Consider the following 448,915-nt stretch of genomic DNA (forward strand, 5'->3'; position numbering starts at 1 on the left):
GCTGGTCCTTCAGATGGTCGATGAGGGCGGAGAAGGCGGCGGTCGGGAAGGAGAGGGTGGCGCGGGCCGGGGCCTTGGAGTCGCGGACGGCTATGCGGGTGGGGAGGGTGGCTATCTCGACGCAGGTGTTTCCGTCGCCGCCGCCGGAGTAGGAGGACTTGCGCCAGTTCATCAGAGTTCCTTCGCCAACCGGTGAATGAAATCCCGCGACGCCACAGGGTCAAGCGACGCCTTCTTCACCTTACGGAGAAGTGTTCGAAGCTGCTTCAACTGAGGTTCGGCATTGATGAAGGCCGTCCCGGTGGGGGAGTCCCTGAGCGCAGTGTCCAGTCGGGGGACGGGCCCATCGATGTACATCATCGAGGCTTCAGCCCCGGCAAAGCCGTCCTGATCGGTGGGGATCACGCGTACGGTGACGTGTCCCTGCTCGATCTGGTCCAGGATCGCCCGGAGTTGGGCGAGCGATGTTTGGCGGCCCGCTACCCGGACACGTAGAGCGAACTCGTGGATGATCGTCTCGTACGGGGTGGGGGTGTCTCCCTCGACAACCCCACGTCGCCTCAACCGGTGCTCCACCCGAGGGTTCAACTCACTCTCCGGCAGGTCCGGCATCATGTACGTGTACACCGCGCGGGCGTATTCGGCGGTCTGCAGTAGGCCAGGTACGTGGGTAATCACGACCTCGCGCAGGAACTTCGCATGGTGCTCCGCCTCGGCGGTGTCCAGGAAGACCGGCGGTAGCACTCCCCGGTATTCCTCCCACCAGCCACGCGTCCGGTCAGTAGCCATTGCCACCAATGCGTCGATCAACGCTTCGTCCGTGCAGGCGTAGTGAGCCGCCAGGCGCCGCACCCGCTCCTCGCTGGCACCGGAGAGACCCAGCTCCACCTGGCTGATCTGAGCCGAGGTCGAATTCAGCAGCTCGGCCACCTCACGGGCCTTCAGTCCGGCCGCCTCCCGCAGGCGACGCAGCTCGGCGCCCAGCCGCACTTGCCGCGCAGTGGCGTGATTCCTCGGCGCCATGCGTCCTCCTCAACCGCCCATCAGCAGTGCCCTGTTCGGGCGTCAGACTACGCCAACAGGTTGCGTGAGGAGTAATTACTCCTCTACCGTCGGTGACGCATTGAACACTCTGCGGAAGTGCACCGCTCCGCCCTGCCATGACGGCCGCGGCACCGCCACCGCACAACTCCCCTTCAATTCAACGGAGTTACCCCATGCCCGAAAGCTGGGAGTACAGCCTCTCCATCCCCCACGACCCCCGCGCCGTCACCGTCTGTCGCCGCACCCTCCGCCTGATCCTGACCCTGCACGGCTTGATCACCCTGGCCGACACGGCGGAGCTGCTCGCGGCCGAGCTGGTGTCCAACGCCGTACTGCACACGAAGGGGCCCTCCGCACTGCGGGTGCGCTGGTCACCACCGGGCACGCTGCGGCTCGGCGCGTGGGACGCGGACCCCGAGCCGCCAGAACCACCCCGCCCGCTGGACCGCCTCGCCGACGCCGAGAACGGCCGCGGCCTCGCCCTGGTCCGTGCCTGCGCCGACGTATGGGGCTGGCAGCCGCAGTCGAGGAACGGCAACCGGGGCAAATACGTGTGGTGCGAACTGGCGGCGGCATGAGCCACCTCCCGCCCATGCACACGATCGGCGAGCTCCGTGCCGCCTGGGCTACGGGTTCTCCGGCGTCGCCCGCCTCGTCGAGGAGTTCCGCGGCAGGGTCGCCGCACGCCAGGACATCCGCACAACCAGGCTGCGCAGACCGTGACACTCTCCAGGAAAGTGTCACACTTCGCAGCCCCAGGCCCCGGGACTCTCCTCCTGAGTGCAGATTTATGGATGACGCCCACGAGGAGAGCCGGACCACTTCAACTGCCGGACTTGCAGGAACCGGCGACGACGTGAAGGGTCAGCCGCCAACGTCCACCGCTGTGACCAACTCGCGCACGCCGCTCATGGGGTGCCGCGCGGCGAGGTCTCTGACGATCTGCCGGATCGCAGGGCGGTCGCGCACTTCTCCCGGGAAGACGCGCAGGGCGGACAGCAGCTCGTTCACGGTCTGCTCCGGCTTGCCCCACTGCCACCACAGTGGAAGAACACCCCCGGGCTGTTCTTCGCCCATGACGAGGCCTGCGCCTTCCTCACCTCGACCTCCACCACATACAACGCGATCTATTCGGTATGGGGGGGGCCGTGTGGTTCACCAACCCTGAGGACCTGCTCCCAAGTGTCCTCAAGAGGCTGACGCCCGGCGGAGTCTTCGCGTTCTCGCAGGCCGAGCCTGTCGCTGGTTCGTACGGACCTCAGCAGATGCAGGGCAAGTGGCTCGAAGGCCGCGAGCGCGAACTGACCGTGCTTCGCTGGCAGTACGCCCCCGAGACCTGGGCGGACATCCTCAAACGGAACAGCTTCACCGACATCGACGCCCGCGTCCTCAAGGCCCCGGAACCAGGGAACCCGAGTCTGGCGACGCGCCCTCTTCGGCACCGTGACCTCGGCCGCAGGACTACGACCGTGTCTAGGAGTCGCAGTAGCTCAACAGGTCACCGGGCTGGCAGCCCAGTTCCCGGCAGATCGCTCCGAGGGTGGAGAAGCGGATGGCCTTGGCCCGGTCGTTCTTCAGAACCGAGAGGTTGACCACCGTCACACCGACCCGCGCCGCCAGCTCGGACAGGGTCATGCCGCGCTCCGCGAGCAGTCGGTCGAGGTGGACCTCGATGCGGTGGTCGTCCTCGGGGGGCATCAGACGAGCCCTTCGGTGTCCTCGCGCAGCCGCGTGCCCTGCCGGAAGACCTCGGCCAGCGCCGCCACCAGCAGGCCCAGGAACAGGGGCGCGGCGGAGACAGTGTAGGCGAAGGGCACCGCAGGGCTGACGGCCGTGCCGCTGATCAGGAGGTGGGTGGTGATCGCGTCCACCGCAGGGCCGAATACGCCCATGGTCACGATCGCCGCCGCGATCACCTGCAGCCGCCGGGCGTTCTCCGGTACGAAGACATCGGCTTCGCGCAGGGTACGGGCCATGCGGAGCAGGAAGGCGAGGACCACGATCAGCAGCGCACCGTAGAAGATGTCGGGCAGAGCCAGCAGTATCCGCTGTTGGACGTCCGGATGAGCCAGGGCGATCTCCGCCCGGTGAGTGCCGTGTAGCCTCACGGGCCCGCCCGTCACGGCGGCCGGCACGCGGGTGACGGCGTCGATCCGCACGTCACGTGCGTCCATGGGGTCGATGCGCCCTGTCACTCCGAGGAGCGGAAGGAGCACCCCGAAAAGCCCTGCCAGGGCCAGCGCCACCCCGATGACCACTTCAAGCAGACGCCCGCCGCGCCTGACGTGCAGTGAACTCATGCTCACGGTTCCCCCGTCCGAGACGACCTATCGTTTTTCGATAGTATCGATAAACGATAGGTCGAGCAATCCGGTCAGGGTTCAGCCGGGGTGAGGTACTGCATGGGTCAGGCCGTGGACTCGGGACGACTGGACGATGTGTTGGCAGGCTTCTATACAGAAGGGCCTGGGAGGACGGGCGTGAGCGGTGACGACGGCGCCCCGGCCGGGCCTTGGTTCGATGAGGCGATCTTCGTTGAGTTGCTGGTAGGCGCGCAGCACGGTGTGCATGTTGACGCCGAGGGTGGCGGCAGGAGTGCGTGCGCCGGGAAGTCGTTCACTCTTGCGGATGGTGCCATCGGCCGGCCCTCGGCGTACGCAGGCGGCGATCTGCTCCGCCAGAGGGGTGCGTGAGGCGTGGTCGACGGTGACGATCATGTCAGCGGCCCTCACCGGCTCCGGGGAGATGCTGGTTTACCAACTCCGCTGCGGTCTGGGCATCGTCGACGGTGATGACGAAGTGTGTTCCCCGAACCAGCTCCAGCCACAGGGCGTCGCCTTCGCGGAGGGACACCGCGCTCAGGCCCGGTTTCCACCGGTAGCCCCAGCCACCGACCTCCAGCGGCCGGGTCCAGCGTGCCGACGCGTGGACGATCCGTTCGATGGGGATCCTGCGCCGCAGGAAAGGGACGAGCGCCGAGGCGACCGTGACGCCATGTGAGGACACCGTCACCTTGATGCCGCCCGTGACGAGGAATGCGGCCGCCGCGAGCAGCAGTACGAGGCTGACCGTGCGGTAGGGGGCGTCGATGGCCGCGATCACGACGAGGGCGATCGCCAGGACGACTCCGACGGCGATCATCCAACTGCTGAACTGCGATCGGTACCAGACTGTCCGTTTGCCGGCGTCGTGGGGATGGCTCACCGGTGCCTCCGGGGGAAGGACGCGACCCGCAAGCGCGACGGCGGCGCCGAGGGCGAGGGCGATTTTGGTGGACCGGCACGGAGACGTTGCGGCCGTCCGCGGAGTCGGTGGCCGCTTTCAGCCCGACATGCGTCGTGATCCGGTTCGGCAGCGTGCGGCGTAACAGCACGGTGTTCCGTTCCACGGGAGATGAAGTGTGCGCATCAAGCTAGAACAAGTCACCCACCCCGGAAAGAGAATGATCCAGCCGTCCCGCCCAACCGTCACGCCGCTGCAGATCCCCGCAGGTCAACGCCCGTACCGTCCCGCAATGCCAGCAGATCTCGACTCGCCGTGGACGCGGGCCGGACCGGGGCCCAAAGATCACCTGCAGCGCTACCTTCGCCTGCTTCCGACTGCTCCCGCATTGCTCACCGCAACCGGACGCCAAGGATTGGAATATGTCATGAGCATGTTTGACCCCGGCCACCGCTTGTCCCGACGCAGACTGCTGACCCTCGCCGGCGGCGCCGCGGTGGCCACCGCGACCGGCATCGGATTCGCCCAGTCGGCGTCCGCGGCGTCCGCGACGTCCGGCTACGGGATCGACTACTCCGACGCGTCACTCACCGCCTCTTCGGTCGCCGCCGCCGGCTACGGCTTCGTGTGCCGTTACCTCAGTTGGCTGCCGAACTCGAAGGTCCTCACCCTGTCCGAGGCCGAGGCCCTGACCGCCGCGAATCTGGGCATCGTCTCCAACTGGGAGTCGGACGGGCTGCAGTCCTGGCAGAGCGGCGTCCCCTCCGACCCTCACTCCCAGGGGGCCGGGCATGCCACTGAGGCGAACCGGCAAGCGCTGGCGAACGGGATGCCGTCGTCGCGGCCGATCTACTTCAGCGTGGACTTCGACCTTCAGCCCTCGATGTACTCCGCGCTCAACTCCTACTTCGACGGCGTCGCCTCGGTGATCGGCCGGTCTCGCACCGGTGCGTACGGCGGCTACCACGTCATCAAGGAGCTTTTCGACAACGGGAAGATCACCTGGGGCTGGCAGACGTACGCGTGGTCCGGCGGGAACTGGGACAGCCGCGCGCAGTTGCGGCAGGTCCAGAACGGCATCACGGTCGCCGGGAAGGACGCGGACCTCGACCAGGCGATGGCCGCCGATTTCGGCCAGTGGGGCGGCAAGGGCGGCGGCACCGGCGTCATCCTTCCGTCGTGGCCGAACATCACCGACGGGATGACGGGGCCCAGCGTGCAGGCGGCGCAGTACCTGTTGCGCTACCACGGTGCCTCGATCACCGCCGACGGCCAGTTCGGACCGGCCACCCTCGCCGCGGCCAAGAGCTTCCAGTCCGCACACGGCCTCGGCGTCGACGGCCAGATAGGCCCCCAGACCTGGTCCGCGCTGATCGTCCAGGTCCAACAGGGCTCCAGCGGCGACGCCGTCCGGGCCGCCCAGGTGGAACTGAACCGGTTCGGCTACGGCCTCACCGTCGACGGCAGCTTCGGCTCCGGCACCAACAGTGCCGCCCGAGCCTTCCAGTCCGCACACGGCCTGAGCGCGGACGGCCAGGTGGGACCGCAGACCTGGCAGATGCTCGTGGGTACCGGGAACGGTGCCTCGGGCGGCGGTACCGTCGCGCCGCCGTGGCCGAATGTCATTGAGGGCGACACCGGGAACAATGTGCTGGCCGCGCAGTATCTTCTCCGCGACCACGGTGCCTCGATCACCGCCGACAGCCAGTTCGGACCGGCCACCCTCGCCGCGACCAAGAGCTTCCAGTCCGCACACGGCCTCGGCGTCGACGGCCAGATAGGCCCCCAGACCTGGTCCGCGCTGATCGTCCAGGTCCAACAGGGCTCCAGCGGCGACGCCGTCCGAGCCGCCCAGGTGGAACTGAACAAGTTCGGCTACGGCCTCACCGTCGACGGCAGCTTCGGCTCCGGCACCAACAGTGCCGCCCGAGCCTTCCAGTCCGCACACGGCCTGAGCGTGGACGGCCAGGTGGGACCGAAGACCTGGCAGATGCTCGTCGGCAGCTGACCGCCGAGCCACTCCGGCGGCGAGTGTGCGGGGCGACCGCGACGGTTCATTCGTCCCGCACCCGCTCGCCGCCACGGAGACAGGCCCAAGGGCCCGCTCGCCCTCGTGTCTGACGCACCTAACCCGGCGTCACCAACCGTGCCTCATAGGCGAACACCGCCGCCTGGGTCCGGTCCCGTAGCCCCAGCTTCACCAGGATCCTGCTGACGTGGGTCTTGATCGTGGACTCGGCGACCACCAGTTGCTCGGCGATCTCCGCGTTCGACAGGCCCTGGGCGATCAGGACCAGGACCTCCGTCTCGCGTTCGGTGAGGTCGCCGTAGGCCGCCATCGCCGAGTGCATCGGGCGTGGGGCTTCCGACAGTTTCGAGAACTCCGTGATCAGGCGCTTCGTCACCGAGGGGGCCAGCAGGGCCTCGCCGGAGGCCACCACCCTTACGCCGTCCGCGAGTTGGCGGGCGGAGGCGTCCTTCAGGAGGAAGCCTGAGGCGCCTGCGCGCAGGGCCTGGTAGACGTACTCGTCGAGGTCGAAGGTCGTCAGGACCAGGACCTTTGCCGTGCTGTTCGCGGCGACGATCTCGCGGGTCGCCTCGATGCCGTTCAGCTCCGGCATGCGGATGTCCATCAGGACCACGTCGGGCGCGAGTTCGCGGACGCGGTCGACCGCCTCGCGGCCGTTCACCGCCTCGCCCACGACCTCGATGTCCGGCATCGCGTTGAGCAGGACCGAGAAGCCCTCGCGCACCATCATCTGGTCGTCCGCGATCAGGACGCGGATCGTCATGCTTCTCCTTCGCCTGCGGTGGCGACCGGCAGGAAGACCGTCACCTCGTAGCCTCCCTCGTCCGTCCGGGCCGCCGTCATCTCGCCGTTCAGCATGGTGACGCGTTCCCGCATGCCGGTGATGCCGTGGCCGGCGCCGGGGGACTGCTTGACCAGTGACGGCTCGGGCGGCGGGCCGTTCACTATGCGCAGGCCGAGGCCCCCGAGGACGTACGAGACCTCCACCTTGGCGGCCGCTCCCGGTGCGTGGCGCAGGGTGTTGCTCAGCGCCTCCTGCACTATGCGGTACGCCGACAGCTCGACGCCCTGCGGGAGTTCCCGTACCGCTCCGGTCTGCGTCTTGTCGACGCTCAGGCCCGTCGTCTCCCGCACATTGGCGAGCAGTGCGTCCAGGTCGGCGAGGGTGGGCTGCGGGGCGTCCGGGGCCTCGTAGTCCTCGGCGCGGACCACGCCCAGCACGCGGCGCAGTTCGGTGAGCGCCGCCACCGCGTTCTCCCGGATCGTGGCGAAGGCCTTCTCCAGCTCCGGAGGCGGGTTCTCGACCCGGTAGGGGGCCGCCTCCGCCTGGATGGCGACCACCGACATGTGGTGGGCGACCACGTCGTGCAGCTCACGCGCGATCGTCGTGCGCTCCTCCAGCAGGGTGCGCCGGGAACGCTCGTGCGCGGTCACCGTCTGCTGGGCGGTCACCTCCTGGCGGGCCTCGCGGCGGATGTGCCTGAGAGAGACGGCGAGGAGGAACATGGCGGAGACGAACAGCATCTGCATGGCGTTCGAGCCGAACGCGCCCTGGTTGCCGGCGGGGAAGAGCTCCACCGCGGCGCTGTACACCGCTGTCAGGACCCACATCCAAGCCGCCGTGCGCGGCCTGGTGCGCAGGGCCACGATGGTGAGCACGAACAGATGGCAGACAAAGCTGCCGGGCAGCCACGGCCACTCGTCGCCCCAGTCGGAGCCGAACACCGCGGCCACCGGCGTCGCCGCCATCGACAGCCAGAACGCGCCGATGGGCCGCACCATGGTCAGCAGGACCGGGGCCAGAGCGAGCAGACTGAGGAACAGGTTGACGTCCGCGCCGCGGTAGTCGCTGTGCGAGGCGATGAGCATCGCGAAGAGGCCGGCCGCGGTGATCAGGACGTGCGGCGCCCAGGTCGCGTACTCGCGCCACCGGCCGGAGAAGCGGCGGACGAACGGTGCGTCCGCGCTCAGGCGCGGCAGCGGACGGTATGCGAACGCGTCGTGGAACAGGTCCTGACGCATTCCGCGCAGCGCGTCCAAGGCCGCCCTGAACTCCGGGCTGCGCGGCTTGTACGGCTCGAATGCGCTGTCCGGCGGCTCCAGGTGCCTGGTGGGCTCCGGCGGTATCGGCTGCGTGTGGGGCGTCTCGGTCACGATGAAAAGGTAGGCCGCGGCGCAAGGCGTGGTCGTCACCAGTGAGGAGGGTCCTCCGGCCTCCCTCTCAGGTACTACGCGTACGGGCCGCGGGCCCGACGGGTCAGTAGCCGGACGGGCGCACCAGGCCCGACTCGTACGCGAACACCGCCGCCTGCGTGCGGTCCCTGAGGCCCAGCTTCACCAGGATGCGGCCCACATGGGTCTTCACGGTCTGCTCGGCGACGACCAGGCGCTGGGCGATCTCCGCATTCGACAGTCCCTGCGCGATCAGTGCGAGGACCTCCGTCTCGCGCTCGGTCAGGTCGCCGACGCGTTCCTTCAGCGGGGCCCGGGGCTTGCCGTCCAGGCGGGAGAACTGGGCGATCAGCCGCCGGGTGATGCCGGGCGCGAGCAGCGCGTCGCCGGCCGCCACCACCCGTACCGCCTCGGCCAGCTGGTCCACCGACGCGTCCTTGAGGAGGAACCCGGACGCGCCCGCGCGCAGCGCCTCGTACACGTACTCGTCGAGGTCGAAGGTGGTGAGCACCAGCACCCTGATGTGCGGTGTCTCGGCGGTGATGCGGCGGGTGGCCTCGATGCCGCCGAGCTCGGGCATGCGGATGTCCATGAGGACGACGTCCGGGGCCAGTTCGGCGACCTTGGCGACGGCGTCCAGGCCGTCGACCGCCTGGCCGACCACCTCGATGTCCGGCTTGGTGTTGAGCAGCACGGTGAAGCCCTGCCGGACCATCTGCTGGTCGTCGGCGATCACTACCCGGATGGGGCTGTTGCTGCTGCTCGTCATGCGGAGTCGTCCTTCGGGTCGGGGGCGGGGTCGGGGGCATCGGGCAGGTCCGGGCCGGCGGCGCGCGGGTCGACCGGCAGGAAGGCGGAGACCTGGTAGCCGCCGTCAGGCCGGGGCTGTGCGGACAGGTCGCCGCCGAGCATCGCCGCCCGCTCCCGCATACCCAGCAGACCGTGCCCCGCGCCCGGTGACACCGGAGCCTCGTGCAGCGGACGGGAGTTGACGACCTCCACGCGCAGCCCGAGGGGGACGTAGGCGACTTCGACGCTCGCGCTGGCGCCGGGTGCGTGGCGCAGCACGTTGCTGAGCGCCTCCTGCACGATCCGGTACGCCGACAGCTCCACACCCGACGGCAGCGGGCGCCGCTCCCCCGTGGTCCGTGTGGTCACGGCCAGACCGGCGGCGCGGGTGTTCTCGACGAGCGCGTCGAGCCGGTCCAGGGTGGGCTGCGGGCTGTGCGGGTCGTTGCCGCCGTCGGCCGGTGCGTCCGCGCCGGGGTCCTCCGAGCGCAGCACGCCCAGCACCCGGCGCAGTTCGGTCAGCGCCTCCAGCGCGTTGTTCCGTATGCCCTCGAGGTTCTCCCTGAGCTCGTCGGGCGGGTTCTCGACGAGGTGCGGGGCGACCTGGGCCTGAATGGAGATCACGGACATGTGGTGGGCGACCACGTCGTGCAGTTCGCGCGCGATGCGGTTGCGCTCCTCCAGAAGGGTGCGCCGGGCGCGCTCCTCGGCGGTGAGGGTGGTCAGCCGGCCGACTTCCGCGCGGGCCTCGCGTCGGCTGCGCAGGGCGATGCCGAGCAGGACGGCGACGGCGGACAGGGCGATCGCGAGCGGGCCCGTCGACTGCTGCGGGTCGCCGGACTGCGGGTGCGGCGACTCCCACACGCCCTGAAGGACAAGGGTGACGAGCACCGTCAGGGACAGTGCCTCCACGGACACGCGGGTACGCACGCGCAGGGCGAGCAGCAGCAGCACCAGCAACTGGGCGATGATCCCGGCCGCGGTCCAGGGCCAGGTGAAGTCGTGCGCCGCGCCGCCGGTCAGGCTGAAGTGCACCGCGACCGCTCCCAGGACGGAGCCCGTGGTCGCCAGCCACCAGGCCGCGACCGGCCGCCACAGCGCCAGCGCCACCGCCCCGCCCTGCGCGAGTGCGATCGGGAAGCCGGAGCCGAAGCCCAGACGTCCGTTGTCCGTGAGCTGCGCCGTGCCACCGAACGTGATCCAGAACGCGGCGAAGCACAGCACACCGTGCGGGACCCGCCGCAGCCGCCCGAAGGAGGGCAACGGATCCGCGCGGGCCGTCCACAGGTCGTCCCGGAGCACGCGCAGCCAGCGCAGATCGCGCCCCCCGAACACCCGCCGGCCCCCCGTCTCCGTCACGCGGCCAACCCTAGACACGATGGGCGTTCCTCGCTGCCGTCCCGTCCGGGCCGCCGTGGCGGCGGATCACCCGGGAGGGGCCGGTGCTTCTGCCGCGCGGGCCCCCGCGTTCGCAGGAGTGGAAGGCCGTCCAGCAGGCCGTGAGCGCGAGGGCGAACACCGGGAGCCAGGCCAGCCGGAACGCCACCCAGCCGAGGCCGTCCGGAGAGGTGTGCAGGCCGGGCAGGTGACCGGCCGGGAGGGCGGTGGCCGTCGTCGCCATCATGGCCGTCTGGTGCCAGAGGAAGATCGTCATCGCGGAGAGGTTCACGAAGGCCACCGCCGCCCAGGCCAGGGGCCGGCGCATGGTGCGGCGCAGCCGGTCGCGCAGCAGCAGGGCCAGGCCGCACTGGGCCAGGCCGAAGGTGACCGCGGCCAGGGTGGGCGGGTTCAGGTTCGAGATCGTCTGCCCCGGGACGCCGACCATCGAGGCCGGGTAGCCCGCGAAGGCGACCAGCAGGGCCGTCGCCGCCGCGCCTCCGGTCAGCAGGATCCAGCCCGCGCGGGCGCGTTCCAGTTCGCCGCGGGTCCAGGCCGCGCCCAGGGTGTACGGCACCAGCCAGCCCGCCGCGAGGTTCACCCAGCCGAGGCTCTGCGGGGCGCCGAGGCCGAAACGGAGAAGGTCCACATGGAGGACGACGGCCAGCGGCCACAGCGGGTTGAGCCGGGTGAGGAGCGGGGTCGCCGCGGTCAGTGCCGCGAAGACCAGCAGGAACCAGAGGGGGGAGAGGGCCAGTTTGACCAGCGTGTGGATCGTGTCGAGGTCCGCGCCCGAGAGGAACAGGGCGGTCGCGGCGACCGTCCACAGGACGAGTACGGCGGCCACCGGTGTGAACAGTCGCGACAGACGGGCGGTCAGCCACTGCCGGTACGGCGTGCCCTTGGCTCGGGCAGCCGTGTAGCTGCGGGTGGCCACATGGCCGCCCACCAGGAAGAACACCGCCAGGGTCTGGAAGGCCCAGGAGATCGGGGCCAGCCACGGCATGTGCTGGAGGGGGCTGGAGGCGTGCAGGGAGCCGCCGTCCGCCACCAGGGCCGTGACCAGCCAGTGACCGAGGACGACGCCGAGGATCGCGAAGGCGCGCAGGGCGTCCACGGCGCGGTCGCGGTCGGCGGGGGTGGCGGCGTCGATCCGCTCGGCGGACTTTCGCAGGGCGCTCTGTCGTACGGTGCCCTGTCGCTCTCGTACGGCGTTCTCTCGTACGGCGTTCTCTCGTACGGCGTCCCGTCCTACCGCGCCGTGTCGTATGCCGTCCCACGCGTGGCGCACGCTCGACTCACGCACGGGTCACCTCCTTGGTGTCGCCGAGCACGATGCGGGTGAGGTTGGCCAGGGAGACCGAGCCCGGCCTGAAGTAGTCGCTGTGGCCGCCGGGGCCCGCCGCGAAGACGCGGGCGCCGAAGGCCGGGGACACGGGGTCCGTGCCGAAGCCGACCGTCCAGCCGAACAGGTCCGCCCTCACGTGCGGGACCTCCGCGACCCAGTCGTCGGAGCCGCGGGCCGCCCAGACGCGGGCCCTTGTGTGCAGGGCCGTCGCCGTGTCCGCGCCGGTGCCGGGACTGCCGACGAGGGCGATGTCCTGCACGTCCAGGCCGGGGGCGGCGCGGGCGCAGACGACCGTGCCGTAGGAGTGGCAGAGGAGGGAGATGCCGGCCTTCCGGCCTGCTATGTGGCGTACCTCAGTGATGAACTCGCGCAGGCGGGGGGCTGCTTGGTCGGCGCGGTCCGTGGTGAGGACCGTGGTGCTGACCGTGCCGGGGGTGGTGTAGCCGAGCCAGGCGACGACGGCGGTGCGGGTGCCTTGCGGGGCCTCCCGGGCCAGGCGGTCCTGCAGGGCGATTGCCGTCGCGCGGAAGCGGTCGTAGGTGTCGAGGGAGGTGTCCGAGCCCGGGACCAGGACGGCGATGCGGGTGGCGGTGGCGAGGTCGCCGAAGACCTCCGTGGCCTGGCCCTCGCCCCGGCCGTCGTAGGCGAGGAGGTGGCGGGAGGGGGTGGCCATGGCTCGGTCTGCCGCGGCGCGTTGGTGGTCGCCGTGGGCTGCGGCCATGCGGGACGCTTGGGCGGCGTTGGTGCGGTTGGCCTTGTAGGCCGCGTCGAGGGTGGTGGCTGTGAGGGGGGCGAGGGTTGCTGGGGGTGGGGCGGGGATCTGCGGTCGGGCTGCGGCCGAGAGGGGGGCGACGACGGCGGCGGTGATGAGCGCTGCGAGGGTGGCTCGGCGCCATCTGTGGGTGCGGCGGCGCTGGGGCTGGGGTGGCGGGGTGTCGCTTGCCGGCACTGGCCGGGTGCCGCCTGTCTTTGGGTCGGGAGCCGCCCTTGGCGGCACGATTGCCCGCAGGCTACGGCGGGTTGAGCCGCCAGACGATGTCGCCTCAGGCGGCACGATTGCCCGCAGGCTCGAGAGTTCCGCCCCCGTCTTCAGCCCCATGGTCGGGCCCCCCTTCCAGTTCGCCCGGCCATCGGGCTTGCCTGGAAGGGAAGTTACGGAGGGTTACCTGTCGCCCGCGTCACGCCAGGGAGCTGTCCTGGGTCGTAGCTCTCAGGTACTACGGGTATGAAGGGGCAGGGTCACCAGGCCAGTTGGGCGATCTCCTCCGCGACCACCGCGCAGGCGTCCGCCGCCGGGTCGATGAGGGGGAAGTGGCCCACGTCCTCCAGGAGCGTGAGGCCCACGACCTCGCCGGCCTTCGCTGCCGCGTCGGCGTAGGACTCGGCGACCGCCTGCGGCACGGTGACGTCCGTGCGGCCCTGGACCAGGGTGGTCGCAATGCCCGTCGGGAGCAGGAGCGACGGGTCGGCGTACGGGCGCCGCTCGGCGAACTTCTCCTCACCGCCCAGCAGTTGACGCGAAGCGCCCCCGCACACGTCCAGTTTCTCGGCGACCTCGAAGTCGGCGATCGGGGCCAGGGCGACGACCCCGCGCAGTGGCGCGGGGCGGTCGACGCGCCAGGGGGCGTCGACGGGGAGCAGATGGCGGGCCGCCACCCACAGGGCGAGGTGCCCGCCGGCCGAGTGCCCGGTGATCACCATGCGGCGCGGGTCGGCCCCCGGAAGGGACTCCCGCACGAGGGCGGGCAGCGCGTCCAGCGCCGCCGCGACGTCGTCGAAGGTCTCCGGCCAGCGGCCCGCGACAGGGCTGCCGCCCTGGGCCGGGATCGCACTCCCCCGCCGGTACTCGACACTGGCCACCGCGAAACCCCGCCGGGCCAGGAAGTCCGCGAACGGCGAGATGTGCCGGCGGTCGTACGGCGCCCGCCACGCGCCGCCGTGCAGCACGACGACCAGCGGGGCTAGGGCGCCGGGCACCACGTCGGTGCGCGGGGCGTAGAAGTCGACCAGCTGGTCGGGGTGGTCACCGTACGCGGCGGTGGAGTCGGGGTCGACCGCCGGGTGCGAGAACGCCGACTCCTCCTCGGCGGCGGCCCGGGCAGCTGCGGCGTCGTCCGGCATGCTCCAACCTCTCAGCGACGTAACGTTATTGACCTGTGGCGGACCAGGGAGGGAAACCGGCCGTTGGCGGGGACGGTATCAGGCCGGTGACGTGGGCCGACACGGGGATGTCACGCTCGGTGAGGAGAAACGGTTCTGTAGCCCGCGGGCCGGGCGGTTCCGCGGCCACCGAAGCCACCGCGGACCGCCCGGCACAAGCCCCCTGGGGGCTATCCCGCGAGATCGCCGAGCGTGTCCGCCAGCACCCGCGCCGCCCGCTCCACGTCCCCGAACCCGACGTACAGCGGCGTGAAACCGAACCGCAGGACGTCCGGGTGCCGGAAGTCCCCGACCACCCCCTGCTCGATCAGCCGCTTCATCACGTCCCCGGCGTCGTCGCAGCGCAGCGCCACCTGGCTGCCGCGCTCCCGGTGGGCGAGGGGGGTCAGCGACTCCACCCGCCCCTGGGGGACGTACGCCGTCACACAGTCCAGGAAGAAGTCCGTGAGCGCCAGGGACTTGGCCCGCACCGCCTCGATCGAGACACCGTCCCAGACCTCCAGCGCCGCCTCCAGGGCGAGCATGGACAGGATGTCCGGCGTGCCGACCCGGCCGCGCAGGGCACCGGCGGCCGGTTCGTACGCGGACCGCATCCCGAAGGGCTCCGCGTGGGAGTTCCAGCCGGGGAGCGGGGAGTCGAAGCGGTCCTGGAGGTCCTGGCGGACGTACAGGTACGCCGGTGAACCGGGTCCGCCGTTCAGGTACTTGTAGGTGCAGCCGACCGCCAGGTCGACGCCGTGCTCGTCCAGCCCGACCGGCAGCGCGCCCGCGCTGTGGCACAGGTCCCAGACGGCCACCGCGCCCGCCGCGTGCACGGCTGCGGTCAGCGAGGGCAGGTCGTGCAGGCGGCCCGTGCGGTAGTCGACATGGTTCAGCAGGACGGCGGCCGTACGGGCGGACAGCGCGCCCGGCACCTCCGACGGGGCCACCGGACGCAGCGTGCACCCCGTCATGCGGGCCGCCGACTCGGCGATGTAGCCGTCGGTGGGGAACGTCGTCGCGTCCACGAGGATCTCGTCCCGGACGTCGTCCCGGTGCTCCCCCGACACCAGCCGTACCGCGCCCACAAGCGCCTTGAAAACGTTGACACTTGTGGAGTCGCCGACGACGATCTGCCCGGCCGCCGCCCCGACCAGCGGAGCGATCCGGTCGCCGATCCGCTCGGGCGCCGTCCACCAGCCGCTCTCGTCCCAGGAGCGGATGCGGAGCGCACCCCACTGCCTGCGGACGACGTCGTCGACCCGCCCCGGGACCGCCGCCGGCAGGGCGCCGAGCGAGTTCCCGTCCAGGTACACCACCTCGTCCAGCACGAACTGCTTGCGCGCTCCGGCCAGTTCGTCGGCGGCGTCCAGCTCCCCCGCCCGTACCTTCAGGCCGGACACCTCGGATGTCTCAGACATGAGACCTCGCCGTCCACAGCTCGGGGAACACGTTCTTCTGCGCGCGCTTCTCCAGCCAGGCGACGCCCGCCGAGCCGCCCGTGCCGGGCTTCGAGCCCATCGCGCGGCGGGTGGCGACCAGGTGGTCGTTGCGCCATCGCCACACCAGCTCGGCGACGTCGGTCAGCGCCTCGCCGAGGCGGGCGAGCTCGGCGTTCTCGTCGCCCGCGTAGATCGCGGTCCAGGCGGCCTCGACGTCCTCCGACGGCTCGTACCGCCGTGAGACGTCGCGGCGCAGCACGGAAGCGGGGATCGCGCAGCCGCGCCGCGCCATCAGCCGCAGCACCTCGTCGTAGAGGCTCGGCTCGGCGAGGGCCTTCTCCAGCTCGGCGTGGACGCGGGGCGCGCCGCGGTGCGGGACCAGCATGGACGCGGACTTCTCACCGAGCAGGAACTCCATCCGGCGGTACATCGCCGACTGGAAGCCCGAGCCCTCGCCGAGCGCACTCCGGTAGGAGTTGAACTGGGCGGGGGTCAGCTGGCCGAGGGGCTTCCAGGAGGCGTTCAGCGCCTCCAGCTCCCGTACGGAACGCTTCAGCGCGGCGACGGCGGTCGGCACGTCGTCGGAGCGCAGGGCGTGCGCCGCTGTCTCCCACTCGTGGACGATCACCGTGAACCACAGCTCCATCACCTGGGTGGTGACCAGGAAGACCATCTCTCCGGGGTCGTCGGAGAGGGTGTGCTGGAGGTGGGTGAGCACGTCCGCCTTGACGTAGTCCTCGTACGGCGTCGTACCTGCGAAGTCGAGATGCGGAGTCTCGGGCTCCGAAGCCTCGTGGGGCTGAGCCTGGTGGGACATCGCTGTCTCCTGTTGTTGCTCCGGGTAGCGGTCCGCCCCTGCCGTTACCGACACGGGGGCCCCGGTCCCCGCCGGGCATCTTCTTCGATGGTCCGCCCGGAACGCAAGGCCCGCCTGGTCACACGGGCGGGCCGGTACGGGAGGCAGCGCGCTGCCGTGCTCAGGCGGCCCCGGCCACCGCCCGGAGCAGGTCCGCCCGGTCGGTGCGCTCCCACGTGAAGTCGGGCAGCTCCCGTCCGAAGTGGCCGTACGCGGCGGTCTGGGCGTAGATCGGGCGGAGCAGGTCGAGGTCGCGGATGATCGCGGCCGGGCGGAGGTCGAAGACGCCGGTCACCGCGGACTGGATGCGCGCGACGGGCACGGTTTCGGTGCCGAACGTCTCGACGAACAGGCCGACCGGCTCGGCCTTCCCGATCGCGTACGCCACCTGCACCTCGGCGCGGCGGGCCAGACCGGCCGCCACGATGGTCTTCGCCACCCAGCGCATCGCGTACGCGGCGCTGCGGTCGACCTTGGACGGGTCCTTGCCGGAGAAGGCACCGCCCCCGTGCCGGGCCATTCCGCCGTACGTGTCGATGATGATCTTCCGGCCGGTCAGTCCGGCGTCGCCCATCGGGCCCCCGGTCTCGAAGCGTCCGGTCGGGTTGACCAGCAGCCGGTAGCCCTCGGTGTCGATGCCGAGCGAGGCCAGCTCGGGCTCCACCACGCATTCATGGATGTCCGGCACCAGGGTCGAGTCGGTGTCGGTGTCGGCTGCGTGCTGCGCCGACACGACGACGGTGTCCAGGCGGACCGGCCGGTCGCCGTCGTACTCGACGGTGACCTGGGTCTTGCCGTCGGGCCGCAGGTAGGGAAGCGTCCCGTCCTTGCGCACCTCGGTGAGCCGGCGGGCCAGCCGGTGGGCCAGCATGATCGGCAGTGGCATGAGTTCGGGCGTCTCGTCGCAGGCGTAGCCGAACATCAGCCCCTGATCGCCGGCGCCCTGCCGGTCCAGCTCGTCCGTCTCGCCGTCGCTCGCGGCCGTGCGTGACTCGTAGGCGCTGTCCACACCCCGGGCGATGTCCGGAGACTGCGCGCCGATGGACACGGACACACCGCAGGTGGTGCCGTCGAATCCCTTGAGCGAGCTGTCGTAGCCGATCTGCAGGATCTTGCCGCGCACCAGTGCGGCGATCGGGGCGTACGCGGTGGTCGTGACCTCGCCCGCGACGTGCACGAGCCCCGTGGTGACGAGGGTCTCCACGGCGACCCGGGACGACGGGTCCTCCTTGAGCAGGGCGTCGAGAACGGTGTCGCTGATCTGGTCGGCGATCTTGTCGGGGTGGCCTTCGGTCACGGACTCCGAAGTGAACAGGCGGCGGGACATGGATCTCCTCGGTGCGGGTGGGGCGACGGGGTGGACGGTCTCTGCCGGGAGCGCCGCTATGCGTCTGCCGTCCAGACGTCCCCGCGGACCAGCAGCTCGCCCGGTGTCGCCCGGCGCACGGCCAGATAGACCTCGGCGGCCGGTACGGCCAGCAGGGTGCTCAGCTCGTCGCGCAGGAGCAGCAGCAGGCGCCCCACCGTCTCCCGGGAATAGCTCGCCTTGCAGGTGACGAACCCGATGGGGGCGTACGGGCCCGACGGGCGCCGCCACTCCTGGCGGTGCACCGCGTCGGCGTCGAGCCGCTGCCAGATCACCCAGCAGTGTTCCGGCTGGATGCCGAGGAGTCCGGTGACCGCCTTGGCGAGCTGGGCCAGAGCGGGGCTGCCGGGGCTGGGGTCGGGCGACATGAGGGTGATGACGGGCATGGGGCGGTGCCTTCCTGGAGGACGGTTTCCGGCCGGCGCGAGCGAGCGGTCAGTCCGGGAGCAGCGTCAGCAGCCCGGCGCGGTCGACCTTGCCGTTGTCGGTGACCGGGAGTCGGTCCACGCGATGGACGACGTCGGGCACGGCGTGGGCGGGCAGCAGTCGGCCGAGGGAGCGGCGCAGCGCGGAGGGAGGCTCGGCGGCGAGGTCGGAGGAGGTGTAGAACAGCGCGAGCCGGTCGTAGGTGCCCAGCCGGCCGGGGACGGGCACGGCCGCGCAGTGGGTGACGCCGGGCAGCCGGGCCGCGTGCGCCTCGATCTCCTCGGGCTCGATGCGGTAGCCGCGGATCTTGACCTGACGGTCGGTGCGTCCGGTGAAGTGGAGGACGCCGTCGGAATCGCGGAACCCGCGGTCGCCGGTCCGGTACAGGCGCACGGGGACGCCCTCGGGACGGCCCTCGGGGAAGCGGGCGGCGGTCAGGGCCGGATCACCGAGGTACCCGCGGGCCAGCCCGGCGCCGCTGACGCACAGGTCGCCGACCGCGCCGGGCGGGCATGCCCTGCCGTCGTCGTCCAGGACGTGCACGGTGGTGCCGGGGACCTCGCGGCCGACGGGGACGCCGTACGGCCCGTCGCAGTCCCCCGCCCCGATGGCGTGGACGGTGACGAACACACAGCTCTCCACGGGGCCGTACCCGTTGAACAGCCGGATCCCGGGGTGCTGGGCGAGGAAGTCGCGGACATGAGCGGTCGAGAGCCGCTCACCGCCGATGTAGAGGCGGTCCAGGCCCTTGAAGCAGTCCGGGTCGATCTCGGTGAAGAGGTTGAAGAGGGAGGCGGTCAGCCAGGCGGTGTTCACCGAGCAGGTGTCGATCGCCTGGCGCAGGGTGTCCGGAAGGAGGTAGTCCTCCCGGGCCGTGACACAGGTGCCACCGGTCGTCAGCATCCCCCACAGTTCGAGGGAGAAGGCGTCCCAGGCCGCGGGAGCAGCCTGCAGCATGACGGTGCCCGCGCCGAAGGCGAGCGGCCCGTGCGAGGCGAACAGACGGGTGGTGGCCGCGTGCGGTGACACGACGCCCTTGGGGGTGCCGCTGGTGCCGGAGGTGAAGAAGACCGCCGCGGGTGCGTCGGCCGGTCCGTCATAGGGGGTGAACTCCCCGCTGTCCGGACCGGATCGGGGCAGGGACAGGTCCGTCGGGGGCCGCCACACCGGATGCGACACGGCGTCCTCCTCCCGGTCCGTGACCAGCACGGGCGCGTCCAACTGCCGCAGCACGCCGTCGATCCGCTCCCGCGGCCAGCGGGGGTCCAGGGCCGCGTAGCCGGCGCCGCACTTGAGCACCGCGAGCAGGGCGACGTACAGACGGGCGGAGCGCGGCAGCAGGACGGGGATCAGGGTGCCCGGGCCGACGCCCGTCGCCGCCAGGTGCCGGGCCCACGCGTCCGCCGCCGCGTCCAGTGACGCGTAGTCGAGGCGCAGGCCGCCGTCCACCACGGCGAGGGCCCGGGGTGCCGACCGCGCCTGGTGCGCCACGGCCTGGTGTATGAGCTCGACTCCCATGAAAAGCCCTCCGGTTGGGCCGGCGGAATGCGGACCGAACGGGCCACCGGATCGCGGTGGCCCTCAGCGGATACCCCAGCAGATATACGTCCCCTTCTTATGGGGTGTCACGTACCCGATTCCGGGGACAGTGGCCGCCGTTGACGTCATGGCCGACGGGTCGTGAATCTTGGGGAGGCCGGGCCGTAATTTCTCGAAGGGGTTTGTCGATGAGGGCCTTCCCACCGGAAGCACGCGTTCTTACCGGACCACTTCTGGCCGGCAGCGCTGTCGAACTGCTGGACTACGACGCCGTCCCGGGGCTCCCCGAGGCCGGCGGAGCACCCGGCAGCATGCTCCTGCTGCACGGATTCGGCGGCGACAAGGGACAGCTGCGGCCCATCGGCGACGCGCTGTGCCCGCCCGGCGAGTGCGCCGTCTACCCCTCGCTGCGCGCCCACGGCACCAGCCATCGGCCCGACTGGGGCTACTCGGTGCTGGACTTCGCCGCCGACCTGCACCGGTTCGGCGACATCCTGCCGGACGAGCTGCACCTGGTCGGCTACTCGTACGGCGGCCTGGTGGCGGCCGTCTCCGCGGTCACCTGGGCCGCCTCCCGGGTGCGCAGTGTGGTGGTCGTCGACCAGTCCTTCGACGCCCACCCGGATCTGCACGTCGCGGACGAGTGGGCCGAGGGAAGCCTGCTGCGCTGGACCTACGACTTCGGGCACCTCCCGGACCTGCTCCAGCGGCTGGGAATTCCCCTTCTGGTTCTGGCCGCCGCCGACAGCACGAACATTCTGCCGGACGAAAGAGAACGCCTTTCACAGCGGGACAGCGCCCTGTTCCGGCTGGAATTCATCGAGGGCTCGCACGCCGACTGCCATCGCAATACGGACGAGATCACCTCGGCCCTGCGCGCTTTCTACGAGGACCACTTCCCCGCCGCCCACAAGGAGACCGAAGCCTCATGAAAGTCTCTTTCATCGAGGAGGGGCCCGCGCGCACCCTGGTGCTGGGGCAGTTCACCAACTCCCTCGGAAACGGCGTCTTCCTGACGTGCTCGGCGCTCTACTTCGTGCGGATCGCGGGCTTCTCACCGGCCCAGCTGGGCCTCGGTCTCAGTATCGCCGGAATCGCGGGCCTGGTCGCCGGGGTTCCCTTCGGCCACCTCGCGGACCGCAGGGGCCCGAGGGGCACCTCGGCGGCGCTGCTGGCGCTGGCCGGCCTCGCCACTGCCGCCTATCTCACGACCGACTCGTACCCCCTGTTCGTCGTCATCGCCTTCCTGTACGCGCTGTTCGAGCGCGGTGCGCACGCGGCACGGCAGGCGCTGATCGCCGCGGTGCTGAGCGGCGAGAACCTCGTGCGGGTCCGCGCCAAGGTCCGCGTGGTCACCAATGTCGGCGTGTCGGCGGGAGCGGCGCTGGGCGGTCTGGCCCTGCTGTGGGACACCAAGGCGGCCTACCAGATCGTGTTCGCCGGGAACGCGTTGAGCTTCGTCGTGTGCGGTCTGCTGTTCCTGCGGCTGCCCGCCGTGCCGCCGTCGCCCGAACGCCCGCCGGGTGAGCCGCGGCTCGCGGTGCTGCGCGACACCCCGTACGCGGTCCTCGCCCTGATCAACATGGTGATGCTGCTGCACATCCCGATCCTGGAGGTGATCCTCCCGCTCTGGATCGCGCTGCACACCCACGCACCGCACTCGCTCACCGCCGCCCTGCTGCTGTGCAACACCCTCGCCGTCGTCGCCCTCCAGGTCCCCGTCACCAAGAAGATCGACGCCCTGGAGCCGGCCGTGCGCGCCTTCCGGGTGGCGGGAGTGGTCCTGCTCGCCTGCTGTGCGGCCTTCGCCCTGTCGGCCGGGCGTGGTGCGGTGGCCGCGACGGCGGCGCTGCTGGTCGCCGCGGCGCTGCATGTCTACGGCGAGATGGTGCAGTCGGCGGGCTCCTGGCTGATCGGCTACGAACTCGCCCCCGCCGACAAACAGGGCCAGTACCAGGGCCTGTTCAACACCGGGATCGCCGCCGTCCAGATGTTCGGCCCGCTCTCGCTGACCCTGCTCGTCATCGACTGGGGAACACCCGGCTGGCTGCTGCTCGGCGCGGTGTTCCTGGTGGGCGGGCTGTCGATGGCACCGGCCGTGCGCTGGGCACAGCGCCGCCAGGGCAGCGCGGGAGCGGCCGATCCCGCTCCGGTCACCGCCGGCTGAGAGCGGTCCGCAAGGCCCGTACAACACCACCTGATGGGGGAAAGATGGCCAACCGGGAATCCACCCTGCCGTCGAGCGGCGTCGGCCGTGACGGTGTGGAACTCCAACTGTGCGACGTGTGGCGCAGGTTGCTGGGCCGCGACGACGTCGGCATCCACGACGACTTCTTCTCACTGGGCGGCCACTCGCTGCTCGCCATCAAGCTCACCGTGGAGGTGCGCAGGCTCTTCCAGGTCGACCTCACCGCAGCCGACCTGCTGTCCGCGGCCACCGTCGCGGAGCTCGCCGAGATCGTCCGCCGCGGAACGGCCGACCGGCCGGGCCAGCTGGTGCGGATCCAGGCCGGTTCGGGCGGCAGCCCCGTCTACGCGCTGCCGCCGGTGTCCGGGACCGTGCTGCTGTACCCGCCCATCGCCCGCGCGATGGGCCTCGACCAGCCGTTCTGGGCCGTGCAGTCGATCGGACTGCTGCCGGGCGAGGAGCCCCTCACCTCGCTGGAGGAGATCTCCGAGGCCTTCATCGAGCAGTTGCGCACGGTCCACCCCGAGGGTGCCGAGTGGAATCTGATCGGCTACTCCATGGGCGGCCTGCTGGCCTACGAGACCGCCCGCCGGCTCAGGGAACGCGGCGAGCGCGTCGGCCTCGTCGGGCTGCTCGACACCCGGATCACCGTCGACCCCAATGGGGACCCGGACTTCGCTCTGCGGGCCCTGCTCTGGCGCGGACTCAAACTGGAGCTGGACATCGACTGGCTGCGCGGTCTCGACCCCGAGACCCGGGCGGCGGAACTCGTGAAGCGCGCCGTGGACGCGGGCACGATGCCCGCCGACTTCGACGCCGACCGGCTGCGCCGCATGATCGACATGTACCAGTTCAACCTCGACGCCCTCGCGGCGTACCGGGTGGGCTCCTACGACGGCACGGTCACCGTCTTCCGGGTGACGGACCGGTCCATGGAGGAGGGCACCCTGCCCGACGACCTGGGCTGGGGCGAGTACGCCGCCCGGGCCGTGGTCTGCGACGTGCCGGGCGACCACTTCACGATGGTCGAACCGGGCCAGGTCGAGGTCCTGGGCCGGCGGCTGCGGGAGCAGCTCGCACTCGTCCCCGGCGCGGCCGCATGAGCGCGGGCGACGCGACCGCGCCCACGTACGGCTTCCGGCCGATCGGTGTCGTCCGCTCGCCCCGCACCGTCCCCCGGCACGACCACTGGGGCGGCGTCACCTCGGTCATCGAGCTGGACCCCGCCGTCCTCGAGCCCGGGGCCGTGACCGGTCTGGAGCAGTTCTCGCACCTCGAGGTGGTCTTCCACTTCCATCTGGTCCCCGAGTCCGACGTGGTCACCGCGGAGGTCCACCCCAGGGGCCGCACGGACCTCCCGCGCCTCGGCATCCTCGCCCAGCGGCTCAAGGAGCGCCCCAACCGGCTGGGCGTCTCCCGCTGCGAACTGATCGGCGTCGACGGCCTCACCCTTCATGTGCGGGCCCTCGACGCACTGGAGGGCACCCCGGTCCTCGACGTCAAGCCGTACCAGCGGCTCTTCCAGCCGGACCCGGAGACCGTGCGCGAACCCGCGTGGCTCCACGAGGCGATGTCCGCCTACTACCTCTGACGCTTCTGAACCCCGCCCCGCCGTCCGGCCACAAGCCGGCCCGGGCACCGTCCACAGCCAAGGAGACCCACCATGTCCGTCCTCACCAACGGCAACGGCACCCCGGTCGACCTCGAGCTCAACCTCGGCCGCCTCCTCGACCGCAACCCCCAGCTGCAGATCCCCCGCGACGAGTACAACATCAACGTCACCTCGAACGAGGGCGACCGGCTCGGCAGCGACGAACTCGCCGCCGAGTACGCCGCGTTCCCGGGCGTGGGCCACCCGGCGCACCTGTACTTCCACCTCCCGCTGTGCAACTACATCTGTCATTTCTGCAACTACGTGAAACGGCTGGTGCCGCGCGGGAAGGAGGACGGCGCGCTGCGCCTGTGGTCCGACCTGCTGATCGAGGAGTCCCGCCGCTACCTGGACCGGTTCGACTGGATACCCCGGGCCCGCATCGAGTCCTTCTACATAGGCGGCGGCACCGCGGCCCTGCTGCTCAACAGCCCCGACTTCATCGAGCCGCTGGTGCGGCACGTGCGGGAGAACTACGCGCTGTCGGAGAACATCGAGTTCAACATCGAGGGCAACCCCGAGAACTTCCAGCGCCACCACCTGGAAACGGCACGGGAGCTGGGCTTCAACCGGTTCAGCCTCGGTGTGCAGTCACTGCAGGACGAGGTCAACGACTTCACCAAGCGCCGCCACTCCTCGGCCCAGTCCCTCGATGCGGTCGAGAACCTGCTGGCGACGGGCTGCCCGTTCAACGTCGACATGATGTTCGGCCTGCCGTACCAGACCCCCGAGTCGGTCCGCCGCGACATGCAGATCCTCACCGACCTCGGGGTCCCGACCATCACCATCTACCGGCTGCGCAACGCGGACCGCGAGGAGATGGGCATCGGCAACCGGGCGGTCTGGAACAACCCCGCCGTCCGTGAACGCCTCGTCGCCGAGGGCCGCTTCCCGGACCTGGACTCGACGTACGCGATGCGGCAGGAGGCCGTCGAGGTCCTGCTGGAGCAGGGGTACCACCCGAGCCCCTGCGGCTGGTGGAGCCGCCCGGACACGTACCAGGGCGGGAACATCCCGCAGACGTCGAAGAACAAGTGGGAGCACTACAACACGATGATCGCGTACGGTCCCGGCGCCTACGGCTGGCTGACCGGCGACCAGGAGGAATTCCTCCAGACGCACAACATCACCGACATCAGCAAGTACGTCTCCTTCATGCAGAACGACGAGGGCCTGCCGCTCAACTTCGGCCGGCGCCTGTCCGGACACAAGGCCATCGGCACCGCGCTCGGCTTCAACTTCAAGGCGAACCAGCCGATCGTCCTCGACCGCTACAAGCAGCGGTTCGGCGCCGACCTGCTCACGATGGAGCCCTTCGCCTCGGCGTTCGCGGAGCTGCTGGAGCGCGGACTGGTCGAGATGGTGAACGACGGCAGCGCGATCAAGCCGACCCTGGACGGCGAGGCGCTGCACGAGGAGATCATCTTCCACTACTTCCACCAGCGCATCGGCCTCTCCGACGCGCCCGTGTGCCGGCGGTGACCGTGCGAGAGACCCGACAGACACTGCCGACCGCCCCCGCGTCCCCTGACCGTGGTCCGGCCCGCCGGGTCGAGAACGCCTTCGCCGCCCTGCACGGCGCCGACGGCGCGCTGCTGGTGCCGGGCGTGGTGGCCGCCACGAGGGCCACGCTGCTCGCACTGACCAATCCGGGCGGCCACATCATCGCCTCCGACCAGACCTGCGACCCGCTGCGCGGCGTCCTCACCCAGGAGCTCTCCGGCCTCGGCCGCACGGTGACCTTCGTCGACTGCACGGACGCGGACGCGGTCGTCGCCGCCGTGGAGCCCGCCACCCAGGTCGTCTACACCCCGTCCGTCAGCGACCCGCTGATGAAGCCGGCCCCGCTCAACGAGATCGCCATCCACGCCCAGATGAACGACCTGCTGCTGGTGGTGGACAACACGGCGCTCTCGCCCGCCGAACTGCGGCCCCTGGAGACCGGCGCCGTCGTCGTCATCGAGGACACGGCGCCCTATCTCGACGGCTGGTCGGACGTGGGTGCCGCCCTGGTCACCGGCCTGGACCGGTGTCTGCCGAGGATCGCCGAGCAGTGCGCGCGGCTCGGCGGCGACGTCGACGCGTGGGCCGCCCATCTGCTGGAACGTTCCCTGTCCACGCTGCAACTGCGGCTGACCGCCCAGCGGGACGGTGCCGAGCGGGTCGCCGGGGCGCTGCGCACGCATCCCGCCGTACGGCAGGTGCACCGGCCGTCGTTCGACGAGTCGCCGTGGGCCCTGGAGACCCATCGGGGCTTCGGCGGACTGCTGTCCTTCGAGGTCGCGGAGGGGATCCGCGACCTGTCCGGTGTCCTGGCCGCGTGCGGCCCCGAGGGCGACGGCACACCGCTCGCCACCGCGGCCCGGCTCCCGGCCCACACCACCCACGCCCATCTGAGCGAGCGGGTCCGGCGGGAGGCGGGCGTCTCCCGCCGGCTGGTCCGGCTGGCGGTGGGCCTCGACGACACCGACGCGCTGATACGACGACTGCGGCGGGCCCTCGATGCGGCCCTGCGGCAGATCGAGGGGGGCGAGTGATGCTGAACGGCGTCGATCTGCGCGCCAGACGGACCCTGGCCGAGCAGATCCGCGAGGACTCGTGGGAGGCACAGCTGAGCATCGGCGTGGCGGCGCAGCCCGCGGCGCCCGGCCGCTGCCGGGTGCGCACCGAGCCGATGCGGCTCGGGTCCACCCGGGTCGCCCGTGCCTTCGGCATCGACCAGCGCTGCGGATCCGGCGCGGGCGACTGCCTCGACCCGGTCGGCTCGCTGCTGGTGGCACTGGGCGCGTCCGTCGCGGACAGCGTGGTCACCGCGCTGACCGGCGAGGGATGCAGCCCGGCACTGCTGGAGGTTCGGCCCCGCGTCGAGTTCGCGGCGGGCGGTGCGGCACGGCTGTCGTACGAGATACGGCTCGACGGCGATGTGTCGCCCGCGCAGGCGCGGCGCGCGCTCGCCGCGGCCCGCGAGCGGGGCAGTGCCCACCGCACGCTCGAGGAGCCGAACGACATCAGGGCCGTGGTGCAGACCGCCCAGGACGTCCACCTCACCAGCCGTCCCGTACCGCCCGGCACCGAGCCCTTCGTTCCCGGACGGCGGCGCGCGGCACGGGTGATGTGGGAGGTGGGCACCCATGTCCTCGCCGAGGTCGACGGTGTGCGGGCCGAGTCCGACCAGCCCAAGCAGCTGTTCGGGGGCGACCTCGCGCCGAGTGCCCAGGAGTACTTCCTGGCCGCGCTGGCCGCGGAGGCGCTCGGCTTCGCCGCCCCGGAGGGAGCCTCGACCGTCCCGGACGCGCCTGCCGCCTCGGTCCACGCGTCCGGCCGTATCGACCTGCGCGGGCCGTACTCCGCGCAGGACGCCCCCGCCGGTCTGTGCAACATCCTCGTTCAGCTGCTGCCCGCCGACCCGTCCGCGGGCGGCGACACCGACCCTGTCGGAGCCGTGCGCCGCTGGCTCGCCGAGGGTGACGCACTGCGGCTGGTCAGGGACGCCCACCCCATCGACGTCACCCTGGTGCTCGACGGCACCCCCCTCGACACCACGGCATGCACCCCATGACCCGCACGACCCGCACCATCCGCCCGACCGACTCGGGCGGGAACGACACGAAGGAGCCCCGCTGTGCCCCGTGAATGGGACGCCAAGACCTACGACTCGCTGCCCCTGCCGCACCAGCAGTGGGGCAAGCGCACCCTCGGCCGGCTCGCTCTCAAGGGCGGTGAGACCGTCCTCGACGCCGGCTGCGGCACGGGGCGCGACACGGCCGCGCTGCTCGCCCTGGTGCCGGACGGCCGGGTGATCGGGATCGACGGGTCCAGCCGGATGCTGGAGCAGCTGCGGGTGAAGCTGGCCGACCGCCTCGACCGGGTGGAGGTCGTGAACGCCGACCTCACCAAGCCGCTGCCGATCACCGGCCAGGTCGACGCGATCACCAGCGTGGCCACGTTCCACTGGATCACCGACCATGCCGCCCTCTTCGACAACCTGGCCCGGTACCTGCGGCCGGGCGGCCAGTTCGTCGCCGAGTGCGGCGGCCAGGGCAATGTCGCGCTGATCAACGCCGCCGTGGAGGAGGTGCTGGGCGCCACCGACGAGAAGAAGAAGGTCTGGTACTTCGCCGGTGTCGAGGAGACCACCGAGCGGCTGCGGAACGCCGGCTTCACCGACATCGAGGTCAGCCTGCTGCCCGATCCGGCGCGGCTGGAGCCCGGTGAGCAGTTGTGGAGCTACCTCGCCACCGTGGTCCTCGGCTCCCACCTGGACCGCCTCCCCGAGGCGGACCACGAGGACTTCGTCCGCTCGGTCGCGGCCCGCCTGCCCGAGCCGGTCGTCGACTACGTCCGGCTGAACATCACGGCCCGCAGGGCCTGACGGCCATGACCGCCCTCCCCGTCCTCCTGGTCGTCCACGACCAGGGCTCCGCCGGGCCTCTGCGCATCCTGTCCTCGGCCAGGGGGCTGTGCCGGGTCGTCTTCCTCTGCGAGGCCCGAGAGCCGTCGGTGGCGGCCGAGTTGGGGCAGATCGCCGGGCATGCCGAGGTCGTGGACATCGGCGGGCTCGGCGAAGAGGAGGTGTGCCGGATCGCCGCGGGGCTGGGCGCCGCGGGTGTGGTGACGTTCAGCGAGCACCGGCTGCGCCTCACCGCCGCCGTGGCCGCCCGCTGCGGGCTGCGGTTCCACACGCCCGAGCTGGTGGACGTCCTCACCGACAAGTTCCGTCAGCGGCAGGCGCTTTCCGGCGTCCAGGACACGGGGTGCGTGCTGGTGCGGCACCCCGACGACTGCGCCGAGGCGTTCGCCCGAGTGGGCACGCCCGCGGTGCTCAAGCCCCGGCACGGCGCGGGCAGCGTGGACACCTGTCTGGTCGGCTCGGTCGCCGAATGCCGGGACAGGCTGGCGGAGTTCGGCGACCGGGCGCGCCGGGACTTCGTGCTGGAGGAGTACCTGCGGGGCGACCCGGCGCTCGCGGACTCGGGATGGGGCGACTACGTCTCCGTAGAGTCCCTGGTGGTCGACGGGGAGCCCCGCACCGTCGCCGTCACCGGGAAGCCACCGCTGGTCCCGCCGTTCCGGGAGACGGGACACGTCCTGCCCGCGCCCCTGGCGGCGGACCTGGCGGCGGACGTCGTGGAACTCGAACAACGGGCCCTGCGGGCCCTGGGCATCCGGCACGGCGTCACCCACACCGAGGTCAAACTCACCGCCGACGGGCCGCGGATCATCGAGGTCAACGGACGGCTCGGCGGATTCATCGCCGAGATCGTGCAACGCCGCACGGGCCACGACCTGGTGGCCTCCGCGCTGCGCCTGGCCCTCGGCCTGCCCGTGACACCCCCGCGGCCGCTGCTGCCGGGCGGGGAGGCGGGCGGGGAGGCGGGCCGGGTGGCCTTCCAGTACCTGCTGTTCCCGCCCGCCGGCCCGGTCTCCCCGGGACCGCCCTCGCTCCTCGACTCCCTGGCGGACCTGCCCGGCGTCGACCTGGTCGACGTCTCCGTACCGGACGACCTCCACGACGACTGGCGCGCGGGTACGCTCGGCGCGCTCGGCGTGATCTACGGAACCACCGGGGACCACATCCAACTCGCCGGGTTGCTACGGAAGTTGCAGACACGCATGGAAATCCATTGGTACGGCTCCCCGGCCGCGCCCGCAGTACGCTCGGGCGCCGCGTGACACAGCAAACCCTGATGAAAGGCACGGAAGATGGCTGAGAAGAGCGCCTCGGGAGAGGTGGTCTCCGTTCCGGTGGGCCGGGTGGTCGGCGGCCGCGAGGAGGTCAAGGACGACGACTGGGGCACGGTCGAGGCCGTCATCCGCCTGGACGGCGACCAGTTCGACGCGGACGCGCTGGCGGGTCTGGACGCCTTCTCCCACCTGGAGATCGTCTACCACTTCGACCGTGTGCCCGTGGCGAAGATCGAGACCGGTGCCCGGCATCCGCGCGGCAACACCGACTGGCCGATGGTCGGCATCTTCGCCCAGCGCGGCAAGAACCGCCCCAACCGCCTCGGCGTCTCCCGCTGCCGCCTGGTGCGCACCGACGGGCTCGACCTCCACGTCCAGGGCCTCGACGCCGTCGACGGCACCCCCGTCCTCGACATCAAGCCCTACATGAGCGAGTTCGGCCCCCAGGGCACCACCACCCAGCCCGACTGGGCGACCGACATCATGCGCCACTACTACTGACACGCCCGACGCCCAAGGAGCCCCGTGTCCCGCCGCCCGCTCACCTCGGAGTCCGTGCCGGAGAACCCACGCCGGGTCCTCCTGCTGTGTCCGGACGCCCGCGTACGCGAGGCGGCGGCCGGCGCGGGGTTCGAAACCTGGTCGGTGGAGAGCCCCGGGGGCGGCCGGCGGGCCGGCGGGCGCACGGTGTCCGTGGATCTGGACGACGCGGACGCGCTGCACTCCGCCCTGGTGCGGACCGCTCGCGCGCACGGGATCGGACACATCCTGTACCTGGGCGAGGCGGAGGTGCTCCACCGGGCCGCCGAGCGGGCCCTGCACGCGGTGGCGCCGGAGCGGGCAGAGCCGCTGCGCAGGCTGGGTGATCCCGCGCTCATGCGGCGGATGCTCAACCAGAGCAGGGTCTCCGTGGTCAGGGCCGAGCCGGCCACGACCGCTCAGGCGGTCCGCGCGCTGGTCGAGGACTTCCCGCTGCCCGTGGCCGTCAAGACGGGCCCCGCCTCGCGGACCGCGTTCATCCGCAGCAGGGACGACCTCGACCGCTGGCTGGCCGAGGCCCCTGCCGGACCCCATCTCGTCGAGGAGCTGCTGACCGGGCCGCGGGTCAGTGTGGACACCCTCACCTGCGAGGGCATGCACGAGGTGACCGGCATGACGGCCCGGCGGCATGCCGACGCGCTCCTGCTGCATCCGGCGGCCCTGTCCGAGGCGGACCGGGCCGGGATCCGCGCCGCGGTGCGGGCCCTGCTCGATCTGGCGGGGCTCCAGTGCGGGCCCGCCCACACCGAGGTGGTCGTCACCGAGAACGGGCCGCGGATCGCCGCCGCGAAGGCGCGGCTCGGCGCACAGCCCCTACGGCGCCTGCTGCGGGCGTCGACCGGCCGCGCCCCGGAGGAGGACGTCCTGTCGGCGCTCGCCGGGTCACCGCGGCGCCGGCCGGCCCCCGGGCGCCCCGCGGCCCTCGCCCGGCTGCCGCTGTGCCGCCCCGAAGGGGACCTGGCGGCGGCCCTGACCGGCATCGGCGGGATGCGGCACGTCGACGACGTCCGGGTGGTGGCGGCCGACGCGGACAGCCCCGAGCACGTCCAGGTCATCGTCCACGGCGCGACGCACCAGGAGCTGGACGAGCGGCTCGCCGCGGTGCGACGGCGGTGGGCGGAACGGTTCGGCGCCGGCGCGGGCGCCGGAGGGGGGCCGCGGTAACGAGACGGGACCGGCACGGGAAGGGCCACGCCGAGCATGGCGACCAGACGACAGACAGCACCGGTCACGAAGGAGAACCATGCGCAGCATGCTGGCCACCCTCATCGGCGTCCTCTCGGCGACGGCCCTGGTCCTCGGCGTGGGGGCGGCGGTCGGCTCGTCCGCCGACGCCGCGCACAGCGCCCACAGCGCTCACCACCTCGTCGCGGACAACCAGGGGCCGACGGTCCTCACGCGCTGAGGCGGTCGTCGGCCAGCGGTAGGGGGCAGCCCATGGCGTCGAGCAGTTCCCTCGCCGCCGCCCGGTGCTCCAGGGCCAGGGCGGGGTCGCCGAGCGCCTCGACCGCGTCGGCCATCCCGTTCAGGGCCCGCGCCTGCTCCGCGCGGTATCCGATGGCGGTGGCGAGCTCATGGGCGTGGGCGTGCAGGGACAGTGCCTTGTCGTGCTCGCCGCGGTGCCGGCAGAACTCACCGATGAGGTTCTCGACCTTCGCCTGCCGCGTCGGACTGCCGCTCACCCGCGCGAGTTCCAGCGCCCGCCGGGCGAAGCCGGCCGCCGGCACCGGCCTGCCCATACACTCGGCCACCCACGCGGACAGGGCCAGCGCCAACGCGACGTCTCCCGGCGGACTGGAGGAGTCGCACAGGGCGCGCGCCTGCTCCAGGCGCTGGTGGGCGTCCTCGTACTGGCCGAGTCCGATGTGGGCGAAGGCCAGATCGGTCAGCGCCATCACATGGTTGTCGCGGTAGTCGAAGCCCCGGTGGAGCTCCAGGGCCTGCCGCGCCGCCGCGGCGGCCTCCTCGCACTTGCCCCACTGGGCGTACAGGGTGCTGAGGTTGGTGAGGGTCTCGGCCTCGGCGCGCGGGATGTCCAGCTCCCGTTCCAGGGTGATCGCGCGCTCCAGGTGCACCAGCGCCTCCGGGTGCCGCCCGAGCACCGTCAGCAGCAGGCCGATGGTGGACTCGCCGTGTGCCTCGGTGTGCCGGTCGCGCAGGCGGACGGCGACGTCCCGCGCCTCCGTGGCCACCGCGAGGCCCTCGGCGAAGTGCCCCAGCTTCCAGCATGCGACACCGAGGTTGGACAGGCTGACGCCCAGCAGGGCCACGTCCCCCAGCCGCCGCGCGGCCTCCACGGCGATCCGGCCGACGTCCCTGAACTCCTTGAACTGGCCCCGGGCGTTGAGCCGGAAGACGATGTTGCGGGTCAGACACACCGTGTGGCGGTCGAGGCCGCGGCGGTGGGCGAGGGAGATGGCGGCGACCAGGTTCGCGTGCTCACGGTCGAACCAGTCGGCGGCATCCGCCGCGTCCCTGAACAGGGGCTGATCGCCGCGGTAGGCGGGGATCCCCGTGGAGCGGCGTCGACGGCCGCTGAAGAGCAGCTCGCACGCCGTCTCGGTGGTCGTGAGGTAGTAGTCCAGGAGGCGCTGCACGGCCTCGACGTCGTCCTGCGCGCTGTCCGGACCGCACTGGCTCTGCGCGAAGTTGTGCACCAGGTCGTGGAACCGGTACAGGCCGATGGCGGGCTGCTGCAGCAGGTGCACGTCCAGCAGCCGTTCCAGGACCAGCTCCGCCTCGCGCCGGTCCGTGCCGAGGAGGGCGGCAGCGGCGTACACGTCGATGTCGCCCCCCGGGCGCAGGCCCAGGATGCGGAAGGCGACGCGGTGTTCCTCGTCCATGATCTGGTACGACAGCCGCAGGGACGCCGCGACGCTGCGTTCCCCCGCGCTCAGCTCCTCCAGCCGGCGGGTCTCGTCCCGCAGCCGGTCGACCAGGTACTCCACCGTCCACCGGGGACGGTTGCGCAGCCGCGCGGCGACGATGCGCAGGGCCAGCGGGAGGCGGCCGCACAGGCGGACCAGTTCGGCCGTCGCCTCCGGCTCCGCCGTCACGCGCCCGGCGCCGAGGACCTCCTCGATCAGCAGCATGCTGTCCTCGTGGGACATCGGGCCGATGGAGAACCACTCGGCTCCGTCCAGGTCGACGAGCCGCGCCCGGCTCGTGACGAGGACCAGACAGCCGTGCGAGGCGGGCAGCAGGGGCAGGACCTGGCCGACGTCCAGGGCGTTGTCGACGAGCAGCAGCACCTGCCGCTGGGCAAGGGTGGAACGCCACAGCGCGGTACGGCCCTGGAGGTCGTCCGGTATGCGGTCGCCCGGTGTGCCGACCGCCCTGAGCAGGGCGTCCAGTGCGGTGGCCGGGGGGACCGGGGACTCGCCCGGGGTGAAGCCCCGCAGATCCAGGTGGAGTTGGCCGTCGGGGAAGTCCGCGGCCACCTGGTGGGCCGCGCGGACGGCGAGCGTGGTCTTGCCGCTGCCGCCCATTCCGTCGATCGCGACGATACGGCTGGTGCGCCGGGCCGGTTCCCCGCCGACCTTGATGCAGTCGACCAGGGCCTCCAGCTCCTGCCTGCGGCCGGTGAAGTCGGACAGGTCGTACGGCAGGGAGCAGGGCGGCTCGGCCCGGCCGGGTGCGGGCGCCGCAGCAGCGGACGGCGGCGGCAACCGGAGTCCGGGGGCGGCCAGTTCGGGGTCCTCGCGCAGGATCGCGGCGTGCAGCTCGGCGAGCCGCGGCCCGGGGTCGATGCCGAGCTCCTCCAGGAGCAGCTCCCGTACCTTCCGGTACTCCTCCAGGGCCTCCGCCTGCCGGCCCGTGCGGTACAGAGCCAGCATCAGGTGGCCGCGCAGGGTCTCGCGCAGGGGTTTCTGGGCGATGAGATCGCGCAGGTCCCCGATGAGCCCGGCGGCCTCGCCGAGCCCGAGGCGCAGTTCGAAGAGCTGCTCGGCGGCGGCCAGCCGGCGCTCGTCGAGCGTGGTGCCGGCGGCCTGGATCACGGCGCTTCCCGTGTCCGCCATGACGGGCCCGCGCCACAGCGCGAGCGCCCGGCTCAGTTCCTCCACCGCCTCGCGGGGGCTGCCCTCGAAGGCCGCCCGGCCGGCGTCCCGGAGGTGACCCCCGAACTCGCTCAGGTCCAGTTCCCCGTCGGCCACCACGGCCCGGTAACCCGGCCCGTCGGTGACGATCACCCGTCCGCCGTGCGGAACACGCCGACGGAGATCGGCGACGGCCTTGCGTATCTGATGCGGGGCGGTGGCCGGTGGATCGTCGTCCCATGCGGCCTGTACCAGGCGCGCCACCGGCACCACTCTGCCCGGTTCGAGCAGCAGGGTTGTCAGAACCCGTTCCTGGATCGCTCCGCCCAGGCGCAGCCTGGTGGTCCCGGACCATGCTTCAAGCGGTCCGAGGATGTTGAACCGCAGTGCTGCAGCTTCCCGTTCGGAATCTCCCGGTTCGGACATGGATGCTCTGCCCCCCGTCATCCAGAAGCCCCAGGTAGGGGCCTTTCAGCAGGCCCGGATAGGGCCTCGCCCCGGGATCATAAGAGGTTTGCGTGACGGAGGGTACGGCCAAATTCACAGTTCCCGGCCGCAAGTAAACGTTCGTTCAAAGGGGTGCCAAACCGAGGGCGATTCGAGTGAGTTCGGCCTTGTTTCCCACGCTGAACTTCGATCGCACCCGCTTCACGTAGGTGTCGACGGTGTGGTGACTGATCCCGATGCGCCGCGCCACCTGACCGTGGGTCATCCCCAGCGCGATGAAACGCAGCACTTCCTGTTCCCGCGGAGACAACGTGGCGGACCCCGCGCGTTCCCCCGCGGCCTCGGACACCGCCCGCAGCACCTCCTCCGCGGTCGCGTCCGCCCGGACGACCACCACCTCGGACTCCGGTGTCCCCGGCATCCCGTCCGCCAGGCTCTCCCCGACGACCAGTACGTCGAAGGTGCTCCGGTCCCCGGCAGCGGGCACCCCCTCGGTCGAGGTGAACACCACCTCACAGGACGTCTGGGTGCTCAGGAGCTGCACCAACCCCATGAGCACCAACGGCCGCCGCTCACATATCGCTGTTCGCATGGGGCAACGGTCGCCCCGCGCCTTCCCGAATCGATACCGGTGCGCTCCCGTTCCGTCATGTCCCCGGAAACGGTGTCCCCGGATCCTGCGGCATGCCCCGGCGGACGGCCGCAACAACCATGGACGCCATGGTCGTTGATGTTTGCGAGGTCTCCCGGCGGTACCTTCGCCGCACCGGTCTGGAACACGACTGGGTCGGTTCTCCCTTCGCGGCGTCCGGCGTCCCGGAAGACCTGGTGCGGAAAATCGCGCTGCGTTTCCATGAGCAACCCAGCCGCCCCGACGATCCCGACGCCCGCGGTCAGTACCTGCAGATGGCAGGCGAAGCCCGGACCCAGCTCGCCTGTATGACCGGCATGGGGCTGAAGGTGCGCTTCTTCCGGGGTTCCGGACAGCCCTACACCTCGTCCCGGGAGCTGTGCCGCGCCCTGGACGCCGGCGAGGACCTGCAGGTGTTCCCCACGGCGCACGGACACGGCCCGGAGGGCTACGAGGACCCGGACAACCCGCTCCTCGCGCCGTCCGGCACCGAGATCGACGGAACGCCGGCCCTCCACAACGACGTCCTGCGCGCCACGCACGACTACTTCGGGCACTACCTGATGCGCGCCCCGTTCGATCTGCGCGGTGAACTCTCCGTGGCCTACGCGCATCTGAGGATGTTCTCGCCCGGCATCCACCGTGCGGTGCTGAACGAGTTCGTCGGGCAGATCGCCTGGTTCTACCACGGCCCGCACATCACCAGACCCGACGGCTCGGTTCCACGCCGCGGCGACGACGACTGGATCGCTCCCGAACAACGCCCTTTCGCCGAGCAGAAGATCAATCTGATGCCGGCCGAATGGGTCGCGGAATTCCTCGCCTGGGGCAGCGCCGGAAGAACAGAGAAATGCAGGGAGACGGTATGAGCCCGCTCCCCAGGATCCTCGACGGCGGCACGGCCACCGGCCTGCAGGCGGCCGGGATCCCCATGCTCGAACCGTGGCTCACCAGCGCGCCCCTGCGGACCGCGGCCGGGATGGACGCGCTGGTCGAGGTGCACGCCCGTTTCCTGCGCAGCGGCAGCGACGTCGTCACCGCCAACACCTTCCGCACGAACACCCGCGCCCTGTCCCGCATGGGCGTGGCCGAGGCGGAACAGCGCGAGTACGTGCACCGGGCCGTGGCCTGTGCGGTACGGGCCCGGGAGGCCGCCGGCACCCCGCACGCCCTGGTGGCCGCCTCGGTCGCCCCCGTCGAGGACTGCTACACCCCGGCGCTGACCCCGGACGACGACTCCCTGCGCCGCGAGCACCGATGGCTGGCCGGGGTGCTCGCCGGGACGCGAGCCGACCTCGTCCTCGTGGAGACGCAGTGCACCCGCCGCGAGGCCGTGATCGCGGTCGAGGCCGCAGTGCGGCGCGGGCTGACGGCCTGGGTGAGCTTCGTGGTCACGGACGAGATCACGCTCCCCGACGGTGACGCGCTCGACGAGGCGGCGCGGGCCTGCGTCGACGCCGGAGCGGCTGCCGTGGCCGCCAACTGCCTGCCCCCCGCCGCCGTCCCCCGCGCCCTGGAGCGGCTGTCCGGCCTCGGCGTACCGGTCGGCGTCTACCCCAACCTGGAGGACCGCGCCGCGCTCGGCCCGTGGGAGCACAGCGCCCACACGCTGCCGCCCGCCCTGTCGCCCACGGTCTTCGCCGACCTGGCACACGGCTGGGCCGCCGGGTTCGCGCCGGCCTTCGTCGGCGGCTGCTGCGGAACGACCCCCGCGCACATCGGCGCCCTGTCGGACAAGTGGAAGGAAAGGTCAGCGGCGTGACGGCGCTTCAGGTACGAGCCACGTTCGGATCCGGCCTCCTGCACATCGGCAGCCGGGACACCGGCCCTGTCCTGCGGGCGCGCCGCCAACAGGTCCGGGCGGCGGCCGAGCGCGCCGGATCCGAGGTCGCCGGGGCGGCGCGCGCCTTCGGTGTGCTGGCGATCCTCGCGCCGGTGATCACCGACGCGGACAACGACGTCGCCTATCCCGGCGACCCCATGGCCCTGTATTCGGCGCTGAGTTACCCCATGGTCCGGGCGACGGCCTCGTTCACCGACCCCTTCGGGTCCACCGACGTCTACAACGATCTGTGTCCGCTCTGGCCCGCCCTGCCCGGCAAGAAGGAGCGCCCCGACGTCTCCCGCCGGCTGGAGACCGAGGTGCGGACCACCGACGACACCGTCTTCGACCCCCGGACGTGGACCCCGCGGACGCGCGCCGACCTCCTCGGCCTGCTGCGCCGGCGCACCCCCTCCGTCGTCCTGATCAGCGCCGTCTCCCCGGCGCACCGCTACGCCCTGGAGATCGCCGCCCTGGTGAAGGAGGAATGCCCCACCGCCCTGGTGGTGCTGGGCGGCCGCCACGCGGACGAGACGGTGCGCCGCGAGCAGCCGGCGCAGGTGCACCTCGCGCCCAGCGCCACCGGCACCGCCGGCCCGGTCGACGTCCTCGTCAGCGGCGACGGCGGCCCCCTGCTCGACCTCACCCTGCGGGCCGTCGCCCGCGCCATGGACCCGGCCACCCGCGTGGCCGGCACCGGCCCGGTCGCCGCCGAGCTGGAGCGGATGGCGGGCGAGGGCGGGCAGGAGTACGGACGTGGCAGCATCCTCGTCCGCGGCACCGCCGGCTGGATCGCGTTCGCGGTGGACGGCCCGCCCGTACCTGCGGAGCGGAACCCGTCGCCGTACGCCCCGTTCCTGATCCGTTCCCGCTTCCCGATCTTCACCAGGGACGACGGCACGGTCGCCCGGTGCGCCCATGTCCTGGTCTCCGGCACCTGCCCTATGCGGTGCACCTTCTGCTCGGAGTCCGCCCTGCTGGGCCAGGTGCGGCGCCCGGTTGCCGGCGACACCGGGATGGCGGTGGAGCGGCTGCGGGAGTACGTCGAGTACGGCGCCGAGGCCGCCTTCTTCGACGACTCGATCTTCTGGTCCGGCTCCTGGCCCCGCATCGGGCGGTTCTGCGCCGAGCTGGCCGAGGCGCGGCAGATCGACCGCGGTCTCGCCGACCTGCAGTGGGGTGCCCAGCTCACCGTCGACGTGCTCACCGGCCCGAAGCCCGAGATCGTACGCGCGGGTCTGACCGCGATGCGCCGGGCCGGCTGCAGCTATGTCTACGTGGGCATCGAGAGCATGTCCGAGCAGGTCATGCGGCACGTCCACAAGAACGTCCGGCGCACCACGCCGTGGAAGGAGCGGGTGCGCCGGGCACTGGGGCTGCTGCGCGACCACGGGATCCGGGTGGGCAGTTCGGTCCTCTTCGGGCTCGACGGTGAGACCGAGGACAGCATCGGCGAGACCATCGAGGAGGTGGGCCGGCTCATCGACGACGGCTATCTGATGCTCGCCAGCCCCAACATCCTGACGTACCACCCGGGCACGGAGATCACCCGCCGGCACGGCATGGAGGATCAACTCGACTACGGTTCAGAGGGAGTTGAGGTGCCCCCGCCGTACTCCTTCTTCGAGGAGGCGTATCCGGGTGTCGTCTCACGGCTGCTGACGGAGGACCACATCTGGCGCATCCACCGGGAGTCGAGGGCGCGCTGGGGGCAGGTGCGCAACGGAGTGGAAGCGGTGACGATGTGACGGTCACGGAACATGCGACGGCGGACGGTCTGCCCGACGCGTACTGGAGTGCCGACCCGGCGGACCCCAGGTCCTCACGGGCCTGGCTCACCGCCAACCGCTGGCCCGAGGACGGGGTGCGGTTTCTGGAGATACCCGGCGCGGGCGCCGCCTGCGCGGTGCGCACCCAGGACGACCACTCCGGCTTCCCCCGGATGAACTGCACCGACGTGGCCGCAGGCAGGGGCCGCGACGTGGAGCAGCCCGAAGCGGACATCGCACGGGCCAGGACCGAAGGGCTGCGCCAGCTCAACGTCTGCGCCCTCGGGTACGGGCAGTCCGTGTTTCCCGCGCGCGGTGCGAAGTTCGACGCGGACGCGCTGCTGACCGCCCTCGAGGAGTACGCGCACCGGCAGGGGCGGCTGCTCACCTTCCTGCACCTCGACGCGGACGACCCCGTCCTTCCGTCCCTGCGGCGGCGCGGCTGGAGCGTGGGAGTCACCGACCACTACTACCGCATCGCGGACGTCGGGCCGGACGAGACCGCCTATCTGGCGGGCTTCTCTGCGCACCGCCGGAGCCGGCTACGGCGGGAACTGGCGTCCCTGGCACAGGCCGGCGCGAGCGCCGAGATCCACCGGGGCGCCGAGGTGACCGACCGGATCCAGCAGGAGGTCGCGCACCTTGAGGCGTGCTCGGACGAGAAGCACGGCATCCCGGGTGACCCGGCCCGGCTGCTGCGCGTCAACGAGGGCCTGCGGCACGCCTTCGGCTCCCGCTACTGCGTGGCACTCGTACGGGACCGGCACGGGAACGCCGTCGCCAGTTCGACGGCGCTCATCGGCGCCCGCGACGTGCTGCCGCGCATGGTCGGACTCGGCCCCGGAAGCAAGGAGATCGGCGCGTACTTCCACGTCGCCTACCACCTGATGGCGCGCCTGGCCCGGGACAGCGGGGCCCGCGGTGTGCTGCTCAGCACGGGCACCGCGACGGCCAAGCTGCACCGGGGCGCCACGGCGAGTCCGCTGCTGAGCGCCGTACCGCCCGCCGCCCGGGCCCACACCGCCCTGCTGCGCCGCACGGACGCGGCGTTCACCGCCCGAGAAACCCGCTGAACCACCCGTGCCCGCCGAACCACCCGTGCCCGCTGAACCACCCGTGAAGGAGCAGAGTGCCTTGAACGCACGCCCCACCGTCCTGATCATCGGCATCGGCCCCCTGCGTGAACGCTTCTTCGCGGCGGCGGAGCGCAGAGGGGTCGACACGATCCTCGTGGACGAGACCGCCTACTCCCGCTACGACCGGCTGGCCACCGAGAACCACGCCTGGCGCCTGACGGACCATCAGGATCCGGGTCCGGACCTGGACCGCCTGAAGTCGTTCGCGGGCCGGGCCGACGGCGTCCTCGCCTTCAACGACTGGGGCACCCGCATCGCGGCCCGCCTCGCGCGGGAGTGGGGACTGCCCGGTGCCGGAGCGGCCGTGGCCGACGAGCTCGCCCACAAGGCCGACGTACGGCGCCGGCTCGCCGGTACCGGTGCCGGACTGCCCTTCGTGCTCACCGCCGACCCCGCCGAGGCCGAGGCGCTGCTGCGTTCCGCTCCGTCCGGCGAGGTCATCGTCAAGCCCGTCGACGGTGCGGCCAGCCTCGGCATCCGACGCGTGGCCGACCCCGCCGAACTGCCCGCCGCCCTCGCGGCCGTGATGTCCACGACCGGTCAGCCCCACGCGCTGGTCGAGCACTTCGTGCCGGGTCCGGAGCTCTCCCTGGAGGCCGTGGTGTCGGCCGGGCGCACCCTGTTCGTCGGGGTCACCGAGAAGACCTGCACCGCGCCGCCGTCCTTCGTCGAGACACGGCATGTGATCGACCCCGCCGTACAGCGCGAACTGGTCCCCTCCGCCACCCGCTTCGTCGACGACGTGGCCAAGGCGCTGGACATCGACAGCGCCGTGCTCCACCTGGAGGCCAAGCGCGACGGCGACCGCTGGCACCTCATCGAGATCGCCTTCCGCCCCGCCGGCGGCCTGATCAGCGACGTACTGCTGCGCGCCACCGGAGTCGACCTGTACGACGCCGCCCTGTCGCTCGCGCTCGGCGAGGAGAACCCCGTGCGCGTTCGGCCCGGTGCCGCCCCCCAGGTGGCGGCGGTGGAGTTCGTGGCGGGTACCGGAACCGTCGCGGACGCCCCCACGATGGCCGGGGTCCGCGAGGGCCTGCCGCTCGTCACCCACGCGGAGCGACTGCTGCCGCCCGGGTCGGTCCTGGCGAGCGTGGACGCCAACTGGTGGCGGGCCGGCTATGTCCTGGGCAGCGGCCCCGACCGCGGCGAGACCCTGGCACAGCTGGCCGAGGCGAACTCCCGGCTGCTCGGCCTCCTCGGGCTGACCAAGGTGCCCGACGCGTGAGTCGCACGCCGACCCGGTCGGGGGACCGGGAGGACGGACCTCTGCCCCGGCTGTTCATGTCGGCGATGATCGTCGACGCGGTCGGGTCGGGGATGTTCATGCCCTTCGCGCTGCTGTACTTCGTGCGCGTGCAGGACCTCGGCGTCACCTCCGTCGGCAGCACGCTCACCGTGGTGAACCTGGCGCTCATCGTGTCGGGCACGGCCCTGGGACGGCTTGTGCAGTCGGTGGGTCACCTGCGCTCGCTCATCCTGGTCAACGCCGTGCGCGCCCCGCTGTTCGTCCTGTACACGGTGACCCTGCCCGCGCCCGCGGCCGTGGGCGCGCTGGCCCTGTCGGCCGTACTCGACAAGGCGGCGTGGGTCTCGCTCGGCGCCACGATCGCCCGGCTCTCCCGAGGGCCCGCGTCGCGCCGTGCTTTCGGCACGGTGGGCTGGGCCCGCAACGTCGGCCTGTGCCTGGGGTCCCTCGCCGGCGGCCTGCTGGCCTCGGCGCACAGCTCGGCCGGACTGCGGGTGATCGCGCTGGTCGACGCGGCGAGCTTCGCCGTCACCGCCGTCGTACTGCTGCGGCTGCGGGGACAGACGGCCGCACAGGCCGCCGCCGGTCCCTCCGCCCCGGGGCCCGCCGCCCCCAGGACCGGCACCCTTCAGGTGCTGCGCCTGCCGGGCTTCGCGCTGCTGACCGGCGCCAAGACCTGCTTCACGGTGTGCGCCACGCTGGTCTCGACATTCACCGGTCTCTATCTGGTCGACGGCGCCCGACTGGGCGGCTGGGTGGCCGGCACGGTACTGGCTCTGAACGGCGCCCTCGTCGTGCTGTTCCAGCAGTCGCTGGTGAAACGGACGGCGGACCGCGGTGCACCGCGCATGATGGCCGTGGGCGGTGCCCTGTACGCGGCCGCCGGGCTGGGGTTCGCGCTGGTCCCCCCGCTGCGGGACACGGCCGCGCCGGCGGCCGCCGTCGCCCTGGCGCTCGCCTCGATGGCGGTGTACACCTTCGGCGAGATCGTGATCGCCCCGACCAGCGACGGACAAGCGGCCGAGCTCGCACCGCCCGGGATGGAAGCCCCCTGCATGGCGGTGTACCAGGCCTCCTGGTCCATCGCCTCCGTGGCCGTACCGGCCGCGGGAGCCCTGCTGCTGCTCGCCTCCGCCTCCGCCCTGTGGACCGTGTTCGCGGCAGTGGCTCTCCTGGGCACCCTGCTCAGCGCGGCGCTCGGCCGGGCGGCGCAAGGCCCGCCCGGTCACACCGGGCGGGCCCGAGAGGCAACAGCGGCGGACCGCTAGCCCAGGGTCTGGGCCGCCGTCGGCGAGGAGTCCTTCAGGAACTGGGTGCAGCGCTCGTACTCCTCCTGCTCGGTGAGAGCTTCGCGGGCGTCGGCGTCGGGACCGGTCCGCGTGGCGTCGGCCCGGTTCGTTCGGTTCAGCAGGACGGCGGCGTGGGCCGGGTGGGCGCGCAGGGACTGTACGTCGCCCATCTCGCCCCCGATGGTGTCCTGTCGAGGTACAGGGGGGCGTGGGCAGCTAGCCGGGGAAACCTTGGCCAAGGCTTGGCAGATCCCGTATTGATCTTGACTCTGACTGATCTGAAGATTCGGTGAAATTTGCCGAACAAGGGGCAAGTCATGATGATCACGATCAGGTCGGCCATACGCCGTGTACGCAAGCAGGGGGGACGAAGCCGAAGATCCGTCAGGACTCGGAGACGTCTGGCGGTGGTGCTGTCCGCTGTACTGCTTGCACTGGGGTTGGGAGGACTCAGTCCAGCGGTGGCTGTCGCATCTGGTTCGGGCGGCGAGTTCGTGCCGATCTCACCGTCAGCCAAGATCGTCGACACTTCGTCGGGGCTCGGCATCTCCTCCTCTCTCGGAGCGACGACGACGAAGTCGTTCCAGGTGCTGGGGCAAGGGGGCATCCCGGCAAGTGGGGTATCCGCCCTGTCCCTCAACGTGGTGGCCGTGAACCCGACTTCGACGTCGAGCTACATGGAGTTGTGGCCGGACGGCTCCTCACGGCCCAGTCCGGGATCAGTGATCAACTTTCACACCGGACAGAAAATCAGCAACACCGTGCTCGTGGCGCTCGGGTCCGATGGGAAAGTCGACGTCTACAACTCGTCCGGGACCGTCGACGTGGTCGTGGATGTCAGCGGCTACTTCACCTCGTCCTCCGGGGCAGCACCGGGCGGCTATGTCCCCGTGACGCAGACCCGTCTGGTCGATACCCGGGACGGAACGGGTGCCGCCGAGGCGCAACTTGCTCCAGGCGGCAGCATCAATGTGCAGATGGACGGCGTGGACGGAATCGCCGACGCTTCAGCGGTCTTCGTGAACCTCACAGTGCCCTCGCCGGCAGCCGCCGGCTCTCTGTACGCGTACGCCGCCGGAGGATCTACCGGTCAGCCCGCCCTGGACTACGTAGACGCCACCACCGCGAGCGCGGCGACCGTCGCCGTGGGTTCGGGAGGGCAGATCACCGTCAAGAACGGGTCGAGTACCCAGTCCATCGATGTCGTTATCGACATCTATGGGTACTTCAGTCCCGGTGTGACGCAGGGCGGTGGCTTCACCCCGGTCCAGGCGCGGCTGCTCGACACCCGGACCACCACCTCCATCCCGGCGCACGGCACCGTGGCCGTGGCGGTGGGCGGCACCAACGGCCTGCCCGTCTACGGCGTCGGTGGTGTCGTCCTGAATCTGACAACCACTGACCAGCAGGCCGCGGGCTATCTGCGTGTCTGGCCCACCGGGCAGCCGACTCCGGACACGTCGGTGGGCAACTTCCAGCCGGGCTCGTCGCGAGCCGATCTCGCCATCGTCCAGCCTGGCACCTCGGGCAAGATCAGCGTGTACAACAGCAGTTCGGGCACGGTCGATCTGATCGTCGATCTGGAGGGCTGGTTCTCGGCGATCGAACCGTCCATCCCGACGGACCTGGCGACGACCGGAACGGATACCACGACCCCGATTGTGTCGGGAGTGGTCTACGGTCCGACCGGCGACTCGGTGACCGGCGAGATCTTCGTCCAGGACTCGTCCGGCAACCCGGTCGGCGAAACGCCGACCGCGATCGGGACCGTGCCGTCCGGTGAGCGGGTCACCTACATGATTCCCGAGGGGACATTGACAGCCGGCCGGACCTACAGCTGGTACATGCTCGCCTGCTACGCCTCTCTCTGCTCCGCGCCCAGTTCCACCCAGAACTTCACCTTCACCGGGCCTTCCTCCGGCTCTGGTTCAGGCTCCGTGCCGGCCACCGCTGTCACCACCACGCTCCCCGTCTCGGGCATCACCAGCGAGGACGCCATCACTGACGCGACCGGCTGCGCCGGGGCCGCCTGCGCTGTAAACACCGCTACGACCACCTTGAAGGTCGGCGGCGACGGAACCAACCATTGGGCGTCGGCGATCAAGGCGGATCTGTCCGCCATTCCGGCGGGTTCCACCGTCTACAGCGCCACCCTGTCCCTCACGCAACAGGGCTGCCTCGGCGGATGCACCGGCGACACCCTTGATGTCGAGCAGGCGGACGGCGACGTGACCGCGCAGACGACGGGGGCCGGAATGCTGGCCCGGGAGGACACATCCGGTCCCATCGCCTCGGGAACGGAAGCCAGTGCCTCCTATGACGTCACACCCTTGGTGGCGAGCTGGCTGAGTGGTGGCTTGCCCAACGACGGACTCGTCCTTCAGGCCGACGACCAGTCCACAGCCACCACCGGCACCGTCTATTACTCCTCAGCCAGCTCGGTCCCCAGTGCCGAGCGGCCGACGATCAGCGTCGTGTACACGGCGCCGACCGCTCCCAGCGCCCCGGCGAACGCCACCGCGACGCCTGGCGACGGCGGAGCTGTCCTCACCTGGTCACCGCCGGCCGACAGCGGCTATCTCGATGCCACTGGCGACGGCCTCACCTATACGATCAAGGCCCTCGCCCCATCCGGCCAAGTCGCCCAACAGGTCACCACGGACGGACTGCACGCCGTCATCACTGGCCTCACCGACGGTACGGCCTACACATTCGCCGTGTCCGCCACCAACCAGGTCGGCACAGGCTCCAGCGACACCACGGCCGCGGCGACACCGCAAGCGGTGCCCGGAGGAACCTCTCAGTACACCCAGACCATCAGCCAGTTCCTCAACGCCAAGGACCAGCTCCAGGAGAGCGCCACAGCAAGTAGTTCCGTCGTCGCCTCCCGGTACAGCTTCTCCCCGTCCTTCTCCACCGAGCTGAGCTACGGAGCGGACACGGACACCGCCATTGCCGCCCTGGAACAGGCCAACGACGAACAGGACACCCAGGACACCACCACTCTGTCCAACACCCTCGTCGTACACCCCTCAGGCAGCAGCACCACCGAGGTCTTCACCACGGCCGACGAGACCTTCACCACCGTGGACACCAGCAGCGGCGCCTCGCAGTCCACCCCCGGGGAGAGCACCGACGACGACGAATTCTTCTTCAACGCCTCCGGCACGCCCTTCATCACCGGCTTCGTCGACGCCGAAGCAGTCCTGGACCCCGTCACGGAATCCACCAACCAGACAGCAACAGCGCCCAGCGCCCAGAACTCCGCCTCCGACGGCACCCCGGAGTGGATGCTCGACAGCAACGGCCACGCCGTCCTCGCCCCGGGGGTCACCGATCCCGGGGGCGGGAGCGGCGGCGATGCAGCCATTTCCTCCTGGGCGTTGAACCACGTCAACATCGATTACAACGGGTTCGGTGACGACTGCACCGACTTCGCCTCCCGAGCGCTGTTCTACGGGGGCGGGTTCCCGATGAAGTACGACGCCGCCGGCTTCCGGGGCACGCATCCCAGCACATCCAACGACAAGTACTGGTTCTTCGAGACCCGCTTGGGGCGCAGCTGGAGCCACTCCTGGACCGTCGCCCACGATCTCTACCAGTTCGAGAAGATACAGGGCGCCTACTTCGAGTCCCCGCACTACGCGAGCCCCGGAGACATCGTCTGGGTCAACTGGACCGGCACCAGTTCGGCAGGCATCAGCCACGCGGCGGTCATCACCAAGGTCACCGGCAGCAACGTCTACGTGACCCAGCACTCCAGAACGCGCAAAAACGAACCGATATGGAAGGTCAAAGACGTCATGAGCTGGCAGCAAGCAAACCCTCACCTTCATGCGTGGGCCACCCAGCCCACCGAGAGCTGATGAGGCCGACGCCATGAGACGTCTCCTCACCATGGGACCGGTCGCCTTGCTGGTCTCCGCGTTTCTGGTCGGCTGTTCGGCGAAGGGCCCTCACCTCCCCGACTACGTCGTGCTGTCCAAGCACGTCACCCATGGTGTGCGCTGGCAGTTGGATGCGTACCTGAGCGATGAGGGGCTGTGTCTGACGGTGGACGGCCCCAGGGGGCCGGAAGTCAGCGGAGACTGGTCGTCCGGAGGTTGCGGCTTCGACAGCAGCCCATCGGGCGGCTACTGGTCAGGCGGACAGGAGCCCGGCGCGGAAAACGCCACGGTCGTGTACGGACCGCTCCCGGAGAATGCCACCGCGATCAAAGTGGCAAGTCACACCGTGGTCAAATCCGTCCCGTTCCCCCACGGTAGCGGCCTGCCTGCTGGCCGCTACTGGTTCTTCATCGAACCAGCGGGGTGGCCGAGCAAGGCCGCCGGAACGCTGCTGAGCACGCCCCAACCGATGGACAAGCAGGGGAATAAGGTCGCCTTCAAGAAGTTCTGACCCGACAGCCGCGCCCGGGCGGCCTGTAACAGCAGACAGCCCCGGCGAGCCCACGTGCTCGCCGGGCAAGGCTTCGATCGCCGATGTCCGGTTCACGCGATCTATCAGCTCGCGAGTCCTGCGAGGATGCGAGGTTGCGTCGCCTGCGACCGGTGTTACGGGGCGCGCTGTGAGCGCCCTTGCCGCAACACCGGAAGCCGTGGTGGGTCTTCGCCGAGCGCAGCGAACCTGGAGGCCAGCGACTCGTTGGCCGAGGCAGAGGAGTACGACAGATGTCGGCCTGCGCTGCGTCGAGGCCATGCGCGAAGCCGAGCACGAGGTGGTCGGCGTGTTCGTCCTCCTGGACCGCTGCCAAGGCGCCGCCGAAGCGCTCGCGCGCCTTGGTGTGATACTCGCCTCGATCTTCCGTCTGGAAGTTCTCGTACCGAGTTGAATCTGAAAGGCGCTGGCGCATGAGCACGATCCTGGAAGCCCTTCGAGACAACCCCTATCCTGGTCGGCTCATCTTGCTGGCACGGACCTTGAACGGAGAACTCACCGCCGGGTACGCGCTCACCGGACGGAGTGAGGCATCCCGGGCTCGTCGGATGGAACTCACCCCGTCCGGTGACCTGAACGTGGTGCCTGTCGGCGCCACGAGCCACGACACCCTTCGGCACTACGCCGCCGCGACCGCGGACGAGCGATGGACCGTCTATGGCAACGGGGAACAGGTGTCTGAGGTTGCCGCTCGGCTGGCGAAGGGCCTCCCGCCCGGCAGTGCGCTGGAGGACCTCAGTTACGAGCCGGACCTGCCGATCTGCACGCCGCGGATCACCGCAGTCGTGGACCGCGTCGGCCAACGATCCTGGTTCGGCGCGGCACGCCGCCCGGAGGGCGAGCGGGAGAGCGCGGACACCACCGTTGTCGCGCTGGGCAACCTGGCTCTCGGGCAGGCCGTGATGCTGAGCACCTACCAATCGGACGGAGACACCATTTCGACAGCCCGCCGCCACTTTGACTTGAACACTGACGCCCAAGACGCGGACGCGCTGCTGGAGGACGTGTGGGCGGCGCTGGACCCGCGCTTCGTGGTCGCCGCGACCGCGTTCGCACCGATCACCGGCGTTCAGGGACCCACTCGCCACGCCTGACTCGATTGGATAACACCGTAATGATGGGCATCGATCCGGCTCACAGGCTGGGCATCGCGAACAGGATGCTGCTGCGGTGGCGGGCCACGTGGGGAAGAGCCTGCGGGTGGGTCTGGGTCTCCCCCGCGAACTGGCATTTGTCGAAGTGGACCAGGGAGGCGGGGTCCTACAGGTCGGTGAACACGCATCGGTGTCGAATGCGTGCAGAACTGCTGCCCCGCTCGACGCTCGGAGCTGGGTTTCGCCCTGTGGCGTCAGTCAACAATTGGCGCGGATCATTACGGTGAGGATCGGTGACGCAGATGACGGCTGGCTTTCCGTCACCGGCGGCCGGGTTGACCATGAGCGTGACGTAGGGCTCGTCACGGGTGGCGAGGAGGGCATCGTGGATGCGGCGTGCGGTGCCGGTCTTCCGCCAGGCCGGCCGGACGCCGATCTCCTTCAAGGCCATCTCCGGGCGCTCAGTGTACTTCTCCGCCGGCGTCGGGCTGGTGCGCTGCCAGTAGCGGTCGCCGTGCTCGATGGTGTTGCCGTAGGCGTAGCCGACTGGATGTCCGCCTGCGCACGCGAGGACGGCTGTGAACCCCGGCTCGGCGCTATGCCGGTCAAGGCGCTCGCCGAACGCGGTGACGGCGTAGTTCGGCAGGTGGAGGAGCAGGGCGCGTACTTCGGCCACTGCTGGACACGCTCCCCCGTGACCGCCGCGAGGCATTCGTCCTCACCCAGATGCTGGGTCTCCCCTACGCGGAAGCGGCGCACGTCAGCGACTGCCCGATCGGCACGGTGCGCTCACGGGTCGCCCGCACTCGCACCTCGCTGATCGAGTGGCTGGACGAGGCCGAGCACTGCACGCCGGTGGCTGCCGCGGCCCGACATTCCGTACGGCGACGGCCCGGATCGCGGTGATCCGGGCCACCGTCGGCGGCCAGGATCAGTGCGAACTGATCCCCGCCCAGCAGGGCACGGCCGAGAACGGATGAGCTACTGCCAGCCGTCGAGGGACAACTGCGGGCCACCCGTGAGATAGCGATGGAGGGCGCTGGCAGTGGTGTCCACGAACTCGTCGGGGATGGCATCGGCATCCACCCAGCAGACCTGGACGTGCTTTCGAGGCTCGCGGTTCTCTGGTTCGCCGGTCCATTCATGGGCGGCGAAGACCACGGTGAGGAAGCCGTGGAGCCTCCACGCCCCGGGCAACGAACGAAGCCGGGCCCCAACCGCAACGGGGCCCGGCTTCTCCACGTCACCTGAGCACTGGCTCGATGTCCGCAGGGTCGAAGATCGGCCCGTTCGATGCGGGCTTGACGACGACGGCACGGAAGACCTTGAGGACAGCCGCGCGCTGCTGCTCGATCGTCAGCTTCTCCCACCGCTCCCGTATGTCGATGGGCCCGACTTCGAAGGTCGCGACCTCGGCGCGGTGCAGCGAACGTTCCCGGTGCAGTTCCGCGATCTGCTTCTCCAGGTCCTCGGTGAGCGCGATATAGCGAGCGGCTGACATGCGCTTCTCCTGCCAAGCCTGCTTGAACTCGGCCATGTCCCGTTCCAGGGAGGCGAGTTGCTCCTCCTTCGTCCACTCAGGCGCACGCTGGCGCACGTGCGCCAGCGCCTTGTCCGAGCTGAGGAACACGGCGTTCCTGATGAGGCGGTCAACCGGTTCGCCGGCCCTGGCCACTCCCCCGCATCCCCCGTCGTTCTTGCCCGGGCACGCGTACCGGAACTGGGATGACGTCTTCGACTTCCGGTAGGACGGGAAGGCCCGCATCTTGGCGCCGCATCGACCGCACCGAGCGATACCGGAGAGCAGGTACTTGGTGGCGTAGTCCCGTGCGCTGCGCCCCTCCGACTCCTTCCGTACCTTCTCCATGAGCAGGTACCACTCGTCGGGGGTGACGATCGGCTCCCAGTCGCCGACGACCGGGGCACCGTGCTCGTCCAGGAACAACTCCCCCTGGTGCATCCGGTAACCGCAGATCCGCGGGTTCACGAGCATCCGCTTGATCTTGGAGTCGTCGAAGACGCCACCGCTGTGCGACCTGACCCCCTTGTCACGCCACTCGCGCGCGATGGACGCCCATCGGACGCCGCCCAGGAAGTCCCTCACGGCCTTGCGGAGGTTCTCCGCCTCGTCCGGTACCAGCGTCCTGCGATCCTCGCGGTTCCAGCCGTACGGCGCCCGGCCACCCGGGAGGTTGCCCTTAGCCGCCAGTTCCAGGTGCTTGCGCTTGGTCCGCTTCGACGTGTCCGCCGAGGACTTGTTGGCGATGGTGACCTTGATCCGCGCGATGAACCGGCCATTCTCCGTGGACAGGTCGATGTCAGACGCCGACACGGAGTCGAAGACGAGGTGGCGCTTGCGGCGCTCGGCATCCTCGTACTCGTCGATCCACGCCTCCAGTTCGCGTGGCTGGCGTGTGAAGCGGTCGATGTCCCAGGCGACGACTCCGTCGATCCGCCCCGCCTTGAGGTCCTCCAGCATCTGGCGGAACTCCGGGCGCACGGTCTTGCGCTTGTACGCCGAGAGGTCGTTGTCCTCATAGACCCTGGCCACCTCCCAGCCCCTGGCGGCACAGTGCAGTCGGCAGTCCTCCTCCTGCCGCGCGACGCCCAGCCCTTCGGTCTCGTCGTCCTTGCTGATCCGGGTGTAGATGCCCACCTGTATGGCCCCGGAGGACCCCCGTCGTGCCGCCATGCGCCAGATCGTCGCACATCGCGATCAGGCACATCAACCGCCGTTCTCATTTACTCTCGGACCACGGCCGATTCCTTGGACGGACGTCCCGAACGCCTGGCCACAAGTGGCAGACTGGCGGCATGACGACGCACAAGAACCTGCTCGGCGGTCCGGATCCGACGTACCTCCCGGAGAACGAAGAGGCGTACCGCCTGCTGGGCGAGGAGTCCCGGTCACCGGCCGAGGTGGCGGCGAAGTACCCCACGTTCTCTCTCGCCTGGGCCATGCTCGCCGACGACGCCTTCGAGGCGGGCCGAGTGGTCGAGTCGTACGCGTACGCGCGCACCGGCTATCACCGTGGCCTGGACGCGCTGCGCCGGGCCGGGTGGAAGGGACATGGGCCCATCCCCTGGGACCACCGGGCCAATCGCGGGTTCCTGCGCTGTCTTGCCGCCCTCGCCCGCGCCGCCGGCGAGATCGACGAGAAGGACGAGACGGAGCGTTGCTGGCAGTTCCTCAAGGACAGCAGCACCGAGGCATACACCGAACTGAAGCGGTAGTCACCGCAGTTCAAACGTCTGTGCCGCCGTCACTCAGGCAGCGGCGGCGGCACGGAACAGAAACAATACGATCACATATAGCCCCCTTTTCCCAGGGCACCGGGCCATGGCCCTTCCAGCCGCTGAGGCGCAGGGCGTCCAGGCCACGGTGGTAGCCCGTGCGGGCGTAGGCGTACGACTCCACGACGCTGCCCCGCTCGAACGCCTCGTCGGCCAGCTGGGCCCAGGCCAGCCACCAGTGTCGCCCTTGCCGGGGGCTGCCGCCCCCAGGCCCCCGCTTCGGCCCTTGAGGGGCCTTGTCCTCAAACGCCGGACCGGCTGAAAGACCTACCCGATCCGTTTCCTCGCCCGCTCCCCCTCCAGCGGCGGCGCCGTGACCGAGCCGTGGGTGCGGCACTCCGGGCGGCGGCAGCCGGGGGGCAGCGGGCGTACCGTCGCGAAGGCGACGACCGCGCCGAGCACCAGGACGCCCGCGCACAGCAGCATCGCGCGGTGGAAGGCGTCGTCGAAGGCGGTCGCCGAGCGGTAGGCCTCGGGGCCCATGCCCGCGAGCAGCGGCAGTGCGGCCACCGCGATCAGGCCGGCCGCGCGGGCCGCCGCGTTGTTGATGCCGCTGGCCAGGCCCGCCCGCGCGGTGTCCACGGAGGCGAGGACGGTGGCCGTCAGCGGTGCCACCAGGGTGACCATGCCCGAGCCGAGGACCAGGACCGCGGGCAGGACGTCGAGCACGTACGAGGCGCCCGGCCCGACCCTCAGCATCAGCAGCATCCCGGCCGCGCACAGCAGCGGGCCGACGGTGAGCGGGATGCGCGGCCCGATGCGGTCGGCGAGGGCGCCCGAGCGGGCCGAGAACAGCAGCATCAGGACGGTCGTCGGCAGCAGGGCCGTACCGGCGGCGAGGGGCGACCAGCCCACGGCGACCTGCAGCTGGAGGGCGGTGAGGAAGAAGAAGCCGCTGAAGGCCGCGTAGACGCAGAGCGTGACCAGGTTGACGGCCGTGAACTGGCGGGACTTGAAGATGTCCAGCGGCATCATCGGGTCCGGGCGGCGCTTCTCGACGTACACGAAGGCCACGCCCGCCGCCAGCCCGGCGACCGCGGTGACGGCGACCACGAGGGAGCCCTGCCGGGCCTCGATCAGCGCGTACGTCACCAGCGCGAGCGCCAGTGCGCCGAGGACCGCGCCGAGCACGTCGAAGCGGCCATGGGTACGGCCGTCGGCGGACTCGGGGACATGGCGTACGGCGATGGGGGCGCACAGCAGCGCCAGCGGGACGTTGAGCAGGAAGACCCAGCGCCAGCCGGGGCCGTCCACCAGCCAGCCGCCCAGGAACGGGCCGACCGCCGCGCCGATCCCGCCGAAGCCGGACCACAGGCCCACCGCCCGGCCCCGGTCGTCGGGGTGGAAGGACGCCTGGATCAGCGCGAGGGAGCCGGGCGTCAGGAGCGCCCCGCCGACCCCCTGCAGCGCGCGGGCCGCGACGAGCACGCCCGCGTTCGGCGCGAGGCCGCACAGCAGGGACGCCGACGCGAACCACACCACCCCGATCACGAAGACCTTGCGGCGGCCGTAGTGGTCGCCGAGGGAGCCGCCGAGCAGGATCAGCCCGGCCAGCGTCAGCATGTACGCGTTGACCGTCCACTGGAGGGCGGCGAGGTTCGCGTCCAGATCGCGGCCGATGCGCGGCAGGGCGACGTTGACGACGGTCGAGTCCAGCATCGCCATGCTGGAGCCGAGCACGGTGGTCAGCAGGATCCACTTGCCCTGCGGGGTGGCGATCCGGACGTCGGGCATGCCCCCAGGTATACAGCGAGCCCGGTGCCGTAGCACCGGGCTCGCCAAAGACCTTCGTGTAAGACGGCCTTACTTGATCTTCGTACCGGCCGAGCGCAGGTTCTGCGTGGCCTCGACGACACGGGCGGCCATGCTCGCCTCGGCCAGCTTGCCCCAGGTGCGCGGGTCGTAGGTCTTCTTGGAGCCGACCTCTCCGTCGACCTTCAGGACGCCGTCGTAGTTGCGGAACATGTGGTCGGCGACGGGGCGCGTGAAGGCGTACTGCGTGTCCGTGTCGATGTTCATCTTGACCACGCCGTTCTCCAGCGCGGTGCGGATCTCCTCCTCCGTGGAGCCGGAGCCGCCGTGGAAGACGAAGTCGAACGGGGAGGCCTTGCCGAACTTGGCGGCCACGCCGTCGTTCAGCTCCTTCAGCAGGTCGGGGCGCAGGACGACGTTGCCCGGCTTGTACACGCCGTGCACGTTGCCGAAGGACGCGGCCAGCAGGTAGCGGCCCTTCTCGCCCAGGCCGAGCGCCTCCGCCGTGCGGATGGCGTCGTCGACCGTCGTGTACAGGGAGTCGTTGATCTCGTGCGAGACGCCGTCCTCCTCGCCGCCGGTCGGGGTGATCTCGACCTCGAGGATGATCTTCGCGGCGCGGGCGCGCTCCAGGAGCTCCTGGGCGATGGACAGGTTGTCGGCGAGGGTCTCCGCGGAGCCGTCCCACATGTGCGACTGGAAGAGCGGGTTGCCGCCGGCCTTCACGCGCTCCTCGGAGACCGCGAGCAGCGGACGTACGTACCCGTCGAGCTTGTCCTTGGGGCAGTGGTCCGTGTGCAGGGCGACCGTGACCGGGTACTTCTCGGCCACGATGTGCGCGAACTCGGCGAGGGCGACCGCGCCGGTCACCATCTCCTTGCTGTACTGACCGCCCAGGAACTCGGCGCCACCCGTCGAGATCTGGATGATGCCGTCGCTCTCCGCCTCCGCGAAACCGCGCAGGGCCGCGTGCAGGGTCTGGGTCGAGGTCACGTTGATCGCCGGGTAGGCGAACTTGCCTGCCTTCGCCCGGTCCAGCATCTCGTTGTAGACCTCGGGAGTTGCGATGGGCATCTGTCCGCTCCTTGGTATGTGCGGGTTGGCGTGCTGCGTACTACGGCCCTGACCTAGACCTTGGGGGCTGACGTCGTCGTCGGGCCCATCTTTCCAGACTTGGCCTGATGCTTTGCCCGCCGTGTCCGGCTTGTGGACAACGCGGCCGACGTACCCGGGAGTAGCCCGGCCGGGGCTGTCAGTCGAGGCCCAGGTCGTCCTTGGAGTAGGCGTAGAGGTACGGCACTCCCGCGCCCTCCTGGATCTTCTCGGCGGCGCCGGTCGCACGGTCGACGATCGTGGCGACGGCGACGACCTCGGCGCCCGCCTCGCGCACCGCCTCGACGGCGGTCAGCGGGGAGCCCCCGGTGGTGGAGGTGTCCTCGACGACCAGCACGCGGCGGCCCTTGATGTCCGGCCCCTCGACGCGCCGCTGCAGCCCGTGCGCCTTGGCCGCCTTCCGCACGACGAAGGCGTCGACGCGCTTCCCGCGGGCGGCGGCCGCGTGCAGGATGGCCGCCGCGACCGGGTCGGCGCCCATGGTCAGACCGCCCACCGCGTCGAAGTCGAGGTCGGCGGTCAGGTCCAGGAGCACCTGACCGACCAGCGGGGCGGCCTCACCGTCAAGGGTGATGCGGCGCAGGTCGACGTAGTAGTCGGCCTCCAGACCCGAGGAGAGGGTCACCTTGCCGTGCACCACGGCCTTGTCCTTGATCTGCTGCAGCAGCTCGCCACGTACGTCCGTCGTCATGCCGCCCAGCTTAAAGGCGGTGCCAGGTCCAGGTGGTCGAGGCCTCGAGCGGCTCCAGCGGGGTGACCAGGCGAGGGAGGGTGTTCAGGCCGTTGGGCGGGCCGGTCTGGGGCTCCACGCAGACGGCCTCCTCCTGCTCGTCGTAGACGACGACCCACTCCTCGCGGCTGGTGACCTTCAGCTCCAGCTGACCGGGCCAGGTGAGGGTGACGTCGACCCCGCCGGGCATGCCGAAGCAGTCGTCCCAGGGGCCGGGGCGCGGGTCGACGCGGTTGCCGGTGGGCAGGTGGTCCTCGCCGCGCTCCTCCTGCCACGCGGGAGTGAAGTCCAGTTGTACGTCCTTGCCTCCGAGGTTGCGGTTGAACCAGGGGTGCCAGCCGATCTGGGCCGGAAACGAGGAGTCGATCGTCTCCACGGACATCGTCAGGGTCAGCGCGTCGGGCGTGAGCGCGTACTGCTGGGTGACGCGGCCCGCGTAGGGCCAGGGCTCGACCAGGTCGTACGTGAGGACGGCCTCGTCGGCGTTGACGCGCGCGGTGTGCCAGGCGCCGTCGCGGACGGTGCCGTGGATGGCGTGCGGCGGGGAGTTGAGCGGCATCTGCTGGACGGTGGCGCCGTCCCGGAAACGGCCGTCGCGGATCCGCCCGCACCAGGGGACCATCGGGAAGCAGCCGAACCGTTCGCCCTGGCGGAGCAGTTCCGTGCCGCCGACGCGCAGTCCTCCGACCCGGCCGCCGTTGCCCGGCTGCACGGTCACCTCCGCGTCGCCCGCGGTCAGCGTGATGTCTTCGTTACTCACGGGACGACCCTACTGGGGCCGATCAAGACCGCCGTCAGTGACGCCTGCGCAGCAGCCGGCCCACGACGATCGCCGACGCGACCACGAGGGCCGCCGCCGGGGCCGCCCAGCGCAGCGGGGAGCCGGCCGAAACCGTCTGGGGGGCGGGGACGGGGGCGTAGCGGCCGCGGGGCGGGGCGTGGTCGACCTCCTCGGCGCTGCGGCCGATCATCGTGCGGCGGGCATGGGCCGCTTCGGCGGGTGGGGCGCCGGACTCGACCACGTCGTCCGTGTCGTCCTCGCCCGTGTCGTCCTCGCCCGTGTCCTCGGCGAGCGGGTCGAGGGACGGTGGGGGGACCTCGGTGTCGTACACCGAGGTGTGCTCCGTGGGCTCGGCGGCGGGGGCAGGCGCGTCGTCGGCGTCCGGGGTCGTCTCGAAGTCGCTGGTCGCCTTGGGTTCGAACTCCTGGGTGACGAGGGGTTCCGTCTCCTCGTGCTCCGTCCCCGCGGCCAAGTTCTCCGCGAAACGGTTCAGCAGACGGGTCGCGGCCGACGCGACCTGTTCGGCCGGCAGTTCGGTGAGGCGGCCGTCGGCGGAGGCCGTGCCCTCGAAGGTCAGCCGGGAGCCGCCGTCGGCCTCCTCCACCCGGAGGGTGAGGGCGAGCTTGACCGAGCCGGTGCCGCGGGTCTCGGTGGCGTCGCCCTCGGCGGCGTACGAACCGTCGTCCTGCGGGGTGACGCGGACGGTGCCGCGGTAGGTGACGGAGTGGCTGCCGACGCGCATTTTCAGCCGTCCGGTGACGGGCTCGGCGCCCGCGTCCTGCTGGAGTCCGGGAACCGCCCGGGCCACCTGCGCGGGGTCGGCGAGGGTTTCTTTCAGCCGTGCGGCCGGAACCGGAACGAACACCTCATGCTCCATGTCGGCCGAGCCTACCGTTCCTCTCGAGATCAACCAGGGATGTTGGTTGACTCTCGATTGCCCGGACTTATCGTCCGGTGGCCTCGCGAACGGTCTTCGAGGCCAGGGCGGTGTCGATATGCGGCTCCGCCGCCTGGGCGCAAGCTGGTCACCTCGGCACAGTCGGGTCTTGCCGCCCTGAGTGGGCGTGCCCGCTGTCCTGGGTGGGCTCGCGGTCCCACACGCCCGCGGGAGGGATACGGCCTGGCCGGTAGCTCTCCGCTGATATGGGGATGCCACCGTCAAGCCCCGTCTCTGCTTGCTCAGTAGCGGGGGTGCACCAGTGTCGACGGCGGCAGGTCCGCGATCCGGGTGCGGGTCACCGCCCGGACGTCCGCCGCAAGGGACGCCGAGGACAAGGTCTGCGGTAGCGGGGCGTGCAGGTCGAGGCCGAGGGGCGGGGCCGTACGAGCGGACGCCAGCACGAACCCCCAGTCGCGCGGGGCGCCGGAGGCGTCGGCCGTGCGGTCGGGGCCCGCCGCGAAGCCGGAGTCGCGGCCGCCCACCCGGTAGGGGGCGGTGTGCAGACCGGCGGCGCGCAGGGTCGCGACGACCGTCCAGAACACCCGCGGGCGGGTGGTGAACGGCCCGGCGTGCACCACCAGGCGGCCACCGGGCGCGAGGGCGCGCCGGGCGAGGCCGTAGAACTCCTGGGAGTACAGCTTGGTGCTGGCCGTGATGCCCGGGTCGGGGAGGTCGGAGATCACCACGTCGTACGTCGAGGTGGGCGCCGTGCGCAGCCAGGGGAAGGCGTCGGCGATCGTCACGTGCACGCGCGGGTCGTCGTAGGCGTGACGGTTCAGCTTCGACAGGGCCGGGTCGCGGCGGGCCAACCGGACGACTCCCGCGTCGAGTTCGACGACGTCCACGCGCCGCACGCCCCTGTGGCGCAGCACTTCACGGGCGGCCAGGCCGTCCCCGCCGCCGAGGATCAGCACGCGCGCGTGCGGGCCGTTCATCGCGGGGTGCACCAGGGCTTCGTGGTACCGGAGTTCGTCGCTGCCGACCCTCAGGCGGCCGTCCAGGAAGAGGGCGAGGGGGTGGCCGTCGGTGCCGCCGGTGAGGACGACCTCCTGGGTGCCGGTCTGCAGGGCCACGCGCACGTCGTGGCCGTACACCGCGTGCCGGGCCGCCTGTTCGAAGTCGTCGACCAGGACGGCGGCGGCCGCGAGGAGGCCGAGCACGGCGAGGTTGGCGACCAGCAGCAGCCAGCGGGTACGGCGGGTGAGGTCGCGGCGGAACAGCCCGAGGACGAGGGTGCCGCCCGCGACCGCGTTGACCGCGCCGGTGATCAGGGCACCGGTCAGCTGGCCCAGCAGCGGCAGCAGCAGGAACGGGAAGGCGAGACCGCCGACGAGTGCGCCGACGTAGTCCGCGGCGAACAGGTCGGCCACCGCACCGCCCGCGTCCTGCCGCCGGATGCGCTGGATCAGCTCCATGAGGAGCGGAATCTCGGCGCCGATCAGCAGACCGATGGTGAGCGAGAAGGCGACCAGCAGCCAGCGCGGGCCGCTCGCCCACAGGCCGCCCCAGTTGCCGGTCCACGCGAACACCGCGTACAGGGCCATCGCGCTGCAGCCGCCGACCAGCGCGAGCGTCGCCTCGATCGCGCCGAAGGCGGCCGCGGCACGCCAGCGCAGACGCTTCGCGGCGAGCGAGCCGATGCCCATGGCGAACACCATGACCGACAGGACGACCGAGGCCTGGGTGACCGAGTCGCCGATCAAGTACGAGGCCAGGGCGACGAGTTCGAGCTCGTACACGAGTCCGCAGGCCGCGCAGACGAAGACGCATGCGAGCACGAGGAACCGTCCGGTGCTCGGCTGGACGGGCAGCCGCGCCGGGCCCGCCCAGGGGGGCGGGGAACCGGGTGGTGCCGGCGCGTGCGGTTCGATCACGACTGCGACGTTACGTCACTGCAACCACACGCTTCGTCACCCACACGTGTGGAACTGCCTGACAGTTCCGCACCGCGTGTTTGAGGCCGCGTGTCCGGGTCAGGCGGCGGACGGACCGACCTGCGGCGCGGGAACGCGGGCTCCCACCCGCGTCCGCGTCGCCACCAACTGCCCGTCCTGCGGGTACGCGTGCCAGGTCCGCCAGTGGACCTGGCCGCCGCGCCACTGGGCCAGCAGCGCGGTGAAGGCGTGCGGGCTGCCGGGGAAGACCCCGGCCAGGCCGTGCGGATGGTCGGAGACCAGCGCGAGCAACTCCTGCGCGCGCCCCGCGAACGACCCCGGCGACAGGACCTCCACCCGGGCCGCGAACTCGTACTCCCAGTCGTCCATCCGTTTGGCGACGCCCAGCGGCAGCGGTGTGCTGCTGCCCGGCATGCACGCCACCGTCTCCGAACAAGTGCCCCGCTGTTCCTCCAGGAGCACCTGGTGGGACGCGCCGAGAAGTCTCAACTGGAGCTTGTTGCCCGCCAGTTCGAGGTCGAGCGTAGCCAGGGCGGGAAGCGGCTCACGCCCGAGGGCCCAGGCGAGGTCGGCAGCGCGCGTGTCGGTGTATGAGGTGTTCAGGGTCGTGAGCATGGGTCGGCTCTCCGCTGGCACACAAAGAAAGGTGAGGAGGAAGGTGTGGGGGTCCGGCACACCGGGCGACGCGGGGCGATCGGCCCGGTCGCCCGGTCGGCCCGGTCGGGAAGTCAGGGAGGTCAGGAAGGTCTCAGCAGGACATCCGAGGACCGCACCGGTGTTTCAGAGGGAATCATGAACAGTGGCGCCGTCACAGCGTTTTTACCCAACTTCGTGCGGTTTCCATCCCTCAGAGGGCTCCACTGCGCAACTGTTCAACCACGGCGTGCGCCACGGCGGCCGTGGCGCACGCCGGAGCACAGGAGCACCCGCCGGGGCGTGCGCTCCTGCGGGTGCTCGACGGGTGTGCCGGGGGAGTATGCGGTCCCCCGCGGAGCTCGGCTGCCCCGTGTCAGCTGCCTCCGCCGCATCCACCGCCGCCACCGCAGGACGACCCACCGCCGCAGGACGACCCACCCCCGCAGGAGGAGTGACCGCCCCCGCACGAGTGGTGCCCCCCGGAGTGATGACCTCCGGAGTGGTGCCCGCCCGAGGAGCCGCCGTCTCCCCCGCCGGCCCACCAGCTGCCGCTCCCACTGCTGCTGTCCCCGCTCCGGCTCCCCCCGCGGAACGACTTCGCCCCGCCCTTGCCCGCTGCCTTCGCGACGATCGCCACGAACGCGATCACGACCGCCACCACGATGAAGCCGATGACCATGGCGCCACCGTCCTTTCGAATCCCCCGAAGCAGCCCCCCGTGGGTGCCTCGCTTCTTGCGTGAACGGGGGATGCCCGGGCCGCTCGGCGGTCAAAGCAGAGTTGAGGAACTTCAGAGCATGCGTGTACCGAGCACCTCCGGGGGCACCAGCACAACAGAGCCCAGTCCCCGCTCGCGCAAAGTGGTGAGCTAGTCATGGCTTTCTTTGCGGTTTCCAGATCGCAGCCCCTGAAATTCCTGTCCGCCACCGATCTGGCCGTGGAGAACGAGCGCCTCGAAGCGGAGTGCGCCCAGCTGGAACAGGCGGTCAGCTCGCATGCCGTCGTCGATCAGGCGATCGGCGCCCTCGTCGTCCTGGGACGAATAGCGCCGGAGGAAGCCTGGCGCGCACTGCGCGACGTCTCGCAGCGCACCAACACAAAGCTGCGCGTCGTCGCCGAACACGTCATGGCGTTCACGCAGGGTGGCGAGCTGCCGGCGGCCGAGCGGATCGGACTGCAGCAGGCGATCGGCCGGTACCAGTCGTGGAAGCGGTGAGTTGAGGAACCCCGCGGCCGGGGCGCAGGATGACCGGCATGACCTCCAGCACCCGCCCCCTGCTCAACCGCCGCCTCGCCGAGTTCGGGACGACGATCTTCGCCGAGATGTCCGCCCTGGCCGTGCGGACCGGCTCCATCAACCTGGGCCAGGGCTTCCCTGACACGGACGGCCCCGAGGAGGTCCGCGAGGCCGCCGTGCGGGCCCTGCGCGACGGGCGCGGCAACCAGTACCCGCCGGGCCCCGGCGTCCCCGAGCTGCGCACGGCGATCGCCGCGCACCAGGAGCGCCGCTACGGCCTGGCGTTCGACCCCGACACCGAGGTCCTGGTCACCGCCGGCGCCACCGAGGCCATCGCCGCCACCCTCCTCGCCCTGCTGGAGCCCGGCGACGAGGTGATCGCCCTCGAGCCGTACTACGACTCGTACGCGGCCTGCATCGCCATGGCGGGCGGGACCAGGGTGCCGGTCACCCTGCGTCCGCACGAGGAGAGCTTCCGCCTGGACCTCGACGAACTGCGCGACGCCGTCACCGACCGCACCCGCCTGCTGCTCGTCAACACCCCGCACAACCCCACCGGCACGGTTCTCAGCCGTGAGGAGCTCACCGCGATCGCCGAGCTGGCCGTCGAGCGCGATCTGCTCGTCGTCACCGACGAGGTCTACGAGCACCTGGTCTTCGACGAGGCCGAACATCTGCCGCTCGCGACCTTCCCGGGCATGCGCGACCGGACGGTCACCATCGGCTCGGCGGGCAAGACCTTCTCCTTCACCGGCTGGAAGGTGGGCTGGGTGACGGCGGCCCCGGGACTGGTCTCCGCGGTCCGCTCCGCGAAGCAGTTCCTGACCTATGTTTCCTCCGGACCCTTCCAGTACGCGGTCGCCGAGGCGCTGGCGCTTCCCGACACCTACTTCGCCGCCTTCCGTGAGGACATGCTCGCCAAGCGGGACCTGCTGGCGGCGGGCCTCGCGGACGCGGGCTTCAAGGTCTTCCGGCCGGCCGGCACCTACTTCATCACCACCGACATCCGCCCCCTCGGAGCTGCGCTGTCCGCAGAGGGCGACGGCTTCGCCTTCTGCCGCGCCCTCCCGGAGCGCGCCGGGGTCGTCGCCATCCCGAACGCCGTGTTCTACGACCACCGGGAGGCGGGCGCCCCGTTCGTGCGGTTCGCGTTCTGCAAGCAGACGGAGGTCCTGGAGGAGGCGGCGAAGCGGCTCAAGGCACTGGCGGGCTGATCGGGGGCCTGTCACGCCGCCACGCCGGGCACCGCGAGACCGTACCCGGGCGGACGCCCAGCGCTCGCGCATGCCCGGTTCACCCTGCACTGTGCCGGTGTGACCCACGCCAGCACCCTCACTCGTTCCGCCGTCGCGGAGCCTGCCGCCCAGGGGCGTGTCCATGCGACCCGGGTGGCAGCCATGGCCACCGCGCTCGGTCTGTTCCTCACCGTCCGGCTGCTCGGTGTCGCCACGCTCGCCCTGGCGGCCCGGGCGACGACCGGCCGGGACGCCCTCGGACTGCTCGGGCGGTCCTGGGACTCCGTGTGGTACCTGGGGATCGCCGCCCACGGGTACGGCCGCATCCAGCACCCCCGCACGGGGGTCATGTTCAGCGACATGGCGTTCTTCCCGCTCTACCCGGCGCTGGTGCGGGCCCTGCGCGCCGTGAGCCCGCTGGGCGGGGGCGCGTCCGGGCTGGTGGTGTCCTGGACCGCGGCCGCCGTCGCCGCCTGCGGGATCTACGCCATCGGCGCCCGGCTGCACGGCCGTGCCGTCGCGTTCGCGCTGGTGCTGCTGTGGGCGCTGCTGCCGCACTCCGTCGTGCTGTCCATGGCGTACACCGAGCCCCTGCTGACCGCGTTCGCCGCCTGGTCGCTGTACGCGGTGCTCGCCGGTCGCTGGCTGTGGGCGGGTTCGCTGGCGGCGCTCGCGGGGCTGGCCCGGCCCAACGGGTTCGCGGTCGCCGCGGCCGTGCTCGCGGCGGCGGTCTGCGAGGTGTGGCGGTGCCTTCGTGAGCGCCGCAAGGTTTCCCACAGGCTGTGGACGGGCGCCGCGCTCGCCCCGACCGGGTGGACGGCGTACATCCTGTGGGTCGGGCACCACGAGGGCAATCTCCTCGGCGGCTACTTCGCGGTGCAGCGGCAGTGGGGCTCCCGGTTCGACTTCGGGCGCGGCTCGCTCGAGTTCGTGAAGCACCTGCTGCTGCACGGGGACCGGTTCGTCTTCCCGATGACGATGGTGATCGTGGCGGGGGGCGTCGTGCTGTACGCCCTCCTGCTCGCCGACCGCGCCCCGCTCCCACTGCTCGTCCACAGCGGCGTACTGCTGCTGATCGCCCTCGGTGGCTCCGGCTTCTTCGAGTCGAAGCCCCGCTTCCTGCTCCCCGCGTTCCCGCTTCTGCTGCCCCTCGCCCAGGCCCTCGTCCGTACGGCGAGAGCCCGGCCGTGGCACGCGACCGTCGTGGTCGCCGCCCTGGCCGGGCTCTCGTTCGTGTACGGGGCGTATCTGGTCGTGATCGCCCAGATGCCCCTGTAGGGCTGGGGCGCTGTGGAAGCGGGCGGGAGGACTACTCCTCGTCGTCCCCGGGCTTCTCGTCCGCCTCGTTGATCTCCTCTTCGAGGCCGAGCTGCTCGACGAGCCACTTGTCGAACTCGATGGCGGCCCGTACCCAGCTGACCGTGGAGGAGACGAAGTGCTCCAGGCTGACGCCGGTGCCGATCAGCATCTGCGCCTCACCGATCAGACGGACGGTGCCGTCGTCGTGGGTGTGGCTGTAGACCTTGGGCCACAGGGTCCGCCGGTTCCAGTCGTCGATGGACTCCAGCAGCTGCGGCTTCTCGTCGATCTGGTGGGGGCGGTCGTAGAACGTCCGCACCGAGAAGACCTGCTGGTCGCCCTCACCGCGGAACATGAAGTACGTACGGAACTGCTCCCACGGCGCCGCGAGGTCACCCTCGTCGTCGACGACGTACTTGAGCTCCATCTGGTCGAGGAGCTGCTTCACGAGGTCCTGATCCGGGACGACGGGGCCCGCCGGTCCTTGGGGCTGCGGCTCGGGCTGGCCCCCGAAGTTCGGAATCGAGGACGGGTCGATGGACATACTTGGACACTCCTGCGGTCGTCTGGCTCGTCCGGCCATCGCTGAGACCAGACGTACATGCCCACCCTCTCTCTCTTGGACGGTGAGCGGCAAGCCGCCCTACCCGGGGCTGCCACCAACGTGGCCGATCAGCGAGGTGAATACCAGAATCCCGGCCCCAGCCCCCTGCCCCGTCGAAGCTCCAGGAAGTAGCGCCGGGCTCTCTCCTCCCGGCAGTCGATTCCGTCGGTGGCCTGCTGTTGCTGTGCCGCGGGGGACCACATGTGCAGGGTCCCCGACTTGTGCGTTCCCTCGCAGAAGCAGCGAACACCAGCCTTACGGAGGAGGGCCGCCCTGGCCTCCCAGTCCCCAGCTGCGGACCACTGTTGGCGGTAAGCGACACCGGTCGGCTCCTCGATCCACCGGGCGGGGATCGCCGGCTCTGCCTCCAGCCGCTCGATTGTCCGGGCATGCTCGTCCATCTGCCGGGCCAGGGCCTCGACCGCCAACGGGCTGGCTGCCTGTCCGACAGCGGCGGTGAGGTTCACGAGGGCTGTCCGAAGCTCGGCGATCGCCGCGGCATGGTCCCGTCCCGGCACGTAGGTGCGCCTCGTCTCGGCCAGATCACCGGCCTCGTCCAGGAAGCGTCGCTCAACGGCCTCGTGGAGGCTCTCGGCCCGCCAGATCGAGGGAGCCCCACAGCGGTTCATCTCGGAGACAGAACGGCACTGGTAGTAGGGGAGCACCCGCGTCGTACCGTCGGCCAGACGGTTCTTCTGGTGCCGTACGTACATGGGCCTGCCGCAGATGCAGAAGAGCACGCCGAGCAGGGGAGTGCGCCAGCCCTTCTCCAGCCTGGGCTCTTCCCTGCTTCTCTCGGTGATGACCGCGTCCTGGAGCACCGCGAACTCGTCACGGCTGAGGATGGGGTCCGCCCAGACCACCGGCTCTCCGTCCTCGTCCAGGACAGGCTCGGAACGATGCATCATCACGCCCATCAGAGCGGGCGACCTCAGCATGTTGCGCAGCGGGGTAACCGCCCAGAGAGTCCCCTTCTCCGGCCTGCGCTCGTGTTCTGGAAGATCCTTGTTCTGTTCCCTGCGTTGATGGTCCCGGGCACTGGGTACACCCCGCGCGTTCCAGTCCTGAACTACTGCGTAGACAGTGTCGCCGCTTTGGACAATGCGCTCGTACGCCTCACGCACGAGCCGTGAGGTGCAGGGGTCGACCGCCAGGCGCCTGCGGCGTTCCCCCCGGTGGGAGAAGACCTCGGCACGGTAGCCGAAGGGCCAGATACCGCCGTTCCAGAGCCTGTTCTCACGGAAGAACCGGGTGCGGTCGAGTTGCTTGGCCTGAACTGCCCTACGGTACTTGGCAGCTTGAGCCGCTTTGGCGCCCGCCAGTATCCGTCCGTCCTCGGAGTGGACGTCGAACGTCGGATCGTCGAGGACTTCGACCTGCTTCCCGTTCTTGAGGATCCAGTCGACGAAGCGCCACCAGTGCAGGTCATCGCGTGTGATGCGGTCCTGCTCGGTGACCATGAGGACATCCCACTCATGCACAAGGGGATCGTCGAGCCATTTGCTCAGGCTGGGGCGTTGGTCGAGGTGGACAGCGCCCGACACAGTGGCGTCGACGACACGCCCCACCTCGGTGTAGCCCCGCCGTCGCAGCGCGATGGTGAGTGCCTCGTCCTGCCGTGTGAGCGCCGACGAAGCCTCCGTGTCACGACTGATGCGCTGAACCGCCAGAACTCGCTTCATATGACATCCCTCCCGGCTGGAGGAACGAGCCGACCATCCGGGAGGTTATGTCAAATATCATCTATCGACTCGATACTCACCGTGAAACAGGGAGAGACTGAGGGTCACAGCGTCTTACCGGTGGTCGGGCCGACGATCAGCCCCTCCCCGAACGCGTCCACCCGGACCGTGTCGCCGTCCTTGACCTCGCCGGAGAGGATCTCCTTGGCGAGGCGGTCGCCGATGGCGGTCTGGACCAGGCGGCGCAGGGGGCGGGCGCCGTAGGCCGGGTCCATGCCCTCGTCGGCGAGCCAGGCCAGGGCCTCGTCGGTGACCTCCAGGGTGAGGCGGCGCTCCGCGAGGCGCCTGGCGAGCCGGTCGATCTGGAGGCGGGCGATGCGGCTCAGTTCGTCCTTCGACAGGGCCGAGAAGACGACGAGGTCGTCGAGGCGGTTGAGGAACTCCGGCTTGAAGGAGGTGCGGACGACCTCCAGGACCTGTTCCTTCTTCTCCTCCTCGCCGGTCAGCGGGTCCACCAGGAACTGGCTGCCCAGGTTGGAGGTGAGGACCAGGATGGTGTTGCGGAAGTCGACCGTACGGCCCTGGCCGTCCGTCAGGCGGCCGTCGTCCAGCACCTGGAGGAGGACGTCGAAGACCTCCGGGTGGGCCTTCTCGACCTCGTCCAGCAGGACCACGGAGTAGGGGCGCCTGCGCACCGCCTCGGTCAGCTGGCCGCCCTCCTCGTAGCCGACGTAGCCGGGCGGGGCGCCGACCAGGCGGGCCACGCTGTGCTTCTCGCCGTACTCCGACATGTCGATGCGGACCATGGCCCGCTCGTCGTCGAAGAGGAAGTCCGCGAGGGCCTTGGCGAGTTCGGTCTTGCCCACGCCCGTCGGGCCCAGGAAGAGGAAGGAGCCGGTCGGCCGGTCCGGGTCGGCGATGCCGGCGCGGGTGCGGCGGACGGCGTCGGAGACGGCCTGTACGGCCTCCTGCTGGCCGATCAGGCGCTTGCCCAGCTCCTCCTCCATGCGCAGGAGCTTCTGCGTCTCGCCCTCCAGGAGGCGGCCGGCGGGGATGCCGGTCCAGGCGGCGACGACGTCCGCGATGTCGTCGGAGCCGACCTCCTCCTTGACCATGGTGTCCTTGGCGGCCTCTTCCTCGGCCTCCGAGGCGGCCTCCAAGTCCCTTTCCAGGGTGGGGATCTCGCCGTAGAGAAGCTTGGAGGCGGTGTCGAAGTCGCCGTCGCGCTGGGCCCGTTCGGCCTGTCCGCGCAGCTCGTCGAGCTTCTCCTTCAGTTCACCGACGCGGTTGAGGGACTGCTTCTCCTTCTCCCAGCGGGCGGTCAGGCCGCGCAGCTCCTCCTCCTTGTCGGCGAGGTCGCGGCGCAGCCGCTCCAGGCGCTCGCGGGAGGCCGGGTCGGTCTCCTTCTCCAGCGCCAGCTCCTCCATCTTCAACCGGTCCACGGCGCGCTGGAGTTCGTCGATCTCGACGGGGGACGAGTCGATCTCCATGCGCAGGCGGGAGGCCGCCTCGTCGACGAGGTCGATGGCCTTGTCGGGCAGGAAGCGGGAGGTGATGTAGCGGTCGGAGAGGGTCGCGGAGGCGACCAGTGCGCTGTCGGCGATCTGGACCTTGTGGTGGGCCTCGTAGCGGCCCTTGAGTCCGCGCAGGATCGCGATGGTGTCCTCGACGGTCGGCTCGGCGACCAGGACCTGCTGGAAGCGGCGTTCCAGCGCCGGGTCCTTCTCGATGCGCTCGCGGTACTCGTCGAGGGTCGTCGCGCCCACCATGCGCAGCTCGCCGCGGGCCAGCATCGGCTTCAGCATGTTGCCGGCGTCCATGGCGGAGTCGCCGCCGGCGCCCGCGCCCACGACGGTGTGCAGCTCGTCGATGAAGGTGATGATCTGGCCGTCGGAGTCCTTGATCTCCGCGAGGACGGTCTTCAGGCGCTCCTCGAACTCACCGCGGTACTTCGCGCCCGCGACCATCGCGCCGAGGTCGAGCGCGACCAGCCGCTTGTCCTTGAGGGACTCCGGTACGTCGCCCTTGACGATCCGCTGGGCGAGGCCCTCGACGACGGCGGTCTTGCCGACGCCGGGCTCGCCGATGAGGACCGGGTTGTTCTTCGTACGGCGCGACAGGACCTGCACGACGCGGCGGATCTCCTGGTCGCGGCCGATGACCGGGTCGAGCCGGCCCTCGCGCGCCGCGGCCGTGAAGTCCGTGCCGAACTTCTCCAGGGCCTTGTACTGGCCCTCCGGGTCGGCTGTGGTCACCCGGCGTCCTCCCCTCGCCTGCTGGAAGGCCTCCTGCAGCTTCTTCGCGGCGGCCCCCTGCCCGGACAGTACGTCACCGGCGGCACCGCCCTTCGCGGCGATGCCGATGAGCAGGTGCTCGGTGGAGAGGTACTCGTCTCCGAGGTCCTTGGCGCGCTCGGCGGCGTCCGCGATCACGGCGAGCAGTTCGCGGTTCGCCTGCGGGGGCGCGACGGTCGAGCCGGTCACGCTGGGCAGCCCGGCGAGGATCTTCTCCGCACCGGCCCGTACGGCCGCCTGGTCGGCGTCGACGGCGGCCAGCAGGTCGGTGATGTTCTCGTTGTCCTGGCCCTGGAGCAGGGCAAGGAGCAGGTGCGCCGGGGTGAGGTCGGCGTGCCCGTCGGTCAGGGCCCGCTGCTCGGCCGCCCTGAGGGCGTCCCGGCTCCGGTTGGTCAGCTCGGCGTCCACTGTCGCGTTCTCCTCCTGATGTCAGCCGTCGGTCGCGTCTCCCAGTACTGACTCAGTCAGCGTACACAAAGTTGAGTCTATTCCGCTCAAGGCAGCGGGCGGGAGAGTCCAGGGGCTAGGTTCCGGAGCCATGGCGACCTATTCGCAGGACCCGGGTGCCCCCGACGCCGCGTACCTCGACTTCTGGCGGGAACGGCACCTGTGCACGCTGACCACCCCGCGCCCGGACGGCAGCCCGCACGTGGTGCCCGTCGGGGTCACATACGATCCCGGCGCCGGTCTCGCTCGGGTGATCACGAACAGGACGAGCGCCAAGGTGCTGAACGTGCTGGCGGCCGGCGACGACGGCGCCCGGGTCGCGGTGTGCCAGGTGGACGGCCGGCGCTGGGCGACGCTGGAGGGCCTGGCCGTCGTGCGGACCGAGCCGGAGCGGGTCGCGGAGGCGGTGCGGCGGTACGCCGAGCGCTACCGGCGCACGCCCGGGCCGAACCCGTCACGCGTGGTGATCGAGATCGAGCTGACGCGGGCGATGGGCCTCGCATGACGGCTGGGACGGCCGTGACGGCAGGGGCTGTTTTCAGCCAGTACCCGGCAGTGGCCGAATACGCCGATACCCGGAAATGTCCCGCAAAACTGCAGCGGCGTCACCGTGTTCAGGTCACGGTGACGCCGCTGCGGGGGGAAGCACCTGAGCGAACTGTTACGACGGGGGATTCGCGTCAGGCACTGCGGGGGGTGGCTGAGATGGTCCGAACTTGGGGGGTTTCCGGTTCCACCAGCCGGTGGTCTCGTTGGTCGAGATTCACAAAGATCATTCCGTACCGGATGGCACATCGCACTGGCTGCGGCGCCCCCCGAGGCCGCCGCAGACACCGGTACGCCCGTACGTCCTCGTCCTCGTCGCGCGTGACGACGACCGGCTCACCGAAGACGGTCACCATCAGCGAGTCACCGGAGTGGGGGATCGCGGTGACAAGGTCGATGAAGTGCCAGCCGGAGCGGTAGGCCGTGGCCATCTCTCTACGGAAGGACCGGTCGTCCGGTGGGATGGTCACGTCGTCAGCTCCCAGCGCTGTCTTCGGTGCCGGACTCGACGACCGCCGGCCAATGGGAGTCCGCAAGCGTGACGGACTGGGCGGCCGCCGGCCAATGGGAGTCCGCTCGAGTGCTGTCCCCCGCATGGGAGGTACCGCCCAGCACTCCGAGTCCCACGACGGCGGAGAGGGCGGCAACAAGCATCGAGCGAAGCATTCTGTTCCGCATAGTCGGCTTCGTCCTCACTTGAAAGTCTCCTCTTCCCCCGTCGGATAAGACGATGGCTCATTCGAACACGTCATGGCCACAGGATCGATGCATCATGTTCCTGCATGTTCAGGACCCTGGGGGGTGGAGATTTCGTGGCAAATCGGACTAAAGCGGCGCATCCCCATGCGGTGACCGAAATCTGCGAGGAAGGTGGCCGACTTTATGCGAACGCCCTGCGCATGGGCCGGATCGCCCGAGCAGAGGTGGAGTCCGCCCCCTGTCTGATGGAGTTCGCCCTTCTCCACCCCGACCCGGACGATGCGGACTGGCTGCGGCCCGTGCCGCCGTTCACGGCCCTGGCCGAGCGGCTGCACCCCATCGAGCGCGAGATCACAGAGCGCCGCCGGCTGTCCATCGAGCTCGCGGACGCATTCGAGCCGTTCATGGCGCTCAGCGCCCAGGCCGCGGCGACCGACGACTCGATCACCGTGCTGGAGGGGGGAAAGCGGATCAACGCGGCGCTCAACCTGGCCACCGCCCAGTGCCAGAGCGAGATGCTCACCATCCAGCCGAGCGACGACCGCTTCTCCGAGCGCAGCCTCATCCAGGGACTGGAACGAGACAAGCCGCTGATCGAACGCGGCGTGCGAATCCGGACGCTGTACCAGCACACGGCCCGCTACAGCCCGGAGAAGCTGGCCTATGTGGCCCAGCTCTCCAACGGCAAGGTGGAGTACCGCACCATCGACGAGGTGGTGGAACGCCTCATCATCTGCGACGAGACCGTCGCCTTCATCCCCGCCCGCGACGACCAGCAGGTCGCCCTGGAGCTCCGCCATCCCGGCCTGATCCGCTATCTGGTCAGACTTTTCGAGTTCATGTGGGGCCGGTCCGTCCCGCTGAGCGCCGGCGCCCCCTACGAGCCCGCGGCCGGCGGCATCACCGACATCCAGCACTCCATCGCCAAGCTGCTCGTGGAAGGCCACGTCGACGAGGCGATCGCCCGCCGCCTGGGCATGAACGTCCGCACCTGCCGCGCCCACATAGCCAAGCTGGCCACGGCCCTGGGCAGCGGCAGTCGGGCCCAACTCGGCTTCCTGATAGCGCAGTCGGGGATCCTCAACCCCGAGAAGTGATCCGAGCGAAAGGGGGTGCGGTGCGCCCTACACGAAGGCCATGTCACCAGCACGGACGCCGAAGCCGCCCCCTGTCTGGTCGATTCCGGCCTTCTGCACCCTGCTGTGGCCGACCTGAACAGGCTGGAGCCGGTCGCACCCGCCGTGGCGCTTCACCGGCTGCTGCGGACCACGGGGGAACGTATCGCCCTGGAGCGGCGCCGCGAACAGCGGCTGGCCGACACCTTCGAGCCGCTCATGCGGCTTGTCGTCGCACCACGGGAGCGGCCGAAGCCCCTACCGTCACCGTCCTCAGTGGGTACGGCCGCATCGGGCGGGCCATCGCCACCCTCCTCGTCGAAGGCCACACCGACGCCGCCATCGCCGACCGCCTCGGCATGAACATCCGCACCGCCCGAGTCCACATCGCCGAACTGGCGGCCACCCTGGGCAGCGAGAGCCGGGCGCAGCTCGGCTGTCTCATCGGACAGTCGGGGATTCTTGACCGGGAAGAGTGACCGACGAGCCGACGTCTGCCGGATCGCGGGGCCCGTCGAGGCCCACCTGGGCGATACGGACGCCGAGTTGGGTGCGGCTGGCCGCGCCCAGCGTCTCCGACAACCGTGCGATGTGCGCCCGGCACGTCCGCACGCTTATCCCGAGCCGCTCCGCGATCACCGCGTCCTGGTGGCCCTCGGCGAGCAGCGCCGCGATGGACTGCTCGCGGTGGGAGATGCCCTCGATGCCCGTGTCGGGCAGCGGCGCGGTCAGCGGGATCGCCAGGCGCCACAGCCGTTCGAAGACCGTGACCAGGTACTCGACCAGCGCCGGGTGGCGCAGCTCCAGCGCCAGGGTGCGGTCCGCGTTCGCCGGGATGAACGCCACCGTGCGGTCGAAGAGGATCAGCCGGTCGATCACCTCGTCGAGGGTGCGAGCCTCGACCGAACCACCCATCAGCTCCAGGTAGTTGAGCAGTCCCTGCCCGTGCCGGGCCACATGGGTGTACAGGTCGCGCATCCGCACGCCCCGCCCGCGCAGCGCCAGCGCCCGGTGCAGGCCCTCGGTCAGCTCGTGCTCGGGGCGGATGCCGCCGGGCTGGACGGTGAGGACCTCCGTGGTGCACGCCTCCGTCGCCTGGTCCATGGCGGCCTGGATACGGGAGAGCCCGTCGAGGACGCGGATCGCGGCGCCCTCGCCGACGCCCGGGCCCGCCTGCGTGGCGGGGCCGAGGCCCGCGTACCGCTCGACGGCGGCGACCGCCGCGCCCACGCGTCGCTGGCTCGCGCTGACCTCGTCGTACACCCCGCGCAGCAGTCTGGTCATGACCTCCTGCGGGGACGTCGGGACCAGCCAGTCCATGTCGTCGGGGTCCGGGTGCAGCAGGGCCAGCTCCAGCAGGCACGGCACCGGTTCGGCGTCCCGGCGCGCCACCCGGCCCCGCCGTACGGCCCGGGAGTACACGCGGTCCCCGGCGTCGCACAGCCGGTCGGCACCGTGCGGATGCTCATCCGTCCCGTGCCCGGCCATCGCCCATCCCACCCCCGGTTCCACCGTCTGTCGCAGCGCAACTATGCGCGGCCCGGACCAGCTCCGCAACACGGCTCGGCCCGAAGCGAGCGGCCAAAACCCCCCATACGTCCGGCTATTTCCGGCCCTCCGCCGGGCGGCTTGCAACAACCTGACGGTGCTGCGCACTGAGGGGGCACGGGCACACCCGCGGAGCGACTGCCCGCGCAAGCTCGCGGAAATACGCCAGTGATCACCCCGTTACGCCCCGCCTCTAACGTCCCCTCATGGCGGACATATTTGACGCATACGCGTTGGCCGACGCGTGGGACGAGATGTTTGAGCGGCCGGGTGAGGTCAGGACCGCCTATGAGCCGGTGCTGGCTGCACTTCAGCCGATCGAACCGAGTGAACTGAGGTTCCGGGCCGACCAGATGGCCAGAGCCTTCACGGACCGGGGCGTGACCTACGCCTTCGCGGGCGAGGAGCGGCCCTGGCCGCTGGACCTGGTGCCGCGCATCCTAGACGCCCTCGAATGGGATCTCATACAACGCGGGGTGAGCCAGAGAGTCAGGGCCCTGGAGGCCTATCTCGCCGACGCCTACGGGCACTGCCGCGCCTTCGAGGACGGCGTGGTGCCCTGGCGGCTGCTGCTCAACTCCCCGCACTTCCACCGGGCGGCACAGGGCGTCGAACCACCGGGCGGCGTCCGTATCCATGTCGCGGGCATCGACCTCGTGCGGGACGAGGCCGGGGACTTCCGGGTGCTGGAGGACAACGTGCGGGTCCCCAGCGGGGTCTCGTACGTCATCGAGAACCGCCGGGCCATGACCCGGATCTTCCCGTCCCTGTTCGCGGAACAGCACGTGGTGCCGGTCGACGGGTACGCGCAGAAGCTGCTCGCCGCCCTGCGGGCCGCCGCCCCCGACGGTGTGCAGGACCCGCGGGTCGTGGTCCTCACCCCGGGCCCGAGCAACGCCGCCTACTTCGAACACGCCCTGCTCGCCCGGCTGATGGGCGTGCAGCTGGTCGAGGGGCACGACCTGGTCAGCCGGAACAACCGCGTGTGGATGCGCACCACGCGCGGCGAGGTGCCCGTCCATGTCGTATACCGGCGCCTGGACGACGACTTCCTCGACCCGCTCCACTTCCGGCCGGACTCGGTGATCGGCTGCCCCGGCATCATGGGCGCCGCCATGGCGGGCAACGTCACACTCGCGAATGCCGTGGGCAATGGGATCGCCGACGACAAGCTGCTCTACACCTACGTTCCGGACCTGATCCGCTACTACCTCTCCGAAGAACCGATCCTCCCCAATGTCGAGTCCTACCGGCCTGATGAGCCAGGACAGTTGGAGGCGGTACTCGACCAGATCGACCGGCTGGTCATCAAGCCCGTGGACGGCGCCGGAGGGCAGGGCATCGTGATCGGCCCGAAGGCCGACAAGGACACCCTCGAACGCACTCGCAAAGCCGTCATCGCGGACCCGCGCGGCTTCATCGCCCAGCGGCCCGTCGCCCTGTCCACCTCCCCCACCCTCGCGGGCGAGCGCTTGGCACCCCGCCACATCGACCTCAGGCCCTTCGCGGTGAACGACGGCAACGATGTCTGGGTGCTGCCCGGCGGGCTGACCCGCGTCGCCCTCCAGGAGGGCAACCTGATCGTCAACTCCAGCCAGGGCGGCGGCTCCAAGGACACCTGGGTGATCGCGGAGGGCCCCGCCGAGCAGCCGGCGCCCGAACCGGCCGGCGCGCTGCCCTCCGTCGCCCCGCGCCGGCTCGGACCCGACGGCACCCGTGCCGTCGTACAGGAAGGGGCCCAGCAGCAGTGAACGACGTGATCCTGTCCCGGATAGCCGAGGCCCTGACCTGGACCGGCCGCTATGTCGAGCGCGCCGACGCCACGGGCCGCATCCTCGACGCGTATCTGCACCGGCTGCTGGAGGACCCCTGGCGCGACGAGGACGCGGCCTGCCGGTCGCTGTACGCGATCCTCGGCATGGACGCGGGAGCCGGGCCCTGCGACATGCAGCAGGTCCTGGACCAGCTGGCCTTCGACGCCCGCTCGACGGGCTCCATCGAGGGGGCGCTGGGCGCCGCCCGGCTGAACGCGCGCAGCGCCCGTGAGGCCATCTCCTCCGAGATGTGGGAGTGCCTCAACTCCACCTGGCACGCGCTGGCCGACCAGCGGATGGCGGCCCGCCGTACCGGCCCGTACGCCTATCTGGAGCTGGTGCGCCGCCGGGCCGCGCTCTTCTTCGGGCTCGCCGACTCGACCATGAGCCGGGACGACAGCTGGCGGTTCGTGGTGCTGGGGCGCAGCCTGGAGCGGGTGGACATGACGGTACGGCTGCTGTCGGTGCGCGTGCTGGACGCCGTGCACGCGCCCGACTGGCCGACGCTGTTGAGCGCATCGGGCGCCGATGAGGCGTATGCCCGTGTGTACGGCGGTTTCGGCGACACCCCGCGGGTGGCCGAATTCCTGCTCCTGGACCGGGACTTCCCGCGCTCGGCGCTGCATGCGCTCACGACGGCGGAGGAGTGCCTGACGGCGCTCGGCCGGCCCCGCCAGGACCCCGCGCGCCGCCCCATCGGGCGGCTGCGCACCCGCCTCGAATATCTGGACACGCACGCTCTGGAGAACCAGCTGCCCGCGCTCCTCGGTGACCTGCAGCAGGCCTGCATGGCGTCCGCGGACGCGGTGGCCGAGCGGTTCTTCCCGTACCAGGGGCCCATCGAGTGGGCCCAGGAAGGAGCGTGAGATGACCGCCGAACGCGCACGCCGCCTCCGTATCGAGCACACCACCCGGGTCTCCTACGCCCAGCCCGCGGCCTCCTCGCACAACGAGGTCCGCATGACCCCGCTGACGCTGCCGGGCCAGACCACCCTGGACGCGCGGGTCACCGTCAACCCCACGACCTCCACCTGGTCGTACTGGGACTACTGGGGCACCCAGGTCACCGGCTTCGACCTGATGGACCCGCACGGCGATCTCACCATCACGGCCTCCAGCCTGGTCGAGACCTCCCCGCCGGAGGCGCTGCCGCCCGCGCCCAGCTGGGCGGAGGTCGCCGAACGCATCGCGACCACCCGCCTGTTGGAGTTCGCGAGCCCGACCGGCCGTACGACGGTCCCGGCGAAGCTCGTGAAGAAGGCGCGGAAGGCGGCGGCCGGCCTCGACCCGCACGAGACGGCGGTCGCGGTCTCCGCCCTGGTCGCCGACCGGGTGTCGTACCTGCCCGGCGCCACCAGCGTGAACACCTCGCCCGCGGAGGCCTGGGAGCAGGGCGCGGGTGTCTGCCAGGACATCACCCATCTCACCGTGGCCCTGCTGCGGGGCGTGGGGCTGCCGGCCCGGTACGTCTCCGGCTACCTCCACCCGGAGCGCGAGGCCGAACTCCACCGGCCCGTCGCCGGGCAGAGCCACGCCTGGATCGAGTACTGGGCGGGCGACTGGTGCGGCTACGACCCCACCAACCGCACCCGCGCCGACGAGTCCCATGTCGTGGTGGCCCGCGGCCGCGACTACGACGACGTCACCCCGCACAAGGGCATCTACCGGGGTGTGGCGGGCGGTCCGCCGGACGTGTCGGTGGTGTTCACGCGGGTGGGGTGACCACCACCGACGGCAAAGGGCCGGGGCGCGGCCGCCCCGGCCCTCTCGCGTACCGCCTCCGGCTACTTGAGGCCGATGGCCGAGCACTCCGAGGCGAACTTCGACGTGCAGATCTGGGAGACCGTGTAGATGCCGTCCGCGACGACCGTCGACTTGATGTTCTTCCTCGTCAGCGCGGTCACGGTGACGAGCTGCGCGGGGATGCCCTTGTCGGTGGGGCTGTCGACGGTGTCCTGGGTGAGGGCCTCGAACTCGATCTCCTTGCCCTGCACCTTGGCCACCGCCATCTGCGCGGCCGCCGCGGCCTCCTGCGGGTACGACTTGTACACGCTCATGTACTGCTCGCCCGAGACGATCCGCTGCACGGCCGCGAGTTCCGCGTCCTGGCCGGTGAGCGGCGGCAGCTTGGTGACGCCGGCGTTCTCCAGGGCCTTGACGATGCCGCCGGCCATGCCGTCGTTGGCGGAGTAGACGCCGGCGATGTTGTTCTTGCCGATCGCCGCGATGGCCGCCTTCATGTTGGCCTGGGCGTTCTTCGGGTCCCAGTCCTTGGTGTCGTACGACTCGGCGATCGTCACCTTGCCGTTGAGCTCGGACAGGGCGCCCGCCTTGAACTGCTTGGCGTTCGGGTCGGTGGGCGAGCCGTTCATCATGACGATCTTGTCGGAGGTGTCGGCGTTGCTGCCGAGCGCCTCCAGCAGGGTGCGGCCCTGGACCTCGCCGACGAGTTCGTTGTCGAAGGAGATGTACGCGTCGATCGGGCCCTCGGCCAGCCGGTCGTAGGCGATGACCGGGATGCCGGCGTCCTTCGCCTTCTTCACCTCACCGGCGATGGCGTGCGAGTCCACGGCGTCCAGCAGGATGATGTCGACCTTGTCGTCGATCATCTTCTGCATCTGGGCCGCCTGCTTGGCCGCGTTCTGGCCGGCGTTCTTGTAGTCGACCTTGCCCTGCTGCCTGGTGAGCGCGGCGACCTGCTTCTTGATGATGGGGTAGTCGAAGTTCTCGTACCGGGTGTTGGCCGTCTCCGGCAGCAGCAGTCCCACGGTGACGTCGTTGCCCTTCGTGGGGCTCGCCGAGCTGCTGTCCCCCGACACGTTCAGCACGCCGCAGGAGGAGAGCGACAGAGTCATCGTGGACGCTGCCACGGCGATGGCGGTACGACGCGTGGGACGCATGGTGCTCACTTCTGATGCCTTCCGGACGCGGGCGCAACGTGCGACCCGGGTGACTGAAAAGCCAACGCGGACCGGCCCCCGGGCGTCAAGCGCAACTACTTAACGAGTGCGCAACGCAACACTCCGCCGACCATGTAAAGGCATGACGGAAACGCCTCCAAAGGTTCTTTACGGACTCTCCATGCAACGACAGGCAATCGGAAGGCAAAGATCCGTACAACCAACGCGATTCCTCACGAGTCATGATCACGGCAGCTTCCACCAGCCGTTCCCCTCCCGACCAGAGGACCGAATGATCCCAGCCAGACGCACGACCGCCGCGGCCACGACCGCCGTCGTGCTCTCCACCGCGGCCGGTCTGCTCTCCGCGACGACCGGTCCTGCCGCCGCAGCGACCACCTGCGCCTCGCCCGTCTTCAAGCGCCAGTTCTTCGCGAACACGTCGTTCTCCGGCACCCCGAAGAAGACGGACTGCGACTCCTCGATCGACCAGAACTGGGGGACCTCCGCCCCCGCCGCCGGCCTCCCGAGGGACAACTTCGGCGTCCGCTGGACGGTGACGAGGGGCTTCGGCTCGGGTGGCCCCTTCGCCCTGCCGGTAGCCACCCAGGACGGCATCCGCGTCTACCTGGACGGCGTGCGCAAGGTCGACCTCTGGAAGAACGTGTCCACGACGGTGAAGAAGACCGTCGACATCACGATCCCCTCCGGCAAGCACACCTTCCGCGTCGACTACGTCAACTGGACGGGCACAGCGAACGTCTCCTTCGCCTACAAGCCCCGCACCTCCGCCGACGTCGACAAGGTCAAACCCCTTGCCCCGACGGGGACTTCGGTCGCGTACGACCCGGCGACCGGGAAGGCGAAGCTGACCTGGCCGAAGAACAAGGAGATGGACCTCGCGGGCTACCGCGTCTACCGGCGGCTCAAGGGCACGTCGTTCGGCGCTACGCCGCTTGCGACGACGACCTCGACGTCGTACACCGACACGAGCCTGCCGGCGACGGGCGACACGTACTTCTACGAGGTGCGTGCCTACGACAAGGCGGGCAACGCCTCCGCGGGTTCGGCCGACCAGGGCGTGACGACCGCCGACCGTACGGCGCCCGGACAGGTCACCGGCCTCACGGCGAAGGGCACCACGGCGGGCAACACGGTCGCGTGGGAAGCCTCTTCGGCGGCGGACGTCCACCACTACGAGGTGTGGGGCGCGCCGGAGGGACAACAGGACCTGGACGGTCCCGAGACGGTGTTCGGGACGTCCTTCTCGGACGTCACCGCCGGGACGGGCACGGCGTACACCTACAAGGTGCAGGCGGTGGACGGCGCCGGGAACATCTCCCCGGTCTCCGGCCCGGTGACGGCCACGCGCCCCGAGCCCGGCGCCACGCCCGCCCCGACCGGGCTCACCAGCGCCCTCCACGACGACCGGACCGAGATCCACTGGGATCTCCCCGAGGACGCCCCCCAGTACCGTGTCTACCGCCGCACCGACGGCGGCTGGACCGCCCTCGGGGACCTGCACGGCGGCTGGTGGGAGGACCGCCTCGCTCCCGCGGGCAAGGCGTCCTACTACGTCGTCGCCGTGGACGCCGGCACGGGCGCCGAGTCCGCGCCCTCCGCGGAGATCACCGTCGACCGGCTCGCCAAGGCCACCCCGACCGGCCCGAACGCACCGCGGCTGACGCTGGTCAGGGCGGGGATTCCCGCCCGGCAGGCCGTCCAGGTGACCGCCGCGCCCGGCGCGGGCGACGAGGGACGGGTCCTGAAGGGCTACTCCTGGGAGATCAGCGGCGCCTGCGGCGACAGCGGCACCCGGCTGTCCACCACCGGCTCCCTCTCCTGGACGCCGCCCTACAACGGGCCGTGCACGGCCACCGTGTACGCCGTGGACCCCTACGGGCGGCAGAGCGAGCAGAGCTCGTCGCTGGAGTTCTTCGTCGGCCGCTGACACCGGCCACCGACAACGGCCCGGCATACGGAAGGGGCCCGGAGGTTCGGCCTCCGGGCCCCTGTCACACATGCACGTCAGTCCTGCTGCCGCTTGGGCCGCCACACCACCAGCGCACTGGTCTGCTGGACCTCCTGATACGGCACCAGGTCGCGGCGGTACGACGCGTGCACCGCCGCCTCGCGCTGCTGCATCGCGGCTGCCGCGCCCTCGACCGCCGCCTGGAGTTCGGCGACGCGCTGCTGGAGCGCGGCGACCTGGTTCTCCAGTTCGATGATCCGCTTGATGCCCGCCAGGTTAATGCCCTCGTCCTGCGACAACTGCTGGACCGTGCGCAGCAGTTCGATGTCGCGGGCCGAGTAGCGGCGGCCGCGGCCGGGGGTGCGGTCGGGCGAGACCAGGCCGAGGCGGTCGTACTGGCGCAGGGTCTGCGGGTGCAGTCCGGAGAGCTGGGCCGCCACCGAGATGACGTAGACCGGGGTTTCCTCAGTCAGCTCGTACGGGTTGCGTCGACGGCCGTCCATCGTGGTCATGCTCCCTTCGCGGCCTTGAACAGCTCCGCCCGCGGGTCCTCGCCCGCGGTCGCCTCGCGATACGCCTCGAGTGCGTCACGAGCCTTCCCCGTCAACTCCGCCGGGACACTCACCTCTACGGTGACCAGGAGGTCGCCGCGGGTGCCGTCCTTGCGGACCGCGCCCTTGCCGCGGGCGCGCATGGTGCGGCCGTTGGGCGTGCCCGGGGGCAGCTTCAGGGTGACGGGCGGGCCGCCCAGGGTGGGGACCCTGACCTCGCCGCCGAGCGCCGCCTCCGCGAACGTCACCGGGACGGTGACGGTGAGGTTGTCGCCCTTGCGGCCGAACACGGGGTGCGCGTCGACATGCACCGTGACGTACAGGTCGCCCGCCGGGCCGCCCCGCTCGCCCGGTGCGCCCTTGCCGCGCAGCCGGATGCGCTGGCCGTCCGACACCCCGGCCGGGATGCGGACCTGCATGGTGCGCGAGGACTTGGCGCGGCCCGAGCCCTTGCAGACCTCGCAGGGGTTCTCCGCGATCAGGCCGCGGCCCTTGCAGTCCGGACAGGGGTCGGTGAGCGAGAAGCCGCCGCCGGAGCCCCGCGCGACCTGGCCGGTGCCGACGCACGTCGGGCACACCCGCGGGTTGCCGTTCGCGTCGCCGGTGCCCGAGCAGGCCTTGCAGGGCGCCTGCGAGGACATGCGCAGCGGGACCGTCGCCCCCTCGATCGCCTCGGTGAAGCTGAGGCTGACCTCGGTGTCGATGTCCTGGCCGCGCCTGGGCTGCACCCGGGTGGTGCCGGAGCTGCCGCGGTTGAACAGGCCCCCGAAGACGTCACCGATTCCGCCGCCGAAGCCTCCGGAACCCCCGCCCTGGGCGCCGCCTCCGAAGAGGTCGCCCAGGTCGAAGTTGAAGGAGCCGCCGCCCGCGCCCGGCCCGGGGCGGAAGCCGCCGTTGCCGAAGAGGGCGCGGGCCTCGTCGTACTCCTTGCGCTTCTTGGGGTCGCCGAGTATGTCGTTCGCCTCGGAGATCTCCTTGAAGCGCTCCTCGGCCTTGGCGTTGCCCTTGTTGGCGTCCGGGTGGTTCTCGCGGGCGAGCTTCCGGTAGGCCTTCTTGATCTCGGCCTCGGTGGCGTCCTTGGGGACGCCGAGGACCTTGTAGTAGTCCTTCTCGATGAAGTCCTTGGTGCTCATCCCCGACGCCCCTCCTCTCTCATCGATACAGCGGTCGGTGCTGCGACCGGTTCAAGCTCAGCCCTCGTCCGGGCCACCGCTCTCCTTGTCGTCGGCCGCCTCGGTCGCTTCTTCGGCCTTGACGGTCTGGGCGCCGGGCTGCGGTTCGGCGACGGCCACCCGCGCGGGGCGGATGGTGCGCTCGCCGAAGCGGTACCCGGGCTGCAGAATCGCCACGCAGGTCGTCTCCGTGACGTCCGGCGCGTACGAGTGCATCAGGGCCTCGTGGATCGTCGGGTCGAAGGGCTCGCCCTCCTTGCCGAACTGCTGCAGTCCCATCTTCGCCGCGACGGTCTCCAGCGACTCCGCGACGGACTTGAATCCGCCGACGAGTTCGCCGTGGTCCCGGGCGCGGCCGATGTCGTCGAGCACGGGCAGGAGCTCGGTCAGGAGGTTCGCGATGGCGATCTCCTTGACCGTGATCCGGTCCCGCTCCACCCGGCGGCGGTAGTTCTGGTACTCGGCCTGGAGCCGCTGGAGGTCCGCCGTGCGCTCACCGAGCGCCGTGCGCACCTGGTCCAGCTGGGCCGTCAGACCGGCGATCTGTGCTGCGTCCCCGGCCGGGGCCGCCCCCTCCCCCGAGGAGGGGGAGGCGGCCTGCGGCTCGGCGTCGTCGGGGGTGGCGCCGGAGGGGACGTCGGGCTTCTCGTCGAAGCCCGGGGTCTCCTCCGTCACGCGGCACCGTCCTTGCGCTCGTCGTCCACGATCTCGGCGTCCACCACGTCGTCGTCGGCCTTCGGGGCCTCGGCGCCCGCGGCACCGCCGGCGGCGGCCTGCGAGGCCTGGGCGTCGGCGTACATGGCCTGGCCCAGCTTCTGCGAGACGGCCGCGACCTTCTCGGTGGCGGTGCGGATCTCGGCGGTGTCCTCGCCCTTGAGCGCGGTCTTCAGCTCCTCGACGGACGCCTCGACCTCGGTCTTGATCTCGCCGGGGACCTTGTCCTCGTTGTCCTTGAGGAACTTCTCCGTCTGGTAGACGAGCTGCTCGCCCTGGTTGCGGGTCTCGGCGGCCTCGCGGCGGGCGTGGTCCTCCTCCGCGTACTTCTCGGCCTCCTGGCGCATCCGGTCGACCTCGTCCTTCGGCAGCGAGGAGCCGCCGGTGACGGTCATCTTCTGCTCCTTGCCCGTGCCCAGGTCCTTCGCGGTCACGTGCATGATGCCGTTGGCGTCGATGTCGAAGGCGACCTCGATCTGCGGGACACCGCGCGGGGCCGGCGGCAGACCGGTCAGCTCGAACATCCCGAGCTTCTTGTTGTACGCCGCGATCTCGCGCTCGCCCTGGTAGACCTGGATCTGCACGGAGGGCTGGTTGTCCTCGGCGGTGGTGAAGATCTCGGACCGCTTGGTCGGGATCGTCGTGTTCCGCTCGATGAGCTTGGTCATGATGCCGCCCTTGGTCTCGATGCCGAGGGACAGCGGGGTCACGTCGAGGAGCAGGACGTCCTTGACCTCACCCTTGAGGACACCGGCCTGCAGGGCGGCGCCGATGGCGACGACCTCGTCCGGGTTGACGCCCTTGTTGGCGTCCTTGCCGCCGGTCAGCTCGCGGACGAGCTCGGCGACGGCGGGCATACGGGTGGAACCGCCGACGAGGACGACGTGGTCGATCTCGTTGATGGAGATGCCGGCGTCCTTGATGACGTTGTGGAACGGCGTCTTGCAGCGCTCCAGCAGGTCGGCCGTCAGCTGCTGGAACTGAGCCCGGGTGAGCTTCTCGTCCAGGTGCAGCGGGCCCTCGGCGGACGCGGTGATGTACGGCAGGTTGATCGAGGTCTCGGTGGACGAGGACAGCTCGATCTTGGCCTTCTCGGCGGCCTCACGCAGACGCTGCAGGGCCATCTTGTCCTTGCCGAGGTCCACGCCGTGGCCGCCGGCGAACTGCTTGACCAGGTAGTCGACGATGCGCTGGTCCCAGTCGTCACCACCGAGGTGGTTGTCGCCGTTGGTGGCCTTCACCTCGACGACGCCGTCACCGATCTCCAGGAGGGACACGTCGAAGGTGCCGCCACCGAGGTCGAAGACGAGGATCGTCTGGTCGTCCTTGTCGAGGCCGTACGCGAGCGCCGCCGCGGTCGGCTCGTTCACGATGCGCAGGACGTTCAGACCGGCGATCTCGCCGGCCTCCTTGGTCGCCTGGCGCTCGGAGTCGTTGAAGTAGGCCGGGACGGTGATGACCGCGTCGGTCACCTTCTCGCCCAGGTAGGCCTCGGCGTCCCGCTTCAGCTTCTGCAGGATGAACGCGGAGATCTGCTGCGGGTTGAAGGGCTTCCCGTCGAGCTCGATCTTCCAGTCCGTGCCCATGTGGCGCTTCACGGAACGGATGGTCCGGTCCACGTTCGTGACCGCCTGGCGCTTGGCGACCTCGCCGACGAGCACCTCACCGTTCTTCGCGAAGGCGACGACGGACGGCGTGGTCCTGGCACCCTCGGCGTTGGTGATGACGGTGGGCTCGCCGCCCTCCAGAACGCTGACGACGGAGTTAGTCGTGCCCAGGTCGATGCCGACCGCACGTGCCATGGTGAATTCCTCCAGCTGACTTGAGTGGAACGGACTCAAGTGTGCACGACGCCCCGTCGATGGGTCAACAGACCTGAGTCGGACCGACTCAACTCTTATCCGTTCCTTACACGCAATGGCCCGCTGACCTGCGTCGACTGCGTGGGCACGGACCGCCGGAGACCGTACACGGGCACCCGAAGGAGCATGAGTACGACGACGAGTACCACCGCCCCCACCCAGTACACGGCGGACAGGGCGGTCCACCCGATATGCATGAGCACTCCGACGAACACCCCGGCGAAGGCCCCGATTCCGGGCAGCACGGTCGCCCCCTGCGGAGTGAGCCCGAGCCGCCGCAGCCGGTGGGCGACATGGTCGGGCCCGCCGCGCAGCAACGGCCGCCCGGCCAGCCTCCGGGACAGGACCACGAGGAGCACGTCCGCGCTCGCCAGGGCGGTGAGCGAGAACAGCACTGCCGCACTGGGCGCGAGCGCGTAGCCCGCCCGGGTGAACACGGCCGACGCGGCGAGCAGGAACCCCGTGAACAGCGAGCCGCAGGCGCCGAGCCCCACGCGCGCGGGCGGCCAGTTGTGCATGAGGAACCCGGTCAGCGCGGCGGCCAGCACACTCAGCAGTACCGCGAGCCCGTCCATCAGCTCGGCCGCCGCACAGGCCCCCACCCCGAAGGCGGTGAGCACCCCGACGGTCCCCGCGAGCGCGTCCGCATGGTCGAGCGCCTTGAACCCGATGGCGACGAAGACGATCCAGCCGACGGCGAGCAGCCCGGCCGGCACCCCGGTCTCCTGGTACGGCACCACACTGGCCGCCGCCACGGCCGTACCGGCGACGAGGACCCGCGCCTTGACCCGCCCGATGTCCGCGACGAGCCCGAGCGCGGCGACGGCGCCGCCCGCGACCAGCAGCCGCCCCACCCCCGCCCCGAGGGGCGCGACGCCGGTCCGGTCCATGGCCACCGCCACCGCACAGGTGGCGAGCACCACGGCGAGACCGCCGAGCAGCGGCACGGGCCGTTGCCGCTGCCGTCTCCGCTCGACGATGCCGAGGCGCAGTGCGGGCACCCGCAGCAGTGCGGTGAGCACGGCGGCGAGCAGCAGGGCGGTGGTGGCGGCGGCGATCCCGTATAGCACGGGTCTAAGTTAGGCGCAAATGTACCAATTTGGCATGAATAACACGATCGCATCGTCGCAAGCCCGACAGCAGACCTGGCCGCAGCCCCTTAAGGCAACCCTCAGCGACGCAGATCACCGCACGCCCGGCTACAGTGCGACGGAGGATGGGGGTAGTCTCAATCGGACTACATAAGTTACCGCTTAGTAATGACCCTCGCAGTCCCGAGGAGCCCCCAAATGCAACTCGCCGCGATCATCGTGTCGCTGGTCCTGACCGTGGTCGGCGTTGCGCTGCTCGCACGCGCCATCGGTCAGTTCGTCCGGTACTTCAAACTGGGCCAGCCGGTGCCCGCCGGCACCCGGACCGACAACCCGTACGCGCGCAGCGTGACTCTTGTCAGGGAGTTCCTCGGCCACACGCGGATGAACCGCTGGGGCATCGTGGGCTTCGCCCACTGGTTCGTGGCGGTCGGCTTCCTGACCCTGCCGCCGACCCTGGCGCAGGCCTTCGGCCAGCTCTTCCAGGCCGACTGGACGCTGCCGGTCGTCGGCGACTGGTTGCCGCTGGAGATGTACACCGAGTTCATCGGTGTGATGACGGTCCTCGGCATCGTCGTACTGATGACGATCCGCCTGCTGAACCTGCCCTCCCGCCCCGGCCGCAAGTCCCGCTTCGCGGGCTCCAAGTCGGGTCAGGCGTACTTCGTCGAGTACGTCATCCTCACCATCGGCCTCGCGATCTACGTGCTGCGCGGCCTGGAGGGCGCGATCCATCACGTGGACGGCTACGACGCCTCGTACTTCGCGTCGTACCCGCTGGTGGCGGCCTTCAAGGGGCTCTCGGTCTCCGCGCTGCAGAACCTGATCTACCTGGTCGCGATGATCAAGATCAGCACCTCGTTCATCTGGATGATCGTGGTCTCGCTGAACACCAACATGGGTGTGGCCTGGCACCGCTTCCTGGCCTTCCCGAACATCTGGTTCAAGCGCAACGCCGACGGCTCGACGGCCCTGGGCGCCCTGCAGCCGATGACCTCGGGCGGCAAGCCGATCGACTTCACCGACCCGGGCGAGGACGACGTCTTCGGCGTCTCCCAGGTCGAGCAGTTCTCCTGGAAGGGCCTGCTCGACTTCTCCACCTGCACCGAGTGCGGCCGCTGCCAGTCGCAGTGCCCCGCCTGGAACACGGGCAAGCCGCTCTCCCCCAAGCTCCTGATCATGTCGCTGCGCGACCACGCGCATGCCAAGGCCCCGTACCTGCTGGCCGGCGGCGGCAAGTCCATGGAGGGCGAGGAGAAGGCGTCCGAGGAGCAGCTGAAGGACGTCCCGGCCGCGGCTCTCGCGGAGGCCGAGCGCCCGCTGATCGGCACCGCCGAGGAGAACGGCGTCATCGACCCGGACGTCCTGTGGTCCTGCACCACCTGCGGCGCCTGTGTCGAGCAGTGCCCGGTGGACATCGAGCACATCGACCACATCGTCGACATGCGCCGCTACCAGGTGATGATCGAGTCCGCGTTCCCGTCCGAGGCGGGCACGATGCTCAAGAACCTGGAGAAGAAGGGCAACCCCTGGGGCCTGGCCAAGAAGCAGCGCCTGGAGTGGCTCAAGGAGGTCGAGTTCGAGGTCCCGGTCGTCGGCCAGGACATCGAGGACCTCACCGAGGTCGAGTACCTCTACTGGGTCGGCTGCGCCGGCTCCCTGGAGGACCGCGCCAAGAAGACCACGAAGGCGTTCGCCGAACTCCTCCACATCGCGGGCGTCAAGTTCGCGATCATGGGCGGCGACGAGAAGTGCACCGGTGACTCCGCCCGCCGTCTGGGCAACGAGCCCCTGTTCCAGGAGCTCGGCATGGAGAACGTCATGGCGCTGAACATGGCGTTCGGCGAGGAGCTCGACGACGACGGCAAGGTGGTCCCGGAGTCCGCCAAGCCCAAGTCGGCGAAGAAGATCGTCGCCACCTGCCCGCACTGCCTCAACACCATCGGCAACGAGTACCCGCAGCTCGGCGGCGACTACGAGGTCATCCACCACACCCAGCTGCTGCAGCACCTCGTCGACGAGGGCAAGCTGGTCCCGGTCACCCCGGTCGAGGGCATCATCACGTACCACGACCCCTGCTACCTGGGCCGCCACAACAAGATCTACACGCCCCCGCGCGAGATCATCGCCAACGTCCCGGGCCTGCGCAACGAGGAGATGCACCGCCACAAGGAGCGCGGCTTCTGCTGCGGCGCCGGTGGCGCCCGGATGTGGATGGAGGAGCGGATCGGCAAGCGCATCAACAACGAGCGCGTCGACGAGGCTCTCTCCCTCAACCCGGACATCGTCTCGACGGCCTGCCCGTTCTGCCTCGTCATGCTCACGGACTCCGTGAACGGCAAGAAGAACGACGGCAAGGCCAAGGAGTCCATCCAGGTGGTGGACGTGGCCCAGCTGCTCCTGGAGTCGGTCAAGACCCCGGTGGACCCGGCAGGCGAGGAGGCGTCGGAGAGCGCACCGGAGCCGGAGCCGGTGAAGTAGTCCTTACGACAGCCACGGCGCCCCGTCTCTTTCGAGGCGGGGCGCCGTTGTGCGCGGTTGGCAGGGTTTCGGCGACGGCCAGTAGCTGCGGGGCCACGTACGGCATCGCGGGGCCCGGCCTCGGCATCGTTCGTGTCTCAGCGCCCGCGGCCCACCGAAGAGACCACACGAGACCACACCATCGGCCTGAGCGGGACCCCTCCCCAAGAAAAACTGTGACACTTTCCGGGAAACCGACACACTTTTCCCGGGCACCATCCCCACCCCCGGCACCACACTCGCGGGAATGAGCACAGTCACCGTTCACCGCGCGGTTCTGGACGCGCTGGCCGAGCACGGGCCGCGGCGCGTCGGCGTGACGCACATCGCCCGCCTGGCCGACACCAACCGCCCGTTCATCTACCGGAACTGGCGCAGCCCCCGGGCGTTGCTCGAAGAAGCCACACTGCACGAGCTCCGACGCGTCCTGCACAGGGCCCGGGAGGTGCCCGGGGGGGCCGCTGTCCGCGAACTGCCTCGCGGTGCGCACCGTGGTCCGGGCCGCGGGCCTGCTGCGGGGCCACCCGGTCGTGCGAGCCATGGCAAGGACCGATCCGGCACTGACGTACGCCGCCGTGCTCCACCCGACCACGACTTGGCACCAACTGGCCTGGCACTGGTTGAGCGACCACGTCACCGGTCATCTGCCCCGGGGCGCCGAGCAGGACACCGTCACACTCGCCGTACTCACCACGGCACTGCCGTACGCACTCGTCCCCTCACGGAACCCGCAGGAGTCAGCCGGCTGAGAACACGGCCGTGGACCGACGACTCGGCCAGGCCCTGCACGCCTGCCTGGGCGTCCCGCTCAACTGCCCTGCGTGCGAACCCTCGTAGCCGAACAAGCCGGGGCCGACACCCCCTGACGTCGGCCCCGGCGCAGCGCGCGGACACTACGCGCCCTTCGGCCCCGCCTGCTGCACCACCTCGAACGACCACAGCGTCGAGCCACTGGCCGCCGGCTTCGGACGCTCGCCGCCCTCGCCACCACCCTGGTGGGCGGACTTCATCGGCCCCTCCATCCACCCCTGGAAGGACGCCTCGTCCCGCCACCGCGTGTACACCAGATACTGGTCGGTCCCCTCGACCGGCCGAAGAAGTTCGAACCACTCGAACCCGTCGGAGCTCTCCACGGCGTGGGCCCGCGAGGCGAACCGCTTTTCCAGCACCTCCCGCTGCTCAGCGGGCACGGTCAGCACATTGATCTTCACTACGCTCATGGGCTCATCCTGCCGTAGGGCTGATCAGGAGGGCGTGAGCGGCCTGTGCTTGCCCGTGGCTCAGTTCATGGTGAGGGCGGCGGAGTCGTTGCGGCTGTCCGGATCGAAGTCGGGCCGGTGGGAGTCGGCCGGATCCGGGCCCCAGACCAACTGAACGCTGCCTGCGGCATGGGTGACCACGTCGTCGACCCGCAGGGTCAGGGCGAAGGCGGTGACCTGTCCCTTGGGCACGACGTATCCCGGCAGTGTGCAGACGTAGGGTCCCTTGGCCTTGGCGGTCGGGTTGTTCTCCTGCCACGGAGCGCAGTTGGCCGAATGGCCGACGGCGGTGGTGCCTGGCGGGAGCGTCACCCAGGCGGTGGGGAGTCCATCACCGCCGCTGCGGTCGTACAGGGTCGCCGGACCGTTGGCGGTCAGGTGGAAGCCGAGGGTCGCGGTCTTGCCGGCACCCGCTTGAGCACTTGCGCCGGAGACTGCGAAGTCGGCCGTGTTGTGGGCCTTGAGGGAAGCGATCCAATAATCGGTGACGCTGCCGGTCTGCGGCAGGGACACGGACCCCGCCGGGGCCGAAGAGTGCCGGCCTGCCTTGATCACCTTCAGTTTGAGCGCAGGCGCAGACTTCTTGCCCCACGTCCACTTGAGGCCCTGGCCGTCCGGCCAGCCGGGCTGGCCGAGAGGCGCGGTGAGGACGTCGAGGGTGGTGAACAGTGCGGTGGAGTTGACGTGCAGGCGCACCGGGGCGGACAAGGCGGCCGTCTCCGCGAGGTTGATGGCGCCCTTGGGGTAGCACTTGGCGAAGTGGATGGCGCCGTTGAACCCGTACTGGCAGTTGGAGTAGTGGTCGGCGAAGTCCAGGCCCGATGAGGCTGCCAGGACGGTCTGCACACCGCGGGCGGGACGGTCGCCGACATTGGTGAACTGGACCGGTTCCGCGAGGGTGCTGCCGACCTTCAGGTTGGTGTGATCGGCGAGGCGCTTCAGGCCGAAGGACGGCCCTCCCACGGTGACCGATCCCGTGCCACCCACGATCTGCGCGTGCGCCGACCGGCCGGTGATCTTGTACGTTCCCGTGGCGCCCAGCCGGCTGCCTCGGAGTGCGGTCAGGGTCAGCTGGGTCATGGACCCGAGTCCGATCTTCGGATCGGAGCCGGACTCGAACGACTCCGAGCACGTGGCGACCAGGCCATGGGCGGTGCAGTTGCTCGAGAACGCCACCTTGGCGATCTTCGACAGACCTCGGGCATCCACGGTCAGAGTGGCATCGTCGGCCGTGAGGTTCTTGGTCTTGGTGTGGAAGTCGAAGGACACGCCCGCCGTGGCAGGAGCGGCCGGCAGGGCCGAAGGAGTCGGCGCGTCCAGAGTGATCACCGGCTGGCTGGAAGCAGCACCGGCCGGGCCCGCGACAAGCAACGATGCGGCCAGCCCCACAGCGGAGGCGAACACGGCGGTCAAGCCGGTGAGGGAGTTGCGTCTCATCAACGTCCTTATGCCTGAAGAGGTTTGCATGGATTCACTCAACGGACCCGGTGAGACACACCTGTCATGTCCCCGGCGGTGACGAACGGCACGACCTTAGATCACCGGTACGACACACGCCGCAGGATTAAGAGCGGGATCGGTCCGCGGGGTCGCCGTCGACGTCCATGTCCTCCTCGTCGATCGGGGTGTCCGCGAGCGCGCAGATCCCTGGCGTGGCTCAGTCCTTGGGACGGTGATGTGTGACCTGTTCCCGGGCGGTACGCCAGCGCATACGCGCCTGCTCGAGAATGCTGTCCCACTGGCGGCGGATCTCGTGATCCGACGGTCGGCTCCCCGCGCGGATCCGGGTGAGTTCGTCGTGCATCTCCCGTCCCAGTGCTGCGGAGGCCACGACCACCAGCATGGCCGCGAACAGCGCTGAGATCATCGCGAAGGCGGCGCCGACTGCTCCGTACCGGGCGGCGTAGGAGTTGAACAGTCGCGGCAGGTATACGTTCGCGCCCACCGAGTAGGCCGCCGTCAGTACCGCCGCGATGATCCCGAAGGGGAGCAGCCTCGGCGGGGCGATCCGTTTGCCGGACAGGATGCGGCCGCTCCAGGTGAGGAAGACAGCGGTCACCGGCGCCTGGGACAACGCCGCCGCCAGGCCGAGGCGGCCCCCGCCGAGCGTCGTCTGAATCCAGCCGAGGACCGCCGTGTAGGCGCCGAGCCCGACGATCCACAGCAGGTCGTTGCGTGTGTTGCGCACGCTGAGGGGCTTGAGTTCCCAGGTCTGCTCGAACAGGCGCTGAACTGCTCGGGCGAAGCTCAGCGTCGAGATCGTCAGGAAGACCACGCCGAGCAGGCCCACGCTCGCGCCGGCGCCCTCCGGCGGGTCAAGGAGCATATGCACGGCCTCGGCGCCGTCACCGGTGAGGTGGTAACGGTTGATGATGCGCTCTGCCGCGTCGTAGTGCACGATGCCGCTCAGTACGGCGCCGGTGAGGATGGCGAGAGGAACGAGTGCGGTCAGAGCGCTCGAGGCGAGCGCGATGGAACGGTCGAAGCCCACGATCTTCTGGAAGCGGTTGACGACCCGCAGGGCGAAAGCCGGACGGAGCCAGAACGTCAGTGTTCTGACAAGGCGCTCGCGCGTGATGGCGTGTCCGGCGACGCACGGCATGCCGTGCCTAGTAACGCAGGGCCCTGGCGACTTCGGCGCGGACGGGGCCGGACAGCTTGCGGTTGCTGCGAGCGGTGGCCTTGCCGTCCTTCCCCGCCCCGACATCGCTGAGCGTCACCACCGTGGTGTCCAGGAGATTGTCTCCCTGGTCACGGAAGTCGACCTGGACCAGGAACGACTTCGCCGAGCCCGCGCCGTTGTGCGCATTCACGGCCACGGTGCTCCGCCCGTCGGCATCCGGGGCCGGGGCGCCCAGGCGTACGTCGTCCTTGGCGTCGACCCCGTTCTTCGCCTCATTCAGGCGCCGTTTGGCCTCAGCCGAGGCCGAAGCCAGCGCGGAAGCACCCTGCGAGGCCAGGGACGGCACGGCAGACGAGACCGCCGAGGCCGCCGAGGAGGCGGCTGAGGCCGCCTTGCTGTGACCGGTCGACGGCGTCCCGGAATTGCCGGAACAGCTGGTCATGCCGGCCCCGGCGCAGGCCGTCAGCAGCACAACCGCACCACACCGGGTGGTCCTCTTCGTCAGACGGCCTGCCATGTCTTCTCCCCTGTGGGACCGACGGATACCGACTCCCAGTCAAGGACGCCCGGCCGGTGACCGCACCCCACACAGGGCTGCACCGGCACACTTCACCCGTATGGCGCGGCACCGGCCGCCAGGTCGGCTCTCTGCGGACCCGGTCCTTCGCCCCCGAGGCCGGCACGTATCACCCCGGGTCAGTACCACCGGTTTGCCGCAGCTCGCGCCGCTGAAGCCGTCCTGACGCAACCGCAACCGCAACCGCAACCGCACTCGTGCGCAGGGACATCCCGTACGGCCGGCCCATCCCGGGACTGTCACGCCACCTCGAACACGTGCATCATTACCCAGGCGTTGTCGACGGTGCTGACGAGGTGGAGGGTGCGCGTGCGAAGAGGCGGAATGTGTACGGCGGCGGCCCTCTGCGGCGGCCTTCTGCTCACCGCCTGCGGACCCGGCGGGGATGCCGCAGCCGCCCGCCCCACCCCCGTCCGGATCGCGGACGCCCCGACCCGGCTGCCGATCCCTCGCGGCAAGGGCAGCAGGATCCCCGACGACTTCAACGGCGACGGCCACCGCGACCTCGTCCTCGACACGCTCGTGAAGGCCCAGAGCCACGCCGACGACGCGGGCATCGGCGTCGTCTACGGCAGCACGCGCGGACTCACCCCAGGGGCACGGCAGTTGCTCAGCCCCGCCAGGTACGCGGTCCGCACCAAGGGCCAACTCCCCAACGTCTTCGACGCGGAGGCGAGCTGCGACCTCGACAAGGACGGCTTCACCGACTTGGTCGTCTCGACCGACCCGCCCTACGACGGCCAAGGCCGCCCCCCGGTCCCCCTCCAGGTCCTCTTCGGCTCCCCCGGCGGCCTGACCCGCGCCGTGAAACTCACCGTCCCCGCCGTCGCCCGCTCCGGCAACGACTGGCCCGACCAGCCGGTGTGCGGCGACTTCGACGGCGACGGCGCCCAGGACCTGGTCCTGCACGCGTCCGGGGAGCAACTGAGCTATCTGCGCGGCCCGTTCAGCCGCAAGGGCACACCCCGCGCGGCCGGTGCCCCCATCCCGTCACCGGGCGAGGTCCCCACGGGCCCCGCGGCCGACGTCAACCGCGACGGCTACGACGACCTGGTGGTCCGCGCGGCGGAGGGCCAGAGCAAGGCCTCCGTCGTCCTCGGCGGCCCCGCCGGCCCCACCCGCACCGGCACCGTCCTGCCCGTGGGCCTCGACGTCGCCCTCGGCCGCTTCGGCAGGGGCGCCGCCCTCGACGCGGCGGTCGGCACCCAGGACGAGACGTTGCTGCGCTACGACCTCCCGGCCGCCACCCGCGCCACCCTCCGCTCCCCCGGCTCGCTGCTCGACGCCGCCGACCTCGACGGCGACGGCCTGAGCGAACTCGTCGCCGGCGGGTCGGGGGTACGGGTGTTCCGAGGCCGTACGTCGGGCTTGTCCACGGCAGGCATGGTGACCGTCGAGCCACCGGCCCAGGGGACGACAGGCGTCCTGGCGGTGGGCGACTTCGACGGGGACGGACGGGCGGACCTCGCGCTGCGGACGTACCTGGGCGAGACGAAGGACACCGTCGCCGTCCATCCCGGCGTGAAGAAGGGGCTCGTGACGGCGAAGCCGACGGTCACCTTCTCGACGTCGGAGTTCCTGGCGGACAACTGACGTCACGGCGGCCCCAGAGGTCCACCGAGTTCCCCTACAACTCGCTTCCAGCGCCCGGCCGACGAGAGCGACTCCTGGTTCGGCGCCTCGGTGCTCCTGCGCGACCACACCCTCGATCAGGCCGACGACCACACAACCACAGCAGTCTCAGAAATTTACCGTACTCACATACAACCCTTACGCCCCATCGCGGGTCTCCTGATCGCCGACCGACCCATGAACCCGAGGACAACTCCCTGCGGACACGGGTCGGCTCGCACCCCACCGACTGCGGATGCCCGCCAGGCATCCCCCGCATGCCGCAGGAGAAAACCCGCATGCACAAGCCTCTGCGACTCGCCCTCGCGTCGGCCACCGCCGTCGCTCTGACGGGCGGTCTGCTCACCTTCACGGCCGCGACCGCGACGGCCGCGGACTCCACGCACGTCCCGAAGGCCGACTTCAACGGCGACGGCATCGGCGACGTCGCCTTCTCTGCCTCCGGTGCCTATGTGAACGGCCTGAAGAACGCCGGCCAGCTGGTCGTCCTCTACGGCACCTCCACCGGCCTCTCGTCCGCCAAGCGCACCACCCTCAGCCAGAACAGCGCAGGGGTCCCCGGCGCCGCCGAGGCCGGTGACGCCTTCGCCTCGGACACCGCGTACGCCGACTTCAACGGCGACGGCTACGACGACCTGGCGGTCAGCTCCCCGCACGAGAAGGTCGGCACCGACACCGACGGCGGCACACTCGCGATCCTCTGGGGCTCCGCGTCGGGCCTCACCGGCAAGGGCGTCACGGTCTCCGACCCGGCCCCCTCCACCCACGACCTCTGGGGCAAGAACCTCGCGGCCGGCGACTTCGACGGCGACGGCAAGGCCGACCTGGCCGTCGGCAGCTCCGCCTCCACGATCTACGTCTTCAAGGGCGGCTTCAGCTCCGCGGGCACGCCCGGCGGCCGCTACACGATCAAGCCCGCCATCCAGAGCGGCGGCGGTGCGAACGGCCCCCTCAACCTGACCGCCGGCGACATCAACGGCGACAAGCGCACCGACCTGGTCGTCGACGGCTTCGAGACGCAGACCGCCTACGGCTGGAACCGCAACTACTACATTCCCGGCACCGCGAGCGGCCTGCAGGTCGCCTCCGCCAAGGCCCTGAAGCCCGGCGTGATCACCGCGATCGGCGACATCAACGGCGACGGCTACGGCGACATCGTCAGCGGCGCCAACTGGGACGCCACCACGTCCGACGGGACGACCATCCCCGACTCCGCCAAGGGCGGCAAGGTCTGGGTCACCTACGGCACCGCCTCCGGCCCCGGCTCCTCCACCGGCATCACCCAGGACACCGGCAACGTCCCCGGCGGCTCCGAGTCCCGGGACATGTTCGGCTACGAACTCGACCTGGGCGACATCAACGGCGACGGCTTCCTCGACCTGGCGATCGGCGTCGCCGGCGAGGACCTCGGCAGCAACGCCGACACCGGTGCGGTCACCGTCCTCTACGGCACCTCGAGCGGCCTGGACACGACGTCCGGGGCCCAGTCCTTCGCCCAGTCCACCCCGGGCGTGCCGGGCGACGACGAGGACGGCGACATGTTCGGTCTCGACCTCAAGCTCGACGACGTCACCGGCGACGGCAAGGCCGACCTGACCGTCGGCTCCGCCGAGAACGGCGGCGACGGCGCGGTGACCTACCTGCCCTCCGACGGCACCAGGATCACCACCACCGGCTCCCGCGCGATCACCCCGAACACCTCGGGCGTCTCGACGACCGGCACACCGTACTTCGGCGCCAACTTCGCGGACTGACCCGCCCCGTACGGGAGCCGGGCCCTCACCCTCGGGCCCGGCTCCTCCCTAGGGGTTCCTTTACCGTCCCCTTAAGGGATGTCACAGCTCGGCAGCAAAGCCGGGCCCGAAGCACCGGGCCCGCCACGTCACTCTCCGGGACCAGGTACGTTCGAAGACGTGGCTGGATTCAGGATCGGACGCGGCGCCCGGAACAACGGCGCTCCGCAAACGCGACCGCAACAACCCCCGTACGGACGTCAGGCGCCGCAGGGCCGCCCGTCGTACGGCGGGCCACCGGCGCCGCAGCCCCACCCCGGGCAGCAGCAGTACGGAAACGGCGGCGGCCAGTGGCCGCAGGGCAACGGCGGCGGATACGGCGAGCCGGAGTACTTTGGCGACGGCGGCGCCTACGCGCCGCAGGGCAACCCGGACCCGTACGCGGCGAACAACCCGGGCCACACCCAGGCGTTCACGGTCGGCGAGGACCCGTACAACCAGGGCGGCACCTACCGCGCGGGCTCTGCCCCGGCGGCCCCCGTGGGCCCCCGCCTGCACTGGAAGGACCTGCTGAGGGGCATCGTCTTCTCGCCCGCCCAGACCTTCCTCCAGATGCGGGACTACACGATGTGGGGCCCGGCCCTCATCGTGACCTTCCTCTACGGTCTGCTCGCGGTCTTCGGCTTCGACGGCGCCCGCTCGGACGCGATCAACGCCACACTGTCGAACGCGGTGCCCATCGTCCTGACGACGGCTGTCGCAATGGTCCTGTCGTCCTTCATCCTGGGCGTGGTCACCCACACCCTGGCCCGCCAGCTCGGCGGCGACGGCGCCTGGCAGCCCACCGTCGGCCTCTCCATGCTGATCATGTCCCTGACGGACGCGCCCCGGCTGGTCTTCGCCATGTTCTTCGGCGGCAACGCGACCTTCGTGCAGGCCCTGGGCTGGGCGACCTGGGTCGCGGCGGGCGCGCTGCTGACGATGATGGTCAGCCGCTCCCACGACCTGCCCTGGCCGAAGGCCCTGGGCGCCTCGGCGATCCAGCTGATCGCCCTGCTGTCGATCGTGAAGCTGGGCACGTTCTGACCCATCTCCCGCGTACGGAAAGGGCTCCCGGCAGTGCGCCGGGAGCCCTTTCCGTAGGTGGCTGTCAGTCGCTATCGGACGTCCACGAAGTCACCGGCCGCGTTGACCGCCGGGGTGGTCGCCGTGCCCGCGAAGCTGTAGCGGAAGTAGCCGTCGGTGGTGGCGGTGAGGGTGGTCCTGAGGTCGCCCGTCGAGTTGGTCCTGACCGTCTTCACCGTGGTGTAGGTGCTGCTGCCCTTCTTGCGGAACTGCAGCTTCACCGGCTGGTTCGCATAGCCGTGGTAGAGGTTGTCCTCCCAGTTGGCCCGGGAGAGCTTGCCGGTGACGGTGATGGCCTTGCCCTTCCGCACCGGCTCCGGGGAGGCGTTGACCGTCAGCTTCGAGGCGCGCTGCACCTTGAAGGTGGTGGCCGCGTCCCGGTGGATGTAGTCGAGGTCATTGGCGGAGACCAGCGTCCCGAGGTTCCAGGTGGCCGCGGCGTTGTTGTCGACGAAGCCGGTCGCCGCCTGCGGGTCGAAGGTCAGCGTGCCCGAGCAGGTCGACGTGGTGTCGCTCAGCTTGACGCAGGTGATGTCGCCGTCGTCGTACCAGATCTGCGCGAAGTTCGGGGTCGGGCCCTTGGCGTAAAGGTACGTGGTCTCCTTGATGCCCGAGTCGTCCGACGCGGTCACGGACACCTTGGCCGTCACCACCTTGGTGGTGCCGACCACGACCGGCTTGCCGCCGTTGACGACGACCTTGTCGATCGTGATGTTGCCCGAGCCGCCGTCATCCGCCTGTGCGGCGGTGGCACCGGCCACCCCGGCGACCAGCGCGAGGCTGGTTCCGAGCAGGGCAAAGCGCGCGGTTGTGCGCATGGATGGTTCCCCCACTGAATGTTTGATCGGTCAGGGGGAGCCTACGGCGTTGGCCAAAGCTTTACCACGCGGTTGTTTCCACAACTCCCCGACGGCGGACCTTCGGACACCGTTCTAGCCTTGAATCGGTAGGTCCGGATGCGTGAACACAAAGGTCATGTACGTGACTGCCGCCGCCGTTCCCACCGCCCCGAGCACCAAGCCTGTCAATGGCTGGGCACGGCTGACGCCCTGACGGGAGGCAGCTCGACACTCGATGATTCCCCGGACAACGCCTGTCAGACCGATGGGCAGAGCAAGCGGCCACACAACCATCCAGAACGGGCAGCAGAACCAGCACACGACGGAAGCAGCGCCGAAAACGACGGCCAGCCTCGCTCCACCGCCTGTCACGTCATCAGTCCGGGTCACGCGCTGATCAAAGCCGCTCAGAGAGCTTCCTTTGACGGAGTGATCGGCTCGCCCGACTTACGCACCACAGGCAGCACACTCCACGGGAAGTTGATCCAGTCGTCGGTCCGCTTCCACACGTACTCGCACTTCACCAGCGACTGAGACTTCTCGTAGACGACGGCGGAGCGGACCTCGGCGACGGTGTCGAGACAGAAGTCGCGTACGAGCTTCAGCGTCTTGCCCGTGTCGGCGACGTCGTCGGTGATGAGCACCTTCTTGTCGGAGAAGTCGATGGCGTTGGGAACGGGGGCGAGCATGACGGGCATCTCAAGGGTGGTGCCCACGCCGGTGTAGAACTCGACGTTCACCAGGTGGATGTTCTTGCAGTCGAGGGCGTAGGCGAGCCCGCCTGCGACGAACACACCGCCGCGCGCGATGCTGAGCACGATGTCCGGCTCGTACCCGTCGTCGGCGATGGCCTGCGCGAGTTCGCGCACGGCGTGCCCGAAGGCCTCGTAGGTCAGGTTCTCCCGCACACCGCTCACCGCGCTCTCCCCGCTCACACCTGGGTCCGGTGGAAGTTGAGGTAGGACCGGGAGGCGGTGGGACCGCGCTGGCCCTGGTACCGGGAGCCGTACCGCTCGCTGCCGTACGGGAACTCGGCCGGCGAGCTCAGCCGGAACATGCACAGCTGGCCGATCTTCATCCCCGGCCACAGCTTGATGGGCAGAGTCGCGAGGTTGGAGAGCTCCAGCGTCACATGCCCGGAGAAGCCGGGGTCGATGAACCCGGCGGTGGAGTGCGTGACGAGGCCCAGCCGCCCGAGCGAGCTCTTCCCCTCGAGCCGCGAGGCAAGATCGTCGGGAAGCGTGATGACCTCGTACGTACTGGCGAGGACGAACTCCCCGGGATGCAGGATGAACGGCTCGTCACCCTCGGGCTCCACGAGCCGCGTCAGATCGACCTGCTCGACGGAGGGGTCGATGTGCGGGTAGCGGTGGTTCTCGAACACCCGGAAGAACCGGTCCAGCCGCACGTCGACACTCGACGGCTGCACCATGGATTTGTCGTAGGGATCGATCACCACCCGCCCGGCGTCGATCTCGGCCCGGATGTCCTTGTCTGAGAGAAGCACGCCCTGAGGATACGCAAGGCGCGCGGACCGGCCACAACCCAGCCACCCGCGCGCCCGCTACCGCTCTGACCCGCCCCTAGTACTTCTGCCTCTCCAGGCTGACCGGCACCACACTGCGGAGCCGGGCACACCGTGGGCACCGGACGAGCCGGCCAGGGCCCAGCCGCTCGGCCTGCTGCATCGGGAACGAAGCGGTGCTGAACACGTGCCCATCGGCACAACGGACGACGGTGCGCTCCATCAAGTCCAAGAGTCCCTTCCCCAAGAGCCGCGTCTGGCTACTGCTCACCTGACGACAAATGCCACATTACGGGATCAAAGGAACGACTCTCCAGGGGGCTCTCCGACCTCCCCGGCCCCTCACCCACCCCTCCACCGTACGCCCCAACTCCGGCCCCCCGCAGCCTCATCGCCCCCCGAAACGCACGCGGGCCCCACGGCTTCAGCACCGGGGGCCGGGGATGAGGTAAGGTGACGATGCGTTCGGACACCGACTCCGGTCGGCGTCTTACGCGGGTGTAGTTTAATGGTAGAACATCAGCTTCCCAAGCTGAGAGCGCGAGTTCGATTCTCGTCACCCGCTCCAGAGAGAAACCCCAGGTCGGCGGCCTGGGGTTTGTTTGTTGTCTAGTCCAATTCGGGGGCCGCGTGCCCTCCACGTGCCCTAAGTCGAGGTCGAGCGGCCATTACAGGGGTGCTCGGGCGCCACTTTGAGCGACTCCAGGCCCAGACGTCTCAAATGGCGAGACGCATTTTGTGTGACCTGCGCCACTGCTGCAGGTAGTACCCGCGAAGTCGCTTACGCAAAGCAGCAGTTCACGAACCCTGCCAGACACACAGCGCCTGTCACGGGCGCGGCTTCACTCCGAGGTCGGCGAGCAGGCCCCGGACGTGACCCTCGATCTCGTCGCGGATGGGGCGTACGGCATCGACGCCCTGCCCAGCCGGGTCGTCCAACTTCCAGTCCAGGTAGGTCTTGCCGGGGAAAACAGGGCACGTGTCCCCGCGCCCCATGGTGATCACGACGTCCGACGCCCGGACGGCCTCGACGGTCAGGACCTTCGGGGTCTCTGCAGAGACGTCGATGCCCGATTCGCTCATCGCCTCGATGACAGCGGGGTTGACCGTTTCGGCCGGGGCCGAGCCGGCCGAGCGGCCCTCCACCGCGCCCTCACACCTTCTCGGCCAGCACGCGGGAATGCCCGGCAGCGAGCAGGCCGATGTCCTCGACGTCGGAGGTCAGAATGGTCACGCGTCCGGGATGCTGGAGCGCGGTCGCGCACAGAATGGCGTCGATGGCGTACTTGTGACCGTGCAGACCCGCTGCTCGGAGCAGCGCCGCGGCGGCCTGCGCCACACCCTGCGTGACCGGCTCGACTCGGAGCCGGGAGAGAGTCCACTTCAATGCGGCGTCGTTGATCTTTGGGTGGATGACCTCGACGAGCACGGCAGCGGAGGTGATGACCGGCAGATCGGCGTCACGGGCGGCCGTCAGCCACTCGTGAACCTCCCGGTCCCGCTGCACCGCCTTCGCCAGGCCCTCGCTGTCCAGGACCAGGGCACCGCTCACGCGGCGGCCCCGGCGCCCGAGGTACCGCCGGTGAGCCTGGCGCGCTTGGCCGCCACGGCCTCCGGGTCGGCCGGGCCGTGCACCTTGTCGAAGTCGGCGATCAGCTCGTCCAGGTTGTCCCGCTCGATCTGCTGCTGCGCCGCCTTCTCCAGGAAGGCCGAGACGCCCCGCTTGCCGACCCGTTCACGGATCGCCTGCAGCGTGCCGGCGGTCAGGGTGACGGAGATGCCGCTGGTGGGACCGTCACCGGGGAGGAAGTCCACTTCGTCATCAGCCATGACTCCGAGTATGCCATTGGAAATGCTATTGCGCGTGATGCGGTCGGTCTCCGATCTGCCATGCAGGGAGTGCAGGACGGCCGGGCGTGGGGCTCAGGCATGGCATTGTCTGGAGCCCCACGCTCCCGTGTTGGCGGGGCGACTACGCCTCGTGGGCCTGCTGCCGCCCCGCGCCAGTCTCGCGCAGCTGTTGCCGCACCTCGGCGTCGATGCCCTGGGCCAGCCTTCGCTGATGCTTCGCCGTCGAGTGCTGATAGATCAGCTGGGCCCGCTCCGACGACTGGCCGGCCCGGACCATCAGGTCCTTCAGCTTTGCTCCGGTGTCAGCGGCGAGAGTGTTGCCGGTGTGCCTGAGGTCGTAGAAGCGGAAGTTGTCCGGCATCCCGACCTTGGTCCTCGCCTTGCGCCACTTGCGGCCGAAGGTCGAGCGGCGGAAGGGAGCGCCCTTCTCGCCGACGAAGAGGAGGCCGTCCGGCCCCTTCTCGGCGAACCACTGGAGGTGGCGGCGCAGCTCCGGGAGCAGGAAGTCGGGCAGGTAGACGGTGCGTTTGCCCGCGCGGGTCTTGGGGTCGCCGGTGACACGTCTGCCGTTCGTCAGCTCGGGGGACGCGTGCGTGACGCGCAGCGAGCATTCGTCGATATCGACACTGTGACGGCGCAGCTCGGCCAGTTCCTCCGGGCGGAGGGAGGCGAAGGCGCCGAGCAGGACCATCAGGCGCCAGCGTGGGCCCATGGCGTCGGCGAGGTCGAAGACCTGCTCGACGGTGGCAGTGGGGCGTTCGTCGGCCTCCTCCTTGCCCGCGCCCTTGATACGGCAGGGGTTGGTGCTGAGGAGGTCGTCGTCGACCGCCGTCTGCAGTATGCCCTTCAGCAGGCGGTACGACTTGGCGACCGTGGTGGCGCCGGTCGCCTTCAGGCGCTCGGCGCGCCACGTGCGGACGGAGGGCGGAGTGATCTCGTCCAGGTCCTTGCCGCCGAAGGTCGGCAGAAGGTGCAGGCGCAGCAGGCCGTAGTAGCGGTCGACAGTGGTGAGGGCCAGGCCGCGCTCTTCCATCCAACGGAGTGCGTACTTCTCGAAGTTGACGGCGCCGGCTTCCGGGTCGCGCCATACGTTGCGCTCGATGTCGGCGCGGACGAGGTTGAGCCAGTCCTGGGCGTCGGACCTGGTCTCGAACGTCTCCGGGGCGGTGTACCGCTGGCCGTCGGGGCCGATGTAGCGGGCCTGCCACCGGCCGGAGGCGAGCTTGCGTACCGTGCCGAACTCGCGCCGCCGCTGCGGCTTGCGTCCCGCCATCAGGCCGCCTTCCCGTAGCGGGCACGGATGCGGCGGAGCGGCTCGACGGTGCGTGCGTCGATGTATTCGGCGACCGCGCTCTCGGGGATGCGGACCGGGCGGCCGAGCTTGACGTAGCGGATGCGGCGCTCGGTGATGAGGCGGCGGACGAAGCGCTCGCCGGTGCCGAGCATCTCGCCGGCCTCGGCCACCGTGAGGAGGCGGTCAGCCATTCAGGATCACCTCCTTCGGAGCGCAGTGCTGAGTACGGGCAGGGGCAGGAGGTATTGCGGGTCGGTGCAAGAGCGGTGGGTCCTCACTCTGGAGCGGCAGGGGGGAGACGAGCCTCGGTATGGCGAGGGGGCTCGCGTGGCGGTTCAGACGGTCGGCCGGCCGTGCAGGAGCACGGGGGCTGAGACATGAAGCGCCTCGGCGATTGCGATGAGGTCGTCGATGTCGCAGCGGCGCTGGGCGCGTTCGATGCGGGACAACATTGTGTTGGACATCGGGCGACCGAGCGCGGTCACGCGGCCGGCGAGCTGGCGTTGCGACAAGCCGCGTTCGGTGCGGAGGATTTCGATCGTATGGGCCGCCCGCATACCTGCGGTCCCTATTTCCAATGAGCGTGCTGCCATGGCTCCATTTGTAGCTTCCATTCCCCGGTTTGGTTAACCGGGGATCGTCGTCTATGTTGCGCTCCGCAGGTCGGTGCGAAGCAGTTTCCAGGGCACCGGGAAGGGGCTGGCGTCGGCATGCCAATCGACGCTCTGCTGGCGCTCTGACGTGGGGTGTTGTGTTGTAGCTTCCCCGTCGGCGGTACGTCAACGGCTTCCCGATGTGATCCTTCTGGCTTCATCTGACGGGGCATTATTTCGGCAACCGGCGATCGTGCCCTACAGTTTTGGGACCGCCCTCCACCGCCTTCTTTTCGGCAGCCTTTCTGCCGTCAGAGATGGCGCGGGATTGGGCTGGACTTGCGCGGCCCGGGTGTGGCTATGTTGACGACACCCCCGGAAGGCGCGAGCGGCCATCAGCGCGCCCGCCCGGCGCCGCCGACCGGCCAACTCCCCTCCCCTGACGCCCGTACCGCCCATCGACGGTGAGCCGTGGGCTCCTGCCCGCCTGCAACCGAGTGAGGAACCGCCCCTCTTGGCACGAATCCGCACCATCAAGCCCGAAGCCTTCGTCTCCGAGTCTCTCGCCGGCGTCTCCCTGACCGCCGAGCGCACCTTCCTCGGCCTGCTCACCCAGGCCGACGACCAGGGCCGCCACCGCGACCACGCCGCGATCATCGCCGGACAGCTGTGGGTGCTACGCCCCGAGCACAGGCCCTCGGACGTCGAGACTGACCTCGCCCAGCTCGCCGACGCCGGACTGATCTGCCGCTACACGGGGCTCGACGACAAGCGGTACCTGCACGTCGTCACCTGGAGCCGGCACCAGAAGATCAACCGGCCCAGCAAGAGCCGCCTCCCTGCCTGCCCGCACCACGACGGCCATGCCGACACCGTGCCGGGCGTCGCCGCTCTGGCTGCGGGGGCTGGCATCACGGAGCCCTCACCGCAGTCTCACGGAACTCTCCGTGAAACCTCCGGAGAAGTGCGCGAGCCCGCAGTGAATTCCACTGCCGATGGTGAAGTCGCAGGTCAGAGCGATTTCACGGAGCCCTCCGTGAGGGAGCAGGGAGGATTCCGTGAGGCGGCGGTGACGCCTCACGGTCCGGATCTAGGACCTAGGACCATGGATCTAGGAGATATCCCTTCGGGGGGCGCGAGCGCCCCCGCGCCCGACACCGTCTCGGCTCAGCAGCTCATTGCCGAATACGTCGCCGGGTGCGACCACCGCCCGCCGAGCGACTTCCTGGGCCACCTCAGCCGGGTGGTGAAGAAGCTGCTCGACGAGGGCATCGCCCCCGCCCACATCCGCGCCGGGCTCGAATGCCACCGCGCCAAGGGCCTGCACCCCAGCACCCTGCCGAGCCTCGTGCACGAGGCCATGAACGCGGCCCCCGCCAAGCCAAACGCGCCGGTTGTGCACAGGGCGTGGACAAACCCGACCGACGTCGAAGCCGCCTTCGGAGGTGACCTCTGACCGCCACCCTCACCCGAGAGCCCAGCCGGGTCGGTGCGATTGCCGACCGGCTCGACGGCATCCTGGCCGGTCGCGGCATCGACCCCGCCACCGTCGCCGCCGAGGACCCTGTGCCGGAGCCCGTCACTGCGCTGGAGCTCGCCGACGCCCGGATCCCCGCCCGCTACCGCCGAGCCCTGGCCGACCACCCGCAGGTCACCGCCTGGGCAGACGAGATCGCCCGCGCCGGACGCCCCGGCCCCGGCGGACCCGGTATCGCCGAAGGCCCGTCGCTGCTGATCGCCGGCCCCACCGGCACCGGCAAGACGTATCAGGCGTACGGCGCCGTCCGAACCCTCCTCAGCCGTGGCGTCCGCCTACGCTGGGAGGCCACCACCTCCGCCGACCTGCACGCGCGGCTCCGCCCCCGCGCCGGTCACGACGGCGAACGGGAACTGCAGACACTCGTCCGCTGCCCGCTGCTGCTCCTGGACGACCTCGGCGCGGCCAAGACCAGCGAGTGGACCGAGGAGCTCACCTACCGGCTCATCAACCACCGGTACGAGCACATGCTCCCCACCCTCATCACCACCAACCTCCCCACCGCCGAGCTCCGCACAGCGCTCGGCGACCGCGTCGCCTCCCGCCTCGCCGAGATGACCGAACGCGTCATCCTCACCGGGCCCGACCGACGCCGTACCGCGCCCGCCGCCTGACGGCAGCACCGCGTCTCCCTCCCCGCCCTCACCTCACCCCGCCCGCGCACAGGTATGCCCTCGCACGCGCGAGCCCTTGGAGAGCCCCTGCATGACATCCCGCAACACCGTGCCCACAAGCGCCGCAGAAAGTCCGGCAGCGTCCCTGGCGCACTGGATCCCCTCGCCCACGGCAGCCGTACTGCTGCTCGCCACCCTCGCCCTGACCGCTGGATGGCTGTTGCGGCGCGCCCGCAAGCGCGGTAACGGACAGCGGCATGGCACCGTCGCCATCCCGGTTGCCGCCATCTCCGCCATCGGCTGCACCGCCTACAGCGCGGACACCAGCTGGCGGTTCGCCGCCGACTACCTCGGCATGGGCGGCACGATCGAGCGCGCCGCGATGTTCGCCGTCGCCGAGCTCGCCCTGTTCGCCACCGCGCTGATGGCCCGGGCCAACCTCAACGGCCCGAAGCAGGCGCCCGGCGTGCCCGGCACCCTCACCTGGGTGATCACCGGCGTGCAGATCGTGCCCGCCTACGCCGAGTCCGGGCTGGTCGGCGGAAGCGGACGGGCCTTCGTCGGCCCGGTCCTGGCAGCGACGCTGTGGCACCTGGCCATGGGCATCGAACTGCGCCACCGCAGCCCGCACGCCGGCTCCCGCAGCCTGACCGGCGTCCTCACCCGACAGGCACGCGAACGGCTGCTGGCCCGTCTCGGGATTGCCGACCGGGACGCGGACGCCGCCCGGATCATCCGCGAACGCGCCCTCGACCGAGCCGTCACCCTGATCCTCCGGGCAGAGGCCATGACGCCCGACAAGCGCGCCAAGCCGCGAGGCCGACGCCTCACCCGCCGCCTGCACCAGGCCCTGGAACAGGCCGACGTCGACCGCGACGCGCAGCAGGACGAGCTGCTGCTGCGCAAGCTCGCCACCCGCCAACAGGCTCTCGCCCTCGCCACCGTCCCGCTGTCCGCCCGCTGGCCCCACCCCGCCCTGGGGTCTACCGAGGGATCCACGACCGCCGCCCTGCGGGCCGACACGGCACATCGGGCAGAGGTTCCGGGCAGCCCGCATTCAAAGGTCGTGGGCGGTGACGCCACCGCCCGGGCAGCCCGCGCTCAGCCCGAAAACCGCCCGCAACAGCCCACCTACACCGCCACCGGCCCGGAACCGAGTCCGGGCGAGGAACCACCGGACGTCGATCCGGGCAAGGCCGCGCGGGCGAAGTCGAATCGCTCAGGCCACAAACCGCGGGCGACACGGGATTTCCTCACCGAGTACGCCCATCGCCTCCACCGCGAGACCGGACGTCTCTCCCGTGACGGGCTGGAGAACGCCGTGCGGGAGGACGGCTACAGCGTCGCCAGCGACACCGCCGGAGAAGTCGTCCGCAGCGTCAAGGCCGACCTGCGCACCGGGCCCGCCGACCACCCGCAATGAGACCGCCCCCACATCCAAGCCCCAAGGAAGACCGCTCGATGCACGACTCGCACCATGAACTCCACGACGCCCAAAGGGAGATCAACACCCCCACCTCAGCGCCAGCAAGTTGTACCGGGAGCAATGCTCCCGGGATTCCCGCCCCAGGGGTGGCGGGAACAGCCCGGCGCCAGGGGGCACCGGAGCCTCAGGCTGCGACCGAGGGCGGACCGCAGCAGGGAGGGGAACGGCCGACCGAGTCCGTCTCGAAGAGACGTCAGCGCGCTCGTCAGCCGACGTCACGCAAGCGCCTGCACCAGCCCAGCTGCCGCATGAACGACGCCGAGTTCCAGCGTTTCACCGAAGCCGCCGCCCACTGCCACATGTCCAACGCCGCCTTCCTCGCCTACGCCGTCGACAAGGCCGCCCGCGACCTGAACCGCACCGCCGCCGAGATCGCCACCGAACGGCAGGTCATCGACGAGCTGTTCGCCGCCCGCCGGCACCTGGGCCGCATCCACGGCCTCTTCAACCAGATCACCAGGGCCCTCAACTCCGGCGCCGACACACCCCACCCGGACACGGCAGCCGGAGCCGTGCGCAGCGCTGCCCAACGGATGGAGGACGCCGCCGATGCCCTGCTCGCCCACCGCGATGGCGGTGCCGCTGAGTGATCCCCAGCATCCACGACCGCGGCAGCGAGACGATCGGGCTCATCAACTACCTCTACGGCCCCGGTACCGCAGAGGAGCACATCGACCCGCACCTCGTCGCTGCCTTCGACCCGCTCACCCCCGACCCCGGCCGCGACCCGCAGGCCACCCACGAACAGCTCCAGCGCCTGCTCGACCAGCCCGTCAACGCCCTGCCCACCGGCAAGCGCCCCGAGAAACACGTATGGCACTTGTCCGTACGGGCCGCGCCGGAGGACCCGATCCTGTCCGACGAGGACTGGGCGGCCATCGCCCGCCGCATGGTCGCCGCCACCGGCATCGCCCCCGACGGCGACGAGCAAGCCTGCCGGTGGGCAGCCGTCCGCCACGCCGACGACCACATCCACATCATCGCCACCCTGGTCCGCGACGACGGCCGCCGCCCTCGCCTGCACAACGAGGCCCGCCGCGCCCAGGCCGAATGCCGCCGCATCGAAGTCGACTACGGCCTGCGCCGCGTCGCCCCCGGGGACGGCACCGCCGCCAAGCCACCCACCAGCGCCGAACGCCACAAAGCCAAGCGCGAGGGCCGAGAGCAGGCGGCACGCGAAGAGCTACGGGAGACCGTACGGCGGGCAGTGGCCGGAGCCATGAGCGAGGAGGAGTTCTTCGACCGGATCGCCGCCGCCGGCCTGCTGATCCACAAGCGCGTCGCACCCTCCGGCGACCTGCTCGGCTACAAGGTCGCCCTTCCGGACAACCGCAACGGCAAGCAGGAGCCGGTGTTCTACGCAGGCTCCACCCTCGCCCCCGACCTGTCCCTGCCCCGCATCCGCCAACGCTTCTCCGACGGCCCCCCGAGCCAGGTCACGGACACCCTCTCCGTCGAAGCCCCGAGCGGCCCCGCAGCAGCGCGGCGCCGGACGGCCACGGCCGTGTGGCAGACGGTGCTGGTCATCGACCACGGGGAGGACGCCCGGGTGGCCGCGCACATCGCGGCGGCCGGGGAGGTCCTGGACGCGCTCGCCAAGACCTCCGCCGCCCACACCCGCGCCGAACTGCGCAAGGCGGCCTTCGCGTTCGAACGGGCCACCCGCTCCCACATCAAGGCCGAGCGCGGACACGACCGGGCTCTGCGCCAGGCCGCCCGCGACCTCGTCCACAGCGGACCCGCGCTCGGACGCGGAGAAGACGGCGCCACCACCGCGATGGCGATCGACATGCTGTTCTTCCTCGTGACCGCCGCCGCCCACTGGCATGCGAAGAAAAACCATGCACAGCAGGCAGCCGCCGCCCGCCAGGCAGCCGAACACCTGCGCGCCGCCTACCGGGCCGCCGCCGACGTCCCGTTGGGCGTGCTGTACCAGCGGGGCCGCCTCCTGTCCCAGCCCCTGCGCCAGCAGCAGGCCGCCTGTCTTCGGGCAGCCGTGCCGGAGCTGGCCGAACAGATCCTGGCCGAGCCGGGCTGGCACGCCCTGGCGGCCACCCTCGCCGACACCACGAGCGCCGGCCACGACCCCGCCGCGCTGCTGGCGGAGGCCGTCGAACGGCGGGAGCTGGGCACCGCCGACTCCATCAGTGACGTGCTGGTATGGCGGCTGCGCCGCATGGCCGACCTGCCCGCAGACGCCACCCCGATGCCCGACCACACCCCCGCTGCGGCCAAGTACCGCAGGCATTCCGTCTCGCCCGCCCCGAGCCGGGACGACCGGCCCCGCAAGACGCGGTGATGCAGTGCAAACGCCGGTGCCCCTCTACCAGGGTCGGCAAAGGGCACCGGCGTGCAGGGAAGGTCAGCGGGCAGCCTGGACCTTGACGAGCGCCTTCCTCAGGTTGGCATCCACGAGTCCCGTGACGCCCGTGACGGGCTGGGTCAGACCTGGCGGCCCGCTGCGGCCGACATGAGCGGTTCCGCGGCCTTCTCGGTCGTGTCCGGCGGCACGACCAGCAGGTCCCAGCGCCCCTGGCCGGGGGCGAGCAGGACGACGGTGCGCGGGGCGGATGCCACCAGTGTCCTGTGCAGGCGTACGACCTGATTGGAGACGAGCATCCGGCCGGGCACGGCGGGCCACGTCGCCCCGTTGACCGTGACGCTGGTGATGTGGCCCCATGCGCCGGGCAACCCGGCGAGCAACCTGGGGAGTTCGACGAGCAGGTCGTACGAACGCGGCCACCATGCGCCGTCGATGGCCCGAGGCAGATTCCCGTGGGGGGCCAGGCGCAGACGCAGGACGGGGTGGGAGGGAAGCGGGGGCTGCAGTGCGGTGGTCATGATGGCTCCTGCCAACTGCCTTGCACGAATGAGTGGTTGACGTCAGGCGCGCCGGGCCGCGACCCGGTCCGACGTCGGCCGGCGCACATCGTGCACCCGGCCGAGGCGTTGGAGGAGGCTGATGACGGCGGCCGACGGGTCGATATGACCGCGGTCGACGCCGTACCGGGCGCTGGTGGTGTCGGCGTGGTGGACGTTGTGGGGCCGGGTGGCATGGGAAAGGGGCTCCTTGACCTCGGTGAAGGCCGCTGGGACGAGGTGCGGCCGGGGTCACGGGTTGCCCCTGATGGATGGGTGGCGTGCTGAAGGCGGCCAGTCAGGCGGGCACGACGCACCCTCGTTCTCCTCACCGTACTCCCGCCCGGACGGAAGCGTCGGGGGTCCCTGATCGGAAGCGTCGGGGGTCCCTGACGAGAGCCTCGGACAGGGTGCGCTCAGGTCGGCACCGCGTTGACACCCAACCATGCCGGACGTTGACTGGCAGCACGGCGCCGTTCCTCGAATCCGGTCGGCCCTGCTTCTTCACGGCCTGCGTCCTGCCCCGAGATGGGGGTCGCCGCCCGAGGGCACCCTTGGCCTTCGCGACGGCCTGTCGCAGGGCCGGCGAGGCCCGGGGGCCGGTCGGCGGGTTGCTGGGCGCGTGTCTGGTCGTACATCGTCGTCTGCACCGTTCCCATGGGGGCGTCACGCGCCGGGCCCGGAACCACTGCTCCCGCCCGACGAACGGGACAAGATCGTCCGGCACCTCGGACACGCCGTCAACACCTTCGCGGACACCCCGGGCCAGGCCCTGGAAGAGGCCGAGAGCGCCTTCGACGAAGCCACCGAAGCGCTGGTGAACGCCCTCACGGAACGGCGACGCGTCCTGCGCGCGAGCTGGCAGGACCAGAACCCGGAGACCCGCTCCGCCGAACTCCGGTTGGCGCTGCGGGAGTACCGGGAGATCACCGCGCGGCTGCTGCGCGCATAGGCGGCAGCAGGCGTGCCGGCGCACACGCCTTCCGACGGCCGTCGTCGGGCATCCGATCCCCGACGACGGCCGCCCGAGGCTCCCCGCGCGGCCGATTCCCCCCGGTCTCGGCGCGCGTTCGGGAGCCGTGTGCCCCACATCGGACCGTGCCACGGTGAGCGGAAGGTCACCGCGCCGGTCACGCGACGAGGGGAAGCAGGGCGAGGCGAGCACAGGAGCCGACCGGGCGGGCAACGAGAGCCGACTGCTCTGCAGGGGCTGCGAATCGGTCCTTGCCCGGGTTCTCGGGGCGCGGGCAGTTGACAGGCTGCCGAACGGCGTGCGTTCCGTACGAAATCCTGTGTACGGCGGAATCCTGCAAGCCTATGCGGACTCTCACCGGGTGAGAACCCATAACGACCCATGAGAATCCGTCGGTCGGCCCGCCTGTCGACGCACCGGGGCGGAGTAGCGTGGAGCGAACCGGGAGTTTCCCGTGCGCCGGCCCCCGTCGGCGTCGTTCTCGGCGCACCACGACACCGGCCCGTCGCCCGGCGGCCCGGAGACAGGGACCGCGACATGAACGCGCCCACCGGTCGACGCGCCTCGCCCGACCGCAAGCGCTCCTCCCGGAAGCGCCCCTCCTCACTTCGTCCCACCCGGCTCACCCTGCACCCGCCGACCTTTCCGCCCGGCCCCGTGAGCGGCGCCTGGTGGCCCCGTTCCGACGACCTTCCCGCCGAACTGCCCGCTCTCATCGAGGCGTTCGACACATCGTGGGGGCGTGTGACGCGCATGGCCGCGCACCGCAGTGCCTGGCCGCAGGCGCCGTGCGAGCTGCCCGTCGCCGGTCACACGGTGCGGGCCACGTGGTACACGTCCGGGTTCGACCCGCACGCCATCCGGCTCTTCTCCTACGGCGTCGGACGCCGGGACCTGCTGATCGTCCCGCCCGGGACCGGGGCGGCAACGGCCGGGCGGCTGATGACGGCCGCGGCCGATCCCGCGCTTCGCCTCACGGCGAGCGCGCTCCTGGAGGATGCGGGAGGAAGCCCTCCGACAGAAGACACGTGACCACCGCGCTTGCACCGCCGCACCGCCCCGAGACGATGAGTGACTCGCCCGCTTCCGGTTGGCGATCACCCCCGCGGGGCATCAGGAGGGGACAGGCCCGGCCGGGCAGGACATGCCGCGGCCCGGCGAGTGGCCACGGCCATGGCGGTCGGTGGCCCAGGAGGGGAAGTGATCCGCCATGCGTGCGCATCGGCGTACCCATCGGCGTTCCGTACGAGTCGAGTACCTCCTGCCCGACGAGGCCGAATCAGCGGGCAGGGCACGGAAGTTGACCTCGCAGTTCCTCGCCCGGCCCGACCGCCGGGCGGCAGGGCTCGACGCCGAGCAGGTCGGCGACGCGACACTCATCGTCTCCGAGCTCAACGCCACGCGACACGGAGGCACCTGCCGCCTGCGTCTGCATGTGTCCGACACACGGGTGACCGTCGAGGTCTACGACGACAGCCCCGGCCGGCCCCGCGTGCGACCGCTGACGACCTGGGGCGAGAGCGGGCGTGGACTCGCCATGGTGCGATGCCTGGCACAGCGCCTCGACATCGATCCGGTCAGCGGGGGCGGCAAGAGAGTGCGCGCGGTCCTGGCCCTGTGACGGCGCGGGCGTCGCTCCTCGACACGCCGCTCCCAGGCCAGGCGTAGCACACGTACCGCATGCCGCTGCCCCGCCTGGCCCTCACCCCGGGCCTCACTCACGGCCCGCTGGACGGAGCCTGGTGGCCGCGCTGCGACGTGCTGGAACTGGAACTGCCCTCGTTCGTGGCCTCGTTGGAGCCGGGCCGGGGCACAACCGTACGAGTGACCGTGGATGCCGCCCAATGGCCCGACGCCCCGCACGCAGTCATGGCACCCGGCCGCGTGATCGCCGTGAAGCCGACGGGTTCCGCAGGCGAGGCGCAGCTCATCACCCTGGACCGCGACACCGTGGGACGCCGGGTGCTCCTGGTCGTCCCGCCCGGGGAGCCCGCCGACACGGCCGCCCGGCTGCCGGCCGCCGCCGACCCAGCCCTCCGCCTCACCGCGAGCGCGCTCCTCGCGACCACAGGGCCGACACCCGAGGAGAGCCATGTCACGAGCTGAGCACACGGCGGCCGGCCCGCCGACGTGGCCTTCGTCTCGGCGTCCCGTCCAGTGCGGCAGGACCGAGCCCCGGGCGGCACGATATCTGCGGGCTCGGAGGGAGAAATTCGCGCGGTCACCCGGGCCGAACTCGTCGTGCACCGCGACAGCTCCGCCTACACGGACCGCGTCCGCCTGCGGGACCTGCTCGGCGCTCCGCGCCCGGTCGCCGGTTCCTCCTCTCTCCCTTTGTGAGGCGTCATGCACTGTGTCATCGTCCGCTACCCGTTCGAACTGACCAGGGGCGGAGTGCTGGCCTCGATGGCGGGTGTCAGACCCGAGCTGGTCACCGGTGACTCCGTGACCATCGGCCGCCGCCGCTATCCCGTGATGCAGGTCGGTGAGGTCATCACGCGGCAGGACCGCCGCGACTTCACCGGCGGCGAGGTGATCCGGGCCATGGCCCGCCTGGGCTTCACCTGCCACGGCCGCCCCGAGGCCACACCGACCCCAGAGGCCGACGCCCCCCTCCAGGCCGCCTCGGAACTGCTGGCAAGCCCCGACCCGCAGGACGCGTGACAGCACCCTCGACGACGTACTGTCGTGGGTTCGAGTCCAACAGGGCCTACGGCTGGCAGGCGGGGGATATGGGCTCTGACCTGCTACGCAGCGCCTGCGTCGGCTTCGGCCGGGTCGGGCGCTGCTTCGTCTTCGGGGCTCTGCGTGAGCGGAAACGCGCCTACCCGTGGCGGCTTTGTGTGAGACCGCCCTCAGGGGATACCCGGGCGGCGTGAGGTACGGCAGTGTGCCTCACGAGTGGGCCGTCTGCCCCGGATGTCTTCATGAGTGCTCGGCAGGCGGTGCGCTCGTTCCGTGGACCCGTCCGCTGCTGCGGGTCGAGGTGGCCGGCGGAGTACGGTGGAGATACCGAGGGCATCACGCACTCCGGCCGTCCTGCCGGGTCGTCCTCGGCGAGAGACCAACCCCGGGTCGTCCGAGCGGCGGTGCGGAGACAGGTCGGCGTCATGGCCGCCGCGATCACAGCAACCCCGCACACGTCCCTGGTCGTTGCGCTTCCCTGCCGAAGGGCGGGTGATGGACGTGCAGCGTCTGGACATCCTCCGGCGTGACCGGGGGGAGCGGGCCCTCGTCACGCTTGTCGGCGACATCTGGCCGGGCACGGCGCCCCTGCTGCGGGCCGCGCTGGAGCAGTGCCTGCGCGACGGCATGATCGCCATCGACGTGGATCTGACCACGGTCGGCTCGTGTGACGCCAAGGGGCTGGACGTCTTCCTGACGGCGTCACGGCATGCCGGCCGCGTACACGCCGATCTGCACCTGCACCATCCGTGCGCGCAGATCACCAGGCTCCTCGCCGCCACCGGTTCCGCGCCCCTGCTCCTACCGTCCCCGGCACATCCTGCGCCGCCGGCCCCGCTCCGCGGTCTGCCGGACACGATCGCGGCGGTTCCGCCGGCGCCCGGGAGACTGCCCACTGGTGACTGCGCCCGTGCGTCGGTCGTCGCGGACGCGATCCGACTGCGCAGACTTACCCGTCGGCAGGCGGAGGACATACGAGAGGACATCGCCGACCTGGCCGTGGCGTCTGTGGCGGGCTCCTCCGAAAAGGCGTACCGGGCACGGAGCGACTTCCTGCGGCGGCTTGCCGTAAGCGCCCGACGGCCTGGCTTCGCGATGCTCCTCGCCGAGACGACGGTGCTGGTGGGATGCGTCTTCGGATTCCCGGTGGGCCCCGTGGGCCCGTCCGAGCGGGGGTTGCAGGAAAGCATCCAGCGGCTCACCGGCTGTGCCCGGTTCCTGCTCCTCACCCAGGTCGTGGCGCACCGGCACCCACAGCACCGCGACATCGGCCGCCTTCTGCAACAGCGTCTGCTGGCCGATGAGCGCACCGAGCTCGGAGTGGCCCTGCTGAGTCCGGCCGACCGGGCCGGGCAAGCCGCCTACGACTCGTGGGGCTGGCGGAACCACGGGGAGATGGTCGGGCTGCCCGGTCGGGGTGCTCCTTGCGTGTTGACCCTGTTCCGGGGAAGCGGACCGCCGCTTCCGGCGCCTCGGGCCGCCCGTCCGGGCCGGGCGTAGCCTTGGTGGCACCGAGAGCATGTCGGGCGCACGATCACGGCAGCGCCGTTCCCGGCGAGTGACGGAACGAGGGTGGCTGCGGGCCGCCCGGACGGGATCGCACGATGGACTCCCTCACACCGCCGGCCGGAGGCGTGCCTCCGCATGAGGCCCACACGTACACGATGCCGCTGGCGCGGCTGAGGCTCACGCCGGAGGCCAGCCACGGCCCGCTGGACGGAGCGTGGTGGCCGCGTTGCGACGCCCTGGAACTGGAGCTGCCCGCGCTGGTGGGCTCGCTCGACCCCGGCCGTGGCACGGTCACCCGCGTCACGGTGGGCGCTGCGGCCTGGCCCGACGCACCAATGACCGTGTCGGCGCCCGACCATGTGATCGAGGTCGTCCTGAGCGACGCCACCGGCGAGGAGCATGCCATCACCCTGGACTGCGGCACCGTGGGGCGCTGGGAGCTGCTGGTCGTCCCGCCCGACGAGCCGGCCGGAACCGCCGAGCGCCTGCTGACCGCCGCCGCCGATCCGCGGAACCCGCTGTCGGCTCAGCGCACCCTGGCACGTGTCGAGGACGGCTTCGGCCAGGAGGGCGCCGGGGAACTGCACGCCCCATGATGAAGCGATGAGACGTGCAGCTCTTTCACCGGCCCGACCCCGCCGCCCGCGTCCATGTGGATCACGGCGGGTGAGCGGATGACGGCTGCACCGGGCACGGACCGTTCCGAGAGCTTCGGGGAAGCCCTTCTGGGGGCGGTTCTCGACGGGGCGCACGAGCTCCCGCCCCACCTCATCGGCCCGCTGGTCGCCGACGTGGTGGAGCGGCTGGGGGGCCGCCGTCCGCAGGTGCTGCTCCAGGACTACGGTCAGTTGCTGCTCGTACCTCTGCGCGGTGAGGGCCTCCTGGGCGGGGATGCACAGGACATCGATGCCTCCGCCGCGGGCCGGTGCTTTCTCGATGCCCGGCCCGTCGAGGTGCCCGAGGACGACGGTGTACGGATCCACCTGCCGCTGCTGGACGGCGGAGACCAGGTGGGCGTCATGTCCGTGACGCTGGACCGGGTCGATGACGACGACCGAAGGCTGCTGGCCAGGCTCTCCGGCCTGGTCGCCGACCTGCTGGTGACCAAGCACGGCTACTCCGACCTGTTCTTCTCCACCCGCCGTGGAGAACCGATGAGCGTCGCCGCCGAGATCCAGTGGTCCCTGCTGCCGCCTCTGGCCATGATCATGCCGCGGGTCGCCGTGGCCGGAATCCTGGAGCCCGCTTACGACGTGGCGGGAGACAGCTTCGACTACGCCCTCAACGGCGACGTCCTCCACGTGGCCATGATCGACGCGATGGGGCACGGCCTGGGTGCGGCCACCATGGCCACCGTGGCCATCGGCGCCTACCGTCACGCCCGCCGCCTCGGCACCGGCCTGTCGGAAATCTACGCCGCCATGGACGCAGCCGTGGCACACCAGTTCGGCCCGGACCACTTCGTCACCGCCCAGATGCTGCGGCTGGACACGACGACGGGGCGGGTGCACTTGGTCAATGCGGGCCACCCGCCACCGATACTCGTGCGCGATCACCGCGTCGTGCGTCGGCTGCTCGCCCCCACGACCCTTCCGGTCGGCCTGGGCGGGCCTGCGCCGGAGGTGACCGAGCTGGGATTGGAGCGCGGAGACCGCGTCCTCTGCTTCACCGACGGGCTGATCGAGGAGCACACGGCTGGTGAGGAACAGTTCGGGGAGGACCAGCTGATCGACTGGGTGAACCGGCTGGAGAGAACGGGCCGCGGGGTGCGGGCGGTGGCGCGCTCCCTGTCGCACACCCTCAAGCGGGCGCGGGGCGGACAGACGACGGACGACGCGACGCTGCTCCTGGTGGAGTGGCGCGGCTGACCGCACCAGCGGCCACGAGGAAGGTCAGCCGGACGGCCTCTCACCGCTTCCCGTGTCGATGAGGATCTGCCCCGCCTCGCTGACGTTGCCGGCCAGGGCAGCCTGTGCCATCGCCGCGCGGGCGGCCTCGGGAGGCGTGTCCGGTGGGACCACCAGCAGCGAGAAGAGGTCACCCTCGCCCCGGGTGATCAGGACCGTGTCGTCACTCACCGGGAAGGAGTCCACGTGTACCACGTGGTCGCCGACGACGATCCGTGTCGGGAGCCCCTCCCAGGCCGTGGCATCCAGCCCGACGCGGGTCAGAGGTCCCAGGTGCTCGGTGAGGGCGCTCAGCAGCGCGGGCAGCTCGGCACCGATGTCACGCGACCGTGGCCACCACGCCCCGTCGAGGATGCCTTCGCGCGATGCCGACGTCTCCAGCCGGAGCAGTGCACTCCCTGGCCGCACGGCATGGTGCACACCACTCGGCAGCTCCCCGGAACCAGGGGATGCGTCGGAGTCGGCCATCGTGGACCACCCGTTCGGGATCCGATGCGAGCAGAATTCACCTCGCCCTGACCACGCTACTCCAGGTACGGCGGGCGACCCGCGGCGTGTGCGCTCAGGCGGCCGACCGGCCGATTGCCGGACGGCCCCGGGGGACCGGCTTTGCCGAAGCCCCCAACGGGTCGCCGCAAGCGCCCTGTCTCCGCGGGGGCTCTCAGGTGTCACTCGACGGTTGGACGTAGCGGGAGTACGCCGAAGAACGGCGCTCGGAACCATTGCCTGGACTTGGCTGGGCCGGGCAGTCGGCTGTCGGCGACGTAGGCCATCGACTTCGCCGATATGAATGCGGCGAAGGCTTTGATGCGGAGGCGGTAATACGCTGGGCTGCGTACCGTGAGTTGCCCGGGCCGTGGATCCGGTCGTGAGGGGCGGCTCGGACGGTGGACAGGAAACGAGGCGAGATTCGGAGCGTTCCGTCAGCGGGCATGACACGGCTGCCATCAGCCGAACCCTTCAAACGGTGGCCTCTTCGGGTGTGTCTGTACCTCAGCATCTGCTCGCCGTGCGTCCCGGGAGGCGACGGAACGGATCTTTGTGATGTCTGCCGTGCCCCACGATGTTCTGCTGGCCCGGGCCGTGCTCGATCTGGGCTCGCGCACGGACGGTTTCGATGTCCTGGAAATGCTGCACGATCTGACGGCGTATGCGGTGAGGTTCGCGGGCGTGTACGCGGCCGGTGTCACCGTCCTCGACGGGACCGGCCGGGTCGACTACCTGACCGCTTCCGACGAGGCGTGCGGGCGTCTGGAGGAGGCTCAGCTCGACCTGGGTGAGGGCCCCTGCGTGGACAGCGCGCGCACCGGAAGCATGCTCGAACCGGTCTCGCTGCGCCCGGGCGGCCCCGGATCGCAGCGCTGGCCCGGCTTCACCCCTTGGGCGGCGGCCGCGGGTTTCACCAGTGTCGCCGCCGTACCGCTGCGCGTCGCCCAGCACACACCGGGTGCCTTGAACCTGCTGCATGGCGGGCCCCACCCGATCACACCTGACGGTCTGCAGCGGGCGCAGGTGCTGGCCGATGCCGCCGGGGCCTGTCTGCACCACCGCCACAGCCTGATCTCCAGGGACGAGATCATCGCCCAGCTGGAGACCGCCCTGCAGTCGCGCATCGTGATCGAGCAGGCGAAGGGCGTACTGGCTGCCCGGCTCGGGATCGACGTGCACGACGCCTTCGGGCGGCTGCGCGGGCACGCCCGCTGCCGACGCCAGAAACTCACCGACCTGGCCCGCCAGGTCGTGCAGGGGGACATCCCGGCCGAACTCACTATCATCCGGTGACGTGCCTCGCGACACGGAGGACACCGGATCCCGGAGTGTCCCGCGACCCGACGACGCCCTGACCGATCTACTGGCCCGTGCCCACGCCGCGGTCCGCGCCGGAGAGGGACCGTCGCGAGCGCTGCCGTCCGGGAGCGCTCGCCTGTTCGGGCTGCACGCCTTCACCCTGAACGCCGTCACCCGGGACGGCCGGCCCGAACTGCTGTGGGCAGACCCGCCGCAGGGCCTGGGCATCGATCTCGACACCCTGCAGTACACCCTCGGCGACGGCCCCACCCTCCAGGCCGCCCGGGAGGGCCGGACGGTGACCGAACCGGATCTGCACGCTGCACACCCGGCCCGCTGGCCGCTGTTCCTGCCGGCCGCCGCCCGCACCCCGGCCCGCACGATCGTGGCGCTGCCCCTGCAGATCGGGGCCACCACCGCAGGGGTCCTCACCGGCTACCGCACCACCCCCGGCCCACTCACCCCGGCCTGCCTCGACGCCCTGCACGGTCTGGCACAGATCCTGCTGCTTGCACTGGTCACCCAATTCGGCGATCCGACCGGCGACACCCCACCGGGCACTGACCTGCGGCTCTACCGTGCCGAAGTCCACCAGGCCACGGGCTACCTCGCCGCCGCACTCGACATCCCGATCGACCAGGCCCTGCTGCGGCTGCGCGCACACGCCGCCGCCCACGGCCAGTTGCTGCCCGACCTGGCCCGCTCCTTCCTCACCCGCCGTCTGTCCCCCGACGCTCTGCACCGGTGAGGAGCTGCCGACGTCGTGTCCATCCTCCTCGGCCGGGTCCCCCTTCCCGACGGCAGCCCGGCTCGGTGACCAAAACCGGCGACCGCGAGCCGCACTCCCCGGAACCAACGAGGCGGAGCTCCACACTCTGGACCGCACCCAGGTAGAGGACGACGGCCGTGGTGGCGACGCCCAGGTCGGGGCTGCCCAGGCCGATCGCCGCCGAGCAGAGCCGCCACTCGTGGCCCATCCGGTGGTAGTCCCGGATCAGCACCGCGTCGTGAAACTGCTCGTCGGTGATCTGGCGCTGCTCGTGCTCCGGCACCGGTACTCCCTGGCTCATCCCTGCTGGTCTTTCCGAATGCCCTCGATGCTGTGCGGCTGGGGGTTCAGCACGTACTGGAGGGCGACCCCGTTTCCTTCCCGCCATGCTGCTCAGTCCAGGTCAGCGAGCAACCGCCTGCCGATCAAGCGGAGTCCTCGGTCTTTCAGGCGATGGCCCAACTCGCCATGCCGCAGCGGCATCGGCCGGAGCCTCACCCCTGATAGCGAGCCACCGAGTAGGCGCCTGGACCCAGTACAGGCAGTTCGCCGGTTTCGTTGACCATCTCAAAGACCTCGAAACCGGCGAGGAGCGCGTGCAGCTCCAGTTCTCGAGGGCCGAGAACACGCCGCCGGATGGCATCGTGGCACTCCTCCCCCGAGTCGAACACCCAGTGCCGGCGCATGGTGTTGATCTGTGTCCGCAGGTCCCACTGGTAGCTGATGGTCACCGTGGCGGCTCCGAGGGGGGTCTCTACGCGGGCCTGTTGAGGGCTTGGAGACTCGATCGGGGCTACCGGGGAGCACAGGACGAGCAGGGTGTCCGGGTACGCGTGTGCGGCGAAGGTCTGGAACGCTGCCCGGATATCAGCGTTGTCGTGCACGTAGGCGAGCGAGTTGCCCAGGCACACCAGGACGTCGGTGGTGTGCCCGAGTCGGACGGTGCGCATGTCCCCGACCCGGAAGTCGAGTTCGGGGCGGGTGCGGCGTGCGTAGTCGACCAGGCCGGGCTGAAGATCAACGCCGATGCAGTCGAAGTGCTGGGCCAGCAGTTCCAGGTCCCTGCCGGTGCCGCAGCCGAAGTCCAGCAGTGTGCGGGCTTCGGGGTAGTGCCGGTCGATGAGTTCCCGGCAGAGGCTCGCGCTGTCGCTGTCAGCCTGCGCGTGATCGTACAGCGTGGGGTCCCGGTAGAAGAGGTTCGACGCTTCGAGGCGTTCTGCCTCCACGCTGTCCAGGCTGCTCATGCAAGGCTCCGGAGTCCGACTTCCAGGGCGAGTGTGTCGCACAGCAGGTCGGGCACCACGGGGGCTCGCTCGGCGTGCTCCCGGGCTCGGGCCAGGGCGACGGGATCAACGTAGCCGAGGTCGACCAGCAGTGACTCGCGGAGCATGTCGTCCAGGAGGGGAAGGCCGTAGCTTCGCAGGCCCGACTCCATGACCGCGAGGAAGTTCTCCGGTTCGTTCGGGGCCGCGACGGATTCGGGCAGTCCGGCACGCCGCAGGCGGTCGCGGAACATCGCCTTGCCCTCTTTGTGCTCGTGTGGCAGTTGCTCCATGAAGCGGACGATTCGGGGGTGGACGAGCGGAGCCACCGGCCAGATCCCGAGTCTCAGGTAGGCCGGGTTGTGCAGGCCGAAGGCCATGAGCGTGGGCACCGGGAGCACGGGGATGGGGGCGAGGTTCTCGTCCACCTGGGCCAGGGCCTCGATGGCCTTGTCCCCGAGCCAAGGGATGGGCTCTGCAGCGGGGAGTGCAGCGCCCGTACGGGAGTGGCAGGCATTGACCTCATCCCCGCCACTGCCCGTGAAGACCACCTCGCAACCGTGGGCGGCCACGTGCCCGCGCAAGACGTCGAACGCCTCCTGGTAGAAGGCTCCTGCCGGGTCGTGCGGCAATCCGCGCTCCCGTACCCCACCGGGCACGAACGGCGGGTGCTGCATGGCCGGGACGGCGGTGTCCCGCAGTCCCAGGTGATCCACCAGCATGCGACGTCGGTCTTGCTGAAGGCGACCGATCCGTCCGGCCATGAGCAGGCCGAATGTGTGGACGGAGCCGAAGCCGGCTGCGGCAGTGGAGAGAGTCACGTTGCCCGAGTCGGCCCCGCCGGACACCTCCACGCCGACGCAGCTCGCCGTAGAACGCCACCCGGCCACGGCCTCGGTCAGCAGCGCATCGAACGCCCCCACCGGGTCAACACCCGCGCGCAGCCTTCGGGGCTCCAGCACATGCTGAGCGGGCTCGGGGTAGAGGATCGTGAGTCCCGCGGTCGTGAAGAGGGCCGTGGCGCGTTCCGTGAGCCGGTACACCCCGTCGAAGAGAGTGTCGGCGCTGTAGCGGTGCCGGCGGGTCAAGGTGCGCGCCATGGCCCGGGGATTAAGTCGATCAGGTCGTAGGTGGAGCCGTAGGTCAGCCAAGTCCCAGGAGCCGTACAGGTCTTCTCCGGCCGCGACGAGGTACAGCGGCGCGGTGCCGAACACGCCCGCTGAAACCTGAACCTCGCCCGGGCGTAGGAACAGGGACGTGAAGTCCACCTCCCCGCCCTTGTCCTCCCTCACCAGCGCGTGGACGCCGGATCCATCGCCCGGCACAAGCTCGGCTTCCAGGGCGGCTACGTGAGCGGGTCTGATCCAGCTCTGCCCGCTGACCCACCGGTCTGTGTCCCAGCGCCACGCTGTGCTCCGGGTGTCGGCCAGACGCACACGAAACGAAAGCACCTGCTTCCCCCTCGGTCATGGGGCGGTGGAGCAGGGCGTTCGGCCCTGCTCCACCGCGTTCACGGGCTGATCAGCTGCAGTGGTCGCCGTTGTTGTCACCACCCCCGGGCATCTTGTCGAGCAGCGCCGCGTCCATGCTGGGGACGCCGGTGATCAGGTCACCTGTGAACAGGTCGTCGATGTTCATGGTCGTTCCTCTCCTAAGGAGTGAGTGGACGAGCCCCGCGAAGTGCGGAGCCCTGGCCCCGTCCCGGCCGCGGGCAGGCCGGCGACCGGGACGGGAGCTCATCGAGGGGACTGCCAAGGCGGCAGGGTGCCGCCGGTGATGCTGCCTGATGGGATCCCGCTCTGGCCGCTGGGGAGTTGTGGAGCCCGCCCCGGCGGGGAACCGGGTCTTCCTGAGGGCTCGCGCGGCCAGAGCGGGAGTCAGTGAGTGCCCGTCGAGGGCTAGGAGCGGTCGAGGTACCAGAAGGCCCAGGCGACCGGTGCGGTGGAGGCGATGATCAGAGCTGACAGCAGCCACTGGGCGGAGGCCGGGTGGACTGATGAAGAGGCGTCGTGCCCACTCCTGTTCAGGCAGGGTCGCTCCGGGCTGGCGCATGGGCAGATCGGTGGGGGCTTCGTCAGGCATCGGCTTGGTCCTGTTCCTGCGTCTCGCGGTAGACGTCGGCGAACCGCCTGGTCAGCAGGCCGACTTCACGCATGTACTGGTAGGCGCCGAAGTGGGTGGACTCCGCGGTTGGCCGGGGCGTCAGGTCGAGGATCCGGTAGCCCTCCCGGAACAGCGCCTGCACGGCGGGTTCCTCGTCGAAGCCGAGGTCCTCGGCCATCAGCGCTCTCAGGTGGCTGACCAGGTTCCGGGTCGTCGCGTCGATGACCGGGCGCTCGGGCATCGCCAGCCCGACGGCGAGCGCCGTGGCCACGCTCTCGTCGACCGCCTCCAGGACGATCGGGAGCTGCGCCGCCTCGGACGACATGACGCTCTGCGTTTCCATGCCCGCACCCCTTCTCCGGTGTCCACCGTTGTCGTGGCTGACAACGTCCAGAAAACCGGAGCGGGTTGGCGCGGACCACGGCATCCATGAGGCAGTCCTGGGACACTCATGGGACAGATCAGCGCCGCCAGGGTAGACACGGACGGGAACGTGGAAAGGGGGCGGCATGGGGCTTGCGGAGCGGCGCAGGGCGCTGGGCTACAGTCAGGAAGAGCTCGCGCACGCCCTCGGCGTCGACCGGCGCACGATCGGCCGCTGGGAGACTAGGACCACCACGCCCCAGCCGCCCTTACGGCCGCGGCTGGCCGAGCTGCTGCACCTCGACCTTGACCAACTCGACGCCCTGATGGGACAGCCACAAGCAGCCCGTCCGGCGCCGGCAGGGTCGCCGCCTCGCGACCACCACGGCTCAGGGGACCCCGACGACATGATCCGACGCCAGTTTCTGCGCGCCATAGCCGTCACCAGCGCCCTCGTGGCCCTGCCCGCCGACGACAGCGCCGCCCTCACCGACGGAGCCCACCGTGGGATGTCGGAGGACTTCCTGCGCATGAACGGCCACCTGTGGCAGGTGTATCAACTCGCCCGCGCCAAGGGCTCCGTGTACCCGATCGTCCGCGACCAGCTCACCACGCTCAATGACACCCTCGACGGCCAGCCGGCAGCTGAATCCCGGGCTCTGTGCGGCGCGGCCGGCGACCTCTTCCAGCTCGCCGGTGAACTGGCCTTCGACGGCAACCGCTACACCGACGCAGCAGCCTCCTACACGCTCGCCGCCTCCGCCAGCAAGGAAGCCAAGTCCTACGACCTCTGGGCATGCGCCCTGGTCCGGCACGCCTACGTCGACCTGTACGAACGGCGTTACGCCGAGGCCGCCACCGCACTCTCGGCGGCTGAGCGGGTGGCGCGGCGAGGAGACAGCTCCCTGTCCACCCGCCACTGGGTCGCCTCCGTCCAGGCCGAGGCGTATGCCGGACTCGGGAACCTGTCCGCCTGCGAGCGCGCCTTGGACGAGGCGGAAAGGGTTACGGACCTCAACGGCCCGTTCCACAACGGCGGCTGGCTGCGCTTCGACGGCTCCCGCCTCGCCGAGGAACGCGGCGCCCGCTACCTCCAGCTCGGCCGCCTCGACCTCGCCGAGAAGGCCCTCACCACCGCTCTGAGCCAGGACGTACTCGCCTCCGGGCAGTCCTTCCGGCGCCGCGGCGCCGTCCTCACCGACCTCGCGTCCATCGGCGCCAAACGGCACGACCCGGACCAGGTCCTCGCCTATGGCCGCGAGGCCCTGCAGCTCGCCCGAGCGACGTCCTCCGGATACGTCGCCCTTAAACTCCAGGGGCTACGAACCGACCTCGGCCCCCTCGCCCGCGACGCCCGTGTGGTCGAGTTGGGCGCCGAGATCGACGCACTGTGCACGACGTGACGAGAGGGGAAGGCATGTCGCAGATCGAGGGCGCACGCGTGTTCCGCGAGGCTTGGATCACCGGCGTTCGAAAGCACTTCCCCGGCGAACCCAAGCCCGGCTACATCACCCCCTGGGAAGAAACCCCGGAATGGGAGCGACAGGCCGCCGGGGCCGTGTACGACCAGGTGCGACAGTTCCTCCACCTCAGCGACCGCCACGCCGCCCGCCTCACCCGCGAACAGAAGAGCCGCTTCGTCGCCACCTGCTGGACCGCCCAGATGTACAAGCACTTCGAGGACCCCAAGCCCGGATACGTCGCCGACTGGCCCGACCTGCCCGACTGGCAGAAGGAGACGGACGCCGACATCTTCGAGGCAATCGAAGACGCCTCGAAGTAGCCGCGCACCCGCTGGAGGGTCGCGGCCGCGGTCAGCACCACCGCGCGCATGACGGTGACAGGACCCGAGCGGCGTATCCAGTCAATGCATCCGACGCTTCCTGGCCTTCGCCGGAATCGCCGCGGCGCTCATGTGCTAGCGGCGCCTCTCGCAGCAGGCGTGAGGCAGCGGCACCCCCGCTACGGGACGTTCCAGGCGGCGATGAACGGCTGCCCGTCCTCGGTGGCCAGGAAACTGAGCGTGCCCGGATGCGGATGGCCGAGCAGCCGGCTGGCGGAGGCGTCGAGGCCGAGCCAGCGCACCGTGAGCACACGGGCCAGATGACCATGCGCGACGACGGCGACATCGCCGTCCTCCAGCAGCGGCCGGATCCGGTCCAGCACCGCATCCGTGCGCGCTGCCACCTGCTGGAGCAGCTCGCCAGGATGGTCGTCGTCGCCGGGAATGACGCCGTCCCGCCACAGGTCCCAACCCGGCTTCATCTCCTGGATCTGTGCCGCGGTCAGGCCCTCGTAGCCGCCGTAGTCCCACTCCAGCAGATCGGGATCGGGCCGGACGCCGGTCAGGCCCGCCAGCTCGGCCGTCCGCATAGCGCGGCTCAGCGGGCTGCTGAAAACCGCCACCAGAGGGCGTCGTGCCAGCCTCGAAGCGAGCTCCTTCGCCGCGGCCTCGCCCGCGTCAGTCAGCGGAACGTCGGTACGGCCCGCGTGCCGGCCCGACAGGCTCCATTCAGTCTGGCCATGCCTGATCACTATCAGTTCACCCATGGCCGCGCACGATATCTGCTCATGCGACACGGCCGACCACTCCCGCCTTCGCCGCCACCGCCCGCACTCTCATCTGCGACGGCTGACTCGCCAACGGAGATGACCTCTTTGGCACGTGCGGTCAGCTCAGCCGTGCATCGGCGTACACGGTCATCGCATCGCGCTGGTAGACGGCGAGACCTTCGGCGACCTTGTCGAAGTTGGCCCGCATCTGCGGGTCGTCGACATAGGTCTGGCCCACTCCCTTGTACGCGGCCGCAGTCGGGGTCCAGAACCGGCAGATCTGCTGGTAGTTGGCGTCCACCTCGGCCTGTACCGCAGGGTCGGAGACCGGCGTGCCGGCCACCATGAACTCCGCCATACGGATCATCTGCGCCGTCACCTCACGCTGCCAGCGCTCCGTGTCCTCGGAAGTCATCGCCTCGACTGCCTGCCGGGACTGCTCCCACGCCTGCGGCCACCGCTCCCGTACCTCGGCCTCGGCCTCGGAGGGGCCCTGGAACCCCTCGAACAGGTTCTCCGGCTTGTTGATCTTCGTCATCTTCCCGTTGTCCCTACCTTCTTCCAGTTCGACGATGGTGCGCCCGACCGTACGGGCCAGCGTCTCCAGCCGGTCCCGTTCCGCGAGTAGCCGTTGGTGGTGCTCGCGGAGCACGGCCACCTGGTCGAGCCGGCTGTCCAGGACCGCCTGGATCTCGCGCAGCCCCAGGTCCAACTCCCGCATCAGCAGGATCTGCTGCAACCGCAGCAGATCGGCCTCCTCGTAGTAGCGGTGCCCGTTGCTCCCGATCCATGCGGGCGGCAGCAGGCCGATCTCGTCGTAGTGCCGCAGCGTCCGCGATGTCACCTTGGACATCCGCGCCACCTCCGCGATCGACCAGGCCATCCGGTGCCTCCCTCGCCGGGCCGGTCTCTCCGGCCACACACATGACCGTAGAAGTTGCCGCAACGGAAAGCGCAAGGCCGAAACCCCGTTGGACCGACACCAGGGCCCGACCCGTCGGACAGGCCCTACTAGGACGCGTATCGACTTGTGATCAAGGGGATCCCCGAAGCCATCGGCCCGGTCGGCTTCATCCTGCCCCCCACGGCAGGATCACAGCTCTGGGCGGACACCATCCGCGCCACCGACCACCACACCTTGGGAAAGCAGGCCCGCCATCGCGCGCTCAACAGGTCCTGCACGACCGCGGGTGACCGCCATCAGCGTCATCACGAGGGCCCGGTTCGACCAGGGCGACGGGCCGTCCCGGACCTACTACTGCAACGTCCGTCTCGGCAACGGCACCACGCTCACCGTCGAGAACGAAGGGCAGACGGGCAGGAGCGTGCAAGTCACTTACGACCCCCGGGGGAAGACGGACCCGCAGTTCGGCAATCGGCCCCGGCACCGGACCCACGCCCGCTGGAGGCATCCCGGGGCCTGCTGGTCCTCGGCTTCGTCCTGATTGCGGGCGTCGTCATCGGCCCGCTCGAGGACACCCCGGCCGACACGGTGCCGCCCCGGGACGCGGTACCCGCCTCCTGAGGCCGCGCGTCTCTGCCCGCGAAGGCGCTCAGGGCACCCGGAGCTGCGGTGTCGCCGTTGGCGAGGTAGGCGATGTGGGACACGCCGTTGCCGCAAGGTCGGGCCTCAGTGCTCGTGCGGTCCGGGCCGGTGGACGGGGCCGGGCACGGCCACAGAAAGCTGGCCCAGGGCATGGTCGCGGTCCAGCAGTCGGAGATGCAGCTGATGACCGACCTGCTGCGACAGCGCGCCTCGGCGCCCAGGCGACGCACGACCGGCCCTGGTGCCGACGCATCGGATCGCTCTCTTCGTGGAACAACGCTTGCCGGGCTCACTCCACAACAGTTCACAGCAGCTGGTGAAGAACTCCCGACTGGCCGGTGCGATTCTTCCGTTTTAGCGTGAAATGAAACACTTTGATAACGGGGGTGATGTCAGTGCCGTAGGGAAGAATCCTTTGTGGGAGGGGGAACTCATGACTGACGAGCGCAATGCCGCTGACCAGCACACACCTGCGCCGGGTGGCTGCCGTTGGTGTGGGCTCGAGGCGCGGGAGCATGCCCAGCGGTGGAAGCCGCCCGTGGGCTGGCACAAGTGGGAACCACCAACGTCAGAACAGCGCAAGGAGCGCATGCTCGCACGGCGGAGGCGCCGCCGCGGCACTGGCGAGACCGGGTCTGCGCTGCGCGCCGTTACCCTGCGGCCAGCTTTCTGAGCTCACCGAAGATCTCGCGCAATTGGGCGGGGACCTGCTCAGGGCTGGTGAGCGTGCTCACCAGCCCGAACATCATGTCGGGTTTGCCGCTGGGGCCGTTCGGACTGTCGTTTCGGAGCATGTTCAGCACTTCCTTGCTGAACTTCTTGCCCGGACGCTGAGCGGCGAAGTCGGCCGCCGTCCACGGCTCGCCCTTCGGCCAGAGGTCGTTGGCGGCCACAGCCCACAGGTCGTCGGGGAACAGCTCTTCCAACTCGTTGAAGGAGTCCGGTTCACCCACGAAGCGGACTACGTCGTCGACGGCGCTACCGAAGAACTGCTGGAGGCGTGCCTCCTTGAAGAGCCCCTTGGGCAGAGTGCGACTGTCGGCGTCCACCATGAGCATCACGGTCCGGCCGTGCTCGACCAGATAGTGGGCGAGGTGCAGCGCCCCCTCGTTGTTGAAGCACGCCCAAAGGGCGATGCCGGCCGACTGCAGGGACTGCCGCTCGGACAGCCTGAACAGCGTGGGGATTACCCGCTGTTCGGTATCGCCCTCGACGGCAAGGAAGCAACGTTCGTGCAGCAGCACGGAGTTGCGCAGGCCGACCGCCCCGGCGATGCGCCCCAGGTGACCGTCGATCCCCTCGTGAGTGTCGGCCCCCAACCGCTCCACCAGTGTCCGGCCGTCCTCCAGCCGCAGATGCACGACGTCGGCGATGTCGACACCGTCGATCAGGTTCATGGAGTGGGTGGCGACGATGACGTTCACGTGGGGCAGCGCACTCTGGTCACGGATGAGCTGCATGATCTTGCGTTGGTGGCCGTAGTCGAGATGCGTGTCCGGCTCGTCGTAGATCACGATCGTCTGCACCGGCGGCGGGGCGTCATCGACAGCCTCGGGCTCGGCGGAGGGATCGACGTCGTCGAACTCCTCGCGCGTGAGCAGCCGACTGTTCCACTCCCAGATGGCAAGGGAGATACGGCGCGCGCTGCCCAGTCCCGAACGTGCCAGGCCGACGGCCTCACCCTTCGTACGGGCGATGCGCAGCGGCGTACCTCGAAGGCCGTGCGAGAAGGAAACCTCCGGCTCGACGTACACCTCGGTGAGGTCGTCGCAGCGGTTCTGGATGTGCTCGCACAGAGATTGTGCGTCGTCCTGGAGCCGCTCCCTGATCCCGTCTTCGATCGACTGCAGGCGCCCCTGAAGGGTGGGGTCTGCCATATGAGCCTGATAGCGCCCCATCAGTGCCGTCCTGACAGCACCATCCGGGTCGGCCGACTTCCCGTCGAACGGCATCAGCCGGGGCAGGCGTCGCTCCATCTCTTTCGGCGCCGGCACCCAGTCCGACGTCGTCGAGGCGTGCGCCATGCCGTACTTGCGCAGCTCCGGCTCGATGTCGAGGCGCTTGATGGACGCCAGTTCCGGAAGCAGTTCCTTGGCCAGTGCCCGCACCTCAGCGAGAGACAACTGGGCCGGATCACGCAGTCGTTCATCATCGGCAAGCGGCGTCCAGCACTCCAGCACGGACGTCTCGCCGGCTGCAGCGTGCCGCCGTACACGCAGTTCCTCCGCAGGGAACCCGAACGTCTCCTGCTCCCACGGATCGAGCGTGAACAGTCCCTCCACCCAGGTGGTCGCACACCGCGAGAGAGGCACCGCCTCATCCTCCTCGCCGGACGAGCCGAGCTCGTACGTACGGTCGTCCTCGCTCAACTGCTCATCGCCCACGAGGAAAGCTAGCGCGGCAAGCACCGCGCTCTTACCGCCGTCGTTCTGCCCGGCAAGGATGGTCGGCGTACTGACCGGGATCTCGCGGACGTACTTGAGGGACCGGAATCCACACACCGTGAAGTTGTGCAGGTGCACCGTTCTCCGCCGCTCCGTTCCCTGGCGTCCGGGGGCACCCGCACCCCGACGCGGCGCCTCACCACAGACATTGACCTGGGTACCAGACAACCCAGGCGCATCATCTTATGTCTTGAGGGGATGGCCCGTTGGAGCCGTGAACAGATCTGACCGAATCAAACCGATCCAGCCGATTACTGTTTGATCTGCTTCGGAGCAACCGCTTCAAGGGCAGGAGGAGCGTGCAGCTCAACATCGTCGTGCTCTTGAGCTCAGGAATGTGCACACGCAAGGTCGCCGTCCGCCGGCTGCGCGAGCGGACACCCACCACGGCCGCAACGTCTCGATGACTACCGATGTACGCACCGTCTAGCAGTTCGTGCCCTCCGCGTGCCCATAAGAGCGGGCAACCACGGTCAACAACGGTTCCTGCCCGCCTCACGAGCGCCCGCACCCAGGTACATAAAGCCAGGTCAGAGGCCATACACCCTCCGGAGCGCCGTCGCTTCCCAAGCTGGGAGCGCGAGTTCGATTCTCGTCACCCGCTCCAAAGAGAAACCCCAGGTCAGCGGCGTGGGGTTTGTTTGTTGTCTAGTCCAATTTGAGGGTGGCGTGCCTCCGCGTGCCCCAAGTCGCGGTCGAGCAGCAATTCCAGGGGTACCCGAGTGCCCAGCCGGGTCGTCCAACTTCCAGTCCAGGTAGGTCTTGCCGGGGGGAAGACAGGGCATGTGTCCACAGCCCATGGTGATCACGACGTCCGAGGCCTGGACGGCTACGACGGTCAGGGCCTTCGGGGTCTCTACAGAGACGTCGATGCCCGATTCGCTCATCGCCTCGATGACAGCGGGGTTGACCGTTTCGGCCGGGGCCGAGCCGGCCGAGCGGCCCTCCACCGCGCCCTCACACCTTCTCGGCCAGCACGCGGGAATGCCCGGCAGCGAGCAGGCCGATGGGAGGAGTCCTCAACGTCGGAGGTCAGCATGGTCACGCGTCCGGGATGCTGGAGCGCGGTCGCGCACAGTATGGCGTCGATGGCGTACTTGTGACCGTGCAGACCCGCTGCTCGGAGCAGCGCCGCGGCAGCCTGCGCCACACCCTGCGTGACCGGCAGATCGGCGTCACGGGTGGCCGTCAGCCACTCGTGAACCTCCCGGTCCCGCTGCACCGCCTTCGCCAGGCCCTCGCTGTCCAGGACCAGGGCACCGCTCACTCGGCGGCCCCGGCGCCCGAGGCACCGCCGGTGAGCCTGGCGCGCTTGGCCGCCACGGCCTCCGGGTCCGCCGGGTCCGCCGGGCCGTGAAGAGGCGCAGCGAGGACGGGACCGCCACCGCCGCCGCTAGCGTGCTCAGCGGGAACCAGCCGATGGCCAGGCCACCGCCGAGGTCGATGCTCGCGGTGCCGAGCGAGCCGATGGGCAGGGGCTGCGCGTCGCTGCTGAACAACTGGACCAGGGCGTTCGGGATCATGACCGAGATGCCGAAGGTGACCAGCATCGGGGCGAGTTCGCCGAGGCCCATCGCCCGGTCCAGCATGGAGCGTTGGACGAGGTGGCCGAGCCCGCAGCGCGGCGAGCGCCTTGCGACATTCGGCATCCAGGACACGCAGCGCCGAAGTTGCTTCTTATTGCCGTGGTGTCGAACAGCAGCGGGTTCTCACCGCCGCGTTGGGAGTCGCTGTCGCGGATGCCCCACAAGGTTGCCGTGATCGGGGAGGAAAACTCCCGTCAAGAAGTTCCCGGCTCGCGGCAACCCTTTGCGGGGCCCGTGACCACAAGGAGTCGGATCCGGTGGTTCGGGTGACTGGATCCGCCTTCCCTCTGGTGAACGGTATGCAAGGAGAACGCCTCCCCATGAACAACTCCACGAACGGCGGGCGCCGCGGGCGCCACCGCCGTCGCTGGACCGCCACCGCCGTGCTGGTCGGCGCGCCCGCCATCGTCGTGCCGTATCTCCTGTTGGTGCAGGAGGACTCGCAGGCCGCGACGGTCGACGCCGGCGCCTACTACCGGCTGGTCTCCGTGCGCAGCGGCAAGGTGCTCGACGTCAACGGCTTCTCCACGGCCGACGGCACCCGTATCCAGCAGTGGACCGACCAGAACACCGCCAACCAGCAGTGGAAGCTGAAGTCCACCGGGGACGGCTACTACGAGCTGGTGAACCGCAACAGCGGCAAAGTGCTGGGCATAGCGGGCAATTCCACCGATCAGACGGCCGCCGCCGAGCAGCAGACCGACAGCTCCGCCACCTCCCAGGAGTGGCGGATCAGCGATGTGAGCGGTTCCGACGCCGTCACCTTCACCTCCCGTAGGAGCGGCCAGGTTCTGGACGTCTCCGGCGGCTCCACGGCCGACGGCGCGGCAGTCATCCAGTATCCGGGCACGGGCGGCACCAACCAGCAGTGGAAGCTGGTGAAAATAGCCGAGACCCAGGCGTCCGGGACCGGCAGCGCGCAGACCACGGCCGCGGCCGGACCGTATGTGTGGAAGAACGCCCCGGTGGCGGGCGGCGGTTACGTCACCGGCCTGGTCTTCAACCAGAAGGAGAAGGGCCTGCTGTACGCGCGCACCGACATGGGTGGCGCGTACCGTTGGGACACCGGGGCCGAGCAGTGGATCCCGCTGACCGACCAGTTCGGCGAGAAGGACTGGAACCTGCTGGGCATCGAGTCGCTGGCCACCGACCCGGTCGACCCGGAACGGCTCTACCTCGCGGCCGGCACCTACACCAACGAGTGGGCCGGCAACGGGGCGCTCCTGCGCTCCACCGACCGCGGCCGCACCTTCCAGCGCACCGACCTGCCGTTCAAGCTGGGCGGCAACGAGGACGCCCGCGGGGCGGGCGAGCGCCTGGTGATCGACCCCGCGAACCACGACCACCTGCTGCTGGGCACCCGCAAGAACGGCCTGTGGCGCAGCACCGACGCCGGTAAGACCTGGAGCCAGGTCTCCTCGTTCCCGGTCAAGGACGGCGCGAGCTTCGGCACCGGCATCTCCTTCGTGACGTACGGCCCGGCCGGCAGCAACACGATCTACGTCGGCGTCGCCGACAGGTCCACCAACCTGTACCGGTCCACCGACGGCGGCAGCTCCTGGCAGGCGGTCTCCGGGCAGCCCACCGGCCAGGTGCCGCAGCACGGCGTGCTCTCCGGTGACGGCTCGCTGTACCTGTCGTACTCCAACAACACCGGCCCGAACAACGTGTCGGGCGGTTCGGTGTGGAAGTACGCCGGCGGGGCGTGGAAGAACATCTCGCCGTCCCAGGGCAACTACGGCTTCGGCGGTCTGGCCGTCGACCCGCAGAAGCCGTCCACGGTGATGGTCAACACGCTGGACCGCTGGTGGCCGCAGGACGAGGTCTACCGCAGCACCGACGGCGGTGCGACCTGGAAGACCCAGTCCGACAAGTCCGTGCGAAACGCCTCCATCGCCCCGTACCTCGGCACCGGCATCGGGCACTGGATGACCGCGCTGAGCATCGACCCGTTCGACTCCGGGCACGTGCTGTACGGGACCGGCAACGGCATCTGGGCCAGCAACGACGCCAACGCGACCGACAACGGCGGCACCAGCCACTGGTTCATCGGAGCCCGCGGGCTGGAGGAGACGGCGTACTACGACGCGGTCTCCCCGCCCGGCGCCGCCGCCCTCATCACCTCGCTGGGCGACCAAGGCGGCTTCGTGTACGACGACCTGACGAAGGAGCCCACCGGGCGGCTGACCAACCCGGAGATGTACAACAGCACCTCCGTCGACTTCGCCCAGTCCGACCCCTCGCTGGTGGTCCGGGTCGGCCGGGGCGGCAAGCAGGACGGCGCCCTCTCCACCGACGGCGGCCACACCTGGAACGGCTTCAAGGGCGAGCCGGTGCCCAGCGCGGACAGCGGCCACATCGCGATCGCGGCGGACGGCTCCACGTTCGTCTGGGCCGAGGCCGGCCAGGCCCCGTACCGCTCCACCGACCGGGGCGCGAGCTGGTCGAGGGTCAACGGTCTCGGCAACGATGCCGTGGTCGTCGCCGACCGGTCCTCGGCCAACACCTTCTACTCGCTGAACAACGGCACGCTCTACGCCAGCACCGACGGCGGCGCGACCTTCGGTGCCCGCGCATCCAACCTGCCGAGCGGCAAGCTCAGCGCCGTCCCCGGTGTCGCGGGTGACCTGTGGCTCTCCGGCGGCGGCAAGGGGCTGCTGCATTCCACCGACGGCGGCCGCAGCTTCACCACGCTCTCCTCGGTGCAGTCCGCCTCCGCCCTCGGCTTCGGCAAGGCCGCGTCGGGCGCCTCCTACCAGGCCCTGTACCTGATCGGCACCGTCAAGGACGTCACCGGAGTGTTCCGCTCCACCGACAAGGGCGCCACCTGGCTCCGCGTCAACGACGACGCCCACCAGTGGGGCGGCATCAGCGGCATCGGCATCATCACCGGCGACCCCGACACCTTCGGCCGCGTCTACATCGGCACCAACGGACGCGGTCTCCAGTACGGCGACCCCTCCTGAGATCCCGACCTCCTAAGGGGGCCGCAGGCTCAACGGCCTGCGGCCCCACCGTGGTTGGCGGACCGCCCGTCGCCTTCACCACTCCGCCGGCGGTGCAGGTCAAGCTGTGATGGGTGAACGAGGCTTGGCAAGCCCTACCGGGCAGGGGACGTCGAGAAGACCGTACGGCGGGCGCATGTGCGGCATGCGCATGCGGCCGATCGAGGATGGCGAGCCGTTCGAGCGGGCGGTGTACGCGAGCGAGGCAAGCGGCGGCATCCGCGGCTACGCTCGCCCCCTTCTCAGGACAGCGGTCGGGATGCCCATGCCGTACGCCTCGCACAGGATGCCCAGGGCGAGCGTGTCGCAGATGCCGGCGGCCCACTTGTTGACCGTGTTGAAGGTGGGGTGCTCCCCGCGCCTCCGAGCCGATGGCGTGCCCATAGCGTGCCCATAAGACCGGTAAACCACGGTCAACAGCGGTGCGATCCCGCGTCCTCGGACGTCACGTCACAGCACATGCGCCCAGGTCAGAAGCTATTCGCCGCCGCAAGCGCCGTCGCTTCCCAAGCTGAGAGCGCGAGTTCGATTCTCGTCACCCGCTCTGTGATGAAACCCCAGGTCAATGGCCTGGGGTTATCTGTTGTCTAGACCAATTTGATGGCGTGCCCTCCGCGCACGCCACGTCGCGGTCGAGCGGCAATTCCAGGGCCACCCGGGCGCCACTTTGAGCAACTCCAGGCCCCGGACGCCTCAAATAGCGAGACGCATTTTGTGTGACCTGCGCCACTGCTGCAGGTAGTACCCGCGAAGTCGCTTACGCAAAGCAGCAGTTCACGAACCCTGCCAGACACACAGCGCCTGTCACGGGCGCGGCTTCACTCCGAGGTCGGCGAGCAGGCCCCGGACGTGACCCTCGATCCCATCGCGGATGGGACGTACGGCATCGACGCCCTGCCCAGCCGGGTCGTCCAACTTCCAGTCCAGGTAGGTCTTGCCGGGGAAAACAGGGCACGTGTCCCCGCACCCCATGGTGATCACGACGTCCGACGCCCGGACGGCCTCGACGGTCAGGACCTTCGGGGTCTCTGCAGAGACGTCGATGCCCGATTCGCTCATCGCCTCGACGACCGCGGGGTTGACCGTGTCGGCCGGGGCCGAGCCGGCCGAGCGGACCTCCACCGCGTCGCCGGCGAGGTGGGTAAGGAAAGCGGCGGCCATCTGGGAGCGGCCTGCGTTGTGGACGCAGACAAAGAGCACCGAGGGGCGGTCGGCGGCGGGAGTGCTGCTCATGGTGGCGTCTTCCTGGGCGGTGGGTCAGGGAAGGGTGGGGGCGGCGAGGTCGGGCTCGCTGTGGACGGGGGAGGTATCGGGCTGTGCGGGAGCCGGACGCCCGAAGACCACCGCCACGAGCGCCAGTCCGAGTCCGGCACCGGCCGCCTGCGCCGCCATGAACGGAGCGACCGAAGCGGGTGCGATGCCGGCGAATGTGTCCGTGAACGCACGGCCGATCGTCACCGCCGGATTCGCGAACGCCGTCGAGGACGTGAACCAGTACGCCGCCCCGATGTACGACGCCACCGCGACCGGAGCCATGTGGGTACGACCGACTCGGGCCAGCCCGAAGATCAGGAGAACGAGGCCGGCCGTGGCCACGATCTCGCCCAGCAACAGGTGGCCGGCCGAGCGGTCGTGCGTCGACCACCGCACCGGCGGCTTGCCGAACATCGCGTCAGCCAGGACCGCACCCGCTATCGCTCCCGCGATCTGAGCGGGGACGTACGCGGCCAGATCCCGCGTGGTGAATCCGTCGCCCGCACGGCGGCCGGTGAACCAGGCCGCGAGTGTGACGACCGGGTTGAAGTGAGCCGCGGAGACAGGCCCGAGCAGCACGATGAGCACACCCAGGCCGAACACGGTGGCCAGCGAGTTGGCAAGCAATTGGACGCCGACGTCCCGGGACAGTTCGGTGGCCTGGATGCCGGAGCCGACGACGACCGCCACCAGCGCTGCCGACCCGGCGGCCTCGGCCAGGGCGCGGCGTCCCAGCGAGGCCCTCACGCGAGCGCCTCGGTCGCGGTCGGGGCCTTCAGGAACACGGCGAGCCGGTCCAGGGCGCCGGGCAGCACCCAGTAATACACCCACGTGCCGCGCCGCTCGCAGTCGATGAGACCGGCCTGGCGCAGGAGCTTGAGGTGGTGGGAGATCGTCGGCTGGGACAGGTCGAAGGCCGGCGTGAGCTCGCAGACGCAGGTCTCGCCGCGCTCGCCGCGTGAGGCGATCATCGACAGGAGGCGCAGCCGGACCGGGTCGCCCAGGGCCTTGAAGACCTTGGCCAGCTCCGCCGCCCGCTCGTCGTTCAGCGGTGCGGCGGACACCCCCGGGCAGCAGTCGGCGTCCTGGCCGATCACCGCAAGCTCTTGTTTCGACATGCCTCTATGTTGACGTTTTTCGATTCAAGACGCAAGGTTGAATCAATGAACGTCAATACAGGACGTTCGGGGCACCTCCATGCCCCGTGTCTCCCGGGAGTGACGCCATGAGCGAGCAGTCAGCCGACCTGCGCGAAACCGTCCGTCGGCGCTACGCCGCCGCAGCCGTCAAGGTCAGTGAGGGCAACGCCGCCTGCTGCGGGCCCGAGCCGGTGGAGGTCGACGAGAACTTCGGCTCCACGCTGTACGCCGCCGCCGAGCGCGACGCCCTGCCCGCCGAGGCGGTCGCCGCCTCCCTCGGCTGCGGCAACCCGACCGCCGTGGCAGAACTGCGGGAGGGCGAACGCGTCCTCGACCTCGGCTCCGGCGGCGGCATCGACGTCCTGCTCTCCGCCCGCCGCGTCGGCCCGACCGGCAAGGCGTACGGGCTCGACATGACCGACGAGATGCTCGCCCTGGCCCTGGCCAACGCCGAGAAGGCGGGAGCCACCAACGTCGAGTTCCTCAAGGGCACCATCGAGGCCATCCCCCTTCCCGCGGACACGATCGACGTCGTCATCTCCAACTGCGTGATCAACCTGTCCGTCGACAAGCCCGCCGTCTTCGCCGAGACGTTCCGTGTGCTGAAGCCCGGGGGCCGCATCGGCGTCTCGGACGTCGTCGCCGACGACACCCTCACCGCCGGGCAACGTGGCGAGCGCGGCGACTACGTCGGCTGCATCGCCGGAGCACTGTCCTTCACCGAGTACCGGGAAGGGCTCGAAGCCGCCGGGTTCGCCGGCGTCGAGATCACTCCGACCCACTCCGTCGCCGACGGCTTGCACTCGGCCATCGTCCGCGCGGTCAAGCCGGCACCCGTCCGCGAGACGAGCAGCTCCTGATGCGCTCGGTACACCGCCAACCTCACCAGCGTCACCCCCTACTTCCTCGACTGGGAAGGATTCGGCGGGGCACCAGCCGGTTACGACGCCGCTATGTTGCTGGCACACTCCCTCCTTGTCCCCGCATTGCGCGCCCTGGCGGAAGGACTCGGGTGACCAAGCAGCACTCAGTCCACCGCCATTGGGTCTCATCCACCTCGTCCGCGCGGCGGTAGGGGTGTGGGCCCTGTGGTGCCGGCGACTCGGTGAGGGCGCCGCAACTCGAACCGGCCGCGAGGACGCCACCAGGGCCCGCGGGCGGCTTCCCTTGCGGAGGCGGGCTCCGGCCAGCCGCCGTTATCTCAGCCGACGGGGCAGGCCGCCACGAGGTCGAGCGCGCCGTCCATGATCATGCCCTCCCGGCCTCCGATCATCTTGCGCCGACCGACTTCCACGAGGATCGTCCGGGTATCGAGGCCGTGGCGGGGGGCGGCCGCCTCGGCGTGCCGAAGGAAGCTGCAGTACACGCCCGCGTAGCCGAGGGTGAGGGTCTCGCGGTCAACGCGGACCTCGCGGTCCTGCAGGGCGCGTACGAGGTCGTCGGCGGCGTCCATCAGGGGAACAGGTCGCAGCCGTGCTGCCAGTCCATCAGGTCGGCGACCGCGACGAACGCCTCCAGCGGGCAGTTGTCCGCGCCGGCGCCCTGTCCGGCCAGCGAGGCGTCGACGCGGGTGACGCCGTTCTCGACGGCGACGACGGAACGCGTCGCCCTCGGCGGCGACGGCCATCGGGCCCAGCGCGCCGGTCAGGAGGACGTCGCCGGCCCGCAGCGGGTCGCCCAGGCCGGCGAGGGTGGTGGCGAGCCAGAGGGCGGCGGTGAGCGGGCTGCCGAGACAGTCGGCGCCGGTGCCCCGCGAGACGGTCTCGCCGTTCTTCGTCAGGGTCGTCGTCACGGCGCGTAGGTCGACCCGGTCCAGGGGGACGAGGGCGCCGCAGGACGATGCGGCCCTTCTCCGCCGCCCACTCGTTCTCGGCCAGCGGGAGCAGCCAGCGCATCAGGATCCGCAGTCGCGTAGGCGCGTCCGCGCCCTGTTCCAGGGTGGCGAGTTCGGTGTCATAGCTGTCGACCATCTCGCGCCCGACAGATCGCATCAGCTCCGGCCGCGTCGGAAAGTGGTGCGTGACGAGAGTGATGGAGCCGCCCAGCTCCTTCGGCCCGCAGCCCGAACAGGACCAGGCGATTGATCACTGGCACGATTCATGTCGCCAATCAATTCTCGGCTGCCTGACAATTGCGTCGAGTGATTTCGAGGGCTCGGTTCTCCGGCCAAAGGCCGGCGGGTCGCGTGATGGCTCTGTGGCCGGTTACAAGGCGATAACGTCCATTGTGTCGAGTTTGCGAGATATGCCACGCAAGACTGCCACCGCCCTTGTCGGTGCAGGTCAAGGTGGTGGTGGGCGCCATATTCGGCTGATGGCGGGACCATGCTCGTTCACACGGCAGAAACCCGCCTCGTAAATCCTGAGCCGTCCAAGTCCTTCGATACGGCCGACCATGGGCTGACCATGGGCCGACCGTGAGGGATCGGTAAGAATGCCGGGAATTTTCGATCATGGTACGGGGAGACGGGGAAAGCGTGACCAAGGTGATCGCAGAGTGTGGGAGTCTGCCCGCCGCCATCACGAGTTTTGTGGGCCGACGGCAGGAGACCGCTGAGATCCGCCGCCTTCTGTGCCTACGGCGGTTGGTGACGCTCACGGGCATGGGCGGTGTGGGCAAGACGCGGCTGGCGCTGGAGGTGGCCGCCTCGTCCCGGGAGGCGTTCGCGGACGGAGTGTGGCTGGTTGACCTCGCCCCGGTGACCGACCCGGCAGCGGTGGCGGCCACGGCGGCGGGCGCGCTGCGGGTGCCCGACCTCGGGGCGCTGCCCTTCCTGGACCAGCTCGCGGGCTATCTGGCCGGGCGGCGCGCGCTGCTGGTGCTGGACAACTGCGAGCACCTGGTAGACGCGTGCGCCGAACTGGCCGGAACCCTCCTGTCGGCCGCTCCCGAGCTGCGCATCCTCGCCACGAGCCGCCACACCTTGGGTGTCACGGGTGAGCATGTCTTCGCCCTCGCGCCGCTCGCGCCGGACGATGCGGTGGAACTGCTGCGGGACCGGGCCGTCGCGGTGTGGGAGCGGTCCCATGAAGACGAGGCAGGCGACGCCGCCCTCGCGCGCCTGTGCGCCGATCTGGACGGGCTCCCGCTGGCGATCGAGCTGGCCGCCTCCCGGCTGCGCACGCTCACCGTAGGACAGCTGACGGACCGGCTGGAGAACCGCTTCGCACTGCTCACCGGCGGCAGCCGGACGGCACCGGCTCATCAGCGCACCCTGCGCGGGATGATCGACTGGAGCTACGAGCTGTGCGCCCCGGCCGAACGGCTGCTGTGGAACCGCCTGACCGTCTTCGCCGGCGGGTTCAGCCTGGAGGCCGCCGAGGCCGTCTGCTCCGGGGAGGGCATCGCCGAGGCCGAGGTGCTGGACCTCCTGGACCGGCTGGTCGCCCAGTCGGTCGTGCTGACCTGCGAGGCGAGTGGCCGGCGGCGTTACCGGCTGCTGGCGAGCATCCGGGAGTACGGCCGGGAGCGGCTCGCGGACTCCGGCGAGCAGGACGCACTGCGCCGACGCCACCGCGACTTCTACCTGGCCCTCGCCCACCGCATCGACCGGAACTGGTACGGCCCCGGCCAGGAGGAGAACCTGGCCCGGCTGCGTGTGGAGCACCCCAATCTGCTGGCCGCCCTCGACTACGAGGGTGACCCGCGGTCCCGGCTGGCGCTGGTCGCCGCCCTGCGCTGGCACTGGTGCGTCGGCGGTTTCCTCAGTGAGGGGCGCCGCCAGTTCGAGCGGGTGCTCGCCGCGGCGCCCGAGCCCGGCCCGGAGCGCGCCCGCGCGCTGCTGGTCGCCGTCTGGGCGGCGCAGACGCAGGGCGATCTGGCGACAGCCGACCGCTGGCTGGAGGAGGCCGACGCGCTCGGCGAGTGGCTGGGGGACCCGTGGGTGCGGATCCAGGCGTCGGGCCTGCGCGGGGTGTCCGCGCAGAACCAGGGGCGGCCCAGAGACAGCATCTGCCGGTACGAGGAGGCCCTGGCCGCCATGACAGCGCTGGGTGACGAGTGCGAGGCGGCATCCTGGCGGCTCGCGCTGGCCTTCAGCCAGGCGCATTTCGGTGACCCTCGGGCCGCACAGACCGGTGCGCGGTTCACCGCCGCCGCCCGGGCGAGCGGGGATCGCTGGGGCCGGGCCCTGGTGCTGATGGCCCTGGGCCACGACGCCTGGGCCCGTGGTGACCGCGAGACGACCGAGACCCTGGTGAGGTCCGCGCTGGAAGGCATGCGTGGCTTCAACGACTACGCGATGGTCGGGAGGATGCTGGAACTGCTCGCCTGGGCCACCGCCGCCGGTGGCGCTCACGAGCGGGCCGCCCGGCTGCTCGGCCTGGCGGATGCCCTGTGGCACGACGCCGGAAGCTCGATCTGCGCGTTCGGGCCGCAGATGGCCGAGTGGCACGCCCGCTGCGAGCAAGCCGCGATCGCTGCGCTGGGCGAGGCGTCGTACCGGCAGGCATTCGCCGAAGGCGGCAAACACCGCACCCGCGCACAGGCCGTCGACTTCGCCCTCGCCCTCGACACGGATTCCGGTGCCGGGCCCGAATGTGGCAGGGACACCGCGTACGACACCGGCACCGAAAGCGGCAGTGGCAGTGGCACCGACGCCGACGCCGAGAGCGGTGCCGAAAGCGATATCGGCACCGAGGGCGATCCCGGTACCGGCGCTGCCATCGACGCCGACGGTGACATCGACGTCAAGGAGACGGCGCCGAGCGCTGTGCGCCGCCGACACGCGCCCGCCGCCGCGGACACCGAGCCTGCGTCACCCGCCGAGGGACCCCGCGTATGCGACGTACTGCTGGTCGACGGCGACCCGGCGGTCAGGGAGAACGCCCGGCGCATCCTGGAGGCGAGCGGCCACCGAGTACGCAGCGCCGCCGACGGCCTGATGGGGCTCACCCTGTTCCGTCAGCAGACACCGGACGTCGCCGTGCTCGCCGAGCGGCTGCCCGGTCTGGACGGGATGGGCCTGACCGGGCGGATCCACGAGGAGTCCGCGGTGCCCGTTCTGCTCCTCGCGGACCGCGACGACCCGGCGGACGTGGTCAGGGGCCTGGAGGCGGGCGCCGACGACTGCCTGGCCAAACCCTTCGACGGAACGGTCCTGCTCGCCCGCGTGCGCGCCCTGCTGCGACGCACGGCCCCCGCGGGCCGACGGCGCGACACTCGTACGAGCCGGTTCGGGGACCTGGTGTACTGCCCGGTGTCTCTGGAGGTGCACAAGGACGGCGTACCCATCCACCTGACCACCACCGAGCTGAAGCTGCTGCGGGAGTTCGCCGCTTCGCCCGGCACCGTCCTCACCCGGGAGATCCTCCTGGAGCGGGTCTGGGGCTGCGCCTGGTCCGGCGACACGCACGTCGTGGACGTCCAGGTGATGCGGCTGCGCGCCAAGATCGGCCGCGACCGTATCGAGACGGTCCGCGGTTTCGGCTACAAGCTACGCGCCTGAGCCGAGGGGGCGGCCGTCAGCAGCCTGCCGCCGCCATGCGCCGCTCCAGGTGGGACAGCCGGTCAGGCGTGTCGTCCAGGACGAGCAGCAGGCGTGGTTCGCCGCCGCCGTCATCGGCGAAGTTGCCGAGGATGGACACGAGGGTGGCCAGGGCGTTGTCCGGCTCGGCGGCGAGGAGGTCGCCGGCTTCCCGGACGATGACTGTCAGCGGCGCGGCCGGCCGTCCGATCGTGGCGGCTGGGCCGGTGTCCGCTCGCGACACGGTGTCCCGGAGGCAGTCGTAGAAGGCGTCCCAGTTGTGCCCGAAGTAGTCCGGGAAGCCGAGCACGGCGGCCCATTCCATGAACAGACCCTGTCTGGTACGGCAACGGGAGCCGCGCACCTCCTCCCGAGCCGGAACGTCGACGGCCACCTCGGCCAGTGGGCGGATCCACGTCTTTGCACCGAACAATGCGGTTCCTCTCCTTCTCGGTTGTCAGGGTGGTGCGGCAGAAGATTCCCCGTCCGCCGCACCACCCGGTTGTCCCCGGCCCTAGTACCTAGTACCTGCCCAGGTAGTTCCACGAGTTGTAGTGGTCGAACGTGGCGTAGGTGTTCCCGTTGTTGACGTTACGCACGATCCGCCACGCGTCGCGCGGGTCGTTCGGCGCGTTGTGGCCGTTGATGTCGTACTCTATGTAGGAAGACGGACCGTTTGGCCCGTGCTGGTAGGACGTGGACGAATTGCCGCCGTGGGCCCCGATATCGAACTGGGTGAGGAACCCGTTCCGGTCCTCGTACTCGCCGCCGTAGTACACGTAGCCGTAGCCGCGCCCGTCCCTGTACGCGTACCACCGCTGGCCATCCCCCCTTCCGGGCCACCCGTGGCCGTTCCACGGCTGGAGGATGCGGTATTGCCCCCAGCCGTAATTGACCCTGCTGTTCCAGTCGATGTAGTGGTTCGCCCAGAAGTCAGCCGCCATGACCGCTTCGTTCCAGTCCTGCTGGTTTACGCCCGCAGGAGGGTTGTTGCACCACTGGGTGCAGGCGCCAGGCGGTGACTGGGCGAACGCGGCGCCGGACTCGGCGACCGTGCCGCCCAGGAGGGCGAGCGCGATGCTCGCGACGGCCAGGATCCGGCGGCGGCCCCGGAGCCGGGGGCGCTTCGTACGGCGTTCCGCGTCGGACGCGGACACCGTGTCAAGAGAGGAGGACAAGACGTCTCCTTCGCTAGTTCCGGTGTTTCACCCGGGGGCCGTTCGCCCCGGTGCCATCAAGAAACCGGTCGTGCGTAGCAGTGGCCTCTCAGCCGGCTCACAGCTGTCCGACAGACGGAATTGACACCCGGCTGTGAGAAAGGCCGCCCGGGCGGCCACCGGTGAACGCACGGTCCGGACCGCTCGCGGTCGGTGAACACGGCGTACAAGGTCAGCTCGCGCAGTCGGCAGTATTCGGTGAGGCAGCCGACGAGTGGCGCATGGCGGGCCAGACCATCCCGGTGGCGGGCGCCGGCCGAACGAGGACACCGGATCCAACGCGCCCCGCAGGCCGCGGAAAACGAACATGGTCACCGCCGTCTACGCCCACTACGCGGGCCTCAACGCGGTGCAGGCACTCTTCTACGGCATCGCCCCGCAGTCATGGCGATCATCACCATCGCCGCCTGCAAACTGGTCCGTCTCACCGACGGCAGGGACTGGCGGGCCTGAGCCATCAGCGTGGTGGTCTTCTCCGCCACCGCCCTCACCGGAAGGGAACCGATTACCGCAACGTCGGCGTCGGCCTGCTGATGTCGCCCCCGACACCCGTCGGCGCCTGCACCTGCCACACCGTCGTACTCCCGACCTCGCCAAGGAAACGTCCACGCAAGGCTTCGCTGCCTGGCCACTGGCCTCTGTTGCACTGACTGGCCGCACGAGCCCCGTAATGGAGCCGGATCACCTGCAGCCATGCCCTGTCGAGCAAGGGCTCCATGCGTGCCCTTTCCACGCCCCTGCCCCTGGTGTGCTTGCACGATCCCTCCCTTCAACGGGAGTCGATCTTCGCTGGCTATCAGGGACTCAACACTGATGGGCGCAAGTGACGCTGACTCAGCATTCCTGTCGTAGCGTGGCTCTCTCACGAGCCGGTGTGTGCACTCGCGACGCGGAATCTGATCCTGGCAGGAGAACTAGCCGAGCTTGGCGCTTCAGCCATCGCGCGCACCCAACACACCGCCGATCCACGACGCCGTACCCATAGCGTGCCCTTAAGGGCGGACAACAACGGTCAGCAGCGGGGCGAATCGACCCTCACAACCTCGCCGAGGAGAGACTATCTGCGCAGGTCAGAGACCTAGAGTCCGCCCAAGCGCCGTCGCTTCCCAAGCTGAGAGCGCGAGTTCGGTTCACGTCACCCTCTTCTTGAAGCCCCAGGTCAGCGGCCTGGGGCTTGTTTCATTTGGGAGCCGTTACTGCCTGCGGTTTACCGGTGCTCCTGTGCCCCGAGACTGGGCACGCAGAGGGCACGCGCGCCTTGAGGAGGTGCCTCAATCACGTCACAGTGTGGCGCTGACCTGCACTTTCACGTAGATGAGCCGGAGGCGAGCCCTCAGCCCGCTGTTCCTGGCGAGGGTGACAACCGTCCTGCACGTGCTGCGTCGTGGGCGGTGCACAAGCCCTGCGAGCGGGCACTTGACCGCCAGGGGTCGTGCGTCAGACCGGGAGGTCGTCGGGGATAACCCGAACGCCGTGCGGCGGCCCAACAGGCCGGATGCCAGCTGTTCCAAGGGAGGTCGTACACCCGCACGCGTCGTCTGCGCCTGTCGGACTTCGCCACCGGATCGGCCGTCCCGGCACCGGACCGACCGCCCTCAGGGCTCCGGCGCCATCTGACCGGTGCCGGTGTCGATGAGGATCTGTGCGGCCTGGGTGATGTTGTCGGCGCGTACCGCTTCGGCCATCGCGGCGCATGCCGCCTCAGGCGCCGCATGCGGCGGGACCACGAGGAGAGAGAAGTGGTCCGCCTCGCCCCTGGTGACGAGGACGGTGTCGTCGCCGACCGGGAAGGAGTCGATGTGGACGACGCGGTCGTCGACGATCAGTCGCGTCGGCAGTTCCTCCCAGGCGGTGGCGTCCAGGCCGATGCGGGTGACCGGCCCGAGATACTCGGTCAGTGCGGTGATCAGGGCGGGCAGCTCGGCTGCGACGTCACGGGACCGCGGCCACCATGCCCCGTCCAGAACGCCCTGCCGTTCATGTGTCGTCTCCAGCCGCACCACGGCCGTCCCGGGCTTCGCCACCTGGTGGAGCGTGTCCGGCAGGAGCCTGGTCGCACGCGGGGAGTCGGAGTCGGGCATCACACTCACCTGTCTGTCCGTCGGCGGAAGCGCGGAGTGGATTCCTCGTTCCACGGTACTCCGCGGCTCACTGCGGCCGGGAGAGCCGCTGGTCACGCGCGTGAGCCGCGAGGCGCGCCGGAGTAGAGTCGAACATCCGGTCCGTTCATCCGTGCCCAGACACCCCGAGGTCGCCATGCAGCAGACCAGGCAAACCCCCTCGGAAGGGCACGCCGACGTACGCATCGTCGCGGCCTCACCCGAGGTCGCCCGTCGTGTCGCGGAAGTGCTCCGACGTTGCTTCGCGGCGACCGAGCAGCGCAGCTATCCCGCGGGCGCCGGGGGAGGAACGCGCCTCGAGCTCGTCGTGGACACGACGCGGGCGGCGGAGCCGGCGCGGTCCTGGCTGGAGACCAGCCGCTCCCCGGGAGCGGACAGCCGGCGCGAGTGAGGCGACGGCCAGGGCAGTCCGTTCGGCCTGTTCGAGGAGTAGCGTGAGGTCATCGGGAGCATTTCGCACACCGACCCCGATGCCGGTGTCGTTCCTGGTGAGCAACGACGCCGGACAACTGCCCACGCGCAGGGAGTCCGGAGACGGGTCCGCACGATGTCCGCGACCACCGGCCGTCCTCCGCTGAGCGCCATGCCCTTCAGGGCTCCGACCGCACGCCTCGCCCTCAGACCCGTGAGCCCTTCCCCGGAACACGTCGAGCTGGACGGCGCCTGGTGGCCCCGCTCACGTGACCTGACACAGGAACTCACCCCGCTGGCCGACGTACTGGACCCGCCGTGGGGCCGGATCACCCGGATCGCCTTCAATCCCCGCTACTGGCCCATCATTCCGCACAGAATCTTCGTCAACGGCCATGTGGTGAAGGTCGGTTGGTTCACCTCGGAGCTGGATCCGCACAAGATCCTGCTGCTGTCCGGCACGTCGGGCCCCTGGAACCTGCTGGTGGTTCCGCCCGAGACCGCCGACGCGGCTGCCGCCCGGCTGATGGCTGCCGCGAGCGCCGGCACGGGCCCGCACTGGACCGCGTCCGCCCTCATGACGGCGGAACAGCCCGACGGCGCAGCATCGTCGTATGACACCGGGGCCGGCCCGGCGGACCGGCCGGCGGCGGGCATGTGACGGCCGGCTCACCGCCCTGGCCTTCAGTGCCCCGGCGACCAGGTGAGCGGCCCGGCAGCCGGTCACCGGCCGGGTCAGCCCTGACCGTCCGCGGCAGCCGACATGAGCGGTTCCGCGGCCTCCTCGGTCGTGTCCGGCGGCACCACGAGCAGGTCCCAGCGCCCCCGGCCGGGGGCGAGCAGGACGACGGTGCGCGGGGCGGATGCCGCCGGTGTCCTGCGCAGCCGTACGACCTGGTTGGAGACGAGCATCCGGCCGGGCACCGCGGACCAGGTCGCCCCGCTGACCGTGACGCTGGTGATGTGGCCCCACGCGTGCGGCAACCCGGCGAGCAGCAACGGAAGTTCGGCGAGGAGGTCGTACGAACGAGGCCACCACGCGCCGTCGATGGCCCGGGGCAGATCCCTGTGCGGGGCCAGACGCAGGCGCAGGGCGGGCTGGGAGGGAAGCGGGGGCTGCAGTGCGGTGGTCATGACGGCTCCTGCCAACTGCCTTGAGCGATGGGATGGTTGACGTCGGGCACGACGGGCCGCGACCCGGTCCGGCGGCGGCCGGCGCGCGTCGTGCAGTCGGCAGAGGCGTTCGAGGAGGCGGATGACGGCGGCCGAAGGGCCGGCCGTCCGCGGTCGACACCGTGCCGGGCGGTGGTGGGGTCGGCGTGGTGGAAGGGGGGCGGGCTCTCTTTCACCGAAGGAGCGCGACGCCGGCGGCCGCAGGCTGGTGGCCCGGTCGTGGTGCCTGCTGCGAAAGGGGCGCCCACCGAATCATGCGGCTGCCCGTGATCGTGTAGAGAACCACGGCGAACAAGATGTCGACGGACCACGATCACTGCCGTCACGGCCGCGTAGAGCCGCTCCCCGCCGCAGCGGGCGGGCAACGGGCCGTCCGGCGGGAAGGGGGAGGAGCCGTCGTGGTCCTGGGGCGGCGACGGGGTCACCGCGGTGGACCTGGGTGACATGGAGGGGCTCCTTGACCTCGGCGGAGGCCACTGGGACGCAGGCGCGGTCACGGGCTGACCGTGGTCGATGGGTGGTGTACTGGAGACGACCTGTCAGATAGGCACGACGCACCCTCGTTCTCCCCACCGTACTCCCCGGGCCGGGAAGCACTCGGAGACCGCTGGTCATGCCCCCGGGCGGGGTGCGCTCGGGCCGGTGCCGCGTTGACACGGATCGTCGCGGGACATTGACTGACGGGACGGCGCAGGGCCGTGATGGCAGTGGCCGATCGGGCTTCAGGCAGCCTGAAACAAGCCGTCGAGAAGGCCAAAGGCGTCTTCGGGCGGCGACCCCCATCACCACGGGAACGGTGGATACGACGATGTACGACCAGACACGCGCCCAGCAACCCGCCGACCGGCCCCCGGGCCTCGGCGGGCGCCGCGCCCCGGGCGTGGAACCGCTGCTCCCGACCGACGAACGGGACAGGATCGTCCGGCGCCTCGGACACGCCGTGAACACCTTCGCGGACGCGCCGGGCCAGGCCCTGGAGGAGGCCGAGAACGCCTTCGACGAAGCCACCGAGGCGCTGGTGAACGCCCTTACGGAACGTCGGCGAGTCCTGCGTGCGGGCTGGCAGGACCGGGACCCCGAGACGCAGTCCGCCGAACTCCGGCTCGCGCTGCGGGAGTACCGGGAGATCACCGGGCGGCTGCTGCGCGCCTGAACCGGGAGGATGCTGCGCGCGCACGAACGGCCACAGGTCCGTCGGTGCAGGCGCCTTTCGACGGCCGCCGCCGGTCGTTCGACCCCTGGCGGCGGCCGTCTGGGGACTCCCCGGGCGGCCCACCGCCGCCCGGTCCACAGAGTGCGCGCGGTGCCGGCCCCGCGACCGCGGCCTGACCGACCCGGGCGTCGCTCCTCGAACCGCTCCTCCCCGTCCCGGCGTAGCCTGAACGTACCGAGGGCTTTTCGCGCAGCGCGACCGGCGGTGCCGTTCCCGGCGAATGACGAAACGGGCAGCCGCCCTCGGCTCCCGCGACGGGACCGCACGATGGAACCCAGAAGCACGCCTGCCGAAGCCCCACCCGCGGACGGCGGGCACACCTACCGCATGCCCCTGCCCCGCCTGGCCCTCACCCCGGAAGTCAGCCACGGCCCGCTGGACGGAGCCTGGTGGCCGCGCTGCGACGCGCTGGAACTGGAACTGCCCTCGCTGGTCGCCGCGTTGGAGCCCGACCGGTTCACCACGGTGGCCGTCACCGTGGACGCCGCTCAATGGCCCGACGCACCGCACACGGTGATGTCATCCGGCAGAACGATCACCGTGGAACAGACTCGATCTGCGGACGAAGAGCATGTCATCACCCTGGACTGCGACACCGTCGGACGCTGGGTGCTCCTCGTCGTCCCGCCCCAGGAGCCTCCCGACGAAGCCTCCCGGCTGATGACCGCGGCGGCCGACCCCGCGCTCCACCTCGGCGCGAGCGCGCTCCTGACCCGCTGATCGGTAAATATCTGTCGCCTCGAGGAGAGAATTAGACACGGGGGAGGAGGAATATTCCTCTGGCCACCCGGCTGAGCGGAATTATTCGCGACCGGTGGCCAATGCGCGTGCTACTGTCGAGGCAGGTTGCAGTTGTGGTTGCCAAAAGGTTCATTTTCCGACGGGCTGATCATCGCGGCGACACGGAGGACGCACAGGGCGAACTCCGAGCACCGTTTCCGAAGGAGAAATGACATGGCTACGGGCACTGTGAAGTGGTTCAACGCCGAAAAGGGCTTCGGCTTCATCGAGCAGGACGGCGGCGGCGCCGACGTCTTCGCCCACTACTCGAACATCGCCACCCAGGGCTTCCGCGAGCTGCAGGAAGGCCAGAAGGTGTCGTTCGACATCGGGCAGGGCCAGAAGGGCCCGACCGCCGAGAACATCGTTCCGGCCTGACCACAGCACCGACGCACACTTCGCAGCTGGGGCCCGCACCTTGGGGTGCGGGCCCCAGCTCGCTGCATTTTCAGGGGAAATCGCCCCTGTCGTCTTCGGCTCGTTCTCGCGATTCTCTGCGCCGTTCATCATGCTGCGGGAATTCCTTGATACGCGCCCGCATCGAGGAAGAATCCACATGAACAGAGCACGCGTTTCACGCGCTCAACGCCCGCAGCGAACCACGCGCGCCACCCGCCCTTACGACCGTTTCGAGGGCTCCCCCGCAAACCGCTCCGGCGCCCGGCGCCGCCCCAAGGTCCACGACGGCCGACAGGCCGCGCCCGGCGGCGAGTTCGCGCTGCCCAAGACGATCGAGCCCGCACTGCCCGCCGTCGAGTCGTTCGCCGAACTCGCCATGCCGGCACCGCTGTTGGCCGCGCTCGGCCACCAAGGCGTGAGCGTGCCGTTCCCGATCCAGGCGGCCACCCTGCCGAACTCTTTGGCCGGCCGTGACGTACTCGGCCGCGGCCGTACAGGCTCCGGCAAGACCCTTGCCTTCGGCCTCCCCGTGCTGGCCCGTACGGCGGGCCGCCGAGCCGAACCACGGCAGCCGCTGGCCCTGATCCTGGTACCCACCCGCGAACTCGCCCAGCAGGTCACCGACGCGCTCACCCCGTACGCCCGCGCCGTGCGGCTGCGGCTGGCCACCGTGGTCGGCGGGATGTCGATCGGCAGGCAGGCGCATGCGCTGCGGGACGGGGCCGAGGTCGTCGTCGCGACGCCGGGGCGGCTGAAGGACCTCATCGACCGGGGCGACTGCCGACTGGGCGAGGTCGCCGTCACCGTCCTGGACGAGGCGGACCAGATGACCGACATGGGGTTCATGCCCCAGGTCACCGCGCTGCTCGACCAGGTGCGTCCCGGAGGCCAGCGGATGCTCTTCTCTGCCACCCTGGACCGCAACGTCGACAAGCTGGTGCGCCGCTATCTGACCGACCCGGTGGTCCACTCCGTCGACCCGTCGGCGGGTGCCGTCACCACGATGGAGCACCACGTCCTCCATGTGCACGAGGCGGACAAGCACCGCACGACGACCGAGATCGCGGCCCGGGACGGCCGGGTCATCATGTTCCTGGACACCAAGCACGCGGTGGACCGGCTGACCAAGCACCTCCTCGGCAGCGGTGTCCGCGCCGCCGCCCTGCACGGCGGCAGATCCCAGCCGCAGCGCACCCGGACTCTCGCGCAGTTCAAGAGCGGGCAGGTGACGGCGCTGGTGGCGACCAATGTCGCGGCCCGCGGCATCCATGTCGACGACCTCGACCTGGTCGTCAACGTGGATCCGCCGGGCGACCACAAGGACTATCTGCACCGCGGCGGCCGTACGGCCCGGGCCGGCGAGTCGGGCAGCGTCGTCACCCTGGTGACCCCGGCCCAGCGCCGTGACATGAGCCGGCTGATGACCTCGGCCGGCATCAGCCCGACGATCACCGCGGTGCGCTCGGGAGAGGCGGAACTGAGCCGCATCACCGGCGCCAAGACCCCGTCCGGTGTCCCGGTCGTCATCACCGCGCCGACCGCGGAGCCGCCCCGGCGGGCCGCGTCCGGTGGGTCGGCCTCGGCCCGGAGCCGACGGGGGCGCACCGCCCGGGGCCGGTCCGCGGCGAAGCGCCGCGCGGCATGACAGGTCGCCGGTCCGTCGCCGGCCGGCGACGGACCGGCTGCGCAAAGCCATCGCGCTCAGAGAATCCGCCCGTACCGCAGGAGGCAGCCGTGACACCGCTTCAGATGCATCGCAACCCGACCACTGCCGACGTCATGGCCCGAGCTGACCACCTGGACGCGACCGAGCTACGGGTGTTCAACGACATGACCGTCGAGGTGGCCCTGTCCATCATGGCCGGCGCCGGTGTGGACCACCTGCTCCTGTGCGACGCGGACGACGAGCGCACCGGCTCGGTCACCCGGGCCGAACTCGCCGTGCACCGCGACAGTTCCGCCTACACCGACCACATCCGGCTGCGGGACGTCCTCGGCGCACCGTGCCCGGCCGTCAGCCCTTCCACCTTCTTCCTGTGAGGCACCATGCACTGCGTCATCGCCCGCTACCCGTTCGAACTGACCAAGCACGGAGTGCTGGACTCGATGGCGGGCGTCAAGCCCGAGATCGTCACCGGTGATTCCGTGACCATCGGCCGCCGCCGCTATCCCGTGATGCAGGTCGGCGAGGTCATCACCCGGCAGGACCGCCGCGACTTCAGCGGCGGCGAGGTCACCCGGGCCATGGCCCGCCTCGGCTTCGCCTGCCACGCCCGTCCCGAGGCCGCACCGATCCCGGATGCGGGTGCCCGCAGCCCCCTCCAGGCCGCCTCGGAAGCGCTCGGGAGCCCCGGCTTCCATGACGCGTGATGCCGTTCGGCGGACGGCATTCGTCCGCTGCCCCGTCCAAGAACTCTGAGGTCCCCACCGGACAGAGGAGATGGGGCGCATGTGCGCTCATCCCGACCCGCCCGAGCCTTTCCGTATGCCCGAACTGTTCGACGAATGCCGGATGGTGCGCGCCCGTGGCGAGCTGGACCTGACCACCATGACACCTCTGGTGCACGCTCTGGAGGGTGCCCGCACCGGATGCAGGCGCGTCTTCCTCATCGTCGATCTCCGCGAGGTGACCTTCGCGGACGGAAGCATCCTGCAACCGCTGTGCGAGGCGTGGGACGACTGCCGGGCCCGGCAGGGCTGGGTCCGCGTCGTCCACAGCAGCCGTGGCATAGAACTCGTCATGCTGGACGGCGGGGTGCTCGGCCGCTTCCCCGCCTATGCGAGCGCCCAGGACGCCTGGAGCGGAACGCCTACGGCAGCGCGTGGCGCAGCACCCGCCCCCCACATCGACGCGTACTGCCGACCCTGAGCCCCGGTGACGTACGGCAGCCCGTACCGGGCGCAGATCTCCCGTACCCGGGGCGCGAACTCGGCGTAGCGGTTGCTGGACAGGTCGGGGAGGACGTGGTGATCGATCTGGTCCTCCGTGAAGGTTTGTGTGTCTCCCGGGAAGTGGCCGCAGAAGACGACGGTGTGGGCCCAGACGTTGCGCAGGGCATTCGCCGTGAGGTTGCCGAGGAGGCAGGGCACGGCGGACGTACGGGATGGTCAGCCGAGCGACCGGTCGACGGAACCGTACGACAGGCCGGGCGTGGGCGAGGGCTGCTGAGGTGCGGTTCGGCAGGTGAAGCCGAGACGGACCAGTGCGCGGACCATCTCCGCGGCGGTGAAGTCGCGCGGGTCCTGGCGGGTGATCACGACTCCCACCTGCTTGACGGGGTACACCCGGCCCCCGATGACGACACATTCCCCCGTCACGGGCTCGGGCAGGACGTTCTCCATCGACATCTCCACGGCCGCCTTGGACAGGTCGAAGGGATAATGGGCGATCACACAGCGCATGGTGCCTCACCAGGGTCGGGACGGATCCGGGACGGGTGGAACGCGAGAAGGGGCAGTGCGGTCGACGCGAGTGCCGGCCGAGAGCAGGGAGGGGCTCACGCCCGCCGGTCGCTGGTCGCTGGTCGCCACCCGCCGGTCAGCGGAGCACCAGAAGTCGGCCGGGAGCGAGATGCGACGCCTCGCGGGCGTCGGCCGACAGGCAGCGCCAGCCCCAGGACAGCAGTGCTTCGAGCGTGTCCGCGTTGTCCCGGTCGACCAGCGTGACACCGAGCGCGGCTGAGTGATCGCCCAGCAGACGCTTCTGCAGGCGCCGGGCGAGGTTCCACTCGCGGCTCTGGTCCTGCGTGCGTACCCGCCGCTCCACGAGTATGTCGGCGATCGCGAAGAGCCTGCCGACGGCGGCGACGCGGAGCAGGCTCTCCGGGAGGTACCACCCGTCGAGGCCGTCCCACCAGGGCCCGTCGCCACGCACGGGGAAGCCGTAGGCGCATGCCGTGAGGCCGATGGCGCCCGAGGGGCCGGCGGTCTCCGCCACGAGCAGTTCGAACCCCGGTCGCCGCATGTGGCCCGCGAGCCGTCGCCGGAACACGGCCGACCGGTCCTGGCCCGACGCGTCCGAGGCCCGCACCTGGTGGGAAGAGGTGTTGGTGTACAGCTCGCCGAGCTCTTCCATACGGTCGTCGATCTGGCACCGGGTCAGCGGGCGGACGAACTCGCCCTTCTCGGGTGAGGGCCCCTGCCGGCGCCGCTGCGGCGGCGCCTCGGTAAGCGCCGGTTGTCGGCCGGGTGTCCCCAGGTGGGCGGTCTGCGGGCGGTCCGGCGTGTTCACGGTCATGGGCGAACCCTGCTCCGGGTCCGGACGGGTCCGGCCCGGCGTCGTCGTTCGCCGAGAACGGCACCGGCGCGTGAGCCGGCACACGAGGTGCCCTCGGTGCCTTCGAGCCTACGCCGCCGACGTGGCCGGAGAGTGCACATCCACCTGGCAGGACTCGAAAGCCGGCGAGTGAGCGGCCTCGGCGGAGGAGTGTGCACGAGCGAAGCACCCCCGGGTCGGCCGAGTGATCGAGCCGAGTCGGGCCGAGAGCCCGTCGAAGCGGCACTCCGACACTCGCTCCTCAGTCCTGTGCCCAGAGCGTGCCCATAAAAGCGGTCACCACGGTCGACAGCGGTGCGACCCAGCACTCCCGACCACTACGCCAGAGTGCATACGGCCAGGTCAGAGGCGCTCCGACCGCGAAAGCGCCGTCGCTTCCCAAGCTGAGAGCGCGAGTTCGATTCTCGTCACCCGCTCTGCTTAAAGCCCCAGGTCAGCGACCTGGGGCTTTTTTGCTGGCCAGACCATTTGTCGGCCCTCGCACCCCCGACACGCCCCGAGATTGGGCACGCGGAGGGCACGGGCCCCCTCGGTGCATTTGGTCACCACCTACCCTCCCTCCTCAACTGCGCGGCCTGGTACGCCCCTTGGTGCACGGAGCCCTGGCAAGACGCGCGACCGAGGCCATCAGCTTGCCGTTCCCTTGACGGAGAGGGCCGGATGCGGAGTAAGCGCAGACTCGACAACCTCCCGAACCATCATCTCTTTTCACTTGTTGCGTTTACTTCGATTGTTTCGAATGATGGGTATAGGCAGACTCGATGCCTGCTTCCCGCACCGACAGGGGCGCACCATGACCAAGACAGACATCCGACCCGTGAAGCTGCCACCTGAGAAGGCCGCGGCCGCAGCGCACGCGCTCACACAGGTCGGCAGTTACCTGGCGGCACACCAGGACCTCGCAGAGATCACCGTGACGGTCGAGGACGGAGCGCGAGAGTCCCTTGCCCTACCCCGCGAGGCCGTGGAACTGCTCGCCACCATGCTGGCCCACCTGGGGGCCGGCCGCGCTGTCTCGGTCGTCCCGTCCGACGCCGAGCTCACCACACAGCAGGCAGCAGACATGCTCAACGTGTCGCGGCCATTCCTGATCGGGCTGCTCGATGCCGGAGAAATCGAATACCGAACCGTCGGCACACATCGGCGGATCACCGCGTCGTCGCTCCTGCAGTACAAGCGCAAGGACGACCAGCGTCGCCGCGCAGCCGCCGACGAGCTCACCCAGCTCGGCCAGGAAATGGGAATGATCTAGCACATGGCCTTCGTCGCCATCTGCGACGCCAACGTCCTCTACCCCAGCACCCTGCGCGACGTCCTCATCCGAATTCGCGCAGGGTGGCCTCGTCCAAGCCAAGTGGACCGATCAGATCCTCGACGAGACATTCCGTAACATCCTCAAGAACCACCCGGACATCCCACCCGAGAAGCTCGACCGTGTCCGCGCCTTGATGAACGCTACAATCCGGGACTGCCTGGTCAGAGGACACGAACCGCTGATCGATGCCGTGAAGCTGCCAGACCCGGACGACCGGCATGTCCTGACCGCGACGATCCGAGCCAAGGCACAGGTCGTCGTCACCTTCAACCTGAAGGACTTCCCCACCGAAGCCCTGGCCCCCTGGGACGTCGAAGCTGTGCATCCGGACGCCTTCGGGAACCTGTCCGCCTGCGAACGCGCCTTGCACGAAGCGGAGAACGTCACGGACCTCAACGGCCCGTTCCACAACGGCGGCTGGCTGCGCTTCGACGGCTCCCGCCTCGCCGAAGAACGCGGCGCCCGCTACCTCCGACTCGGCCGCCTCGACCTCGCCGACTTTTCAGAAGACAAGCCCTTCCGTGACGGCGACGCCCTTGAACGCCACGGAAGCTGGCCTCCAGCCTGCAGCCGAGGGGCGCGAAGAGGTCCACGCATGTCCGGCGAGGCATGGCAGCTGGCTAAGGGGAGCGCCCGCCAGGGCCGCTGACGCAGCAACAGGACGTCAACGGCAGCGGTCTCTGCAGCCATTCCGCTCCATGATGAAACCCCAGGTCAGCGGCCTGGGGTTTGTTTATTGTCTAGTCCAATTTTAGGTGGTCTCGCCTTGCGCCGTTTGCGGCCGAAGGTCGAGCGGCGGAAGGGGGCGCCTTTTTTCCCGAAGAAGAGGAGACCGTCCGGTCCCTTCTCGGCGAACCACTGGAGGTGGCGGCGGAGTTCCGGGAGCCGGAAGTCGGGCAGGTACACGGTGCGTTTGCCCGCGCGAGTCCTGGGGCCGCCAGTGCCCCGCGGCCCTGAGCCGAGGCCAAGTGCCCATTCAAGGGGCCCCCGGGCCGTCAGAACACGCCTTTGTACGTCTGCCACCCCGAGGCGATCTTCGTGCGGGGCCCGAACGTCCCCGAGCCGTTCCCGCTGTTGCGCCACAGGTTGCCGGAGGTGTCGCGGGAGACGATGTCCGCCTTGCCGTCGCCGGTGATGTCACCGACGCCCACGACGACGTTGTACGACGAGCCCCAGCCGGAGGCCACCGTCACACGGGACGTGAAGCCACCGGAGCCGTTGCCGTCGTAGCGCCAGAGCGTGTTGGAGCGGTCCTGAGCCAGGAGGTCGCCGCGGCCGTCGCCGTTGAAGTCGCCGACACCCACGATCTTCTTGTAGCCCGACCAGTTCCCCGCGATCTTGACTCGCGCCGACAGCTTCCCCGTGCTCGTGCCCTTGTACAGGAACAGTTCTCCCGTCGACGCCTTGCGCGTGATCAGGTCGGGACGGCCGTCGCCCGTGATGTCCCCGGGCGAGGTCAGCACGTCGTACTGGTTCCATCCGGTGCCGAGCGAGGTGTGCGGGGTGCTCGTGGTGAATGCCTGCCCGCGCATGGTCCGGTACACCCGCAGTTCGCCGCTGCCGAATCGGACGAGGATGTCGTTGCGGCGGTCGCCGTCGAGGTCACCGAACGGGACCAGTGTCACGGAGGAGGGCCAGCCGGAGGCCGACATGCCGCCGCCGAAGCCGCCCGTCCCGTTGCCCGGCCGGTAGCTGATAACACCGGACGAGGTGAGGGTCAGGGCATCGCCGGTTCCGTCGGGTGCCCAGGTGGCGTTGTTGGTGAAGTCGTGGCGTACGGCGGCTCCGGTGGACACCGTGACGGTCTTCGACACCGTCAGGGCCGGTCCTGAACCGTCGGCGGGCGGGGCCGTCAGCTTGAAGGTGTAGGTGCCGTTGGGGACAAGCGCGCCCTGGGTGTCGCGGGTATCCCACCGCGCGGTCAGGTTGCCCTCCACCTCCCCGCCGGAAAGGGTACGGACCACGGCGCCGGTGGCCTTGCTGGTGAGGGTGGCCGTCCAGGAGGCGGCGGGCTTGGAGAGCAGTCCGCGCCACTGCCACCACGGGCTGCCGACCGCGCTGCTTTCCCAGGCGTTGTCGGTCGCCTCCGACTCGACGACGGCGAGAGGCTGTGCGGCGACCTCGCTGGGCACCAGGTGGATCCGCTTGTCGGCGTCCACGTAGGCCGCGGGGCCGCCGAACTTGTCCACGGTCCAGGTCACTCCACGCAGACTGGAGCTGCCCGCCGCCAGGTCGCCGATCTTGCGGGTGGTCGCGGTGCCGTCGGCGAAGGCGGTGAGGAGGAGAGCCCCGGCCGAGGTGTCGTGCCGGACGAGGTAACCGTCGCCGAGCAGGCCCTGGCCGGACGGGACGGGGATGTTCTTCTTGGCCGTACGGTCCCAGACGCCGGCCGTCGCGGTCGGACCGCAGGACCAGTAGATCCAACGGCCCACCGCCTGCAGTTCCTTGGGGACGCACGGGGCGCCGGTGTTGAGGGTGTCGGTGGTCCTGCCGGTCTTCAGGTCCTTCGCGGTGACTACGCCGTTGCCGGAACCTGGCGTCCACAGCTTGGTTCCCCAGACGGAGGCGGCGGTGACGGAGCGGGTGACGATGGGCTCCAGCGTGGTGTAGACGCCGAGGTCGCCGACGTACTGCTTGGCCGGGGAGGAGCCGTTGACGATCGCGTAGCGGCCGGTGACGTCGAGGACGCTGCCGGAGGCCGAGGGCAGATAGAAGAAGCCAGCCTGGTCATTCTTGTCGAGCGACTGGACGAACGACCCGACGGGGTCGGAGTCCGCGGTGAACGTCACCGCGCGGCCGTCCCCGGCGGCGTACGGGCCCACCCCGAGGCCGTCCCACTTCCGCCAGGTCGACGCGCTCGGCGTTCCGTCGGCGGCGATCCGCCGGGTGTAGTAGGCGCCCAGGAAGCTGCTGTCGGCCTCGTCGGTGGCCAGCATGCCGTTCTGCAGCGACAACCGGTTGATCGTCGCGGCCACAGGCGGTACAGCGGTCAGCTCGGTGAGCGTCGGGGTGTCCGCGCCCGTGTCGGTGACCTTGCGTACCGCCCAGTGCCCGGCGTCGGTACCGCCGACGGCCAGCAGGCTGCCGTCCGGTGCCGCGACGAGGGAAGTGTTCGCGTGCCGGAGCAGGGTGACCGGGTCACCACCCGTGAGCGGGACGGCCATGAGCCGCTCGCCGGAATCGTCGACCAGGTCGCCCGGGTCCGTCGGCACTGCACGGGCGACCACCAGCCAGTGCCCGGCCATGCCCACATGCGGGGTGCCCTCCGTGCCGGGCAGCGGCACCGTCGTCTCGGCGGCGGAGAGGTCGGCGCGGTCCAGGACGTGTGCCACCTTGAGGTCGGACCACCAGACCAGCCGGTCGGCGCTGAGCGCGACGCCCGTCGGAGCCACGGGCACGACCACATCGCCGGTGACCTTCGCGGCGGCCAGATCCACCAGCGCGAGATGCCGCTCGCCGTTCGCGAGCGCGTAACTGATGACGGCGGTGCCGCTGTCGCCGCCCAGGACCGAGAAGTTGGTGGTGATTCCGGTCGGCCACCCGTCGACGAGGGTGCCGCCCGCGGGTGCGCCGTCGCCGTACAGATACAGCACACGGCCGCCGTCCGTGGTCCGGGCCTGGGTCAGGACATGAGTGCCGAAGGTCGCCGTGTACCCGCCGTGCGTGAGGGCGACGTCCGTGCTCGTACCGGTGTCCATGTCCCTGAGGACGACCTTCGCGGTGGACGAGACGACGTCGGTCACGATGTCGGACGACGAGCCGAGGTAGGCGGGCAACTCCACCCGGGCCAGGTCACCCAGCCCGGTCGTCGTACCGCTGTCGTACGACGTCCACAGATAGCCGGAACGCCCCTCCTGCGCATGCAGATAACCGTGGGGACCGGCACTGTAGATCCGGTCCCTACGCGGTATGTAGCGGTCCGACTGAAAGACCTTCTCCGCCCCGAAGGCGGTGCCCCCGGCACCGTTGTCCGCGTCGGCCGTGACGGCGAGCGGGCCGGGACCGGCGGTCAGGGCGAGAACTGCCAGCGCGGCGACGACGCCGCGGGCGGTGGTACGACGGGCCATCGTCGCCTCCTGGGCCTCTCAACAGAAAAGGCGTGACGGGACGGCGGCGGCCGATCAGGCGCGCGTCGACGGCGCTGCGAAAATATCCAGTCCCCCCGGCTGCCCCCCGTGCACAGCGGCACGAGAGTAACAGCAAGCCCAGGCGCATCAAGAGCGCCTGGGGAAAGAGATCGCGGTCCAGGCGTTACGTCTCCCCAGCCGGTTGCAGCACTCCATCCGCGCACGCGCCGGCCGACAGCCGGAACCGCTCATCGCGTATCCACCGTGGGCCCTGCGAGCGTGCGACGTCTCAACTCGACCATCCGACAATGGCGTTGGCGAGGGCATCGCCGCCGTGCTGAACCAGGGTTCCCGCCAATGGGGCAGGTAGCGCCTGGAGGGATCCCTCGATCCACGCCGGCCTGCGCGTCGGGCGCGGACAGCGACGTGTCTACGGTGTCCGTCATGGCGCGCAGGACCGCCGCGTCGAAGTTGAGCGTGCGGTGGCGCTGAGAGATCGGCCCACGGTCACTCCGCGACGCTTTCCATGTGCTCCTGCAATCGTGCCCTTCCAGCCAGCTCTCGCTTCCAGAAGTCGCCTGCTCTTCGACCGCCCAGAGGACCTCCCAGCGCCTCCGAGCCTGCGGCGTGCCCATAGCGTGCCCTTAGGACCGGTCAACCACGGCCAACAGTGGTGCAATACCACCCCCCTCGGGCGCAACCTCAGAGCGCATAAGCCCAGGTCAGAAGCCATCCGACTCTCCAAGCGCCGTCGCTTCCCAAGCTGACAGCGCGAGTTCGATTCTCGTCACCCGCTCCACGACTAAGGCCCAGGTCAGAGACCCGGGCCTTTTGTTGTCCGCTGTGATCAGTCGCCGCGTGCCAGATTCGTGCCAGAACGCTGATCGTCCGGCTTGTCCGGCGGATCATCTGGCACGGCTGCAGCTTCCTGGCGTGCCTTGTGTACGGTCGCGTCGAGACCGGCTGCAACTTCCTGCTGTCGGTCGTCGTCGGAGTGCTGATAGATCAGCGCCGCTTTCTCGGAGGACTGGCCGGCGCGGACCATCGTGTCCTTGAGGGTGGCGCCCGAGCGCGTCGAGAGTATGTGCCCAGGTCTGGGGGCTCACTTGCCCAGGATCCCCGGAAGAGGTCAGCCGGGCCCGCCGCTGGACCCGCGACATCCTGCGCGGCTCGCCCTTAGCGGAGGACGCCGAACTGACGTGAGCGAGCCGAGCGCGAACGCGATCCTCCACACCGCCAGCGGCCGGGACTCCGGCAGCTTCCATCTGGCCCTCGCGGTGCCCTCGCAGATCATCGCCCTGTCCGTCACCGACGACGGAGGCACCGGCACGGCCCCGAAGATCGAGCACCAAGACCAGGAGGCCGAGCACGGCCGGGGCCTGGGCATGGTCAGCGCGATCGCCCACCGGGTCGTGGTCCACGACAGCGACGGCGGCCACACCATCACCGCGGAACTCTTCACCGACACCCGCAGGGGAGGCCACCCGTGCCGATAGACACCGCCGACGCTTCGGGCCTCCTTCGACGCGTACACCGCAGCCCAGGCCGACAGATTGTCGCGACCACACTCCGCACCATCACACCCGCCCTGGACCCGGACGCCTCCGACGAGGCATGGCACTGGCTGTACTTCGGCCGCATCAGGACCAGGCGAGCACTCCTACGCTTCGAACCCTGCACGGTGTCGGTGACCCAGGCCGACACACGCCTCACCTGGACGATCCGACCCGTCCTCTTCCCCCCGCTAGCTCGCCGTCAGGACGGCGGACGGGATGGAAGCTGGGGTGAGTGGTGGGTTGAGGTGAGGGGGAACGCGCCGTGCGATCGCTGGGTAGCTGGCGCTACGGTGCCGCTGGAGGGGCGAGATGGCAGACAAGAACAATCGGTGGAATCACCCGCACTGGCACCTGGTGTTCGTGATACCGCTTCTCATCTTCCTGATCACAGAAGACGACGTGATCACACGATGCTTCCTGGCCTTGGGGCTCGCACTCGCCGCGATCCGTTATGGGCATCAGTTGGCAACGCGGACCCGTGTCAAGGCCGCCTCCGCTCCTGACATCAGCGGCTGACACCAACGGCCGCGAACGACAGCGGTCGAGGCCGAACCTGAGCGAACGGCCAGCCGAAGTTGATCAAGCCCGGTCGGCGTCCACAACGCTTGCGACTTGCCATACATGTTCACAGAAGCCCGCATATGTCCGTTTAAGTTGATAGAATCCTCAGAACCGAGGATATGATCTCTTTGGAAACGGAGCAGCGCATGGCATTCACGGTCCGCGACCCCGCCTATACGGCTCCAGGTCGCATGCAGGAGCCACACCTGGTGCATCACCGAGCTAGACCGTCACTCCTTCACTCACGCACCTTGCCGCAACCACGATCCGTGCCGACAATCGCCTTGCTGCTCATTCTGGCGATCACACTCATCGATCTTCAGGTGCCTGGCTCGGTTCACCTCGGCGACTTGCTGATCATGGCGCCTGTACTCACTTCCTGGTACGCGAGCTCGCGGGTGACCTCGCTTGTCGCCATCATGACCATGTCGGCTTTGGCGGCCATCTTCCTGGTCCGCCAATCCGTGAACCTGCCACAGGAGGCTGCCCTCGTTGCGACCTCGGCGACCGTCACGATCGCCCGGTACCTGACGGAACACGGACAGCGAAAGCTGGTCCAACTGCGCGCTGTCGCCGAGGCCGCGCAACGCGCCATACTGCCTCCCCTCCCCCACCGACTCGGCCCCCTTCGCCTGGCCTCGACGTACCTGGCGGCAGAGGATGAAGCACGCATCGGCGGAGATCTCTACGCCGCCGTGCGCACGCCCACGGGGACACGGTTGATCATCGGCGATGTTCGAGGCAAGGGCCTGGCGGCGGTCGGCATCGCTGCCCACACCATCAGCACGTTCCGCGACGCCGCCCGCCGGCTGACCACGCTGCCGGAACTCGCCGCCTACCTGGATTCAAGTGTCCGCAGCAACGCATCCGAAGCAGTGAGCCACGAAGAGACCGAAGAGGCGTTCGTCACCGCCACTCTCCTCGAAATCCCCGACGCCGAGCCCCTCGTGCGAAGCGTCACCTGCGGACACCCCCCACCGCTACTCCTACAAGCGAATGACGTCGTGCCCCTGGAAGCCGGCCAACCCGCGCCCCCGCTGGGCCTGGGCGCATTGACGCAAACCACCTACCACCTCGACACCTTCGCCCTAGGGGCCGAAGACACCCTCCTCCTCTACACCGACGGTGCCATCGAAGCCCGCAACGCCGACGGCGCGTTCTACCCGCTCGCCGACCGACTCACCCCCCAGAACCACCGCCATCCCACGGCACTCCTCAACCACCTCCGCAGCGACCTTCTCCACCACGTCGGCGGCCGGCTCGACGACGACGCCGCCTTGATCGCCATCCAACGTCAGCCCGCAGACGGCACAGCGCCGAATTGACCTGTGATCAGTGTTAAGCAGAAGGCCGGCTGTGCCCTGCGTGCCCGTTGCGTGCCCGTTCCGGCGGGACACAGCGGGGATTCGCGGGGAACAGCGGCACCGATCGGACGTCGACCCAGGTCAGCGCGTTGCCAGGTCAGCCGCTATCCACATACGGCGTCTTCCGACCTAGGACTGTGGGCGGCATATCCGGATGCGCAGGCAGCGGGACTTCGCCAGGATGCGGCCGTGACTGAACCCTTCATCAACGTAAACCGCGGCCCACAGGGCGGCCCCTATCGGTGTCCGTGCTGTGGCTACCTGACGCTTGCCGAGCGCGGCCTCTATGAGATCTGCCCCGTGTGCTTCTGGGAGGACGACGGCCAGGACGACCACGACGCCGACAGAGTGCGCGGCGGACCAAACGGCCGGCTGAGTCTGACTGAGGCCCGTCGGAACTTCGACGCCATCGGTGCCTGCGACGAGCGGCGCGTCCAGTTCGTTCGGGAGCCACTGCCACACGAGCATCCGCTGTCCTGACATCACCGGTTGACGGGCCGTCCCGGGGCCGTCAGAGGGTGCTCAACGACGACCAACGCTGACAACCACCGACAACCAAGTCACAGGTCGAAGCGTTGATCAATAACACGGCCGCAACTCAGAGACCCGGCCCTTCACTTCTTCGGCTAATGAGCGCACCCATCGATGCTTGGCTCGCTCATGAAGACTCCAGTCCAAAGCCGCTCCGTTGATCACGAGGGAGCGCTTGCCGAACAACCGCCTTAAGGTAAGGCCTATGTCTGATAGATCGATGTCTACGGGCCGCCTATGGGCAGTCCTGCTCGGGGTCGACGCTGTGGTTACTGCGTCGACGATCGTGGTGTGGAGGCAGAGCGGAACACCGTGGACCGAGACCCTGGTCAGTTCGGGTGTGGTTGCTCTTGCGGTCCTGATAGCCGGCCCATGGGCGATAAGGCGGACCAGGGCAAGGGTCGAGGAAGCAACGCGGCAACAGCGTTGATCCAGTGTTCAGGGTCTCGCCTCGGTTGCTTCGGGACGAAGAGGTCGTGCCAGACGCGTGCCAGATCGTGCGGGGAACCACGGGAAACACCGGGGAACCAGCCAGCCTCGCTCCAGACACCGATTCCGCTCAGCAGCAGGTCAGCCGCGGATTAGGCCCCAGATCACCTCAGCTTCCCAAGCTGAGAGCGCGAGTTCGATTCTCGTCACCCGCTCCATGATGAAACCCCAGGTCAGTGCCCCTGGGGATTTGTTTGTTGTCTAGACCAATTTCAGGGTGGCGTGCTCTCCGCGTGCCCTAAGTCGACGTCAGGCGGCTGTTCCAGGGGTGCCAGGGCGCCACTTTAGGCAACCCACCCTCGGGCGTCTCGAATGGCGAGACGCATTTAGTGTGACCTGAGCCGCTATCACGTGGGGTGCCTACGAAGTCGCTTACGCAAAGCAGCAGTTCACGACGCCGGTCGCCACGCAGCGACTGTCACGCGCGGAGCGGCACATCGAGTTCGGCCAGCAGGCCGCGGATGCGGTCCTCGATCTCGTCGCGGATGGGGCGTACGGCGTCGACGCCCTGCCCTGCGGGGTCGTCCAACTTCCAGTCCAGGTAGGTCTTGCCGGGGAAGACGGGACAGGTGTCGCCACAGCCCATGGTGATCACGACGTCCGACGCCTGGACCGCCTCGACGGTCAGGATCTTCGGAGTCTCGGCGGAGATGTCGATGCCTGATTCGCGCATCGCCTCGACGACCGCGGGGTTGACCGTGTCGGCAGGGGCCGAGCCGGCCGAGCGGACCTCCACTGCGTCCCCGGCTAGGTGGGTGAGGAATGCGGCGGCCATCTGGGAGCGGCCGGCGTTGTGGACGCAGACGAAGAGGACGGAGGGCCGGTCGGCGGTGGGGCTGCTGCTCATGGTGGCGTCTTCCTGGGCGGTGGGTCAGGGAAGGGTGGGGGCGGCGAGTTCGGGCTCGGCGTGCATGGCGGAGGCACCGGCCTGTGCGGGGGCCGGGCGCCCGAAGACCACGGCTACGAGCACCAGTCCGAGTACGGCACCGACCATCTGGGCCGCTATGAAGGGGCCGACCGATCCGGGTGCGATGCCGGCGAAGGTGTCCGTGAAGGCACGGCCGATCGTCACTGCCGGGTTCGCGAACGACGTTGAGGACGTGAACCAGTACGCGGCCCCGATGTACGACGCCACCGCGACCGGGGCGAAATGAGCACGGCCGACGCGGGCCAGCCCGAAGATCAGGAGGACGAGGCCGGCCGTGGCCACGATCTCGCCCAGCAGGAGGTGGCCGGCCGAGCGGTCGTGCGTCGACCACCGCACCAGCGGTCTGCCGAACATGGCGTCGGCCAGGACCGCACCCACTGTCGCTCCCGCGATCTGAGCCGGGACGTACGCGGCCACATCCCGGGCCGCGGGCCCCTTCCCGTCGCGGCGGCCGGTGAACCAGGCCGCAAGGGTGACGACCGGGTTGAAGTGAGCCCCGGAGACAGACCCGAGCAGCACGATGAGCACGCCCAGGCCGAACACGGTGGCCAGCGAGTTGGCGAGCAATTGGACGCCGACGTCCCGGGACAGCTCGGTGGCCTGGATACCGGAGCCGACCACCACCGCGACCAGCGCCGCCGAGCCGACGGCCTCGGCCAGGGCACGGCGCCCCAGGGAGGCGTTCACGCGAGTGCCTCGACCGCGGTCGGCGTCTTCAGGAACACGGCGAGCCGGTCGAGAGCCGTCGGCAGCACCCAGTAGTACACCCACGTGCCACGGCGCTCGCAGTCGATGAGACCGGCCTGGCGCAGGAGCTTGAGGTGGTGGGAGATCGTCGGCTGGGACAGGTCGAAGGCCGGGGTCAGCTCGCACACGCAGACCTCACCGCCCTCCCCGCGTGAGGCGATCATCGACAGCAGGCGCAGCCGGACCGGGTCACCCAGCGCCTTGAACGCCTTCGCCAGGTCGGCCGCCTGGTCCTCGTCCAGCGGCGCGGACGCCAGCCCAGGGCAGCAGGCGGCGTCCTGGCCGACCACCTCAAGCTCTTGTTTCGACATGCCTCTATGTTGACGTTCTTCGATCCAAGGCGCAAGGTTGCATCAACGAACTTCAATACAGGCCGTTCCGGGCACCGCCATGCCCAGTCACCCAGGGGTGAAGTGATGAACGAGCAGTCCAGCCACCTGCGCGAAACCGTCCGCCGACGCTACGCCGCCGCAGCCGTGCAGGTCACCGAGGGCAGCACCGCCTGTTGCGGGCCGGAGCCGGTCGAGGTCGACGAGAACTTCGGTTCCACGTTGTACGCCGCCGACGACCGCGACGTCCTGCCCGCCGAGGCGGTCGCCGCCTCCCTCGGCTGCGGCAACCCGACCGCCGTAGCGGAACTGCGCGAGGGCGAACGCGTCCTCGACCTCGGCTCCGGTGGGGGCATCGACGTCCTGCTCTCCGCCCGCCGCGTCGGCCCCACCGGCAAGGCGTACGGGCTCGACATGACCGACGAGATGCTCGCCCTGGCCCTGGCCAACGCCGAGAAGGCGGGAGCCACCAACGTCGAGTTCCTCAAGGGCACCATCGAGGCCATCCCCCTCCCTGCCGACACGATCGACGTCGTCATCTCCAACTGCGTGATCAACCTGTCCGTCGACAAGCCCGCCGTCTTCGCCGAGACGTTCCGCGTGCTCAGGCCCGGCGGCCGTATCGGCGTCACCGATGTCGTCGCCGACGACACCCTCACCACCGAACAGCGCGCCGAACGGGGTGACTACGTCGGCTGCATCGCCGGCGCGCTGTCCTTCACCGAATACCGGGAAGGGCTCGAAGCCGCCGGGTTCACCGGCATCGAGATCACGCCCACCCACGCCGTCGCCGAAGGGATGCACTCGGCTGTCGTTCGCGCGGTCAAGCCCTCCACCACTGATGAGCCGGGCTCCTCGGACGCCGCGACGGGCGCGTGCTGCGGTGTCGCCGCCTGCTGCACCTCGGACGAGCAGGCCACCGATCCCGCCACCACGGTGCCGGAAGCCAAGGCCGCATCGGGGTGCGGTTGCCAGGGCTGACCAGCCCCTGTCGGGCGTGACAACGGGCCGCGACAATCGCGGTCGGCTGTGCGCTCAGCCGACGCGCGGGGTCGGGGCCAGCTCGACTCGACCCCACGCGTCGACGCTGGAAGCTGTCCGGGCGATCATCGCGGCCGGCACGTCAGAAAGAGCCCACACGCTATGTCAAGTGGGATCACAACCGCGACTTCGACGACGCCGTCCACGACGGCCGACCCGGCGTGCAGGCGCGGACGACGGGCGGTCTACCCGGCTCCTGGACGAATGGCGCGGCCGCCACCCAGGGTTGGAGATCGAGTCCTGCCTGCGGCGGCGCCGTCTTCGCCTACCTACAGTTGGCCACCTCCGTCGCCGAGAACGGCGCGCCCGTACGCCTCCCGGAGCTGGAGCCCGAGACCCGCTACACCCTGCGCGTGCCCCCGAGCTCCTCTTCCCCCCCAAGACACCTGGCCCCGGGCTGGGCCAGGCGGCCGGCCGCGCAGGCCTCGTGGTCCCCCGCGCGCCGCAGGGCTCCCCGCTTCGCTGAGGAAGCGGGGAGCCCTGCGGTCGGCCCGGGTGGAGGCGGCCCGCCGGATCTACGCCGGGGCTGCTTCCTTCGCGGACCAGGTCAGTCCACGTTGACCACCTTCCACAGCTGGCTGTCGGCGTTGGTGTCCGTCGCCTGGACGAGCTGGGTGCCTGCCGAGGTCGACCCCCCGGACACGTCGAGCAGCTTGCCGCTGTTCACGTTCTTGATCTTGTAGTAGCCGTTTCCGGTGTCGATCAGCGTCCAGTGCTGGTCCGTGGCGTTGGTGTCGGTCGCCTGGATGATGTTCGCACCGTCCGCGGTGGAAGCACCGCTGACGTCCAGGACATTGGGGCTGTTCCGGCTGACGACCTTGTAACTGCCGTCACCCACCGGGACGAAGCTCCAGTTCTGGTTCGCCTGACCGTTGTCGGTCCACTGGTCGATGATGCGCCCGGAGGCCGTCGACGCACCCGAGACGTCGGCCACAAGCGCGCTCTTCTTGTCGATCAGCTTGTAGTTGGCGTTCGTGGCCGGGAACGAGATGGAGGCGAAAGCGTCCACCGCGCAGACGGTGCCGTTGGAGGCGGTGTTCTTCGTCCCGGTGCACACCACCTTGATCGTGTGCGGGCCCGCGGCCAGGTCCGTCTTCTCGAACAGCGGTACCTGCTTCGTCACCGTCGAGGCATAGGCGTCGATGCCTGCCTGGGCGAGGGTGCCGTCGAGGTAGACGTCCACCTTGCCCATGTTCGGCTGCGTCATGCCGAGGTACCGCACGCCCGAGCCGTTGAACGAGAACTCGGCGTAGTTGCCCGCGGTGCCCGTGTACTTCTCGGACCCGTTCAGGTCCTTCGTGTCGTTCCAGTTCGACCAGGTCCCGGAGTAGGTGAGACCGGAGTCCTTGTCGTCGACGTGGTTCCAGCGCTGCCGCACGAGGGCCCCTTCGACGCCATCTGAGCGCGCTTGTCGTTGACGTAGAGCGCGCGGAGCTTGACGTCGCGGTTCAGCGAGGCCTTCCAGATGTTCCCGCTGTGCTGCGTCCAGCCGGTCACCTGAACGCCTCCGTTCAGGACCGGCTTCTCGTTCTGGTAGGCGGAGTACACGACATGGTGGCCGTTCGTCCCGGAGTCGGCCGAGGTGAAGGCGATCGTGCTGCTCACCGGGTAGTTTCCGCCGCGGAGAAAGACGTTGATGTCTCCGGTCATGTCGCTGTTGACGGTGCGCACCACGTCCCGCGCGTGCTGCAGGGTCTTGAACGGCGCCGTGATCGTCCCGGCGTTGGCGTCGTCGCCGTTGGGCGCGACGTAGTACGTCGCCTGGGTTGCGGCCGAGGCCGGGAGCGGTGCGGCGAGGGAGGTCAGCAGCGTGGCAGAGACGGCCGCCGCAAGCGCCACTGGCGCCTTGCGGACGACGGAGGGGAGGGGCTTCATCCTGATCCATCCTGGTGGCTCGGACGGTCGAGCAGACGCTCATCGCGGCTCGGCGATTTCTGTGGGTGAAATTAGCCGCCCTATGACCAGGCTCCATCAAGGGCTTACGCAGGCTTCATTTCGAGAGAACAGTGCCTCGATAGCCTTCAGGGCGAGATTATGTCCGTTAACTCCCTATAAACCCCTTCTCTCTTTGGGGGCACTGACACGCATTCTCGCTACCGAATGAGTACTACTCATTTCTGGAGGCGGAGGAGTCGGCCCCGCCGCCCATCGGGGCAGCGGGCCGGTGCGGGAGCGTCAATCCACCGCCTGGACCTGTCCGGCCGCAGTTCGGCGGCGATGTAGCCCTTGTCGGCCAGAATCAGCAGGCCAAGCCGGGCGACGGCCAGGTGCGGTTCTTCGTCGACCAAAGCGGCCAGGACCTGCCGTTCATCGACTTTCGGATCGACCAGACAGCCTCTGAACGCCCGCCAGGGACCGGATGACCCGCTTGATCAGGCCCAGCGCGGCCAGCGGGCCTCTCGGTCGCCACAACCCGATGTTGGACACCCTCCCTGCGTCCGTGAACCCCGAAATCGGAACTACTCGTCCAGGGCTTCACGCCTCACCGTGCCCCGCGCAGTGGCCTGCGTCCCCTCCACGGAGGAGTTCATCAGCCGCCTCAAGGAGGCCGGACTTTTCGTACGGACTTCTCGCACGCACCAAGGTGCTGCCCTCCGGCGACCTGAACTGGAGAATGCCGGTCAGATCGACCGCAGCACCCAGGGCATGCCATGCCGTCCATCCAAGCCGCGGTCAGCGACGTGGCAGGCGGCAACTGGCGGGACAGTGCGCGGGGTCTGCTCGTCCTCGTCCAGGCCTTCGCCGAGGGCGCCCGCTACGACTTCATCTCCTCCCGGATCCAGCAGGCGATGCGCACCAACGACATCTGGACCTCGGGGGCCTGGGACACCGTCAGCGGCAACGGGGGCGCGGGACAGGACTTCCAGGTGACAGGCAGGGAGCTGGAGAACCGGTGGGAGGCCATTTCAAACTGCCTCCAGGAAGCCACGAACCACGGCGTTCCGGTGAACTTCCAGATCGGCAACGGGCGGTTCGCCACCCTCCAGGCGCTCGACGCCCAGGTGGCCATGACGCTGACCTGGCAGTAGGGCAGGAGGGCTCTGCCCCGGTCGCGGTTCTCCCGGCGTTCCCTGCCCCGCCGGAACTGTCCGGGGGCAAGTGGTTCGGTGGAGGGTGGTTCTGTTGATCAGACCAGGGCTACAGGCCAGGCCAAGGGCCTCCGGGAGATGACGTCTGTCCAGGTCAGACACATAGCGCCGATCACCCTGGGGGGTGGCCGGACCACCAGCATCAGGCCTATCTGGATCACTGTCTCCGGATTCTCGAGGCTGAGGGGGCGAGCAGAACACAGATCTACGGAATCGGAGGCGCACGCGATGCGCGTTGTGATCATGGGTGGGACGTCCGGGATCGGCCTCGCAGCAGCCGAGAGACTGACTGCTGCCGGCGCCGAGGTGATCGTGACCGGACGGGACCCCGAGAAGCTGGCGGCAGCCAAGGACCGGGTGGCCGGTGCCGAACAGATCGACGGCACCTCGGAAACGGACGTGACGGAGTTCTTCGAGCGGATCGGCGCCATCGACCATCTCGTGCTGGCATTCAGCCCGGGCGCGCTCGGGCTCGGATCGCTCACGGACGTGAGCCTGACCAGCATCAGGGGCGCCTTCGACGGCAAGCTCTTCCCGTACCTGCACGCGATCCAGAAGGCCGACGTCACCGGCTCGGTCACGATGATCTCCGCAGCCACCGCGAGGGCTGCCCTGCCCGGCAGCGTGGCGCTCGCCGCGGTCAACGGGGCGATCGAGCGGATCGTGTCCCCGCTCGCAGCCGAACTGGCTCCGGTGCGGGTCAACGCCGTGGCCCCCGGGGCCGTCGACACTCCCTGGTGGTCGTTCCTGCCGGAGGAACAGCGTGCGGCTCAGTTCACCGCCGTGGCGGCGGACCTTCCGGCCAAGCGGATCGGACGGCCCGGCGACGTCGCGAACGCGATCGCCTACCTCATCGGCGCCGACTACGTGACGGGCACGGTCCTCCCGGTCGACGGCGGGTTCACGGTCGCTTGACGTTCACTCACCCGGAATCCTTATGCGCTTCAGGAATTGGCTCTCCACTTCTGAGCCCGGTGGTAGCAGGTACGACACCAGCGTCTTGTCGTCGTTCGCCACGTGCAGCTTCACGTAATCGAGGGTGACCTCGCCGAGCAGCGGATGGTCGATGGTACGGGCCTTGGGCACGAACGGCGCCAGTTCCTTGCGTCGCCACAAGCGGGCGAAGTCGGGGCTGGCGTCAGCAAGTTCCGCGATGAGTCCGGTGATCTCGGGCGCCAGGATGCCTTCGTTCGCCTGCGTGCGGAACAGCGCGACGGTGAGCGCGGCCTCCGTCTCCCAGTCTCGGGTCATCTCCCGCACCTCGGGTGCGGTAAACGTGAGCCACAGGACGTTGCGCCGCGATGTGGGCAGGGCGGCCAGGTCACCGTAGAGGAGTTCGCAGCCGCGGTTCCAGGCCAGGATGTCGAACCGCGGGTTCACGATGAAGGCCGGGTTCGGGTCGAGGTGGGTGAGCAACAGCTTGTACTGGGGTGGCAGTTCGGCGCGCGAAGGCGCCCCGTCCGGAGGCGGTTCATCGGCCAGCCGGAAGAGATGGGCACGCTCGACCTCATCAAGTCCAAGTGCAGTGGCCAGGCTCCCGAGAATCTGACGCGAGACGCGGATTTTGCGGGCCTGCTCCAGCCACGTGTACCAGGTGATGCTCACCCCGGCGAGCGTCGCGACTTCCTCACGCCGCAGCCCGGGAGTGCGCCGCCGCCCGAAGGTCGGCAGCCCCGCCTCCTCTGGCGTACGCCGCGCCCGCCGACTGCGGAGGAACTCTGCAAGCTCACGCCTGCGGTCCGGCGTTGTCATCCGTCCACCGCGGTGACCGGTTCGACGCGTTCCCGGAAGTCCTCGACGGGCCCGCCGAACAGCCCGCCCTCCGTGCCGGCAGAAGAAATCACCGTGAAAGCCTGTTCTTCAGTGCATGCGAGCGTTCTTGCGCATGCCTTCATCTGCAGGGACATCGCACCTCCGGCCGCTCGGTCACCACGAACTCCAGGCCAACCGATCTTCCCAGCCGGCCAACAGTTGTCTACGCCCGCAAGTGTCCCGCCTCATTTGAGTTGGCGTCGGGTGGGGCTTTGAACCGGGGCTCACGCGGTGAAAGGGCCCAGAGCTCCGGAACTGTCCCGTCTCATCGAGGGCTGCGCGGTCCCACCGGAGTCTGGGGGTGGGCTCCGCCGCTCCCTGAATCGGGTGGCGGCCGCGGCGAGGTCCACGATCGGGGCGGGGTAGTCCAGGCCCTGCCGGGTGGCTGTGTCGAGGTGGACGACGCGGTGGACCGCGGTGGCGTCGAGGTGGCTGAGCTCGGGGAGCCAGCGGCGTACGTACTCACCGCGGGGGTCGTACCGGCGTGCCTGGACGAGTGGGTTGAGGAGCCGGTTCGGGCGCGTGTCCGTGCCGGTCCCGGCGACCCATTGCCAGTTGAGCTGGTTGTTCGCCACATCGCCGTCGACAAGGAGGTCCAGGAAGTGGCGGGCGCCCGCCCGCCAGTCCACGTACAGCGTCTTGGTGAGAAAGCTCGCCGCGAGCAGGCGGGCACGGCCCGGCATCCAGCCCTCGTGGCGAAGCTGTCGCAGGGCGGCGTCGACGACGGGGTAGCCCGTGCGGCCGTCCTGCCAGGCTTCGAACTCCTTCGTGGCGCGGCGCCAACGGTCGTGCCGGGGCCGGTAGTCGTGGTCGGCGGCGTCGGGGCGGGCCGCCAGGACCTGGTGGTGGAAGTCCCGCCAGGCGAGCTGGCGGACGAAGACACGCGCACCGGGATCGTCCTGGGCGCGGGCCCGGTGCAGCAGTTCGGTGGGTGAGAGGCAGCCGAAGTGCAGGTAGGGAGAGAGCCGGGACGTCGCGTCGGCGGCCAGGTCGTCATGCCGGTCGCCGTAGGCGGACAGCGGGCCCGCCAGCCATGACCGCAGCCTGCGGCGGGCCTCGGACTCCCCGCCGGCGGGCAGGCCCGGCGAGGTGGAACCCGACGTGAGGGACTCTGCGCGAGGAAGGCCGGCCGAGCCCACGTCCGGTAGCCGTACGGCGTCCGGTGCCGGCAGGACGCCGCGCACGGAGAAGCTCTCCCATCGGCGGAAGTACGGGGTGAAGACCGCGAAGTGGTCCTTGCCCGCGGGCGTCAGCGCCCCCGGTGGCACAGCCGTCAACGAGGCATCGTGGACGCGTAGTTCGCGCCGGTCGCCGGCGAGCTCCGCGCGCAGCCGGTCCTCGCGCCGTGCCGCGTAGCGGCTCACCCCGCCCGCGATGTGCACCACGGCGGCCCCCGTCTCCGCCGCCACCCGGCAGGTCTCCTCGACCACGTCACCGACGCGCACCACCAGCCGGCCGCCCCGGGCCCGCAGGGCCGTGTCGAGATCGGCCAGGCTGCCGGCGAGGAACGCCGCGCGGTTGGGTCCGGCGAAGCCGGTGCGGCGGATGCCGCTGTCGACGACGAAGAGCGGGACCACACGTTCCGCGTCCTTCACAGCGGCCTGAAGGACCGGGTTGTCGTGCACCCGCAGGTCGGCGGTGAACAGGGCGACCGAGACGCGCACGGTTCCTCGAACCTCCTCAGTGCGTACGGGCCGCTTCAGAGGCAGCCGACTCGGCCGCGGCGGCGATGTTGCGGACCATGCCGCCGAAGACCGCGGCGTGGAAGGGGGCCACCCCCCACCAGTAGGCGTGCCCGGCCAGGCCGTGCGGATGGAACAGGGCCCGCTGCCGGTACACCGTGCGCCCCTGTGGATCCCGGTCGACGGCCATCTCCAGCCAGGCCAGGCCCGGCAGTCGCATCTCCGCGCGCAACCGGAGCAGCCGGCCCGGCTCGATCTCCTCCACTCGCCAGAAGTCCAGGCTGTCGCCGACCCGCAGCCTGGTCGCGTCCCGGCGGCCCCGGCGCAGACCGACACCGCCCACCAGAGCGTCCAGCCAGCCCCGCAGGGACCAGGCCAGCGGCGAGGAGTACCAGCCGTTCTCGCCGCCGATCGCCTCCACCACCCGCCACAGCGCCTGCGGCGGCGCCGCGACCGTGCGCTCGCGGTGATCCGTGTAGAGACTCCCGCCCGCCCAGTCGGGGTCGGTGGGCAGCGGGTCGCTGGGGGCGCGGGGAGTCGAGGCCGAGGACCACCTGGTGGCGACGTCCGCGTCCTGCACACGCCGCAGAGCCAGCCGGATCGCCCGGTCCAGACCCACCGGTCCCTCCGGCGGGTCCGGCACGTAACGGACGATGTCCCGCTCGGCGCAGACCACCTCGTGCCTGAGCGACTCGACCAGCGGGCGCGCGAGAGCGCCCGGCACCGGGGTGACCAGACCGACCCAGAGACTGGACAGCCGGGGGGTGAGCGGCGGAACCGGGACGATGACCCGTTTCGGCAGCCCGGCGACGACGGCGTACCGCCGCATCATCTCCTCGTACGTGACGATGTCCGGTCCGCCGATGTCGAAGGCGCGGTTCACGTCGTACGGCAGCCTCGCGCATCCCACGAGGAAGCGCAGCACGTCGCGGACGGCGATGGGCTGGATGCGGGTGCGCACCCAGCTCGGGGTCACCATCACGGGCAGCCGCTCGGTCAGATATCGCAGCATCTCGAACGAGGCCGAACCCGACCCGATGATCACGGCTGCCCGCAGTACGGCGGTCGGCACGCCCGAGGCCAGGAGGATGCGGCCCACTTCGGTGCGGGACCGCAGATGGGGTGACAGTGCGTGCTCGGGTACTCCGGAAGGGCTGAGTCCGCCGAGGTAGACGATCCGGCGGATTCCGGCGGCCCGCGCCTGCTCACCGAAGATCCGGGCCGCACGCCGGTCGGTCTCCTCGAAGTCCCGACCGGTGCCCAGCGCGTGCACCAGGTAGTACGCGACGTCCATGCCCTCCATGGCCGCGCGCACGGCGCCCTCGTCCGTCACGTCCCCGCGCACCGCCTCCGCCTGCCCGGCCCACGGATGATCCCGCAGCTTGCCGGGCGAGCGGGCCAGGCAGCGCACGGAATGCCCGGCGGCCAGCAACTCCGGCACCAGCCTTCCGCCCAGGTAACCGGTGGCGCCGGTGACCAGACAGCGCAGCGGCCGGTCGTCGTCGGTCATGCCGGTCGCACGCATGCCTGCCGAGTGCGCCTTGTCCGGCGACGGCCTGCGGGCCGGGGCGCAGGAAACGTCATGGCTCTCATGTCCTCCTGGGAGGTGCCTTCCGAGGGGCCCTGCCGCTGTTCCCTGACCCCATGCTTGGGGCCGCGGACGAACACCGCAACCTCGCCGTCCCCGGCCGGAGGGCGGTGACAACGGCTTCGCCGCATGCCCGGGTGCCGACCGTTCCGGGGCGCCCCGGTGTCGGCACCGCCGTCATGCACCGAGGTGGGTGAGGACGGCGAAGACGGGGGTACGGCAGGGACGTGCCCTATCCGTGCCCGTAAGTACGGACAATCCCTTTGGCGTCCCCGCGGGACGGCGGCGTTCAGATCGGATGGGGTTGGGAAGGCGTGGTTGGCAAGGTCACTCGCCGCAGTCCCCTCAGGAAAGTCCGCACCATGGCAGACAACGCACAAGCGACAGCCGTCCCCGGCTGGGTCCTGAAGTTCATGGACGCCATCGACACCCTGGAGTTCGGCAAGGGCTTCGCGCCACTGACCGACAACACCGACATGTACTTCGGCACCGCGCACATCCACGGCGTCGAGGCCATCAAGGAGTTCTTCGTCAAGATCGACGCGCCGCTGGTCATCAGCCATGAGGTACTGGAGTTCTGGACCGCGGGCGACGGCGTCCGTCTGCTGCGCGGTGAGGCGGTCATGGCCAAGAAGAGCGAACCGGAGCGGGTGGTGCGCGCCCCCTTCATGCACATCTTCTACCTCGACCAGGAAGAGCCGGTGCGCATCCGGACGATCCGGGTCACCGCGGGCCCACTGCAGACCGACGCCGTGATGTGACCCGGCTCAGGGCAAGGCACGCGAGGTCACGGCTTGCCGGTCACCGCGCAGAATTCGTCGATGTCGCGGGTGCGGCCCGCGTCCGCGGGGTCGGGACGCCGACGCGTGAGGGGAACGATGCCGGGTTCGAGCAGTTTCCGGACCGTCGGCCAGTGGCCTGCTGTTGAGCAGGTCCAGCGGCGCGTCCATGCCGCTCTCCCTCTGGATCGAATCATTCGACGGGTTGACCCACACCCGTGCCGGCGGGGCGAGGAACCAACCAGACTACGCATTTCAAAGGGGTCAGATATGAACTCGGTGCACCACCGGACCGCCACTGTCGACGGCTATGAGATCTTCTACCGCGAAGCCGGCCACTCCGACGCCCCCGTGATCGTCCTGCTGCACGGCTACCCGACCAGCTCGTTCATGTTCCGCGAACTCATCCCGCTGCTGGCCGACGACTACCACGTCATCGCGCCGGACCACCTCGGCTTCGGCCACTCCGACGCCCCCCTCGTAGGGGAGTTCACCTACACCTTCGACGCCCTCACCGACCTCACCTCCGGACTGCTCGACCAACTGGGCCTGGACCGCTACGCCCTCTACGTCCAGGACTACGGCGCCCCCATCGGATGGCGCCTGGCGCTCCAGCACCCCGAACGGATCTCCGCCCTCGTCACCCAGAACGGCAACGGCTACGAGGACGGTTTCGTCGAGTCGTTCTGGACCGACGTCTGGGCCTACGGAGCGAACCCCGGCCCCGACACCGAACCCGCCGTCCGCGCCGCGCTGGGCGTCGACGCCATCCGCTGGCAGTACCTGCACGGCGTGCCCGACCCGAGCCTGGTCAGCCCGGACACCTGGGAGCACGACTTCGCCCTCGTGTCTCGCGAGGGCAACGACGAGGTCCAGCTGGCGCTGTTCCGCGACTACCAGAACAACCGTCCGCTCTACCCGCTGCTGCACGAATTCCTACGCACCAGCGAGGTACCGGTGCTCGCCGTGTGGGGCCGCAACGACGAAATCTTCGGTCCGGCGGGTGCGCGGGCCTTCGCCCGCGACGCCAAGGAGGCAGAGGTGCACCTGATCAACGGCGGTCACTTCCTGCTGGAGAGCCACCTGGACGTCGTCGCGGGTTACCTGCGCGGCTTCCTCGGGCGGGTACTGGGACAAGAACTCGCGCAGACAGGCAGATAAGGCGTCTGCTCATGGGCGCAGGTGAGGGCGTGCCTTCCGGCGGTGAGTCCTCCATGCTTGGCGGATGAGACTACGTACGGTGATGACGGCGTCGGCGAGGTCGAAGAAGGCGTCCATCACGGTGAGTCGACACTCGTAGCATCGGGCGAGGCGGTGGAAGGCGTTGTGCCGGGCGTGGGTGCGCTCCATGTGCCACCGTCGACTTGCCTGAATCGGCCCTTTCTCTCCTTTGCGTGCAATCCGGCCGAGCTCAAGTTGGGGGCCAACCGCCACGACTCACCATTGCTCGTCCCGACCCTGGACCTCGACGAACTTGGGCCGCTACCAGACGACATCGCCATCCATCTGGACGTCGGCTACGACTCCGCCACAACCCGCACCCTGCTCGACGGCGCAGCCCGTCGTCGGGCCGCGGGGACGGTCAGGCTGCCGGTGCGAATGCGGTGATGGCGTCGGCGAGGTCGGCCGGGGCTTCCAGCGGGATCAGGTGACCGGTGTGGGGGACCACCACGAAGTCGGGGTGGGAGAGGTAGGGCACCAGGTTGTCGCGGAGCACGCCGACGGGCTCCACCTGGTCGTGTTCTCCGGCGACGACGAGAGCGGGCACGCTGACCATGCGCGTGTGTTCGGTGATGTCCTGCGCGATGCCGTGCAGCGGCCACTCGATGCGGGCGGCGTCGGTGACGGTCCGCGAGTCGGTCACGATCTGCGCCTTGACCGACGCGGGCAGCTCGGTCGCGGTGAGGACGTGATCCCGTGCCCCGGCCACGGACTCGGCGGAGTCGTACGCGAGCGACAGGGCTTCCTGGTACTCGGGAGTCACCTGTGCGGCGGGCTTCGCCGGGCCGGAGCCGACGAGAACCATGCCGCGCAGGCCGGCGGGCCGGGTGGCCGCGACCAGCTGTGCGACCTTGCCGCCCATCGAATGCCCCACCAGGACGTAGTCGGTGACCCCCGCATCCGCGAGCACGGCGAGTGTGTCGTCGGCGAGCTGACCGAGCGTGTAGGGGCCGGGCAGAGCGCTCGACCGGCCCCACCCGCGGAAGTCGACCGTGAGCACGTCACGGCCCGCCAGGCGGTCGACGACGAGGTCCCAGGTGCGGGCGGAACCGCCCCAATAGTGCAGGAACACCAGAGTCGGTCCGGTCCCCGGCCGATGGTCGTAAGTGGGCAGTAGCGTCTGCTGCGTCGTGTCCATGACGGCTCTTCCAGTCGATGCTCTGGGCGATTTCCCTGTGCATTCATTGAAACTTCCGCACCCGGACGGGGCATCGGCGTGACTGGTCGCCCGATGGTGAAAACTGGACACGTGAGCGTGATCCGGCAAATGACCTACCAGCCCGCGGGACGCCGCGCCGCCTCGGTCGAGACGATGACGTTCGGCCGCCTTCGCGAGCTGAACGACGGCGGCACGCAGCGCGCCGACTTCCACGTCCTTGCCGTCATCGACACCGGACCCGGCTCAGTCACCGTCGATTTCCGCCGCCACCCGCTCCAAGATCACTCCGCGGTGTGGATTCCACCCGGCGCCGTGCACCGGTGGGACGACATCGCCGACGTGGCAGGACACCTCGTGCTGTTCGTGCCGACCGCGCCGGTCACCCACGCCACCCGAGAACTGGTCGCCTCCCCGGACCCGGCCGCGCACTGGAGCATCCCCGACGCCGACTGGCCCTTCGTCGACACGGCACGCAGCCATCTCCTCCTCGAGGCATCCGCCCCACCCAGTGACTCCCGGACGGAGCTGCCCGAAATCCTGCTCTCCGCGCTCATCACCCGACTGCACCCACCGCACGCCGAAGCACGGCTCACCCCTCCGGTGTTCCGGTTGTTCCGCTCCAGCGTCGAAGCGCACTTCCGGCAACACCACGACGCCGGCTACTACGCCCGTGCGCTGGGATACGCGCCCCGCACCCTCTCACGAGCGGTGCAGCAGGCCACCGGCCGCACCGCGAAGGCGTACATCGTCGAACGGATCACCCTGGAAGCCAAACGGCTCCTCGCACACGACCGCCTCACCGCCGCCCGCTGCGCCGACATACTCGGCTTCCCCGACGCCTCCAACTTCTCGGTGTTCTTCCACAAGGCCACAGGCAAGCGTCCGGGCGCGTGGCAGGCGCACTCCGCCGTCGTCCGCGCGGTCAGGCCTGCGAGCGCCCATGAGCCGGGGACCTCCGCTGCGACGGCCGACGCCTGCTGCGGAGTCACCGCATGCTGCAGCCCGCAGGAACATGCGGCCAAGCCGTCGACCACCGTGGCGGAGGCCAAGGCCGCTTCGGGATACGGCTGCCAGAGCTGATCCGCATGGCTCCCGGGGCGCCGTCGGATCAGGCTGGGGTGGTGCCGGTGGCCCATGGGCGGCCCCCGGCAGTGTCCGCGCCTGGGGAAAGAGATCGTGGTCCGGACACATGACCGCCCAGGACGTGTGGCGCAGGGTCGAGGCCCGTGGTGGGCGCTCTGGCAGAGTCATGCTCCCGGCAGCACCGCCTCGTTTTCGATGGGTGCGAGTACCCGGTCCAGCCAGGCCAGCAGGTCGCCCTCGACTTCGGTGCGGTTGGTCTCGTTGAACAGCTCGTGCCGTGCTTCGGGGTAGACGCGGTAGGTGATGTCGGTGAGGCCGGCCTGCCGGTAGCGGTCGACGAGCAGATCGCTCAGCGTGAGCCCGGCGTTGAGCGGGTCCCGGTCGCCGACCAGGACGTGGACAGGCAGATGTGCCGGGATGCCCCGGGGCTGCGCGAGCGCTGCCGAGGCGGCGGCGACCTGCCGCATTCCCTCGGCGTCGAGGCTGGCGCCGCACAGCGGGTCCGCGAGGTAGGCGTCGACGGCTTCGGGGTCACGGCTGAGCCAGTCGAACGGCGTCCGAGCCGGTTCGAAGCCTTTGTTGAGGGCGAGGAGCGGGTCCCCGGTGTCGGCCGCCTGGTGGGCGAGCATCGCGTCGACCGCGGTGGTGCCGGCCAGAGCCAGGGCGTCGATGAGGTGGGAGTGGTGCAGTGCGTACTGCTGCGCGGCGAAGGAGCCGAGGCTGTGACCGAGCAGCACCAGGGGCAGACCGGGGTGCCGCTCCCGGATCGTCCCGGAGAGTGTCGCCAGATCGCCTACGAGGCCGTTCCAGCCGTCCTCGCCGAGATGGCCGGGTGCGGCATGTCTGCTGAGCCCGTGTCCCCGGTGGTCGTTGGCGTACACGGCGAAGCCCCGGGCCGTCAGCGCCCGGGCGAGCGCGGCGTAGCGGCCGGCGTGTTCGCCCATGCCGTGCGCGATCTGCACCACGCCGCGCGGCGGTCCGTCGGGCTGCCATTCGTGCACGTGAATGCGTATGCCGTCCTTGCCGCTGTCGAAAGTGAACATGGTTCTCCTGGGAAAAGGTGAGGGGAGAGGCGTGGTACGAGCCGGAGAGGGGTCAGGAACTTTCGCCCAGGTAGCCGGCCACGATCCGGGACCGGTCCGCTCTCAGTTCCCGGGCCGTGGCCTGCACGGTGAGTTCGCCGTGGGACAGGACGCAGCCTCGGTCGGCGACTTCCAGGGCGAGGCCGACGTGCTGCTCGACGAGCAGCACCCCGCAGCCGGAATCGTCCGCGAAGCGCCGGACGACGGGCAGCAGTTCCTCGACGATGACCGGGGCGAGTCCGAGACTGAGTTCGTCGAGCAGCAGCAGCCTGGGACGGCGGGCCAGCGCCCGCCCCAGAGCGAGCATCTGCTGTTCTCCGCCGGACAGGAGTCCGGCCTTGCGGTCCCGCAGGCGGGTCAGGACCGGGAAGTAGGCGTACGCCGCCTCCTCGTCCAGCCGTTCTCCCCGGTGTCCCAGCCGCAGGTGTTCCGCCACGGTCAGTGAGGAGAAGATGCCCCTGCCTTCCGGGACATGGGCGATTCCCCGTCGCGCGCGGGCCGCCGCCGGCACCTGGTCGAGAGGTGTTCCGGTGAAGGCGATGGTCCCGGCGGAGGAACGCAGCAGCCCGGAGACGGCCTTGAGCGTGGTGGTCTTGCCGGCGCCGTTGGCACCCAGCAGGGCGACGACCTCGCCCGCGCCGACGGTGATGTCGAGGTTGCGGACGACGGCGGCGCCGTCGTAGCCGGCCGTGAGTCCGGACACTTCCAGGACGGGTGTGCTCATGATGTCTCCGGTGCGCTGCTGAAAACCCCGGGTCGGCCGGTGGCGAGAGAAGGAGTGGCGCCGTCCGGTAGGGGTACGTCGGCGGGCTGGACGGCGGACGCGCCGAGATAGGCGGTGATGACGGCAGGGTCGTCGCGGACCCGGCTCGGGGGCCCCGCCGCGATCACCTTGCCGAACTCCAGGACGACCAGGTGGTCGCAGATGCCCATCACCAGGCCCATGTCGTGGTCGATGAGGAGCAGTGCCGTACCGGCGTCGGCGACGGCGCGCAGGCGGCGGCCGAGTTCGGCGCTCTCCACGGTGTCCAGGCCGGCGGCGGGCTCGTCGAGGCAGATGATGCGGGGGCGGGCGGCCAGGGCCCGGGCCACGCCGACGAGTTTGCGCTGTCCCTGGGACAGTTCGGCCGGGGAGGCGTCGGCGAGATCCCGCAGGCCCAGAGTCGTGAGCGCGTCGGCGACGGCGGAGGGCGGCGGTGTGCGGCGGCCGAAGGTCTCGCCGAACACCCTGACCCAGCTGGGGTGTTCCGCCGTCACGCGCAGGTTCTCCGTCACCGTGAGGTCCTCGAAGAGTTCGCTGCTCTGGAAGGTGCGGGCGAGACCTCGGCGGGCCCGGGCGTGCGGGGGCATGCCGGACAGGTCCTCGCCGTCCAGTTCCACCCGGCCCCGGGAGCTCACCAGTCCGCTGACCGCGTCCACGAAGGTGGTCTTGCCCGCGCCGTTCGGGCCGATCAGTCCCACCAGTTGGCCCTCGGCGACATCCAGGGTGACATCGCTGAGTGCGTGGACGCCGCCGTAACTGACGCCCAGCGAACGGACCTTGAACATGCTCATCGAGCGACCTCCTCGGGGGCGGGGGCGGGCGCCGTGTTGGCCCCGGCGGTGTCCGCCGTGGCGTCCACGGCGAGGGCCTGGGCGGCTTTCGCCGCGCGGGCGGCTTGTTTGGCCTTCTTTCGGCGGTAGTTGGCGCCCGCGATGCCGTCCGGGTTGGCGATCAGGGTCAGGATGAGGGAGACGCCGCCGAAGAGCAGGGCCCAGGTCCCCTTGATGCCGAACCATCTGTCCAGGGCGTGCGGGATGAGTGCCTCGGTGGACATCAGACCGGCGATGACGGCTCCGGAGACCATCGTGATGCCGCCGATATAGGCGAAGCCGATGAGGCCGAGTGCGGCCAGCGCGGTGAACCGGACCGCGCTGACGGAGCCGAAGTTGTAGCCGTACAGGGTCCCCGCGGCGCTGGCGATGAAGGAGCTGATGGCGAACGCCGCGATCTTCACCCCTCGTACGTTGACGCCTGCCGCCGCGGCCGCGCGCTCGTTGGAGCGGACGGCGAGCATGCGCCGGCCCAGCCCGGTGCGTCGGAGGTTGGCCACGTACAGCCCCAGGGCGACGGCGACGGACAGGACGAGGAAGCCGAAGAGGGGGCTGGGTTCGTTGCCGTCCAGGCCGCGGAAGTCCGCGCCCGGACCGAGGTCCACCCCGAACAGGCGGGGAGGGGGCACCGTCACTCCGGCGGTGCCGCCGAAGGAGGTGTTGGTGAACAGGGCCTGTTCCATCGCGAGCGCGGCGGCCAGCGTGACGACGGCCAGGCTCACCCCGCGGACCCGCAGGGCGGAGATGCCGGCCGCCACACCGAGCAGGGTGGCCAGCAGGGTCGCGCCGAGGGCGTTGAAGGGGAAGGGGATGTGCAGTCCGGTCGCCAGGTGGGACAGGGCGAAACCGGCGGTGCCGGAGAGCGCGAGCTGCATCACGGAGATCTGTCCCACGTAGCCGGTGATGACGACGTAGGAGAGGACGATGATCGCGCCGATCAGCGAATTGGTCAGCGCCTGGCGGAAGTCGAACGGCAGCACGACCAGGGCGAGGGCGGCGGCGGCCGTGGCCAGGACGGCCGGTCGCAGCAGTCGGTCCGGCAACGGTACGGCGGGCAGCCGCTGCTCGACGAGTTCACCGCGGCGCGGCAGGCCCGCCCCCTTCACATAGAGCGCGACGATCATCAGGAGGAAGATCAGCAGCTGCTGGAGTCCGGGCATGGCGTTGCCGTTGTCGGTCGGGAACCAGCTCTGGGTGGACAGGTAGTAGACGACCGACTGCAGGACGCCGATGAGGATGCCGGCGGAGCAGGCGATCCACAGTGAGGTGAATCCGGCGAAGAGAGCCGCCGCCAGGGCCGGGACCACCTGCAGCGGGAGCGTGACGGAGTCGACCTGGACGATGGGTGCGGCCAGGACACCGAGCAGCCCCGCGATCAGCGCGGACAGCAGGGTGTTGGCGAGGGAGACGCTGTTGGGCGACAGACCGGCCAGCAGGGCCGCCTGTTCGTTCTCCGAGGCGGCGCGGGTGGCGAGCCCGAACCGGGTCCACCGGTACAGGGCCCCGAGGGCGAGCGCGACAGCGATCACCAGCCCGGTCAGGATGAAACGGTCGACGGGCGTGGTGACGCCCAGGACGGTGACGGCGTTCGAGGGCAGGATGCTGGGGGCCTGCTGGGGCTGGGTTCCGAACACCAGCAGCACGGCGGCCTGAAGGGTGAGCAGAATGCCGAGGGACGCCGCGAGCTTGGCCAGTGGCGAGACCGCGCGCAGGGGCTTGAACACCGCGACCTCGGTGAGCACGCCGACCGCGAGCGCCGCCATGAGCGCCCCCGCCAGGGCGGCGGCGGTCGGCAGGGAGAAGCCGAAGAAGCCGGTGCTCAGAGCCCAGAAGACATAACCGGCGACCATCGCGACGGCGCCGGTCGACAGGTTGATGATGCCCGAACCCCGGTAGGTCGCCACGACGCCGAGTGCGATGCCGGCGATCAGTGCCCCCTGGCCCAGGCCGAGCACGGCGAAGAGCAGGATCTGTTCCATTTCTTACTCCTGGAGCGCCGTGTTCCTGAGGCCGAAGGAAGCCGTCGGGCCCCGGGAACACGGCACGGGAAGGTCTGTCGCGGGCCGGACGCGACCCGGGCGGACGGTGGGACGGTGGTCACCGGGGCGGGCGGAGCCAGTCGGTCAGCGGCTGGAAGGCACCCTTGCCCTTGTACTGGTAGAACCGCGCCTGGTCGTTGCAGACCGCGGGGGCGTCCGGGTACTTGGCGCACTTGACCTCGGCGGCGCCCATGACGACCGGCCCGGTGAACTTCTTCAGCTGCGCGGAGACAGCAGCCGGGGTGATCTTGTCGGCTCCCACGGCGTCGAGCGCCTTGGCGTACGTCAGGATCGTGCTCCAGGCCACGGGTGCGAAGACCTGGGACGCGGTGGCCTTGTCCAGCCCCACCTGGCCGGATGCCGCAAGGAACGCCTTGGAGTCGGCGGCCGAGGTGTCGGTCGGCAGCGTCTGGGCGACGCCGTACGTCCAGGTGGGCAGATCACCGCCCAGGCCCTTGGCCACGTCCGGTGACATGCACAGGGGCGTGGACACCACGGGCTTGTTGATGCCGAGCTGTTTGATCGCCTTGGCGACTCCGACGCACCCGGAGCCGATCGTGATGGGCACGATGACATCGGCGGAGTTGGCGCCTGCCGCGGTGACCGGGCCGATCAGGTCCGTGGCCTGCGCGTCGAAGCCGACCGACTTGACGGTGAGGCCGGCGGCCTCGAGTCCCTTGACCGCGGCGCTTGAAGCGATCTTGTCGCCGGGGGTGTTCGTGTGGATGACGGCCGCCGTCTTCGCCTTGAGGACGTCACGCGCGTACGTGCCCCAGGTGCCGAAGATGTGCGGCAGGTCGCCGAAGGTGCTGTAGGTGTTCTTCGCCGTGGGCAGGGTGGGTCCCGTCGCCACGCCGACCAGAACCGGCTTCCTGCCCGCCACCACGGAGTTGAAGGAGGCGTCGCCCAGGTACAGGTTGCCGAGGGCGATGGCGGAGACCGCCTTGTCGCCGAGCAGTTGCTGGCCGCACTTCTGCCCCTCCTCCTCGGCGGAGACCACCGTGCAGACGTTCAGTGCCAGCGGGTGGCCACCGATTCCGCCCAGCTTCTCGTTGACGTACCGAACCGCTGCCTTGGCGCCCAGGGTCGCCTCGGGGCTGCCGCCGGGGCCGCCCTCGACGTTCACCCAGCCGAGCGTGACCGGGGAGAGGCCGGAGTCGGCCTTGCCCGCCTTTCCTCCCACGTAACTCTGGTAGTCGGTCACCACGGCGGCCGACGGGCGGGTGTCCGCGGTGGCTGACGAGTCGGCCGCGGCAGCGCCGGTCGAGGCAGAGCCCGGGCTCTGCGCGCCGCTGCAGGCGGTGAGGCCCACGACGGGCGCCAGGAGGGAGGCGATGAGGCTCAGTCTTCGGACACGCGAGGGGGTGGGCATACGAGACCTCCGTGGAGCGGAGCGAAGGGGAAGACATGCCGGAGGGCATGCGCAACGGGGAGTGGTGACGAGTCGGCCGGAAACCTTCAGCACACGCGGTGACCAGCACGGAAAGCAGCTCGGGACACCCGGAAAAGGCCTGTTCAAGCGGCCTTCCGAGGTTTCGTAACTTTCTTACGAACCGGGAATCTAGGTGTACGCTTACCCCCTGTCAACGCCTCGGTTCACTTTGATTTAACGATCAAGCAGCTCGATTTAACGATCAGGCAGAGGAGGGGGAGAGCGTGACGACGCAGGCCGGAAGGCGCAGACTGCCTCGGCGATCGCTCGACGAGACTCGGGCTCTCATGCTGGAAGCGGCGACCAAACTCGTCTGTGCGGGAACCGCCGACACCAGCGAGGCCGCGGTCTCCGCCGCACTGGCCCATGTGCGGGTCAAGCAGGTGACGGAAGAGGCCACCCGCATCATCCGGGACCGGCTGGGCGACGAGGCGGCACCGGCGGTCACCACGGGATCGATCTACCAGATCTGGCCGGCTCAGGCCGACTTCCAGGCCGAGCTGTTGTTCCACCTCACCTCCCGGCAGGCGGAACTGGTACCGAATCTGCCCGACAGCATCCGGCGCTTCGCAGAAGCCGTCGAGAAGGGCGTCACCTGGCAGGAAGCCCTCAACGACGTACTGACCGACAACCACAAGAACCACCGGGTGGACCCGATCTACCGGGTGATGCTCGGTTTCTACGCCAGCGCCGCGAACCCCCGCGTACGTGAGGCCCTCGGGCACTACGGCGAATCGTTCACGAAGGTGGCCTGCGAGGCGTACCAGGCGCTGCTCGACACCTACGGACTGCGCATGCGTGCGCCCTACCAGGTCGATCAACTCGCCACCAGCATCGCGTCCCTGCTGGACGGCTTCCACATGCGGTGGATCGCCGGCTACGGGGACCTGGCGGACCCGCACGGCGACGAGAACTGGTCCCTTGTCACCAGGGTGGCCGTCATGCTGTTCGACCAGTTCACCGAACCCGTACCCGCGGACGGCACCCCGGCCGGGTGACCGGAGGGTCACTGGGCGCGGCTGCCGACCATCACACGGATCACGCACATAACGTAATCGATCGACTACCCACGATCACGATGCGTCGCTGCGCCCTCGTGTCGCCAGGCTCAGGTGCGGCGGGCCTCGGGCTCCGTCTTCGCCCGGACCGTGTCGATGACCGCCTGGACGGCCGTCACGAAGTTCTGGGGGTCGTCCAGGCCCACGAACCGTGGTGCGACCCGCGCGATGTTGGGGTATTTGTCGGACGGCAGGGTGCGGTAGTCCGTCTCCCAGGCGTGCAGGTCGGCGTCCCGGAGCTCCGGGGACAGCGCGGCCAGGCTCGCGTCCATGGCGCTGTAGGCCAGCACCAGGTCGGCGAAGACCCGGTAGTAGCGGGCGGCTTCGGTGTCGTCGAGACCGGCCCGGCGCATGCAGTCCAGTTTGCGCTCCACGGACCGGAACTCGTTCTCCCGCCGGGCGGTGCGCGCGGCGGCCAGGGCCCCCACCCGGGGATGGCGGAGAAACGCCTCGTGGGTGTGGATCGCGATCTGCATGAGGTCGTGGGCCCAGTCGTCCGTCGGCGGTGGGGTGTTGGCCAGGGCCTCCTCGTGCAGGGCGTCGATGAGTGCCAGCAGAAGTTCGTCCTTGTTGCGGAAGTGCCGGTAGATCGCCGTCGGATGGGCGGACAGCTCACGGCCGAGAGCCTGGAACGTCAGCTTCTCCATACCGGAGGAGTCCGCGACCCGGAACGCCGCCTGGACGATCAGCTCCTGGCTCAGGGTGCCTCGCGGCAGCCGGCTCCGGCCCGCCCTCTTGGTCGTCCTGGCACTGCTCTCGGTCATGCTTCCTTCCCCACGTCGATCGCTCCCATGATCGCGTATCCGGCCATGGCGTCAGCCGGCCACCGCCGAACCGTCCGCGCGCGGATCGGTGGCCGCCGCCAGGTGCGGCCGGCCGTCCCCGGGGACCCGCCGTACCAACTGGCCGTGGCCCACCCCGTCGTCGTTCGCACCGAGCGGCCGGACGGTGAAGCCCGCCCTCTCGATCGTGTGGACGCCTGCGGGAGGGACGTCCCGCTCGGTGCTGACGACGCCCGCGCCGGTCGTCACCCCCGCCTCCATGGCTCCGAGGACCCAGCGTGCCACCGACACGGCGTGTTCGGGAGAGGAGCCGGCGGCCAGGTGCAGGGCCATGTGGGTGTGCACCTGGGGCTGCGCGCGTCCGCCCATGGCGCCGTGCGCGCCGACGAGTTCGCCCCCTTCGCGGACCAGGACCGGCATGAGCGTGTGCAGCGGCCGCTTCCCGCCGGCCAGCTGGTTGGGCGAGGCGGGGTCGAGGGAGAACGAGGCGCCCCGGTTGTGCAGGACGATCCCGGTGCCGGGGTCGAGCAGCGCGGCGCCGAAGCTGTGGAAGACGCTCTGGATGAGGGAGACCCAGGTGCCGTCCGCGTCGGCCACCACCACCGCCACGGTGTCACCGGTCGCCCTGCGCTGGGCGAGCAGGTCGACCGCCGTGCCGGCCATGGCGTGCTCGGCGATGTGCCGCGCGTACGCGTCGGACAGCAGATGGTCGACGGGGGCGCTGCCCCACTCCGGGTCGGCGCAGTGGCGGTCACGGTCACCGGCGGTCCAGGCGAGCACGGAGGCGACCACGCCGGCGTCGCGGCCGAGCGGGTCGAGCGGCCCGCGGACGGTGCGCACCACGTCGAGCGCCTTGAGGCCCTGGAGGAAGTAGAGGCCCTGCGAGTTCGCACCGGCCGACAGGTACTCGACACCGTCGTACTCCGCGGCGAGCGCCGGCGACAGCTCCACGGTGTGCGCGGCGAAGTCCTCCTCCGTCATCGCGGATCCCCCGGCCGCGAGCAGCTTCACCAGGCTCGCGCCCACCTCTCCGCCGTACATCGCCGCGGGGCCTTCCGAGGCGATCAGGGCCAGGGAGCGGGCGAGGTGGGGCTGGCGCAGCGTCTGTCCGGCCGCGAGGACCTCGCCGTCGGCGAAGAACACACCGCGCATGCCGGGATCGCGCGCCAGGTTGCCGCTCTCACGGGCGAGGTCGTGGGCCAGTCCGGACGCCACGGGCACCCCCTCACGGGCGGCGGCCTCGGCCGGCGCGAGCGCCGAGGCGAGCGGGCGGGTGCCCCAGGTCTCGGCGAGTACGCCCCACCCGGCGACCGCGCCGGGCACCGTCACCGGCAGCGCGCCGAGCACCGGCATCAGGTCGTACGCCGCCGTCAGCGACGCCACGTCGACCGCGCGGGGGGACCGGCCGCTCGCGTTGACGAAGCGGATGTCGCCGTCCCGGGTGCCCACCAGTGCCAGCAGATCGCCGCCGACAGAGCACTGGTTGGGGTACACCACCGTCAGCATGGCGGCGGCGGCGAGCGCCGCGTCGACCGCGTTGCCGCCACTGCGCAGTACCTCGGCGGCCGCCTCGCTCGCCGTGGCGTGGGGCGTCGCGACGGCCCATTCCCCGCCCCTCGCGGCGAGCTGACGTTCGGTGAGTGCGGACATCGTTCCCTTTCCGAGTGCGCCGACGGGAGAACGCTGACGGCCACCTGCCGTGCGCCCTGTTTAACTCCCGCGTTACCTGGGGCTTATTGACAGTCCGAGAGCGACGGGCCTAGCTTCCCTGTCATAGTCAACGTCGTCGACTATGACACTGACTAAATCGCCGCGCAACAGCGAGAACTCGCAAAGGGGTTCGCAAATGGCCTGGTCGCTCTCCTTCTCCCGTAGATCGCTGTCCGTGCTGGCCGGCGCCACCGCAGCGGCCGCCCTGGCCCTCGCCGGCTGCTCCGGCAGCTCCGGCGGCACCGACGCCGGCGCCACGAAGGCGGCATCGGTCAAGGTGCCCGCGGGTGCGCTCGTGAAGGGCGGTCAGATCACCTACTGCTCGGACATCAGCGCGCCGCCGCTGACGTACTACGACACCGCGCAGAAGCCGGTGGGGGCGGAGATCGAGCTCGGGGACGCGCTGGCCGCCGAGCTGGGAGTCCGGGCGAACTGGGCCAACACCAGCTTCAACGGGATCATCCCGGCGCTGCAGGCCAAGCAGTGCGACGCGATCATCAGCCAGCTCTACATCAAGCCGGAACGGGAGAAGGTCGTCGACTTCGTCCCGTACATGTACGCCTCCAACACCCTCGTCGTGGCCGAGAAGAACGCCAAGGCCATCAAGGGCGCGGACGACCTGTGCGGCAAGAAGGCGGCCGGGCAGACGGGCACGACCATCGTCCAGTACCTCACCGACCAGTCCGGGAAGTGCGCGGCGGCCGGGAAGCCGAAGATCGACATCCGGCAGTTCACCAAGGACAGCGACGCCCTCCAGCAACTGCGCCTCGGACTGGTCGACGCCTACGGCACGACGCTGGAGACCGCCGCGTATGTGCTGAAGCAGCAGCCGGGCACCTTCGGCCTCGTCGGCGAACCGTTCAACCGCATCAAGGTGGGAGCCGCGACCCGCAAGGACGACACGGCCCTGCACGACGCTCTCACCCAGGCGCTGGCAGCCGTACGCAAGAGCGGCACGTACGACGCGGTCCTCAAGAAGTGGAACCTGACCGGCGACGACATCGCCGGCTGACCCCGCGGCACGCGCAGAGAGAAGACCACGTGACCCACGCAACCGTGCTCGCCGACGCGGGGCAGCCGGCCGGCTTCGACTGGCCGTTCTTCTGGCACTACCTGTTCTCGCCCTCCGGGGTGTTCCTCGACGGACTCTGGCGCACCGTCTACATCTCGGTGATCGCCCAACTGCTCGGTGTGCTCCTCGGGTTCGCCGTCGCCCTGGCCCAGCGCAGCCGCTTCTCCCCGCTGCGCTGGGGCGGCCGGACCTATGTCTGGCTGATCCGCGGTACGCCCCTGCTCGTCCAGCTCGTCCTGGTCTACAACGGCCTCGCCGCGGCGGGCATCTACCGCTTCGGTGACGTCCAGGTCGGCGGGCTCGTGTTCCTCGGCGTCGTGCAGGCGGCCATTCTGACGCTCGCCGTGAACGAGGCGGCGTACATGGCCGAGATCTTCCGCGCGGCCCTCGACGCCATCGATCCCGGGCAGGCGGAGGCGGCGCAGGCGCTGGGCATGACCCCGGCGATGACCATGCGGGTCGTCCTGCTGCCGCAGGCGATCCGGATCATCGTTCCGCCGCTGGGCAACGAGTTCAACCTGATGATGAAGTCGACCTCCCTGCTGTCGGTCATCGGCCTGCAGGAGATGTTCCTGACCGCGCAGTCGATCAACTCGGCGACCTTCAAGACCTTCGAGATCTTCCTCGTCGCCGCCTGCTACTACCTCGCGCTGACGACGGTGTGGTCGTTCGTCCAGCGGTTCATCGAGCGCAGACTCGCCGATCCCGGACAGGTGATCGCCACCTCCTCGCTGCGGGAGCGGCTCACCGGTGGCGGCCTGGGACACGCCCCCGGCCGCGAGGACGCCGCGCTCGTAGGCAAGGAGGCCCACTGACATGGAACCGATGACGAGGAAAGCCGGGGAACAAGAGGGTCACGGGGCCGGGGTGTCCGCCGGGCCGGCTGACGCGTCGGCGGTGATGTCGGCACGCGGGGTGGTCAAGCGCTTCGGCGACGTCCGGGTGCTGAACGGTGTCTCCATGGACGTCCGGGCCCGCGAGGTCGTGGTCATGGTGGGACCGTCCGGGTCCGGGAAGACCACGTTCCTGCGCTGCCTCAACCACCTGGAACGCATCGACGAGGGTGAGATCCTCGTGCACGGCCGCCCGGTCGGCTACCGGCCGCGCGGGTCCGGCTCCGGTCGGCCGCAGGAGGAGCGGCCGAAGGCGGTGGCCGAACGCCGCCGCAACATCGGTTTCGTCTTCCAGCGCTTCAACCTCTTCCCCCATCTGACCGCGCTCGACAACGTGGCCGTCGCGCCGACGAAGGTCCTCGGCACGCCGAAGGCCGAGGCCAGGGAGCAGGCGCAGGCGCTCCTGGCCAGGGTGGGCCTCGAACACAAGGCTTCGACGCGGCCGTCGGCACTGTCCGGCGGCCAGCAGCAGCGCGTCGCCATCGCCCGCGCCCTCGCCATGAAGCCGGAGTTGATGCTCTTCGACGAACCGACGAGCGCCCTCGACCCCGAGATGGTCGGCGAGGTCATCGCCGTGATGAAGGAGCTCGTCGACGACGGCATGACGATGATCGTCGTCACGCACGAGATGGGTTTCGCCCGCTCGGCCGCGGACCGGCTGATCATGTTCGACCAGGGGGCCGTCCTGGAGGAAGGCCCGCCCGAGAAGCTCATGACCGACCCCGCCCACGAACGCACCCGCGCCTTCCTGCGCCGTATCAACGAGGGCGGCTGAGCAGGCGCGGCGCGGACACGGACGGACGTATCGGCGATGGCAATGATCATCGAGCCGGATCAGTAGCTCCGGCATAGGCTGATCCAGGGGGTGCATTCGGGTGAACGCACACCGGAAGGGGCACCCCGATGGACCACTACCCGCTGATCGAGGACCACGGGCTGATCGGTGACCTGCAGACCGCGGCGCTGGTGACCACGGAGGGAGTGGTCGACTGGTTCTGCTCCCCGCGGTTCGACTCGCCGAGCGTGTTCGGGGCACTTCTGGACAAGGAGAACGGCGGGCACTGCACGGTCCGGCCGGCGCACCCGACCCATGCGACCAGGCAGTTGTACCTGCCCGACACGGCGATCCTGGTGACCCGGTTCATGACCGAGGCGGGCGCCGGTGAAGTACTCGACTTCATGCCCGTGACCGGTACTGCGGTCACGGGCCGCCACCGCCTGGTCCGCCTGGTCCGCTGTGTGCGCGGCACCATGACCTTCGTGGTGGAGATCGCCCCGCGGTTCGACTACGGCCGCGGGAAACACGATGTGCACATCACCCCGCACGGAGCGGTCTTCGCCGCGGAGGACGGCACGGAACTCACCGTGCACCCCATCCGGGAGCCGGAGGACGAGCGGCTCGCGGACGTTCTCACGGGCCGGGGCGCCGATCTGCAGGTCTCGCTGACCCTGAACGCCGGAGAGCAGCGCGGGCTGATTCTGGAGATGGGCGCCGAGGGACCGCCCAGGGAGATCCGGCGCGCCGAACAGGAACGGCTCTTCGACGAGACGGCGGCGTTCTGGCGCTCCTGGCTCGCGCAGTCGCGCTACACGGGCCGCTGGCGGGAGGTGGTGGAGCGTTCCGCGATCACGCTGAAGCTCATGACCTTCGCCCCCAGCGGCGCCGTGGTGGCCGCCCCGACGGCGGCTCTCCCGGAACAACTGGGCGGTGAGCGCAACTGGGACTACCGCTTCACCTGGATCCGGGACGCCTCCTTCTCCGTGTACGCCCTGCTGGGACTGGGCTTCACGGAGGAGGCCGGGGCGTTCATCAAGTGGCTGGGCGACCGGGTCAAGGAGCGGGCCGGCAGCGACGGGAACACGGGCCCGCTCAACATCATGTACAAGGTCGACGGCTCCTCCGACCTGAACGAGCAGATCCTCGACCACTGGGAGGGCTATGAGCGGTCCGCCCCGGTCCGGATCGGCAACGGCGCCGCCACCCAGCTCCAACTGGACATCTACGGCGAGGCGTTGGACAGCATCTACTTCGCGCACCGGCACGGCTTCCAGATCCCGTACGGGGGATGGAGCTCGCTGCGGATGGACCTGGAGTGGCTGGCCGACCACTGGGACCAGGCGGACGAGGGTATCTGGGAGACCCGCGGCGGTCGCCAGGACTTCACGTACGGCCGGGTGATGTCGTGGGTGGCGTTCGACCGCGCTCTGCGGCTCGCTGAGGCGAACGGGTGGCCGTCCGCGTCCGGACGCTGGCAGTCCGAGCGGGACGCCGTCTACGAGCAGGTCATGGCCAAGGGGTGGAACAAGAAGCGGCAGGCCTTCGTCCAGCACTACGCCAGTGAGGTCCTGGACTCCTCTCTGCTGCGCATGGCGACGGTCGGGTTCCTCACCCCCGGGGATCCGATGTGGGCGTCGACCCTGGACGCCATGGATCAGGAACTGGTCAGCGACAGCCTCGTCTACCGGTACAACCCCGAGACCTCGCCGGACGGCCTGCGCGGCTCGGAGGGCACCTTCTCCCTGTGCACGTTCATGTACGTCGACGCCCTGGCGCGCGCGGGACGGACGGACAGGGCGCGGCTCGTGTTCGAGAAGATGATGGGGTACGCCAACCATCTGGGTCTGCTCTCCGAGGAGATCGACCCGACGGGCCGTCAGCTCGGCAATTTCCCCCAGGCGTTCACCCATCTCGCGCTCATCGACTCGGCGATCACCCTGAACGAGGCTCTCGACAAGAAGTAGTCAGGATCCGTCGATCTTCGGGTCGGCCCCGGGCCGGGGTGACGGGCGGGGCGGCCGGGGTGCACGCCCGGTGCAGCTTCAGGCCCCGGTGGGCGCGGGTGGGGTGGTCAGCCGCCGGTGGCGAATCCCGGGAAGAGCGTCATCCCGCCGTCGACGTACAACGTGGCGCCCACGACGTAGTCCATGAGGTCGGAGGCGAGGCCGACGGCCGCATAGCCGATGTCCTCGGGGTCGCCGACGCGGCCGTAGGGGATCAGCCGCAGCAGATCCTCCCGGGCCTGGGGCGTCTCCCAGGCGCTGCGGTTGATGGGGGTCTTGATGGCCCCGGGGGCGATCGCGTTCACACGGATCTTCTTCGGGGCGAGCTCCTGGGCCAGCGTCTCCATCATCATCTGCACCCCGCCCTTGGAGGAGGCGTAGTTGACGTGCCCGGCCCACGGGATGATCTGGTGCACCGAGCTCATGCAGATGATCTTCCCGGCCGCGCGCGACACCTCCGGGACCACTCCGCGCCGCAGGAACTCCTTCGTCGCCTCACGGGCGCACAGGAACTGCCCGGTGAGGTTGACGTCCAGGACCTTCTGCCACTGGGCCAGCGTCATCTCGGTGAACGGCGCGTCGCGCTGGAGTCCCGCGTTGGCGACCAGGATGTCGATCGTGCCGAACTCCTGGACCATCCGGTCCATCATGGCGACGACCTGCTGCTCGTCGGAGACGTCTGCCTCGTAGGCGGCCGCCCGGACCCCGAGACCGGTGATCTCCTCGACCACCTTCTCGGCCTCTTCGGCGCCGGCCACGTAGTTGACGACGACATCGGCCCCCGCCCGGCCCAGGGCGACGGCCGTCGCCCTGCCGATCCCGGAGTTCGCGCCGGTCACGAGAGCCTTCTGCCCGCGCAGCAGGTGGGCGGGGATCACGCCCTGGGATGCCCCCTCGGTGGAACTCACGATGTCCTGCCCTCCACTGCGTGCCCGTTTCCGCCGGGCCCGTCACCCGGCGGTCCGGGCATCAGACAAGCACCGGGGAGGGACGGCGACCTGCTGAGGCGGACGTCGTTGCGCTGCCCGGCGGAGGATGTTCGCCCGGTCGGGCTCCGGGCGCCGCCGACTGCTCAGCCCCAGCCGCTCCGAGGGAGAGGGGCATCGCGGAAACCTCCTCAGTGCCTGACGGCCGCCTGAGTTCTCGGGGTGCGGGCGATGCGCGCCCGGCATAGGCTGTTCGGGAGGAATGTCAGGATCTCTCTTTCTGCGGAGACCCGCCAAGCGCGGTGCAACGCCTCGCAGTTCGCGGGGGCGGGCAACGGCCGAACCTCTTTTCCCATGTCTTCGCGCTTCGCGCGCCGGAGGGGCGCCGGCTTCCGGGTCCGCAGCTCGCATTCCCTGTGGAGGTCGGGATGAGAGTTGTCGTTGATCTTTCCCGATGTGAAGGGTATGCGCAGTGCGCGTTCCTCGCTCCGGACGCGTTCCGGATGCACGGCGAGGAAGCGCTGATGTACGACCCGAGCCCCGACGACGCCCAGCGCGACCGGGTGCTGCGCGCCGCGGCGGCCTGCCCGGTCCAGGCGATTCTGGTCGACCGGCTGGAGGGGCGGGACGTACCGGTGGAGGCGTCGAGGTCATGACCAGCGCCGACAACCTGAGAGCGTTCAAGCGCGACGGCCGCATCGTGATCGTCGGGGCCTCACTGGCGGGACTGCGGGCCGCGGAGACCCTGCGCGACGAGGGTTTCACCGGATCGCTGACGATGATCGGCGACGAGTCGGGCGAGCCCTACGACCGTCCCCCCTTGTCCAAGCAGGTCCTGACCGGGTGGGTGCCCGCCGGGAGCACCAAGCTGCCGCGACGTCGTGACATCGACGCGGAGTGGCTGCTGGGCGTGCCCGCGAGCGGGCTGGACCTGGCCACCAACCACGTGCGTCTCGCCGACGGACGCGAGGTCCCCTTCGACCGGGTGCTGATCTCCACCGGGGTACGGGCCCGGCCCTGGTTCGTGGAGAGCGAGGCGGCGCTGGACGGCGTGTTCGTCGTACGTACACGCGAGCACGCCGAAGGTCTGCAGCGAGCCCTCGCGGCCGGGCCCTCCCGCGTGCTGGTCATCGGCGCGGGATTCACCGGCTCCGAGATCGCCTCCGTCTGCCGCGAGCGGGACATCCCGGTGACCGTCGCCGAACTGGCGCCGGCCCCGCTGGTCGGGGCGCTCGGCGCCATGATCGGCGAGGTGGCGTCGGACCTGCAGCGCGCCCACGGTGTCGACCTGCGATGTGGTGTCAAGGTCACCCGGCTGGAGGGCGACGCGCAGGGGCGGCTGCGCCGTGCCCACTTCGACGACGGCAGCACGATCGACACCGACGTGGCGGTGGTGGCGCTCGGGGGCATCCGCAACACCGAGTGGCTGCAGGGCTCCGGGCTGGCGGCGGGTGTCTGGGGCATCGCCTGCGACACGGGCTGCCGCGCCCTCACCCTCGACGGCCTGATCACCGACGACGTCTTCGTCGCCGGGGACGTGGCGCGCTGTCCGAACCCGGTCTACGAGTACCGGCTCATCTCGCTGGAGCACTGGGCCAACGCCGTCGAGCAGGCCGAGGTCGCCGCCCACAACATGGTCAACGGCCAGGCGGACCGCTGGCCCCACCTGTCCATCCCGCTGTTCTGGTCGATCCAGTTCGGCGTCAACATCAAGTCCGTCGGCGTACCGACCTACGCCGACGAGGTGGTCGTCACCCAGGGATCGGTGTCCGACCACCGCTTCGTCGCCGCGTACGGCTACCAGGGCCGCGTCACCGCGGCGGTCAGCTTCAACAACGCGAAGTGGCTGGACCACTACCGGCGGCTCATCGAGACGGCCGCGCCCTTCCCGCCGCCCTGCCCGACGCCCGACCAGCCCGTCGACACGAAGCCGGTGCCCGTCGACTTCCCCGGCCCCGTCCTGCTCGCCCAGGGCGCCACCGTGGTCGTCACCGGGCATGACCCGGGTGAGCGACGCGTCACGGCCGCGCACCAGCACCACCGGTAGGAGGGAGCGCCAGATGACCACGACCGAGACGCCCGACACACTGCACCGGATCCTCGACTACTCCTCCCGGTCCGACCCGTACCCGCTCTACGCCGAGCTGCGCAGGACACCGGTGGCCCGGCAGGAGGACGGCAGCTACGTCATCAGCACGTATCGCGAGCTCGCGGACATCCTGCACAATCCGCACCTGAGTTCCGACGTGCGCAATCTGTCGCATCCGATGCCCTCCCGCGAGGGAGACACCACGCCGTCGTTCATCAACATGGACCCGCCCGAGCACGACCGCCTGCGGCGGATGGCGATGCGCCACTTCGGCCCGCCGCACACCCCGGGGCTGGTGGCCGGCCTGGACTCCTCCCTGACCAGCACCGTCAGCGGTCTGATCGACGACTTCGCGGGCAAGGAGCAGATCGACGTCGTCGACGACTTCGCCTACCCGTTCCCCGTCAGTGTCATCTGCCGCCTGCTCGGCGTGCCCCGCGAGGACGAACCGAGGTTCCGCGTCTGGGTGAACGACCTCATCAACGCGATCGACTACGACCCCAGGACCGACCCGAAGGAAATACTCGAGAACGGCCTGCGGGCCCGCAGCGAGCTGCGCCAGTACCTCGGCGGGCTGCTGGAACAACGCCACGGCCGCCCGGCCGACGACCTGTTGTCACGGCTGGCCAACGACGACGGGCCGGACGGGCAGATGACCGACGAGGAGATCGTCAGCACCGCCAACCTGCTGCTGATCGCCGGTCACGAGACCACCGTCAACCTCATCACCAACGGCATGCTGACGCTGCTGCGCCACCCGCAGGTGCTGCAACGACTGCGCGACGAACCGGATCTGGTCGTGCCGCTGGTCGAGGAACTGCTGCGCTACGAGCCGCCCGTGCACATCATTCCGTGGCGGGCGGCGTACAGCGACATCACCGTCGGCGACACCGTCATCCCCCAAGGCTCGCAGATCATGCTGATGCTGGCCTCGGGCAGCCGCGATCCCAACCGCTTCCACGAGCCCGACCGCTTCGACCCCGACCGGCGTGACAACCAGCACCTCGGCTTCGGCAGCGGCATCCACCTGTGCTTCGGCGGCCCGCTGGCCCGACGGGAGGCCCAGATCGCGCTGAGTGAGCTGGTACGCCGCGTCGACCGGCCCACACTGGTCGCCGACCCGCCGCCGTACCGACGCAGCCCCGTGCTGCGCGGGCCGATCCATCTGCACATCGAGCACAACGGCGGTTAGCGCGACAGCCGGGGACCGTCTCAGGCGGTGAGGATGCCGACGCCGTCGCCGAGGAGTTTGAGGCCGAGCACGAAGAACAGGACGGCCATGACGGCGACGTTGTGCTGCGCGGCCCAGTCCCGCCAGTTGGCAAGGATGCTCTTGGCGCGTTCGCCCATGACCAGGTAGACGGCGAGTGGTGCGAGCACTCCGAGGGACGCGATGACCACGAAGATCGCGAGTGTTCCGATCTGCTGTGGGACGGGGATCCCGGCGGAGCTGATCGAGGCGGCCGCGGCGATGGTCAGGGGCGCGTTCTTGAGATTGCCCGCCGAAAGCAGCAGCCCCAGGCCGAGGATCTTGACGGGGGTGAAGCGGTCGATCGCTGCCATCCACTTCGGGAGCTGTGCCTGGGAGATGTCCTTGGGGCGGTGCCGCCATTGACGGGCGCCGAAGAGAGCGAGGAGTGTGCCCAGAGCGAGTTTGAGGGCTCCGACCCAGGTGGCGGGCTGCTTGTGGGCCGAGGCTCCGCCGGCTCCGCCCACGGCCAGCATGATCGCGCCGAGCGCCGCGAGCCCCAGAACCCAACCGAGGGCGAACAGCAGTCCGCCCCGGCGCCCCTGTGGGGTGGCCAGGATGAGGATGATCGCCACGATCGGCAGCGGGCTGACCGCGACACCCGCGGCCAGGCCCAGCACATCGCCGACAGCGTGTCCCAATGCGGCCTCCGGGGAGAGACGGATGATCCGGAGCCGGCTGTCCGACGCGGCCGGCTCGAAAACGGCGTGCCTGCCCCGGGTACGGGCGCAGCCCTCTCCGCCATCGTGGGCGCCTTCCTGGCCGCCGGCCATCGACCGCTGGCGAACGGGTGACCACCGGGAAGGAGTCGGCTGAGCTGCGCACAAGACGCCCGCCACACCGTCACCGCGGATGTGACCTTTGTTGCAGTGCGGGAATCTCGGGCGCGTTCGCCGTTGTGCCATCCGCTGACGACGGTGGCAGCGGCACATGTCCCGTCGAGGGAGGTCAGAGGGACGGTGAGCGAAGGCCACGGCAGGAAAGCCGCGCCTGCGGAGAGCAATATCTGTACCCGCGAAATGAGAAATAGGTGCGGGGTACGGCGAGTATTCCTCGACCGCCCGGCGGAGCGGAATTATCCACCGCGCACGGTCGATCGCACCGTGCTACTGTCGAACTCAGTTGCAGGTGTGGTTGCCAGAAGGTTTTTCCGACGGCTGATCATCACGGCGACACGGAATGCGCACAGGGCGTATTCCTGTACACCGTCTCCGAAGGAGAAACAACATGGCTACTGGCACCGTGAAGTGGTTCAACGCGGAAAAGGGCTTCGGCTTCATCGAGCAGGACGGCGGCGGCGCCGACGTCTTCGCCCACTACTCGAACATCGCCGCCCAGGGCTTCCGCGAGCTGCTGGAAGGCCAGAAGGTGTCGTTCGACATCGCGCAGGGCCAGAAGGGCCCGACGGCCGAGAACATCGTTCCCGCCTGACGCACCGGCACGGACGCATACTTCGCAGCTGGGGCGCGCACCTTGGGGTGCGGGCCCCAGCTCGCTTCATTCTCGGGGTGATTCTCCCCCCGGCATTTTCGGCCCGTTCTCGCGATTCTCTGCGCCGCTCATTCTGCTGCGGAAATTCCTTGATACGCGCCCGCATCGAGGAAGGTTCCGGATGAACCGCACACGAACCACTCGCCCACGCGCCAATCGCACATACGACCGCTTCGGAGGAAGCGCCGCAGGCCGCTCCGGCGTTCCGCGCCCCTCCCACGGAAACCGACAGCCGGCGCGGGGCGAGTTCGCCCTGCCGAAGACGGTCACGCTCCCGTTGCCCGCTGTCGAGTCCTTCGCCGAGCTCGCCATGCCGGCTCCGTTGCTGGCCACGCTCGGCCGTGAAGGCGTGACCGCACCGTTCCCGATCCAGGCGGCGACCCTGCCCAACTCCCTGGCCGGCCGTGACGTACTCGGTCGCGGCCGCACCGGGTCGGGCAAGACCCTCGCCTTCGGCCTCGCGGTACTGGCCCGTACGGCGGGCCGGCGCGCCGAGCCGCGTCGGCCGCTGGCCCTGATTCTCGTCCCCACCCGTGAGCTGGCCCAGCAGGTCACCGACGCGCTCGTTCCCTATGCCCGCTCCGTGAGGCTGAGGCTCGCCACCGTCGTCGGCGGAATGTCCATCGGCAGGCAGGCCGGTGCGCTGCGGGCCGGCGCGGAGGTGGTCGTCGCGACGCCCGGTCGGCTCAAGGACCTCATCGACCGGGGCGACTGCGGACTCGCCGACGTCCACGTCACGGTGCTCGACGAGGCCGACCAGATGACCGACATGGGCTTCATGCCCCAGGTCACCGCCCTGCTCGACCAGGTGCGCCCCGGGGGTCAGCGGATGTTGTTCTCGGCCACCCTGGACCGCAACGTCGACAAGCTGGTCCGCCGCTACCTGACCGACCCGGTGGTGCACTCCGTCGACCCGTCGGCCGGCGCCGTCACCACGATGGAGCACCACGTACTCCACGTGCACGACGCGGACAAGCACCGCACCACCACCGAGATCGCGGCCCGGGACGGCAGGGTCATCATGTTCCTGGACACCAAGCATGCCGTGGACCGGCTGACGAAGCACCTGCTGAACAGCGGTGTCCGCGCCGCGGCCCTTCACGGTGGCCGGTCCCAGCCGCAGCGCACCCGGACCCTGGCACAGTTCAAGGAGGGTCACGTCACCGTCCTGGTGGCCACCAATGTCGCGGCCCGCGGCATCCACATCGACAGCCTCGACCTGGTCGTCAACGTGGATCCGCCCAGCGACCACAAGGACTATCTGCACCGTGGCGGCCGTACGGCCCGCGCCGGGGAGTCCGGCAGCGTCGTCACCCTGGTGACCCCCGGCCAGCGCCGCGCCATGACCCGGCTGATGGCCTCGGCCGGCATCAGCCCGCGCGTCACCCCGGTCCGCTCGGGCGAGGCGGAGCTGAGCCGCATCACAGGCGCCCAGGCGCCTTCCGGGGTCCCTGTGGTCATCACCGCGCCTGTCGTGGAACGCACCCGCCGCGCGTCTTCGCCGTCCCGGGACCGCCGGCGCCGCACCGGCCAGGGCCGACCCGTCGGCGCGGGGGCACGCCGCAGGGCACAGCGGCGGCCCGGGAACGACTCGGCTGCCTAGAGCGGCGCAGCCCCCAAAGCCCCTCTGGTCCCTCGGGAGACGCAGTGGCCAGCGGTGCCGCAAGGGCCACCAAGCCGACCATCCCTCACCGAAGGAGACACCTTTGACGCCGGCGCGAACGCAGTACGGCATGCCACACCCCGCCCCCATGACAGCGGTCGAGGACATCCAAGGGCACGGGCCTCGGGCATGCGACGACATGACCGTCGAGGTGGCTCTGGCCGTCATGGCGAGTGCCCGGGTCGAGTACCTGACCGTGTGCGACGGGGACGACCAGGGCACAGCTCTGATCTCCCTGGTCCGGCTCGCCGTTCTCCGCGACAGTTCCACGTACACGGACCGGATCCGTCTGCGGGACGTCCTCGACGAATCGCTGCTTTCGCCCGGCGGCCGCTCGGGCGCCCTCTCGTGCTGATCCGTCTGCCCCGGGCGGCCCGTTCTCCCTCTCCCCCGCGACTTCTCCCCTGTGAGGCATCATGCGCTGTGTCATCGCCCGGTACCCGTTCGACCTGACCAAGGCCGGGGTGGAGGCCTCGATGAAGGGCGTCAGGCCCGCACTCGTCACGGGTGAGTCCGTGACCATCGGCCGCCGCCGCTACCCCGTCAAGCAGGTGGGCCAGGTCATCACGCGACAGGACCCCCGTGACTTCACCGTCGGCGAAGTCGTGCGGGCCATGACGCGTCTCGGCTTCACCTGCCACGACCGCCCCGAGGCGGCGCCCGTGGGCGAGGACGGACCCGCTCTCCTCCACACCGCGTCCGCACTGCTCGGCGGCGCCGGCCCCGTGGCCGTGTGAGGACGGGCGGGAGACCGCCCTCAGGAACCCGGTGGGGGCCCTGCCGACGCGCGTCGGCAGGGCCCCCATCGCTGTGTCGCCGTCCGCTCGGAAAGCGCCGGCCGGGCGACTCGGCGCGGGCAGCGTCTCACCGGTCGAAGTGGATGAGATCTCCTACGGTCCATGCGCTGACGTCCTTGATCGCGACTCGGTACATGCCGCCGGTCTCCGGGATCCCGAGACTGCCCTGGAGGATCCGGGCGAGATGAAAGTGCAGATGCGTGGGGGCCTCGTCGCGACCGGGCCGGTTCCCTCGCGAACCGCGCGCAAAGACGTCCGAGAACGGGCCGAGACGGTCCGAGTCCTTGAGGACCTCCGCCACCCGCTCCCTCCACACGGCCTCCGGAGCCAGCCGGCCGGTGATGACGGCGCCGCCGACGACCACGGTCAGCGACATCTGATTGCTTCGCTCGGACTCCACCGCGGCGGAGATGGCGACGAGCAGCTCATCAGGGTTCGACATGACAGCAGAGCTTATGCGGTTCACCCGTAGGGCCGGTCACGGCAGGATTCTTCCTCCGTCAGAAGAGTGAAACCTTCTCTTGCTGGAGTAGATTTTTGTTCCTGACGTGGGTACGCTTCTTCTCGTAGACAAGGTCGACGAGATCCGCCAGACACGAACTGGCGGGTGACTGAAGACGAAGTACGCAGGTCAGTGCGGCTCTCGAGGCTCGAAGCCAGAGTGTTCCCAGAACGGTGACGGGACTGGGAGCCGCACTGGGCGGCTCGCAGGTCGAGGAGCTGCCCACAGCAGTACCGGTTCAATGAGTGGTTGGTTCAGAGAGGAACGGAGGAGCAGACGCCATCAGGATCGCCCGGCCCGAGAAGCACTCGGCCCGGGTACCGCAAGACCCCGGAATGGATGGTGGTCCCCGGTCAAGCAGCTGCGATCCCCCCGCACCCCCCTCTGCCGGGCCGGGTAGCGGAAACAGAAGGTCGGCACAGCAGTAGGGCCGACAGATGGTGTTCAATTTCCTTCGGGGCCCTGGTGCCGTACGGCACCAGGGCCCCTCGACGCGTTGCACAGCGAGGTGACATGACATCGGACAACCCCCTGAATGATCGTCTGGACGACGACGACTACCCCGCGTACTCGATGGGCCGGGCAGCCGAGATGCTCGGCGCCACCCCGGCCTTCCTCCGAGCCATCGGTGAGGCTCGTCTGATCACTCCGCTCCGCTCGGAGGGAGGACATCGCCGGTACTCCCGCTACCAACTGCGGATCGCCGCGCGCGCCCGGGAACTCGTCGACAAGGGGACTCCGATCGAGGCCGCGTGCCGCATCGTCATCCTTGAGGACCAGCTCGAGGAAGCGCAGCGCATCAACGCCGAGTACCGTCGTGCCGCCGGCGAACCGGCGGACCGTGCAGGCTCCGGCTCCGCCTGAACACGTGCTCCCCGGGCTGGTCGGCGGAGACGAGCTGAGGAAGATTCAGCGGGACAACCAGGTCAGCACCGTGGTCAGCAGGAACACGACGACCGCCGCAAGCCAGACCGTCAGCCGCGTCGGCCCCGAAGACCTGACCGACGCCGCCTCCTCCTTCTCCCGTGACAGCAGCGCATCCGCGAACTCCTGTGCGCTCTGCGGTCGTTCGTCAGGTTCTATGGACAGCGCGGCATGAAGCAGTGTTTCGATGCCGTCCGGAACCTCCAGGTCTCTGGGAAGGGTCGGCAACGACGACGCCGACGCCTGCCGCGTCACGAGGACCGTGCGACCGCCCGACCCGAACGGCTTGCGTCCGGTCAACAACTCGAACGCGACGACGCCGAGGGCGTACACATCGGCTCGGCCGTCGAACCCGCCGGTCTGGAAGGCCTGTTCGGGCGCCATGTACGCGGGGGTGCCGGTGGTCACCGTCAGCCCCGACGCGTCGGCCAGTTGCTTCGCGCTGCCGAGGTCCGCGACGAGTACGGCGGCAGGCGTGCGGCCGGCGTCGAGCAGAAGGTTCGACGGCTTGATGTCGCGGTGGACGACGCCCGCGTCATGGAGCACCTGAACCGCGTACCCGGCCTCGGCCGCGAGCCGGAGCGCCTCCGCGGGCCGGCAGTGCCCTGTCTGCTCGGCCAGCGTGCCGCCGCGGACGTAGTCCATGACGAAGTACGGCCGGTCGTCCTGGACGCCGACGTCGTGCACGCGCACGACACGGGGGCTGGAGATCCGGCGGAGCAGCCTCGCCTCCGCCAGGAAGCGCTGTCGCACATCGGCGTTCGACGCCCAGTTGTCGGCCAGCACCTTGACCGCGACATCGGTGTCGAGCTCGGGGTCGTATGCCTTCCAGACGGTGGCGAACGAACCGGCTCCCAGCCTGTCCTCGAGGAGATAACGACCTAGCTTCTGCATGTGGCAACATTTTTCCGGGGCGATGTGGCGGAGGCGGAGACGGCCGACTGTGGTCGGCTGTGGTCGGGAACTTCCGTGCGACCCAGTGGGTCCAGGTCGGACGATAGCGGGGGGACAGCAGCGTGCTCGAGGAGGATGAGCTGACGCACCTCGTGGCGTCCGCCCAGGCAGGTGACCGGGCGTCCCTGGACCGCCTGCTGGTCAGGCTGCGGCCCACCGTCATGCGCCGCTGCTCCCGGTTCCTTCCGCACCACGCCGACGCCGAAGAGGCCGCGCAGGACGCCCTGTTCTCCATCAGCACGCATCTGCACGAGTACAGCGGGCGGGGCTCGTTCCTCGGCTGGGTGACAGTGATCGCGTCGAACGCCGCCAGGGCCACGTATCGCTCGATGCGCCGGCGCGCGGAGGACAGCCATGCGGTCGTTCCCGACGGTGTCGACCCTCGGACGACGAGCGTCATCGCGGGGACCCGCCTGGATCTGATGGAGTCGCTGGCCGCACTGGAGGAGCGGCACCCGGCCCTGGTGGAGTCCTTCGTGCTCCGCGATCTCGGAGACCTGACCTATCTTCAGGTCGCCGAGATCACCGACGCTCCTCTGGGCACGGTCAAGGACCGCATCCATCAGGCGCGTCGCTTCATGCGGGACCGGCTCGGCGGTGGCTTCTGAGACGCCCCGGCTCCCCGCTCCCACCCGGCATCAGCTCGACCGCGGGCCGGGGGGTGCGGCCTCGGACGATCGTCGTCATCCTGACGGCAGCCGTCGGACTCGGCCTGCTGACCGGGCTGTTCGTCCTGCCTGCGCCCTCCGCTCCAGGTGCGCCGAAGTCGACGCCGGGCGCTGCGGCGTCCTCACCGGGCAGCGGCTCTCCGAGGCCGACGCCCGCGAGCGGGCCCATGACGACCGGGCACTTGCTGACGGCGGCCGAGTTCAGGAAGGTGGGTCTCTCCCAGCGCGTCTACGTGCGCGACCGCGTCGGAGACGGCAACTACGCCAACGCGGCCTGCACCGGGGAGAAGACCCTCGGGGAGACCCTGGGGGCGTACGGCGCGCACTTCCGCGGGTTGATGACGATCAAGAACACGGGGAACGGCGCCGACCCCACCGAGGCGGCGAACATCGGCGATCAGGTCGCACGCGAAGTCGCCGACGACGCCGGAAGCCGGGCACTGGCCCAGAACTACGCCGAACGCCTGCTGTTGGAGGAGGTGCCGTGTCAGAGCGAACCGGCCACGCACTGGGTGTACGGGCCGACGCACACGATTGACGTCGCTGCGGACATCACCGCGAGTTGGATGGGTGTCTACAGCGGCGATCTGAACACCACAGGGACCGCTCCCCGAGGCAAGGAGCCGTGTGGAGGCGTCGCCGTACTCCGCAACGGCTCGCACTACGGGGTCCTGGAAGTCGATGCCTGCCTGGGCTCTGCCGCGATGACGCGGATCGTCCGCGCGGCCGTGACACGGCTCTGAGACGGCCCCCGCCCACCCCACCGGCAGGGGTGACGTGGATCACATCAATCGCGGCAGATCGCCGTCCAACATCTCCCGTACCTCCGGCATCTCCCAGACGTACGACGACGCCAACCGCGTCGCGACCAGACAGGAGATGAGATGTTCGACAACCAGGCAGCCCGCAGCAAGTCCGCGCGTCGCGGCCGTACCGCGGGAGTGGCCGCCTCCGTGGGTGCCGCCCTGATAGCGGTCGGCATCGGCGCGTTTCCCGCCGCCGGCGCGGACACGAGTGCTGCGAGCCGGTCGGCAACCGCGCCCGCCGCCGCTCCCGCCGCACCCGGCCTCGGCTCCGCCGGGCTGATGCAGAGTGACGACTTCTTCCAGCAGGGCCTGGCCCCGGTCCGCGCGACGGTGGACCTCACCGGGAAGCAGGCTCTCTCGGCATGCTCCGGCGAGGAGACGATGCGAGGGCTGACCAGGGGGAAGGCCACTGCCTATGCCGACGTGACCTGGACCTTCGACACCAAGGGCACCTCGCTGACCGAATCCGCCGCGGACGGTGCCACCGACGCATCGGCGGCCTCGTACGAGAAGCAGCTCGACAAGCTGGTGCGCGGCTGCCAGGACGAGCCTCGAGGTCACTGGTACTACGGCAAGGGGCACGCGATCACCGTCAAGGCCGGCGAAGGCCGTTGGTATCCGGCCTTCAACGGCGACGGCAAGGTGGCCGGCGGAGTCGCGGTGATCCGCAGCGGCCACAGGTTCGGCATCGTCGAACTCACCGGTCAGCCCAGCGACGACCCCCGCTTCATCGAAGGCATCACCGCCGCCGCCATCAACCGGCTGGCCGACTGATCCGGTGGCCGGCGGCTCCCGAATGCGAGCCGCCGGTGCGCACCTCCATATGTGCGTTCAGTAAGAGAACAATACCCAGTCCTCACCTTTCATTTTGAGCGGGATTTCCCGCCGCCCTCGTATTCACGGGTGCCACAACAGTCCAAGTCGGCGGCGAACAGCGCCAGTTGACAAGACAGACAAGGCATCGGAAAGGAGGGCCTCACCATGTCCTTCGCGAAGATCACGCTGGCCAAGAAGGCCAAGAAGAAGGAAGCCTGCGGCGCCAAGGCCAAGCACCACCACAAGAAGAAGCATCACCGCAAGCACAAGAAACACGCCGCCAAGTAGCAGGGCGTCGAAACAACGACCGGACAAGAACGCCGTGCCGGGGTCCGTGCGCACCAGCGGGTGTGTGACGGGTCCCGGCGCGGCGTCGGTTCGAGCAACGTGCTGGGAGTGTTTCGCACATGAGCCGCGCCGCCCCGATCGCCCTGTCCGTGGCCGCACCCGGAGCATCCGCCCCCACCCGCCATGCCCGTCTCTCCCCCCTGGCCGCGTTCCGGATCTTCTGGCCGCTGGTGAGCGTCAACCGCGTGGTCGTCGTGGTCTCCGTGGTGCTGCTGGTGGTGTCGGCCGGCTGCGACGCGGCCGCGATCGGCATCGTCGGCGTCCTCACCGACAAGGTGCTCGCCCCGGGCGACCTGGCCGCTTTCTGGCAGCCCGCCGCCCTCTGGCTGGGGCTCGCCGCGGCCGGTGCGGTGGCCTCGGCCGCAGGCGGTTACCTCACCGGCTGGTCCAGCGAACACTTCCTGCTCGGCCTGCGCGACCGTCTCTTCCAGCACCTCCAGCAGGTGCCGCCCGACGCACTCGACCGCTTCGGCACCGGTGATCTGGTCACCCGGCTCACCGGTGACGTCGAGGCCGTCGAGTCACTCGTGGCCTCCGCCCCGGTCGACCTCGTCACCACCGCCGTGGGAGCCGTGGTCTTCGGCGCGGCGGCCTTCTGGACCAGCTGGCAACTGGCCCTGGTCACCTTCGCCGTGGCGCCCGTCATCTGGTTCGGTGCCCGGGTGTTCGGCACCCTGATGCGCTCCGCCACCCGCGACGAACGCGACAGCAACGGACGCCTCGCCTCCCTGCTGGAGGAGAGCATGGCCAACATGCCGCTCGTGCAGGCGTACGGCCGTCAGCAGGCGGAGCGGGGGAAGGTGCACCGGGAGGGACGGGTGTGGATGCGGGCCGGGCTGCGGCAGATCCGGCTGTCCTCGGTGTACGGGCCGGCGGGCGAGTTCATCGAGACCCTGAGCGTGCTGGCCGTGATCGGTGCCGGGGCCTGGCAGATCTCCGAGCACCACCTCAGCGTCGGCGGTCTGCTCTCCTTCGCCGCCTATCTCGGCTATCTCCAACCCAAGCTGCAGGAACTCGGCGAACTCGCGGTCGCCGCCTCCTCCGCGACGGCCGCGTGCGAGCGCCTCGTCGAGGTGCTGCGCACCGGCCCCGTCGCCGAGAGCAGCCCACGGCCGGACATCCCGCCGCTCGCCGAACCGGTGCGCGGCGCCCTCGCCTTCGAGGACGTCGGCTTCGCCTACCCCGGCGCCGGCCACCCCGTACTGCACCGCGTCCGCCTGGACATCGCCCCCGGCACGCTGGTCGCGGTCACGGGCCCGAGCGGCGCCGGCAAATCCACCCTCGGCAAACTGCTCCTGCGCGTGTACGAACCCTCGCAGGGGCGCATCCTGCTGGACGGCCGGGACATCGCCCAGCTCCCCGTCGACGAGGTGCGCCGGCACATCACCCTGCTGCTCCAGGACAGCATGCTCTTCGACGGCACCATCCAGGAGAACATCGTCTACGGCCGCCCCGACGCCACCGGCGAGGAGGTGATCGCCGCCGCCACGGCCGCCGACGCGCACGGCTTCATCGACGCCCTGCCCGCCGGCTACGACACTCCCGTCGGCAAACGAGGCAGCCACCTCTCCGGCGGCCAGCGCCGCAGGATCGCCCTGGCCCGGGCCATGCTGCGCACCGCCCCCGTGCTGATCCTCGACGAGCCGACGGCCGGCCTCGACGACGCCTCGGCGGCCCGCATCATGGCGCCGCTGCGACGCCTGACGGCGGGCCGTACGACCCTTCTCATCACCCACGACCTGCGCCTGACCGCCCAGGCCGACCTCGTGGTCCACCTGGCCGACGCCACGGCCACCGTTGTCGCCGGCCCGCTCGCGGCCACGGTCACCGAGGCCGGGCACGACGCGGCCTGAGGCATCCACCGACCGCCACGCGCTCTCAGGCGGGACGGGTGGGTGCCCGTAGTTCGATCTCGTAGCCGCCGTGGGGGGTGGGTTCGGCGACGAGGGTGCCGCCCAGCAGTTCGGCGCGCTCTTTCAGGCCGATCAGGCCGTGCCGGGCGCTGGGCAGGGCGACGGAGGGCCGGGTGGGGGCGGTGTTGGTGACGGTGACGCCGAAGTGCTGCGCGTCGTGCCACAGGCGCACCTCGGCGCGGGCGCCGGGGGCGTGCTTGCGCACGTTGGTGAGGGCTTCCTGGACCGTGCGGTAGACGGTGCGCTGGGCGGTCGTGCTGATGCCGGGCGGGAGGCCGCCGGTCAGGGTGGTCTCGATGCCGCTGCCCGCGATCAGCTGCTGGAGGTCGGCGAGGGTGGGCTGGGGGGTGAGTTCGGTTTCCTTGCCGCCGGAGGCGCGCAGCAGGGTGACCATGTGGCGGAGTTCGTCGAGGGTGTTCACGCTCAGGGTGCGGATGGTGCGGGCGGCGTCGCGGGCGTCGGGATCCTTGGCGGCGACCTGGAGGGCTCCGGCCTGTACGGCGATGAGGCTGACCTGGTGGGAGACGACGTCGTGCATCTCGCGGGCCAGTTGGGCGCGTTCGCGGGCGAGGACGGTCTGGGCGTACAGGGCGCGTTCGTGTTCACGGGCCTCTTCCACCTCGGCGAGCTGGCGGGCCACATCGTGTCCGGCCTGCACCAGCTGGCCGAACAGGATCGGGGCGAAGGCCGTGGCCAGCGTGTACACGAACTGCACGAGCGTCCAGGTCTGGTCGCCGGAGAACGAGTCGGACAGGGGCCAGGAGAGAGTGCTCGCCGCCGCGTTCAGCAGGGCGCAGCCGGCCAGCAGCGGGCGGTTGCGGGTGCGCGTGGCCAGTGTGTACAGGGCGGCAAGCGGCGCGACGGCCACGTCCATGAACAGGGTCATGGGCAGGGTCAGCAGGAAGACGACCAGGGGAAAGCGCCTGCGCAGGAACAGTCCGGCGCAGCCGACGGCGGCGCAGGCCCACATGAACGGTGTCGCCTCGCCGTAGAGATTGACCCAGGTGTCGAGCACGGCGAGCGCGACGAGGCCCGCGTCGACGGCCCAGGGCGGCACCCGCCGCCACAGCGCCTGACCCGTGCTCACCACCCGTTGTCCCGTGCCGCGTCGGCGCGGTCCTCGCTGAGCAGTCCGGCCCGCTCCGCGAGGAGCGCCGCCTGGACACGGCCGGCGACCCGGAGCTTGGTCAGGATCGAGCTGACGTGGTCCTTGACGGTGCCCGCGCTCAGATGGATGCGGGTGCCGATGTCGGCGTTGGACAGTCCTTCCGCGATCAGGACGAGCACGTCGCGTTCGCGGTCGCTGAGCAGGTTCACGCGCGCCACGTCGGCGTCCTGGGACGCGCCCGCCCCGGGATGCCTGCGCAGCAGAGCCCGCGAGGCCTTCGGGGACATCACCACCCCGCCGGCGGCCAGGGTGCGTACGAGCTGGGCGAGTTGTTCGGGCTCGGTGTCCTTGAGCAGGAAGCCCGCGGCTCCCGAGCGCAGCGCGGTCAGGATGTACTCGTCGGTGTCGAAGGTGGTCAGCATGGCCACCGTCGGCGGCTCGGGCAGCGTCTGGATCTCCCTCAGGACAGTCAGGCCGTCCACGTCCGGCATGCGGATGTCGAGGAGCACGACGTCCGGGTGCTCGCGCCGGATGGCGTCGGCCGCCTGCGCCCCCTCCGCGGTCGCCACGACCTGGATGCCGTCGGAGGCGTTCAGGATCAGCTCGAACCCGGACCGCACCAGCGCCTCGTCGTCCACCACCACTACCCGGATCACCGGCGTTCCGCCTCACGCTTGTCTGCTCTGTCCAGCTTCTCGGCTGACCCGTACACCCCGCATCGGGCCATCCATGTTCTCGTACGGTGATCGCCTGCCGTCGACAGTACGTCCGGCGGGGCGCGCGACGGTGCGGCCGCCGTGGACACCCGCCGCCCGGCAGGCCGGTTCCAGCCGGTCGGGGGGAGCGCTCCGGCCCGTCGGCGGGCGGGTGGGCGAGGCTCGGCGGATGGTGTCGGCGGGCGCCGGCCTCGTCGTAGGGGCCTACGGCTTGTCCCTGCTGCTGGCGGGCAGGACTGGAACATCTGCTCAACACCGCCACCACCCCGCCTCTTGAACGGTCTACCCGGCACCGAGCCCACCGGTGCGTACGGACGTACCCGTACAGCAGCCGTGGGGGCGACGTCATCGCGGAGTTCAGGGCGTACGACGGCCAGGCAGGCTCAGTGGACCAGTGAGGCCGCCCGCGTGGCGACAACGTGCACCCCTGCTTCGTAGAACTCAGGACGGAGGACGAACAGGACACCGGCGGCCGCCACCAGCGTCAGGCCGAGAAGTTCCAGCAACCCGCCTCTGCGGGGCGTGACGTCACGGTCCCGCACGTCGAGGTCGGCCGACTCCCCGGGGACGGTCCCGGGCTCCCTGTTGCGAACATGCTGTGTCATGCCTCCAGCCTGTCCGCCCGGCCGCTCTCCGCCCATCCGACGACTGTCGGGTCCGCCCCCGCCGAGTGGCTGGAGGACACCGGCCTTGAGTGGTACCCGCCGCGGCCGGCAGGCACATCAACCGCGCGTGTCGACGACCTGTGCGTCCGGCTGGTCGGCCGACGGCGGCGGGGCGGTGGCCACCGAGCCACCGCCGTGGAGCAGCACACTGCCGAGCACCGTCAGGGTCATGGCGTACAGGGCGGTGTCGGCGTACCGCCCGTCCGGCAGAGCGTTGCACGCGAGCAGTCCGAACACGATGGAGGTGGTGCCGCGTGGTCACGACGGTGGGCCAGTGGACGCCTTCCTCCATGGCGAGCACCACGGCGTTGCCGAAGAAGAACCACATGCACATCGTCGCCATCGAGTTGGTGTCCTCGATGAGCTGGAAGTCCGAGGCGTGGGGAGCCGAGGCGCCCCGTCGGCGGACCGGCGCCTGCCTGACGTAGCGAAAGGCGGTCCCGCACACGAACGAGCCCACGAAGCCGGCCACGAGGGCCTTCAGCGCGAACGGCACCGCCGTGCCGAGGGCCTGCATGGGCGTGCGGGTGACGGAATCGGTGCCGACGAGGATCAGTGCGAACAGGAAGAGGGGCGAGACGATGCCGTCGTTGTAGCCGCTCTCCACGTTGAGCACGCTGCGCACCCTCATAAGCCGCCGGCGAGTGAGGTGAGAATTGCCCGCAAGAATCATTGTGAATTTCTTCTTCCTCGCCCATCCCGCAGTCGGCTGCAGGCCCGCCGCCGTGATCGCTATTGCACAGTTGTGACGGCGAGCGCACAGCTTCGTCATGGGCCGTGGGAAGACTCCTTCTGATCGCGAAGGGCGGCAGGCCGAGCGGACCGCTCAGGTCCCGGGGACGGCGCGCGGCTCCCGCGAGACTCACGTCGCAGCGTCATTCACATTCCTGGGGGAACCTCGATGTCCGCTCGTAACCGTCGGAGCACCGCAGCCGTCATCACGGCAGGTGTGGCCGCGCTGCTCGCCCTGAGTGGCGCGGCCGCCACCGCGATGGCCGCTCCGTCCTCCGGCCGCGACGCCAGGGGCAGCGCCGCGCTGGTCGCCGCGTCCGCGTCCGCCCACACGCTCACCGTGCCCAGAGGTCTCACCATCAGCGACGGCACCCGCCATGTCTGGGTCAACGGCAAGTCGATCGACTTCGGCACCGTCGTCCGTGACCTGGCCTGGAACCCGCGCGGCACCAAGGCCGCCTTCATCGACGGCCACGGCAACCTGGAGGTCTCCGACCCCGACGGCAGCCACCGGGTGACCGTCGCCGCCAACCCGGGCGGACAGACCTGGTCCCACCCCACGTGGCAGGTCACCGCGGCCGACCGGACGAACGGCATCCCCGCGAAGAACAACATCATCTTCTCGGCCAAGGTCCACGGCAGCACCGTCCTGGAGCGCGTCAAGGCCACCGCCACCCACGGCACTCCGGCCAGGATCAGCCTGAACAACGACGACCCGGAGGCAGGCGCGCTGCCGCAGACCGACAACACCTGGCCCAACGTCGGCGGGACCTACGGCACTTCCGTCTACGAGAACACCCGCACCGGCGAGGTCTACATCCGTGACGACTACCTGCGTCAGCAGGGCGGTGCGCTGACCAGGGGTTCCGAGCCCGCGCTCGCCCCCGACGCGGAGGAGGTCGTCTTCGTGCGCTCCGTCGGCGGGCACGACCACCTCTTCGTCGACGACCTGAACGCCGGCAGCAACGCCGTCAAGGACATCACCCCGCACGCCACCACCGACTTCACCGAGCCCACCTGGTCGCCCGACGGCAGGACCATCGCCTTCCGCGCCCCCACCGGCACGTACACCGTGACCAGGACCGCCCACGGCTTCGGCAAGCCCGTGAAGGTCACCCAGCACACCGGCCTGCCGGCCTACCGCGGCTGACCGCCTCCCAACCGGCCGCCGGAGCAGGCGAGTTCGGCCCGTAGCTCCTCCAGATGCTGGTCGGCCCTGTCATGCGGCAGGTACTCGACCACATCGAGAAAGCGGAACAGGACCTGGGCCGAGGTGACGGCGAACTCGTAGTCGCCGAAGCCCACCACGGCACCCAGCTCACCACGAACGGCACCCCGGACGACATGCGCGGTCATGTCGTCCGGGTTTTCCGCTGTCAGCCCGCGCCGCGCGTTGGGGCGCGCCAGATACGGGCAGACCATCGAGGCGTAGAGCATGCAGGCGCGGTGCCCCGGAGCCTCCAGCGTCGCCGCCAGGTTGCGGTACGGCCGCCCGGCAGCGAGCGCCTCGCGGATCGCCGAGCTCTCCGCGGCGCCGACCACCCGCCACACCGGCCCCTTGGGCATCAGGGTGTTGCACACGGAACACAGCCGCCGTCGCGCGCACTCGGCGCTGCGCCCGTAGTCGGTGAGCGCGAACTGGGGTTGGTCGCCCTCCCACGGGGTGATGGCGGGCACCGGATAGCCACGGCTGTCCCGAGGTCGGGCCTCGACGCTCGCCGGCATGGGAACGGAATCGAATCGCACACCTCATGTTCAACCACATGACCGCCGCACCGCGACGGGCAATCAGACATGCCCGCACCGGGGAAGTCCCGGTACGGCGTTGCCCAGGCGGGCTTCCGGGCGTTGCTGTGTCATAGCCCTCTATCCAAGGAAGTCCGGACATGCCCCGTTCTGCTCATATCGCCATGGTCGGTACGCCTCTGGTCGGGCATGTGCTGCCCAGTCTGGAGATCATCCGTGAGCTTGTGGCGCGCGGTCATCGTGTGACGTATGCCAACGCCGGCCCCCTCGCCGAGCTGGTCGCCTCCACCGGCGCCGAGCCGATCGGCGTCACGTCCACTCTCCCGGTCGCCGGCCAGGACTGGCCGCGGGATCCCATCGCGTCCGCCTCCCGTTTCCTCGACGAGGCGATGGCCGTACTGCCGCAACTGCACGCCGTGTACGACGACGATCCCGCCGGTCTCTATCTCTACGACGTCGGCGCGTACGCGGGCCGTGCGCTGGCCGAGGCGCAGGGCCGCGGCCACGTCCAGCTGGCCGCGGGGCATGTGGCCTGGGAGGGCGCCCAGGAGGAGATCAGCGCGGCGTACGCCCAGCTGCCCGGAGGCCCCGCCTACCGGGCGCGGTTCGCGGACTGGCTGGGCCGGTGCGGTGCGGTGACGACGAACGTGGAGGAGTTCACCGGCCGTCCGAAGCGAGTGCTCGCCATGATTCCGCGCGCCCTGCAGCCGCTTGCGGAACGTGTCGACGCCGAGGCGGTGACGTTCGTCGGCCCGTGCTTGGGCGCCGAGCGGGAGCGGGACGGCTGGGCGCGGCCGGCCGGGGCGAAGAAGGTGCTGCTGGTGTCGCTGGCCGGCTCGGCGTACCACGCGGCGCAGGAGATCTACCACCAGTGTGCGGCCGCGTTCACGGATCTTCCCGGATGGCATGTGGTGCTGCAGACGCGCGGTGCCGACGATCTGGGCGAGCGGGTTCCCCGTAACTTCGAAGTGCGGCCGTGGGCCTCGCCGTTGACCGTTCTCGAGCAGGCGGACGTGTGGGTGACGCACACCGGGACGGACAGCAGCAGCCTGGGCCTGTGCACCGGGGTGCCGATGATCGCCGTGCCGAACGGCCCCGGCCAGGGCCTGCACGCCGACCGGCTCGTCGAACTGGGCGTCGCCCGCCGGGTCGACGCCGCGGACGTCACGGCGGCGACGCTGCGTACCGCCCTGATGGAACTCATCGGCGATCCACAGGTCGCCGCGCGCTCGGCATGGCTGTGGTCCGAGGTCCGCGCCGAGGGCGGCACCCGCCGGGCCGCGGATCTGATCGAAGAGCAGATGGTGGCGCCCCGCACATGTGCGCCGTCTCACGCACACCAATAACCATCCGAGTTGTCCAGATCACAGCGTAAATGCCCATTTGGCGTCCATCCTCGAAGCGGCTCAAGGAGCCCGAAGTGGAGCGCGGCGCCATTTACTTGGACACAACCTGCCTAAGTGGCCCATGACACAGCGTTCGTGGCGTTCTGCCTCGTCCCATCCCCCGTAGAGAGGTGCCACTCATGGCCGCTTACCTGTGCCCGCCTGCCGTGATACACGGTGAGCACACCGTGCAGACCAACGAAATCGTGGCGGAAGTGCGCGGTCGCCACCCGGACGCCGCGTGGGCGCCGAGGATCGACGGCATCGCGGCCAGTACGGGCATCGAATCCCGCGGATGGATGCTGCCGTTGGAGGCCGCCGTCGCGCCCGGCGGCGGGGGCGGTCTGCCGGCTGCCGGCGTCGGGCCGGCCCGGGAGGCGCTGGCCGGCGACGGGTTCACCGAGCAGGACGTGGACCGCGTGATAGCCGCCCTGGAGGCGATACCCGCACCGCAGACCGTCCAGGAGCGCACCGCGCCGGCCTGGGCGGCCGTGCAGTCCTGCGGGGAGCGTGCGGCGCGCGGAGCCCTGCAGATCGCGGGCCTGGACGCCTCGGACGTCGACTGTCTGATCACCAGTCACTCCACCACCCCGGCGCTGCCGGGGCTGGACGTCTCCCTGGCGAACAGGCTCCCGCTCCGGAACGACGTGCTGCTGCTGCCGGCCACGCAGTGGGCCTGCATAGCCGGGACCCGTTCCCTGGCGCTGGCGGCGGATCTCGTGGCCGCGGACCCCGACCGGGTGGTCCTGGTCGTGATCGCGGAGGCGCTGAGCACGACGTACCAGCCCGCGGACGACACCCTGGAGTCCTTGATCGTCCGGCTGCTGTTCGCGGACACCGCGGTCGCCGCGGTGGTCACGGGCCGCCCCAGGCCCGAGTCGGCGCTGCGGCTGGACGCCTCCTGGAACCACACCCTGCCCGGCACCCAGGACCTGCACCGCCTGGAGACACGTCAGGACGGCACCCACTTCGTGATGGACCGGCGCGGACCGCGCGCCGTGCAGGAGACGGTCACCGCGATGTGGGAGTGGCTGCGCCTGCGCTACCAGGACGACCCCGGCTCCTGGCACCCCGACGTGCTGCTCGCGCACCCCGGCGGGACGCGCGTGCTGGAGTACATGGAGCAGACGATGCCCGAGGGGTGGCCGTCGGGGCTGCTGGAGTACAGCCGGGACAGCTACACCAGCGGCAACCGCGGAGGCGCCGCCGTGTTCGACATCATGCGCAGGGCCTACGACGCCGGCCAGGAACCGGGCAGCCGTGCCGTCCTGTACGCGGCGGCTCCTGGCCTGACGGCCACCGCCCTGGAAGGCGAGTGGCTGTAGCCGCGTCACTTCTCCACCGACGCCCAGACCACCTTGCCGGTGTCCGTCCAGCGCACCCCCCACCGGGTGGTGAGGCCGTGCACGACGTGCAGGCCGCGACCGCCGTCGTCGAGGAGCCCGCCCCGGCCCAGCCGCGGCCGGCCGTTGCCGGTGTCGCCCACCTCGCACAGCAGCCCGTGACCGGTCCTGATCAGCCGTACCGTGAGGGGTCCGCCGGCGAAGCGGACCGCGTTGGCGACCAGTTCGTCGACCACCAGCAGCACCCTGTCCTGGGTCTCGGCCCTGACGCGCCACTGCCCCAGCAGCGCGGAGACCAGCGCGCGGGCCCGGGCAGCCGCGTCGACCCGCGCGGGCAGCCGCCAGGTCGCGGTGTCCCCCTTGCGGTAGCCGATCATGCGCGCGAGCAGCAGGGTCACGTCGTCGCGCCGGTGCGCGGGCGCGAGCGCCGAGACCACGCGCCGGGCGGCCTGCTGCAGGGCGTCCCAGGGGTGCACCGTGGCCACGGCGTCCGCCAGCCTGGTGATGCCCTCGTCGATCGACAGGGCGGGATCCTCCACCAGGCCGTCGGTGTAGAGGGCGAGCAGTGAGCCCGGGGGTGCGGCGAACGCGTGCACCTCGTACGGCTCCCGCAGCGCGAACTCGGCACCCAGCCCGGGATGGGGGCGCACGGCGACCGGGCCGGCGGGCCCGCCCGGGGGCATCAGGACCGGGGGGAGGTGGCCGGCGCTGGCCAGCGCCACATGGTGGCTGACCGGGTCGTACACGGCGATGCAGCAGGTCGAGCCGAGGGCGCTGTAGCCGGCCGCCAGCCCGGACTCGGCGTCGTCCAGCAGTGACACGGTCTCGTCCAGGTGCTCCAGCACCTCGTCGGGCGCCAGCCCCGCGGACAGCAGCGCTCGGGCCTCCATGCTCAGCTGTCCCATGGTCGCCGCGGCTCCCAGGCCGTGCCCGACGACGTCACCGACCACCAGCGCGGTACGGCCGTCCGGCAGCGGAAAGCTGTTCACCCAGTCCCCGCCGACGCCCGCGCTGTCGGGGGTCGCGGGCTGGTAGACGCTGGCGGTCTCTATGGTGTCGCCGCCGGACCGGGGCAGCAGCCGGCGCTGCAGCGCCAGCACCTGCGTGTGCTCGCGCTGGTGCTGACGGGCCAGGTCCACGTGGTGGGAGGTCCTGGCCACCAGCTCCTGAAGGTCGAACAGCTCGCTGTCCTCGAAGGGGCGGTCCGCCCGGCGCCAGACCTCCGCGACCCCCAGGACGACGGGCGGCGCGCCGTCCAGGACCAGCGGAATGCACGCCAGGGCCGCCGCCTGGTCTCCGGGCACCAGGGCACGGACCAGCCGCGGACTGCCGAGCACCCGCTCGATCGCTTCCCGGTCGGGTATGACGAGGGCCTGCGCGGCGTCGTCGCGCCGTATCGCCTGGGACAGCAGGCGGCTCGCATCGCCGGGAAGGTCGTCGCCCGGGGTCAGATAGCCGTCGGGCCAGGCCCGGTCCGGCACCAGGGCCGCCCGCCGCAGCCGGAGGCGCTGCTGCGGCTGCCCCGTGACCACCTCGCCCGTCCACACGGCGAAGTCGAGGTCGATGGCGGTCACGTCTCCCCAGGCCAGCAGGGACTGAGCCAGGGACTGCGCGGTCTCGCCGATGTCCAGCGAGGTGCCGATCGCGGTCTCGGCGGCGTACAGGTGCAGCCTCCTGGCCATGGCGATCAGGGAGACGGTCAGGCCCTCCTGGGGCGCCGCGGCGGACAGGATGCTCATCGAGACCACCAGTTCCGAGCCGTCGCCGCGGCGCAGGCGCTGGACCCGGGCGACATGCGGCTCACCGGTCTCGAGGACCTGCCGCAGCCGCCGCGTGACCGTCGGTACGTCCCAGGGCGGCAGCAGATCGACGAAGGGTTTCCCGGTCACGGCCTCCACCCCCGCGAAGACGGGGGCGTCCAGATTGCAGCGGGTGATGCGCAGGTCCCGGTCCAGGCTGACCGCGCCGAGGATCTGCTCCGGACGGCCGGGGGCCGGACCGGCGGCCGCGCGAGGGCGGGCGCCGCTCTCGTCCCGCCGATCGGCGGAACCGGCCGCCGCCGCTCCCTCACCTGGCATGTACCGCCCCAAAGCGCCGCTGACCATGTCGAACGGCGACGAAGGGGAGGGGGTGGAGTCCATGCGGCTCTCTCAGCTCGCTCACCGGCCACGGCACAGCGCCGGGGTCGTATCGGAACCCGGGCGACAGGGCCCCGAGATTCCTGACCGCACAGCTCATTCAATAACACCCGCGCCCGCTTCGCCCACACCAGCGGATCACCCGCCGGGGTCGGTACCGAGGGACTCGTTGGACGAGGGGCACCACGCGGGGCCGGTTACGGGCGGCATCGGCCCGCTCCTCGGCGGGATCCTCCGGCGGCTGGGTCACCGACCCGACCGCAGCCCGAAACGCACTCGGCTGACGGACCTGAGCCGGTGTGCCGTGGTGGTCACGCCGCCGCGTTCAACAGGCCGGCCAGTACGTCGGGCCGTTCCAGGGCGATGAAGTGCCCGGCCTTCGGCACCTGCGTGAACCCGGCGGCCGGCAGCAGCTGCCGGTTGGCTTCCCGGTCCGAGGGCCGGGACCAGTCCTTCTCCCCGTAGACGAGGTGGACGGGCGCCTTGACCTCGGGATAGCGCGAGCGGGCCGCGATGAGGCTGGGCAGGGCCTGGTACACGGCCCGCGCGACGGTCGGGTAGCCGGGGCGGCCGCCCACCCGCACCAGCTCGTCCACGTAGTCCGCCCGCAGCGCGCTCCTGTCGCCGAGGCCGCCCCGGAGGATCGCGCGGAGGGCGGGCCTGGGCTCCACCCCGGCGATCACCGGACCCACTCCGGGGGCGAGCACCCCGCTGACCACCACGCGGGCGAGGAGGCCGGAGCGGGCGATCCCGCCGCGGAAGTCGTACGTGTTCACCGCGACGACGCGCCGGACCCGCTCCGGGAGCTCCGCCGCGGTGGTCAGGGCGAGCACCGCCCCCATGGACTCCCCGGCCAACGTCACGTCCCGCAGGTCGAGTCCGGTGAGGAGCCGCTCGACGCCCGCGCGCATGGCCGGTTCGTCGTAGGACGCACCCGGCACGATCTCGGAGTAGCCCATCCCCGGCAGGTCGAGGGCGTACACGGTGTACCGGTCCGCGATCAGCGGGACGAGGAGGCGGAAGTGTTCGGCCTGCGTGCGCACGGTGTGCAGCAGGACCAGCGGGGCGCCGGTGCCCGCCTTGAGGTAGCGCAGGGTTCCCTCGCGGCCGTCGAGGCCCGCGCGCGGGGCCAGGGTGTGGCTGGTGGTCCCCGGGATGTGGATCGTGGGACGTGACTCCTGGGCGGGCATCTCACCGACTCCTCGGGTGGAAAGGGGCTTACTTCGCCAGCTGGGCGTACAGCCCCGCCAGGTCCCCGGCCAGACCCGCCTTGACCTGCCGCGAGATGTCGTCGGCGAGCACCTCGTACGCCCCGGTCTCGATGCCGTCGAGGGCGAGGGCGGCGACGTCACGGGGGTCGGACTTGGGTGCGTCGACATCCGCCGCGAGGTCCGTGTCCACGTAACCCACGTGCAGTCCGGTGACACCGATGCCGCGCGGCTGCAGTTCCAGGCGCAGGGAGTTGGTCTGCGACCACAGGGCGGCCTTGGAGGCGCTGTAGGAGCCGCCGAGGGCCAGCCAGGAGAGCACGGAGTGCACGTTCAGGATGTGGCCGCCGCCGTTGCGCTCGATGACCGGCACGAAGGCCCGGGCGACCAGGAGCGGGCCGTAGAAGTTGGTCTCGAACTCCCGGCGTACGTCGTCGACCGGGGAGCCGAGGAAGGACGCGCCGACCGCGGCACCGGCGTTGTTGATCAGCACGGTGACGTCCTGGGCCTGCGCGGCGGCCGCCGCCACGGAGGCCGGGTCGGTGACCTCCAGCGCCACCGGGACGGCGTCGGGATGCGTCACGCCACGCGGATCACGGGCCGTGGCGTAGACCTTGCCGGCACCACGCGCGTACAGCTCTTCCACCAGCGCCTTGCCTATGCCACGGCTGCCGCCGGTGACGAAGACGTGGGCGCCCTTCAATGCGGTCATGACTGCCTCCGAAGAATGTGAAACCGATCGGTTTCCACTCAAGGTAAACCGATCGGTTTCCGGACGCAAGCCCGGCAGGGGCTTGCACGGGAAAACCGATCGGTTTACGGTGATGAAACTGATCGGTTTCCCGCCGTGCGGGCGAGTCTCGCACCCGCATCACGAGGAGCACGGATGACTGCCGCGCGCGACGCCGAGGGGCAACCGGCGACCCCGGCTCCCAGGCTTCCGGCGAAGCTCGCCGCCCACCCGTCGGTTCAGGCCGTGCTCGCCCGCCGCAAGGCCGGTGACGGGGCGCGCCCGCCGGCGGTGATCGACGCCGCCTGGCTGCGCGAGCTGTGCCTGGCGGCCGGTGCGGACGACGCCGCCGCGGTCAGCCTGGACCACCCCGACCTGACCGGCGAGCGCGCGTACGCGCAGGCCGCGCTGCCCGGCACCCGCACCCTGATCGCGATGGCGGTCCGGATGAACCGCGACAACTGCCGCTCACCGGCCCGCAGCGTGGCCAACCAGGAGTTCCACCAGACCGACGAGCAGGCCAACCACGCGGCCCGCAGCGTCACCCGGGCACTCCAGGACGCCGGTTACCGCGCGCTCAATCCGTCCGTCGGCTTCCCGCAGGAGATGGACCGCTTCCCCCGCGAGCGGATCTGGGTGGTGGCGCACAAGACGGTCGCGGTGGCCGCCGGGCTCGGTGTGATGGGCCTGCACCGCAACGTCATCCACCCGAGGTTCGGCAGCTTCGTCCTGCTCGCGACCGTCCTGGTGGACGCGGAAGTGGGCGAGTACGGGCAGGCGCTGGACCACAACCCGTGCATCGACTGCAAGTTGTGCGTCGCCGCCTGCCCGGTGGGCGCCATCGCCAAGGACGGCTCCTTCGACGGCCTGGCCTGCACCACGCACAACTACCGGGAGTTCATGAGCGGTTTCACCGACTGGGCGCAGACCGTGGCCGACAGCGAGGACGCCGCCGACTACCGCTCCCGGGTCACCGACTCCGAGAGCGCCTCCCTGTGGCAGAGCCTGTCCTCGCCCCCCGGCTACAAGTCGGGCTACTGCCTCGCCGTCTGCCCCGCCGGCGAGGACGTCCTCGGCCCCTACCTGGACGACCGCAAGAGCTTCATGGACACCGTGCTGCGCCCGCTCCAGGACAAGAAGGAAACCCTCTACGTCCTGCCGGGCTCCCACGCACAGGAGTACGCCCGGCGCCGCTTCCCCCACAAGCCCGTCAAGGAGGTCACCGGCGGCTGGCAGCCCCCGGCCAAGCGCCCCAGGGCATCCTGAGGCCCACCGCGGAAACCGCATGGAAACCGATCAGTTTTCTTTCTCTCGGAACCGAGTTAACCTCGCAGCATGACCACCGAGGCGAAGCCAAGCCCCCGAGAGCGGCTGCTGGACGCGGCGGCCACGCTCACCTACCGCGAAGGTGTCGGTATCGGTGTGGACGCCCTGTGCAAGGCGGCGGGGGTGTCGAAGCGCTCCATGTACCAGCTGTTCGAGAGCAAGGACGAACTGCTGGCGGCGAGCCTTGAGCAGCGCGCGGCCGCCTACGTGGCGACGCTCCTGCCCCCGGCGGACGACGACCGTCCGCCCCGGGAGCGGATCCTGCACATCTTCGAGCAGGTGGAGTCGGCGTCGGACACCCCCGAGTTCCGGGGCTGCCGCTACCTGGCCGTCCAGATCGAGCTCAAGGACCCGAGCCACCCGGCGAGCCAGGTCGCCCACCGGGTCAAGGAGAACCTGACCGGCTTCTTCCGCGCCGAGGCCGAGCAGGGCGGGGCGAGCGATCCCGGCCTGCTGGCCCGGCAGCTCAGCCTGGTCTTCGACGGCGCCAGCGCCCGTGCCGGGATCGGGGCGGACACACTGCCGGGGCTCGTCGCGCCCACGGTGACCACCCTGCTCGACGCGGCGGGCATGCGCTGACGCATCGCCCGTCCGGAGAACTCTCCTACCGCCCGGCGCCGGGACGCGTCGAGATCAGCTCATTCGACGACTGGGGCTGAAGGCAGGGGGTGAGCGTGCACCAGGGGCGCCGCCCGCCCCCGGAAAAATCTCTCCGGTTTCGCGTAATCGCTCCCGCCCCGCCGAAGTCTCCCTGGGTGAACCCCCGACCGGGTCCCGAGCCCACAGGAGGCACACGTCCATGCACACAGAGTTCCTCAGGACCGGGAGGCGCACCTCGTGAGCACCCACCGCCTCGACGTCCCCCAGCTCCACCGGCGTCTCGATGAACGGCGTCGGGAACTCGGCCTCACCTGGCGCGGTGTGGCACAGCAGACGCGGCTCGCTCCGGCCACGTTCAGCCGGATCACCGACGGCCGTTCGCTCGAAGCCGACGCGCTCATCACCCTCCTGGTCTGGCTCGGCCTCGACACCGGCATCGCGTCCTTGATCGAACCCGGCGCCACACCGCTTCCCTGCCCGGACTGCGGACGGGTCCTCCAGCCGAAGCGCGACGGCGGCATGCGCGCCCATCCCTGCCGGAAGGCCGCCGGCTGACGGCGGTTCGCCTGCTCTCACCGCAGGCGGCACCATCGCGCTCGCCCGTCCCCGTCCCGCCCTGAACTTCACCGGAGCAAGGCCTTGATCCCGTTCCTGCTCATCCTCAGCGTGCTGTGCCTGTCCGGCTGCTTCATCGTCTACAGCATGAGCCCTCCCGACCACGCCACCGTGAGCGGCACCCGCGCTCAGGACGAGGCCGCGTTTCTCGCCATGGAACGCGGCCGCTTCGACGAGCTCGTCGCAGATCTCGACCTGCGGACCCCGGAATGCGACCGGGCCAGGCACGACGTGAGTGACCGCCACAGCGTCAACACGATCACCAGCGACGCCCTCGACGACCTGTATGCCGAACGTGACCTGCTGCGTGAGCACCTCGCCACCGCCGGCCGGCCGAACCTCGACGCCCTCCTCGACGCCTACACCCACCGGGGCACGGCGATCCGGCAGGCCCTCCGCCTGGTGGACACCGTCATCGGCGCCCCGTCCGCCGACGCCGCCGGGCAGCGGGCCGTGCGGGACTTCGCCCACCAGGTCCGAAACGCCCTGAAGTGATCAACGCCCGGGTGCGGCCGTCTTCCACACGGTGTGGAAAGCCAGCCGCAGACAGGCCGCGAGGGCCGGGTGTTCGATGAAGAGGGTGGTCGTGGAGCCGGCGCCGGCCACCGGGTCGGGCATGTCGCACAGGACGAAGGAGGCGTCGGCTATGACGAGTTTCAGGGGCAGTTCGGGGGCGAAGCGCGCCTCCTCCCCGGCGGCGGCGAAGCGCCGTACGTGCTCCACCGTCTCGGGGTCGTCCAGGGCGTCGTCGAGGTAGATCGCCCGGACGGTGCCGCCGGAGCGGTGGAGCCGGCGGACCACCGTGATGCCCTCGGTGTTGTCCGCGGGCGCGACGAACGGCGGTTTGCAGAAGGTGAGAAGTTCGTGCTGCGCCTGCCGCTGGATGTCGGCGAAGCGCTCGGCGATCGCCTTCGGGTCGCGCAGGATCTCGATGTAGTCCAGCGGATCGGTGTGCTCCCGCCCCTGGGACCAGAGCGGCTGCAGCACACCGGCCAGCCCCTGCGAGACCCGCTCCAGGCGGTCGACGGACTCACGTTGCCGCGCCATCAGCCGGGCGAGGGCCAGCTCGGGTGTGACGGCGGAGTACGTGGCCACGCGGCCGGGGTGAGAGGTGGCCAACTGCCGCCGTACCAGCGCATCCAGCACGTCGTAGACGCGCTGGCGCGGCACGTCGGCCTCCCGGGCGACCTCGGCGGCCGTGTAGGAACCACGCCTGACGAGTGCCAGGTAGACCCGTGCCTCGTACCGGGCCAGGCCCAGTGACATCAGGTCGTTGATGGTTCCGTCTTCAAGCTCCATGGCTGCACAAGGTACCTGTCGTCGCAGGGGAGTTGGGGACCAAGGTTTTACCAACCCGCACTGTTCTCTTCGGCAAAGTGTCAATAACCTCATGGGCAGCCACCACTGACCGGGGTGGCAACCAACACAATGCCCGGAACACGGCTCTCCTCGGCCACCCCCAACGGAAACCGCTTGTCATGCACGTGACATCAGTCACGGCGGTGAGCGCTTCCGGCCGCCGACACGGAGCCACCCATCCCCCCACGGAGGGCAGTTCATTGAGTTCTCACCGCAGAAGGAACCTGATACGCCGCGGCGCGCCGGCACTGCTGTCGGCAGCGGCTCTGATCACCGGCGGTCTGGCCGTCGCCTCGCAGTCGTCGGCCTTCGCGAGCACCACCACCGCGGCGCCCGCGGCCACCACGGTGCACACGCATCGGCTCTGTTCCCAGCCGAGCAAGCCCGGCTACATGGCGTGCCAGGCGGAGGTCCGCACGGACCTCAAGGCGCAGAAGTCCCTGGGCCGCCAGGACACCCCCAAGGGCTTCGGACCGGCCGATCTGCAGGCCGCCTACAACCTGCCCAAGGACGGCGGCAAGGACGCCACGGTCGCGATCGTCGACGCGAACGACGACCCGAACGCCGAGAAGGACCTGGCGGCCTACCGCTCCCAGTACGGCCTGCCGGAGTGCAGCACGAGCAACGGCTGCTTCAAGAAGATCGACCAGGACGGCGGCACGAACTACCCGGCGCCGGACGCCGGTTGGGCCGGCGAGATCTCCCTCGACGTCGACATGGTCAGCGCGGCCTGCCCGCAGTGCCACATCCTGCTCGTCGAGGCCAAGTCCGCCAACATGGACGACCTCGGCGCGGCCGTGAACCAGGCCGTCAAGCAGGGCGCCAAGTACGTCTCCAACAGCTACGGCGGCAGCGAGGAGGCCGCCGACACCTCCTCGGACGACCAGTACTTCAAGCACCCCGGCGTCGCCATCACCGTCAGCTCCGGTGACAGCGGCTACGGCGTCGAGTACCCGGCCGCCTCGCAGTACGTCACCGCCGTCGGCGGCACCTCGCTCAAGAAGGACAGCAGCACCCGCGGCTGGTCCGAGTCCGTCTGGGGCACCTCCGCAGGCGGCAACGGGGCGGGCTCGGGCTGCTCGCAGTTCGACGCCAAGCCGTCCTGGCAGAAGGACAGCGGCTGCGCCAAGCGCGCCGTCGCCGACGTGGCCGCCGTCGCGGACCCGGCCACCGGACTCGCCGTCTACGACACCTACCAGGCCAGCGGCTGGAACGTGTACGGCGGCACCAGCGCCTCCTCGCCGTTCATCGCCGGCGTGTACGCCCTCGCGGGCACTCCCGGCAATGACGTTCCGGCCGCGTACCCCTACGCCCACCCGGACCAGCTGAACGACGTCACCGACGGGGCCAACGGCTCCTGCAGCGACTACCTGTGCAAGGCGGGCAAGGGGTACGACGGCCCGACGGGCCTCGGTACCCCGAACGGTGTCGCGGCCTTCACCAAGTAATACGCGCGACTAGGGCCCGGGTCACTGACCCGGGCCCTTGTTGCGGTTATGGCGTCACCAGTTGACGGCGTCGTCCATCGACTGCTGCCAGTACGTGACCTTCAGCGAGTCGTCGACGTAGACGCCCTTCGCGGGCAGCGAGGGGTGCGCGCCCTTGCCGACGCTCCCGGTCATGGAACGACCCTGGAAGTACACCGTCAGGGACTTCGAGGTGTAGCCGTGCGAGCCGCTGCCGTCGGTCGCGGACAGGTTCACCGAGGCGTACCCGGACTGACCCGGCTCCAGCGTGACCACGGCCTGCGGCTGCGAGTCCTTGATGACCGGCGGCACGGACTGCGACTGCCCGAACTGCACGGCCGGGTAGCCGTAGAGGAAGCAGGTCCTGCTGCCCGTGTTGGTCACCGTGAGCAGCATGTGGTTCACCGGGCGGGTCAACGGAGCCGCGACCGTCCTGGTGTTGGAACCCTCACAGGTCACCGGCTTGTTGGAGGACCCCTGCGCCTTCGACGCCGAGGCAGCGGTGGTGGACTTCGAACCGGTGGTGGAACCGCTGGTGGACTTGCCACCGGAGGAGCCCGTCGAGCCCGTGGAACCCGTCGAGCCCGAGGAACCCGAAGACGATCCCGCGGAGCCGGTCGAACCCGTGGAGGTGGAGTCCGCGCCCGACGAGGCCCCACCGGACGAAGAGCCCGTGGAGGCGGACGCCGCCGAGCCCTCGTCGTGGGTGCCCGTGCCGTTGTTGCACGCGGTCAGGGAGAGTGCGGCGAGAACGGCGGTCGCGGCGGCGGCGGCGAGACGGGTGCGGGAGGTGCGGAGACCGGACATGTTGCTGTGCCCCTTCGGTGTTCGGGTGGCGGTGGTGATTGGATGACCGAAGCTTGTGAGGTGATCCGTCCCAACTGCCACGGATGGCGGGGAGTTGGGGACGCTGGAACACCGAAACGCGTTCTGACCAGGGGGAACGCAGTAGGTCTGGAACGCGGGACTGGGACACGAGGGGATGGGGAAACGGGTGCCAGGGGCAACAGGGGCCGAGGGAACGGAGGCGTTCGCGCAGCTGCTGCGGGACCTCAAGGACCGGTCGGGACTCAGCTACGGGACGCTCGCCAAGCGGCTGCACATGAGCACGTCGACGCTGCACCGCTACTGCAACGGCACCGCGGTGCCGGTCGAGTACGCACCGGTGGAGCGCCTCGCGAGGGTCTGCCGGGCAACCCCGCAGGAGCTGGTGGAGCTGCACCGGCGCTGGATCCTCGCGGACGCGGCACGAGGGAACCGGGCGGGACAGACCGCGGTGGATCCGGAGCGGCCGGCAACTGACACACAGGACACACAGGGCGTACAGAATATACGGGACATACAGGACAAGGCCGACGCCGAGCACGGTGAGCCGGTTGTGGTCGACGTGCCGCGCGAGCCCGCGTCGCCGCGTCCTCGCCGTCGCCGCCGTACCGCCCTGATCGCCGCCGTCGCGGTGGCCGCCGTGCTGGGAGCCGTCGCGCTCGCCCTGCCGTTCGGCGGCAAGCACGACACGGCGAGCGATCGGCCCGCCGGTGACAGCAGCCCGATCACGGGTACGGCGGACACCGCGAGCCCGTCCGGCTCCCCGTCCCCGAGCGCGACGGGACACAAGCCGTCCGCCTCGGCCTCCGCGAGCGCCACCGAGTCGCAGGGCACTGCGCAGGGCGGCGGGCAGGGCGGGGGCCGGCAGGCCGACGGCGGTGCCTCCACCGCCGTCCCAATCACCGTCGGCACCCGTCCCTACGTCTACGACTCCCCGTGCAGCCAGCACTTCCTCGTCGACAGCGAACCCGCGCAGGTCGGCCCGCCGGCGAGCGAGGACACCGCCACGCGCTGGGCCGCCGCGTACGGGGCGGTCTCCTCGGACGAACAGGAGGTCGCCCTCACCGTGCAGGGCACCGGCGCGGAGACCGTCGTCCTGGAGGCACTGCATGTGCGCGTCCTCAGCAAGGGCGCGCCGCTCGCCTGGAACGACTACTCGATGGGCGTCGGCTGCGGCGGTGGCGTCGAGACCAAGTCGTTCGACGTCGACCTCGACAACGGCAGCCCCACGGTCACCGTCAAGGGCGGGCAGCGCGACTTCCCGTACAAGGTCAGCGAGTCGGACCCGGAGGTCTTCTACGTCGTCGCCCACACCAAGGCCCACGACGCCCGCTGGGACCTCACCCTGGACTGGTCCAGCGGCGGCCGCCGCGGCACCGTCCACATCGACAACTCCGGCACCGCGTTCCGCACCAGCGCCGACGCGGGCCGCCCGGGCTACGACTACCCGCTGGGCGGCAGCGAGTGGATCAAACGGGAGAGCTGACCGTCAATCGGCAGAGTTGAAGCTCAATCAGGAAAGTTGCCGGTCAATCGGGAGGTAAAGGGTTCGGCATTGTCGATTCAACGGTCTTGAACAGTGCATGACTCATTCGATGAGATGCGCGAAGACCACTTCGGGCTCACCCCGTGAGACCGAGACCACTTCGCGAACCCATCGCGATCGCGAAGCCACTTCGTGATACTCCGAATCCAGGGGGATTCATGCACATAGCCCGTATCGGGCTGGGCGTCGCGGCTGCCACGTCCGTCGCCGCCCTCGCGGTCACCGCTCTGGGGACCGCCGCACCCGCCGCCGTACCGCACACCCTGGCGGTACCGGCCGTCGCCGGGCACACCCTGGTCCACAGCGTGAGCAGCCCGCTGACCAGCGAGCAGTGCCAGGCCAAGTGGCACATCAACTGCTACAACCCGCTGCAGTACCGCAAGGCGTACGACCTGAACGCCCTCTACCGCCAGGGCGTCACCGGCAAGGGCCGCACCATCGTCATCGTCGACTCGTACGGTTCGCCGACCGTCCAGCACGACCTCGACGTCTACAGCCACCAGTTCGGTCTGCCCAGCACCAAGGTGAAGGTGGTCAAGTGGGGGCACGTCCCCGCCTTCGACCCCAAGAACTCCGACATGACCGGCTGGGCCGGCGAGACCACCCTGGACGTTGAGCTGGCGCACGCGGTCGCACCCGCCGCCAAGATCGTCCTGGTGGAGACGGCGGTCTCCGAGACCGAGGGCACCACCGGTCTGCCGGAGATGATGGACGCCGAGAAGCACCTGATCGACCACGGTGTCGGCGACGTCATCAGCCAGAGCTTCGGCGCCACGGAGAACACCTTCCCCGGCTTCGACCACGGCAACTTCTCCAGCATCAAGAACCTGCGGTACGCCTTCCAGGACGCGAACCGCAAGAAGGTGACCGTGCTGGCGGCCTCCGGTGACGGCGGCGCGACCGACCTCAAGGCGGACGGGAAGACGTACTACAAGAAGCGCGTCAACTCCTGGCCCTCCTCGGACCCGCTGGTCACCTCGATCGGCGGCACCGAGCTGCACCTGAACGACGCGGGCGACCGCGTCACGCCGGACAGCGTCTACAACGCCTCCCAGCACGACTTCGGCGCCGGCGGTGGCGGCCAGTCCCACGTCTTCACCCGTCCGTCCTTCCAGGACGGCGTGAAGAGCGTCGTCGGCACCCGCCGCGGCACCCCGGACATCTCGATGGCCGCCGCGGTCAACGGCGGTGCCTGGATCTACTCCAGCTACGACCCGACCGCCGTCGGCTGGGACGTCACCGGCGGCACCAGCGAGGCCACCCCGATCTTCTCGGGCATCGTCGCGCTCGCCGACCAGGCCGCCGGCCACCGGGTGGGCAACATCCAGAAGGCGCTGTACAGCCTCTACGCCCACCACGCCAAGGCCAACGGCATCGTCGACGTCAACGACGGCACCGACAACAGCTACCAGGGCGTGACCGGCTACAAGGCCGTCAACGGCTACGACCTGGCGACCGGCGTCGGCACGGTGGACGCCCTCAAGTTCGTCCCGGCTCTCGCCAGGGCGAGCAGCCGCGGCTGACACCTCTGCATCTCTGACACGACACGGACGGCCCGGGTTCAGCACCCGGGCCGTCCGCGTGCCCGCCGCACTTCTGGCATCGCGCGGGCCGCTCGACTCCCGCAATTCCCATGCGTCGTCCTGCGCCACGCCGTACGATCCCTTCGCCGCTGCTACACCTACTCCTTCAACAACGGTGACCCCGACGTCACGGTCCCGGCGGGCGCCCACCACACCCAGCGCATCCACTGGACCCCGCCCTCGGACGGCTTCTACGACCTCACGGTCCACGCGACGACCCGCTCCGGCGCCCAACTGGCGCCCTACGACTACTACTTCACCGTGGACTGAAACCCACGCCCTCGCCTGCCGCGGCTCACGCCACCCCGAGAAAGTGCAGCACCGCGAGGACCCGGCGGTGGTCCGCGTCGGCCTTCGGCAGGTCGAGCTTGGCGAAGATGCTGTTGATATGCTTGGCCACCGCGCTCTCGCTGACCACGAGTTGTTCGGCGATGCCGGCGTTGGAGCGGCCGCCCGCCATCAGTTCCAGGACCTCGCGCTCCCGGGGCGTGAGGCGGTCCAGCGGGTCGCTGTGGCGGCGTACCAGCAGCTGGGAGACCACCTGCGGATCGAGGGCGGTGCCGCCCGCGGCCACCCGGCGCAGGGTGGCCGCGAACTCCTCGACGTCGGCGACGCGTTGCTTGAGCAGATAGCCGATGCCTGAGGTGTTGGCGGAGAGCAGATCGGTGGCGTACCGCTCCTCGACGTACTGGGACAGGAGCAGTACGGCGGTCTTCGGCCACTGGCGCTTGACGACCAGCGCGGCCCGTACGCCCTCGTCCGTGAAGCCGGGGGGCATGCGGACGTCCACCACCGCGATGTCCGGCCGGTGCTCCTCCACCGCAGCCAACAGCGCCTGGGCATCCCCCACTTCGGCGACCACCTCGAAACCCGCCATCTCCAGGACCCTGACCACGCCGATCCGGAGCAGTACGGAATCCTCGGCGATCACGGCACGCACGGCAGCTCCACGGTGATGACGGTCGGCCCCCCGGCGGGGCTGTCGACCGACAGCGTGCCATCGACCGAGGCGACCCGCTTGGCCAGCCCCGAAAGACCGGTCCCACCGCCGATTCGGGCCCCGCCCACACCGTCGTCCCGGATGACCACGAGCAGGCTCGCGCCGGCGCGCACCACCGTGACCTCCGCTTCGGACGCCTCCGCGTGCTTCACCACATTGGTGAGCGCTTCCGAGACGACGAAGTAGGCCACGGACTCGACCGTCGGGGACAGCCGCGCCGTCAGCTCCACCGTCACCCGGACCGGGACCGGCACCCTGGCTGCGAGGCCGGAGAGCGCGGCGTCGAGGCCGCGGTCCTCCAGGACGGCCGGATGCAGCCCCCGTACCAGACTGCTCAGTTCCTCGATCGCCTCCTTCGCCTCCCGGTGCGCCTCGTCGATCACGCGGCGGACGTCTTCCTCGGGCAGGTCGCCGAGGGTGGCCCTGGCGATCCCGAGGTTGACGGCAAGGGAGACCAGCCGCTGCTGGGCGCCGTCGTGCAGGTCTCGTTCGATGCGCCGCCGTTCGGCGTCGACGACGTCCACGAGACCCGCCCGGCTCTCGGTCAGCACCTCGACCCGGCGCGCCAGTTGCTCGGCCCGGCTGGGTCCGAGCAGCACGGTCGCGAGACGGGTGTCCAGCCGGGTGAGGGCGCCGGACAGCCAGGCCGCCAGGTGGAGCAGACCGATGCCGGCAGCCGTGAGGTAGGCCGCCCAGGTCGAGTACCCGAGGTGCTGCATGCGCCAGTCCGGCGGTACGACCCAGATCCACACGTAGACCGAGGTGGCGGCGAGCGCGACGGCCCAGGTCAGCAGGGTGAAGGCCGCCGCAAGGGCGAGGAGCGGGCCGGCCAGCAGGTGGTACCGGAACTGTCGCCGTCCGACCGGGGACCGCAGCCACTGGTGCGGCCGGGGCCGCCGCCCCCCGTGGGGAGAAGGGATGTCCACGCCGAGCCGGACCCGGAAGCGGGCGTGCTGCGCCTCGGTCAGCAGCGGCCCGGCGAGCAGCACGGCGGCGAGCGGCAGGAGCACCGCGAGGAGCAGTTGGCTCGCCGGGTCGAGGACCGGGAGGAGGAGCAGCCACGGCAGGGCCGTGACGAGCAGAACGCCGAACTGGATCAGCAGGCCCGTGGCGAGGAAGGCCACCGGGCGGCCGGCCCCTCGCAACGGCCGCAGGACGAGGCCCCGCAGACGGGTGACGATGCGCATTCACGGAACGCTACTGGCCAGGTCAGGGGCAGTCCATGGCGCAGGTGCCCGGCTGGGGGTGCAACTGGTGCCACCCCCGGAACGGACCGCTGCGTTACTGACTGTGACCGCCGTGTGGCGAAGGCTGGAGGTCATGGAGGAGAGCCGGAAACGCGAGGAGACCGAACCGATGAGCATGCTGATGGTCCGTCAGGAGCGCGGTGTCACCCTCCGTCCGGCCGTACCCGGCGCCCGCCGCTGGTACCACCGCTGCCGCACGGAACATGTCCTCGTCGGCTGCGGTGTTGCCCTGCTGCCCTGGCTGGTCGTGCTGGCGAAGGGCCTGCCCGCCACGACCACCGCCGCGCACTGGAACACCGCCTGGGTGGGCCTGGACTCCCTGGAGGCGACGGGCCTGATCGCCACGGGGCTGCTGGCCGCCCGCGGCCACCCGCTGCACGCGCTCACGGCCTCCGCCACCGCGACCCTGCTGGTGGCCGACGCCTGGTTCGACACGATGACGGCGGCTCCGGGCGGGGACCAGCTCTCGGCGCTGGCGATGGCGTTCGGCGCGGAGCTGCCGCTGGCGGCGTTGTGCGGGGCGCTGGCGGTGCGGGGGCTCGCCCGCCGCACCGCCTGACCGGTTCTACGGCCGTACCGACGCGCCGGCCGGACTCAGACCGTGGCCTCGCCGACGTCCCTACGCGAGACCGCCAGGTAGCCGACGAAGCCGAGGATGGCGACCGTCCAGGACAGGGTGACCGGACCAAGACCCAGGGCCAGTCCGCCCCGGTCGTGCCCCATGGCCATCCAGTCGGCGACGGAGGCCCCGAGCGGCCGGGTGATGACGTACGCCGACCAGAAGGCGGCCACCGCGTTCAGTCCGCTCCAGCGGTGCGCGACGGCCGGTACGGCGATGGCGGCGGCGTAGACGACGGCCGAACCGAGGTAGCCGAGGCCGATCGTGGCCGTGAGGTCGCCGGCGGCGGTGCCGAGGGCGAAGGTGGCGAGGACCGCCGCCCAGTAGAAGGCCTCGCGGCGCCGGGTGTGGATGCTGTGGATGGAGAGGGTGCCCTCGCTGCGGTACCAGAGGACGAAGACGGCGGCCAGCGCCACCATGAAGAACGGCGTCGAGATCAGATACGGCACCCCGAGGCCGACGTGCAGCACATCGGCGGCCATCGTGCCGAACACGCTGACCACCACGATCGCCGTCCAGTAGATCCAGGCGACGTACCGGCGAACGGCGAACTGCACCACCAGGGCGGCCACGAACGCGATGCCGCCGATGCCCACCGCGGGGATCGGGCCGAGCGCGTGCGCCAGCCAGTCGGAGGCCGTCTCGCCCATGCCGGTGGTCAGCACCTTGATGATCCAGAAGTAGACGGTCACCTCCGGCACCTTGCTCGCCGCATGCCGTACGCGACCCGTGTGCTGCCCGTGCCGCGAGGGCTGCACGGGCCGGTCGGAGGTGAGGTGATCTGTGGTCATGGCAGGCACGATGACATGACGAACGGCCGTCGCCACAGGCCCCTTTGCCAGAGTTTTGGCGCTTGTAGTCCACGAGTTGCCCGAGCCCCGTCCGAGCCTGAACGCAACCTGAACGGGAGGGCAGATGTGCTGGTCACGGACGTACGTCGGGTGGTACGTCCGCCAGTCCCGTCGCGCGGCCCTCCTCGTCCCACCGGACCACCAGGACACGCTCCACCGCCTCGCGGTCGAGGGGCCCGAACACATGCGGGAACAGGGTGCCCTCCGCCACTCCCGGCGGCGGCGCGGGATCCGCCGCCTCCCATACGCACCGCGCGCTCAGCCGGGCCTCGTCGAGCAGCAGCACGAGCAGCGGCCGGGGAGCGGTGCCGTAGAACGCGTTGACGACCTTGAGCGTGGTCGCCTCGTCCGGGGAGCAGTGGACGAAACCGTCCTCGGCCAGGGAGGCAGGGGCGTAGGGCCGGTCGGGACTCGCGTTCCACTCGGCGCTCGACACGACGTGATAGATCATGGCCGAGTTATACCCCAGCATCGAGCCCCCACCTGTGCTACGGTGCCAAATGGCAGTTTTGGTTACCAGAGACTTTTGAGTGCTCTTCGACCTTCCGTCGACGAGCACTCTTTTTTGTTGAGGGAGATTCCGTATGGCATCCGGCACCGTGAAGTGGTTCAACTCGGAAAAGGGATTCGGCTTCATCGAGCAGGACGGCGGCGGCGCCGACGTCTTCGCCCACTACTCGAACATCGCCACCCAGGGCTTCCGTGAGCTTCACGAGGGCCAGAAGGTGACCTTCGACGTCACGCAGGGCCAGAAGGGCCCGCAGGCCGAGAACATCCTTCCCGCCTGACGCTGACGCGTACGTACCACGTGGCTGGGGCCCGCACTCTTTGGGTGCGGGCCCCGGCTCGTTGCGTTTTCCCCGTACTCCGCTCCATTCTCCACCCCACCCTTCACTTCGAATTCTTCGTCCGTTCCTTCGGTTTCTTCGGCTACTTCTTGCGAATCCTCATACGGTCCGTCCGCTCGGAGGCATTCCTCGATACATGCCGCATCGAGGAGGCTTCCGCATGAACCGCACCGCTCGCACGAACACGCGCACGAACAAGAGACCTACCCGTTCCCGTACGGGCCGGGGCCGCCCCGCCGCGTCCGGCGGGGAGTTCGCACTGCCCGTCACCGTCACCCCGGCGCTGCCGCCCGTCGAGGACTTCGCCGAACTCGGCATGCCCGGACGCCTGTTGACGACGCTCGGCGCCGAGGGCGTGACCGCCCCGTTCCCGATCCAGGCCGCGACGCTGCCGAACTCCCTGGCGGGCCGGGACGTCCTGGGCCGCGGGCGCACCGGCTCGGGCAAGACGCTCGCCTTCGGTCTCGCCCTGCTGGCCAGGACCGCAGGGCAGCGGGCGGAGCCCCGGCAGCCGCTGGCCCTCGTCCTCGTCCCCACCAGGGAACTGGCGCAGCAGGTCACCGACGCGCTCACGCCGTACGCCCGGGCGCTGCGGCTGCGGCTCGCCACCGTGGTCGGCGGGCTGTCGATCGGCCGCCAGGCGGGCGCCCTGCGCTCCGGGGCCGAGGTCGTCGTGGCGACACCCGGCCGGCTCAAGGACCTCATAGACCGGGGCGACTGCCGTCTGGACCGGGTCGCCGTCACCGTTCTGGACGAGGCCGACCAGATGGCCGACATGGGCTTCATGCCGCAGGTGACCGCCCTCCTCGACCAGGTGCGCCCGGACGGTCAGCGGCTGCTGTTCTCGGCGACGCTGGACCGGAACGTGGACCGCCTCGTCCGGACGTACCTCCACGACCCGGTCGTGCACTCCGTGGACCCGTCCGCGGGCGCCGTCACCACGATGGACCATCACGTGCTGCACGTGGAGGACGAGGACAAGCACGCCACCACGACCGAGATCGCCGCCCGTGACGGGCGGGTGATCATGTTCCTCGACACCAAGCACGCCGCGGACCGGCTGGCCAAGAAGCTGCTGTCCGTCGGGGTGCGGGCTGCGGCACTGCACGGCGGCAAGTCGCAGAACCAGCGCACCCGTACCCTCGCCCAGTTCAAGGACGGCCAGGTCAGCGTGCTGGTGGCCACGAACGTGGCGGCCCGCGGCATCCACGTCGACCATCTCGACCTCGTCGTCAACGTCGACCCGCCCGGCGACCACAAGGACTATCTGCACCGGGGCGGCCGTACGGCACGCGCCGGCGAGTCCGGCACCGTCGTCACGCTGGTGCTGCCCCACCAGCGCCGCGAGGTGTCCCGTCTGATGGCCGACGCCGGCATCACCCCGCGGACCACCCGGGTCCGCTCCGGCGAGGCGGAACTGAGCCGTATCACCGGCGCCCAGGCCCCCTCGGGCGTGCCGGTCGTCCTCACTCCGCCGGCCGCTCCCGAGAGCCGCCCGGCGGGTACGGGTTCCGCCCCGCGGGCCCGGCGCGGCCGCCCGGCCCAGCAGGGCCGCCGCCGGTCCCCGGCCAGGGGCGGCAACGGGGCCAAGGGCGGCAACGGGAACGGCCGCTGAGACACGCGCCCGGGACGCTCATGCGTCCCGGGCGGTGCGGAGGGCTACTTCAGGCCGATGGCCGCACAGTCCGCCGCGTACTTCGCGGTGCAGATGTCCTTGACGGTGTAGACGCCGTCCTTGATCACCGTGGACTTGATGTTGTTCTTCGTGAGGGCGACCACGGGGACCAGCATCGCCGGGATCGCCTTCTGGGTGGGGCTGTCGACCGAGTCCTGGGTCAGCGCGTCGAACTCGAGGCTCTTGCCCTGCACCTTGTCCACCGCCATCTCCGCGGCGCCGGTCGCCTCCAGCAGGAACGACTTGTACACGGTCATCGTCTGCTCGCCCGCGACGATCCGCTGCACCGCGTCCAGGTTGGCGTCCTGCCCGGTGACCAGCGGCATCTTGGTGGCGCCCGCCGACTTCAGCGCGTCGATGACGCCGCCCGCCAGGCCGTCGCTGGCCGAGTAGACGGCGGCTATGTTGCCGAGCCCCACGGACTGGAGGGCCTTCTTCGTGTTCGCCTTGGCGACCGAGGGCAGCCACTTGTCCGTGTCGTACGACTTGACGATGTCCACCCGGCCCTTCAGCTCGCTGAGCGCGCCCTCCTTGACGAGGGCCGTGTTCGGGTCGCCGGGGTCGCCGTTCATCATGACGACCTTGCTGGTGGCGGCCTTCTCACCGAGCGCGTCGGTGATGGCGCGGCCCTGCACCTGGCCGACGAGCTCGTTGTCGTGCGAGACATACGCGTCGATCGGCCCCTGGGCGAGCCGGTCGTAGGCGATCACGGGTATCCCGGCGTCCTTGGCCTTCTGCACAGCCGGCGCGATGGCCTTGGCATCCACGGCGTCCACCAGGATGACGTCGACCTTGGCGTCGATCATCTCCCCGAACTGCGTACTCTGCTTGCCCACGCTCGCACCGGCGTTGGCGTAACGGACCTTGCCCTTGCCGTGCGTGAGGGAGGCGACCCGCTCCTTGATCAGGGGGTAGTCGAACTTCTCGAACCGCGCGGTGTCCGTGTCGGGCAGCAACAGCCCCACCGTGATGTCGTCGCCCTTCTTGGGACTCGCGGAACTGCTGCTCCCGCTGACGCTGTCGATGACACTGCACGAGGAGAGGAGGAGCGCCGAGGCGGCGGCGAGCACGGGGACGACGGCGAAACGACGCACGCCGGTTCTGTGGGGGGTGTGAACCATCACTTGCAGGTGCCTTCCGGGCAGTGGAGGAGCGGACCACCGGGTGAGCAAGAAGCCAACGGGTCCGTGGAGACCACGTCAAGACATCCGGTTGTCATCCCTTCAACTTCCTACGGAATCTCCTCATCCAGGTTCGGATCCGGCCGACTTCGCGTCACGGTACGGGCCCTTGCATCAGACACGGCCCATGGCGTCCGGGTCGTTCGTGCAGTGGAGCGTTCCACCCGGACGCCATGGCTGAGGGGGCCGTTCGACCTAGATCGTCGGGTACTCGAGGACGTTGCCGTTCGGGCAGGTGTTGGAGTGGATGGGAACGAAGTCGGTCAGGATCGGCAGCACCGACACCTCTGCCCCTTCCAGCCCGCAGACGGAACCCGGCGCGAAGGTCCAGTGGGGGGCCGGCTTGTTGTCCGCGTGAGCGGGAACTGCCATGGCGACAGCGGCCACGGCCAGCGTGGCGGTCATGATGATCTTTCGCATGTCCGCTCCAACGACCATGACAATCACCGGACACGGCTCACCATGGGCATGTCCCCCACGTGCCCCAACCAGCGAGCACCAACGGGGAACAGCGCCTTCAGCCGGCCAGAGTGCCTTGGTGGAAATACATGCGCCACCCCGTCTCCGTCTGGCGCCACAAGGAGCTCCGCCACGCCCGGCGGCCCTGGTTGTCGGCGAAGTACGTCAAGTGCACGATCCCCGGAGCCAGGACGGTCCCTGACATCTTGCTGACCTTGACCGGCGCATCGGGGGACACCGTCCCCGCACTTGTCACGGTGAGGATCGACTTCGCGTCCCACCAGCGGCCAGACGCTCCGATCTCTGTGAACTCCGGATCCAGAAGCTCCGAGACGAGCGCCGCGGAAGCACGCACCTCAGGGTCGAGAAGCCGCAACTCCCCGGCAATGGCCGCTTGGACTGCGCGCTCGTTCTCGTCCGCCATGCACGCATCCTACGAAGGGCCCTGCGGCCCTTGCGGCCCCCGCGGCCCCTCGGGTCAGGTAACCGTAAAGAACCTTGACAGACAATTGGTCTAGTCCAAATATGGTCGTCTGTTCGCCCCCACACGTCTTCCCTCCTCCTCTTCCTCTCCGTCATCCCCTGGGAGCGTCAATGAGACGACCGCGTCCTGCTCTTCGTGCGTTGCTGTCCTGCATCACCGTGACCGGCCTGTCGGCCGGTCTCGTCGCGCTCGGGGGAGGTGGGGCGTTCGCGGCGGATGCCGCCCCCTCGCGGCCCGTCTCGCCCATGCCCGCCCACGTCACCGCGCCGTACTTCGAGGCGTGGACCGGGGAGAGCCCGGCCCAACTCGCCGCCGCCTCCGGCAACAAGTACCTGACCATGGCCTTCCTGCAGACGGACGCCGCCGGTTCGTGCACCGCCTACTGGAACGGCGACACCACCCAGCCCGTCTCGAAGGGGACCTTCGGCGCCGACATCGCAGCCATCCAGGCCCGCGGCGGCAACGTCGTCCCGTCCTTCGGCGGCTACGGCGCCGACACCACCGGCACCGAACTGGCCGACAGCTGCACCAGCGTCGACGCCATCGCCAAGGTCTACGAGAGCCTGGTGACCACGTACGGGGTCGAGCGGATCGATCTCGACGTCGAGGCCGACTCCATCAACAACGCCGCCGGGATCGACCGCCGCAACAAGGCCATCGCCCAGGTGCAGCGGTGGGCCGAACGCAACGGGCGGCGCGTGCAGTTCTCGTACACCCTGCCCACGACCACCACCGGCCTCGCGCCGAACGGCGTGGCCCTGCTCAAGAACGCCGTCGACAACCACGCGCGCGTGGACGTCGTCAACATCATGACGTTCGACTACTGGGACGGCTCCACCCATGACATGGCAGCCGACACCGAGACCGCCGGTGCCGGGCTCGTCGGACAACTCGCCGCGCTCTACCCCAAGAAGAGCCAGGCCAAGCTCTGGCACATGGTCGGTGTGACCGAGATGCCCGGCATCGACGACTTCGGGCCGCAGGAGACCTTCACCACCCAGGACGCGGCGAAGGTCGAGCAGTGGGCCGAGGCCAAGGGCATCAACACCCTTTCCTTCTGGGCGCTGCAGCGCGACAACGGCGGCTGCGTGGGCACGGCCGGCTCCAACTCCTGCTCCGGGATCGCGCAGGACACCTGGCACTTCAGCCACACCTTCGAGCCGTTCACGCGCCGATAGGCCCACCAGGCCACCATCACCTGCAAAAGCCGCAAGAACGACGGAAGCATCCTCGGCCTCCCGGTGACTGTGATCAGTGCCACGGACTCGCACCTCACCGGGAAGTTCCGGCGCTGACCTGGTCGTTCGACCGCGGTGTGCGAGACGTGCAGAGAATCCGCGCAGGAGAAGCACACAGACCTCACACAGTCTTTCGAAACCCTCGTTACCGTTGCAGCCCGTTCGAACCCCCATGCATCTTTGGTGCATCTCCCCGTGCGAAGGGTCAGGAAGACAGCGGATGGACTACTGCTCCTCATGCCGCCGGCACCTCAACGGCGCCCTGGTGTGCCCCGGTTGCGGTGCCTACGCCCCCGACATCGCACCGGTGACCTCCCACGGCCGCGCCGTCCCGGCACCCGCCGCGACGGCGATGTGGCCGGAGGCGGAAGAGCCCCCGGGGACCGACGCATACGGTGACGCGGAGACTGGCACCGAGGCCGCGATCCCCCTGTCGGAGGGGCGGGCCGCCCGGCGCAGGCAGCGCGCCCGCTGGAAGAAGAACCAGCGCAAGGCCGTGGTCGCCACCGCCGTGGCACTCGTCGGCGGCGGCCTGACCGTGGCCTCGATGGACCACGGTTCCGGCCACCGCTCCGAGGCGGCGACGGCGACGGACCTCTCCAGCATGGGCTCCGAGAACGGGACCGCGGACCAGAACGCCCAGCTCCCGCCGGCCGGCACGGGCAAGCACCGCAAGCCCGACGCCACACCCGACCGCTCCGCCACGAGCGGCAAGGCTCAGCAGCGTCCCGGGCTCACCGCGTCCCACACCGATTCGGCGCGGACGCAGCCGTACACCACGGCCGCGCACTCGACGCCGGCGACGAAGCCCGCGCAGCAGGGTTCCGTGCCCACCGTGAAGACCCCCTCCGTCGACACGACGCCCGTCACCGGCGGCACGACGACGACCCAGACCCCCTCCGCGAAGCCCACGGGCAGCACGGGTTCGGGCACCTCGAGCACATCGGGGTCCTCCGGGACGTCGGGGTCCTCCAGCACTTCGGGAACGTCCCAGTCGGACAACACGTCCTCGGCGACGTCCCCGTCGGGGATCTGCGTGCTCGGTCTGCTGTGCGTCAGCTGACCTGAGCTTCACTCGCACCGTGACCCTGGCCGTGACCGGCCAGGGTCGACTGGTTTCCGACGGCCTTCGTTCTACGGCCGGTTCAGATGCCGCTCCTGTACGGCGGTGACGGCGCGGACGACGAAGATGCCGGCCACGGCCGCGCCGACGACCGCCGCGTCGGACGCCAGGAGCTGCCACACATGCGTGTAGGCGCGGGCGATGATCTCGTCGGTGTCGTCGCCGGCGATGAGGCCGACTCCGCTGAGCATGCCGATCAGCCACAGGCCCCACCACACGTTCAGGGAGCGCGGCAGCCGCTCGCCGGGGGCGCTGGCGCGGTAGGCGTCCGCGATGATGCCGCGGGGGAACCACAGGTTGACGACGGGCACCACCCAGCCGAGGTACACCCACAGCCCGGAGTAGCGCGGCCTGGCCCCGGAGAGGTCGCGCGCGTTGTCCCGGATGCGGCCCATCCACACGATGAACGCGATCGCGCAGACCGCCGCCGCGAAGCCCGACACCGTGGTGACGAGGTGGTACGAGTTCTCCAGCGAGGTCAGCGGACGGTGCACCCCGTCGCCCTGGTCCGGCGGCCCGGAAGCCGGCTCCCCCGCCATCGCGAGCCGGATGTGCCATACGCCCCGCGCCGCCCACCCGAGCCCGGCGAGGGCGAGGGCGGTCATCGTGGCGATGCCTGCTGCCCGGACCGGTTGCAGGGCGGGGACGGGAGCAGCGGTGGGGGATGCTATGTGGTCGTTCACCGGGGCATCCTCGCCGAGAACGAGCGACGACCGCTACGCCGACATGCCTGGGGACGGGCTTTCACTCGTCCTTCACTTGAACCCCGTTGCTGCCTGCGACGTATGAGTCGCTGTGGGTGGTGCCGCGCCCATGGACCGCGACCCGGCCGAAAGGAAGGGCCGAACGATTTTATTGGAATCGATCCATCCCGACAGCAGGAGTACTGGTGCGGACGGTACGGGGGACGTGAACGCAGGCAGCCATGTGCCGGGGCTCGACGGGCTCCGTGGTCTGGCCGCGCTGTATGTGGTGCTTTTTCACTGCTGGTTACTGGCGTTCCCCGGGTTTCCCAGGAACTCGGGTCCGTCCTGGCTGGGCTGGCTGATGTACGGGCGGCTCGCCGTCGTCTTCTTTCTTGTGCTGTCCGGGTTCTCGCTGGCGCTTTCGCCCGCGCGCAACGGCTGGCGTCAAGGTGGGGTGGTCCGGTTTCTGCGGCGGCGGGCCTGGCGGATCCTTCCGCCGTACTGGGCGGCGCTCGTACTGAGCGTGGCGGTTGCCCACTTTGTGGTGCGGGCCTCCCATCACGGGCCGCCGAATTACCGGACGGTCGCCGTGTACGGCCTGGTGCTCCAGGACATGTTCACGGCTCGTACGCCGAACGGTGCGTTCTGGTCGATCGCCGTGGAGGCGGAGCTCTATCTCCTCTTCCCGGTGCTGCTCTTTCTCCGGCGGAGGCTGGGGGCGTCGGTCCTGGTCAGCGGGGTGACACTGCTGGTGGTCGCGCGTGGCCTGCTCGCGGGAAACGCGTCTCCTGTCGAAGGCGACAACTGGCTGGCCCCGAATCTCGTGCCGGTGTTCGTCGCCGGTCTGGTCGGTGCGGGAGTCATCGTTGCGCGCGACAAGGTCCGGCGGATGCCCTGGCATTGGCTCGCCGCTCTGGCGATGGTTCCGGTGCTGTCACTCATCGCCGTCAAGGGATCGGCCTGGACGGTGCATCACTACTTCTGGATGGATCTCGCGGTCGCTCCCGCCATGGTGATGTTCCTTGCGGGGATCGCCACCGGGCGGCCTGCCTTTCTGCTGCGGCTTCTTGCCACTCGGCCCATGCGCGGTCTCGGCAACTTCTCGTACAGCCTCTATCTCATCCATCTGCCGATCGTGATGATCGTGGTGCGGAAAATCGCCCCGGACCATGTGTCGGCGGGGCTGCCCACGTTCTGTTTCACGGTGGTGGTGGGGCTGCCTGCCTCGGTTCTGTCGGCATGGCTGTTCTCAGAGATCTTTGAGATGCCCTTCAAGCGGAAACGGAACAGGCGGGCCGAGCGATCTGTGTGCCTCACTCGTCCTCCGGCGGCTCCCCTTCCAGGAGGCGTTCCGCGATGTCGTCGGCCCATACCTGGGCCCACCGGCGGATTTCCGCGATCGCACCCGCGTCGAGTCCATAGGCGGCGAACTCCCTGTCGTCCATCAAGTCGGCACCGGACAGACGCGCCTGAAGGTCGGTGAGGTCGAAGGTGTCCCGGGCGTGGCGGCGGCCGAGTTCCTCGAGTTCGGGGTGGGTCCAGCGGTCGGCGGCGGCCCGGACGTCGATGAGGTCGCGGGGGAGGCCACGGTCGGCCAGGGCCCAGACCCTGGTGCCGACGACGTCCTCCAGGGAGAGGGCCGGGCCGTACTCGGTCTGTACCGGCGGCCGCCACATGACTTCCTTGAGGACGTCCACCTCGCACGCGTCGCCGCTGTCCGGGTCGGTGACGATCAGCTGTGCGAAGAGAGGGTCCGTCTCCAGCACCCTCACCTGCCAGCCCCGTTCCTCAAGCCCCGTCCGCACGGCGGCACCGATCTGCGCCATGTCCTCGGGGTTCTCGGTGGCGACGTCGAGGTCCCGGCTGAGGTGCTCGACCAGGCCGTGCGCCTGCGCGGCGCAGTCGCCCGTGAGGACGAGCGGGTAGACACTGCCCACGGCAAGCACGTCGGTCAGGATGCGACGCTGCAGGTCGGTCAGTGCGGCCATGCCCGGATTATGGCTCGCGGGAGCCGAGCCGAGGCGCGATCAACAGCAGGACCGGGCAGCGTGTTGTGGGGCGAACGCCGAGAGCGCCGGGTGATGGCGTTCGCCACCGACCCGGCGCTCCCCACGCATCCGTCGGCTAGTTGCTGAAGTACAGGTACTTCCAGTCGCTGTACGTGTTCGAGTTGACGTTGTCGCCCGACGAGTTGTTGATGTAGGCCGCGCGGACGCGGGCCTTGATGCCGGACTCGCCCGGGGCACCGAGGCTCACCGCGGACTTGCCGTTCGAACCGAGGGCGAAGTACTGGGGGCTGTCCTCGGTCGCGTACCACTTGCCGTTGTAGTAGACCTCGAGCTCGAGGCGCTGCTTGCGGCCCGGGTAGTACGTCATGGTCGTCGTGACGACCGGCGAGGTGCTCTTGTGGAACCAGTAGTACGTCTGCGAGCCGATCGCGGCCTTCTTGTAGTTCTTGGTGACGGCCGTGGAGACCTTCACCCGGGCGAAGCCCGTGGACTTGACCGTCCTGGGCGCGTACCGGGCGTCGCCCTTGAAGACCGCCGTGACGTCGGTGTCGCGGGTCATGTCGACGATCGCGGAGATGTTGCCGCCGGCGTCGACCGTGCCGGTCTTCAGCAGCTTGTTGGGCTTGTCGCCGCCGTAGGGGTTGGCCCAGATCTCCACCGTGCGGTTCTTGTACGTCGTCCCGAGGTGCGCGGTGAACTTCACGTCGGTGCCGTACGAGTACACCTTGCCGTTGTTGTTCAGGCTCAGCGAGGTCGCGTTGCGGGAGACGGCGACCTTGTCGCTCGCGGTGACCGCCGAGTGGTCGGCGTCGCCCGCGTACGTCGCCTTGTAGGTGACGGTGCCACCGGCCGGCGGGGTGTCGTTGAAGGAGTACGTGCCGTCCGCCTTGACCGTGACGGCGGGCAGCGCCTTGCCGTTCGGGGAGTCCAGGTCGGTACGGGTGACCTTCAGCTGCGCACCGGCCGGCAACGCGACCGACGCCGAGAGCTTGCCGGTGACGGTGAGCTGCCTGGCGCGGGTCGCCGTCGAGGGCGCGTTGAGCGTGAGGGTCGGGTTGTTCAGCGTCGGGTCGCCGAGGACCCTGAGGTCGTAGCCGCCGCTGTCGGTGTCCGTGCCCACGAGCGCGAAGACCTTGGTGAGGTCCGGGGCCCAGGTGAGGGCGGCCGCGTGGGACGTGCCGAGGTCGTACGAGTGCAGCGGCAGCGTGGCGTTCGGCTTGTACGTGAGGACCTTGCTGCCGCTTGCCTGGGCGAGCACGCCGTTCGGGGCGACGTCGGCGAGCCGGCCGTCCGGGTAGGAGCCGGCCGCCTTGAACTTGCCGTCCGCGTAGGCGTCCCGGTCCTTGCCGTTGACGAGCACCTGCGTGCCGCCGGGGACCAGGTCGATGTCCCCGATGCCGTTGTTCAGCGTGTAGTCGCCGTTGTGGTACGCGACCAGTGCGGGCTTGCCGCTCGACACGTCGAGCACGGCCATCGAGTCCGTGGACAGGCCGGTCTCGCCGACGGCGAGGATGCCCGGCTGGCTCGGGTCGGTGTCCAGCAGGCCCTGGCCCCAGATGCCGGAACCGGTGCCCTCGGTCGGGAACTGCGTCAGCGTCACCGGGTCGGAGCCGCTCGCCGGGTCCACCGTCGGGTCGACCGAGCCGAGGTCGCCGTCCCACTGGTCGCCGTACGTGAACCACACCTTGCCGCCGCTGAAGGCGACGTGGCGCGGACCGTAGTTGGTGGAGACCGTGTAGCGCGTCTTGACGTCGAGGGAGGCCGCGTCGATGGCCCAGATCTCGTGGATCTGCGGAGCGGCCGCGTAGACGGTGGCCCCGTCGTCCGACACCGCGAGGTCGCTGACGCCGGTCACTCCGCCCACCGAACCGAGGACGGCACCGGAGTAGTCGGTGACCGCGACGGTCCCGGCGGAGCTGTCACCGACGAACACCCGCTTGAGCGCGCCGTCCGCGACGATGCCGCCGAGCGAGGTGACATGGGCCGTTGCCGCCGAGGCGGTGCCCGCCGCGACGACGCTCAGCGCCGCCGAGCTGAAGAGGACCGCAAGCGCTGTCGCGGTCGAGATGCTGCGCGTACGCACAGTGTTGTAACCCCCACAAGAAACCCGGTGTGTCACCGGGGAGACGAGTGCGCCGCGCAGCACCCGGACATGACCGCTCTACGGCGGTGACGCGCGGGGCGCGGCTGCCGGGAGCAGCGTATGGCATGTCTGTGACAGTTGTGGAGGGGGTTTCCGGTGTGCGGACGTCCGGTGCAGGGCCCTGTTCTCGGCCTTATCCGACCTCGTCGACCCCGCCGAGCTCGTCCGTATCGTCGGCGTCGTCGCGCGCCAGCACCGTGACACGGTGGAAGTTGCACACGGCCGGCGCCGGGTGCCCCGGGTGCGCGGAATGGGCCTTGAGGGCGACGCTGACCAGGCTGAGCAGCAGGTCGACGTCGGCCTCGCAGTCGAGATGGACGGTGACCCAGCGGGAGCCCGGCACCAGACGGATGGCGGTCGACTCCGCGAAGTCGTAGTGGAGCCGCTGGATCGCGGGGGTGGTGAGATGCAGGTCGACGTCCCGCTCGGAGTGGAAGTGCACGATCTCGTCACGTACGGAACGCAGCGCCCGGCCCGTGCCGCAGCCGGCCTCGCACGGGCTGAGGTCGGGCCACGCGGCCAGCTGGTCCATGGCTCTCTGCGCCGGTGTCATGCGCCCATGGTGCGGCGCTCACCGCACGGACACCAGGGCTTGAGCGATCCGTAACCCGCAGGAGACGTAGTTCACTGCGGCCCCTTCTCCCACACAGGCTCCGGCGGCAGACCGCGCTCCGCGCGGGCCCGGTCGGTCAGCTCCTGGAGGAGGACCGTCTTCGCACGCGAGTAGTCCCGGGCCGGGGTGCCGGCAGCCACGAGGGCCCGTTTGAGTTCGGCGTAGCGGGCCGCCTCCTCGGGGTGGGCGCGCAGATGGTCCCGCAGGATGCGCTGGTTGCGGGTGGGCCAGCTGTCCTGCGTCACCACGTGCAGGATGTGGCTGCGGACGCCGGCCTCGGCGCGGACGTACAGGAGCCGGTCGGTCATTCCGTTGTCGTGGGGGAGGAAGCCGAGCGCGGCGAGCGCCGGCTCATGGGGGCCGACGTCGGTGAGGGCCGGTACGGCCCCCATGAGGTCGATGACGGGCTTGGCCGCGAGGCCCGGGACGGCGGTGGAGCCGATGTGCTCCAGCGCGACGAACAGGCCGGGGGCCGCCGCGCGCAGGGCGTCCGCGGCGTCGGATGCCCTGCGGGGCCAGCCGGGGTCGTAGTCGACCACGCGCACGACGTGCACCTACACACACCCTCGAAAGGGGCCGCGACCTGCGAAAATACCGAAAAGTCCCCAATCGCTCCCGTTCGGCGATAATGAGGGCATGAGTACTGCGACGTTTGTTGTTGCGGCCACGTCGAGTGAGGTACTCAACGTGATCGCCGCCTTTGTCGGTGGCCTGATCATCGCTGGCGCACTGATCTGGGCCGTGCAGTTCGGCATGAAGGTCCGGGACCGCGAACTTCCGCGGCCCAACCCGGACGAGCAGCCCCACCTCCCCGACGGCGGCCCCGTCTGGGAGACGCGCGAGATGCGGGAACCCGACGAGGTGCCGCACGCCGAGGGCAAGGAACGGCTCATGCCCTACGAGCTCCACCCATCCGGAACGAGGACAGGGAAGGACCAACACCGCCGGCGCTGGCTGCCCGGCTCCAGCGGCTCCTTCGGCAGCGGCGGCGTGGGGCGCGTCTGAGGCCCCGTACTACGCCATCCAGAAGAACACCGCCGTCATGCGCTTCTCCTCCAGGGTGCTGCCGGAGTAGCCCGTCGCGCTGTGCACCAGGTTGGCGTTGTAGAGCAGCAGACGGTTGTACTTGTGCGGGACCCGTACGTCCTCCTCGAAGTGGTCCCCCGGGACGAACCGCGTACCGAGGGCCTCGACGAGGTTGTTGTGCGGGGCCTGCACGACGTTGCCGCCGAGCCGGCCGCCGGGCAGGGACTGCCGGTAGAAGGCGGTCCCGCAGTCCTTGGGGACGCCGGGGTTGAGGTACAGCACCGCCGCATAGCGGCACAGCGCACGGGAGTCGGTGTGCGGGCGCGGCTCGCTCTCGCCCTCGCCGACGACCTGGATGCAGTTGTGGTTGAGGGTGCCGCCGCCGGGAGCCTCCTGCACCCAGAGTTCCTTGGCGCCGGTCGACTTCTTCACCAGGCGCTCGACGCGGGCGAGTTCGGCGGGCTCCAGGCCCGGCATGGTGCGCAGGCCCGGCCAGGTCTCCGAGGTGTACGGGTATCCCTTGACCCAGTCGTCCTTCGCGAGGCAGCGCTCCCGTACGGCGTCCACGTCGGGCAGGACGTCATCGATGACCCAGTAGTCGCGGCCCTTCGTGGGCTTGCGGTACGGGAGGACGGGAAGGGCTGTCGGGGCTTTCCGGGGCTGTGGGGGCATGGGGCGAATTTAGGTCCGGTGTTTGCCTGGTCTCTCCCGTGAATTGGTCAACATTCCGTCAACCGGCCGGGCCCCACCGGCCGTTACCTGACTCACACCCGCCGTTTTTTACCAAACCAAAAGGTTCCGCACCGGAACCTCATCCGTACTCCCCTCCGTCGACCCCCCCGCCGTCCGCCGGCGGGACCCCCCGACCGGGCAGGAGGCACGGTGCGCTTTTCGCGGAATGCGACGGGAACTCTCTTCGTGGGCGGGGCTCTGAGCTTGACCCTGGCCGCGCTCGCCTATCCCGCGATGCTCGGAGTCAACACCGTGTCGAGCGACGGATCGAGAGTCATCGCTCAGACACAGTGGGGGCCGCTGACGGAGGCCGACCGGGACTTCGTGGTCAAGGTGCGCGCGGCCGGTCTGTGGGAGTACCCCGTGGGCCAGATGGGCCTGAAGAAGGGGCAGAGCAAGGCGGTCATCACCGCGAGCAAGCACCTCATCGACGGACACGCCGCGCTGGACGCCAGCTGCCGCAAGATCAGCACGATGCTGAACATCACGATCCCCAACGTGGCCAGCCCCCAGCAGGTCGGCTTCATCAACACGCTCGCCGCGGACCAGGGCAAGCAGTTCGACACGGACTTCGCCAACATCCTGCGCGTGACGCACGGTTCGATCTTCAACACGATCGCGAAGATCCGCTCGACGACCAAGAACACGGTGGTACGCGTGCTGGCCGACCAGGCCAACGCGACGGTCCTGGACCACATCACGGTCATGGAGCAGACCGGTCTGGTCAACTTCGACCAGGTCCTCTTCCAGGAGACGACCCCGCCGAAGCTGCCGGCCAGCGATCTGACCCCGCCGCCCCCGGTCGCGGGCCAGCCGGAGGTCGTCCTCACCCCGCCGGTGGACAGCACCACCCAGCCGCCGATTCTGCCCGGCGAGTCCTCGACCGGCCAGAACGCCGCCCCGAGCCCGACCGTGAGGTGAGTACCGGGCGGCTCCGGGGTACTGGAGCCGCCCCTTCCGTCTGTGGCGAAATTGTAATGGACGATTGAACTACCCGTCGGTTACCGCAGGTTGACAGCGTTCCGCCAACAGATCCACGATGTGATCGCACTGGGGCGCATGTGACCAATGGGCCCGGTGTTCCTCAGACCATTCACCCCCGGAGCGGCCGGGCGCGGCGTGCTGCCCTGCGCCGCCGCGCCGGGAACTGCACACGCCAAGATGGGGATCCGCATGTCCACAGCCAGTCGCTGGGGGTCCGGGGGTTATCCCCCGGTAAAACGCAGTACCGCGCGCCGCCTCCTGGGAGCGGGCGCCGCCTCGCTCGCCCTGTGCGCCGCCACCGTCGCCGCGGCCTCGGGAGCCTGGGCCACCGGCACGCCCGGCGGTGACGGCTGGAAGCACGCCGACGGCTACCGGCCCGGCACCGGTGCGGGCACCAAGACGGAGACGGACCGCTGCCAGTTCTCGCTGGACGGCACCAGCTTCTACGACTCGGTCAAGGTCGACGACCAGACCCTGAAGCCCACCGACGACGGCAAGGTCCACATCAAGGTACGTACCGCGGGCGACGCCACGACCTGCACGGCCTCCCTGGCCTCCTACCTCGCCCACGGCCCGTCCTTCGCCACCTCGGGCGAGCAGGTCTTCGTCGACTTCGACTCGGTGACGGCTCTGCAGGGCCAGACCGACTCCCTCGACATCGCCGTGCCGGACGCCGGCTGCTTCGCGCAGATCGACCTCTACCGGGGCGCCGTGAAGTTCGACGGCAAGCCGGACGCGAAGGACGGCTTCGTCCACGGCGACCTGCCCAAGGGCCCCGACCACCCGGTCATCAAGGACAAGCTGATCGCGTCCTGGAACGGCGGCACGAAGGACTGCACGAGCACCGAGTCGCAGCCGCCGTCCAGCCCGCCCGCCTCCGCCCCGGCGTCCGGACAGCCCTCGGCTCCGGCCGGGGAGAGCCCCTCCCCGACCCCGAGCGCCTCCGCGTCGACGCCGAGCGGGACCGACACCCCGGTCGCCTCCGCGTCGACCACCGTCCCCGCGGCCACCGCGAGCGCCGGCGGTGGCCTCGCGCAGACCGGCGGCGGCAGCGACTCCGGCCTCATCGCCGGCGGCGCCGCGGCGCTCCTGGCCGCCGGCGGTGCGATCGTCGTCGTGACCAGGCGCCGCCGGACGGCCCGCTCCTGATCCGCCCCCGCCGGACAGCCCGGCGGACACCCCGATAGCCACTCCCGATACGAACGCCCCGGAGACCCCCGCTCCGGGGCGTTCGTCCTGCCGGATCCGAGGCCCGGTCAGCTCCCGTCCGCCACGCAGTGCCCCAGCAGCAGCCGTACGTCGTCGTCGACGACCCGGTAGCGCACCACGCGCCCCTCCTTCTCGCCCGCCACCACACCGGCCGCCCTGAGCAGGCGCAAGGCCTGTGAGACGGCGGGGTCGTTCATGCCGGTCGCGATCGCCAGATCGGACACGGCCAGCGGGCCCGTGCGGTGCAGGGCGATCAGCAGGGCGAGCCGCTTGGGGTCGGCGAGCAGGGAGAAGCGGTCGGCCCAGGTGCGGACGTGCTCGGCGTCGCCGATGGCCTCGATGGCCTCGCACACCCGGTGGCCGTCGATCGTGCGGCGGTCTGCGCGGTCGGCCGGGACGAGATGCATACGGCCATCCTCGCAGGCACCCGTATGTGATCTTCAATACCTGCGCAGGTATGCAGCTATGCAGGGGACCACCGGCGGCCCTACGGTGGGCGGGCCGTGGTGTTCGGGAAGTCGGTGCCAAGCCGACGCGGCCCTCGCCACTGTGATCGGGGAGTTCGTCGCCCACGTCCCGCGAGGGACAGCCACTGGCCGCCAAGGCGGCTGGGAAGGCGGGCGGCGGACGCACGACCCGTAAGCCAGGAGACCGGCCACGGCATCTCACGAAGTGATCCACGAGGTGCTGGAGCGTGACCGTATGACCCTGCCCGGGACGTCCCTGCCCGAATCCGAGGCGCCCGCCTCCTTCCGCTGGCGGCGCGAGGACACCGTCAAGACGGCCGGGCTGATGGCGGTGATCACCGCCCTGCACGTCGTCGCCTTCGGCATCCTCTTCCTCCTGGTCGTCCCCGGGCACTACGAGGTCGGCAACAAGGCCTTCGGGCTCGGCCTCGGCATCACCGCCTACACCCTCGGCATGCGGCACGCCTTCGACGCCGACCACATCGCCGCCATCGACAACACCACCCGCAAGCTGATGGCCGACGGCAAACGGCCGGTGTCGGTGGGGTTCTGGTTCGCGCTCGGGCACTCCAGTGTGGTCGTGGTGCTGGCGGCGATGATCGCGGGCGGCACCCAGCTCGCCGACAAGGTCATGAACGAGCACTCCCGCACCCACCAGGTGCTCGGCTTCATGGGGACGACGATCTCGGCGACGTTCCTCTATCTCGTCGCCGCGCTGAACCTGGTCGCCCTCGTCGGCATCCTGCGCGTCTTCCGGGCGATGCGGGCGGGGACGTACGACGAGAAGGAGCTGGAACAGCACCTGAACTCACGGGGGTTCATGAACCGGATCCTCGGCCGTCTGACCAGGTCCATCTCCCGCCCCGGCCAGATGTTCCCGCTCGGTTTCCTCTTCGGCCTGGGCTTCGACACGGCGACCGAGGTCACGCTGATGGTGATGGCGGGCTCCGGCGCGGCGGCCGGGCTGCCCTGGTACGCGATCCTGTGCCTTCCGCTGCTCTTCGCGGCCGGCATGAGCCTGTTCGACACGCTCGACGGCACGTTCATGAACTTCGCCTACCAGTGGGCCTTCTCCAACCCCGTGCGCAAGGTGTTCTACAACCTCACCATCACCGGGCTGTCCATCGCCGTCGCCTTCTTCATCGCCACGATGGAACTCTTCGGCCTCGACCTGGCCAACGTCGGCTACATCATCGTCGGCCTGTTCGTGGTGGTGTGGGTGGCGGCGGTGGGGTACTGGAAGGCGGCCCGGGTGGAGCAGCGGTGGGCGGAGCCGGCCGCGCCCCCGGCGGAGCGCTAACGCTCCACCGTCTCCAGGTACAGCTTCACGAACCGCTCGACGTCGACCTCCAACGCCACGTCCACCAAGGGCTGTTCGCGGACACCCTCGTGGATCTCCGACTCTCCGGGGCGGGGGCGGCGGTCGACGATCGTCTGGCCGCGGGTCGGGCCGGGGGCGAGGGCGACCTCGACCGGGAGGAGACGGCTGGTGATGCCCGCGGGGTCGACAACCGTGCAGACCGCGCCCGCGTCGCCGAGACCGCCCGCCTCCTCCGCCTCGGGGGCCTCGCCCTGGTGGGCCGGCCGGTGCGCGAGGAGTTCGCCGGCCAGCCGGGTGCCGGGCTCGGTGCTCGCGCGCAGCCGGTGCACATCGGCGCCGGGGACGACGACCTGCGTGAAGACGTCCAGGCCGTACATCGTGATCGGTACTCCGGCGGTGAGCAGGACGGCCGCCGCCTCCGGGTCGTGCCAGACGTTGAACTCGGCGACCGCCGTGGCGTTCCCGGTGGCCACCGCGCCGCCCATGAACACGATCCGCTCGATGTTGCGGGTGACTTCGGGGTGGGTGCGCAGCAGCAGGGCGATGTTGGTCAGGGGCGCGGTGGGGACGAGGGTGACCGGGCGCGGCGAGGCGAGGATCTCCCGGCGCAGCAGGGTGATCGCGTCCACGTCGGCGGGGGTGCGGGCGGGCGCGGGCAGGCCGAGGTCACCCATGCCGTCGGAGCCGTGCACATGCCGTGCCGAGCGGGCGGGCTCGATCAGCGGGCGCTCGGCGCCCCGGCCGACGGGGATGTCCGGGGCGCCGGCCTGCTCCAGCACGGTGAGGGTGTTGCGGACGACGCCGTCCACGTCCGTGTTCCCGGCGACGCAGGTGACCGCGCGCAGGTCGATCCCCGGGTGGCGTACGGCGAACAGCAGGGCCAGGGCGTCGTCGACACCCGTGTCGCAGTCGATGATCACCGGGATGGGCTGACCGGTCACGGCCTGGCTCCTCTCACTACGACGACACAGATCCTCACGACACGGGCTACGCGTCCTGGGCTACGACAGTGACCTTACGCAGCCGCCCACAGTTCGGCGCCGCGGGTGCCGACGCACGCCGCGATCCGTTCCAGCAGTCGTTCCACCGGGACTGCCCCGGGACGCCGTCCGTCCCGCAGCCGTAGGGCCGCCAGGTCGCCTTCGGCCTCCCGTTCGCCGATCACCGCCTGGTACGGCACCAGGCGCGCCGCCCGGATGCGGGCGCCGAGGCTGCCCTGCCCGGGTCCGGCGAACTCGGCGCGCAGCCCGCGTGCCAGGGCCCGTTGTACGAGGTCGTGCGCCTGTTCCTCCTGGGCCCGGGACACCGGCAGCACGACGAGCTGGACGGGTGCGACCCAGGCCGGGAAGGCTCCGCCGTGCTCCTCGATCATCTGCGCCACCGCCCGCTCCACGCTGCCGATGATGCTGCGGTGGACCATGACCGGCCGGTGTTTCGCGCCGTCGGCGCCGATGTAGTGCAGATCGAAGCGTTCCGGCTGATGGAAGTCGATCTGGACGGTGGAGAGGGTGGCCTCGCGGCCGGCCGAGTCGACGACCTGGACGTCGATCTTGGGCCCGTAGAAGGCGGCCTCGCCCTCCGCCGCCTCGTACGCGACACCAGCGCCCGCCAGCACCTCCTCCAGCAGCCCGGTGGCCCGCTCCCACAGCTTTGGGTCGGCGACGTACTTGCCGCCCTCGCCCGGCAGGGACAGCCGGTAGCGGGACGCGCGGATGCCGAGGTCGGCGTAGGCGCGGCCGATCAGCTCCAGCGCGTCGCGGGCCTCGGCCACCGCCTGCTCCAGGGTGCAGAAGATATGGGCGTCGTTGAGCTGGATGGACCGTACGCGGGTGAGGCCGCCGAGCACCCCGGACAGCTCGGACCGGTACATGCCGCCCAACTCGGCGATACGGAGCGGTAGTTCGCGGTAGCTGTGCGACCGGGACCGGTAGATGAGGGCGTGGTGGGGACAGAGGCTGGGCCGCAGGACGACCTCTTCGCCGCCCAGGTCCATGGGCGGGAACATGTCGTCGCTGTAGTGCGACCAGTGCCCCGAGATCTCGTACAGCTCGCGCTTGCCGAGGAGGGGCGAGTACACGTGGCGGTAGCCGGCCGCGCGTTCCCGGTCGCGGATGTACTCCTCCAGGGCGTGCCGCACGACTGCACCGTCGGGCAGCCAGTACGGCAGCCCCGCGCCCATCAGCGGGTCGGTGTCGAACAGTTCCAGCTCACGGCCGAGCCGACGGTGGTCGTACATGGTCTCTCTCCTCGCGACGGGGGAGGGCGAGCGACCCACGACGAAGCCCCGGGGCACTCGCCCCGGGGCTTCGGACATCCAGTCCATGGATCAGCGCGCCGGGACACTCTCCGGCGTCGTCGTGAGGAACGACCGGTCGCGCTGCATGGGAGGACGGTAACGCGGGGGCGGGAACGGGCGCGACGGGTTTTTGCACGGTGCGTAACCCGGACGGCCCGGCGCGCTGGTGGGGTGTCGTACGCGGTGGTCCCTTGGAGACGTAACCGATCTTGAGGTGGCCAGGAGGCGTCCGATGACTCGCAGCCCGTCCCGTGTCCTCGTCGTCGCCGCGATGTCCGCGGGGGCGCTGGTGAGCGTGAGTGCGTGCGGTCTCATCGTGGGCGTGGACCCGGAACCGGGGGCGAAGAAGCAGTCGCCCACGGCTTCGCACAGTGCCGGGCCCCGTGCGAAGCCGTCCGCCACGGCCCCCGCCGCACCCCCGCCCCTCACCGAGGCGCAGGCTCAGGCCGCGCTGGTGACCCAGGCGGATCTGGGTGCGCCGTGGGCGCCCACGGAGGGGGCCGCGACCTGGCGGGACGGGGTGCTCAAGAGTCACGCCGACGTGCCCGAGTGCCGCAAGCTCCTCGAGGCGCTGTACACGGACGACCTGTTCGGTGCGGACGCCACCGGGACGCGGGCCGTGGTCGGGCTCGACGACGCGATGGACCAGACGCAGCTGCGGTACCAGGTCCTGTCGCTGAAGTCCGCCGCCGTGGCCCGGACGCTGGCCTGGATGCGGACCTTGCCGAAGACCTGCGCCAAGTTCACGGCGGTGACCGGGCGCGGCGCCCTCCAGAACGTCCGGGTCGACGAGGCCGTACTGCCGGTGGTCGGCGACGACCGGCAGGGGCTGCGGGTCACGTTCACGGGTGCGACGGCGACCGGCGAGCAGACCCTGCTCACCCTCGACGTCGCCGTGGTCCGCGTCGGCGACGACACGATCGCCCTGTCCCATGGCGGTACGGGTGACGTGTCCGCCGACACCACGAAGGCCTTCGTCCAGGTGGGCGCGCAGCGGCTGGCCGATGTCAGGAAGCAGCCGCGGCTGCGTGTGTGACCGGTGCCCGGCCGATGGCCGAGGTCTAACCGAGCTTGTCCACGGCGTCCTTGGCCTCCTTCAGGCCCGCCCCTGTCGCCTCCCGGTACACCTTGATCGCCTGGATCTTCTTGCCGTCCCGAACCAGCGCGTTCACCTCGTCCGACCACGGTTCCGGCTCGGTCAGTCCCAAGTGGGCGAGGATGAGGTCGAGTTTGTGCTCGATGCGGGCAACTCGTTTTTCCAGACGGGGGATCCGGCTGTCGAAAAGGTCCATTCCGTGATCATAGTTCCCGGGGTCCCCGGGGTACCGGGGTCCCGCGGTCGCTCAGTCGCCGTCCAGTCGCTCCCGGCGCGAGATCACGTCGTGCGCCACCTCGAGGGTGGTGCGGCCCTGCGCGAAGGCGCGGGCGCGCAGCCGGGCCGAGGCCTCCTCGGCATCGGTGCCGAGCTGCGCCATGACCATGCCGATGGCCTGGTAGACCTCGTCGTGCTCGGTGGCCAGACCGCCCAGCCAGGCCTCCTCGTCGCCGCTGCCGCGCTCCTCCCGCGGCAGAGCAGTGAGGGCGAGCGTCATGACGGCGGCCACGAGCTGGGCACGGCGCAGCTCGTCCTCGGTCAGGTCGCCCGGCGTGTCGCGGTAGAGGTCGAGCGTGCCCACGGTCAGGCCGGCGTCGCTGCCCAGGGGCATGGAGTACACGGCCCGGACGCCGACGGCCACCGCCTGCCGGGCGAACACCGGCCAGCGCTGCTGGTCCCGGCCGGTGGTCAGGTTGCAGGCGAGCACGGGGGCGCCGGTCCGGTAGACGTACAGCCACGGGCCGTCACCGAGAGTGGTCTGGGCGTCCGCGAGATACGAGGCGAGGGAGTTGCTCGCGGCGAGCCGGATGGGTATGCCGCTGCCGCGCAGCGACACGCTCGCGCCGACGACCGGCAGCAGCTTCACCGCCACCGCGCACAACCGGGCGGGTGTCTCCCCGGGACGGGCGTCGCGCACCACCTCGGCGATCACGTCGACGGCCCTGACCGCGTCCACGCCCATCGCCTCCTCCGATCGCAGCGGGGCCTGCATCTGAGGACGCTGCCCGACTACCCATGCACCGGGGGGCGAAACGCTGTCGGCCTGCCGACCAGGCAAATAACCCCTGGTCGAGGTCACAGAGGAGGCTGTGCGGGTGCCGGGCCGAGGGTGGTGGTGCCGGGGGCCGTACGGTGGCCGAGGCCCGTGCGGTACGCGTCCAGGGCCGCCTCCACCCGGCCGGTGCGGCGCAGCAGATCGCCGAGCAGCCGGCACAGGTCGGCCAGGTCGCCGGCCGCGCCCGCCCGCTCCAGCATGCTCAGGGCACGGACGTAGTGCTCCTCGGCGGCCTCCGTGTCGCCGGCGTCCTCGGCGATGATGCCCAGCAGCCGGTGGGCCGCGGCGGAGTGCAGGGCGCCGCGCTCGGGGCCGAGAGCGTCGCTGAGCACGTCCCGCAGGAGGGCTGCGGCCTCGTCGGACTTGCCGCGCCGGTGCAGTACGTCGGCGAGCTCGACGGCGACCTGACTGCTGTAGAGCGCGGCGCGCCCCGCGGAGAGCATGTCGAGCGCCTTCCTCAACTCTCCCTCCGCGCGGTCGAGTTCGCCGTTCTGGGCGCACACGTAGCCCCGCATCCAGTGGCAGTTGGCCAGTTCGGTGCGGATCTGGAGGGTGCGGTACAGCTCGGCGGCCTTGGCGAGGGAGGCGTCGGCCTCGGCGATACGGCCCTCGGCGAGCAGGGTGCGGGCCACCGAGCGGTGCATACGGGCGACGAGCGCGGGGTCCCCGGACTGCGGGGCGAGGGCGAGCGCGAACTCGGCGGCCTGGGCGGCGCGGGCCTGGGCGCCCATGTCCATGTAGGGGCCGATGACGCTGGCGTAGAGGAGGAGCAGCGCGTCCGGGTCGTGCAGTCCGCCGCGGTTCAGCTCGTCCAGGGCGGACTCCAGCAGGTAGACGGCGTAACGGAGTTCACCGGCCAGGTAGTGGGAGACGGCCCGACCGCGCAGGGCGGGCACCCGGGCGGGCAGCGGCGCGTCGGCGAGTGCGCGCTCGGAGCGCTCGAAGTACTGCCGGGCGACCTCCAGCTCTCCGGTGTCCAGGGCGCATTCGCCGAGCCCGAGCAGGGCGACCGCCTGGACGTCGACGAGGTCGTGGCGCTCGGCCTCGGCGAGCAGCGCCGCGTACTGCTCCGCCGCCTGCTCGGCCTCGCCGCCGGCGAGCGTGCGCTGCGCCTCGGTCAGCCCGAGGCGCAGATCGGTGGCGAGGCGGGCCGGACGTCCGGTGACCAGCTCGTCGTAGGCGATGCCGAGGCGCTCGGCGATGTGCCTGAGCGCCTCGCCGGAGGGGCGGACCCGGCCGGCCTCCAGGGTGGAGATGTAGGCGGGGGTGTAGGCGGGCTCCGCCAACTGCCGTTGCGTGAGCCCGCGTTCGGACCGCAACTGCTGGACTCTGCGACCTATGGTCACCGGATCGTCACGGTCCGACACGACAACTCCCCCTGAACCTCTTGCCGTTGGCCCCCGTCGACCTCTACGTTAAACGGCGTCTTAAGCACGTTTAATACAACACTGTTGAGACGCTGTTGAGAGGTTGCCGTGCTCCGACACATCTCCGAGCGTTACGCCCGAGGGTTCGGCGCGGCCATCGTCGCAGTGGCCGCCCTGGTCCTGGCAGCCAACGCGGGCCCGGCCAAGGCGGCCGACACGAGGCCGGCCGGGCAGGTGCAGCAGGTCCACCACGGGGGCTGACCAGGCGGCACGACCAGCCGCCCTCGCCCCGCCGGGGGCTTCCCGCCGCCCACGCGCGTCGATCAGTCGGGTGAAAAGCCACCCCGAATTTGACGGAAAGCCCTTTCCTCCGGCCTTGCAGCTTGCCAGTCTTCGTCCCGCACCCGGATGTCATGTCCGGAACGAACGGACCGTCGACTGGAGCCCCCATGCCCCCAGCAGTCAGCAGCGCCAGGTCCCGCCGCCTCGCCAGGGCCGCCGCCGTCACCGGCAGCGCCGCCGCACTCGCCCTCGCCGTGGCGGGCAGCGCCTCTGCAGGTGTGCTGCAGAACCTGCCCGAGAACGCGACCTCGTTCGAGAAGAACTTCGAGCCGGTCTACGACTACGACACGGACAGCTGCCAGCCGGCCGCCGCGATCGACCCGAGCGGCAATCTCAACGGCGGTCTCAAGCCGACCGGCCCGATCACCGGCGAGTGCCGCTCCGGCCACCTCGGGCACGCCAACACCTACTCGCGGTCCAAGTGCAACAACGGCTGGTGCGGGATCATCTACGCCAGCTACTTCGAGAAGGACGAGGCCTCCCCGGGCATCGGCCACCGCCACGACTGGGAGTGCATGGTCGTCTGGGTCCAGGACGGCGCGTCCACCCCGGCGTATCTGTCGGCCTCCCGGCACGGCGGCTTCAGCACCCACCCGATGGCCGACGTCCCGATGAGCGGGCAGCGCGTCGAGGCCGTCTACCACAAGGACGGCGCGTCCACCCACGCCTTCCGCTTCGCCAAGTGGGGCGAGACGCCGGAGAACGAGACCGGTGCCTGGCACCAGGAGAACCTGCTCAGCTGGTCCGAACTGGCGTCCACGCTGCGCGACAAGCTGAACGCCTCCGACTGGGGCAGCGCGAACTTCCCGCTCCAGGACGCGAAGTTCGCCGACCACCTGAACAAGGCCAAGCCGAGCGGCATCACCTTCGACCCGTACGCCTGACCGGCATCCGACCGGCACCCGACCCGCAGATCACGGGCAGACGACGGGCTCGCGGAAGTTGATTACCCCCATGAACCGGGGTGCCGATCAACTCTCCGCCTGCCAGGCTCTTGCACCGGGGCCCACCCCCCTGGCCCCGCGGCCGCCGACGCACACTCCCCCCTTCGCGTCGGCGGCCGCATCCTCGTTCCCGGGCCGTCGCAATATGAGGCACCCCGCCCTCCCCGAGCCCGGCGCCGCCTACGCTGCCCCCATGCCGTCACCCGCCGCCCGCACCGCGCTGGACCTCACCGCCGATCTCCCGGTGTCCGACCTGGAGGACTTCTACCGGGACCTGCACCGCCACCCCGAGCTGTCGCTCCAGGAGCACCGCACGGCCGCCAAGCTGGCCGAGCGGCTCACCAAGGCGGGTTACGAGACCGCCGAGGGCGTCGGCGGCACCGGAGTCGCGGGCGTCCTGCGCAACGGCGAGGGCCCGACGGTCCTGCTGCGCGCCGACATGGACGCGCTGCCGGTGCACGAGGAGACGGGCCTGCCGTACGCCTCCTCCGCGCCCGGCGTGATGCACGCCTGCGGGCACGACCTGCATGTGACCTGGCTGGCGGGCGCGGCCGCGGCGCTGGCCGCCGGGCGCGACACCTGGTCCGGCACCCTGCTGGTGGTGGGCCAGCCCGCCGAGGAGACCGGCCAGGGCGCCCAGGGGATGATCGCGGACGGCCTGTACGAGCGCTTCCCGCGCCCGGACGTCCTGCTCGGCCAGCACGCGGCGCCCGGGCCCGTCGGCTTCTACGCCCACTCGCCCGGCCTGATCATGTCGGCGTCGACGGACATCGACATCGTCCTGCACGGCCGCGGCGGCCACGGCTCCCGTCCCGAGACGACCGTCGACCCCGTCGTCACCGCCGCCTACCTCGTCACCCGTCTCCAGACGGTCGTCTCCCGGGAGATCGCCGCCCGCGAGTCCGCCGTGCTCACCGTCGGCCGGATCGAGGCGGGCACCCGGCACAACATCATCCCGTCCGAGGCGCGCATCGCCCTCAATCTGCGCACCCAGTCCGACGACGTGCGCGAGCGGATGATCGCGGCGATCCGGCGCATCGCGGCGGGCGAGGCCCTGACCGCAGGCTGCCCGCGGGAGCCGGAGATCACGGTCGGCGCGACCTTCCCCGTGACCACGAACGACGCCGACACCGACCGGCGGATCGCCGCCGTGCACGAGGAGGTGCTCGGGGCCGGGACGGTCCTCGACTTCGGCCCGGTGATGGGCAGCGAGGACTTCCCGCACCTGGCGCACGGCGGGATCCCGTACTCCTACTGGTTCGTCACGACCACCCCGGCCGCCGTGTGGGACGCGGCGCCCGGCAGCGACCTGATGGAGAAGTTCCTGGCGGTCCCGAGCAACCACAGCCCGCACTTCGCACCGGATCTGTCGACGGTCACGCCGGGCGTACGGACGCTGGTGTCGGGCGCACTCGCGTACCTCACGTAGCCCGCGCATCTCACGTAGCCCGCGTATCTCACGTGGCTCACTTGTCTCACGGAGTGATCGCGCTCCTACACTCACCGCGTGAACAACTACAAGTGCACCTATTGCGGCACCATCGGCCTGATGGACGGTTTCATCGAGGACGAGGGCCAGGGTGCGCGCGGTTACGCGCGCTGGATCGAGGGTGCGTTGGAGCGGGGACCCCTCGGAGGCGCCAAGCGGATGGGTCGGCCCAAGCGGCAGATCGAGGCGTACCGCTGCCCCCAGTGCGGGCATCTGGAGCTGTTCGCCACCGCCGAGATGTAGGGGCCCGGTCAGCAGCCCTGGGTCTGCAACTGCCGCAGCTGTCGCCGCACATGGTCCAGCGCCCCCTGCCTGCGCCCCGGCACCCGCGAGCGCAACTCGGCGAGCGACGCCCCGAGTTCCCGCGCCGCGGCCGCGTCCCGGACCTGCCCCCACTGGTGGTGCGCCCGGTCCACGGCCGCCTCCACGGCGGGCGCGTCCGCCGCCTGCCCCGCCGCCAGCCGCGCGGCGGCCACCCCGAGCCAGGTCCGGCAGCTGCGCACCGGATCCCCGGCGAACATCGCCAGATCCGCCCGCACTTCGGCCCAGTGCAGGGCCTCTTCGGACCCCGGCCCGTGCGCACGTACGGCGACTTGCTCGTGGTACGCGGCGAGAGCATCGGCGTCGGGGTGACGGCCTGCTTGGACGGCGGCGGAGACGGCGGAGTGGGGATCGGAGTGGGCGGTGTGGGCGGTGTGGGCGGTGTGGGCATCCGGCCCGCCAGCGCCACTTGGCCGCCGGCCGGCATCTTTCAGCCCGTCCGGCGTTTGAGGACGAGGCCGTTCAGGCCGATACGGGGGTCTGGGGGCGAAGCCCCCAGGTACGGGAGCGCCCACGCCGGGCGTGCCCAGCACCAGGTCCGCATGCCCCTCCGCCCCCACACGGCCCAGCGCCAGCTGATGCAGCTCCGCAGGTGCCGGCCGCCGGCCGCTGCGCAGAATCGTCGCCACGGCCTTCATATACGCGGGCACCGCCACCGCCCGCCGCGCCGGCGGAGGTGCCACGCGGCCGTAGACGGCGTTGTTGGCCCCGCAGTCGAGCGGAGCGCTCCGTAGCCACTCCCAGGCCTCGGCATCCGCGTGCACATCCAGGAAAAGCGTGGTGGAACCAACCGCCCGCAGCCGCAGTTCCTCCCGGATCCAGTGCCATGGCAGCCCGGTGTAGCGCACCGTCGCGGGCGTCGTACGGGCCAGCGCCAGATGCGGCAGCCGCTGACGGCGGTCGAGCTGGAGCTGCCCGGTGACGAAGACGGTGAGCGGCCCCGGGGACCCCGCGGCGGCCCGCAAGCGGGTGAGCACGGCCTGCGGTTCCAGCGGGTCGGCGAGTTCGACGACGTTCGCCGTGTCCGTGCCGGACAGCACGGCGGGCGGGACGGCCGCGAGGACGGGAAGCACGGACGCCGCGTCCACCAGGCACCCCTTGCCCGCCGGGGACGCGGCGAGCAGCAGCACGGTTCCGGGCATCGTTCCCTCCCCATCCCCCGTCGATCACTTACGGCAGCACCGTAACCGCTGCGGGTGCAAAGGCGGGTGTCAGGACCGAAATCGTCCGGTGCGCCTCAGGACGCCAGGTACCGCCGCACCTCGCCCACTTCGTCCCGCCTGCCGATCGCGAGCGCGACCCAGGAGCCGTCCGGGAAGGCGAGGTCCACCCGGTTGCGGTGGCGAGCGGGGTGCGGCTCGCTGCGCAGGCGGACCACATGCCGCGGATACTCCGCGAAGAGCTCGGGGGTCTCGTGCTCCCGCGACGACGAGGAGCTGAGCAGCAGTACTCGGCGGTCGGTGAACGTCAGCAGGAAACGGTCGTTCTCGTAGCTCCCGCGCCGGTCACCCGAACGCACCGCGATCACGAACCGCCCCGCGTCGCTCTCCCAGCCGCCCTGCCACACCCGGCCGCGCACCAGCCGCCACATGCCGAAGCCGCGCCAGAACCAGTCCTCCACCTTCTCCACCGGGGCCATCAGCACAGCACCCGCCGCAGCAATCCAGTACAAGGGAAGCAACAGCACCCCCAGGCCCCGGAAACTCCGGTCCTCCGTCCCGTGCCCGGGCGGACGCGGCGGCCGGTGGCGGCGCGGAACCCGCTCCGGCGCCAACGGGTCAAGACCGGCCGAGAAGGCACGGTGAAGCTGCTCACCGCGCGGGAGGGACCGGGCGACGTACTCGTCAGGTCGCACGTCCCGTTCCGTAGTCATCAGCCGAAGTCCTCTTCGATAGTGCGCTTGTTCACCCGGTAGGGCTGGTCGTCGGCGAGCCGCTGGTCCCGCTCCCAGGCCTCCTTCACGGTGTCGCTCTGCAGCGCCTCCTTGAGGGGCTCCTTCGGGTCTCCGGTGAGCCCGGGGGCCTCGCCGAAGAGGGGCTTGAAGACATGCTCCTTGAGCTGCTTCATCCCTTCGTGGTGGGCGGCCCACACGAGGCCCTTGTGCGTACCCTCACCACCCATGCCGCGGATGCCGGCCATCTTGCGGACACCCTTGGCGGCCTTGCGCACGTCCTTGAAGGTCTTCTCCCCCTTCTTCATGTCCTTCACGGCGTCCATCAGTTCCCGAAGCGCCTTGCCGAGCTTGGAGGAGACCTGTTCCACCCGCTCCACGTAGACGGCGACCTCGGCGTCCACCGCGAGCGCGTCCACGGCCGTGGCGAGGCCCGCCGTCAGCAGGTCGGTGATGAGTCCCGCGGCCACCGTCATGGCGATCATCTCGATCGCCTCGCGGATGATGGCGACGACGGTGTCCTCGGCGAGCTTGCACTCCTTCGCGGCGCTGCCCAGGATCTCCGCCGTCCGGCCCATGTCCTCGGCGGTCTGATCGATGGCGTCGACGAACTCGCCCATGCCGCGGCCGAAGGACGCCGAAGCCTCCCCCTCCCAGTGCTCGGGGAGCTTCGCGGCACCCATGCGCAGGGCGTCGGCCAGCGACTGGAGCGCCTTGGCCTGGTCGTGCCAGCTCTGCGCCGCTTCATGCAGCCGCGCCGGCATGCCGGTGACCTTCTCCAGCTCGTCGAGCATGCCGGTCGCCTCCAGGACGCCCCGGACGAGGTCGTCGATGCCGGCGTCCAGGCCGTGTTCCTCGCTGGGCCCCACGTCCTCCAGCGGCGGGAGCGGCGCGGGTTCCTTCCTCGTCCAGGCGTAGGCGGCTGCCGTGTCGCTCATGCGCCGATGCCGTCCATCCCCTGGCCGAGGTCGTACTCGTTGCTCAGATACTGGCCGCCGACGTCCCGGAGCCCCTTGGCCACGTCCGCCAGGACGGAGACGAGGTCCTGCACGTTGTGCTCGGCGGCGGCCGCGTGCTCCAGATAGGCGGAGTGCAGTTCGTCGGAGTCCGGCAGCTTGCCGAACGCGCCGCCCGGCACGGTGATGTGGGCGAGCGCCGAGGCCACCCGCGGCAGGTCGTCGAGGTGTTGCTCGGCCTGTGCCGCGAACTTGAGCAGTATGTCCGGGTCGACGTGGAAGCCGTCCCCCATGAGTCCCCCATTGTTTGCAAGCGCGTGCGTTGCTCCCCGGAGTCTAGGAACGCGCGGTAGCGGCCTCGCCAAACCAGGGAAAAGGGAGATCCAATCCCGGTCAAGATCGCGCAAAAATGTCCCTCGCCCCTGCCCGGGCGAACCACACCCGGGAACTGCCCCCGCCCACCGACTTGCCAGGCCCTGCCTCCAGGTGTGCTCTGGTAGGCAGGGGCGAGGAGAGAGAGGAGTGCTCTCATGGCTCAAGCGGCACCCACGTCCGGCGGAATGATGGGCAAGGTCAGGCGGAACCGCGCGGCCCGGCCCACGCGCACCCCCGACCTGTTCGACGAGCGTGTCCACACCCTGGGGCGGTACGGCATCCCCGTCGCCCTCGGGCTCGTCTACGGCTTCTGGGCCGCGGCCAACCGGCGCGGCGGCGGCCCCGTCACCGGCTGGAACATCCTGTTCGGCTTCGTCACGGCGGCCGTGTTCATCGTGCTGTGCATCGCCGTCGCGACGTTCGCACCGCTGCTCAAGCGTGAACTGCACTCACTGGTGAAGTCCTGCTTCGCGGGCGCCGCGGTCGCCTTCCTCTACAGCCAGACCGGCGAGTCGGTCTACCGCTCGGTGGCCCTGGGCGTGGTCGTCACGGCGGGCGTCTTCCTGGTGTTCTTCTACCGCTACTACACGCGCGAGGACGCCGTCGGCAACCGCATCCGCTGACCGGCAGCACGAAGACCTGCCCGGCGGATCAAACCGGCTGCAGGACTGCGCCTTCCGGCGTCCCCGAGCGGCGACATGGAGGCCCGCTCGCTCGAGCGAGGCCGAGAGTGAGGGAGAGCGCCGACGACGCCGCTGGAGGTCCCCACCCGCCCCTGAGGCACCGGGGGAGCGCGGCCAGGGCGCGCGAGCCAATCTGATCCGCCGGACAAGCCCCGGGGTGCGGCGCGCCCGGACGGAACCCATATGGGGGCGCCCCGCTCGCGCGCCCCGCTCCCGGGCCGTTGCCTGGAGACGTGGCCCCCAAGCGACCTGAGCGCCTGCGGCACGCCCTGTCGGCGGCACTGATCGCCCTCGCGTGTCTGCTGGCGCCGTGCGGCACCCTCGCGGCCTGGGCGGCGTACGACCTGACCGACACGAGCCGCTACGTCACGACGATGGCGCCGCTCGCCGGGGACCCCGCCGTGCGGGACGCGGTCGCGGACACCGTCGGCGCCGGGATCATGGAGAAGGTCGACGGCCGGGGGGACGTACGGCCGCTGCGGGGCACCGTGCGCCCCTTCGTGCACGACGCGGTGCACTCCTTCACCGGCACCGAGGCCTTCCGGCTGGCCTGGGACTCCGGGAACCGGGCGGTCCACGACGCGGTGCTGCGCGCCCTGCGCGACGAGAGCGACCGCGACGTCACCGTCGACCTCGCCCCTGTCACCGCCCAGGTCAAGCATCAACTCGCCGTGGAACACGTTCCGTTGGCGAACCGCATCCCGGTCGAGCACACCGAGGTCGCGGTGCTCCCGGCCCAGGAACTGGACCGCTTCCGGAAGGGATTCCACGTGCTGGAAGTCGCCGGTTTCTGGCTGCCCGTGGCGGCCGTCGTCTTCGCCGTGACCGGGATCGCCGTCGCCGCCTGCCGCCGCCGCGCGGTCACCGCGACCGCCCTCGGCACGGCACTCGGCGGCGCGCTGCTCGCCCTCGCCGTCACCATCGGCCGCCACCTCACCCTCGCCGACCTCCCCGACGAAACCCAGCAGCCGGCCGCGGCCGCCGTCTACGACGCCCTGACGGCCACCCTCCGCCACACGTGCTGGCTCCTGATCGCCCTGGGCCTGACGGTCGCCCTGGCGGCTTGGCTAGCGGGACGCTTCGCGCCCCATAGGGGCGCGGGACATCATCGATCTGCGGCTCCGCCGCGATGGGGGTCCCCCCGCTCGAGCGAAGCCGAGAGTGGGGGAGCGACCAGCCACGAAGCACCCGCAGACGAATCCCAAGACCTACAACGGAGCCCTTAGCGCCAACCCGGCGAGCACCCCCAGCGCCCGCTCCAGATCAGGCAAAGCAGCCGAAGCGAGACCAAGCCGGACGGCATCCGGGGTCCGCTTGGGATCAACCACAAAAGCAGTGCCCGGCGTGACGGCGACCCCATGCACGGCCGCCGCCGCGGCAAAGGTGTCAGCTCGCCATCCCGCAGGCAGCTCCCACCAGGCAAAATAGCCCAGCGGAGCGCCCCGCACCCGAAACCCCTCCAGCTGCTCGGCAACCAGCCGCTGCCGGCGCGCCGCATCCTCCCGCTTGGCCGCCACCAGCCGCTCCACCGTCCCGTCCCCGATCCACCGCACCCCCGCCTCCAGCGCGAACCGCCCGGCACTCCACCCCCCGGACCGCACCGCGGCCGCCACCGCATCCACCCGATGCGCCGGTACGACGAGAAAGCCGGCCGTGAGCCCGGGCGCGACCCGCTTGGAGAGGCCGTCGACGACATGGGTGAGGTGAGGCGCGTACGCGGCGAGCGGGTCGGTGGCCTCGGCCGGGTCGGCGAGGAAGGACCAGATGCGGTCCTCCACGACGGGGATGTCCAAGTCGCTGACGACCTCGGCGAGTTGACGCCGCCGCGCCTCACCCGTCGTCATGGACGTGGGGTTGTGCAGGGTCGGCTGGACGTACAGCGCCGACAAGGGAGCGGCCCGGTGGGCGGCCGCGACCGACTCCGGACGCAGCCCACCCTCGTCCGTGTCCAGCGGGACCAGCCGGACGCCCAGCCGGCCCGCGATCTCCTTGACCAGCGGATACGTCAGCTCCTCGACCCCCACCCGGCCGCCCGGCCGGACCAGGGAGGCGAGGGCGGCGGCGATGGCCTGGCGGGCGTTGCCCGTGAAGAGCAGTCGCTCGGGGGCCGGGCGCCAGCCGGGTGTGGCGAGCAGGGCCGCCACCGCCTCGCGGGCCTGCGCGGTCCCGGCGGCGGGGGCCGGGCGCAGGGCCTCGGTGAGGACGTCGGGGCGCAGCATCGGCGCGAGGGCGGGGGCGAGCAGCTCCGACTGGCCGGGCGCGGAAGGGTAGTTGAGCTCCATGTTCACCGGGGCCGCGGTCGCCGGTTCGGTGAACGCCCGCCCGGCGGGTCCGGTCCGGGCGGCCCGTACGAAGGTGCCGCGGCCGACCTCGCCGACGACCAGCCCCCGCCGGACCAGCTCGCCGTAGGCCCGCTCCGCCGTGGAGGCCGCGATCCCGTGCCGCCGGGCGAACTTCCGCTGCGGGGGCAGCCGTTCGCCCGGCCGGAGCCGTCCGGCGGCGATGTCGTCGGCTATGCGGTCGGCTATCCGCCGGTACGCGTCCACCAGGCCCCCCTGTTGTTGCCGTTGTCCGGCATTGCACCGAGGGCAAAGATCTTATTGCACTGAGGAATTGGGCCGTCCTAGGGTCGATGTCATGTCAACCCCGCTGGTCCTCGTCCACGGCCACCCCTTCGACCACACGATGTGGAACCCGCAGCTGGAGACCTTCTCCGGCTCCCGCCGGGTGATCGCCCCCGACCTGCGCGGGTACGGCTCCTCCCCCTCCTCCGAGGAGGTCACACGCTTCGAGCAGTTCGCGCAGGACCTCGCGGCGCTGCTGGACGAGCTGGGGGTGGACTCGTGCGTGCTCGCCGGGCTCTCCATGGGCGGCCAGATCGTCATGGACTTCTACCGGCAGTTCCCCGGCCGCGTGCGGGGCCTGGTCCTCGCCGACACCTTCCCTGCGCCGGAGACACCCGACGGCGTCGAAGTGCGTCACGCCATGGCCGACCGCCTGCTGCGGGAGGGCATGCGCGGATACGCCGACGAAGTCCTGGAGAAGATGGTCGCGCCGTACGCCTCCGCCGAGGTCAAGGCGCATGTCCACCGCATGATGACGGCCACCCGTCCTCAGTCCGCCGCGGCGGCCCTGCGCGCCCGCGCCGCCCGGCCCGACTACCGCGAGCTGCTCACCGCCGTCACGGTCCCGGCCCTGGTGGTCGTGGGCGCCGACGACACGTACACCCCGGTCGCCGACGCCGAGGCGATGCACGCGGCGCTCCCCGACTCGACGCTCCACGTCATCGAGGGCACGGCCCACATGCCGAACCTGGAGCGGCCGAAGGAGTTCAACGAGGCGCTGGAGAGTCTCCTGGCGCGCGTCGACTCCGCCGGGGGATGATTCGGGCATCCCACTCGTGAGCGGAGGGCCCGGACGTGGACACTGCGGCTGCCGAGTGGACCACTGCGCGCGAGAGCGAGCCGGTACGGCGGGCCGGGCGGCGCTTCACGGCCTGGTGCGCGGGGCTGCTGCTGGCCGCGGTGAGCGTGGTCGTCGGCTGCCGGGCCGCCGACAGCGACGGCTTCACCCCGGTCCCCCAGGTCCTCGCCTTCCTGCCCTGGCTGCTCGCGCCCGCCGGGCTGGCCCTGCTCCTCGCGCTGCTGGGCCGCTGGCGCCTCGGCATGGTCTGGGCGCTCGTCGTCCTCGGGCTGCTGGCGTGGTTCATCGAGCCGTACGGGAGGACGGACGAGCCCGGCGGCGCCCCCGTCGCCGAGTTCAAGGTGCTGACCTCGAACGTCGAGTTCGGGCGCGGGACGGGCTCCCTGGTCCCCGAGATCCGGCGGCACAGGCCGGACCTCGTGTTCGTGGAGGAGTGCGAGTACACCTGCCAGGCCCGGCTGAAGCGGGACTTCGGCGCCGACTACCCGTACCGGCAGGCCGTGGTGGCCGGCGGCAGCCACGGCTCGATCATCCTCAGCCGCTTCCCGCTCAAGGCCACGGCGGGCGTGACCGGGACCATGGGCATGCCCGGCGCCGTCGCCGATGTGCGCGGACATGCCGTACGGCTCCAGCTGGCGCACCCCATGCCGCCGCTGCCCGGCCAGGTCGGCCTCTGGCGCAGGGAACTCGGACGGCTGCGGGACGCTGCCGCCGCCGCCCGCACGCCCATGATCCTGGCCGGCGACTTCAACGCCTCCCAGGACCACGCCGCCTTCCGCCGCGTCCTCGACACCGGCCTGCACGACGCCGCCCGCCTCGCGGGCCACCCCCGCACCCCCAGCTGGCCCGCCCGCACGGCCCCGACCTTCGGCACCCAGATCGACCACGTCCTCGTCTCCCGGGACTTCTCGGCGAACACCGCCCACTTCCTGGACCTGACCGACACCGACCACCGCGCACTGCTCGTGGACGTCACGCTTCACCAGCACGGATGAGCCGACGCGGGGTGCGAGAGCCGGCTCGGCAGGCGCCGGCTCATCGGGAGTGGCTGGAATGCGGGGGTATGCCCACCCGGGCTGCACCGCCCCTCCCATGGGTCATGTGGTCATGTTTCGGAGCCGTACGCGTACCCGATCGGCACGCTTGATCAGCTCTGTTCAGACACCGCGTCGACCTGCCACGATCAAGCCATGGCTGACCTGTCGAAGATCGCAGATCGTTTGGACACCGCGATGGACCTGACGGGCCCGGTGATCGGCGTCATCCTGCTGGTGGTGGGCATGGATACGTACCGCGACGGTGGATCCGTGGGTTGGCCCATCGCGGGCGCGGTGCTGCTTGTGATCAATCTCTGGGTGGCCGGGCGCCGGCTCGTCGGCCGCAGGAACACGAACACCTCGTCGTAGCGACGGGGTGAGGTACAGGCACCGACTCTCCCCGCAGCTCTGCTCAGTGTGCGGGCGTGAAGCCGACGGACGGGTCGAGGTGGAACGCGGAGCCTGGTGCTGTCGGTGTCCAACCCTTGCGCAGGGCAAGCCGAACGGCCTCGGCCGCCCCGGACGTCAGTACAGGTTCGGCCTCGCGACCGATCCAATTGCTCGGATGCGGCTGGTTGGTGGTGAACACAGGCGTCGCCCCCAGGGTGTCCGTGTCCGCATGCTCGACCGCGAACGTGCACGGCGACCAGGCCATGGCACCCCCTCCAACGGAAGACGGTAGCCGCCACCCGGCAGCAGCCCATGGGGTCCAGCCGCTTCCACGCACAACTCACAACCCGCAGAGATCCCACGAAGCGCGCAAGGACAGGAAGCAGTGAGACATACCCACCCTCCCCAAGATCGCCATCTGGGGCCGCTAACCTTACGTGTCCGTCCTGGCCAGGGATTGACGGGATCAACTCACGCGAAGGGTTGCGCACATGGGCATTCTCACTCTCCTGCGGAACGCGTTCGGCAGGTCACGCAAGGGGCGTGACGCCGAAGCAGAGGGTGCGGACCTCACCCCTTCGCACACTCCGGAACCAACGGTCCCGGCACCCTCCCCCGAGCCGCAGCCGACCCCGTCCGCCCAGGTCCCGGAGCCGCGCTCGTCGTCCCAGGAGGACCAGGACGAGCACGAACTGGTCTCGGCGGCCTTTGACAACGTCACGGTTCCGAGGCCGTCGGAGCCGGTGGACCAGGTGACCGCGGAGCCGACGGTCGACGAGCCGTCCGAGCCGGCGGCGGAGACGCAGCCCGAGCACGAGAAGCAGCCGGAACCGGCCACCGAGGCCGCCCCGGAGCCGACCCGGGCCGCCGAGGTCGAGGCCGAGGAGCCGGAGCAGACGGCTGAGCCGGTGGCGGAGGCCGAGCCGGAGGCGGAGGTCGTTCCCGAGCCTGTCGCAGAGCCCGAGCCGGTCGCGGAGATCGCCCCCGAGCCCGAGCCCACGCAGGTCGTGGAGGCCGAGGAGCCGGAGCAGACCGCGGCACCGGAGCAGACCCCGGAGGCCGCCCCCGAGCCGAAGCCCGAGCCGGTCGCCGCAGCTGAGGAGCCCGTCGCGGAGGCCGAGGAGCCGGAGCAGGCCCCCGAGCCCGTAGCCCCCGCGGCCGAGGCGGACGAGCCCGCGGCCGCCGACGGCGAGGAAGCCCCGCAGGGGCCACCCGCAGCCGACGACGAAAGCAGCACGGGCGGTGCGGGTGGGAACGACCCCGCCGAAGGCGAAGCCGAGGCGGAAGCCAAACCCGCGCCCGAGGCGCAGCCAGAAGCCGAGGCGGAAGCCGAACCCGCGCCCGAGGCGCAGCCGGAAGCCGAGGCGGAGCCCGAGCCGACGGCGGCAGCCGAGGAGCCGGAGCCGGCCCCCGAGCCCGCAGCCGCAGCCGCCGCCGCGCCGAAGGCCGACGCCCCCGCAGCCGCCCTCGCGAAGGCCGGCCTCACCACCGCCCGCGCCAAGGTCTACCTGGTCCTCGACCGCTCCGCGAGCATGCGCTCGTACTACAAGGACGGCTCCGCCCAGGCCCTGGCCGACCAGACCCTCGCCCTCGCCGAGCACCTCGACCCCGCCGGCAGCGAGAAGGCCTCCGTCCACGTCGTCTTCTTCTCCACCGAGGTCGACGGCACCACCGACCTCACCCCGGCCTCCCCCGAGACCGCCATCGACGACGCCCACGCCGGCCTCGGCCGCATGGGCCGTACCAGCTACCACGCCGCCGTGGAAGCGGTCCTCGCCCACTACGACGCCAACATCCCCGACGCGAAGACCCCCGCCCTGGTGATCTTCCAGACGGACGGCGCCCCGGACGCGAAGACCCCCGCCACCCAGGCCCTCACCGACGCAGCGAAGACCCACCCCTCGGTGTTCTTCTCCTTCGTCGCGTTCGGCGACCACGACAACAAGGCCTTCGACTACCTCCGCAAACTGAAGACCGACAACACGGCCTTCTTCCACGCGGGCCCCACCCCCCTGGAGCTCACGGACGCCGAGCTCTACGACGGCGTACTGATCGACTGGCGCCCGTAACGCCTCGCCCCGGTGCCGCCCGCTTCTCACCCCGTAAAACGGGAGGCGGGCGGCACACCCATGTCGGCTACGATTTCAAGGTTCGCAAAGAACCAAGAACCCCTGAATCCGACCTGGGAGCAGCCCCCGATGGCTCGACACCTCATCACCAGCGCCCTTCCGTACATCAACGGAATCAAGCACCTGGGCAACATGGTGGGGTCCATGCTCCCGGCGGACGTGTACTCCCGGTACCTCCGCCAGCGCGGCCACGACGTCCTGTACATCTGCGCGACGGACGAGCACGGCACCCCCGCCGAGCTCGCGGCCAAGGAGCAGGGCATCCCCGTGGACGAGTTCTGCGCCCAGGCGCACGACGCCCAGAAGGCGGTCTACGACGGCTTCGCCCTCGCCTTCGACTACTTCGGCCGCAGCTCCTCCCCGCAGAACGTCGAGATCACCCAGCACTTCGCCCGCCGCCTCAACGAGAACGGCTTCATCGAGGAGCGGGCGATCCGCCAGGTCTACAGCCCCGCCGACGGCCGCTTCCTGCCGGACCGCTACGTCGAGGGCACCTGCCCCCACTGCGGCTACGACAAGGCCCGCGGCGACCAGTGCGAGAACTGCACCCGTGTACTGGACCCGACCGACCTGATCAACCCGCGCTCGGCGATCTCCGGCTCCACGGAGCTGGAGGTCCGTGAGACCAAGCACCTCTTCCTCCTCCAGTCCAAGCTGGAGAACGAGGTGCGCGAGTGGGTGGCCCGCCACGACAAGGACTGGCCGCAGCTGGCCTCCTCCATCGCCCACAAGTGGCTGACCGAGGGCCTGCACGACCGCGCGATCACCCGCGACCTGGACTGGGGCGTCCCGGTCCCGGCCGACACCTGGCCGGAGCTGGCCGCGGAGGGCAAGGTCTTCTACGTCTGGTTCGACGCCCCGATCGAGTACATCGGCGCGACGAAGGAGTGGTCGGACCAGGACCCGTCGACCCGCGACTGGAAGTCGTGGTGGTACGACGTCGACACCGACGTCCGCTACACGGAGTTCATGGCGAAGGACAACGTCCCCTTCCACACGGTGATGTTCCCAGCGACCGAGCTCGGCGTCCGTGAGCCGTGGAAGAAGGTCGACTACGTCAAGGCCTTCAACTGGCTGACGTACTACGGCGGGAAGTTCTCCACGTCCCAGAAGCGGGGCGTCTTCACCGACCAGGCCCTGGACATCCTCCCGGCGGACTACTGGCGCTACTTCCTGATCGCCAACGCCCCCGAGTCGGACGACTCGTCCTTCACCTGGGAGCACTTCACGGCGACGGTCAACAAGGACCTGGCGGACACCCTCGGCAACTTCGTCAACCGTGTGCTGTCGTTCTCCAAGAAGCGCTTCGGCGAGGAGGTCCCGGCGGGCGGCGAGCCGGGGGAGGCGGAGCGGAAGCTGGGCGCGCAGATCGCGGAGCTCCTCGCGGAGTACGAGTCCCAGCTGGAGTCCCTCCAGTTCCGCAAGGCGGCCGCGGCCCTGCGCGCCCTGTGGTCGGCGGGCAACTCCTACCTGGAGGAGAAGGCCCCCTGGCTGGAGATCAAGACCGACAAGGACGGCGCGGCCCTGACCCTGCGCACGGCGATGAATCTGATCCACCTCTACGCGGTGGTCTCGGAACCGTTCATCCCGACGACGTCGGCCACCATGCGCCAGGCCTTCGCCCTCCCCGCCGACACAGCAACCTGGGTCTCCCCGACCGAGGCGAAGTCCCTGACCGCCGTCCCCGCGGGCACGCCCTTCACGGTCCCGCCGGTCCTGTTCGCCAAGCTGACGGACGAGGACCTGGAGACGTACAAGGAGCGCTTCGGCGGCGAGCCGGCCTGACACCCTCACGCCCCTGGGCCCGGAACCGAACGGTTCCGGGCCCTCTCTCTTTGGTCCCCAAGGGGGCGAAGCAGAAAGGTAGTTACGATCCACGTGAACCGCGACGCGGACTACGCCTTCGCACGCCATCGGGCCACTGAGTCTGAGTAGGAACCGTGAGAGACAGGGGCTCGAGAGGCAGAACAGCTTTCCGAGCACCGTATTGTTCGGCCATGGCAGTGCCCGAAGTCGTCCCGATCGCCTACGTGCCCCGGCACCGGACCGAGTCCATCGGCCGGTACGCGCAGGGGCAGTTCCTGGCATCGATCACCTATGCCTTCCCCCAGGGGTTCCGCCCCGACGACGGCTGGGAAGAGCACAAACGTCTCTACACGGTGCTCCACACCTTCGACGCCGAGGGCGAGTACCGCGACTCGGAGATCTGGTGTGCCGGCACCTGGGCCGAGCAGCAGCGCAATCCGAACGGCGAGGACTCGGTGCTCACCCGCGCCCGTGTCCACCTGGCGAAACTGCTGCGCAGCCTGCCCCGGCGCTCCTACACGGACATCGCGATACGTCCGTTCCAACTCACCGTGGACGGCGTGCTGTTCGGCCTGGTGACCGGTCAGGACGAGGAGGGCAGCTGGGCCGAGCTCTACCCGGACCGTCTGTTCTTCGCCTCGCCCTGGGACGGCTCGTACGACACCTAGTCCGGACCTGGCCGCCAGGAGAGAACTCCGGCCGTCCCGGCGGCCGCGGTGCACGGCGCCGTACCGGGCGACTTCAACGGGGACGGCTACCGCGACGCCGTCCTGCCCGCACCGGGCGCGAACGTGTCCGGCAAAACGGCGGCCGGTGCGGTCGTCGTCCTCTACGGGTCGGCCTCCGGCCTGTCGGCCACCCATCGTAAGACGATCACCCAGAACACCCCCGGAGTGCCGGGCACCAGCGAGGCCTACGCCCGCTTCGGCGCCGCCACAGCCACGGCCGCCCTGAACCGGGACGGCTACGGCTGAGCGACCTGAGCGGCGGTCAGGTCTACGCGAACCCGTCCTACGGCAACGAACTACAGCAGGGCAACGGTCTGATCGCCGCCTCCGGCGACGTCAATGGCGACGGGTACGGCGACCTGGTGGTCGGCGACCCGGACGAGCCCGAAAGAGCAGGCGTCGACGGGGCGTGGGCGGCCGCATCCTGGTCTGGTACGGCTCGAAGCAGGGCATCGCGAGCGACGCGAAGCCCGTCCAGATCACGCAGAACACCGCCGGTGTCCCCGATACGAGCGAGAAGGGCGACGCCTTCGGCGGCGCCCTCGCCGTGGCTCTCAACCGGGACGGGCTCGCCCGGTCTGCAGGTGACGAAAGGGCTCGAAACCGGCGCCGGTTTCGAGCCCTTCCTGTCCGCTTGCTACTTCGGCTGCGGCTTGCGCACCGTCAGGTGCAGCTCCTTCAGCCGCGCCTCCTCCAGCTCCGTCGGCGCGCCCATCATCAGGTCCTGGGCGTTGCCGTTGAGCGGGAAGGCGATGGTCTCGCGGATGTTCGGCTCGTCGGCGAGCAGCATGACGATGCGGTCGACGCCGGGGGCGATGCCGCCGTGCGGCGGGGCGCCGAAGCGGAAGGCGCGCAGCATGCCGGCGAACTTCTCCTCGACGGTGTCGCGGTCGTAGCCCGCGATCTCGAAGGCCTTCAGCATGATCTCGGGCTCGTGGTTCCGGATCGCGCCCGAGGACAGCTCGACGCCGTTGCAGACGATGTCGTACTGCCAGCCGAGGATGTCCAGCGGATCCTGGGTCTGAAGGGCCTCCAGGCCGCCCTGCGGCATGGAGAAGGGGTTGTGCGAGAAGTCGATGGCGCCGGTGTCCTCGTCCTTCTCGTACATCGGGAAGTCGACGATCCAGCAGAACCGGAAGACGCCCTCCTCGAAGTGCCCGGCGCGCTTGGCGGCCTCGACGCGGACCGCGCCCATGATCTTGGAGACCTCGTCGAACTCACCCGCGCCGAAGAACACCGCGTGACCGGCGGCGAGCGAGAGCCGCTTGGTCAGCTCGGCCACGTTCTCCTCGGTGAGGAACTTCGCGATCGGGCCGGACAGCGAACCGTCCTCGGCCACCCGCACCCAGGCCAGGCCCTTGGCGCCCTGCGAGACCGCGAAGTCGCCGAGCTGGTCGAAGAACTTCCGGGGCTGCGCGGAGACGTCCGGCACCGGCAGCGCCCGCACATGCTTGCCGGCGAAGGCCTTGAACTCCGAGCCCTCGAAGATGTCGGTGATGTCGACGAGTTCCAGCTGGGCCCGCAGGTCCGGCTTGTCGGAGCCGTACTTCAGCATCGCCTCGCGGAACGGGATCCGCGGGAAGGGCGAGGTGACGTGGCGGCCGCCGCCGAACTCCTCGAACAGCTCGGTCATCAGCTGCTCGATCGGGCGGAAGACGTCCTCCTGCTCGACGAAGCTCATCTCGACGTCGAGCTGGTAGAACTCGCCCGGCGAGCGGTCGGCCCGCGCGTCCTCGTCACGGAAGCAGGGCGCGATCTGGAAGTAGCGGTCGAAGCCGGAGATCATCAGCAGCTGCTTGAACTGCTGCGGGGCCTGCGGCAGGGCGTAGAACTTGCCCGGGTTCAGGCGGGAGGGGACCACGAAGTCGCGGGCACCCTCGGGGGAGGTGGCGGACAGGATCGGGGTCGCCATCTCGTTGAAGCCCAGCGCCGTCATCTTGTGCCGGATGGCCGAGATGACCGCCGTGCGCAGCATGATGTTCTTGTGCATGCGCTCGCGGCGCAGGTCCAGGAAGCGGTACTCCAGGCGCCGCTCCTCGTTGACCCCGTCCTCGGTGTTGATCGTGAAGGGGAGCGGGGCGGCCGCGCCGAGCAGCTCGACCTCGCCGACCTCGACCTCGACCTCACCGGTCGGCAGGTCCGGGTTCACGTTCTCGGTGCCCCGGGAGACGACCTTGCCGTCGACGCGGACCGTCGACTCCTTGGTCAGCTTGTCGAGGGCCTCGTAGGCCGGGGTGCCCGGCCGGGCGACGAGCTGCGTGATGCCGTAGTGATCGCGCAGATCGATGAAGAGGATGCCGCCCAGGTCGCGCCGATTGTGCAGCCAGCCACTCAGCCGGACGTCGGTACCGACGTCAGAGGAGCGGAGCTCGCCGCAGGTGTGGGACCTGTACCGATGCATCGTCGTTCATCCAGTCTTCGCGGATCGGGGGCTGTGTTTCATGGTGTTTCACGTGAAACAACCCCCAGGGTACCGGGCACCCCAAGATCGGCTCCCCACCATTAAGAGTGTGCAATCGGTGGCACTCCTCGATCACCTCTCCATAAAGTGGGGCAATGCGCACTGGTGAGCCTCTGCCCGCCGTGGGGGAGGTTCTCGCCGCCCTCGCGACCGGCCTGTGGCACTGGGACACCGCCACCGAACTCGTCACGGTCGACGCCGAGGCGGCTCGGCTGCTGGGTCTGCCCGCCGAGCAGACCACCCTCACGGAGGCCAAGGCCCGGGCCCGGCTCCATCCGGTCGACTGGAACGAGATCATCGCCGTTGTCGGACTCGCCGTCGCCGAGGGCACGCTGGCCGAGGTGCGGATCCGGATCATGGACGAGTTCGGCCGCGTGATCCGTGTCGTGCGCTCCCGCTCCAAGCCGTCCTTCGACCCCGAGAAGAAGTCCTTCCAGCTGATCGGCACCCTTCAGGAGGTCACCGAGCCGACTCCGGGCACGCCGGCCGGGCGCAGCGCCGTCACCGGTGACTGGAGGCGCTCCAGGGAGGCGTTCCTGCTGGACGCGGGCCGGGCGCTGGCCGAGGCGCGGTCCACGGAGGAGGTACTGCGGGTCGCGGCGGGCCTGTCGATGCCGGGGTTCTCGCCGGACGGGCTCGCCGTGTTCAGCGTGCAGGGCGACCGGCTGCGGATGATCGGCCACCACGGCCACCAGCCCGGCGACGACGGCCCCTTCTCGCACATGTCGCTGGACACCGACTACCCGGCCGCCGAGGTGGTGCGCACGGGCCGCGCCGTCTATCTCTCCACGCCCCAGCAGTACAAGTCCCGCTACCCGGTCACCTGGCCGCTCGCCTCGACCTTCGGCCGCCATTCCTGGGCGTTCCTGCCGCTGACCGTGGCGGGCCGCACGATGGGCGCCTGGATGGCGGCCTTCGCCTACCCGGTGACCTTCAATCCGGACGAGCGGTCGGTGCTGACGACGGTGGCCCGCATGCTCGCCCAGGCGCTGTCCCGGGCCGGCACCGCCGAGACCGAGCGCGCGCTGACCGACGGTCTGCAGCGCTCGATGCTGCCGACCCTCGGCCCGCAGATACCGGGCATGAGCGTCGCCGCCCGCTATGTGCCCACCGGCGGCGGCCTCCAGGTCGGCGGCGACTGGTACGACATGATCCCGCTGCCCAACGGCCGGATCGCCCTGGTCATCGGCGACGTCCAGGGCCATGACGTGCGGGCGGCCGGCCTGATGGGCCAGCTCCGTATCGCCCTGCGCGCCTACGCCTCCGAGGGCCACCGCCCCGACGCGGTGCTCTCCCGCGCCTCGCGCTTCCTGCACGGCCTGTCGGACGGCGCCACCCGGCCCGGCGCCGCCGAGGAGGACGCCCTCGCGGATCTGCGCTTCGCGACCTGTCTGTACGTCGAGGCCGACCCGGCGACCGGGACCCTCGACATCGCCCGTGCCGGGCACCCCGACCCGGCGATCCGGATGGCGGACGGCACGGTGCTGGCCCGTCCGACGGCGGGCGGTCTGCCGCTCGGCATCGACCCGGACGCCGACTACCCGACCACCCGGATCCCCCTCGAACCCGGCGAGACCATGCTGATCTGCACCGACGGTCTGATCGAGACCGGCGGCCACGACCTGGAGAGCGGCTGGCAGCGGATCCGCGCGATCCTCGAGGACCACAAGGGTGATCTGGAGGAACTGGCCGACGCCCTGGTCCAGGGGGTCCACGGCCCCTCCTCCCACCACACCACCGGCCCCCTCGCGGACCGGCGCGAGGACGACATAGCCATACTGCTGCTGTCCCGGCCGGAGGAGGGCTTCGGCGAGACGCTGCTCGTGCCGCCGAAGGTCCGCCGCACCATGCTGTCCGTCGCGCAGGCGGAACCGGAGCGGGTGGCGGTGGCCCGTCAGCACCTGCGGGAGCTGCTGCACGACTGGCCCTCGCCGGACCAGGTCGACTCGGCGGTGCTGCTGGTCTCCGAGATGCTCACCAACGTCCTCGTGCACACCGACGCCGACGCGCTGCTGCTGGCGGAGGTGCGGGGCGAGCGGGGCAGCCGCCGGATGCGCATCACCGTCACGGACACCAGCGACGCCCTCCCGCACAAGCGCCGCCCTGGCGAACTGGCCTCCTCGGGGCGCGGGTTGATGCTCATCGAGCTGCTCGCGGACGCGTGGGGCGTGGACCCGCGGGGCGAGGGCAAGAGCATCTGGTTCGAGCTCTACGAGTCCGACGGCTCGGGTACCTGATACCGCGCCCGCAGTTCGCGTACGACGCCGAAGACTGCGGCGGTGAGCGGCACCGCGAGCAGCATCCCGAGCACCCCGGCGACGGAGGCTCCGGCGGTGATGGCCACCATCACCACCGCCGGGTGCATCTGCGCGGTCCGGCTCTGGATCAGGGGCGTGAGCACATGCCCCTCCAGCACCTGCACGGCGAGGACCACCCCGAGCACCCACAGCGCGATCACGAACCCACGGTCGGCGAGCGCGACCAGCACGGCTACGGCACCGGAGATGAAGGCGCCGAGGTAGGGGATGAAGGCCCCGACGAAGACGAGCGCACCGAGCCCGACGGCACCGGGCACATCCAGCACCACCAGCCCGAGGGTGATGCAGACGGCGTCGATGAGCGCGATGAGGCTGGTGCCGCGCATGAAGCCCTCGACGGCCTCGTAGGCCCGGCGGGCCATGGCCTCGAGCGTGTCGCCGCTCTGCCCGGGAGCGATGCCCCTGATTGCGTCGGCGGCCTTGTGCGAGTCCCGCAGGAAGAAGAAGACGAGGAAGAGCGCGAGGACCGCCATGGCGATGGTCTCGCCGACGACGCTGACCCCGCTGATGACATTGGAGGCGGCCGTGCCCCCGAACTTGGTGAGGAGGTCCTTGGCGTGCGTGGCGAGGTCGTCCAGGGAGGTTCCCGCGGCCCCGAAATGATCGGCGACGCCCTGAGCCGCGTGCTTGAGGGAGGCGACGATCTGGTCACCGGTGTCGATGAGCGCGGCGACGACGATGTACACGGCACCGCCGACCACGGCCACGACCGCGACACAGGTGAGCCCGGCAGCGAGGGACCTGTTGACCCCGGCCCTGACGAGCCGCCGGTGCAGGGGCCCCAGCAGGGCGGTCCCGAGCAGCGCGAGCAGCACCGGCGTCACGGCCGTACGGAACTGCGAGCACAGCAGGACCCCGGCGTACACGACCCCGGCGACCAGCAGGATCACGGCGCACCAGGCGGCGAGCCGCCGTACGGGATCGGGGAGAAGCTGCACCCGTCCAGCGGATCACGCGCGCCCACGCCGTGTCCTGCGCGGACGGACCAGCCGGGTGAGCCCCCGCGGTCCGCCCGCATACGGTCCTACAGGCCGCCCTCGGTCATCCCGTGCACGGCGGGGATGGTGCCCAGCCGGCCCTTCTGGAAGTCCTCGAACGCCTGCTGGAGCTCTTCCCTGGTGTTCATGACGAACGGGCCGTAGTGGGCCATGGGCTCCCGTATGGGCTGCCCGCCCAGGAGCACGACCTCCAGGTCCGGGGTGTGCGAGTCCTGCTTCTCGTCCGCGCGGACGGTCAGCGCGGAGCCCGCACCGAACACGGCGGTCTGGCCCAGCTCGATCGGCCGGCGCTCGGCACCGACCGCGCCCCGGCCGGCGAGGACGTACGCGAGGCCGTTGAAGTCCTCGCGCCACGGCAGGGTGAGCTCCGCGCCCGGCGCCAGCGTCGCGTGGATCATCGTGATCGGCGTGTGCGTGATGCCGGGGCCCTGGTGGCCGTCGAGCTCACCGGCGATGACCCGCAGCAGGGCGCCGCCGTCGGGGGTCGTCAGCAGCTGAACGTTTCCGCCGCGGATGTCCTGGTAGCGGGGGGCCATCATCTTGTCCCTGGCCGGGAGGTTCACCCACAGCTGCAGCCCGTGGAAGAGGCCGCCGGACATGACGAGGGACTCCGGCGGCGCCTCGATGTGCAGCAGGCCCGAGCCCGCGGTCATCCACTGGGTGTCGCCGTTGGTGATGGTGCCGCCACCGCCCTGCGAGTCCTGGTGGTCGAAGATCCCGTCGATGATGTACGTGACGGTCTCGAAGCCGCGGTGCGGGTGCCAGGGGGTGCCCTTGGGCTCGCCCGGCGCGTACTCCACCTCGCCCATCTGGTCCATCATGATGAACGGGTCGAGGTACTTGTAGTTGATCCCGGCGAACGCCCGGCGCACCGGGAAGCCCTCGCCCTCGAAACCGCTCGGCGCGGTCGTGACAGCGAGCACGGGACGGGCCACGGCGTCGGCCGGAGCGGCCACGCGGGGCAGGGTCAGCGGGTTCTCGACGGTCACTGCAGGCATGTCGGTACCTCCTTGTGCGGCCAGTTTAGTTGAGCGTTGAACTTTCTGCCACCCGTAACGGAGAAAGCCCGGAGGGCATTCCCTCCGGGCTCTCACAGGCAGTCGTCAGCCGTACATCCGGCGCATCGCGAACTCGACCATCTGCTCCACGGCCTTCGCGTCGAAGACCATGCGGTGCTCGCCCTCCATGTCGAGGACGAAGCCGTAGCCGGTGGGGAGCAGATCGATGACCTCGGCCCCCGTGATCACGAAGTACTTGGACTCCTTGCCCGCGTACCGGCGCAGCTCCTTGAGCGAGGTGAACATCGGGATCACCGGCTGCTGGGTGTTGTGCAGGGCGAGGAAACCGGGGTTGTCGCCGCGTGGGCAGTAGACCTTCGAGGTGGCGAAGACCTGCTGGAAGTCCTCCGCGGACAGCTGTCCGGTGGTGAAGGCCCGTACCGCGTCCGCGAGGGACGGCGGGGACGGCTCGGGATACAGCGGTGCCTGCTGCCCGTAACCGCCGGGGCCCTGCTGCGGCTGGGCGTACTGCTGCTGAGCACCCGCACCCACGTTCTGGTCGTAGCCGTACATGAGCGCAAGAGTACTGAGTCACAGATGACCCATTCGGGGTTGCTTCTTATTACCGACGGGTAGCATCATCGTAGCTACTTGTTGGTACGTGAACTAGTGCGAGGAGCTACACCCGGTGCCTCGCCGATTTCTCTAACGGAGCCGTCGCCATGGGGCACTACAAGTCGAATCTGCGCGACATCGAGTTCAACCTCTTCGAAGTCCTCGGCCGGGACAAGCTGTACGGCACCGGCCCGTTCGAGGAGATGGACGTCGACACCGCCAGGAGCATCCTCGAGGAGCTGACCCGCCTCTCGGAGAACGAGCTGGCGGAGTCCTTCGCGGACGCCGACCGCAACCCGCCCGTCTTCGACCCGGAGACGAACACCGCCCCGGTCCCGGCGTCCTTCAAGAAGAGCTACAAGGCCTTCATGGACTCCGAGTACTGGCGCCTCGGCCTGCCCGAGGAGATCGGCGGCACCACCTCGCCCCGCTCCCTGATCTGGGCCTTCGCCGAGCTGATCCTGGGCGCCAACCCGGCCGTCTGGATGTACTCCTCGGGCCCCGCGTTCGCCGGCATCCTCTTCGAGGAGGGCAACGAGGTCCAGAAGCACATCGCCAAGGTCGCCGTGGAGAAGCAGTGGGGCTCCACGATGGTCCTCACCGAGCCCGACGCGGGCTCCGACGTGGGCGCCGGCCGCACCAAGGCGATCCAGCAGGAGGACGGCTCCTGGCACATCGAGGGCGTGAAGCGCTTCATCACCTCCGGTGAGCACGACATGGAGGAGAACATCCTCCACTACGTCCTCGCCCGCCCCGAGGGCGCCGGCCCCGGCACCAAGGGCCTGTCCCTCTTCCTCGTCCCGAAGTACCTCTTCGACTTCGAGACCGGCGAGCTGGGCGAGCGCAACGGCGTGTACGCGACGAACGTCGAGCACAAGATGGGCCTCAAGGCCTCCAACACCTGCGAGATGACCTTCGGCGACCAGCACCCCGCCAAGGGCTGGCTGATCGGCGACAAGCACGACGGCATCCGCCAGATGTTCCGCATCATCGAGTTCGCCCGCATGATGGTGGGCACGAAGGCGATCTCCACGCTGTCGACGGGCTACCTGAACGCGCTGGAGTACGCCAAGGAGCGCGTCCAGGGCCCGGACCTGGCGAACTTCATGGACAAGACCGCGCCCAAGGTCACCATCACGCACCACCCGGACGTCCGCCGCTCGCTGATGACGCAGAAGGCGTACGCGGAGGGCATGCGCGCCCTGGTGCTCTACACGGCCTCCCTCCAGGACGAGATCCAGGTCAAGGAGGCGGCGGGCGAGGACACCAAGGCGCTCGAGGCCCTGAACGACCTGCTCCTGCCGATCGTCAAGGGCTACGGCTCCGAGAAGGGCTACGAGCAGCTCGCACAGTCGCTGCAGACCTTCGGCGGCTCCGGCTTCCTGCAGGAGTACCCGATCGAGCAGTACATCCGCGACGCCAAGATCGACACCCTGTACGAGGGCACCACCGCGATCCAGGGCCAGGACTTCTTCTTCCGGAAGATCGTCCGCAACCAGGGCGCGGCGCTGAACTCCCTCGCGGAGGAGATCAAGAAGTTCCTGGCGCTCGGCGAGGGCGGCGAGGAGCTGGCCGGCGCCCGCGAGCACCTCGCGAAGGCCGCCGTCGAGCTGGAGGCCATCGTCGGCCTGATGCTGACCGACCTCGCGGCCACCGAGCAGGACGTCAAGAACATCTACAAGGTGGGCCTGAACACCACCCGCCTGCTGATGGCCTCCGGTGACGTGGTCGTCGGATACCTGCTGCTCAAGGGTGCCGCGGTCGCCGCCGAGAAGCTGCAGACGGCCTCCGCCAAGGACAAGGCGTTCTACACGGGCAAGATCGCGGCGGCGAAGTTCTTCGCGGCCAACGTCCTGCCGGGCGTCACCGGCGCCCGCAAGCTCGCCGAGAACGTCGAGCTGGACCTGATGGAGCTGGACGAGGCGGCGTTCTAACCTCTCCGGTTCTGGGTAACCAGAACTCCACATCGCCCTCACGAGGGCCCGCTCCTCATCACGAAGAGCGGGCCCTCGTACGTCGTTAAGGTGAACCCCATGAGCGAACCCCACCGCTTCGACCGCGGCCACACCGACGACCTCATGTCCTTCCTGACGGCGAGCCCGTCGCCGTACCACGCGGTGGCGAGCGCCGCCGAGCGGCTGGAGAAGGCAGGGTTCAGGCAGGTCTCGGAGACGGACGCCTGGGACGGGACGAGCGGCGGCAAGTACGTGCTGCGCGGCGGCGCGATCGTGGCCTGGTACGTCCCCGAGGGCGCGGCGCTCCACACGCCGTTCCGTATCGTCGGCGCGCACACCGACTCCCCGAACCTGCGGGTCAAGCCGCTGCCCGACACCGGGGCGCACGGCTGGCGCCAGGTGGCGGTGGAGATCTACGGCGGGCCGCTGCTCAACTCCTGGCTCGACCGCGACCTGGGCCTGGCAGGACGGCTGACCCTGCGGGACGGGTCGACGCGGCTGGTGAACGTCGACCGCCCGCTGCTGAGGGTGCCCCAGCTCGCCATCCATCTGGACCGTTCGGTGGCGGCGGAGGGCCTCAAGCTCGACAAGCAGCGCCATCTGACGCCCATCTGGGGTCTGGGCGGCGATGTGCGCGACGGTGACCTGATCGCCTTCCTCGAGGAGAGCGCGGGGCTGCCGGCGGGCGAGGTCACCGGCTGGGACCTGATGACGCACTCCGTGGAGCCGCCCGCCTACCTGGGCCGCGACAAGGAGCTGCTCGCGGGACCCCGCATGGACAACCTGCTGTCCGTGCACGCGGCGGTGGCCGCGCTGACGGCGGTGTCCTCCGGCGGCGCGGACCTGCCGTACATCCCGGTGCTGGCCGCCTTCGACCACGAGGAGAACGGCTCGCAGTCGGACACGGGAGCGGACGGGCCGCTGCTCGGCAGCGTGCTGGAGCGTTCGGTGTTCGCGCGCGGCGGCTCGTTCGAGGACCGGGCGAGAGCCTTCGCGGGCACGGTGTGCCTGTCCTCGGACACCGGTCACGCGGTGCACCCCAACTACGCGGAGCGGCACGACCCCACGCACCACCCGCGGGTCAACGGCGGCCCCATCCTCAAGGTCAACGTCAACAACCGCTATGCCACGGACGGTTCGGGCCGCGCGGTCTTCGCCGCCGCCTGCGAGAAGGCGAACGTCCCCTTCCAGTCCTTCGTCTCCAACAACTCCATGCCGTGCGGCACGACGATCGGCCCGATCACCGCGGCCCGGCACGGCATCAAGACCGTCGACATCGGCGTGGCGATCCTGTCGATGCACAGCGCCCGCGAGCTGTGCGGCGCGGACGACCCGTATCTGCTGGCCAACGCCCTGGTGGCGTTCCTGGAGGGGTAGTTCCCCGGCCGCCGGTCCCCGAGTGCCGGCCGGGAGGACGACCTCGACGCGACGTGACGCAGGTCGCTGCGATGTGAGCGGCGGACTCCGCATGGGCAACGGGCCCGCGGGTACCCGGAGTCGGCCGGAAGACCGGCAGCTCCGGACCGCACAGGGAGGCGACAACTCATGGGCCTCGGCGGATGCATCATCCTCATCGCCGTGGGAGCCATCCTCACGTTCGCGACCGACTGGCACATGCAGGGGGTCAACCTCGACCTGGTCGGCATCATCCTCATGATCGTCGGACTGATCGGCGTCAGCACCTTCAGCAGCATCGCCCGCCGCCGCCGTGTGGTGGTGCCACCCACGCCCGTCATCGACGAGGAGGGGACCCACCACCACCGGCGGGACGGCTACACCGACGGTTACGGCGTCTGAATCGTCCCTGCCCGCAAGGACCGGCGGAAGGCGGTCCGTCCCCTCGGCGACGAGGCGGACGGTCCCGCCCCCGCCGGCCCCGTCGATTCCTCAGGCCCGTCGGCTCAGAGCGTGGCCGGTCGTGGCGTCCACGTGCGAGGGGACCTCGTCGTGCCGGTCGCCCACCGAGAGGGTGCCGGTGGGTTCGAAGACCAGGATCTCGCTGGACACCCGCGCGTGCGGCTTGTGTTCGGTGCCGCGCGGGACGGTGAAGACCGAGCCCTTGGGGAGCGTCACCGTGCGCTCCCCGGCCGACTCCCGCAGGGAGATGTGGAGTTCGCCCTCCAGCACCAGGAAGAACTCGTCGGTGTGGTCGTGGACGTGCCACACGTGCTCGCCCTCGACCTTCGCGACACGTACGTCGTAGTCGTTGACTGCCGCGACGATGCGCGGGCTCCACCGCTCGGTGAAGGAGGCGAGGGCCTGGTCCAGGGAGATGGGTTCGCTGCTCATGCACGTCATCGTCGGCGGTGGCCCGGCGGTCGCACGAGTGCTAGAAATCGCATATGCCGCAAGGATCCTCGCAGCGCCGTCCCCACCCCCGTCCGCACAGGGTCGCCGTGATCGTCGACGAGGGCACCAACCCCTTCGAAGTCGGCGTCGCCACCGAACTCTTCGGGCTGCCGCGGCCCGAACTGGGGCTTCCCGGCCCGCTCTACGAGGTGACGCTGTGCACGCCCACCCCCGAGGTGCGCATGAACCACGGCTTCTTCACCCTGACCGGGGTGCCCGGCCTGGACGCCGTGGACGACGCGGACACCCTCGTCGTGCCCGGCCGCCCCGACAACGTCGTACCGCGCGGCGCCGCCGTACTGGACGCGATCCGCCGCACACACACGCGTGGCGCCCGCGTCCTGAGCCTGTGCACCGGCAGCTTCGCCCTCGCCGAGGCCGGGCTGCTGGACGGCCGCCGGGCCACCACACACTGGATGTGGGCCGAGGTCTTCCGCGAACTGCACCCGCAGGTCCGCCTGGAGCCGGACGTGCTCTTCGTCGACGAGGGCGAGATCCTCACCGCGGCCGGCAGCGCGGCCGCGCTCGACCTCGGCCTGCACCTCGTACGCCGGGACCACGGCGCCGAGATCGCCCATGCCGTCTCGCGGCGGCTGGTCTTCGCGGCCCACCGGGACGGCGGGCAGCGGCAGTTCGTGGAGCGGCCGGTGCCCAAGGTGCCCGACGCGTCGCTCGGCCCGCTGCTGGCGTGGGCGCAGGAGCGGCTGGGGGAGCCGCTGACGGTGGCCGGTCTCGCGGCCCGCGCGGCCGTCTCCCCCGCCACGCTCCATCGCCGCTTCCGGGCGGAACTCGGTACGACTCCGCTGGCCTGGCTGACGGGGGAGCGGGTGGCGCTCGCCTGCCGGCTGATCGAGCGCGGGGAGGAGCGGCTGGACGTGGTGGCCGCCAGGAGCGGCCTGGGAACCGCCGCCAACCTGCGGACGCTCCTGCGGCGCGAGACGGGACTCAGCCCGTCGGCCTACCGGCGGCGTTTCGGACCGGCCGCCGGGGAAGCGGTGACGGTATGAGATTCCTCGTACGCGACCGGCTCCTCGGCATCGGTGACGACTACTGGATCGAGGACGAGCACGGCACCAAGGTGTTCCTCGTCGACGGCAAGGCCATGCGCCTGAGGGACACCTTCGAGCTGAAGGACACCCAGGGGCGCGTCCTGATCGACATCCACCAGAAGATGTTCGCCCTGCGCGACACCATGGTGATCGAACGGGACGGCTCCGTCCTCGCACGCATCAAGCGCAAACGCCTGTCCCTGCTGCGCCACCACTACCGGGTCTCCATGGTCGACGGCACGGAACTCGACGTCAGCGGCAAGATCCTGGACCGCGAGTTCGCCATCGAGTACGACGGCGAGCTCCTCGCCGTCGTCTCCCGCCGCTGGCTGCACATCCGGGAGACCTACGGCGTCGACGTCGTACGGGAGGACGCGGACCCGGCACTGCTGATCGCGGTGACGGTGTGCGTGATCCACCTGGCGGAGATGGAACGGGAGGACGACTGACCCCTCGTGGCCGCCCGGGGCTAGAGGACCCGGTCCTTCAGGGCCGGGAACTGCTCGCGCGTCGTCGCGACCTTCGCCGGATCGAACTCCACCGTGAGGATCTCCTCGTCCGCCCCGGCCTCCGCGAGGACCTCGCCCCACGGATCCACCACGATCGAGTGACCCGCCTGCGGAACTCCCGCATGGGTACCGGCCGTTCCACAGGCGAGCACGAACGCCTGGTTCTCGACCGCCCGCGCCTGGGCCAGCAGCGTCCAGTGCGCCCGGCGGCGCTCCGGCCAGCCCGCCGGGATCACCAGGGTCTCGGCACCGGCGTCGACGAGACCGCGGAAGAGTTCGGGGAAACGGAGGTCGTAGCAGGTGGCGACGCCCACGGTCGTCTCGGGCAGCCGGAGCGTCACCAGCTCCCGCCCCGCGCCCATCAGCACGGCCTCGCCCTTGTCGAAGCCGAAGCGGTGGATCTTGCGGTAGGCGGCGGCCAGATCACCGGAGGGGGAGAAGACGAGAGACGTGTTGTAGAGCGGTCCTTCTGGGTCCCGCTCGGGGATCGAGCCCGCGTGCAGCCACACGCCCGCGTCGCTGGCGGCCTTCGCCATCGCCTCGTACGTCGGCCCTTCGAGCGGCTCGGCCTCGGTGCCGAACGCCTCGTAGGCGAAGGCGCCGGTCGTCCACAGCTCCGGCAGCACGACCAGATCGGCCCCGGCCTGCTCCCGTACCAGCGAGGCCACCCGTCGCCGACGCGATTCGACCGATTCGCCCTCGTCTACGGCGATCTGGATCAGAGAAGCGCGCACACTACCACCGTCCTGGCATTCGAGCCGTCCACACGGGCCTACGATCGTCACACGAAAGCACTGCCGGGGTGCCTCACAGCAGCGTAACTTAGCGTTTCAAGACACCCGCCGAGTGCAGCCACCTCCCGCTGGCAACGCTGCCACCAACCGCCCGTGTACCGACCGAGGGGTCCCGTTCCGTGAGTCTGCATCCCACCCTCCAGCCCTACGCCGACGCCTGGACCCACTCCATCGAAGCGATATCCGAGCTGGTGGGTCCGCTTGTGGAGGGAGAGTGGAACCGGCGGACGCCGTGCCCAGGATGGTCGGTCCGTGACGTCGTCTCCCATGTCATCGGCCTGGACTGCGAGATGCTCGGCGACCCGCGCCCCATCCACACGCTGCCGCGCGACCTCTTCCACGTCACCAACGACCACCAGCGCTACATGGAGATGCAGGTCGACGTCCGCCGACACCACACGGCACCGGAGATGACGTCCGAGCTGGAGTACGTGATCATCCGCCGCAACCGCCAGCTGCGCAACGACTCGCGCGACCCGGGCACCAAGGTGCGCGGCCCCCTCGGCACCGAGCTCACCCTCGAAGAGTCCATGCGCGCCCACGCGTTCAACGTCTGGGTGCACGAGCAGGACCTGCGGTCGGCCCTGGGCCGTCCCGGCAACCTCGACTCCCCCGGCGCGCACATCGCCCGTGACGTGCTCCTCGCCGAGCTGCCCGCGATCGTGGCCGAGAAGTCGGACGCGCCGCGCAGTTCGGCGATCGTCTTCGACGTGCACGGCCCGGTCGAGTTCCTGCGCACCATCCGCGTCGACATCCAGGGCCGCGGCACCCTCGAGACCGCCCCCGCCCTCGGCCCCGCCGCCACCCTCACCCTCGACTGGGAGACGTACGTGCGCCTGGCCTGCGGCCGGGTGACCCCGGAGGGGGTCGCGGACCGGGTGAAGGCGGAGGGAGACCCGGAGCTCACGGCGGCGATCCTGCGGAACTTCACGGTGACGCCGTAGCGCCTCCGGGGCTCCGGCGATCAGCGGTCCTCGGTAACGGTCGTCGCGACACCACCGCTGATCACGACCTTCGCGGAGACGCCCTTCTTGGCGGCGGCCTCCAGCTGGTCAAGGGTGCAGCGGGCGGTCCCCGACGACCCCGGGGTGCCGCAGATGGTGCCCGCGCCGTACACCTTGGTGCTGTCGGCGACGAAGAACGCCTGCTCGACGCCCTTCATGTCGGACACGGTGAACTTGCCCGGCGCCAGGTAGCTGACGTTGCCGAGCCAGGTGCCGCTGACGCCCTTGGTGCCGGTGCCGCCGCCGGCGCTGTGGCGTTCCTGTACGACGGTGGCGACGCCCTTGCTGATCGTCACATCGGCGGGGACGGCTGCCTTCCTGGTGGCCGTCTCCAGCTGGTCCAGGGTGCAGTGCGAGCCGGCGCAGATCGTGCCGGCGCCGTGGACCTGAGTGTCGCCCGCGACGAAGAACGCCCGGTCGGTCTTCCCGGGCACGGACACGATGTACTTGCCCGGGGCGAGATAGCTGACCGTGCCGCCGGTGATGGTCGCGTTCACGCCCTGCTGGGACTTCGACGTGTTCCCGGCGGAGGTGCCCGAGGAGCCGGAGTGCGGGGAGGCCCCCGAGGTCTTCGACGTCCCCTGCGTCGTGGCCGTCGTGGACGCCGAGGCGTCCGGGGAGCCGCCCTTGCTGCTGGAACCGTTCTGACAAGCCGTCATCAGCAGGCCGGCCGTGATGGCGGCGGTGACGAGGGCGGTCTTGCGCAGGCGGCGGTTCATCAGGAGGTTCCCTTCGGGAGCGAGGACGGTGTTCGAGGCGTTCGATGCACTCGCCGACTATGAGGGGCCGCCGGCCCCCCTGGTCACGTCCGTCCTCGCTTCACGACACCGCTGTCACACGCCCATGACACAGCAACACCTGGGCTGTGAACGTCCGTCGCGGTGAACCTCCCGCCTCACGCCGGTACGTGCACCGTCTCCACCCGGCTCGCCACCAGCCGCTCCCGCTCCCGCTGCGCGACCCGCCCCCGCAGCCGCAGGATCTGACCGACCCCGAGGGCCTGCAGCACGAACACCGCGGAGAACGCGACGGTGTAGTCGTCGCCGGTGGCGTCCAGCAGCACCCCGATCGCGAACAACGTCGTCATCGAGGCGACGAAGCCGCCCATGTTGGTGATCCCGGAAGCCGTGCCCTGCCGCTCCGCCGGGTTGGCCGGCCGCGCGAAGTCGAAGCCGATCATCGACGCCGGCCCGCAGGAGCCGAGGACCGTGCACAGCACGATCAGCAGCCACATCGGCGCCCGGTCGGCCGGGTAGGCCAGCGTCGCCGCCCAGACCACCGCCGTCGCCGCCACGGTGCCGAGCGCCAGCGGCAGCCGCGCCGCGTGGTGCCGGGCGATGATCTGGCCGTAGACGAGACCCACGACCATGTTCGACAGGACGACCAGGGTGAGGAGTTCACCGGCCGTGGCCCGCGACAGGCCCTGCGCCTGCACCAGGAAGGGCAGCCCCCACAGCAGCAGGAACACCATCGCCGGGAACTGGGTCGTGAAGTGCACCCACAGCCCGAGCCGCGTCCCCGGCTCCCGCCAGGAGGCCGCGATCTGCCGCCGTACGTACGCGGCGCCCTGGTGCGGGAACGGCTCCGGCTCGTATCCCTCGGGGTGGTCCTTCAGGAACAGCAGGAGCAGGACGAGGACGAGGACTCCGGCCAGCGCGCTGCCCGCGAAGGCGGCCGTCCAGCCGACGCCGTGCAGCAGCCGGGCCAGCACCAGCGTGGAGACCAGGTTGCCCGCCATGCCGGCCAGCCCCGCGAGCTGCGCGACCAGCGGCCCGCGCCGCGCCGGGAACCAGCGGGTGCCCAGCCGCAGCACGCTGATGAACGTCATCGCGTCACCGCAGCCGAGCAGCGCGCGGGAGGCGAGGGCCATGCCGTACGAGGGGGAGAACGCGAAGCCGAGCTGACCTGCCGTGAAGAGCACGACCCCGATGGTCAGCACCTTCTTGGTGCCGAGCCGGTCCACCAGCAGGCCGACGGGTATCTGCATGCCGGCGTAGACGAGGAGCTGCAGGATCGAGAAGGTCGACAGCGCCGAGGCGTTCACATGGAAGCGGTCGGCGGCGTCGAGGCCGGCGACCCCGAGGGACGTACGGAAGATGACGGCGACGAAGTAGACGGAGACGCCGATGCCCCAGACGGCCATCGCGCGCCGGCCGCCCGGCGGGTCACCCGGCAGGGTGGTCGTGGCGGACGACGAGCTCATCGGACCTCACCCCGCGCCAGGTGCGAGAACCAGCTGACGTGCCGGTGCACGACCCCGACCGCCTCCTCCGCGTCCCCCGAGCGCAGCGCCTGAAGGATCTCCTCGTGCTCGGCGAGGGTCTTGGCGATCCGGTCGGGATGGGAGTGCATGATGGCGACGCCCATGCGCAACTGCCGGTCCCTGAGCTGGTCGTAGAGCCGGGAGAGGATCTCGTTCCCCCCGCTGCGGACGATCTCGGCGTGGAAGCAGCGGTCGGTGACGGCTGCCCCGGCGAGGTCACCGGCGGCGGCCTGCGCCTTCTGCTTCGCCAGCAGTTCCTCCAGCCGCTCGACGAGGCCGGCGGGAGCGGGCACAGCCTTGCGCGCCGCGTGCTCCTCGACCAGCAGCCGGGTCTCCACCACGTCCGCGATCTCCTGCGCGGACACGGGCAGGACCAGGGCTCCCTTCTTCGGGTAGAGCTTGATCAGCCCTTCCACCTCAAGGCGCAGCAGCGCCTCGCGCACCGGGGTGCGGGACACCCCCACGGCCTCGGCGAGTTCACCCTCGGTGAGGAGGGTCCCGCCCTCGTAGCGGCGCTCCAGGACGCCCTGCTTGACGTGGGCGTAGACGCGTTCGGCGGCGGGTGGTTGCTTGGCGGTCAGGGTCCCCGGGCTGCTCATGCGAACAGGATAGATACAACACGTACGCATGAAGGATCCGGTCCAGCATCCGGACGGGTGCACAGGGATACGAGTGCACGACATGCGGACGAATCACCCGTCACGGCAACCCCACACAGCAACAGTGCAACCAACTGTGCTATTTACGTGTCTCACACATGCGGCCCCCTTCGCTTCGCATCCAACTCGGCCGCATATCAGGGGCTTTCAACGCAATCGGGGTATTTCAGTTGATTACCGCCATCACCGGCACCAAGGGCAGCCGCCTCCGCCGAGCCGCCGCGGTCAGTGTCACCGCCGGCGCCGTTCTCGCGGGCGGGGCCTTCGCCGCGGCACCCGCACAGGCCGTCACCACGCCCTCGATCGTGGCCAAGGGCGGCTACGTCATGAACAACGCGAACGGGTCGACGCTGTACACCAAGGCGGCGGACACCCAGCGTTCGACGGGCTCCACCACGAAGATCATGACCGCGAAGGTCGTGCTCGCGCAGCCGAACCTGAACCTGGACAAGAAGGTCACGATCCAGAAGGCGTACAGCGACTACGTCGTCGCCAACAACGCCTCCCAGGCCCACCTGATCGTCGGCGACAAGGTCACCGTCCGTCAGCTGCTGTACGGGCTGATGCTGCCGTCCGGCTGCGACGCCGCGTACGCGCTCGCCGACACCTACGGCTCGGGCACGACGCGTGCCGCGCGTGTGAAGTCGTTCATCGGCAAGATGAACAAGGCCGCGTCGGACCTGCACCTGACGAACACGCACTTCGACTCGTTCGACGGCATCGGCAACGGCAACAACTACTCGACGCCGCGCGACCTGACGAAGATCGCCAGCAGTGCGATGAAGAACTCCACGTTCCGCACGGTCGTCAAGACGAAGTCGTACACCGCGAAGACCGTCACCAAGACGGGCAGCATCCGCACGATGAACCCGTGGACCAACACCAACGGGCTCCTCAGCAGCTACAGCGGCACCATCGGCGTGAAGACCGGCTCCGGCCCCGAGGCGGGTTACTGCCTCGTCTTCGCCGCCACCCGGGGCGGCAAGACGGTCATCGGCACCGTCCTCTCCTCCACGTCCATCCCGCAGCGCGAGGCGGACGCGAAGAAGCTCATGACCTACGGGTTCGCGCGGCTCGGCTGACCCCGGATCAGGGCAGGAACAGGAAGGGCCCCTCGCCGTCGGCGAGGGGCCCTTCGCCCCGTCTAGAGTCGCGGGGTGACCGAGCCCTCCTACCTCACCGCGGTCCGGGAGTCCTACGACACCGTCGCCGCCGACTATCTGAAGCAGGTCAAGCGACCGTCCGAACTGGATCCGCTGTCACGCTCGTTGCTGACCGCGTTCGCGGAAGCCGTGCGGGAGGGCGGCGGCGGGCCCGTCGCGGACCTGGGCTGCGGCCCGGGCCTGGTGACGGCGCACCTCGCCGGGCTGGGGCTGTCGGCGTTCGGCGTCGACCTGTCCCCCCGGATGATCGAACTCGCCCGCCAGACCCATCCCGGCCTGACCTTCACGGTGGGCTCCATGACGGCACTGGACATCGAGGACGGCTCCCTCGCCGGCATCCTCGCCTACTACTCCACCCACCACACCCCGCCGGAACTGCTCCCGCTCGTCTACGGCGAGTTCCACCGGACCCTCAGGCCCGGCGGCCTGCTCATGCTGGCCGGTTATACGGGAGACGGCGAGCGCGTCCGGCCGAAGCCGGCCTACGGCGGCCATCCGGTCTCGTACGAGTCCCATCGGCTCCCGCAGGAACAGCTCGTGGAACTCCTGGAGCGGGCCGGACTGGCCGTCACGGCGCGGACGGTCCAGGAGCCCGAGGAGGGCAGGACGGCGAGGATCAGCACGCTGCTGTGCCGCCGCCCGCGGTGACCGAAGGAGCCGCGCACCCGGGACGGGTGCGCGGCTCCTGACGGAGATGCCCGCCGAGCGGGGCCGACCAAGGCCACTGCGGCTCGCCCGCGCCCTGGTGGGGGCGCGGGGCTGTGCCGACCATGCGGCTCCGCCACGCGGGCGGGATCAGCCACGACGATGCCGGAGGCGACAGACGGCACAGCGCCGCCCGGCGGCACGGCCGGCGGAGCGCCTAGGCCCAGGTGATCAGCTTCTTCGGCTGCTCCAGGATCGCCGCCACGTCCGCCAGCACCTTCGAGCCCAACTCGCCGTCCACCAGGCGATGGTCGAAGCTCAGGGCCAGCGTCGTGACCTGGCGGGGCTTCACCTTGCCCTTGTGGACCCAGGGCTGGAGCTTGATCGCGCCGATGGCGAGGATCGCGGATTCGCCGGGGTTGAGGATGGGCGTGCCGGTGTCGACGCCGAAGACGCCGACGTTGGTGATCGTCACCGTGCCGCCCTGCATGGCCGCCGGGGAGGTCTTGCCCTCCCGCGCCGTCGACACCAGCTCGCCGAGGGCCTCGGCCAGCTGCGGGAGCGTCTTGTCGTGGGCGTCCTTGATGTTCGGGACGATCAGGCCGCGCGGGGTGGCCGCGGCGATGCCCAAGTTGACGTAGTGCTTGAGCACGATCTCCTGGTTCGCCTCGTCCCAGGACGCGTTGATCTCCGGGTGGCGCTTGATGGCGACCAGGAGGGCCTTGGCGATCAGGAGCAGCGGATTGACGCGCAGGCCCTGCAGGCCGAATTCCTCGGGGGCCCGCTTGAGCTCCTCGACCAGCTTCATCGTGCGGGTCACATCGACCGTCACGAACTCCGTGACATGCGGCGCCGTGAACGCCGAGCCCACCATCGCCGCCGCCGTCGCCTTGCGCACGCCCTTGACCGGTACCCGGGTCTCACGGGCCGTGTCGTACGCCGGGACCGGCGCCGGGGGCGCGGAAACAGCGGGAGCCGTCACCGGCTCGGCGGCCGGCGGTGCCACCGCCGCGTGGACGTCCTCACGCGTGATGATGCCGTCCGGCCCGGACGGGACCACGGTCGCGAGGTCGACACCCAGGTCCTTCGCCAGCTTGCGCACCGGCGGCTTGGCCAGGGGGCGCGCCCTCTCGGCCGTACCCGCCGCAGCGGTCGCGGCGACCGGCCCGTGGCCGTTGAGTTCCTTCTGGACCGCCGTCGAGGCCTCCGGGACCACGAGCTCGGGGCCCTTGCGCGGGCGGCGCTTGGTGGAGGACGCGGCGACGCCGTAACCCACCAGCACCGGCTGGCGGCCGGAGCCCTCCGGCTTCTTCTCCTCGACGGGAGCAGCAGGAGCAGCAGCCTGCGCCGGGGCGGGCACCGTGGCCCCGCCCGACACGTCCACCGCGATGATCGGCGTGCCCACGTCCACCGTGGAGCCCTCGGGGAAGTGCAGGTCGCGGACCACCCCGTCGTACGGGATGGGCAGCTCCACGGCCGCCTTCGCGGTCTCGACCTCGCACACCACCTGCCCGTCGGTGACCTGGTCACCGGGCTGGACGTACCACTTGAGGATCTCGGCCTCGGTGAGGCCCTCGCCGACGTCCGGCATCTTGAACTCGCGTACGGACGCTTCCGTCATCGTCGTCACGACCCTCTCCTCAGTACGCCAGGGCGCGGTCGACGGCGTCGAGCACCCGGTCCAGGCCCGGCAGGTACTCCTCCTCCAGGCGGGCCGGCGGGTACGGGGCGTGGTAGCCGCCGACCCTGAGGACCGGTGCCTCCAGGTGGTAGAAGCAGCGCTCCGTGATGCGGGCGGCGATCTCCGCGCCCGAGCCGAGGAACACCGGCGCCTCGTGGACGACGACCAGGCGGCGCGTCTTCTCCACGGACGTCTGGATCGAGTCGAAGTCCAGCGGGGACACCGAGCGCAGGTCCAGGACCTCGAGGGACTTGCCCTCCTCGGCGGCCGCGGCGGCGACCTCCAGGCAGAGCTTCACCATCGGGCCGTACGCGACGAGGGTCAGGTCGGTGCCCTCACGGACGACCTGGGCCTTGTGCAGCGGGCCGGGGATGGCCTCGGTGTTGACCTCGGCCTTGTCCCAGTAGCGCCGCTTGGGCTCGAAGAAGATCACCGGGTCGTCGCTCTGGATGGCCTGCTGCATCATCCAGAACGCGTCCGAGGCGTTCGAAGGAGAGACCACCTTCAGGCCGGCCACGTGCGCGAACAGCGCCTCGGGGGACTCGGAGTGGTGCTCCACCGCGCCGATGCCGCCGCCGTAGGGGATGCGGACGACGACCGGGAGCTTGACCTTGCCGAGCGAGCGCGCGTGCATCTTCGCGAGCTGCGTGACGATCTGGTCGTAGGCGGGGAAGACGAAGCCGTCGAACTGGATCTCCACGACCGGCCGGTAGCCGCGCAGGGCCAGACCGATGGCCGTACCGACGATGCCGGACTCGGCGAGCGGGGTGTCGATGACCCGGCTCTCGCCGAAGTCCTTCTGCAGGCCGTCCGTCACACGGAAGACACCGCCGAGCTTGCCGACGTCCTCGCCCATGATCAGGACCTTGGGGTCGGACTCCAGGGCGCGGCGCAGCGACTCGTTGATCGCCTTGGCGAGAGCCATGTTTTTAAATGTCACAGTCTCGGCCATCTCAGTTGCCCCCCTCATCCGCGAACGACGCCTGGTAGGCGGCGAACTGGGCTCGCTCCTCGTCGACGAGCGCGTGCCCGTCCGCGTACACGTTCTCGAAGATGGCGAAGTGGTCCGGGTCGGGCATGGCGCGGACCGCCTCACGCACTCGTTTGCCCAACGCCTCGCTCTCGGCCTCGAGTTCCGCGAAGAATCCCTCGTCCGCGTGGTTTGAAGCCTCCAGGTACCGGCGAAGGCGCAGGATCGGGTCCTTCGCCTCCCAGGCCTCGCGCTCCTCGTCGGCCCGGTACTTCGTCGGGTCGTCGGAGGTGGTGTGGGCACCCATGCGGTACGTGTAGGCCTCGACGAGGGTGGGGCCCTCACCGCGGCGGGCCCGCTCCAGGGCCCACTTCGTCACCGCGAGGCAGGCCAGCACGTCGTTGCCGTCGACCCGGACGCCGGGGAAGCCGTAGCCCTGTGCGCGCTGGTAGAGCGGGACGCGGGTCTGCTTCTCGGTCGGCTCGGAGATCGCCCACTGGTTGTTCTGGCAGAAGAACACCACGGGGGCGTTGTAGACCGCGGAGAAGGTGAAGGACTCGGCCACGTCGCCCTGGCTGGAGGCGCCGTCGCCGAAGTAGGCGATGACCGCGCTGTCCGCGCCGTCCTTGGCGACGCCCATGGCGTAGCCGGTGGCGTGCAGCGTCTGGGAGCCGATGACGATGGTGTAGAGGTGGAAGTTGTTGCTGTTGGGGTCCCAGCCGCCGTTGTTCACACCGCGGAACATGCCGAGCAGGTTGGTGGGGTCGACCCCGCGGCACCAGGCGACGCCGTGCTCGCGGTAGGTCGGGAAGACGTAGTCGTCCTCGCGGGTGGCCCGGCCCGAGCCGATCTGGGCGGCCTCCTGGCCGAGCAGCGAGGCCCACAGGCCCAGCTCCCCCTGGCGCTGCAGGGAGGTGGCCTCGGCGTCGAAGCGGCGGGTGAGCACCATGTCGCGGTACAGGCCGCGGAGCTCATCGGGGGTGATGCCGGCGACGTACTCGTCGTACTCGGCGTTCTTGACGCGCTCGCCCTCGGGCGTCAGCAGCTGTACCAGCTGGGGGTCCGTGCTCGGCGATTTCCTTGCGGTGGTCGTCTTGCCGGCCGTGCTCTTGGTACCGGCGCTGCGTCGCGGCTTGCGCGCGGCAGTGCTCTCCACGGTCACGTGTGCTCCTCCGTCGGTCCGGCATACCGGGTTCGCCGGGATGCCAGTGCGGCTCGCCCGAAGCCCTACGGACGCACAGGGTGGGTGCGGCCCGGTCGGGGACAGGCGTGACAGGTGCCCCGGCGAGCGCCCTGCAAAAGGCACGTTACCCAGTGCTCCACATTTCTGTGAAACCCCTCCTGACCTGCGATTTTGCTTGGATTTCCAAGTAAATCGCGAAAGCCGGGAACATCGCCTGGTCACAGCCTTGCAGGGGGCCGGAACAACGGCACGTTATCCCGGTGACCCACGTCACGGGAAGAGTTCCCCCCGGGCGAGCCCGGGCGGCGGTCAGCCGCCGAGGCCCGAGGTGTCCCCCGTCGGGCCGCCGGCGCCGCCCGTGCCCGGGTCCGTCGGCTGGTCCGTCGGCGGACCCGACGGGGTCGGGTCGTCCGTCGGGTCCGCGGTGGTCGGCTGGTCCGTCGGCCGGCTGCTCGGCCGGCTGCTGGGCGTGTGGGACGGGGTGTACGACGGCGTGTACGACGGCGTGTAGTTCCCGGTGCCGGAGCTCGTGCCGGTGCCGTTGTCCGTGGACGTGTCCGTCGGCTGGTCGGTCGGCTGGTCGGTCGGGGACTCGGTGGCCGTGTCGTCCTTGGTGCTCTGCGAGGTGGTCGGCGAGTGCGTGGCACCGCCGCCGCCGTTGCCGTTGCCGGTGGTCTTCAGCGCCAGCGCCACACCCGCCGCGATGGCGATGATCGCGAGGACGGCGAGGATCCACAGCTTTCCGCGGCCGCTGCCCTTGTTGCCGTGCCCCTCGAAGCCGCCGTCGTCCCCGCCGCCGTAGCCGGTGGGCAGGATCGGCTGCGGGATCTGCGTCGTACCGGAGGAGTCGCCGGGGTGCGGCAGCACCGTCGTGCTCGCGAAGCCCGCGGCCGGGGTGTGCCGGCCCTCGTGCAGGGCGACCGGGCCGGTGTTCCAGGTGCCGGTGTGGCCGCCCTGGTCGTACAGCATCTGCAGCGCGTACTGGACGAGGCCGCGCATCTCCTCGGCGGTCTGGAAGCGGTCGTCCGGCTCCTTGGCCAGCGAGCGCATGACGAGGCCGTCGAGCTCCGGCGGCACGGTGTCGGAGACCTCGGACGGCGGCGTGGGGATGTCCTGGACATGCTGGTAGACCACCGACAGCGGGGTCTCACCCGTGAACGGGGGCCGCAGCGCGAGGAGTTCGTAGAGGAGGCAGCCCGTCGCATACAGGTCGGAGCGGTGGTCGACGGCCTTGCCGAGCGCCTGCTCCGGGGAGAGGTACTGCGGCGTGCCCATGACCATGCCGGTCTGCGTCATCGTCGACTGCGCTCCGTGCAGGGCACGGGCGATGCCGAAGTCCATCACCTTCACCGCACCGGTGTGCGTGATGATCACGTTCGCCGGCTTGATGTCGCGGTGCACGATGCCGTGCTGATGCGAGTAGGCGAGCGCCTCCAGCACACCGGAGACGATGATCAGGGCCTGCTCCGGACCGGGCGCCTCGGCGTTGATCAGCAGGTCGCGGATGGTGCGGCCCTCGACGATCTCCATCACGATGTACGGGACGCTCTGGGCGCCCCCCGTGCCGTAGCCGCCCGGCACCGTGTCCTCGCCGGAGTCGTACACGGCGACGATCGCGTGGTGGTTGAGACCGGCCACCGACTGGGCCTCGCGCGTGAAGCGGGCCTTGGAGACCGGGTCCTCGGCGAGGTCGGCACGGAGCAGTTTGACCGCGACGGTACGCCCGAGGCGCACGTCCTCCGCGGCGAAAACCTCCGCCATGCCGCCCCGGCCGAGTCTGCGGGTCAGCCGGTACCGGCCGTCCCCGACCAATCCGCCGTTCCCCCACATTTCCGGCGCATCTGACATACCGCCGCCAGTCGCCTCGGGGTCGGACGGGCCCTGGGCGCGCTGCTGCTGTGCCATCAGTCCTCGCCGTCGTTTCTGCCCGCGGTGCGCGCGGTGTTGTTACGGTCTCCGTCGGCCACGCTACAGCCTCAACGCAAGCCGCCGTTCCGAGAAGGGGGCCGGAACCGGCACAGGACGGACCGGCCATCAAACCGTCACCCCGTCCGTGCGTGCAAGTTCTGTGTACCGCCCGTACAGCCTCTGTAACGCTCCCGCGACGCTTCTATCGCGTACGGTCACGGATCGGGCACCGAGCTTGACGTGTCAGTGCCCTGGGGCAGACTTGGCCGGGATTAGCACTTTCGATCATCGGCAGTCAACGGCGCCGCAAGGCCCACGGGGGAAGCGGAACATGAGCCAGGACGGCGCACAGGGCCGGTATGCGGGGCGGGCGCTCGCCGGCGGCCGCTATCAACTGCGCGACCTGCTCGGCGAGGGCGGCATGGCCTCCGTGCACCTGGCCTACGACTCCGTGCTCGACCGCCAGGTCGCGATCAAGACGCTGCACACCGAGCTCGGCCGCGAGCAGGCCTTCCGCGAGCGCTTCCGCCGCGAGGCCCAGGCCGTGGCGAAGCTCACGCACACCAATATCGTCTCGGTCTTCGACACCGGCGAGGACACTCTGCCCATCAGCGGCTCCGCCGCGGGGGACGGCATGCCCACGCCGTACATCGTGATGGAGTACGTCGAGGGCCGCCCGCTGGGCTCGGTGCTCGACGAGGACGTACGGCAGTTCGGCGCGATGCCCGCCGACAAGGCGCTGAAGATCACCGCGGACGTTCTCGCGGCGCTGGAGATCAGCCACGAGATGGGCCTGGTCCACCGGGACATCAAGCCGGGCAACGTGATGGTCACCAAGCGCGGCGTCGTCAAGGTCATGGACTTCGGCATCGCGCGCGCCATGCAGTCCGGTGTGACGTCCATGACACAGACCGGCATGGTCGTCGGCACCCCGCAGTACCTGTCGCCGGAGCAGGCGCTGGGGCGGGGCGTGGACGCCCGGTCCGATCTCTACTCGGTCGGCATCATGCTGTTCCAACTCGTCACCGGGCGGCTGCCGTTCGAGGCGGACTCACCGCTGGCGATCGCGTACGCGCATGTGCAGGAGGAGCCGGTGCCTCCTTCGTCGATCAACCGGGCGCTGCCTCCCGCGGTGGACGCGCTGGTCGCCCGCGCGCTGAAGAAGAACCCGAACGAGCGTTTCCCGAGCTCCGAGTCGATGCGCGACGAGTGCCTGCGCGTGGCCGCGTCCGTGCAGACCGCCCCGCCGAGCATCGTGCCGGGCACCCGCCCCCAGAGCGGCTCCGGCGTCGGCTCCGCGGTGTTCCCGCCGGTCCCGCAGGCGCCTCAGGCACCGCCGGGCCCCGTGCAGACGCCGTACCAGGCACCCCAGCCGCCGACCCCGAACCCGTACAGCGCGCCGACGCCGCCTCCTTCTCCGGCGTACGGCTACCCCCAGCAGGGCGGCTACCGGACGCCGTCCCCGTATGCGCAGCCGCAGACCCCGCCGCCGTACAACCTCACGCCCCAGCAGCGGCCCTCCGGGCCCCCCGGGGGCGGCAAGAACAACAAGTCGGTGGTCATCGGCACGATCGTCGTCTCGATCATCGCCGTCGGCGGCCTGATCGCGGCCCTGGCGCTCAACGGCGGCGGGGGCGGCGGGGGCGGAGGCGAGGGCGGCGGCGGCAGCAGCCCGGACCCCACGACGACGCATGCGGCGGACTGGCGCGGACCGGACACCACCAAGGTGATCGACTCGACGGAGTGCACGGAACCGCAGGAGTCCTACACCGACGAGAACAAGATCCAGGTGCCCGACTTCCGGTTCAAGTACATCGAGTCGGTCAAGGAGTGCGCGAAGGCCGCGGGCTGGTCGCTGGTGGTCAACGACTACAACGAGAACACGTACGGCGAGGGCGCGGTGATCGACCAGTCCCCCGAGGCCGGCTCGGACGTCGACCCGGGTGACGTCAAGATCACGCTCGACGTCTCGACGGGCAACCCGTCCTGATCCCGGGCATGCGGGCGCCCGCATGACGAAGGGCCCGGCGGCTGCGGCCGCCGGGCCCTTTCGCTCACGTCGCTACAGGTCGCCCATGTGACTACAGGTACGGCCCGCCCGAGCGGCCGGCCGTGGGGCCGTCCTCGCCCATCTCGTGGCCGACGCCCGGCGGCAGCGCGCGCCGCATCTGCTCCAGCTGGGCCCGCGCGGCCATCTGCTGGGCGAACAGCGTGGTCTGGATGCCGTGGAAGAGGCCCTCCAGCCAGCCCACCAACTGGGCCTGCGCGATGCGCAGTTCGGCGTCGCTGGGCGTGCCGTCGTCCGTGAAGGGCAGCGAGAGCCGCTCCAGCTCCTCGACCAGCTCCGGCGCCAGCCCGTCTTCCAGCTCCTTCACCGAGCTGCGGTGGATCTCCTTGAGCCGGGCCCGGCTCGCCTCGTCCAGGGGAGCGGCGCGCACCTCCTCCAGGAGCTGCTTGATCATGCTCCCGATCCGCATCACCTTGGCCGGCTGCTCGACCTGCTCCGTCACCGGAATCTCGCGGGAGTCCTCGTCCCCGCCGCCAATCGCCATGCCGTCCTGGCCCACGACCAGGATCTGGGGGTTCTCCGGCGACCTGTCGTTCCTCGGCATCTCCATGCCGCCATTCTCTCGCACGTGTGCATCTCATCACCGTGGTGCCCCCTGTGGAGGGTGATCCACCGTTTACGGTGCGGGAGTTTCGCTCACGCAGCGTGGCTTTCCGTCCTCGCGCTGCGGAGCGGCCTCGCACTCGGTACGCAGCCGGTTGCCGTAGTGAGGCCGTCTTCGAGGAGCGCCGGCAGCCCGTGACGCATCGACAGACCCTGATGGTGCAGCGGGTTCGGTTTTTTGGCGGAACCCGGAATGCCGGAAGTACTGGTGAATGTGACGCTTGGGGCGTGAATCCATGGTTGCGTGCTTTGAAGGGGGCCGGACTGGTGGTGGGGGTGGGGGCGGGCGTACTGGTGTTTCCGTACGGGGGTGATCCGTCGTACGGGGCTGTCGCGTCCTACGGAGGGGTGGCGCCGCACGGGAGCGTGTCGACACACGGTGCGGTGTCGACACACGGGACGCACGACGCCGGCCGCATGGCTGCCGAGGGAGCCCCAGCGGCTGCCTCTCGAACCGCCTCCGCGTCTGCCTCCCCCTCCTCCACCGCCTCCCCGGAGCCGTCCCGCGCCGGGAGCCGGGCGGGTGAGGGCCGGGAGCGGCCGGGGCGTCGGGAGACGGCGGACGAGTCCGCGGCCGCCCCCTCGGACATGGGGGACGAGGACTCGTCCGAGGAGGAGGCGGACACGGGGCAGGCCGCCTCGGCGTCACCGCCGGCGGAGGCGGGCCTGGTGCCCTCCAGGCCCGCTCGGCGCCCCGTGGCTCAAGCCGCCCAGCAGCCCACCGAGCCCGTCCTGCGGATCCTGCCACTGGGCAGCGGCCTGGTCCTGATCGGCCTCGGCCTGGGCCTCGCCTTCATCGGTCTGCGGATGCGGCGGGCGTAGGGAGGCGGGAATTCAGGGCACGACCAGCAGCACCTTGCCCACGTGGCCGCTCTCCTCGACGACCCGGTGGGCCGCCGCCGCGTCGGCCATCGGGAGTTCGCGGTCGACGACGGGGCGGACGTGGCCGGCGTCGAGGAGGGGCCACACATGCTCGCGTACGGCCGCGACGATCGCCGCCTTCTCGGTGAGCGGGCGGGCCCGCAGCGAGGTGGCGCTGACGGCGGCCCGCTTGTTCAGGAGTGTGGCGATGTTCAGTTCGCCCTTGATGCCGCCCTGCATGCCGATGATCGCGAGACGGCCGTTGACGGCGAGGGCCTGGATGTTGCGGTCCAGGTACTTGGCGCCCATGTTGTCGAGGATGACGTCGGCGCCCGCGCCGTCCGTGGCCTTCTTGACCTCGCTGACGAAGTCCTGCTCCCGGTAGTTGATCAGGATGTCGGCGCCCAGTGCGGCGCACTGCCGCAGCTTCTCCTCGGTGCCCGCCGTGACGGCGACCTTGGCGCCTACGGCCTTGGCGAGCTGGATCGCCATGGTGCCGATGCCGCTGGAGCCGCCGTGCACGAGCAGCGTCTCGCCGGGCCGCAGGTGGGCGATCATGAAGACGTTGGACCAGACCGTGCAGACCACCTCGGGCAGCGCGGCCGCCTGCTTGAGGTCGACGCCCTTGGGGACGGGCAGCAGCTGTCCCGCCGGGACGGCGACCTTCTCGGCGTAGCCGCCGCCCGCGAGCAGCGCGCACACCTCGTCGCCGACCGCCCAGCCGGCGACTCCGGGACCGAGCGCGGCGACCCGGCCGGAGCACTCCAGACCGGGGTGGCGGGAGGCGCCGGGCGGCGGGTCGTAGAAGCCCTGCCGCTGCAGGATGTCGGCGCGGTTGACGGCGCTGGCCACCACCTCGACCAGGACCTCGCCCTCACCGGCCACCGGATCCGGGACCTCGTCCCACACCAGCGCCTCGGGCCCACCAGGTTCGGGAATCGTGATCGCATGCATGAAGGGGACGCTACTCCCTGCCGTCGGCGGTGCGCGGCGTGCCGGTTCCCGGGCCGGTCACGACGCGGCGCCGCAACCGCGGGTGATCACTCCGGGCGCAGGGGCCGGACATCGGGTGCGACCTGCTCGCCGGGCGTCGCCCGCACGATGGTGATCAGCCGGTCCGTCAACTGCAGTGTCCCGACGGCCTGATCGTCGTATCCGAGCACCCGGTGCCCGCGTACGACGCTCACGACCAGGTCCTCGGTCTCCCTCGGTGTCTTGCCCACCTCGGCCTTCACGACCGGCCGCTCGATCATGTCGAGCCCGCTGCCCTGCTGGATGAGGTCCTCCATGACCATGGCGGCCGCCGGGCTGAGCACGGACAGGCCGAGCAGGCGGCCGGCGGCACTCGCGCTGGTGATGACCGCGTCGGCGCCGGACTGCTGGAGCAGCGGCGCGTTCTCCTCCTCGCGCACCGCGGCCACGATCTTCGCCCCGCGGTTGAGCTGCCGGGCCGTCAGCGTGACGAGGACGGCCGTGTCGTCGCGCTGGGTGGCGATGATGATCTGCCGCGCCCGGTGCACCTCGGCCCGCTTCAGCACGTCGCTGCGCGTCGCGTCCCCGACCACCCCGACGTAGCCCTCGGCCGTCGCCGCCTCGATCACCTTGGAGCTGGGGTCGACGACGACGACCTGCTCCTTCTTCAGTCCCGTCGCGCACACGGTCTGGATCGCCGAGCGCCCCTTCGTCCCGAAGCCGACGACGACGGTGTGGTCGCGCAAGGTGGACCTCCAGCGGTTCAGTCGCCATTCCTCCCGGGTGCGTTCGGTGAGGACTTCGAGCGTGGTGCCGACCAGGATGATCAGGAAGAGCACGCGCAGCGGCGTGACGACGAAGATGTTGGTGAACCGGGCGGTGTCACTGACCGGGGTGATGTCGCCGTATCCGGTGGTGGAGAGGGTGACGGTCGCGTAGTAGAAGGCGTCGAGCAGGTCGACGGACCGGTCGGAGTTGTCGTTGTAGCCGTCGTGGTCGGCGTAGACGATCAGGGCGGTCGCGACCAGGACCGCCAGGGCCAGTAACAGCCGTTTGGCGACCTGGCGGATCGGCCGTTCGACCACCTTCCTCGGCAGTCTCACCCGGTGGGTCACGAGATGTTCGTCCGCCTGGCGGGCGATCGCGTCATGGCCCGGAAGTTTCACGTGAAACACACCCCGATTCCGGCGGACGCCCACGGCAGGTCGAGGAGTTCGAGCTCCTGACCGGGGCGGGCGCCGCCCGGTGGCACGACGGCGAGGGCATCGGCCGCCGCGATGCCGCGCAGCATGGCCGGACCGTTGTAGTGCAGCGGTACGGCGCTGTCTCCGCGCAGCACGACGGGGATGAGCCGGGTGTCGTACGGATGCCCGTGGACCCCGTCCTGGAGCGGCAGGGCGTACGGCTCCGGAGCGGGGCGGGCGGCGAGTGTGCGCAGCAGGGGTTCGGCGAGGGTGAGCAGGCCGGAGACGGCGGCGAGGGGGTTGCCGGGGAGGCCGACGAGGTGCTGGTTCTCCTTGATACGGGCCAGCAGCATGGGATGGCCGGGCCGCACCTTCACACCGTCCACGAGGAGTTCGGCGCCGATGCGCTGCAGGGTCGGGTGGACGTGGTCGACGGGGCCGGAGGCGGTACCGCCGGTGGTGACGATCAGGTCGGCTTCGGAGCCCGTGACGGCCTTGCGCAGGGCCTTCGCGTCGTCGCCGAGCCTTCGTACGGAGGTCACCTCGGCGCCCAGCGCGCGCAGCCAGGGCGGCAGCATCGGGCCGAGGGCGTCCCGGATCAGGCCGTCGTGCGGCCGCCCCTCGGTGAGCAGCTCGTCGCCCAGGACGAGGACCTCGACGCGGGGGCGGGGGACGGCGGTGAGGGTGTCGTAGCCGGCGGCCGCGGCGAGGCCGAGGACGGCGGGGGTCACGAGGGCGCCGACGGGCAGGAGCTGGTCGCCGGTGCGGCACTCCTGGCCGCGGGGGCGGATGTCCTGGCCGTGCTGCACCTCGCGCGGGGCGTGCAGGCGGCCCTTGTCGTCGGTGCGGCCGTGTTCGCTGCGGATCACGGCGGTGGTGTCCGGGGGGATGCGGGCGCCGGTGGCGATACGGACGGCCTCGCCGTCGGTGAGGGCTTCGGGCTCGGCGTGTCCGGCCAGGACGCCCTCGCCGCGTACGTCCCAGGGGCCGGGGCCCGCGACCGCCCAGCCGTCCATCGCCGAGGTGTCGAAGGAGGGCAGGTCGGTGAGGGCGGTGAGGGGGGCGGCCAGGGTGAGGCCGAGGGCGGCTTCGAGGGGGACCGAGACGAGCGGGCGGCGGGCGCCGGACCGGGCGGCGCGCGCGGCGATCGACCGGGCCTCGGGCCAGGGGGTGGCCCGGTGGTGGGCGTCGGGCTTGTGCGGCGCGGCGGGGTGGGCGTCCTGCGGGGCGGGCGCGGGCACGGAGTCGCCGGGGGCACGGTGGTCGGGGGTGCGGTGGTCGGGTTCCTTCACCAGGGCGAGCACCTCCTCGACGTCGAGGTCCTCGACGTCCTCGCCGGGCCTCGCGGAGCGGGCGGTCACCCGGCGTCCGGGCGGGTGTCGGGGGTGGCATCGGGAGCGACGTCGGGCTTGGCGCCCGCGGCCTTGTCCGTCTCGTCGGCCTCCTCGGCCCAGCGCAGGGCGAGGGCCTCGGCCTTGCGGGCGGCTTGAGCGACGGCTTCGGGGCCGCCGCCGGCCTGGGCGGCCGCGTAGCCGACGAGGAAGGTGGTCAGCGGTGCCGCGGGCCTGGCCACCCCGTGGGCGGCGTCGCGGGCAAGGTCGAGCAGGACACCGGTGTCGACGTCGAGGTCGATGCCGAGCTCGTCCTTGGCTGCGGAAATCCATTCATCCAACACGTGCCCATGCTCCCTGATGCGTGCCCTGGCGGTGGCGATGTCGTCCCAGGTGTCGCAGTCGAAGGAGGCGACGGGGTCCGGGACGCGGGTGAGGTGGAGGGCCGCGGTCAGCCGGCGCAGCGGCAGCCCGGTGAGACCGCCGTGCTCGGTGGCGAGCGCGGCCAGTTCACGGCGCAGCGCGTGCGTGCGGTAGGCGGCCACGAGGGGCTGGTCGCGGCCGTCGGCGTCGGTGAGCAGGACGCCTTCGGCGTCGCTCGCGTGCAGTGCGCTCAGCAGCCGTCGCACGGTGGCCGCGTCGAGGAACGGGAGGTCGGCGGAGAGAACCACGGTCTGCTCGGCCCTGGTGTGGTGCAGTCCGGCGCCGAGCGCGGCGAGGGGTCCTCCGCCGGGCGGGTCCTCGCGGGCCCACAGCACGGGCCGGGCGGTGGGCCTGGAGCCGGCGACGACGACGGTCGTGCGGGCGTCGTCGCAGGCGGCCAGCACCCGGTCGAGCAGCGCCCGGCCGCCGACGTGCACGCCGGGTTTGTCTGCGCCGCCGAGCCGCCGGGCGGCGCCCCCGGCGAGCACGACGGCGTCGTACGCGTCGTCTGCCGGGGTGGCGCCGCGGTCGCCGGAGGGCTCGTGCGAGGTCATCCCCCGAGTATGCGTGCCGTCACGATCACAGGGAACGCATGGGCGTCACCCGGAACGCGTGGGCGTCCTCGCCGTCACAGTGTGCGCAGCAGGACCGCCGGCTGTTCCACGCAGTCCGCCACGTACCGCAGGAAGCCGCCTGCCGTGCCGCCGTCGCAGACCCGGTGGTCGAAGGTGAGCGAGAGCTGGACGACCTGCCGTACGGCGAGCTCGCCCTCGTGCACCCACGGTTTGGGGACGATGCGGCCGACGCCGAGCATGGCCGCCTCGGGGTGGTTGATGATCGGGGTGGACCCGTCGACACCGAACACGCCGTAGTTGTTCAACGTGAAGGTGCCGCCGGTGAGTTCCCCGGGTGTGAGGCTGCCCGTGCGGGCCGCCTCGGTCAGCCGGGCGAACTCAGCGGTGAGCGCTTCCGCGTCACGCGCGTGTGCGTCCCTTACGACCGGGACGACAAGGCCGCGCTCGGTCTGCGCGGCGAAGCCGAGGTGGACCTGGTCGAGCCGGACGACCTCCCTGGCCTCCATGTCGACCGTGGAGTTGAGCTCGGGGAACCTGGCGAGGGCGGCCGTGCAGATGCGGGCCAGCAGGGCGAGAAGGGAGACCTTCGGCCCGCCGGCGGCGTTCATGGCGGCACGCGCGCGCATGAGCTCCGTCGCGTCGGCGTCCACCCAGCAGGTCGCGTCCGGTATCTCGCGGCGGCTGCGGGAGAGCTTGTCGGCGACGGCGCCGCGGATGCCCTTGAGGGGGATGCGGAGGCCGGGGTCGGGTGCTGTGGTGGGGGCCTGCGCGGGCGCCTGGGGTTCGACGGCCCGTTCGGCCGTCCGTCCCTGTGCCTCGGCGGCACGCAGCGCGTACTCGACGTCCGCGCGCAGGATCAGACCGTCGGGGCCGGAGCCCGTCATCTCCTTCAGGTCCAGGCCGTTCTGCCGGGCGAGCCTGCGCACCAGCGGCGAGATCACCGGAACGGGTCCGTCCGCCGTCCCGCGTGCGCCGGAGCTTCCGTTCGCCTCGCGGGGCGCGGCGGGCGCCGGCTGTCCCGGCCGTACCCTCCGGCGCCGCGCGGGCGCCTCCGAAGTGCCGTATCCCACCAGGACGTTGCCCGAGCCCTCGGTCTCGCCCCCTGAAGCCGCCGGTCCGACGGCGACCGTCAACAAGGGGGCGCCGACGGGCAGTTCGGTGCCCTCCTCGCCGAAGCGGGCGGTGACCACACCGCCGTAGGGGCAGGGCACGTCGACCAGCGCCTTGGCCGTCTCGACCTCGACGACCGGCTGGTCGACCGCGACGACGTCGCCGACCTCCACCAGCCAGCGGACGATCTCCGCCTCGGTCAGGCCCTCCCCGAGGTCGGGGAGCCTGAACTCCAACACCTGTGCCATCAGCTCTCGGCCTCCCACTGCAGACGCCCCACGGCGTCCAGGATCCGGTCCACGCCGGGCAGGTGGTGGCGCTCCAGCATCGGCGGCGGGTAGGGGATGTCGAAGCCCGCCACGCGCAGCACCGGCGCCTCCAGGTGGTGGAAGCAGCGCTCGGTGACGCGGGCCGCGATCTCCCCGCCCGGGCCGCCGAACCCGCCCGACTCGTGTACGACGACCGCGCGCCCGGTCCGCCGTACCGAGGCGCAGACCGTCTCGTCGTCGAACGGCACCAGGGAGCGCAGGTCGACGACTTCGAGGTCCCAGCCCTCGGCCCGCGCGGCCTCGGCGGCTTCGAGGCAGACGGGCACCGACGGTCCGTACGTGATGAGCGTGGCGCTGCGGCCCGAGCGCCGCACCATCGCGCGGCCTATCGGTTCAACGTCCGTCGGGTGCTCCGGGTTCCAGGAGTCCTTGGACCAGTACAGGCGCTTGGGTTCGAGGAAGACGACCGGGTCGTCGGAGGCGATCGCGGCGCGCAGCAGGCCGTAGGCGTCGGCGACGGTGGCGGGCGTGACGACATGGAGCCCCGGAGTCGCCATGTAGTACGCCTCGGAGGAGTCGCTGTGGTGTTCGACACCGCCGATGCCGCCGCCGTAGGGGACGCGGATGGTGAGCGGGAGGGGCATCGCGCCGCGGGTGCGGTTGCGCATCCGGGACACGTGCGAGATCAGCTGCTCGAACCCCGGGTAGGCGAACGCGTCGAACTGCATCTCCACGACCGGGCGCAGGCCGTACATCGCCATGCCGACCGCGGTGCCGAGGATGCCCGCCTCGGCCAGCGGGGTGTCCGTGCAGCGGTCCTCGCCGAACTCCTTGGCGAGGCCGTCGGTGACGCGGAAGACACCGCCGAGGGTGCCGACGTCCTCGCCCATGACGTGCACGGTGGGGTCGGCGGCCATGGCGTCGCGCAGCGCGCGCGTGAGGGCCTGCGCCATGGTGGCCGGCTTGAGGGCGACGGTGGTCATCAGTGCCCGCCTTCCTGTTCCGCGTGCAGCTCCGCCTGCAACTGGGCCCGCTGTTCGCGCAGTTGACCGGTGGGCTCGGCGTACACATGGGCGAACAGGTCCATCGGGTCGAGGACCGGGTCCTGGTTCATGCGCTCGCGCAGGTCGGCGGCCAGGGACTCGGCGTCGTCGCGGGCGGCCCGTATGCCGTCCTCGTCGAGCAGGCCGCGCTCGGTCAGTTCGTGCTCCAGGAGCGCGATGGGGTCGTGGGCGCGCCAGGCCTCGACCTCGGTGTCGCCGCGGTAGCGGGTCGCGTCGTCGGCGTTGGTGTGGGCGTCGACGCGGTAGGTGATCGCCTCGATCAGCGTGGGGCCGCCGCCCTCGCGGGCGCGGCGCACGGCATCGGTGAGGACCTCGTGCACGGCGGCCGCGTCGTTGCCGTCGACCAGGCGGCCGGGCATGCCGTAGCCGACGGCCTTGTGGGCCAGCGACGGGGCCGCGGTCTGCTTGGCGAGCGGGACGGAGATCGCGAAGCCGTTGTTCTGGACCAGGAAGACCACTGGGGCCTGCCAGACGGCGGCGAAGTTCAGTGCCTCGTGGAAGTCGCCCTCGCTGGAGCCGCCGTCACCGACCAGGGCGAGCGCGACCACGTCGTCGCCCTTGAGGCGGGCGGCGTGCGCGAGGCCCACGGCGTGCGGGAGCTGGGTGGCGAGGGGGGTGCACAGGGGGGCCACGCGGTGTTCGTGCGGGTCGTAGCCGGTGTGCCAGTCGCCGCGCAGCAGGGTGAGCGCCTGGACGGGGTCCAGGCCGCGGGCGACGGCGGCGAGCGTGTCGCGGTAGCTGGGGAAGAGCCAGTCGCGGTCCTCGAGGGCGAGCGCGGCGGCGACCTGGCAGGCCTCCTGGCCGGTGCTGGAGGGGTAGACGGCGAGACGGCCCTGCTTGGTGAGGGCGGTCGCCTGCACGTTGTACCTGCGGCCGCGCACCAGCCCGGCGTACAGGCGGCGCAGCAGGGCCGGGTCGGCCTTCGCTGCGGCCTCGGTGCCGAGGACGCGGTAGGGCTCCGCGTCGGGCAGCAGCGGCGCGGGGTCGGTGCGGGGCTGCCAGGCGGGGGGCGGCGATGGCCGATACCCGCCCCGCTGCTCCATGACCGTCATGACGGCACCTCCTCGTGGGAGCGGCTTCAGGCGCGCCACGGGTGTGATGCGCCTCACCTACCGATTGTTCGGTCGTCGGCACATTTTGGCTACAGGCACCTCCAGGCTGTGGACAAACGGTTCTCCACAACCTGAAATGAACGCAGTACGTCCATGGTAGGGAGGCGGGGGGACATGGCACCTGAACAAATGGCCGAAGGGCCGGAAGGTGGAAGCCCCCTACCGCTCCCGCGTCCGCTCGACGCCATCGATCTGGACATCCTCCAGATGCTCCAGGCGGACGGCCGCGCCTCCATACGGTCGGTCGCGGAACGGGTGCACGTCTCACGCGCCAACGCCTACGCGCGTATCAACCGTCTCATCGACGACGGTGTCATCCGCGGTTTCGGGGCCCGTGTCAACCATGAGCGCGCAGGTCAGGGCACCTCGGCGTACATCACCCTGAAGATCGTCCAGAACTCCTGGCGCACGGTGCGCGAGCAGCTCAGACAGCTGCCCGGGGCCTCCCACATTGCCCTGGTGGGCGGCGACTTCGACGTACTGCTGCTGGTGCACACACCGGACAACAAGGCACTGCGCGAGCTGGTGCTCACCCGGCTGCAGGCGATGCCCGAGGTGCTCAGCACGCGCACGCTGCTGGTGTTCGAGGAGGAGGACCTGGAGCCGCAGGGCTGAGCCCCAGGGAGCCGCTCAGGCCTCCTTGCGGAGCCCTCCGAAGACCAGCTGCACGACCGCGTCGGCCACTTCGCGCTCACTCATGCCCCGCCCGTCGGGCCGGTACCACTCGACAATCGAATTGATCATCCCGAAGACGAGCCTGGTGGCGAGCCGCACCTCCACGTCACCCCGTACGTCCCCGTCGGCGGCGGCCGCCTTCAGCAGCTCGGCCACCTGGTGGTCGAACTCGCGGCGCCGCTCCAGGGCCCAGCGCTCGGTGCCCGTGTTGCCGCGCACCCGCAGCAGAAGCGTCACATACGGCAGCTCGCCGATCAGCACCTCGACCATGCGCCGCACGACGTACTCGAGGCGGTCGGCGGCGCGCCCCACGCGCGCGTGCTCCTCGTCGAGGATCCCGAACAGGCCGTCGAGCGCCCGGCTGACGGCCCGGCGCAGCAGCTCCTCCTTGCCGGCCACATGGTGGTAGATCGACGACTTGGAGATGCCGGCCGCCTTGGAGAGGTGCTCCATGGAGGTGCCGTCGTAGCCGCGTTCGTTGAAGACCTGGACGGCGACGGAGAGCAGCGTCTCCGGGGTGTACGTGTCGCGCTTGGCAGTGGTCATGACTGGCTGCCCTCCCGCTTGTCGGAGGCGTACGCGTGCCGGTACAGCGCGAGGGAGGGAGCATAGCGCCCGGAGGGGTCGCGCAGGTGCAGGTCGTCGAGGAGGGCGTACGCCCAGTTGCGGCCGAGCCTGCGACTCCACTCGAAGGGCCCGAGGGGGTAGTTGACGCCCAGGCGCATCGCGGTGTCGATGTCCTCCTCGGTGGCCACGCCCTTGGCGACGGCGTCGTGCGCGAGGTCGACGATCCGGGCGACCGTGCGGGCGACGATCATGCCGGGGACGTCGCCGATGACGCTGACGTTCTTGCCGAGCGCCTGGAAGAGGCCGGTGGCCTCGGCGAGCGTCTGCGGCGAGGTGTCCTGGGACGCAGACAGGGCGATACGGGTGGCCCGGCGGTAGTCGAGGGCGAGGTCGAAGTAGACGACGTCGCGGAACTCGACGGAGGTCTGGCCGTCGGCGAGCGCCAGCTGGCCGCCGCTCGGCAGCACCAGGCGGGTGCCGTGGTCCTCTTCCTCCTCACGCACGGCGATGCCCGCCTCGCGGATCAGCGGGAGCAGCTCGGAGGCGGGACCCAGGTCACCCTCGACGACGACGTACGCGGGCTGCTGCGCGGGCTCCGCTGTGTGCGGCTCGGGGCGCTCGGCGTCATCCCCGTACTCATACCAGCCCTGACCGCTCTTGCGGCCGAGCCGGCCCGACTCGACGAGGCGCCGCTGGGCGAGGGAGGGCGTGAAGCGCACGTCCTGGAAGAAGGAGCGCCATACGGAGTGCGTGACGGACTCGTTGACGTCCTGTCCGATGAGGTCGGTCAGTTCGAAGGCGCCCATCCTGAAGCCGCCGGACTCACGCAGGATCGCGTCGATGGTGGCGGGGTCGGCGCCCTGGGCCTCGTACACGGCGAAGGCCTCGGCGTAGAAGGGCCGGGCGATGCGGTTGACGATGAAGCCGGGGGTGTCGGCGCAGGCGACCGGTGTCTTGCCCCAGGCGCGCGCCATCTCGTACGCGCGCGTGGCCGACGAGACGTCGGTGGCGAACCCGGAGACGACCTCGACGAGGGGGAGCAGCGGCGCGGGATTGAAGAAGTGCAGGCCGACGAAGCGCCCGGGGTGGCGCAGGGACCCGCCGATGGCGGTGACGGACAGGGAGGAGGTGTTGGTCGCCAGCAGACAGTCCTCGGCGACGATCTCCTCCAGCTCACGCAGCAGGGCCTGTTTGGCGTCCAGCTGCTCCAGGACGGCCTCGACGACCAGGGAGCAGTCGGCGAGTTCGGAGAGGCTCTCGGCGGGCAGCAGACGCTCGCGTGCCGTGTCCCGGTCGGCGGCCGTGAGCCGGTCCTTCTCGACGAGCCGGTCGAGGCGGGCCCCGATCGCCGCGGCCGCTTGCGAGGCACGCCCGGCAGCGGCGTCGTACAGCCGAACGCGATGGCCTGCGACCAGCGCGACCTGGGCGATGCCCTGGCCCATGGTGCCGGTGCCGACGACGGCCACGGGGCTGCTGAGGTCGAGTGCTGTCATGTGCGCGATCCTCCCGCACGGGGTTTTCCACAGATGCGGCAGGCCCCCTTGTCCCGACCGATCGTTCGGTTACTCTAACTCTGACCGGCTGTTCCTGCCCATGTTTCTGCCAGGTCATGAGCTCGACGAAGAGTTCTCAAGACGAGGAGTTGGTCCCGCATGGCCGCCGAACTGACCACCCGCGACCTGATCGCCAAGCACCGGCCCACCCTCGACCAGGCGCTGGAAGCGATCCGCACGCGCGCGTACTGGTCCCCGCACCCCGAACACCCCAAGGCGTACGGCGAGAACGGCAGCCTGGACGCGGCGGCGGGCAAGGCCGCCTTCGACGCCCTGCTGGGCACCCGCCTCGACCTCGGCCAGCCCGGCACGGACGACTGGGTGGGCGCCGAGATCTCGCCTTACGGCATCGAGCTGGGCGTGACCTACCCGCACGCGGACGTCGACGAGCTGCTGCCCGCCATGAAGGCCGGACAGCGCGCGTGGCGCGACGCCGGCGCCGAGGCGCGCGCGGTGGTGTGTCTGGAGATCCTGAAGCGGATCAGCGACCGGACGCACGAGTTCGCGCACGCGGTGATGCACACCTCCGGCCAGGCCTTCATGATGGCGTTCCAGGCCGGCGGCCCGCACGCCCAGGACCGCGGTCTGGAGGCGGTGGCGTACGCGTACGTGGAGCAGGTCCGCACCCCCGACACCGCGGAGTGGACCAAGCCCCAGGGCAAGCGCGACCCGCTGGCGCTCACCAAGCAGTTCACGGCAGTTCCGCGCGGGATCGCGCTGGTGATCGGCTGCAACACCTTCCCCACGTGGAACGGCTATCCGGGCCTGTTCGCGTCCCTCGCCACCGGCAACGCGGTCCTGGTCAAGCCCCACCCGCGCGCGGTGCTGCCGCTCGCGCTCACCGTGCAGGTCGCGCGCCAGGTCCTCGCCGAGGCCGGCTTCGACCCGAACCTGGTGGCCCTGGCCGCCGAGCGCCCCGGCGAGGGCATCGCGAAGACACTGGCCACGCGCCCGGAGATCCGGATCATCGACTACACGGGCTCGACGGCGTTCGGCGACTGGCTGGAGGCCAACGCCCGCCAGGCGCAGGTCTACACGGAGAAGGCCGGCGTCAACACGGTGCTGGTCGACTCCACCGCGAACTACAAGGGCATGCTCTCCAACCTGGCCTTCTCGCTGTCCCTGTACAGCGGCCAGATGTGCACGACCCCGCAGAACCTGCTGATCCCCCGCGACGGCATCCGCACCGACGAGGGCCCCAAGACCTTCGACGAGGTGGTCGCCGACCTCGCCCGCTCGGTCGACGGCCTCCTCGGCGACGACGCGCGCGCGAACGCCCTGCTCGGCGCGATCGTCAACCCGGATGTGAAGGCCCGTCTGGAGGCGGCCGCCGGTCTCGGCGAAGTCGCCCTGGCCTCCAGGGAGATCAGCAACCCGGAGTTCCCGGGCGCGGTGGTGCGCACGCCGGTGATCGTGAAGCTGGACGGCGCCAAGCCCGACGACGAGGCCGCCTACATGAGCGAGTGCTTCGGCCCGGTCTCCTTCGCCGTCGCGGTCGACTCGGCCGCGGAGGGCGCGGAACTGCTGCGCCGCACCATCCGGGAGAAGGGCGCGATGACGGTCGGCGCGTACACGACCGACGAGGAGGTCGAGCAGACGGTCCAGGAGGTCTGCCTGGAGGAGGCCGCCCAGCTGTCGCTGAACCTCACGGGCGGGGTGTACGTGAACCAGACGGCCGCGTTCTCGGACTTCCACGGGTCCGGGGGCAACCCGGCGGCCAACTCGGCGCTGTGTGACGGCGCATTCGTCGCCAACCGCTTCCGGGTGGTCGAGGTGCGCCGCGAGGCCTAGGAACCGAGCGCGCCCCCGGTGGCGCTCCAGTGGTACAGCGTCATGGCCACACTGGTCGCGAGGTTGTAGCTGGAGACCTGGGGGCGCATCGGCAGCGCCAGCAAGTGATCGGTACGCGCGCGTAGTTCGGCGGACAGGCCGCTGCGCTCGGAGCCGAACGCGAGGACGGCGTCGTCCGGGAGCTTGACGCCCCGGATGTCGTCGCCCTCCGGGTCCAGGGCGAACAGCGGCCCCGCGGGCAGCTCGTCGACGGCCAGCCGTTCCACGGCGGTCGCGAAGTGCAGCCCCGCGCCGCCGCGCACCACCGTGGGGTGCCACGGGTCGAGGGTGCCGGTGGTGACCACACCGGTCGCACCGAAACCGGCGGCCAGACGGATCACGGCGCCCGCGTTGCCGAGGTTGCGCGGGTTGTCGAGGACCACGACGGGGGCGGTGCGCGGGGTGTGCGCGAGCTTCTCCAGGTTGTCCGCGCGGGACGGTCGTACGGCCAGGGCGGCGACGGCGGTGGGATGCGGGCGCGGCACCAGGCTCCGGTACGCCGGCTCCGGCACCTCGGTGAGAAGGCCGGCCAGCGCGTCCCGCACGTCGGGGGCGAGCTCGTCGGCGAGGGCGAGCGCCGCCCGCCGATCGGCGGTGACCGCCACCGGGACCTCGGCTCCGAAACGCACGGCGTGCTTGAGGGCATGGAAACCGTCGAGCAGCACACAGCTGCCGGCGATCCGGCGCCAGGCGGTCACGGGGTCGGGCGCGGGTTCGGTCATGGCGTGCAGCCTACGTGCGCGCGGGTCCGCGGCTCACGCCGTGGAGCGTGGGTCTGCCTGCTCCGGGCTCACGCCGTGGAGCTCACCTGCGTGGGCTCGGGGCTCTCCGGGGCGCGCGGCCCGGCCGGCGTCGTCCGACCGGAGCGGGCGAGGAGGCGGCCACGCGCGCGTGCCGCCCAGTCGCCGAGGCGATGCAGGAGCGACGTCGGCAGGAAGACCGCATCCGTCGCGATCATCGCCAGCGAGAAGAACGGCAGCCCGAGGACGACGGCGATCACGGCGTGCTCCGTCATCATGGCCGCCAGCAGGACGTTCTTGACCCGCCGGTTGAACAGCGTGAACGGGAAGGCGACCTGCACCATGACCGTCCCGTACGTCACGAGCATCACCATCGTGCCGCTCGACGACAGCAGGTCGGCGAGCCCGGGCCAGGGCGAGAAGTAGTCGAGGTGGAGGGGGTAGTAGACCGCCGTGCCGTCCTGCCAGCGCGTGCCCTGGATCTTGTACCAGCCGGCCGTCGCGTAGATCAGACAGGCCTCCGTCATGATCACGAAGAGGGCGCCGTTGTGCACGATGTTGGCGACGACGTCCAGCAGGATCCTCGGCTCCCCGCTCTTCGCCCGGCGTCCGACCAGCCACCACACGGCCTGCGCGAGCCAGGCACCCCACAGGATCACGGGCACGGTCGGGTCGGCGCCGTCGAACCGCCCGCCGGCCGTCACGGCGATCAGCGCGAACCCGAGCACGGCCCACAGCGCCGGGCCGACCCGGTCGGAAACCCGCTCTCCACGCGCGCGTGCCCGACGCGCCCGCTCTGCCCGCCGTGCGTCCAGCGACCAGACCTGGCCGCAGCGCGTGAACACGAGGTACACGGACATCAGGTGCAGGACGTTGTCGCCGCCGTCCCCCATGAAGACGCTGCGGTTCTGCAGCGAGAGCACACCGATCATGAACAGCACGGACATGGTCCGGGTGCGCCAGCCGAGCAGCAGCAGAACGCTCGACAGGGCGGCGAGCGCGTAGACGAACTCGAACCAGCCCCGGCCGTCCGACCACATCAGGGCCGAGAAGGCACTGTTGGACGCGATCAGCTGCTGGGCGAGGTCCCAGCTCCACGGGCTGCCGGGGCCGTACAGCTCCTCGCGATGGGGAAACTCGCGCAGCAGGAACAGCAGCCAGGTCGTGCTGAAGCCGATGCGGATCACGGCGGACTGGTAGGGGCCGAGCGCCGATTCGGTGATGCGGGCGATGGCGGAGGAGACCGAGAGGGCGAAGCGGTTCACCGGGCGCCTCCGTCGGTGTCCGCGGCCGTGACCGGCCACCAGGGCAGCACGCGGTCCATGGGTTTGTCGGAGATCTTCTCGGCGCTCCACTTCGGCGGGGGCACATTGGTGGTGCGGGAACGGACCTGCACCTGCTCGATGACCCCGCCCTTCCCGGCCGCGTCGTCACGACCCAGGCGGAGCACGGCTATGCGCCGCAGATAGCTCTCGGACAGGGCGCCGCGCAGCCCCACCGGACGGTTGTTGCCGTCGTGCGTGGCGACGAAGAAGTCCCAGGCCCGGCGCAGCTCGTTCTGCTGGGTGTGGCTCGGCAGCAGATTGCCGTCGATGGCCTGCCCGTCCTCGGCGGACAGGTCGTACCAGCCGGTGGTCAGCACCTCGCCGTTCTTCTCCTGCACCTCGGCGCGCACCTGGACGGCGATGTTCTGCTGCAGCGGGTTCGGCGCGAAGAGCTTCCAGTTCTGCTCGAACTCGGGGTAGATCCAGTCGTCGATCGCCTTGCCGTGCGCCTTGGTCAGCGTGTTCGACGGCGCGACGTGCAGAAAGACCATCCCGACATGCACACAGACGAGGACGGCGACGACGGCGAGCGCCAGCGCGGCGCCGATCTGGTAGCGCAGGGAGAGAGCGGCCACCCCGGTGCGGGGTTCGCCGTACGGGCCCGCCACGGGAGCCGCCGAGAAGGCCAAGACGCCCGAATCCGGCACGGCGGCGTCCGGTGAGACGTCCTGCGGACCGTCCGTCGGGTACGGCCCGGCCGGCTCGGGCGGACCGTCCTGCGCAAGCGACCTGTCCGGTTCGGGCGGACCGACCGGCCCCGGCGGAGCATCCGGCTCGGGCGCACCGCCCGGCCTGCCCGGCCCGTCCGGCCCCTGCCGGGCGTCCGAGTCTGTGCCGTACGCGTCCATTCCGCCCCGTCTCCCGATCCGCCACCGCACTCGCAGGGGCACGGTACTCAGGCCCGCCCGCCCGGCACAGCCCCCGTCGGGCCGAGCTGGTCGCGGCATACGCGAGGTCGCCCCCACTTGTCCACAGGACGGGGGCGCAAGTTATCCACAGCGGTTGACACCTTACGGCGCCCGTCCCACCATGGAATCGCACGAACCGAACGATCGGTCGGGAGCCAGCTCCGGACAGAGCCCAGGTCGAGGGGGACCGCATGGCGACAGCAGCCGCGCACCAGGCGTACGGCACCGCGGAAGACACCGGCGGCACCGCTGCGTACGAGCGTGCCTTCGACGCCGCCGTGGCCGCCGACGAGCGCATCGAGCCGCGCGACTGGATGCCCGACGCCTATCGCGCGACGCTGGTCCGGCAGATGGCGCAGCACGCCCACTCCGAGATCATCGGCATGCAGCCGGAGGCCAACTGGATCACCCGCGCGCCCTCCCTGCGCCGCAAGGCGATCCTGATGGCCAAGGTCCAGGACGAGGCCGGCCACGGGCTCTACCTGTACAGCGCGGCCGAAACCCTCGGCACCAGCCGCGACGAGCTGCTCGACAAGCTCCACTCCGGCCGCCAGAAGTACTCCTCGATCTTCAACTACCCGACGCTGACCTGGGCGGACGTCGGCGCAATCGGCTGGCTGGTGGACGGCGCCGCGATCACCAACCAGGTCCCGCTGTGCCGCTGCTCCTACGGCCCGTACGCACGCGCGATGATCCGCATCTGCAAGGAGGAGTCCTTCCACCAGCGCCAGGGGTACGAACTGCTGCTGGCCCTCGGCCGCGGCACCCCCGAGCAGCGGGAGATGGCGCAGGACGCGGTGAACCGCTGGTGGTGGCCGTCCCTGATGATGTTCGGCCCGCCCGACGACGAGTCGGCGCACTCGGCGCAGTCGATGACGTGGAAGATCAAGCGGCATTCGAACGACGAGCTGCGCCAGCGCTTCGTCGACATCTGCGTCCCCCAGGCCGAGTCGCTGGGCCTCACCCTCCCCGACCCGGACCTGAAGTGGAACGAGGAGCGGGGGCACTACGACTTCGGCCCGATCGACTGGACCGAGTTCAAAGAGGTCCTCAAGGGCAACGGCCCGTGCAACGAGCAGCGGCTCACCCAGCGCAGGCGCGCGCACGAAGAAGGTGCGTGGGTGCGGGAGTCGGCCGCAGCCTACGCAGCCAAGCACACGAGCGGGACCAGCGGGAGCAGCAAGCCCGGCGAGATGGGAGCGACGCGAGCATGACGAACACCGACTGGCCCCTGTGGGAGGTCTTCGTGCGCTCACGCCGCGGCCTCTCGCACACCCACGCCGGCAGCCTGCACGCGCCGGACGCGGAGTTCGCCCTGCGCAACGCCCGCGACCTGTACACCCGCCGCGGCGAGGGCGTCTCGATCTGGGTCGTGCCGTCGTCCGCGATCACCGCGTCCTCCCCGGACGAGAAGGACCCGTTCTTCGAACCGGCCGCCGACAAGCCGTACCGCCACCCGACGTTCTACGAGATCCCGGAGGGGGTGAAGCACCTGTGACCGCGACCGTCCCCGCAACCGCCGCCCTCGCCCTCGGCGACGACGCCCTGGTGCTCTCGCACCGCCTCGGCGAATGGGCGGGGCATGCCCCCGTCCTGGAGGAGGAGGTCGCCCTCGCCAACATCGCGCTGGACCTGCTGGGCCAGGCCCGCGTGCTGCTGTCGACGGTGGGCGACGAGGACGAGCTGGCGTATCTGCGCGAGGAGCGCGCCTTCCGCAACCTCCAGCTGGTGGAACAGCCGAACGGCGACTTCGCCCACACCATCGCCCGCCAGCTCTACTTCTCCACCTACCAGCACCTGCTGTACGCCGAACTCGCCGCCAAGGACGGCCCGTTCGCCGGCCTCGCCGCAAAGGCCGTCAAGGAGGTCGCCTACCACCGCGACCACGCCGAACAGTGGACCCTGCGGCTCGGCGACGGCACGGAGACCGGCCACGCGCGCATGCAGCGCGCGTGCACGGCCCTGTGGCGGTTCACCGGCGAGATGTTCCAGCCGGTGGACGGCCTGGACGCCGACCTGGCCGGGATGGAGACGGCCTGGCTGGAGTCCGTCCGGGCCGTGCTGCACCGCGCGACCCTGACGGTCCCCGAGGGGCCGCGCGCCGGAGCGTGGACGGCCGGCGCGGGCCGTCAGGGCGTGCACACCGAGTCCTTCGGGCGGATGCTCGCCGAGATGCAGCACCTGCACCGCAGCCACCCGGGGGCGTCATGGTGACAACGGCCACCGACCTGGAGTCCGAACTCCTCGAGATCGCCGGTTCGGTGCCCGACCCGGAACTGCCCGTGCTCACCCTCCAGGAGCTCGGCGTCCTGCGCGCGGTGCATGTGCGCGGCGCGGACTCGGTCGAGGTCGAACTGACACCGACCTACACCGGCTGCCCCGCCATCGAGGCGATGTCCCTGGACATAGAGCGAGTACTGCACGCGCACGGCATACGGGACGTCACCGTCCGCACGGTGCTGCGGCCCGCCTGGTCGACGGACGACATCACCGCCGAAGGGCGGCGCAAGCTGCGGGAGTTCGGGATAGCTCCACCGCGTGTGCGGGAGGCATCCGGACCGGTCCCCGTGTCGCTGGGCCCGACCCGCACGCTGGAGCCGGTGCACTGCCCGCACTGCGGCAGCACCGACACCGAGCTGCTCAGCCGCTTCTCCTCCACCGCCTGCAAGGCGCTGCGGCGCTGCCTGTCCTGCCGTGAACCCTTCGACCACTTCAAGGAGCTGTGATGGCCCGCTTCCACACGCTCCGGGTGGCGGCGGTCGACCGGCTCACCGACGACTCCGTGGCCCTCACCCTCACCGTGCCCCGGGAGCTGCGCGAGGAGTACCGGCACGCCCCGGGCCAGCACCTCGCCCTGCGGCGCCTGGTCGACGGCAAGGAGATACGGCGCACGTACTCGATCTGCTCCCCGGCACCGGCCCCCGACGGCGCGGGCCCCGGCACCCTGCGGGTCGGCGTGCGCCTGGTCGAGGGCGGTGCCTTCTCGACCTACGCGCTGAAAGAGATCAATGTCGGCGACGAGCTGGAGGTGATGACCCCGGCCGGCCGCTTCACCCTCGACCCCGCGCCCGGCCTGTACGCGGCGATCGTCGGCGGCAGCGGCATCACCCCGGTGCTGTCGATCGTCTCGACGCTGCTGGCGCGTGAGCCGGAGGCCCGGTTCTGTCTGATACGCAGCGACCGCACGGCCGCCTCGACGATGTTCCTGGACGAGGCCGCCGATCTGAAGGACCGGTATCCGGGGCGGCTGCAGCTGGTGACGGTGCTGTCCCGGGAGGAACAGCAGGCGGGGCTGCCGTCCGGACGCCTCGACCAGGAGCGGTTGACGGAGCTGCTTCCGGCGCTGCTGCCGGTGCGGCAGGTGGCGGGATGGTTCCTGTGCGGGCCGTTCGGACTGGTCCAAGGGGCCGAGCGGGCCCTGCGCGGGCTCGGTGTGACACGCACGCGCATCCACGAGGAGATCTTCCACGTCGACGCCGCCGCCCCCGCGCCGGCCACCACCGCCCCCGCACACAGCACGGTCACCGCCCGGCTGGACGGCCGCGGCGGGACCTGGCCCGTCCAGGACGGCGAGTCCCTGCTGGAGACGGTCCTGCGCAACCGCCCCGACGCGCCCTACGCCTGCAAGGGCGGGGTGTGCGGCACCTGCCGGGCCTTCCTGGTGACCGGCGAGGTGCGCATGGACCGCAACTTCGCGCTGGAACCGGAGGAGACGGAGGCGGGATACGTGCTGGCGTGCCAGTCGCATCCGGTGACGGAGAAGGTGGAGCTGGACTTCGACCGCTGAACCACCTGGGAAGGTTCGGGAGTCGGCGCACCGTTCCCTTCTTCTAGAACCTGTTCTATCTTGACGGTCCGTCAGATCAGCGGACCCTCCGGAGGGACAGGACCGTGGACTTCACCTTCACCGAGGAGCAGCAGGCGGCGGCCGAGGCGGCGCGGGGGGTGTTCGCCGGGGTCGAGCCGGACGCGGTGCCGAGCCCCTCCCTCGTCCCCGGCGCCGTAGCCGACGACTTCGACCGCGCACTGTGGACCAGGCTCGCCGAGGCGGACCTGCTGAGCCTGCTGCTCGGCGCGGAGTACGGCGGGGCGGGCCTGGACGCCATCGCCCTGTGCCTGGTGCTGCGGGAGTCGGCCAAGGTGCTGGCGCGCGTTCCGCTGCTGGAGACCAGCGCGGCCGCCGCGGCCGTACAGGCATACGGCGGCGAGGAGTTGAAGGCGGCGCTGCTCACCCGCGCGGGGCGGGGCGAGGCGGTGCTGACCGTCGCCGCGAACGGCCGCACCGGCCACGACCCGGCCGAACTCGCCGTGACCGCACGGCAGGAGGGCGACCAGTGGATCCTGGACGGCGTGCAGACCGCCGTGCCGTGGGCGCACACCGCCGACTTCGTCGTCGTACCCGCCCACACGACCGCCGACCGCACCCTCCTCGCCGTGGTCCCCCGCATCCACCAGGGCGTCGGGCTCGGCGAGCAGATCTCCACCACCGGCGAACGGCTCGGCGAACTGCGTCTCGAATCGGCTCGGATCCCGGCCCGTGACGTCATCGACGCCGACGGCGCATGGGAGTGGCTGCGCGAACTGCTGACCACCGGGACCTGCGCGCTGGCCCTCGGCCTCGGCGAACGGGTCCTCGCGATGACCAGTGAATACACCGGCAAACGCGAGCAGTTCGGATACCCCGTCGCCACGTTCCAGGCCGTCGCCGTGCAGGCCGCCGACCGGTACATCGACCTGCGCGCGATGGAAGCCACACTGTGGCAGGCCGCGTGGCGGATCGCCTCCGGGGCACCCGGCGTGCTGCCCGCCTCCGGTGACGTCGCCGTCGCCAAGATCTGGGCGTCGGAGGGCGTGCGGCGGGTCGTACAGACGGCACAGCATCTCCACGGCGGGTTCGGGGCGGACGTCGAGTACCCGCTGCACCGCTACCACGCCTGGGCCAAGCACCTGGAGCTGCAGCTCGGCCCGTCGGCAGCGCACGAGGAGGCCCTCGGCGACCTGCTGGCGGCGCACCCGCTGGGCTGACCGCCCCGCCGCGAGCTACAGGACGAACCCGGGCTGCCCCTCGTCCGTCACGACCGGGCGGCCCGCGGCCGCCCACACCTGCATGCCGCCGTCGACGTTCACGGCGTCGACGCCCTGCTGCACGAGGTACATCGCGACCTGCGCCGAGCGTCCGCCGGAGCGGCAGATCACATGGACGCGGCCGTCCTGCGGGGCGGCCTCGGTCAGCTCGCCGTAGCGGGCGACGAAATCACTGATGGGGATGTGCAGTGCCCCTTCGGCATGACCCGCCTGCCACTCGTCGTCCTCGCGGACGTCCAGCAGAAAGTCGCCGTCCTTGAGGTCCGCGACCTCGACCGTGGGCACACCAGCTCCGAAATGCATGCCCAAGACGCTACCCGACGCGGCCGGACAAGGAACCGGCCGCCCGAGCCGCGGGGCTACCCGAGCAGCTCGGCCAGCTCCGCCTCACGCCGGGAGACATCGGCCAGGAGCTTCTCGGCGATCTCCTCCAGGAGCCGGTCGGGATCGTCCGGTGCCAGCCGCAGCATCGCGCCGATCGCGCTCTCCTCCAGTTCCTTGGCGACCAGCGTGAGCAGTTCCTTGCGCTGGGCGAGCCATTCGAGGCGGGCGTAGAGCTCCTCGCTGCGGCTCGGACCGCGCTCCTGGGGCACCGGGCCCTTGGCCCACTCCTCGGCCAGCTCCCGCAGCAGCAGCTCGTCGCCGCGGGCGTACGCGGCGTTGACACGGGTGATGAACTCCTCGCGCCGGGCCCGCTCGGTGTCGTCCTGGGCCAGGTCGGGGTGGGCCTTGCGGGCCAGTTCGCGGTAGAGCTTGCGGGCCTCGTCGCTGGGGCGCACCCGCTGCGGGGGCCGCACGGGCTGGTCCGTGAGCATCGCCACGGCCTCCGGGAAGAGCCCCTCCCCGTCCATCCAGCCGTGGAACAGCTCCTCGACACCGGGCATCGGCAGCACCCGGGCCCGGGCCTCGTCCGCCTTGCGCCGGTCCTCTGGATCGCCGGTGCGGGCGGCGCGGGCCTCGGCGATCTGCGCGTCCAGCTCGTCGAGGCGGGCGTACATCGGGCCGAGCTTCTGGTGGTGCAGCCGGGAGAAGTTCTCGACCTCCACACGGAAGGTCTCGACAGCGATCTCGTACTCGATCAGTGCCTGCTCGGCGGCCCGCACGGCCCGCTCCAGCCGCTCCTCGGGACGCGGCGCACCGTCCTGGGGCGTCGCCTCGGCCTCGCCGGCGACACCACCCTGCTCAGCTTCCGGGCTCGTCACCCGACCAGCGTAGGCCACGGGCGGGGCGGACACTCCGAAGCACGGTCACGCCTTCGGGGGGCCTCCCCCCTCCCTCCCCCGCCCCCCTTTTTTTTTGCGCCCTCCGGTCAAACCCCCATCTCCGCCGCAACCCGCCCCGCCCGCACCGCCGCCACCAGATCTGCGTGGTCGGCCTCCGTGCGGTCGGCGTAGGCGACGGCGAAGTCGGCGATCGCCTCGTCCAGTTCCTCGCTCTTGCCGCAGTACCCGGCGACCAGCCGCGGGTCGGCGCTGTGGGAGTGGGCTCGGGCCAGCAGCGCGCCGGTCATGCGGCCGTAGTCGTCTATCTGGTCGGCGGCCAGCGCCGCCGGGTCGACGCTGCCCTTGCGGTTGCGGAACTGCCGTACCTGGAACGGCCGTCCCTCCACCGACGTCCAGCCCAGCAGGATGTCGCTGACGACCTGCATGCGCTTCTGGCCGAGAACCACCCGGCGGCCCTCGTGCTCCACCTGCGGCGCCTCGAAGCCCGCGGTCACCAGGTGCGGCACCAGCACCGAGGGGCGGGCCTCCTTCACCTGGAGGACGAGCGGTTCCCCCCGGTGGTCCAGGAGCAGCACGACGTACGACCGGGTGCCGACGCTGCCCGTGCCGACGACCCGGAAGGCGACGTCGTGCACCGCATGGCGGGCCAGCAGCGGGAGCCGGTCCTCGGAGAGCGTCGTCACATACTGCTCAAGGGCGGCGGCCACCGCCGCGGCCTCCGCGTCCGGCACCCGCCGCAGCACCGGCAGCGCCTCCACGAAGCGGCGCCCGCCGTCCTCGGCCTGCTCCGTCGACTTCGCCGCGAAGCGGCCGCTCGTGTTGGCCCGTGCCTTCTCGGAGACCCGCTCCAGTGTCCCGAGCAGGTCGTGGGCGTCGGTGTGGGAGACGAGTTCCTCGTCCGCGATGGCGTTCCACGCGTCCAGCACCGGCAGTTTGGCGAGCAGCCGCATGGTGCGGCGGTAGGCGCCGGTGGCGTCACAGGCCGCCTTGCGGCACTGGTCCTCGTCGGCGCCGGCCTCCCGGCCCGCGAGCACGAGGGAGGCGGCGAGCCGCTTGAGGTCCCACTCCCAGGGGCCGTGGACGGTCTCGTCGAAGTCGTTGAGGTCGATGACGAGGTCGCCGCGCGCATCGCCGTACAGGCCGAAGTTGGCGGCATGCGCGTCGCCACATATCTGCGCGCGGATCCGGGTCATGGGGGTGCGCGCCAGGTCGTAGGCCATGAGGCCGGCGGAGCCGCGCAGGAAGGCGAAGGGCGTGGCCGCCATCCGGCCCGCGCGTATCGGAGTGAGCTCGGGGAGCCGGCCGCGGTGGGACTCCTCGACCGCGTCGGCCGCGTGCGGGCGGGAGCCGTCGAGGTCGAGCGCGCGGTGCGCGCTGCGCGGGACCCGCTTGCGCAGCGCCTTGCCCTCTTCCTTGGGGGATCCCTCGGCGGGCCACTCGGCGAAGCCCCGCACCCGCGGGAGCCTCCGCACGCCCGCCCCCGCCGCTGCCTCTCCGATTCCGGTCACGCCAACCGCCTCCCCCGCACGCCCATGAACATCAACTCGTGCCGACCGTACAGCCGATGGGCGAGGCGCGTCAGACCCTTGCCCGCCTTGCGGCCGGCGACGGCGGCGCGGGCACCGTCCAGCTCTGGGACATCTCGACCCAGCAGACTCTCGGTCCTCCTCTGCCCACCCCCGGCACCACCCGACTGTGACCCGTGGTCTCGCGTCCTGCCGCACGGCGCGAAGAAGCGGGCGGGGCGTCGAGCAGCGGGCTTACATCCGGACACGTAACGTGGAACTCGATCCTCCGGAATTGTCTGCGGCGGCCAAGGGGGCCTGCCGGACAACCGCCCGGCTGTGAGCGTCGGTCGTGACATCGCTGCACGTCGAACAACCGGAGCACACCATGCCCACCAGCGTCCTCATGGTGGTCGCCTTGTCCGTCCTTCTCGGAGTCCTGGTGATCATGCTGGCGCCCAGGGACATCAAGACATCAGCCCCGACTGCGGCGGACCATGTGGCGATCAACGCCGAGAACGTCGCAGGCAAGAAGCACGTCGGCTTCCCTGAGGTCGGCTGGCGCGTCAACGGCGGCTCGGACGCGTATCTGACCATGCTCGACCAGCTGCGCGACCTCGCCGAGACCTCGGCCCAGGGCCGCGTCATGCCCGACGTCGACACCGGGGTGGACGTCGCCGCCACCGACGACACGGAGACCCATACCTTCGCCGACATCGTGATCAGCAGCGGCAACCACACCCCCGCGGTGCATGCGCTCGTCCGGCTCAGCGACTTCCGCGTCGTGCGGTTCTTCTCCAGCGACACCCCGCACGACTTCGTCCCGGACCTCGCCTCCGACCTTCCCGACAAGGGGGACGCCACCGACGACAACTGGTTCCTCGGCAAGGAGGCCTACGACACCGTCGCCCGCGTCGCGGACCAGTCGCTGACCGCCGTCAATCTGAGCGAGTCCAGCCTCGAGAACAGCCTCAGGGACCTCGGCATCCGCGGCACCGACCGCACCGACCGGGCTCGCGCCATGATGCGTTACATCATCGCCATCACCGAAGCCTCCCGGTTCCGCCCCATCGCCCATCACATCGCGGACGGTATGGACCACGGGTCCGACGTCTTCGTCACCGCACGGCAGGTCGGCGTGATGCGTGACCAGACCGGCATCAGCCGCTCGTCAGTCCTGCCCGCCTTCCAGCCGGCCCGCGACGACCGAAGAGCGGAAAACCCGGCCCCCGGCCGGGCACCTGACCACAGCGGCGTAGATCGATCCGGTGACCCGAGCGCCCAGCACGACCGGCACGGGCCCCACCCGTGAGATAGCTCACGAGCTGGGGCCTTGGCATGTCCTGACAAGGCTGTGCGATGCCTCACAGTCGCCAGACGACATCCGGCAACGAGAAACGGGCCCCTGCCGTGACTTCCGTCACTGGCAGAGACCCGTTTCGTCGGTATCTCATGGTGCGCGAGGGGGGAGTTGAACCCCCACGCCCTTGCGGGCACTGGAACCTGAATCCAGCGCGTCTGCCTATTCCGCCACCCGCGCATTGGGTGTGTCCTCCGGCTCCGGCCCTTTGGGCTGGCGCCTTCCGACATCCAGAACATTAGCACGCTGGCAGGGGTGGGTTCACATCCCTTATCCCCGCGCAGCCGCCCACCAGCACGGACGTGCCGTCCGGCCGTCGACAGGCCGCCCCGCCCCCGTCCCGCCCCGCGTCCCGCGGACCGCCGGCACGCGGACCACCCGGCCGCGCAGCCCTCCGCTCCGTATCAACACGTACCGGTTCACGTATCAACCTCGTACCGGTCCTGCCCGTCTCCCGTGGAGCCGGGCAGGGTCCACAGCCAGGTGCGGGACACTGGTCTGCGGCCGCCTCTACGATCCTGGGCAGAAGGAGTGCGTGGGAGGAGTTCGAAGGGCAGCTTCGGAGGGAACCTCCGGAGGGAACTTCGTCCGGCGTCGACACCCGTCGACCGGGCCGACAGGGGGAACCAGCTGATTCACCCGCGCGTGGATACGATCAGTAAGCAGTACCAGGCAAGGCAGCGCCCGCCAGCCGGGACACTGGACGGAAGCGACATCGGAGGAGGTGCCTCATGGGAGTCCTGAAGAAGTTCGAGCAGCGTCTCGAAGGTCTGGTCAACGGCACCTTTGCCAAGGTGTTCAAGTCCGAGGTCCAGCCCGTGGAGATCGCCGGAGCGCTCCAGCGTGAGTGCGACAACAACGCGACCATCTGGAACCGCGACCGCACGGTCGTCCCCAACGACTTCATCGTGGAGCTGAGCACGCCGGACTTCGAACGGCTCAGCCCCTACTCCGGCCAGCTCGGCGACGAGCTCGCCGGCATGGTGCGCGACTACGCCAAGCAGCAGCGCTACACGTTCATGGGGCCCATCAAGGTCCACCTGGAGAAGGCGGACGACCTCGACACCGGCCTGTACCGGGTGCGCAGCCGTACGCTCGCCTCCTCCAGCAGCCAGCAGGCTCCGTCACCCGCCGCTCCGCCGGCCCCCTCCGCGGGCCGCCCCGGCGGAGGGTACGGCTACCCGCCGGCCGCCGCACCCGCGGGCGCCCCGCCGATGCCCGCCGCGCCACCGCCCGGCGCCGGGCCCTACGGCCAGCGTCCCGGCGCGGGCGGCCCGGTCGGCGCACCGCAGCCCGGCTCACGCACCCGCCACTGGATCGAGATCAACGGCACCCGCCATCAGATCTCCCGCCCGACGCTGGTGCTGGGCCGCAGCACCGAGGCCGACGTGCGGATCGACGACCCCGGCGTCTCCCGCCGGCACTGCGAGATCCGGACCGGAACGCCCTCGACGATCCAGGATCTCGGGTCCACCAACGGCATCGTGGTGGACGGGCAGCACACCACCCGCGCTACGCTCCGCGACGGCTCGCGGATCGTCGTGGGCAGCACCACCATCATTTACCGGCAAGCCGAAGGGTGAAGCGGGGGCAATGTCAGAGCTGACCCTCACGGTCATGCGGCTGGGTTTCCTGGCCGTACTGTGGCTGTTCGTGATCGTGGCCGTGCAGGTCATCCGCAGCGACCTGTTCGGTACGCGCGTCACCCAGCGCGGGTCCAGGCGCGAGGCCGCACGGCCCCAGCAGGCCGCCCGCCAGCAGTCCGCGCCCCCGCAGCAGCGTCAGCAGGCCGGCGGCGGCCGCCAGCGCCGGGGCGCCCCCACCAAACTCGTCGTGTCCGAGGGCACCCTCACCGGCACGACCGTCGCGCTCCAGGGCCAGACCATCACCCTGGGCCGGGCGCACGACAGCACGATCGTGCTGGACGACGACTACGCCTCCAGCCGCCATGCCAGGATCTACCCGGACCGCGACGGCCAGTGGATCGTCGAGGACCTGGGCTCCACCAACGGCACATACCTCGACCGGAGCCGGCTGACGACCCCCACGCCGATTCCGCTGGGCGCGCCGATCCGCATCGGCAAGACAGTCATCGAGCTGCGGAAGTAGTACGACAATGAGCGAGCGGAGCGAGCACGCAGCGGCGGCCCCCACCACGGGCTCCGGCGCGCTCCCGACCGGAGGGTGGGCACCGTGCGGATGTACCCGGAGCCGACGGGCGAGGTGCGCATGAGTCTGTCACTGCGCTTCGCCGCCGGATCGCACAAAGGCATGATCCGCGAGGGCAACGAGGACTCCGGATACGCCGGTCCGCGCCTGCTCGCGATCGCCGACGGCATGGGCGGCGCCGCCGCCGGCGAGGTCGCCTCCTCCGAGGCCATCTCCACCATCGTCGCCCTCGACGACGACGTGCCGGGCTCCGACATCCTCACCTCCCTCGGCACCGCCGTACAGCGCGCCAACGACCAGCTGCGCTCCATGGTCGAGGAGGACCCCCAGCTCGAGGGCATGGGCACCACGCTCACCGCCCTCCTGTGGACCGGCCAGCGCCTCGGCCTCGTCCACGTCGGCGACTCCCGCGCCTATCTGCTGCGCGACGGCGTCCTCACCCAGATCACCCAGGACCACACCTGGGTGCAGCGCCTCGTCGACGAGGGCCGCATCACCGAGGAAGAGGCCACCACGCACCCCCAACGCTCCCTGCTGATGCGGGCGTTGGGCAGCGGCGAACATGTCGAGCCGGACCTGTCCATCCGTGAGGTCCGCGCCGGTGACCGCTACCTGATCTGCTCCGACGGCCTGTCCGGCGTCGTCTCCCACCAGACCCTCGAGGAGACCCTCGCCAGCTACCAGGGTCCGCAGGAGACCGTGCAGGAGCTGATCCAGCTCGCGCTGCGCGGCGGCGGCCCGGACAACATCACCGTCATCGTCGCCGATGTACTGGACCTGGACACCGGGGACACCCTCGCCGGGCAGCTCTCCGACACCCCCGTCGTGGTCGGCGCGGTCGCCGAGAACCAGAACCACCTGCACGACCCCGGCTTCATGGAGACCCCCGCGGGCCGCGCCTCCGGCCTCGGCCGGCAGGGCCACGGACACGGCGGGGGCGGCGAGTTCGGCCCGCCCGGCTCCGGCGACACCACCGGCTACATCCCCGCGGGCAGCTTCGGCGACTACACCGACGACGACTTCGTCAAACCCGGCAAGGGCCGCAAGTGGGCGAAGAGATCCTTCTACGTCGCCCTCGCCCTCGCCGTCGTCGGCGGCGGCCTCTACGGCGGCTGGCGCTGGACGCAGACCCAGTACTACGTCGGCACCAACGACGAGCACGTCGCGCTGTACCGGGGCATCAGCCAGGACCTGGCGTGGGTCTCCCTCTCCAAGGTGGAGAAGGACCACCCCGAGATCGAACTCAAGTACCTGCCTCCGTACCAGCAGAAGCAGGTCAAGTCCACGATCGCCGAAGGCAGCCTGCCCGGCGCCCAGTCGAAGATCAACGAGCTTTCCGTGCAGGCCTCCGCGTGCAAGAAGGAGTCCGAGCGTCAGGCGGCCGAGAGCAAGAACAACTCGAAGACCGGCACGGGCCAGGCGGGCGGCACCACGGGAACCAGCAAGACCTCCCTCACGTCCAAGGCATCACCGAGCCCCTCGACCTCACCGACCCCGTCCACATCAGCGACCGCACCCACCCCCAGCCCCGGCCCCACTCTCTCGGAGGATGAGCAGAAGGTCGTCTCGCTGTGCGGTAAGCAGTAGGCAAGCCGTGAGAGGCCCTGTCACACGATGAGCAGTACTACCAACACACCGACGCACCATACGTCCACGATCGGCGCCATCGGCGCACCGAGCCGGCGCAACACCGAGCTCGCGCTGCTGCTGTTCGCGGTCGTCATCCCGGTCTTCGCCTACGCCAACGTGGGCCTGGCCATCGACGACAAGGTGCCGGCCGGGCTGCTGAGCTACGGCCTCGGACTCGGCCTGCTGGCCGGCGTCGGCCATCTCGCCGTACGGAAGTTCGCCCCGTACGCCGACCCGCTGCTGCTGCCCCTGGCCACGCTGCTCAACGGACTCGGGCTCGTCGTCATCTGGCGCCTCGACCAGTCGAAGCTGCTGCAGTCGCTTCCCAACTACGTCGTGGCCGCGCCCCGCCAGCTGCTGTACACCGCGCTCGGTATCGCCCTGTTCGTCGTGGTGCTGATCTTCCTCAAGGACCACCGCGTCCTGCAGCGCTACACCTACATCTCGATGTTCGGCGCGCTCGTCCTGCTCATTCTGCCGCTGGTGCCCGGCCTCGGTGCCAACATCTTCGGCGCCAAGATCTGGATCAGGGTCCCCGGCCTGGGCACGCTGCAGCCCGGTGAGTTCGCGAAGATCGTCCTCGCGGTCTTCTTCGCCGGCTACCTGATGGTCAAGCGCGACGCCCTGGCGCTCGCCAGCCGCCGCTTCATGGGCCTGTACCTGCCGCGCGGCCGCGACCTCGGACCCATCCTGGTCGTCTGGCTGATGTCGATCCTCATCCTGGTCTTCGAGACCGACCTCGGCACCTCGCTGCTGTTCTTCGGAATGTTCGTCGTCATGCTGTACGTCGCCACCGAGCGGACCAGCTGGATCGTCTTCGGTCTGCTGATGTCCGCGGCCGGCGCGGTCGGCGTGGCCAGCTTCGAACCGCACGTCCAGCAGCGCGTCCAGGCCTGGCTGAACCCGTTGAAGGAGTACAAGCTCAGCCAGCAGGGCGTGGCCGGTCACTCCGAGCAGTCGATGCAGGCGCTGTGGGCCTTCGGCTCCGGCGGCACCCTCGGCACCGGCCTCGGCCAGGGCCACTCCGACCTCATCCGCTTCGCCGCCAACTCCGACTTCATCCTCGCCACCTTCGGCGAGGAACTCGGGCTGGCCGGAATCATGGCGGTCCTGCTCATCTACGGCCTGATCGTGGAACGCGGCGTACGCACCGCCCTCGCCGCCCGCGACCCGTTCGGCAAGCTCCTCGCCGTCGGCCTGTCCGGCGCCTTCGCCCTCCAGGTCTTCGTCGTCGCCGGCGGTGTCATGGGCCTCATCCCGCTGACCGGTATGACCATGCCGTTCGTGGCGTACGGAGGCTCCTCCGTACTGGCCAACTGGGCCCTGATCGGCATCCTGATCAGAATCAGCGACACCGCCCGCCGCCCGGCGCCCGCGCCCGCCGGCAACCCCGACGCCGAGATGACCCAGGTGGTCCGCCCGTCATGAACAAGCCCCTGCGCCGGATCGCGATCTTCTGCGGCCTGCTCGTCCTCGCCCTACTCGTCCGGGACAACTGGCTCCAGTACGTCAAGGCCGACAGCCTGAAGAACGACAAGTTGAACCGCCGCGTCACCATCGCCCGCTACTCCACCCCGCGCGGCGACATCATCGTCGACGGCGAACCCATCACCGGGTCCACCACGACCAGCACCAGCGGCCTCAACGACCTGAAGTACAAGCGCACCTACAAGAACGGCCCCATGTGGGCGCCCGTCACCGGGTTCGCCTCGCAGGCCTTCGGCGCCACCCAGCTGGAGAGCATCGACGACGGCATCCTCACCGGCACCGACGACCGGCTCTTCTTCCGCAACACCCTCGACATGATCACGGGCAAGCAGAAGTCGGGCGGCAACGTCGTCACCACCCTCAACGCCGCCGCGCAGAAGGCCGCCTACAACGGGCTGAAGTCCCAGGGCGGCAAGGGCGCCGTCGCCGCGCTCGACCCGTCGACCGGGAAGATCCTGGCGCTGGCCTCCTACCCGTCGTACGACCCCTCGTCGTTCGCCGGGAACTCCACGTCGACGGACTCCAAGAACTGGCTCGCGCTCCAGAAGAAGAACAACAAGGCCGACCCGATGCTCAACCGGGCGCTGCGCGAGACCTACCCGCCGGGCTCCACCTTCAAGGTGGTCACGGCCGCGGCCGCGCTGGAGAACGGGCTGTACACCTCCGCGGACGAGAACACGAACTCGCCGCTGCCCTACATCATGAAGGGCACGACGACGGAGCTGAAGAACGAGGGCAACATCCCCTGCAAGAACGCGCCGATGCGGGTCGCCCTGAAGGTGTCCTGCAACACCGTGTTCGGCAAGATCGGCGCCGACCTCGGCAACGCCAAGATGCTCGCCGAGGCGAAGAAGTTCGGCTTCGACGCCGAGCAGTTCACCCCGGTCCGTTCCAGCGCCTCGGTCTTCTCCGACAACATGAACTCCTCGCAGACCGCGCTGTCCTCGATCGGCCAGTTCAACACTGCGGCCACCCCGCTGCAGATGGCCATGGTCGCCTCAGCGGTCGCCAACAACGGCAAGCTGATGAAGCCGTACATGGTCGACAAGCTGCAGTCGTCCAACCTCGACACCATCTCGCAGACCGACCCGCAGGAGCTCAGCCAGCCCCTGTCGGCGAAGAACGCGCAGATCCTGCAGTCGATGATGGAGACGGTCGTCAAGGAGGGCACCGGCACCAAGGCCCAGATCGGCGGCGGCGTCACCGTCGGCGGCAAGACCGGCACCGCCCAGCACGGCGTCGCCAACAGCGCGAACCCGTACGCCTGGTTCATCTCCTACGCCAAGCTCCCCGACGGCAGCTCGCCGGTCGCCGTGGCCGTGGTCATCGAGGACGAGAACGCCAACCGTGACGACATCTCCGGCGGCGGCCTCGCCGCCCCGATCGCGAAGAGCGTGATGGAGGCGGTCATCAACTCCAAGAAGTGACCCCGCTCACGTCCCCTTCACATCGGTGCACGTTGCGATACCGGTCCTGTATCGGGTGACGCACTTAGCCAGGTCACACAAAGCTAGCCGGGTACGGTAGGCCCGGACGGCAGCCTCCGACCGCACACACGTGTGAGTCGGGACCGACGGAGAGGGCTGGTAGGAGCTATGGAAGAGCCGCGTCGCCTCGGCGGCCGGTACGAACTGGGCCAGGTGCTCGGTCGTGGTGGCATGGCGGAGGTCTACCTCGCGCATGACACCCGCCTCGGGCGCCAGGTGGCGGTGAAGACACTGCGCGCGGACCTCGCACGCGACCCTTCCTTCCAGGCCCGGTTCCGCCGGGAGGCCCAGTCGGCCGCCTCGCTCAACCATCCCGCGATCGTCGCGGTCTACGACACGGGCGAGGACTACATCGACGGGGTCTCGATCCCGTACATCGTGATGGAGTACGTGGACGGATCCACACTCCGCGAACTCCTCCACTCCGGCCGCAAGCTCCTGCCCGAGCGCGCGATGGAAATGACCATCGGCATCCTCCAGGGCCTGGAGTACGCCCACCGCAGCGGCATCGTCCACCGCGACATCAAGCCGGCCAACGTCATGCTGACGCGCAACGGCCAGGTCAAGGTCATGGACTTCGGCATCGCCCGCGCCATGGGCGACTCCGGCATGACGATGACGCAGACGGCCGCCGTCATCGGCACCGCCCAGTACCTCTCACCGGAGCAGGCGAAGGGCGAGCAGGTCGACGCCCGCTCCGACCTGTACTCGACCGGCTGCCTCCTCTACGAACTCCTGACGGTACGCCCGCCCTTCGTCGGCGACTCCCCGGTCGCCGTCGCGTACCAGCACGTACGTGAGGAAGCCCAGCCGCCCTCCGTCTTCGACCCCGAGATCACGCCCGAAATGGACGCGATCGTCCTCAGGGCCCTGGTCAAGGACCCGAACTACCGCTACCAGTCCGCCGACGAGATGCGCGCCGACATCGAGGCCTGCCTCGACGGCCAGCCCGTCGCGGCCAGCGTGGCCATGGGTTCCGTCGGCTACGGCGGCTACCCCGACGACCAGCCGACCACGGCCCTGCGCGCCACGGACGCCGGCGCCACGTCGATGCTGCCCCCGATGAACCCGGACGACGGCGGCTACGGCTACGACGACCGCTCCCGCCGCCGCCAGAAGAAGTCCAACACGTCCACGATCCTGCTGGTCGTGGCGGGCATCCTCGTCCTGGTCGGCGCGATCCTGATCGGGAAGTACGCGTTCAGCGGGAACGGGGGCGTCGGCAACGACAAGGTGGATGTACCCAACCTCGTCAGCCTGAGCGAGAGCGACGCCAAGAGTCAGCTGGACAACATCGGCCTCAAGGTCGGAACGATCAAGAGGCAGCCCTGCGACAGCCAGAGCAAGGGCAATGTCTGCTCGCAGGACCCGGGCAAGGGCACCAGCCTCAAGAAGGGGGATCCGGTCAACCTCGTGGTGTCGACGGGCGCTCCGAAGGTGCTCGTTCCGGACGTCACGCGCCTGCAGTTCGACCAGGCGAAGACCCAGCTCCAGAACAAGGGCTTCGAAGTCGACCAGAAGACCCAGGAGTCCGACCAGCCCGCGGGCCTCGTCCTCTCCCAGGACCCGAAGGGCGGCACGGAGAAGGAGAAGGGCACCACGATCACCCTCACCGTGGCCAAGGCTGCGGCGACGGTCCCCGTGCCCAACGTCGCCGGCCAGAGCTGTGACCAGGCCAAGTCCGCGCTGCAGGCCGTCGGCCTCAACGGCAACTGTGTGAACACGCCCACCACCGACGACACCCAGGTCAACAAGGTCATCTCGACCAACCCGACGATCGGCACCCAGGTCAAGAAGAACACTGCGGTGCAGATCAACATCGGCCAGAAGCAGAACAACCAGGTCCAGGTGCCGAACATCCAGGGCCAGAAACTGAAGGACGTCAAGAACGCCCTTCAGCAGGCGGGTCTCCAGGTCGGCAACATCAACGGCTCCCAGGACGACAACGCCATCGTCATCAACTCGGACCCGCCCCCGGGCAGCACGGTCGACCAGGGCACGCCGGTCAACCTGCAGACCTTCGGCGGCGGCGGCAACAACGGCGGGAACAACGGCGGCACCAACATCTTCGGCGGTACGACCGGCTGACCCACCCCACCCCATCGATGGCCCCCTGCCGTACTCCTCGGCAGGGGGCCATCTGCTGTCTACCGTCCGAGCAGAGGGCGGCAGGCCGCGTACAACGTTTGTTCCTGCGTCGATCGTGTCTTCATATATGCCGACTCGTTGATCGGATGGGGTGGGGTGTCGGAGCTCTGCCCTGGCCGTACGGCCACACCACAAGTGGAAGGGCAGAACGTGATCAACGAATCGGCGCTGCTGGAGTCCAAGTCCCTGCGGGACAGCGTCCTGGAGCGCACGGACGTACTCGACAGAGTCAAGGCGCTGTCGCTGCTGCCGGACGGGATGCATGTGACCACGGCGATGGTGGCGGCGTACTTCGAGGTGAGCCGCAAGGCCATCGAGTCGCTGGTACTCGACCACCGGGATGAGTTGGTGGCCAACGGCTACCGCGTATTGGCAGGTACAGAACTGACCTCCTTTAAGGAGGTCAGTGGGATTCAGTCTCGCTCTCGATCCCTCGCGCTGTACCCACGCCGAGCCGTCCTCAACATCGCCATGCTCCTCCGCGACAGCGAAGTCGCACGTCAGGTGCGTGTGTACCTCCTGGACATGGAGTACCTGGCGCGCACCCAGCCTGTGGATAACTCCGTCCACAGCGATGTCGTATCCCTCGACGACCGCATCGACCAACGCATCACCCACATCCTCGGCAAGACGGTCGTGCCGATGTTCAACGCCCTCATCGAAACCTCGGGCGAACACCGCAAGGAGCTGATCGCCCTTCGGGCCGGAGTCCAGCGCATCGAGCGACGGCTACACCAGCACCACGAACGGCTGAAGAGGCTCGAGGGGGTACGCGACGACCGGCCCACCGTCGGAGTCATGGCTGCCATGGACGCCATGAACGGCCGCACCTTTGAAAGCCACATGGCCAAATTGCTGAGCCGCGACGGATGCACCGACATCGTCGTAGTGGGCGGTCACGGGGACCGAGGTGTCGACATCATCGGGCGCACCGCCGACGGCCGTCGTCTCGTCGCCCAATGCAAGAGGTTCGCGCCCTACCTCAAAATCACCAGCCCCGACGTCCAGAAGTTCATCGGCTCGGCGAAGGTTCTCTACAACGCGGAGGTCGCGCTGTTCGTGGCAACCTGCCCCTTCACCCCGGACGCCCTACAGCTCGCCGCCGAGACCGGCATCACCGCCGTACACCGCGGGATGCTGGAGGAGTGGAGCGCCGGGGAGCCGCTGAAGATCCTGGAGTAGGTACTGCGTGACGCAAAGGGCCCGAAGTCGCAAAGGGTAGTTGCGGCTTAGGGCCCAGCTCACGTCGAGAGTGACAGCATGTCACTCTCAGAACCTACTGAAGCTCCTTCGGCGGCGTCCTCTTGCTGTCCACCCTGTCCACCCGCACCAGCTCCCCCCACACCACATACCGATACAGGCTGGTGTACACCGGCGTGCACGTCGTCAGGGTGATGTAGTGGCCCGCCTTCTTCTTCCCCGACTCCTTCGGGATCTGGGAGATGACCTTGACGTTGTACTTCGAGGTCTCGTCGAGGATGTCGTAGACCTTGTAGATGTACCACTTGTCCCTTGTCTCGAAGACGATCGGGTCGCCGACCTTCAGCTTGTCGATGTTGTGGAACTTCGCGCCGTGACCGTCCCGGTGGGCGGCCAGTGTGAAGTTGCCCTTCTTGCCAGTGGTCGGCAGCGTCGCCTTGACCGGGTCCGTGTAGTAGCCGGCCACGCCGTCGTTGAGGACCTTCGTCGACGTGCCCTTCTCGACCAGGACCTCGCCGTTCTTCATGGCGGGGACATGCAGGAAGCCGATGCCGTTCTTGGTGTCCAGCGCACCGGGGCCCGTGGCCCCGCCCTCGTGCGCCCATGTGTCACGGACCTTGTCGCCCTGCCTGTCCGCCGCCCGGTCGGCTATGACGTTCGTCCACCAGAGCGAGTAGACGACGAACAGGCCCAGCACCAGGCCCGCCGTGATGAGGAGTTCACCGAAGACGCTCACCGCCGCCGCGATACGGCCCATGCCGCGGCGGCGGGCCGGTGGCGCCGCGGGCGCGTCCGTGTCCTCTTGAGTGTCGTCGGTGGTCGCTGCCACGTTCATCTGTCCCTATTCGACGAGCGCATCCGGCTTGCCCTTGCTGCGCGGCCGTTCCTCGACCATCTTGCCCCAGACGATCAACCGGTACTTGCTGGTGAACTCCGGAGTACAGGTCGTCAGCGTGATGTACCGGCCGGGCCCGGTGAAACCCGACTGGGGCGGCACGGGACTGATCACGCTCGTATTGCTCGGCGAGGTCACCGGCAGCGTTGACGTCACCTTGTAGACGAAGTACTCGTCCTGCGTCTCGACGACGACCTCGTCGCCCTTCTTCAGCTTGTTGATGTACCGGAAAGGCTCGCCGTGCGTGTTGCGGTGACCCGCGAGCGCGAAGTTGCCGGTCTTCGCGTCGGGCATCGCCGTCTTCAGCCTGCCCTCGCTGTAGTGGCCGACCATGCCCTTGTCGAGCACCTGCTTGTTGCTGACGCCCTGGGCGATCGGCACGACCACGTCCAGCTCGGGAATGTGAAGGATCGCGAAACCCTGGCCCGGCTCGAACTCACCCGGCGCGCGCTTGCCGCTCGCCCAGTCGTTCTGCAGGGTGCTGGTCTCCTTGTCCGCCGCCTCATGCGCCCGGACGTTCGTCCACCACAGCTGGTAGGTGACGAACAGCAGCATCAGCACGCCGGTGGTGATGAACACCTCACCGATGGCCCGGCTCGCGACGACACCCGGACTCGGCTTGCGTGCGCGCGCCTGCCGACGTGCCTCCACACGCGAAAGCGGCGCCTTGGAAGCGTCGGCGGACGCCTCCTCGGCGTCTTCCGCAGCCTCCGAAGTCGTACGAGCGCCTCCATGGCGCCCATGACGGCGCTTGGCAGCCTTCCTGCGGGCCGCTCGGCCGCCCGGAGTGGTTCCAGTGGCAGGCGTGGCTGCTGTGGCGTCAGAGGGCGCTATGGAACCGCCCGACGGCGGCTCCGGTATCCGCAGCGCCACCGTCTCCTCGTCCACGGGCGGGAGATACGGCTCGGGCTCCTCCACCAGAGGCGGTAGGTAGGGCTCCTCCACCGGCGGCGCTGCGTACGGCTCCTCCGCGGCCGCCGCATACCCCCCGTGCTGCCCCTGCCGCCCCGCTTGCTCGCCGTTCCACTCATCGAACGCACCGGAGGTCTCGAATCCACCGGACGCCTCGAACGAACCCGACGCCTCGAACGAACCCGACGCCTCGAACGAACCCGACGCCTCGTACCCCTCAAACGAGGCGTACCCCTCGTACGTCTCCTGACCGTACGAGGCGGCGGACTCGCGCTCGGGGCGCAGCGCGGTCACGCCGTGGCCCTGCCCACCACCGGGGCGAGCCCCGCAGACCTCGCCACGGCACCCTGGTCGCCGCACTCCACCAGCCAGTTGGCCAGCATCCGGTGACCGTGCTCGGTCAGCACCGACTCCGGGTGGAACTGCACACCCTCCACCGGGAGTTCACGGTGCCTGAGCCCCATGATGATCCCGTCCTGCGTCCGCGCGGTCACCTTCAGCTCGGCCGGCACCGTCTCCGGCTCCGCGGCGAGCGAGTGGTAGCGCGTCGCCGTGAACGGCGACGGCAGCCCGGCGAAGACGCCCCTGCCCTCGTGCTCGACCAGCGAGGTCTTGCCGTGCAGCAACTCGGGCGCACGGTCCACCACACCCCCGTACGCCACCTGCATCGACTGCATCCCCAGGCAGACGCCGAACACCGGGACACCGGTCGCCGCACAGTGCCGCACCATCTCGATGCAGACACCCGCCTCCTCCGGCGTCCCCGGCCCCGGCGACAGCAGCACACCGTCGAAACCGTCCTGGGCATGCGCCGTCGACACCTCGTCGTTGCGCAGCACCTCGCACTCGGCGCCCAGCTGGTACAGGTACTGCACCAGGTTGAAAACGAAGCTGTCGTAGTTGTCGACGACGAGAATCCGTGCACTCACTGGTTGTCCACCGTCACATCGTTGAAGGGCAGCAGCGGTTCGGCCCACGGGAAGACGTACTGGAAGAGGACGTAGACCACGGCCAGGACCAGCAGGAGTGAGATCAGCGCCTTCACCCACGCGTTTCCCGGCAGATGCCGCCAGATCCAGCCGTACATGCCGTCCCTTCCGTTCCACCACGGCATCAGACTCACGCCGTACCCGCACCAGACTAACGGCGCAGCGCCTCTGGTTTCCCGGCCTCCACAGGCTGTGTGGAATCCAGGTGCGCCCACACGATCAGCCGATGGCTGTGCCCCCACTCCGGATCGCACGTGGTGAGCGTCAGATAGCGGCCCTCACGCGTGTACCCCGACTTACGTGGCACAGGATCGATCACCTCAACGTCCGTCGGAACAGTTTTGTAGGGCCCTTTGTCGATCCGATACGTGAACCAGGTGGTCCCGTCCGTCAGCACCACCGCGTCACCCGGCCTCAGTTCGGGGAAGTCCACGAACGGATCTCCGTACGTCCGCCGGTGCCCCGCAACCGCGAAGTTGCCCTCCTGCCCCAGCTGCGCGGTGTTCGCGTAGTGACCGAGCCCCTTCTTCAGCGTGCTCACGGCGGTGTCCTCGAGCACCGGCTTGTTCCACGTGAAACCAAGCCGCGGGATGTACATGATCGCGAAGGGCTTGCCCGCGACATACGGCGCCGGCTTCCTGGGACCGGCCGAGGCACCGGATGCGGCAGTGTCCGTCGGACGCGCCGTCTGCTTCGCCCACTGCTTCTGCAGGACGTCGATCTGGTGGTTCATCGCACCGTCCGCCCGCACACCGGTCCAGAACAGCACATAGACCACGAAAAGCACGATCAGGCTACCCACGGTGATACAGAGCTCACTGACGGTCCTGACGACGACGCGCACCGGCAGCTCCCGAAACGGCTCAGTTCACTCCACGGGCTGGGCGTAGTGCAGATCCACTGTGCCCGAGTAGCCGGGAAGAGTCACCGTCCCGTCGTGGGTCACTTTCCAGCCGAGGCCGTACACATTCACATAGACCATGTAGTTCTGGATCGCCGTGGAATCCGACAGCGCCTTGTTCAGCTTGTCGGGATCCCCGATCGCCGTGATCTTGTACGGCGGCGAGTAGACGCGCCCCTGAAGGATCAGGGTGTTGCCCACGCAGCGCACGGCACTGGTGGAGATCAGCCGCTGGTCCATCACCTTGATGCCCTTGGCACCGCCCTGCCACAGCGCGTTCACCACGGCCTGCAGATCCTGCTGGTGGATGACCAGGTAGTCCGGCTGCGGCTCGGGATAACCGGGCAGCTTCGCGGTGGCGTCCGGCGGGGCGTCGTTGAGCGTGACGGTGATCGCCTCACCCTTCAGCTTCTGCGTGCCCGCACCCTTCTCCAGGCCCGCGAGCTTCTCGTCCTGTGCCTTCGTGCTGCCGTCGTCGCGTTCGGCGAAGGACTCGACCTCACGGCGCAAGGTGCCGTTGGACTCGTCCAGTTCGCCGTTCTTGCGGCTGCGCTCCTGGATGAGGTCGGAAAGCTTCAGCAAGGACGTGTCCGTACGGATATTGGTGCCCTTGGCCGTATTGAAACTGGTGAAGAAAATGAGCCCCGCGAGGGCGAAGACGGCCACCGTGAGCACCCGCACCGGCCGGAAACGGCGCCCGCGGGCAGGACTGGATCCGTCCTGGGGGGAGTCGGCAGAATTGCTCAACGTACCCTTATCTCCTTCGGCGCCGCGGAAGCACTACGCTAACGGACGCCCGGGGGAGCGCTAAGAGTCCCCTTGTACGCTGCTCCGGAGCCAGCCACAGTTCCCTGCGCGGCCACGCAGCGCATCGACAGGAGAGACCCTCGTGCCGAAGTCACGTATCCGCAAGAAGGCCGACTACACGCCGCCCCCGGCGAAGCAGGCGACCAGCATCAAGCTGAACAGCCGCGCCTGGGTCGCGCCCGTCATGCTGGCCATGTTCCTCATCGGCCTGGCCTGGATCGTCGTCTTCTACGTGACCGACGGTTCGCTGCCCATCGATGCCCTGGACAACTGGAACATCGTGGTGGGCTTCGGCTTCATCGCCGCCGGATTCGGCGTCTCCACGCAGTGGAAGTAACGGTCGAAGTCACGGCCAAGGCCCGGTGAACTCAGCTCTACCCAGGACTATCCGCTGAGTTATCCACAGCCGGTTTCCACACGCTGGGGAAAAGAAAGACGATCCAACGACCATCTGTGGATAACCCATCGAGTGTTGACGCCGGTGTGACTGGCACACCGGCAACCGCAAGCCTGTTCGCCCCCTTCCTGACCTGCAGAAACACCGGTCAGTGACAGGGGGCACAGCTGTTCCCGCACGCTATGCACAAGACTGGCAACCCGCTGTGGACAAGTGGGCACGTCAGGTGAGCTGAGCCGTCCTGACCAGGGTCAGGACCACTACGACGACCAGGACCAGGGCGCAGGTGCCGTACTGGACGAGGGCGCGGTGTTCGCGTGGGGCGTGGACCATGGCGTAGCCGGTGATGACGCCGGCGACGAGGCCGCCGATGTGGGCCTGCCAGGCGATGTTGCTCCAGCCGAAGGTGAAGATGAGGTTGATCACCAGCAGGGCGATGATCGGCCGCATGTCGTAGTTGAGGCGGCGCATGAGGACGGCGGTGGCGCCGAAGAGGCCGAAGATGGCGCCGGAGGCGCCGAGGGAGGCTTGGGTCGGTGAGGCCAGCAGGTAGGTGAGGGCACTGCCGGCGAGACCCGATGCGAAGTAGAGGGAGAGGTAGCGGGCGCGGCCGAGGGCGGCTTCGAGGGGGCCGCCGAGCCACCAGAGGCTGAGCATGTTGAAGGCGATGTGCCAGAGCTGCTGGTGCGTGAACATCGCGGTCACCAGGCGGTACCACTCGCCGTCGGCGACGCCCTGGGTGGTTTTGAAGGGTGCCGGGGGCCATTCGCCGATGAGGACGAGGTGGTCCAGGAGCGAGGGCTGTACGTGGACGGCGATGAACACCGCCACGTTGATCCCGATGAGGATTTTGGTGAGCAGGCGGGGGTCTGCGGTGACGGTGCCGCCGGCGATGGTCCGGGGCCGGGCCGCGGCTGGGCTGTGTCCGGTGCCGGAGTCGCCGCGGGCGCATTCGGGGCATTGGAAGCCGACGGAGGCGTTGACCATGCATTCGGGGCAGATGGGGCGTTCGCAGCGGGTGCAACGGATGCCGGTCTCGCGGTCGGGGTGGCGGTAGCAGCCGGGCAGGCTCTGGGCGTGCTGGGGTCCCTGGTCGTCCGGGCCTTGTGGGCTGCCTGGCGCCTGGTCCATGAGATCCCCTAGGTCGTCGTTCGGGGGCTGTGCACAAATGCACCGCCCCGCCCATCTTTACGGATGGGCGGGGCGTTTGGTTCCTGCTGTGCGGGGACTCGACCTTGCGGGTGGGGTCCTCGTGGGTCTCAGCCCTCGCGGGTCTCGACGACGACGGACTCGATGACGACGTCGTTGACCGGGCGGTCGGTGCGGGGGTTGGTCTGGGTGGTGGCGATGGCGTCGATCACCTTCTGGCTGGCGGGATCGGTGACCTCGCCGAAGATGGTGTGCTTGCGGTTCAGCCACGTCGTGGGGGCGACGGTGATGAAGAACTGGGAGCCGTTGGTGCCCGGACCGGCGTTGGCCATGGCCAGCAGGTAGGGCTTGTTGAAGGAGAGGTCCGGGTGGAATTCGTCCTCGAACTGGTAGCCGGGACCACCGGTGCCGTTGCCCAGCGGGTCTCCGCCCTGGATCATGAATCCGCTGATCACCCGGTGGAAGACCGTGCCGTCGTACAGCTTGTCCGTGGACTTCTGGCCGGTGGCGGGGTTGGTCCACTCCCGCTCGCCCGTGGCGAGCTCGACAAAGTTCCGGACCGTCTTGGGCGCGTGGTTCGGCAGGAGCCGGACTTCGATGTCGCCGTTGTTGGTCTTCAGGGTGGCGTAAAGCTGCTCAGCCACGATCTGCCTTCCGTTGTCTTCCTGTGACTCCCTGATCCTCGCACGGTCTGCGTCGTGCGTCGCCCGGCGCCCGTCTGTGGGTGCTTGTCGGGGGGGTGTTGCTTGCAGAAAACCGGTCGAGTGTGCCCGGGCCGGGGGCGCTCGGCGACGATCCGTGGCATTGTCGATGACAAGCACCTGTTGCCCCGTATTCATCCTCTATTGGACTTGATCGGCTCTTGATCGGCTCTTGATCAGCTCGTGCTGGAGATGGTCCTGAGTCGGTGTGCATGACCCGGATGCCCGCCCTCACATGCCCCGGTGTCTATTGACAGGCATGATCCGTAAAAGGGTGGAAAGTCGAAATACCGTACGCCACCGAGGAGGAGGAACCCGTGACCCGCATCGACAGCGTGCGCGCCGCGACCGGTTCGGCGAAGGACAGCGTGCTGCACGCCGCGGAAGTGGTGGCGCCCTACGCCGACACGGCCAAGGACAGGGCCGCGCACTACGCACACGAGGCACGCGTACGGCTCGCGCCGAAGGTGTCCCAAGCCGCGGATCAGGCCCGCGTCCAGTACGACGCCCATGTTGCGCCGCGTCTGGAGCAGGCCCGTACGCATGTGCCGCCGAAGGTCGACCATGCCGCCCATGAGGCTGCCGTCCGTACCCGGCAGGTGGCCCGGCAGGCCGCCGACTATTCCCGGCCGAGGCTGGAGCAGGCGGTGGCCGTGGCCGGGCCTGTCAGGGAGGAGGCCGCCGCGCGCGGTGCTGCCGCTTTGGCTGCGCTGCGCGGTCAGGTCTCACCGAAGGAGATTCAGAAACTGGCTCGTCGGCATGAGCGTCGGGCGAGGGCCGGCCGTGCCGCGAAGGTGTTGGTTGTGCTTGGTGCTCTCGCGGGCGGTGCTTTCGCTGCCTGGAAGTGGTGGGACAAGCAGGCCAACCCTGACTGGCTGGTCGAGCCGCCTGCTGCGACGGAGGTTCCGGAGTCGAGCCGGTTGTCGTCGGTGGACGGCAGCGGTCAGTCGTTGCTCGACCCTGAGGTGCAGGCCAAGGAGGCCGAGGAGGAGGCCGCTCAGCGCGACGACGGCCGGTGATGTGCTGTGGACCGAACTATGGCGTGGGGCGGGAGACTTGAGGGTCTTCCGCCCCACGGCTGTGTTTCACGTGAAACACGTCTGGCGGCGCGGTCATCTCCCGGACGGCGTCCTCGGCGTCAGCGCCTTTCGGTACCAGGGGGCTGCCTCGCTGAGCCTGGTCCGGTGTCCGGGTCCGGGTGTGCAGTCGGCGCGGGACCAGAGTGGGGAGCGGTACCAGCGGTCCTCTGCGAGCAGCGCGGCTTGGTGTGCGCTGACTCTTCCCGGTGCCGTGTGCAGGCGGGTCAGGTAGTCGTCGAGGGGAAGACCGTCCTGGGGGACCGTGAGGTCGAGCGTTTCGCCCAGCAGCGCGACGAACTCGCGCAGTGTCAGTGTGTGCGGGTGGGCGGCGTGGTGCACGGTGCCGGGTGGGACGTGCTCGGGTGTCCGGGCGAGGGTGGCCAGCAGTCGGGCCAGGTCGTCGACCGCCACCAGTGACAGGCGGGCCCGGCCGTTTTCCGGCAACGCCGGTACGCGCTCCAGGAGTTCGGCGACGGAGGGGACGAACCACCTGTCGCCGGCGCCGTACACGAGCGGTGGTCTGAGTACGGTGCCGCCGGCGGCGAGTACGGCTTGCTCGGCCTCCAGCCGGGTGTGGCTGGTGGCGGAGGCGGGGGCGGGGGTGCGTTCGTGTTCGGTGACGTCGCGGTGGGGTCCGGTGCCGTAGACGGCGGTGGTGCTCACCAGGAGGATGCGGTGGACGTCGGCGCGTGCTGCCTCGGCGAGCAGGGCGTGGGTGCCGTCGACGTTGACGGCCCGGCACTTGTCCTCGTCGGCGCTGATGTGTGAGGCGCAGTGGAGCAGGGTGTGTATGCCGTGGCAGATGTCCCGCAGGGAGGCCGGGTCGGTGAGGTCTCCCGTGACGTACTCGACGCCGGGCACCGCTTCGGATGCCTTCGGTGTGCGTCTGACCAGTGCCTTCACCTCGCCGGGCTTGGGTGGCCGGTCTCCGGTCAGTGCCCGCAGGGCGGCCGAACCGATGAATCCGGTGCCGCCCACGACAAGGATCTTGTCCATGCACAGATGGAACGCCGTGGGCCGCTTGCCTCGCAAGCGGCCCACGGACCGGCACCGGAAACCAGACCGGACGGCCTCTTTTTCTTGGGGAGACCATGGCGCGAGTCACATGGCGCACAGGACCGCCGTGTAGGCACGGGCCGCTGAGGAAGGCGCTGCTCCTCGTGTCTCCACCGGCGGAGAGCTCACGGAAACAGACCGGGTGGTTGGGTAGGGTGGGTGCAGCAGGCACGCCCCGGAGGGAAAGCAATGGCCAAGCAGGCTCGCGCGGTGCAGACCCGGCGCTCGATCGTGGAAGCCGCAGCGAGTGTGTTCGCCGAGTACGGCTACGAACGCGCGGCCACCTCGGAAATCCTGCGGCGGGCGAATGTCACCAAGGGCGCGATGTACTTCCACTTCCCGTCGAAGGAGTCGCTGGCCCAGGCGATCATGGACGAGCAGACCGGTCTGGTCAGGGTGGAGCACCGGCACTCTCCGCTGCAGTCGATCATCGACATCACGCACCAGTTCGCCCATGTGCTGCGCCACGACGCTCTTGCCCGGGCAGGGACGCGGCTGTCCATAGAGGGTGTCTTCTTCAACGGCACGCACCCGTGGGGCGACTGGTTCGACCTCACCGCCCGGCTGCTGAGCGAGGGGCAGAAGCAGGGTGAGGTGCTCCCCCAGGTCGTGCCCAGGGAGACCGCGGAGTTCGTCGTCGCCACGTTCACCGGTGTCCAGTTGGTGTCCGAGGCCATCAACCGGCGAGCCGATCTGCGGGAGCGGGTCGCTGTGATGTGGCGTCACATTCTGCCGTCGGTCGCCCATCCGGCCGCCATCTCGCGCCTGCGCCCGGAGGGTGCCACCGACCCGGCGGCTTCGACGGCGCGGGACGAGGGCCGGGCCGAGGCCGATATCGAGGTCGGGGCCGCCACCGGCTGACCGGGGCGCCCGGCCGTCCGCCGCTGCGCCCGGCGGCGGAGAGCCGGCCTGGTGGTGGCGGTCGCGGTACCGAAAAATCCCCTCCGCCCTGCGTTTTTGCAGGTCGGAGGGGATCCGGAGTGGAGCCTAGGGGAGTCGAACCCCTGACATCTGCCATGCAAAGACAGCGCTCTACCAACTGAGCTAAGGCCCCGGAAAGGGAGCATCCCCCGGAAGAACCGCGTACCGGTGGGCGCCGCAGACCAGAGTACCGGGTCACCCCCGGGATCTCGCAAAAAGATTGGGGGTCCCCGCAGGCGACCACTCTCCGTAAGATGCTCGGCGTGGTTCGCTACAGCGAACCACCGTACTTGGGGAAGCGATGGGGAGACGCAATGGACGCCGCACAGCAGGAAGCGACCGCAAGAGCGCGGGAACTGCAGCGGAACTGGTACGGGGAGCCGTTGGGGGCGCTCTTCCGTAAGCTCATAGAAGATCTCGGACTCAACCAGGCCCGTCTCGCGGGGGTGCTGGGGCTGTCCGCTCCGATGCTGTCGCAGTTGATGAGCGGGCAGCGGGCGAAGATCGGCAACCCGGCTGTCGTGCAGCGGGTGCAGCTGCTGCAGGACCTGGCGGGGCAGGTCGCGGACGGCAGCGTGAGCGCGGCCGAGGCCACGGATCGCATGGAAGAGATCAAGAAGTCGCAGGGGGGCTCGGTGCTCAGCAACACCACGACCACGACGAGCAGTTCGGGGGCGCCGACGGTCAAGCGGGTGGTCCGCGAGATCCAGTCGCTGCTGCGCTCGGTGGCGGCCGCGGGGGACATCATCGACGCCGCGGACACTCTCGCCCCCAGTCATCCGGAGCTGGCAGAGTTCCTCCGGGTGTACGGCGCGGGCCGCACTTCCGACGCGGTCACGCATTACCAGTCGCACCAGAGCTGAGTCCGTGGCCCGGTCGCCGAAGGGGGTTCGGCAGCCGGGCAGACGGCCGAGGAGGGGCGCGGGGGCGCGTATCACTCATCACACTCGTCGAGGAACGGCGCTGGGGGGAGTCGTATCACCCGTCGAGGGGCAGGCAAGGGGGTAGCCGAAGGGGGAGGAGCGACGCACAGCCATGGGTGAGGTCTTCGCCGGCCGGTACGAACTGGTCGACCCGATCGGACGCGGTGGAGTCGGCGCCGTCTGGCGTGCCTGGGACCACCGCCGCCGTCGCTATGTGGCCGCCAAGGTGCTGCAGCAGCGCGACGCGCACTCTCTGCTGCGTTTCGTCCGCGAGCAGGCTCTGCGTATCGATCACCCCCATGTGCTGGCGCCCGCCAGCTGGGCCGCCGACGACGACAAGGTCCTGTTCACGATGGACCTCGTCGCCGGCGGTTCGCTGGTTCATCTGGTCGGGGACTACGGTCCGCTGCCCCCGGCCTTCGTGTGCACCTTGCTGGACCAGCTGCTGTCGGGGCTGGCCGCGGTGCATGCGGAGGACGTGGTGCACCGCGACATCAAACCGGCCAATGTCCTGCTGGAAGCCACCGGCACGGGCCGGCCGCGGCTGCGGTTGTCCGACTTCGGCATCGCGATGCGGCTGGGTGAACCGCGTCTGACGGAGACCAATCTCGTGGTGGGGACGCCGGGTTATCTCGCGCCCGAGCAGATGATGGGCTCGGAACCGGATTTCCCCGCCGACCTGTTCGCGGTGGGCCTGGTCGCGTTGTATCTGCTGGAGGGTGCCAAGCCGGACGCCAAGGCGCTCATCCAGTACTTCGCGGCGCACGGGACGCCGAGCGCGCCCAAGGGCATTCCGGAGCCGCTGTGGCAGGTGGTGGCGACGCTGCTGCAGCCCGACCCGCAGGCCCGGTTCCGTACGGCCACAGGGGCACGCAAGGCGCTGGCCTCCGCCAGGGAGTTGTTGCCGGAACCCGGTCCCGACGACGAGTTGATCGAGATCTTCGACCAACTCGGCCCGCTCCCACCGGGGTTCGCTCCTTCGGGGCCTCTCAAGGCCGCACCGGGCGTGGAGGCGAAGGAGGAGGCGGACACTGGCGGAACCGGTGCAAGTGAGGCCTCGTCGCGGCCCGTTGAGCGGTCCGTCGAGGCAGAGGTGTCCTCCGTGTCGTCCGCGTCGGACGCCGGAGCCGTGGCGTCCACGGGCGTCACGCCGCTGCCCGATCCGCGTCAGGGACCCGGTCACCAGCAGGAGCCGTCCGTCCCTGCGCAGCCGTCCAGCATGTCGGACACCGGCAGCTTCCATCTGCCGCCCCCGCAGGCCACCGCCTCCTCCGTCCGGACTCCCGCTCCACAGCCGCCGACGCCCCACGCACAGGCGCACCCCGACCAGAGCAGCCGGCACCACTCCGCCTACGCCTCCCCCCATGACCCCACGCGGGTTCTGCCCTCCGCTCCGTCGTACACGCCTCTGCACCCGGCCCAGGCTCTGACGCCGACACCGACGCCGTACCAGCGCGCTGATGTCTCGACTGTGTCGTACACCGCCCAGGCCCCTCAGGTTCCGTCTCCCGCGCACGCAATCCCGCAGGAGACGACGCGCCGCAGCCATCGCGCCCGCCCCGCACGGCGTCCCGGGCCGTCCGCCAAGGTGGCGATCCCTCTCCTGCTTCTCGCGCTGACCTGCTACGCCGTGGGGTTCTGGGCGCTGACCCGTATCTGAGCAACCGTCCGCCGCGCGCCGATCCGAGGGCCGCAGGCCTCACCGGGCCCGGGCGCTCCGCCGGGCCGCGACCGTCCACACCCCGAGTACGGCGAGTACGACCGTGCCCGCTCCGATCCCGCCCGCGGCGACGGCCCTCATCGTGGCGTGGGCGTCCGCGGTCGCGCCCTCCGCGGCTGCTTGCCGGTCCTGCGCGGTGATCTGGAAGACGTTCGCCGGCACGGACTGGCCCGCGTACCCGGGGCCGTCCTGCGCCGCGCCCTCGATCCCGACGCGCAGCGTCAGTCTGAACGGCCCGTCGCCGAACTTCTGGGCCACTCCCGCGGCGAGGTGCACCACCAGGTAGTACGAGCCGGCGAACCGCATGGCGTTCACGCGGTCGGGGATGGCGTAGCGGTTGGTGTAGTCGACGGCAGGCACCGCGGCGAGGGAGGCCGATTTCTGCTTGCCGTCGTAGCCGACGTTCGCGTCCTCCACGGCGGCGCGGACGGGGTTGTAGAGCGTGAGGGCCAGGGCGTCGATGGCGTAGCCGTGGCCGTCGCCGTTCACGCTGCCCAGTTCGGCCGTGGCGGACGGCTGCTGGCCCCAGCCGACCGGGATCTTGTAGAAGAGCGTCTGTCCGGGCGTGATGCCGGCGCTCCAGACGCCCTGGCCCACGGAGACCGCCTGGGAGAACCCGGCGCCGCCCTGGCTGTGCCCGACCGCGCCCGAGACCGGGGTGGGTGAGGCGGAGTTCCACGTCTCGGGCGGGCTTGTCGCACCGGCCTGCTTCAGGCGCGGTTCCGTGGTGGTGGTGATCTCCAGGTCCCAGGCGCCGGGCGAGGAGTCTGCCGTACCGGTGCGTTCGACGACGACGTAGTAGGTGCCGGCGCCCCGGCACACGGGTGCGGCCGGGGAGGTCGTTCGCGCGCCCCATGCCGTGATGGGGTGCGGGCTCTTGGCGGCGCCGAAGCGGGCGCGTTCGTTGGAGCAGGAGTGGTTGTGGGCGTCCTGCACCGACACCCTGATGCCGTCGGTGATGGAGAGCGTGGCGTCCGCGCGGGGGACGGCGGTGACGGAGACGTACGCGTTGGACGCGGCGTCGAGGTGAAGGCGGTAGTAGAGCGTCGCGTCCCTGGGGAGGGAGCTGCGGTAGGTCCTGCCGGCGTCGAGGAGCCCGGCGCCCGTGGTTCCTTTCGCTCCGTCCACAGGCTGTGCGTCCTCCGCGAAGGCGTAGGAGGAGGCAGCGGTGCTCGGGGTTCCTGCCGCCGCGGCGGCGGTCGGCCAGGGCGCCGCAGCTGTCGTGCACAGGACCGCTGCCGCGGCCGCCATGAGCGCGTGTGCCGAGGGACGCCCGCGCCATGCCCTCGCGCGCCACCACGCCGTACGCCGCCCCATCACGCGCCACCCCTCGTCGTCGCCCGGACCGCTGGACCGTGGCCCATCCTGCCCCGCGAGGGCGCGCCTCATCCGGGCAACACAAAACCCCGACCGCAAGGACGGCCGGGGTCTGTTCAGATTCGGTTGTCGGTACTCACGAACCCGTGGGCACGGAGTCGGTCGCCTCCGTCCACAGATCCTGCTCGGCGCGATCCGCCTGGATCTGGCGGTACACGAGGAGCCCGCCGATGGCGGCCAGTGCGACCAGGAGAAGCTTCTTCACCGCGCGACCTCGTCTTTCCTTGACGTAGGGGACTTCTGGCGCCCGACTATACACACCGACCGATACCGATCGGTGACCTGCGTGGGCCCTCAACTCCCCTCCGGCACACCGCAGTAGAAACGGAGGTCACCGCTCCGATCTGAGGGTGATCACATCCCCACTGACGGTTACTTTGCCGTCCATTCTCCTATTTTCGAGCTGTTTGCACCCATCCGGGTGTTGTTCATCTGAACATCGCCGCGCCACGGGCGTCGGTCCACCACTTCGCGGCCCCGATACACATCATGAGGAAAGTACGCAAATCGCCCGACCCGAAAGTGAGGGGCCATGGCCCAGAACCAGGTCATGAAGCTGTGGAACGTCCTCGTCACCGCCTTCCTCGCGCTGTGCACGACGCTCGGACTCATCACGACGACCGCCGCCGCGGCGGTACCGCAGACCGAGGTGACCGGCAACTGCAGCGCGCCGGTGACGATGCCTACGGCGTCCCACTGGTCCTGGTCCTACGCCAGGGCCCTGCCCCCCACGATGAAGCAGCGCATCCGCGCCGAGGCCCACGGAAAGTCCCCCAGCTGCCGCCACAGCCCGATCACGGAGACGGAGGCGGGCGCGGACCTCTCCGAGCCGGCCACTCCCCTCCAGCTGTGAGGCACCGCCCCTGCAACTCGGCGTAACGGCGAACTTGCGTACCCGAACCGCCCACGAAGAAGACCCCCAACCGGAATCGGTTGGGGGTCTCTTCGTGCTGTGGGGCTAACAGGATTTGAACCTGTGGCCTCATCCTTATCAGGGATGCGCTCTAACCAACTGAGCTATAGCCCCGCCGCGCTCTGCGGTGTGTGTCCCGCGCGCTGACCCCTGAAGATTAGCGCACGACGTGGGCAGTCCCAAAATCGGTTGTCTCAGGACCGGGGACAGGACCGGCGTCAGAGGTTTGAAACGAGGGTCACGGTTGATGCCGCTCGTTCCCGGCGAGGGTCACGGTTGATGCCGCTCGTTCCCGGCGAAGGTCACGGTTGATGTCACTCGTCCTCGGCGAGGGTCAGCTCGATGCCGCCGACGAAGCCCGCGGAGAGGTTGTAGATGAACGCGCCGAGGGTCGCGAGAGCCGTCGCGAGGACGACGTCGATGACCGCGATGATCGACGTGAACATCAGGACATGCGGGAGCGACAGGAACGACTGCAGGTCGAAGCCGTTCGACTCGTTGGACCCGGTGGCTTCCGAGATCGTGCCGCCGACCGTCGAGAAGACGCCCATCGCGTCCATGACCATCCACAGGACCGCGGACGCGACGATCGTGCAGATGCCCAGCGCGATGGAGAGCAGGAAGCTCACCTTCATGACCGACCACGGATCGGCCTTCGCCACGCGCAGACGTGCCTTGCGGATACGGGGCGTGGTGCGCGCGCCGGTGCGCGGCCGCCGTACGGCACCGGTCGGTGACTGGGCGGGCGCCTGGGCCTGGTTCTGGTAGGCCTGCGGCGGGTGGTAGGGCCCGGCGGGCTGCTGCGGCTGCCGCTCACCGGGGAGCGGGGAGGCCGCCTGGGGCGGTGCGGCCTGGGCCGGAGGCTGCTGCGGCTTCGGCTGGGCGGGAGGAGCCGCCCCCGCCTTCTGCTGCTGCGTCTGCGGGCCTCGGGCTTCCGTCACAGTTCCCCCCTGGGATCCATGAGTCTGGGACGAGGGCGAGTCGGTCTCGGCTGCGTCGATCTTGCGCAGTTGGGTCGTGTGCGAATCCGTCGCACGCGCGGCGGAGCCACGGCCGCCTCCGTCCGATTCCGTACCCGTGGGGGTAGCGGCCGATCCGGCGCCCGTGGCTCCGCTCACGATGACTCACTCCTCGTGCTACTCGGCCGAGGGCGCCTCACCCTCGTCCGTGCCGGTGGTCGCGGCACCTTCGGCGGTCTCGTCGACGGCCACATCGCCGTCGACCTCCTCCGCCTCGCGTCCCGCCTCGGCGTTACGAGCGATACCGACGACGGCATCGCGCTTGCCCAGGTTGATCAGTTGGACGCCCATGGTGTCACGGCCCGTCTCCCTGACCTCGTTGACTCGCGTACGAATCACACCGCCCGACAGCGTGATGGCGAGGATCTCGTCGGTCTCCTCGACCACCAGCGCGCCAACCAGTGACCCGCGGTCCTCCACGATCTTGGCGGCCTTGATACCGAGGCCGCCGCGACCCTGGACGCGGTACTCGTCGACGGCGGTCCGCTTCGCGTACCCACCGTCCGTAGCAGTGAACACGAACGTACCGGGTCGAACAACATTCATCGACAGAAGTTCATCGCCCTCACGGAAACTCATGCCCTTGACACCGGAGGTGGCACGGCCCATGGGCCGCAGGCTGTCATCCGTGGCGGTGAACCTGATCGACTGTGCCTTCTTGCTGATCAGAAGCAGATCGTCGTCGGGCGAAACGAGTTCGGCGCCGATCAGTTCGTCGTCCGAACCGTCCTCCGTCTCCCGGAGGTTGATCGCGATCACACCGCCGGAGCGAGGTGAATCGTAATCCTTCAGCGGCGTCTTCTTGACCAGGCCGCCCTTGGTGGCGAGGACCAGGTACGGCGCCGCCTCGTAGTCGCGGATCGCCAGGATTTCGGCGATCGCCTCGTCCGGCTGGAAGGCGAGCAGGTTCGCGACGTGCTGGCCGCGCGCCTCACGGCCGGCGTCCGGAAGCTCGTAGGCCTTCGCACGGTAGACGCGGCCCTTGTTGGTGAAGAACAGCAGCCAGTGGTGCGTGGTCGACACGAAGAAGTGGTCGACGATGTCGTCCTGCTTCAGCTTCGTGCCGCGTACGCCCTTGCCGCCCCGCTTCTGCGAGCGGTAGTCCTCGGTCTTGGTGCGCTTGATGTAGCCGCCGCGCGTGATGGTGACGACGATGTCCTCTTCGGCGATCAGGTCCTCGATGGACATGTCGCCGTCGAAGGGCACCAGCATCGTCTTGCGGTCGTCGCCGTACTTCTCGACGATCGCGGCGAGTTCCTCGCTGACGATGCCGCGCTGGCGGACCGGGGAGGCGAGGATCTCGTTGTACTCGGTGATCTTCGCCTGGAGCTCGTCGTGCTCCTGGATGATCTTCCGGCGCTCCAGGGCGGCCAGCCGGCGCAGCTGCATCTCGAGGATGGCGTTCGCCTGGATCTCGTCGATCTCCAGGAGCTCCATCAGGCCCGCGCGCGCGATCTCGACGGTGTCGCTGCGCCGGATCAGCGCGATGACCTCGTCGATGGCGTCCAGGGCCTTGAGCAGGCCGCGCAGGATGTGCGCCCGCTCCTCGGCCTTGCGCAGCCTGAAGCGCGTACGGCGGACGATGACCTCGATCTGGTGCGTCACCCAGTGGCGGATGAACGCGTCCAGGGAGAGGGTGCGCGGGACGCCGTCGACCAGCGCCAGCATGTTGGCGCCGAAGTTCGTCTGCAGGTCCGTGTGCTTGTACAGGTTGTTGAGGACGACCTTGGCGACCGCGTCCCGCTTGAGCACGATGACCAGCCGCTGGCCGGTACGGGAGCTGGTCTCGTCGCGGACGTCCGCGATGCCGCCGATCTTGCCGTCCTTCACCAGGTCGGCGATCTTCTGCGCGAGGTTGTCGGGGTTGACCTGGTACGGCAGCTCCGTGACCACCAGGCACTGGCGGTTCTGGATCTCCTCGACCTCGACGACCGCCCGCATGGTGATCGAGCCGCGGCCCGTGCGGTACGCCTCCTCGATGCCCTTACGGCCCACGACCAGGGCGCCCGTCGGGAAGTCCGGGCCCTTGATGCGCTCGATGAGGGCGTCCAGGAGCTCCTCGTGCGAGGCCTCCGGGTTCTCCAGGTACCACTGGGCGCCGGCCGCGACCTCGCGCAGGTTGTGCGGCGGGATGTTCGTCGCCATGCCGACCGCGATACCGGCCGAGCCGTTGATCAGCAGGTTCGGGAAGCGGGCCGGCAGGACGGTCGGCTCCTGGGAGCGACCGTCGTAGTTGTCCGTGAAGTCGACGGTCTCCTCGTCGATGTCACGGACCATCTCCATCGACAGCGGCGCCATCTTGCACTCGGTGTAGCGCATGGCCGCCGCCGGGTCGTTGCCCGGGGAGCCGAAGTTGCCGTTGGAGTCCACCAGCGGCATCCGCATCGACCACGGCTGCGCGAGGCGGACCAGCGCGTCGTAGATCGAGGAGTCGCCGTGCGGGTGGTAGTTGCCCATGACGTCGCCGACGACACGGGCGCACTTGTAGAAGCCGCGCTCGGGGCGGTAGCCGCCGTCGTACATGGCGTACAGGACGCGGCGGTGGACGGGCTTGAGACCGTCCCGGACGTCGGGCAGCGCACGCGAGACGATGACGGACATCGCGTAGTCGAGGTACGAGCGCTGCATCTCCGTCTCGAGCCCGACGGGCTCGACACGCTGGGCGATGTCGCCGCCCTCTTCAGGCGTGAGGGGGGTGTTCTCGTCGGCCATTGCTGGTGAAGATCCTTCCTGGTGCGGTCAGCTGAGACCGACTCAGATGTCGAGGAAGCGGACGTCCTTGGCGTTGCGCTGGATGAACTGGCGGCGCGCCTCGACGTCCTCGCCCATCAGGACCGAGAACAGGTCGTCGGCCTGCGCGGCGTCGTCCAGGGTGACCTGGCCGAGCACCCGGTGCTCCTGGTCCATCGTCGTGATGCGCAGCTCCTCGGCGTTCATCTCGCCGAGGCCCTTGAAGCGCTGGATGGAGTCCTCGCGTACCCGCTTGCCGCGCTGGCGGCCCAGCTCGAGCAGCGCGTCGCGCTCGCGGTCCGAGTACGCGTACTCGGTGTCGTCCCGGCCCCACTTGATCTTGTAGAGCGGGGGACGCGACAGGAACACGTGCCCGGCCTCGACCAGCGGCCGCATGAAGCGGAACAGGAAGGTCAGCAGCAGGGTGTTGATGTGCTGGCCGTCGACGTCGGCGTCCGCCATCAGGATGATCTTGTGATAGCGGAGCTTCTCGATGTCGAAGTCCTCGTGCACGCCCGTGCCGAAGGCGGAGATCAGCGCCTGGATCTCCTGGTTCTGCAGGATCTTGTCGATCCTGGCCTTCTCGACGTTGAGGATCTTTCCTCGGATCGGGAGGATCGCCTGGTACTGCGGGTTGCGGCCGGACTTGGCCGAGCCGCCGGCGGAGTCACCCTCGACGATGAAGATCTCGCACTTGGTGGGGTCGTTCGACTGGCAGTCGGAGAGCTTGCCCGGCAGGGACGCCGACTCCAGCAGGCCCTTACGACGCGTCAGGTCGCGGGCCTTGCGGGCCGCCACGCGCGCGGTGGCCGCCTGGATGCCCTTGCGGATGATGTCCGCCGCCTCGTTCGGATTGCGGTCCAGCCAGTCGTTGAGGTGCTCGTAGACCGCCTTCTGGACGAAGGTCTTCGCCTCCGTGTTGCCCAGCTTGGTCTTGGTCTGGCCCTCGAACTGCGGCTCGCTCAGCTTCACCGAGATGATCGCCGTCAGACCCTCGCGGATGTCGTCACCCGTGAGGTTGTCGTCCTTCTCGCGCAGCAGCTTCTTGTCGCGCGCGTACTTGTTGATCAGGTTGGTGAGCGCCGCGCGGAAGCCCTCTTCGTGCGTGCCGCCCTCGTGCGTGTGGATGATGTTGGCGAAGGAGTACACGCCCTCGCTGTAACCGCTGTTCCACTGCATCGCGACTTCGAGGGAGAGGCTCTTGTCCTTGTCCTCCGCCTCGAGGTCGATCACCGTCGGGTGCACCACGTCTCCCTTGCGGGAGTTGAGGTACTTCACGAAGTCGACGATGCCGCCCTCGTAGTGGTACGTGACGTGCTTGACCTCGGCGGTCTCGTCGGCACCCGCCTCGTCCGCGCCGGAGGTGGCCTTCGCCGACTCGCGCTCATCCGTGAGTTTGATCGTCAAACCCTTGTTGAGGAACGCCATCTCCTGGAAGCGCCGCGAGAGCGTCTCGAAGGAGTAGTCGGTGGTCTCGAAGATGTCGGCGTCGGCCCAGAAGGTGACCGACGTGCCGGTCTCCTCGATGGCCTCGTGCTTGGCGAGCGGCGCCGTGGGGACGCCCATCTTGTAGTCCTGCGTCCAGCGGTGGCCGTCGGTCCTGACCTCGACCGCGACCTTCGAGGACAGCGCGTTCACCACGGAGACGCCGACGCCGTGCAGACCACCGGAGACCGCGTAGCCGCCACCGCCGAACTTGCCGCCCGCGTGCAGAACGGTCAGCACGACCTCGAGTGCCGGCTTGCCCTCGGAGGGCACGATGCCCACCGGGATGCCACGGCCGTTGTCGACCACGCGGACGCCGCCGTCGGCGAGGATCGTCACGTCGATGGTGTCCGCATGGCCGGCCAGTGCCTCGTCGACCGAGTTGTCGACGACCTCGTACACCAGGTGGTGCAGCCCTCGCTCACCGGTCGAGCCGATGTACATACCGGGGCGCTTGCGGACCGCGTCCAAGCCCTCGAGGACGGTGATGGCGCTGGCGTCGTACGAGGCGGTGACCTCGCCGTTCGACGAGGTCACCGCGCCGTTCTCGCCGGCGTCGGTGGACGGGATGTTCTCGTTGGGGTTGCCGGAATCGGCCACGAAGCGCCCTTTCTGGCACAGCACGAGCCGGGCTCGTCGGCGGGTTGCCGGAGCGGCTGCGGCATGTTGCGTTGGTAAGCCTTGTTCAGCGTTGCTCAGCTTTTCCCGGACGTCCCCACGACTGGGGCGGGATTGGCTTCCAGTCTACCGGTAGCGCCGACAGTGATGGGGGTTTGCCGGTACCTGAGTCCTCATGTGGCGCCCTGAACCGGCGTCTTCCGGGTCCCCATATACGGAGCAGGGCTCCAAGAGGCTCACAGAGGCACTCAGCGCTTCCGACTGTCAACCCTTGGCTACTTGGGAGTCAGGTCGCAATTCGCAACCGTGTGCGGTGGCACGACGCAGAGGCCGCCGACGGCACGACCGGACCGCCGACAGCCTGCAGATGTGAGGTCTGTCACCCATACGTGTCGCCGGGGCCCGTGCTGCCAGGGGCACGCAGGGGACCGTAGCGACGAGCGGGACCACCGGGACCGTTCACCTTGATCATCTTCACCGCGCCGTGCCCGAGGTCCTCGTTGAGCCGGGCCACGAGCGTCGGGGCGAGCAGGCGCAGATTCGTCGCCCAGGCCGTCGAATCACAGCGCACCACCAGGACGCGCTCGTCCTCGTCGTACTTCTCCGGCTCGCAGTGCTTGGCCACGTCCTCGCCCACGATCTGCGGCCAGCGGCCCATCACCCCGCCCACCGCCGCCGGCGTCTCCCAGCCGCGCTCGGTGATGAGCCGGTTGATCGCAGCACCGAGCGCCATGGGGTCGCGACCGTCAGCGCGCGCGCCGGAGCGCAGACCACCGCGCCGCGCCTGCTTCTTCTGCTGCGCCGCATCCCCACGCGCGCGTGCCTGCTCCTTCGCCGCCCTCAGCGCCACGCGCGCGAGGTCGACGCCGGACGGCTCGGGGGCCTTCTTGGGCGCGGGCTGTTCGTCCGTCATGCGCGCTCCACCGTCCCGTCCGACACCGAGTACCGCGCCCCGGTCAGTACGTGCGGTACGTCGTCGTCGACCGCGGCCGTCACCAGCACCTGCTCACCGGGCGCGACCAGCTCCGCCAGTCGCTCCCGGCGCCTGGTGTCGAGTTCCGCGAAGACATCGTCGAGGACGAGCACCGGCTCGTTGCCCTCGGCCCGCAGCAGGTCGTACGAGGCCAGGCGCAACGCCAGCGCATACGACCAGGACTCCCCGTGGGAGGCGTACCCCTTGGTGGGCAGCTGACCGAGTTTGAGAAGCAGATCGTCCCGATGGGGCCCTACGAGGGTGACGCCCCGCTCGATCTCCTGCTTGCGCGCCTCGGCGAGCGCCCCCATCAGCTGCTCGTAGAGATCCTCGCGGGTATGGGCCTCACCGGGCGCGGACGGCTTGTACTCCAGGCCGACCGGGCCGCCCCCCGGCGCCAGCTGCTCGTACGCCTTGTCGGCCAGCGGCTGGATCGCCGCGACCAGATCCAGGCGCTGGGCGAGCAACTCGGCACCCGTGCGCGCGAGATGCTGGTCCCAGACGTCCAGCGTGGACAGGTCCATGGAGCGGCCGCCGTGCCGACGGGCCAGCGCGGCCGACTTCAGGAGCGTGTTGCGCTGCTTCAGGACCCGCTCGTAGTCGGAGCGCACACCGGCCATGCGCGGGGAGCGGGCGGTGATCAGCTCGTCGAGGAAACGACGACGCTCACCGGGGTCCCCCTTGACCAGGGAAAGGTCCTCGGGCGCGAACAGGACGGTCCGTACGATGCCCAGCACATCACGCGGCCTCACCTGCGAGGACCTGTTGATGCGGGCGCGGTTGGCCTTGCCGGGATTCAGCTCCAGCTCGACCAGCTGCTGCCGCTCGCCCTGTTTGACCTGCGCCCGGATGACCGCCCGATCCGCCCCCATGCGCACCAGCGGAGCGTCGGAGGCCACCCGATGGCTGCCGAGGGTGGCCAGATATCCGACGGCCTCGACGAGGTTCGTCTTGCCCTGCCCGTTCGGGCCGACGAAAGCGGTGACGCCCGGGTCGAGCGGGACCTCGACCCGGGCGTACGAGCGGAAGTCGGCCAGCGACAGGTGCGTGACGTGCATGGTCGGGCGCCGACCTCCCCCAAGTTGCGAGCCGTATCAACAGCCCTGTGGATTACTTTTCCTCGACCGCGTGGCCACCGAACTGGTTCCGCAGCGCCGCGATCATCTTCATCTGCGGAGAGTCCTCCTGACGCGACGCGAACCGCGCGAAGAGGGAGGCCGTGATCGCGGGCAGCGGCACGGCGTTGTCGATGGCGGCTTCCACAGTCCAGCGTCCCTCGCCGGAGTCCTGTGCAAAACCTTTCAGCCTGTCCAGGTGCTCGTCCTCGTCGAGGGCGTTCACCGCGAGGTCCAGCAGCCAGGAACGGATGACCGTGCCCTCCTGCCAGGACCGGAAGACCTCGCGCACATCCGTGACCGAGTCGACCTTCTCCAGCAGCTCCCAGCCCTCGGCGTAGGCCTGCATCATCGCGTACTCGATGCCGTTGTGGACCATCTTCGCGAAGTGCCCCGCACCGACCTTGCCGGCGTGCACCGAGCCGAACTTCCCCTCGGGCTTCAGGGCGTCGAAGACCGGCTGCACCTTGGCGACGTGCTCCGCGTCACCGCCGTACATCAGCGCATAGCCGTTCTCCAGGCCCCAGACGCCGCCGGAGACACCGCAGTCGACGAAGCCGATGCCCTTGGCCGCCAGCTCCTCGGCGTGCCTCTCGTCGTCCGTCCAGCGGGAGTTGCCGCCGTCCACGACGACGTCTCCCGGCTCCAGGAGCTCGGCCAGCTCGTCGATCGTCGACTGGGTGGGGGCACCGGCCGGGACCATCACCCAGACCACGCGGGGGCCGCTGAGCTTGCCCACAAGCTCTTCCAGGCTGTGGACATCGGCAAGGTCCGGATTGCGGTCGAATCCGATCACGGTGTGGCCTGCGCGGCGTATCCGCTCGCGCATGTTGCCGCCCATCTTGCCGAGGCCGACGAGACCGAGCTCCATCAGTTGTTCCTTAGGTTGCTGTGTGGCGTGTGGGGCACGTTCGTACCTGCGTCCGAGCCTAAACCCGGACGCTCGCGCACACCTGTGGGCATACCCGCTCATAAGTACGCCCCGACCTGCGGATTCTCTGAGGAGAGCGATCAGCCGCTGAGCCGCACAGGCATGATCAGGTACTTGTAGGCCTCGTCCGCCTCGGCATCCAGCGCCGGCTTGCCGCTGAGCAGCGCCGGCTTGGTGGACGTCGTGAACGACAGCTGCGCCACCGGCGAGTCGATGGCGCTCAGACCGTCCAGGAGGAACGTCGGGTTGAAGGCGATCGAGATGTCGTCGCCCTCCAGCTGCGCGTCCACACGTTCCACAGCCTGTGCGTCGTCACTGGAGCCGGCCTCCAGGATCAGCACGCCCTGCTCGAAGCTCAGCCGGACCGGGGTGTTGCGCTCGGCGACCAGGGCCACACGCTTGACGGCCTCCACGAAGGGGGCGGTCTCGATGACGGCGACGGTGTTGAACTCCGTCGGGAACAGCGTGCGGTACTTCGGGAGGTCGCCCTCGAGGAGGCGGGTGGTCGTGCGCCGCCCGGCGCCCTCGAAACCGATCAGCCCCTCGCCCGCGCCGGAGCCGGACAGCGCCAGGATCACGCTGTCGCCGCTCGTGAGGGCCTTGGCGGTGTCCAGGAGCGTCTTGGCGGGCACCAGGGCGACCGCGGAGGCCTCGGGGTTCTCCGGCTTCCACAGGAACTCACGGACCGCGAAGCGGTAGCGGTCGGTGGAGGCCAGGGTGACGGTGTCGCCCTCGATCTCGATGCGCACACCGGTGAGGACGGGCAGCGTGTCGTCACGGCCGGCCGCGATGGCCACCTGGGCGGCCGCGGAGGCGAAGACCTCACCGGGGACGGTGCCCGTGGCGTTCGGCATCTGCGGCAGCGCCGGGTACTCCTCCACAGGCAGGGTGTGGAGTGTGAATCGGGAGGACCCACAGACCACGGTCGCCCGTACACCGTCTGTGGAAATCTCAACGGGCCGGTTGGGGAGGGCACGGGAGATGTCGGCGAGCAGCCGGCCGGAGACCAGGACGGTGCCCTCCTCCTCGACCTCCGCCTCCACGGACACGCGTGCGGAGACCTCGTAGTCGAAGCTGGAGAGGCTCAGAGCCCCGTCCTCGGCCTTCAGCAGGAGGCCGGCGAGGACAGGCGCCGGCGGACGGGCCGGGAGGCTGCGCGCCGCCCAGGCAACTGCCTCCGCGAGTACGTCGCGTTCCACCCGGATCTTCACTGTTGCCGCCTCCTGCTGTTGCCGGCGCTTCTCGCCCTGCCTGGCTTCGTCGTCTGTCTCGGTGTCGTCGGTCCCTGTGGTGGGAAGGACACCGGGGAACAGTCTGACGCACGGCACTGACAGTAGGTGCTTCTCGGGGTCAAGTCGTGACGAGGGCCAGCCGGGACCCGGACGGCAAGTTGTGCACAGGACCCCCTTCGAAACGAACTTCTCGCTCTCTCTAGTCGGGAGTAGTAGTAGGGGCTGTGGAAACCGTGGATAACCCTGTTTTCCCAGCTCAGAGGCGAGATTTTGTCCACGGGCCCTGTGGGCGGAGACAGTGGACAACTTTGCAGATCTGTGGAGAACGGAAAGTTCTGCACATCCCGTGCACAGCCTGAGGTGAGTTCTCCCCAGCGCCGTCCCCAGGTTTACCCCCGTTGCCCACAGTCCAACCCGGCACCTTTGTGTGACGCCTTTCACTCGACGCGGTGATCAGGCGCGTCACGTTGCCGAACAGTGGACAGCGATGTGGAGAAGGTGGCCTTCCCTGGGGACAATCAGGCCCAGCCTGTGGGTTGCCGGTGGACAACTTCGTGCACAGCTTGTGGATCAGTTGTCCGTCCACAGTCTGTGGAGAACCTTCGTCCACCGTTCCACAGCCACTTGAGCTGCTTGGATGTTTCTTCAGCAGGCCGCCTGTGGATCGTGCTCTGGACAACTCCACAGTCCCCAGGATGTGGACAGCAGAAAGTCTTCGAATCTGTGGAGAGTGGCCGTAACTCGGCAGGTAATCGAACAGCGGGCATCCCCGGCATGAAGAGGGCGCCCCGGGAACGTGTCCCGGGGCGCCCTCGACGCGGTGCGTCTGCGGCTGTCAGCCGTTCTTGATGCGGTTCGTCAGCTCGGTCACCTGGTTGTAGATGGAGCGTCGCTCGGCCATCAGATTGCGGATCTTGCGGTCGGCGTGCATGACCGTGGTGTGGTCGCGGCCGCCGAACAGCGCGCCGATCTTCGGCAGGGAGAGATCCGTCAGCTCCCGGCACAGGTACATGGCGATCTGGCGGGCCGTCACCAGGGCGCGGCCGCGTGAGGTGCCGCACAGGTCCTCGACGGTGAGGCCGAAGTAGTCGGCGGTCGCGCTCATGATGGCTGTGGAGGTGATCTCAGGGGCCGAGTCCTCGCCGCCGGGGATCAGATCCTTCAGGACGATCTCGGTGAGACCCAGGTCCACCGGCTGCCGGTTGAGCGACGCGAACGCCGTCACCCGGATCAGCGCGCCCTCCAGTTCACGGATGTTCCGCGAGATCCGGGAGGCGATGAACTCCAGTACCTCCGGCGGGGCGTTGAGCTGTTCCTGGACCGCCTTCTTGCGCAGGATCGCGATGCGGGTCTCCAGCTCGGGCGGCTGGACGTCGGTGATCAGGCCCCACTCGAAACGGTTCCGCAGCCGGTCCTCCAGCGTCACCAGCTGCTTGGGCGGCCGGTCGCTGGAGAGCACGATCTGCTTGTTGGCGTTGTGGAGCGTGTTGAAGGTGTGGAAGAACTCCTCCTGCGTCGACTCCTTGTCCGCGAGGAACTGGATGTCGTCGACGAGCAGGATGTCCATCTCCCGGTAGCGCTTGCGGAAGCTGTCGCCCTTGCCGTCGCGGATGGAGTTGATGAACTCGTTGGTGAACTCCTCCGAGCTCACATAACGCACACGTGTACCCGGGTAGAGGCTGCGCGCGTAGTGCCCGATGGCGTGCAGCAGGTGGGTCTTGCCGAGTCCCGACTCCCCATAGATGAACAGGGGGTTGTACGCCTTTGCCGGTGCCTCGGCGACGGCGACCGCGGCGGCGTGTGCGAAGCGGTTGGAGGCGCCGATGACGAACGTGTCGAAGAGGTACTTCGGGTTCAGGCGGGCGGTGGGCTCACCGGGGCCGGTGGCCGGCGCCGGCTTCGCGGCCAGCGGGCCGGGAGCGCCGCTGGGGGCGGGCAGCGAGGAGCCGACGGGGCCGCCGCGGTGGACGTGCCCGGAGCCGGGCGGCTGCTCGGGCAGCTCCCGGCGGGTGTCGCGCTGGTCGTAATCGGGGCGGGGCTGTTCGTAGTCCGGGCGCGGCTGCTCGTAGTCAGGCCGCTGCGCTTCGTACGGCGGTCGCTCCATCGACTGCGGACGGTAGTCCTGGGAGGGCGGGGCGTACGCGTCCTGGGCCGGGGAGCCGTACGAGTCCTGGGGCGGCGATGCGTACGGGTCCCGCTCGGGGAAGCCGAGGCGCTGCTGCTGCCAGCCGTACTCGTCCTGCGACGGGCGGGGCCAGGCGCCGGGCTCGGGGCGCTGGTACTCCGAGGGGTAGGCCGGGCGGGCGGTGGGGAGCTGGTCGCCCGGGTCGCCGGGGAGTTGCTCGGGGCGGTTCGCCCGGTGGTCGTCGGCGCGGTGGCGGCCGTAGCCGTCGTACTGCCCGGAGGGGAGTTCGGGCTCCTCGTAGCGCGGTTGGGGGCGGGCCGGGGGCGCCGGCGGGGCGGGGGGTTCGCCCGCGGAGTCGTCGACGGTGATCGCGATGCGGATCGGGCGGCCGCACTCGCGGCTCAGGGTTTCGCTGACGATGGGGGCGAGCCGGCCTTCGAGCACGCCCTTCGCGAACTCGTTCGGTACGGCGAGCAGTGCGGTGTCGGCGACCAGCGCGAGTGGCTGGCAGCGCCGGATCCAGTGCTCGTCCTTGGTCTCCACGCCCTGCCCGCGGCCCTCACCGAGAAGTTTTTCCAGTACGCGTGGCCACACTGCGGCAAGATCGGCAGGTACGTCAGCCACAGGGCACGCTCTCTCACGGGTCCCACGAACGTGTGATGGTGGGACGGGTCGGGATTCAAATGGGGTGGGGCAGGTACAAGGGAACGAATCGGAGTTCAGCCACGGTAGTCAGGGCGACGGGTGCGGTTCAAGTTGTTGTCCCCAGGCTGTGGATAGTGTCTCCCAGTGACCGCTGGTTTGACCGGATGGCGTAGCCCCGCGTACCGTAACCAGGTCGAGTTGTCGATGGCTGCTGCCGCCTGCCTCCGATGGGCACAGATCATTTGGGTGATCGGGAAGCGGTGCACTCGGGCGTTACTGCGAGCTACTCGTGGGCGCACGGTGACAGCCAGGACGGCACCCCGCCACTACCAATTGATTTCTGGAGCCCCCGAGTGAGCAAGCGCACCTTCCAGCCGAACAACCGTCGTCGCGCGAAGACCCACGGCTTCCGGCTGCGTATGCGCACCCGTGCCGGCCGCGCGATTCTCGCGTCCCGCCGTAGCAAGGGTCGCGCCCGCCTTTCCGCCTGATCCCGGTCAGGTCATGCCGTCGTGCTGCCCACCGAGAACCGGCTGAGGCGGCGCGAGGACTTCGCGACCGCGGTACGACGAGGGCGCCGGGCCGGACGCCCGTCCCTCGTCGTCCATCTTCGTAGCGGTGCCACGGACCCGCACGCGCCTGGGGAGAGCGCTCCCCCGACGCGTGCGGGTTTCGTCGTGAGCAAAGCCGTGGGCGGTGCGGTGGTACGCAACAAGGTCAAGCGCAGACTGCGTCACCTGATGCGCGACCGAGTCGCCCTGTTGCCCCCCGGTAGCCTGGTAGTCGTACGAGCGCTGCCCGGTGCGGGTGACGCCGACCATGCACAACTGGCCCGAGACCTGGATGCCGCCATCGAGCGGCTGCTGGGAGGGGGCGCGCGATGAAGTACCCGCTGCTGGCTCTGATCAAGCTGTACCAGTGGACGATCAGTCCGCTGCTCGGGCCGGTGTGCAAGTACTACCCGTCGTGTTCCCACTACGGCTACACGGCCATCGACCGGCATGGTGCGATCAAGGGCACTGCGCTCACCGCGTGGCGCATCCTGCGGTGCAATCCGTGGTCGCTGGGCGGTGTGGATCATGTCCCGCCGCGCAAGCGTCCGCGGTGGCACGAAATGCTGCGTGGCGCCTGGCGTGCACGCAAGGGCGGGCCCTCCGCCGGCGAACCGGCCACCGAGGAGAATCCTCCTTCGAGCCCGGCCGCAGAGACCTCGTCCCATGCCCAAGGAGCATGATTAGTGGACACGATTGCCAGCCTCTTCAGCTTCATCACGACACCCGTTTCATGGGTCATCGTCCAGTTCCACTCGGTGTACGGGAAGATCTTCGGTCCCGACACGGGCTGGGCCTGGGGCCTGTCCATCGTGTCCCTGGTGATCCTGATCCGTATCTGCCTGATCCCGCTCTTCGTGAAGCAGATCAAGGCGACCCGGGCGATGCAGACGCTGCAGCCCGAGATGAAGAAGATCCAGGAGCGCTACAAGAGCGACAAGCAGCGCCAGTCCGAAGAGATGATGAAGCTGTACAAGGAGACGGGTACCAACCCGCTCTCCTCGTGCCTTCCCATCCTGGCGCAGTCCCCGTTCTTCTTCGCCCTGTATCACGTGCTCAACGGCATCGCGACGGGCAAGACGATCGGCGTCATCGACGATCAGCTGCTCGCCAGCGCCCGTAAGGCGCACATCTTCGGCGCCCCGCTTGCCGCGAAGTTCACGGACAGCGCCGACAAGGTGGCCCAGCTCGGGGCGCAGATCACCGACGTGCGGGTCGTCACGGCGATCATGATCGTCTTGATGTCGGCGTCGCAGTTCTACACGCAGCGCCAGCTGATGACGAAGAACGTCGACACCACGGTGAAGACGCCGTTCATGCAGCAGCAGAAGATGCTGATGTACGTCTTCCCGGTCATGTTCGCCGTCTTCGGCATCAACTTCCCGGTCGGTGTCCTCGTCTACTGGCTGACCACCAACGTGTGGACCATGGGTCAGCAGATGTACGTCATCCACAACAACCCGACCCCGGGTTCCAAGGCTCAGGCCGCCTACCTGGAGCGCCTGACCAAGCACGTCACGCAGCACGGCAAGACCCGCAAGCGGAGCGAGAAGACCATCGTCAAGGCGATCGTCGCCAAGGGCCGTGACCGCAACGAGTTCGAGCGCAAGTTCATCAACGCCTTGAACAAGGCGGGTCTCGCTGCTCAGGCCGACGGCACCGTGATGAAGAGCGAGAGCGCTGCAGCCGTTCAGTCCGAGGACGGTACGGCGACCACTGGTGGCGCCGCCGCTCCCAAGCGCCAGCAGCCCAAGCGGCAGAGCAAGGCCCAGCGTCAGTCGGGCGGTGCGAAGGCGCCCGACGACTCCGAGCCGAAGACGTCGCTGAGCAAGTCCGACGAGCCGGAGGACGCCAAGCCCTCCGCCGCTGCGAAGAAGGCCGAGCCGAAGCCCGGCGGCGGTACCCGCAGCAAGGCCCAGTCCGGGCAGCGCAAAGGCCCGCAGCGCCCCAAGTCCCCGTCCAAGAAGTAAGAAGGAGCCCATCCCGTGACGGAAGGCACCACCTCCGCCGCTGCCGAGGGTGCAGACACCCTTACCCGCCTGGAGCAGGAGGGCGAGATCGCGGCGGACTACCTCGAGGGTCTGCTGGACATCGCCGATCTCGACGGCGACATCGACATGGACGTCGAGGCCGACCGCGCCGCTGTCTCGATCATCAGCGACGCGGGCAGCCGAGACCTGCAGAAGCTGGTCGGCCGTGACGGTGAGGTGCTTGAGGCGCTGCAGGAGCTCACGCGCCTGGCCGTGCACCGGGAGACCGGGGACCGCAGCCGGTTGATGCTGGACATCGGCGGCTACCGCGCAAAGAAGCGCGCCGAGCTTTCCGAGCTGGGCGCGAAGGCGGCCGCCGAGGTCAGGAGCACCGGCGAGCCCGTGAAGATGAAGCCGATGACGCCGTTCGAGCGCAAGGTCGTGCACGACGCCGTCAAGGCTGCGGGCCTGCGCAGCGAGTCCGAGGGCGAGGAGCCGCAGCGCTTCGTCGTTGTGCTCCCGGCCTGATCGGTCCGTACGTTCCTCCGGCCCCGTCTGTAGCGCAGGCGGGGCCGAGCTTTGTCAGCCTGATAGTTCTGGTGGTCTCGGCGCTCGGTGCGCCGATGCGGTACGGAAGGACGGTCCCGTGACGGAGGCAGCGGAGCTTCCCCCTGCGCCCGAGCAGGCGCGCACGGTGTTCGGCGATCGCTTCGCGGACGCGGTCCGCTATGCGGAGCTGCTCGCTGAGGCGGGTGTGCAGCGCGGTCTGATCGGCCCGCGTGAGGTGCCTCGCCTGTGGGAGCGGCACCTGCTGAACTGTGCGGTGCTCTCCGAGGTGGTGCCCGAGGGCGTGACCGTCTGTGATGTCGGCTCGGGTGCCGGCCTGCCGGGCATTCCCCTGGCGCTGGTCCGTGAGGACCTGAAGATCACGCTGCTGGAACCGCTGCTGCGGCGTACGAACTTTCTCACCGAGGTCGTGGAGTTGCTCGGACTGGACCATGTGACGGTCGTCCGTGGTCGTGCCGAGGAGGTCATGGGCAAGGTGCCGTCGGTGCATGTGGTGACGGCCCGGGCCGTGGCTCCGCTGGACCGGCTGGCCACATGGGGCATTCCGCTGCTGCGGCCGTACGGGGAGATGCTTGCGCTCAAGGGCGACACCGCCGAGGAGGAGCTCAAGAGCGCGGCCACCGCACTCAGCAAGCTGGGTGCGGTGGAGACGTCCATCCTGCATGTGGGTGAAGGAGTGGTGGATCCTCTGTCCACGGTGGTGCGGGTCGAGGTCGGTGAGAGCCCCGGCGGTGTCCGCTTCGCGGCGAAGAAGGCCAAGGCCGCACGGGCGGGGCGGGCGCGTCGGCGCCGCTGATCCGGCCTGACGACGAGACGTACTCCACACAAGCTGCCAAACCTACGCACGCCGGAGTGTCGCGACAGTTCGGCCACCGCTGCTGTGCATCGTGTTTCACGTGAAACGTCGCTCACTGCTCCACGGCATCATCAGCCGCGGCCGCGCCGCTGCCGAACCCCGCGACCGTAAGCCTCTCGGTTCACTCGGAGAGGCGCCCGTATCCGACGAGATGCGGTCCCCCGTGAGGGGGGCCGAGTTGTCCACAGAGGTGGAATTCTCCACAGAACAACAGGCCTCACTGGTTCACGACCCCGAAGACATGGGAGGCTCTGTTCATTGCGAGCCTGAAGTCGAGGAGAGTGAATCCTTGCGGTCCGACGCCAACATCGCGGGACCGATGACCGATCCGGTCCCCGGTCCCCGTACCGAGTCGATGGGGGAGGATGTTTCACGTGAAACACCGCCCCCGATGGACGACACTCCGATCGGTCGTGCTGCCCAACTGGCGGTGGAGGCTCTGGGCCGCGCAGGCGAGGGCCTGCCACGGCCCGAGCAGACGCGCGTCATGGTGGTGGCCAACCAGAAGGGCGGTGTCGGAAAGACGACGACCACCGTCAACCTTGCCGCCTCCCTGGCCCTGCACGGCGGCCGTGTCCTGGTGATCGACCTCGACCCTCAGGGCAACGCATCGACTGCGCTGGGGATCGACCATCACGCCGAGGTCCCGTCCATCTACGACGTCCTGGTAGAGAGCAAGCCCCTCGCGCAGGTCGTCCAGCCAGTCCCGGATGTCGAGGGTCTCTTCTGTGCCCCCGCCACGATCGATCTCGCCGGTGCGGAGATCGAGCTGGTGTCCCTGGTGGCACGGGAGAGCCGACTGCAGCGAGCCATCCAGGCCTATGAGCAGCCGCTGGACTACATCCTGATCGACTGTCCTCCTTCGCTCGGCCTGTTGACGGTCAACGCCCTGGTGGCCGGCGCGGAGGTCCTCATTCCCATCCAGTGCGAGTACTACGCGCTGGAGGGTCTGGGCCAGCTGCTGCGCAACGTCGACCTGGTGCGGGGGCACCTCAACCCCGCGCTGCATGTATCGACGATCCTGCTCACCATGTACGACGGCCGGACGCGCCTCGCGTCGCAGGTCGCGGACGAGGTGCGCAGCCACTTCGGCGACGAGGTGCTGCGGACGAGCATTCCCCGCTCGGTCCGTATCTCCGAGGCACCGAGTTATGGGCAGACGGTGCTGACCTACGATCCGGGATCGAGCGGTGCCTTGTCCTATCTTGAGGCGGCACGAGAAATCGCGCTGAAGGGGGTGGGCGTGTCCTACGACGCGCCGCATGCCCACATCGGCGCCCAGAGTGATCCAAGTATGGTGGAGGGGATTCAGTGAGCGAGCGACGGAGGGGTTTGGGCCGTGGTCTCGGCGCGTTGATCCCTGCTGCCCCGACGGAGAAGACACCGGCCCCGGCCGCGATGGGGGGCGCTGGTTCGGCGTCTCCGTCGGCCGTCCCGGTGCTGACCACCGACCGGGGAGTGGCCGCGGCGAAGGTGACAACGCTGCCGCCTGTTTCACATGAAACCGAGGAGCCGTCGCTGAACGGCGTCGCGGAGGCCCCCGCGTCTCCTGTGGGCGCCCACTTCGCGGAGCTCCCTCTCGACTCGATCACGCCGAACCCGCGCCAGCCGCGTGAGGTCTTCGACGAGGACGCGCTGCAGGAACTCGTCACCTCCATCAAGGAGGTGGGTCTCCTCCAGCCGGTTGTCGTACGGCAGTTGGGTCCCGCCCGCTATGAGCTCATCATGGGCGAGCGGCGCTGGCGGGCCTGCCGTGAGGCCGGCCTGGAGGCGATCCCGGCGATCGTGCGGGCCACGGAGGACGAGAAGCTTCTCCTGGATGCCCTGCTGGAGAACCTGCATCGGGCGCAGCTGAACCCGCTGGAAGAGGCTGCTGCCTATGACCAGCTTCTGAAGGACTTCAACTGCACGCATGATCAGCTGGCCGACCGGATCGGTCGCTCCCGCCCTCAGGTCTCCAACACGCTGCGTCTGCTGAAGCTGTCGCCGGCGGTCCAGCGCCGGGTGGCTGCCGGGGTTCTGTCCGCCGGTCATGCGAGGGCGCTGCTCTCCGTCGAGGACTCGGAGGAGCAGGACCGGCTGGCCCACCGGATCGTGGCAGAGGGGCTGTCCGTTCGAGCCGTCGAGGAGATCGTGACCCTGATGGGGTCGCGGCCGCAGACGGCTCAGCGGTCCAAGGGCCCTCGGGCCGGCGCGCGAGTCTCCCCGGCGCTGACCGATCTCGCGACCCGTCTTTCGGATCGTTTCGAGACACGCGTGAAGGTCGACCTGGGGCAGAAGAAGGGCAAGATCACCGTCGAGTTCGCCTCCATGGAGGACCTCGAGCGGATCCTCAGCAGCCTCGCTCCCGGTGAGGGACCGGTCCTGCAGAAGAGCCTCCTGGAGGACGATCCCGAGGATCTCGAGGCCTAGACAGTCTGTGGCCGACGGGGCGGTTTCTCCCGCTGGGCCGACAGAGTGGGCCGTGTCCGGTGTGTACCGGAACACGGCCCGCTCTTTGCTTTCAGGCAGTATCGATGGAATCGCTTCGTGGATACGATGCGTTCGGGTATGGCGCATCCACCTGGCAGTACCTCTGAGAGGGAGGCAGGGGCCATGCGAACGATGAGCCGCACCGGACTGGTGAGCGCGGGTCTCGGAATCGGCGCGGTCGGCGGCTTCGTCGGGAGCCTGCTGAGGGAACGGAGCGCTCTGACAGCCGCCCGCGACGCTGCGGGCGAAGGAAGCGAGGAACAGGCTTCATGGGGCGTCGGCTCGTACCGCTCACGCTGGACAACCTTCAGGACCTTCCAAACCGCTGTCGGGCGTGTGTCTTCTGGGAGTTGGACCCAGTCAGCGGTGAGGCCGCGGTAAAAGCGGGCACGTCTGCCTTGGAGAAGGAAGCCTGGATTTCCGCGGTCCTGCTGGACTGGGGGTCCTGCGGCCGGGTCGTGTACGTCGACGATGTGCCGGTGGGCTTCGTTCTGTACGCGCCTCCGGCCTACGTTCCGCGCTCCACGGCTTTCCCCACGAGTCCCGTTTCGTCCGACGCGGTGCAGCTGATGACCGCGTTCATCATGCCTGGCTATCAGGGGCAGGGGCTCGGGCGGGTCATGGTCCAGACGGTCGCCAAGGATCTGCTGCGGCGAGGCTTCAAAGCAATCGAGGCTTTCGGGGACGCACGGTGGAAGGAACCCGCGTGCGTCCTGCCGGCCGACCATCTTCTGGCCGTGGGCTTCAAGACGGTCCGCCCTCACCCGGCTTACCCCCGTCTGAGGCTGGAGCTGCGGACGACGCTGTCCTGGAAGGAAGACGTGGAGATGGCGCTCGACCGGCTGCTGGGGGCTGTGCAGAAGGAGCCGGTCCTGAGACCGCTGTGAAGAGCGTCCGGACAAGCGAATGGGCCAACCCTTCCGGGTTGGCCCATTCGTGTTTCACGTGAAACATCCACCGCCGACTCGACGGCTTCGCCGACTACTCGGCGATGAAGTCCTCGAGGTCGCGGACGATCGCGGCCTTCGGCTTCGCACCGACGATGGTCTTGGCGACCTCTCCAGCCTGGTAGACGTTCAGCGTCGGGATGGACATGACGCCGTACTTGGCGGCCGTACCCGGGTTCTCATCGATGTTGAGCTTGACGACCTCGATCTTGTCGCCGTACTCGGCGGCGATCGCCTCGAGAGACGGCGCGATCTGGCGGCACGGTCCGCACCAGGCGGCCCAGAAGTCCACCAGTACGGGCTTGTCGCTCTTGAGGACGTCCTGCTCGAAGGAATCGTCGGTCACATTCTTCAGGGTGCCGGCCACGGCGGGCTCCTTAACTGGTTGGTGCGTGGGGCGGATGGAGGTCAGACAGAGGTCTTCTCGGGCTCGGCCTGCTCCTCGTCCGCAAGGGCGGCGAGGAAGCGCTCGGCGTCGAGCGCGGCGGAGCAGCCGGTACCGGCGGCGGTGATCGCCTGACGGTAGGTGTGGTCGACCACGTCACCGGCGGCGAAGACACCGGTCAGGTTGGTGCGGGTGGAAGGAGCGGCGACCTTGAGGTAGCCCTCCTCGTCGAGGTCGAGCTGACCCTTGAAGAGTTCGGTGCGCGGGTCGTGGCCGATCGCGATGAACAGGCCGGTGACCGCCAGGTCCGAGAGTTCGCCGGTCTTGAGGTTGCGCAGCTTCAGACCCGAGAGCTTGGGATCGCCCTGGATCTCAGCGACCTCGCTGTCCCAGACGAACTTGATCTTCGGGTCGGCGAAGGCGCGCTCCTGCATCGCCTTGGAGGCGCGCAGGGTGTCCCGGCGGTGGACGATCGTCACGGACTTGGCGAAGCGGGAGAGGAAGGTCGCCTCCTCCATCGCGGTGTCGCCGCCGCCGATCACGGCGATGTCCTGGTCCTTGAAGAAGAAGCCGTCACAGGTGGCACACCAGGAGACACCGCGGCCGGAGAGGGCGTCCTCGTTCGGCAGGCCGAGCTTGCGGTGCTGGGAGCCGGTGGTGACGATGACGGACTTTGCCCTGTGTACGGTGCCTGCGGTGTCGGTGACGGTCTTGATCTCACCGGTCAGGTCGACGGAGACGACGTCGTCCGGGACGAGCTCGGCACCGAAGCGCTCGGCCTGGGCACGCATGTTGTCCATGAGCTCGGGGCCCATGATGCCGTCCTGGAAGCCGGGGAAGTTTTCCACGTCGGTGGTGTTCATCAGCGCGCCACCGGCGGTGACGGCGCCCTCGAACACGAGCGGCTTCAGCGACGCGCGCGCGGTGTAGAGCGCCGCCGTGTAGCCGGCGGGCCCGGAGCCGATGATGATCACGTTACGGACGTCGCTCACGGCTTGTTTCCTCGTCTCTGGACTGCGTCGTCGGACCGGGGGAGCCCCTCTCAGAACTCTCACCCCACCCAACGGATCCTAAGGGGCGCGCATTCCCACTGTGTCCGGGCACACGGAGACGCGACACGGTACGGGACACCACCCACGACGGAGACGAAGCGTGTGCGTTCAGGGACGGGTGTAGGAGTGCGTCAGGAGGACCTTGGCCTTCGTGGCGGACGCATGACCCACACAGCTCGCATCCACGATGTATGCGGTCACCTTGTTGCCGGCGGAGGCGTCGGACATGACCACGAGCAGGGCGTCCGTGCCCTTGTAGGTCCCTTGCTTCGCTGCGAGCGCCGGGTCGGTGCGCCCGATGCCGTTACGGACGCAGTCCGGGACCGTGGGCTCCTTCAAGATCCTGGGCTGGTTGGATCCGCCCTCCACGCCAAGACTGTGCGGAGCATGGGAGCTGCTGTCCGAACTCTGGCTCTTGAGGAGACCGGTGACCTGGGACTCCAGCTTGGCCTCCGAGAACGTGTCCGCGGTGGTGGGCTTCTGGCCCCCGGCCTCGGAAGCGGGCGGTTTCCCGTCGTTCAGCGATGTCAGCAGGACCGAACCGAAGCCCAGTGCGGCGACTGTGAAGACGGTGCCCAGAATGGCGACCCTGCGGCGGCCGCCCCGCTTGCGTTGCTTGCGACCAGGTCCGCTGGTGGCGGGACGGGAATGTCCCGCGGGACGGTCTGGGGTTGCCGATGTTTCACGTGAAACACGCGCGCTGTCACCGGCGTCGTCCGCCACACGGGACGCACCGACGAGCGCCGGGGCATCCGTGACATCGGGTGCCGTCGAGTTCAGCAGCGCCTCGGCCGCGAGAGCGGCATCGATCCGGCCAGCAATATCGGCGGGCATACGGGTCGGGCCCGGTACCGAACCGAGCAGCCCCCGGATCTCCTCCAGCGACGTGTAGACGTCCGCGCAGAGCTCGCACTCGTCCAGGTGCCGTCGTACGTCGGCAGTCCGGGACGGCGGAAGCAGCCCTTCGGTGAGGTCGGAGATTTCGGCGACGTCCGGGTGTCCGGCCATGTCCGTCGTGGATGTCACGCTCGCCCACCTCCGCCCTTCACAGCAGCTGAATCGCTTGGCCCGGTATCCGGCCCTGTATCGCCTGGACCGGCAGTCGGCGGTCCCGCTGCCGGTGGGACGGATGTCCCCTGGGTCCGGTTCCGCTCCTCGCCCTGTTCCTTGGGGCCACCGGCGTTTTCCGGCCGGAGATGGGTGAGGAGCGGCAGGAGTCTGGCTCTGCCGCGGGCGCAGCGGCTCTTCACCGTGCCGGTGGGGACATCGAGCACGCGGGCGGCTTCGGCGACCGGGTATCCCTGCATGTCCACGAGGACGAGGGCGGCGCGCTGGTCGGGCGGCAGGGTGCCGAGTGCCTCCAGCAGCTGCCGGTGCAGATCGTTGCGCTCCGCGGGAGCCGATGCCTCCTCGTGCGGCTCCAGCAGCTGCTCCAGCCGCTCGGTGTCGTCGACCGGGGAGGTCTTGCGCGAGGCAGCCTTGCGGGCGCGGTCGAGGCAGGCGTTCACCGTGATCCGGTGCAGCCAGGTCGTGACGGCCGACTGCCCCCGGAAGGTGTGGGCGGCCCGGTAGGCGGACACAAGGGCGTCCTGAACGGCGTCAGCGGCCTCCTCCCGGTCCCCCAGCGTCCGCAGGGCCACCGCCCACAGCCGGTCCCGATGACGCCGCACAAGCTCGCCGAAGGCGTCCGGGTCGCCCTCTACATGGCGGGCCAGGAGGTCCTGATCGCTTGCGTCGCCGTATGCGGTGTCATCTGCCATCGGACCCCCTCCCCTGGGATGCGGTGAGCTTTCAGCCGGTGAACTTCAGGTCCGTCACTGCCTGCTTGTAGCCAGGGTCGCTGTACGAGTCCCCCTGCGCGTACGGCAGTGCCGTGAACCACACCAGTACGTACCGGCTCTTCACCGGCTTGGTGACGGTCACCTTGGCAGACGTGCCGGAGGTCGTCACGGATCCCAGTTTCGTCATGGAAGTCAGCGGAACCGAGGAACTCATGGAGCCCGTCGCGTAGAGCGTGACCGTTGTGTGGTCGCCGCCGAACAGGAGCCCTATCGAAGCGGCGGAGACCTCCTGCTCCGAGCCGAAGTCGTAGACGATGCCGACTCCGGGCTTGAAGGCCGGTTTCATGTCCGGGCCGTCCTTGAAGGTGGCGGTACGCCAGTACGTGGAGCTCTTGTTGTCGTACGTCTTGTCGACGTCGTTGGGGTGCTGGGCGTCACCCTTGGCGACGTACTCCTGGGCCCTCTGGATCGGGAGGGTCTTGACCGGCTTGGTTTTGTCGCCGCCCTTGTCTCCCCCGTCGTTCGTCTGCGTCTTGTTCGTGTCGTCGGACTTGTTGCTCTCCATGAGTGCGTCCGCGAGCTGCCAGCTGCCCAGGCCCAGGGCCGCGATGAGGAGAGCCGAGACGGCCCACTTCAGGGCCTTGCCGGTGCGGCTCTGCAGCGGGGCCGGGGGAGCCGGCACCGGCTGGGTGGCGCCGGGGTGCGGTGCCGGGCGGCCGTACGTGCCCTGCTGATACGTGGTGCGCTGGTACTCCGGCGGCGCGGTGAACGCGGGCTCCGGCGGGCGGATGCGGGGCATCTCGCCGATCGCCTTCACCAGTTCCTCCGGCGTGGTGCACGCGGATTCGTGGCGGGAGGCAGTCGCCCCGTCGTTGGCGAGTGCGCGCATGGCCAGCTCGGACAGACCGCGGTGGACACCGGCCCGCACCTGGTCGGGTGCGATCAGACCGACGTCCTTGGGCAGCCCCGCCAGACCGTACGCGTCGTTCTCGTACGGCCAGCGCTGGGTGAGCCCCGCGTACAGGAGTGCGCCGACGGACTCCGTGTCGGTGCGCTGCGGGGTGTCCGAACTGATTCCACGCAGCGCGGCGTTCACCGCGAGGCCACGGATGCGCCACTGGCCGCTGGAGGTACGCAGCACGGCGTTGGGGTTCAGCCGCAGATGGGCCAGGCCCTCGCGGTGCGCTGCAGCCATTGCGGAGGCGATCTGACTGACCATCTGGTAGGCGTCGTGCGGCTCCAGCGGACCGGAGGCGAGCAGCGTGGTCAGCTCGGCGGCGTCGGGCAGCCACTCGTGGACGACGTAGACGAGGTCGTTCTCCTCGACCGCGTCCAGCACCTGGACGAAGCGGGGATCACCGAGCAGCGCCGAGGAGCGGGCCGCGGCCAGCACCGAACGTGCCCGTGAATGGTCCGCCGGCAGGATGTGGACTCCGACGGCGCGGCGAAGCTTCTCGTCCACGGCACGCCAACTGCTGAATCCGTCCAGACGGGTGACGCACTCCTCGAGCCGGTACCGTCTGGCGAGTTTGTGGCCGCTGTGCAGCTCGGGTGGTGAGGCCTTCCCGGGACCCTCGGTCCCGCCACTCCCCTGTGCCTCGTCGATCTCCGTGTCCCGCTCCCGGTTCTGGGCCACCCCGTCGGCCGTGGACTGGTCCGCCTCCGCGGTCAGCGGTTGGTCGCCGCTGTTGTCTGCCACGTCGACGGCAGCCGTGCTCCGTTCCGCCACCGTCGTTCCTGCCTCCCCATTCAATGCGCGCCGGCCAACATCCGTGCGCGCTGTCCGACGCCGAAACCAATTGTGCCCACAGTCCGCCGCTATGCACGACACGCGGTGGCGGACGATGGTTGTGCGCGTACCCCCGCGTCAGCGCCCCAGACGCCCGCGGACCATGCCGACCAGTGAGTTCAGTTCCTCGATCCGCATCTTGCGGGCGGCCAGGAAGAAGATCCCGAGCAGGACCGCGCCGCCCGCCAGCAGGGCCGCGAGGGATCCGACGACGCCCTGGCCGAGCGTGTGGCCGATCTCGTAGCAGGCCGCGCCGCTGAGGGCCGCTGCGGGCACCGAGGCGATGCAGAGCCTGGCGTACGTCCGCAGGACGCGGGCGCCGTCCAGGTCGCCGCCGAGCCGCTTGCGCAGCCGGTTCCAGGCGACGCCGACGCCGATCGCGTAGGCGAGGCCGTACGAGGCTGCCATGCCGGCCACGGCCCAGCGGGCCGGCAGGGTGACGTAACACAGCGCTGAGGCTCCCGCGTTGACCGCGGCCACGATGACCGTGTTGTAGAAGGGCGTCCGGGTGTCCTCGTAGGCGTAGAACGCGCGCAGGACGACGTACTGCACGGAGTACGGGATCAGGCCGAGGGCGAACGCCATCAGCATGAAGCCCATGTTGGTGGCCTCACTGATGCCCGAGGAGCCGAAGATCAGCGTGCACATCGGGATGCCGAGGGCGAGAAAACCGAAGGCGATCGGCACGATGGCTACGGCAGTGGTGCGCAGGCCCTGGGAGATGTCGTCGCGGACGGCACCGCTGTCGTCCTCCGCCGCCGAGCGCGAGATGCGCGGCAGCAGGGCGGCCATCAGGGAGACGGTGATGATCGCCTGCGGCAGGCCCCAGATCAGCTGGGCGTTGGCGTAGGCGGCGAAGCCGGTGCCGTCGACGGGTGAGGCCTTGCCGGCCGAGGTGGACAGCTGCGAGACGACGATCGCGCCGGCCTGGTTGGCGAGGACGAACAGGACGGTCCACTTGGCGAGCGTCACGGCCTTGCCGAGGCCGTGGCCCCTCCAGTCGAACCGCAGCCGCAGCCGGAATCCGGTCTCGCGCAGGTACGGGATCATCGCCAGCGCCTGGACGACGAGGCCGAGCAGCACACCGATGCCGAGGAGCCGCTGGCCCTCCGGCGGGATGGTCGTGACCTTCATGCCGGAGGTCGCCGCGGTGCCGTAGACCCACATGAACATGCCGAGCGTCACGATGATGACGATGTTGTTCAGGACCGGCGTCCACATCATGGCGCCGAACTTCCCTCGGGCGTTGAGGATCTGCCCCATCACCACATGGACGCCCATGAAAAAGATCGAGGGCAGGAAGTAGCGGACGAAGGTGACGCCCACCTCGTTGGCCGCCGGATCGCTTGCCACCGAGTCCGACAGCAGGCGGATCAGGAGCGGCGCGCCGAGGACCGCGAGGACCGTGAGGGCGCCCAGCGCCACCATGACCAGGGTCAGCAGACGGTTGGCGTAGGCCTCGCCGCCGTCCTCGTCCTCCTTCATGGCGCGCACGAGCTGTGGCACGAACACCGAGTTGAGGCCGCCGCCGACGGTCAGGATGTAGATCATCGTGGGCAGCTGGTAGGCGACCTGGAAGGTGTCGCCGAGCAGACCGACGCCCAGCGCCGAGACGATCAGTGCGGAGCGGATGAAGCCGGTGAGGCGGGAGACCATCGTGCCCGCGGCCATCACGGCGCTCGACTTGAGCAGCCCCCCGCTCTTCTTCGCCGGGGCCACAGGAGCTGCTGGGGGCACCGGAGCCGCGGGCGGCGTGGTGCCGAGGTCCATGGTCTGGTCGGTCGCGGAGGCGGGCGCCGCCGGAGCCTGGTACTGCGCGGTCGGTGAGGACGCGCCCGGCGCGGCCGCCGGGCCGGGCACGGACGGGGATTCCGACGGGGGGTATCCGCCGTTCTGCTGCTGGTCCCGGAAGAGATGCGCGAAGGCGTCCGGCTCGTGGCGCTCCTCGCCGGCACGGGTGACCAGGTCGTCGACGCCCACGTACTGGGTGGTGCGGGGGTCGTCGCCGTACGGCAGGTACTGGCTCGGGCCGTCCGGTTCCGGCGCCGGTGTCTGGGCCCAGACCCGGGAGTCGGGGGCGTACGGGGACTGAGGCGGCTGGGCGTACAGCGGTTGCTGCGGCTGGTAGGTCCCCGGTGGCGGCGGGGGGTGCGCGGCACGGTCGTAGAGGGCCTCGGCGACCGGGTCCTGCGCGGAGAGGTCCTGTGCCCGGTAGGGGTCCTGGTCGTAGGCGTCCTGGAGGTACATGTCCGCGGGGGGCTGCGGCGGTACCTGGCCGTGCTCGGGCAGCGGGCCCTCGGGGGGGCCCGAGCTGCCCGCGGCCTGGCCGCGGTCACCGTCGTACGGCGCGTTCATGGTTACCCCACCTCATCGTCCCGGGCCCACCGGCCACGACATCCTCAACGGTCCACTCTCTCACCCGTGCCGGACGGGTCGGTGCTTTCCGGTGCGGTGTCCGGTGTCGGGTCACTCGGCTGCTCAGGGTCGTCTGCCCGGGCGTCGGTGCCGGACTCCTCCTTGAGACGGTCTTCGGGGTCCTCGGGGTTCTTCGGCCCCTCGGCGGGCTCGTCGGCCTCGTCGGGACCGCCCTCCTCGGCCTCACGGGCGGCCGCGCGCTTGCGCTGCGTGTACATCCGGAAGCCGGCGAGGACGAGCAGGAGGAAGCCGCCGCCGATGACCAGCATCACGGTGGCCGTGATGCTGGTCACCTTGACGTCGAAGGTGACGGCGTTGCCGTATTCCTGGCCGTCCTCCGTGTACAGCTGGGCGACCACCGTGGCCTGGCCATTGGCCTTGGCCGTCGTGGTGAACTTCACCGTCTGGCTGTGCCCGCCGGAGACCGTGACGGGTTGCTCCTGGTAGGCGTGACCGCCGATCTGGAGGCGGGTGGGGCTCGTCGAGGTGAGGCGCAGCGTCAGGTGCTGGACACCCTGTACCAGATTGTTCTGGACGGTCACGGGGAGCGTGGCGCTGCGTCCGGAGAGCTTGGTGTCGGACTTGTCGATCAGCTTGACCTGGCCGGTCAGATCGGTGAGGTGGTTGTCGACGTCGCTGCGGAAGTTCGCCGCCGCGGTCGGGCTACCCCGCCACGACGTGGACATCCCGCGGTTCATGGCGCGTCCGAAGGGGGTCACCACGCGGGACTCGTCGCTGAGGATCACCTTGAAGTTGTCGAGTTCGTCCTGTGTGGTCGCGATCTTCTGGAAGGCAGAGCGCGGCAGCTCCTGCTTGCGCAGCGAGGACGGATACGCGGACGTCGACGGCACCCTCGTCGTGGCTCCCGGGTCCGGTTTGGCCCTGGCGGCCGACGCGAGCTTCTGGGTCTCGGACCAGTTGCCGCCCTGGAGGGCCGACAGCGCGTCGGCCATGGCCTGGGCCTGGTGGGTCGTGGGCATGCGCTGCGGAGCGACGACGATGCTGCGCTGCTGGTTCGTCTGCAGGTTGAGCTCGAGGCTCTGGGCAAGGAACTGCTGCACGGCGAGCGTGCTGTCGGAGGCCGTCGTGAGGTCGCCCTCGAACGCCTCCGACAGGCGGGCGTCCGCGACCACCGCCGTGGTGCCGCCGCCGATCGGGCGCGCCGCGGAGGGGGTGTAGGACAGGCTGCCGGTCTCCTGGAGGCTGTCGCTGCGCGCGATGACCTGGTCGGCGCCGGCGGAGGTGGCGACCTTCACGATCGACGGGTCGACGGCGCCGTCCACGGGCCAGGCGAAGTCCGTGCTCGGTTTCACGTGGAGGATCGGCTCCACCGTGTTGGCGACGACGTCCGTGGCCTCCTTGAGGTGGCTCAGCGAACCGGTCACGCTCGTGCCGTTGTGGGCGAGGGAGGCGAGGTCCGGGTCGGCGAAGGGCAGCGCGACGACCTCCTTGTCGGCCACCGCCTTCTGCAGCTCGGCGAGCCACTGTTTGGCGACCGCCTGGTGCGTGCCCGCCGTGGTGCTGTTGCCGGCGGCCCGGACGCGATAGTTGCGGGTCATCGCGTCGACCGAGGCCAGCAGGTCCGGGTCGATCACCCATGTGACGTCGAGGCTCTCGCCCAGGGAGAGCATCTCGTCCAGGCGGCCGCCCGGGGAGATCTCCTTGGCGAGATCGTCATTGAGGAAGACCGGTGTCTGCTGCTCGTTCGATCCCGTCTCCGCCGTCATGTGGACGGTGGACACCAGCGGCCACAGAAACGTCGTCTTCGTCTTGGTGCCGGCCTCGTCGGGCTGCCAGGGCAGGAAGGTCCGCTGGATTCCGAGGACCTGGTCCCACGGCTGCGCGGCAGTCTCGCCGGACAGTGAGACGGCGAACTGGTAGACCCCGTCGTCACCGAGGTTCAGCTTGTCGACCGGCACGGAGATGCTGAAGGGCTCAGCGACGCCTGGAGTGAGCTGGGAGAACTTCTCGACGTATTTGCCGCCGATCTCCGAGCCGGTCGCGCGCCGGAGGCTGCCACTGTTCTGGGTGACGTCCTCGACGGCCGAGCGTGTGTTGAGCTGACGCCCCACGCGCAGTCCCACATGGGCGCCGGTGACCGTCTGCTTGCCGTTGTTGGTCACGGTGCCCGACACAGTCAGCGTGTCCCCGTCCGTGGGGACCTCGGGGCTGAGCGAGTCGAGGGCGACGGCCACCGAGCCCGACCCTGAGGCGTCCTGCAAGGAGATCTGACCAGCGGCGTTCGCGGAAGCCGCTGAGGGCAGCTGGAGGAGGCCGGCCAGCAGAGGCGCTCCTGCGAGCAGTGCTCCGGTGCGCCGCAGCCACCGGCGGGCAGGTGAGGGATTCGTCCCCTGGAAGTCTGCCGCCTCGGCCACGCGCTCGTCCGTCCCTCGTCGTCGTCAGTGGTCGTCGGAATGTGCGTCCACGCATGGTAACGATGCGCGCTGAGGGGAAGTGCCGCGGACTGCCGGACAAGATCGGGGGCCAGGGCCGACCTGTCCTTTATCTACACGTATAAAGAGAAGCGCGACCTGTACGCCCCAAGAACAGTGCTCGTGCACGTATCCACTGAGGTGTCCGTGGACGTTTTATGGAGGCGCTTGCGGTCGCCCGGGCCACGTACCCTCTTCTGTTGTGCCGAACGCCAACGAAGCCCACCTCAGTGCCCCGAGCCAGGAGCCGCGCCGCGTGCCGAGCGAACCGCTGCGGGTGGATCCTGTCGCCGATGACCTCGCCAGCCGTTTCCAGGAGGCCGGGTTCTCGCTCGCCCTGGTCGGCGGCTCGGTCCGGGACGCGCTGCTCGGCCGGCTCGGCAATGACCTCGACTTCACGACCGATGCCCGCCCCGAGGACGTCCTCAAGATCGTCCGTCCGTGGGCGGATGCCGTGTGGGAGGTGGGCATCGCCTTCGGGACGGTGGGGGCGCAGAAGGACGGCTTCCAGATCGAGGTGACGACCTACCGGTCGGAGGCCTACGACCGCACCTCACGCAAGCCCGAGGTGTCGTACGGCGACTCCATCGAGGAAGACCTCGTCCGTCGTGACTTCACCGTCAACGCGATGGCCCTCGCACTTCCGGAGAAGAAGTTCATCGACCCGCACGACGGACGGGGCGACCTCGCTGCACGCGTCCTTCGTACCCCGGGGACTCCTGAGGCGTCCTTCTCCGACGATCCGCTGCGGATGATGCGGGCGGCACGCTTCGCCGCGCAGCTCGACTTCGAAGTGGCCCCTGAGGTCGTGACGGCCATGAAGGAGATGGCCGGCCGGATCGAGATCGTCTCGGCCGAGCGGGTACGGGACGAGCTGAACAAGCTGATCCTGTCCGCGAACCCGCGCAAGGGTCTGACGCTGTTGGTCGAGACCGGTCTCGCGGACCATGTGCTGCCCGAGCTGCCGGCCCTGCGGCTGGAGCGTGACGAGCACCATCGGCACAAGGACGTCTACGAGCACACGCTGATCGTCCTGGAACAGGCGATCGCGCTGGAGGAGAACGGCCCGGACCTGACTCTCCGCCTGGCCGCGCTGCTGCACGACATCGGCAAGCCGCGCACTCGCCGTTTCGAGCAGGACGGCCGGGTCTCGTTCCACCACCACGAGGTGGTCGGCGCGAAGATGACCAAGAAGCGCATGACGGCTCTCAAGTACTCCAACGAGCTGGTGAAGGACGTCTCACGTCTGGTCGAACTCCACCTGCGGTTCCACGGGTACGGGACCGGCGAGTGGACGGACTCTGCGGTCCGCCGTTACGTCCGTGACGCCGGTCCTCTTCTCGACCGCCTGCACAAGCTGACCCGCTCGGACTGCACGACGCGGAACAAGCGCAAGGCGGTGGCGCTGTCGCGGGCGTACGACGGTCTGGAGGAGCGCATCGCCCAGCTCCAGGAGCAGGAGGAACTGGACGCGATCCGTCCCGACCTCGACGGCAACCAGATCATGGAGATCCTGGGAATCGGCCCGGGGCCGGCCATCGGCCAGGCGTACAAGTTCCTGCTCGAGCTGCGGCTGGAGAACGGGCCGATGGAGCATGGCTCGGCGGTGGCGGCGCTCAAGGGATGGTGGGCTGAGCAGAGCTGAGGCTGTGAAACGGGGTCATGTTTCACGTGAAACATGACCCGGGATGCGCGGTGGGGGCGGTGTTTCACGTGAAACACCGCCCCAGGCGTGTGGGTGAACCCTTACTTGGCGGAGTACGGCGTGAGGCAGAGGGTCAAGTCGCTCCTGCCGGTCTCCGTGTACTCGGCGTACTTGGTGCGGTCGCAGCCGGAGTCGTCGCTCTTCTTCTGGACGACCTTGTACTTGGCCTTCGAGCTGTTGCAGTCCACGACCTTGAGGCCCGGATCGGTGGTGCTCTCCGGGTTGCTGATGCTCATGCAGTCGCCGACCTTGGCGGTGTCGGGGTCATGGCGGCTCGCGAGATAGCCGACTCCGGCGGCTATGAGGGCGACGATGACGACCCCGATGCGCAGGTACTGCTTGATGCCGCGCTTCGGCCGCTGCGGAGGAATCGGCGCGTACGGCGCGGTGGCCTGCTGGGGGAACCCGGGGTGACCCGGCTGCTGCGGGTAGCCGCCCTGGGGCGGATAAGGCGCCGGGGCCTGCGGCGGGTACGGTGCCTGGCCCTGGGGCTGGCCGTAGGGCTGCTGGCCCTGTGCGAACGGGTTCTGGCCCTGGGGCGGAGTGGTCACTTGAGGGTCCCCCTGAAGAGTTGGTGAGCGGCGCGCATAAGAGCCGTGTAAGACCCCGGTAAGTTATCGGCTGCCACTGACACTTCCGTGACCCGGAGAGACTCTGTGGCACTGATATGACACTTACCGGCGTTCAAAGCGGGCCATAGCCGCAGCAACCACCCCGTAGACAATGGCGACTGTGATCACCAGCGGCACGGAGCGGCCGTCCGGTGGCAGCATCAGTGCTGCCACCGCCGCGGCGCCGACGAAGGCGACGTTGAACAGGACGTCGTAGACGGAGAAGATCCGGCCCCGGAAGCCGTCGTCGACGGAGGACTGCACGACCGTGTCCGTCGCGATCTTCGCACCCTGGGTGGTGAGGCCGAGGACGAACGTCGCGACCAGCATCGGAGCGGTGGCGAAGGGAAGACCGAGGGCGGGTTCCAGGACGGCGGCCGCCGCGGCGCACACCGCGATCCAGCGGCCCGGCCCGAGGCGTCCCGCAGCCCAGGGCGTCACCACGGCCGCCGCGAAGAAGCCGGCGGCGGAAGTCCCCAGCGCCAGCCCCAGCAGACGCAGCCCCTCGGTCGTGGTCGAGGCGAAGGTGTACCGGCACAGCATCAACAGCATGACCAGCAGCGCGCCGTAGCAGAACCGCATCAGGGTCATCGTGACGAGTGCCCAGGCTGCCTCCCGGCGTGGCGGTGCGGCGAGGTGTCGTACAGCTGCCGTCAGGTCGCGGGCCGTGCCGGTGAGCGCCGTGGCCAGCCTCGGCTGCACCAACTCGGCCTCCGGCCCGAGCAGTTCCGGTGCCAGGCGCAGCGACGCGAGCGCCGCGCACAGATACAGGAAGGCGCCCAGCAGGACCACGGCGGCGTCGGAGTCCGCCGCAACCAGCCGTACGACGAAGGCGAGACCGCCGCCCGCGGCCGCCGCGAGCGTGCCGGCAGTTGGGGAAAGGGAGTTGGCCATCACCAGCCGCTCGGCGTCGACGACGCGCGGCAGCGCTGCGGACAGTCCCGCGAGGACGAAACGGTTGACGGCGGTCACGCAGAGCGCGGAGACGTAGAAGAGCCAGTCAGGGGCGTGACTGAGGATCAGGACGGCTGTGGCCGACGCCAGCATGGCGCGTAGCAGATTGCCGTAGAGGAAGACCTGGCGGCGGCGCCAGCGGTCCAGCAGGACGCCTGCGAAGGGGCCCACCAGGGAGTACGGGAGCAGCAGGACCGCCATGGCGGAGGCGATCGCGGTGGCCGAGGTCTGTTTCTCCGGCGAGAAGACGACGTAGGCGGCGAGTGCGACCTGGTACACGCCGTCGGCGCCCTGGGAAAGCAGGCGTATGGCGAGCAGGCGCCGGAAGTTCGCGAAGCGCAGAAGAGTGCGCAGATCACGGACGACGGCCATGGGGCACAGCCTCACATACGGGGAGGGTCCCCGGGCGTTGCAACCCGGGGACCCTCGACGCCCTGGCAGGAGCAGTTGTGTCAGCGCTTAGCGCTCGACCTCACCCTTGATGAACTTCTCGACGTTCTCGCGGGCCTCGTCGTCGAAGTACTGGACCGGCGGGGACTTCATGAAGTAGCTGGAGGCCGACAGGATCGGACCGCCGATGCCGCGGTCCTTGGCGATCTTCGCGGCGCGCAGGGCGTCGATGATGACACCCGCGGAGTTCGGGGAGTCCCAGACCTCGAGCTTGTACTCCAGGTTCAGCGGGACGTCACCGAAGGCGCGGCCCTCGAGGCGGACGTAGGCCCACTTGCGGTCGTCCAGCCAGGCGACGTAGTCGGACGGGCCGATGTGGACGTTCTTCTCGCCGAGGTCCCGGTCGGGGATCTGGGAGGTGACGGCCTGCGTCTTGGAGATCTTCTTGGACTCGAGGCGCTCCCGCTCGAGCATGTTCTTGAAGTCCATGTTGCCGCCGACGTTCAGCTGCATCGTGCGGTCCAGGATGACGCCCCGGTCCTCGAACAGCTTCGCCATGACGCGGTGCGTGATGGTGGCGCCGACCTGGGACTTGATGTCGTCACCGACGATCGGGACGCCCGCCTCGGTGAACTTGTCCGCCCACTCCTTGGTGCCGGCGATGAAGACCGGAAGGGCGTTGACGAAGGCGACCTTGGCGTCGATGGCGCACTGGGCGTAGAACTTCGCCGCGTCCTCGGAGCCGACGGGCAGGTAGCAGACGAGGACGTCGACCTGCTTGTCCTTGAGGACCTGGACGACGTCGACGGGATCGGCGTCGGACTCCTCGATGGTCTGGCGGTAGTACTTGCCGAGACCGTCGAGGGTGTGGCCGCGCTGGACGGTGACACCGGAGGTGGGCACGTCGCAGATCTTGATGGTGTTGTTCTCCGAGGCGCCGATGGCGTCCGCGAGGTCGAGGCCGACCTTCTTCGCGTCGACGTCGAACGCGGCGACGAACTCGACGTCACGGACGTGGTAGTCGCCGAACTGGACGTGCATCAGGCCGGGGACCTTGGACGCCGGGTCGGCGTCCTTGTAGTACTCGACTCCCTGAACCAGCGACGCGGCGCAGTTGCCCACACCGACGATGGCTACGCGAACCGAACCCATTCCGGTTGCTCCCTGTGTGTACGAGTGAGGCCCTGACTGGACTCTCACGTGGCGGTGTCGTCGGGCGTATCCGTCCCAGGGGTGTCCCCGGGACGGGGCAGGACGCCCGGCGCTCCAGATGTGTTGTTCTGCTGAGCGGACCCCCCGGAGGCGGGGCCCTTCCGGTCCCGTCCGGCCCGCTCGCTCTCGATGAGCTCGTTCAGCCAGCGCACTTCGCGCTCCACGGACTCCATCCCGTGGCGCTGGAGCTCAAGCGTGTAGTCGTCGAGGCGCTCCCGGGTGCGCGCCAGGGAGGCGCGCATCTTCTCCAGGCGCTCCTCCAGCCGGCTGCGGCGGCCCTCCAGCACGCGCATGCGTACGTCGCGCGACGTCTGCCCGAAGAAGGCGAACCTGGCGGCGAAGTGCTCGTCCTCGTACGCGTCGGGGCCCGTCTGCGAGAGCAGCTCCTCGAAGTGCTCCTTACCTTCCGCCGTCAACCGGTAGACGATCTTCGCTCGACGCCCGGCGAGCGGCGCCGCGAGGGCGTCCTCGGGGGTGTGTCCCGGCTCTTCGATCAACCAGCCGTTGGCGACCAGCGTCTTGAGGCAGGGATAGAGCGTTCCGTAGCTGAACGCACGGAACACACCCAGTGACGTATTGAGTCGTTTCCGCAGTTCATAGCCGTGCATCGGGGACTCGCGGAGCAGGCCGAGTACGGCGAACTCAAGGATCCCGGAACGCCGGCTCATCCGCTCGCCTCCTTGCCTTATCTCGCACCGATGTATCGACTCGATACATCAAGACGATAGAACGGCCTTCCGGATGCGACAAGTGGGGAGACGGTGAACGGGATCACATCACTTATTCATCAGAGGCAAGTTGCCTGATTTGGGGTGAACTCTGGGGCTCAGTGGGTTTTGGCGGTGCGTAGTCTGTGCGGCATGCAAACCACCGGGAGCCGAGTGACACCAGGGGGTGTCATGGCTCCCGGCGCAGTACGGGTGAATGCGGGATCGACCACATCCGTACTTCGGGGGGACCGGAAACCAGCCGCCGTTTCCAGGCGCGCAAAGGTGCGCCTGCCCGAGGAGTAGTCGTTCGATGAGCGAGCACCGTCGCAAACCGCCGCAGCCGCAGGGAGGCGGACGTGCCGCGGCCCGACGCGGCCAGTCCGGCTCGTCCTCCGGCCGCCGCGCGGCACCGCGAGGCGCAACCGGGTCCCCGGCCGATTACGGACTGGGCCAGGGGTCGACTGACGAGGAGCGGTCGCACGGCGGCCGCGCCGAAGCCCGCCGCGCGGCACAGAGAACTGGAGGCGGCCGCCGCAGAGCGGCCGAGCCCGGCCGCGGAGGTCGACGCGGCGCGCCCGGCGGCCCAGGCGGGCCGGGACGGGGCAGAGGGCGAGCACCCGATCCCGGCAGAAAGCGCCTGATCGACTATCCGCGCGCGGGCAAGTACGGCGTGGGTCGCTGGATGCCGTCGTGGAAGCTGGTGACAGGCCTGTTCATCGGCTTCATCGGAAGCCTGGTGGCGGTGGCGGGCATCGGGTACGCCATGGTGAGCGTCCCGAACGTCGCCGACACCGCGAAGGCGCAGAACAACGTCTTCTACTGGGCCGACGGAAGCGAGATGGTCGCCACGGGTGGTGAGACGAACCGGCAGATCGTCAACCTCTCGCAGATCCCCAAGGCGATGCAGTACGCCGTCGTCTCGCAGGAGAACAAGACCTTCTACACCGACAGCGGCATCGACCCGAAGGGCATCGCCCGCGCCGTGTTCAACATGGCCCGGGGCGGCGAGACCCAGGGTGGCTCCACCATCACCCAGCAGTACGTCAAGAACGCGCGGCTGGGCGACCAGTCACAGACGATCACGCGTAAGTTCAAGGAGATCTTCATCTCCATAAAGGTGGGCGCCACGGTCTCGAAGGACGAGATCATGAAGGGCTACCTGAACTCCGCGTACTACGGGCGCAACGCCTACGGCATCCAGGCGGCCGCCCGCGCGTACTTCAACAAGGACTCCGTCGAGCTGAACCCGGGCGAGTGCGCGTTCCTGGCGGCGATGCTCAAGGGCGCCACGTACTACGACCCGGCGGGCTCCACCTCCATCGACCCGGCGGCCACCCCGGAGGCCAACAGCAAGCGTGCGCTGCGCCAGATGCAGAACACGCTCGACAAGATGGTCCAGTACCACCGTCTGGACGCGGCGACCCGAGCCAAGTACACCAAGCTCCCCGACGTGAAGAACCCGCGGTCGAACACCCAGCTCGCCGGCCAGGTCGGCTACCTCGTGGACCTGGCCAAGGCGTATCTGATCAACAACACCAATATCTCCGCCGACGACCTGCAGCGGGGCGGCTACTCGATCTACACGACCTTCGACAAGAAGAAGGTCAAGGAGCTCGAGGCTTCGGTCAAGAACGTCCAGAAGACCAACATCAAGCCCAAGGAGCGCCCCAAGACGGACACACACGTCCAGTTCGGCGGCGCTTCCGTGGATCCGACGACCGGTGCCATCAAGGCCATCTACGGCGGTGAGGACGCAACCAAGCACTTCACCAACAACGCCGACGTCACCGGCGCCCAGGTCGGTTCGACCTTCAAGCCGTTCGTGCTGGCGGCGGCGATGAAGTGGGGGGTGCGGGACAAGAGCCTCGGCCCGGAGCAGGCGCAGGACGAACGCACCCCCGTCTCCCCGAAGAGCCTGTACAGCGGTAAGAACAAGCTCAAGATCGAGGACTACGACAAGACGGTCTGGAAGAACGACAAGGGTGAGGAGTGGCTGCAGACCAACGACGGCAACGAGTCGTACGGCAGTCCGCCCAAGTACCAGATCGACTTGCGTGAGGCGATGCGGGAGTCGGTGAACTCCGCCTATGTGCAGCTCGGCATGGACGTCGGCCTGGACAAGGTGAAGGAGGCGGCCATTGACGCCGGCCTCAAGGAGAACAGCCTGGCCGGTACCAGCTTCCCGTCCTTCTCCATCGGTATCTCCGACCCGAGCGCGATCCGCATGGCGGGCGCGTATGCCACCTTCGCGGCCAGCGGCCAGCAGCGTGAACCGTTCTCCGTCACGAAGGTCACGAGCCAGGACGGTACGGTCTACACCCACACGGACAAGCCCAACGACGCGTTCACTGCGAAGGTCGCCGACAACGTCACCGATGTGCTGAAGACCGTGGTCGACAAGGGCACGGGTACCGCTGCCCAACTGCCCGGACGGCAGGTGGCCGGTAAGACCGGTACCACCGACGGCAACAAGTCCGCCTGGTTCGTGGGCTACACCCCGCAGCTCTCCACGTCGATCACGATGTTCCGTTACAACGACGACGAGTCGGAGAAGAACCGCACCTTCCTGGAGATGTATGGCACGGGCGGTCAGAAGAAGATCCACGGTGCGTCGTTCCCGGCCGAAATCTGGCACGACTACATGGCGCAGGCGTTGAAGAACGATCCGCCGAAGGATTTCCCAACCCCGGAGCCCATCGGTGAAGTCATCAACGACGTGCCGAGCCCGACGGCCGTTCCGACGCCCAGTGCGACCCTCACGAGTCCTTCACCGAGTCCGACACCCAGCGAGACCTTGACGAGCCCGTCCCCCTCGGCGAGCGAGTCGTGCAGGTTCGGCTGGCAGTGCACGAGCACCGGCGGTACGGACACCGGCGGCACCGACGGGGGCGTGACCCCGTCGCCGACGGCCACGGACACGTCCGGTACCGGAAACAACAGAGGCAACGGCAACGGAGGGCTCTTCGGAGGCCCCGCCGGCTAGTCGTCGCTGGACCCGACACGGGCGTTTCACGTGAAACATGTCGACGTTTCACGTGAAACAGGGGCCGCCGCACCTGAGTGGTTGCGGCGGCCCTCGGCGTATTCCTAGACACGTACGGCAGGATGTGCGGCATGGCCAGCGCAGAATCGACGCAAGCGAGCGTGCACGAGCAGGGCCCCGTGCGGCCGACCACGGAGGACGAGGTCGCCGCGTCGGGCAGCGAGCTGATCGGCGGCCCCCTGGGGCGGCGCGCCCTGCTCGGGACGTCCTGGTGGACTCCGGTGCGGGTGGTCGCGCTCGTGGCGATCGGCATGTTCGCCCTCGGACTGATCCAGAAGGCGCCCTGCTACAACGGCGCCTGGTTCTTCGGTGCCAGCTCGCAGTACACGAAGGCGTGCTACTCGGATATCCCGCATCTCTATCAGGGGCGCGGTTTCGCCGACGGGCTCGTGCCGTACTTCGACAAGCTCTCCGGCGACATGCCGTACCTCGAGTACCCCGTGCTGACCGGCGTGTTCATGGAGGTCGCCGCCTGGCTCACGCCGGGCAGCGGCAGCATCCAGGACCAGGAGCAGTGGTACTGGGTGGTCAACGCGGGGATGCTGATGGTGTGCGCGGCCGTCATCGTGGTCTGCGTGACCCGGACGCACGCCCGGCGCCCCTGGGACGGTCTGCTGGTCGCCCTGGCGCCCGCCTTCGCGCTGACCGCCACCATCAACTGGGACCTGCTGGCGGTCGCTCTGACGGCCGCGGCGATGCTGATGTGGTCCCGGAGCCGCTCACTCGCGTTCGGCGTCCTCCTGGGGCTTGCCACGGCGGCCAAGCTCTATCCCGTGTTCCTGCTGGGCCCGCTGTTCCTGCTGTGCTGGCGTGCGGGGAAGTGGCGGGACTTCGGCAAGGCCGTGGCAGGAACAGTCGTCGCCTGGTTCGTCGTGAACCTGCCGGTGATGCTCTTCGCCTGGGACGGCTGGTCGCAGTTCTACAAGTTCAGCCATGACCGGGGTGTGGACTTCGGGTCGTTCTGGCTGATCATGGCTCAGAACTCGACCGATCCGCTCAGCACCGACACCGTGAACAACCTGGCCACGGCGCTGGTGGTGCTGTGTTTCGTGGGTCTTGCCGCGCTCACCATGACCGCTCCGCGTCGCCCGCGCTTCGCCCAGCTCGCCTTCCTGATCGTCGCGGCGTTCATCCTCACCAACAAGGTCTACTCCCCGCAGTACGTCCTGTGGCTGGTCCCGCTCGCGGTGCTGGCCCGGCCGAAGTGGCGGGACTTCCTGATCTGGCAGGCGTGCGAGGTCACGTACTTCCTGGGTATCTGGCTGTATCTCGCGTACACGACCAGCGGGGACGCTCACAAGGGGCTGCCGCAGGACGGCTACCACTGGGCCATCGGCGTGCACCTGCTGGGGACGCTCTACCTGTGCGGGGTCATCGTGCGCGACATCCTCATGCCGGAGCGGGATCCGGTGCGCCGGGCCGGTGACGACGACCCGTCAGGGGGCGTGCTGGACGGCGCGGAGGACGTCTTCGCTCTTGGCGCTGCGGCCCATCCGCCGCGCCACGCGGCCCACTTCGACGGGCCGCAGGTCGAATGGGGCAAGCGGGGAACGGCAGCTTCCCCGGACGGTTCGCTCTGAGCGAACAGGTGTCGGCGGCGGTGGGCGACCCATGGAGCCGACCTCACGGCGACGCGTGAAAAGGCCGTACACGGAGCTCCCGTGTACGGCCTTTCGGTTGGCTGACGCCCTTGCTCAGCGGTCGACGATGCGGTCGAACTGCGTGGTGGTGTGCCGCAGATGGGCCACCAGTTCCTCGCCGACCTTCGGTTCCGGTGCGTCCGCCGGCACGAACAGGATGGAGACCTGCATGTGCGGCGGCTCCGCGAACCAGCGCTGCTTGCCGCCCCAGACGAACGGAGAAAGGTTCCGGTTCACCGTGGCGAGGCCGGCCCGGGCGACGCCCTTGGCGCGCGGCATGACACCGTGCAGTGCCTTCGGGGCCTCCAGCCCCACCCCGTGCGACGTGCCGCCCGCCACGACCACCAGGAAGCCGTCGGAGGCGGCCTTCTGCTGCCGGTAGCCGAAACGGTCCCCCTTGGCGACCCGCGTGACGTCCAGAACCGCGCCACGGTACTCCGTGGCCTCGTGGTCCCCCAGCCACAGCCGGGTGCCGATGCGGGCGCGGAAGCGCGTCTGCGGGAACTGCTGCTGCAGCCGGTGGAGTTCGTCGGCCTTGAGGTGGCTGACAAACATCGTGTGCAGGGGCAGGCGGGCGGCACGCAGGTGGTCCATCCAGCCGATGACCTCCTCGACGGCGTCGGAGCCGTCCGTGCGGTCCAGCGGCAGGTGGATGGCGAAGCCCTCGAGGCGGACGTTCTCAATGGCGGCGTGCAGTTGCGGCAGGTCCTGGGCGCTGATGCCGTGCCGCTTCATCGAGGACATCACCTCGATGACCACACGGGCCCCCACGAGGCCGTACACGCCGTCCACCGACGACACCGAGCGGATGACCCGGTCGGGCAGCGGGACGGGCTCCTCGCCGCGCCGGTACGGCGTCAGCACCAGCAGGTCACCGCCGAAGAAGTCCTTGATGCGCGCGGCCTCGTACGTCGTGCCGACGGCGAGGACGTCCGAGCCCAGCCGCGTGGCCTCCTCCGCCAGCCGTTCGTGCCCGAAGCCGTAGCCGTTGCCCTTGCAGACCGGGACAAGGCCCGGGAACTGGTCCTGCACGTGCTTGTGGTGCGCACGCCAGCGCGCGGTGTCGACGTAGAGCGTGAGCGCCATGGCCGGACCTGGAACCTTTCTGGTGGCTGCGGTGCATCAGATGTGTGGAAGCGAACGAAGCAGTCGTACGTGTCGAAGCAGACGGCCGGGGCCGCCGGATCTCAGCGGCGCGACATGTAGATGTCGAGTGCCTTGTGGAGCAGCTTGTTGAGCGGGAAGTCCCACTCGCCGAGGTACTCGGCGGCCTGGCCGCCCGTGCCCACCTTGAACTGGATCAGGCCGAAGAGGTGGTCGGTCTCGTCCAGGGAGTCGGAGATGCCGCGCAGGTCGTAGACGGTCGCGCCGAGTGCGTATGCGTCGCGCAGCATCCGCCACTGCATCGCGTTGGAGGGCCGGACCTCACGGCCGATGTTGTCGGAGGCACCGTAGGAGTACCAGACGTGCCCGCCGACGATCAGCATCGTCGCCGCCGACAGATTCACGCCGTTGTGCCGGGCGAAGTACAGCCGCATGCGGTTGGGGTCCTCGGTGTTGAGAGCCGTCCACATGCGCTGGAAGTACGACAGCGGGCGCGGCCGGAAATGGTCGCGTACGGCCGTGATCTCGTACAGCCTCTGCCATTCATCGAGATCCTGGTAACCGCCCTGGACGACCTCGACGCCGGCCTTCTCGGCCTTCTTGATGTTGCGGCGCCACAGCTGGTTGAAGTTCTTGTGGACCTCTTCCAGGGAGCGGTTCGCCAGCGGCACCTGGAAGACATAGCGGGGCTGTACGTCGCCGAAGCCGGCCCCGCCGTCCTCCCCCTGCTGCCAGCCCATACGGCGCAGCTTGTCGGCGACCTCGAAGGCGCGCGGCTCGATGAAGTCGGCCTCGATGTCACGCAGCCGCTTCACGTCCGGGTTCTGGATGCCCTGCTTGATGGAGCCCGCCTCCCAGCGCCGGATGATCACCGGCGGGCCCATCTTCACGGAGAAGGCACCCTGCTGCTTGAGGTGCGCGAGCATCGGTTCCAGCCACTCGGTCAGATTCGGCGCGAACCAGTTGATGACCGGGCCTTCGGGCAGATAGGCCAAGTAGCGCTTGATCTTGGGGAGTTGGCGGTACAGGACGAGGCCCGCACCGACCATCTCGCCGGTGCGCTCGTCGAACCAGCCGAGGCTCTCGGAGCGCCACTCCGCCTTGACGTCGGCCCAGGCCGGAACCTGCATGTGGCTCGCCGAGGGCAGGCTCTGGATGTACGCCAGATGCTGCTCGCGGCTGATCGTCCTCAGGGTCAGGCTCATTCGGGGCGCTCCTCGGGCTGGTGTGTCCCCATGGGTACAGGGGCTCCGGCTCTCGCGCCGAAGCCTACTGCGCCTTGCGAGCGCCCCGACTGGGCGTACGGAACCTGCGCCCCGGCTTGTTGGCCGCCGGGGCGTTCAGTGGTGCTTTGTCTGGGGTTGGAGAGCCGGTGTCCCTGGCTTCAGCCGATGAGCCCACCGAAGAGGCCGCCGTGCGCCATGCCGAGGAAGAAGCCGACTGCCGAGGCCCCGAGACCCAGGATGAGTCCGAAGCGCTCGCGGGTCGTCTCCGAGATCCACTGGCCGTACGCGCCGGTGAGGATCCCCACCAGGCCGGCCCAGGAGCTGAGCAGGTGCAGGTGGTGGAAGAAGCCCGTCACGAACGCCGTCACCCCGACAACCAGGGTCACCGCGAGCAGCGTGTCCTGGATGGGGTGGGGCTTTCCGTCCGTGGCGAAAAGGCCTCCGACGGTGTTGGGTCGCAATGCCTGTGCCATGGGGCACCTCCTGCGGAAGACGGCGCATCGTAGCGCCATGCACACCCGATGTGTACAGATTGACGGTCCTCGCGGCCGGATTTCAACCGGAAGCGGGTGTGCAGGTAGTCTGTACCGTCTGCACCGGTGTCTGCCCAGGCAGAGCCAGGGAACCGTCCAGGCCAGAACGGGGATGTCGCTCGCCGACCCCCGATTGTCAGTGGCGGCCGATACCGTTGCGTACGCATCACGACCCTCCTGCCACGGAACGACCGTGGCCGCTGAGTCCAAAGGAGGTGGGTTCCACATGCGTCACTACGAGGTGATGGTCATCCTCGACCCCGATCTGGAGGAGCGCGCTGTCGCCCCCCTGATCGAGAACTTCCTCACCGTCGTCCGCGAGGGCAACGGCAAGGTCGAGAAGGTCGACACCTGGGGCCGTCGTCGTCTCTCGTACGAGATCAAGAAGAAGCCCGAGGGCATCTACTCGGTCATCGACCTGCAGGCCGAGCCTGCGGTCGTCAAGGAGCTCGACCGCCAGATGAACCTGAACGAGTCGGTCCTCCGGACCAAGGTCCTCCGCCCCGAGACCCACTGAGCTCTCCCGCTCAGCTGATCTCGGGATCCGAGTAGCAGCACCACAAAGCAGCCAGCAGCAAACCCGCCGAGAGGTTCCCCCATGGCAGGCGAGACCGTCATCACGGTCGTCGGCAATCTTGTCGATGACCCCGAGCTGCGCTTCACCCCTTCCGGTGCGGCGGTCGCGAAGTTCCGTGTCGCGTCCACCCCCCGCACCTTCGACCGTCAGACCAACGAGTGGAAGGACGGCGAAAGCCTCTTCCTGACCTGCTCGGTCTGGCGTCAGGCGGCGGAGAACGTCGCCGAGTCGCTCCAGCGAGGCATGCGCGTCATCGTGCAGGGCCGGCTGAAGCAGCGGTCCTACGAGGACCGTGAGGGCGTCAAGCGCACGGTCTACGAACTGGACGTCGAGGAAGTCGGCGCCAGCCTGCGCAACGCCACGGCCAAGGTCACCAAGACCGCCGGCCGCGGTGGGCAGGGTCAGGGCGGTTACGGCGGCGGTGGCGGCCAGGGTGGCGGCGGCTGGGGTGGAAACTCCGGCGGCGGCCAGCAGGGCGGCGGAGCTCCCGCCGACGACCCGTGGGCGACCGGCGCTCCCGCCGGTGGCAACCAGGGCGGCGGTGGCGGCGGCTGGGGTGGAAACTCCGGCGGCGGTGGCGGCGGCTACTCGGACGAGCCCCCCTTCTAGGCCTTTGGCCGGAGGGCGGGTCGTACCCAAACTTCTTGATCACACAGGAGAAACACCATGGCGAAGCCGCCTGTGCGCAAGCCTAAGAAGAAGGTCTGCGCTTTCTGCAAGGACAAGGTCACGTACGTGGACTACAAGGACACGAACATGCTGCGGAAGTTCATTTCCGACCGCGGCAAGATCCGTGCCCGCCGCGTGACCGGCAACTGCACGCAGCACCAGCGTGACGTCGCCACGGCCGTCAAGAACAGCCGTGAGATGGCGCTGCTGCCCTACACCTCCACCGCGCGATAAGGGAAGGGTGACCGAAACATGAAGATCATCCTCACCCACGAGGTCTCCGGCCTCGGCGCCGCGGGCGACGTCGTCGACGTCAAGGACGGTTACGCTCGCAACTACCTGATCCCGCGGAAGTTCGCCATCCGTTGGACCAAGGGTGGCGAGAAGGACGTCGAGCAGATCCGCCGTGCTCGCAAGATCCACGAGATCCAGACCATCGAGCAGGCCAACCAGGTGAAGGCCCAGCTCGAGGGCGTCAAGGTCCGTCTGGCCGTTCGCTCCGGCGACGCCGGTCGTCTCTTCGGTTCCGTCACCCCGGCCGACATCGCCTCGGCGATCAAGGCCTCCGGTGGCCCCGAGGTCGACAAGCGCCGCATCGAGCTGAGCGCGCCGATCAAGACGCTGGGCGCTCACGAGACGTCGGTGCGTCTGCACCCCGAGGTTGCCGCCAAGGTCAACATCGAGGTTGTCGCGGCCTGACCGCCGCGCTCGGCTTGAACAGCTGAGGGAAGGGGTGGCACCCATGCAGGGTGTCGCCCCTTCTTCGTGCTCCGGTTCGGTGCGGGACCGCCCGTGTTTCACGTGAAACGCCGGTTTCACGTGAAACACGTCAGCGGATGGCGCCTGTGACGATCCAGCGGCCCGAGCGGGTCCGCAGCCAAAGGGTCAGCATGCGCACCGTCATCATCAGCGTCATCGCTGCCCACAGCGCGGTGAGGCCGCCGCCGAGTGCTGGGACCAGCAACGCCAACGGGGCGAAGACAGCAAGAGTGAGCAACATGGCCCAGGCCAGATAGGGGCCGTCGCCGGCTCCCATCAGGACGCCGTCCAGGACGAAGACGACGCCACAGATCGGCTGAGAGAGAGCCACCACGAGCAGGGCGGGCAGCGCAGTGTCCTTCACCACGGTGTCACTGGTGAACAGCGGCAGGAACACCGGCCGGGCGACCACTACCAGGACGCCGAGGACGACACCCACCGCGATTCCCCACTGCACCATGCGGCGGCAGGCATCGCGAGCACCCCGTGTGTCCTCGGCGCCGAGATGGCGTCCGATGATGGCCTGACCGGCGATGGCGATGGCGTCGAGGGCGAAGGCGAGCAGGCTCCAGAGGGACAGGACGATCTGGTGTGCCGCGATGTCGGCGTCGCCGAGTCGGGCGGCGACCGCTGTGGCGATCATCAGGATCCCTCGCAGTGACAGTGTGCGGACCAGGAGGGGAACGCCGGCTTGTGCGGAGGCCCGTATCCCGGCTGCGTCGGGACGCAGCGAGGCGCCGTGTCTGCGGGCTCCGCGGACGACCACGGTGAGATAGACGGCTGCCATGCCGCACTGCGCGATGACGGTGCCCCAGGCCGAGCCGGCGATGCCGAGTCCGGCGCCGTAGACGAGGCCCGCGTTGAGGGCGCCGTTGGCGACGAAGCCGGCGATGGCGACACGGAGTGGTGTCTTGGTGTCCTGCAGCCCGCGCAGCACTCCGGTTGCGGCGAGTACGACGAGCATGGCCGGGATGCCGAGAGCCGAGATGCGCAGATAGGTGGTCGCGTAGGGGGCCGCACTGGCCGAGGCGCCGAAGAGTTCCACGAGGGCCGGTGCCGTGGGCAGCACGGCGGCGATGACGGCGGCGCCGAGCAGAAGCGCCAGCCAGATGCCGTCCATGCCTTGCCGGATGGCGGCCTGGAGGTCGCCGGCGCCGACCCGTCGGGCGACGCCCGCGGTGGTGGCGTAGGCGAGGAAGACGAAGACGCTGACCGCTGTCGTGAGCAGGGCCGAGGCGACGCCCAGGCCGGCGAGCTGTGCCGTGCCGAGGTGGCCGACGATCGCGCTGTCGGCCATGACGAAGAGGGGCTCGGCGACGAGCGCACCGAAGGCGGGGACGGCCAGCGCGACGATCTCTCGATCGTGTTGTCGCAGGGTGATCCTGGGGGGCGCAGGAGCCTGTGTCATGAGCACCAATCTAATCGTCCACAGGTAAGAGATGCAAAGCCTCCACGACCCTTACTTCGCTTGAGGCTGTGTGGTCTTTCGCGCGCCGTTCGAAGCGATCTTGGCCCGACTGGGAAAGTTTTTCTTCTGCACAGCCGGTGGATGGGAAAAGTGCAGGTCAAGACAGCCGGAGTGGATGTGGCAGTTGCTTGTTCACAGGGCTGTCCACCGTGTCGTGCACAGGTTTTGCGGAGTTCTCCACAGCATCCGGGCCGTCGTCCACATGGCCTGTGGATAACCAGATTGGCTGACGGTGCCCGCAGGCCTACCGTGGTCCGGCGCCCACTCCGTTCGTCGGCAGGGAAACCAGCACAAAACCGACGTGCAGCAACCGGAGTTGGGCCTCTCATTTGTCAGTGCCGTGCCGTAGAAAAGAGGGCATGGCTAGGTTCGCCCGGCGGCGGACGGGAGGAGGTGGCTCGGTGAGTATTTCCGAGCCCTTGGACGATCCGTGGGCCGACAGCGGTCCAAGCGATCGTCTGCCTGCCTCCCGCCGACGCGGCGACGGGGGCCGGGGCCGTGACGAGCAGCACGACCGTGGCCGGGACAGCGGCGAGTGGGACGGCGGAGGTACGTCCTTCGAGCGAGTGCCGCCCCAGGATCTCGATGCCGAGCAGTCCGTCCTCGGCGGCATGCTCCTGTCCAAGGACGCGATCGCCGACGTCGTGGAGATCCTCAAGGGCCACGACTTCTACAAGCCGGCGCACGAGACGATCTTCCAGGCGATCCTCGACGTCTATGCCAAGGGCGAGCCGGCCGACCCCATCACGATCGCCGCCGAACTGACCAAGCGCGGCGAGATCAACAAGGTCGGTGGCGCATCGTATCTGCACACCCTTGTGCAGACCGTGCCGACTGCGGCCAACGCCGAGTACTACGCGGAGATCGTCCACGAGCGCGCGGTCCTGCGCCGTCTGGTCGAGGCCGGCACCCGCATCACCCAGATGGGATACGCGGCCGACGACGACGTCGACGAGATCGTCAACCGCGCCCAGGCCGAGATCTATGCGGTCACCGAGCAGCGCACCAGCGAGGACTACCTCCCGCTCGGCGACATCATGGAGGGCGCACTCGACGAGATCGAGGCGATCGGTTCCCGCAGTGGCGAGATGACCGGTGTGCCCACGGGCTTCACCGACTTCGATTCGCTCACCAACGGCCTGCACCCGGGCCAGATGATCGTCATCGCTGCCCGTCCCGCGATGGGCAAGTCGACCCTCGCGCTGGACTTCGCCCGGGCCGCGTCGATCAAGCACAACCTTCCGAGCGTCATCTTCTCCCTCGAAATGGGGCGCAACGAGATCGCGATGCGTCTGCTGTCCGCCGAGGCCCGTGTCGCCCTGCACCACATGCGCTCCGGCACGATGACCGACGAGGACTGGACGCGGCTGGCCCGCCGGATGCCCGACGTCTCGGCCGCGCCGCTGTTCATCGACGACTCTCCGAACCTGTCGATGATGGAGATCCGCGCCAAGTGCCGCCGTCTCAAGCAGCGCAACGACATCAGACTGGTCGTCATCGACTACCTCCAGCTGATGCAGTCCGGTGGCTCCAAGCGTGCCGAGAACCGCCAGCAGGAGGTCTCGGACATGTCCCGTAACCTCAAGCTCCTCGCCAAGGAGCTGGAGATTCCGGTCATCGCCCTGTCCCAGCTGAACCGTGGCCCCGAGCAGCGCACGGACAAGAAGCCGATGGTCTCCGACCTGCGTGAGTCCGGCTCCATCGAGCAGGACGCCGACATGGTCATCCTGCTGCATCGCGAGGACGCCTACGAGAAGGAGTCGCCGCGTGCGGGAGAAGCCGACCTGATCGTGGCCAAGCACCGTAACGGCCCGACGGCGACGATCACGGTCGCCTTCCAGGGCCACTACTCGCGGTTCGTGGACATGGCGCAGACCTGATCCGACAGATCCCCGTCCCGGTCAAATGAACTCGACGGCCGTGTGTCCCGCAGGATGGACTGGGGCCATGACAACACCTCAGGAAGAGCTGCTCCCCGGGACGCGTCGGGCACTGTTGCACCGGATCGCAGTGGCGCAGGCCGAAGGTCGCGCGCCGTCGCTGGTCGCGGCGGTCGTGAGGGGCGGGCGGTCCGTGTGGCACGGTGCGCGTACCTCGGTGGACGGGCATGGTCCGGACGAGACCGTGCAGTACCGCATCGGTTCGATCACCAAGACCTTCACCGCCGTTTTGGTGCTCCGGTTGCGCGATGAGGGCCTGCTCGATCTCGGTGACCCGCTGGAGAAGCATCTGCCGGGAACGGGTGCGGGGGAGGCCACGATCGCCGACCTCCTCGCCCATACGGGCGGGTTGGCGGCGGAGTCGCCCGCCCCGTGGTGGGAGCGCACTCCGGGTTCGCTGCGCCCCGAACTCTCCGACGTCCTGGGAGAGCAGCCTCTCCTGCATCCGGTGGGCCGCCGCTTCCATTACTCCAATCCCGGCTACACGGTGCTGGGGGCGCTGATCGAGAAGCTGCGTGCGGCACCGTGGGAAGCGGTACTTCGGCGTGAAGTGCTCGAACCTCTGGGCCTCGACCGTACGAGTGGTCACCCTCAGGCTCCCCATGCGGGTGGATGGGCGGTGCACCCCTGGGCCGATGTCATGCTGCCCGAACCCGCCGAGGACCTGGGACGGATGGCTCCCGCGGGTCAACTCTGGTCCACCACGGGCGACTTGGCGCGATTCGCTGCTTTTCTGGCACAGGGCGACGACCGGGTACTGAGCGCCGAGACCGTGAGAGAGATGCGGACGCCCGCGGCGCCGGCCGAAGCGGCGGATGTCGTGGAGGGAGCCACCTACGGGCTGGGGCTGCAGATCCAGCACCGGGACGGCCGGCTGCTCGTGGGGCACTCCGGGTCCCTGCCGGGGTTTCTGGCGAACCTCACCCTCAGCATCGAGGACGACGTCGCTGCTGTGGTGCTGGCCAACTGTACGTCCGGTCCTCTGCTGTCCACCGTCGGAGCCGATCTCGTGCGGATCGTCGCCGAGGCCGAGCCCCGCATTCCGCAACCCTGGCGGCCGCTGCCAGAAGTAGACGCATCGGTGCTGGAGTTGGCGGGACCGTGGTACTGGGGAACGCATGGGTTCGCCCTGCGGCTGGCGGCAGCCGGGAGTCTTTCGCTGGAGCCGCTGTCGGGAAGCGGCCGCCGCTCGCGTTTCCGGGCGAACGGCGACGGTACGTGGACCGGACTGGAGGGCTACTACGCCGGAGAGCTCCTGAAGCCCGTACGGCGCCCGAACGGGACCCTGAGCCATCTGGACCTCGGGTCGTTCGTGTTCACGCGTCAGCCGTACGACGAGCAGGCTTCCGTGCCCGGTGGGGTGGATCCGGACGGGTGGCGGGGGATCGGCTAGACGCAGGCGCCCGGCAGGCGCGCCGTTTCACGTGAAACATGAGCCTTCTGTCACGGCCTCACAGTTGAAGCTTGAAGCCCACGTGCGAGGCCGTGAAGCCGAGCCGCTCGTAGAAGCGATGGGCGTCCGTGCGGGTGTTGTCGGAGGTCAGCTGGACCAGCTGACACTCCTGACGCCGGGATTCGTCGATCGCCCACTCGATGAGCTGTGTGCCCAGGCCGCTGCCACGCTCGTCGGCGTGAATGCGGACACCTTCGATGATCGATCTGACGGCGCCGCGTCGTGACAGGCCGGGGATGACCGTGAGCTGGAGTGTGCCGACGACCCGGCCCTCACGAACGGCGACGACCAGATGCTGGTTCGGATCGGACGCAAGACGTTCCAGCGCGGCCAGGTACGGCGTCAGGTCGTCCGGTGACTCGCGGCGGGCGCCCAATGGGTCGTCGGCGAGCATCGCGACGATCGCGGGCACGTCGTCCGCCGTGGCAGAACGTATTTCAAGATCTCCCATGCCCCGCACCTTACGCACCGGTGCCCTCAGGGGGCTCAGCCCGCAGCCACCGTCAGCGGAGCGAATCGTCTGGTCCAGTCACCGGGCAGTTCCGTGATCCCGTACGTCATGACCGCGTTGAAAGCGACGGACGCCAGTCCCCGCTCCTTCGCCCAAGCCAGCAGCTCTTCGTGCCGTACGTCGATGTCGGTGCGCAGGGGGCGGTCGGTGTGCGCGGCGAGAGAGGCGATGAGTGCCTTAGCCGTCTGCGTGTCCCTGGCAATCAGCGGGCCCACGACATGGGTTTCCATGTTGGGCCAGGCGGCCGCGTAGCCGATGAGCCGGCCGCCCTCCTCGGCGACGCGCAGCCGGTCGGCGAAGGCGGGCAGCCGCGTGATGACCGGAGTGCGGTCGGCGCCGAACACCTCCTCGTCGAGCCGGAGGATCGCAGGGAGATCCTCGGCGGTGGCCGCACGGGTGACCACCTTGGGCTCCGGCCCGCCGGGTGTGAAATGCCCACGCATCATCTCGGCCCGCCCGGTGACCTTGAAGCCGAGTTCCTCGTAGAGAGGCCGACCGTTCGGGGTCGCGTGCAGCGTCAGCGGGGTGGTGCCCATGGCCGAGATGATGTGCCGCATCAGGTGGCGTCCGATGCCCTGGCGGGCGTGCCGTTCGGCCACCAGCACCATGCCGATGGCCGCGAGATCCGGGTGCTGCTGCGGCCCGTACTCGGTGACCACGCAGGCGCTGACGAGGCCGCCGTCGGGGTCGTCGATGCCGTATCCCTTCCCGGCTGTGAGGAGGAGGCCCCACTTGTGCTCCTCGCGTGGCCACCCCCGGTCTTCGGACAGGTCGGCGCAGGCGGTGAGATCGCGAAGCGTCAGACGGCGGACGGCAAGAGGGGGCAGAGAAGGAGTCGGCACGCAGGTCAGGCTGTCCGACGGCCGCCCTCGACGTCCACCTCTTTCCGGTGAGAAGCAGGAGCTTTTGGCCATGTCGTGGGCAAGTGCACAGGGCGCGGACAGCAGTTGGGTGTTTCACGTGGAACACGGGCGAACACCGAGCATCAGGTTCCCGCCAGCGGGGTCCGTCACGGGTCCCGTTAGCCTCGGGTCCCATGGCGAGACTTCATCTCTTCGATCTCGACGGCACGCTGCTGCAGGGCACTTCGGCGCCCGTGGAGATCTCGCGGCAGCTGGGGCTGGAAGCCGAGACGGTAGCGCTCGATCAGGCGATCTCGGCGGGGCTGATAGGCCCGCCGGAGTATGCGGCGCAGGTGTACGAGCTGTGGACGGAACTCACCGAGATGCATGTGTCGGCCGCGTTCGAAGGTGCCCCGTGGCTGGAGCGCATCCGGGAGGTCTGGGCGGAGATCCGGCAGGTGGGCGACTACTGTGCCGTCGTATCGCTCTCGCCCTCCTTCTTCGTGGAGCGGCTGATCGGGTGGGGCGCGCACGCGGCGTTCGGGTCCCGTTTTCCCGCTGTGCCGTTCATCGAGCCCATCGATCCGTCCGGAGTTCTCACTGCCGCGGCCAAGGTCGAGATCGCCGACCGACTGTGCGGGGAGTTCGGCGTGGCCCGGGAGGACTGCATTGCCTATGGCGACTCCCTGTCGGACACGGAGCTGTTCGCTGCGGTGCCGGTCTCGGTGGCGGTCAATGCGGACCGTCATCTGTCCGGTCTCGCGACACACTCGTACATGGGCGGGGATCTGTGGGAAGCCTATGAATTGGTGCGTCACGCCCGGTAATTGAAGGAATTGCTGGTTCGCCCGCTCTCCCATTCGTGGGGGAGGAAGGGGGGACTTGTGATCGGAGCGTTGGCCGGTATGGTCGACTCCGGTTCGCTGCGGGGCGAGGCGTACACATCCTGTGCGGACCGAGGGCAGGGCGATGCAGCGTAACGGGACGGAGAGATCGAAGACCCGCATTTGCGGTTATGCGGCCGGAGTGTCCAAGCGGGATGGGATGCTGCGGTGAGAGCACTGCGGTCAATGTCACACTCTCGCCTTACTTGTCCGTAGAGAACGTGAATCCGGGTTGAATGTGGCCGCATTGGCCGCGGCATGAAACGGGGAAAGCAAGCCGTCTGCGGGGGATAAGGCACCTTCCGACCGAGGAAGTGCGCAGACCGACCGAAAGATGTTCGAGGCGAGGCACACCATGGACGCTCCGACCACCGCGTCGGCCGACAACGGCACATCCGGCGGCGGGATCGGCGGCTGGTTCACGCCGCGCAAGCAGCCGGCGGAGGATGCTCCGCAGTCGGCACCACCCGCCGAACCCGCTCCGGCTGCTGCTGCCCCACAGCCCTCAGCCGCACAGCCCCCTCCGGCAGAGTCCTCAACGCCCGCGCTCCCCGCCGAACCGCGCGTGCCTACCCAGCACTCCACCGCGCCCGCAGCGCGGCCGCAGGAGCCCGCCGTTCGAGCCGACACCGGGGGCGCGTCACCGGATGCCCTCCTCATCCGCCGGACCATGGCCGAGGTGGCGCCGATCGCCGACAAGGTCACCTCGTACTTCTACGCACTGCTCTTCGTCCGGCACCCCGATCTGCGGTCGCTGTTCCCGGCCGCGATGGACACCCAGCGCGACCGGCTGCTCAAGGCACTGCTGACCGCGGCCGAACACATCGACAACACCGAGGTCCTCGTCGCGTATCTGCAGAACCTCGGCCGTGGTCACCGCAAGTACGGCACCAGGGCCGAGCACTACCCGGCCGTCGGCGAGTGCCTCATCGCCGCGCTGAGCAAGTACGCCTCTGGTATCTGGGACGCCGAGATGGAGGCGGCCTGGGTGCGGGCGTACACGACCATCTCGCAGGTCATGATCGATGCGGCGGCCGCGGACGAACTGCGTGCCCCGGCCTGGTGGTACGCCGAGATCGTCGCGCACGACCTGAGGACCCCGGACGTAGCGGTCGTCACGGTCCGCCCCGATCAGCCCTACCCTTTCCTCGCCGGGCAGTACACGAGCCTGGAGACGCCCTGGTGGCCGCGGATCTGGCGGCACTACTCCTTCGCGTCGGCACCCCGCTCCGACGGTCTGCTGACGTTCCATGTGAAGGCCGTCCCCGCGGGCTGGGTCTCCAATGCGCTGGTGCACCGGGCCCGCTCCGGCGACATCATCCGCCTCGGCCCGCCGGCCGGTTCGATGACCGTCGACCACACCACCGACAGCGGACTGCTGTGCCTGGGCGGCGGCACCGGCATAGCGCCCATCAAGGCACTGGTGGAGGACGTCGCCGAACACGGTGAACGGCGGGCGGTCGAGGTGTTCTACGGCGCCCGCACCGACCACGATCTCTACGACATCGACACGATGCTCAGGCTCCAGCAGTCCCACCCCTGGCTCTCGGTCCGCGCGGTCATCGACCAGCAGGCCCATCTCCAGCTCCCGGACGCCATACGCGAGTACGGACCATGGAACGAGTTCGACGCCTATCTCTCGGGCCCGCCCGGAATGATCCGCAGCGGAGTGGACGCGCTGAGGAACATCGGCATCCCGTCGGAGCGAATACGGCACGACTCGGTGGAGGAGCTCGTCGCCACCGGAGACTGATCCGGAGCCGGGATCAGCCCAGGTCCGGGGCGTGCATGGCGCGTACGCCCTCGATGTTCCCGTCCAGATAGTGCCGCAGGGACAGCGGTACGAGATGCACGGATGCGATCCCGACGCGGGTGAACGGCACCCGCACGATCTCGTATTCGCCGGCGGGTTCGTCCACCTCGGGGCCGTGCCGCAGTGACGTGTCCATCGACTCCAGCCGGCACACGAAGAAGTGCTGCACCTTCACGCCGGTTGCCCCGCCGTCCTCGCCGATGTGCTCCACGGTGTCCACGAAGCAGGGCACCACGTCGGTGATCTTGGCGCCGAGTTCCTCGTACACCTCCCGGTGCAGGGCGTCGACGACGGTCGTGTCGCCGGGTTCGACGCCGCCACCGGGAGTGACCCAGTAGGGATCGACACCGGGCTTGGTGCGCTTGATCAAGATCAGGTTGTCGCCGTCCAGCAGAACGGCACGTGCGGTGCGCTTGACCACGGGTCGGACGGTCATGGGAGAAATGTGGCCCGGTTGGTTCCACGTGAAACATCGCGGGATGTCACCGGTCGAGTTCACCCCGTGACCGGAGGAAAAGTGCTGGTCAGCACCAGTCGGCCGCCGCTCGCAGCAGCCATTCGTGAGCCCGCGCGATGTGCGGCATCGCGAGGGTGCCGGTGCGGACCACCAGGAAGTACGTGCGCAGCGGAGGTACCGCGGGTTCATGGAGGGCAACGATCTCACCGCGCTCCAGGGCGTCGCCGCACAGATAGCGGGGAAGCACGGCGAGACCCGCGCCCGCGGCGGCGCAGGCCAGGACCGCACGCAGATCGGGAACGATGACGGTGCCCGGCGACGCGGGACGGGAGTCGAAGACGGAGGCCCAGTAGCGGGAGACGAAGGGCAGCGACTCGTGCACCTCGATCACGGGGACGTCCTCCAGGGCGGGCGCTCCCTTGCGACGCGGCTTCTCGAGGCCGATCTGCTCGGCTCGCACCGGGGAGGCGACAAGGACGTGCTCCTCGTCGCAGAGTGGAGTCGCCGTGAGCAGGGCACCGCGCGGGCGGGCCGTACAGATGGCCAGATCGTGATGTCCGGCGGCGAGTCCCTCCAGGGTTTCCTCGGCGTTCCCGAAGGAAGCGCGCAGCGCGAAGCCCTGGCCGTCGTCGCCGGTCAGCTCCGTGAGGGCGGGCAGTGCCCGTTCCGCGGTGAACTCAGGAGGACCGGCGAGATGCAGGGTCCGTAAGGAGGACTCGTCGTCGAGGCCGGTCTCGGCGATCTCCACCAGGGCGTCGAGATGCGGAGCGGCCTTGTGCGCGAGTTCGTCCCCGATGGTCGTCGGGGTCACCCCGCGCGCCTGCCGCAGGAACAGGGGGCGGCCCAGCTGCCGCTCCAGTGTGCGGATCTGCGAGGTCACGGCAGGCTGGGACAGGCCGAGCAGGGCGGCGGCGCGGGTGAAGGAGCCGGCCCGGTGCACGGTCACGAAAGTGCGCAGCAAGGCCAGATCCATGGTTCGCCCTCCCCGGTTCCCTGCCCTTCTCCCGCCCCTCAGGCAGGGCCCAACTATAAATAAGTCGATAGGTCTCTGTCGCTACTGTGATTGGACACTGACACAGAGTCAACTAGCCTTGGTCGCGCGGTTCTTCGCGCGCGGAACCGAGGACGGTCCGAGCCACGAGGGGGGAGGCTCGGACCGTCCGTTGTGCGTAGCCGGGCATCGACCCGGCGCCCCTAAGACAGTCGCTGATGCCGTCATTGCGCCGATACGTCCAGCGCCCGGAGCACATCCGCCACCAGGTCCTCGGGGTCCTCGGCGCCGACCGAGAAGCGAATGAAGCCCTCCGGCACGGCGTCCCCGCCCCAACGCCCGCGCCGCTCGGCCGTCGACCGCACCCCGCCGAAGCTCGTCGCGTCGTCCACGAGCCGCAGGGCGTCGAGAAAACGGTCGGCACGCGCGCGCGTGGGCAGCGTGAAGGAGACCACGCATCCATAGCGGCGCATCTGCTGCGAGGCGATCTTGTGCGAGGGGTCGTCGGGCAGACCCGGGTAGCGCAGGCCGGTCACCTCGGGCCGCGTCCGCAGCGCCTCGGCGACGGTGAGAGCCGTCGCGCACTGCCGGTCGACCCGCAACTGGAGCGTGGCGATCGAACGGTGCGCGAGCCAGGCCTCCATGGGCCCGGGAATCGCCCCGACGATCTTGCGCCAGCGGCGTACGGCGGTCATGGCCTCGGCGTCGCGGCCGACGACGTAGCCGAGCAGGACGTCCCCGTGCCCGGTGAGCTGTTTGGTGCCACTGGCCACGGCGAAGTCCGCGCCGAGCTCCAGTGGACGCTGCCCCAGCGGCGTGGCGAGGGTGTTGTCGACGGCGACGAGGGCGCCATGCCTGTGTGCCGCCTCGACGAGCCGCCGGATGTCGCACACGTCCAGCCCGGGGTTGGAGGGGGACTCGATCCACAGCAGCTTCGCGCCGTCGAGGATGTCGAGCTGGGCGTCGCCGCCGGTCGGCGCGGTGCGCACCTGGATGCCGTACGCCTCCAGCTGCTCGCGCACCATGGGCAGCACCTGGTAGCCGTCGCTGGGCAGGACGACCGTGTCGCCTGAGCGCAGTTGGGAGAAGACCACCGCCGAGATGGCGGCCATCCCGGAGGCGAAGGCGAGTGTCTCGACGCCCTCCTGCCCGGGCGCCTCCAGCTCGCCGATGGCCCGCTCCAGCAGGCTCCAGGTCGGGTTCTGGTCGCGTCCATAGGTGTACGGGCCGTCGACGTCACCCGGCAGGTGGTAGTGGGCGGCGAACGCCGGTCCGGGCAGGTGCGGCTGGTTCTTGGCAGGCTCGGGCAGCCCGGCCCGCACCGCGCGGGTGCCGTCACCGCTGCCCGTCGACGGGCCCGTACCGGAGTCGCTCATACCGCCTCCACCTCCACTTGCTCACGTACTTCGGCGAGCAGACCCTCGCTCGCCGCCTCCACCATCTCAAGGCACTCCTCGAAGCCGTCCATGCCCCCGTAGTAAGGGTCCGGTACGTCGAGGTCGTCGCCCGCCGCGGGATCGTAGGAGCGGAGCAGCCGCACCTTCGCCGCGTCCTCCGGAGTGCGGGCGAGACGGCGCAGGGCCTTGAGGTGGCCCGTGTCGAGGGCGATGACGAGGTCCAGGCGGGAGAACCACCCGGGCTGGAACTGCCGTGCCGTGTGGCCGCCTTCGTAGCCGTTCTCCTCCAGGACGGAGACGGTGCGCGGGTCGGCGCCGTCGCCCTCGTGCCACCCGCCGGTGCCGGCGCTGTCGACCTCGACCAGGCGGTCGAGTCCCGCCTCCGCTATGCGGGCGCGGAAAACGGACTCCGCCATCGGGGAGCGGCAGATGTTGCCGGTGCAGACGAAGCAGACGCGATAGGTCATCGCGTGCTCAGTCGTTGTCGGGCAGGACGACATGGAGCGCCCAGGACACGATGGAGATGATCAGTCCGCCCAGAACCGCCGTCCAGAAGCCCTCGACGTGGAAACTCAGGTCGAGCTTGTCGGCCAGCCACGAGGTGAGCAGCAGCATCAGTGCGTTGACCACGAGGGTTATCAGACCCAGCGTCAGGATGAACAGGGGGAAGGTCAGCACCTTCACGATCGGCTTGACCAGGAAGTTCACCAACCCGAAGATCAGCGCGACGATGATCAGGGTGCCGGCCTTCTTGCCCGTGCTGTCACCGGTCAGGGTGATCTTGTCGAGCAGCCATACGGCGACCGCCAGGGCACCCGCGTTGGCGATCGTCTTGACTACGAAATTCTTCATGTGTCTGATCGTGGCAGACGAGATCGGTCACGAGCAGTGGGACGAGGGCGACAAGGGCGATGAAGGCATTCCGGCTGGACGAACTGGAGGCGGAACGTGCCGCCAACGAGGGTGCCTACCTGCAGTTTCTGCGTGAGCGGCACATGTCCGTCGGTCTGTATGCGCTCAATGCCGGCGAACATGATCCACAGAAGCCACACAACCAGGACGAGGTCTACTTCGTCGTGAGCGGCCGGGCCTCGATCACCGTCGGCCTGGAGACCACCGAGGTCGCCCGCGGCAGCGTGGTGTACGTGCCGGCCGGCGTCGCCCACAAGTTCCACCACATCAGCGAGGACCTGCGGGTGCTCGTGGTGTTCTCTCCGCCGGAAAGCTGAGCCGCCGTCTCGGGGTTCCCTAGGGGATCAGTCAGGGGAGGACAAGGGGTGCGAGGCCCCCGCCGGGGCCCCTGCCGGTCCTAGCATCGAGTGCAGGACATCAATGGGCCCCTGCACAGCAGCCGGGCGGAGAGATAAGGACGAGCGCAATGGGTGAGATCTTCGGCGGACTGCCGTGGTGGGTGAAGTGGATCGCGGTGCCGGTCATCGCCCTCGTCGTGTTCGGCGGGCTGATAGCCAGCGTCGTCGGCTTCGTCATCGGGCTGCTGTTCAAGGTGCTGGTCTTCGTGGCACTGGTCGGCGGACTGATCTACGTCGTGCGGAAGTTCACGTCGAGCTCCTCGTCGCGCAGCGACTGGTGAGGGCCCTGGGACACCGGTGATCGGTAACAGGAATCACCGGTTCCCTCGCGCGAGGGAAGTTTTCCGGACAGGACGCATCAAGGCGCCATCTGGCCGTTAGAGTCCGGAATTCGACGCGGGGGCGACCCCGCGAGCGGCGTGCACCCCCTCCCGTGTTCCCCACGGCACGGGCAGCCCCCTCGCGCTTCGGGAGTGACCCTTGGCCACGGTAGGCACCGCAACCACAGACCCCCACGCATCCCCCACCCCAGCCCCCGGACGCCCTGTCAGGCCCCCCGAACAGCCGGGCCCCTCCACGCAGGAGCGCGTGACGGCACCACCCGCACCCTCGCGCCTGACCGCACCACCGGTGCAGCCGTCCCCGGGAACCGCTCCGGCGCAGCCGCAGTCCGCAACCCTCATCGGATCCGTCCAGCGCGCGATGCGCCTGCTGGAATGCGTCGCCGGGCACGAGCACGGAGCCCCCGCCAAACAGCTGGCCCGCGAGACCGGCCTGGCGCTCCCTACGGCGTACCACCTGTTGCGCACCCTCATCCACGAGGGCTATCTGCGCCGGGACAAGGGCTTGTTCTTCCTCGGTGACGCGGCGGTACGACTGAGCAGCAGCGGAGCCCAGCAGAAACGTCGCAGCACGATCGTCGACGCACTCGCCGGCTGGCGGGACGCGATCGGTGTGCCCGTGTACTACGCGGTGTACCGGGAAGGCGAGATCGAGGTCATGTGCGTCTCCGACACCCCGGGCAATCCGGCCGTCGAGGAGTGGGCCGACTTCCGTGAGACCGCGCACGCGCATGCGATCGGCCAGTGTCTGCTCTCCCAGCTGGACGACGCGGCCCGCCGCGACCACCTCGACCGTTACCCCGTGCAGTCCATCACCCCGTACACCGTGCGGGACAACCACACCCTGCTGCGGCGGCTCGAGCGGACGCGGCGGATGGAGCCGGTGACGGAGCGGCAGGAGTACGCGCTGGGGACCGTCTGCGCCGCGATCCCGATCACGATGGGCACGACGGCCGCGACGATGGCCATTTCTCTGCCCTCGCATCAGGCCGACCGGCTGATGTCCGCGGCCCGGCAACTGCAGAGCGAAATCGGAAAGCTGATGGGGTCACTCGCGCTCTCTATCAGTATCTGAAAACTCACTCCTTGTGATCTGTCGTGTACGTTCAGCAAGATTCCACCAGTGTCAGGGGATCACTCCCAGCCGGTCGGCTTCAATGACGGGGTAGGCGATGCGCGAGTCCGTACAGGCAGAGGTCATGATGAGCTTTCTCGTGTCCGAGGAACTCTCCTTCCGCATCCCGGTGGAGCTGCGCTACGAGAGCTGTGATCCCTATGCCGTGAGGCTGACCTTCCATCTTCCCGGCGACGCGCCGGTGACCTGGGCATTCGGTCGTGAACTGCTCATCGACGGGGTGTGCCGGCCGTGCGGGGAAGGCGATGTGCGCGTCTCACCCGCCGAACAGGATTCCCTGGCCGAGGTCCTGATCCGGCTTCAGGTCGGCCGCGACCAGGCGCTGTTCCGTGCGTCCACGACGTCGCTCATCACGTTCCTCGACCGCACCGACAAGCTGGTGCCACTCGGTCAGGAGGGTTCCCTCGCCGACTTCGACGCCCACCTCGACGAGGCCCTGGACCGCATCCTGGCGGAGGAGCAGAGCGCTGGCTGAGACGGGACGGCGGGGATCGGCCGGAACGCTTCTTCGTGCGATGCGGAGGGCGCAGTAACGCTTCTCCATGCCTCCATGCCTCCATGCCTCCATGCCTCCATGCCCCCCCCATGCGCACGGCAGCCGGAGTCTGTACCGCCCCAACGTCTGTTCAAGCGGGTCCGAGCGGTCCTCGGCTCACCGCTTGCGCCGTCGGCCCCGCCCCGTGCGTGCCGCAGCAGGTGCTGCGCCGACCGTGCCCGCCGCCTGCTCCGGGCCGGGACGGTCGGCCGCGACCACCAGTGCCGCGAGCAGCGTCGTGACCGGCACCGAGGCGACCAGGCCGATCGAGCCCACCAGTGTCCGTACGATCTCCTCCGCCACCAGTTCGCTGTTGGCGACCGTCCCCACACTGCTCTGCGCGATGGAGAAGAGCAGCAGCAAGGGCAGCGCGGCGCCCGCGTAGGCGAGGACGAGGGTGTTGACGACGGATGCGATGTGGTCGCGGCCGATGCGGATGCCCGCCCGGTACAGCCCCCGCCAGCCCATGGTCGGGTTTGCGTCGTGCAACTCCCAGACAGCCGACGTCTGGGTGACCGTCACGTCGTCGAGGACACCGAGCGAACCGATGATGACGCCGGCCAGCAGCAGGCCGCTCATGTCGATCGACGGGTACAGGCCGTGGATCAGACCGGTGTTGTCGTCCGTGTTGCCGGTCAACGCGGCCCAGCCGATGAATTCGGAGCCGAGCAGGCCGATCAGGATGAGCGAGAGCAGCGTGCCCAGCACCGCCACGGAGGTACGGGCCGACAGGCCGTGGCACATGTAGAGCGCGATCAGCATGATGGCGCTCGATCCGATCACCGCCACGAGCAGCGGGTTCGAACCTTGCAGGATCGCGGGCAGGATGAAGAAGGTCAGCACCATGAAGCTGACGGCCAGCGCGATCAGGGCCATCAGCCCGCGCAACCGGCCCACCACTACGACCGCGAGTGCGAAGATGCCGGCCAGCAGCGCCATGGGGAAGCGGCGGTTCACATCGGCGACCGAGTACTGCAGATCCTTCGGCGCGGAGGGCTCGTAGGCGGCCACGACCTTCTCGCCCTCGTGCAGTTGCCGCGACTGGTCCGGCTGCACGATCTCGGTGAACGTACGGCCCTTGTCCTTGCCGGTGTCGACGCGGATCGTCGCCTTCTTACAGGTGCCTTTCGCCTGCTGCTGGGCGGAGGAGCCCTCTGCGGTGGAGGTGTCCCCGGTCGGGGTCTCGCCCGAGGCGTTCACCGACTTGCAGCTCACCTCGACGACCTTGGCGACCGTCGCCTGCTGGGTCTGCCGGTCGAAACCCACACCGGTGCGCTGGTGCGGCGGGGCACCACCGGGCCACAGGACCACGAGCCCGACCGCGACGGCCGCGGCGAACGGGATCAGGATGGCGGCGATGACCTTGCGCAGGTGCTGGGAGACGGGTGCCGCCGGACCGTGGCTGTGCGAGTGACCGTGCCCGCCACCGGAACCATGGCTGTGCCCCGGCCCGTGCCCGCCACTGGACTCGTGACCGTCCCTGGCGCCCGGTCCTGGCCCGTGGTGGTGACCGGCCCCGAAACCATGGCTGCTGCCGTCTCCGGAGCCGTGTCCGCGAGGCTGCTCCGGAGGGGGGTAGGGGGGCTGATGCGTCGTGGTCACCGCCCGATCATCGCAAGAGCGGCAGGGGCCCTCTGTTCAGCGCGCCCGAATTGACGCTAGCGTGGAGGCACCTTTGCACACGCGGGAGCTCGGAGCACCGGGCTGAGAGGGCGCTGACCTCCGTCCCAGCGATGTTTCACGTGGAACATCACCGAAGTCGAGTGATGTTCCCCACGAGACGTCGACAGACGGAAACCGCTGCGTCGACCGCCGAACCTGTTACCGGGTAATGCCGGCGTAGGGAGTAGGTCTCATGACCAACAAGGACGCACGCACGCCTGCCTCCAGCCAGGACGGACAGCCCATTCAGGGCGAACAGTCCCAGGAGGCCGGGAAGTCCATCGGCTGGCACAAGGCGTATGTCGAGGGCTCACGCCCCGATCTGCGGGTGCCGGTCCGTCAGGTGCATCTCACCAACGGGCAGTCGGTCACGCTGTACGACACGTCGGGCCCGTACACCGATCCGCTCATCGACACCGATGTGCGCAGGGGGCTTGCCCCGCTGCGCGAGAACTGGATCATCGCGCGCGGTGACACCGAGGAGTACGCGGGCCGTCCCGCCCGTCCTGAGGACGACGGGATCAAGCACACCTCTCCGCGAGGCGGTCTGCGCAACCTCGACGCGGTCTTCCCGGGCCGGCCGCGCCAGCCGCGCCGCAGTCGCGACGGCAAGGCGGTCACGCAGCTCGCGTATGCCCGCCGTGGGGAGATCACGCCGGAGATGGAGTACGTGGCCATCCGGGAGAACGTCTCGCCCGAGGTCGTCCGCCAGGAGATCGAGGCGGGCCGCGCGGTACTGCCGGCCAACGTCAATCACCCGGAGATCGAGCCGATGATCATCGGCAAGCGGTTCCTGGTGAAGGTCAACGCCAACATCGGCAACTCCGCGGTGACCTCTTCCATCGAGGAGGAGGTCGAGAAGATGACCTGGGCGACCCGTTGGGGCGCCGACACGGTCATGGACCTGTCCACCGGCCGCAACATCCACACCACGCGTGAATGGGTGCTGCGCAACTCCCCCGTCCCCATCGGCACGGTGCCGCTCTATCAGGCCCTGGAGAAGGTGGACGGCCGAGCCGAGGAGCTCAGCTGGGAGATCTACAAGGACACCGTCATCGAGCAGGCCGAGCAGGGCGTGGACTACATGACGGTCCACGCGGGCGTCCGTCTGCCGTACGTCCCGCTCACCGCGAACCGCAAGACCGGCATCGTCTCGCGCGGCGGCTCGATCATGGCCGCGTGGTGCCTCGCGCACCACAAGGAGTCGTTCCTGTACGAGAACTTCGAGGAACTCTGCGAGATCCTCGCCGCCTACGACGTCACGTACTCGCTGGGCGACGGCCTCAGGCCGGGATCGATCGCGGACGCCAACGACGAGGCGCAGTTCGCGGAGTTGCGCACGCTCGGGGAACTCAACCGGATCGCCAAGCGTTTCAACGTACAGACCATGATCGAGGGCCCGGGACACGTCCCGATGCACAAGATCAAGGAGAACATCGACCTTCAGCAGGAGATCTGTGATGAAGCTCCGTTCTATACGCTCGGCCCGCTGACCACCGACGTCGCGCCTGCGTACGACCACATCACCTCCGGCATAGGTGCCGCGATGATCGCCTGGTGGGGCACGGCCATGCTCTGCTATGTCACGCCCAAGGAACACCTGGGCCTGCCCAACCGTGACGACGTCAAGACCGGTGTCATCACCTACAAGATCGCAGCCCATGCAGCCGACCTCGCCAAGGGGCACCCCGGTGCGCAGGAGTGGGACGACGCGCTGTCCGACGCCCGCTTCGAGTTCCGGTGGGAGGACCAGTTCAACCTCGCTCTGGACCCGGACACGGCACGGGAGTTCCACGACGAGACCCTCCCTGCGGAGCCGGCCAAGACCGCCCACTTCTGCTCGATGTGCGGGCCGAAGTTCTGCTCGATGAAGATTAGCCAAAGCATCACAGAGCAGTTCGGTGGTACAGCCGCTGCCGGGGCGTCTGCTGAGGAGGTCGCTGAGGGGATGCTGCAGAAGTCGAAGGAGTTCGCGGCGAGCGGTAACCGGGTCTACCTGCCCCTGGCCGACTGACCCCGACGTTTTGGGCTGATTCCTTGTCCACGGCCCCGGTCAAGACGGCCGGGGCCACACGAGGCTTTGGGAAATCTTGCTCCAAGCCGTAACGGAAGAGACAAGATCGCGCATGGCGTGATCTATGTCCCTACCCTGCCTGACATGGGCGGGATCGATGTAGCCAATGGAGTCGTCGGCGCGGTGCTGGGGATGCTGTTCGCGGTGTTGTTCCAACAACCGTTACAGGACAGCTGGTACAGACTGCGGACTCGCTCCACGAGAGCGGTACGCAGCCTGAGGCAGCGGGAGGAGTCCAGTCCCGCGTGGAGAGCCTTCTCCGTAGGCCCCCTCCACACATCTGCCCTGATTGTGGAAGGGGATGGTGAGTCGTCCATACCTGCCGAAGCCATCTACATCCAGGTCCTCGACGAGGAGATCGAGCTGCCCTCGGACATGGTCGGCTGGCGCGCTGAAATTGAGGCTGAGAGCGCGCGTTTGCGTGCGGAGGGTCAGACACCGTTGTGGAATGGTCCTCGCTACGCAGTCGAGTCGTTCGACGTCTCACGCACCGCCCTCGACGAGCAGCCCGAAGTTCATCTGAGGCTGCGCCCGACGGACTATTACACCTTTCTCGCGGCCCAGCAGCTCGACCGCCGACTAGCCGACGGGTCAACTCCCCGGTCCCGCTACCTCGACCCGGACAATCCGCTGAGATCACCTGCGTTTCTGCAATGCAGTTTCGCCATCAACGTTGCGGTCGTGACCGCCGACGACATGTTGGTCGTCAGTCAGCGCAGTGACAGGGTCCGTATGGCGCCGGGTGTCTGGAACTCATCCGTGAACGAGGGCATGTCACGGCACATCGACTCATCCGGCCGGAGCGCCCCGGACCTGTATGCCGTCGCTCGGCGCGGCATGCGGGAGGAACTCTCCATAGAGCCCAACGAGTACTCGCTCGAACTGCTTGCCTTTGTGTTGGACATCGACAAACGCCACTGGAGCGCCCACTTCTACACAAGGCTCAAGGACTTGACCTGTGAAAGCCTGCAAGCACGTATGAGCAGAGGAGTCGCGGACAGATGGGAACATCAGACCATCGACTACGTGCCTTTCCGTCCTGCAGCAGTGGTCAAGTACATGCTGCGGGCCGATCGCATTCATCGGTGGGCTCCTCTTGCGCCGGCGCTCTTCCATCTCGCATTGGTACATGTCTACAGCCGCACACCGGTCGAAAGGGCGGAGGCGCAGGTTCTTCGGCGTATGTAGCAGTGCACGTTGCCAAGTGACGGCTTACGCTAGCGTCGATGAAGATTAGCCAAAGCATCACAGAGCGGTTTGGTGGTGCGGTGGCTGATGGGGCCTCGGCGGAGGAGATCGCGGAGGGGATGCTCCAAAAGTCCAAGGAGTTCGCGGCTACCGGGAACAGGGTGTACCTGCCCATCGCCGATTGACCGACTCGAGCACAAGCGCCGTCCCAGTGGAGCCGGCCTTCGAGGAGCGGCGCCTTGTCGAGTGACTCGATCAAGAGCCAGCGTAGGCTGCCTGCCTGACGCTGGATCGGTAAGAGCAGGTGAGCTGCGGGCATGGGCATATGGGATGTGAAGCCTGACGGCGAGCGGTTGCGATGGGCGCTGGAACCGTTCGTGGGCATTGGACCCTTGAGGTTCGGGATGGATCCCACGCAAGTGGCCGCTGCACTCGGCCAGGAGACGGCGGACTACTCCACGACCATTCCGTGGGGTGACACCGTGACGTGTCAGGAGCGCTTCACAGGGGTGGGTCTGATGGCTTACTACGCGGATGAGACCCGCTTGGCTGGCGCGACGGTGGACGCGTGCCTCGGGCCCCAGGTCCTCGTCGACGGTACGGCGCTGGTGGGGCGTGCGCCCTCTGAGATGGAGCAGTGGCTCATCGACCGTGCCGAGGCGAGGGAGCCCTATTCCGAACTCTTCTACATGCCGGGGGCCGACCCCGGCTCGCAAACGCTCGGCCTCGTGATGTGCGCGCAAAGGGCCGGAGACGTCGTTCTGACCCGGCCTGTCTTCCTCTCGTCTGAATGGATCGACGACGTCTATCACCGTCTCCCAGCTTCGGAATGGGCGACCTTCTGAAGCCCCCTCCCGGGACTCCTGGTTGCTGTTGTCGTCGATGAAGATCTCCCAGGACATCCGCCGCGAACACGGCGGAAGCCGGGCGGAGATCGAACAGGGCATGGCCGAGAAGTCGAAGGAGTTCGCGGCCGCGGGCAACAGGGTGTACCTGCCGATCGCGGACTGAGGTATGCCGGTGTGAGTGGCTCCCCCGAAGTGGAAGACGGTCCCGCTCTTCGGCGTGAGGTGCCGTAGGGCGGAGCCGTCGGCGGGATCGGTGTTCGGCTTGCGCTCCCCCTGCGGGCCCTGGCGGTCCTTTCTGATGCGGGGGGCGCAAGCCGACGGTTACTCCGGCTGGTGTTCCGGGCCTCCGAAGTCCGGGCTGGTGTAGTCCGGGCTGGTGAAGCTCGGGCGCGGGCCGGGAGTCGAGCCGTCGTCCGGGCTGCTGAAGCCCGGCCGGTCGTAGCCGAGGTGAGGCATGCGGCTGGTCGACGCCGACGGGGTGGCGGTGTGCAGCGCCGCCGCGGTGCCGGGGTCGGCGAGTGCCTCCCTGAGGAACGGCATGATGCCGCGCTCCAGGAGTGCTTCGCGCCAGGCTTCCCTGGCCAGTGCCACTTCCCCGCTCAGTTCGCCGTACGGTCCCGACTCGAGTGAGGGCTGGTTGCGCAGAGCGGTGAGCAGCAGCCCGACAGCGGCGACGAGGATCGCGGCCGCGGTCATGGCACCGAACACCCAACCAGCGGTGATCATGGTTTTGCCGAACACTTGTTTGGGTTCGAGCGACCTGATGATGTACCCGACGAGCAGGAAGATCACCGCAGCTGTTCCGGCGAGGACGGGGGTGAGGACGGCGGCGACGGCGACGGCGCCCGCGCCGGCCGGCTCGGCGGCCTCGCCGAGGGTGGTGGCGAGCCCCACCGCCGCCGCGCCCGGCTCCGCGGAGCCGGATTCGCGGGTGGACGGCGGGGTGGACGGCGCCGGCTGGCGCAGTTCCTCGCGAACCTTCACGTAGTGCTGGTACTCGGCTGCCGCTGCCACCGTGATGAGTGCGGTGGCGTTGAGCGCCATCGTGCGCAGCTGTTCGGGGTTGAGCCGCTGGCCGACAGCGGCCAGTTCCGGGCGGTTTGGGGCGGAGCGCAGCGCCTCATCGAGGACCCGCTCGTACTCCTGGCGGTCCTCGCTCAGCAGGTGCTGCGGAACGCTGTTCATGTGCATCCCCCGATGCTCCGTAGGGCTTGGGGCTCGCATGCCAACGAGCCGTCGGGCAGAAACGGAGGGGAGCCTGCTACGGATAAGCCGATGGTAGAGCGGCGACGGCACACGGTGACAGGGGGTTTGAAGAAATTGGGCCCTGGCCTGCGCCGTTTATCGCGATTCCCTCATGGGGGGACGCCTGCCCTGTGAACGTTCAGATATCCAGTGGAAGTTGCTGGACCAGCAGCTTTCCGGCCATGGTCACTCCACCGTCCATCGCGATGGCGAGGCCCTCGGCGTAGACGTGCGGTCCTTCGACCACGGGCCCTGCGCTGTCCTCGCCCTCCTCGGAGCCGACCTCGCCCAGCAGGTACGGAATGGGGCTGTGGCCGTGAACAATCCGCGTGCCGCCGTACGTATCCAGCAGGGAGCGTACGGCGTCTGCACCGCCCTCGTCGCGGAAGGAGAACCGCTTGGTGAACTTGCGGAACAGATCCCAGCATTCGTCGGCGTCGTTACGCGTGAGCGTTTCGCGGACGGTGTCGTTGACCGCCTCGATCGAGTCGCCGTAGTCGAGGTAGGCGGTGGTGTCCGAGTGGACGAGCAGATAGCCGTCGACCTCCTCGACGGCGTCCAGGCGGGCCATCCACTGCAGGTGATGGTCCTGGAGGCGGTCCATGTCGGTCTTCTGGCCGCCGTTGAGCAGCCAGGCCGCCTGGAAGGTGGCGGTGCCCGCGCCCGAGTTGACGGGGGTGTCGCCGAACCGCTTGGCGCCCAGCAGCAGCAGTTCGTGGTTTCCCATGAGCGCCTTGCAGTAGCCGCCGGCCGCGGCTGCCTCCGCGGACAGGCGCATCACGAGGTCGATGACGCCGATGCCGTCCGGGCCGCGGTCGGTGAAGTCGCCGAGGAACCACAGCCGGGAAGTGCCCGCGCACCAGTTGCCCCCGGCGTCGACGAGGCCCTGCTCCTGGAGGGCGGCCACCAACTCGTCTAGATAGCCGTGCACATCACCGACGACGTACAGCGGGCCCGCGCCCTCCGTCTGCTGCGGGACGGGCAGGGACGCGGGGTCGACGGGCACCTGAAGCGTGTCACCGCGGTTGATGACCGGCAGGTCGCGCTGTGTCGGCGTGTACCCCTCCGGGTGGTCGCCCGGCTCATCGACGGGTCTGGCGACGTCGCCGGGGTATGCGCTGTGGCCGTACGGACCGGTCTCGTGGACATACGCCGGTACCCGGAAGTCGCGCAACGTCGCCGTCCGCTCCGTCTCGGGTCCCTGACCGGCCCCCTGAGTCATCAGACCCCTCCACCATCGCGCCGCATCTGCACCGCTTCGGACTGCCTGGTCGCAGCGGCCCGCGGTGTCGTGGGCCCATCATAGGAATGCCGATCGCGCCATGTGATGACCCAGGGGTGGTGAATCGGAGGAAGAGTCCAGTTCACCGCGGCTTTCGCCCCGATTGGGCAGGGCTTCGACCGCCTGCTGACGGCCTTGGTTCTACCCCTCTTCGGGCGACCGCGGCGCGCTGACGGTCGTACGCGGCGGACGTCGCTGGGACGAGGTCCGCACGATCAGCTCCGTCGGTATCACCTGCTCGACCGGTTGGTCCGATTCGACCCCCTCGATCGCGTCGATGAGGAGCTGCACCACGGCCGTGCCGATGCGGCGCGGCTTCAGTGAGAGTGTGGTGATGGGCGGTTCGGTGTTGGCGTACACGGTGGATTCGCTGCAGCAGACCAGAAGCAGGTCGTCCGGCACCCGCAGGCCGTAGCGGCGGGCCGCGGCGAGCAGGTCGGTGCCGTTCGGGTCGAACAGGCCGTAGACGGCGTCGGGCCGGTCGGGGCGGGCGAGCAGCCGGTCGGCGGCGACGGCGCCCGCGCACGGGTCGTGCGCCGGGTAGGCCTCGTACACCGGGTCCTGTCCGACGCGTTCGCACCAGCGCAGATACGCCGTGGTCGACAGGTGGGTGTACGTGTCCGTCGAGGTTCCCGTCAGCAGTCCGATGCGGCGCGCGCCGGCGTCGGCCAGGTGGTCGAGGATGCCGAGTACGGCGGCTTCGTGGTCGTTGTCGACCCAGGCGGTGACCGGGAGCGAGCCGGCGGGGCGGCCGTCGGAGACGACGGGCAGGCCCTGCCGGACCAGCTCGCTGACCACCGGGTCCTGGTCGGAGGGGTCGATGACGACCGTGCCGTCGAGCGCGACGTTCGACCACACGTCGTGGCGGGAGGTCGCGGGCAGGATGACCAGGGCGTAACCGCGGGCGAGCGCGGCCGAGGTGGCGGCGCGCGCCATCTCGGCGAAGTAGGCGAACTCGGTGAAGGTGAAAGGTTCATCCCCGTAGGTCGTCACGGTCAGGCCGATGAGGCCCGACTTGCCGGTACGGAGGGTTCGGGCCGCTGCCGACGGGCGATAGCCCAGCCGGTCGGCGACCTCTCGGACATGGCGCCGGGTGGCGTCCGGGAGCCGGCCCTTGCCGTTGAGGGCGTCGGAGACGGTCGTGATGGAGACTCCGGCGGCGGCGGCAACGTCTCTGATGCCCGCCCGGCCCGGCCGGCTGCCTCGGCGTGAGGTTTCCGCGCGGCTCACCTGGTGCTTCCCTGCTGCTGTCATGGCGAGCCGATAGTAGGGCTCATGGCGTGGGGTAGGGCGGACGCATATGCACGCGTTGACAGGCACGTTTCTGCAAGGTCATATACCGTCAACTGCCTTTGAAATAAAGGCAGTTGAGCGATCCAATGGAACTACGTGACTTGTCGGCGCGCATGGGCCTGCCAAGTCCCCGATGTTTCGAAGAGGTCTCAACTCACCTTGATGGGCGATGCGCGCCAGGGCGTGAGCCACCGGCGCATAGATATATGTGACCGCGCCCCCCGGTTCGTCTGCCTACGGGGGTGATGCCCCTGATGTGCATGTGACGGATGAGGTCTGTCCTCAGCTGTACGCAGCCGCGCCGAATCCTCATAAGGTGAGCAGTATTGGAAGCCGGTGGTCATGAGGAGGACTGCGGTGAGCGAGACGAGCCCCAAGCTGCGTGCCGAGCTGGAGGGTATCCCCACCTACAAGCCGGGCAAGCCTGCCGCGGCCGCTGGTCCGGTGGCCTACAAGCTGTCCTCCAACGAGAACCCGTATCCGCCGCTGCCCGGTGTGCTGGAGACGGTGACGGCCGCGGTCTCGTCCTTCAACCGCTACCCCGACATGGCCTGTACGGGCCTGATGAACGAACTGTCGGACCGCTTCGGCGTCCCGCTCTCCCACCTGGCCACCGGCACGGGTTCGGTCGGCGTCGCCCAGCAGCTGATCCAGGCGACCAGCGGCCCTGGTGACGAGGTCATCTACGCCTGGCGGTCCTTCGAGGCGTACCCGATCATCACGCAGATCAGCGGCGCGACCTCGGTGCGGGTGCCGCTGACTCCGGGCGATGTGCACGACCTGGACGCGATGGCGGACGCGATCACCGACCGGACGCGTCTCGTCTTCGTCTGCAACCCCAACAACCCGACCGGCACGGTGGTACGGCGCGCCGAGCTGGAGCGGTTCCTCGACCGGGTGCCCGGCGATGTACTGGTCGTGCTGGACGAGGCGTACCGCGAGTTCATCCGCGACACCGAGGTGCCGGACGGCGTGGAGCTGTACCGCGAGCGGCCGAACGTCTGCGTGCTGCGCACGTTCTCCAAGGCGTACGGCCTCGCGGGCCTGCGCGTCGGTTTCGCGATCGCGCATGAGCCGGTGGCGGCTGCGCTGCGCAAGACGGCGGTGCCGTTCGGCGTGAGCCAGCTTGCGCAGGAGGCGGCCATTGCCTCGCTCCGCGCCGAGGACGAACTGCTCGGCCGGGTCGGCTCGCTGGTCTGTGAGCGCAACCGCGTGGTCGACGGGCTGCGCGCCCAGGGCTGGACCGTGCCCGAGACCCAGGCCAACTTCGTGTGGCTGCGGCTGGGGGAGAGCACGGTCGCGTTCGCGGCGGCGTGCGAGCAGCACGGCGTGGTGGTCCGGCCGTTCCCGGGCGAGGGTGTGCGGGTGACGGTCGGGGAGGCCGAGGCGAACGACATCTTCCTGAAGGTGGCGGAGGGGTTCCGCAAGGAGCTGTGAGCCGGCGTTACTCGTCCACGAGTTCCACGCGCACCGGGTCGCCGTCGCGGACCGTGGCGAGGAGTCCGGGGTCGCCGTCGAGGCGTCCCAGGATGTTGCACGGGCTCGCGAGGCGGCACTCTCTCCCAGACCCCGTTCGGGGGGACCCCCAGCCTCGCGAGATCGGGGTGGGGCCGTAGGGGAGTGCAAGGGCGTCGCCGTCGGTCCAGAAGGCGACGGTGCCCGGCTCCACGACCTGCCTGGCCGATGTTTCACGTGGAACCGAGACGCCCGTGTCGAAGTAGACCTCCTCGCCCCAGGTGCGGGCGGTGGAGGCGAGCGGCAGTGCCTTGGTGAGGGCCTCCGCGGTCGGGGTGTCGTCGAGGGTTGCGGTGAGGTGGCCGGCGGGCCACGAGATCCGTATCTGCACGGCAGGCAATTCAACAAGATGTTGAAGTCGCTGCCAAGGGGGGTACCGAACGGCCCAAGCGGGACCCCCCTTCGAGCTTCGACAATCGGTGCGTCATAATTGCTTGTGAATGTGAACGCGTTCACAAGCGTGTCCCGGTTGCTCTGATGATGCGTGTGACATAAGGGGCAAACTGCCGCTGTACCACGGCGACCTAAGGAGACTGACGACGTGGACCTGGCTCTGGCGCCGGAGACATTGGCGCGCTGGCAGTTCGGCATCACCACCGTCTACCACTTCCTGTTCGTCCCTTTGACGATCTCGCTGGCCGCTCTCACGGCCGGCCTGCAGACCGCCTGGGTGCGCACGGAGAAGGAGAAGTACCTCAGAGCCACCAAGTTCTGGGGCAAGCTCTTCCTGATCAACATCGCGATGGGTGTGGTCACCGGCATCGTGCAGGAGTTCCAGTTCGGCATGAACTGGTCCGACTACTCGCGCTTCGTCGGTGACGTCTTCGGTGCCCCGCTTGCCTTCGAGGCCCTGATCGCGTTCTTCTTCGAGTCGACCTTCATCGGCCTGTGGATCTTCGGCTGGGACAAGCTGCCCAAGAAGATCCATCTGGCCTGCATCTGGATGGTCTCGATCGGCACGGTCCTGTCGGCGTACTTCATCCTCGCGGCCAACTCCTGGATGCAGCACCCCGTCGGCTACCGGATCAACAAGGCGAAGGGGCGTGCCGAGCTCACCGACTTCTGGCACGTGCTGACCCAGAACACCGCGCTCGCCCAGGCCTTCCACACGCTCTCCGCCTCCTTCCTGACGGGCGGCGCGTTCATGGTCGGCATCGCCGCCTTCCATCTGTTCCGCAAGAAGCACGTCTCCGTGATGAAGACCTCGCTGCGGCTGGGGCTGGTCACCGTGGTCATCGCCGGTCTGCTCACCGCGATCAGTGGCGACACCCTCGGCAAGGTCATGTTCAAGCAGCAGCCGATGAAGATGGCTGCCGCCGAGGCGCTGTGGGACGGACAGAACTCCGCACCGTTCTCGATCTTCGCGTACGGCGACGTCAGCAAGGGCCACAACACCGTCGAACTGTCGGTGCCCGGCCTGCTGTCGTTCCTCGCCGACGACAACTTCAACTCCTACGTTCCCGGTATCAACGACACCAACAAGGCCGAGCAGGAGAAGTACGGGCCCGGTGACTACCGGCCCATCATCCCGGTCACCTTCTGGGCGTTCCGCTGGATGATCGGCTTCGGGATGGCGTCCTTCGCCATCGGCCTGCTCGGACTCTGGCTGACCCGCAAGAAGTTCATGCTGCCGCAGCATCTGAGGGTCGGCGACGACGAGGTGCCGCATCTGGTCCTCTTCAGGAACAAGGCACTCAGCCCCAAGCTCAGCAGGCTGTACTGGCTGGTGGCGATCTGGACCCTGGGGTTCCCGCTGATCGCCAACTCCTGGGGCTGGATCTTCACCGAGATGGGCCGCCAGCCGTGGGTCGTCTACGGCGTCCTGCAGACCCGGCACGCGGTCTCCCCCGGTGTCTCCCAGGCCGAGGTCCTCACCTCGATGATCGTTTTCACCACGCTCTACGCCATCCTCGCCGTCGTCGAGGTCAAGCTGCTGGTGAAGTACGTCAAGGCCGGTCCGCCCGAGCTCACCGAGGCCGACCTCAATCCGCCCACGAAGATCGGCGGCGACACCCGTGACGCCGACAAGCCGATGGCCTTCTCGTACTAGGCCGAGGGAGATCGAGTCATGGAACTTCACGACGTCTGGTTCGTCCTGATCGCCGTCCTGTGGACCGGCTACTTCTTCCTGGAGGGCTTCGACTTCGGGGTCGGCATCCTCACCAAGCTGCTGGCCCGCAACCGGCCCGAGAAGCGGGTACTGATCAACACGATCGGTCCCGTGTGGGACGGCAACGAGGTCTGGCTCCTCTCGGCCGGCGGGGCCACCTTCGCCGCCTTCCCCGACTGGTACGCCACGCTCTTCTCCGGCTTCTACCTGCCGCTGCTGATCATCCTGGTCAGCCTGATCGTGCGCGGTGTCGCCTTCGAGTACCGGGCGAAGCGCCCCGAGGAGAACTGGCAGCGCAACTGGGAGACCGCGATCTTCTGGACCTCGCTGATCCCGGCGTTCCTGTGGGGCGTCGCCTTCGGCAACATCGTGCAGGGCGTGAAGATCGACAAGAACTTCGAGTACGTCGGCACCTTCTGGGACCTGCTCAACCCCTACGCGCTGCTCGGCGGGCTGGTGACCCTCACGCTGTTCACCTTCCACGGGGCCGTGTTCACGGCGCTCAAGACGGTCGGGGACATCCGGGAGCGGGCACGGAAGCTGGCTACGGTGGTCGGTCTCGTCGCCGCCGTGGTGGCGCTGATCTTCCTTCTGTGGACGCAGGTCGACAGCGGTGACGGCAAGAGCCTGGTCGCGCTCGTCGTGGCCGTCGCCGCGCTGGTCGCCGCCCTGATGGCGAACCAGGCCGGGCGCGAAGGCTGGTCGTTCGCACTGTCCGGGATCACGATCGTGGCCGCCGTGGCGATGCTCTTTCTGTCGCTCTTCCCGAACGTCATGCCGTCCTCGCTCAATGGGGCCTGGAGCCTCACGGTCACCAACGCCTCGTCGAGCCCCTACACCCTGAAGATCATGACCTGGTGCGCGGCGATCGCCATGCCGATCGTCCTGCTCTACCAGGGCTGGACCTACTGGGTGTTCCGCAAGCGGATCGGTACGCAGCACATCGCTGACGCTGTGCACTGAGTCCGAGGTGGGGCATGTTTCACGTGAAACATGCCCCTTGAGGAAGAGGGTGTGTTTCACGTGAAACCGATCGACCCGCGACTGCTCCGCTACGCCCGTGCCACCCGCCTCTTCATGGTGGCGGTCGTCGGCCTGGGCGTGGCCGGCGCGGCGCTGGTCATCGCTCAGGCGATGCTCATCGCCGAGGTGGTGGTGGGTGCCTTCCAGCACGGGATGCCGGTCGGTGAACTCGCCACTCCCCTGCTGCTGTTGGCGGCCGTCGCCGGCGGTCGTGCACTGGTCTCGTGGCTCACCGAGCTCGCGGCGCACCGGGCGAGCGCGGCGGTGAAGTCGGAGCTGCGGGGCCGGCTGCTGGAGCGTGCCGTCGAGCTGGGACCCGGATGGCTGAGCGGGCAGCGGACCGGCTCACTCGTTGCCCTCGCCACCCGTGGAGTCGACGCCCTCGACGACTACTTCTCGCGTTATCTGCCGCAGCTGGGGCTCGCGGTGGTCGTGCCGGTGGCGGTGCTGGCCCGGATCGTCACCGAGGACTGGGTCTCGGCGGCGATCATCGTCGGGACCCTGCCGCTCATCCCGGTCTTCATGGTCCTGATCGGCTGGGCCACACAGTCCCGGATGGACCGTCAGTGGCGGCTGCTGTCCCGGCTGTCCGGACACTTCCTGGACGTCGTCGCGGGTCTGCCGACGCTGAAGGTGTTCGGGCGGGCCAAGGCGCAGGCCGAGTCGATCAAGCGCATCACCGGCGAGTACCGGCAGGCGACCATGCGGACGCTGCGGATCGCCTTCATCTCGTCCTTTGCGCTGGAGCTGCTCTCCACGCTGTCGGTCGCGCTGGTCGCCGTGACGATCGGCATGCGGCTCGTGCACGGCGAGATGGACCTGTACATCGGCCTTGTCATCCTCGTCCTCGCGCCCGAGGCCTATCTGCCCCTGCGTCAGGTCGGCGCGCAGTACCACGCGGCCGCGGAGGGGCTTGCGGCGGCCGAGGAGATCTTCACGGTCCTGGAGACGCCTGTTCCGGCATCGGGCACGGGGGCCGTGCCGACGGGCGGCATCGCCTTCGAGGGGGTGACGGTCAGGTATCCCGGGAGGTCCGCGGATGCCGTGTCGGATGTGTCCTTCGCCGTCGAACCAGGCGAGACCGTCGCGCTCGTCGGGCCGAGCGGCGCGGGCAAGTCGACGCTGCTGAACGCCCTGCTGGGGTTCGTGCGGCCGGCCGAGGGACGGGTGCGGGTCGGGGGAGCCGATCTCACCGAGATCGATCTCGAGCAGTGGCGGTCGAGGATCGCCTGGGTGCCGCAGCGGCCGCATCTGTTCGCCGGAACGATCGCCGAGAACGTACGGCTGGCCCGGCCCGACGCCGACGACACCGCCGTACGCACAGCGTTGAGTGATGCCGGGGCGCTGGAGTTCGTGGACGCGCTACCTGGGGGCGCCGGGACCGTGCTCGGGGAGGACGGGGCAGGGTTGTCCGCCGGGCAGCGGCAGCGGCTCGCTCTGGCCCGCGCGTTCCTCGCGGACCGGCCCGTCCTGCTGCTCGACGAGCCGACGGCAGCACTCGACGGGGCCACCGAGGCCGAGGTCGTGGAGGCGGTACGGCGGCTGGCGGTGGGCCGGACGGTGCTGCTGGTGGTGCACCGGCCGGCGCTGCTGAGAGTTGCGGACCGGGTGGTACGGCTGGGGACGGCGGACACGGCAGTGACGCCGGAGGGGCCTGGATCCGCTTCCGTGCAGTCCGCAGCTGTGACGTCCGAGGCCGGCTCCGTCGAGGCCGCCGCTCGGGAGGAGACCGGGACAAGCGGTCTCACGACAGGCACGCGCGGTGTTCTCGCCCGCGTCCGGGCCATGTCCGGTCCCCGGCGCAGCCGTCTCGCCCTCGCCCTGCTGCTCGGCAGCCTCGCGCTCGGCAGCGCCGTCGGGCTCATGGCCACCTCCGGGTGGCTGATCTCGCGCGCCTCGCAGCAGCCGCCCGTGCTGTATCTGATGGTGGCCGTGACGGCGACGCGGGCGTTCGGTATCGGACGGGCCGTCTTCCGGTACGCCGAGCGGCTCGTGTCGCACGACGCGGTGCTGCGGATGCTCGCCGACACGAGGGTCGCCGTCTACCGGCGGCTGGAGCGACTGGCGCCCGCCGGGCTGCGCAGCACCCGCCGGGGCGACCTGCTCTCCCGGCTCGTCGCCGACGTGGACGCCCTGCAGGACTACTGGCTGCGCTGGTTGCTGCCCGCCGGATCCGCGGCGATCGTGTCGGCCGCGTCCGTCGGCTTCACCACCTGGCTGCTGCCCGAGGCCGGCCTCGCGCTCGCCGCAGGGCTGGTGGCGGCCGGGGTCGGTGTGCCGCTGGTCACCGGTGCGGTGGCGCGCCGTGCCGAACGCAGGCTGGCCCCCGCCCGAGGGGTACTCGCGACCCGCGTCACCGATCTGCTCACCGGCACCGCCGAGTTGACGGTCGCCGGAGCCCTGCCGGCTCGTGGTGCCGAGGCACGGCGCGCCGACGGCACGCTCACCCGGATCGCCTCGCGCGCCGCCACCGCCACCGCGCTCGGCGACGGGCTCACCGCGCTGCTCTCCGGTCTGACGGTCGCCGCCACCGCTCTCGTGGGCGCCCAGGCGGTCGCCGACGGGCGGCTGGGCGGCGTGGCGATGGCCGTCGTCGTCCTCATCCCGCTGGCTGCCTTCGAGGCGGTCCTCGGGCTGCCGCTCGCCGTGCAGTACCGGCAACGGGTGCGCAGAAGCGCGGAGCGCGTGTACGAGGTCCTGGACGCGCCCGAGCCGGTACGGGAGCCGGAGCAGCCCCGGCAGGCCCCCGCCTCCCCCTTCCCGGTCGTTCTGAAGGGGCTGACCGCCCGGTACCCAGGGCAGGACCGGGATGCCCTCGACGGCCTCGACCTCACCCTCCGCCAGGGACGCAGGATCGCCGTGGTCGGGCCGTCCGGCTCCGGCAAGACGACGCTGGCCCAGGTGCTGCTGCGCTTCCTGGACCGGGATGCGGGCTCGTACACACTGGCCGGGGTGGACGTACACGCGCTCGACGGCGACGACGTACGACGGCTCGTCGGGCTGTGTGCCCAGGACGCGCACCTCTTCGACAGCTCGGTACGCGAGAACCTGCTGCTGGCGAAGAAGGACGCCACCGAGGGCGAGCTGCGCGACGCGCTGGCCCGGGCCCGGCTGCTGGACTGGGCCGACAGCCTGCCCGACGGGCTCGACACACTGGTCGGCGAACACGGGGCCCGGCTGTCGGGCGGACAGCGGCAGCGCCTCGCGCTGGCCCGCGCACTCCTCGCCGACTTCCCGGTTCTCGTGCTCGACGAACCCGCCGAACACCTCGACCTGACGACGGCCGACGCCCTCACCGCCGACCTGCTGGCCGCCACCGAGGGCCGCACGACGCTGCTCATCACGCATCGGCTGGCCGGACTGGAGACGGTCGACGAGGTCGTCGTACTGGACGAGGGGCGAGTGGTGCAGCGCGGGACGTACGCCGAACTGGCCGCCGTACCAGGGCCGTTGCGGGCGATGCTGCGGCGCGAGGCGGAGACGGAGCTGCCGGCAGGGGCGACGGCGTAGCACGAGCGCGGCGCTCATGGTGCGGCAGGCGCCGTACCCACTGCGTCACGGGCCGTCCGTACTGAGCCATCCGGGGGTGCTGTTTCCCCCAGGCGTAGGACTTGGACATGACCGGCCCCGGTCGGTCGGGTCACGATCGCTGACATGCGCTCATTCCGCCGTCGTCCGCTGCTCTTTCCGGCCCTGTTGTGTGCGCTCGTCATGCTCGCGGCCCGGCCCACGGAGGCGATGGGCGTGGGCGACGGGGACGAGATCGGCAGTGGCATCAGCGCCCAGGTCGAGCAGCTCTACGAGGATGCGGCACTGGCGACGCAGCAGTACGAAGCGGGTCGCCAGGAGGCCGACGTGCGGCGGGCGCAGGCCGAGCAGGCCCAGGCGCTGCTGGACGGCGAACGGCGGGAGATCGCCCGCCTGCACGAGGACCTCGGCAGGATGGCGCGCGCCCAGTACCGCACCGGCGGCGGCCTCCCGGTCGCCGCGCAGCTGATCCTCGCGGACAGCCCCGACGCGCTGATGCGCGGTCAGCACGTCCTGGAACAGGCGAATCTGGCCCTGGCCGGCTCGGTCTCCAGGAGCCGCCGGGCCGAGACACGCTTCGCCGCCGACGAGACGAAGGCCAAGGCGGCATGGCAGGCGCTGGAGAAACGGAACATCGAACTCGCCGCCGTGAAGGACACCATCGAGCGGAAACTCGAGGAGGCGCGCGGGCAGTTGCAGGGGCAGGCGGCGGCTTCCGTCGCGGCAGGCAGCTGCCGCGGTCCCGTCCGGCTCCACCAGCCGACGACACACTTCACCCAGCCGTGGGTCGCGCCCGTCGAGACATACGCCCTGTCCGCCGGCTTCGGCAGCGGCGGCGACCGATGGGCGAACCGGCACACCGGGCAGGACTTCGCGGTACCGATCGGCACGCCGGTGCGGGCGGTCGGCGCGGGACGCGTGGTGAGCGTGTCGTGCGGGGGCGCCTTCGGCATCGAGATCGTGATCCAGCACCCGGGCGGCTACTACACGCAGTACGCCCATCTCGCCGCCGTCGCCGTCGACCAGGGCGAGCGGGTGGACACCGGGCAGTGGATCGGTCAGTCGGGCACCACCGGCAACTCCACCGGCCCCCATCTGCACTTCGAGGTGCGGGTCACCCCGGAGATGGGCTCCGCGGTGGACCCGGTGCCCTGGCTGGCGGCACGGGGCGTCCACCTCACATGACCGGTACGGCCAGGGCTAACCCCGCTCTGCCAGCATCCGCTCGATGACAAGCGCCACCCCGTCGTCGTTGTTGGCGACCGTGCGGCCCGACGCCGCGGCGATGACGTCCGGATGCGCGTTGCCCATCGCATAGGACCGGCCCGCCCAGGTGAGCATCTCCACGTCGTTCGGCATGTCCCCGAAGGCGACGACCTCCTCGTGCGAGATGCCGCGCTCCGCGCAGCACAGGGCGAGCGTGCTCGCCTTGGAGACGCCGGGGCCGCTGATCTCCAGCAGGGCGCTGGGACTTGAGCGGGTGACGTTGGCCCGGTCGCCGATGGCGAGACGGGCGGTGGTGAGGAAGCCGTCCGGGTCGAGGGACGGGTGATAGGCAAGGATCTTCAGCACCGGCTCGGCGGCGCCGGGCCCGTCCGGCGCCAGCAGGTCCTCGGCCGGCATGAGGTTGTCCGGGATCTCCATGTGCAGCTTCGGATAGTCCGGCTCCTGGTGGAAGCCGTATGTCTGCTCCACCGCGTACACCGTGCCCGGCGCCGCGTCGCGCAGCAGCCGTACGGCGTCCAGGGCGTTGTCCCGGGCCAGCTCCCGCACCTTCACGAACCGGTGGGCGCCCGGGCCGCCGTGCAGGTCGACGACGGCCGCGCCGTTGCCGCAGATCGCCAGGCCGTGGCCGTGGACATGGTCGCTGACGACGTCCATCCAGCGGGCCGGGCGGCCGGTGACGAAGAAGACCTCGATGCCCGCGTCCTCGGCGGCGGCGAGGGCGGCGACCGTGCGCGGGGAGACCGACTTGTCGTCCCGCAGGAGGGTGCCGTCGAGATCGGTGGCTATGAGCCGCGGCGCGGCGGCGGCGGCCGGGGTCTCGGGCTGTCGAGTCGCTGAGGTCACCCGCTCATTCTCACGCATATGCCCGCACGGCCGTGCGGGAGCCCGCACATGTGAGTGGTTACCGTCCTCATCGGCGCCGTCCCAGCCCGTCCGCTCAGCCGAGCTGCGCCGGGGCCTCCATGGCTATCTGCTCGAAGACCTTCTCGTCGGCGGCGAAGTCCGAGTCGGGTATGGGCCAGTGGAGCACAATCTCGGTGAAGCCCAGCTCCCCGTGGCGGCCCGCGAAGTCCACGAACGCGTCGAGCGACTCCAGCGGCCGGCCGCGGTCCGGGGTGAAGCCGGTGAGCAGGACCTTGTCGAGCCCGGTCACGTCCCGGCCGATCTCGGAGCAGGCATCGGCCAGCTTCTCGGCCTGGCCGCGAATGGCTTGAATCGACTGTTCAGACGTGCCGTTCTCGTACAGCCTGGGGTCGCCCGTGGTCACCCACGCCTGCCCGTACCGCGCGGCGAGCCGCAGGCCGCGCGGGCCTGTCGCCGCCACCGCGAAGGGCAGCCGGGGACGCTGCACACAGCCCGGTATGTTGCGCGCCTCGTGCGCCGAGTAGAAGTCGCCCTCGTACGACAGCCCCTCCTTGCCATCCTCGGTCAGCAGCTGGTCCAGGAGCTGGACGAACTCCGCGAACCGGTCGGCGCGCTCCCGCGGGGTCCAGGGCTCCTGCCCCAGCACCGTGGCGTCGAAGCCGTTGCCGCCCGCGCCGACGCCGAGGGTGAGCCGGCCCGAGGAGATGTCGTCGAGGGAGATCAGCTCCTTCGCGAACGGCACCGGGTGGCGGAAGTTCGGCGAGGTCACCAGCGTGCCCAGCCGCATCCGCTCGGTCACGGCCGCCGCCGCGGTCAAGGTCGGTACGGCACCGAACCACGGGCCGTCCCGGAAGCTGCGCCAGGACAGGTGGTCGTAGGTGTAGGCGGTGTGGAAGCCGAGCTGCTCCGCGCGCTGCCATGCCGAACGGCCGCCCTCGTGCCAGCGGCGGTACGGGAGGATCACAGTGCTCAGACGCAGACTCATGTCCCCGAGACTAAGCCGACCCACTGACAAGGGACGAAACGGTCACCGTGCGCGGTCGCACGGGCACGCGTCGCGGCCGGCGGGGGCTGTGCGTCAATGTGGCTGGGGGAAGCGCAGGTACTGAGGCGGCACGGTCCGGGTGAGCCACACCACGTTCTCGCTGACGTGGAAGACGTGCCCGTCGCGGTGCATGGCGGCCGCGTCCACGGACAGCACAACGGGCCGGCCGCGGCGGGCGCCGACACGGGTGGCGGTCTCGCGGTCCGGCGAGAGGTGCACGTCGTGCCGGTTCATGGGCCGCAGGCCCTCGGCGCGGATCGCGTCCAGGTTGCGGGCCACGGTCCCGTGGTAGAGGTACGGCGGCGGGGTGGCCGGGGCGAGTCCGAGGTCGACCTCGACGCTGTGGCCCTGGCTGGCGCGGATCCGGGTGCCCTCGACGGCGAAGCGTTTCTTGTCGTTGACGGCGACGACGTGGTCCAGCTCCTCGCGGGTGAAGCGGAAGCCGTGCGCGGCGGCCGCGGCGATCAGTACGTCGATCTCGACCCAGCCGGCCTCGTCGAGCGTCAGCCCGATCCGTTCGGGCTGGTGGCGCAGGTGTTTCGAGAGGTACTTCGACACCTTTACGGTGCGTCTTTCATCCATGCGTCTTTCGTCCATCCGTTCAGCATGACGGGAGAGACGGGGATCACGCAGATTATTTTGGTGGGGAGGTTTGATCCACAGCCAACTAGTGTTATCCACAGGCCAGTTGGCTGTTCTGTGGACAACTCCCTCTACATGTCAGTGGCGTTCGTCAAGATCGACTGGGGGCAGCTTCCTTGACGTGAGCGCATCCAACGCCCTTGCCCTCACCTCCCGTTCAGCCGCCAGACGGACGAACTCCGCCGCCCGCTCCGGCCCAACCAGCCCCTCCACCGCTCGCATTGTCTCCGCGGGCAACGACACGGAACGTGACGCAGGACGGTCCGGTACCGGTTCCCCGGCGCCGAGCTGCTGCCGCAGCTGCCGTACCGCCAACAGCCGCATCGCGCGCGCGAGTTCCGCATCCACCGTCTGCTGCGCGAGGGGCCGCAGTCGCCGTACGAGCGAGGCGGCTTCCGCCGCGTCCGCGTCCGTCGGGCGGTGTGGTCCGTCGAGGTAGCGGGCGAAGACGTGTTCGGTGGTGAACTCCAGGAAACGGGCGGCGATGTGCTCGACCTGACCCCTCAACTCCCGTAGATGGCCCGAGATCGCGGCCAGCGGGACACCGGCGGCGTGCAACTCCACGGCCACGGCGAGCTCTTGGGGACTCGGTACGAGGAAGGTGTCCTCGTCACCGGGAACCGGCTCCAGCACGCCCAGCTCCACGGCGTCGGCGACCGCCGCGTCGTCGGGGTCGCCGCCGAAGCGCTCGTCCAGTTCGGCACGCGAGATCCGTACCGCCTCCTCGTCGGTCCACGGGCCGTCGACCTCGGCCACCAGACCGAGCACCCCGCCCAGGCCGCGGCCCGCGTCCCAGGCCTCCAGGAGCTCCTTGATGGAGGCCAGGGTGTAGCCGCGGTCCAGGAGATCGGCGATCTGGCGCAGGCGGGCGAGATGCGCGTCCGAGTAGAGGTTGGCGCGGCCGCGGCGCTCGGGACGGGGGAGGAGGCCCCGGTCCTGGTAGGCGCGGATGGTGCGGACGGTGGCGCCGCTGTGGTGGGCCAGATCCTCTATCCGGTACGGCGACTGCATGCCGAGTGCCTCCGTCCGCCGGCGTTTCCGGGCAACCGCCCCCTCACAGCGGTGGTTCCATGCGTGCGATCGCCCGCAACGCGCGCGGGGTGAACCGGGACATGAAGTGGGCGCCCCGGGCCTCCGGAGTGACCGGCACGACCGCCTCGTTGCGCACGACCGCCCGCAGGATCGCGTCGGCGACCTTCTCCGGAGGGTAGTTGCGCAGGCCGTACAGCCGTGCCGCCTTCTTCTGGCGCCGCTGCTCCGCCTCGGCGTCCACGCCCGCGAAGCGTGCCGTCGAGGTGATGTTGGTGTTGACGAAGCCCGGGCAGATCGCGCTCACGCCGATTCCCCGGCCCGCCAGTTCGGCGCGCAGGCACTCGCTGAGCATCAGCACGGCCGCCTTGGAGGTGCTGTAGGCGGGCAGTGCCTTGGACGGCTGGTACGCGGCCGCCGACGCGGTGTTGACGATGTGGCCGCCCTGCCCGCGCTCGGCCATCTGCCTGCCGAAGAGCCGGCAGCCGTGGATCACGCCCCACAGATTGACGTCGAGGACCTTCTTCCAGTCCTCCGGGCTGGTGTCCAAGAAGGAGCCGGACAGGCCGATCCCGGCGTTGTTCACCAGGACGTCCACCACTCCGTACTCGGTGGCGACCTTCTCGGCGAGCTTCTCCATGGCGTGTTCGTCGGAGACGTCGGCCGTCTCCGCCCAGGCCTCGGGGGCGCCGACCAGACGGGACAGCTCTGCGGTGCGGGCGGCGGCCTCGGCGTCCCGGTCGACGACCACCACGCGTGCTCCGGCCTCCGCGAAGGCGAACGCCGTGGCCCGCCCGATGCCGCTGCCCGCGCCGGTGACCAGGACGAGTTGCCCGCCGAAGCGCTCGGCGTACCTGCCGGTCGCCGCCACCTTGTTCTTTCCTCCCTCGACGGCGGTCACGAACTCGGTGATCCAGGCTGCCAGTTGATCGGGGCGGCTGCGCGGTATCCAGTGCTTGGCGGGGAGTGTGCGGCGGGTCAACTGCGGCACCCACCGTTCCAGTTCGTCGTAGAGCTTCTCCGACAGGAATGCGTCCCCCAGGGGCGTGATGAGCTGCACGGGCGCGTGCGCGTAGGCGTCCGGGCGGGGCCTGCGCAGTCTGGCCCGGACGTTGTCCCGGTACAGCCAGGTGCCGTGCGCCGCGTCGGTGGGGAGTGAGGACGTCGGATAGTCGCCGCCGGGTACCTTCTCCAAGCGCTGCAGGATGCGTGGCCAGCGCTTGCCGAGAGGGCCGCGCCAGGCCAGTTCGGGCAGTACGGGCGTGTGCAGCAGATACACGTACCAGGACTTGGCGCCCTGGCCGAGGAGCTGGCCGACACGGCGCGGGGTGGGCCGCTTGACGCGCTTGCTGATCCAGTGCCCGAAGTGGTCCAGGGACGGGCCGGACATCGAGGTGAAGGACGCGATGCGTCCCTCGGTGCGCTTGACGGTGGCGAACTCCCAGGACTGCACCGAGCCCCAGTCGTGCCCGACGAGGTGCACCGGCCGGTCCGGGCTGACGGTGTCGATCACTGCCAGGAAGTCGTCCGTGAGCTTCTCCAGGGTGAAGCCGCCGCGCAGCGGCTGCGGCGCCGTCGACCGGCCGTGTCCGCGGACGTCGTAGAGGACGACATGGAAGCGCTCGGCGAGCCGCGGGGCGACCTCGGACCACACTTCCTTGCTGTCGGGGTATCCGTGCACGAGGACCACCGTCGGCTGCCCGGAGTCCCCCAGCTCGGCCACGCACAGCTCCACGCCGCCGGTCCGCACCCGGCGCTCCCGTGCCCCCTTCGGCACTGACTGGGAAAAGCCCGTCACTTGTCCTCCGCCCAGCGCCGCACGTGCGGCAGATCGTCGTCCAGCCAGAAGGCGCTCTGCTCGGGGTCCTTGGAGTCGGTGACGACCAGGATCTCCTCGAACTTCGCGCCCGTACCCCGGAAACCGAGATGGGGTTCGACCGCCCACAGTCCCGGCTGCGGAGGGTGGTCGGAGAAGCGGTAGGGCGACCACAGCGGGGACCAGCCGTCTCGGTGGCCGTGCAGCGCGTCGGAGGCGAGCCCCTTCAGGGACTGTGTGCCGAACCCGAACAGATGCGGTGACCAGCGGCGCTGCTGCACCCGATCGACCTTGTGCGCGATCACACCGAAGGGATACGCGCGGTGCCGGTTGGCATAGCCCTGGCGGACCATGAGGCGGTCCACGTCCTCGTAGATCGTCCGCAGCGGGCGCCGTTCGCGCACCTCGCGCAGGATCAGCTCGCGGTGCGCCTCAAGGTCGGCCATGAGCTTGTCCTGGACGGGGTTGATCCCGAGGGAGCCCGAGTAGCCGATGTCGGCCGTGTAACCGTCGTACACGGGGGCCATGTCGAGGATGAACGGCATCCCGGGCTCGAGCCGCCGGTCGGTCGGGAAGAACTGGAGCGGGATGCGGAAGTTCACGAACGCCGTGCGGTCCCCGAACCAGGCGAAGGGCAGATGGAACCAGTCGCGCACGCCCCGCTCGCGCAGCCAGGCGCGCTGCATGCGGGCCGCCTCGCGTTCGCTCACTCCCGGCTGCAGCTGCGCGGCGACCGCCTCCGCGCACTCGTAGGCGAGGCGTTGCACCTGCCTGAACCCCCGCAGCTGCGCGGTGAGTTGATCTGTCACTGCCGTCGTCATGCCACCGCCCACCTCGTCCACGCCGACTGCGGTACGTGCCCGTAACTTGACACTGGTGAATGTGACAGTTGTTAGAGGCTGCGTCAATAGGAGGGGGCCTGGGCTGTGGATAACTCTGCGTAGCTCTCAGGTAGGGGAATCCCCTACGGACCCGTACGCCTGGAGTCTGATGCGAGTACAGCTCTGCGGTCTGACGACCGGCGTGGTCCGCGTCACTATCGTCGATGCCGTGACTGTGATCGCGACCGAAAGCCTGAGCAAGCGGTTCCCCCGGGTGACCGCGCTTGACCGGCTCTCCGTCGACGTCGGGCCCGGGGTGACCGGACTCGTCGGAGCGAACGGAGCCGGCAAGTCCACACTGATCAAGATCCTTCTGGGTCTGTCCCCCGCCTCCGAGGGCCGCGCCGAAGTGCTCGGGCTCGACGTCGCGACCAAGGGTGGCGACATCCGTGAGCGGGTCGGCTACATGCCGGAGCACGACTGCCTGCCGCCGGACGTCTCGGCCACCGAGTTCGTCGTCCACATGGCGCGCATGTCCGGCCTGCCGCCCACGGCCGCGCGCGAACGCACCGCGGACACGCTGCGCCATGTCGGTCTGTACGAGGAGCGCTACCGCCCCATCGGCGGCTACTCGACGGGTATGAAGCAGCGCGTCAAGCTCGCGCAGGCGCTGGTCCACGACCCTCAGCTGGTGTTCCTGGACGAGCCGACCAACGGCCTCGACCCGGTCGGCCGTGACGAGATGCTCGGCCTGATCCGCCGTATCCACACCGACTTCGGCATCTCGGTCCTGGTCACCTCGCACCTGCTGGGCGAGCTCGAGCGCACCTGTGACCATGTGGTGATCATCGACGGCGGCAAGCTCCTGCGCTCCAGCTCCACCACGGACTTCACGCAGACCACGACCACCCTCGCGATCGAGGTCACCGACAGCGACGAGCACCCGGACGGCACGCGCGTGGTGCGCGAGGCGCTGCACGCGCGCGGGGTGGAGGTCGCCGACGGCAGCGACGGCCTGCCGGGTGCCGGGCACATCCTGCTGCTCACGGCGCAGGGCGAGGAAACGTACGACCTCGTACGGGACGTCGTCGCGGATCTCGGCCTCGGCCTGGTGCGCATGGAGCAGCGCAGGCACCACATCTCGGAGGTCTTCAAGAGCGAGGAAGAGCAGCGGAAGGAGGCGGTCGGCCATGGCAGTTGAGAACCCTTCGGCGGCTGCGCCGGGTGACCAGACCCGCATCCACAACATCGGCTACCGCAGCTACGACGGCCCTCGCCTCGGCCGCTCCTACGCCACCCGCTCGCTGTACTCGCAGTCCCTGCGCGGCGCCTACGGCCTCGGCCGTTCGATCAAGTCCAAGGTGCTGCCGATGCTGCTGTTCGCGGTGATGTGCGTGCCGGCGGCCATCATGGTGGCCGTCGCCGTCGCCACCAAGGCGCACGCGCTGCCGGTCGAGTACACGCGCTACGCGATCATCATGCAGTCCGTCATCTGCCTGTACGTCGCCTCGCAGGCACCGCAGTCCGTCTCACGCGACCTGCGCTTCAAGACCGTACCGCTGTACTTCTCGCGGCCGATCGAGACCGCCGACTACGTGCGCGCGAAGTACGCGGCGCTGGCCTCGGCGATGTTCATCCTGACCGCGGCCCCGCTGATCGTGCTCTACGTGGGTGCGCTCCTTGCCAAGCTCGACTTCGCCGACCAGACCAAGGGATTCGCCGAGGGACTGGTATCCGTGGCACTGCTCTCGCTGCTCTTCGCCGGCATCGGCCTGGTCATCGCGTCGGTCACCCCGCGCCGCGGATTCGGCATCGCGGCCGTGATCGCCGTCCTGATCGTCTCCTACGGCGCCGTCTCGACCCTGCAGGCGATCGCCGACGCACAGGGCAGCACGAGTGCCATCCCCTGGATCGGTCTCTTCTCGCCGGTCACGCTCATCGACGGCGTGCAGTCCGCCTTCCTCGGCGCGACCCCGGCCCTCCCGGGAGGCCACGGCCCCTCGACCGGTCAGGGCGTGGTGTACGTCCTGCTCACCCTCGGCCTGATCGCCGCGAGCTACGGCCTGCTGATGCGCCGCTACAAGAAGGTGGGACTGTGACCACGCTCCAGATCGACCACGTCTCCCGCTGGTTCGGCAACGTGGTCGCCGTCAACGACATCACCATGACGATCGGCCCCGGCGTCACCGGCCTGCTCGGTCCGAACGGCGCAGGAAAATCCACCCTCATCAACATGATGGCCGGCTTCCTGGCCCCCTCCACCGGCACCGTCACCCTCGACGGACAGCAGGTGTGGCGCAACGAGTCGATCTACCGGCACATCGGCATCGTCCCCGAGCGGGAGGCGATGTACGACTTCCTCACCGGCCGCGAATTCGTCGTCGCCAACGCCGAGTTGCACGGCCTGGGCGCCAAGGCCGCACAGAAGGCGCTGGCCACGGTCGAGATGGAGTACGCGCAGGACCGCAAGATCTCCACGTACTCCAAGGGCATGCGCCAGCGCGTGAAGATGGCGAGCGCCCTGGTCCACGACCCTTCGCTCCTCCTCCTGGACGAGCCCTTCAACGGCATGGATCCGCGTCAGCGCATGCAGCTGATGGACCTGCTGCGGCGCATGGGCGACGAGGGCCGCACCGTGCTGTTCTCGTCCCACATCCTCGAAGAGGTCGAGCAGCTCGCCTGGCACATCGAGGTCGTCGTCGCCGGACGGCACGCGGCCAGCGGCGACTTCCGCAAGATCCGCCGCCTGATGACCGACCGGCCGCATCGCTACCTGGTGCGTTCCAGCGACGACCGCGCGCTTGCGGCCGCACTGATCGCCGACCCGTCGACATCGGGCATCGAAGTCGACCTAGCCGAGGGCGCGTTGCGCATCCAGGCCGTCGACTTCGGCCGTTTCACGGCGCTGCTGCCCAGGGTCGCCCGCGACCACGGCATCCGGCTGCTGACGGTCTCGCCGTCCGACGAGTCCCTCGAGTCCGTCTTCTCGTACCTGGTCGCGGCGTAGGAGGCCGAAAGATGTACGACCCCACAGTCGCCCGGCTCACCTACCGGGCCCTGCTCGGCCGTCGCCGGGCCCTCATCCTGGGCGCACTGCCCCTGCTGCTGATCGCGATCTCCATCGTCGTCCGCGCCCTCACCGGCGCCGACGACCAGACGGCCTCCGACCTGCTGGGCAGGCTCGCGCTCGCCACGATGGTGCCGATCATCGGCGTCATCGCCGGCACGGGCGCGATCGGACCGGAGATCGACGACGGCTCGGTGGTGTACCTGCTGTCCAAGCCGCTGAAGCGGCCGACGATCATCTTCACCAAGCTGATCGTGGCGATCGCGGTGACGATGGTGTTCTCCGCGCTGCCCACCCTCATCGCCGGCTTCATCCTCAACGGCAACGGGCAGCAGATCGCCGTCGCCTACACGGTCGCCGCGCTGGTCTCCTCCATCGCCTACGCGGCGCTGTTCCTGCTGCTGGGCACGGTGTCCCGGCACGCGGTGGTCTTCGGTCTCGTGTACGCGCTCGTCTGGGAAGCCCTGTTCGGCTCCCTGGTGCCCGGTGCGCGCACGCTGAGCGTCCAGCAGTGGTCGCTGGCCGTCGCCCACAAGGTCGCCGGCGGCGACCTGGTCACCTCCGACGTCGGCCTGACCACGGCCACGGTCCTCCTGATCGCGGTGACCGTCCTCGCCACCTGGTACGCCGGGCAGAAGCTGCGCACGCTGAAGCTCGCCGGTGAGGAGTGACAACTCCCGACCTTGACGGGGACTTCATCTCTGTCCGGGCAGACTGGGCAAATGGGGATGTACGGCTGACGCACCTGGGGATGTACGACTGAGAGGAACGGGCATGGCAGACGACTGGGACGAACTGGTCCTGGACGAGGACTTCATACGAAGCGCCGAGACCTCCGAGCCGTCTGCCCGTGCCCGCATGCTCGCCGCCCGCTGGCGCAACGAGGAGCCCGAGCCGCAGCCCTGGCGCTCCGACGAGCCGCCCGCGGGCTGGTTCTTCAGCAAGGCGCGCCGGCGCAGGTGGCGGCGGCGCTGATGCCCGTACGGCCGTTGTCCGGTCGTTTTATTCGGTGGCGTCCAACTCGTCCGACAGGCACAGTGGTTGTGTCCACGCCGCCGGACGCCCGCACTTTCGGATGCTGCTCCGGCGCCACGTTCTGGGAGAGGAGCCGGGCGATGTCCATGCACGACAGTACGTCCAGCTCCCGACAGGGCAGCCCGCGGCGGGTTCCGGTGTAGTTACCCCACCGTCGAACCCGCTCCGCACGGGGAGCTGCCCGGGGCGGCCGCTTCGAGCACGCGATGTCGCTCTCGCGTGGGCCGCCCACCCGGAGGATTGGCCGAGTGGTAAGGCACTGGCTTGCTAAGCCAAGGTCGGGGATCACACCCCGCGCACGTTCGATCCGTGCATCCTCCGCAGACATGAGCTGAACAGCTCAGCCCAGCAACCGCTCCAGTACCACCGCGATCCCGTCCTCCTCACAGGAGGACGTCACCTCGTCCGCGACCGCCTTCAGTTCCTCGTGCGCGTTGGCCATCGCCACCCCGTAGGAGGCCCACGCGAACATCGGGATGTCGTTGGGCATGTCGCCGAAGGCGATCGTGTCCGCCGCCTTGATGCGCAGGCGGCGGGCCGCCAGCGACAGGCCCGTGGCCTTGGACAGGCCCAGCGGCAGCAGCTCGACGATGCCCTCGCCCGCCATCGCGACCGTGACGAAGCCGCCCGCGGCCTCGCGCGCAGCCTCGGCGAGCTCGTCGTCGGACAGCTCCGGGTGCTGTATGTAGATCTTGTTCAACGGGGCCGACCAGAGGTCGGACGCGTCCGTGAACGGCGTCACGGGAAGCTCGCCGGTGAGCGCGTACCCCGGCCCCACCAGGACGTCGCCGTCCAGGCCGTCGCGGCTCGCCGCCAGGTGCAGCGGGCCGACCTCCGCCTCGATCTTCGCCAGGGCCACGCCCGCCAGCTGCCGGTCCAGGGTCACCGACGTCAGCAGACGGTGCTCCCCGGCGTCGTACACCTGCGCGCCCTGACCGCAGACCGCGAGGCCCTGGTAGCCGAGGTCGTCGAGGATGTGCCGGGTCCAGGGAACCGCGCGGCCGGTGACGACGATGTGCGCGGCGCCCGCCTCGGTGGCCGAGGCGAGCGCGTCACGGGTGCGCTGCGAGACCGACTCGTCGGGGCGCAGGAGCGTTCCGTCGAGGTCGGTCGCGATGAGTCTGTACGGGAAGCCCGGGGTTGTGGACGCGTCGCTCACTTGGCGACCGGCTCCAGGACCTCCCGGCCGCCCAGGAACGGGCGCAGCACCGGCGGCACATACACGGAGCCGTCGGCCTGCTGGTGGTTCTCCAGGATCGCCACGATCGTCCGCGGTACGGCGCACAGCGTGCCGTTGAGCGTCGCGAGCGGCTTGACCTGCTTGCCGTCACGGACGCGGATCGACAGCCGGCGGGACTGGAACTCGGTGCAGTCCGAGGTCGAGGTCAGCTCGCGGTACTTGCCCTGCGTGGGGATCCACGCCTCGCAGTCGAACTTGCGGGCCGCCGAGGAGCCCAGGTCGGCCGAGGCGACGTCGATGACGCGGAACGGCAGCTCCAGCGAGGTCAGCCACTCCTTCTCCCACTGCAGCAGACGCTGGTGCTCGGCCTCCGAGTCCTCCGGGGCGACGTAGGAGAACATCTCGACCTTGTCGAACTGGTGGACGCGGAAGATGCCCCGGGTGTCCTTGCCGTGCGAGCCGGCCTCACGGCGGAAGCAGGGCGAGAAGCCCGCGTACCGCAGGGGCAGACGGTCGGCGTCGAGGATCTCGTCCATGTGGTACGCGGCGAGGGGGACCTCGGAGGTGCCGACCAGGTAGAGGTCGTCCTTGTCGAGGTGGTAGACGTCCTGGGCCGCCTGGCCGAGGAAGCCCGTGCCCGCCATCGACTGGGGCCGGACCAGGGCGGGCGTCAGCATCGGCGTGAAGCCGGCCGCGGTGGCCTGGGCGATCGCCGCGTTGACCAGGGCGAGCTCGAGCAGGGCGCCGACACCCGTCAGGAAGTAGAAGCGCGAGCCGGAGACCTTCGCGCCGCGCTCCACGTCGATCGCGCCGAGGAGCGTGCCGAGCTCCAGGTGGTCCTTGGGCTCGAAGCCCTCGGCGCCGAAGTCGCGGATCGTGCCGTGCGTCTCGAGGGTGACGAAGTCCTCCTCGCCGCCGACGGGCACGTCGGGGTGGACGAGGTTGCCGAGCTGGAGGAGCAGCTCCTGCGTCTCGGTGTCGGCGGCGTCGCGCTCGGCGTCGGCGGCCTTGACGTCGGCGGCGAGCTGGCTCGCCTTCTTCAGCAGCTCCGCCTTCTCGTCCGCGGAGGCCTTGGGGATGAGCTTGCCGAGCTGCTTCTGCTCGGCACGCAGCTCGTCGAAGCGGACGCCGGACGACCTGCGCCGCTCGTCGGCAGACAGGAGAGCGTCGACGAGCGCGACGTCCTCTCCACGGGCGCGCTGGGACGCGCGCACACGGTCGGGGTCCTCACGGAGCAGGCGAAGGTCAATCACGCGGTCAAGGCTACCGGTGCCGGGATACGGCCCACGACTCACCATTCCCCACAGTCGTCAATTGCGGCTTACGTTCAGTTATGAGCAAATTGCCGACAGTGTCAACAAAAGGCGTCTCACTCCCTGGTACGGGGCAGGCGGTTGGCGCCCGGTTGACTCGATTCCCTTGTGGGGAGCGGGACTTGGGGTTTGGTTGTCCACAGCGATCCACACCCTCCGAAGAGTTATCCACAGGCTGTGCGGAGGGTCTGTGGATTTCGGAATTGATCACTGCGAAACCGGTGGGTCACGCCGAGGAATCGTGCCCCAGACCCTGATTTACCACCACTTTCGAGTGGAAAGCGGTCGCCCCAAAGGATTGCCTAAAGGAAACAGGTGGACGAACGGTGACATGCGATCCGGTGGACGCGAGAGGGATCCGCAGGCAGATTTGTCGACAGAGTCGCGGTTCCGTGTCGACTTGTCCCCAGGTCGAGAACCTTGCCTGTGGATAACTTCTGTGGACAACAAAAATCTGCAGGTAGGACCGGCCGGACGGACCGGCTAGAAGCGGCCGTCCTGGCAGCGGGCGACCCAGTCCGACGCTGCGAGGAACTCCTCGTCCGAGGTCCCCTGGCGCGGAGCGCGCACGTCCTCGACACCGATGTCCGCACGCGGGTACGAGCCCAGGAAGCGCACCTCCAGGCAGATCCGCTTGAGGCCCATCAGGGCCTCGGCCACCCGGCGGTCGGAGATGTGGCCTTCGGCGTCGATGCAGAAGCAGTAGTTGCCGATGCCGGCGCCGGTGGGCCGGGACTGCAGCAGCATCAGGTTGATGCCGCGGGTGGCGAACTCGCCCAGTAGGTCCCGCAGGCCGCCGGGGTGGTCGTCGCGCTGCCACAGCACGACGGACGTCTTGTCGGCGCCGGTGGGTGCGGCGGGCCGGGCGGGCCGGCCGACCAGCACGAACCGGGTCTGCGCGTTCTCGGCGTCGTGGATCCCGGTCTCCAGGGCCTCCAGGCCGTACCGGGCGGCCGCGAACTCGCCCGCGAAGGCGGCGTCGTATTGGCCCTCCTGGACCAGACGGGCGGCGTCCGCGTTCGAGGCGGCGGACTCCCAGTGGGCGTCCGGGAGATTGTTCTTCAGCCAGTTGCGCACCTGGGGCTGGGCGGCCGGGTGGGCGGAGACCGTCTTGATGTCGGAGAGCTTCGTACCCGGCCTGACCAGCAGCGCGAAGGTGATCGACAGCAGCACCTCGCGGTAGATCATCAGCGGGGCGCCCGCGACCAGCTCGTCGAGGGTGGTGGTGATGCCGCCCTCGACGGAGTTCTCGATCGGCACGAAGGCGGCCTCGGCCTCGCCGCCGCGGACCGCGTCCAGCGCGGACTGCACCGACACGTACGGGATCAGCTCCCGGGTGGCCGCTTCGGGAAGGGTGCGCAGGGCGACTTCGGTGAAGGTGCCCTCGGGGCCGAGATACGCGTAGCTCGCTGGCATGACCTCACCCTAATGGGCCTTACGCCGACGCGGCTCACCCCTCCAGCAGCCGCTGCCCCACGTACTCCCCCTGTGCCGCCCCGCCCGGTACCGCGAACAGGCCGCTCGCCTCGTGGCGGATGTACTTGGACAGGGCGTCGCCGCGGTCGAGCTTGCGCTGGATGGTGACGAAGCCGCGCAGCGGGTCGGCCTGCCAGCAGACGAAGAGGAGCCCGGCGTCGGGGACGCCGTTCGCGTCGAACCCGTCGTGGTACGAGAACGGGCGGCGCAGGATGGCGGCACCCCCGTTCTGGTCGGGGCGGGAGATACGGGCGTGGGCGTTGCCGGGGACGACGTAGTTGCCCTGCGCGTCCGTCTTCTCCAGGTCCATCGCGGTCGTCTCGGTGCCCCCGGACAGGGGGGCTCCGTCGGACTTGCGGCGCCCGATGACGTCCTCCTGGTCCTTGAGGGAGAGCTTCTCCCAGTCGTCGAGGAGCATGCGGATGCGGCGTACGACGGCGTAGGAGCCGTTCGCCATCCAGGCGGGGTCCTTGGAGCCCGAGGACGGCACGAAGATCCGCTTGTCGAAGTCGGACTCGGTCGGCTTGGGATTGCGGGTGCCGTCGAGCTGGCCCATGAGGTTGCGGGCCGTCATGGGGTGGGCGGTGGCGCCCGGAGTGCGGTTGAAGCCGTTCATCTGCCAGCGGATACGGGCCGCGCTGCCCGCGTCCTTCTGGATGGCACGCAGGGCGTGGAAGGCGACCAGGGCGTCGTCGGCGCCGATCTGCACCCACAGGTCGCCGTTGCTGCGGGCCTTGTCGAGGTGGTCGGAGGAGAAGTCGGGCAGGGGGTCGAGGGAGACCGGGCGCTGCTTCTCCAGGCCGGTGCGGGAGAAGAAGCTGTGGCCGAAGCCGAAGGTGATCGTCAGGGACGACGGGCCCGCGTCCCGGGCGACATCTGTGTCGTCGCTCGCCGCCGCCTCGCCCGCCATCAGCCGCTCGGCCGTCGCCGACCAGCGGCGCAGCAGTGCGGCAGCCTCCTTGCGGCCCGCGCCCGCCGTCAGGTCGAAGGCGACGAGATGGCCGCGGGCCTGGAGGCCCTCGGTGATGCCGGGCTGGTGTTTCACGTGAAACATCACCCGATTGGCGCCGATTGAGCTGAGGGGGGTGGCCTCGGAGGGGGCGGCGGCATACCCCACGGCTCCGCCGGCCGCGCCGAGCACGAGCCCGGTGGCGCCGGCGGTGCCGAGCAGCTTCCGTCGCGAAATGCCGTCTCCGGGGAGCGCATTCTCGGAAGCGCTCTCCTCCGGAGCCGCGTCGGGAGCTGCGCCGGGGGTGCGGGCCTCCCGAATGGACTTGTCAGCCATGGTGCGATTCAGCCGATCTGCGCGTTCTTGGAGACGGTCACCTGGTCGATGTCGGAGGTGCGCACGGTCACGGCGACCTTCCAGTCGCCGGCCATGGGGATCTGCACCCCGTTGGTCGCCCAGTGTCCGGTGGTGATGTGGTCGGGGTTGACGGGCAGCGGCCCGATCTTCTTGGTCTCCAGGGTGAAGGCGACCTTCACCTCGGGGATGTCGAAGGCGCGCCCGTTGGGCCGCTGTACGTAGACGTGCATGTCGTTGCCGCCCACGCGTGCGGGGTCGAGGTCCACGGACACGACGCCCTTGCCGTCCGTGCCGCCCGTGTCGAAGGGCATGGTCAGGGTCAGCGCGCCGGACGAAGCGTCGGCGCCGGCAGAGGAGGACGAGGACGACGAGGTGGCCGCCTTGGCCTCCTGTTCCGTGCGTCCGGGCTCGGTCTGCGTCAGCACGGTGGTGACGGCGAGCAGGACGACGGCGACGCCCGCCTCGGCGAGTACGGAGCGCCGCAGACCGAACCGGTCGGGGTCGGCGTCGCGCTGCCGCTTCTGCCGTGCGGTGGCCATGGCGGCCTTCTGGCGGGCGAGTTGGGCGGCGCGCTCGGAGCCGGCGGGCGCTTCGGAGTCGCCGGAGGTCCGGGCCTCGTCGGCGCTCTCGGGCTCGTCGGGCTCCTGGGAGTCGGCGGTGGACGCGGTGCCACCCTCGGCCGTGGAGCCGTGAGCGGCCCGTGGTCCTGCGCCGGCCGAGGAGTCGGCGGTCGCCGTGGCCGTCTTCGCCGAGCCTGCTGCGGCCCGGGCGGCAGCAGGCTCCCTGACGCCCAGGTCGTCGTCCTCCGACGTGTCCTGCTCCACCGCTTCCTCGCGTGGCCGCACGACGGCGGTGTCCGCCAGCCGTGCCGTCCACCGCCGCGAGATCCCTGCGATGCCGACGAGCAGCGCCACGAGCCCGATCTTGACGAGCAGCAGCTGTCCGTACGCCGTGTCGGTGAACGCCGACCAGGAGCCGAGCTGCCGCCAGGACTGGTAGATGCCGGTCGCGACGAGCGCGAGGACGCTGCCGAAGGCGACTCGGGAGAAGCGGCGTACCGCCGCGGCCTCGATCGGGGTGTTTGACCGGTACAGCGCCACGAGGAGCGCGCACAGGCCGCCCAGCCAGCCGGCCACGGCCAGCAGATGGACGATGTCGACGGGCATCGCGACGCCCGGCTGGAGCCCGGTGGAGGCGTGCTCCGCCATCGCCCAGCTCGCCGCGAGCCCGGCGGCCACCACGGATCCGCCGATCGCGAGCCCGAACGTCAGGTCCCGCTTCTCCTCGTCGTCCCGCTTGTCATAGGCGCCGAAGAGCACCGCGATGAACAGGGCCGCCGCGGCGAGCAGCAGCAGCCGGGAGATCAGTGCCGCGCCCGACTTGGTCTGCAGCACCTGTCCGAGCAGGCTCAGGTCGAAGATGGCCCCGACCTTGCCGGAGCTGGTGTAGGAGCCGCGCAGGAGCAGCAGCAGGAGGGTGGCCGAGGTGAGCGCGAGCCACCCGGAGACCACGAGCCGCTGCAGCGCCCGTACGCCGGAGCCGCGCCGCCAGCAGGCGAGCACGAAGGCGGCGCCGCCGACCAGGACGATGAAGCCGGCGTACGACACATACCGGCCGAAGCCGTACAGCCAGCCGACGATCCCGCCGCCCACCGTCCGGTCGGTGACCGAGACGGTGGTGGTGGAGGGGGCGCCGATGGAGAAGGTGAAGGCGCCGGCGACCGGGTGGCTGTCCGCGGAGACGACCTGCCAGGACACCGTGTAGGTGCCGTCGGGCAGCCCGCTGTGCAGCGGCACGGCGTAGGACGTGCCGCTCACGTTGGACGGTTTGCCGGTGTCGACGCGCTTGCCCTTGGGGTCGAGGACCCGCAGCGAGTCGTCGGACGTGGCGACCTTCTCGGAGAAGGTGAGCGTGACCTGGCTGGGTGCCTTGTCGACCACCACCCCCTGCGCGGGGTCGCTGCCGGTCAGCGCTGCGTGCGCGGAGGCCGGCCCGGCGCCCGCGAGGAGCACGCCGAGAACGGCCAGGAACAGCAGCGCCAGGGTCCGCACACGGCGGGGGGCGATGGTCCGGGTCACGATGGTCCCTCCCTCAGTGGCCGGTCGCGGGGTTGTACGTGGCCGACTTGACCGGCATCTCAACCTTGATCGGGCCGGACTTGGCGAAGTGCAGTTCGAGGGTCACTTTCTCGCCCTGCTTCGGCTTGCGCTTCAGGTTCTCGAACATCAGGTGATTGCCGCCGCTCTTGAACACGAGTTGACCGTGAGCGGGGACATCCAGGGACTTGACCTCCTCCATGGACTGCCCGACCGTCTCGTGGACGGTCACGCTGCCCGCGGCGTCGCTGGTGACGGAGGTCAGTGCGTCCTTGGTGCCGCCCTTGTTGGCGATGGTGAGGAAGCCCGCGGCCATGTCGGAGACGGGCTGGGGCATGTAGGAGGAGCTGACGGACAGGTCGGGCTCGGCGTCGCCGGAGCCGCCGCAGCCCGCCAGCGCCAGGGCTCCCGCCAGCACCACGGCGGGGGCGACGAGGTGCCTCACGGGTTCTCCCCCTTGATGATCTTGGGGAGGTCCTTGGTGTAGTCGTCGACCTGGGCGTCCTCGTCGTAGAGGACATAGCCGCCGTCGGTCTTCGGCGAGAACGCGATGACCTGGGTGCCGTGCACCGAGACGGTCTTGCCTGTCTTCTTGTCCTTGTGGGTCGGCTCGATGGAGATGCCGAGGGTGCGGGCGCCCGCCTGGATGGTGGCGAAGTCGCCGGTCAGACCCACGAACTGGGGGTCGATGCCCTTGAGCCACTTGCCGAGTTCGGCCGGGGTGTCGCGCTGGGGGTCGGTGGTGACGAACACCACCCGCAGCTTGTCCTGTTCGGCCTTGGGCAGCTGCTTCTTGGCGACGGCGATGTTGTTCATCGTCAGCGGGCAGATGTCGGGGCAGTGGGTGTAGCCGAAGTAGATCAGCGTCGGCCGGCCCGCGGTCTCCTTGCGGAAGTCGTACTTCTTGCCCGTGGTGTCGGTGAGGACGAGGTCCGGCTTCTCGAACGGCTTGTCGAGAACGGTCGCGGCCTTCTGCGAGGTGTCCTCGGAGACCACGGCGACGGGCGAGTTGCTGTCGTCGCCGCTGCCGCAGGCGGAGAGGGTCAGGGTGGCGGCGGCGAGCAGCGCGGCCGCGGCGAACGTCTTCTTGCGCATAGAAAAATGTCCCAGATGTGAGAGCTCCGGGGTGCACCGGGGGTCATACGTCCCCCGGCGCACCACACGGAAGAACAGGTCTCAGGCGTCGCTGCGACGACGTCCGGCGAGCACGCCGTACGCCACGCCGAGCGCGCCGACGACGATGCCCACGACGCCGAGCACGCGCGCGGTGGTGTCGCTGCCGTCGGAGG

The 448,915-nt window shown here is 69.8% G+C and carries 417 protein-coding genes, 5 tRNA genes, 23 pseudogenes and 2 riboswitches (2 of these 447 running past the window's edge); of the genes and pseudogenes, 214 read left to right on the forward strand and 231 right to left on the reverse strand.

The features are described 5' to 3' along the window. Both ACFY1U_RS15595 and ACFY1U_RS15600 read right to left on the reverse strand, forming a co-directional pair. Window positions 1–172: the 5' portion of a DUF397 domain-containing protein gene (locus tag ACFY1U_RS15595; RefSeq protein ID WP_390694668.1), read on the reverse strand. It extends 23 nt beyond the left edge of the window; only the first 172 of its 195 coding nucleotides appear in the window; it begins with the start codon at window positions 170–172; its stop codon lies off the left edge, out of view. Beyond that, entirely contained in the window at window positions 172–1,023 is an 852-nt protein-coding gene (locus ACFY1U_RS15600) for a helix-turn-helix domain-containing protein (RefSeq protein WP_390694669.1), read from the reverse strand. Before ACFY1U_RS15600 ends, ACFY1U_RS15595 begins: the two co-directional genes overlap by 1 nt. Before the next feature lie 194 nt (window positions 1,024–1,217). Between ACFY1U_RS15600 and ACFY1U_RS15605 the strand changes: the two genes are divergently transcribed. After that, complete coding sequence (locus ACFY1U_RS15605; RefSeq protein WP_390694670.1) at window positions 1,218–1,622, forward strand: ATP-binding protein; 405 nt, start codon at window positions 1,218–1,220, stop codon at window positions 1,620–1,622. Between the two features lie 286 nt (window positions 1,623–1,908). Here ACFY1U_RS15605 and ACFY1U_RS15610 read toward each other — a convergent pair whose 3' ends face one another. The 5 genes from ACFY1U_RS15610 to ACFY1U_RS15630 form a co-directional block, all read right to left on the reverse strand. After that, a complete protein-coding gene (locus ACFY1U_RS15610; protein WP_390694671.1) occupies window positions 1,909–2,121 on the reverse strand; it encodes a hypothetical protein in 213 nt (70 codons plus the stop codon). Between the two features lie 396 nt (window positions 2,122–2,517). Further along, window positions 2,518–2,742, reverse strand: coding sequence for a helix-turn-helix domain-containing protein (locus ACFY1U_RS15615; protein WP_390694672.1), 225 nt, complete (start codon window positions 2,740–2,742; stop codon window positions 2,518–2,520). Next, on the reverse strand, window positions 2,742–3,344 hold the full coding sequence (locus ACFY1U_RS15620) for a DUF2975 domain-containing protein (protein WP_390694673.1): 603 nt from the start codon (window positions 3,342–3,344) through the stop codon (window positions 2,742–2,744). Before ACFY1U_RS15620 ends, ACFY1U_RS15615 begins: the two co-directional genes overlap by 1 nt. A gap of 81 nt (window positions 3,345–3,425) precedes the next feature. Beyond that, the gene (locus tag ACFY1U_RS15625; RefSeq protein ID WP_390694674.1) at window positions 3,426–3,761 is read right to left on the reverse strand and encodes a GntR family transcriptional regulator; all 336 of its coding nucleotides are present in this window, start codon (window positions 3,759–3,761) and stop codon (window positions 3,426–3,428) included. 1 nt (window position 3,762) lies between these two features. Next, window positions 3,763–4,248 (reverse strand): hypothetical protein, encoded by a 486-nt coding sequence (locus ACFY1U_RS15630; protein ID WP_390694675.1) that lies wholly within the window; start codon window positions 4,246–4,248, stop codon window positions 3,763–3,765. 445 nt (window positions 4,249–4,693) lie between these two features. Here ACFY1U_RS15630 and ACFY1U_RS15635 point away from each other — a divergent pair, with 445 nt between their 5' ends. Beyond that, a complete protein-coding gene (locus ACFY1U_RS15635; RefSeq protein WP_390694676.1) occupies window positions 4,694–6,274 on the forward strand; it encodes a peptidoglycan-binding protein in 1,581 nt (526 codons plus the stop codon). Between the two features lie 118 nt (window positions 6,275–6,392). Here ACFY1U_RS15635 and ACFY1U_RS15640 read toward each other — a convergent pair whose 3' ends face one another. From ACFY1U_RS15640 to ACFY1U_RS15695, 12 genes are all read right to left on the reverse strand, one after another. Next, complete coding sequence (locus ACFY1U_RS15640) at window positions 6,393–7,058, reverse strand: response regulator (protein WP_389072145.1); 666 nt, start codon at window positions 7,056–7,058, stop codon at window positions 6,393–6,395. Continuing rightward, window positions 7,055–8,449 (reverse strand): sensor histidine kinase, encoded by a 1,395-nt coding sequence (locus ACFY1U_RS15645; protein ID WP_390694677.1) that lies wholly within the window; start codon window positions 8,447–8,449, stop codon window positions 7,055–7,057. The genes ACFY1U_RS15640 and ACFY1U_RS15645 overlap by 4 nt, the downstream gene beginning before the upstream one ends. 103 nt (window positions 8,450–8,552) lie before the next feature. Further along, window positions 8,553–9,236, reverse strand: coding sequence for a response regulator (locus ACFY1U_RS15650; protein WP_390694678.1), 684 nt, complete (start codon window positions 9,234–9,236; stop codon window positions 8,553–8,555). Beyond that, on the reverse strand, window positions 9,233–10,615 hold the full coding sequence (locus ACFY1U_RS15655; RefSeq protein ID WP_390694679.1) for a sensor histidine kinase: 1,383 nt from the start codon (window positions 10,613–10,615) through the stop codon (window positions 9,233–9,235). The genes ACFY1U_RS15650 and ACFY1U_RS15655 overlap by 4 nt, the downstream gene beginning before the upstream one ends. Before the next feature lie 10 nt (window positions 10,616–10,625). Further along, entirely contained in the window at window positions 10,626–11,807 is a 1,182-nt protein-coding gene (locus ACFY1U_RS15660; RefSeq protein WP_390695213.1) for an acyltransferase, read from the reverse strand. A 124-nt stretch (window positions 11,808–11,931) separates the two neighbouring features. Continuing rightward, on the reverse strand, window positions 11,932–12,930 hold the full coding sequence (locus ACFY1U_RS15665) for an alpha/beta hydrolase (protein ID WP_390694680.1): 999 nt from the start codon (window positions 12,928–12,930) through the stop codon (window positions 11,932–11,934). Between the two features lie 290 nt (window positions 12,931–13,220). After that, window positions 13,221–14,102, reverse strand: coding sequence for an alpha/beta hydrolase (locus tag ACFY1U_RS15670; RefSeq protein WP_390694681.1), 882 nt, complete (start codon window positions 14,100–14,102; stop codon window positions 13,221–13,223). Window positions 14,103–14,311: 209 nt separating this feature from the next. Continuing rightward, window positions 14,312–15,541, reverse strand: a complete 1,230-nt coding sequence (kynU, locus tag ACFY1U_RS15675; protein ID WP_390694682.1) for a kynureninase — start codon at window positions 15,539–15,541, stop codon at window positions 14,312–14,314. After that, a complete protein-coding gene (locus ACFY1U_RS15680; protein ID WP_390694683.1) occupies window positions 15,534–16,379 on the reverse strand; it encodes a tryptophan 2,3-dioxygenase family protein in 846 nt (281 codons plus the stop codon). The genes kynU and ACFY1U_RS15680 overlap by 8 nt, the downstream gene beginning before the upstream one ends. Before the next feature lie 160 nt (window positions 16,380–16,539). Next, the gene (metK, locus tag ACFY1U_RS15685; RefSeq protein ID WP_390694684.1) at window positions 16,540–17,745 is read right to left on the reverse strand and encodes a methionine adenosyltransferase; all 1,206 of its coding nucleotides are present in this window, start codon (window positions 17,743–17,745) and stop codon (window positions 16,540–16,542) included. Between the two features lie 56 nt (window positions 17,746–17,801). Then, on the reverse strand, window positions 17,802–18,170 hold the full coding sequence (locus tag ACFY1U_RS15690) for a hypothetical protein (protein ID WP_390694685.1): 369 nt from the start codon (window positions 18,168–18,170) through the stop codon (window positions 17,802–17,804). A gap of 49 nt (window positions 18,171–18,219) precedes the next feature. After that, on the reverse strand, window positions 18,220–19,728 hold the full coding sequence (locus ACFY1U_RS15695; protein WP_390694686.1) for an amino acid adenylation domain-containing protein: 1,509 nt from the start codon (window positions 19,726–19,728) through the stop codon (window positions 18,220–18,222). Between the two features lie 209 nt (window positions 19,729–19,937). Here ACFY1U_RS15695 and ACFY1U_RS15700 point away from each other — a divergent pair, with 209 nt between their 5' ends. From ACFY1U_RS15700 to ACFY1U_RS15755, 12 genes are all read left to right on the forward strand, one after another. After that, entirely contained in the window at window positions 19,938–20,681 is a 744-nt protein-coding gene (locus tag ACFY1U_RS15700; protein ID WP_390694687.1) for an alpha/beta fold hydrolase, read from the forward strand. After that, window positions 20,678–21,916, forward strand: a complete 1,239-nt coding sequence (locus ACFY1U_RS15705) for an MFS transporter (protein ID WP_390694688.1) — start codon at window positions 20,678–20,680, stop codon at window positions 21,914–21,916. Before ACFY1U_RS15700 ends, ACFY1U_RS15705 begins: the two co-directional genes overlap by 4 nt. 44 nt (window positions 21,917–21,960) lie before the next feature. Then, on the forward strand, window positions 21,961–23,040 hold the full coding sequence (locus ACFY1U_RS15710) for a thioesterase domain-containing protein (RefSeq protein WP_390694689.1): 1,080 nt from the start codon (window positions 21,961–21,963) through the stop codon (window positions 23,038–23,040). Beyond that, a complete protein-coding gene (locus ACFY1U_RS15715) occupies window positions 23,037–23,528 on the forward strand; it encodes an SAM-dependent methyltransferase (protein WP_390694690.1) in 492 nt (163 codons plus the stop codon). The genes ACFY1U_RS15710 and ACFY1U_RS15715 overlap by 4 nt, the downstream gene beginning before the upstream one ends. 72 nt (window positions 23,529–23,600) lie before the next feature. Further along, window positions 23,601–25,070, forward strand: a complete 1,470-nt coding sequence (locus tag ACFY1U_RS15720) for a radical SAM protein (protein WP_390694691.1) — start codon at window positions 23,601–23,603, stop codon at window positions 25,068–25,070. A 2-nt stretch (window positions 25,071–25,072) separates the two neighbouring features. Next, window positions 25,073–26,125, forward strand: a complete 1,053-nt coding sequence (locus ACFY1U_RS15725; protein ID WP_390694692.1) for a PLP-dependent transferase — start codon at window positions 25,073–25,075, stop codon at window positions 26,123–26,125. Beyond that, entirely contained in the window at window positions 26,125–27,147 is a 1,023-nt protein-coding gene (locus tag ACFY1U_RS15730) for a hypothetical protein (protein WP_390694693.1), read from the forward strand. Before ACFY1U_RS15725 ends, ACFY1U_RS15730 begins: the two co-directional genes overlap by 1 nt. A gap of 63 nt (window positions 27,148–27,210) precedes the next feature. Next, window positions 27,211–27,960, forward strand: a complete 750-nt coding sequence (locus ACFY1U_RS15735; protein WP_390694694.1) for a class I SAM-dependent methyltransferase — start codon at window positions 27,211–27,213, stop codon at window positions 27,958–27,960. A gap of 5 nt (window positions 27,961–27,965) precedes the next feature. Further along, window positions 27,966–29,261: an acetyl-CoA carboxylase biotin carboxylase subunit family protein gene (locus tag ACFY1U_RS15740; RefSeq protein ID WP_390694695.1), complete on the forward strand. Its 1,296-nt coding sequence runs from the start codon at window positions 27,966–27,968 to the stop codon at window positions 29,259–29,261. Window positions 29,262–29,291: 30 nt separating this feature from the next. Beyond that, window positions 29,292–29,774 carry an SAM-dependent methyltransferase gene (locus tag ACFY1U_RS15745; protein ID WP_390694696.1) on the forward strand — a complete coding sequence of 161 codons (483 nt, stop codon included), beginning with the start codon at window positions 29,292–29,294 and terminating at the stop codon, window positions 29,772–29,774. A gap of 24 nt (window positions 29,775–29,798) precedes the next feature. Beyond that, window positions 29,799–30,977 (forward strand): acetyl-CoA carboxylase biotin carboxylase subunit family protein, encoded by a 1,179-nt coding sequence (locus ACFY1U_RS15750; protein WP_390694697.1) that lies wholly within the window; start codon window positions 29,799–29,801, stop codon window positions 30,975–30,977. Between the two features lie 79 nt (window positions 30,978–31,056). After that, the gene (locus ACFY1U_RS15755; protein ID WP_390694698.1) at window positions 31,057–31,218 is read left to right on the forward strand and encodes a hypothetical protein; all 162 of its coding nucleotides are present in this window, start codon (window positions 31,057–31,059) and stop codon (window positions 31,216–31,218) included. Here the strand turns inward: ACFY1U_RS15755 and ACFY1U_RS15760 are convergent. Then, window positions 31,208–34,276, reverse strand: coding sequence for a BTAD domain-containing putative transcriptional regulator (locus tag ACFY1U_RS15760; protein WP_390694699.1), 3,069 nt, complete (start codon window positions 34,274–34,276; stop codon window positions 31,208–31,210). The two genes, ACFY1U_RS15755 and ACFY1U_RS15760, sit on opposite strands and share 11 nt — an antisense overlap. Window positions 34,277–34,421: 145 nt before the next feature. Continuing rightward, window positions 34,422–34,889 (reverse strand): response regulator transcription factor, encoded by a 468-nt coding sequence (locus ACFY1U_RS15765; RefSeq protein WP_390694700.1) that lies wholly within the window; start codon window positions 34,887–34,889, stop codon window positions 34,422–34,424. Window positions 34,890–35,017: 128 nt separating this feature from the next. Here ACFY1U_RS15765 and ACFY1U_RS15770 point away from each other — a divergent pair, with 128 nt between their 5' ends. The 6 genes from ACFY1U_RS15770 to ACFY1U_RS15795 all read left to right on the forward strand — a co-directional run bounded on the left by ACFY1U_RS15770 (window position 35,018) and on the right by ACFY1U_RS15795 (window position 42,172). Further along, window positions 35,018–35,797 (forward strand): hypothetical protein, encoded by a 780-nt coding sequence (locus ACFY1U_RS15770; RefSeq protein ID WP_390694701.1) that lies wholly within the window; start codon window positions 35,018–35,020, stop codon window positions 35,795–35,797. Then, window positions 35,794–36,690, forward strand: a complete 897-nt coding sequence (locus tag ACFY1U_RS15775; protein ID WP_390694702.1) for a homocysteine S-methyltransferase family protein — start codon at window positions 35,794–35,796, stop codon at window positions 36,688–36,690. The genes ACFY1U_RS15770 and ACFY1U_RS15775 overlap by 4 nt, the downstream gene beginning before the upstream one ends. Then, the gene (locus ACFY1U_RS15780) at window positions 36,687–38,498 is read left to right on the forward strand and encodes a B12-binding domain-containing radical SAM protein (RefSeq protein ID WP_390694703.1); all 1,812 of its coding nucleotides are present in this window, start codon (window positions 36,687–36,689) and stop codon (window positions 38,496–38,498) included. The genes ACFY1U_RS15775 and ACFY1U_RS15780 overlap by 4 nt, the downstream gene beginning before the upstream one ends. Then, window positions 38,495–39,592 (forward strand): hypothetical protein, encoded by a 1,098-nt coding sequence (locus ACFY1U_RS15785; RefSeq protein WP_390694704.1) that lies wholly within the window; start codon window positions 38,495–38,497, stop codon window positions 39,590–39,592. Before ACFY1U_RS15780 ends, ACFY1U_RS15785 begins: the two co-directional genes overlap by 4 nt. Before the next feature lie 61 nt (window positions 39,593–39,653). After that, complete coding sequence (locus tag ACFY1U_RS15790) at window positions 39,654–40,883, forward strand: ATP-grasp domain-containing protein (protein ID WP_390694705.1); 1,230 nt, start codon at window positions 39,654–39,656, stop codon at window positions 40,881–40,883. Continuing rightward, entirely contained in the window at window positions 40,880–42,172 is a 1,293-nt protein-coding gene (locus ACFY1U_RS15795) for an MFS transporter (RefSeq protein WP_390694706.1), read from the forward strand. The genes ACFY1U_RS15790 and ACFY1U_RS15795 overlap by 4 nt, the downstream gene beginning before the upstream one ends. Here the strand turns inward: ACFY1U_RS15795 and ACFY1U_RS15800 are convergent. Beyond that, window positions 42,169–42,261 (reverse strand): annotated as a pseudogene (locus tag ACFY1U_RS15800) (DUF3151 domain-containing protein); the annotation flags it as partial. The gene ACFY1U_RS15795 and the pseudogene ACFY1U_RS15800 overlap by 4 nt on opposite strands. Before the next feature lie 393 nt (window positions 42,262–42,654). On the opposite strand from ACFY1U_RS15800, the gene ACFY1U_RS15805 reads away from it, so the two are divergent. From ACFY1U_RS15805 to ACFY1U_RS15820, 4 genes are all read left to right on the forward strand, one after another. Beyond that, on the forward strand, window positions 42,655–46,059 hold the full coding sequence (locus tag ACFY1U_RS15805; RefSeq protein ID WP_390694707.1) for a DNRLRE domain-containing protein: 3,405 nt from the start codon (window positions 42,655–42,657) through the stop codon (window positions 46,057–46,059). A 13-nt stretch (window positions 46,060–46,072) separates the two neighbouring features. After that, entirely contained in the window at window positions 46,073–46,591 is a 519-nt protein-coding gene (locus ACFY1U_RS15810) for a hypothetical protein (protein WP_390694708.1), read from the forward strand. Window positions 46,592–46,889: 298 nt separating this feature from the next. Further along, a complete protein-coding gene (locus ACFY1U_RS15815) occupies window positions 46,890–47,024 on the forward strand; it encodes a hypothetical protein (protein ID WP_390694709.1) in 135 nt (44 codons plus the stop codon). 19 nt (window positions 47,025–47,043) lie between these two features. Next, the gene (locus tag ACFY1U_RS15820) at window positions 47,044–47,724 is read left to right on the forward strand and encodes an IMP cyclohydrolase (protein WP_390694710.1); all 681 of its coding nucleotides are present in this window, start codon (window positions 47,044–47,046) and stop codon (window positions 47,722–47,724) included. A gap of 258 nt (window positions 47,725–47,982) precedes the next feature. Here the strand turns inward: ACFY1U_RS15820 and ACFY1U_RS15825 are convergent. Then, window positions 47,983–48,397, reverse strand: a pseudogene (locus tag ACFY1U_RS15825) (GNAT family N-acetyltransferase); the annotation flags it as partial. Between ACFY1U_RS15825 and ACFY1U_RS15830 the strand changes: the two are divergent. Then, window positions 48,370–48,630 (forward strand): annotated as a pseudogene (locus tag ACFY1U_RS15830) (sigma factor-like helix-turn-helix DNA-binding protein); the annotation flags it as partial. The pseudogenes ACFY1U_RS15825 and ACFY1U_RS15830 sit on opposite strands and share 28 nt — an antisense overlap. Window positions 48,631–48,705: 75 nt before the next feature. Here the strand turns inward: ACFY1U_RS15830 and ACFY1U_RS15835 are convergent. After that, window positions 48,706–48,900, reverse strand: a pseudogene (locus ACFY1U_RS15835) (DNA mismatch repair protein MutT); the annotation flags it as partial. A 67-nt stretch (window positions 48,901–48,967) separates the two neighbouring features. Next, window positions 48,968–50,416, reverse strand: coding sequence for a recombinase family protein (locus tag ACFY1U_RS15840; protein ID WP_390694711.1), 1,449 nt, complete (start codon window positions 50,414–50,416; stop codon window positions 48,968–48,970). Window positions 50,417–50,538: 122 nt separating this feature from the next. Between ACFY1U_RS15840 and ACFY1U_RS15845 the strand changes: the two genes are divergently transcribed. Beyond that, window positions 50,539–50,958 carry a DUF3151 domain-containing protein gene (locus ACFY1U_RS15845; RefSeq protein WP_390694712.1) on the forward strand — a complete coding sequence of 140 codons (420 nt, stop codon included), beginning with the start codon at window positions 50,539–50,541 and terminating at the stop codon, window positions 50,956–50,958. Between the two features lie 88 nt (window positions 50,959–51,046). On the opposite strand, the pseudogene ACFY1U_RS15850 reads toward ACFY1U_RS15845, so the two are convergent. The 8 genes and pseudogenes from ACFY1U_RS15850 to ACFY1U_RS15885 form a co-directional block, all read right to left on the reverse strand. Continuing rightward, a pseudogene (locus ACFY1U_RS15850) lies at window positions 51,047–51,190 on the reverse strand (DUF3151 family protein); the annotation flags it as partial. A gap of 95 nt (window positions 51,191–51,285) precedes the next feature. Beyond that, the gene (locus ACFY1U_RS15855; RefSeq protein ID WP_390694713.1) at window positions 51,286–52,752 is read right to left on the reverse strand and encodes an MFS transporter; all 1,467 of its coding nucleotides are present in this window, start codon (window positions 52,750–52,752) and stop codon (window positions 51,286–51,288) included. Between the two features lie 69 nt (window positions 52,753–52,821). Then, window positions 52,822–53,844 carry a class II fructose-bisphosphate aldolase gene (gene fbaA / locus ACFY1U_RS15860; RefSeq protein ID WP_099930337.1) on the reverse strand — a complete coding sequence of 341 codons (1,023 nt, stop codon included), beginning with the start codon at window positions 53,842–53,844 and terminating at the stop codon, window positions 52,822–52,824. Window positions 53,845–54,022: 178 nt separating this feature from the next. Then, complete coding sequence (pyrE, locus tag ACFY1U_RS15865; RefSeq protein ID WP_390694714.1) at window positions 54,023–54,574, reverse strand: orotate phosphoribosyltransferase; 552 nt, start codon at window positions 54,572–54,574, stop codon at window positions 54,023–54,025. Between the two features lie 10 nt (window positions 54,575–54,584). Next, a complete protein-coding gene (locus ACFY1U_RS15870; RefSeq protein ID WP_390694715.1) occupies window positions 54,585–55,373 on the reverse strand; it encodes an aldose 1-epimerase in 789 nt (262 codons plus the stop codon). Window positions 55,374–55,407: 34 nt separating this feature from the next. Further along, the gene (locus ACFY1U_RS15875) at window positions 55,408–56,271 is read right to left on the reverse strand and encodes an SRPBCC domain-containing protein (RefSeq protein ID WP_390694716.1); all 864 of its coding nucleotides are present in this window, start codon (window positions 56,269–56,271) and stop codon (window positions 55,408–55,410) included. Between the two features lie 302 nt (window positions 56,272–56,573). Continuing rightward, on the reverse strand, window positions 56,574–58,208 hold the full coding sequence (locus ACFY1U_RS15880; protein ID WP_390694717.1) for a polyamine aminopropyltransferase: 1,635 nt from the start codon (window positions 58,206–58,208) through the stop codon (window positions 56,574–56,576). A gap of 99 nt (window positions 58,209–58,307) precedes the next feature. Then, complete coding sequence (locus ACFY1U_RS15885) at window positions 58,308–58,844, reverse strand: DUF2617 family protein (protein WP_390694718.1); 537 nt, start codon at window positions 58,842–58,844, stop codon at window positions 58,308–58,310. Window positions 58,845–59,739: 895 nt separating this feature from the next. Here ACFY1U_RS15885 and ACFY1U_RS15890 point away from each other — a divergent pair. The 3 genes from ACFY1U_RS15890 to ACFY1U_RS15900 all read left to right on the forward strand — a co-directional run bounded on the left by ACFY1U_RS15890 (window position 59,740) and on the right by ACFY1U_RS15900 (window position 62,615). After that, window positions 59,740–60,081 carry an ANTAR domain-containing protein gene (locus tag ACFY1U_RS15890; RefSeq protein WP_390694719.1) on the forward strand — a complete coding sequence of 114 codons (342 nt, stop codon included), beginning with the start codon at window positions 59,740–59,742 and terminating at the stop codon, window positions 60,079–60,081. Between the two features lie 29 nt (window positions 60,082–60,110). After that, window positions 60,111–61,316, forward strand: a complete 1,206-nt coding sequence (locus tag ACFY1U_RS15895; protein WP_390694720.1) for a pyridoxal phosphate-dependent aminotransferase — start codon at window positions 60,111–60,113, stop codon at window positions 61,314–61,316. A 99-nt stretch (window positions 61,317–61,415) separates the two neighbouring features. Next, window positions 61,416–62,615 carry a mannosyltransferase family protein gene (locus ACFY1U_RS15900; RefSeq protein ID WP_390694721.1) on the forward strand — a complete coding sequence of 400 codons (1,200 nt, stop codon included), beginning with the start codon at window positions 61,416–61,418 and terminating at the stop codon, window positions 62,613–62,615. 31 nt (window positions 62,616–62,646) lie between these two features. Here ACFY1U_RS15900 and ACFY1U_RS15905 read toward each other — a convergent pair whose 3' ends face one another. The 3 genes from ACFY1U_RS15905 to clpB all read right to left on the reverse strand — a co-directional run bounded on the left by ACFY1U_RS15905 (window position 62,647) and on the right by clpB (window position 67,624). Beyond that, window positions 62,647–63,180 (reverse strand): YbjN domain-containing protein, encoded by a 534-nt coding sequence (locus ACFY1U_RS15905; protein ID WP_344406035.1) that lies wholly within the window; start codon window positions 63,178–63,180, stop codon window positions 62,647–62,649. 128 nt (window positions 63,181–63,308) lie between these two features. Beyond that, window positions 63,309–64,922, reverse strand: a complete 1,614-nt coding sequence (locus ACFY1U_RS15910) for a recombinase family protein (protein WP_390694722.1) — start codon at window positions 64,920–64,922, stop codon at window positions 63,309–63,311. 104 nt (window positions 64,923–65,026) lie between these two features. Further along, a complete protein-coding gene (gene clpB / locus ACFY1U_RS15915; RefSeq protein WP_390694723.1) occupies window positions 65,027–67,624 on the reverse strand; it encodes an ATP-dependent chaperone ClpB in 2,598 nt (865 codons plus the stop codon). A 130-nt stretch (window positions 67,625–67,754) separates the two neighbouring features. Here clpB and ACFY1U_RS15920 point away from each other — a divergent pair, with 130 nt between their 5' ends. Continuing rightward, window positions 67,755–68,168, forward strand: coding sequence for a pyridoxamine 5'-phosphate oxidase family protein (locus tag ACFY1U_RS15920; RefSeq protein ID WP_390694724.1), 414 nt, complete (start codon window positions 67,755–67,757; stop codon window positions 68,166–68,168). 175 nt (window positions 68,169–68,343) lie between these two features. On the opposite strand, the gene ACFY1U_RS15925 is transcribed toward ACFY1U_RS15920, so the two are convergent. After that, window positions 68,344–68,640, reverse strand: coding sequence for a (2Fe-2S)-binding protein (locus tag ACFY1U_RS15925; RefSeq protein ID WP_390695214.1), 297 nt, complete (start codon window positions 68,638–68,640; stop codon window positions 68,344–68,346). Between the two features lie 351 nt (window positions 68,641–68,991). Here ACFY1U_RS15925 and ACFY1U_RS15930 point away from each other — a divergent pair, with 351 nt between their 5' ends. Next, window positions 68,992–70,005: a helix-turn-helix transcriptional regulator gene (locus ACFY1U_RS15930; protein ID WP_390694725.1), complete on the forward strand. Its 1,014-nt coding sequence runs from the start codon at window positions 68,992–68,994 to the stop codon at window positions 70,003–70,005. 24 nt (window positions 70,006–70,029) lie between these two features. Next, a pseudogene (locus ACFY1U_RS15935) lies at window positions 70,030–70,502 on the forward strand (helix-turn-helix transcriptional regulator); the annotation flags it as partial. Here the strand turns inward: ACFY1U_RS15935 and ACFY1U_RS15940 are convergent. Continuing rightward, on the reverse strand, window positions 70,465–71,511 hold the full coding sequence (locus tag ACFY1U_RS15940) for a LuxR C-terminal-related transcriptional regulator (protein WP_390694726.1): 1,047 nt from the start codon (window positions 71,509–71,511) through the stop codon (window positions 70,465–70,467). The pseudogene ACFY1U_RS15935 and the gene ACFY1U_RS15940 sit on opposite strands and share 38 nt — an antisense overlap. 266 nt (window positions 71,512–71,777) lie before the next feature. Between ACFY1U_RS15940 and ACFY1U_RS15945 the strand changes: the two genes are divergently transcribed. From ACFY1U_RS15945 to ACFY1U_RS15955, 3 genes are read left to right on the forward strand one after another with little or no spacing between them, the layout of a single operon-like run. Continuing rightward, window positions 71,778–73,322: a circularly permuted type 2 ATP-grasp protein gene (locus tag ACFY1U_RS15945; RefSeq protein WP_390694727.1), complete on the forward strand. Its 1,545-nt coding sequence runs from the start codon at window positions 71,778–71,780 to the stop codon at window positions 73,320–73,322. Then, a complete protein-coding gene (locus ACFY1U_RS15950; RefSeq protein ID WP_344406044.1) occupies window positions 73,319–74,251 on the forward strand; it encodes an alpha-E domain-containing protein in 933 nt (310 codons plus the stop codon). Before ACFY1U_RS15945 ends, ACFY1U_RS15950 begins: the two co-directional genes overlap by 4 nt. A gap of 1 nt (window position 74,252) precedes the next feature. Continuing rightward, entirely contained in the window at window positions 74,253–75,107 is an 855-nt protein-coding gene (locus ACFY1U_RS15955) for a transglutaminase domain-containing protein (RefSeq protein ID WP_390694728.1), read from the forward strand. 62 nt (window positions 75,108–75,169) lie between these two features. Here ACFY1U_RS15955 and ACFY1U_RS15960 read toward each other — a convergent pair whose 3' ends face one another. After that, the gene (locus ACFY1U_RS15960; RefSeq protein ID WP_390694729.1) at window positions 75,170–76,285 is read right to left on the reverse strand and encodes a sugar ABC transporter substrate-binding protein; all 1,116 of its coding nucleotides are present in this window, start codon (window positions 76,283–76,285) and stop codon (window positions 75,170–75,172) included. 292 nt (window positions 76,286–76,577) lie between these two features. On the opposite strand from ACFY1U_RS15960, the gene ACFY1U_RS15965 reads away from it, so the two are divergent. Then, the gene (locus ACFY1U_RS15965; protein ID WP_390694730.1) at window positions 76,578–78,236 is read left to right on the forward strand and encodes a PA14 domain-containing protein; all 1,659 of its coding nucleotides are present in this window, start codon (window positions 76,578–76,580) and stop codon (window positions 78,234–78,236) included. Window positions 78,237–78,313: 77 nt separating this feature from the next. Here ACFY1U_RS15965 and ACFY1U_RS15970 read toward each other — a convergent pair whose 3' ends face one another. The 5 genes from ACFY1U_RS15970 to ACFY1U_RS15990 all read right to left on the reverse strand — a co-directional run bounded on the left by ACFY1U_RS15970 (window position 78,314) and on the right by ACFY1U_RS15990 (window position 83,626). After that, window positions 78,314–78,760 (reverse strand): heat shock protein transcriptional repressor HspR, encoded by a 447-nt coding sequence (locus ACFY1U_RS15970; RefSeq protein ID WP_351472885.1) that lies wholly within the window; start codon window positions 78,758–78,760, stop codon window positions 78,314–78,316. A gap of 5 nt (window positions 78,761–78,765) precedes the next feature. Continuing rightward, a complete protein-coding gene (gene dnaJ, locus ACFY1U_RS15975) occupies window positions 78,766–79,941 on the reverse strand; it encodes a molecular chaperone DnaJ (RefSeq protein WP_390694731.1) in 1,176 nt (391 codons plus the stop codon). A 57-nt stretch (window positions 79,942–79,998) separates the two neighbouring features. Next, window positions 79,999–80,655 carry a nucleotide exchange factor GrpE gene (gene grpE, locus ACFY1U_RS15980; RefSeq protein ID WP_390694732.1) on the reverse strand — a complete coding sequence of 219 codons (657 nt, stop codon included), beginning with the start codon at window positions 80,653–80,655 and terminating at the stop codon, window positions 79,999–80,001. Next, window positions 80,652–82,496 (reverse strand): molecular chaperone DnaK, encoded by a 1,845-nt coding sequence (gene dnaK / locus ACFY1U_RS15985; protein ID WP_266957944.1) that lies wholly within the window; start codon window positions 82,494–82,496, stop codon window positions 80,652–80,654. Before dnaK ends, grpE begins: the two co-directional genes overlap by 4 nt. A gap of 95 nt (window positions 82,497–82,591) precedes the next feature. Next, on the reverse strand, window positions 82,592–83,626 hold the full coding sequence (locus ACFY1U_RS15990) for an MraY family glycosyltransferase (protein ID WP_390694733.1): 1,035 nt from the start codon (window positions 83,624–83,626) through the stop codon (window positions 82,592–82,594). Between the two features lie 219 nt (window positions 83,627–83,845). Here ACFY1U_RS15990 and ACFY1U_RS15995 point away from each other — a divergent pair, with 219 nt between their 5' ends. The 3 genes and pseudogenes from ACFY1U_RS15995 (at window position 83,846) to ACFY1U_RS16005 (ending at window position 86,916) form a co-directional block, all read left to right on the forward strand. Next, entirely contained in the window at window positions 83,846–86,128 is a 2,283-nt protein-coding gene (locus ACFY1U_RS15995; RefSeq protein WP_390694734.1) for a (Fe-S)-binding protein, read from the forward strand. Between the two features lie 286 nt (window positions 86,129–86,414). Continuing rightward, a pseudogene (locus ACFY1U_RS16000) lies at window positions 86,415–86,558 on the forward strand (TetR family transcriptional regulator); the annotation flags it as partial. A gap of 91 nt (window positions 86,559–86,649) precedes the next feature. Beyond that, window positions 86,650–86,916, forward strand: coding sequence for a hypothetical protein (locus ACFY1U_RS16005; RefSeq protein ID WP_390694735.1), 267 nt, complete (start codon window positions 86,650–86,652; stop codon window positions 86,914–86,916). Between the two features lie 144 nt (window positions 86,917–87,060). Here the strand turns inward: ACFY1U_RS16005 and ACFY1U_RS16010 are convergent, their stop codons facing one another. The 4 genes from ACFY1U_RS16010 to ACFY1U_RS16025 all read right to left on the reverse strand — a co-directional run bounded on the left by ACFY1U_RS16010 (window position 87,061) and on the right by ACFY1U_RS16025 (window position 90,566). Then, a complete protein-coding gene (locus tag ACFY1U_RS16010; protein ID WP_390694736.1) occupies window positions 87,061–87,387 on the reverse strand; it encodes an antibiotic biosynthesis monooxygenase family protein in 327 nt (108 codons plus the stop codon). Between the two features lie 60 nt (window positions 87,388–87,447). After that, window positions 87,448–88,863, reverse strand: a complete 1,416-nt coding sequence (locus tag ACFY1U_RS16015; RefSeq protein WP_390694737.1) for a hypothetical protein — start codon at window positions 88,861–88,863, stop codon at window positions 87,448–87,450. A gap of 220 nt (window positions 88,864–89,083) precedes the next feature. Next, window positions 89,084–90,028 carry a hypothetical protein gene (locus tag ACFY1U_RS16020; RefSeq protein WP_390694738.1) on the reverse strand — a complete coding sequence of 315 codons (945 nt, stop codon included), beginning with the start codon at window positions 90,026–90,028 and terminating at the stop codon, window positions 89,084–89,086. A gap of 7 nt (window positions 90,029–90,035) precedes the next feature. Further along, window positions 90,036–90,566: a hypothetical protein gene (locus ACFY1U_RS16025; RefSeq protein WP_390694739.1), complete on the reverse strand. Its 531-nt coding sequence runs from the start codon at window positions 90,564–90,566 to the stop codon at window positions 90,036–90,038. Between the two features lie 384 nt (window positions 90,567–90,950). Between ACFY1U_RS16025 and ACFY1U_RS16030 the strand changes: the two genes are divergently transcribed. The 3 genes from ACFY1U_RS16030 to ACFY1U_RS16040 all read left to right on the forward strand — a co-directional run bounded on the left by ACFY1U_RS16030 (window position 90,951) and on the right by ACFY1U_RS16040 (window position 95,077). Beyond that, window positions 90,951–92,219 carry an FG-GAP repeat domain-containing protein gene (locus ACFY1U_RS16030; protein ID WP_390695215.1) on the forward strand — a complete coding sequence of 423 codons (1,269 nt, stop codon included), beginning with the start codon at window positions 90,951–90,953 and terminating at the stop codon, window positions 92,217–92,219. A 317-nt stretch (window positions 92,220–92,536) separates the two neighbouring features. Then, window positions 92,537–94,012 (forward strand): VCBS repeat-containing protein, encoded by a 1,476-nt coding sequence (locus ACFY1U_RS16035; RefSeq protein WP_390694740.1) that lies wholly within the window; start codon window positions 92,537–92,539, stop codon window positions 94,010–94,012. Window positions 94,013–94,090: 78 nt separating this feature from the next. Further along, window positions 94,091–95,077, forward strand: a complete 987-nt coding sequence (locus tag ACFY1U_RS16040) for a YIP1 family protein (protein ID WP_390694741.1) — start codon at window positions 94,091–94,093, stop codon at window positions 95,075–95,077. A gap of 71 nt (window positions 95,078–95,148) precedes the next feature. Here the strand turns inward: ACFY1U_RS16040 and ACFY1U_RS16045 are convergent, their stop codons facing one another. The 3 genes from ACFY1U_RS16045 to dcd all read right to left on the reverse strand — a co-directional run bounded on the left by ACFY1U_RS16045 (window position 95,149) and on the right by dcd (window position 97,462). After that, entirely contained in the window at window positions 95,149–95,934 is a 786-nt protein-coding gene (locus ACFY1U_RS16045) for a calcium-binding protein (RefSeq protein WP_390694742.1), read from the reverse strand. A 428-nt stretch (window positions 95,935–96,362) separates the two neighbouring features. Then, window positions 96,363–96,872 (reverse strand): phosphoribosyltransferase, encoded by a 510-nt coding sequence (locus tag ACFY1U_RS16050; RefSeq protein ID WP_390694743.1) that lies wholly within the window; start codon window positions 96,870–96,872, stop codon window positions 96,363–96,365. A 14-nt stretch (window positions 96,873–96,886) separates the two neighbouring features. Next, window positions 96,887–97,462 carry a dCTP deaminase gene (gene dcd / locus ACFY1U_RS16055; RefSeq protein WP_390694744.1) on the reverse strand — a complete coding sequence of 192 codons (576 nt, stop codon included), beginning with the start codon at window positions 97,460–97,462 and terminating at the stop codon, window positions 96,887–96,889. Between the two features lie 512 nt (window positions 97,463–97,974). Here dcd and ACFY1U_RS16060 point away from each other — a divergent pair. Then, window positions 97,975–98,048: transfer RNA gene (locus ACFY1U_RS16060), tRNA-Gly, on the forward strand. A gap of 260 nt (window positions 98,049–98,308) precedes the next feature. On the opposite strand, the gene ACFY1U_RS16065 is transcribed toward ACFY1U_RS16060, so the two are convergent. From ACFY1U_RS16065 to ACFY1U_RS16090, 6 genes are all read right to left on the reverse strand, one after another. After that, window positions 98,309–98,671, reverse strand: coding sequence for a hypothetical protein (locus ACFY1U_RS16065; RefSeq protein ID WP_390695216.1), 363 nt, complete (start codon window positions 98,669–98,671; stop codon window positions 98,309–98,311). Next, a complete protein-coding gene (locus ACFY1U_RS16070; protein WP_390694745.1) occupies window positions 98,634–99,032 on the reverse strand; it encodes a PIN domain-containing protein in 399 nt (132 codons plus the stop codon). Before ACFY1U_RS16070 ends, ACFY1U_RS16065 begins: the two co-directional genes overlap by 38 nt. After that, on the reverse strand, window positions 99,029–99,310 hold the full coding sequence (locus ACFY1U_RS16075; protein WP_390694746.1) for a hypothetical protein: 282 nt from the start codon (window positions 99,308–99,310) through the stop codon (window positions 99,029–99,031). Before ACFY1U_RS16075 ends, ACFY1U_RS16070 begins: the two co-directional genes overlap by 4 nt. Window positions 99,311–99,452: 142 nt before the next feature. After that, window positions 99,453–100,604 (reverse strand): tyrosine-type recombinase/integrase, encoded by a 1,152-nt coding sequence (locus ACFY1U_RS16080; RefSeq protein WP_390694747.1) that lies wholly within the window; start codon window positions 100,602–100,604, stop codon window positions 99,453–99,455. Beyond that, complete coding sequence (locus ACFY1U_RS16085; RefSeq protein ID WP_390694748.1) at window positions 100,604–100,816, reverse strand: helix-turn-helix domain-containing protein; 213 nt, start codon at window positions 100,814–100,816, stop codon at window positions 100,604–100,606. Before ACFY1U_RS16085 ends, ACFY1U_RS16080 begins: the two co-directional genes overlap by 1 nt. Window positions 100,817–100,960: 144 nt before the next feature. Beyond that, the gene (locus tag ACFY1U_RS16090) at window positions 100,961–101,218 is read right to left on the reverse strand and encodes a helix-turn-helix domain-containing protein (protein WP_390694749.1); all 258 of its coding nucleotides are present in this window, start codon (window positions 101,216–101,218) and stop codon (window positions 100,961–100,963) included. A gap of 514 nt (window positions 101,219–101,732) precedes the next feature. Here ACFY1U_RS16090 and ACFY1U_RS16095 point away from each other — a divergent pair. The 5 genes from ACFY1U_RS16095 (at window position 101,733) to ACFY1U_RS16115 (ending at window position 107,154) form a co-directional block, all read left to right on the forward strand. Beyond that, a complete protein-coding gene (locus tag ACFY1U_RS16095) occupies window positions 101,733–102,674 on the forward strand; it encodes a hypothetical protein (protein WP_390694750.1) in 942 nt (313 codons plus the stop codon). Next, the gene (locus ACFY1U_RS16100) at window positions 102,671–103,369 is read left to right on the forward strand and encodes an ATP-binding protein (RefSeq protein WP_390695217.1); all 699 of its coding nucleotides are present in this window, start codon (window positions 102,671–102,673) and stop codon (window positions 103,367–103,369) included. The genes ACFY1U_RS16095 and ACFY1U_RS16100 overlap by 4 nt, the downstream gene beginning before the upstream one ends. Before the next feature lie 91 nt (window positions 103,370–103,460). Next, window positions 103,461–104,792, forward strand: a complete 1,332-nt coding sequence (locus ACFY1U_RS16105; protein ID WP_390694751.1) for a hypothetical protein — start codon at window positions 103,461–103,463, stop codon at window positions 104,790–104,792. Window positions 104,793–105,103: 311 nt separating this feature from the next. Next, complete coding sequence (locus tag ACFY1U_RS16110; protein ID WP_390694752.1) at window positions 105,104–105,445, forward strand: plasmid mobilization relaxosome protein MobC; 342 nt, start codon at window positions 105,104–105,106, stop codon at window positions 105,443–105,445. Beyond that, window positions 105,442–107,154: a relaxase/mobilization nuclease domain-containing protein gene (locus ACFY1U_RS16115; protein ID WP_390694753.1), complete on the forward strand. Its 1,713-nt coding sequence runs from the start codon at window positions 105,442–105,444 to the stop codon at window positions 107,152–107,154. Before ACFY1U_RS16110 ends, ACFY1U_RS16115 begins: the two co-directional genes overlap by 4 nt. A 143-nt stretch (window positions 107,155–107,297) precedes the next feature. Here the strand turns inward: ACFY1U_RS16115 and ACFY1U_RS16120 are convergent, their stop codons facing one another. Then, the gene (locus ACFY1U_RS16120) at window positions 107,298–107,696 is read right to left on the reverse strand and encodes a DUF5994 family protein (RefSeq protein WP_390694754.1); all 399 of its coding nucleotides are present in this window, start codon (window positions 107,694–107,696) and stop codon (window positions 107,298–107,300) included. A 640-nt stretch (window positions 107,697–108,336) separates the two neighbouring features. Between ACFY1U_RS16120 and ACFY1U_RS16125 the strand changes: the two genes are divergently transcribed. The 8 genes from ACFY1U_RS16125 (at window position 108,337) to ACFY1U_RS16160 (ending at window position 114,749) form a co-directional block, all read left to right on the forward strand. Next, a complete protein-coding gene (locus ACFY1U_RS16125; RefSeq protein ID WP_390694755.1) occupies window positions 108,337–108,666 on the forward strand; it encodes a hypothetical protein in 330 nt (109 codons plus the stop codon). Window positions 108,667–109,224: 558 nt separating this feature from the next. Then, window positions 109,225–109,719 (forward strand): DUF5994 family protein, encoded by a 495-nt coding sequence (locus ACFY1U_RS16130; protein WP_390694756.1) that lies wholly within the window; start codon window positions 109,225–109,227, stop codon window positions 109,717–109,719. A 178-nt stretch (window positions 109,720–109,897) separates the two neighbouring features. Continuing rightward, window positions 109,898–110,308, forward strand: a complete 411-nt coding sequence (locus tag ACFY1U_RS16135; RefSeq protein WP_390694757.1) for an ATP-binding protein — start codon at window positions 109,898–109,900, stop codon at window positions 110,306–110,308. 59 nt (window positions 110,309–110,367) lie between these two features. Next, window positions 110,368–110,793: a DUF5994 family protein gene (locus ACFY1U_RS16140; RefSeq protein ID WP_390694758.1), complete on the forward strand. Its 426-nt coding sequence runs from the start codon at window positions 110,368–110,370 to the stop codon at window positions 110,791–110,793. Between the two features lie 240 nt (window positions 110,794–111,033). Next, the gene (locus ACFY1U_RS16145; RefSeq protein WP_390694759.1) at window positions 111,034–111,351 is read left to right on the forward strand and encodes an SCO5918 family protein; all 318 of its coding nucleotides are present in this window, start codon (window positions 111,034–111,036) and stop codon (window positions 111,349–111,351) included. 516 nt (window positions 111,352–111,867) lie between these two features. After that, complete coding sequence (locus ACFY1U_RS16150) at window positions 111,868–112,872, forward strand: STAS domain-containing protein (protein ID WP_390694760.1); 1,005 nt, start codon at window positions 111,868–111,870, stop codon at window positions 112,870–112,872. Between the two features lie 104 nt (window positions 112,873–112,976). Continuing rightward, window positions 112,977–113,477, forward strand: a complete 501-nt coding sequence (locus ACFY1U_RS16155; protein ID WP_390694761.1) for a DUF5994 family protein — start codon at window positions 112,977–112,979, stop codon at window positions 113,475–113,477. A gap of 78 nt (window positions 113,478–113,555) precedes the next feature. Then, window positions 113,556–114,749: a PP2C family protein-serine/threonine phosphatase gene (locus tag ACFY1U_RS16160; RefSeq protein WP_390694762.1), complete on the forward strand. Its 1,194-nt coding sequence runs from the start codon at window positions 113,556–113,558 to the stop codon at window positions 114,747–114,749. A gap of 24 nt (window positions 114,750–114,773) precedes the next feature. Here ACFY1U_RS16160 and ACFY1U_RS16165 read toward each other — a convergent pair whose 3' ends face one another. Next, window positions 114,774–115,256, reverse strand: a complete 483-nt coding sequence (locus ACFY1U_RS16165) for a DUF5994 family protein (RefSeq protein WP_390694763.1) — start codon at window positions 115,254–115,256, stop codon at window positions 114,774–114,776. A 576-nt stretch (window positions 115,257–115,832) separates the two neighbouring features. Between ACFY1U_RS16165 and ACFY1U_RS16170 the strand changes: the two genes are divergently transcribed. Then, a complete protein-coding gene (locus ACFY1U_RS16170; protein WP_390694764.1) occupies window positions 115,833–116,570 on the forward strand; it encodes a GAF and ANTAR domain-containing protein in 738 nt (245 codons plus the stop codon). A 1-nt stretch (window position 116,571) separates the two neighbouring features. Continuing rightward, window positions 116,572–117,324: a GAF and ANTAR domain-containing protein gene (locus ACFY1U_RS16175; protein WP_390694765.1), complete on the forward strand. Its 753-nt coding sequence runs from the start codon at window positions 116,572–116,574 to the stop codon at window positions 117,322–117,324. Between the two features lie 142 nt (window positions 117,325–117,466). Here the strand turns inward: ACFY1U_RS16175 and ACFY1U_RS16180 are convergent. From ACFY1U_RS16180 to ACFY1U_RS16195, 4 genes and pseudogenes are all read right to left on the reverse strand, one after another. After that, window positions 117,467–117,646: pseudogene (locus ACFY1U_RS16180) on the reverse strand (YdcF family protein); the annotation flags it as partial. Between the two features lie 193 nt (window positions 117,647–117,839). Then, complete coding sequence (locus tag ACFY1U_RS16185) at window positions 117,840–118,589, reverse strand: class I SAM-dependent methyltransferase (protein ID WP_390694766.1); 750 nt, start codon at window positions 118,587–118,589, stop codon at window positions 117,840–117,842. Then, window positions 118,586–119,707, reverse strand: coding sequence for an asparagine synthase-related protein (locus ACFY1U_RS16190; RefSeq protein ID WP_390694767.1), 1,122 nt, complete (start codon window positions 119,705–119,707; stop codon window positions 118,586–118,588). Before ACFY1U_RS16190 ends, ACFY1U_RS16185 begins: the two co-directional genes overlap by 4 nt. 974 nt (window positions 119,708–120,681) lie before the next feature. Next, on the reverse strand, window positions 120,682–121,053 hold the full coding sequence (locus ACFY1U_RS16195) for a hypothetical protein (protein WP_390694768.1): 372 nt from the start codon (window positions 121,051–121,053) through the stop codon (window positions 120,682–120,684). A gap of 166 nt (window positions 121,054–121,219) precedes the next feature. Here ACFY1U_RS16195 and ACFY1U_RS16200 point away from each other — a divergent pair, with 166 nt between their 5' ends. Next, complete coding sequence (locus ACFY1U_RS16200) at window positions 121,220–122,476, forward strand: helix-turn-helix transcriptional regulator (RefSeq protein WP_390694769.1); 1,257 nt, start codon at window positions 121,220–121,222, stop codon at window positions 122,474–122,476. 14 nt (window positions 122,477–122,490) lie between these two features. After that, window positions 122,491–122,856 carry a hypothetical protein gene (locus ACFY1U_RS16205; RefSeq protein WP_390694770.1) on the forward strand — a complete coding sequence of 122 codons (366 nt, stop codon included), beginning with the start codon at window positions 122,491–122,493 and terminating at the stop codon, window positions 122,854–122,856. 179 nt (window positions 122,857–123,035) lie between these two features. On the opposite strand, the gene ACFY1U_RS16210 is transcribed toward ACFY1U_RS16205, so the two are convergent. Together ACFY1U_RS16210 and ACFY1U_RS16215 are read right to left on the reverse strand one after the other, a co-directional pair. Further along, entirely contained in the window at window positions 123,036–123,623 is a 588-nt protein-coding gene (locus ACFY1U_RS16210; protein WP_390694771.1) for a histidine phosphatase family protein, read from the reverse strand. Window positions 123,624–123,744: 121 nt separating this feature from the next. Next, a complete protein-coding gene (locus ACFY1U_RS16215; protein WP_390694772.1) occupies window positions 123,745–124,509 on the reverse strand; it encodes a MerR family transcriptional regulator in 765 nt (254 codons plus the stop codon). 307 nt (window positions 124,510–124,816) lie between these two features. On the opposite strand from ACFY1U_RS16215, the gene ACFY1U_RS16220 reads away from it, so the two are divergent. Further along, window positions 124,817–125,071, forward strand: coding sequence for a hypothetical protein (locus ACFY1U_RS16220; protein ID WP_390694773.1), 255 nt, complete (start codon window positions 124,817–124,819; stop codon window positions 125,069–125,071). Between the two features lie 751 nt (window positions 125,072–125,822). Here ACFY1U_RS16220 and ACFY1U_RS16225 read toward each other — a convergent pair. From ACFY1U_RS16225 to ACFY1U_RS16235, 3 genes and pseudogenes are all read right to left on the reverse strand, one after another. After that, complete coding sequence (locus ACFY1U_RS16225) at window positions 125,823–127,694, reverse strand: AAA family ATPase (RefSeq protein WP_390694774.1); 1,872 nt, start codon at window positions 127,692–127,694, stop codon at window positions 125,823–125,825. Window positions 127,695–128,341: 647 nt separating this feature from the next. Continuing rightward, window positions 128,342–128,611, reverse strand: a pseudogene (locus ACFY1U_RS16230) (hypothetical protein); the annotation flags it as partial. Continuing rightward, a pseudogene (locus ACFY1U_RS16235) lies at window positions 128,574–128,838 on the reverse strand (hypothetical protein). The pseudogenes ACFY1U_RS16235 and ACFY1U_RS16230, both read right to left, overlap by 38 nt. A 684-nt stretch (window positions 128,839–129,522) precedes the next feature. Between ACFY1U_RS16235 and ACFY1U_RS16240 the strand changes: the two are divergent. Beyond that, window positions 129,523–132,168 carry an RICIN domain-containing protein gene (locus ACFY1U_RS16240; protein ID WP_390694775.1) on the forward strand — a complete coding sequence of 882 codons (2,646 nt, stop codon included), beginning with the start codon at window positions 129,523–129,525 and terminating at the stop codon, window positions 132,166–132,168. 282 nt (window positions 132,169–132,450) lie between these two features. On the opposite strand, the pseudogene ACFY1U_RS16245 reads toward ACFY1U_RS16240, so the two are convergent. From ACFY1U_RS16245 to ACFY1U_RS16260, 4 genes and pseudogenes are all read right to left on the reverse strand, one after another. Next, window positions 132,451–132,555 (reverse strand): annotated as a pseudogene (locus ACFY1U_RS16245) (flavoprotein); the annotation flags it as partial. Window positions 132,556–133,011: 456 nt separating this feature from the next. Then, window positions 133,012–133,440, reverse strand: a complete 429-nt coding sequence (locus tag ACFY1U_RS16250; RefSeq protein WP_390694776.1) for an arsenate reductase ArsC — start codon at window positions 133,438–133,440, stop codon at window positions 133,012–133,014. Between the two features lie 24 nt (window positions 133,441–133,464). Next, window positions 133,465–134,208, reverse strand: a complete 744-nt coding sequence (locus ACFY1U_RS16255; protein ID WP_390694777.1) for an aquaporin — start codon at window positions 134,206–134,208, stop codon at window positions 133,465–133,467. Beyond that, complete coding sequence (locus ACFY1U_RS16260) at window positions 134,205–134,579, reverse strand: ArsR/SmtB family transcription factor (protein ID WP_390694778.1); 375 nt, start codon at window positions 134,577–134,579, stop codon at window positions 134,205–134,207. Before ACFY1U_RS16260 ends, ACFY1U_RS16255 begins: the two co-directional genes overlap by 4 nt. 107 nt (window positions 134,580–134,686) lie before the next feature. Here ACFY1U_RS16260 and arsM (ACFY1U_RS16265) point away from each other — a divergent pair, with 107 nt between their 5' ends. Further along, window positions 134,687–135,460 carry an arsenite methyltransferase gene (gene arsM, locus ACFY1U_RS16265; protein WP_390694779.1) on the forward strand — a complete coding sequence of 258 codons (774 nt, stop codon included), beginning with the start codon at window positions 134,687–134,689 and terminating at the stop codon, window positions 135,458–135,460. A gap of 341 nt (window positions 135,461–135,801) precedes the next feature. On the opposite strand, the pseudogene ACFY1U_RS16270 reads toward arsM (ACFY1U_RS16265), so the two are convergent. Beyond that, window positions 135,802–136,199: pseudogene (locus ACFY1U_RS16270) on the reverse strand (4-hydroxy-2-oxovalerate aldolase); the annotation flags it as partial. Next, window positions 136,189–136,431: pseudogene (locus ACFY1U_RS16275) on the reverse strand (fumarylacetoacetate hydrolase family protein); the annotation flags it as partial. The pseudogenes ACFY1U_RS16275 and ACFY1U_RS16270, both read right to left, overlap by 11 nt. A gap of 645 nt (window positions 136,432–137,076) precedes the next feature. On the opposite strand from ACFY1U_RS16275, the gene ACFY1U_RS16280 reads away from it, so the two are divergent. Then, window positions 137,077–140,046: a response regulator gene (locus ACFY1U_RS16280; protein ID WP_390694780.1), complete on the forward strand. Its 2,970-nt coding sequence runs from the start codon at window positions 137,077–137,079 to the stop codon at window positions 140,044–140,046. A gap of 16 nt (window positions 140,047–140,062) precedes the next feature. Here ACFY1U_RS16280 and ACFY1U_RS16285 read toward each other — a convergent pair whose 3' ends face one another. The 3 genes from ACFY1U_RS16285 to ACFY1U_RS16295 form a co-directional block, all read right to left on the reverse strand. Further along, window positions 140,063–140,497: a barstar family protein gene (locus tag ACFY1U_RS16285; protein WP_390694781.1), complete on the reverse strand. Its 435-nt coding sequence runs from the start codon at window positions 140,495–140,497 to the stop codon at window positions 140,063–140,065. Window positions 140,498–140,585: 88 nt separating this feature from the next. After that, window positions 140,586–141,242 (reverse strand): hypothetical protein, encoded by a 657-nt coding sequence (locus ACFY1U_RS16290; protein ID WP_390694782.1) that lies wholly within the window; start codon window positions 141,240–141,242, stop codon window positions 140,586–140,588. Between the two features lie 1,634 nt (window positions 141,243–142,876). Continuing rightward, entirely contained in the window at window positions 142,877–143,362 is a 486-nt protein-coding gene (locus ACFY1U_RS16295; protein WP_390694783.1) for a DUF5994 family protein, read from the reverse strand. A gap of 175 nt (window positions 143,363–143,537) precedes the next feature. Between ACFY1U_RS16295 and ACFY1U_RS16300 the strand changes: the two genes are divergently transcribed. Beyond that, the gene (locus ACFY1U_RS16300; RefSeq protein ID WP_389073348.1) at window positions 143,538–143,792 is read left to right on the forward strand and encodes a hypothetical protein; all 255 of its coding nucleotides are present in this window, start codon (window positions 143,538–143,540) and stop codon (window positions 143,790–143,792) included. A gap of 192 nt (window positions 143,793–143,984) precedes the next feature. Continuing rightward, window positions 143,985–144,473 (forward strand): DUF5994 family protein, encoded by a 489-nt coding sequence (locus tag ACFY1U_RS16305; protein ID WP_390694784.1) that lies wholly within the window; start codon window positions 143,985–143,987, stop codon window positions 144,471–144,473. A gap of 74 nt (window positions 144,474–144,547) precedes the next feature. On the opposite strand, the gene ACFY1U_RS16310 is transcribed toward ACFY1U_RS16305, so the two are convergent. Then, window positions 144,548–144,946 (reverse strand): DUF5994 family protein, encoded by a 399-nt coding sequence (locus ACFY1U_RS16310; protein WP_389072367.1) that lies wholly within the window; start codon window positions 144,944–144,946, stop codon window positions 144,548–144,550. Window positions 144,947–145,793: 847 nt separating this feature from the next. Between ACFY1U_RS16310 and ACFY1U_RS16315 the strand changes: the two genes are divergently transcribed. The 7 genes from ACFY1U_RS16315 to ACFY1U_RS16345 all read left to right on the forward strand — a co-directional run bounded on the left by ACFY1U_RS16315 (window position 145,794) and on the right by ACFY1U_RS16345 (window position 150,246). Further along, on the forward strand, window positions 145,794–146,138 hold the full coding sequence (locus ACFY1U_RS16315) for a hypothetical protein (protein WP_390694785.1): 345 nt from the start codon (window positions 145,794–145,796) through the stop codon (window positions 146,136–146,138). Between the two features lie 327 nt (window positions 146,139–146,465). Then, the gene (locus ACFY1U_RS16320) at window positions 146,466–146,918 is read left to right on the forward strand and encodes a DUF5994 family protein (protein ID WP_390694786.1); all 453 of its coding nucleotides are present in this window, start codon (window positions 146,466–146,468) and stop codon (window positions 146,916–146,918) included. A gap of 234 nt (window positions 146,919–147,152) precedes the next feature. Continuing rightward, window positions 147,153–147,356, forward strand: coding sequence for a cold-shock protein (locus tag ACFY1U_RS16325; RefSeq protein WP_093912074.1), 204 nt, complete (start codon window positions 147,153–147,155; stop codon window positions 147,354–147,356). 178 nt (window positions 147,357–147,534) lie between these two features. Then, entirely contained in the window at window positions 147,535–149,022 is a 1,488-nt protein-coding gene (locus ACFY1U_RS16330) for a DEAD/DEAH box helicase (protein WP_390694787.1), read from the forward strand. Between the two features lie 89 nt (window positions 149,023–149,111). Beyond that, window positions 149,112–149,417, forward strand: coding sequence for a hypothetical protein (locus ACFY1U_RS16335; RefSeq protein WP_390694788.1), 306 nt, complete (start codon window positions 149,112–149,114; stop codon window positions 149,415–149,417). A 6-nt stretch (window positions 149,418–149,423) separates the two neighbouring features. Then, window positions 149,424–149,747, forward strand: a complete 324-nt coding sequence (locus tag ACFY1U_RS16340; RefSeq protein WP_390694789.1) for an SCO5918 family protein — start codon at window positions 149,424–149,426, stop codon at window positions 149,745–149,747. 115 nt (window positions 149,748–149,862) lie between these two features. Further along, window positions 149,863–150,246: an STAS domain-containing protein gene (locus ACFY1U_RS16345; RefSeq protein ID WP_390694790.1), complete on the forward strand. Its 384-nt coding sequence runs from the start codon at window positions 149,863–149,865 to the stop codon at window positions 150,244–150,246. A gap of 239 nt (window positions 150,247–150,485) precedes the next feature. On the opposite strand, the gene ACFY1U_RS16350 is transcribed toward ACFY1U_RS16345, so the two are convergent. After that, window positions 150,486–150,779: an SCO5918 family protein gene (locus tag ACFY1U_RS16350; RefSeq protein WP_390694791.1), complete on the reverse strand. Its 294-nt coding sequence runs from the start codon at window positions 150,777–150,779 to the stop codon at window positions 150,486–150,488. Window positions 150,780–150,915: 136 nt separating this feature from the next. Continuing rightward, window positions 150,916–151,614 (reverse strand): hypothetical protein, encoded by a 699-nt coding sequence (locus tag ACFY1U_RS16355; protein WP_390694792.1) that lies wholly within the window; start codon window positions 151,612–151,614, stop codon window positions 150,916–150,918. Window positions 151,615–152,446: 832 nt separating this feature from the next. Between ACFY1U_RS16355 and ACFY1U_RS16360 the strand changes: the two genes are divergently transcribed. Together ACFY1U_RS16360 and ACFY1U_RS16365 are read left to right on the forward strand one after the other, a co-directional pair. Further along, on the forward strand, window positions 152,447–152,905 hold the full coding sequence (locus ACFY1U_RS16360) for a helix-turn-helix domain-containing protein (RefSeq protein WP_390694793.1): 459 nt from the start codon (window positions 152,447–152,449) through the stop codon (window positions 152,903–152,905). A 253-nt stretch (window positions 152,906–153,158) separates the two neighbouring features. Next, window positions 153,159–153,617: a hypothetical protein gene (locus tag ACFY1U_RS16365; protein WP_390694794.1), complete on the forward strand. Its 459-nt coding sequence runs from the start codon at window positions 153,159–153,161 to the stop codon at window positions 153,615–153,617. A 92-nt stretch (window positions 153,618–153,709) separates the two neighbouring features. On the opposite strand, the pseudogene ACFY1U_RS16370 reads toward ACFY1U_RS16365, so the two are convergent. The 3 genes and pseudogenes from ACFY1U_RS16370 to ACFY1U_RS16380 form a co-directional block, all read right to left on the reverse strand. Continuing rightward, window positions 153,710–153,931: pseudogene (locus ACFY1U_RS16370) on the reverse strand (site-specific integrase); the annotation flags it as partial. A 32-nt stretch (window positions 153,932–153,963) separates the two neighbouring features. Then, window positions 153,964–157,035: an FG-GAP-like repeat-containing protein gene (locus tag ACFY1U_RS16375; RefSeq protein ID WP_390694795.1), complete on the reverse strand. Its 3,072-nt coding sequence runs from the start codon at window positions 157,033–157,035 to the stop codon at window positions 153,964–153,966. 847 nt (window positions 157,036–157,882) lie between these two features. Further along, window positions 157,883–158,125, reverse strand: a pseudogene (locus ACFY1U_RS16380) (site-specific integrase); the annotation flags it as partial. Between the two features lie 68 nt (window positions 158,126–158,193). On the opposite strand from ACFY1U_RS16380, the pseudogene ACFY1U_RS16385 reads away from it, so the two are divergent. From ACFY1U_RS16385 to ACFY1U_RS16405, 5 genes and pseudogenes are all read left to right on the forward strand, one after another. Beyond that, window positions 158,194–158,531, forward strand: a pseudogene (locus ACFY1U_RS16385) (ATP-binding protein). Between the two features lie 6 nt (window positions 158,532–158,537). Then, window positions 158,538–158,794: pseudogene (locus ACFY1U_RS16390) on the forward strand (hypothetical protein); the annotation flags it as partial. A 106-nt stretch (window positions 158,795–158,900) separates the two neighbouring features. Then, a complete protein-coding gene (locus ACFY1U_RS16395; protein ID WP_390694796.1) occupies window positions 158,901–159,107 on the forward strand; it encodes a hypothetical protein in 207 nt (68 codons plus the stop codon). 314 nt (window positions 159,108–159,421) lie between these two features. Next, a complete protein-coding gene (locus ACFY1U_RS16400) occupies window positions 159,422–160,477 on the forward strand; it encodes a PP2C family protein-serine/threonine phosphatase (protein WP_390694797.1) in 1,056 nt (351 codons plus the stop codon). A 228-nt stretch (window positions 160,478–160,705) separates the two neighbouring features. Then, window positions 160,706–160,996, forward strand: a complete 291-nt coding sequence (locus tag ACFY1U_RS16405; protein ID WP_390694798.1) for a CPCC family cysteine-rich protein — start codon at window positions 160,706–160,708, stop codon at window positions 160,994–160,996. A gap of 958 nt (window positions 160,997–161,954) precedes the next feature. Here the strand turns inward: ACFY1U_RS16405 and ACFY1U_RS16410 are convergent. From ACFY1U_RS16410 to ACFY1U_RS16420, 3 genes are read right to left on the reverse strand one after another with little or no spacing between them, the layout of a single operon-like run. After that, window positions 161,955–162,383 carry an arsenate reductase ArsC gene (locus ACFY1U_RS16410; protein WP_390694799.1) on the reverse strand — a complete coding sequence of 143 codons (429 nt, stop codon included), beginning with the start codon at window positions 162,381–162,383 and terminating at the stop codon, window positions 161,955–161,957. Between the two features lie 24 nt (window positions 162,384–162,407). After that, on the reverse strand, window positions 162,408–163,151 hold the full coding sequence (locus ACFY1U_RS16415) for an aquaporin (RefSeq protein ID WP_390694800.1): 744 nt from the start codon (window positions 163,149–163,151) through the stop codon (window positions 162,408–162,410). Beyond that, window positions 163,148–163,522, reverse strand: a complete 375-nt coding sequence (locus ACFY1U_RS16420; protein ID WP_390694801.1) for an ArsR/SmtB family transcription factor — start codon at window positions 163,520–163,522, stop codon at window positions 163,148–163,150. Before ACFY1U_RS16420 ends, ACFY1U_RS16415 begins: the two co-directional genes overlap by 4 nt. A 105-nt stretch (window positions 163,523–163,627) precedes the next feature. Between ACFY1U_RS16420 and arsM (ACFY1U_RS16425) the strand changes: the two genes are divergently transcribed. Further along, a complete protein-coding gene (arsM, locus tag ACFY1U_RS16425; protein WP_390694802.1) occupies window positions 163,628–164,521 on the forward strand; it encodes an arsenite methyltransferase in 894 nt (297 codons plus the stop codon). 607 nt (window positions 164,522–165,128) lie between these two features. Here the strand turns inward: arsM (ACFY1U_RS16425) and ACFY1U_RS16430 are convergent. Both ACFY1U_RS16430 and ACFY1U_RS16435 read right to left on the reverse strand, forming a co-directional pair. Beyond that, a complete protein-coding gene (locus ACFY1U_RS16430; RefSeq protein ID WP_390694803.1) occupies window positions 165,129–165,959 on the reverse strand; it encodes an RICIN domain-containing protein in 831 nt (276 codons plus the stop codon). After that, window positions 165,869–166,456, reverse strand: a complete 588-nt coding sequence (locus ACFY1U_RS16435; protein WP_390694804.1) for a hypothetical protein — start codon at window positions 166,454–166,456, stop codon at window positions 165,869–165,871. The genes ACFY1U_RS16430 and ACFY1U_RS16435 overlap by 91 nt, the downstream gene beginning before the upstream one ends. Window positions 166,457–167,232: 776 nt before the next feature. Between ACFY1U_RS16435 and ACFY1U_RS16440 the strand changes: the two genes are divergently transcribed. Both ACFY1U_RS16440 and ACFY1U_RS16445 read left to right on the forward strand, forming a co-directional pair. Then, window positions 167,233–167,610 (forward strand): ribosome-inactivating family protein, encoded by a 378-nt coding sequence (locus ACFY1U_RS16440; protein ID WP_390694805.1) that lies wholly within the window; start codon window positions 167,233–167,235, stop codon window positions 167,608–167,610. Window positions 167,611–167,898: 288 nt separating this feature from the next. Beyond that, window positions 167,899–168,585 carry an SDR family oxidoreductase gene (locus ACFY1U_RS16445; RefSeq protein WP_390694806.1) on the forward strand — a complete coding sequence of 229 codons (687 nt, stop codon included), beginning with the start codon at window positions 167,899–167,901 and terminating at the stop codon, window positions 168,583–168,585. A 3-nt stretch (window positions 168,586–168,588) separates the two neighbouring features. Here the strand turns inward: ACFY1U_RS16445 and ACFY1U_RS16450 are convergent, their stop codons facing one another. From ACFY1U_RS16450 to ACFY1U_RS16460, 3 genes are all read right to left on the reverse strand, one after another. Then, window positions 168,589–169,422, reverse strand: a complete 834-nt coding sequence (locus ACFY1U_RS16450) for a helix-turn-helix transcriptional regulator (RefSeq protein WP_390694807.1) — start codon at window positions 169,420–169,422, stop codon at window positions 168,589–168,591. A gap of 284 nt (window positions 169,423–169,706) precedes the next feature. After that, window positions 169,707–171,146 carry a cryptochrome/photolyase family protein gene (locus ACFY1U_RS16455; protein WP_390694808.1) on the reverse strand — a complete coding sequence of 480 codons (1,440 nt, stop codon included), beginning with the start codon at window positions 171,144–171,146 and terminating at the stop codon, window positions 169,707–169,709. A gap of 16 nt (window positions 171,147–171,162) precedes the next feature. Continuing rightward, window positions 171,163–172,689 carry an SDR family oxidoreductase gene (locus tag ACFY1U_RS16460; RefSeq protein WP_390694809.1) on the reverse strand — a complete coding sequence of 509 codons (1,527 nt, stop codon included), beginning with the start codon at window positions 172,687–172,689 and terminating at the stop codon, window positions 171,163–171,165. Between the two features lie 425 nt (window positions 172,690–173,114). On the opposite strand from ACFY1U_RS16460, the gene ACFY1U_RS16465 reads away from it, so the two are divergent. After that, on the forward strand, window positions 173,115–173,513 hold the full coding sequence (locus tag ACFY1U_RS16465) for a nuclear transport factor 2 family protein (protein WP_366895892.1): 399 nt from the start codon (window positions 173,115–173,117) through the stop codon (window positions 173,511–173,513). A gap of 288 nt (window positions 173,514–173,801) precedes the next feature. Next, on the forward strand, window positions 173,802–174,692 hold the full coding sequence (locus ACFY1U_RS16470; protein ID WP_390694810.1) for an alpha/beta fold hydrolase: 891 nt from the start codon (window positions 173,802–173,804) through the stop codon (window positions 174,690–174,692). Window positions 174,693–174,701: 9 nt separating this feature from the next. Here ACFY1U_RS16470 and ACFY1U_RS16475 read toward each other — a convergent pair. Continuing rightward, window positions 174,702–174,938: pseudogene (locus tag ACFY1U_RS16475) on the reverse strand (IS5/IS1182 family transposase); the annotation flags it as partial. 12 nt (window positions 174,939–174,950) lie between these two features. Between ACFY1U_RS16475 and ACFY1U_RS16480 the strand changes: the two are divergent. After that, window positions 174,951–175,082: pseudogene (locus ACFY1U_RS16480) on the forward strand (IS5/IS1182 family transposase); the annotation flags it as partial. 31 nt (window positions 175,083–175,113) lie between these two features. Here ACFY1U_RS16480 and ACFY1U_RS16485 read toward each other — a convergent pair. Beyond that, on the reverse strand, window positions 175,114–175,890 hold the full coding sequence (locus ACFY1U_RS16485; protein WP_390694811.1) for an alpha/beta fold hydrolase: 777 nt from the start codon (window positions 175,888–175,890) through the stop codon (window positions 175,114–175,116). A gap of 111 nt (window positions 175,891–176,001) precedes the next feature. On the opposite strand from ACFY1U_RS16485, the pseudogene ACFY1U_RS16490 reads away from it, so the two are divergent. Continuing rightward, window positions 176,002–176,820, forward strand: a pseudogene (locus tag ACFY1U_RS16490) (helix-turn-helix domain-containing protein); the annotation flags it as partial. Window positions 176,821–177,158: 338 nt separating this feature from the next. On the opposite strand, the gene ACFY1U_RS16495 reads toward ACFY1U_RS16490, so the two are convergent. The 5 genes from ACFY1U_RS16495 to ACFY1U_RS16515 form a co-directional block, all read right to left on the reverse strand. Further along, the gene (locus ACFY1U_RS16495) at window positions 177,159–178,037 is read right to left on the reverse strand and encodes an alpha/beta fold hydrolase (RefSeq protein ID WP_390694812.1); all 879 of its coding nucleotides are present in this window, start codon (window positions 178,035–178,037) and stop codon (window positions 177,159–177,161) included. Between the two features lie 52 nt (window positions 178,038–178,089). Continuing rightward, entirely contained in the window at window positions 178,090–178,800 is a 711-nt protein-coding gene (locus ACFY1U_RS16500; RefSeq protein WP_390694813.1) for an ABC transporter ATP-binding protein, read from the reverse strand. After that, entirely contained in the window at window positions 178,797–179,630 is an 834-nt protein-coding gene (locus tag ACFY1U_RS16505) for an ABC transporter ATP-binding protein (RefSeq protein WP_390694814.1), read from the reverse strand. The genes ACFY1U_RS16500 and ACFY1U_RS16505 overlap by 4 nt, the downstream gene beginning before the upstream one ends. Beyond that, on the reverse strand, window positions 179,627–181,648 hold the full coding sequence (locus ACFY1U_RS16510; RefSeq protein ID WP_390694815.1) for a branched-chain amino acid ABC transporter permease: 2,022 nt from the start codon (window positions 181,646–181,648) through the stop codon (window positions 179,627–179,629). The genes ACFY1U_RS16505 and ACFY1U_RS16510 overlap by 4 nt, the downstream gene beginning before the upstream one ends. 118 nt (window positions 181,649–181,766) lie before the next feature. Beyond that, a complete protein-coding gene (locus ACFY1U_RS16515; RefSeq protein ID WP_390694816.1) occupies window positions 181,767–183,080 on the reverse strand; it encodes an ABC transporter substrate-binding protein in 1,314 nt (437 codons plus the stop codon). Window positions 183,081–183,364: 284 nt separating this feature from the next. On the opposite strand from ACFY1U_RS16515, the gene ACFY1U_RS16520 reads away from it, so the two are divergent. After that, window positions 183,365–184,138, forward strand: coding sequence for a hypothetical protein (locus ACFY1U_RS16520; protein ID WP_390694817.1), 774 nt, complete (start codon window positions 183,365–183,367; stop codon window positions 184,136–184,138). 110 nt (window positions 184,139–184,248) lie between these two features. Here the strand turns inward: ACFY1U_RS16520 and ACFY1U_RS16525 are convergent, their stop codons facing one another. Both ACFY1U_RS16525 and ACFY1U_RS16530 read right to left on the reverse strand, forming a co-directional pair. Continuing rightward, complete coding sequence (locus ACFY1U_RS16525) at window positions 184,249–184,962, reverse strand: TetR/AcrR family transcriptional regulator (RefSeq protein ID WP_390694818.1); 714 nt, start codon at window positions 184,960–184,962, stop codon at window positions 184,249–184,251. 51 nt (window positions 184,963–185,013) lie between these two features. Continuing rightward, window positions 185,014–186,630: a gamma-glutamyltransferase family protein gene (locus ACFY1U_RS16530; RefSeq protein ID WP_390694819.1), complete on the reverse strand. Its 1,617-nt coding sequence runs from the start codon at window positions 186,628–186,630 to the stop codon at window positions 185,014–185,016. 196 nt (window positions 186,631–186,826) lie between these two features. Between ACFY1U_RS16530 and ACFY1U_RS16535 the strand changes: the two genes are divergently transcribed. The 4 genes from ACFY1U_RS16535 (at window position 186,827) to ACFY1U_RS16550 (ending at window position 191,397) form a co-directional block, all read left to right on the forward strand. Next, a complete protein-coding gene (locus tag ACFY1U_RS16535) occupies window positions 186,827–187,702 on the forward strand; it encodes an ABC transporter substrate-binding protein (RefSeq protein ID WP_390694820.1) in 876 nt (291 codons plus the stop codon). A gap of 29 nt (window positions 187,703–187,731) precedes the next feature. Beyond that, window positions 187,732–188,577 (forward strand): amino acid ABC transporter permease, encoded by an 846-nt coding sequence (locus tag ACFY1U_RS16540; RefSeq protein ID WP_390694821.1) that lies wholly within the window; start codon window positions 187,732–187,734, stop codon window positions 188,575–188,577. 85 nt (window positions 188,578–188,662) lie between these two features. Beyond that, window positions 188,663–189,430, forward strand: a complete 768-nt coding sequence (locus tag ACFY1U_RS16545; RefSeq protein ID WP_390695218.1) for an amino acid ABC transporter ATP-binding protein — start codon at window positions 188,663–188,665, stop codon at window positions 189,428–189,430. Window positions 189,431–189,558: 128 nt separating this feature from the next. Next, entirely contained in the window at window positions 189,559–191,397 is a 1,839-nt protein-coding gene (locus tag ACFY1U_RS16550) for a glycoside hydrolase family 15 protein (RefSeq protein WP_390694822.1), read from the forward strand. Between the two features lie 107 nt (window positions 191,398–191,504). On the opposite strand, the gene ACFY1U_RS16555 is transcribed toward ACFY1U_RS16550, so the two are convergent. Beyond that, window positions 191,505–192,344: an SDR family oxidoreductase gene (locus ACFY1U_RS16555; RefSeq protein WP_390694823.1), complete on the reverse strand. Its 840-nt coding sequence runs from the start codon at window positions 192,342–192,344 to the stop codon at window positions 191,505–191,507. Between the two features lie 446 nt (window positions 192,345–192,790). Here ACFY1U_RS16555 and ACFY1U_RS16560 point away from each other — a divergent pair, with 446 nt between their 5' ends. From ACFY1U_RS16560 to ACFY1U_RS16570, 3 genes are read left to right on the forward strand one after another with little or no spacing between them, the layout of a single operon-like run. Continuing rightward, a complete protein-coding gene (locus tag ACFY1U_RS16560) occupies window positions 192,791–193,018 on the forward strand; it encodes a ferredoxin (protein ID WP_390694824.1) in 228 nt (75 codons plus the stop codon). Continuing rightward, window positions 193,015–194,409, forward strand: a complete 1,395-nt coding sequence (locus tag ACFY1U_RS16565) for an NAD(P)/FAD-dependent oxidoreductase (RefSeq protein ID WP_390694825.1) — start codon at window positions 193,015–193,017, stop codon at window positions 194,407–194,409. Before ACFY1U_RS16560 ends, ACFY1U_RS16565 begins: the two co-directional genes overlap by 4 nt. 13 nt (window positions 194,410–194,422) lie before the next feature. Then, the gene (locus tag ACFY1U_RS16570) at window positions 194,423–195,643 is read left to right on the forward strand and encodes a cytochrome P450 (RefSeq protein WP_390694826.1); all 1,221 of its coding nucleotides are present in this window, start codon (window positions 194,423–194,425) and stop codon (window positions 195,641–195,643) included. 20 nt (window positions 195,644–195,663) lie between these two features. On the opposite strand, the gene ACFY1U_RS16575 is transcribed toward ACFY1U_RS16570, so the two are convergent. Continuing rightward, window positions 195,664–196,341, reverse strand: coding sequence for a GAP family protein (locus ACFY1U_RS16575; protein WP_390694827.1), 678 nt, complete (start codon window positions 196,339–196,341; stop codon window positions 195,664–195,666). 586 nt (window positions 196,342–196,927) lie between these two features. Between ACFY1U_RS16575 and ACFY1U_RS16580 the strand changes: the two genes are divergently transcribed. The 4 genes from ACFY1U_RS16580 to ACFY1U_RS16595 all read left to right on the forward strand — a co-directional run bounded on the left by ACFY1U_RS16580 (window position 196,928) and on the right by ACFY1U_RS16595 (window position 199,591). Beyond that, window positions 196,928–197,131, forward strand: a complete 204-nt coding sequence (locus ACFY1U_RS16580) for a cold-shock protein (RefSeq protein WP_004986771.1) — start codon at window positions 196,928–196,930, stop codon at window positions 197,129–197,131. Between the two features lie 181 nt (window positions 197,132–197,312). Continuing rightward, window positions 197,313–198,794, forward strand: coding sequence for a DEAD/DEAH box helicase (locus ACFY1U_RS16585; RefSeq protein ID WP_390694828.1), 1,482 nt, complete (start codon window positions 197,313–197,315; stop codon window positions 198,792–198,794). Window positions 198,795–198,942: 148 nt separating this feature from the next. Beyond that, entirely contained in the window at window positions 198,943–199,209 is a 267-nt protein-coding gene (locus tag ACFY1U_RS16590) for a CBS domain-containing protein (RefSeq protein ID WP_390694829.1), read from the forward strand. Window positions 199,210–199,270: 61 nt separating this feature from the next. After that, on the forward strand, window positions 199,271–199,591 hold the full coding sequence (locus ACFY1U_RS16595) for an SCO5918 family protein (RefSeq protein WP_390694830.1): 321 nt from the start codon (window positions 199,271–199,273) through the stop codon (window positions 199,589–199,591). A 127-nt stretch (window positions 199,592–199,718) separates the two neighbouring features. Here ACFY1U_RS16595 and ACFY1U_RS16600 read toward each other — a convergent pair whose 3' ends face one another. Next, window positions 199,719–200,093: a hypothetical protein gene (locus tag ACFY1U_RS16600; RefSeq protein ID WP_390694831.1), complete on the reverse strand. Its 375-nt coding sequence runs from the start codon at window positions 200,091–200,093 to the stop codon at window positions 199,719–199,721. Window positions 200,094–200,666: 573 nt separating this feature from the next. Between ACFY1U_RS16600 and ACFY1U_RS16605 the strand changes: the two genes are divergently transcribed. Further along, entirely contained in the window at window positions 200,667–201,017 is a 351-nt protein-coding gene (locus tag ACFY1U_RS16605) for a MerR family transcriptional regulator (protein ID WP_390694832.1), read from the forward strand. Between the two features lie 45 nt (window positions 201,018–201,062). Here the strand turns inward: ACFY1U_RS16605 and ACFY1U_RS16610 are convergent, their stop codons facing one another. Then, window positions 201,063–201,971, reverse strand: a complete 909-nt coding sequence (locus ACFY1U_RS16610) for a serine/threonine-protein kinase (protein WP_390694833.1) — start codon at window positions 201,969–201,971, stop codon at window positions 201,063–201,065. A gap of 122 nt (window positions 201,972–202,093) precedes the next feature. Here ACFY1U_RS16610 and ACFY1U_RS16615 point away from each other — a divergent pair, with 122 nt between their 5' ends. The 5 genes from ACFY1U_RS16615 (at window position 202,094) to ACFY1U_RS16635 (ending at window position 206,522) form a co-directional block, all read left to right on the forward strand. Beyond that, a complete protein-coding gene (locus tag ACFY1U_RS16615) occupies window positions 202,094–202,639 on the forward strand; it encodes an RNA polymerase sigma factor (protein WP_390694834.1) in 546 nt (181 codons plus the stop codon). Window positions 202,640–202,866: 227 nt separating this feature from the next. After that, entirely contained in the window at window positions 202,867–203,442 is a 576-nt protein-coding gene (locus tag ACFY1U_RS16620; protein ID WP_390694835.1) for a hypothetical protein, read from the forward strand. Window positions 203,443–203,583: 141 nt separating this feature from the next. Continuing rightward, window positions 203,584–204,279, forward strand: coding sequence for a hypothetical protein (locus ACFY1U_RS16625; protein ID WP_390694836.1), 696 nt, complete (start codon window positions 203,584–203,586; stop codon window positions 204,277–204,279). A 207-nt stretch (window positions 204,280–204,486) separates the two neighbouring features. Further along, window positions 204,487–204,609: a hypothetical protein gene (locus ACFY1U_RS16630; protein ID WP_390694837.1), complete on the forward strand. Its 123-nt coding sequence runs from the start codon at window positions 204,487–204,489 to the stop codon at window positions 204,607–204,609. Between the two features lie 119 nt (window positions 204,610–204,728). Further along, window positions 204,729–206,522 (forward strand): ABC transporter ATP-binding protein, encoded by a 1,794-nt coding sequence (locus ACFY1U_RS16635; protein ID WP_390694838.1) that lies wholly within the window; start codon window positions 204,729–204,731, stop codon window positions 206,520–206,522. 25 nt (window positions 206,523–206,547) lie between these two features. Here the strand turns inward: ACFY1U_RS16635 and ACFY1U_RS16640 are convergent, their stop codons facing one another. The 4 genes from ACFY1U_RS16640 to ACFY1U_RS16655 form a co-directional block, all read right to left on the reverse strand. Next, window positions 206,548–207,669, reverse strand: coding sequence for a sensor histidine kinase (locus tag ACFY1U_RS16640; protein ID WP_390694839.1), 1,122 nt, complete (start codon window positions 207,667–207,669; stop codon window positions 206,548–206,550). Next, window positions 207,666–208,334, reverse strand: a complete 669-nt coding sequence (locus ACFY1U_RS16645; RefSeq protein ID WP_390695219.1) for a response regulator — start codon at window positions 208,332–208,334, stop codon at window positions 207,666–207,668. The genes ACFY1U_RS16640 and ACFY1U_RS16645 overlap by 4 nt, the downstream gene beginning before the upstream one ends. 455 nt (window positions 208,335–208,789) lie before the next feature. Beyond that, a complete protein-coding gene (locus ACFY1U_RS16650) occupies window positions 208,790–209,011 on the reverse strand; it encodes a hypothetical protein (protein WP_390694840.1) in 222 nt (73 codons plus the stop codon). A gap of 117 nt (window positions 209,012–209,128) precedes the next feature. Next, complete coding sequence (locus tag ACFY1U_RS16655; RefSeq protein WP_390694841.1) at window positions 209,129–209,308, reverse strand: hypothetical protein; 180 nt, start codon at window positions 209,306–209,308, stop codon at window positions 209,129–209,131. A gap of 17 nt (window positions 209,309–209,325) precedes the next feature. On the opposite strand from ACFY1U_RS16655, the gene ACFY1U_RS16660 reads away from it, so the two are divergent. Next, window positions 209,326–209,499 (forward strand): hypothetical protein, encoded by a 174-nt coding sequence (locus ACFY1U_RS16660; RefSeq protein ID WP_390694842.1) that lies wholly within the window; start codon window positions 209,326–209,328, stop codon window positions 209,497–209,499. Window positions 209,500–209,972: 473 nt separating this feature from the next. Further along, the gene (locus ACFY1U_RS16665; protein WP_390694843.1) at window positions 209,973–210,953 is read left to right on the forward strand and encodes a TolB family protein; all 981 of its coding nucleotides are present in this window, start codon (window positions 209,973–209,975) and stop codon (window positions 210,951–210,953) included. Here ACFY1U_RS16665 and ACFY1U_RS16670 read toward each other — a convergent pair. Next, the gene (locus ACFY1U_RS16670) at window positions 210,941–211,528 is read right to left on the reverse strand and encodes a hypothetical protein (RefSeq protein ID WP_390694844.1); all 588 of its coding nucleotides are present in this window, start codon (window positions 211,526–211,528) and stop codon (window positions 210,941–210,943) included. The two genes, ACFY1U_RS16665 and ACFY1U_RS16670, sit on opposite strands and share 13 nt — an antisense overlap. A 161-nt stretch (window positions 211,529–211,689) precedes the next feature. Between ACFY1U_RS16670 and ACFY1U_RS16675 the strand changes: the two genes are divergently transcribed. Further along, a complete protein-coding gene (locus ACFY1U_RS16675) occupies window positions 211,690–212,895 on the forward strand; it encodes a macrolide family glycosyltransferase (protein ID WP_390694845.1) in 1,206 nt (401 codons plus the stop codon). Window positions 212,896–213,074: 179 nt separating this feature from the next. Next, on the forward strand, window positions 213,075–214,259 hold the full coding sequence (locus ACFY1U_RS16680; protein WP_390694846.1) for a type III polyketide synthase: 1,185 nt from the start codon (window positions 213,075–213,077) through the stop codon (window positions 214,257–214,259). A gap of 5 nt (window positions 214,260–214,264) precedes the next feature. On the opposite strand, the gene ACFY1U_RS16685 is transcribed toward ACFY1U_RS16680, so the two are convergent. From ACFY1U_RS16685 to ACFY1U_RS16695, 3 genes are all read right to left on the reverse strand, one after another. Next, window positions 214,265–216,418, reverse strand: a complete 2,154-nt coding sequence (locus ACFY1U_RS16685; protein ID WP_390694847.1) for a SpoIIE family protein phosphatase — start codon at window positions 216,416–216,418, stop codon at window positions 214,265–214,267. A 308-nt stretch (window positions 216,419–216,726) separates the two neighbouring features. Next, window positions 216,727–217,605 carry an alpha/beta fold hydrolase gene (locus ACFY1U_RS16690; RefSeq protein WP_390694848.1) on the reverse strand — a complete coding sequence of 293 codons (879 nt, stop codon included), beginning with the start codon at window positions 217,603–217,605 and terminating at the stop codon, window positions 216,727–216,729. A 28-nt stretch (window positions 217,606–217,633) separates the two neighbouring features. After that, window positions 217,634–218,335, reverse strand: coding sequence for an SDR family oxidoreductase (locus ACFY1U_RS16695; protein WP_390694849.1), 702 nt, complete (start codon window positions 218,333–218,335; stop codon window positions 217,634–217,636). Window positions 218,336–218,509: 174 nt separating this feature from the next. Between ACFY1U_RS16695 and ACFY1U_RS16700 the strand changes: the two genes are divergently transcribed. From ACFY1U_RS16700 to ACFY1U_RS16715, 4 genes are all read left to right on the forward strand, one after another. Continuing rightward, window positions 218,510–219,619, forward strand: coding sequence for a 4Fe-4S binding protein (locus ACFY1U_RS16700; RefSeq protein WP_390694850.1), 1,110 nt, complete (start codon window positions 218,510–218,512; stop codon window positions 219,617–219,619). A gap of 69 nt (window positions 219,620–219,688) precedes the next feature. Then, entirely contained in the window at window positions 219,689–220,258 is a 570-nt protein-coding gene (locus tag ACFY1U_RS16705; protein ID WP_390694851.1) for a TetR/AcrR family transcriptional regulator, read from the forward strand. A 258-nt stretch (window positions 220,259–220,516) separates the two neighbouring features. Further along, window positions 220,517–220,834: a hypothetical protein gene (locus ACFY1U_RS16710; RefSeq protein ID WP_390694852.1), complete on the forward strand. Its 318-nt coding sequence runs from the start codon at window positions 220,517–220,519 to the stop codon at window positions 220,832–220,834. 84 nt (window positions 220,835–220,918) lie between these two features. After that, complete coding sequence (locus tag ACFY1U_RS16715; RefSeq protein ID WP_390694853.1) at window positions 220,919–221,389, forward strand: hypothetical protein; 471 nt, start codon at window positions 220,919–220,921, stop codon at window positions 221,387–221,389. Here ACFY1U_RS16715 and ACFY1U_RS16720 read toward each other — a convergent pair whose 3' ends face one another. Further along, window positions 221,390–222,193 carry a TrmB family transcriptional regulator gene (locus ACFY1U_RS16720; protein ID WP_390694854.1) on the reverse strand — a complete coding sequence of 268 codons (804 nt, stop codon included), beginning with the start codon at window positions 222,191–222,193 and terminating at the stop codon, window positions 221,390–221,392. 260 nt (window positions 222,194–222,453) lie between these two features. On the opposite strand from ACFY1U_RS16720, the gene ACFY1U_RS16725 reads away from it, so the two are divergent. After that, window positions 222,454–223,701, forward strand: a complete 1,248-nt coding sequence (locus ACFY1U_RS16725; RefSeq protein ID WP_390694855.1) for a S8 family serine peptidase — start codon at window positions 222,454–222,456, stop codon at window positions 223,699–223,701. A 54-nt stretch (window positions 223,702–223,755) separates the two neighbouring features. On the opposite strand, the gene ACFY1U_RS16730 is transcribed toward ACFY1U_RS16725, so the two are convergent. After that, the gene (locus tag ACFY1U_RS16730; RefSeq protein WP_390694856.1) at window positions 223,756–224,526 is read right to left on the reverse strand and encodes a DUF4232 domain-containing protein; all 771 of its coding nucleotides are present in this window, start codon (window positions 224,524–224,526) and stop codon (window positions 223,756–223,758) included. A gap of 187 nt (window positions 224,527–224,713) precedes the next feature. On the opposite strand from ACFY1U_RS16730, the gene ACFY1U_RS16735 reads away from it, so the two are divergent. Both ACFY1U_RS16735 and ACFY1U_RS16740 read left to right on the forward strand, forming a co-directional pair. Beyond that, entirely contained in the window at window positions 224,714–226,030 is a 1,317-nt protein-coding gene (locus ACFY1U_RS16735; RefSeq protein WP_390694857.1) for a helix-turn-helix domain-containing protein, read from the forward strand. 218 nt (window positions 226,031–226,248) lie between these two features. After that, window positions 226,249–227,613 (forward strand): S8 family serine peptidase, encoded by a 1,365-nt coding sequence (locus ACFY1U_RS16740; RefSeq protein WP_390694858.1) that lies wholly within the window; start codon window positions 226,249–226,251, stop codon window positions 227,611–227,613. A 355-nt stretch (window positions 227,614–227,968) separates the two neighbouring features. Here the strand turns inward: ACFY1U_RS16740 and ACFY1U_RS16745 are convergent, their stop codons facing one another. Together ACFY1U_RS16745 and ACFY1U_RS16750 are read right to left on the reverse strand one after the other, a co-directional pair. Continuing rightward, window positions 227,969–228,613, reverse strand: a complete 645-nt coding sequence (locus ACFY1U_RS16745) for a response regulator (protein ID WP_390694859.1) — start codon at window positions 228,611–228,613, stop codon at window positions 227,969–227,971. Further along, window positions 228,601–229,860 carry a histidine kinase gene (locus tag ACFY1U_RS16750; protein WP_390694860.1) on the reverse strand — a complete coding sequence of 420 codons (1,260 nt, stop codon included), beginning with the start codon at window positions 229,858–229,860 and terminating at the stop codon, window positions 228,601–228,603. The genes ACFY1U_RS16745 and ACFY1U_RS16750 overlap by 13 nt, the downstream gene beginning before the upstream one ends. Window positions 229,861–229,993: 133 nt before the next feature. Here ACFY1U_RS16750 and ACFY1U_RS16755 point away from each other — a divergent pair, with 133 nt between their 5' ends. Then, entirely contained in the window at window positions 229,994–230,479 is a 486-nt protein-coding gene (locus tag ACFY1U_RS16755; protein ID WP_390694861.1) for a hypothetical protein, read from the forward strand. Between the two features lie 35 nt (window positions 230,480–230,514). Here ACFY1U_RS16755 and ACFY1U_RS16760 read toward each other — a convergent pair whose 3' ends face one another. Both ACFY1U_RS16760 and ACFY1U_RS16765 read right to left on the reverse strand, forming a co-directional pair. Beyond that, window positions 230,515–231,330, reverse strand: a complete 816-nt coding sequence (locus ACFY1U_RS16760) for a hypothetical protein (RefSeq protein WP_390694862.1) — start codon at window positions 231,328–231,330, stop codon at window positions 230,515–230,517. Window positions 231,331–231,463: 133 nt separating this feature from the next. Continuing rightward, complete coding sequence (locus tag ACFY1U_RS16765) at window positions 231,464–231,841, reverse strand: DUF952 domain-containing protein (RefSeq protein ID WP_390694863.1); 378 nt, start codon at window positions 231,839–231,841, stop codon at window positions 231,464–231,466. Between the two features lie 133 nt (window positions 231,842–231,974). On the opposite strand from ACFY1U_RS16765, the gene ACFY1U_RS16770 reads away from it, so the two are divergent. Beyond that, window positions 231,975–232,178, forward strand: a complete 204-nt coding sequence (locus ACFY1U_RS16770) for a cold-shock protein (protein WP_351473368.1) — start codon at window positions 231,975–231,977, stop codon at window positions 232,176–232,178. Between the two features lie 220 nt (window positions 232,179–232,398). After that, window positions 232,399–233,853 (forward strand): DEAD/DEAH box helicase, encoded by a 1,455-nt coding sequence (locus ACFY1U_RS16775; RefSeq protein ID WP_390694864.1) that lies wholly within the window; start codon window positions 232,399–232,401, stop codon window positions 233,851–233,853. Window positions 233,854–233,897: 44 nt separating this feature from the next. On the opposite strand, the gene ACFY1U_RS16780 is transcribed toward ACFY1U_RS16775, so the two are convergent. The 3 genes from ACFY1U_RS16780 to ACFY1U_RS16790 all read right to left on the reverse strand — a co-directional run bounded on the left by ACFY1U_RS16780 (window position 233,898) and on the right by ACFY1U_RS16790 (window position 235,977). Further along, window positions 233,898–235,034: a sugar ABC transporter substrate-binding protein gene (locus ACFY1U_RS16780; protein WP_390694865.1), complete on the reverse strand. Its 1,137-nt coding sequence runs from the start codon at window positions 235,032–235,034 to the stop codon at window positions 233,898–233,900. A 255-nt stretch (window positions 235,035–235,289) separates the two neighbouring features. After that, complete coding sequence (locus tag ACFY1U_RS16785) at window positions 235,290–235,514, reverse strand: hypothetical protein (RefSeq protein WP_390694866.1); 225 nt, start codon at window positions 235,512–235,514, stop codon at window positions 235,290–235,292. A gap of 97 nt (window positions 235,515–235,611) precedes the next feature. After that, the gene (locus tag ACFY1U_RS16790; protein ID WP_390694867.1) at window positions 235,612–235,977 is read right to left on the reverse strand and encodes a DUF4440 domain-containing protein; all 366 of its coding nucleotides are present in this window, start codon (window positions 235,975–235,977) and stop codon (window positions 235,612–235,614) included. A gap of 170 nt (window positions 235,978–236,147) precedes the next feature. Between ACFY1U_RS16790 and ACFY1U_RS16795 the strand changes: the two genes are divergently transcribed. Together ACFY1U_RS16795 and ACFY1U_RS16800 are read left to right on the forward strand one after the other, a co-directional pair. Then, a complete protein-coding gene (locus tag ACFY1U_RS16795; RefSeq protein ID WP_390694868.1) occupies window positions 236,148–237,215 on the forward strand; it encodes a chitinase in 1,068 nt (355 codons plus the stop codon). Between the two features lie 280 nt (window positions 237,216–237,495). Continuing rightward, entirely contained in the window at window positions 237,496–238,338 is an 843-nt protein-coding gene (locus ACFY1U_RS16800) for a hypothetical protein (RefSeq protein ID WP_390694869.1), read from the forward strand. 71 nt (window positions 238,339–238,409) lie between these two features. On the opposite strand, the gene ACFY1U_RS16805 is transcribed toward ACFY1U_RS16800, so the two are convergent. Continuing rightward, window positions 238,410–239,081 carry a DUF4328 domain-containing protein gene (locus ACFY1U_RS16805; protein ID WP_390694870.1) on the reverse strand — a complete coding sequence of 224 codons (672 nt, stop codon included), beginning with the start codon at window positions 239,079–239,081 and terminating at the stop codon, window positions 238,410–238,412. A 130-nt stretch (window positions 239,082–239,211) separates the two neighbouring features. Between ACFY1U_RS16805 and ACFY1U_RS16810 the strand changes: the two are divergent. Beyond that, window positions 239,212–240,312 (forward strand): annotated as a pseudogene (locus ACFY1U_RS16810) (acyltransferase family protein); the annotation flags it as partial. 85 nt (window positions 240,313–240,397) lie between these two features. Here the strand turns inward: ACFY1U_RS16810 and ACFY1U_RS16815 are convergent. The 4 genes from ACFY1U_RS16815 to ACFY1U_RS16830 form a co-directional block, all read right to left on the reverse strand. Next, window positions 240,398–241,072: a nucleotidyl transferase AbiEii/AbiGii toxin family protein gene (locus tag ACFY1U_RS16815; RefSeq protein WP_390694871.1), complete on the reverse strand. Its 675-nt coding sequence runs from the start codon at window positions 241,070–241,072 to the stop codon at window positions 240,398–240,400. Window positions 241,073–241,208: 136 nt separating this feature from the next. Continuing rightward, window positions 241,209–243,176: a YncE family protein gene (locus tag ACFY1U_RS16820; RefSeq protein ID WP_390694872.1), complete on the reverse strand. Its 1,968-nt coding sequence runs from the start codon at window positions 243,174–243,176 to the stop codon at window positions 241,209–241,211. 193 nt (window positions 243,177–243,369) lie between these two features. Further along, window positions 243,370–243,789 carry a luciferase family protein gene (locus ACFY1U_RS16825; protein ID WP_390694873.1) on the reverse strand — a complete coding sequence of 140 codons (420 nt, stop codon included), beginning with the start codon at window positions 243,787–243,789 and terminating at the stop codon, window positions 243,370–243,372. A gap of 71 nt (window positions 243,790–243,860) precedes the next feature. Then, on the reverse strand, window positions 243,861–244,403 hold the full coding sequence (locus tag ACFY1U_RS16830) for a GrpB family protein (RefSeq protein WP_390694874.1): 543 nt from the start codon (window positions 244,401–244,403) through the stop codon (window positions 243,861–243,863). Between the two features lie 82 nt (window positions 244,404–244,485). Between ACFY1U_RS16830 and ACFY1U_RS16835 the strand changes: the two genes are divergently transcribed. Then, window positions 244,486–244,854, forward strand: a complete 369-nt coding sequence (locus ACFY1U_RS16835; protein ID WP_390694875.1) for a DUF6479 family protein — start codon at window positions 244,486–244,488, stop codon at window positions 244,852–244,854. Between the two features lie 9 nt (window positions 244,855–244,863). Here the strand turns inward: ACFY1U_RS16835 and ACFY1U_RS16840 are convergent, their stop codons facing one another. Further along, window positions 244,864–245,547 (reverse strand): DUF6445 family protein, encoded by a 684-nt coding sequence (locus tag ACFY1U_RS16840; protein ID WP_390694876.1) that lies wholly within the window; start codon window positions 245,545–245,547, stop codon window positions 244,864–244,866. A gap of 246 nt (window positions 245,548–245,793) precedes the next feature. Here ACFY1U_RS16840 and ACFY1U_RS16845 point away from each other — a divergent pair, with 246 nt between their 5' ends. Continuing rightward, entirely contained in the window at window positions 245,794–246,528 is a 735-nt protein-coding gene (locus ACFY1U_RS16845; protein ID WP_390694877.1) for a DUF4142 domain-containing protein, read from the forward strand. Window positions 246,529–246,780: 252 nt separating this feature from the next. Then, a complete protein-coding gene (locus tag ACFY1U_RS16850; protein ID WP_390694878.1) occupies window positions 246,781–247,740 on the forward strand; it encodes an LAETG motif-containing sortase-dependent surface protein in 960 nt (319 codons plus the stop codon). Between the two features lie 107 nt (window positions 247,741–247,847). On the opposite strand, the gene ACFY1U_RS16855 is transcribed toward ACFY1U_RS16850, so the two are convergent. Next, window positions 247,848–248,207 (reverse strand): ArsR/SmtB family transcription factor, encoded by a 360-nt coding sequence (locus ACFY1U_RS16855; RefSeq protein ID WP_390694879.1) that lies wholly within the window; start codon window positions 248,205–248,207, stop codon window positions 247,848–247,850. Window positions 248,208–248,287: 80 nt separating this feature from the next. Beyond that, a riboswitch (cobalamin riboswitch) is annotated at window positions 248,288–248,475 on the forward strand. 27 nt (window positions 248,476–248,502) lie between these two features. Between ACFY1U_RS16855 and ACFY1U_RS16860 the strand changes: the two genes are divergently transcribed. Next, window positions 248,503–249,567 (forward strand): HoxN/HupN/NixA family nickel/cobalt transporter, encoded by a 1,065-nt coding sequence (locus ACFY1U_RS16860; RefSeq protein WP_390694880.1) that lies wholly within the window; start codon window positions 248,503–248,505, stop codon window positions 249,565–249,567. On the opposite strand, the gene ACFY1U_RS16865 is transcribed toward ACFY1U_RS16860, so the two are convergent. Next, window positions 249,564–250,529, reverse strand: a complete 966-nt coding sequence (locus tag ACFY1U_RS16865; RefSeq protein WP_389072532.1) for a nucleoside hydrolase — start codon at window positions 250,527–250,529, stop codon at window positions 249,564–249,566. The genes ACFY1U_RS16860 and ACFY1U_RS16865 overlap by 4 nt on opposite strands. A 74-nt stretch (window positions 250,530–250,603) precedes the next feature. Continuing rightward, a complete protein-coding gene (thrS, locus tag ACFY1U_RS16870; RefSeq protein ID WP_390694881.1) occupies window positions 250,604–251,824 on the reverse strand; it encodes a threonine--tRNA ligase in 1,221 nt (406 codons plus the stop codon). A gap of 292 nt (window positions 251,825–252,116) precedes the next feature. On the opposite strand from thrS, the gene ACFY1U_RS16875 reads away from it, so the two are divergent. Further along, complete coding sequence (locus ACFY1U_RS16875) at window positions 252,117–252,920, forward strand: hypothetical protein (RefSeq protein WP_390694882.1); 804 nt, start codon at window positions 252,117–252,119, stop codon at window positions 252,918–252,920. A 25-nt stretch (window positions 252,921–252,945) separates the two neighbouring features. Here ACFY1U_RS16875 and ACFY1U_RS16880 read toward each other — a convergent pair whose 3' ends face one another. From ACFY1U_RS16880 to ACFY1U_RS16890, 3 genes are all read right to left on the reverse strand, one after another. Further along, complete coding sequence (locus ACFY1U_RS16880; RefSeq protein WP_390694883.1) at window positions 252,946–253,176, reverse strand: ribosomal protein L7/L12; 231 nt, start codon at window positions 253,174–253,176, stop codon at window positions 252,946–252,948. A gap of 51 nt (window positions 253,177–253,227) precedes the next feature. Further along, window positions 253,228–253,971 carry a GAF and ANTAR domain-containing protein gene (locus ACFY1U_RS16885; RefSeq protein WP_390694884.1) on the reverse strand — a complete coding sequence of 248 codons (744 nt, stop codon included), beginning with the start codon at window positions 253,969–253,971 and terminating at the stop codon, window positions 253,228–253,230. Window positions 253,972–254,054: 83 nt separating this feature from the next. After that, window positions 254,055–255,401 (reverse strand): tetratricopeptide repeat protein, encoded by a 1,347-nt coding sequence (locus ACFY1U_RS16890; protein ID WP_390694885.1) that lies wholly within the window; start codon window positions 255,399–255,401, stop codon window positions 254,055–254,057. A 108-nt stretch (window positions 255,402–255,509) separates the two neighbouring features. Here ACFY1U_RS16890 and ACFY1U_RS16895 point away from each other — a divergent pair, with 108 nt between their 5' ends. The 4 genes from ACFY1U_RS16895 (at window position 255,510) to ACFY1U_RS16910 (ending at window position 258,419) form a co-directional block, all read left to right on the forward strand. Continuing rightward, complete coding sequence (locus tag ACFY1U_RS16895; RefSeq protein ID WP_390694886.1) at window positions 255,510–255,662, forward strand: hypothetical protein; 153 nt, start codon at window positions 255,510–255,512, stop codon at window positions 255,660–255,662. Window positions 255,663–255,850: 188 nt separating this feature from the next. Further along, the gene (locus tag ACFY1U_RS16900; RefSeq protein ID WP_390694887.1) at window positions 255,851–256,627 is read left to right on the forward strand and encodes an NPP1 family protein; all 777 of its coding nucleotides are present in this window, start codon (window positions 255,851–255,853) and stop codon (window positions 256,625–256,627) included. Window positions 256,628–256,880: 253 nt separating this feature from the next. Further along, window positions 256,881–258,116: an amidohydrolase gene (locus ACFY1U_RS16905; protein WP_390694888.1), complete on the forward strand. Its 1,236-nt coding sequence runs from the start codon at window positions 256,881–256,883 to the stop codon at window positions 258,114–258,116. 78 nt (window positions 258,117–258,194) lie between these two features. After that, a complete protein-coding gene (locus ACFY1U_RS16910; RefSeq protein ID WP_390694889.1) occupies window positions 258,195–258,419 on the forward strand; it encodes a hypothetical protein in 225 nt (74 codons plus the stop codon). 8 nt (window positions 258,420–258,427) lie between these two features. On the opposite strand, the gene ACFY1U_RS16915 is transcribed toward ACFY1U_RS16910, so the two are convergent. From ACFY1U_RS16915 to ACFY1U_RS16930, 4 genes are all read right to left on the reverse strand, one after another. Next, entirely contained in the window at window positions 258,428–259,639 is a 1,212-nt protein-coding gene (locus ACFY1U_RS16915; RefSeq protein ID WP_390694890.1) for a hypothetical protein, read from the reverse strand. A gap of 95 nt (window positions 259,640–259,734) precedes the next feature. Then, complete coding sequence (locus tag ACFY1U_RS16920) at window positions 259,735–260,370, reverse strand: hypothetical protein (RefSeq protein ID WP_390694891.1); 636 nt, start codon at window positions 260,368–260,370, stop codon at window positions 259,735–259,737. Then, entirely contained in the window at window positions 260,370–261,326 is a 957-nt protein-coding gene (locus tag ACFY1U_RS16925) for a WXG100 family type VII secretion target (protein ID WP_390694892.1), read from the reverse strand. The genes ACFY1U_RS16920 and ACFY1U_RS16925 overlap by 1 nt, the downstream gene beginning before the upstream one ends. Further along, on the reverse strand, window positions 261,323–261,637 hold the full coding sequence (locus tag ACFY1U_RS16930) for a hypothetical protein (RefSeq protein WP_390694893.1): 315 nt from the start codon (window positions 261,635–261,637) through the stop codon (window positions 261,323–261,325). The genes ACFY1U_RS16925 and ACFY1U_RS16930 overlap by 4 nt, the downstream gene beginning before the upstream one ends. Before the next feature lie 237 nt (window positions 261,638–261,874). On the opposite strand from ACFY1U_RS16930, the gene ACFY1U_RS16935 reads away from it, so the two are divergent. Both ACFY1U_RS16935 and ACFY1U_RS16940 read left to right on the forward strand, forming a co-directional pair. Next, window positions 261,875–262,342 carry a hypothetical protein gene (locus ACFY1U_RS16935; protein ID WP_390694894.1) on the forward strand — a complete coding sequence of 156 codons (468 nt, stop codon included), beginning with the start codon at window positions 261,875–261,877 and terminating at the stop codon, window positions 262,340–262,342. 293 nt (window positions 262,343–262,635) lie between these two features. Then, window positions 262,636–263,628: a hypothetical protein gene (locus ACFY1U_RS16940; RefSeq protein WP_390694895.1), complete on the forward strand. Its 993-nt coding sequence runs from the start codon at window positions 262,636–262,638 to the stop codon at window positions 263,626–263,628. Here the strand turns inward: ACFY1U_RS16940 and ACFY1U_RS16945 are convergent. After that, window positions 263,611–264,948, reverse strand: a complete 1,338-nt coding sequence (locus ACFY1U_RS16945; protein ID WP_390694896.1) for a PLP-dependent aminotransferase family protein — start codon at window positions 264,946–264,948, stop codon at window positions 263,611–263,613. The two genes, ACFY1U_RS16940 and ACFY1U_RS16945, sit on opposite strands and share 18 nt — an antisense overlap. A 91-nt stretch (window positions 264,949–265,039) precedes the next feature. Between ACFY1U_RS16945 and ACFY1U_RS16950 the strand changes: the two genes are divergently transcribed. The 3 genes from ACFY1U_RS16950 to ACFY1U_RS16960 all read left to right on the forward strand — a co-directional run bounded on the left by ACFY1U_RS16950 (window position 265,040) and on the right by ACFY1U_RS16960 (window position 267,231). Continuing rightward, window positions 265,040–265,786: an alpha/beta fold hydrolase gene (locus ACFY1U_RS16950; protein WP_390694897.1), complete on the forward strand. Its 747-nt coding sequence runs from the start codon at window positions 265,040–265,042 to the stop codon at window positions 265,784–265,786. A 35-nt stretch (window positions 265,787–265,821) separates the two neighbouring features. Next, on the forward strand, window positions 265,822–266,820 hold the full coding sequence (locus ACFY1U_RS16955; RefSeq protein WP_390694898.1) for an endonuclease/exonuclease/phosphatase family protein: 999 nt from the start codon (window positions 265,822–265,824) through the stop codon (window positions 266,818–266,820). Between the two features lie 195 nt (window positions 266,821–267,015). Further along, window positions 267,016–267,231 (forward strand): hypothetical protein, encoded by a 216-nt coding sequence (locus ACFY1U_RS16960; protein WP_390694899.1) that lies wholly within the window; start codon window positions 267,016–267,018, stop codon window positions 267,229–267,231. A gap of 43 nt (window positions 267,232–267,274) precedes the next feature. Here the strand turns inward: ACFY1U_RS16960 and ACFY1U_RS16965 are convergent, their stop codons facing one another. Beyond that, window positions 267,275–267,517, reverse strand: coding sequence for a hypothetical protein (locus ACFY1U_RS16965; protein WP_390694900.1), 243 nt, complete (start codon window positions 267,515–267,517; stop codon window positions 267,275–267,277). 226 nt (window positions 267,518–267,743) lie between these two features. Here ACFY1U_RS16965 and ACFY1U_RS16970 point away from each other — a divergent pair, with 226 nt between their 5' ends. From ACFY1U_RS16970 to ACFY1U_RS16985, 4 genes are all read left to right on the forward strand, one after another. Then, on the forward strand, window positions 267,744–269,321 hold the full coding sequence (locus tag ACFY1U_RS16970; protein WP_390694901.1) for a VWA domain-containing protein: 1,578 nt from the start codon (window positions 267,744–267,746) through the stop codon (window positions 269,319–269,321). A gap of 129 nt (window positions 269,322–269,450) precedes the next feature. After that, entirely contained in the window at window positions 269,451–271,166 is a 1,716-nt protein-coding gene (metG, locus tag ACFY1U_RS16975) for a methionine--tRNA ligase (protein WP_390694902.1), read from the forward strand. A 212-nt stretch (window positions 271,167–271,378) separates the two neighbouring features. Then, window positions 271,379–271,855: a hypothetical protein gene (locus tag ACFY1U_RS16980; RefSeq protein WP_390694903.1), complete on the forward strand. Its 477-nt coding sequence runs from the start codon at window positions 271,379–271,381 to the stop codon at window positions 271,853–271,855. A 48-nt stretch (window positions 271,856–271,903) separates the two neighbouring features. Beyond that, entirely contained in the window at window positions 271,904–272,161 is a 258-nt protein-coding gene (locus ACFY1U_RS16985) for an integrin alpha (protein ID WP_390694904.1), read from the forward strand. A 391-nt stretch (window positions 272,162–272,552) separates the two neighbouring features. Here the strand turns inward: ACFY1U_RS16985 and aspS are convergent, their stop codons facing one another. Beyond that, window positions 272,553–274,316: an aspartate--tRNA ligase gene (gene aspS / locus ACFY1U_RS16990; protein WP_390694905.1), complete on the reverse strand. Its 1,764-nt coding sequence runs from the start codon at window positions 274,314–274,316 to the stop codon at window positions 272,553–272,555. A gap of 155 nt (window positions 274,317–274,471) precedes the next feature. Between aspS and ACFY1U_RS16995 the strand changes: the two genes are divergently transcribed. Next, the gene (locus ACFY1U_RS16995) at window positions 274,472–276,613 is read left to right on the forward strand and encodes a SpoIIE family protein phosphatase (RefSeq protein WP_390694906.1); all 2,142 of its coding nucleotides are present in this window, start codon (window positions 274,472–274,474) and stop codon (window positions 276,611–276,613) included. Here ACFY1U_RS16995 and ACFY1U_RS17000 read toward each other — a convergent pair. The 3 genes from ACFY1U_RS17000 to ACFY1U_RS17010 all read right to left on the reverse strand — a co-directional run bounded on the left by ACFY1U_RS17000 (window position 276,586) and on the right by ACFY1U_RS17010 (window position 279,263). Then, on the reverse strand, window positions 276,586–277,632 hold the full coding sequence (locus ACFY1U_RS17000; RefSeq protein WP_390694907.1) for an AI-2E family transporter: 1,047 nt from the start codon (window positions 277,630–277,632) through the stop codon (window positions 276,586–276,588). The genes ACFY1U_RS16995 and ACFY1U_RS17000 overlap by 28 nt on opposite strands. A gap of 86 nt (window positions 277,633–277,718) precedes the next feature. After that, entirely contained in the window at window positions 277,719–278,690 is a 972-nt protein-coding gene (locus tag ACFY1U_RS17005; RefSeq protein ID WP_390694908.1) for a pirin family protein, read from the reverse strand. 105 nt (window positions 278,691–278,795) lie between these two features. Further along, window positions 278,796–279,263 (reverse strand): SseB family protein, encoded by a 468-nt coding sequence (locus ACFY1U_RS17010; RefSeq protein ID WP_115906997.1) that lies wholly within the window; start codon window positions 279,261–279,263, stop codon window positions 278,796–278,798. Window positions 279,264–279,412: 149 nt separating this feature from the next. Between ACFY1U_RS17010 and ACFY1U_RS17015 the strand changes: the two genes are divergently transcribed. The 3 genes from ACFY1U_RS17015 to ACFY1U_RS17025 all read left to right on the forward strand — a co-directional run bounded on the left by ACFY1U_RS17015 (window position 279,413) and on the right by ACFY1U_RS17025 (window position 283,057). Then, window positions 279,413–281,239, forward strand: a complete 1,827-nt coding sequence (locus ACFY1U_RS17015) for an acyl-CoA dehydrogenase (protein ID WP_390694909.1) — start codon at window positions 279,413–279,415, stop codon at window positions 281,237–281,239. A 99-nt stretch (window positions 281,240–281,338) separates the two neighbouring features. Beyond that, window positions 281,339–282,637, forward strand: a complete 1,299-nt coding sequence (locus tag ACFY1U_RS17020; protein WP_390694910.1) for a M18 family aminopeptidase — start codon at window positions 281,339–281,341, stop codon at window positions 282,635–282,637. Between the two features lie 168 nt (window positions 282,638–282,805). Then, window positions 282,806–283,057, forward strand: a complete 252-nt coding sequence (locus tag ACFY1U_RS17025) for a DUF6458 family protein (RefSeq protein ID WP_365833855.1) — start codon at window positions 282,806–282,808, stop codon at window positions 283,055–283,057. A gap of 90 nt (window positions 283,058–283,147) precedes the next feature. Here ACFY1U_RS17025 and ACFY1U_RS17030 read toward each other — a convergent pair whose 3' ends face one another. Then, window positions 283,148–283,549: a cupin domain-containing protein gene (locus tag ACFY1U_RS17030; protein ID WP_390694911.1), complete on the reverse strand. Its 402-nt coding sequence runs from the start codon at window positions 283,547–283,549 to the stop codon at window positions 283,148–283,150. A gap of 53 nt (window positions 283,550–283,602) precedes the next feature. On the opposite strand from ACFY1U_RS17030, the gene ACFY1U_RS17035 reads away from it, so the two are divergent. After that, on the forward strand, window positions 283,603–284,616 hold the full coding sequence (locus ACFY1U_RS17035; protein ID WP_390694912.1) for a helix-turn-helix domain-containing protein: 1,014 nt from the start codon (window positions 283,603–283,605) through the stop codon (window positions 284,614–284,616). Then, window positions 284,613–285,107 (forward strand): LURP-one-related/scramblase family protein, encoded by a 495-nt coding sequence (locus ACFY1U_RS17040; RefSeq protein ID WP_390694913.1) that lies wholly within the window; start codon window positions 284,613–284,615, stop codon window positions 285,105–285,107. The genes ACFY1U_RS17035 and ACFY1U_RS17040 overlap by 4 nt, the downstream gene beginning before the upstream one ends. Before the next feature lie 20 nt (window positions 285,108–285,127). Here the strand turns inward: ACFY1U_RS17040 and ACFY1U_RS17045 are convergent, their stop codons facing one another. After that, window positions 285,128–285,901: a carbon-nitrogen family hydrolase gene (locus ACFY1U_RS17045; protein ID WP_390694914.1), complete on the reverse strand. Its 774-nt coding sequence runs from the start codon at window positions 285,899–285,901 to the stop codon at window positions 285,128–285,130. A gap of 179 nt (window positions 285,902–286,080) precedes the next feature. Between ACFY1U_RS17045 and ACFY1U_RS17050 the strand changes: the two genes are divergently transcribed. Then, the gene (locus ACFY1U_RS17050; RefSeq protein WP_390694915.1) at window positions 286,081–286,905 is read left to right on the forward strand and encodes a maleylpyruvate isomerase family mycothiol-dependent enzyme; all 825 of its coding nucleotides are present in this window, start codon (window positions 286,081–286,083) and stop codon (window positions 286,903–286,905) included. A gap of 20 nt (window positions 286,906–286,925) precedes the next feature. Here ACFY1U_RS17050 and ACFY1U_RS17055 read toward each other — a convergent pair whose 3' ends face one another. The 3 genes from ACFY1U_RS17055 to ACFY1U_RS17065 all read right to left on the reverse strand — a co-directional run bounded on the left by ACFY1U_RS17055 (window position 286,926) and on the right by ACFY1U_RS17065 (window position 289,827). Continuing rightward, on the reverse strand, window positions 286,926–287,684 hold the full coding sequence (locus ACFY1U_RS17055; protein WP_390694916.1) for a hypothetical protein: 759 nt from the start codon (window positions 287,682–287,684) through the stop codon (window positions 286,926–286,928). Between the two features lie 176 nt (window positions 287,685–287,860). Next, a complete protein-coding gene (locus tag ACFY1U_RS17060; protein ID WP_390694917.1) occupies window positions 287,861–289,168 on the reverse strand; it encodes a nitrate/nitrite transporter in 1,308 nt (435 codons plus the stop codon). After that, entirely contained in the window at window positions 289,165–289,827 is a 663-nt protein-coding gene (locus ACFY1U_RS17065; RefSeq protein ID WP_390694918.1) for a GntR family transcriptional regulator, read from the reverse strand. Before ACFY1U_RS17065 ends, ACFY1U_RS17060 begins: the two co-directional genes overlap by 4 nt. Before the next feature lie 230 nt (window positions 289,828–290,057). Between ACFY1U_RS17065 and ACFY1U_RS17070 the strand changes: the two genes are divergently transcribed. Both ACFY1U_RS17070 and ACFY1U_RS17075 read left to right on the forward strand, forming a co-directional pair. After that, window positions 290,058–290,969, forward strand: a complete 912-nt coding sequence (locus ACFY1U_RS17070) for a D-alanyl-D-alanine carboxypeptidase family protein (RefSeq protein ID WP_390694919.1) — start codon at window positions 290,058–290,060, stop codon at window positions 290,967–290,969. A gap of 75 nt (window positions 290,970–291,044) precedes the next feature. Continuing rightward, window positions 291,045–291,698 (forward strand): class I SAM-dependent methyltransferase, encoded by a 654-nt coding sequence (locus ACFY1U_RS17075; RefSeq protein ID WP_390694920.1) that lies wholly within the window; start codon window positions 291,045–291,047, stop codon window positions 291,696–291,698. A gap of 214 nt (window positions 291,699–291,912) precedes the next feature. On the opposite strand, the gene ACFY1U_RS17080 is transcribed toward ACFY1U_RS17075, so the two are convergent. The 4 genes from ACFY1U_RS17080 to ACFY1U_RS17095 all read right to left on the reverse strand — a co-directional run bounded on the left by ACFY1U_RS17080 (window position 291,913) and on the right by ACFY1U_RS17095 (window position 297,434). Beyond that, window positions 291,913–293,325 carry a dihydrolipoamide acetyltransferase family protein gene (locus tag ACFY1U_RS17080; RefSeq protein ID WP_390694921.1) on the reverse strand — a complete coding sequence of 471 codons (1,413 nt, stop codon included), beginning with the start codon at window positions 293,323–293,325 and terminating at the stop codon, window positions 291,913–291,915. A 10-nt stretch (window positions 293,326–293,335) separates the two neighbouring features. Further along, complete coding sequence (locus ACFY1U_RS17085; RefSeq protein ID WP_390694922.1) at window positions 293,336–294,328, reverse strand: alpha-ketoacid dehydrogenase subunit beta; 993 nt, start codon at window positions 294,326–294,328, stop codon at window positions 293,336–293,338. Between the two features lies 1 nt (window position 294,329). After that, the gene (gene pdhA / locus ACFY1U_RS17090) at window positions 294,330–295,508 is read right to left on the reverse strand and encodes a pyruvate dehydrogenase (acetyl-transferring) E1 component subunit alpha (protein WP_390694923.1); all 1,179 of its coding nucleotides are present in this window, start codon (window positions 295,506–295,508) and stop codon (window positions 294,330–294,332) included. Window positions 295,509–295,838: 330 nt separating this feature from the next. After that, window positions 295,839–297,434 carry a protein kinase gene (locus tag ACFY1U_RS17095; protein ID WP_390694924.1) on the reverse strand — a complete coding sequence of 532 codons (1,596 nt, stop codon included), beginning with the start codon at window positions 297,432–297,434 and terminating at the stop codon, window positions 295,839–295,841. Window positions 297,435–297,768: 334 nt separating this feature from the next. On the opposite strand from ACFY1U_RS17095, the gene ACFY1U_RS17100 reads away from it, so the two are divergent. Continuing rightward, window positions 297,769–299,427 carry a protein kinase gene (locus tag ACFY1U_RS17100; RefSeq protein WP_390694925.1) on the forward strand — a complete coding sequence of 553 codons (1,659 nt, stop codon included), beginning with the start codon at window positions 297,769–297,771 and terminating at the stop codon, window positions 299,425–299,427. 91 nt (window positions 299,428–299,518) lie between these two features. Here the strand turns inward: ACFY1U_RS17100 and ACFY1U_RS17105 are convergent, their stop codons facing one another. Next, complete coding sequence (locus ACFY1U_RS17105; protein WP_115907015.1) at window positions 299,519–300,055, reverse strand: bacterial proteasome activator family protein; 537 nt, start codon at window positions 300,053–300,055, stop codon at window positions 299,519–299,521. A gap of 470 nt (window positions 300,056–300,525) precedes the next feature. Between ACFY1U_RS17105 and ACFY1U_RS17110 the strand changes: the two genes are divergently transcribed. Beyond that, the gene (locus ACFY1U_RS17110) at window positions 300,526–300,930 is read left to right on the forward strand and encodes a hypothetical protein (protein WP_390694926.1); all 405 of its coding nucleotides are present in this window, start codon (window positions 300,526–300,528) and stop codon (window positions 300,928–300,930) included. 12 nt (window positions 300,931–300,942) lie between these two features. On the opposite strand, the gene ACFY1U_RS17115 is transcribed toward ACFY1U_RS17110, so the two are convergent. The 7 genes from ACFY1U_RS17115 to pdhA (ACFY1U_RS17145) form a co-directional block, all read right to left on the reverse strand. After that, window positions 300,943–301,923, reverse strand: a complete 981-nt coding sequence (locus ACFY1U_RS17115; RefSeq protein WP_390694927.1) for an NAD(P)H-quinone oxidoreductase — start codon at window positions 301,921–301,923, stop codon at window positions 300,943–300,945. An 86-nt stretch (window positions 301,924–302,009) separates the two neighbouring features. Beyond that, entirely contained in the window at window positions 302,010–303,107 is a 1,098-nt protein-coding gene (locus ACFY1U_RS17120) for a potassium channel family protein (protein WP_390694928.1), read from the reverse strand. Then, complete coding sequence (locus ACFY1U_RS17125; protein ID WP_390694929.1) at window positions 303,104–304,486, reverse strand: molybdopterin molybdotransferase MoeA; 1,383 nt, start codon at window positions 304,484–304,486, stop codon at window positions 303,104–303,106. The genes ACFY1U_RS17120 and ACFY1U_RS17125 overlap by 4 nt, the downstream gene beginning before the upstream one ends. Next, entirely contained in the window at window positions 304,483–305,433 is a 951-nt protein-coding gene (locus ACFY1U_RS17130) for an NTP transferase domain-containing protein (protein WP_390694930.1), read from the reverse strand. Before ACFY1U_RS17130 ends, ACFY1U_RS17125 begins: the two co-directional genes overlap by 4 nt. A gap of 74 nt (window positions 305,434–305,507) precedes the next feature. Beyond that, the gene (locus tag ACFY1U_RS17135) at window positions 305,508–306,812 is read right to left on the reverse strand and encodes a dihydrolipoamide acetyltransferase family protein (RefSeq protein WP_390694931.1); all 1,305 of its coding nucleotides are present in this window, start codon (window positions 306,810–306,812) and stop codon (window positions 305,508–305,510) included. Then, a complete protein-coding gene (locus ACFY1U_RS17140) occupies window positions 306,812–307,816 on the reverse strand; it encodes an alpha-ketoacid dehydrogenase subunit beta (protein WP_390694932.1) in 1,005 nt (334 codons plus the stop codon). Before ACFY1U_RS17140 ends, ACFY1U_RS17135 begins: the two co-directional genes overlap by 1 nt. Beyond that, window positions 307,816–308,949 (reverse strand): pyruvate dehydrogenase (acetyl-transferring) E1 component subunit alpha, encoded by a 1,134-nt coding sequence (pdhA, locus tag ACFY1U_RS17145; protein WP_390694933.1) that lies wholly within the window; start codon window positions 308,947–308,949, stop codon window positions 307,816–307,818. The genes ACFY1U_RS17140 and pdhA (ACFY1U_RS17145) overlap by 1 nt, the downstream gene beginning before the upstream one ends. 189 nt (window positions 308,950–309,138) lie before the next feature. On the opposite strand from pdhA (ACFY1U_RS17145), the gene ACFY1U_RS17150 reads away from it, so the two are divergent. After that, the gene (locus tag ACFY1U_RS17150; RefSeq protein ID WP_365833922.1) at window positions 309,139–309,624 is read left to right on the forward strand and encodes an Lrp/AsnC family transcriptional regulator; all 486 of its coding nucleotides are present in this window, start codon (window positions 309,139–309,141) and stop codon (window positions 309,622–309,624) included. A 15-nt stretch (window positions 309,625–309,639) separates the two neighbouring features. On the opposite strand, the gene ACFY1U_RS17155 is transcribed toward ACFY1U_RS17150, so the two are convergent. Both ACFY1U_RS17155 and ACFY1U_RS17160 read right to left on the reverse strand, forming a co-directional pair. Next, window positions 309,640–310,230, reverse strand: coding sequence for a TetR/AcrR family transcriptional regulator (locus ACFY1U_RS17155; protein WP_390694934.1), 591 nt, complete (start codon window positions 310,228–310,230; stop codon window positions 309,640–309,642). Beyond that, a complete protein-coding gene (locus ACFY1U_RS17160; RefSeq protein WP_390694935.1) occupies window positions 310,227–311,744 on the reverse strand; it encodes a 3-hydroxyacyl-CoA dehydrogenase in 1,518 nt (505 codons plus the stop codon). The genes ACFY1U_RS17155 and ACFY1U_RS17160 overlap by 4 nt, the downstream gene beginning before the upstream one ends. A gap of 159 nt (window positions 311,745–311,903) precedes the next feature. On the opposite strand from ACFY1U_RS17160, the gene paaN reads away from it, so the two are divergent. Further along, entirely contained in the window at window positions 311,904–313,595 is a 1,692-nt protein-coding gene (gene paaN, locus ACFY1U_RS17165; RefSeq protein WP_390694936.1) for a phenylacetic acid degradation protein PaaN, read from the forward strand. Here paaN and ACFY1U_RS17170 read toward each other — a convergent pair. The 3 genes from ACFY1U_RS17170 to ACFY1U_RS17180 form a co-directional block, all read right to left on the reverse strand. Next, window positions 313,592–314,356 carry a TrmH family RNA methyltransferase gene (locus ACFY1U_RS17170; RefSeq protein WP_390694937.1) on the reverse strand — a complete coding sequence of 255 codons (765 nt, stop codon included), beginning with the start codon at window positions 314,354–314,356 and terminating at the stop codon, window positions 313,592–313,594. The two genes, paaN and ACFY1U_RS17170, sit on opposite strands and share 4 nt — an antisense overlap. Window positions 314,357–314,424: 68 nt before the next feature. After that, entirely contained in the window at window positions 314,425–315,639 is a 1,215-nt protein-coding gene (locus tag ACFY1U_RS17175; RefSeq protein ID WP_390694938.1) for an HTTM domain-containing protein, read from the reverse strand. Next, a complete protein-coding gene (locus tag ACFY1U_RS17180; RefSeq protein WP_390694939.1) occupies window positions 315,636–316,547 on the reverse strand; it encodes a DUF5819 family protein in 912 nt (303 codons plus the stop codon). Before ACFY1U_RS17180 ends, ACFY1U_RS17175 begins: the two co-directional genes overlap by 4 nt. A 251-nt stretch (window positions 316,548–316,798) precedes the next feature. Here ACFY1U_RS17180 and paaA point away from each other — a divergent pair, with 251 nt between their 5' ends. The 6 genes from paaA to ACFY1U_RS17210 all read left to right on the forward strand — a co-directional run bounded on the left by paaA (window position 316,799) and on the right by ACFY1U_RS17210 (window position 321,632). Beyond that, window positions 316,799–317,821, forward strand: a complete 1,023-nt coding sequence (gene paaA, locus ACFY1U_RS17185; RefSeq protein WP_390694940.1) for a 1,2-phenylacetyl-CoA epoxidase subunit PaaA — start codon at window positions 316,799–316,801, stop codon at window positions 317,819–317,821. Then, on the forward strand, window positions 317,818–318,105 hold the full coding sequence (gene paaB, locus ACFY1U_RS17190; protein WP_057606276.1) for a 1,2-phenylacetyl-CoA epoxidase subunit PaaB: 288 nt from the start codon (window positions 317,818–317,820) through the stop codon (window positions 318,103–318,105). The genes paaA and paaB overlap by 4 nt, the downstream gene beginning before the upstream one ends. Beyond that, window positions 318,102–318,821, forward strand: a complete 720-nt coding sequence (gene paaC, locus ACFY1U_RS17195) for a 1,2-phenylacetyl-CoA epoxidase subunit PaaC (protein ID WP_390694941.1) — start codon at window positions 318,102–318,104, stop codon at window positions 318,819–318,821. Before paaB ends, paaC begins: the two co-directional genes overlap by 4 nt. Continuing rightward, window positions 318,818–319,333 carry a 1,2-phenylacetyl-CoA epoxidase subunit PaaD gene (paaD, locus tag ACFY1U_RS17200; protein WP_390695220.1) on the forward strand — a complete coding sequence of 172 codons (516 nt, stop codon included), beginning with the start codon at window positions 318,818–318,820 and terminating at the stop codon, window positions 319,331–319,333. Before paaC ends, paaD begins: the two co-directional genes overlap by 4 nt. Further along, complete coding sequence (locus ACFY1U_RS17205; protein WP_390694942.1) at window positions 319,333–320,394, forward strand: 2Fe-2S iron-sulfur cluster-binding protein; 1,062 nt, start codon at window positions 319,333–319,335, stop codon at window positions 320,392–320,394. The genes paaD and ACFY1U_RS17205 overlap by 1 nt, the downstream gene beginning before the upstream one ends. Window positions 320,395–320,498: 104 nt before the next feature. Continuing rightward, the gene (locus ACFY1U_RS17210) at window positions 320,499–321,632 is read left to right on the forward strand and encodes an acyl-CoA dehydrogenase family protein (RefSeq protein WP_390694943.1); all 1,134 of its coding nucleotides are present in this window, start codon (window positions 320,499–320,501) and stop codon (window positions 321,630–321,632) included. A gap of 15 nt (window positions 321,633–321,647) precedes the next feature. Here the strand turns inward: ACFY1U_RS17210 and ACFY1U_RS17215 are convergent, their stop codons facing one another. From ACFY1U_RS17215 to ACFY1U_RS17225, 3 genes are all read right to left on the reverse strand, one after another. Then, window positions 321,648–321,977, reverse strand: a complete 330-nt coding sequence (locus ACFY1U_RS17215) for a rhodanese-like domain-containing protein (RefSeq protein WP_390695221.1) — start codon at window positions 321,975–321,977, stop codon at window positions 321,648–321,650. Between the two features lie 74 nt (window positions 321,978–322,051). Further along, window positions 322,052–322,894, reverse strand: a complete 843-nt coding sequence (locus ACFY1U_RS17220) for a J domain-containing protein (RefSeq protein WP_390694944.1) — start codon at window positions 322,892–322,894, stop codon at window positions 322,052–322,054. 107 nt (window positions 322,895–323,001) lie between these two features. After that, the gene (locus ACFY1U_RS17225) at window positions 323,002–324,414 is read right to left on the reverse strand and encodes a DUF2252 domain-containing protein (RefSeq protein ID WP_390695222.1); all 1,413 of its coding nucleotides are present in this window, start codon (window positions 324,412–324,414) and stop codon (window positions 323,002–323,004) included. Between the two features lie 47 nt (window positions 324,415–324,461). On the opposite strand from ACFY1U_RS17225, the gene ACFY1U_RS17230 reads away from it, so the two are divergent. Beyond that, the gene (locus ACFY1U_RS17230) at window positions 324,462–324,614 is read left to right on the forward strand and encodes a hypothetical protein (protein ID WP_390694945.1); all 153 of its coding nucleotides are present in this window, start codon (window positions 324,462–324,464) and stop codon (window positions 324,612–324,614) included. A gap of 194 nt (window positions 324,615–324,808) precedes the next feature. After that, the gene (locus ACFY1U_RS17235; protein ID WP_390694946.1) at window positions 324,809–325,732 is read left to right on the forward strand and encodes a ribosome-inactivating family protein; all 924 of its coding nucleotides are present in this window, start codon (window positions 324,809–324,811) and stop codon (window positions 325,730–325,732) included. A 141-nt stretch (window positions 325,733–325,873) separates the two neighbouring features. On the opposite strand, the gene ACFY1U_RS17240 is transcribed toward ACFY1U_RS17235, so the two are convergent. Then, window positions 325,874–325,960 (reverse strand) — tRNA-Leu (locus ACFY1U_RS17240). Between the two features lie 551 nt (window positions 325,961–326,511). On the opposite strand from ACFY1U_RS17240, the gene ACFY1U_RS17245 reads away from it, so the two are divergent. The 7 genes from ACFY1U_RS17245 (at window position 326,512) to ACFY1U_RS17275 (ending at window position 335,883) form a co-directional block, all read left to right on the forward strand. Further along, window positions 326,512–327,363, forward strand: a complete 852-nt coding sequence (locus ACFY1U_RS17245; protein WP_390694947.1) for an FhaA domain-containing protein — start codon at window positions 326,512–326,514, stop codon at window positions 327,361–327,363. A 10-nt stretch (window positions 327,364–327,373) separates the two neighbouring features. After that, window positions 327,374–327,889, forward strand: a complete 516-nt coding sequence (locus ACFY1U_RS17250) for an FHA domain-containing protein (RefSeq protein ID WP_390694948.1) — start codon at window positions 327,374–327,376, stop codon at window positions 327,887–327,889. A gap of 90 nt (window positions 327,890–327,979) precedes the next feature. Next, window positions 327,980–329,536: a Stp1/IreP family PP2C-type Ser/Thr phosphatase gene (locus ACFY1U_RS17255; protein WP_390695223.1), complete on the forward strand. Its 1,557-nt coding sequence runs from the start codon at window positions 327,980–327,982 to the stop codon at window positions 329,534–329,536. A 27-nt stretch (window positions 329,537–329,563) separates the two neighbouring features. Next, complete coding sequence (locus ACFY1U_RS17260) at window positions 329,564–331,006, forward strand: FtsW/RodA/SpoVE family cell cycle protein (RefSeq protein ID WP_390694949.1); 1,443 nt, start codon at window positions 329,564–329,566, stop codon at window positions 331,004–331,006. Continuing rightward, window positions 331,003–332,493: a penicillin-binding transpeptidase domain-containing protein gene (locus tag ACFY1U_RS17265; RefSeq protein ID WP_390694950.1), complete on the forward strand. Its 1,491-nt coding sequence runs from the start codon at window positions 331,003–331,005 to the stop codon at window positions 332,491–332,493. The genes ACFY1U_RS17260 and ACFY1U_RS17265 overlap by 4 nt, the downstream gene beginning before the upstream one ends. 168 nt (window positions 332,494–332,661) lie before the next feature. Beyond that, window positions 332,662–334,641 carry a Stk1 family PASTA domain-containing Ser/Thr kinase gene (gene pknB, locus ACFY1U_RS17270; protein WP_390694951.1) on the forward strand — a complete coding sequence of 660 codons (1,980 nt, stop codon included), beginning with the start codon at window positions 332,662–332,664 and terminating at the stop codon, window positions 334,639–334,641. A 210-nt stretch (window positions 334,642–334,851) separates the two neighbouring features. After that, window positions 334,852–335,883 carry a restriction endonuclease gene (locus tag ACFY1U_RS17275; protein ID WP_390694952.1) on the forward strand — a complete coding sequence of 344 codons (1,032 nt, stop codon included), beginning with the start codon at window positions 334,852–334,854 and terminating at the stop codon, window positions 335,881–335,883. A gap of 94 nt (window positions 335,884–335,977) precedes the next feature. Here ACFY1U_RS17275 and ACFY1U_RS17280 read toward each other — a convergent pair whose 3' ends face one another. Genes ACFY1U_RS17280 through ACFY1U_RS17305 form a run of 6 tightly spaced genes read right to left on the reverse strand, consistent with a single transcriptional unit; the run spans window position 335,978 to window position 340,345 of the window. Further along, window positions 335,978–336,736, reverse strand: coding sequence for a class E sortase (locus tag ACFY1U_RS17280; RefSeq protein ID WP_390694953.1), 759 nt, complete (start codon window positions 336,734–336,736; stop codon window positions 335,978–335,980). Window positions 336,737–336,742: 6 nt separating this feature from the next. Further along, window positions 336,743–338,002: a class E sortase gene (locus ACFY1U_RS17285; RefSeq protein ID WP_390694954.1), complete on the reverse strand. Its 1,260-nt coding sequence runs from the start codon at window positions 338,000–338,002 to the stop codon at window positions 336,743–336,745. Next, window positions 337,999–338,637, reverse strand: a complete 639-nt coding sequence (locus tag ACFY1U_RS17290) for an aminodeoxychorismate/anthranilate synthase component II (RefSeq protein ID WP_390694955.1) — start codon at window positions 338,635–338,637, stop codon at window positions 337,999–338,001. Before ACFY1U_RS17290 ends, ACFY1U_RS17285 begins: the two co-directional genes overlap by 4 nt. After that, window positions 338,634–338,822, reverse strand: coding sequence for a hypothetical protein (locus ACFY1U_RS17295; protein WP_115907047.1), 189 nt, complete (start codon window positions 338,820–338,822; stop codon window positions 338,634–338,636). The genes ACFY1U_RS17290 and ACFY1U_RS17295 overlap by 4 nt, the downstream gene beginning before the upstream one ends. A gap of 26 nt (window positions 338,823–338,848) precedes the next feature. Next, window positions 338,849–339,541 (reverse strand): class E sortase, encoded by a 693-nt coding sequence (locus ACFY1U_RS17300; RefSeq protein ID WP_390694956.1) that lies wholly within the window; start codon window positions 339,539–339,541, stop codon window positions 338,849–338,851. A 24-nt stretch (window positions 339,542–339,565) separates the two neighbouring features. Next, on the reverse strand, window positions 339,566–340,345 hold the full coding sequence (locus ACFY1U_RS17305; protein WP_390694957.1) for a DUF881 domain-containing protein: 780 nt from the start codon (window positions 340,343–340,345) through the stop codon (window positions 339,566–339,568). Window positions 340,346–340,487: 142 nt separating this feature from the next. Between ACFY1U_RS17305 and crgA the strand changes: the two genes are divergently transcribed. Next, window positions 340,488–340,742 (forward strand): cell division protein CrgA, encoded by a 255-nt coding sequence (gene crgA, locus ACFY1U_RS17310; RefSeq protein ID WP_030939008.1) that lies wholly within the window; start codon window positions 340,488–340,490, stop codon window positions 340,740–340,742. Window positions 340,743–341,024: 282 nt separating this feature from the next. Here crgA and ACFY1U_RS17315 read toward each other — a convergent pair whose 3' ends face one another. Both ACFY1U_RS17315 and ACFY1U_RS17320 read right to left on the reverse strand, forming a co-directional pair. Continuing rightward, window positions 341,025–341,933, reverse strand: coding sequence for a rhomboid family intramembrane serine protease (locus tag ACFY1U_RS17315; protein ID WP_390694958.1), 909 nt, complete (start codon window positions 341,931–341,933; stop codon window positions 341,025–341,027). Between the two features lie 128 nt (window positions 341,934–342,061). Next, the gene (locus tag ACFY1U_RS17320; RefSeq protein ID WP_344403169.1) at window positions 342,062–342,595 is read right to left on the reverse strand and encodes a peptidylprolyl isomerase; all 534 of its coding nucleotides are present in this window, start codon (window positions 342,593–342,595) and stop codon (window positions 342,062–342,064) included. 374 nt (window positions 342,596–342,969) lie between these two features. On the opposite strand from ACFY1U_RS17320, the gene ACFY1U_RS17325 reads away from it, so the two are divergent. Then, window positions 342,970–343,671, forward strand: coding sequence for a DUF5324 family protein (locus tag ACFY1U_RS17325; RefSeq protein WP_390694959.1), 702 nt, complete (start codon window positions 342,970–342,972; stop codon window positions 343,669–343,671). A 93-nt stretch (window positions 343,672–343,764) separates the two neighbouring features. Here ACFY1U_RS17325 and ACFY1U_RS17330 read toward each other — a convergent pair whose 3' ends face one another. Further along, window positions 343,765–344,727: an NAD-dependent epimerase/dehydratase family protein gene (locus ACFY1U_RS17330; protein WP_390694960.1), complete on the reverse strand. Its 963-nt coding sequence runs from the start codon at window positions 344,725–344,727 to the stop codon at window positions 343,765–343,767. Window positions 344,728–344,976: 249 nt separating this feature from the next. Here ACFY1U_RS17330 and ACFY1U_RS17335 point away from each other — a divergent pair. Next, window positions 344,977–345,636, forward strand: a pseudogene (locus tag ACFY1U_RS17335) (ScbR family autoregulator-binding transcription factor); the annotation flags it as partial. A 132-nt stretch (window positions 345,637–345,768) separates the two neighbouring features. On the opposite strand, the gene ACFY1U_RS17340 reads toward ACFY1U_RS17335, so the two are convergent. Then, a tRNA-Ala gene (locus ACFY1U_RS17340) sits at window positions 345,769–345,841 on the reverse strand. 181 nt (window positions 345,842–346,022) lie between these two features. On the opposite strand from ACFY1U_RS17340, the gene ACFY1U_RS17345 reads away from it, so the two are divergent. Next, complete coding sequence (locus ACFY1U_RS17345) at window positions 346,023–346,571, forward strand: helix-turn-helix domain-containing protein (RefSeq protein WP_390694961.1); 549 nt, start codon at window positions 346,023–346,025, stop codon at window positions 346,569–346,571. Between the two features lie 172 nt (window positions 346,572–346,743). Beyond that, complete coding sequence (locus tag ACFY1U_RS17350; RefSeq protein ID WP_390694962.1) at window positions 346,744–348,291, forward strand: protein kinase; 1,548 nt, start codon at window positions 346,744–346,746, stop codon at window positions 348,289–348,291. Window positions 348,292–348,330: 39 nt separating this feature from the next. Here ACFY1U_RS17350 and ACFY1U_RS17355 read toward each other — a convergent pair whose 3' ends face one another. After that, a complete protein-coding gene (locus ACFY1U_RS17355; RefSeq protein ID WP_390694963.1) occupies window positions 348,331–349,602 on the reverse strand; it encodes a hypothetical protein in 1,272 nt (423 codons plus the stop codon). Between the two features lie 202 nt (window positions 349,603–349,804). Then, window positions 349,805–349,933 carry a DLW-39 family protein gene (locus tag ACFY1U_RS17360; protein WP_003999697.1) on the reverse strand — a complete coding sequence of 43 codons (129 nt, stop codon included), beginning with the start codon at window positions 349,931–349,933 and terminating at the stop codon, window positions 349,805–349,807. A gap of 327 nt (window positions 349,934–350,260) precedes the next feature. Here ACFY1U_RS17360 and ACFY1U_RS17365 point away from each other — a divergent pair, with 327 nt between their 5' ends. Further along, entirely contained in the window at window positions 350,261–350,581 is a 321-nt protein-coding gene (locus ACFY1U_RS17365) for a DUF6344 domain-containing protein (RefSeq protein WP_390694964.1), read from the forward strand. Between the two features lie 100 nt (window positions 350,582–350,681). Here ACFY1U_RS17365 and ACFY1U_RS17370 read toward each other — a convergent pair. The 9 genes from ACFY1U_RS17370 to dnaA all read right to left on the reverse strand — a co-directional run bounded on the left by ACFY1U_RS17370 (window position 350,682) and on the right by dnaA (window position 363,493). Further along, window positions 350,682–350,755 (reverse strand) — tRNA-Ile (locus ACFY1U_RS17370). Window positions 350,756–350,955: 200 nt separating this feature from the next. Next, window positions 350,956–351,759, reverse strand: a complete 804-nt coding sequence (locus ACFY1U_RS17375; protein WP_390694965.1) for a DUF3566 domain-containing protein — start codon at window positions 351,757–351,759, stop codon at window positions 350,956–350,958. Window positions 351,760–351,777: 18 nt separating this feature from the next. Continuing rightward, window positions 351,778–354,372 carry a DNA gyrase subunit A gene (gyrA, locus tag ACFY1U_RS17380; protein ID WP_390694966.1) on the reverse strand — a complete coding sequence of 865 codons (2,595 nt, stop codon included), beginning with the start codon at window positions 354,370–354,372 and terminating at the stop codon, window positions 351,778–351,780. A gap of 42 nt (window positions 354,373–354,414) precedes the next feature. Then, window positions 354,415–356,475: a DNA topoisomerase (ATP-hydrolyzing) subunit B gene (gene gyrB / locus ACFY1U_RS17385; protein ID WP_390694967.1), complete on the reverse strand. Its 2,061-nt coding sequence runs from the start codon at window positions 356,473–356,475 to the stop codon at window positions 354,415–354,417. A gap of 397 nt (window positions 356,476–356,872) precedes the next feature. After that, window positions 356,873–357,406 (reverse strand): DUF721 domain-containing protein, encoded by a 534-nt coding sequence (locus ACFY1U_RS17390; protein ID WP_389072831.1) that lies wholly within the window; start codon window positions 357,404–357,406, stop codon window positions 356,873–356,875. Continuing rightward, window positions 357,403–358,524, reverse strand: coding sequence for a DNA replication/repair protein RecF (gene recF / locus ACFY1U_RS17395; RefSeq protein ID WP_390694968.1), 1,122 nt, complete (start codon window positions 358,522–358,524; stop codon window positions 357,403–357,405). Before recF ends, ACFY1U_RS17390 begins: the two co-directional genes overlap by 4 nt. 52 nt (window positions 358,525–358,576) lie before the next feature. Then, the gene (gene gnd, locus ACFY1U_RS17400) at window positions 358,577–359,452 is read right to left on the reverse strand and encodes a phosphogluconate dehydrogenase (NAD(+)-dependent, decarboxylating) (RefSeq protein WP_390694969.1); all 876 of its coding nucleotides are present in this window, start codon (window positions 359,450–359,452) and stop codon (window positions 358,577–358,579) included. Between the two features lie 140 nt (window positions 359,453–359,592). Next, window positions 359,593–360,723: a DNA polymerase III subunit beta gene (gene dnaN, locus ACFY1U_RS17405; protein WP_030938963.1), complete on the reverse strand. Its 1,131-nt coding sequence runs from the start codon at window positions 360,721–360,723 to the stop codon at window positions 359,593–359,595. Between the two features lie 856 nt (window positions 360,724–361,579). Further along, a complete protein-coding gene (dnaA, locus tag ACFY1U_RS17410) occupies window positions 361,580–363,493 on the reverse strand; it encodes a chromosomal replication initiator protein DnaA (RefSeq protein WP_390694970.1) in 1,914 nt (637 codons plus the stop codon). 374 nt (window positions 363,494–363,867) lie between these two features. Here dnaA and rpmH point away from each other — a divergent pair, with 374 nt between their 5' ends. The 9 genes from rpmH to ACFY1U_RS17455 all read left to right on the forward strand — a co-directional run bounded on the left by rpmH (window position 363,868) and on the right by ACFY1U_RS17455 (window position 370,817). Beyond that, window positions 363,868–364,005: a 50S ribosomal protein L34 gene (gene rpmH / locus ACFY1U_RS17415; RefSeq protein ID WP_003956500.1), complete on the forward strand. Its 138-nt coding sequence runs from the start codon at window positions 363,868–363,870 to the stop codon at window positions 364,003–364,005. 21 nt (window positions 364,006–364,026) lie between these two features. Then, window positions 364,027–364,398: a ribonuclease P protein component gene (gene rnpA, locus ACFY1U_RS17420; RefSeq protein WP_078912589.1), complete on the forward strand. Its 372-nt coding sequence runs from the start codon at window positions 364,027–364,029 to the stop codon at window positions 364,396–364,398. Further along, a complete protein-coding gene (yidD, locus tag ACFY1U_RS17425) occupies window positions 364,395–364,748 on the forward strand; it encodes a membrane protein insertion efficiency factor YidD (RefSeq protein ID WP_389072843.1) in 354 nt (117 codons plus the stop codon). The genes rnpA and yidD overlap by 4 nt, the downstream gene beginning before the upstream one ends. Window positions 364,749–364,751: 3 nt before the next feature. Then, window positions 364,752–366,035, forward strand: a complete 1,284-nt coding sequence (gene yidC, locus ACFY1U_RS17430; protein ID WP_390694971.1) for a membrane protein insertase YidC — start codon at window positions 364,752–364,754, stop codon at window positions 366,033–366,035. Between the two features lie 15 nt (window positions 366,036–366,050). Continuing rightward, a complete protein-coding gene (locus tag ACFY1U_RS17435) occupies window positions 366,051–366,563 on the forward strand; it encodes a R3H domain-containing nucleic acid-binding protein (protein WP_266957587.1) in 513 nt (170 codons plus the stop codon). Between the two features lie 118 nt (window positions 366,564–366,681). Continuing rightward, the gene (rsmG, locus tag ACFY1U_RS17440; protein ID WP_390694972.1) at window positions 366,682–367,398 is read left to right on the forward strand and encodes a 16S rRNA (guanine(527)-N(7))-methyltransferase RsmG; all 717 of its coding nucleotides are present in this window, start codon (window positions 366,682–366,684) and stop codon (window positions 367,396–367,398) included. 301 nt (window positions 367,399–367,699) lie between these two features. After that, entirely contained in the window at window positions 367,700–368,773 is a 1,074-nt protein-coding gene (locus ACFY1U_RS17445) for a ParA family protein (protein ID WP_390695224.1), read from the forward strand. Continuing rightward, window positions 368,770–369,870 (forward strand): ParB/RepB/Spo0J family partition protein, encoded by a 1,101-nt coding sequence (locus ACFY1U_RS17450; RefSeq protein ID WP_390694973.1) that lies wholly within the window; start codon window positions 368,770–368,772, stop codon window positions 369,868–369,870. Before ACFY1U_RS17445 ends, ACFY1U_RS17450 begins: the two co-directional genes overlap by 4 nt. A 329-nt stretch (window positions 369,871–370,199) precedes the next feature. Continuing rightward, window positions 370,200–370,817: a GNAT family N-acetyltransferase gene (locus ACFY1U_RS17455; protein ID WP_390694974.1), complete on the forward strand. Its 618-nt coding sequence runs from the start codon at window positions 370,200–370,202 to the stop codon at window positions 370,815–370,817. 94 nt (window positions 370,818–370,911) lie between these two features. Here the strand turns inward: ACFY1U_RS17455 and trxA are convergent, their stop codons facing one another. From trxA to ACFY1U_RS17490, 7 genes are all read right to left on the reverse strand, one after another. Next, on the reverse strand, window positions 370,912–371,244 hold the full coding sequence (gene trxA / locus ACFY1U_RS17460; protein ID WP_275779071.1) for a thioredoxin: 333 nt from the start codon (window positions 371,242–371,244) through the stop codon (window positions 370,912–370,914). Between the two features lie 41 nt (window positions 371,245–371,285). After that, entirely contained in the window at window positions 371,286–372,254 is a 969-nt protein-coding gene (gene trxB / locus ACFY1U_RS17465) for a thioredoxin-disulfide reductase (protein ID WP_390694975.1), read from the reverse strand. Between the two features lie 168 nt (window positions 372,255–372,422). Then, a complete protein-coding gene (locus ACFY1U_RS17470) occupies window positions 372,423–373,340 on the reverse strand; it encodes an anti-sigma factor family protein (protein ID WP_390694976.1) in 918 nt (305 codons plus the stop codon). Next, window positions 373,337–374,074 (reverse strand): RNA polymerase sigma factor SigM, encoded by a 738-nt coding sequence (sigM, locus tag ACFY1U_RS17475; protein WP_390694977.1) that lies wholly within the window; start codon window positions 374,072–374,074, stop codon window positions 373,337–373,339. Before sigM ends, ACFY1U_RS17470 begins: the two co-directional genes overlap by 4 nt. 31 nt (window positions 374,075–374,105) lie before the next feature. Continuing rightward, window positions 374,106–375,824 (reverse strand): serine/threonine protein kinase, encoded by a 1,719-nt coding sequence (locus ACFY1U_RS17480; RefSeq protein WP_390694978.1) that lies wholly within the window; start codon window positions 375,822–375,824, stop codon window positions 374,106–374,108. A 138-nt stretch (window positions 375,825–375,962) separates the two neighbouring features. Then, window positions 375,963–378,239, reverse strand: a complete 2,277-nt coding sequence (gene murJ / locus ACFY1U_RS17485; protein ID WP_390694979.1) for a murein biosynthesis integral membrane protein MurJ — start codon at window positions 378,237–378,239, stop codon at window positions 375,963–375,965. A gap of 44 nt (window positions 378,240–378,283) precedes the next feature. Next, window positions 378,284–380,674 carry a DUF6049 family protein gene (locus ACFY1U_RS17490; protein ID WP_390694980.1) on the reverse strand — a complete coding sequence of 797 codons (2,391 nt, stop codon included), beginning with the start codon at window positions 380,672–380,674 and terminating at the stop codon, window positions 378,284–378,286. Window positions 380,675–380,933: 259 nt separating this feature from the next. Between ACFY1U_RS17490 and ACFY1U_RS17495 the strand changes: the two genes are divergently transcribed. After that, on the forward strand, window positions 380,934–382,376 hold the full coding sequence (locus tag ACFY1U_RS17495) for a CCA tRNA nucleotidyltransferase (protein WP_390694981.1): 1,443 nt from the start codon (window positions 380,934–380,936) through the stop codon (window positions 382,374–382,376). 101 nt (window positions 382,377–382,477) lie between these two features. Here the strand turns inward: ACFY1U_RS17495 and ACFY1U_RS17500 are convergent, their stop codons facing one another. The 4 genes from ACFY1U_RS17500 to ACFY1U_RS17515 all read right to left on the reverse strand — a co-directional run bounded on the left by ACFY1U_RS17500 (window position 382,478) and on the right by ACFY1U_RS17515 (window position 386,271). Further along, complete coding sequence (locus ACFY1U_RS17500; RefSeq protein ID WP_390694982.1) at window positions 382,478–382,987, reverse strand: hypothetical protein; 510 nt, start codon at window positions 382,985–382,987, stop codon at window positions 382,478–382,480. A 123-nt stretch (window positions 382,988–383,110) separates the two neighbouring features. Next, window positions 383,111–384,373 (reverse strand): MFS transporter, encoded by a 1,263-nt coding sequence (locus tag ACFY1U_RS17505; protein WP_390694983.1) that lies wholly within the window; start codon window positions 384,371–384,373, stop codon window positions 383,111–383,113. Between the two features lie 87 nt (window positions 384,374–384,460). After that, window positions 384,461–385,543 (reverse strand): inositol-3-phosphate synthase, encoded by a 1,083-nt coding sequence (locus ACFY1U_RS17510; RefSeq protein ID WP_099930060.1) that lies wholly within the window; start codon window positions 385,541–385,543, stop codon window positions 384,461–384,463. A 44-nt stretch (window positions 385,544–385,587) separates the two neighbouring features. Then, entirely contained in the window at window positions 385,588–386,271 is a 684-nt protein-coding gene (locus ACFY1U_RS17515; protein ID WP_390694984.1) for a helix-turn-helix transcriptional regulator, read from the reverse strand. Window positions 386,272–386,623: 352 nt separating this feature from the next. Between ACFY1U_RS17515 and ACFY1U_RS17520 the strand changes: the two genes are divergently transcribed. Both ACFY1U_RS17520 and ACFY1U_RS17525 read left to right on the forward strand, forming a co-directional pair. Then, window positions 386,624–389,296: a transglycosylase domain-containing protein gene (locus ACFY1U_RS17520; protein ID WP_390694985.1), complete on the forward strand. Its 2,673-nt coding sequence runs from the start codon at window positions 386,624–386,626 to the stop codon at window positions 389,294–389,296. 131 nt (window positions 389,297–389,427) lie between these two features. Continuing rightward, window positions 389,428–390,936 (forward strand): glycosyltransferase family 87 protein, encoded by a 1,509-nt coding sequence (locus tag ACFY1U_RS17525; protein WP_390694986.1) that lies wholly within the window; start codon window positions 389,428–389,430, stop codon window positions 390,934–390,936. 114 nt (window positions 390,937–391,050) lie between these two features. Here the strand turns inward: ACFY1U_RS17525 and ACFY1U_RS17530 are convergent, their stop codons facing one another. The 3 genes from ACFY1U_RS17530 to ACFY1U_RS17540 all read right to left on the reverse strand — a co-directional run bounded on the left by ACFY1U_RS17530 (window position 391,051) and on the right by ACFY1U_RS17540 (window position 393,799). After that, on the reverse strand, window positions 391,051–392,082 hold the full coding sequence (locus ACFY1U_RS17530) for an alanine racemase (protein ID WP_365834097.1): 1,032 nt from the start codon (window positions 392,080–392,082) through the stop codon (window positions 391,051–391,053). Window positions 392,083–392,183: 101 nt separating this feature from the next. Beyond that, window positions 392,184–393,305 (reverse strand): peptidoglycan bridge formation glycyltransferase FemX, encoded by a 1,122-nt coding sequence (femX, locus tag ACFY1U_RS17535; RefSeq protein WP_390694987.1) that lies wholly within the window; start codon window positions 393,303–393,305, stop codon window positions 392,184–392,186. 179 nt (window positions 393,306–393,484) lie between these two features. Further along, the gene (locus tag ACFY1U_RS17540; RefSeq protein WP_390694988.1) at window positions 393,485–393,799 is read right to left on the reverse strand and encodes a hypothetical protein; all 315 of its coding nucleotides are present in this window, start codon (window positions 393,797–393,799) and stop codon (window positions 393,485–393,487) included. A gap of 286 nt (window positions 393,800–394,085) precedes the next feature. On the opposite strand from ACFY1U_RS17540, the gene rpsF reads away from it, so the two are divergent. The 4 genes from rpsF (at window position 394,086) to rplI (ending at window position 395,804) form a co-directional block, all read left to right on the forward strand. Then, on the forward strand, window positions 394,086–394,376 hold the full coding sequence (rpsF, locus tag ACFY1U_RS17545) for a 30S ribosomal protein S6 (RefSeq protein ID WP_115907086.1): 291 nt from the start codon (window positions 394,086–394,088) through the stop codon (window positions 394,374–394,376). 81 nt (window positions 394,377–394,457) lie between these two features. Next, window positions 394,458–395,045: a single-stranded DNA-binding protein gene (locus tag ACFY1U_RS17550; protein WP_344403207.1), complete on the forward strand. Its 588-nt coding sequence runs from the start codon at window positions 394,458–394,460 to the stop codon at window positions 395,043–395,045. Window positions 395,046–395,102: 57 nt separating this feature from the next. Continuing rightward, window positions 395,103–395,339, forward strand: a complete 237-nt coding sequence (rpsR, locus tag ACFY1U_RS17555) for a 30S ribosomal protein S18 (RefSeq protein WP_003949403.1) — start codon at window positions 395,103–395,105, stop codon at window positions 395,337–395,339. Window positions 395,340–395,357: 18 nt separating this feature from the next. Next, entirely contained in the window at window positions 395,358–395,804 is a 447-nt protein-coding gene (gene rplI, locus ACFY1U_RS17560; RefSeq protein WP_189984877.1) for a 50S ribosomal protein L9, read from the forward strand. Between the two features lie 130 nt (window positions 395,805–395,934). Here the strand turns inward: rplI and ACFY1U_RS17565 are convergent, their stop codons facing one another. Continuing rightward, window positions 395,935–397,272 (reverse strand): MATE family efflux transporter, encoded by a 1,338-nt coding sequence (locus ACFY1U_RS17565; RefSeq protein ID WP_390694989.1) that lies wholly within the window; start codon window positions 397,270–397,272, stop codon window positions 395,935–395,937. Between the two features lie 461 nt (window positions 397,273–397,733). Here ACFY1U_RS17565 and dnaB point away from each other — a divergent pair, with 461 nt between their 5' ends. Beyond that, the gene (gene dnaB, locus ACFY1U_RS17570; RefSeq protein ID WP_351473008.1) at window positions 397,734–399,212 is read left to right on the forward strand and encodes a replicative DNA helicase; all 1,479 of its coding nucleotides are present in this window, start codon (window positions 397,734–397,736) and stop codon (window positions 399,210–399,212) included. 67 nt (window positions 399,213–399,279) lie between these two features. Next, window positions 399,280–400,665: a serine hydrolase domain-containing protein gene (locus tag ACFY1U_RS17575; protein ID WP_390694990.1), complete on the forward strand. Its 1,386-nt coding sequence runs from the start codon at window positions 399,280–399,282 to the stop codon at window positions 400,663–400,665. 58 nt (window positions 400,666–400,723) lie between these two features. On the opposite strand, the gene ACFY1U_RS17580 is transcribed toward ACFY1U_RS17575, so the two are convergent. Beyond that, window positions 400,724–401,176 (reverse strand): GNAT family N-acetyltransferase, encoded by a 453-nt coding sequence (locus tag ACFY1U_RS17580; protein WP_390694991.1) that lies wholly within the window; start codon window positions 401,174–401,176, stop codon window positions 400,724–400,726. A gap of 35 nt (window positions 401,177–401,211) precedes the next feature. Next, a complete protein-coding gene (locus ACFY1U_RS17585; RefSeq protein ID WP_390694992.1) occupies window positions 401,212–402,078 on the reverse strand; it encodes a GNAT family N-acetyltransferase in 867 nt (288 codons plus the stop codon). Between the two features lie 194 nt (window positions 402,079–402,272). On the opposite strand from ACFY1U_RS17585, the gene ACFY1U_RS17590 reads away from it, so the two are divergent. After that, window positions 402,273–402,905 (forward strand): HAD family hydrolase, encoded by a 633-nt coding sequence (locus tag ACFY1U_RS17590; protein ID WP_390694993.1) that lies wholly within the window; start codon window positions 402,273–402,275, stop codon window positions 402,903–402,905. Between the two features lie 412 nt (window positions 402,906–403,317). Beyond that, on the forward strand, window positions 403,318–404,715 hold the full coding sequence (locus ACFY1U_RS17595; RefSeq protein ID WP_390694994.1) for a globin domain-containing protein: 1,398 nt from the start codon (window positions 403,318–403,320) through the stop codon (window positions 404,713–404,715). A 13-nt stretch (window positions 404,716–404,728) separates the two neighbouring features. Here the strand turns inward: ACFY1U_RS17595 and ACFY1U_RS17600 are convergent, their stop codons facing one another. From ACFY1U_RS17600 to ACFY1U_RS17620, 5 genes are all read right to left on the reverse strand, one after another. Next, window positions 404,729–405,211: an NUDIX domain-containing protein gene (locus tag ACFY1U_RS17600; protein ID WP_123966210.1), complete on the reverse strand. Its 483-nt coding sequence runs from the start codon at window positions 405,209–405,211 to the stop codon at window positions 404,729–404,731. A gap of 88 nt (window positions 405,212–405,299) precedes the next feature. Further along, window positions 405,300–406,205 carry a LysR family transcriptional regulator gene (locus tag ACFY1U_RS17605; RefSeq protein ID WP_390694995.1) on the reverse strand — a complete coding sequence of 302 codons (906 nt, stop codon included), beginning with the start codon at window positions 406,203–406,205 and terminating at the stop codon, window positions 405,300–405,302. 242 nt (window positions 406,206–406,447) lie between these two features. After that, on the reverse strand, window positions 406,448–407,599 hold the full coding sequence (locus ACFY1U_RS17610; RefSeq protein WP_390694996.1) for a cystathionine gamma-lyase: 1,152 nt from the start codon (window positions 407,597–407,599) through the stop codon (window positions 406,448–406,450). Then, window positions 407,596–408,087 (reverse strand): low molecular weight protein-tyrosine-phosphatase, encoded by a 492-nt coding sequence (locus ACFY1U_RS17615; RefSeq protein WP_390694997.1) that lies wholly within the window; start codon window positions 408,085–408,087, stop codon window positions 407,596–407,598. Before ACFY1U_RS17615 ends, ACFY1U_RS17610 begins: the two co-directional genes overlap by 4 nt. A 7-nt stretch (window positions 408,088–408,094) precedes the next feature. Next, on the reverse strand, window positions 408,095–408,472 hold the full coding sequence (locus ACFY1U_RS17620) for a phage holin family protein (RefSeq protein ID WP_390694998.1): 378 nt from the start codon (window positions 408,470–408,472) through the stop codon (window positions 408,095–408,097). Window positions 408,473–408,531: 59 nt separating this feature from the next. Between ACFY1U_RS17620 and ACFY1U_RS17625 the strand changes: the two genes are divergently transcribed. From ACFY1U_RS17625 to ACFY1U_RS17640, 4 genes are all read left to right on the forward strand, one after another. After that, the gene (locus ACFY1U_RS17625; RefSeq protein WP_099930040.1) at window positions 408,532–408,849 is read left to right on the forward strand and encodes a cupin domain-containing protein; all 318 of its coding nucleotides are present in this window, start codon (window positions 408,532–408,534) and stop codon (window positions 408,847–408,849) included. A gap of 149 nt (window positions 408,850–408,998) precedes the next feature. Then, entirely contained in the window at window positions 408,999–409,211 is a 213-nt protein-coding gene (locus ACFY1U_RS17630; protein ID WP_123966204.1) for a DUF5326 family protein, read from the forward strand. Between the two features lie 307 nt (window positions 409,212–409,518). Then, window positions 409,519–410,346: an IclR family transcriptional regulator gene (locus ACFY1U_RS17635; protein ID WP_390694999.1), complete on the forward strand. Its 828-nt coding sequence runs from the start codon at window positions 409,519–409,521 to the stop codon at window positions 410,344–410,346. Window positions 410,347–410,443: 97 nt separating this feature from the next. After that, window positions 410,444–410,881: an SsgA family sporulation/cell division regulator gene (locus tag ACFY1U_RS17640; RefSeq protein ID WP_390695000.1), complete on the forward strand. Its 438-nt coding sequence runs from the start codon at window positions 410,444–410,446 to the stop codon at window positions 410,879–410,881. Window positions 410,882–411,058: 177 nt separating this feature from the next. On the opposite strand, the gene ACFY1U_RS17645 is transcribed toward ACFY1U_RS17640, so the two are convergent. Next, window positions 411,059–412,543 (reverse strand): YibE/F family protein, encoded by a 1,485-nt coding sequence (locus ACFY1U_RS17645; RefSeq protein ID WP_390695001.1) that lies wholly within the window; start codon window positions 412,541–412,543, stop codon window positions 411,059–411,061. 71 nt (window positions 412,544–412,614) lie between these two features. Then, a riboswitch (TPP riboswitch) is annotated at window positions 412,615–412,804 on the forward strand. On the opposite strand from ACFY1U_RS17645, the gene thiC reads away from it, so the two are divergent. From thiC to ACFY1U_RS17670, 5 genes and pseudogenes are all read left to right on the forward strand, one after another. After that, window positions 412,797–414,617 carry a phosphomethylpyrimidine synthase ThiC gene (thiC, locus tag ACFY1U_RS17650; protein ID WP_390695002.1) on the forward strand — a complete coding sequence of 607 codons (1,821 nt, stop codon included), beginning with the start codon at window positions 412,797–412,799 and terminating at the stop codon, window positions 414,615–414,617. It overlaps the preceding riboswitch by 8 nt. Window positions 414,618–414,761: 144 nt before the next feature. After that, window positions 414,762–415,865: a hypothetical protein gene (locus ACFY1U_RS17655; protein WP_390695003.1), complete on the forward strand. Its 1,104-nt coding sequence runs from the start codon at window positions 414,762–414,764 to the stop codon at window positions 415,863–415,865. 38 nt (window positions 415,866–415,903) lie between these two features. After that, window positions 415,904–416,050: a hypothetical protein gene (locus tag ACFY1U_RS17660; RefSeq protein ID WP_390695004.1), complete on the forward strand. Its 147-nt coding sequence runs from the start codon at window positions 415,904–415,906 to the stop codon at window positions 416,048–416,050. 132 nt (window positions 416,051–416,182) lie between these two features. Beyond that, the gene (locus ACFY1U_RS17665) at window positions 416,183–416,710 is read left to right on the forward strand and encodes a hypothetical protein (protein ID WP_390695005.1); all 528 of its coding nucleotides are present in this window, start codon (window positions 416,183–416,185) and stop codon (window positions 416,708–416,710) included. A gap of 34 nt (window positions 416,711–416,744) precedes the next feature. Then, window positions 416,745–416,876, forward strand: a pseudogene (locus ACFY1U_RS17670) (thiamine biosynthesis protein ThiC); the annotation flags it as partial. Window positions 416,877–417,034: 158 nt separating this feature from the next. On the opposite strand, the gene ACFY1U_RS17675 reads toward ACFY1U_RS17670, so the two are convergent. The 3 genes from ACFY1U_RS17675 to ACFY1U_RS17685 form a co-directional block, all read right to left on the reverse strand. Continuing rightward, the gene (locus tag ACFY1U_RS17675) at window positions 417,035–417,904 is read right to left on the reverse strand and encodes a hypothetical protein (RefSeq protein WP_390695006.1); all 870 of its coding nucleotides are present in this window, start codon (window positions 417,902–417,904) and stop codon (window positions 417,035–417,037) included. Window positions 417,905–418,097: 193 nt separating this feature from the next. Next, on the reverse strand, window positions 418,098–419,180 hold the full coding sequence (locus ACFY1U_RS17680; RefSeq protein WP_390695007.1) for a metallophosphoesterase: 1,083 nt from the start codon (window positions 419,178–419,180) through the stop codon (window positions 418,098–418,100). Window positions 419,181–419,381: 201 nt separating this feature from the next. Then, window positions 419,382–420,494 carry a LacI family DNA-binding transcriptional regulator gene (locus ACFY1U_RS17685; RefSeq protein ID WP_390695008.1) on the reverse strand — a complete coding sequence of 371 codons (1,113 nt, stop codon included), beginning with the start codon at window positions 420,492–420,494 and terminating at the stop codon, window positions 419,382–419,384. A gap of 396 nt (window positions 420,495–420,890) precedes the next feature. Here ACFY1U_RS17685 and hisC point away from each other — a divergent pair, with 396 nt between their 5' ends. Further along, window positions 420,891–421,970: a histidinol-phosphate transaminase gene (hisC, locus tag ACFY1U_RS17690; protein ID WP_390695009.1), complete on the forward strand. Its 1,080-nt coding sequence runs from the start codon at window positions 420,891–420,893 to the stop codon at window positions 421,968–421,970. 7 nt (window positions 421,971–421,977) lie between these two features. On the opposite strand, the gene ACFY1U_RS17695 is transcribed toward hisC, so the two are convergent. Next, window positions 421,978–422,379 carry a cyclophilin-like fold protein gene (locus tag ACFY1U_RS17695; RefSeq protein WP_390695010.1) on the reverse strand — a complete coding sequence of 134 codons (402 nt, stop codon included), beginning with the start codon at window positions 422,377–422,379 and terminating at the stop codon, window positions 421,978–421,980. Window positions 422,380–422,589: 210 nt separating this feature from the next. On the opposite strand from ACFY1U_RS17695, the gene ACFY1U_RS17700 reads away from it, so the two are divergent. The 4 genes from ACFY1U_RS17700 to ACFY1U_RS17715 all read left to right on the forward strand — a co-directional run bounded on the left by ACFY1U_RS17700 (window position 422,590) and on the right by ACFY1U_RS17715 (window position 429,894). Then, window positions 422,590–424,098 carry a cytochrome ubiquinol oxidase subunit I gene (locus ACFY1U_RS17700; RefSeq protein ID WP_390695011.1) on the forward strand — a complete coding sequence of 503 codons (1,509 nt, stop codon included), beginning with the start codon at window positions 422,590–422,592 and terminating at the stop codon, window positions 424,096–424,098. Between the two features lie 18 nt (window positions 424,099–424,116). Then, the gene (cydB, locus tag ACFY1U_RS17705; RefSeq protein WP_390695012.1) at window positions 424,117–425,121 is read left to right on the forward strand and encodes a cytochrome d ubiquinol oxidase subunit II; all 1,005 of its coding nucleotides are present in this window, start codon (window positions 424,117–424,119) and stop codon (window positions 425,119–425,121) included. 60 nt (window positions 425,122–425,181) lie between these two features. After that, a complete protein-coding gene (gene cydD, locus ACFY1U_RS17710) occupies window positions 425,182–428,691 on the forward strand; it encodes a thiol reductant ABC exporter subunit CydD (protein WP_390695013.1) in 3,510 nt (1,169 codons plus the stop codon). 144 nt (window positions 428,692–428,835) lie between these two features. Then, window positions 428,836–429,894, forward strand: a complete 1,059-nt coding sequence (locus ACFY1U_RS17715) for a peptidoglycan DD-metalloendopeptidase family protein (RefSeq protein ID WP_390695014.1) — start codon at window positions 428,836–428,838, stop codon at window positions 429,892–429,894. A gap of 15 nt (window positions 429,895–429,909) precedes the next feature. Here the strand turns inward: ACFY1U_RS17715 and ACFY1U_RS17720 are convergent, their stop codons facing one another. The 6 genes from ACFY1U_RS17720 to ACFY1U_RS17745 form a co-directional block, all read right to left on the reverse strand. After that, window positions 429,910–430,797, reverse strand: a complete 888-nt coding sequence (locus ACFY1U_RS17720) for an HAD hydrolase family protein (protein ID WP_390695015.1) — start codon at window positions 430,795–430,797, stop codon at window positions 429,910–429,912. A gap of 76 nt (window positions 430,798–430,873) precedes the next feature. Continuing rightward, window positions 430,874–431,785 carry an LLM class flavin-dependent oxidoreductase gene (locus ACFY1U_RS17725; protein ID WP_390695016.1) on the reverse strand — a complete coding sequence of 304 codons (912 nt, stop codon included), beginning with the start codon at window positions 431,783–431,785 and terminating at the stop codon, window positions 430,874–430,876. A gap of 93 nt (window positions 431,786–431,878) precedes the next feature. Beyond that, a complete protein-coding gene (locus tag ACFY1U_RS17730; RefSeq protein ID WP_390695017.1) occupies window positions 431,879–432,427 on the reverse strand; it encodes an RNA 2'-phosphotransferase in 549 nt (182 codons plus the stop codon). Between the two features lie 138 nt (window positions 432,428–432,565). Then, window positions 432,566–433,498, reverse strand: a complete 933-nt coding sequence (locus ACFY1U_RS17735) for a MerR family transcriptional regulator (protein WP_390695018.1) — start codon at window positions 433,496–433,498, stop codon at window positions 432,566–432,568. A 43-nt stretch (window positions 433,499–433,541) separates the two neighbouring features. Beyond that, window positions 433,542–435,314 (reverse strand): SDR family oxidoreductase, encoded by a 1,773-nt coding sequence (locus ACFY1U_RS17740; protein ID WP_390695019.1) that lies wholly within the window; start codon window positions 435,312–435,314, stop codon window positions 433,542–433,544. Further along, window positions 435,311–436,153 (reverse strand): M24 family metallopeptidase, encoded by an 843-nt coding sequence (locus tag ACFY1U_RS17745; RefSeq protein ID WP_390695020.1) that lies wholly within the window; start codon window positions 436,151–436,153, stop codon window positions 435,311–435,313. Before ACFY1U_RS17745 ends, ACFY1U_RS17740 begins: the two co-directional genes overlap by 4 nt. A 235-nt stretch (window positions 436,154–436,388) precedes the next feature. Between ACFY1U_RS17745 and ACFY1U_RS17750 the strand changes: the two genes are divergently transcribed. From ACFY1U_RS17750 to ACFY1U_RS17775, 6 genes are all read left to right on the forward strand, one after another. Next, complete coding sequence (locus ACFY1U_RS17750) at window positions 436,389–437,354, forward strand: ABC transporter ATP-binding protein (RefSeq protein WP_390695225.1); 966 nt, start codon at window positions 436,389–436,391, stop codon at window positions 437,352–437,354. After that, the gene (locus tag ACFY1U_RS17755) at window positions 437,344–438,252 is read left to right on the forward strand and encodes an ABC transporter permease (protein WP_390695021.1); all 909 of its coding nucleotides are present in this window, start codon (window positions 437,344–437,346) and stop codon (window positions 438,250–438,252) included. The genes ACFY1U_RS17750 and ACFY1U_RS17755 overlap by 11 nt, the downstream gene beginning before the upstream one ends. Further along, the gene (locus tag ACFY1U_RS17760; RefSeq protein ID WP_390695022.1) at window positions 438,249–439,160 is read left to right on the forward strand and encodes an ABC transporter ATP-binding protein; all 912 of its coding nucleotides are present in this window, start codon (window positions 438,249–438,251) and stop codon (window positions 439,158–439,160) included. The genes ACFY1U_RS17755 and ACFY1U_RS17760 overlap by 4 nt, the downstream gene beginning before the upstream one ends. A gap of 11 nt (window positions 439,161–439,171) precedes the next feature. Next, window positions 439,172–439,891, forward strand: coding sequence for an ABC transporter permease subunit (locus ACFY1U_RS17765; RefSeq protein ID WP_390695023.1), 720 nt, complete (start codon window positions 439,172–439,174; stop codon window positions 439,889–439,891). Between the two features lie 103 nt (window positions 439,892–439,994). Beyond that, window positions 439,995–440,195: a hypothetical protein gene (locus ACFY1U_RS17770; RefSeq protein ID WP_390695024.1), complete on the forward strand. Its 201-nt coding sequence runs from the start codon at window positions 439,995–439,997 to the stop codon at window positions 440,193–440,195. Window positions 440,196–440,489: 294 nt separating this feature from the next. Next, a tRNA-Ser gene (locus ACFY1U_RS17775) sits at window positions 440,490–440,576 on the forward strand. 19 nt (window positions 440,577–440,595) lie between these two features. Here ACFY1U_RS17775 and ACFY1U_RS17780 read toward each other — a convergent pair. The 8 genes from ACFY1U_RS17780 to ACFY1U_RS17815 form a co-directional block, all read right to left on the reverse strand. Next, window positions 440,596–441,414, reverse strand: a complete 819-nt coding sequence (locus ACFY1U_RS17780; protein ID WP_390695025.1) for an HAD family hydrolase — start codon at window positions 441,412–441,414, stop codon at window positions 440,596–440,598. Then, window positions 441,411–442,688 carry a serine--tRNA ligase gene (serS, locus tag ACFY1U_RS17785; protein ID WP_390695026.1) on the reverse strand — a complete coding sequence of 426 codons (1,278 nt, stop codon included), beginning with the start codon at window positions 442,686–442,688 and terminating at the stop codon, window positions 441,411–441,413. Before serS ends, ACFY1U_RS17780 begins: the two co-directional genes overlap by 4 nt. 543 nt (window positions 442,689–443,231) lie before the next feature. Continuing rightward, the gene (gene pheA / locus ACFY1U_RS17790; RefSeq protein WP_390695027.1) at window positions 443,232–444,164 is read right to left on the reverse strand and encodes a prephenate dehydratase; all 933 of its coding nucleotides are present in this window, start codon (window positions 444,162–444,164) and stop codon (window positions 443,232–443,234) included. 34 nt (window positions 444,165–444,198) lie between these two features. Next, window positions 444,199–445,509, reverse strand: coding sequence for an iron uptake transporter deferrochelatase/peroxidase subunit (efeB, locus tag ACFY1U_RS17795; protein WP_390695028.1), 1,311 nt, complete (start codon window positions 445,507–445,509; stop codon window positions 444,199–444,201). 8 nt (window positions 445,510–445,517) lie between these two features. Next, entirely contained in the window at window positions 445,518–447,608 is a 2,091-nt protein-coding gene (locus ACFY1U_RS17800) for a copper resistance protein CopC (protein WP_390695029.1), read from the reverse strand. 13 nt (window positions 447,609–447,621) lie between these two features. Further along, entirely contained in the window at window positions 447,622–448,071 is a 450-nt protein-coding gene (locus ACFY1U_RS17805; RefSeq protein ID WP_390695030.1) for a copper chaperone PCu(A)C, read from the reverse strand. After that, entirely contained in the window at window positions 448,068–448,721 is a 654-nt protein-coding gene (locus ACFY1U_RS17810; RefSeq protein WP_390695031.1) for an SCO family protein, read from the reverse strand. Before ACFY1U_RS17810 ends, ACFY1U_RS17805 begins: the two co-directional genes overlap by 4 nt. A gap of 81 nt (window positions 448,722–448,802) precedes the next feature. Continuing rightward, window positions 448,803–448,915 carry the end of a YcnI family protein gene (locus ACFY1U_RS17815; protein WP_390695032.1) on the reverse strand. It continues 625 nt past the right edge of the window, so 113 of the gene's 738 nt are visible here — the last part of the coding sequence; the start codon falls outside the window, past its right edge; its stop codon occupies window positions 448,803–448,805.

The organism is Streptomyces sp. NPDC001351, from assembly GCF_042896045.1.
GTDB lineage: Bacteria > Actinomycetota > Actinomycetes > Streptomycetales > Streptomycetaceae > Streptomyces.

Bases quoted from the DNA above. Each gene is read 5' to 3' on its own strand.
- ACFY1U_RS17135 (WP_390694931.1), bottom strand. From the start codon at position 306,812: ATGGCACAGGTGTTGGAGTTCAGGCTCCCCGACCTCGGGGAGGGCCTG.
- ACFY1U_RS16850 (WP_390694878.1), top strand. From the start codon at position 246,781: ATGTCCACAGCCAGTCGCTGGGGGTCCGGGGGTTATCCCCCGGTAAAA.
- ACFY1U_RS17015 (WP_390694909.1), top strand. From the start codon at position 279,413: ATGGGGCACTACAAGTCGAATCTGCGCGACATCGAGTTCAACCTCTTC.
- ACFY1U_RS16765 (WP_390694863.1), bottom strand. From the start codon at position 231,841: ATGATCTATCACGTCGTGTCGAGCGCCGAGTGGAACGCGAGTCCCGAC.
- ACFY1U_RS17100 (WP_390694925.1), top strand. From the start codon at position 297,769: ATGAGCCAGGACGGCGCACAGGGCCGGTATGCGGGGCGGGCGCTCGCC.
- ACFY1U_RS17355 (WP_390694963.1), bottom strand. From the start codon at position 349,602: ATGGCGGCCGCGGCAGCGGTCCTGTGCACGACAGCTGCGGCGCCCTGG.
- ACFY1U_RS16840 (WP_390694876.1), bottom strand. From the start codon at position 245,547: ATGCCCCCACAGCCCCGGAAAGCCCCGACAGCCCTTCCCGTCCTCCCG.
- ACFY1U_RS16995 (WP_390694906.1), top strand. From the start codon at position 274,472: ATGCGCACTGGTGAGCCTCTGCCCGCCGTGGGGGAGGTTCTCGCCGCC.
- ACFY1U_RS16135 (WP_390694757.1), top strand. From the start codon at position 109,898: ATGCGTGCGCATCGGCGTACCCATCGGCGTTCCGTACGAGTCGAGTAC.
- ACFY1U_RS16770 (WP_351473368.1), top strand. From the start codon at position 231,975: ATGGCATCCGGCACCGTGAAGTGGTTCAACTCGGAAAAGGGATTCGGC.
- ACFY1U_RS15775 (WP_390694702.1), top strand. From the start codon at position 35,794: ATGAGCCCGCTCCCCAGGATCCTCGACGGCGGCACGGCCACCGGCCTG.
- ACFY1U_RS17520 (WP_390694985.1), top strand. From the start codon at position 386,624: ATGAGCGAGCACCGTCGCAAACCGCCGCAGCCGCAGGGAGGCGGACGT.
- ACFY1U_RS17260 (WP_390694949.1), top strand. From the start codon at position 329,564: ATGAGCAGTACTACCAACACACCGACGCACCATACGTCCACGATCGGC.
- ACFY1U_RS16215 (WP_390694772.1), bottom strand. From the start codon at position 124,509: ATGGCCTGGTCGATCGCGGAGGTGGCGCGGATGTCCAAGGTGACATCG.
- ACFY1U_RS16920 (WP_390694891.1), bottom strand. From the start codon at position 260,370: ATGACTACGGAACGGGACGTGCGACCTGACGAGTACGTCGCCCGGTCC.
- ACFY1U_RS16200 (WP_390694769.1), top strand. From the start codon at position 121,220: ATGGGGCTTGCGGAGCGGCGCAGGGCGCTGGGCTACAGTCAGGAAGAG.
- ACFY1U_RS16900 (WP_390694887.1), top strand. From the start codon at position 255,851: ATGCCCCCAGCAGTCAGCAGCGCCAGGTCCCGCCGCCTCGCCAGGGCC.
- ACFY1U_RS15600 (WP_390694669.1), bottom strand. From the start codon at position 1,023: ATGGCGCCGAGGAATCACGCCACTGCGCGGCAAGTGCGGCTGGGCGCC.
- ACFY1U_RS16980 (WP_390694903.1), top strand. From the start codon at position 271,379: ATGGCAGTGCCCGAAGTCGTCCCGATCGCCTACGTGCCCCGGCACCGG.
- ACFY1U_RS16190 (WP_390694767.1), bottom strand. From the start codon at position 119,707: ATGGCGCGCACCTTGACCCGCCGGCACCGCTACAGCGCCGACACTCTC.
- ACFY1U_RS17685 (WP_390695008.1), bottom strand. From the start codon at position 420,494: ATGACAGCAGCAGGGAAGCACCAGGTGAGCCGCGCGGAAACCTCACGC.
- ACFY1U_RS15895 (WP_390694720.1), top strand. From the start codon at position 60,111: ATGACCGGCATGACCTCCAGCACCCGCCCCCTGCTCAACCGCCGCCTC.
- femX (WP_390694987.1), bottom strand. From the start codon at position 393,305: ATGAGCCTGACCCTGAGGACGATCAGCCGCGAGCAGCATCTGGCGTAC.
- ACFY1U_RS17665 (WP_390695005.1), top strand. From the start codon at position 416,183: ATGGGCATATGGGATGTGAAGCCTGACGGCGAGCGGTTGCGATGGGCG.
- ACFY1U_RS17640 (WP_390695000.1), top strand. From the start codon at position 410,444: ATGCGCGAGTCCGTACAGGCAGAGGTCATGATGAGCTTTCTCGTGTCC.
- ACFY1U_RS16375 (WP_390694795.1), bottom strand. From the start codon at position 157,035: ATGGCCCGTCGTACCACCGCCCGCGGCGTCGTCGCCGCGCTGGCAGTT.
- ACFY1U_RS17675 (WP_390695006.1), bottom strand. From the start codon at position 417,904: ATGCACATGAACAGCGTTCCGCAGCACCTGCTGAGCGAGGACCGCCAG.
- ACFY1U_RS15625 (WP_390694674.1), bottom strand. From the start codon at position 3,761: ATGATCGTCACCGTCGACCACGCCTCACGCACCCCTCTGGCGGAGCAG.
- ACFY1U_RS16790 (WP_390694867.1), bottom strand. From the start codon at position 235,977: ATGGCGGACGAGAACGAGCGCGCAGTCCAAGCGGCCATTGCCGGGGAG.
- ACFY1U_RS17605 (WP_390694995.1), bottom strand. From the start codon at position 406,205: ATGGATCTGGCCTTGCTGCGCACTTTCGTGACCGTGCACCGGGCCGGC.
- ACFY1U_RS15695 (WP_390694686.1), bottom strand. From the start codon at position 19,728: ATGGGAGTCGAGCTCATACACCAGGCCGTGGCGCACCAGGCGCGGTCG.
- ACFY1U_RS16205 (WP_390694770.1), top strand. From the start codon at position 122,491: ATGTCGCAGATCGAGGGCGCACGCGTGTTCCGCGAGGCTTGGATCACC.
- ACFY1U_RS16030 (WP_390695215.1), top strand. From the start codon at position 90,951: ATGTGTACGGCGGCGGCCCTCTGCGGCGGCCTTCTGCTCACCGCCTGC.
- arsM (WP_390694779.1), top strand. From the start codon at position 134,687: ATGAGCGAGCAGTCAGCCGACCTGCGCGAAACCGTCCGTCGGCGCTAC.
- ACFY1U_RS16780 (WP_390694865.1), bottom strand. From the start codon at position 235,034: ATGGTTCACACCCCCCACAGAACCGGCGTGCGTCGTTTCGCCGTCGTC.
- ACFY1U_RS16700 (WP_390694850.1), top strand. From the start codon at position 218,510: ATGACTGCCGCGCGCGACGCCGAGGGGCAACCGGCGACCCCGGCTCCC.
- ACFY1U_RS17765 (WP_390695023.1), top strand. From the start codon at position 439,172: ATGTACGACCCCACAGTCGCCCGGCTCACCTACCGGGCCCTGCTCGGC.
- ACFY1U_RS16035 (WP_390694740.1), top strand. From the start codon at position 92,537: ATGCACAAGCCTCTGCGACTCGCCCTCGCGTCGGCCACCGCCGTCGCT.
- ACFY1U_RS16795 (WP_390694868.1), top strand. From the start codon at position 236,148: ATGAGACGACCGCGTCCTGCTCTTCGTGCGTTGCTGTCCTGCATCACC.
- ACFY1U_RS15940 (WP_390694726.1), bottom strand. From the start codon at position 71,511: ATGGCCGGGCACGGGACGGATGAGCATCCGCACGGTGCCGACCGGCTG.
- ACFY1U_RS16620 (WP_390694835.1), top strand. From the start codon at position 202,867: ATGACGACCGGGCACTTGCTGACGGCGGCCGAGTTCAGGAAGGTGGGT.
- ACFY1U_RS17810 (WP_390695031.1), bottom strand. From the start codon at position 448,721: ATGCGCAAGAAGACGTTCGCCGCGGCCGCGCTGCTCGCCGCCGCCACC.
- murJ (WP_390694979.1), bottom strand. From the start codon at position 378,239: ATGAACGCGCCGTACGACGGTGACCGCGGCCAGGCCGCGGGCAGCTCG.
- rpsR (WP_003949403.1), top strand. From the start codon at position 395,103: ATGGCGAAGCCGCCTGTGCGCAAGCCTAAGAAGAAGGTCTGCGCTTTC.
- ACFY1U_RS16515 (WP_390694816.1), bottom strand. From the start codon at position 183,080: ATGCCCACCCCCTCGCGTGTCCGAAGACTGAGCCTCATCGCCTCCCTC.
- sigM (WP_390694977.1), bottom strand. From the start codon at position 374,074: ATGGCAGATGACACCGCATACGGCGACGCAAGCGATCAGGACCTCCTG.
- ACFY1U_RS16120 (WP_390694754.1), bottom strand. From the start codon at position 107,696: ATGACCACCGCACTGCAGCCCCCGCTTCCCTCCCACCCCGTCCTGCGT.
- ACFY1U_RS16110 (WP_390694752.1), top strand. From the start codon at position 105,104: ATGAACGACGCCGAGTTCCAGCGTTTCACCGAAGCCGCCGCCCACTGC.
- ACFY1U_RS17365 (WP_390694964.1), top strand. From the start codon at position 350,261: ATGGCCCAGAACCAGGTCATGAAGCTGTGGAACGTCCTCGTCACCGCC.
- ACFY1U_RS15690 (WP_390694685.1), bottom strand. From the start codon at position 18,170: ATGCCCGTCATCACCCTCATGTCGCCCGACCCCAGCCCCGGCAGCCCC.
- ACFY1U_RS16825 (WP_390694873.1), bottom strand. From the start codon at position 243,789: ATGACACCGGCGCAGAGAGCCATGGACCAGCTGGCCGCGTGGCCCGAC.
- ACFY1U_RS17005 (WP_390694908.1), bottom strand. From the start codon at position 278,690: ATGCCTGCAGTGACCGTCGAGAACCCGCTGACCCTGCCCCGCGTGGCC.
- ACFY1U_RS15715 (WP_390694690.1), top strand. From the start codon at position 23,037: ATGAGCGCGGGCGACGCGACCGCGCCCACGTACGGCTTCCGGCCGATC.
- ACFY1U_RS15610 (WP_390694671.1), bottom strand. From the start codon at position 2,121: ATGGGCGAAGAACAGCCCGGGGGTGTTCTTCCACTGTGGTGGCAGTGG.
- ACFY1U_RS17580 (WP_390694991.1), bottom strand. From the start codon at position 401,176: ATGGGAGATCTTGAAATACGTTCTGCCACGGCGGACGACGTGCCCGCG.
- ACFY1U_RS16585 (WP_390694828.1), top strand. From the start codon at position 197,313: ATGAACCGCACACGAACCACTCGCCCACGCGCCAATCGCACATACGAC.
- ACFY1U_RS17130 (WP_390694930.1), bottom strand. From the start codon at position 305,433: ATGACCTCGCACGAGCCCTCCGGCGACCGCGGCGCCACCCCGGCAGAC.
- ACFY1U_RS16935 (WP_390694894.1), top strand. From the start codon at position 261,875: ATGGCTCAAGCGGCACCCACGTCCGGCGGAATGATGGGCAAGGTCAGG.
- ACFY1U_RS16635 (WP_390694838.1), top strand. From the start codon at position 204,729: ATGAGCCGCGCCGCCCCGATCGCCCTGTCCGTGGCCGCACCCGGAGCA.
- ACFY1U_RS16570 (WP_390694826.1), top strand. From the start codon at position 194,423: ATGACCACGACCGAGACGCCCGACACACTGCACCGGATCCTCGACTAC.
- ACFY1U_RS16915 (WP_390694890.1), bottom strand. From the start codon at position 259,639: ATGCCCGGAACCGTGCTGCTGCTCGCCGCGTCCCCGGCGGGCAAGGGG.
- ACFY1U_RS16750 (WP_390694860.1), bottom strand. From the start codon at position 229,860: ATGCGCATCGTCACCCGTCTGCGGGGCCTCGTCCTGCGGCCGTTGCGA.
- ACFY1U_RS17155 (WP_390694934.1), bottom strand. From the start codon at position 310,230: ATGACCACTGCCAAGCGCGACACGTACACCCCGGAGACGCTGCTCTCC.
- ACFY1U_RS16855 (WP_390694879.1), bottom strand. From the start codon at position 248,207: ATGCATCTCGTCCCGGCCGACCGCGCAGACCGCCGCACGATCGACGGC.
- ACFY1U_RS16045 (WP_390694742.1), bottom strand. From the start codon at position 95,934: ATGCGCACAACCGCGCGCTTTGCCCTGCTCGGAACCAGCCTCGCGCTG.
- ACFY1U_RS16160 (WP_390694762.1), top strand. From the start codon at position 113,556: ATGACGGCTGCACCGGGCACGGACCGTTCCGAGAGCTTCGGGGAAGCC.
- ACFY1U_RS17040 (WP_390694913.1), top strand. From the start codon at position 284,613: ATGAGATTCCTCGTACGCGACCGGCTCCTCGGCATCGGTGACGACTAC.
- arsM (WP_390694802.1), top strand. From the start codon at position 163,628: ATGAACGAGCAGTCCAGCCACCTGCGCGAAACCGTCCGCCGACGCTAC.
- ACFY1U_RS15620 (WP_390694673.1), bottom strand. From the start codon at position 3,344: ATGAGTTCACTGCACGTCAGGCGCGGCGGGCGTCTGCTTGAAGTGGTC.
- ACFY1U_RS17445 (WP_390695224.1), top strand. From the start codon at position 367,700: ATGGGAGGCTCTGTTCATTGCGAGCCTGAAGTCGAGGAGAGTGAATCC.
- ACFY1U_RS15965 (WP_390694730.1), top strand. From the start codon at position 76,578: ATGATCCCAGCCAGACGCACGACCGCCGCGGCCACGACCGCCGTCGTG.
- ACFY1U_RS15945 (WP_390694727.1), top strand. From the start codon at position 71,778: ATGGCGGACATATTTGACGCATACGCGTTGGCCGACGCGTGGGACGAG.
- ACFY1U_RS16465 (WP_366895892.1), top strand. From the start codon at position 173,115: ATGGCAGACAACGCACAAGCGACAGCCGTCCCCGGCTGGGTCCTGAAG.
- ACFY1U_RS17590 (WP_390694993.1), top strand. From the start codon at position 402,273: ATGGCGAGACTTCATCTCTTCGATCTCGACGGCACGCTGCTGCAGGGC.
- ACFY1U_RS15960 (WP_390694729.1), bottom strand. From the start codon at position 76,285: ATGCGTCCCACGCGTCGTACCGCCATCGCCGTGGCAGCGTCCACGATG.
- ACFY1U_RS17250 (WP_390694948.1), top strand. From the start codon at position 327,374: ATGTCAGAGCTGACCCTCACGGTCATGCGGCTGGGTTTCCTGGCCGTA.
- ACFY1U_RS16145 (WP_390694759.1), top strand. From the start codon at position 111,034: ATGCACTGTGTCATCGTCCGCTACCCGTTCGAACTGACCAGGGGCGGA.
- ACFY1U_RS16470 (WP_390694810.1), top strand. From the start codon at position 173,802: ATGAACTCGGTGCACCACCGGACCGCCACTGTCGACGGCTATGAGATC.
- ACFY1U_RS16550 (WP_390694822.1), top strand. From the start codon at position 189,559: ATGGACCACTACCCGCTGATCGAGGACCACGGGCTGATCGGTGACCTG.
- ACFY1U_RS16740 (WP_390694858.1), top strand. From the start codon at position 226,249: ATGCACATAGCCCGTATCGGGCTGGGCGTCGCGGCTGCCACGTCCGTC.
- ACFY1U_RS17615 (WP_390694997.1), bottom strand. From the start codon at position 408,087: ATGACCTATCGCGTCTGCTTCGTCTGCACCGGCAACATCTGCCGCTCC.
- ACFY1U_RS16325 (WP_093912074.1), top strand. From the start codon at position 147,153: ATGGCTACGGGCACTGTGAAGTGGTTCAACGCCGAAAAGGGCTTCGGC.
- ACFY1U_RS16545 (WP_390695218.1), top strand. From the start codon at position 188,663: ATGTCGGCACGCGGGGTGGTCAAGCGCTTCGGCGACGTCCGGGTGCTG.
- ACFY1U_RS15885 (WP_390694718.1), bottom strand. From the start codon at position 58,844: ATGCTCACGACCCTGAACACCTCATACACCGACACGCGCGCTGCCGAC.
- metG (WP_390694902.1), top strand. From the start codon at position 269,451: ATGGCTCGACACCTCATCACCAGCGCCCTTCCGTACATCAACGGAATC.
- ACFY1U_RS15765 (WP_390694700.1), bottom strand. From the start codon at position 34,889: ATGCGAACAGCGATATGTGAGCGGCGGCCGTTGGTGCTCATGGGGTTG.
- ACFY1U_RS16440 (WP_390694805.1), top strand. From the start codon at position 167,233: ATGCCGTCCATCCAAGCCGCGGTCAGCGACGTGGCAGGCGGCAACTGG.
- ACFY1U_RS16650 (WP_390694840.1), bottom strand. From the start codon at position 209,011: ATGACACAGCATGTTCGCAACAGGGAGCCCGGGACCGTCCCCGGGGAG.
- ACFY1U_RS17610 (WP_390694996.1), bottom strand. From the start codon at position 407,599: ATGAGCGACTCCGGTACGGGCCCGTCGACGGGCAGCGGTGACGGCACC.
- ACFY1U_RS17680 (WP_390695007.1), bottom strand. From the start codon at position 419,180: ATGACTCAGGGGGCCGGTCAGGGACCCGAGACGGAGCGGACGGCGACG.
- ACFY1U_RS16730 (WP_390694856.1), bottom strand. From the start codon at position 224,526: ATGTCCGGTCTCCGCACCTCCCGCACCCGTCTCGCCGCCGCCGCCGCG.
- ACFY1U_RS15910 (WP_390694722.1), bottom strand. From the start codon at position 64,922: ATGAAGCGAGTTCTGGCGGTTCAGCGCATCAGTCGTGACACGGAGGCT.
- ACFY1U_RS16170 (WP_390694764.1), top strand. From the start codon at position 115,833: ATGTCTGCCGTGCCCCACGATGTTCTGCTGGCCCGGGCCGTGCTCGAT.
- ACFY1U_RS16510 (WP_390694815.1), bottom strand. From the start codon at position 181,648: ATGGAACAGATCCTGCTCTTCGCCGTGCTCGGCCTGGGCCAGGGGGCA.
- pyrE (WP_390694714.1), bottom strand. From the start codon at position 54,574: ATGACGACGGACGTACGTGGCGAGCTGCTGCAGCAGATCAAGGACAAG.
- metK (WP_390694684.1), bottom strand. From the start codon at position 17,745: ATGTCCCGCCGCCTGTTCACTTCGGAGTCCGTGACCGAAGGCCACCCC.
- ACFY1U_RS16305 (WP_390694784.1), top strand. From the start codon at position 143,985: ATGCCCTTCAGGGCTCCGACCGCACGCCTCGCCCTCAGACCCGTGAGC.
- ACFY1U_RS16495 (WP_390694812.1), bottom strand. From the start codon at position 178,037: ATGTTCACTTTCGACAGCGGCAAGGACGGCATACGCATTCACGTGCAC.
- thiC (WP_390695002.1), top strand. From the start codon at position 412,797: ATGACCAACAAGGACGCACGCACGCCTGCCTCCAGCCAGGACGGACAG.
- ACFY1U_RS15995 (WP_390694734.1), top strand. From the start codon at position 83,846: ATGCAACTCGCCGCGATCATCGTGTCGCTGGTCCTGACCGTGGTCGGC.
- ACFY1U_RS17025 (WP_365833855.1), top strand. From the start codon at position 282,806: ATGGGCCTCGGCGGATGCATCATCCTCATCGCCGTGGGAGCCATCCTC.
- ACFY1U_RS15700 (WP_390694687.1), top strand. From the start codon at position 19,938: ATGAGGGCCTTCCCACCGGAAGCACGCGTTCTTACCGGACCACTTCTG.
- ACFY1U_RS15890 (WP_390694719.1), top strand. From the start codon at position 59,740: ATGGCTTTCTTTGCGGTTTCCAGATCGCAGCCCCTGAAATTCCTGTCC.
- ACFY1U_RS17510 (WP_099930060.1), bottom strand. From the start codon at position 385,543: ATGGGTTCGGTTCGCGTAGCCATCGTCGGTGTGGGCAACTGCGCCGCG.
- ACFY1U_RS16260 (WP_390694778.1), bottom strand. From the start codon at position 134,579: ATGTCGAAACAAGAGCTTGCGGTGATCGGCCAGGACGCCGACTGCTGC.
- ACFY1U_RS16605 (WP_390694832.1), top strand. From the start codon at position 200,667: ATGACATCGGACAACCCCCTGAATGATCGTCTGGACGACGACGACTAC.
- ACFY1U_RS16485 (WP_390694811.1), bottom strand. From the start codon at position 175,890: ATGGACACGACGCAGCAGACGCTACTGCCCACTTACGACCATCGGCCG.
- ACFY1U_RS16600 (WP_390694831.1), bottom strand. From the start codon at position 200,093: ATGTCGAACCCTGATGAGCTGCTCGTCGCCATCTCCGCCGCGGTGGAG.
- ACFY1U_RS16075 (WP_390694746.1), bottom strand. From the start codon at position 99,310: ATGGCTGATGACGAAGTGGACTTCCTCCCCGGTGACGGTCCCACCAGC.
- ACFY1U_RS17730 (WP_390695017.1), bottom strand. From the start codon at position 432,427: ATGGATGAAAGACGCACCGTAAAGGTGTCGAAGTACCTCTCGAAACAC.
- ACFY1U_RS16965 (WP_390694900.1), bottom strand. From the start codon at position 267,517: ATGGCCTGGTCGCCGTGCACGTTCGCGGTCGAGCATGCGGACACGGAC.
- ACFY1U_RS15680 (WP_390694683.1), bottom strand. From the start codon at position 16,379: ATGTCCCACCAGGCTCAGCCCCACGAGGCTTCGGAGCCCGAGACTCCG.
- ACFY1U_RS17170 (WP_390694937.1), bottom strand. From the start codon at position 314,356: ATGACCGAACCCGCGCCCGACCCCGTGACCGCCTGGCGCCGGATCGCC.
- ACFY1U_RS16530 (WP_390694819.1), bottom strand. From the start codon at position 186,630: ATGTCCGCACTCACCGAACGTCAGCTCGCCGCGAGGGGCGGGGAATGG.
- ACFY1U_RS17180 (WP_390694939.1), bottom strand. From the start codon at position 316,547: ATGGACGCGTACGGCACAGACTCGGACGCCCGGCAGGGGCCGGACGGG.
- ACFY1U_RS16345 (WP_390694790.1), top strand. From the start codon at position 149,863: ATGCCCGAACTGTTCGACGAATGCCGGATGGTGCGCGCCCGTGGCGAG.
- ACFY1U_RS16625 (WP_390694836.1), top strand. From the start codon at position 203,584: ATGTTCGACAACCAGGCAGCCCGCAGCAAGTCCGCGCGTCGCGGCCGT.
- ACFY1U_RS16610 (WP_390694833.1), bottom strand. From the start codon at position 201,971: ATGCAGAAGCTAGGTCGTTATCTCCTCGAGGACAGGCTGGGAGCCGGT.
- ACFY1U_RS17505 (WP_390694983.1), bottom strand. From the start codon at position 384,373: ATGGCCGTCGTCCGTGATCTGCGCACTCTTCTGCGCTTCGCGAACTTC.
- ACFY1U_RS16565 (WP_390694825.1), top strand. From the start codon at position 193,015: ATGACCAGCGCCGACAACCTGAGAGCGTTCAAGCGCGACGGCCGCATC.
- ACFY1U_RS15855 (WP_390694713.1), bottom strand. From the start codon at position 52,752: ATGCCCGACGTCCGGATCGCCACCCCGCAGGGCAAGTGGATCCTGCTG.
- ACFY1U_RS16755 (WP_390694861.1), top strand. From the start codon at position 229,994: ATGGAGGAGAGCCGGAAACGCGAGGAGACCGAACCGATGAGCATGCTG.
- ACFY1U_RS16085 (WP_390694748.1), bottom strand. From the start codon at position 100,816: ATGGCTGACCGCCTCCTCACGGTGGCCGAGGCCGGCGAGATGCTCGGC.
- ACFY1U_RS16310 (WP_389072367.1), bottom strand. From the start codon at position 144,946: ATGACCACCGCACTGCAGCCCCCGCTTCCCTCCCAGCCCGCCCTGCGC.
- ACFY1U_RS17245 (WP_390694947.1), top strand. From the start codon at position 326,512: ATGGGAGTCCTGAAGAAGTTCGAGCAGCGTCTCGAAGGTCTGGTCAAC.
- ACFY1U_RS16330 (WP_390694787.1), top strand. From the start codon at position 147,535: ATGAACAGAGCACGCGTTTCACGCGCTCAACGCCCGCAGCGAACCACG.
- ACFY1U_RS17515 (WP_390694984.1), bottom strand. From the start codon at position 386,271: ATGAGCCGGCGTTCCGGGATCCTTGAGTTCGCCGTACTCGGCCTGCTC.
- ACFY1U_RS15845 (WP_390694712.1), top strand. From the start codon at position 50,539: ATGACGACGCACAAGAACCTGCTCGGCGGTCCGGATCCGACGTACCTC.
- ACFY1U_RS16460 (WP_390694809.1), bottom strand. From the start codon at position 172,689: ATGCGTGCGACCGGCATGACCGACGACGACCGGCCGCTGCGCTGTCTG.
- ACFY1U_RS15730 (WP_390694693.1), top strand. From the start codon at position 26,125: ATGCTGAACGGCGTCGATCTGCGCGCCAGACGGACCCTGGCCGAGCAG.
- ACFY1U_RS16720 (WP_390694854.1), bottom strand. From the start codon at position 222,193: ATGGAGCTTGAAGACGGAACCATCAACGACCTGATGTCACTGGGCCTG.
- ACFY1U_RS16020 (WP_390694738.1), bottom strand. From the start codon at position 90,028: ATGCCGTGCGTCGCCGGACACGCCATCACGCGCGAGCGCCTTGTCAGA.
- ACFY1U_RS16185 (WP_390694766.1), bottom strand. From the start codon at position 118,589: ATGAGCAGCCTGGACAGCGTGGAGGCAGAACGCCTCGAAGCGTCGAAC.
- ACFY1U_RS16785 (WP_390694866.1), bottom strand. From the start codon at position 235,514: ATGCGAAAGATCATCATGACCGCCACGCTGGCCGTGGCCGCTGTCGCC.
- ACFY1U_RS16580 (WP_004986771.1), top strand. From the start codon at position 196,928: ATGGCTACTGGCACCGTGAAGTGGTTCAACGCGGAAAAGGGCTTCGGC.
- ACFY1U_RS17595 (WP_390694994.1), top strand. From the start codon at position 403,318: ATGGACGCTCCGACCACCGCGTCGGCCGACAACGGCACATCCGGCGGC.
- ACFY1U_RS17105 (WP_115907015.1), bottom strand. From the start codon at position 300,055: ATGGAGATGCCGAGGAACGACAGGTCGCCGGAGAACCCCCAGATCCTG.
- ACFY1U_RS15605 (WP_390694670.1), top strand. From the start codon at position 1,218: ATGCCCGAAAGCTGGGAGTACAGCCTCTCCATCCCCCACGACCCCCGC.
- paaA (WP_390694940.1), top strand. From the start codon at position 316,799: ATGGCGACAGCAGCCGCGCACCAGGCGTACGGCACCGCGGAAGACACC.
- kynU (WP_390694682.1), bottom strand. From the start codon at position 15,541: ATGTCTGAGACATCCGAGGTGTCCGGCCTGAAGGTACGGGCGGGGGAG.
- ACFY1U_RS16240 (WP_390694775.1), top strand. From the start codon at position 129,523: ATGAACAACTCCACGAACGGCGGGCGCCGCGGGCGCCACCGCCGTCGC.
- ACFY1U_RS17525 (WP_390694986.1), top strand. From the start codon at position 389,428: ATGGCCAGCGCAGAATCGACGCAAGCGAGCGTGCACGAGCAGGGCCCC.
- ACFY1U_RS16815 (WP_390694871.1), bottom strand. From the start codon at position 241,072: ATGGCCGCACTGACCGACCTGCAGCGTCGCATCCTGACCGACGTGCTT.
- ACFY1U_RS16705 (WP_390694851.1), top strand. From the start codon at position 219,689: ATGACCACCGAGGCGAAGCCAAGCCCCCGAGAGCGGCTGCTGGACGCG.
- ACFY1U_RS16680 (WP_390694846.1), top strand. From the start codon at position 213,075: ATGGCCGCTTACCTGTGCCCGCCTGCCGTGATACACGGTGAGCACACC.
- ACFY1U_RS17735 (WP_390695018.1), bottom strand. From the start codon at position 433,498: ATGCAGTCGCCGTACCGGATAGAGGATCTGGCCCACCACAGCGGCGCC.
- ACFY1U_RS16010 (WP_390694736.1), bottom strand. From the start codon at position 87,387: ATGAGCGTAGTGAAGATCAATGTGCTGACCGTGCCCGCTGAGCAGCGG.
- ACFY1U_RS16535 (WP_390694820.1), top strand. From the start codon at position 186,827: ATGGCCTGGTCGCTCTCCTTCTCCCGTAGATCGCTGTCCGTGCTGGCC.
- dnaJ (WP_390694731.1), bottom strand. From the start codon at position 79,941: ATGAGCACCAAGGACTTCATCGAGAAGGACTACTACAAGGTCCTCGGC.
- ACFY1U_RS15875 (WP_390694716.1), bottom strand. From the start codon at position 56,271: ATGGAGCATGAGGTGTTCGTTCCGGTTCCGGCCGCACGGCTGAAAGAA.
- ACFY1U_RS15810 (WP_390694708.1), top strand. From the start codon at position 46,073: ATGAGACGTCTCCTCACCATGGGACCGGTCGCCTTGCTGGTCTCCGCG.
- ACFY1U_RS16360 (WP_390694793.1), top strand. From the start codon at position 152,447: ATGACCAAGACAGACATCCGACCCGTGAAGCTGCCACCTGAGAAGGCC.
- ACFY1U_RS17630 (WP_123966204.1), top strand. From the start codon at position 408,999: ATGGGTGAGATCTTCGGCGGACTGCCGTGGTGGGTGAAGTGGATCGCG.
- ACFY1U_RS15720 (WP_390694691.1), top strand. From the start codon at position 23,601: ATGTCCGTCCTCACCAACGGCAACGGCACCCCGGTCGACCTCGAGCTC.
- ACFY1U_RS17265 (WP_390694950.1), top strand. From the start codon at position 331,003: ATGAACAAGCCCCTGCGCCGGATCGCGATCTTCTGCGGCCTGCTCGTC.
- aspS (WP_390694905.1), bottom strand. From the start codon at position 274,316: ATGCATCGGTACAGGTCCCACACCTGCGGCGAGCTCCGCTCCTCTGAC.
- ACFY1U_RS17625 (WP_099930040.1), top strand. From the start codon at position 408,532: ATGAAGGCATTCCGGCTGGACGAACTGGAGGCGGAACGTGCCGCCAAC.
- ACFY1U_RS17035 (WP_390694912.1), top strand. From the start codon at position 283,603: ATGCCGCAAGGATCCTCGCAGCGCCGTCCCCACCCCCGTCCGCACAGG.
- ACFY1U_RS16250 (WP_390694776.1), bottom strand. From the start codon at position 133,440: ATGAGCAGCACTCCCGCCGCCGACCGCCCCTCGGTGCTCTTTGTCTGC.
- ACFY1U_RS17010 (WP_115906997.1), bottom strand. From the start codon at position 279,263: ATGTACGGCTACGACCAGAACGTGGGTGCGGGTGCTCAGCAGCAGTAC.
- ACFY1U_RS16300 (WP_389073348.1), top strand. From the start codon at position 143,538: ATGCAGCAGACCAGGCAAACCCCCTCGGAAGGGCACGCCGACGTACGC.
- ACFY1U_RS16165 (WP_390694763.1), bottom strand. From the start codon at position 115,256: ATGGCCGACTCCGACGCATCCCCTGGTTCCGGGGAGCTGCCGAGTGGT.
- ACFY1U_RS17115 (WP_390694927.1), bottom strand. From the start codon at position 301,923: ATGCATGCGATCACGATTCCCGAACCTGGTGGGCCCGAGGCGCTGGTG.
- ACFY1U_RS17755 (WP_390695021.1), top strand. From the start codon at position 437,344: ATGGCAGTTGAGAACCCTTCGGCGGCTGCGCCGGGTGACCAGACCCGC.
- ACFY1U_RS17065 (WP_390694918.1), bottom strand. From the start codon at position 289,827: ATGAGCAGCCCGGGGACCCTGACCGCCAAGCAACCACCCGCCGCCGAA.
- ACFY1U_RS17720 (WP_390695015.1), bottom strand. From the start codon at position 430,797: ATGCGTGAGAATGAGCGGGTGACCTCAGCGACTCGACAGCCCGAGACC.
- pknB (WP_390694951.1), top strand. From the start codon at position 332,662: ATGGAAGAGCCGCGTCGCCTCGGCGGCCGGTACGAACTGGGCCAGGTG.
- ACFY1U_RS16505 (WP_390694814.1), bottom strand. From the start codon at position 179,630: ATGAGCATGTTCAAGGTCCGTTCGCTGGGCGTCAGTTACGGCGGCGTC.
- ACFY1U_RS17315 (WP_390694958.1), bottom strand. From the start codon at position 341,933: ATGGACCAGGCGCCAGGCAGCCCACAAGGCCCGGACGACCAGGGACCC.
- ACFY1U_RS17770 (WP_390695024.1), top strand. From the start codon at position 439,995: ATGGCAGACGACTGGGACGAACTGGTCCTGGACGAGGACTTCATACGA.
- ACFY1U_RS16835 (WP_390694875.1), top strand. From the start codon at position 244,486: ATGAGTACTGCGACGTTTGTTGTTGCGGCCACGTCGAGTGAGGTACTC.
- ACFY1U_RS16155 (WP_390694761.1), top strand. From the start codon at position 112,977: ATGGACTCCCTCACACCGCCGGCCGGAGGCGTGCCTCCGCATGAGGCC.
- ACFY1U_RS17255 (WP_390695223.1), top strand. From the start codon at position 327,980: ATGTACCCGGAGCCGACGGGCGAGGTGCGCATGAGTCTGTCACTGCGC.
- ACFY1U_RS16435 (WP_390694804.1), bottom strand. From the start codon at position 166,456: ATGAAGCCCCTCCCCTCCGTCGTCCGCAAGGCGCCAGTGGCGCTTGCG.
- ACFY1U_RS15760 (WP_390694699.1), bottom strand. From the start codon at position 34,276: ATGTCCGAACCGGGAGATTCCGAACGGGAAGCTGCAGCACTGCGGTTC.
- ACFY1U_RS17330 (WP_390694960.1), bottom strand. From the start codon at position 344,727: ATGGACAAGATCCTTGTCGTGGGCGGCACCGGATTCATCGGTTCGGCC.
- ACFY1U_RS15635 (WP_390694676.1), top strand. From the start codon at position 4,694: ATGAGCATGTTTGACCCCGGCCACCGCTTGTCCCGACGCAGACTGCTG.
- ACFY1U_RS16340 (WP_390694789.1), top strand. From the start codon at position 149,424: ATGCACTGCGTCATCGCCCGCTACCCGTTCGAACTGACCAAGCACGGA.
- ACFY1U_RS15755 (WP_390694698.1), top strand. From the start codon at position 31,057: ATGCGCAGCATGCTGGCCACCCTCATCGGCGTCCTCTCGGCGACGGCC.
- ACFY1U_RS15705 (WP_390694688.1), top strand. From the start codon at position 20,678: ATGAAAGTCTCTTTCATCGAGGAGGGGCCCGCGCGCACCCTGGTGCTG.
- ACFY1U_RS16395 (WP_390694796.1), top strand. From the start codon at position 158,901: ATGGCAGACAAGAACAATCGGTGGAATCACCCGCACTGGCACCTGGTG.
- efeB (WP_390695028.1), bottom strand. From the start codon at position 445,509: ATGGCTGACAAGTCCATTCGGGAGGCCCGCACCCCCGGCGCAGCTCCC.
- rpsF (WP_115907086.1), top strand. From the start codon at position 394,086: ATGCGTCACTACGAGGTGATGGTCATCCTCGACCCCGATCTGGAGGAG.
- ACFY1U_RS16590 (WP_390694829.1), top strand. From the start codon at position 198,943: ATGACAGCGGTCGAGGACATCCAAGGGCACGGGCCTCGGGCATGCGAC.
- ACFY1U_RS17390 (WP_389072831.1), bottom strand. From the start codon at position 357,406: ATGACGGACGAACAGCCCGCGCCCAAGAAGGCCCCCGAGCCGTCCGGC.
- ACFY1U_RS16410 (WP_390694799.1), bottom strand. From the start codon at position 162,383: ATGAGCAGCAGCCCCACCGCCGACCGGCCCTCCGTCCTCTTCGTCTGC.
- ACFY1U_RS17060 (WP_390694917.1), bottom strand. From the start codon at position 289,168: ATGAGCTCGTCGTCCGCCACGACCACCCTGCCGGGTGACCCGCCGGGC.
- ACFY1U_RS17565 (WP_390694989.1), bottom strand. From the start codon at position 397,272: ATGACACAGGCTCCTGCGCCCCCCAGGATCACCCTGCGACAACACGAT.
- ACFY1U_RS17235 (WP_390694946.1), top strand. From the start codon at position 324,809: ATGCCCACCAGCGTCCTCATGGTGGTCGCCTTGTCCGTCCTTCTCGGA.
- ACFY1U_RS15905 (WP_344406035.1), bottom strand. From the start codon at position 63,180: ATGTCCATCGACCCGTCCTCGATTCCGAACTTCGGGGGCCAGCCCGAG.
- ACFY1U_RS16800 (WP_390694869.1), top strand. From the start codon at position 237,496: ATGGACTACTGCTCCTCATGCCGCCGGCACCTCAACGGCGCCCTGGTG.
- ACFY1U_RS17085 (WP_390694922.1), bottom strand. From the start codon at position 294,328: ATGGCCGAGACTGTGACATTTAAAAACATGGCTCTCGCCAAGGCGATC.
- ACFY1U_RS17575 (WP_390694990.1), top strand. From the start codon at position 399,280: ATGACAACACCTCAGGAAGAGCTGCTCCCCGGGACGCGTCGGGCACTG.
- ACFY1U_RS15930 (WP_390694725.1), top strand. From the start codon at position 68,992: ATGTTCAGGACCCTGGGGGGTGGAGATTTCGTGGCAAATCGGACTAAA.
- ACFY1U_RS16860 (WP_390694880.1), top strand. From the start codon at position 248,503: ATGACCCTGCCCGGGACGTCCCTGCCCGAATCCGAGGCGCCCGCCTCC.
- ACFY1U_RS17160 (WP_390694935.1), bottom strand. From the start codon at position 311,744: ATGACAGCACTCGACCTCAGCAGCCCCGTGGCCGTCGTCGGCACCGGC.
- ACFY1U_RS15640 (WP_389072145.1), bottom strand. From the start codon at position 7,058: ATGACGATCCGCGTCCTGATCGCGGACGACCAGATGATGGTGCGCGAG.
- ACFY1U_RS17530 (WP_365834097.1), bottom strand. From the start codon at position 392,082: ATGGCGCTCACGCTCTACGTCGACACCGCGCGCTGGCGTGCGCACCAC.
- ACFY1U_RS16905 (WP_390694888.1), top strand. From the start codon at position 256,881: ATGCCGTCACCCGCCGCCCGCACCGCGCTGGACCTCACCGCCGATCTC.
- dnaK (WP_266957944.1), bottom strand. From the start codon at position 82,496: ATGGCACGTGCGGTCGGCATCGACCTGGGCACGACTAACTCCGTCGTC.
- ACFY1U_RS16675 (WP_390694845.1), top strand. From the start codon at position 211,690: ATGCCCCGTTCTGCTCATATCGCCATGGTCGGTACGCCTCTGGTCGGG.
- ACFY1U_RS16960 (WP_390694899.1), top strand. From the start codon at position 267,016: ATGGCTGACCTGTCGAAGATCGCAGATCGTTTGGACACCGCGATGGAC.
- ACFY1U_RS15650 (WP_390694678.1), bottom strand. From the start codon at position 9,236: ATGACGAGCAGCAGCAACAGCCCCATCCGGGTAGTGATCGCCGACGAC.
- thrS (WP_390694881.1), bottom strand. From the start codon at position 251,824: ATGTACGACCACCGTCGGCTCGGCCGTGAGCTGGAACTGTTCGACACC.
- ACFY1U_RS16040 (WP_390694741.1), top strand. From the start codon at position 94,091: ATGTCACAGCTCGGCAGCAAAGCCGGGCCCGAAGCACCGGGCCCGCCA.
- ACFY1U_RS15770 (WP_390694701.1), top strand. From the start codon at position 35,018: ATGGTCGTTGATGTTTGCGAGGTCTCCCGGCGGTACCTTCGCCGCACC.
- ACFY1U_RS16015 (WP_390694737.1), bottom strand. From the start codon at position 88,863: ATGAGACGCAACTCCCTCACCGGCTTGACCGCCGTGTTCGCCTCCGCT.
- ACFY1U_RS17715 (WP_390695014.1), top strand. From the start codon at position 428,836: ATGCGCTCATTCCGCCGTCGTCCGCTGCTCTTTCCGGCCCTGTTGTGT.
- ACFY1U_RS17020 (WP_390694910.1), top strand. From the start codon at position 281,339: ATGAGCGAACCCCACCGCTTCGACCGCGGCCACACCGACGACCTCATG.
- ACFY1U_RS16930 (WP_390694893.1), bottom strand. From the start codon at position 261,637: ATGGGGGACGGCTTCCACGTCGACCCGGACATACTGCTCAAGTTCGCG.
- ACFY1U_RS16875 (WP_390694882.1), top strand. From the start codon at position 252,117: ATGACTCGCAGCCCGTCCCGTGTCCTCGTCGTCGCCGCGATGTCCGCG.
- ACFY1U_RS17055 (WP_390694916.1), bottom strand. From the start codon at position 287,684: ATGAACCGCCGCCTGCGCAAGACCGCCCTCGTCACCGCCGCCATCACG.
- recF (WP_390694968.1), bottom strand. From the start codon at position 358,524: ATGCACGTCACGCACCTGTCGCTGGCCGACTTCCGCTCGTACGCCCGG.
- ACFY1U_RS17660 (WP_390695004.1), top strand. From the start codon at position 415,904: ATGAAGATTAGCCAAAGCATCACAGAGCGGTTTGGTGGTGCGGTGGCT.
- ACFY1U_RS16150 (WP_390694760.1), top strand. From the start codon at position 111,868: ATGGACGTGCAGCGTCTGGACATCCTCCGGCGTGACCGGGGGGAGCGG.
- fbaA (WP_099930337.1), bottom strand. From the start codon at position 53,844: ATGCCCATCGCAACTCCCGAGGTCTACAACGAGATGCTGGACCGGGCG.
- ACFY1U_RS16525 (WP_390694818.1), bottom strand. From the start codon at position 184,962: ATGACCGAGAGCAGTGCCAGGACGACCAAGAGGGCGGGCCGGAGCCGG.
- ACFY1U_RS17745 (WP_390695020.1), bottom strand. From the start codon at position 436,153: ATGACGACGGCAGTGACAGATCAACTCACCGCGCAGCTGCGGGGGTTC.
- ACFY1U_RS17140 (WP_390694932.1), bottom strand. From the start codon at position 307,816: ATGACCACCGTCGCCCTCAAGCCGGCCACCATGGCGCAGGCCCTCACG.
- ACFY1U_RS16080 (WP_390694747.1), bottom strand. From the start codon at position 100,604: ATGGCGGGACGCAAGCCGCAGCGGCGGCGCGAGTTCGGCACGGTACGC.
- ACFY1U_RS15670 (WP_390694681.1), bottom strand. From the start codon at position 14,102: ATGCCGGACGACGCCGCAGCTGCCCGGGCCGCCGCCGAGGAGGAGTCG.
- ACFY1U_RS16950 (WP_390694897.1), top strand. From the start codon at position 265,040: ATGTCAACCCCGCTGGTCCTCGTCCACGGCCACCCCTTCGACCACACG.
- ACFY1U_RS16500 (WP_390694813.1), bottom strand. From the start codon at position 178,800: ATGAGCACACCCGTCCTGGAAGTGTCCGGACTCACGGCCGGCTACGAC.
- ACFY1U_RS16630 (WP_390694837.1), top strand. From the start codon at position 204,487: ATGTCCTTCGCGAAGATCACGCTGGCCAAGAAGGCCAAGAAGAAGGAA.
- ACFY1U_RS17095 (WP_390694924.1), bottom strand. From the start codon at position 297,434: ATGGCACAGCAGCAGCGCGCCCAGGGCCCGTCCGACCCCGAGGCGACT.
- ACFY1U_RS17600 (WP_123966210.1), bottom strand. From the start codon at position 405,211: ATGACCGTCCGACCCGTGGTCAAGCGCACCGCACGTGCCGTTCTGCTG.
- gnd (WP_390694969.1), bottom strand. From the start codon at position 359,452: ATGGAGCTCGGTCTCGTCGGCCTCGGCAAGATGGGCGGCAACATGCGC.
- ACFY1U_RS17280 (WP_390694953.1), bottom strand. From the start codon at position 336,736: ATGAACGTGGCAGCGACCACCGACGACACTCAAGAGGACACGGACGCG.
- ACFY1U_RS17550 (WP_344403207.1), top strand. From the start codon at position 394,458: ATGGCAGGCGAGACCGTCATCACGGTCGTCGGCAATCTTGTCGATGAC.
- paaB (WP_057606276.1), top strand. From the start codon at position 317,818: ATGACGAACACCGACTGGCCCCTGTGGGAGGTCTTCGTGCGCTCACGC.
- ACFY1U_RS17030 (WP_390694911.1), bottom strand. From the start codon at position 283,549: ATGAGCAGCGAACCCATCTCCCTGGACCAGGCCCTCGCCTCCTTCACC.
- ACFY1U_RS16760 (WP_390694862.1), bottom strand. From the start codon at position 231,330: ATGACCACAGATCACCTCACCTCCGACCGGCCCGTGCAGCCCTCGCGG.
- ACFY1U_RS15970 (WP_351472885.1), bottom strand. From the start codon at position 78,760: ATGGACGGCCGTCGACGCAACCCGTACGAGCTGACTGAGGAAACCCCG.
- ACFY1U_RS15920 (WP_390694724.1), top strand. From the start codon at position 67,755: ATGGCGACCTATTCGCAGGACCCGGGTGCCCCCGACGCCGCGTACCTC.
- ACFY1U_RS16130 (WP_390694756.1), top strand. From the start codon at position 109,225: ATGAACGCGCCCACCGGTCGACGCGCCTCGCCCGACCGCAAGCGCTCC.
- ACFY1U_RS16970 (WP_390694901.1), top strand. From the start codon at position 267,744: ATGGGCATTCTCACTCTCCTGCGGAACGCGTTCGGCAGGTCACGCAAG.
- ACFY1U_RS16320 (WP_390694786.1), top strand. From the start codon at position 146,466: ATGGAACCCAGAAGCACGCCTGCCGAAGCCCCACCCGCGGACGGCGGG.
- ACFY1U_RS16105 (WP_390694751.1), top strand. From the start codon at position 103,461: ATGACATCCCGCAACACCGTGCCCACAAGCGCCGCAGAAAGTCCGGCA.
- ACFY1U_RS15820 (WP_390694710.1), top strand. From the start codon at position 47,044: ATGAGCACGATCCTGGAAGCCCTTCGAGACAACCCCTATCCTGGTCGG.
- ACFY1U_RS15815 (WP_390694709.1), top strand. From the start codon at position 46,890: ATGCGCGAAGCCGAGCACGAGGTGGTCGGCGTGTTCGTCCTCCTGGAC.
- ACFY1U_RS16685 (WP_390694847.1), bottom strand. From the start codon at position 216,418: ATGGACTCCACCCCCTCCCCTTCGTCGCCGTTCGACATGGTCAGCGGC.
- ACFY1U_RS17350 (WP_390694962.1), top strand. From the start codon at position 346,744: ATGGGTGAGGTCTTCGCCGGCCGGTACGAACTGGTCGACCCGATCGGA.
- paaN (WP_390694936.1), top strand. From the start codon at position 311,904: ATGGCCGCCGAACTGACCACCCGCGACCTGATCGCCAAGCACCGGCCC.
- ACFY1U_RS16140 (WP_390694758.1), top strand. From the start codon at position 110,368: ATGCCGCTGCCCCGCCTGGCCCTCACCCCGGGCCTCACTCACGGCCCG.
- ACFY1U_RS16560 (WP_390694824.1), top strand. From the start codon at position 192,791: ATGAGAGTTGTCGTTGATCTTTCCCGATGTGAAGGGTATGCGCAGTGC.
- ACFY1U_RS15955 (WP_390694728.1), top strand. From the start codon at position 74,253: ATGACCGCCGAACGCGCACGCCGCCTCCGTATCGAGCACACCACCCGG.
- ACFY1U_RS16355 (WP_390694792.1), bottom strand. From the start codon at position 151,614: ATGACCGTGAACACGCCGGACCGCCCGCAGACCGCCCACCTGGGGACA.
- ACFY1U_RS16885 (WP_390694884.1), bottom strand. From the start codon at position 253,971: ATGCAGGCCCCGCTGCGATCGGAGGAGGCGATGGGCGTGGACGCGGTC.
- cydB (WP_390695012.1), top strand. From the start codon at position 424,117: ATGGAACTTCACGACGTCTGGTTCGTCCTGATCGCCGTCCTGTGGACC.
- ACFY1U_RS17295 (WP_115907047.1), bottom strand. From the start codon at position 338,822: ATGCCGTGGTGGAACGGAAGGGACGGCATGTACGGCTGGATCTGGCGG.
- ACFY1U_RS15745 (WP_390694696.1), top strand. From the start codon at position 29,292: ATGGCTGAGAAGAGCGCCTCGGGAGAGGTGGTCTCCGTTCCGGTGGGC.
- yidD (WP_389072843.1), top strand. From the start codon at position 364,395: ATGAAGTACCCGCTGCTGGCTCTGATCAAGCTGTACCAGTGGACGATC.
- gyrA (WP_390694966.1), bottom strand. From the start codon at position 354,372: ATGGCCGACGAGAACACCCCCCTCACGCCTGAAGAGGGCGGCGACATC.
- ACFY1U_RS17455 (WP_390694974.1), top strand. From the start codon at position 370,200: ATGGGGCGTCGGCTCGTACCGCTCACGCTGGACAACCTTCAGGACCTT.
- ACFY1U_RS16350 (WP_390694791.1), bottom strand. From the start codon at position 150,779: ATGCGCTGTGTGATCGCCCATTATCCCTTCGACCTGTCCAAGGCGGCC.
- ACFY1U_RS17655 (WP_390695003.1), top strand. From the start codon at position 414,762: ATGGGCGGGATCGATGTAGCCAATGGAGTCGTCGGCGCGGTGCTGGGG.
- ACFY1U_RS16695 (WP_390694849.1), bottom strand. From the start codon at position 218,335: ATGACCGCATTGAAGGGCGCCCACGTCTTCGTCACCGGCGGCAGCCGT.
- ACFY1U_RS17620 (WP_390694998.1), bottom strand. From the start codon at position 408,472: ATGAAGAATTTCGTAGTCAAGACGATCGCCAACGCGGGTGCCCTGGCG.
- ACFY1U_RS16925 (WP_390694892.1), bottom strand. From the start codon at position 261,326: ATGAGCGACACGGCAGCCGCCTACGCCTGGACGAGGAAGGAACCCGCG.
- ACFY1U_RS17725 (WP_390695016.1), bottom strand. From the start codon at position 431,785: ATGAGTCTGCGTCTGAGCACTGTGATCCTCCCGTACCGCCGCTGGCAC.
- ACFY1U_RS17345 (WP_390694961.1), top strand. From the start codon at position 346,023: ATGGACGCCGCACAGCAGGAAGCGACCGCAAGAGCGCGGGAACTGCAG.
- pdhA (WP_390694933.1), bottom strand. From the start codon at position 308,949: ATGACGGTCATGGAGCAGCGGGGCGGGTATCGGCCATCGCCGCCCCCC.
- ACFY1U_RS15925 (WP_390695214.1), bottom strand. From the start codon at position 68,640: ATGGCCACGGCCTACCGCTCCGGCTGGCACTTCATCGACCTTGTCACC.
- ACFY1U_RS16450 (WP_390694807.1), bottom strand. From the start codon at position 169,422: ATGACAACGCCGGACCGCAGGCGTGAGCTTGCAGAGTTCCTCCGCAGT.
- ACFY1U_RS16210 (WP_390694771.1), bottom strand. From the start codon at position 123,623: ATGGGTGAACTGATAGTGATCAGGCATGGCCAGACTGAATGGAGCCTG.
- ACFY1U_RS15615 (WP_390694672.1), bottom strand. From the start codon at position 2,742: ATGCCCCCCGAGGACGACCACCGCATCGAGGTCCACCTCGACCGACTG.
- pheA (WP_390695027.1), bottom strand. From the start codon at position 444,164: ATGCCAGCGAGCTACGCGTATCTCGGCCCCGAGGGCACCTTCACCGAA.
- ACFY1U_RS16690 (WP_390694848.1), bottom strand. From the start codon at position 217,605: ATGCCCGCCCAGGAGTCACGTCCCACGATCCACATCCCGGGGACCACC.
- ACFY1U_RS16595 (WP_390694830.1), top strand. From the start codon at position 199,271: ATGCGCTGTGTCATCGCCCGGTACCCGTTCGACCTGACCAAGGCCGGG.
- rplI (WP_189984877.1), top strand. From the start codon at position 395,358: ATGAAGATCATCCTCACCCACGAGGTCTCCGGCCTCGGCGCCGCGGGC.
- ACFY1U_RS16420 (WP_390694801.1), bottom strand. From the start codon at position 163,522: ATGTCGAAACAAGAGCTTGAGGTGGTCGGCCAGGACGCCGCCTGCTGC.
- ACFY1U_RS17150 (WP_365833922.1), top strand. From the start codon at position 309,139: ATGGCCGAAGGGCCGGAAGGTGGAAGCCCCCTACCGCTCCCGCGTCCG.
- ACFY1U_RS16670 (WP_390694844.1), bottom strand. From the start codon at position 211,528: ATGCCGGCGAGCGTCGAGGCCCGACCTCGGGACAGCCGTGGCTATCCG.
- ACFY1U_RS16880 (WP_390694883.1), bottom strand. From the start codon at position 253,176: ATGGACCTTTTCGACAGCCGGATCCCCCGTCTGGAAAAACGAGTTGCC.
- ACFY1U_RS15740 (WP_390694695.1), top strand. From the start codon at position 27,966: ATGACCGCCCTCCCCGTCCTCCTGGTCGTCCACGACCAGGGCTCCGCC.
- ACFY1U_RS15840 (WP_390694711.1), bottom strand. From the start codon at position 50,416: ATGGCGGCACGACGGGGGTCCTCCGGGGCCATACAGGTGGGCATCTAC.
- ACFY1U_RS15710 (WP_390694689.1), top strand. From the start codon at position 21,961: ATGGCCAACCGGGAATCCACCCTGCCGTCGAGCGGCGTCGGCCGTGAC.
- ACFY1U_RS16195 (WP_390694768.1), bottom strand. From the start codon at position 121,053: ATGGAAACGCAGAGCGTCATGTCGTCCGAGGCGGCGCAGCTCCCGATC.
- ACFY1U_RS16295 (WP_390694783.1), bottom strand. From the start codon at position 143,362: ATGCCCGACTCCGACTCCCCGCGTGCGACCAGGCTCCTGCCGGACACG.
- ACFY1U_RS17110 (WP_390694926.1), top strand. From the start codon at position 300,526: ATGGCTGCCGAGGGAGCCCCAGCGGCTGCCTCTCGAACCGCCTCCGCG.
- ACFY1U_RS16315 (WP_390694785.1), top strand. From the start codon at position 145,794: ATGTACGACCAGACACGCGCCCAGCAACCCGCCGACCGGCCCCCGGGC.
- ACFY1U_RS17205 (WP_390694942.1), top strand. From the start codon at position 319,333: ATGGCCCGCTTCCACACGCTCCGGGTGGCGGCGGTCGACCGGCTCACC.
- ACFY1U_RS16445 (WP_390694806.1), top strand. From the start codon at position 167,899: ATGCGCGTTGTGATCATGGGTGGGACGTCCGGGATCGGCCTCGCAGCA.
- ACFY1U_RS16665 (WP_390694843.1), top strand. From the start codon at position 209,973: ATGTCCGCTCGTAACCGTCGGAGCACCGCAGCCGTCATCACGGCAGGT.
- ACFY1U_RS17540 (WP_390694988.1), bottom strand. From the start codon at position 393,799: ATGGCACAGGCATTGCGACCCAACACCGTCGGAGGCCTTTTCGCCACG.
- ACFY1U_RS16775 (WP_390694864.1), top strand. From the start codon at position 232,399: ATGAACCGCACCGCTCGCACGAACACGCGCACGAACAAGAGACCTACC.
- ACFY1U_RS16090 (WP_390694749.1), bottom strand. From the start codon at position 101,218: ATGGCAGCACGCTCATTGGAAATAGGGACCGCAGGTATGCGGGCGGCC.
- ACFY1U_RS16025 (WP_390694739.1), bottom strand. From the start codon at position 90,566: ATGGCAGGCCGTCTGACGAAGAGGACCACCCGGTGTGGTGCGGTTGTG.